The sequence below is a fragment of the Krasilnikovia sp. M28-CT-15 genome, from assembly GCF_047159595.1.
Lineage (GTDB): Bacteria > Actinomycetota > Actinomycetes > Mycobacteriales > Micromonosporaceae > Actinoplanes.
Genome location: NZ_BAAGAK010000001.1, coordinates 4,795,032 through 5,246,790 on the forward strand (window position 1 = coordinate 4,795,032; position 451,759 = coordinate 5,246,790).

General features: G+C 70.0%; 437 protein-coding genes, 1 tRNA gene, 3 rRNA genes, 15 pseudogenes and 1 riboswitch (2 of these 457 only partly in view). Of the genes and pseudogenes, 193 read left to right on the forward strand and 263 right to left on the reverse strand.

The genetic code is table 11. The features are described from left to right. The 5 genes in view from atzF to ACMCNO_RS21845 are tightly spaced (each overlapping or abutting the next) and all read right to left on the reverse strand, a layout consistent with a single transcriptional unit that may run on beyond the window. Positions 1–212, reverse strand: partial view of an allophanate hydrolase gene (atzF, locus tag ACMCNO_RS21825; protein WP_412751319.1) — the start only. Its footprint begins 1,528 nt before the window's first position; only the first 212 of its 1,740 coding nucleotides appear in the window; its start codon is at positions 210–212; its stop codon lies beyond the left edge, outside the window. Continuing rightward, positions 166–2,172, reverse strand: coding sequence for a 5-oxoprolinase/urea amidolyase family protein (locus ACMCNO_RS21830; RefSeq protein ID WP_412751320.1), 2,007 nt, complete (start codon positions 2,170–2,172; stop codon positions 166–168). Before ACMCNO_RS21830 ends, atzF begins: the two co-directional genes overlap by 47 nt. After that, complete coding sequence (locus ACMCNO_RS21835; protein ID WP_412751321.1) at positions 2,169–2,792, reverse strand: urea amidolyase associated protein UAAP2; 624 nt, start codon at positions 2,790–2,792, stop codon at positions 2,169–2,171. Before ACMCNO_RS21835 ends, ACMCNO_RS21830 begins: the two co-directional genes overlap by 4 nt. Further along, complete coding sequence (locus ACMCNO_RS21840) at positions 2,789–3,505, reverse strand: urea amidolyase associated protein UAAP1 (protein WP_412751322.1); 717 nt, start codon at positions 3,503–3,505, stop codon at positions 2,789–2,791. Before ACMCNO_RS21840 ends, ACMCNO_RS21835 begins: the two co-directional genes overlap by 4 nt. Further along, positions 3,502–5,046: an amino acid permease gene (locus ACMCNO_RS21845; protein ID WP_412751323.1), complete on the reverse strand. Its 1,545-nt coding sequence runs from the start codon at positions 5,044–5,046 to the stop codon at positions 3,502–3,504. Before ACMCNO_RS21845 ends, ACMCNO_RS21840 begins: the two co-directional genes overlap by 4 nt. 527 nt (positions 5,047–5,573) lie before the next feature. Here ACMCNO_RS21845 and ACMCNO_RS21850 point away from each other — a divergent pair. The 5 genes from ACMCNO_RS21850 (at position 5,574) to ACMCNO_RS21870 (ending at position 9,710) form a co-directional block, all read left to right on the forward strand. Continuing rightward, positions 5,574–6,209 carry a GntR family transcriptional regulator gene (locus ACMCNO_RS21850; RefSeq protein WP_412751324.1) on the forward strand — a complete coding sequence of 212 codons (636 nt, stop codon included), beginning with the start codon at positions 5,574–5,576 and terminating at the stop codon, positions 6,207–6,209. Positions 6,210–6,279: 70 nt separating this feature from the next. Continuing rightward, positions 6,280–6,975: a cysteine hydrolase family protein gene (locus ACMCNO_RS21855; protein ID WP_412751325.1), complete on the forward strand. Its 696-nt coding sequence runs from the start codon at positions 6,280–6,282 to the stop codon at positions 6,973–6,975. 1 nt (position 6,976) lies between these two features. Next, positions 6,977–7,630 carry a cysteine hydrolase family protein gene (locus tag ACMCNO_RS21860; protein WP_412751326.1) on the forward strand — a complete coding sequence of 218 codons (654 nt, stop codon included), beginning with the start codon at positions 6,977–6,979 and terminating at the stop codon, positions 7,628–7,630. A gap of 24 nt (positions 7,631–7,654) precedes the next feature. Then, the gene (locus tag ACMCNO_RS21865) at positions 7,655–9,274 is read left to right on the forward strand and encodes a regulator (RefSeq protein WP_412751327.1); all 1,620 of its coding nucleotides are present in this window, start codon (positions 7,655–7,657) and stop codon (positions 9,272–9,274) included. A 61-nt stretch (positions 9,275–9,335) separates the two neighbouring features. Then, positions 9,336–9,710, forward strand: coding sequence for an AtzH-like domain-containing protein (locus ACMCNO_RS21870; RefSeq protein ID WP_412751328.1), 375 nt, complete (start codon positions 9,336–9,338; stop codon positions 9,708–9,710). Between the two features lie 158 nt (positions 9,711–9,868). Here the strand turns inward: ACMCNO_RS21870 and ACMCNO_RS21875 are convergent, their stop codons facing one another. From ACMCNO_RS21875 to ACMCNO_RS21885, 3 genes are all read right to left on the reverse strand, one after another. Continuing rightward, on the reverse strand, positions 9,869–11,020 hold the full coding sequence (locus ACMCNO_RS21875) for an ABC transporter ATP-binding protein (protein ID WP_412751329.1): 1,152 nt from the start codon (positions 11,018–11,020) through the stop codon (positions 9,869–9,871). A 10-nt stretch (positions 11,021–11,030) separates the two neighbouring features. Next, entirely contained in the window at positions 11,031–12,020 is a 990-nt protein-coding gene (locus ACMCNO_RS21880; RefSeq protein WP_412751330.1) for a TauD/TfdA dioxygenase family protein, read from the reverse strand. Between the two features lie 186 nt (positions 12,021–12,206). Next, positions 12,207–12,347 (reverse strand): putative leader peptide, encoded by a 141-nt coding sequence (locus tag ACMCNO_RS21885; RefSeq protein ID WP_412751331.1) that lies wholly within the window; start codon positions 12,345–12,347, stop codon positions 12,207–12,209. A gap of 200 nt (positions 12,348–12,547) precedes the next feature. Between ACMCNO_RS21885 and ACMCNO_RS21890 the strand changes: the two genes are divergently transcribed. The 5 genes from ACMCNO_RS21890 (at position 12,548) to ACMCNO_RS21910 (ending at position 15,922) form a co-directional block, all read left to right on the forward strand. Further along, positions 12,548–13,114, forward strand: a complete 567-nt coding sequence (locus ACMCNO_RS21890; RefSeq protein ID WP_412751332.1) for a hypothetical protein — start codon at positions 12,548–12,550, stop codon at positions 13,112–13,114. Continuing rightward, on the forward strand, positions 13,099–13,629 hold the full coding sequence (locus ACMCNO_RS21895; protein ID WP_412751333.1) for a hypothetical protein: 531 nt from the start codon (positions 13,099–13,101) through the stop codon (positions 13,627–13,629). Before ACMCNO_RS21890 ends, ACMCNO_RS21895 begins: the two co-directional genes overlap by 16 nt. Positions 13,630–13,727: 98 nt before the next feature. Next, positions 13,728–14,255, forward strand: a complete 528-nt coding sequence (locus tag ACMCNO_RS21900; RefSeq protein WP_412751334.1) for an EXLDI protein — start codon at positions 13,728–13,730, stop codon at positions 14,253–14,255. A 144-nt stretch (positions 14,256–14,399) separates the two neighbouring features. Beyond that, positions 14,400–15,164 (forward strand): ABC transporter ATP-binding protein, encoded by a 765-nt coding sequence (locus tag ACMCNO_RS21905; protein WP_412751335.1) that lies wholly within the window; start codon positions 14,400–14,402, stop codon positions 15,162–15,164. Further along, complete coding sequence (locus ACMCNO_RS21910; protein ID WP_412751336.1) at positions 15,161–15,922, forward strand: ABC transporter permease; 762 nt, start codon at positions 15,161–15,163, stop codon at positions 15,920–15,922. Before ACMCNO_RS21905 ends, ACMCNO_RS21910 begins: the two co-directional genes overlap by 4 nt. A 155-nt stretch (positions 15,923–16,077) precedes the next feature. Here ACMCNO_RS21910 and ACMCNO_RS21915 read toward each other — a convergent pair whose 3' ends face one another. Further along, positions 16,078–16,599: a hypothetical protein gene (locus ACMCNO_RS21915; RefSeq protein ID WP_412751337.1), complete on the reverse strand. Its 522-nt coding sequence runs from the start codon at positions 16,597–16,599 to the stop codon at positions 16,078–16,080. A gap of 314 nt (positions 16,600–16,913) precedes the next feature. On the opposite strand from ACMCNO_RS21915, the gene ACMCNO_RS21920 reads away from it, so the two are divergent. After that, positions 16,914–17,555 carry an SDR family oxidoreductase gene (locus tag ACMCNO_RS21920; RefSeq protein ID WP_412751338.1) on the forward strand — a complete coding sequence of 214 codons (642 nt, stop codon included), beginning with the start codon at positions 16,914–16,916 and terminating at the stop codon, positions 17,553–17,555. Between the two features lie 28 nt (positions 17,556–17,583). Here the strand turns inward: ACMCNO_RS21920 and ACMCNO_RS21925 are convergent, their stop codons facing one another. Continuing rightward, complete coding sequence (locus ACMCNO_RS21925; RefSeq protein WP_412751339.1) at positions 17,584–18,000, reverse strand: hypothetical protein; 417 nt, start codon at positions 17,998–18,000, stop codon at positions 17,584–17,586. Positions 18,001–18,170: 170 nt separating this feature from the next. Between ACMCNO_RS21925 and ACMCNO_RS21930 the strand changes: the two genes are divergently transcribed. Continuing rightward, positions 18,171–18,338 carry a hypothetical protein gene (locus tag ACMCNO_RS21930; RefSeq protein WP_412751340.1) on the forward strand — a complete coding sequence of 56 codons (168 nt, stop codon included), beginning with the start codon at positions 18,171–18,173 and terminating at the stop codon, positions 18,336–18,338. A gap of 91 nt (positions 18,339–18,429) precedes the next feature. Here the strand turns inward: ACMCNO_RS21930 and ACMCNO_RS21935 are convergent, their stop codons facing one another. After that, positions 18,430–19,554 carry a MerR family transcriptional regulator gene (locus tag ACMCNO_RS21935; RefSeq protein WP_412751341.1) on the reverse strand — a complete coding sequence of 375 codons (1,125 nt, stop codon included), beginning with the start codon at positions 19,552–19,554 and terminating at the stop codon, positions 18,430–18,432. A gap of 697 nt (positions 19,555–20,251) precedes the next feature. Then, entirely contained in the window at positions 20,252–23,341 is a 3,090-nt protein-coding gene (locus tag ACMCNO_RS21940; protein WP_412751342.1) for a DEAD/DEAH box helicase, read from the reverse strand. Here ACMCNO_RS21940 and ACMCNO_RS21945 point away from each other — a divergent pair. After that, a complete protein-coding gene (locus ACMCNO_RS21945) occupies positions 23,312–23,614 on the forward strand; it encodes a hypothetical protein (protein ID WP_412751343.1) in 303 nt (100 codons plus the stop codon). The genes ACMCNO_RS21940 and ACMCNO_RS21945 overlap by 30 nt on opposite strands. 37 nt (positions 23,615–23,651) lie before the next feature. Here ACMCNO_RS21945 and ACMCNO_RS21950 read toward each other — a convergent pair whose 3' ends face one another. The 4 genes from ACMCNO_RS21950 to ACMCNO_RS21965 all read right to left on the reverse strand — a co-directional run bounded on the left by ACMCNO_RS21950 (position 23,652) and on the right by ACMCNO_RS21965 (position 26,155). Then, positions 23,652–23,912, reverse strand: coding sequence for a hypothetical protein (locus tag ACMCNO_RS21950; RefSeq protein ID WP_412751344.1), 261 nt, complete (start codon positions 23,910–23,912; stop codon positions 23,652–23,654). 347 nt (positions 23,913–24,259) lie between these two features. Further along, positions 24,260–24,844, reverse strand: a complete 585-nt coding sequence (locus tag ACMCNO_RS21955) for a hypothetical protein (RefSeq protein ID WP_412751345.1) — start codon at positions 24,842–24,844, stop codon at positions 24,260–24,262. Positions 24,845–25,084: 240 nt separating this feature from the next. Continuing rightward, positions 25,085–25,831: a P-loop NTPase fold protein gene (locus tag ACMCNO_RS21960; RefSeq protein ID WP_412751346.1), complete on the reverse strand. Its 747-nt coding sequence runs from the start codon at positions 25,829–25,831 to the stop codon at positions 25,085–25,087. Positions 25,832–25,987: 156 nt separating this feature from the next. Beyond that, positions 25,988–26,155: a P-loop NTPase fold protein gene (locus tag ACMCNO_RS21965; RefSeq protein ID WP_412751347.1), complete on the reverse strand. Its 168-nt coding sequence runs from the start codon at positions 26,153–26,155 to the stop codon at positions 25,988–25,990. Positions 26,156–26,613: 458 nt separating this feature from the next. Here ACMCNO_RS21965 and ACMCNO_RS21970 point away from each other — a divergent pair, with 458 nt between their 5' ends. Beyond that, positions 26,614–27,483 carry an endonuclease/exonuclease/phosphatase family protein gene (locus ACMCNO_RS21970; RefSeq protein ID WP_412751348.1) on the forward strand — a complete coding sequence of 290 codons (870 nt, stop codon included), beginning with the start codon at positions 26,614–26,616 and terminating at the stop codon, positions 27,481–27,483. Between the two features lie 114 nt (positions 27,484–27,597). Then, a complete protein-coding gene (locus tag ACMCNO_RS21975; RefSeq protein WP_412753768.1) occupies positions 27,598–28,146 on the forward strand; it encodes an IS5 family transposase in 549 nt (182 codons plus the stop codon). Between the two features lie 102 nt (positions 28,147–28,248). Here the strand turns inward: ACMCNO_RS21975 and ACMCNO_RS21980 are convergent, their stop codons facing one another. Then, entirely contained in the window at positions 28,249–28,890 is a 642-nt protein-coding gene (locus tag ACMCNO_RS21980; protein WP_412751349.1) for a TetR/AcrR family transcriptional regulator, read from the reverse strand. A gap of 107 nt (positions 28,891–28,997) precedes the next feature. On the opposite strand from ACMCNO_RS21980, the gene ACMCNO_RS21985 reads away from it, so the two are divergent. The 8 genes from ACMCNO_RS21985 (at position 28,998) to ACMCNO_RS22020 (ending at position 38,581) form a co-directional block, all read left to right on the forward strand. Then, a complete protein-coding gene (locus ACMCNO_RS21985; protein WP_412751350.1) occupies positions 28,998–30,344 on the forward strand; it encodes a cytochrome P450 in 1,347 nt (448 codons plus the stop codon). A gap of 74 nt (positions 30,345–30,418) precedes the next feature. Then, complete coding sequence (locus ACMCNO_RS21990; RefSeq protein ID WP_412753769.1) at positions 30,419–31,231, forward strand: SDR family NAD(P)-dependent oxidoreductase; 813 nt, start codon at positions 30,419–30,421, stop codon at positions 31,229–31,231. Continuing rightward, positions 31,228–32,718 carry a flavin-containing monooxygenase gene (locus ACMCNO_RS21995; RefSeq protein WP_412751351.1) on the forward strand — a complete coding sequence of 497 codons (1,491 nt, stop codon included), beginning with the start codon at positions 31,228–31,230 and terminating at the stop codon, positions 32,716–32,718. Before ACMCNO_RS21990 ends, ACMCNO_RS21995 begins: the two co-directional genes overlap by 4 nt. A 28-nt stretch (positions 32,719–32,746) precedes the next feature. Next, positions 32,747–34,099, forward strand: coding sequence for an MFS transporter (locus ACMCNO_RS22000; RefSeq protein WP_412751352.1), 1,353 nt, complete (start codon positions 32,747–32,749; stop codon positions 34,097–34,099). A 1,045-nt stretch (positions 34,100–35,144) separates the two neighbouring features. Next, positions 35,145–36,224: a glycoside hydrolase family 26 protein gene (locus ACMCNO_RS22005; protein ID WP_412751353.1), complete on the forward strand. Its 1,080-nt coding sequence runs from the start codon at positions 35,145–35,147 to the stop codon at positions 36,222–36,224. 357 nt (positions 36,225–36,581) lie between these two features. Further along, positions 36,582–37,097, forward strand: coding sequence for a CAP domain-containing protein (locus ACMCNO_RS22010; protein WP_412751354.1), 516 nt, complete (start codon positions 36,582–36,584; stop codon positions 37,095–37,097). Positions 37,098–37,343: 246 nt separating this feature from the next. Continuing rightward, positions 37,344–37,466 carry a hypothetical protein gene (locus tag ACMCNO_RS22015; RefSeq protein ID WP_412751355.1) on the forward strand — a complete coding sequence of 41 codons (123 nt, stop codon included), beginning with the start codon at positions 37,344–37,346 and terminating at the stop codon, positions 37,464–37,466. Between the two features lie 230 nt (positions 37,467–37,696). Beyond that, positions 37,697–38,581 carry a phosphatase PAP2 family protein gene (locus ACMCNO_RS22020; protein ID WP_412751356.1) on the forward strand — a complete coding sequence of 295 codons (885 nt, stop codon included), beginning with the start codon at positions 37,697–37,699 and terminating at the stop codon, positions 38,579–38,581. 349 nt (positions 38,582–38,930) lie between these two features. Here ACMCNO_RS22020 and ACMCNO_RS22025 read toward each other — a convergent pair whose 3' ends face one another. The 3 genes from ACMCNO_RS22025 to ACMCNO_RS22035 form a co-directional block, all read right to left on the reverse strand. Then, entirely contained in the window at positions 38,931–39,683 is a 753-nt protein-coding gene (locus ACMCNO_RS22025; RefSeq protein ID WP_412751357.1) for an ABC transporter permease, read from the reverse strand. 18 nt (positions 39,684–39,701) lie between these two features. Continuing rightward, entirely contained in the window at positions 39,702–40,532 is an 831-nt protein-coding gene (gene efeU / locus ACMCNO_RS22030) for an iron uptake transporter permease EfeU (RefSeq protein WP_412751358.1), read from the reverse strand. A 149-nt stretch (positions 40,533–40,681) separates the two neighbouring features. After that, the gene (locus ACMCNO_RS22035) at positions 40,682–41,734 is read right to left on the reverse strand and encodes a glycoside hydrolase family 26 protein (RefSeq protein ID WP_412751359.1); all 1,053 of its coding nucleotides are present in this window, start codon (positions 41,732–41,734) and stop codon (positions 40,682–40,684) included. 317 nt (positions 41,735–42,051) lie between these two features. On the opposite strand from ACMCNO_RS22035, the gene ACMCNO_RS22040 reads away from it, so the two are divergent. Further along, positions 42,052–42,432 carry a BlaI/MecI/CopY family transcriptional regulator gene (locus tag ACMCNO_RS22040; protein ID WP_412751360.1) on the forward strand — a complete coding sequence of 127 codons (381 nt, stop codon included), beginning with the start codon at positions 42,052–42,054 and terminating at the stop codon, positions 42,430–42,432. Further along, positions 42,429–43,304, forward strand: coding sequence for a M48 family metalloprotease (locus ACMCNO_RS22045; protein ID WP_412751361.1), 876 nt, complete (start codon positions 42,429–42,431; stop codon positions 43,302–43,304). The genes ACMCNO_RS22040 and ACMCNO_RS22045 overlap by 4 nt, the downstream gene beginning before the upstream one ends. A 60-nt stretch (positions 43,305–43,364) precedes the next feature. On the opposite strand, the gene ACMCNO_RS22050 is transcribed toward ACMCNO_RS22045, so the two are convergent. After that, on the reverse strand, positions 43,365–44,093 hold the full coding sequence (locus ACMCNO_RS22050; protein ID WP_412751362.1) for an alkaline phosphatase family protein: 729 nt from the start codon (positions 44,091–44,093) through the stop codon (positions 43,365–43,367). Between the two features lie 283 nt (positions 44,094–44,376). Between ACMCNO_RS22050 and ACMCNO_RS22055 the strand changes: the two are divergent. Beyond that, positions 44,377–44,707: pseudogene (locus ACMCNO_RS22055) on the forward strand (recombinase family protein); the annotation flags it as partial. Between the two features lie 64 nt (positions 44,708–44,771). On the opposite strand, the gene ACMCNO_RS22060 reads toward ACMCNO_RS22055, so the two are convergent. From ACMCNO_RS22060 to ACMCNO_RS22075, 4 genes are all read right to left on the reverse strand, one after another. Beyond that, positions 44,772–45,086: a hypothetical protein gene (locus ACMCNO_RS22060; RefSeq protein WP_412751363.1), complete on the reverse strand. Its 315-nt coding sequence runs from the start codon at positions 45,084–45,086 to the stop codon at positions 44,772–44,774. A gap of 453 nt (positions 45,087–45,539) precedes the next feature. After that, positions 45,540–46,499 (reverse strand): cation diffusion facilitator family transporter, encoded by a 960-nt coding sequence (locus ACMCNO_RS22065; protein ID WP_412751364.1) that lies wholly within the window; start codon positions 46,497–46,499, stop codon positions 45,540–45,542. Between the two features lie 195 nt (positions 46,500–46,694). After that, complete coding sequence (locus ACMCNO_RS22070) at positions 46,695–47,000, reverse strand: hypothetical protein (RefSeq protein WP_412751365.1); 306 nt, start codon at positions 46,998–47,000, stop codon at positions 46,695–46,697. Positions 47,001–47,560: 560 nt separating this feature from the next. Further along, positions 47,561–49,951, reverse strand: a complete 2,391-nt coding sequence (locus tag ACMCNO_RS22075; protein WP_412753770.1) for a phosphoketolase — start codon at positions 49,949–49,951, stop codon at positions 47,561–47,563. Between the two features lie 747 nt (positions 49,952–50,698). Between ACMCNO_RS22075 and ACMCNO_RS22080 the strand changes: the two genes are divergently transcribed. Beyond that, positions 50,699–51,223 carry a hypothetical protein gene (locus tag ACMCNO_RS22080; protein ID WP_412751366.1) on the forward strand — a complete coding sequence of 175 codons (525 nt, stop codon included), beginning with the start codon at positions 50,699–50,701 and terminating at the stop codon, positions 51,221–51,223. A 448-nt stretch (positions 51,224–51,671) separates the two neighbouring features. Next, on the forward strand, positions 51,672–54,206 hold the full coding sequence (gene mgtA / locus ACMCNO_RS22085; RefSeq protein ID WP_412751367.1) for a magnesium-translocating P-type ATPase: 2,535 nt from the start codon (positions 51,672–51,674) through the stop codon (positions 54,204–54,206). Positions 54,207–54,240: 34 nt separating this feature from the next. Here mgtA and ACMCNO_RS22090 read toward each other — a convergent pair whose 3' ends face one another. Together ACMCNO_RS22090 and ACMCNO_RS22095 are read right to left on the reverse strand one after the other, a co-directional pair. After that, a complete protein-coding gene (locus ACMCNO_RS22090) occupies positions 54,241–54,786 on the reverse strand; it encodes a CPBP family intramembrane glutamic endopeptidase (protein WP_412751368.1) in 546 nt (181 codons plus the stop codon). 109 nt (positions 54,787–54,895) lie between these two features. After that, positions 54,896–55,897, reverse strand: coding sequence for an Acg family FMN-binding oxidoreductase (locus ACMCNO_RS22095; protein ID WP_412751369.1), 1,002 nt, complete (start codon positions 55,895–55,897; stop codon positions 54,896–54,898). A 266-nt stretch (positions 55,898–56,163) separates the two neighbouring features. Between ACMCNO_RS22095 and ACMCNO_RS22100 the strand changes: the two genes are divergently transcribed. The 5 genes from ACMCNO_RS22100 to ACMCNO_RS22120 all read left to right on the forward strand — a co-directional run bounded on the left by ACMCNO_RS22100 (position 56,164) and on the right by ACMCNO_RS22120 (position 61,296). Beyond that, positions 56,164–56,811, forward strand: a complete 648-nt coding sequence (locus ACMCNO_RS22100) for a potassium channel family protein (protein WP_412751370.1) — start codon at positions 56,164–56,166, stop codon at positions 56,809–56,811. 95 nt (positions 56,812–56,906) lie between these two features. After that, entirely contained in the window at positions 56,907–57,548 is a 642-nt protein-coding gene (locus tag ACMCNO_RS22105) for a DUF305 domain-containing protein (RefSeq protein WP_412751371.1), read from the forward strand. A gap of 147 nt (positions 57,549–57,695) precedes the next feature. Further along, a complete protein-coding gene (locus tag ACMCNO_RS22110; RefSeq protein WP_412751372.1) occupies positions 57,696–59,186 on the forward strand; it encodes an AAA family ATPase in 1,491 nt (496 codons plus the stop codon). Positions 59,187–59,234: 48 nt separating this feature from the next. Next, positions 59,235–59,783, forward strand: coding sequence for a hypothetical protein (locus ACMCNO_RS22115; RefSeq protein ID WP_412751373.1), 549 nt, complete (start codon positions 59,235–59,237; stop codon positions 59,781–59,783). A gap of 328 nt (positions 59,784–60,111) precedes the next feature. Continuing rightward, on the forward strand, positions 60,112–61,296 hold the full coding sequence (locus ACMCNO_RS22120) for a PQQ-binding-like beta-propeller repeat protein (RefSeq protein WP_412751374.1): 1,185 nt from the start codon (positions 60,112–60,114) through the stop codon (positions 61,294–61,296). Between the two features lie 208 nt (positions 61,297–61,504). Here the strand turns inward: ACMCNO_RS22120 and ACMCNO_RS22125 are convergent, their stop codons facing one another. After that, entirely contained in the window at positions 61,505–61,762 is a 258-nt protein-coding gene (locus tag ACMCNO_RS22125) for an Hsp20/alpha crystallin family protein (protein ID WP_412751375.1), read from the reverse strand. A 657-nt stretch (positions 61,763–62,419) separates the two neighbouring features. Here ACMCNO_RS22125 and ACMCNO_RS22130 point away from each other — a divergent pair. Beyond that, complete coding sequence (locus ACMCNO_RS22130; protein ID WP_412751376.1) at positions 62,420–62,857, forward strand: protealysin inhibitor emfourin; 438 nt, start codon at positions 62,420–62,422, stop codon at positions 62,855–62,857. Between the two features lie 155 nt (positions 62,858–63,012). Here the strand turns inward: ACMCNO_RS22130 and ACMCNO_RS22135 are convergent, their stop codons facing one another. Next, entirely contained in the window at positions 63,013–63,282 is a 270-nt protein-coding gene (locus ACMCNO_RS22135; RefSeq protein ID WP_412751377.1) for a metal-sensitive transcriptional regulator, read from the reverse strand. Positions 63,283–63,398: 116 nt separating this feature from the next. Next, entirely contained in the window at positions 63,399–64,451 is a 1,053-nt protein-coding gene (locus ACMCNO_RS22140; RefSeq protein ID WP_412751378.1) for an NAD(P)/FAD-dependent oxidoreductase, read from the reverse strand. A gap of 468 nt (positions 64,452–64,919) precedes the next feature. On the opposite strand from ACMCNO_RS22140, the gene ACMCNO_RS22145 reads away from it, so the two are divergent. Then, complete coding sequence (locus ACMCNO_RS22145; protein WP_412751379.1) at positions 64,920–65,063, forward strand: hypothetical protein; 144 nt, start codon at positions 64,920–64,922, stop codon at positions 65,061–65,063. Positions 65,064–65,141: 78 nt separating this feature from the next. On the opposite strand, the gene ACMCNO_RS22150 is transcribed toward ACMCNO_RS22145, so the two are convergent. Continuing rightward, complete coding sequence (locus ACMCNO_RS22150; RefSeq protein ID WP_412751380.1) at positions 65,142–66,068, reverse strand: universal stress protein; 927 nt, start codon at positions 66,066–66,068, stop codon at positions 65,142–65,144. 313 nt (positions 66,069–66,381) lie between these two features. On the opposite strand from ACMCNO_RS22150, the gene ACMCNO_RS22155 reads away from it, so the two are divergent. The 3 genes from ACMCNO_RS22155 (at position 66,382) to ACMCNO_RS22165 (ending at position 68,903) form a co-directional block, all read left to right on the forward strand. Next, the gene (locus ACMCNO_RS22155; protein WP_412751381.1) at positions 66,382–66,726 is read left to right on the forward strand and encodes a hypothetical protein; all 345 of its coding nucleotides are present in this window, start codon (positions 66,382–66,384) and stop codon (positions 66,724–66,726) included. 383 nt (positions 66,727–67,109) lie between these two features. Next, the gene (locus ACMCNO_RS22160; protein WP_412751382.1) at positions 67,110–67,583 is read left to right on the forward strand and encodes a hypothetical protein; all 474 of its coding nucleotides are present in this window, start codon (positions 67,110–67,112) and stop codon (positions 67,581–67,583) included. Between the two features lie 126 nt (positions 67,584–67,709). Beyond that, positions 67,710–68,903 (forward strand): PQQ-binding-like beta-propeller repeat protein, encoded by a 1,194-nt coding sequence (locus ACMCNO_RS22165; RefSeq protein ID WP_412751383.1) that lies wholly within the window; start codon positions 67,710–67,712, stop codon positions 68,901–68,903. A gap of 325 nt (positions 68,904–69,228) precedes the next feature. Here ACMCNO_RS22165 and ACMCNO_RS22170 read toward each other — a convergent pair whose 3' ends face one another. Next, positions 69,229–70,362, reverse strand: a complete 1,134-nt coding sequence (locus ACMCNO_RS22170; protein WP_412751384.1) for a PQQ-binding-like beta-propeller repeat protein — start codon at positions 70,360–70,362, stop codon at positions 69,229–69,231. Positions 70,363–71,439: 1,077 nt separating this feature from the next. Next, entirely contained in the window at positions 71,440–72,462 is a 1,023-nt protein-coding gene (locus ACMCNO_RS22175; RefSeq protein ID WP_412751385.1) for an Acg family FMN-binding oxidoreductase, read from the reverse strand. A gap of 306 nt (positions 72,463–72,768) precedes the next feature. On the opposite strand from ACMCNO_RS22175, the gene ACMCNO_RS22180 reads away from it, so the two are divergent. Next, a complete protein-coding gene (locus ACMCNO_RS22180) occupies positions 72,769–73,335 on the forward strand; it encodes a hypothetical protein (RefSeq protein WP_412751386.1) in 567 nt (188 codons plus the stop codon). A gap of 199 nt (positions 73,336–73,534) precedes the next feature. Here the strand turns inward: ACMCNO_RS22180 and ACMCNO_RS22185 are convergent, their stop codons facing one another. Further along, positions 73,535–74,002 carry a Crp/Fnr family transcriptional regulator gene (locus tag ACMCNO_RS22185; RefSeq protein WP_412751387.1) on the reverse strand — a complete coding sequence of 156 codons (468 nt, stop codon included), beginning with the start codon at positions 74,000–74,002 and terminating at the stop codon, positions 73,535–73,537. Between the two features lie 13 nt (positions 74,003–74,015). Further along, positions 74,016–74,222: a hypothetical protein gene (locus tag ACMCNO_RS22190; RefSeq protein ID WP_412751388.1), complete on the reverse strand. Its 207-nt coding sequence runs from the start codon at positions 74,220–74,222 to the stop codon at positions 74,016–74,018. 162 nt (positions 74,223–74,384) lie between these two features. On the opposite strand from ACMCNO_RS22190, the gene ACMCNO_RS22195 reads away from it, so the two are divergent. Next, positions 74,385–74,858: a nitroreductase/quinone reductase family protein gene (locus tag ACMCNO_RS22195; protein ID WP_412751389.1), complete on the forward strand. Its 474-nt coding sequence runs from the start codon at positions 74,385–74,387 to the stop codon at positions 74,856–74,858. Positions 74,859–74,948: 90 nt separating this feature from the next. Here the strand turns inward: ACMCNO_RS22195 and ACMCNO_RS22200 are convergent, their stop codons facing one another. From ACMCNO_RS22200 to ACMCNO_RS22265, 14 genes are all read right to left on the reverse strand, one after another. Next, complete coding sequence (locus tag ACMCNO_RS22200; protein WP_412751390.1) at positions 74,949–77,642, reverse strand: GNAT family N-acetyltransferase; 2,694 nt, start codon at positions 77,640–77,642, stop codon at positions 74,949–74,951. Positions 77,643–77,770: 128 nt separating this feature from the next. Then, the gene (gene hypE, locus ACMCNO_RS22205; protein ID WP_412751391.1) at positions 77,771–78,832 is read right to left on the reverse strand and encodes a hydrogenase expression/formation protein HypE; all 1,062 of its coding nucleotides are present in this window, start codon (positions 78,830–78,832) and stop codon (positions 77,771–77,773) included. After that, complete coding sequence (hypD, locus tag ACMCNO_RS22210; RefSeq protein WP_412751392.1) at positions 78,829–79,959, reverse strand: hydrogenase formation protein HypD; 1,131 nt, start codon at positions 79,957–79,959, stop codon at positions 78,829–78,831. The genes hypE and hypD overlap by 4 nt, the downstream gene beginning before the upstream one ends. After that, positions 79,956–80,228: a HypC/HybG/HupF family hydrogenase formation chaperone gene (locus ACMCNO_RS22215; protein WP_412751393.1), complete on the reverse strand. Its 273-nt coding sequence runs from the start codon at positions 80,226–80,228 to the stop codon at positions 79,956–79,958. The genes hypD and ACMCNO_RS22215 overlap by 4 nt, the downstream gene beginning before the upstream one ends. A gap of 5 nt (positions 80,229–80,233) precedes the next feature. After that, on the reverse strand, positions 80,234–82,603 hold the full coding sequence (gene hypF, locus ACMCNO_RS22220; protein WP_412751394.1) for a carbamoyltransferase HypF: 2,370 nt from the start codon (positions 82,601–82,603) through the stop codon (positions 80,234–80,236). Between the two features lie 3 nt (positions 82,604–82,606). Next, positions 82,607–83,086, reverse strand: a complete 480-nt coding sequence (locus ACMCNO_RS22225) for a hydrogenase maturation protease (protein WP_412751395.1) — start codon at positions 83,084–83,086, stop codon at positions 82,607–82,609. After that, a complete protein-coding gene (locus tag ACMCNO_RS22230) occupies positions 83,083–84,381 on the reverse strand; it encodes a Ni/Fe hydrogenase subunit alpha (protein ID WP_412751396.1) in 1,299 nt (432 codons plus the stop codon). The genes ACMCNO_RS22225 and ACMCNO_RS22230 overlap by 4 nt, the downstream gene beginning before the upstream one ends. Then, positions 84,378–85,202, reverse strand: a complete 825-nt coding sequence (locus tag ACMCNO_RS22235) for an oxidoreductase (protein ID WP_412751397.1) — start codon at positions 85,200–85,202, stop codon at positions 84,378–84,380. The genes ACMCNO_RS22230 and ACMCNO_RS22235 overlap by 4 nt, the downstream gene beginning before the upstream one ends. Beyond that, on the reverse strand, positions 85,202–86,044 hold the full coding sequence (locus ACMCNO_RS22240) for an FAD/NAD(P)-binding protein (RefSeq protein ID WP_412751398.1): 843 nt from the start codon (positions 86,042–86,044) through the stop codon (positions 85,202–85,204). Before ACMCNO_RS22240 ends, ACMCNO_RS22235 begins: the two co-directional genes overlap by 1 nt. Further along, positions 86,041–86,562, reverse strand: a complete 522-nt coding sequence (locus ACMCNO_RS22245; RefSeq protein ID WP_412751399.1) for a cyclic nucleotide-binding domain-containing protein — start codon at positions 86,560–86,562, stop codon at positions 86,041–86,043. Before ACMCNO_RS22245 ends, ACMCNO_RS22240 begins: the two co-directional genes overlap by 4 nt. After that, a complete protein-coding gene (locus ACMCNO_RS22250) occupies positions 86,559–87,716 on the reverse strand; it encodes a 4Fe-4S dicluster domain-containing protein (protein WP_412751400.1) in 1,158 nt (385 codons plus the stop codon). Before ACMCNO_RS22250 ends, ACMCNO_RS22245 begins: the two co-directional genes overlap by 4 nt. Positions 87,717–87,757: 41 nt before the next feature. Then, positions 87,758–88,666 carry a universal stress protein gene (locus tag ACMCNO_RS22255; protein ID WP_412751401.1) on the reverse strand — a complete coding sequence of 303 codons (909 nt, stop codon included), beginning with the start codon at positions 88,664–88,666 and terminating at the stop codon, positions 87,758–87,760. Beyond that, positions 88,663–91,269, reverse strand: coding sequence for a cation-translocating P-type ATPase (locus tag ACMCNO_RS22260; protein WP_412751402.1), 2,607 nt, complete (start codon positions 91,267–91,269; stop codon positions 88,663–88,665). Before ACMCNO_RS22260 ends, ACMCNO_RS22255 begins: the two co-directional genes overlap by 4 nt. Then, entirely contained in the window at positions 91,269–91,475 is a 207-nt protein-coding gene (locus ACMCNO_RS22265) for a DUF1918 domain-containing protein (RefSeq protein WP_412751403.1), read from the reverse strand. The genes ACMCNO_RS22260 and ACMCNO_RS22265 overlap by 1 nt, the downstream gene beginning before the upstream one ends. Before the next feature lie 601 nt (positions 91,476–92,076). Between ACMCNO_RS22265 and ACMCNO_RS22270 the strand changes: the two genes are divergently transcribed. Both ACMCNO_RS22270 and ACMCNO_RS22275 read left to right on the forward strand, forming a co-directional pair. Beyond that, positions 92,077–92,760, forward strand: a complete 684-nt coding sequence (locus tag ACMCNO_RS22270; RefSeq protein ID WP_412751404.1) for a CBS domain-containing protein — start codon at positions 92,077–92,079, stop codon at positions 92,758–92,760. A gap of 411 nt (positions 92,761–93,171) precedes the next feature. Then, positions 93,172–93,729 carry a hypothetical protein gene (locus ACMCNO_RS22275; protein WP_412751405.1) on the forward strand — a complete coding sequence of 186 codons (558 nt, stop codon included), beginning with the start codon at positions 93,172–93,174 and terminating at the stop codon, positions 93,727–93,729. On the opposite strand, the gene ACMCNO_RS22280 is transcribed toward ACMCNO_RS22275, so the two are convergent. After that, on the reverse strand, positions 93,642–94,646 hold the full coding sequence (locus tag ACMCNO_RS22280) for an Acg family FMN-binding oxidoreductase (protein WP_412751406.1): 1,005 nt from the start codon (positions 94,644–94,646) through the stop codon (positions 93,642–93,644). The genes ACMCNO_RS22275 and ACMCNO_RS22280 overlap by 88 nt on opposite strands. Before the next feature lie 538 nt (positions 94,647–95,184). Here ACMCNO_RS22280 and ACMCNO_RS22285 point away from each other — a divergent pair. The 6 genes and pseudogenes from ACMCNO_RS22285 (at position 95,185) to ppdK (ending at position 101,952) form a co-directional block, all read left to right on the forward strand. Beyond that, complete coding sequence (locus tag ACMCNO_RS22285) at positions 95,185–95,406, forward strand: PLDc N-terminal domain-containing protein (RefSeq protein WP_412751407.1); 222 nt, start codon at positions 95,185–95,187, stop codon at positions 95,404–95,406. A gap of 159 nt (positions 95,407–95,565) precedes the next feature. Beyond that, the gene (locus ACMCNO_RS22290) at positions 95,566–96,009 is read left to right on the forward strand and encodes a hypothetical protein (RefSeq protein ID WP_412751408.1); all 444 of its coding nucleotides are present in this window, start codon (positions 95,566–95,568) and stop codon (positions 96,007–96,009) included. Continuing rightward, entirely contained in the window at positions 96,006–96,377 is a 372-nt protein-coding gene (locus tag ACMCNO_RS22295; protein ID WP_412751409.1) for a hypothetical protein, read from the forward strand. Before ACMCNO_RS22290 ends, ACMCNO_RS22295 begins: the two co-directional genes overlap by 4 nt. Positions 96,378–96,401: 24 nt before the next feature. Further along, positions 96,402–97,106, forward strand: a complete 705-nt coding sequence (locus ACMCNO_RS22300) for a hypothetical protein (RefSeq protein ID WP_412751410.1) — start codon at positions 96,402–96,404, stop codon at positions 97,104–97,106. Between the two features lie 392 nt (positions 97,107–97,498). Next, positions 97,499–98,995, forward strand: coding sequence for a DUF4389 domain-containing protein (locus tag ACMCNO_RS22305; protein WP_412751411.1), 1,497 nt, complete (start codon positions 97,499–97,501; stop codon positions 98,993–98,995). A 306-nt stretch (positions 98,996–99,301) separates the two neighbouring features. After that, positions 99,302–101,952 (forward strand): annotated as a pseudogene (gene ppdK, locus ACMCNO_RS22310) (pyruvate, phosphate dikinase). A 111-nt stretch (positions 101,953–102,063) separates the two neighbouring features. Here ppdK and ACMCNO_RS22315 read toward each other — a convergent pair. Both ACMCNO_RS22315 and ACMCNO_RS22320 read right to left on the reverse strand, forming a co-directional pair. After that, on the reverse strand, positions 102,064–102,450 hold the full coding sequence (locus ACMCNO_RS22315) for a hypothetical protein (protein WP_412751412.1): 387 nt from the start codon (positions 102,448–102,450) through the stop codon (positions 102,064–102,066). A gap of 768 nt (positions 102,451–103,218) precedes the next feature. Then, positions 103,219–104,625 (reverse strand): wax ester/triacylglycerol synthase domain-containing protein, encoded by a 1,407-nt coding sequence (locus tag ACMCNO_RS22320; RefSeq protein ID WP_412751413.1) that lies wholly within the window; start codon positions 104,623–104,625, stop codon positions 103,219–103,221. Between the two features lie 588 nt (positions 104,626–105,213). Between ACMCNO_RS22320 and ACMCNO_RS22325 the strand changes: the two genes are divergently transcribed. Beyond that, on the forward strand, positions 105,214–105,414 hold the full coding sequence (locus ACMCNO_RS22325; protein ID WP_412751414.1) for a hypothetical protein: 201 nt from the start codon (positions 105,214–105,216) through the stop codon (positions 105,412–105,414). 72 nt (positions 105,415–105,486) lie between these two features. Here ACMCNO_RS22325 and ACMCNO_RS22330 read toward each other — a convergent pair whose 3' ends face one another. From ACMCNO_RS22330 to ACMCNO_RS22340, 3 genes are all read right to left on the reverse strand, one after another. Continuing rightward, positions 105,487–105,903: an Hsp20/alpha crystallin family protein gene (locus ACMCNO_RS22330; protein ID WP_412751415.1), complete on the reverse strand. Its 417-nt coding sequence runs from the start codon at positions 105,901–105,903 to the stop codon at positions 105,487–105,489. 867 nt (positions 105,904–106,770) lie between these two features. Then, positions 106,771–107,112: a cyclic nucleotide-binding domain-containing protein gene (locus tag ACMCNO_RS22335; RefSeq protein WP_412751416.1), complete on the reverse strand. Its 342-nt coding sequence runs from the start codon at positions 107,110–107,112 to the stop codon at positions 106,771–106,773. Between the two features lie 20 nt (positions 107,113–107,132). Continuing rightward, complete coding sequence (locus ACMCNO_RS22340; RefSeq protein ID WP_412751417.1) at positions 107,133–107,648, reverse strand: DUF2231 domain-containing protein; 516 nt, start codon at positions 107,646–107,648, stop codon at positions 107,133–107,135. A 108-nt stretch (positions 107,649–107,756) separates the two neighbouring features. Here ACMCNO_RS22340 and ACMCNO_RS22345 point away from each other — a divergent pair, with 108 nt between their 5' ends. Together ACMCNO_RS22345 and ACMCNO_RS22350 are read left to right on the forward strand one after the other, a co-directional pair. After that, positions 107,757–108,431 (forward strand): response regulator transcription factor, encoded by a 675-nt coding sequence (locus tag ACMCNO_RS22345; protein WP_412751418.1) that lies wholly within the window; start codon positions 107,757–107,759, stop codon positions 108,429–108,431. After that, positions 108,428–109,642 (forward strand): sensor histidine kinase, encoded by a 1,215-nt coding sequence (locus ACMCNO_RS22350; protein ID WP_412751419.1) that lies wholly within the window; start codon positions 108,428–108,430, stop codon positions 109,640–109,642. Before ACMCNO_RS22345 ends, ACMCNO_RS22350 begins: the two co-directional genes overlap by 4 nt. 230 nt (positions 109,643–109,872) lie before the next feature. On the opposite strand, the gene ACMCNO_RS22355 is transcribed toward ACMCNO_RS22350, so the two are convergent. Continuing rightward, complete coding sequence (locus ACMCNO_RS22355; protein WP_412751420.1) at positions 109,873–110,634, reverse strand: hypothetical protein; 762 nt, start codon at positions 110,632–110,634, stop codon at positions 109,873–109,875. A gap of 879 nt (positions 110,635–111,513) precedes the next feature. On the opposite strand from ACMCNO_RS22355, the gene ACMCNO_RS22360 reads away from it, so the two are divergent. After that, a complete protein-coding gene (locus ACMCNO_RS22360; RefSeq protein ID WP_412751421.1) occupies positions 111,514–111,906 on the forward strand; it encodes a hypothetical protein in 393 nt (130 codons plus the stop codon). Positions 111,907–112,081: 175 nt separating this feature from the next. Here the strand turns inward: ACMCNO_RS22360 and ACMCNO_RS22365 are convergent, their stop codons facing one another. Then, positions 112,082–112,366 carry a hypothetical protein gene (locus ACMCNO_RS22365; protein ID WP_412753927.1) on the reverse strand — a complete coding sequence of 95 codons (285 nt, stop codon included), beginning with the start codon at positions 112,364–112,366 and terminating at the stop codon, positions 112,082–112,084. 31 nt (positions 112,367–112,397) lie between these two features. Next, positions 112,398–113,000 (reverse strand): annotated as a pseudogene (locus ACMCNO_RS22370) (transposase family protein); the annotation flags it as partial. A 172-nt stretch (positions 113,001–113,172) separates the two neighbouring features. Here ACMCNO_RS22370 and ACMCNO_RS22375 point away from each other — a divergent pair. Beyond that, positions 113,173–114,086: pseudogene (locus ACMCNO_RS22375) on the forward strand (IS5 family transposase). Positions 114,087–114,315: 229 nt separating this feature from the next. On the opposite strand, the gene ACMCNO_RS22380 reads toward ACMCNO_RS22375, so the two are convergent. Further along, a complete protein-coding gene (locus ACMCNO_RS22380; RefSeq protein ID WP_412751422.1) occupies positions 114,316–115,431 on the reverse strand; it encodes a serine hydrolase domain-containing protein in 1,116 nt (371 codons plus the stop codon). A 337-nt stretch (positions 115,432–115,768) separates the two neighbouring features. Between ACMCNO_RS22380 and ACMCNO_RS22385 the strand changes: the two genes are divergently transcribed. Together ACMCNO_RS22385 and ACMCNO_RS22390 are read left to right on the forward strand one after the other, a co-directional pair. Further along, a complete protein-coding gene (locus ACMCNO_RS22385) occupies positions 115,769–116,650 on the forward strand; it encodes an AraC family transcriptional regulator (RefSeq protein WP_412751423.1) in 882 nt (293 codons plus the stop codon). Between the two features lie 334 nt (positions 116,651–116,984). After that, entirely contained in the window at positions 116,985–117,269 is a 285-nt protein-coding gene (locus ACMCNO_RS22390) for a hypothetical protein (RefSeq protein ID WP_412751424.1), read from the forward strand. A 498-nt stretch (positions 117,270–117,767) separates the two neighbouring features. Here ACMCNO_RS22390 and ACMCNO_RS22395 read toward each other — a convergent pair whose 3' ends face one another. The 5 genes from ACMCNO_RS22395 to ACMCNO_RS22415 form a co-directional block, all read right to left on the reverse strand. Further along, complete coding sequence (locus ACMCNO_RS22395) at positions 117,768–119,147, reverse strand: TolB family protein (protein ID WP_412751425.1); 1,380 nt, start codon at positions 119,145–119,147, stop codon at positions 117,768–117,770. Between the two features lie 645 nt (positions 119,148–119,792). Further along, positions 119,793–120,659: a GNAT family N-acetyltransferase gene (locus ACMCNO_RS22400; RefSeq protein ID WP_412751426.1), complete on the reverse strand. Its 867-nt coding sequence runs from the start codon at positions 120,657–120,659 to the stop codon at positions 119,793–119,795. A gap of 305 nt (positions 120,660–120,964) precedes the next feature. Then, on the reverse strand, positions 120,965–121,306 hold the full coding sequence (locus tag ACMCNO_RS22405; protein ID WP_412751427.1) for a RidA family protein: 342 nt from the start codon (positions 121,304–121,306) through the stop codon (positions 120,965–120,967). Between the two features lie 237 nt (positions 121,307–121,543). After that, complete coding sequence (locus ACMCNO_RS22410; protein ID WP_412751428.1) at positions 121,544–123,184, reverse strand: putative bifunctional diguanylate cyclase/phosphodiesterase; 1,641 nt, start codon at positions 123,182–123,184, stop codon at positions 121,544–121,546. Beyond that, the gene (locus tag ACMCNO_RS22415; protein WP_412751429.1) at positions 123,106–123,921 is read right to left on the reverse strand and encodes a hypothetical protein; all 816 of its coding nucleotides are present in this window, start codon (positions 123,919–123,921) and stop codon (positions 123,106–123,108) included. Before ACMCNO_RS22415 ends, ACMCNO_RS22410 begins: the two co-directional genes overlap by 79 nt. A gap of 818 nt (positions 123,922–124,739) precedes the next feature. Between ACMCNO_RS22415 and ACMCNO_RS22420 the strand changes: the two genes are divergently transcribed. The 3 genes from ACMCNO_RS22420 to ACMCNO_RS22430 all read left to right on the forward strand — a co-directional run bounded on the left by ACMCNO_RS22420 (position 124,740) and on the right by ACMCNO_RS22430 (position 126,853). Next, complete coding sequence (locus tag ACMCNO_RS22420) at positions 124,740–125,237, forward strand: TolB family protein (RefSeq protein ID WP_412751430.1); 498 nt, start codon at positions 124,740–124,742, stop codon at positions 125,235–125,237. 330 nt (positions 125,238–125,567) lie between these two features. Next, complete coding sequence (locus ACMCNO_RS22425; RefSeq protein WP_412751431.1) at positions 125,568–126,464, forward strand: ADP-ribosylglycohydrolase family protein; 897 nt, start codon at positions 125,568–125,570, stop codon at positions 126,462–126,464. Positions 126,465–126,610: 146 nt separating this feature from the next. Then, positions 126,611–126,853, forward strand: coding sequence for a hypothetical protein (locus tag ACMCNO_RS22430; RefSeq protein ID WP_412751432.1), 243 nt, complete (start codon positions 126,611–126,613; stop codon positions 126,851–126,853). Between the two features lie 643 nt (positions 126,854–127,496). On the opposite strand, the gene ACMCNO_RS22435 is transcribed toward ACMCNO_RS22430, so the two are convergent. Next, positions 127,497–128,324: a transposase family protein gene (locus ACMCNO_RS22435; RefSeq protein ID WP_412751433.1), complete on the reverse strand. Its 828-nt coding sequence runs from the start codon at positions 128,322–128,324 to the stop codon at positions 127,497–127,499. 591 nt (positions 128,325–128,915) lie between these two features. Between ACMCNO_RS22435 and ACMCNO_RS22440 the strand changes: the two genes are divergently transcribed. From ACMCNO_RS22440 to ACMCNO_RS22470, 7 genes and pseudogenes are all read left to right on the forward strand, one after another. Further along, positions 128,916–129,545 carry a hypothetical protein gene (locus ACMCNO_RS22440; RefSeq protein ID WP_412751434.1) on the forward strand — a complete coding sequence of 210 codons (630 nt, stop codon included), beginning with the start codon at positions 128,916–128,918 and terminating at the stop codon, positions 129,543–129,545. Between the two features lie 61 nt (positions 129,546–129,606). Further along, positions 129,607–130,143, forward strand: a complete 537-nt coding sequence (locus ACMCNO_RS22445) for a hypothetical protein (protein WP_412751435.1) — start codon at positions 129,607–129,609, stop codon at positions 130,141–130,143. A 36-nt stretch (positions 130,144–130,179) separates the two neighbouring features. Further along, positions 130,180–130,503 carry a hypothetical protein gene (locus tag ACMCNO_RS22450; protein ID WP_412751436.1) on the forward strand — a complete coding sequence of 108 codons (324 nt, stop codon included), beginning with the start codon at positions 130,180–130,182 and terminating at the stop codon, positions 130,501–130,503. A gap of 76 nt (positions 130,504–130,579) precedes the next feature. After that, positions 130,580–131,092, forward strand: coding sequence for a DUF952 domain-containing protein (locus tag ACMCNO_RS22455; RefSeq protein ID WP_412753771.1), 513 nt, complete (start codon positions 130,580–130,582; stop codon positions 131,090–131,092). Positions 131,093–131,210: 118 nt separating this feature from the next. Further along, positions 131,211–131,790: pseudogene (locus ACMCNO_RS22460) on the forward strand (site-specific integrase); the annotation flags it as partial. A 497-nt stretch (positions 131,791–132,287) separates the two neighbouring features. Next, positions 132,288–132,896 (forward strand): hypothetical protein, encoded by a 609-nt coding sequence (locus ACMCNO_RS22465; protein WP_412751437.1) that lies wholly within the window; start codon positions 132,288–132,290, stop codon positions 132,894–132,896. A gap of 406 nt (positions 132,897–133,302) precedes the next feature. Continuing rightward, on the forward strand, positions 133,303–133,485 hold the full coding sequence (locus tag ACMCNO_RS22470) for a hypothetical protein (RefSeq protein ID WP_412751438.1): 183 nt from the start codon (positions 133,303–133,305) through the stop codon (positions 133,483–133,485). A 55-nt stretch (positions 133,486–133,540) separates the two neighbouring features. Here the strand turns inward: ACMCNO_RS22470 and ACMCNO_RS22475 are convergent. Continuing rightward, positions 133,541–133,789: pseudogene (locus tag ACMCNO_RS22475) on the reverse strand (tyrosine-type recombinase/integrase); the annotation flags it as partial. Positions 133,790–134,415: 626 nt separating this feature from the next. On the opposite strand from ACMCNO_RS22475, the gene ACMCNO_RS22480 reads away from it, so the two are divergent. After that, positions 134,416–135,873, forward strand: coding sequence for a pentapeptide repeat-containing protein (locus ACMCNO_RS22480; protein ID WP_412751439.1), 1,458 nt, complete (start codon positions 134,416–134,418; stop codon positions 135,871–135,873). Between the two features lie 359 nt (positions 135,874–136,232). Here ACMCNO_RS22480 and ACMCNO_RS22485 read toward each other — a convergent pair whose 3' ends face one another. Further along, positions 136,233–136,763 (reverse strand): AAA family ATPase, encoded by a 531-nt coding sequence (locus ACMCNO_RS22485; protein ID WP_412751440.1) that lies wholly within the window; start codon positions 136,761–136,763, stop codon positions 136,233–136,235. A 288-nt stretch (positions 136,764–137,051) separates the two neighbouring features. Then, a complete protein-coding gene (locus ACMCNO_RS22490) occupies positions 137,052–137,627 on the reverse strand; it encodes an isochorismatase family protein (RefSeq protein ID WP_412751441.1) in 576 nt (191 codons plus the stop codon). A gap of 113 nt (positions 137,628–137,740) precedes the next feature. Here ACMCNO_RS22490 and ACMCNO_RS22495 point away from each other — a divergent pair, with 113 nt between their 5' ends. Next, positions 137,741–138,184, forward strand: coding sequence for a MarR family winged helix-turn-helix transcriptional regulator (locus tag ACMCNO_RS22495; protein ID WP_412751442.1), 444 nt, complete (start codon positions 137,741–137,743; stop codon positions 138,182–138,184). Between the two features lie 442 nt (positions 138,185–138,626). Here the strand turns inward: ACMCNO_RS22495 and ACMCNO_RS22500 are convergent, their stop codons facing one another. Beyond that, positions 138,627–139,349 carry a hypothetical protein gene (locus tag ACMCNO_RS22500; protein ID WP_412751443.1) on the reverse strand — a complete coding sequence of 241 codons (723 nt, stop codon included), beginning with the start codon at positions 139,347–139,349 and terminating at the stop codon, positions 138,627–138,629. Between the two features lie 90 nt (positions 139,350–139,439). Here ACMCNO_RS22500 and ACMCNO_RS22505 point away from each other — a divergent pair, with 90 nt between their 5' ends. The 4 genes from ACMCNO_RS22505 (at position 139,440) to ACMCNO_RS22520 (ending at position 141,327) form a co-directional block, all read left to right on the forward strand. Next, complete coding sequence (locus tag ACMCNO_RS22505) at positions 139,440–139,838, forward strand: hypothetical protein (RefSeq protein WP_412751444.1); 399 nt, start codon at positions 139,440–139,442, stop codon at positions 139,836–139,838. A 93-nt stretch (positions 139,839–139,931) separates the two neighbouring features. Further along, entirely contained in the window at positions 139,932–140,705 is a 774-nt protein-coding gene (locus ACMCNO_RS22510) for a winged helix-turn-helix domain-containing protein (RefSeq protein ID WP_412753772.1), read from the forward strand. After that, the gene (locus ACMCNO_RS22515) at positions 140,702–140,833 is read left to right on the forward strand and encodes a hypothetical protein (RefSeq protein WP_412751445.1); all 132 of its coding nucleotides are present in this window, start codon (positions 140,702–140,704) and stop codon (positions 140,831–140,833) included. The genes ACMCNO_RS22510 and ACMCNO_RS22515 overlap by 4 nt, the downstream gene beginning before the upstream one ends. Before the next feature lie 302 nt (positions 140,834–141,135). Continuing rightward, positions 141,136–141,327 (forward strand): helix-turn-helix transcriptional regulator, encoded by a 192-nt coding sequence (locus ACMCNO_RS22520; protein WP_412753773.1) that lies wholly within the window; start codon positions 141,136–141,138, stop codon positions 141,325–141,327. Here the strand turns inward: ACMCNO_RS22520 and ACMCNO_RS22525 are convergent. Genes ACMCNO_RS22525 through ACMCNO_RS22535 form a run of 3 tightly spaced genes read right to left on the reverse strand, consistent with a single transcriptional unit; the run spans position 141,322 to position 143,023 of the window. Next, the gene (locus ACMCNO_RS22525) at positions 141,322–141,606 is read right to left on the reverse strand and encodes a hypothetical protein (RefSeq protein ID WP_412751446.1); all 285 of its coding nucleotides are present in this window, start codon (positions 141,604–141,606) and stop codon (positions 141,322–141,324) included. The genes ACMCNO_RS22520 and ACMCNO_RS22525 overlap by 6 nt on opposite strands. Next, positions 141,603–141,905, reverse strand: a complete 303-nt coding sequence (locus ACMCNO_RS22530) for a hypothetical protein (protein ID WP_412751447.1) — start codon at positions 141,903–141,905, stop codon at positions 141,603–141,605. The genes ACMCNO_RS22525 and ACMCNO_RS22530 overlap by 4 nt, the downstream gene beginning before the upstream one ends. Before the next feature lie 23 nt (positions 141,906–141,928). Then, complete coding sequence (locus ACMCNO_RS22535; protein ID WP_412751448.1) at positions 141,929–143,023, reverse strand: hypothetical protein; 1,095 nt, start codon at positions 143,021–143,023, stop codon at positions 141,929–141,931. Positions 143,024–143,184: 161 nt separating this feature from the next. On the opposite strand from ACMCNO_RS22535, the gene ACMCNO_RS22540 reads away from it, so the two are divergent. From ACMCNO_RS22540 to ACMCNO_RS22555, 4 genes are read left to right on the forward strand one after another with little or no spacing between them, the layout of a single operon-like run. After that, positions 143,185–143,637 (forward strand): hypothetical protein, encoded by a 453-nt coding sequence (locus ACMCNO_RS22540; protein ID WP_412751449.1) that lies wholly within the window; start codon positions 143,185–143,187, stop codon positions 143,635–143,637. Next, a complete protein-coding gene (locus ACMCNO_RS22545; RefSeq protein WP_412751450.1) occupies positions 143,634–143,999 on the forward strand; it encodes a hypothetical protein in 366 nt (121 codons plus the stop codon). The genes ACMCNO_RS22540 and ACMCNO_RS22545 overlap by 4 nt, the downstream gene beginning before the upstream one ends. Beyond that, positions 143,996–145,063, forward strand: a complete 1,068-nt coding sequence (locus ACMCNO_RS22550) for a hypothetical protein (RefSeq protein WP_412751451.1) — start codon at positions 143,996–143,998, stop codon at positions 145,061–145,063. Before ACMCNO_RS22545 ends, ACMCNO_RS22550 begins: the two co-directional genes overlap by 4 nt. After that, a complete protein-coding gene (locus ACMCNO_RS22555; RefSeq protein ID WP_412751452.1) occupies positions 145,023–145,490 on the forward strand; it encodes a hypothetical protein in 468 nt (155 codons plus the stop codon). Before ACMCNO_RS22550 ends, ACMCNO_RS22555 begins: the two co-directional genes overlap by 41 nt. Positions 145,491–145,596: 106 nt before the next feature. On the opposite strand, the gene ACMCNO_RS22560 is transcribed toward ACMCNO_RS22555, so the two are convergent. The 5 genes from ACMCNO_RS22560 to ACMCNO_RS22580 form a co-directional block, all read right to left on the reverse strand. Beyond that, on the reverse strand, positions 145,597–146,751 hold the full coding sequence (locus ACMCNO_RS22560; protein WP_412751453.1) for a hypothetical protein: 1,155 nt from the start codon (positions 146,749–146,751) through the stop codon (positions 145,597–145,599). 71 nt (positions 146,752–146,822) lie between these two features. Continuing rightward, complete coding sequence (locus tag ACMCNO_RS22565; protein WP_412751454.1) at positions 146,823–148,220, reverse strand: serine hydrolase domain-containing protein; 1,398 nt, start codon at positions 148,218–148,220, stop codon at positions 146,823–146,825. Positions 148,221–148,332: 112 nt separating this feature from the next. Continuing rightward, positions 148,333–148,608: a hypothetical protein gene (locus ACMCNO_RS22570; protein WP_412751455.1), complete on the reverse strand. Its 276-nt coding sequence runs from the start codon at positions 148,606–148,608 to the stop codon at positions 148,333–148,335. Positions 148,609–148,650: 42 nt separating this feature from the next. Further along, on the reverse strand, positions 148,651–149,193 hold the full coding sequence (locus ACMCNO_RS22575; RefSeq protein WP_412751456.1) for an MFS transporter: 543 nt from the start codon (positions 149,191–149,193) through the stop codon (positions 148,651–148,653). Further along, a complete protein-coding gene (locus ACMCNO_RS22580) occupies positions 149,171–150,001 on the reverse strand; it encodes an MFS transporter (protein ID WP_412751457.1) in 831 nt (276 codons plus the stop codon). The genes ACMCNO_RS22575 and ACMCNO_RS22580 overlap by 23 nt, the downstream gene beginning before the upstream one ends. A gap of 6 nt (positions 150,002–150,007) precedes the next feature. Here ACMCNO_RS22580 and ACMCNO_RS22585 point away from each other — a divergent pair, with 6 nt between their 5' ends. Next, entirely contained in the window at positions 150,008–150,577 is a 570-nt protein-coding gene (locus ACMCNO_RS22585; RefSeq protein ID WP_412751458.1) for an ArsR/SmtB family transcription factor, read from the forward strand. 313 nt (positions 150,578–150,890) lie between these two features. Here ACMCNO_RS22585 and ACMCNO_RS22590 read toward each other — a convergent pair whose 3' ends face one another. Next, positions 150,891–151,490 carry a hypothetical protein gene (locus ACMCNO_RS22590; RefSeq protein WP_412751459.1) on the reverse strand — a complete coding sequence of 200 codons (600 nt, stop codon included), beginning with the start codon at positions 151,488–151,490 and terminating at the stop codon, positions 150,891–150,893. Between the two features lie 9 nt (positions 151,491–151,499). Between ACMCNO_RS22590 and ACMCNO_RS22595 the strand changes: the two genes are divergently transcribed. Both ACMCNO_RS22595 and ACMCNO_RS22600 read left to right on the forward strand, forming a co-directional pair. Continuing rightward, positions 151,500–151,802, forward strand: a complete 303-nt coding sequence (locus ACMCNO_RS22595; RefSeq protein ID WP_412751460.1) for a hypothetical protein — start codon at positions 151,500–151,502, stop codon at positions 151,800–151,802. Between the two features lie 62 nt (positions 151,803–151,864). Beyond that, positions 151,865–152,278, forward strand: a complete 414-nt coding sequence (locus tag ACMCNO_RS22600) for a PPOX class F420-dependent oxidoreductase (protein WP_412751461.1) — start codon at positions 151,865–151,867, stop codon at positions 152,276–152,278. 74 nt (positions 152,279–152,352) lie between these two features. On the opposite strand, the gene ACMCNO_RS22605 is transcribed toward ACMCNO_RS22600, so the two are convergent. Both ACMCNO_RS22605 and ACMCNO_RS22610 read right to left on the reverse strand, forming a co-directional pair. Then, complete coding sequence (locus ACMCNO_RS22605; RefSeq protein WP_412751462.1) at positions 152,353–152,550, reverse strand: hypothetical protein; 198 nt, start codon at positions 152,548–152,550, stop codon at positions 152,353–152,355. Positions 152,551–153,235: 685 nt separating this feature from the next. After that, a complete protein-coding gene (locus ACMCNO_RS22610; protein ID WP_412751463.1) occupies positions 153,236–154,585 on the reverse strand; it encodes an MFS transporter in 1,350 nt (449 codons plus the stop codon). Between the two features lie 325 nt (positions 154,586–154,910). Here ACMCNO_RS22610 and ACMCNO_RS22615 point away from each other — a divergent pair, with 325 nt between their 5' ends. Together ACMCNO_RS22615 and ACMCNO_RS22620 are read left to right on the forward strand one after the other, a co-directional pair. After that, a complete protein-coding gene (locus ACMCNO_RS22615; protein ID WP_412751464.1) occupies positions 154,911–155,525 on the forward strand; it encodes a hypothetical protein in 615 nt (204 codons plus the stop codon). Positions 155,526–156,368: 843 nt separating this feature from the next. After that, positions 156,369–157,613: an IS256 family transposase gene (locus ACMCNO_RS22620; RefSeq protein WP_412751203.1), complete on the forward strand. Its 1,245-nt coding sequence runs from the start codon at positions 156,369–156,371 to the stop codon at positions 157,611–157,613. Positions 157,614–158,300: 687 nt separating this feature from the next. Here ACMCNO_RS22620 and ACMCNO_RS22625 read toward each other — a convergent pair. Together ACMCNO_RS22625 and ACMCNO_RS22630 are read right to left on the reverse strand one after the other, a co-directional pair. Beyond that, the gene (locus ACMCNO_RS22625; RefSeq protein ID WP_412751465.1) at positions 158,301–158,732 is read right to left on the reverse strand and encodes a DUF4259 domain-containing protein; all 432 of its coding nucleotides are present in this window, start codon (positions 158,730–158,732) and stop codon (positions 158,301–158,303) included. Between the two features lie 245 nt (positions 158,733–158,977). After that, the gene (locus ACMCNO_RS22630; RefSeq protein ID WP_412751466.1) at positions 158,978–160,717 is read right to left on the reverse strand and encodes a right-handed parallel beta-helix repeat-containing protein; all 1,740 of its coding nucleotides are present in this window, start codon (positions 160,715–160,717) and stop codon (positions 158,978–158,980) included. A 575-nt stretch (positions 160,718–161,292) separates the two neighbouring features. Between ACMCNO_RS22630 and ACMCNO_RS22635 the strand changes: the two genes are divergently transcribed. Then, a complete protein-coding gene (locus tag ACMCNO_RS22635; RefSeq protein WP_412751467.1) occupies positions 161,293–163,710 on the forward strand; it encodes a sigma-70 family RNA polymerase sigma factor in 2,418 nt (805 codons plus the stop codon). A gap of 231 nt (positions 163,711–163,941) precedes the next feature. Here the strand turns inward: ACMCNO_RS22635 and ACMCNO_RS22640 are convergent, their stop codons facing one another. From ACMCNO_RS22640 to ACMCNO_RS22650, 3 genes are all read right to left on the reverse strand, one after another. Next, positions 163,942–164,370, reverse strand: coding sequence for a hypothetical protein (locus ACMCNO_RS22640; protein ID WP_412751468.1), 429 nt, complete (start codon positions 164,368–164,370; stop codon positions 163,942–163,944). Positions 164,371–164,402: 32 nt separating this feature from the next. After that, positions 164,403–165,035, reverse strand: coding sequence for a hypothetical protein (locus ACMCNO_RS22645; protein ID WP_412751469.1), 633 nt, complete (start codon positions 165,033–165,035; stop codon positions 164,403–164,405). Between the two features lie 67 nt (positions 165,036–165,102). Next, a complete protein-coding gene (locus ACMCNO_RS22650) occupies positions 165,103–165,948 on the reverse strand; it encodes a S1 family peptidase (RefSeq protein ID WP_412751470.1) in 846 nt (281 codons plus the stop codon). A 371-nt stretch (positions 165,949–166,319) separates the two neighbouring features. Between ACMCNO_RS22650 and ACMCNO_RS22655 the strand changes: the two genes are divergently transcribed. After that, positions 166,320–166,472, forward strand: a complete 153-nt coding sequence (locus ACMCNO_RS22655) for a hypothetical protein (protein WP_412751471.1) — start codon at positions 166,320–166,322, stop codon at positions 166,470–166,472. 258 nt (positions 166,473–166,730) lie between these two features. Here ACMCNO_RS22655 and ACMCNO_RS22660 read toward each other — a convergent pair whose 3' ends face one another. The 7 genes from ACMCNO_RS22660 to ACMCNO_RS22690 form a co-directional block, all read right to left on the reverse strand. Next, positions 166,731–167,342, reverse strand: a complete 612-nt coding sequence (locus ACMCNO_RS22660) for a hypothetical protein (RefSeq protein ID WP_412751472.1) — start codon at positions 167,340–167,342, stop codon at positions 166,731–166,733. Beyond that, entirely contained in the window at positions 167,312–167,974 is a 663-nt protein-coding gene (locus ACMCNO_RS22665) for a hypothetical protein (RefSeq protein WP_412751473.1), read from the reverse strand. Before ACMCNO_RS22665 ends, ACMCNO_RS22660 begins: the two co-directional genes overlap by 31 nt. A 111-nt stretch (positions 167,975–168,085) precedes the next feature. Further along, entirely contained in the window at positions 168,086–168,259 is a 174-nt protein-coding gene (locus ACMCNO_RS22670) for a hypothetical protein (RefSeq protein WP_412751474.1), read from the reverse strand. A gap of 702 nt (positions 168,260–168,961) precedes the next feature. Continuing rightward, complete coding sequence (locus tag ACMCNO_RS22675; protein ID WP_412751475.1) at positions 168,962–169,234, reverse strand: hypothetical protein; 273 nt, start codon at positions 169,232–169,234, stop codon at positions 168,962–168,964. A 162-nt stretch (positions 169,235–169,396) separates the two neighbouring features. Further along, entirely contained in the window at positions 169,397–169,807 is a 411-nt protein-coding gene (locus ACMCNO_RS22680) for an NUDIX hydrolase (RefSeq protein WP_412751476.1), read from the reverse strand. A gap of 181 nt (positions 169,808–169,988) precedes the next feature. Next, a complete protein-coding gene (locus ACMCNO_RS22685) occupies positions 169,989–170,174 on the reverse strand; it encodes a DNA-binding protein (RefSeq protein WP_412751477.1) in 186 nt (61 codons plus the stop codon). A gap of 93 nt (positions 170,175–170,267) precedes the next feature. After that, on the reverse strand, positions 170,268–170,873 hold the full coding sequence (locus ACMCNO_RS22690; RefSeq protein ID WP_412753774.1) for a DUF4352 domain-containing protein: 606 nt from the start codon (positions 170,871–170,873) through the stop codon (positions 170,268–170,270). A gap of 767 nt (positions 170,874–171,640) precedes the next feature. On the opposite strand from ACMCNO_RS22690, the pseudogene ACMCNO_RS22695 reads away from it, so the two are divergent. Beyond that, positions 171,641–173,417: pseudogene (locus tag ACMCNO_RS22695) on the forward strand (IS481 family transposase). On the opposite strand, the gene ACMCNO_RS22700 reads toward ACMCNO_RS22695, so the two are convergent. Beyond that, positions 173,399–173,953: a CbrC family protein gene (locus ACMCNO_RS22700; protein WP_412751478.1), complete on the reverse strand. Its 555-nt coding sequence runs from the start codon at positions 173,951–173,953 to the stop codon at positions 173,399–173,401. The pseudogene ACMCNO_RS22695 and the gene ACMCNO_RS22700 sit on opposite strands and share 19 nt — an antisense overlap. A gap of 277 nt (positions 173,954–174,230) precedes the next feature. On the opposite strand from ACMCNO_RS22700, the gene ACMCNO_RS22705 reads away from it, so the two are divergent. Both ACMCNO_RS22705 and ACMCNO_RS22710 read left to right on the forward strand, forming a co-directional pair. Then, positions 174,231–174,821, forward strand: a complete 591-nt coding sequence (locus tag ACMCNO_RS22705; RefSeq protein WP_412751479.1) for a DUF6461 domain-containing protein — start codon at positions 174,231–174,233, stop codon at positions 174,819–174,821. A 135-nt stretch (positions 174,822–174,956) separates the two neighbouring features. Next, positions 174,957–175,607: a DUF402 domain-containing protein gene (locus tag ACMCNO_RS22710; RefSeq protein WP_412751480.1), complete on the forward strand. Its 651-nt coding sequence runs from the start codon at positions 174,957–174,959 to the stop codon at positions 175,605–175,607. Positions 175,608–175,677: 70 nt separating this feature from the next. On the opposite strand, the gene ACMCNO_RS22715 is transcribed toward ACMCNO_RS22710, so the two are convergent. Next, entirely contained in the window at positions 175,678–176,154 is a 477-nt protein-coding gene (locus ACMCNO_RS22715) for an NUDIX domain-containing protein (RefSeq protein WP_412751481.1), read from the reverse strand. A 2-nt stretch (positions 176,155–176,156) separates the two neighbouring features. Beyond that, positions 176,157–177,476 (reverse strand): helix-turn-helix domain-containing protein, encoded by a 1,320-nt coding sequence (locus ACMCNO_RS22720; protein WP_412751482.1) that lies wholly within the window; start codon positions 177,474–177,476, stop codon positions 176,157–176,159. 52 nt (positions 177,477–177,528) lie between these two features. On the opposite strand from ACMCNO_RS22720, the gene ACMCNO_RS22725 reads away from it, so the two are divergent. From ACMCNO_RS22725 to xerC, 15 genes are all read left to right on the forward strand, one after another. Next, positions 177,529–177,849 (forward strand): hypothetical protein, encoded by a 321-nt coding sequence (locus tag ACMCNO_RS22725; RefSeq protein ID WP_412751483.1) that lies wholly within the window; start codon positions 177,529–177,531, stop codon positions 177,847–177,849. Positions 177,850–178,097: 248 nt separating this feature from the next. After that, positions 178,098–178,523 (forward strand): DUF3307 domain-containing protein, encoded by a 426-nt coding sequence (locus ACMCNO_RS22730; RefSeq protein WP_412751484.1) that lies wholly within the window; start codon positions 178,098–178,100, stop codon positions 178,521–178,523. 87 nt (positions 178,524–178,610) lie between these two features. Beyond that, a complete protein-coding gene (locus ACMCNO_RS22735; RefSeq protein ID WP_412751485.1) occupies positions 178,611–179,531 on the forward strand; it encodes a hypothetical protein in 921 nt (306 codons plus the stop codon). A 13-nt stretch (positions 179,532–179,544) separates the two neighbouring features. Then, complete coding sequence (locus tag ACMCNO_RS22740) at positions 179,545–179,886, forward strand: hypothetical protein (RefSeq protein WP_412751486.1); 342 nt, start codon at positions 179,545–179,547, stop codon at positions 179,884–179,886. Between the two features lie 102 nt (positions 179,887–179,988). Beyond that, positions 179,989–180,876 (forward strand): FtsK/SpoIIIE domain-containing protein, encoded by an 888-nt coding sequence (locus ACMCNO_RS22745; RefSeq protein WP_412751487.1) that lies wholly within the window; start codon positions 179,989–179,991, stop codon positions 180,874–180,876. Beyond that, on the forward strand, positions 180,873–181,328 hold the full coding sequence (locus ACMCNO_RS22750) for a hypothetical protein (protein ID WP_412751488.1): 456 nt from the start codon (positions 180,873–180,875) through the stop codon (positions 181,326–181,328). The genes ACMCNO_RS22745 and ACMCNO_RS22750 overlap by 4 nt, the downstream gene beginning before the upstream one ends. Positions 181,329–181,451: 123 nt before the next feature. Then, positions 181,452–181,901 carry a hypothetical protein gene (locus ACMCNO_RS22755; protein ID WP_412751489.1) on the forward strand — a complete coding sequence of 150 codons (450 nt, stop codon included), beginning with the start codon at positions 181,452–181,454 and terminating at the stop codon, positions 181,899–181,901. A gap of 2 nt (positions 181,902–181,903) precedes the next feature. Continuing rightward, positions 181,904–182,224, forward strand: a complete 321-nt coding sequence (locus tag ACMCNO_RS22760; protein WP_412753775.1) for a hypothetical protein — start codon at positions 181,904–181,906, stop codon at positions 182,222–182,224. Continuing rightward, entirely contained in the window at positions 182,221–182,631 is a 411-nt protein-coding gene (locus ACMCNO_RS22765; RefSeq protein ID WP_412751490.1) for an RRQRL motif-containing zinc-binding protein, read from the forward strand. The genes ACMCNO_RS22760 and ACMCNO_RS22765 overlap by 4 nt, the downstream gene beginning before the upstream one ends. 5 nt (positions 182,632–182,636) lie before the next feature. Then, positions 182,637–182,813, forward strand: a complete 177-nt coding sequence (locus ACMCNO_RS22770; protein ID WP_412751491.1) for a hypothetical protein — start codon at positions 182,637–182,639, stop codon at positions 182,811–182,813. After that, positions 182,810–183,100 carry a hypothetical protein gene (locus ACMCNO_RS22775; RefSeq protein ID WP_412751492.1) on the forward strand — a complete coding sequence of 97 codons (291 nt, stop codon included), beginning with the start codon at positions 182,810–182,812 and terminating at the stop codon, positions 183,098–183,100. Before ACMCNO_RS22770 ends, ACMCNO_RS22775 begins: the two co-directional genes overlap by 4 nt. Beyond that, a complete protein-coding gene (locus ACMCNO_RS22780) occupies positions 183,097–184,254 on the forward strand; it encodes a hypothetical protein (protein WP_412751493.1) in 1,158 nt (385 codons plus the stop codon). Before ACMCNO_RS22775 ends, ACMCNO_RS22780 begins: the two co-directional genes overlap by 4 nt. Then, on the forward strand, positions 184,254–186,086 hold the full coding sequence (locus tag ACMCNO_RS22785; RefSeq protein ID WP_412751494.1) for a replication initiator: 1,833 nt from the start codon (positions 184,254–184,256) through the stop codon (positions 186,084–186,086). Before ACMCNO_RS22780 ends, ACMCNO_RS22785 begins: the two co-directional genes overlap by 1 nt. Positions 186,087–186,112: 26 nt before the next feature. Further along, entirely contained in the window at positions 186,113–186,319 is a 207-nt protein-coding gene (locus tag ACMCNO_RS22790) for a helix-turn-helix domain-containing protein (protein ID WP_412751495.1), read from the forward strand. Continuing rightward, positions 186,316–187,461: a tyrosine recombinase XerC gene (gene xerC, locus ACMCNO_RS22795; protein WP_412751496.1), complete on the forward strand. Its 1,146-nt coding sequence runs from the start codon at positions 186,316–186,318 to the stop codon at positions 187,459–187,461. The genes ACMCNO_RS22790 and xerC overlap by 4 nt, the downstream gene beginning before the upstream one ends. Positions 187,462–188,039: 578 nt before the next feature. Here xerC and ACMCNO_RS22800 read toward each other — a convergent pair. The 4 genes and pseudogenes from ACMCNO_RS22800 to ACMCNO_RS22815 all read right to left on the reverse strand — a co-directional run. Continuing rightward, a complete protein-coding gene (locus ACMCNO_RS22800; RefSeq protein ID WP_412751497.1) occupies positions 188,040–188,201 on the reverse strand; it encodes an RNaseH domain-containing protein in 162 nt (53 codons plus the stop codon). Between the two features lie 21 nt (positions 188,202–188,222). Further along, positions 188,223–188,834 carry an IS30 family transposase gene (locus ACMCNO_RS22805; protein WP_412751498.1) on the reverse strand — a complete coding sequence of 204 codons (612 nt, stop codon included), beginning with the start codon at positions 188,832–188,834 and terminating at the stop codon, positions 188,223–188,225. A gap of 435 nt (positions 188,835–189,269) precedes the next feature. Continuing rightward, positions 189,270–191,558 (reverse strand): putative bifunctional diguanylate cyclase/phosphodiesterase, encoded by a 2,289-nt coding sequence (locus ACMCNO_RS22810; RefSeq protein WP_412751499.1) that lies wholly within the window; start codon positions 191,556–191,558, stop codon positions 189,270–189,272. A 271-nt stretch (positions 191,559–191,829) separates the two neighbouring features. Then, a pseudogene (locus ACMCNO_RS22815) lies at positions 191,830–192,216 on the reverse strand (GrpB family protein); the annotation flags it as partial. 710 nt (positions 192,217–192,926) lie between these two features. On the opposite strand from ACMCNO_RS22815, the gene ACMCNO_RS22820 reads away from it, so the two are divergent. The 3 genes from ACMCNO_RS22820 to lgt all read left to right on the forward strand — a co-directional run bounded on the left by ACMCNO_RS22820 (position 192,927) and on the right by lgt (position 195,590). Next, positions 192,927–193,976 (forward strand): permease, encoded by a 1,050-nt coding sequence (locus ACMCNO_RS22820; RefSeq protein ID WP_412751500.1) that lies wholly within the window; start codon positions 192,927–192,929, stop codon positions 193,974–193,976. A gap of 11 nt (positions 193,977–193,987) precedes the next feature. Next, the gene (locus ACMCNO_RS22825) at positions 193,988–194,236 is read left to right on the forward strand and encodes a thioredoxin family protein (RefSeq protein WP_412751501.1); all 249 of its coding nucleotides are present in this window, start codon (positions 193,988–193,990) and stop codon (positions 194,234–194,236) included. A gap of 442 nt (positions 194,237–194,678) precedes the next feature. Further along, positions 194,679–195,590 (forward strand): prolipoprotein diacylglyceryl transferase, encoded by a 912-nt coding sequence (gene lgt / locus ACMCNO_RS22830; protein WP_412751502.1) that lies wholly within the window; start codon positions 194,679–194,681, stop codon positions 195,588–195,590. A 201-nt stretch (positions 195,591–195,791) separates the two neighbouring features. Here lgt and ACMCNO_RS22835 read toward each other — a convergent pair whose 3' ends face one another. The 6 genes from ACMCNO_RS22835 to ACMCNO_RS22860 form a co-directional block, all read right to left on the reverse strand. Then, entirely contained in the window at positions 195,792–197,522 is a 1,731-nt protein-coding gene (locus ACMCNO_RS22835; RefSeq protein ID WP_412751503.1) for an aminotransferase class V-fold PLP-dependent enzyme, read from the reverse strand. A gap of 237 nt (positions 197,523–197,759) precedes the next feature. Beyond that, on the reverse strand, positions 197,760–198,437 hold the full coding sequence (locus ACMCNO_RS22840) for a PIG-L family deacetylase (RefSeq protein WP_412751504.1): 678 nt from the start codon (positions 198,435–198,437) through the stop codon (positions 197,760–197,762). Positions 198,438–198,757: 320 nt separating this feature from the next. Continuing rightward, positions 198,758–199,027, reverse strand: a complete 270-nt coding sequence (locus ACMCNO_RS22845; protein WP_412753776.1) for a metal-sensitive transcriptional regulator — start codon at positions 199,025–199,027, stop codon at positions 198,758–198,760. 35 nt (positions 199,028–199,062) lie between these two features. Then, entirely contained in the window at positions 199,063–199,764 is a 702-nt protein-coding gene (locus ACMCNO_RS22850; protein ID WP_412751505.1) for a rhodanese-like domain-containing protein, read from the reverse strand. 45 nt (positions 199,765–199,809) lie between these two features. Then, positions 199,810–200,681, reverse strand: a protein-coding gene (locus ACMCNO_RS22855; protein ID WP_412751204.1) for an IS5 family transposase whose coding sequence is annotated in 2 segments (ribosomal slippage) — positions 199,810–200,298 and positions 200,301–200,681 — 870 coding nt in all. Because the reading frame shifts where the segments join, the coding sequence is not laid out codon by codon here. 15 nt (positions 200,682–200,696) lie between these two features. Next, positions 200,697–201,629 (reverse strand): FAD/NAD(P)-binding oxidoreductase, encoded by a 933-nt coding sequence (locus ACMCNO_RS22860; protein ID WP_412751506.1) that lies wholly within the window; start codon positions 201,627–201,629, stop codon positions 200,697–200,699. Positions 201,630–202,118: 489 nt separating this feature from the next. Between ACMCNO_RS22860 and ACMCNO_RS22865 the strand changes: the two genes are divergently transcribed. The 3 genes from ACMCNO_RS22865 (at position 202,119) to ACMCNO_RS22875 (ending at position 204,263) form a co-directional block, all read left to right on the forward strand. Beyond that, positions 202,119–202,439 (forward strand): rhodanese-like domain-containing protein, encoded by a 321-nt coding sequence (locus ACMCNO_RS22865; RefSeq protein WP_412751507.1) that lies wholly within the window; start codon positions 202,119–202,121, stop codon positions 202,437–202,439. Between the two features lie 210 nt (positions 202,440–202,649). Next, positions 202,650–203,861 (forward strand): NAD(P)/FAD-dependent oxidoreductase, encoded by a 1,212-nt coding sequence (locus ACMCNO_RS22870; RefSeq protein ID WP_412751508.1) that lies wholly within the window; start codon positions 202,650–202,652, stop codon positions 203,859–203,861. 132 nt (positions 203,862–203,993) lie between these two features. Beyond that, positions 203,994–204,263 carry a metal-sensitive transcriptional regulator gene (locus ACMCNO_RS22875; RefSeq protein WP_412751509.1) on the forward strand — a complete coding sequence of 90 codons (270 nt, stop codon included), beginning with the start codon at positions 203,994–203,996 and terminating at the stop codon, positions 204,261–204,263. A gap of 368 nt (positions 204,264–204,631) precedes the next feature. Here the strand turns inward: ACMCNO_RS22875 and ACMCNO_RS22880 are convergent, their stop codons facing one another. The 3 genes from ACMCNO_RS22880 to trxA all read right to left on the reverse strand — a co-directional run bounded on the left by ACMCNO_RS22880 (position 204,632) and on the right by trxA (position 206,506). Continuing rightward, positions 204,632–205,390 carry a sulfite exporter TauE/SafE family protein gene (locus ACMCNO_RS22880; RefSeq protein WP_412751510.1) on the reverse strand — a complete coding sequence of 253 codons (759 nt, stop codon included), beginning with the start codon at positions 205,388–205,390 and terminating at the stop codon, positions 204,632–204,634. Between the two features lie 89 nt (positions 205,391–205,479). Beyond that, the gene (locus ACMCNO_RS22885) at positions 205,480–206,070 is read right to left on the reverse strand and encodes a rhodanese-like domain-containing protein (protein WP_412751511.1); all 591 of its coding nucleotides are present in this window, start codon (positions 206,068–206,070) and stop codon (positions 205,480–205,482) included. A 61-nt stretch (positions 206,071–206,131) separates the two neighbouring features. Then, on the reverse strand, positions 206,132–206,506 hold the full coding sequence (trxA, locus tag ACMCNO_RS22890) for a thioredoxin (RefSeq protein WP_412753777.1): 375 nt from the start codon (positions 206,504–206,506) through the stop codon (positions 206,132–206,134). A 240-nt stretch (positions 206,507–206,746) separates the two neighbouring features. Here trxA and ACMCNO_RS22895 point away from each other — a divergent pair, with 240 nt between their 5' ends. The 3 genes from ACMCNO_RS22895 to ACMCNO_RS22905 all read left to right on the forward strand — a co-directional run bounded on the left by ACMCNO_RS22895 (position 206,747) and on the right by ACMCNO_RS22905 (position 208,814). Further along, positions 206,747–208,132 carry a rhodanese-like domain-containing protein gene (locus tag ACMCNO_RS22895; RefSeq protein WP_412751512.1) on the forward strand — a complete coding sequence of 462 codons (1,386 nt, stop codon included), beginning with the start codon at positions 206,747–206,749 and terminating at the stop codon, positions 208,130–208,132. 119 nt (positions 208,133–208,251) lie between these two features. Next, entirely contained in the window at positions 208,252–208,620 is a 369-nt protein-coding gene (locus tag ACMCNO_RS22900) for a rhodanese-like domain-containing protein (RefSeq protein WP_412751513.1), read from the forward strand. Between the two features lie 29 nt (positions 208,621–208,649). After that, complete coding sequence (locus ACMCNO_RS22905; RefSeq protein WP_412751514.1) at positions 208,650–208,814, forward strand: hypothetical protein; 165 nt, start codon at positions 208,650–208,652, stop codon at positions 208,812–208,814. Positions 208,815–209,070: 256 nt separating this feature from the next. Here the strand turns inward: ACMCNO_RS22905 and ACMCNO_RS22910 are convergent, their stop codons facing one another. The 3 genes from ACMCNO_RS22910 to ACMCNO_RS22920 form a co-directional block, all read right to left on the reverse strand. After that, positions 209,071–209,802, reverse strand: a complete 732-nt coding sequence (locus ACMCNO_RS22910) for a DUF5995 family protein (RefSeq protein ID WP_412751515.1) — start codon at positions 209,800–209,802, stop codon at positions 209,071–209,073. Next, the gene (locus tag ACMCNO_RS22915; protein ID WP_412751516.1) at positions 209,799–210,611 is read right to left on the reverse strand and encodes a hypothetical protein; all 813 of its coding nucleotides are present in this window, start codon (positions 210,609–210,611) and stop codon (positions 209,799–209,801) included. The genes ACMCNO_RS22910 and ACMCNO_RS22915 overlap by 4 nt, the downstream gene beginning before the upstream one ends. A 335-nt stretch (positions 210,612–210,946) precedes the next feature. Then, positions 210,947–212,044, reverse strand: a complete 1,098-nt coding sequence (locus ACMCNO_RS22920) for a lactonase family protein (RefSeq protein ID WP_412751517.1) — start codon at positions 212,042–212,044, stop codon at positions 210,947–210,949. A 350-nt stretch (positions 212,045–212,394) separates the two neighbouring features. Between ACMCNO_RS22920 and ACMCNO_RS22925 the strand changes: the two genes are divergently transcribed. Continuing rightward, positions 212,395–213,540 carry a lactonase family protein gene (locus ACMCNO_RS22925; protein WP_412751518.1) on the forward strand — a complete coding sequence of 382 codons (1,146 nt, stop codon included), beginning with the start codon at positions 212,395–212,397 and terminating at the stop codon, positions 213,538–213,540. Between the two features lie 98 nt (positions 213,541–213,638). Here the strand turns inward: ACMCNO_RS22925 and ACMCNO_RS22930 are convergent, their stop codons facing one another. The 3 genes from ACMCNO_RS22930 to ACMCNO_RS22940 all read right to left on the reverse strand — a co-directional run bounded on the left by ACMCNO_RS22930 (position 213,639) and on the right by ACMCNO_RS22940 (position 215,237). Then, positions 213,639–213,962 (reverse strand): hypothetical protein, encoded by a 324-nt coding sequence (locus ACMCNO_RS22930; protein WP_412751519.1) that lies wholly within the window; start codon positions 213,960–213,962, stop codon positions 213,639–213,641. A gap of 7 nt (positions 213,963–213,969) precedes the next feature. Further along, the gene (locus ACMCNO_RS22935; protein ID WP_412751520.1) at positions 213,970–214,674 is read right to left on the reverse strand and encodes a flavodoxin family protein; all 705 of its coding nucleotides are present in this window, start codon (positions 214,672–214,674) and stop codon (positions 213,970–213,972) included. Positions 214,675–214,736: 62 nt separating this feature from the next. After that, a complete protein-coding gene (locus ACMCNO_RS22940; protein ID WP_412751521.1) occupies positions 214,737–215,237 on the reverse strand; it encodes a DUF3224 domain-containing protein in 501 nt (166 codons plus the stop codon). A gap of 193 nt (positions 215,238–215,430) precedes the next feature. Here ACMCNO_RS22940 and ACMCNO_RS22945 point away from each other — a divergent pair, with 193 nt between their 5' ends. The 4 genes from ACMCNO_RS22945 to ACMCNO_RS22960 all read left to right on the forward strand — a co-directional run bounded on the left by ACMCNO_RS22945 (position 215,431) and on the right by ACMCNO_RS22960 (position 217,468). Next, the gene (locus tag ACMCNO_RS22945; protein ID WP_412751522.1) at positions 215,431–215,844 is read left to right on the forward strand and encodes a nuclear transport factor 2 family protein; all 414 of its coding nucleotides are present in this window, start codon (positions 215,431–215,433) and stop codon (positions 215,842–215,844) included. Positions 215,845–215,942: 98 nt separating this feature from the next. Continuing rightward, positions 215,943–216,614, forward strand: a complete 672-nt coding sequence (locus ACMCNO_RS22950) for an RNA polymerase sigma factor (protein ID WP_412751523.1) — start codon at positions 215,943–215,945, stop codon at positions 216,612–216,614. Continuing rightward, the gene (locus tag ACMCNO_RS22955; RefSeq protein ID WP_412751524.1) at positions 216,611–216,838 is read left to right on the forward strand and encodes an anti-sigma factor family protein; all 228 of its coding nucleotides are present in this window, start codon (positions 216,611–216,613) and stop codon (positions 216,836–216,838) included. The genes ACMCNO_RS22950 and ACMCNO_RS22955 overlap by 4 nt, the downstream gene beginning before the upstream one ends. Before the next feature lie 63 nt (positions 216,839–216,901). Further along, positions 216,902–217,468 (forward strand): DM13 domain-containing protein, encoded by a 567-nt coding sequence (locus ACMCNO_RS22960; RefSeq protein WP_412751525.1) that lies wholly within the window; start codon positions 216,902–216,904, stop codon positions 217,466–217,468. Between the two features lie 150 nt (positions 217,469–217,618). On the opposite strand, the gene ACMCNO_RS22965 is transcribed toward ACMCNO_RS22960, so the two are convergent. After that, positions 217,619–217,861, reverse strand: a complete 243-nt coding sequence (locus ACMCNO_RS22965; RefSeq protein ID WP_412753928.1) for a hypothetical protein — start codon at positions 217,859–217,861, stop codon at positions 217,619–217,621. On the opposite strand from ACMCNO_RS22965, the gene ACMCNO_RS22970 reads away from it, so the two are divergent. The 4 genes and pseudogenes from ACMCNO_RS22970 to ACMCNO_RS22985 all read left to right on the forward strand — a co-directional run. Beyond that, positions 217,844–218,158, forward strand: coding sequence for an SRPBCC family protein (locus ACMCNO_RS22970; RefSeq protein WP_412751526.1), 315 nt, complete (start codon positions 217,844–217,846; stop codon positions 218,156–218,158). The two genes, ACMCNO_RS22965 and ACMCNO_RS22970, sit on opposite strands and share 18 nt — an antisense overlap. A gap of 262 nt (positions 218,159–218,420) precedes the next feature. Further along, positions 218,421–219,920, forward strand: coding sequence for a recombinase family protein (locus tag ACMCNO_RS22975; protein WP_412751527.1), 1,500 nt, complete (start codon positions 218,421–218,423; stop codon positions 219,918–219,920). Between the two features lie 514 nt (positions 219,921–220,434). Further along, positions 220,435–220,644: pseudogene (locus tag ACMCNO_RS22980) on the forward strand (IS3 family transposase); the annotation flags it as partial. A gap of 352 nt (positions 220,645–220,996) precedes the next feature. Continuing rightward, a pseudogene (locus ACMCNO_RS22985) lies at positions 220,997–221,356 on the forward strand (IS110 family transposase); the annotation flags it as partial. A 30-nt stretch (positions 221,357–221,386) separates the two neighbouring features. Here the strand turns inward: ACMCNO_RS22985 and ACMCNO_RS22990 are convergent. After that, a complete protein-coding gene (locus ACMCNO_RS22990; RefSeq protein WP_412751528.1) occupies positions 221,387–221,593 on the reverse strand; it encodes a hypothetical protein in 207 nt (68 codons plus the stop codon). A 79-nt stretch (positions 221,594–221,672) separates the two neighbouring features. Here ACMCNO_RS22990 and ACMCNO_RS22995 point away from each other — a divergent pair, with 79 nt between their 5' ends. Next, on the forward strand, positions 221,673–222,656 hold the full coding sequence (locus ACMCNO_RS22995) for a transposase (protein WP_412751529.1): 984 nt from the start codon (positions 221,673–221,675) through the stop codon (positions 222,654–222,656). Positions 222,657–222,834: 178 nt separating this feature from the next. On the opposite strand, the gene ACMCNO_RS23000 is transcribed toward ACMCNO_RS22995, so the two are convergent. Further along, positions 222,835–224,130, reverse strand: a complete 1,296-nt coding sequence (locus tag ACMCNO_RS23000) for a methyl-accepting chemotaxis protein (protein ID WP_412751530.1) — start codon at positions 224,128–224,130, stop codon at positions 222,835–222,837. Between the two features lie 742 nt (positions 224,131–224,872). Between ACMCNO_RS23000 and ACMCNO_RS23005 the strand changes: the two genes are divergently transcribed. Continuing rightward, the gene (locus ACMCNO_RS23005; RefSeq protein ID WP_412751531.1) at positions 224,873–226,756 is read left to right on the forward strand and encodes a methyl-accepting chemotaxis protein; all 1,884 of its coding nucleotides are present in this window, start codon (positions 224,873–224,875) and stop codon (positions 226,754–226,756) included. A gap of 201 nt (positions 226,757–226,957) precedes the next feature. After that, entirely contained in the window at positions 226,958–227,308 is a 351-nt protein-coding gene (locus tag ACMCNO_RS23010) for a transposase (RefSeq protein ID WP_412751532.1), read from the forward strand. Here the strand turns inward: ACMCNO_RS23010 and ACMCNO_RS23015 are convergent, their stop codons facing one another. Then, positions 227,309–228,895, reverse strand: coding sequence for a sensor histidine kinase (locus tag ACMCNO_RS23015; RefSeq protein WP_412751533.1), 1,587 nt, complete (start codon positions 228,893–228,895; stop codon positions 227,309–227,311). Between the two features lie 497 nt (positions 228,896–229,392). Beyond that, a protein-coding gene (locus ACMCNO_RS23020; RefSeq protein WP_412751204.1) for an IS5 family transposase occupies positions 229,393–230,264 on the reverse strand; the annotation gives its coding sequence in 2 pieces (ribosomal slippage) (positions 229,393–229,881 and positions 229,884–230,264; 870 coding nt in all). Between the two features lie 147 nt (positions 230,265–230,411). On the opposite strand from ACMCNO_RS23020, the gene ACMCNO_RS23025 reads away from it, so the two are divergent. Continuing rightward, positions 230,412–232,037, forward strand: coding sequence for a sensor histidine kinase (locus tag ACMCNO_RS23025; RefSeq protein ID WP_412751534.1), 1,626 nt, complete (start codon positions 230,412–230,414; stop codon positions 232,035–232,037). Between the two features lie 86 nt (positions 232,038–232,123). Here the strand turns inward: ACMCNO_RS23025 and ACMCNO_RS23030 are convergent, their stop codons facing one another. The 3 genes from ACMCNO_RS23030 to ACMCNO_RS23040 form a co-directional block, all read right to left on the reverse strand. Further along, complete coding sequence (locus tag ACMCNO_RS23030; RefSeq protein ID WP_412751535.1) at positions 232,124–232,363, reverse strand: hypothetical protein; 240 nt, start codon at positions 232,361–232,363, stop codon at positions 232,124–232,126. 93 nt (positions 232,364–232,456) lie between these two features. Next, positions 232,457–232,714 carry a DUF3592 domain-containing protein gene (locus ACMCNO_RS23035; protein ID WP_412751536.1) on the reverse strand — a complete coding sequence of 86 codons (258 nt, stop codon included), beginning with the start codon at positions 232,712–232,714 and terminating at the stop codon, positions 232,457–232,459. A gap of 210 nt (positions 232,715–232,924) precedes the next feature. Continuing rightward, positions 232,925–233,377 (reverse strand): hypothetical protein, encoded by a 453-nt coding sequence (locus ACMCNO_RS23040; RefSeq protein WP_412751537.1) that lies wholly within the window; start codon positions 233,375–233,377, stop codon positions 232,925–232,927. 1,001 nt (positions 233,378–234,378) lie between these two features. On the opposite strand from ACMCNO_RS23040, the pseudogene ACMCNO_RS23045 reads away from it, so the two are divergent. Next, positions 234,379–234,817 (forward strand): annotated as a pseudogene (locus ACMCNO_RS23045) (SRPBCC family protein). 75 nt (positions 234,818–234,892) lie between these two features. After that, the gene (locus tag ACMCNO_RS23050; protein WP_412751538.1) at positions 234,893–235,099 is read left to right on the forward strand and encodes a hypothetical protein; all 207 of its coding nucleotides are present in this window, start codon (positions 234,893–234,895) and stop codon (positions 235,097–235,099) included. Positions 235,100–235,221: 122 nt separating this feature from the next. Here the strand turns inward: ACMCNO_RS23050 and ACMCNO_RS23055 are convergent. The 3 genes and pseudogenes from ACMCNO_RS23055 to ACMCNO_RS23065 form a co-directional block, all read right to left on the reverse strand. Beyond that, a pseudogene (locus ACMCNO_RS23055) lies at positions 235,222–235,335 on the reverse strand (sporulation protein); the annotation flags it as partial. 156 nt (positions 235,336–235,491) lie between these two features. Then, positions 235,492–236,271, reverse strand: coding sequence for a LamG-like jellyroll fold domain-containing protein (locus ACMCNO_RS23060; protein WP_412751539.1), 780 nt, complete (start codon positions 236,269–236,271; stop codon positions 235,492–235,494). A gap of 87 nt (positions 236,272–236,358) precedes the next feature. Continuing rightward, a complete protein-coding gene (locus ACMCNO_RS23065; RefSeq protein ID WP_412751540.1) occupies positions 236,359–237,507 on the reverse strand; it encodes a hypothetical protein in 1,149 nt (382 codons plus the stop codon). 162 nt (positions 237,508–237,669) lie between these two features. Between ACMCNO_RS23065 and ACMCNO_RS23070 the strand changes: the two genes are divergently transcribed. Further along, positions 237,670–238,602: a cation diffusion facilitator family transporter gene (locus ACMCNO_RS23070; protein ID WP_412751541.1), complete on the forward strand. Its 933-nt coding sequence runs from the start codon at positions 237,670–237,672 to the stop codon at positions 238,600–238,602. Positions 238,603–239,316: 714 nt separating this feature from the next. Further along, positions 239,317–241,521: an ATP-binding protein gene (locus ACMCNO_RS23075; protein WP_412751542.1), complete on the forward strand. Its 2,205-nt coding sequence runs from the start codon at positions 239,317–239,319 to the stop codon at positions 241,519–241,521. Positions 241,522–242,306: 785 nt separating this feature from the next. On the opposite strand, the gene ACMCNO_RS23080 is transcribed toward ACMCNO_RS23075, so the two are convergent. Both ACMCNO_RS23080 and ACMCNO_RS23085 read right to left on the reverse strand, forming a co-directional pair. Continuing rightward, entirely contained in the window at positions 242,307–243,863 is a 1,557-nt protein-coding gene (locus tag ACMCNO_RS23080; protein WP_412751543.1) for a DNRLRE domain-containing protein, read from the reverse strand. A gap of 251 nt (positions 243,864–244,114) precedes the next feature. Further along, positions 244,115–244,354 (reverse strand): CAP domain-containing protein, encoded by a 240-nt coding sequence (locus ACMCNO_RS23085; RefSeq protein WP_412753778.1) that lies wholly within the window; start codon positions 244,352–244,354, stop codon positions 244,115–244,117. A 326-nt stretch (positions 244,355–244,680) separates the two neighbouring features. Here ACMCNO_RS23085 and ACMCNO_RS23090 point away from each other — a divergent pair, with 326 nt between their 5' ends. Further along, positions 244,681–245,289: an STAS domain-containing protein gene (locus ACMCNO_RS23090; protein ID WP_412751544.1), complete on the forward strand. Its 609-nt coding sequence runs from the start codon at positions 244,681–244,683 to the stop codon at positions 245,287–245,289. Positions 245,290–245,427: 138 nt separating this feature from the next. On the opposite strand, the gene ACMCNO_RS23095 is transcribed toward ACMCNO_RS23090, so the two are convergent. From ACMCNO_RS23095 to ACMCNO_RS23105, 3 genes are read right to left on the reverse strand one after another with little or no spacing between them, the layout of a single operon-like run. Continuing rightward, positions 245,428–245,979, reverse strand: coding sequence for a GerMN domain-containing protein (locus tag ACMCNO_RS23095; RefSeq protein WP_412751545.1), 552 nt, complete (start codon positions 245,977–245,979; stop codon positions 245,428–245,430). Then, positions 245,976–247,328, reverse strand: a complete 1,353-nt coding sequence (locus ACMCNO_RS23100) for a sensor histidine kinase (RefSeq protein WP_412751546.1) — start codon at positions 247,326–247,328, stop codon at positions 245,976–245,978. The genes ACMCNO_RS23095 and ACMCNO_RS23100 overlap by 4 nt, the downstream gene beginning before the upstream one ends. Further along, positions 247,325–248,002 carry a response regulator transcription factor gene (locus tag ACMCNO_RS23105; RefSeq protein WP_412751547.1) on the reverse strand — a complete coding sequence of 226 codons (678 nt, stop codon included), beginning with the start codon at positions 248,000–248,002 and terminating at the stop codon, positions 247,325–247,327. Before ACMCNO_RS23105 ends, ACMCNO_RS23100 begins: the two co-directional genes overlap by 4 nt. A gap of 148 nt (positions 248,003–248,150) precedes the next feature. Between ACMCNO_RS23105 and ACMCNO_RS23110 the strand changes: the two genes are divergently transcribed. The 6 genes from ACMCNO_RS23110 to ACMCNO_RS23135 all read left to right on the forward strand — a co-directional run bounded on the left by ACMCNO_RS23110 (position 248,151) and on the right by ACMCNO_RS23135 (position 253,400). After that, a complete protein-coding gene (locus ACMCNO_RS23110; RefSeq protein ID WP_412753779.1) occupies positions 248,151–248,471 on the forward strand; it encodes an STAS domain-containing protein in 321 nt (106 codons plus the stop codon). A gap of 601 nt (positions 248,472–249,072) precedes the next feature. Next, complete coding sequence (locus ACMCNO_RS23115; RefSeq protein ID WP_412751548.1) at positions 249,073–249,792, forward strand: DUF4142 domain-containing protein; 720 nt, start codon at positions 249,073–249,075, stop codon at positions 249,790–249,792. Between the two features lie 147 nt (positions 249,793–249,939). Beyond that, positions 249,940–250,497: a MarR family winged helix-turn-helix transcriptional regulator gene (locus ACMCNO_RS23120; RefSeq protein WP_412751549.1), complete on the forward strand. Its 558-nt coding sequence runs from the start codon at positions 249,940–249,942 to the stop codon at positions 250,495–250,497. Positions 250,498–250,778: 281 nt separating this feature from the next. Next, the gene (locus tag ACMCNO_RS23125) at positions 250,779–251,363 is read left to right on the forward strand and encodes a TetR/AcrR family transcriptional regulator (protein WP_412751550.1); all 585 of its coding nucleotides are present in this window, start codon (positions 250,779–250,781) and stop codon (positions 251,361–251,363) included. Beyond that, positions 251,360–252,574, forward strand: coding sequence for an FAD-dependent monooxygenase (locus tag ACMCNO_RS23130; protein ID WP_412751551.1), 1,215 nt, complete (start codon positions 251,360–251,362; stop codon positions 252,572–252,574). The genes ACMCNO_RS23125 and ACMCNO_RS23130 overlap by 4 nt, the downstream gene beginning before the upstream one ends. 286 nt (positions 252,575–252,860) lie before the next feature. Beyond that, positions 252,861–253,400: a DUF421 domain-containing protein gene (locus ACMCNO_RS23135; RefSeq protein WP_412751552.1), complete on the forward strand. Its 540-nt coding sequence runs from the start codon at positions 252,861–252,863 to the stop codon at positions 253,398–253,400. Between the two features lie 41 nt (positions 253,401–253,441). On the opposite strand, the gene ACMCNO_RS23140 is transcribed toward ACMCNO_RS23135, so the two are convergent. Continuing rightward, positions 253,442–253,951 (reverse strand): hypothetical protein, encoded by a 510-nt coding sequence (locus ACMCNO_RS23140; protein ID WP_412751553.1) that lies wholly within the window; start codon positions 253,949–253,951, stop codon positions 253,442–253,444. Between the two features lie 269 nt (positions 253,952–254,220). On the opposite strand from ACMCNO_RS23140, the gene ACMCNO_RS23145 reads away from it, so the two are divergent. The 3 genes from ACMCNO_RS23145 to ACMCNO_RS23155 are packed head-to-tail and all read left to right on the forward strand — an operon-like array spanning position 254,221 to position 257,116. After that, positions 254,221–255,111, forward strand: a complete 891-nt coding sequence (locus tag ACMCNO_RS23145) for an ATP-binding cassette domain-containing protein (RefSeq protein ID WP_412751554.1) — start codon at positions 254,221–254,223, stop codon at positions 255,109–255,111. Then, a complete protein-coding gene (locus ACMCNO_RS23150; RefSeq protein WP_412751555.1) occupies positions 255,108–256,703 on the forward strand; it encodes a hypothetical protein in 1,596 nt (531 codons plus the stop codon). The genes ACMCNO_RS23145 and ACMCNO_RS23150 overlap by 4 nt, the downstream gene beginning before the upstream one ends. Positions 256,704–256,726: 23 nt before the next feature. Beyond that, positions 256,727–257,116: a transposase gene (locus ACMCNO_RS23155; protein ID WP_412751556.1), complete on the forward strand. Its 390-nt coding sequence runs from the start codon at positions 256,727–256,729 to the stop codon at positions 257,114–257,116. Here ACMCNO_RS23155 and ACMCNO_RS23160 read toward each other — a convergent pair. The 4 genes from ACMCNO_RS23160 to ACMCNO_RS23175 form a co-directional block, all read right to left on the reverse strand. Continuing rightward, positions 257,082–257,330, reverse strand: a complete 249-nt coding sequence (locus tag ACMCNO_RS23160; RefSeq protein WP_412753780.1) for a VOC family protein — start codon at positions 257,328–257,330, stop codon at positions 257,082–257,084. The genes ACMCNO_RS23155 and ACMCNO_RS23160 overlap by 35 nt on opposite strands. After that, positions 257,215–257,526 carry a hypothetical protein gene (locus tag ACMCNO_RS23165; RefSeq protein WP_412751557.1) on the reverse strand — a complete coding sequence of 104 codons (312 nt, stop codon included), beginning with the start codon at positions 257,524–257,526 and terminating at the stop codon, positions 257,215–257,217. The genes ACMCNO_RS23160 and ACMCNO_RS23165 overlap by 116 nt, the downstream gene beginning before the upstream one ends. Then, a complete protein-coding gene (locus ACMCNO_RS23170) occupies positions 257,523–257,873 on the reverse strand; it encodes a 4a-hydroxytetrahydrobiopterin dehydratase (RefSeq protein ID WP_412751558.1) in 351 nt (116 codons plus the stop codon). The genes ACMCNO_RS23165 and ACMCNO_RS23170 overlap by 4 nt, the downstream gene beginning before the upstream one ends. 166 nt (positions 257,874–258,039) lie before the next feature. After that, complete coding sequence (locus ACMCNO_RS23175; protein WP_412751559.1) at positions 258,040–258,615, reverse strand: TIGR03086 family metal-binding protein; 576 nt, start codon at positions 258,613–258,615, stop codon at positions 258,040–258,042. A gap of 68 nt (positions 258,616–258,683) precedes the next feature. Between ACMCNO_RS23175 and ACMCNO_RS23180 the strand changes: the two genes are divergently transcribed. Beyond that, a complete protein-coding gene (locus ACMCNO_RS23180) occupies positions 258,684–259,439 on the forward strand; it encodes a DUF6597 domain-containing transcriptional factor (RefSeq protein WP_412751560.1) in 756 nt (251 codons plus the stop codon). A gap of 313 nt (positions 259,440–259,752) precedes the next feature. Here the strand turns inward: ACMCNO_RS23180 and ACMCNO_RS23185 are convergent, their stop codons facing one another. Together ACMCNO_RS23185 and ACMCNO_RS23190 are read right to left on the reverse strand one after the other, a co-directional pair. Then, positions 259,753–261,624: a LamG-like jellyroll fold domain-containing protein gene (locus ACMCNO_RS23185; protein ID WP_412751561.1), complete on the reverse strand. Its 1,872-nt coding sequence runs from the start codon at positions 261,622–261,624 to the stop codon at positions 259,753–259,755. 399 nt (positions 261,625–262,023) lie between these two features. Beyond that, positions 262,024–263,193: a S8 family peptidase gene (locus ACMCNO_RS23190; RefSeq protein ID WP_412751562.1), complete on the reverse strand. Its 1,170-nt coding sequence runs from the start codon at positions 263,191–263,193 to the stop codon at positions 262,024–262,026. Between the two features lie 765 nt (positions 263,194–263,958). Between ACMCNO_RS23190 and ACMCNO_RS23195 the strand changes: the two genes are divergently transcribed. The 8 genes from ACMCNO_RS23195 (at position 263,959) to ACMCNO_RS23230 (ending at position 271,989) form a co-directional block, all read left to right on the forward strand. Continuing rightward, a complete protein-coding gene (locus ACMCNO_RS23195; RefSeq protein WP_412751563.1) occupies positions 263,959–265,170 on the forward strand; it encodes a cation:proton antiporter in 1,212 nt (403 codons plus the stop codon). A gap of 115 nt (positions 265,171–265,285) precedes the next feature. Then, positions 265,286–265,483, forward strand: coding sequence for a hypothetical protein (locus ACMCNO_RS23200; RefSeq protein ID WP_412751564.1), 198 nt, complete (start codon positions 265,286–265,288; stop codon positions 265,481–265,483). A gap of 429 nt (positions 265,484–265,912) precedes the next feature. Next, positions 265,913–266,650 (forward strand): cytochrome c biogenesis protein CcsA, encoded by a 738-nt coding sequence (gene ccsA, locus ACMCNO_RS23205; RefSeq protein ID WP_412751565.1) that lies wholly within the window; start codon positions 265,913–265,915, stop codon positions 266,648–266,650. Then, positions 266,647–267,039, forward strand: a complete 393-nt coding sequence (locus ACMCNO_RS23210) for a cytochrome c maturation protein CcmE (protein ID WP_412751566.1) — start codon at positions 266,647–266,649, stop codon at positions 267,037–267,039. The genes ccsA and ACMCNO_RS23210 overlap by 4 nt, the downstream gene beginning before the upstream one ends. Before the next feature lie 38 nt (positions 267,040–267,077). Then, positions 267,078–268,922, forward strand: a complete 1,845-nt coding sequence (locus ACMCNO_RS23215) for a heme lyase CcmF/NrfE family subunit (protein WP_412751567.1) — start codon at positions 267,078–267,080, stop codon at positions 268,920–268,922. After that, positions 268,919–269,455: a TlpA family protein disulfide reductase gene (locus tag ACMCNO_RS23220; RefSeq protein ID WP_412751568.1), complete on the forward strand. Its 537-nt coding sequence runs from the start codon at positions 268,919–268,921 to the stop codon at positions 269,453–269,455. Before ACMCNO_RS23215 ends, ACMCNO_RS23220 begins: the two co-directional genes overlap by 4 nt. A gap of 4 nt (positions 269,456–269,459) precedes the next feature. Next, a complete protein-coding gene (locus tag ACMCNO_RS23225; RefSeq protein ID WP_412751569.1) occupies positions 269,460–270,338 on the forward strand; it encodes a cytochrome c-type biogenesis protein CcmH in 879 nt (292 codons plus the stop codon). A 13-nt stretch (positions 270,339–270,351) separates the two neighbouring features. After that, entirely contained in the window at positions 270,352–271,989 is a 1,638-nt protein-coding gene (locus tag ACMCNO_RS23230) for a phytoene desaturase family protein (RefSeq protein ID WP_412751570.1), read from the forward strand. A 246-nt stretch (positions 271,990–272,235) separates the two neighbouring features. Here the strand turns inward: ACMCNO_RS23230 and ACMCNO_RS23235 are convergent, their stop codons facing one another. The 14 genes from ACMCNO_RS23235 to ACMCNO_RS23300 all read right to left on the reverse strand — a co-directional run bounded on the left by ACMCNO_RS23235 (position 272,236) and on the right by ACMCNO_RS23300 (position 288,127). Further along, the gene (locus ACMCNO_RS23235; RefSeq protein WP_412751571.1) at positions 272,236–272,634 is read right to left on the reverse strand and encodes a ChaB family protein; all 399 of its coding nucleotides are present in this window, start codon (positions 272,632–272,634) and stop codon (positions 272,236–272,238) included. Positions 272,635–272,790: 156 nt separating this feature from the next. Then, the gene (locus ACMCNO_RS23240; protein WP_412751572.1) at positions 272,791–274,476 is read right to left on the reverse strand and encodes a cytochrome b; all 1,686 of its coding nucleotides are present in this window, start codon (positions 274,474–274,476) and stop codon (positions 272,791–272,793) included. Then, complete coding sequence (locus ACMCNO_RS23245; RefSeq protein WP_412751573.1) at positions 274,473–275,345, reverse strand: ubiquinol-cytochrome c reductase iron-sulfur subunit; 873 nt, start codon at positions 275,343–275,345, stop codon at positions 274,473–274,475. Before ACMCNO_RS23245 ends, ACMCNO_RS23240 begins: the two co-directional genes overlap by 4 nt. Further along, positions 275,342–276,211 carry a c-type cytochrome gene (locus tag ACMCNO_RS23250; protein WP_412751574.1) on the reverse strand — a complete coding sequence of 290 codons (870 nt, stop codon included), beginning with the start codon at positions 276,209–276,211 and terminating at the stop codon, positions 275,342–275,344. The genes ACMCNO_RS23245 and ACMCNO_RS23250 overlap by 4 nt, the downstream gene beginning before the upstream one ends. A 9-nt stretch (positions 276,212–276,220) precedes the next feature. Beyond that, positions 276,221–276,610 carry a c-type cytochrome gene (locus tag ACMCNO_RS23255; RefSeq protein ID WP_412751575.1) on the reverse strand — a complete coding sequence of 130 codons (390 nt, stop codon included), beginning with the start codon at positions 276,608–276,610 and terminating at the stop codon, positions 276,221–276,223. Next, positions 276,607–277,500 (reverse strand): cytochrome c oxidase assembly protein, encoded by an 894-nt coding sequence (locus ACMCNO_RS23260; protein WP_412751576.1) that lies wholly within the window; start codon positions 277,498–277,500, stop codon positions 276,607–276,609. The genes ACMCNO_RS23255 and ACMCNO_RS23260 overlap by 4 nt, the downstream gene beginning before the upstream one ends. Further along, positions 277,488–277,886 (reverse strand): hypothetical protein, encoded by a 399-nt coding sequence (locus ACMCNO_RS23265; protein WP_412751577.1) that lies wholly within the window; start codon positions 277,884–277,886, stop codon positions 277,488–277,490. Before ACMCNO_RS23265 ends, ACMCNO_RS23260 begins: the two co-directional genes overlap by 13 nt. Continuing rightward, entirely contained in the window at positions 277,886–278,518 is a 633-nt protein-coding gene (locus tag ACMCNO_RS23270) for a heme-copper oxidase subunit III (RefSeq protein ID WP_412751578.1), read from the reverse strand. Before ACMCNO_RS23270 ends, ACMCNO_RS23265 begins: the two co-directional genes overlap by 1 nt. Continuing rightward, complete coding sequence (ctaD, locus tag ACMCNO_RS23275; RefSeq protein ID WP_412751579.1) at positions 278,515–280,422, reverse strand: cytochrome c oxidase subunit I; 1,908 nt, start codon at positions 280,420–280,422, stop codon at positions 278,515–278,517. Before ctaD ends, ACMCNO_RS23270 begins: the two co-directional genes overlap by 4 nt. Before the next feature lie 17 nt (positions 280,423–280,439). After that, positions 280,440–281,450, reverse strand: a complete 1,011-nt coding sequence (gene coxB / locus ACMCNO_RS23280) for a cytochrome c oxidase subunit II (RefSeq protein ID WP_412751580.1) — start codon at positions 281,448–281,450, stop codon at positions 280,440–280,442. Between the two features lie 67 nt (positions 281,451–281,517). Then, a complete protein-coding gene (locus ACMCNO_RS23285; RefSeq protein WP_412751581.1) occupies positions 281,518–282,597 on the reverse strand; it encodes an enolase C-terminal domain-like protein in 1,080 nt (359 codons plus the stop codon). Further along, positions 282,585–285,671, reverse strand: a complete 3,087-nt coding sequence (locus ACMCNO_RS23290; RefSeq protein WP_412751582.1) for an FAD-binding and (Fe-S)-binding domain-containing protein — start codon at positions 285,669–285,671, stop codon at positions 282,585–282,587. Before ACMCNO_RS23290 ends, ACMCNO_RS23285 begins: the two co-directional genes overlap by 13 nt. Next, positions 285,671–287,431, reverse strand: a complete 1,761-nt coding sequence (locus tag ACMCNO_RS23295) for a thiamine pyrophosphate-dependent enzyme (protein ID WP_412751583.1) — start codon at positions 287,429–287,431, stop codon at positions 285,671–285,673. The genes ACMCNO_RS23290 and ACMCNO_RS23295 overlap by 1 nt, the downstream gene beginning before the upstream one ends. A 249-nt stretch (positions 287,432–287,680) precedes the next feature. Then, a complete protein-coding gene (locus tag ACMCNO_RS23300; RefSeq protein ID WP_412751584.1) occupies positions 287,681–288,127 on the reverse strand; it encodes an SPW repeat protein in 447 nt (148 codons plus the stop codon). A gap of 680 nt (positions 288,128–288,807) precedes the next feature. Here ACMCNO_RS23300 and ACMCNO_RS23305 point away from each other — a divergent pair. From ACMCNO_RS23305 to ACMCNO_RS23315, 3 genes are all read left to right on the forward strand, one after another. Continuing rightward, on the forward strand, positions 288,808–289,806 hold the full coding sequence (locus ACMCNO_RS23305) for an SDR family oxidoreductase (protein WP_412751585.1): 999 nt from the start codon (positions 288,808–288,810) through the stop codon (positions 289,804–289,806). Continuing rightward, a complete protein-coding gene (locus ACMCNO_RS23310; protein ID WP_412751586.1) occupies positions 289,803–291,599 on the forward strand; it encodes a glycoside hydrolase family 15 protein in 1,797 nt (598 codons plus the stop codon). Before ACMCNO_RS23305 ends, ACMCNO_RS23310 begins: the two co-directional genes overlap by 4 nt. A 178-nt stretch (positions 291,600–291,777) precedes the next feature. Beyond that, complete coding sequence (locus tag ACMCNO_RS23315; protein WP_412751587.1) at positions 291,778–292,374, forward strand: Rho termination factor N-terminal domain-containing protein; 597 nt, start codon at positions 291,778–291,780, stop codon at positions 292,372–292,374. A gap of 47 nt (positions 292,375–292,421) precedes the next feature. Here the strand turns inward: ACMCNO_RS23315 and ACMCNO_RS23320 are convergent, their stop codons facing one another. The 4 genes from ACMCNO_RS23320 to ACMCNO_RS23335 all read right to left on the reverse strand — a co-directional run bounded on the left by ACMCNO_RS23320 (position 292,422) and on the right by ACMCNO_RS23335 (position 296,525). Beyond that, entirely contained in the window at positions 292,422–292,799 is a 378-nt protein-coding gene (locus tag ACMCNO_RS23320) for an STAS domain-containing protein (RefSeq protein ID WP_412751588.1), read from the reverse strand. 176 nt (positions 292,800–292,975) lie between these two features. After that, positions 292,976–293,344, reverse strand: a complete 369-nt coding sequence (locus ACMCNO_RS23325) for a sensory rhodopsin transducer (protein ID WP_412751589.1) — start codon at positions 293,342–293,344, stop codon at positions 292,976–292,978. Positions 293,345–294,328: 984 nt separating this feature from the next. After that, positions 294,329–295,804 carry a SigB/SigF/SigG family RNA polymerase sigma factor gene (locus ACMCNO_RS23330; protein WP_412751590.1) on the reverse strand — a complete coding sequence of 492 codons (1,476 nt, stop codon included), beginning with the start codon at positions 295,802–295,804 and terminating at the stop codon, positions 294,329–294,331. Positions 295,805–296,165: 361 nt separating this feature from the next. Next, positions 296,166–296,525 carry an SPW repeat protein gene (locus tag ACMCNO_RS23335; RefSeq protein ID WP_412751591.1) on the reverse strand — a complete coding sequence of 120 codons (360 nt, stop codon included), beginning with the start codon at positions 296,523–296,525 and terminating at the stop codon, positions 296,166–296,168. A gap of 1,358 nt (positions 296,526–297,883) precedes the next feature. Between ACMCNO_RS23335 and ACMCNO_RS23340 the strand changes: the two genes are divergently transcribed. From ACMCNO_RS23340 to ACMCNO_RS23355, 4 genes are all read left to right on the forward strand, one after another. Further along, the gene (locus ACMCNO_RS23340; RefSeq protein WP_412751592.1) at positions 297,884–298,099 is read left to right on the forward strand and encodes a hypothetical protein; all 216 of its coding nucleotides are present in this window, start codon (positions 297,884–297,886) and stop codon (positions 298,097–298,099) included. Positions 298,100–298,204: 105 nt separating this feature from the next. Next, on the forward strand, positions 298,205–298,813 hold the full coding sequence (locus ACMCNO_RS23345) for a hypothetical protein (RefSeq protein WP_412751593.1): 609 nt from the start codon (positions 298,205–298,207) through the stop codon (positions 298,811–298,813). Positions 298,814–298,931: 118 nt separating this feature from the next. Next, on the forward strand, positions 298,932–299,471 hold the full coding sequence (locus ACMCNO_RS23350) for a DUF421 domain-containing protein (protein ID WP_412751594.1): 540 nt from the start codon (positions 298,932–298,934) through the stop codon (positions 299,469–299,471). Positions 299,472–299,751: 280 nt separating this feature from the next. Continuing rightward, positions 299,752–302,916 (forward strand): ANTAR domain-containing protein, encoded by a 3,165-nt coding sequence (locus ACMCNO_RS23355; protein WP_412751595.1) that lies wholly within the window; start codon positions 299,752–299,754, stop codon positions 302,914–302,916. A gap of 26 nt (positions 302,917–302,942) precedes the next feature. On the opposite strand, the gene ACMCNO_RS23360 is transcribed toward ACMCNO_RS23355, so the two are convergent. From ACMCNO_RS23360 to ACMCNO_RS23375, 4 genes are all read right to left on the reverse strand, one after another. Then, positions 302,943–303,683, reverse strand: a complete 741-nt coding sequence (locus ACMCNO_RS23360) for a ZIP family metal transporter (protein ID WP_412751596.1) — start codon at positions 303,681–303,683, stop codon at positions 302,943–302,945. A 50-nt stretch (positions 303,684–303,733) separates the two neighbouring features. Continuing rightward, the gene (locus tag ACMCNO_RS23365) at positions 303,734–305,545 is read right to left on the reverse strand and encodes a glycoside hydrolase family 15 protein (RefSeq protein WP_412751597.1); all 1,812 of its coding nucleotides are present in this window, start codon (positions 305,543–305,545) and stop codon (positions 303,734–303,736) included. Positions 305,546–305,735: 190 nt separating this feature from the next. Further along, the gene (locus ACMCNO_RS23370; protein WP_412751598.1) at positions 305,736–306,539 is read right to left on the reverse strand and encodes a DUF6629 family protein; all 804 of its coding nucleotides are present in this window, start codon (positions 306,537–306,539) and stop codon (positions 305,736–305,738) included. Positions 306,540–306,599: 60 nt separating this feature from the next. Further along, positions 306,600–307,004, reverse strand: coding sequence for a PPC domain-containing DNA-binding protein (locus ACMCNO_RS23375; RefSeq protein ID WP_412751599.1), 405 nt, complete (start codon positions 307,002–307,004; stop codon positions 306,600–306,602). Positions 307,005–307,549: 545 nt separating this feature from the next. Between ACMCNO_RS23375 and ACMCNO_RS23380 the strand changes: the two are divergent. The 3 genes and pseudogenes from ACMCNO_RS23380 to ACMCNO_RS23390 form a co-directional block, all read left to right on the forward strand. Further along, positions 307,550–307,705, forward strand: a pseudogene (locus tag ACMCNO_RS23380) (hemerythrin domain-containing protein); the annotation flags it as partial. A 245-nt stretch (positions 307,706–307,950) separates the two neighbouring features. Further along, the gene (locus tag ACMCNO_RS23385) at positions 307,951–308,112 is read left to right on the forward strand and encodes a hypothetical protein (protein WP_412753929.1); all 162 of its coding nucleotides are present in this window, start codon (positions 307,951–307,953) and stop codon (positions 308,110–308,112) included. A gap of 107 nt (positions 308,113–308,219) precedes the next feature. After that, the gene (locus ACMCNO_RS23390; protein ID WP_412753781.1) at positions 308,220–308,861 is read left to right on the forward strand and encodes a DUF4396 domain-containing protein; all 642 of its coding nucleotides are present in this window, start codon (positions 308,220–308,222) and stop codon (positions 308,859–308,861) included. Between the two features lie 160 nt (positions 308,862–309,021). Here ACMCNO_RS23390 and ACMCNO_RS23395 read toward each other — a convergent pair whose 3' ends face one another. Beyond that, the gene (locus tag ACMCNO_RS23395) at positions 309,022–311,052 is read right to left on the reverse strand and encodes a glycogen debranching N-terminal domain-containing protein (protein WP_412751600.1); all 2,031 of its coding nucleotides are present in this window, start codon (positions 311,050–311,052) and stop codon (positions 309,022–309,024) included. Positions 311,053–311,144: 92 nt separating this feature from the next. On the opposite strand from ACMCNO_RS23395, the gene ACMCNO_RS23400 reads away from it, so the two are divergent. Further along, complete coding sequence (locus ACMCNO_RS23400) at positions 311,145–311,588, forward strand: SRPBCC family protein (protein WP_412751601.1); 444 nt, start codon at positions 311,145–311,147, stop codon at positions 311,586–311,588. A 196-nt stretch (positions 311,589–311,784) separates the two neighbouring features. On the opposite strand, the gene ACMCNO_RS23405 is transcribed toward ACMCNO_RS23400, so the two are convergent. Both ACMCNO_RS23405 and ACMCNO_RS23410 read right to left on the reverse strand, forming a co-directional pair. Continuing rightward, positions 311,785–312,426 (reverse strand): carbonic anhydrase, encoded by a 642-nt coding sequence (locus ACMCNO_RS23405; RefSeq protein WP_412751602.1) that lies wholly within the window; start codon positions 312,424–312,426, stop codon positions 311,785–311,787. Between the two features lie 86 nt (positions 312,427–312,512). Beyond that, positions 312,513–313,238, reverse strand: coding sequence for a response regulator (locus ACMCNO_RS23410; protein WP_412751603.1), 726 nt, complete (start codon positions 313,236–313,238; stop codon positions 312,513–312,515). A 598-nt stretch (positions 313,239–313,836) separates the two neighbouring features. Here ACMCNO_RS23410 and gnd point away from each other — a divergent pair. The 3 genes from gnd to ACMCNO_RS23425 are packed head-to-tail and all read left to right on the forward strand — an operon-like array spanning position 313,837 to position 317,401. After that, positions 313,837–314,919, forward strand: coding sequence for a phosphogluconate dehydrogenase (NAD(+)-dependent, decarboxylating) (gnd, locus tag ACMCNO_RS23415; protein ID WP_412751604.1), 1,083 nt, complete (start codon positions 313,837–313,839; stop codon positions 314,917–314,919). After that, positions 314,916–316,283 carry a DUF2254 domain-containing protein gene (locus ACMCNO_RS23420; protein WP_412751605.1) on the forward strand — a complete coding sequence of 456 codons (1,368 nt, stop codon included), beginning with the start codon at positions 314,916–314,918 and terminating at the stop codon, positions 316,281–316,283. Before gnd ends, ACMCNO_RS23420 begins: the two co-directional genes overlap by 4 nt. Continuing rightward, positions 316,280–317,401 carry an AI-2E family transporter gene (locus ACMCNO_RS23425; protein WP_412751606.1) on the forward strand — a complete coding sequence of 374 codons (1,122 nt, stop codon included), beginning with the start codon at positions 316,280–316,282 and terminating at the stop codon, positions 317,399–317,401. Before ACMCNO_RS23420 ends, ACMCNO_RS23425 begins: the two co-directional genes overlap by 4 nt. A gap of 305 nt (positions 317,402–317,706) precedes the next feature. On the opposite strand, the pseudogene ACMCNO_RS23430 reads toward ACMCNO_RS23425, so the two are convergent. After that, positions 317,707–317,886: pseudogene (locus ACMCNO_RS23430) on the reverse strand (hypothetical protein); the annotation flags it as partial. A gap of 167 nt (positions 317,887–318,053) precedes the next feature. Between ACMCNO_RS23430 and ACMCNO_RS23435 the strand changes: the two are divergent. Then, complete coding sequence (locus tag ACMCNO_RS23435; protein WP_412751607.1) at positions 318,054–319,727, forward strand: phytoene desaturase family protein; 1,674 nt, start codon at positions 318,054–318,056, stop codon at positions 319,725–319,727. 12 nt (positions 319,728–319,739) lie between these two features. Here ACMCNO_RS23435 and ACMCNO_RS23440 read toward each other — a convergent pair whose 3' ends face one another. Next, positions 319,740–321,122 (reverse strand): SigB/SigF/SigG family RNA polymerase sigma factor, encoded by a 1,383-nt coding sequence (locus ACMCNO_RS23440; protein ID WP_412751608.1) that lies wholly within the window; start codon positions 321,120–321,122, stop codon positions 319,740–319,742. Positions 321,123–321,321: 199 nt separating this feature from the next. Between ACMCNO_RS23440 and ACMCNO_RS23445 the strand changes: the two genes are divergently transcribed. Further along, positions 321,322–321,873, forward strand: coding sequence for a proton-conducting transporter membrane subunit (locus ACMCNO_RS23445; RefSeq protein WP_412751609.1), 552 nt, complete (start codon positions 321,322–321,324; stop codon positions 321,871–321,873). 25 nt (positions 321,874–321,898) lie between these two features. Here the strand turns inward: ACMCNO_RS23445 and ACMCNO_RS23450 are convergent, their stop codons facing one another. Beyond that, positions 321,899–322,270 (reverse strand): DUF1330 domain-containing protein, encoded by a 372-nt coding sequence (locus ACMCNO_RS23450; protein WP_412751610.1) that lies wholly within the window; start codon positions 322,268–322,270, stop codon positions 321,899–321,901. Between the two features lie 186 nt (positions 322,271–322,456). Between ACMCNO_RS23450 and ACMCNO_RS23455 the strand changes: the two genes are divergently transcribed. Further along, positions 322,457–322,924, forward strand: a complete 468-nt coding sequence (locus tag ACMCNO_RS23455; RefSeq protein ID WP_412751611.1) for a hypothetical protein — start codon at positions 322,457–322,459, stop codon at positions 322,922–322,924. Positions 322,925–323,071: 147 nt separating this feature from the next. Here the strand turns inward: ACMCNO_RS23455 and ACMCNO_RS23460 are convergent, their stop codons facing one another. Then, the gene (locus tag ACMCNO_RS23460) at positions 323,072–323,599 is read right to left on the reverse strand and encodes an STAS domain-containing protein (protein WP_412751612.1); all 528 of its coding nucleotides are present in this window, start codon (positions 323,597–323,599) and stop codon (positions 323,072–323,074) included. A gap of 137 nt (positions 323,600–323,736) precedes the next feature. Continuing rightward, the gene (locus tag ACMCNO_RS23465; protein ID WP_412751613.1) at positions 323,737–324,267 is read right to left on the reverse strand and encodes a hypothetical protein; all 531 of its coding nucleotides are present in this window, start codon (positions 324,265–324,267) and stop codon (positions 323,737–323,739) included. A 1,198-nt stretch (positions 324,268–325,465) separates the two neighbouring features. On the opposite strand from ACMCNO_RS23465, the gene ACMCNO_RS23470 reads away from it, so the two are divergent. After that, a complete protein-coding gene (locus ACMCNO_RS23470; protein ID WP_412751614.1) occupies positions 325,466–325,651 on the forward strand; it encodes a hypothetical protein in 186 nt (61 codons plus the stop codon). Positions 325,652–326,058: 407 nt separating this feature from the next. Here ACMCNO_RS23470 and ACMCNO_RS23475 read toward each other — a convergent pair whose 3' ends face one another. Beyond that, entirely contained in the window at positions 326,059–326,487 is a 429-nt protein-coding gene (locus tag ACMCNO_RS23475; protein WP_412751615.1) for a response regulator, read from the reverse strand. Positions 326,488–326,732: 245 nt separating this feature from the next. On the opposite strand from ACMCNO_RS23475, the gene ACMCNO_RS23480 reads away from it, so the two are divergent. Beyond that, positions 326,733–327,275, forward strand: a complete 543-nt coding sequence (locus tag ACMCNO_RS23480) for a DUF421 domain-containing protein (RefSeq protein ID WP_412751616.1) — start codon at positions 326,733–326,735, stop codon at positions 327,273–327,275. 29 nt (positions 327,276–327,304) lie between these two features. On the opposite strand, the gene ACMCNO_RS23485 is transcribed toward ACMCNO_RS23480, so the two are convergent. Next, positions 327,305–327,646, reverse strand: coding sequence for an STAS domain-containing protein (locus ACMCNO_RS23485; protein ID WP_412751617.1), 342 nt, complete (start codon positions 327,644–327,646; stop codon positions 327,305–327,307). Positions 327,647–327,891: 245 nt separating this feature from the next. On the opposite strand from ACMCNO_RS23485, the gene ACMCNO_RS23490 reads away from it, so the two are divergent. Then, positions 327,892–328,113, forward strand: coding sequence for a hypothetical protein (locus ACMCNO_RS23490; RefSeq protein WP_412751618.1), 222 nt, complete (start codon positions 327,892–327,894; stop codon positions 328,111–328,113). A gap of 90 nt (positions 328,114–328,203) precedes the next feature. On the opposite strand, the gene ACMCNO_RS23495 is transcribed toward ACMCNO_RS23490, so the two are convergent. Together ACMCNO_RS23495 and ACMCNO_RS23500 are read right to left on the reverse strand one after the other, a co-directional pair. Continuing rightward, positions 328,204–328,506 carry a transposase gene (locus ACMCNO_RS23495; protein WP_412753782.1) on the reverse strand — a complete coding sequence of 101 codons (303 nt, stop codon included), beginning with the start codon at positions 328,504–328,506 and terminating at the stop codon, positions 328,204–328,206. Beyond that, a complete protein-coding gene (locus ACMCNO_RS23500; RefSeq protein WP_412753783.1) occupies positions 328,503–328,691 on the reverse strand; it encodes a DDE-type integrase/transposase/recombinase in 189 nt (62 codons plus the stop codon). Before ACMCNO_RS23500 ends, ACMCNO_RS23495 begins: the two co-directional genes overlap by 4 nt. On the opposite strand from ACMCNO_RS23500, the pseudogene ACMCNO_RS23505 reads away from it, so the two are divergent. Together ACMCNO_RS23505 and ACMCNO_RS23510 are read left to right on the forward strand one after the other, a co-directional pair. Continuing rightward, positions 328,670–328,864 (forward strand): annotated as a pseudogene (locus ACMCNO_RS23505) (sodium:proton antiporter); the annotation flags it as partial. The gene ACMCNO_RS23500 and the pseudogene ACMCNO_RS23505 overlap by 22 nt on opposite strands. Positions 328,865–328,919: 55 nt before the next feature. Beyond that, positions 328,920–329,339, forward strand: coding sequence for a CBS domain-containing protein (locus ACMCNO_RS23510; protein WP_412753784.1), 420 nt, complete (start codon positions 328,920–328,922; stop codon positions 329,337–329,339). A 22-nt stretch (positions 329,340–329,361) separates the two neighbouring features. On the opposite strand, the gene ACMCNO_RS23515 is transcribed toward ACMCNO_RS23510, so the two are convergent. From ACMCNO_RS23515 to ACMCNO_RS23530, 4 genes are all read right to left on the reverse strand, one after another. Beyond that, the gene (locus tag ACMCNO_RS23515) at positions 329,362–330,657 is read right to left on the reverse strand and encodes an ArsB/NhaD family transporter (RefSeq protein ID WP_412751619.1); all 1,296 of its coding nucleotides are present in this window, start codon (positions 330,655–330,657) and stop codon (positions 329,362–329,364) included. A gap of 535 nt (positions 330,658–331,192) precedes the next feature. Then, entirely contained in the window at positions 331,193–332,293 is a 1,101-nt protein-coding gene (locus ACMCNO_RS23520) for an acyl-CoA dehydrogenase family protein (protein WP_412751620.1), read from the reverse strand. Positions 332,294–332,667: 374 nt separating this feature from the next. Beyond that, the gene (locus ACMCNO_RS23525; RefSeq protein ID WP_412751621.1) at positions 332,668–333,087 is read right to left on the reverse strand and encodes a universal stress protein; all 420 of its coding nucleotides are present in this window, start codon (positions 333,085–333,087) and stop codon (positions 332,668–332,670) included. Between the two features lie 372 nt (positions 333,088–333,459). Then, positions 333,460–334,746 (reverse strand): IS256 family transposase, encoded by a 1,287-nt coding sequence (locus tag ACMCNO_RS23530; RefSeq protein WP_412751622.1) that lies wholly within the window; start codon positions 334,744–334,746, stop codon positions 333,460–333,462. Between the two features lie 245 nt (positions 334,747–334,991). Between ACMCNO_RS23530 and ACMCNO_RS23535 the strand changes: the two genes are divergently transcribed. Then, a complete protein-coding gene (locus tag ACMCNO_RS23535) occupies positions 334,992–336,008 on the forward strand; it encodes an IS110 family transposase (RefSeq protein ID WP_412747779.1) in 1,017 nt (338 codons plus the stop codon). 51 nt (positions 336,009–336,059) lie between these two features. Here ACMCNO_RS23535 and ACMCNO_RS23540 read toward each other — a convergent pair. Further along, positions 336,060–336,931, reverse strand: a protein-coding gene (locus ACMCNO_RS23540; RefSeq protein ID WP_412751204.1) for an IS5 family transposase whose coding sequence is annotated in 2 segments (ribosomal slippage) — positions 336,060–336,548 and positions 336,551–336,931 — 870 coding nt in all. Because the reading frame shifts where the segments join, the coding sequence is not laid out codon by codon here. 287 nt (positions 336,932–337,218) lie between these two features. On the opposite strand from ACMCNO_RS23540, the gene ACMCNO_RS23545 reads away from it, so the two are divergent. The 5 genes from ACMCNO_RS23545 to ACMCNO_RS23565 all read left to right on the forward strand — a co-directional run bounded on the left by ACMCNO_RS23545 (position 337,219) and on the right by ACMCNO_RS23565 (position 339,656). Continuing rightward, a complete protein-coding gene (locus ACMCNO_RS23545; RefSeq protein WP_412751623.1) occupies positions 337,219–337,848 on the forward strand; it encodes a hypothetical protein in 630 nt (209 codons plus the stop codon). 122 nt (positions 337,849–337,970) lie between these two features. Continuing rightward, entirely contained in the window at positions 337,971–338,822 is an 852-nt protein-coding gene (locus ACMCNO_RS23550) for a hypothetical protein (protein WP_412751624.1), read from the forward strand. Between the two features lie 7 nt (positions 338,823–338,829). Further along, positions 338,830–339,069 (forward strand): hypothetical protein, encoded by a 240-nt coding sequence (locus tag ACMCNO_RS23555; RefSeq protein WP_412751625.1) that lies wholly within the window; start codon positions 338,830–338,832, stop codon positions 339,067–339,069. Between the two features lie 75 nt (positions 339,070–339,144). Beyond that, positions 339,145–339,366 carry a hypothetical protein gene (locus tag ACMCNO_RS23560; protein WP_412751626.1) on the forward strand — a complete coding sequence of 74 codons (222 nt, stop codon included), beginning with the start codon at positions 339,145–339,147 and terminating at the stop codon, positions 339,364–339,366. A 107-nt stretch (positions 339,367–339,473) separates the two neighbouring features. Beyond that, positions 339,474–339,656 (forward strand): hypothetical protein, encoded by a 183-nt coding sequence (locus ACMCNO_RS23565; protein WP_412751627.1) that lies wholly within the window; start codon positions 339,474–339,476, stop codon positions 339,654–339,656. Between the two features lie 2 nt (positions 339,657–339,658). On the opposite strand, the gene ACMCNO_RS23570 is transcribed toward ACMCNO_RS23565, so the two are convergent. The 27 genes from ACMCNO_RS23570 to ACMCNO_RS23700 form a co-directional block, all read right to left on the reverse strand. Beyond that, positions 339,659–339,880 (reverse strand): hypothetical protein, encoded by a 222-nt coding sequence (locus ACMCNO_RS23570; RefSeq protein ID WP_412751628.1) that lies wholly within the window; start codon positions 339,878–339,880, stop codon positions 339,659–339,661. Positions 339,881–340,208: 328 nt separating this feature from the next. Further along, positions 340,209–340,526: a hypothetical protein gene (locus tag ACMCNO_RS23575; RefSeq protein ID WP_412751629.1), complete on the reverse strand. Its 318-nt coding sequence runs from the start codon at positions 340,524–340,526 to the stop codon at positions 340,209–340,211. Between the two features lie 185 nt (positions 340,527–340,711). Beyond that, positions 340,712–340,936: a helix-turn-helix domain-containing protein gene (locus ACMCNO_RS23580; RefSeq protein WP_412751630.1), complete on the reverse strand. Its 225-nt coding sequence runs from the start codon at positions 340,934–340,936 to the stop codon at positions 340,712–340,714. A gap of 288 nt (positions 340,937–341,224) precedes the next feature. Then, entirely contained in the window at positions 341,225–342,355 is a 1,131-nt protein-coding gene (locus ACMCNO_RS23585) for a tyrosine-type recombinase/integrase (RefSeq protein ID WP_412751631.1), read from the reverse strand. 170 nt (positions 342,356–342,525) lie between these two features. Next, a tRNA-Pro gene (locus ACMCNO_RS23590) sits at positions 342,526–342,602 on the reverse strand. Between the two features lie 77 nt (positions 342,603–342,679). After that, positions 342,680–344,101 (reverse strand): ribosome biogenesis GTPase Der, encoded by a 1,422-nt coding sequence (gene der / locus ACMCNO_RS23595; RefSeq protein ID WP_412751632.1) that lies wholly within the window; start codon positions 344,099–344,101, stop codon positions 342,680–342,682. After that, positions 344,098–344,778: a (d)CMP kinase gene (cmk, locus tag ACMCNO_RS23600; protein ID WP_412751633.1), complete on the reverse strand. Its 681-nt coding sequence runs from the start codon at positions 344,776–344,778 to the stop codon at positions 344,098–344,100. Before cmk ends, der begins: the two co-directional genes overlap by 4 nt. Before the next feature lie 66 nt (positions 344,779–344,844). Further along, complete coding sequence (locus tag ACMCNO_RS23605) at positions 344,845–345,585, reverse strand: pseudouridine synthase (RefSeq protein WP_412751634.1); 741 nt, start codon at positions 345,583–345,585, stop codon at positions 344,845–344,847. Continuing rightward, positions 345,572–346,567, reverse strand: coding sequence for an SMC-Scp complex subunit ScpB (gene scpB, locus ACMCNO_RS23610; protein ID WP_412751635.1), 996 nt, complete (start codon positions 346,565–346,567; stop codon positions 345,572–345,574). The genes ACMCNO_RS23605 and scpB overlap by 14 nt, the downstream gene beginning before the upstream one ends. Next, a complete protein-coding gene (locus tag ACMCNO_RS23615) occupies positions 346,564–347,544 on the reverse strand; it encodes a segregation and condensation protein A (RefSeq protein ID WP_412753785.1) in 981 nt (326 codons plus the stop codon). The genes scpB and ACMCNO_RS23615 overlap by 4 nt, the downstream gene beginning before the upstream one ends. Before the next feature lie 133 nt (positions 347,545–347,677). After that, positions 347,678–348,355, reverse strand: a complete 678-nt coding sequence (locus ACMCNO_RS23620) for a hypothetical protein (RefSeq protein WP_412751636.1) — start codon at positions 348,353–348,355, stop codon at positions 347,678–347,680. Positions 348,356–348,359: 4 nt separating this feature from the next. After that, positions 348,360–349,292, reverse strand: a complete 933-nt coding sequence (locus tag ACMCNO_RS23625; protein WP_412751637.1) for a ParA family protein — start codon at positions 349,290–349,292, stop codon at positions 348,360–348,362. A 153-nt stretch (positions 349,293–349,445) separates the two neighbouring features. After that, on the reverse strand, positions 349,446–350,396 hold the full coding sequence (locus ACMCNO_RS23630; RefSeq protein ID WP_412753786.1) for a site-specific tyrosine recombinase XerD: 951 nt from the start codon (positions 350,394–350,396) through the stop codon (positions 349,446–349,448). After that, positions 350,393–351,508: an alanine dehydrogenase gene (gene ald, locus ACMCNO_RS23635; protein ID WP_412751638.1), complete on the reverse strand. Its 1,116-nt coding sequence runs from the start codon at positions 351,506–351,508 to the stop codon at positions 350,393–350,395. Before ald ends, ACMCNO_RS23630 begins: the two co-directional genes overlap by 4 nt. A 231-nt stretch (positions 351,509–351,739) precedes the next feature. Then, positions 351,740–352,336: an NUDIX domain-containing protein gene (locus ACMCNO_RS23640; RefSeq protein ID WP_412751639.1), complete on the reverse strand. Its 597-nt coding sequence runs from the start codon at positions 352,334–352,336 to the stop codon at positions 351,740–351,742. Then, the gene (locus tag ACMCNO_RS23645; protein ID WP_412751640.1) at positions 352,333–354,048 is read right to left on the reverse strand and encodes a CTP synthase; all 1,716 of its coding nucleotides are present in this window, start codon (positions 354,046–354,048) and stop codon (positions 352,333–352,335) included. Before ACMCNO_RS23645 ends, ACMCNO_RS23640 begins: the two co-directional genes overlap by 4 nt. Before the next feature lie 143 nt (positions 354,049–354,191). After that, a complete protein-coding gene (locus tag ACMCNO_RS23650; protein WP_412753787.1) occupies positions 354,192–356,375 on the reverse strand; it encodes a hypothetical protein in 2,184 nt (727 codons plus the stop codon). Positions 356,376–356,428: 53 nt separating this feature from the next. Beyond that, positions 356,429–357,556, reverse strand: a complete 1,128-nt coding sequence (locus ACMCNO_RS23655) for a glycosyltransferase family 4 protein (RefSeq protein WP_412751641.1) — start codon at positions 357,554–357,556, stop codon at positions 356,429–356,431. Then, the gene (locus ACMCNO_RS23660) at positions 357,553–359,265 is read right to left on the reverse strand and encodes a lipid II flippase MurJ (protein WP_412751642.1); all 1,713 of its coding nucleotides are present in this window, start codon (positions 359,263–359,265) and stop codon (positions 357,553–357,555) included. The genes ACMCNO_RS23655 and ACMCNO_RS23660 overlap by 4 nt, the downstream gene beginning before the upstream one ends. Then, on the reverse strand, positions 359,262–360,131 hold the full coding sequence (locus ACMCNO_RS23665) for a hypothetical protein (RefSeq protein WP_412751643.1): 870 nt from the start codon (positions 360,129–360,131) through the stop codon (positions 359,262–359,264). The genes ACMCNO_RS23660 and ACMCNO_RS23665 overlap by 4 nt, the downstream gene beginning before the upstream one ends. 72 nt (positions 360,132–360,203) lie before the next feature. Then, positions 360,204–361,133 (reverse strand): copper transporter, encoded by a 930-nt coding sequence (locus ACMCNO_RS23670; protein ID WP_412751644.1) that lies wholly within the window; start codon positions 361,131–361,133, stop codon positions 360,204–360,206. A 27-nt stretch (positions 361,134–361,160) separates the two neighbouring features. Beyond that, positions 361,161–362,339 carry a putative cytokinetic ring protein SteA gene (gene steA / locus ACMCNO_RS23675; protein ID WP_412751645.1) on the reverse strand — a complete coding sequence of 393 codons (1,179 nt, stop codon included), beginning with the start codon at positions 362,337–362,339 and terminating at the stop codon, positions 361,161–361,163. Positions 362,340–362,453: 114 nt separating this feature from the next. After that, complete coding sequence (recN, locus tag ACMCNO_RS23680) at positions 362,454–364,211, reverse strand: DNA repair protein RecN (RefSeq protein ID WP_412751646.1); 1,758 nt, start codon at positions 364,209–364,211, stop codon at positions 362,454–362,456. A 53-nt stretch (positions 364,212–364,264) separates the two neighbouring features. Continuing rightward, on the reverse strand, positions 364,265–365,152 hold the full coding sequence (locus ACMCNO_RS23685) for an NAD kinase (protein WP_412751647.1): 888 nt from the start codon (positions 365,150–365,152) through the stop codon (positions 364,265–364,267). Positions 365,153–365,164: 12 nt separating this feature from the next. Then, positions 365,165–366,013: a TlyA family RNA methyltransferase gene (locus tag ACMCNO_RS23690; RefSeq protein ID WP_412751648.1), complete on the reverse strand. Its 849-nt coding sequence runs from the start codon at positions 366,011–366,013 to the stop codon at positions 365,165–365,167. A 42-nt stretch (positions 366,014–366,055) separates the two neighbouring features. Next, on the reverse strand, positions 366,056–366,337 hold the full coding sequence (locus tag ACMCNO_RS23695; RefSeq protein ID WP_412751649.1) for a hypothetical protein: 282 nt from the start codon (positions 366,335–366,337) through the stop codon (positions 366,056–366,058). After that, positions 366,334–367,422: a phasin family protein gene (locus ACMCNO_RS23700; RefSeq protein ID WP_412751650.1), complete on the reverse strand. Its 1,089-nt coding sequence runs from the start codon at positions 367,420–367,422 to the stop codon at positions 366,334–366,336. Before ACMCNO_RS23700 ends, ACMCNO_RS23695 begins: the two co-directional genes overlap by 4 nt. Positions 367,423–367,534: 112 nt before the next feature. Here ACMCNO_RS23700 and ACMCNO_RS23705 point away from each other — a divergent pair, with 112 nt between their 5' ends. Beyond that, positions 367,535–367,870 carry an alkyl sulfatase C-terminal domain-containing protein gene (locus ACMCNO_RS23705; RefSeq protein WP_412751651.1) on the forward strand — a complete coding sequence of 112 codons (336 nt, stop codon included), beginning with the start codon at positions 367,535–367,537 and terminating at the stop codon, positions 367,868–367,870. 5 nt (positions 367,871–367,875) lie between these two features. Here the strand turns inward: ACMCNO_RS23705 and ACMCNO_RS23710 are convergent, their stop codons facing one another. Next, entirely contained in the window at positions 367,876–368,889 is a 1,014-nt protein-coding gene (locus ACMCNO_RS23710; protein ID WP_412751652.1) for an HAD-IIA family hydrolase, read from the reverse strand. Beyond that, complete coding sequence (locus ACMCNO_RS23715; protein ID WP_412751653.1) at positions 368,886–369,848, reverse strand: Replicase polyprotein 1ab; 963 nt, start codon at positions 369,846–369,848, stop codon at positions 368,886–368,888. Before ACMCNO_RS23715 ends, ACMCNO_RS23710 begins: the two co-directional genes overlap by 4 nt. Between ACMCNO_RS23715 and ACMCNO_RS23720 the strand changes: the two genes are divergently transcribed. Then, positions 369,792–371,795 (forward strand): hypothetical protein, encoded by a 2,004-nt coding sequence (locus ACMCNO_RS23720; protein ID WP_412751654.1) that lies wholly within the window; start codon positions 369,792–369,794, stop codon positions 371,793–371,795. The genes ACMCNO_RS23715 and ACMCNO_RS23720 overlap by 57 nt on opposite strands. Before the next feature lie 55 nt (positions 371,796–371,850). Here ACMCNO_RS23720 and rrf read toward each other — a convergent pair. From rrf to tyrS, 4 genes are all read right to left on the reverse strand, one after another. Continuing rightward, a 5S ribosomal RNA gene (gene rrf / locus ACMCNO_RS23725) occupies positions 371,851–371,967 on the reverse strand. 123 nt (positions 371,968–372,090) lie between these two features. Continuing rightward, a 23S ribosomal RNA gene (locus ACMCNO_RS23730) occupies positions 372,091–375,198 on the reverse strand. 450 nt (positions 375,199–375,648) lie between these two features. After that, positions 375,649–377,167: ribosomal RNA gene (locus ACMCNO_RS23735) — 16S ribosomal RNA — on the reverse strand. Together the 16S, 23S and 5S rRNA genes form the textbook arrangement of a ribosomal RNA operon. A gap of 789 nt (positions 377,168–377,956) precedes the next feature. After that, the gene (gene tyrS / locus ACMCNO_RS23740) at positions 377,957–379,240 is read right to left on the reverse strand and encodes a tyrosine--tRNA ligase (RefSeq protein WP_412751655.1); all 1,284 of its coding nucleotides are present in this window, start codon (positions 379,238–379,240) and stop codon (positions 377,957–377,959) included. 84 nt (positions 379,241–379,324) lie between these two features. Between tyrS and ACMCNO_RS23745 the strand changes: the two genes are divergently transcribed. Then, positions 379,325–380,098: a polyphosphate kinase 2 family protein gene (locus ACMCNO_RS23745; protein ID WP_412751656.1), complete on the forward strand. Its 774-nt coding sequence runs from the start codon at positions 379,325–379,327 to the stop codon at positions 380,096–380,098. A gap of 6 nt (positions 380,099–380,104) precedes the next feature. On the opposite strand, the gene ACMCNO_RS23750 is transcribed toward ACMCNO_RS23745, so the two are convergent. Beyond that, positions 380,105–380,683 (reverse strand): hypothetical protein, encoded by a 579-nt coding sequence (locus ACMCNO_RS23750; protein WP_412751657.1) that lies wholly within the window; start codon positions 380,681–380,683, stop codon positions 380,105–380,107. A gap of 53 nt (positions 380,684–380,736) precedes the next feature. Further along, on the reverse strand, positions 380,737–381,207 hold the full coding sequence (locus ACMCNO_RS23755) for a type II toxin-antitoxin system PemK/MazF family toxin (protein ID WP_412751658.1): 471 nt from the start codon (positions 381,205–381,207) through the stop codon (positions 380,737–380,739). Positions 381,208–381,381: 174 nt separating this feature from the next. Here ACMCNO_RS23755 and ACMCNO_RS23760 point away from each other — a divergent pair, with 174 nt between their 5' ends. Continuing rightward, a complete protein-coding gene (locus ACMCNO_RS23760) occupies positions 381,382–382,524 on the forward strand; it encodes a type III PLP-dependent enzyme (protein ID WP_412751659.1) in 1,143 nt (380 codons plus the stop codon). After that, positions 382,511–383,110, forward strand: a complete 600-nt coding sequence (locus tag ACMCNO_RS23765; RefSeq protein ID WP_412751660.1) for a nucleotidyltransferase domain-containing protein — start codon at positions 382,511–382,513, stop codon at positions 383,108–383,110. The genes ACMCNO_RS23760 and ACMCNO_RS23765 overlap by 14 nt, the downstream gene beginning before the upstream one ends. Before the next feature lie 108 nt (positions 383,111–383,218). On the opposite strand, the gene ACMCNO_RS23770 is transcribed toward ACMCNO_RS23765, so the two are convergent. Together ACMCNO_RS23770 and ACMCNO_RS23775 are read right to left on the reverse strand one after the other, a co-directional pair. Further along, positions 383,219–384,028 (reverse strand): CAP domain-containing protein, encoded by an 810-nt coding sequence (locus ACMCNO_RS23770; RefSeq protein WP_412753788.1) that lies wholly within the window; start codon positions 384,026–384,028, stop codon positions 383,219–383,221. Between the two features lie 163 nt (positions 384,029–384,191). Beyond that, a complete protein-coding gene (locus tag ACMCNO_RS23775) occupies positions 384,192–385,136 on the reverse strand; it encodes an acyl-ACP desaturase (RefSeq protein WP_412751661.1) in 945 nt (314 codons plus the stop codon). A 189-nt stretch (positions 385,137–385,325) separates the two neighbouring features. On the opposite strand from ACMCNO_RS23775, the gene ACMCNO_RS23780 reads away from it, so the two are divergent. Further along, positions 385,326–385,859, forward strand: coding sequence for a hypothetical protein (locus ACMCNO_RS23780; protein ID WP_412751662.1), 534 nt, complete (start codon positions 385,326–385,328; stop codon positions 385,857–385,859). Between the two features lie 48 nt (positions 385,860–385,907). Here ACMCNO_RS23780 and ACMCNO_RS23785 read toward each other — a convergent pair whose 3' ends face one another. Both ACMCNO_RS23785 and ACMCNO_RS23790 read right to left on the reverse strand, forming a co-directional pair. Continuing rightward, complete coding sequence (locus ACMCNO_RS23785) at positions 385,908–387,386, reverse strand: calcium-binding protein (RefSeq protein WP_412751663.1); 1,479 nt, start codon at positions 387,384–387,386, stop codon at positions 385,908–385,910. 38 nt (positions 387,387–387,424) lie between these two features. Beyond that, the gene (locus ACMCNO_RS23790; RefSeq protein WP_412751664.1) at positions 387,425–389,050 is read right to left on the reverse strand and encodes an FG-GAP repeat protein; all 1,626 of its coding nucleotides are present in this window, start codon (positions 389,048–389,050) and stop codon (positions 387,425–387,427) included. Between the two features lie 158 nt (positions 389,051–389,208). Here ACMCNO_RS23790 and ACMCNO_RS23795 point away from each other — a divergent pair, with 158 nt between their 5' ends. Continuing rightward, positions 389,209–389,823: a DNA-3-methyladenine glycosylase gene (locus tag ACMCNO_RS23795; RefSeq protein WP_412751665.1), complete on the forward strand. Its 615-nt coding sequence runs from the start codon at positions 389,209–389,211 to the stop codon at positions 389,821–389,823. Between the two features lie 25 nt (positions 389,824–389,848). On the opposite strand, the gene ACMCNO_RS23800 is transcribed toward ACMCNO_RS23795, so the two are convergent. Continuing rightward, on the reverse strand, positions 389,849–391,516 hold the full coding sequence (locus ACMCNO_RS23800) for an alkaline phosphatase D family protein (RefSeq protein ID WP_412751666.1): 1,668 nt from the start codon (positions 391,514–391,516) through the stop codon (positions 389,849–389,851). A gap of 190 nt (positions 391,517–391,706) precedes the next feature. Between ACMCNO_RS23800 and ACMCNO_RS23805 the strand changes: the two genes are divergently transcribed. Next, complete coding sequence (locus ACMCNO_RS23805; RefSeq protein ID WP_412751667.1) at positions 391,707–392,621, forward strand: sulfite exporter TauE/SafE family protein; 915 nt, start codon at positions 391,707–391,709, stop codon at positions 392,619–392,621. Positions 392,622–392,782: 161 nt separating this feature from the next. Here ACMCNO_RS23805 and argH read toward each other — a convergent pair whose 3' ends face one another. Genes argH through argC form a run of 8 tightly spaced genes read right to left on the reverse strand, consistent with a single transcriptional unit; the run spans position 392,783 to position 401,128 of the window. Further along, positions 392,783–394,216: an argininosuccinate lyase gene (argH, locus tag ACMCNO_RS23810; protein ID WP_412753789.1), complete on the reverse strand. Its 1,434-nt coding sequence runs from the start codon at positions 394,214–394,216 to the stop codon at positions 392,783–392,785. Further along, entirely contained in the window at positions 394,213–395,415 is a 1,203-nt protein-coding gene (locus ACMCNO_RS23815) for an argininosuccinate synthase (protein ID WP_412751668.1), read from the reverse strand. Before ACMCNO_RS23815 ends, argH begins: the two co-directional genes overlap by 4 nt. Continuing rightward, entirely contained in the window at positions 395,412–395,912 is a 501-nt protein-coding gene (locus tag ACMCNO_RS23820; RefSeq protein ID WP_412751669.1) for an arginine repressor, read from the reverse strand. Before ACMCNO_RS23820 ends, ACMCNO_RS23815 begins: the two co-directional genes overlap by 4 nt. Continuing rightward, a complete protein-coding gene (gene argF, locus ACMCNO_RS23825) occupies positions 395,909–396,859 on the reverse strand; it encodes an ornithine carbamoyltransferase (protein WP_412751670.1) in 951 nt (316 codons plus the stop codon). Before argF ends, ACMCNO_RS23820 begins: the two co-directional genes overlap by 4 nt. 37 nt (positions 396,860–396,896) lie before the next feature. Then, on the reverse strand, positions 396,897–398,066 hold the full coding sequence (locus ACMCNO_RS23830; protein ID WP_412751671.1) for an acetylornithine transaminase: 1,170 nt from the start codon (positions 398,064–398,066) through the stop codon (positions 396,897–396,899). Further along, positions 398,063–398,929: an acetylglutamate kinase gene (argB, locus tag ACMCNO_RS23835; protein ID WP_412751672.1), complete on the reverse strand. Its 867-nt coding sequence runs from the start codon at positions 398,927–398,929 to the stop codon at positions 398,063–398,065. The genes ACMCNO_RS23830 and argB overlap by 4 nt, the downstream gene beginning before the upstream one ends. Then, on the reverse strand, positions 398,926–400,098 hold the full coding sequence (gene argJ, locus ACMCNO_RS23840) for a bifunctional glutamate N-acetyltransferase/amino-acid acetyltransferase ArgJ (protein ID WP_412751673.1): 1,173 nt from the start codon (positions 400,096–400,098) through the stop codon (positions 398,926–398,928). The genes argB and argJ overlap by 4 nt, the downstream gene beginning before the upstream one ends. 28 nt (positions 400,099–400,126) lie before the next feature. Further along, positions 400,127–401,128, reverse strand: a complete 1,002-nt coding sequence (argC, locus tag ACMCNO_RS23845) for an N-acetyl-gamma-glutamyl-phosphate reductase (RefSeq protein ID WP_412751674.1) — start codon at positions 401,126–401,128, stop codon at positions 400,127–400,129. A 166-nt stretch (positions 401,129–401,294) separates the two neighbouring features. Here argC and ACMCNO_RS23850 point away from each other — a divergent pair, with 166 nt between their 5' ends. From ACMCNO_RS23850 to ACMCNO_RS23860, 3 genes are all read left to right on the forward strand, one after another. Further along, positions 401,295–403,535, forward strand: a complete 2,241-nt coding sequence (locus tag ACMCNO_RS23850) for a glycoside hydrolase family 3 N-terminal domain-containing protein (protein ID WP_412751675.1) — start codon at positions 401,295–401,297, stop codon at positions 403,533–403,535. Between the two features lie 68 nt (positions 403,536–403,603). Beyond that, positions 403,604–404,278: a vancomycin high temperature exclusion protein gene (locus ACMCNO_RS23855; protein WP_412751676.1), complete on the forward strand. Its 675-nt coding sequence runs from the start codon at positions 403,604–403,606 to the stop codon at positions 404,276–404,278. Positions 404,279–404,322: 44 nt separating this feature from the next. Next, positions 404,323–404,679: a hypothetical protein gene (locus ACMCNO_RS23860; protein WP_412751677.1), complete on the forward strand. Its 357-nt coding sequence runs from the start codon at positions 404,323–404,325 to the stop codon at positions 404,677–404,679. A 66-nt stretch (positions 404,680–404,745) separates the two neighbouring features. On the opposite strand, the gene pheT is transcribed toward ACMCNO_RS23860, so the two are convergent. Then, positions 404,746–407,223: a phenylalanine--tRNA ligase subunit beta gene (gene pheT / locus ACMCNO_RS23865; protein WP_412751678.1), complete on the reverse strand. Its 2,478-nt coding sequence runs from the start codon at positions 407,221–407,223 to the stop codon at positions 404,746–404,748. A gap of 4 nt (positions 407,224–407,227) precedes the next feature. After that, entirely contained in the window at positions 407,228–408,289 is a 1,062-nt protein-coding gene (locus ACMCNO_RS23870; protein WP_412751679.1) for a phenylalanine--tRNA ligase subunit alpha, read from the reverse strand. Positions 408,290–408,788: 499 nt separating this feature from the next. On the opposite strand from ACMCNO_RS23870, the gene ACMCNO_RS23875 reads away from it, so the two are divergent. Together ACMCNO_RS23875 and ACMCNO_RS23880 are read left to right on the forward strand one after the other, a co-directional pair. Then, positions 408,789–409,268, forward strand: coding sequence for a hypothetical protein (locus ACMCNO_RS23875; RefSeq protein ID WP_412751680.1), 480 nt, complete (start codon positions 408,789–408,791; stop codon positions 409,266–409,268). After that, positions 409,265–409,576: a transcriptional regulator gene (locus ACMCNO_RS23880; RefSeq protein WP_412751681.1), complete on the forward strand. Its 312-nt coding sequence runs from the start codon at positions 409,265–409,267 to the stop codon at positions 409,574–409,576. The genes ACMCNO_RS23875 and ACMCNO_RS23880 overlap by 4 nt, the downstream gene beginning before the upstream one ends. A 63-nt stretch (positions 409,577–409,639) precedes the next feature. On the opposite strand, the gene ACMCNO_RS23885 is transcribed toward ACMCNO_RS23880, so the two are convergent. The 7 genes from ACMCNO_RS23885 to ACMCNO_RS23915 all read right to left on the reverse strand — a co-directional run bounded on the left by ACMCNO_RS23885 (position 409,640) and on the right by ACMCNO_RS23915 (position 413,756). Continuing rightward, positions 409,640–410,440: a TrmH family RNA methyltransferase gene (locus ACMCNO_RS23885; protein ID WP_412751682.1), complete on the reverse strand. Its 801-nt coding sequence runs from the start codon at positions 410,438–410,440 to the stop codon at positions 409,640–409,642. 34 nt (positions 410,441–410,474) lie between these two features. After that, positions 410,475–410,867: a 50S ribosomal protein L20 gene (gene rplT / locus ACMCNO_RS23890; protein ID WP_412751683.1), complete on the reverse strand. Its 393-nt coding sequence runs from the start codon at positions 410,865–410,867 to the stop codon at positions 410,475–410,477. Positions 410,868–410,903: 36 nt separating this feature from the next. Next, on the reverse strand, positions 410,904–411,098 hold the full coding sequence (rpmI, locus tag ACMCNO_RS23895) for a 50S ribosomal protein L35 (RefSeq protein WP_412751684.1): 195 nt from the start codon (positions 411,096–411,098) through the stop codon (positions 410,904–410,906). 60 nt (positions 411,099–411,158) lie between these two features. Then, the gene (gene infC / locus ACMCNO_RS23900; protein ID WP_412751685.1) at positions 411,159–411,758 is read right to left on the reverse strand and encodes a translation initiation factor IF-3; all 600 of its coding nucleotides are present in this window, start codon (positions 411,756–411,758) and stop codon (positions 411,159–411,161) included. 334 nt (positions 411,759–412,092) lie between these two features. Then, complete coding sequence (locus tag ACMCNO_RS23905; RefSeq protein WP_412751686.1) at positions 412,093–412,551, reverse strand: PH domain-containing protein; 459 nt, start codon at positions 412,549–412,551, stop codon at positions 412,093–412,095. 32 nt (positions 412,552–412,583) lie between these two features. Beyond that, entirely contained in the window at positions 412,584–413,429 is an 846-nt protein-coding gene (gene hisG / locus ACMCNO_RS23910; protein WP_412751687.1) for an ATP phosphoribosyltransferase, read from the reverse strand. A gap of 45 nt (positions 413,430–413,474) precedes the next feature. Beyond that, complete coding sequence (locus tag ACMCNO_RS23915; RefSeq protein WP_412753790.1) at positions 413,475–413,756, reverse strand: phosphoribosyl-ATP diphosphatase; 282 nt, start codon at positions 413,754–413,756, stop codon at positions 413,475–413,477. A 60-nt stretch (positions 413,757–413,816) separates the two neighbouring features. On the opposite strand from ACMCNO_RS23915, the gene ACMCNO_RS23920 reads away from it, so the two are divergent. From ACMCNO_RS23920 to ACMCNO_RS23930, 3 genes are read left to right on the forward strand one after another with little or no spacing between them, the layout of a single operon-like run. After that, positions 413,817–414,692, forward strand: coding sequence for an ABC transporter substrate-binding protein (locus ACMCNO_RS23920; protein WP_412751688.1), 876 nt, complete (start codon positions 413,817–413,819; stop codon positions 414,690–414,692). 25 nt (positions 414,693–414,717) lie between these two features. After that, positions 414,718–415,566, forward strand: a complete 849-nt coding sequence (locus ACMCNO_RS23925) for an amino acid ABC transporter permease (RefSeq protein WP_412751689.1) — start codon at positions 414,718–414,720, stop codon at positions 415,564–415,566. Then, positions 415,566–416,309 (forward strand): amino acid ABC transporter ATP-binding protein, encoded by a 744-nt coding sequence (locus ACMCNO_RS23930; protein ID WP_412751690.1) that lies wholly within the window; start codon positions 415,566–415,568, stop codon positions 416,307–416,309. Before ACMCNO_RS23925 ends, ACMCNO_RS23930 begins: the two co-directional genes overlap by 1 nt. Before the next feature lie 72 nt (positions 416,310–416,381). On the opposite strand, the gene ribH is transcribed toward ACMCNO_RS23930, so the two are convergent. The 6 genes from ribH to rpe form a co-directional block, all read right to left on the reverse strand. Then, positions 416,382–416,855, reverse strand: a complete 474-nt coding sequence (gene ribH, locus ACMCNO_RS23935; RefSeq protein WP_412751691.1) for a 6,7-dimethyl-8-ribityllumazine synthase — start codon at positions 416,853–416,855, stop codon at positions 416,382–416,384. A gap of 76 nt (positions 416,856–416,931) precedes the next feature. Continuing rightward, positions 416,932–418,158 carry a bifunctional 3,4-dihydroxy-2-butanone-4-phosphate synthase/GTP cyclohydrolase II gene (locus ACMCNO_RS23940; protein ID WP_412751692.1) on the reverse strand — a complete coding sequence of 409 codons (1,227 nt, stop codon included), beginning with the start codon at positions 418,156–418,158 and terminating at the stop codon, positions 416,932–416,934. Beyond that, positions 418,148–418,750 carry a riboflavin synthase gene (locus ACMCNO_RS23945; RefSeq protein ID WP_412751693.1) on the reverse strand — a complete coding sequence of 201 codons (603 nt, stop codon included), beginning with the start codon at positions 418,748–418,750 and terminating at the stop codon, positions 418,148–418,150. Before ACMCNO_RS23945 ends, ACMCNO_RS23940 begins: the two co-directional genes overlap by 11 nt. Beyond that, positions 418,750–419,805, reverse strand: a complete 1,056-nt coding sequence (gene ribD / locus ACMCNO_RS23950) for a bifunctional diaminohydroxyphosphoribosylaminopyrimidine deaminase/5-amino-6-(5-phosphoribosylamino)uracil reductase RibD (protein WP_412751694.1) — start codon at positions 419,803–419,805, stop codon at positions 418,750–418,752. Before ribD ends, ACMCNO_RS23945 begins: the two co-directional genes overlap by 1 nt. 125 nt (positions 419,806–419,930) lie before the next feature. Next, positions 419,931–420,116, reverse strand: a riboswitch (FMN riboswitch). Positions 420,117–420,177: 61 nt separating this feature from the next. Next, complete coding sequence (locus ACMCNO_RS23955) at positions 420,178–421,218, reverse strand: response regulator (RefSeq protein WP_412751695.1); 1,041 nt, start codon at positions 421,216–421,218, stop codon at positions 420,178–420,180. Positions 421,219–421,228: 10 nt separating this feature from the next. Then, a complete protein-coding gene (rpe, locus tag ACMCNO_RS23960) occupies positions 421,229–421,906 on the reverse strand; it encodes a ribulose-phosphate 3-epimerase (RefSeq protein ID WP_412751696.1) in 678 nt (225 codons plus the stop codon). A gap of 103 nt (positions 421,907–422,009) precedes the next feature. On the opposite strand from rpe, the gene ACMCNO_RS23965 reads away from it, so the two are divergent. Together ACMCNO_RS23965 and ACMCNO_RS23970 are read left to right on the forward strand one after the other, a co-directional pair. Continuing rightward, the gene (locus tag ACMCNO_RS23965) at positions 422,010–422,885 is read left to right on the forward strand and encodes a septum formation family protein (RefSeq protein WP_412751697.1); all 876 of its coding nucleotides are present in this window, start codon (positions 422,010–422,012) and stop codon (positions 422,883–422,885) included. 119 nt (positions 422,886–423,004) lie between these two features. Next, the gene (locus tag ACMCNO_RS23970; protein WP_412751698.1) at positions 423,005–424,204 is read left to right on the forward strand and encodes a PQQ-binding-like beta-propeller repeat protein; all 1,200 of its coding nucleotides are present in this window, start codon (positions 423,005–423,007) and stop codon (positions 424,202–424,204) included. An 8-nt stretch (positions 424,205–424,212) separates the two neighbouring features. Here the strand turns inward: ACMCNO_RS23970 and ACMCNO_RS23975 are convergent, their stop codons facing one another. From ACMCNO_RS23975 to pyrR, 18 genes are all read right to left on the reverse strand, one after another. Beyond that, positions 424,213–425,697, reverse strand: a complete 1,485-nt coding sequence (locus tag ACMCNO_RS23975) for an RsmB/NOP family class I SAM-dependent RNA methyltransferase (RefSeq protein ID WP_412751699.1) — start codon at positions 425,695–425,697, stop codon at positions 424,213–424,215. Further along, a complete protein-coding gene (gene fmt, locus ACMCNO_RS23980; protein ID WP_412753791.1) occupies positions 425,694–426,620 on the reverse strand; it encodes a methionyl-tRNA formyltransferase in 927 nt (308 codons plus the stop codon). The genes ACMCNO_RS23975 and fmt overlap by 4 nt, the downstream gene beginning before the upstream one ends. Positions 426,621–426,622: 2 nt before the next feature. After that, positions 426,623–427,186: a peptide deformylase gene (def, locus tag ACMCNO_RS23985; protein ID WP_412751700.1), complete on the reverse strand. Its 564-nt coding sequence runs from the start codon at positions 427,184–427,186 to the stop codon at positions 426,623–426,625. 34 nt (positions 427,187–427,220) lie between these two features. Continuing rightward, positions 427,221–428,438 (reverse strand): cytochrome P450, encoded by a 1,218-nt coding sequence (locus ACMCNO_RS23990; protein WP_412751701.1) that lies wholly within the window; start codon positions 428,436–428,438, stop codon positions 427,221–427,223. 434 nt (positions 428,439–428,872) lie between these two features. Then, positions 428,873–431,341 carry a primosomal protein N' gene (locus ACMCNO_RS23995; RefSeq protein ID WP_412753792.1) on the reverse strand — a complete coding sequence of 823 codons (2,469 nt, stop codon included), beginning with the start codon at positions 431,339–431,341 and terminating at the stop codon, positions 428,873–428,875. 110 nt (positions 431,342–431,451) lie between these two features. Then, positions 431,452–432,642 (reverse strand): methionine adenosyltransferase, encoded by a 1,191-nt coding sequence (gene metK / locus ACMCNO_RS24000; protein ID WP_412753793.1) that lies wholly within the window; start codon positions 432,640–432,642, stop codon positions 431,452–431,454. A 64-nt stretch (positions 432,643–432,706) separates the two neighbouring features. Further along, positions 432,707–433,921 (reverse strand): bifunctional phosphopantothenoylcysteine decarboxylase/phosphopantothenate--cysteine ligase CoaBC, encoded by a 1,215-nt coding sequence (coaBC, locus tag ACMCNO_RS24005; RefSeq protein WP_412751702.1) that lies wholly within the window; start codon positions 433,919–433,921, stop codon positions 432,707–432,709. A 98-nt stretch (positions 433,922–434,019) separates the two neighbouring features. Further along, positions 434,020–434,283, reverse strand: coding sequence for a DNA-directed RNA polymerase subunit omega (gene rpoZ, locus ACMCNO_RS24010; protein ID WP_130508105.1), 264 nt, complete (start codon positions 434,281–434,283; stop codon positions 434,020–434,022). 62 nt (positions 434,284–434,345) lie between these two features. Continuing rightward, entirely contained in the window at positions 434,346–434,945 is a 600-nt protein-coding gene (gene gmk / locus ACMCNO_RS24015; protein ID WP_412751703.1) for a guanylate kinase, read from the reverse strand. Between the two features lie 32 nt (positions 434,946–434,977). Then, positions 434,978–435,295 (reverse strand): integration host factor, actinobacterial type, encoded by a 318-nt coding sequence (mihF, locus tag ACMCNO_RS24020; protein ID WP_130508107.1) that lies wholly within the window; start codon positions 435,293–435,295, stop codon positions 434,978–434,980. A 184-nt stretch (positions 435,296–435,479) separates the two neighbouring features. Then, positions 435,480–436,310 carry an orotidine-5'-phosphate decarboxylase gene (gene pyrF, locus ACMCNO_RS24025; RefSeq protein WP_412751704.1) on the reverse strand — a complete coding sequence of 277 codons (831 nt, stop codon included), beginning with the start codon at positions 436,308–436,310 and terminating at the stop codon, positions 435,480–435,482. Positions 436,311–436,331: 21 nt separating this feature from the next. Then, entirely contained in the window at positions 436,332–437,585 is a 1,254-nt protein-coding gene (locus ACMCNO_RS24030) for an adenosylmethionine--8-amino-7-oxononanoate transaminase (protein ID WP_412753794.1), read from the reverse strand. Positions 437,586–437,665: 80 nt separating this feature from the next. After that, positions 437,666–438,700 carry a quinone-dependent dihydroorotate dehydrogenase gene (locus tag ACMCNO_RS24035; protein ID WP_412751705.1) on the reverse strand — a complete coding sequence of 345 codons (1,035 nt, stop codon included), beginning with the start codon at positions 438,698–438,700 and terminating at the stop codon, positions 437,666–437,668. Next, positions 438,697–442,008, reverse strand: a complete 3,312-nt coding sequence (carB, locus tag ACMCNO_RS24040) for a carbamoyl-phosphate synthase large subunit (protein ID WP_412751706.1) — start codon at positions 442,006–442,008, stop codon at positions 438,697–438,699. The genes ACMCNO_RS24035 and carB overlap by 4 nt, the downstream gene beginning before the upstream one ends. Beyond that, a complete protein-coding gene (gene carA / locus ACMCNO_RS24045) occupies positions 442,008–443,123 on the reverse strand; it encodes a glutamine-hydrolyzing carbamoyl-phosphate synthase small subunit (protein WP_412751707.1) in 1,116 nt (371 codons plus the stop codon). The genes carB and carA overlap by 1 nt, the downstream gene beginning before the upstream one ends. Next, the gene (locus ACMCNO_RS24050) at positions 443,120–444,385 is read right to left on the reverse strand and encodes a dihydroorotase (RefSeq protein ID WP_412751708.1); all 1,266 of its coding nucleotides are present in this window, start codon (positions 444,383–444,385) and stop codon (positions 443,120–443,122) included. The genes carA and ACMCNO_RS24050 overlap by 4 nt, the downstream gene beginning before the upstream one ends. After that, positions 444,382–445,305, reverse strand: a complete 924-nt coding sequence (locus tag ACMCNO_RS24055; protein WP_412751709.1) for an aspartate carbamoyltransferase catalytic subunit — start codon at positions 445,303–445,305, stop codon at positions 444,382–444,384. Before ACMCNO_RS24055 ends, ACMCNO_RS24050 begins: the two co-directional genes overlap by 4 nt. Then, a complete protein-coding gene (gene pyrR / locus ACMCNO_RS24060; RefSeq protein WP_412753795.1) occupies positions 445,302–445,844 on the reverse strand; it encodes a bifunctional pyr operon transcriptional regulator/uracil phosphoribosyltransferase PyrR in 543 nt (180 codons plus the stop codon). Before pyrR ends, ACMCNO_RS24055 begins: the two co-directional genes overlap by 4 nt. 314 nt (positions 445,845–446,158) lie before the next feature. Between pyrR and ACMCNO_RS24065 the strand changes: the two genes are divergently transcribed. Beyond that, positions 446,159–446,647, forward strand: a complete 489-nt coding sequence (locus ACMCNO_RS24065; protein WP_412736173.1) for a transcriptional regulator — start codon at positions 446,159–446,161, stop codon at positions 446,645–446,647. 282 nt (positions 446,648–446,929) lie between these two features. Here the strand turns inward: ACMCNO_RS24065 and nusB are convergent, their stop codons facing one another. From nusB to aroB, 4 genes are read right to left on the reverse strand one after another with little or no spacing between them, the layout of a single operon-like run. Then, entirely contained in the window at positions 446,930–447,340 is a 411-nt protein-coding gene (gene nusB / locus ACMCNO_RS24070; protein WP_412753796.1) for a transcription antitermination factor NusB, read from the reverse strand. A 23-nt stretch (positions 447,341–447,363) separates the two neighbouring features. Further along, complete coding sequence (gene efp / locus ACMCNO_RS24075) at positions 447,364–447,921, reverse strand: elongation factor P (RefSeq protein ID WP_412745911.1); 558 nt, start codon at positions 447,919–447,921, stop codon at positions 447,364–447,366. Positions 447,922–447,963: 42 nt separating this feature from the next. Further along, positions 447,964–448,422: a type II 3-dehydroquinate dehydratase gene (aroQ, locus tag ACMCNO_RS24080; protein WP_412751710.1), complete on the reverse strand. Its 459-nt coding sequence runs from the start codon at positions 448,420–448,422 to the stop codon at positions 447,964–447,966. After that, positions 448,419–449,495, reverse strand: coding sequence for a 3-dehydroquinate synthase (aroB, locus tag ACMCNO_RS24085; RefSeq protein ID WP_412751711.1), 1,077 nt, complete (start codon positions 449,493–449,495; stop codon positions 448,419–448,421). The genes aroQ and aroB overlap by 4 nt, the downstream gene beginning before the upstream one ends. Before the next feature lie 69 nt (positions 449,496–449,564). Here aroB and ACMCNO_RS24090 point away from each other — a divergent pair, with 69 nt between their 5' ends. Next, a complete protein-coding gene (locus tag ACMCNO_RS24090) occupies positions 449,565–450,275 on the forward strand; it encodes a Clp protease N-terminal domain-containing protein (RefSeq protein WP_412751712.1) in 711 nt (236 codons plus the stop codon). On the opposite strand, the gene ACMCNO_RS24095 is transcribed toward ACMCNO_RS24090, so the two are convergent. Together ACMCNO_RS24095 and aroC are read right to left on the reverse strand one after the other, a co-directional pair. Then, positions 450,265–450,768, reverse strand: coding sequence for a shikimate kinase (locus tag ACMCNO_RS24095; RefSeq protein WP_412751713.1), 504 nt, complete (start codon positions 450,766–450,768; stop codon positions 450,265–450,267). The genes ACMCNO_RS24090 and ACMCNO_RS24095 overlap by 11 nt on opposite strands. Further along, positions 450,768–451,759: the 3' portion of a chorismate synthase gene (gene aroC / locus ACMCNO_RS24100; protein WP_412751714.1), read on the reverse strand. It continues 187 nt past the right edge of the window; only the last 992 of its 1,179 coding nucleotides appear in the window; the start codon falls outside the window, past its right edge; its stop codon occupies positions 450,768–450,770. Before aroC ends, ACMCNO_RS24095 begins: the two co-directional genes overlap by 1 nt.

Sequence of the window (451,759 nt, forward strand, 5' to 3'; positions counted from 1 at the left end):
ACGCCGGTCAACGGCCCGTCCGGGGCGGCGGCCGCGAAGGCCGCCACCTCGTCAGCGGGCAGCTCCGTGATCCATACGGGCTGCCCGCTCGCCGCCGCCGGTGCGGCCCGTCGCGGTTCGGTCGCCGTCATGCGGCACCTCCGGGCGTGCGCCCGGTGCGCTCGGTCATGCCGCACCCACCGGCTGCTGCTGGGCGCGCTCGCCGAACGCATCGGCGCCCGCACGACCGTCCGCCGGGAGCGCCTGGGCGGCCCACCGGTCGCGTTCGGCGGCGAACGCCTCGGCGCGCCGGGCGGTGAACTGCGCCGCGTCCGCGGTGTCGAGCAGGCCCGCCAGCCGCAGTGTCACCGGCCGGGTCGCGAGCCCGGACCGGCCCGCGGCGACATCGGCCCGCAACTCCTCCAGCCGCTGCGGCGTCACGGGGGTAAACCGCAGCACGTCGAACTGCCGCAGCAGCCACGGCGGATCGGTGCTGTCCGGGTCGTGGCGCCACACCGGCACGGTGCGGCCGACCAGCTGGTACCCACCCGGTCCTTCCATGCCGTACACGCACAGGTACACGCCGCCGATGCCGACCGCGTTGGCCGGGGTCCAGGTGCGCGGCGGGTTGTACTTGGTGGTCACCAGCCGGTGCCGCGGGTCCAGCGGCACCGCCACGGGCGCGCCGAGATAGACGTCGCCGAGCCCGACCACCAGGTACGCCGCCGAGCTCACGATGTCGAACACGTCCCCGCGCCGGTCCAGCCCGTTGATGCGCCGGATGAACTCGACGTTGTCGGGGCACCACGGCGCGTCGGGCCGAACCCCGGACTGGTAGCGGGCCATCGCCTCGTGCACCGACGGGTCGTCGAAGGCGATCGGCATGGTGACCTCGCGGGCGGTCAGTTCCACCGTGCGTGGATCGGGCAGTGCGGCCCACGCGGCCGCGACCCGTTCGGCCAGCGCGGGCAACGGCAGCCTCCGCTCGTCGACCGCGAGCAGCAATGAACGGACCCCCTCCACGGCTTCGACGATGCGGTCGTCGCCGGCAAGCGCACCGGCCAGCAGGTGGATGCGCAGGCGCACGGCGAGATCCAAAACGGCCGGGCCCGCCTCCACCAGCGCGTGGTGGTCACCGGCCCGCCGTACGGTCAGCGCCGGTCGGTCCCCGTCGGCGGGTATCTCGGCCAGCGGCGCGGGCCGCCGCCCGTCCCGAACGGTGACCGGCCGCGGCCGGGGCTGCTCCCCCGCGAGCCGGGCCCGGTGGTCCTCGTTGGCCGCGTCGGCGTCCTCGGGTGACACCGGGACCAGCCGGATCCGGTCGCCGGGCCGCGCCTGGGCGAGCTTCCACCGGTCCGCCCGGATCACCACGGCCGCCACCACGAAACCACCGAGGCTGGGCCCGTCCGGCCCGACGATCACCGGAGTGTCCCCCGAGATCATGATCCCGCCGACCGGGTACGCGCTGTCGTGGATGTTGCTGGGGTGCAGTCCCGCGTCGCCGCCGTCGCTGCGTGACCAGCGCGGGCTCGGCCCGGCCAGGCGCACCCCGGTACGGTCGGCGCGGTGGTCGACCCGCCACTGCGCGGCGAACAGCTCGGCGATCCCCGCCTCGGACAGGTGCTCGGGTGCACCGTGCGGGCCGGGCAGCACCCGCAGCTCCCAGTCGCCGGTCAGCTCGGGCAGCAGCACCTCGGACTGCTCCGCCGTGGCCGCGGTTCCCGCGTGCAGGATGTCGTCCTTGGCCAGCGCCCGCCCTTCGTGCCCGCCGAAACCTCCGAGCAGGAACGTGGCGGCGCTGCCGAGGGCCGGGGGCACCGCGAGTCCGCCCCGGACGGCCAGGTAGCTGCGCAGCCCCGGCCCCTTGGCGGGGCCGAGGTCCAGGGCCTGCCCGGCCGCGACCGGTGTCGGGTGGCCGGGCGTCACCGCGATGCCGTCCAGTGTGGCCGCGGTGGCGGCACCGCTCACGCAGATCACCGTGTCGGTGAGGGCGCGCAGCTTCGGTCCGCGCAGCACCGCCTCCAGCCCGGCAGCCCCGGGCGGGTTGCCGACCGCCCGGTTGGCGAGGCCGAAGGACAGGTCGTCCCAGGCGCCCGACGGCGGCACCCCGACCCCCCACAGCCCGGTCCGGCCGGGCAGGTCCTGCACGGTGGTCTGGATGCCCGGCACGAGGATTTCGAACGCGGGCGTCATCGCGCCCACCCCAGCAGCCGTACCGGCGTCGGGTCGTAGCCGTTGCAGGGATTGTTCAGCTGCGGGCAGTTGCTGATCAGCACCAGGATGTCCCGTTCCGCACGCAGTTCGACGTGCTTGCCAGACGCGGAGACGCCGTCCGCGAAGGTGAGTCCGCCGTCGGGGGTGACCGGCACGTTCATGAAGAAGTTGATGTTGTGGGTGAGGTCGCGCTTGTCCAGACCGCGTGTGACCGCGTAGCGCAGGAAGGTTGCGCGGCAGGCGTGCTGGTGGCGGGTGTGTTCGCCGTAGCGGACCACGTTGCTCTCCTTGGCGCAGGCCCCGCCGAGGGTGTCGTGGCGCCCGCAGGTGTCGTCCACGATGGTCGCCAGCGGGTCGTGCCGGACGCTGCGCAGCACCGATCCGGTGGTCAGATAGACCGCTCCCTGAGCGCGGATGGTGTCCACCGCGCTGTACCGGTTGGCCGTGTCGCGCGCGTCGTAGATCAGGGTGTCGACGGCCTGGTTGCCGTGCAGATCGACGATGCGCAGCCGGCCACCGGCCGGGATCTCCCCGATCCAGCCGTCCCCGGCGGCCACGGTCACGTCGAGCAGGCCGGGGGTGTGCACCACGGCGGTCACAGCAGGCTCCTCTCGGCGGCGGCCAGCGCGCGGGCGGACTCGGCACGGAACGTCATGCTGGGGTCGTCGGCGCCGATCGGGCCCGGATCACCGGCGGCGACGTCGGCGCGGACCGGCGCCGGGTCCCAGCGCGGTGCCGGATCCAACGGATGCGGCGCGGTGGCCAGCACCACCAGCAGGTCCTGCTCGGCGCGCAGGCGCACCCAGTCGCCGGTGCCGGCGTGGCCGGGCACGTACGCCAGCGCCGCCCGATCGTCGGATGCGGGCGCCGCCTTGGCGAAGAAGTTCACGCAGGCGTGCAGATCCCGCTCGCCCAGGCCGTGCACGTACAGCTCATCGAGCAGCAGGCTGCGGGCGCTGCGCCGCCAGCCGTTGCGGTCGCGGCCGTAGTCGGAGGTCCCGAAACGGTCCAGGTCGGCGTCGATGCTGTGCCCCGTGATCGCGTCGTGCCAGTCCAGCGAGGAACCGGTGACGGAAGCGAGGGCCCGGCCGAGGTCGGACATGAGCACCATGGGCGGGGTGATCCGGGCGGACATCTGCGCCTTCAGCGTGTCCGGGACGTTCAGCCGCTCCATCGGGTCCGCGGCGGCGAACAGCAGCACGCTGGCCACCGCGTCGGTCCCGCGGGCCTCGAGCCGCAGGATCGACCCGCACCGGAGCGTCAGCGACCAGGCGGCCCCGCCGGGCACGTCATGCCGATATCCCTGGGTCATGAGGCACCACCCTGAATCGCCGCCGCCGCCGCCGCGGCGGGCGGGCGCCGCCGGCGGTGGCGGGCGACATAGGCGACCAGGCCCAGCCCGACGATCACCGCCAGCGCAATCCCCGCGAAGTACCGCAGGTACGCGGGGCCACCGGTCGGGTTGTACACCTCTTCCCGCGGCCACGCCATGTTGACGACCATGAAGGCGCCGAACACCACCGCGGCCAGATTCACCGGCAGACCCCAGCGGCCCAGCCCGAAGTGACCGTCCGGCACGGTCGACGCCCAGCCGCCGCGCATCCGGCGCACCAGCACCGGGACGGTGACCAGCAGGTACGCCAGGTACACCACGACAACCGCGACGCTGGTCAGGGCCGTGAACAGGGCGCCCTGCCCGACGTTGACCAGCAGGATCGCGACGGCCAGCACCCCGATCACCACGGCCGGCAGCAGCGGGGTGCCGGTCCGGCCGTTCACCCGGGCAAGCCGCGTGGAGAACGGCAGCACCCCGTCGCGGGACATCGAGAACATCAGCCGGGTGGCGGCGGTCTGGATGGCCAGCGTGCACACGAACACCGCGATCGCCACGTCGACCAGCAGGGCCCGGCCCAGGCTCGTGCCGAGCTGGCTGGTCACCACGTACGGAAGGCCGCCGGCGATCAGGTTGCCGTCGGTGAGACTGGGCGCGGCCATCAGGCCCGCGATGAGCAGCAGGCCACCACCGATGCCGGACACCACCAGCGCCCGGATGATGGCCCGCGGGGCGGTACGGCGCGGCGCACGCGTTTCCTCGGCGAGCTCACCGGCGCTGTCGAAGCCGTACATGACGTACGCGGCCATCAGCGCCGAGGCGAGGAACGCCATGGCGTAGCCGCTGCCGCCCGCGTGCCCGGTGTCCGTGACCACGGACGGGCCGCGCTCGGCATGCCCGAACAGCAGCGCCACCAGCAGCACCACGCCGGCGATCTCGCAGGCCACGCCGACGCTGTTGACCAGCGACATCACCCGTACCCCGACCGCGTTGATGACCGTGGTCAGCGTGATCAGCGCCGCGCCGAGCAGCACCGCGTTGGTGGCGCCGCTGGTCGACGAGAGCGCCGGGTCCCCGGACACGACCTGGAAGCCCGGCCAGATCGACGGCAGGACGACCTGCAGCGCGATGGCGGCCGCGGCCACGCTGACGACCTGGCCGATCAGCATGAACCAGCCCGCGAACCAGCCGGTGACCCCGTTGGAGAGCCGCCGCGACCACTGGTAGATGCAGCCCGAGATCGGGTACCGCACGGCCAGCTCGGCGAAGACCAGGGCGACCATCAGCTGGCCGGCGAAGACCAGCGGCCAGGTCCAGAAGAAGGCGGGCCCGGCGAAGCCGAACCCGAAAGCGAACAGCTGGAAGACCGTGGTGAGGATCGAGACGAAGGAGAACCCCGAGGCGAACGCCGCGAAGGGACCGAGCTTGCGGTGCAGTTGCTGCTGGTACCCGAATTCGGCGAGCACCGAGCTGTCGATGTCCGCACGATCCGGCGCGACCGTGGGGGTGACGGCGACCATCTGCCGGCCTTTCTGTTGCAGGAAGGCGATGCGCCCCGCCGCACGGCGGGGATTCAAGGCCGCCGCACAGCGGCGGCGGCGGCCGCCCGTTGCGGCGGCCCAGGGGTACGCGGCATCGCCGCGCGGGGCCACGCGGTGATGGGGTGTTGCGAGGGGTCAGCGGTAAAGCATCGGCGACACTCCACGGGACCGGGACCCGCGGCCTGCGGGTCGACCTGGCCTCCCGGGTTTTTGTCCCGCCGTGGAACGGGCCCTCGTCGGCCCGCCTGCCCCTCTCGGTCGCGGACCCGTCGTCGACGGCGGAACCCTAGGGGCGCCCCGCCGTGCGGCGGGTCGTGGTCCACTCCACCGGTCGCCGGTCACCTCGGCGGGTCGCGGTTGTTACAGGCAGGTAAGAAGGGTCTCACCGCACGACCGGGCCGATCCGTCGCCGCTCGGGCAGACATCCGCGCTGCTCAATGCCATTGCTGGTCCCGATCCCCGCGCCCGTCGATCCCGCCGACGCCCACGGCTGGCACACTCGACAGGTGGGCGACGGGAAGCTGCAGAGTCAAAGCCTCGTCGATCTCGCCCTTGACCGGCTCAGCCGCGAGATCCTCAGCGGCCGCATCTATCCTGGCGAGCGCCTGGTCGAGGAGCAGCTGACCCAACGGCTGGGCATCAGCCGCGGACCGCTGCGCGAGGCTCTGCGGCTGCTGGCCCAGCGGGGGCTCGTGGAACACATACCGCGGCGGGGCGCGCGCGTGGCCACCCTGTCCGACGACGACGTCCGTGAGCTCTACGAGATCCGCAACGTCCTCGAACGGCACGCGGCGGCGAGCATCCCCCCGGACGCCGACCTGTCCGCGTTGCAGCAGGCGCTGGACACGATGCGCAAGTCAACGGAGGAGGGCGACCGCCCGGCGATCGCCGACGCGCACCGCAGCTTCCACGTCGAGTTGGTCGCGCTCGGCGGCAATCGTCAGCTCTGCCGGCTGTACGAGTCGGTCCTGGTGCGACTGCAGCTCTACATGGCGGCGAATCTGCGCCGGGAGGCCGAGGTCACCGCGGCGGCCGACGGGTTGCACCGGCATGAGCGCCTGCTCGCCGCGGTCGCCGAGAACGATGTGAACGCCATCATCTCGACGTTGAGCGCGCACGGATCCCGCACCTATCTGCTGTAGATCACGTCAGGACATCCCGGCGATACACACTGTGAAGTCCGTCGAAACAGAACGGTCGACAATCGACGGAATGACGGACGTTACCATCGGCCCGGTCAAGGCCACCCCCTACCTCTGGCCGTACGACGGCACCGTGCCGGTCGAGCGTACCGCCCTGATCTGCATCGACTGGCAGACCGACTTCTGCGGTCCCGGCGGCTACGTCGACGCGATGGGCTACGACATCGCGCTCACCCGAGCGGGCCTGCCCGCCACCGCCAGGCTCCTCGCGCACGCCCGCCGTCTCGGCATGCTCGTCGTGCACACCCGCGAGGGCCACGACCCGGACCTGTCCGATCTGCCCGCGAACAAGCGGTGGCGGTCGGCCCGGATCGGCGCCGAGATCGGCGGTCCCGGCCCGTGCGGGCGGATCCTGGTCCGTGGAGAACCCGGCTGGGAGATCGTGCCCGAGGTCGCGCCTGCGCCGGGTGAGGTGATCGTGGACAAGCCCGGCAAGGGCGCCTTCTACGCCACGAACCTGGACCTCGTACTGCGTACCCGGGGCATCACCCACCTACTGCTGACCGGAATCACCACCGACGTGTGCGTGCACACGACGATGCGCGAGGCCAACGACCGCGGCTACGAATGCCTGATCCTCTCCGACTGCACGGGTGCCACGGATCCGGCGAACCACGCCGCCGCCCTGCACATGGTGACCATGCAGGGCGGCGTCTTCGGAGCCGTCGCCACGAGCGACGACGTCATCGCCGGGACGGAGGCCTGAGATGCCCACCGTCGAGGCGCAGCCGTCGGCCTTCACCTTCACGCCGGACAGTGCGGCGCTGCTCGTCATCGACATGCAGCGGGACTTCCTCGAACCGGGCGGCTTCGGCGAGAGTCTCGGCAACGACGTCACGCAACTGCGCCGGACGATCGCTCCGCTGTCCGCCTTCCTGACCCGATGGCGCGCCGCCGGGCTGCCGGTCATCCACACCCGGGAAGGCCATCTGCCCGACCTGTCCGACTGCCCACCCGCCAAACTCGAACGCGGCGCGCCGAGCAAGCGCATCGGCGACCCCGGGGCGTTCGGTCGCATCCTCATCCGCGGCGAACACGGCCACGACATCATCGACGAACTGCGTCCGGCACCGGGCGAGGCCGTCGTCGACAAGCCCGGAAAGGGCGCGTTCTACGCCACCGGACTTCAGCAACTGCTCGATGAGCTCGGCATCCGCAGCCTGCTCGTGGCGGGCGTGACGACCGAGGTGTGCGTACACACCACGGTCCGCGAGGCCAACGACCGCGGCTACGAATGCCTCGTGCTCGCCGACTGCGTCGGCTCCTACTTCCCCGAATTTCAGCGCGTCGGCCTGGAGATGATCGCCGCTCAGGGCGGCATTTTCGGCTGGGTCGCGGATTCCACGTCGGTCCATCTCTAGGAGCACCATCTCTAGGAGCACACGATGAAACTTCCTTATTGGGTACGCGGCGACACGAACGCATTCTTCGGCTTCGGCATCAACGTTTTGGTCAACGTGCTGACTCTGACCGGCCTGTGCATCGGCGTCGTGCAGATGCCGGCGGGTGACGTCTTCGGGGTGATCCTGCCGGCTCTCGGCATCGCGCTGGTGCTCGGCAACATCTACTACACCTACCTGGCGCGACGGCTGGCCCGCCGGGAGAACCGCACCGACGTCACGGCCATGCCGTACGGGCCGAGCGTCCCGCACATGTTCATCGTCATCTTCGTCATCATGCTGCCCATCTACCTGCGCACGAAGGATCCGATCCAGGCGTGGACGGCCGGCATCGCCTGGGCGTTCATCATCGGCGTGATCGTGCTGATCGGTGCGTTCGTCGGCCCGTACATCCGCAAGTACGCACCCCGGGCGGCGCTGCTGGGGACGCTGGCCGGCATCTCGATCACCTTCATCTCGATGAACCCGGCCGGCCGGATGTGGCAGGCCGCCTGGATCGCCCTGCCCGTCTTCGGCCTGCTGCTGGTCGGCCTGCTCACCGACGTACGGCTGCCGTTCAACCTGCCCATCGGCCTCGTCGCGCTGCTGGTCGGTACCGCGATCGGCTGGCTCGGCGGCGCCATGTCGGTGCCGGACGTCCAGGCCGCCGCCGAGGACATCGCGTTCGCCTTCCCGCACCTGAAGATCGGCCTGCTCGTCGACGGCCTGCGCGACATGGCCCCACTGCTGGCCACGGCGATTCCCCTCGGCGTCTACAACTTCACCGAGGCGATGACCAACGTGGAGAGCGCGGCGAGCGCGGGAGACCGGTACAACCTGCGCAGTGTGCTCCTCGCCGACGGCGGGGGCGCGGTCATCGGCTCGATGCTCGGGTCCCCGTTCCCGCCCGCCGTGTACGTCGGGCACCCGGGCTGGAAGGCGGCGGGTGGCCGTACCGGATACTCCATGGCGACCGGCGTCGTCATCGCGCTGCTCTGCTTCTTCGGGATGTTCGGCCTCCTCGGCACGATCTTCCCCACCGCGGCCATCGTGCCGATCCTGCTCTACATCGGCCTGCTCATCGGCGCACAGGCGTTCCAGGCCACGCCCCGGGCACACGCGGCAGCGGTCGTCGCCGCGCTCATCCCCAACATCGCCGCCTGGGCCACCGGCCTGCTGGACAACGCCCTCGCGGCGGCCGGCACGAGTGCGGCCCAGGTGGGCACCAGCACGCTGGCCGGTGCGGGCGTCGTCTACGACGGCCTCAAGACCCTGGGCGAAGGTGCGATCCTGGCCGGCCTGGTGCTGGGTGCCATCGTCGCCTTCATCATCGACAAACGGTTCTGGCAGGCGGCGATCTTCTCCGGCGCGGGCGCGGTGCTGACCTTCGTCGGGCTCATCCACGCAGAGAAGGTGCAGTGGAACGCCGACGGCCCGGTGACCCTCGGCTATGTGTTCCTGACGGTGGTGTGTGTGCTGTTCGCCCTGGGCCGCCCCACTCCCCGGCAACCGGACGCCGAGGAACTGGCGCTCGAACGCCTGCACGCCGGCGGCAACCAGTTCACCGGAGCGCCCGAGGGCGGCGTACCGGAACCCCGCGAGAAGGCCGCCAGCACTCCCGTCTGAACACCAGCTGAGACCGGTGGTCCGGGATCACCGGACCACCGACCCGCACATCGGAGGCGCCATGCAGGTCAATCAGCCGGCCATCGTGGCAGAGGTCGGCGCGGTCTTCGAGGCCTACGAGGCGGCCCTCGTCGCGGGCGAGGTCGACCGTATCGTCGGCTTCTTCGCCCCGGATGCCGTACGCATCGGCATCGCCGACCGGCAGGTCGGCCTGGCCGAACAGGCGGCCTGGCGGCGCGCGCAACCGCCGCTGCCCCCCGGCCGCCGCCTAAAGGACACGATCATCACCACGTACGGCGCGGACGTCGCCGTGGTGACCACACTGTTCGGCTACCCGGACAACGAGGTCCTCGGCCGCCAGTCGCAGACCTGGGTACGCCTGTCCGAAGGCTGGCGCATCATCACCGCCCACGTCAGTAGTCCCGCGTACGCCTGACGGGCCCGCAGAAATGTCCCGCAATTGTCCAGTGGGGAGTGGCGTCACGTCGACGCCATCGACATCGCCGCCTGGTGAGGCTGACCACCAGCTGATCCGGTCCGCCCATCCCCGGCCTCACCGATGTCCGGTGAGGCCGGGGACGGCCAGTCAGCGAGCTACCGGGCCGCGGTGGTCGGCGCGGAATCGCGGGTGACCCACGCCTTGACCTCGGGGGCCGCGTCCGAACCCGGCTCCACCACGAGTGTGTACGTGCCCGGGCTCTTGAACCGCCACTCCGGGTAGGTCTCGTCGAAGCCCGAGAGCAGCTGCTTTCCGTGATCTGGCGACCGTCCGGGCCCAGCAGACGCGCGACGTTGCGGGCGTCCGGCGTGAGCTGGCAGTGCAGCGTGATCGGGCCGGTGTCCGCGGTGTACGCCAGGGCGAACGTGCCGTTCTGCCCCGGAGCCAGCTTCAGGCTGACCGGATTCCCGCCGACGGTCAGGTCGGTCGTGGCGTCGGCCGGGATGCGGTACAGGCGCAGCGACACGTCGGCCAGGTTGGTGTGGTCCGGGTCGATGACGACGGTGAACCTCCCGGGACCGTCGACCGGGACGGCGCGGCCGCCCCCGTTCTCGTTGGGGCGGATGCACTCCGGCCCGGTGATCGTCTTGCCGGCCGGCGTCGAGGTAGACCGCATCCTCGATGCGGTGGGTGATGAACACGACGGTCTTGCGGGTCTCCTGCCAGATCCGTACGAGCTGCACCTGGAGGCTCTCGCGGGTCTGTGCGTCCAGAGCCGCGAACGGCTCGTCCATCAGCAGCACGTCCGGGTCGTACGCGAGCGCGCGGGCGATCGCGACCCGCTGCTTCATCCCACCCGACAGGGTGTGCGGGTAGTTGTCGGCGAACGCGGACAGGCCGACCAGGGCGAGATGGTCGCGGGCGATCCGGGTGCGTTCCGCGCGTCCGACGCCCTTGGACTGCAGCCCGAACTCGACGTTGCCCAGTGCGGTTCGCCACGGGAAGAGGGCGTACTGCTGGAAGACGATCCCGCGGTCCAGGCCCGGGCCGTCGATGGGACGGCCGTCCAGCAGCAGCTCGCCCTCGGTCGGCCGGTCCAGGCCGCCGATCAGGTTGAGCGCGGTGGACTTCCCGCATCCGCTCGGGCCGACGATGACCGGGAACTCCCCACTACGTACCTGAAGGTCGAAGTCGCGCAGCGCGACGTAGCCGACGGCCGCCTCACCGGCGGCGCCGCGGGCGGGTGTGCCCGCGGCGCCGCCGGGAGCCGGGAAGGTCTTCGCCACCCCTCTGGCGCTGACCTTCACACCGGCGCCTTCAGGCACCGGGCACCGCCGCGGCGGGTTCGCGCTGCGCGGTGAACTCGACACCCGCGACGAGCTCCGAGGTGAAGCCGTCTGGGCCGACCGGCCGGTCGCCGATCAGGGTGACCCGGTGCAGCGTGCGCTGGACGTCGAGGTGGTCCAGGTCCTCCGGGGCCAGGTGCGCGGTGGCCCGGTTATCCCAAAACGCGATGTCACCGGGATGCCACCGGAACCGTACGGTGTAGGCGGGCCGGGCGATCTGCGCGAACAACAGGTCCAGGATCTGCCGACTCTCGACGGCGGACAGGCCGAGGATTTTCGTGGTGAAGCCGGGGTTGACGAACAGTGCGCGCTCCCCCGTCTCGGGGTGCACACGGACGACCGGATGCACGGCGATCAGCAGGTTCTTGTTCACCCGTTCCTGGTAGCGGTCGTGGCCCTCGACGTCGACGCCGGCGAGGAACCGGTGCTCGGCGCGCAGGCCGTCGGCCAGCCGCCGCAGCGGCTCGGAGAGCCCTTCGTACGCGGCCACCAGGTTCGTCCAGCTCGTGTCGCCGCCGAACGGCGGGACGACCTCGGCGCGCAGGATCGACGCCGCCGGCGGGTTGACCGCGGCGGTGACGTCGGTGTGCCAGCCCGCGTAGTAGCTGTACTGGCGGCGGGCCTGGGTCTTGCGGTCGAAGCCGTACAGTTCCTCGTACCGGCGCGGGTCGATCGTGAGGATCTCGGGGAACTCGGCGGGCGGGGCGTCCTCGTGCGGGTGCGCGTGGGTGAGCGCGCCGAACTGCCGGGCGAACGCGATCTGCTGGCCGTGGTCCAGGTGCTGATCCCGGAAGAAGATCACCTTGTGGGTCAGCAGCGCCGCGCGGATCTCGGCGACCGTCTCGGCGTCCAGCGGGGCCGACAGGTCGACGCGGGAGATCTCGGCGCCGATGTTCCCGGCGATGCGTTCGACGGTGATCCGGGAGGTGGTCGTGGCGGGGGGTGTGGCGAGGTCGGTCATGGCTGCCTCCGGTTTCGGGGATGCGGTGGTACGCGGTGTGCCGCGCCGCCTTCGGGAGTGCAGGGACGGCAGGATGCGCCGGTGCGGCGCTGTGCAACGCGACTGGACGGTGCGATGCGACGCGGCCCGGTTCGGCTACCTCACCGTGGTGGGCCACGGGTACGGGGTCGGGCACGCAGCGGGGCGTCAGCGAGCGCGGCCGGGCCGACAGGCGGCGCTGGCCACCCGCACCAGATCGACGTAGCGCCGGGACACCGCGTGGAAGACCACCCAGCACTTCGCGGCCCCGGCCGGGGCCGCGCTGAGCGGGAACGCGGTGGGGCTCATGCCTCCCATTAAAGCCCCCCAACTCCTATATGTCAACTATGAATTGGGCATCGGTTGCCTGCCATCGTCGACGCCCGTGTTGTCGAAGCGCCGGAGTTTGATCAAGAGCAAGCGTCCTGGCGCTTGTTTGCCGAGATCGTTCGGGTCGCAACTGGGTACGAGTAGCAGCACTATTTGCCGCCGTCCGTGGGCGCTGGAAGATGCCACACTCGCTGATCGACTTCACGTGGCGCTGGCATGCCGAACTGCCCGGAATCGGATACTTGATCACGTTTGCGCGTCCGGTTGGGGTAAGCGATGATCAGGTCCATGACGTACGGGAAGGGCGCCTCGCGCCTCGCAATGTGAACGGCTCGGCGCTGGTGCCGCTGGACGACTGGGGATCGCTGGAAACAGCCATCGTCTCGGGCGATGTTCTAATCCCTGGCAGCGATGTGCGGTCACAGATCTTCCACCAGGTCGAGGCCGACCGGGACGGGCCGATCACCCGTCACCTGTTGGCCTTTACGACCGACCGCCGCCTGTCGGCGCGGCGGACGATCTTCGAGTTGCTGTACCACCTGTGCCAGACACCGGGCTGGCTCCGGGTGGCCGACGCCGCAGAGACAGCTCTGAAGGACGTGGATCCGCAGGTGCGGCGGAGGGCGGCGGCGTTACTGGTGAACACCGCCGAAGTTGACCGGGCCGTGGACGGATCGGCCCCGCCGCCGCAGCCGCGGCCGCGCCGCTGCGGCACTACCCGGCGGAAGACGTGGCGCTCACCCTGACCAAGATCACAGCGGACCGGGCAGTGGCCGACGAGTATCTCGCCGGACGGCCGGAAGAACCTCGCCGAGGCCGAACATCGGCCGCGCTGTTGACTTGGCTGACCAAGCACGACGGGATCACCGAACGCCAGCGTCACCAGTTGCGGAGCATGTTCCGGACTCCCGGATTCGGGCAGCTGGAAACGGCCGGCGCACTATGGCTCCACGAAGGCCCCACAGCAGCCGACGAACTGCTGGAGGTTCTCCCGCACTACCTGTACGACGACCTGTACGCGCGCAAGGCGCTACCAGTCTTGGCCGCGATGGGCTCGCACGCTCGGCCGATCCTCGACCGGCTGGATCAGTTCATCGCCTCCCGGCACCGACTCGCGGTGAACATCGGCGACGACGACGCCGAGATGCGCGCGGACGAGATGATGCTCGCCGCCACCATCGCCGCCCGCAACCAGATCGTGGATGACTTAAGACCCGCAACTGGCCAATGCAATGGAAGTTGCGGCCAGGGTCATCGATGAGCCATCTGGCAAGAATGATCGCCACCCGGGCGGCAGCTGACTCGTAGGCCACCGACCAAGGGGTAGCGCCTACGTACACGTATGCGTATAGTCGAGGTGTGCCCAACAAGACCATCTACGTGTCCGACGGCGACCTGCCGTTGTTCCAGCGCGCTCAGGAGATCGCCGGCGGCAAGCTGTCCACGGCGATCACCGAGGCGCTGCGTCGCTACGTCGAAGTCGAAGAGGGCCGCCATCAAGGCTTCGAAGAAGTCATCGTCAGGGTCGGCCCCGGCCTCGGCCGCAAACAGCGCTTCTGCGCCATGCTGCTGGCGGAGATGGAACAGACCGGCGAGCGCGACGAGACCTACCGCGTCTACCGCACCCGCACCGAGAAGTTCGTCGTCCATCACGAGCGCTCCGAAGCCCACGTGAACACCGGACCGAACGCGGAGAAATACCGCACCGGCTGGCGCGCGTGGGTCGGCGACTGGAGCGCCAACCAGTCCTGGACGCGCATCCCGGCCGATTCCAGCCTGCGCATCGCCGACGACCTCGACGCACTACGCGAGATCATCCCGACCGGACTGTACGACCTGGTCCTGGACGCGATCAACCAGCCCACCATCGAGGACCTGGACATCTAAACCCACCGATCAATCACCGGCGGAGCACCGAAGCTCCCCCGGCGATGGCGCACACCCACCAAACACCGGACGAGCCGCCAGGCACGCCCGGCGATGCCCCGCGCCTCGACTGCCCGCACGCCCGGCTCACAGGAAGGATGACGCGTGAAACACCAGAACCCGGCGATCCGGATCAGCGGATTGCACAAGTCCTATCAACAGCTGCACGTACTCAAAGGAGTCGAACTCGAAGTAGCCAGAGGCAGCGTCTTCGCACTGCTGGGATCGAACGGAGCCGGCAAGACCACCCTGGTACGGATCCTCGCGACACTGCTGAAACCGGATGACGGCACGGCGAACATCAACGGCTTCGACGTGGTGACCCAGCCCGCCCAGGTCCGCGAGTCGATCAGCCTCACCGGACAGTTCGCCGCCGTCGACGAGATCCTCACCGGCCGCGAGAACCTCATCATGATCGCGAAACTGCGGCGCATCGACGATCCTCGCCGGGTCGCCGACGACCTGCTCACCCGATTCGACCTCGCCGACGCGGCCGGCCGCCGGGTAGCAACTTATTCGGGCGGCATGCGGCGCCGTCTCGACATCGCCATGAGCCTGATCGGCAACCCGCCGGTCGTCTTCCTCGACGAGCCGACCACCGGGCTCGACCCGGAAGGCCGCCGCGAGGTCTGGCAGGTGATCAAGAAACTCGCCGAAGACGGCACGACCGTCCTGCTCACCACCCAATACCTCGAAGAGGCCGAGAAGCTGGCCGATCAGATCGCGATCCTGCACGACGGCACGATCATCGTGTCCGGCACCCTGGCCGAACTCAGGAAACTGCTCCCACCCGCCACGGTCGAATACGTCGAATGCCAACCCACCCTGGAAGAGATCTTCCTGGCCACCGTCGGAAAGGACCAGCGATGATCACGCACGCCATCAGCGACGCCTCGGTCATGCTCGGCCGCTCGCTGCGGCACGTCACTCGCAGCATCGACACCATCATCACCGTCACGATCACGCCGATCGCGTTCCTGCTGCTGTTCCGCTTCGTGTTCGGCGGCGCCATCCAGGCCGGCAGCGGTAACTACACCAACTACCTGATGCCCGGCATCCTGCTCATCGCCATCGCCAGCGGCATCTCCTATACCGCCTTCCGACTGTTCCTGGATATGAAAAGCGGCATCTTCGAACGCTTCCACTCCATGCCGATCACCCGGTCCTCGGTGCTGTGGGGCCACGTGCTGACCTCGCTGGTGTCCAACGCCATCTCGGTGGCCGTCATCGTGCTCGCCGGGCTCGCCATCGGCTTCCGCTCACCGGCCGGGGTGCTCGCCTGGCTTGCCGTAGCCGGCATCCTGCTGCTGTTCACGCTCGCGTTGACCTGGGTGGCGATGATCCCAGGACTTACGGCGTCCTCCCCCGACGGAGCGTCCGCCTTCGCCTACCCGATCATCTTCCTGCCGTTCATCAGCTCCGCATTCGTCCCCACCGCCACGATGCCCGGACCAGTGCGTGCCTTCGCCGAGAACCAGCCGGTCACCTCGATCGTCAACTCGATCCGGGCGCTGTTCGAGGACCAGCCGGTCGGCAACGACATCTGGACCGCGCTGGCCTGGTGCGCCGGCATCCTCGCCACTGCCTACACGCTCGCAATGATCACCTATCGGAAAAAGATCGCCTGATACCCACCATCGACGGCCTCGACCGGCATGGTCCCAGTCGAGGCGCGGACCGGGCCGTCTCGCGAATGCGAGTGTCCCGCCTCGACCGCTCATTCTGGCCGCCGTGGAGCCCAACCAACCACGTCATGGACATGTCAACGAGGTTGCGCCGCAGGTCAGGACGCGGAGAGGTGACTGGCCTGCAGATAAATGCCGAGCTGGTCTGCTGGGACGCCGCCCGCGGCCGCACCGCGTTCGCGGATTCGGACGATCGCGCGCACCGAACGGGGTGCAGCAAGTCTCACGGTTCTTTCCTCATCTGCGCCGCCGGACCACCGCAGGCCGCGGCCTCGCCGCTGAGGCCGCGCAGCGCCCGGCGCACCTCGTGATCTTCGACCTGCTCCGCGACGGCCGCAGCCGCGAAGTAAGAGGCATGGACTCCGGCTGCTCATGTCCGCCTGGAGCCGGATCAGTTCCACGCCGGGCATCAACACGCCGGGCATCAATAGGCGCACGACCATCCCGTCCGCGGCCGGCACGTCCCAGCCGTACCGGCCGTCCCGGTCGGCCGCGGGATTGCGCACCGGCTCACCGAGCGCCGCGCCCCGGTCGCGGGCCGCGGCCAGCAGCACCTCGACGTTCGCCGCGGCGAGGTCCTCGCGGGTGTCGTCGAGCGGCGCCGTCCCCGGATTGATCATGGTGCGACGATACCGCTCGCGGCCCGGATGCACGCCGCACCCGGGCCGGTGTACTTCCGGGCCGCTGGAGGTATGTGGCCGATCGTCGCGGTCTGAGTGGAAGGCGCCTCAACGTGTCGGGCCCTGCCACGGAAAGGCTGCATTTCCGCTGGTCAGCGCTCATGCCGGGTGACTAGCGTCGGGACGATCTCGTGTGGGAGGTCGAGCCCAAGGCCTACGGCACCGACTTCACCGATGTGGCGGCCGACGTCACCGACGTCGCCTTCGAGCCGGTGCCGGCCCCGGCGGGGTAGAACGGCGAGTAGAACTAGAGCATGGACATTCTTGTCGCCGGTGGACACGGCCGGATCGCGCTCCGCCTGCTCAGGCTCCTCGCGGAACAGGGCCACACCGCACGCGGACTGATCCGCTCGCCCAGCCAGGCCGCCGACCTCACCGCGGTCGGTGCGGTCCCGGTGATCGGCGATCTCGAGAACGACGAGACGCTGGACGCGTACGTGAAGGGTGCGGACGCCGTGGTGTTCGCGGCCGGCGCCGGACCGGGCAGCGGGCCCGCCCGCAAGCGCACGGTCGACCTGGGCGGCGCGGTTAAGCTGGCCGACGCGGCCCGCTCAACGGGGGTACGCCGGTACGTGATGGTCTCGTCGATCGGCGCGGACCGCCCGGAGGCGGCGGACGAGTCGATGCGCCCGTACCTGCGGGCCAAGGCGGAGGCCGACGACTACGTACGGGCCAGCGGCCTGGACTTCACGATCGTGCGGCCGGGCTCGCTCACCGACGACCCGGGCACCGGGCTGGTACGGGTCGCAACCGAGCTGGGCAACCGTGGATCGGTACCCCGCGACGACGTGGCCGCGGTCCTCGCCGCGGTGCTGGCGACGCCGGCCACGATCGGCAAGACGTTCGAGCTCTTCACCGGCGATACCCCGATCCCCGAGGCGCTCTCCGGTCTCTAGCCGCGCCGGTTTCAGGCGCTAGCGGCGGTCAGCATCGTCGCGGGTGGTGCCCGCCGCGGGCGCGGTCGCGCGGGTCCCGACCGGCCTCAGCCCTGATCTGCGGCCGTCGCCAATGCACGTAATCGCAGACCGTGGCGTAGGAGATGCCTTCCATCTCCAACTCGGCCAGCAGCCTGTCGTGGATTCGCTTCACCGTGTGCCGCTGCTTGCGCGGAGCATCGAGGTCGGCCACCAGCATGACGTCGATCGCCCGTTTGAACGGATCCAACCGCGACTTACGCGGCGGCAACTTCTTCCGCGGTGCCGGCCAAGCCGAACTCAGCGCCTCACGAACGGTCCGCCGGTGCACGCCGTACTTGGCCGCCAATGCCCGGATCGACAGCCCTTCCAGCCGCGAGTCCCGGCGGAGGGCCGCGAACAGCTCGACCTTCGACTTCGGCCCCACGGCAGGCTCCCTCACATCGGAGCACGCCGATCGTCTCACCGCCCAGCCGCAAGGTGGGGCCAGACCTGACCGAATCACTCTTGCCGGGTCACCCGGTGGGGCCACCATCCGTTCGTACGTGGGGCCAACTCTCGCTCTCGAAGCGAACCCGCGCCACCCGTACCGCCGCGTTGTTCCAACTCGCCGTCGATCTTCCCGCCGCCGTGCTCGCCCGCTGCCTCGGCATCGACATCAGCAGCGCCGTCACCTGGCAACGCGCCGCAGCCGGCGACTGGCACCAGTACGCCGCGCGAATACCAGCAAGCGTGGCGACGTCAGCCAGCAACGACCAAATCTGACCTCAGCGCAACCCGCGGCAGGGGCCATGCGTAGCCGGGCAGCACTGACCCCGAAGGGTCAGCCCTTGGCCGCGATCCGGCGAACCACGATTCAGGCTACGAGCAGGCGGAGTCCGAGCTCTGCCGTGTCGAGCGCGACGAGGTCGCGGTTGCGGTCGGCCCACCGACCCGAGGAGAGATCTTCGCGGAGTGCGTCCACTGCCCGCTGCTCGGCCTCCGGTCCCACTCTGGTCCATACCGACACCGCCCGGCGCACCTGTTCGTCCAGGTACGCCTCGGGGCGGCGCCAGTGCGCCTCGAAGAATCCGTCGGCGCAGTCCCACGGGATCAGCACCGGCTCCGCGCGTCCGCCAATAGCCCGAGTCATATCGGCCAGCGACGGCCAGCTGACAAGAAGGTCGGCGAACTCGGATAGGTAGTCGCGGTTAAGCCAGAACCGCTGACTGTCGTCGGCGTCGTACGTGAACACCACCACGCGGCGGGCCACGCGCCGCATCTCCCGCAACCCCGCGACCGGATCCGGCCAGTGATGAACGGTGCTGACCGCCATCGCGGCGTCAAAAGACTGGTCCTCGAATGGCAGGCTTTCCGCATCGGCGGCCACGCAGGGTGCCGCACCCGCAGGACGCAACGCCCGCATGACCGCCGATGGTTCCACCGCCGTGACGTCTCGATCGGGCGGTTCGTATGAGCCAGTGCCAGCACCAACGTTCAGTACAGTCCTGGCGTCCCCTAGCGCATCCCAAATGCGCGCGGCGATCCGCGGCTCGGTCCGCCGTGTCACCGGGTAGTCGGATCCGATGACGTCGTACAACTGCGCGCCGAACATCTTCAGTTGCTCCTCCGGCGTCGTCCTGATGCCCATCGTTCGTGCCTCCAGTTCCCGGTCTATGGCCGTCACCATGGTCGCGGCACGGTCGCGCTGATCCCCCAGCAAGGCACGCAGCCGACGCAGGTGCGCGACCGCGCCGGTGGCTGGGTCATCGACCAGATCGGCGATCTCGCGCAGCCCGAAGCCCAGCCGCCGGTACGCGAGCACCTCCCGCAGCCGCTCTACATCGGCGGCGGAGTAGGCCCGATACCCGGCAACGGTCCGGGTGGACGGCCGGAGAAGGCCGATCTCGTCATAGTGATGCAGCGTGCGGACGGTCACGCCGGCAGCTCGGCCACCCGTCCCACGGTCAGGTTCTCCTCCATGCCACCGACTATGTGCCATGACGCCACGTGAGGGACAAGCGCTTCGCCTCGGCCATGATCGAGATTCCGCTCTCATCGGCATGTCCATTGGCGCGGGCGGTAAGGCAGGATCAACATCGCCGGTCGATACACCAAGCATTGCCTCGTATTCCCCGTCGCGCACTGATGACCCACAATTGGCACTCGGAGGCTCGCACTCAGGCGGCCGGTCAATATCGACGCGCTGCAGCGCCGGCCCGATCACTACCGTCGGCGCGAGTGGCCCCGGCGGCGCCCACCCACCGCCTCGAATGCTCTACGCCCGAATAGCCAGCGCCGACAGCGCACGGCCCGCTGTGGAGAACACGGCATGAATAAACCTGCATCACGACCCTCGCGGCGCGGAAAGTCCGGACAACTCGGCGCCCGCAGCGGCCCAGTCGTCTACCACCAGAACAGCCTATACGGCCTCGCTCTTGGGCCTCCACGGAAGACTGGCCCGCGGATCGTGATGCCGAAGAACGAGTAGATCCGAGCACACCTGAAGCAGACGTTCCGCGAGGCGGGGGCCGACCAGTGGGTGTAGCCCTGTTAGCGAATGTGGCGCATACCGTTGATTTCGGCGTGCCGGGAGAAGAGCCGGGACGCCCAGCCGCCGGGCGGCTCGGGTCACCGCGGCCTCCCGGCCGTTGAGGGAGCGCCCGTGGTGCCCAGGTCGGCGCTGCTGGACCATCGGTTCAGGAGCTCAGGAGCCGCTTCCGTTCCGATGCGACGACCTCGCGGGCCAGCTGCGCCTCGGACAGGTCGACCGCGTCCGGCGCCGCGTCGGCGATGTCGCTGCCTCGGGCGAAGTCCTCGAACAGTTTTCGCTTCGCCTCCAGCAGTTCGACGATGCGTTGGTCGACACTCTCCTCGGACAGCAGCCGGTGCACCTGCACCGAACGCACCTGACCCATCCGGTGCGCTCGCGCGATTGCCTGCGCCTCGATGGTCGGCTTGAGCTGTGGCTCGCAGAAGATGACCACCGATGCGGCCTGGACGTTGAGCCCGACACCGCCGGCCACGATCTGCGCTACGAGCGTGGCTCCGTGCTGCGCCGCTGAGAACTGGTCCACCATTTGCTGCCGCTCGTCGGAGCTGACCGAGCCGGTGAGCGGCCCGAAGACCGGTCCCGGCAGGGCCGCCGTCACCAGATCGAGAATGCTTCGGAAGTAGGAGAAGACAATGACCTTCCGCTCGTTTTCCTCCGCCTCGCGGACGAGCTCGACAAGCCGCCGCAACTTCTCGGATTTCGCGCCCTGGCGCATCGCCGCCTGACGCATCTCCATGAAGTTTCCGCTGTCGACCGCCGCCCGATAGACGGTAGCGTCCTCTTTCGACAGAGACAGCCACTCGTCGACCTCCACCAGCCCCGGCAGCTCGGACAGCACGTCCTCCTGGTTGCGCCGCAGGTACGCCGGTGCGATCTGGCGGCGGAACGCCTTCGCCGACAGCGCGTCGCCGTCGCTGTCGACCGTCAGGTCGGGCCGCACGTAGGAGGCGAGGCTGCGGAACTCCGACACCTTGTTCTCCAGCGGTGTGCCGGTAAGCAGCACTGCGCGGGCTGCGCGCTCGACGATGGCGGCGGTGCGCACGGAACGCTGTGCGTTCGGGTTCTTGATGTAGTGCGCCTCGTCGACGACGACACAGGCGAGGTTGGGACCGGGCTGCCACGCGGCCAGCGTCTCGAACGTGGTGACCGCGACGCCGCCGTCGCGTTCCCAGACGCTGGCCGCGTGGTCCCGGTCGGCACCGTGCACCCGGTGGGCGCTGAGGGTCGACTTGCTCGTCACCTCGCGCACCCAGTTCGTCACGACGGCCGCGGGGCACACCACGACGAAGCGGTTCTCGCCCCGGCTGCGCAGGTGTGCCAGCACGGCGATCGCCTCGAACGTCTTGCCGAGGCCCATCTCGTCACCGACGATTACTTTGCGTTGCACGAGGGCGAAACGCACCGCGAAGCTCTGATAGCCGCGCAGCGATGCCTTCAGATGTTCGCCGTTGAGCGGCTGGTCGCGCACCGCCTTGACGATGTCGTCGGGAAGATTGCCGTGCGTGGCCTCCTCGTCGCCGGTGAGGAAGCCGAGTTCGGAGAGCATCGCGAAGTAGTCGGCCGGCCGGGCCAGGAAGTCTTCCCACGGGTCGCGGGTCCGGTGGCCCGACGGCTTGGTGCGACGCAACTGTTCGGCCCGGTGCCGCACAACGTTGATGCTCTCCCACAGCTCGCTCACCGGCAGCTCCCGCAGCGGAACCACCAGCAGATGCGATATGGAGAAGGTGAGCCCCGCCACGATCGGCGCCAGTTCGGCCGCGCGTTCGAGGTCGGCGGCGGCGCCCCTGGTGCGGCGGCGAGCGTCCCATTCGGCGAGGCAGCGCAGCAGTTCGGTCTCCTCGGCGCTGCGCCGGTTGACGTCGATGCGGACCGGCGTCTCCTCGAAGGTCGTGTGCCGCAACGTCTGCGCCGCGCCGAGAATGTGTCGCGCCGACACCTCGCCGACGCCCGGCATCGTCGACAGCGTGGCGGCGTTGGCCAGGACCTGCTGGACGGTGTGGATGCCGGCCGGGGCGAGGCCGCCGAGCCGGAGCCGGTCACGGGTCGCTGTCTTCAACGCATCGGTCGACATCTCCCGCAGCACGCGCATCGTGTCGACCCGCCGCACGGTGATCGCGGCATCCCTGGCCGCGGCGCGGTACTCCGCCTCGGCCTGCACGATCCTGTCGATGGCGGCCAGTGCCTTGGACAGGCCATCGAGCGCGGACCGTTGGATCACCTCGGGGCTGTGGGCCGGATCCTCGGGAACGACACCGAGCATGGGATCGACCAGCGCCTCGACGCCGATGTCGTCGTCGAGGGTGTGCTCGCTCAGCTCCTTGAGCCGCTGCGGCCAGCCCGTTTCCGCGAACACGTCATGCTGACGGCGCAGGAACGCGGCCGACGCCTCGGCCCGTCGGCGCCTCCTCGGCCCGGCGAGATAGCGCCGCAGGCCCAGGGCGGCGTTCACGTCGGCCCGCGCGCGGGGCACCTCGACCGCCAGCAGCCGGATCAGAGCCTGATCGCCGCGGGTGAGCGTCGGCAGGACGGCGCGTTCGCGCAGGGGCCGCACGACGGAGCTGTGCTTGCGCTCCAGCGGCACCACCCGCCAAGCGTTGCGTCGTGCGTGCTGAACCAGGACGGCGCGTGACTCCAGGAGGCGTTCGGCAGCCTCCGCAGCCTCCCACACGGCGGCATGCCGGCGCTGAACGGCCGCGGCCTGCCGGCTCCACTGGGTGAAGTCGGCCATCAAGGCACGCAGCTCGGTCCGGTCCATAACGCCAGTCTGCCTGGGCACATCAATAGCCCCAGCGAGCTCGGATGCTGCGAGACGTGCATATCCATCCCGGTTGACCGAAAGGTCGAGGCCAAGTCCTCCAGCCACACCCGCGCAGCGGCGCGCGGATCGGCCAGGCATTGACTTGCTGCCAGCTCGCGACGATCCGCGACCCGACCCATCACCTGCTCTGGCGGGCGTGACACGATCTGTCGGGTGACCGATCGCGAATCCCTGTACGCAATGCTGCCGGCCGTGGCCGATCCCGGCGCGCTCGCCGACTATGACGTCGTGCTCGACGCAACGGGTCACTTCTGTACCGTGTCGCAGGCGTGGCACGGCCCTGACGGCGTCGAGCCGCACTGCCTGCCAGGGGCACTGCCGCTGAGCCTGTTCGGCGACGAGGGGTACGGCACCAATCTGCCGGACGTCGTCCTGGTGCCCCCGATCGTGCTTCTCGGCCGGCTCGGCGACGGCCACCACCTGGTCCTGCGCCGCGACGGCACGACGTCCGACGTCTTCGGTGGGCCTGGGCGGTTCGCCACGGCTGAGCTGATCGAACCGGCCGACGTCCGCGCCGGAGACGTCCTGGTGCTGGAAGACGGCCGCGCTCACCGCGTCGCCAGCGACCGGACGTTGCATGCGCTGCGGACCGGCGACTGGTCGGACGCGCCCGACGTCGCTCCTATTCCCCTCGACCGGTATCTGAGCGAGCGAGACCTGGACACGTTGCCGCTGACCGTCCTGCGCTGAGACGCCAGGGGCACGCCTCGTGAACGTGCCCCTGGCGTCAGCCGACGGTGCGAGCGATCCAGGAGAGGGTCGCCTCCACTGGGTCGGCGCCGTCGGCCGATGTTGCCAGCCAGGTCGCCTGGATGGTGAGGTAACCCATCGTCGCGGGAGCGGTTACGCGCACGACGTAACCGCCCTCCTCTGGATCCACGCGGCAGCTCAGCCCCGACTTCGCCGACGTCCCGCACCGGGCGTCGACCGACGATTCGTCGGCCGGGATGCCGTCAGCTCCGAGACGCTTGAACCCGATGACGTTCACCGACTCTGGTGCGACCGATGTCCGGAGTCGTACCTGACCGGTGGCAGGGACGGTCTCCCACCGCAGGCGATCGGGTGGTGCGGTGTCCCCGCCCAGCCCGAGCGGTTCCCATCCGGTGGCGAGCACCGGGTCGAGTTCTGTCGTCCCGATGAACCCGACCGGACGCTGCCCGCCGAATGCCGACGCGGCCGGCACACGCACGAAGCCCGCCGGTGGTGTCGCACTGGAATTCGGCACAACGCCGGAACTCGGCGTGGTGCCGGGCGCGGCTGATTCGTCGCCTCCGCATCCGGCGAGCGTCATCGTCAGCGTGAGCAGAACCGTCGCGACCGGAACGAGACGCAATGTCACGAAGAGGCGCCCGGGGTACTAACGCACTTGATCTCTTTCGCGTTCTCGTTGTAGAAGCTGCGCGACCACGATGTCTTGCCGACCAGCGCGTAGAACCGGCCGCTACCGCGGTAACGGTGCATCGCACCCTTGGCGCAGCCCTTGTTCAGTGGCAGGCGGAGCTTGCGAGCGGTTGGCTTGGTCACGCTACCGGACCGCAGGTGCTCCCAGCCGTACCAGCGGTGCCGGTACAGGCTTCCCGAGATGTTGTGTTGCGTCGGCACCGCGCGGCACGCCCCGTCGAAGTGGACGCTGATCGTGTACGTGACACCCTTGGTGCCCGAGATGTGCGGGTAGTCGATGCCGCCGGTGCAGATACTGACGGCCGCAGCGGAAGCGCTCCGCTCGCCGGAAGCGCTCCGCTCGCCGGAGGTGAGGGGCAGGGTGTCGCCGGTGGGCCCGGCGTCGGCCGGTACCAACGGGGTGTCGGTCGCCACCGGAGTGTCGGTGTCCGCGGCGAATGCAGCCGGCGACGGCGCGGCGAACAGCGTGAGCAGAGCGGCCGCGACGAGGGTCGGCGCACTCCAGCGGTGCAGTCTCACTTCGGAACTCCATTCGATCGAGACTTCCTGAGAGTTCGCTCAGGAGATAGCCCGAGCAGCGTATGGCGATCATGGCTGTTTCCTCCGGAATGGTGAGCCGCCTAACATCGACATAGGGCACTCGGGAGTCGCTGCTGCCCAACAGCTGTGGGTGATCGCGCAGGTAGTCACGCAGGTCCCGGATCGCTGGCCCAGCCCCGCCGAGGGCGGCGACCGCAGCGCAGCATCACATAGGAACCGCTAGAGCTGCCGTGGATTGCCCTGCAGCCCGCCGGCGAGCGCCGGCACGATGCGGCCCGCCCACATCCGGTCATCGACCAGCTGTTGCGGCAACACTTCGTCGCCGAGGCATGCCTCGGCGACGCCGAGGTTGAACCCAACTCCGAGCGGGTTCTGCACCCGTCGCTGCCGCACCGCCTCATGGACGGTGAACTGCTCGTCTGCCAGCCACAGCTCGGCCAGTAGCAGGTTCATGTAGGTCTCGGCCTCGGCCGCCGACAGCGCCGGGATCGTGACCTTCAACTGCAGCATCTTCTCCAGGTAGTCGGCGCCGATGCCGCTTCCGTCGGCCCGGCGCAGCTCCGGGTACCGCGAGTCGATGGCCGACTCCACCACCAGCTGGTGTGCGGCCACCACGAACGCCGTCTTCGGGCTGTTGAGGAAGAGCCGGACCGCTTCGAACGTGTCGACCACCGACGCGGGCAGGCACCAGTCCAGGTCGTCAATGAGCACGACGACGGCGCGTACGTGGGTGAGGTTGCCGACCAGCGTGGCGAACTGCTCCTTGAACGCGCGGACCTCGCCGGTCGGATCGGTGCCTTCGCTACGCTCGGCGTCGTTTGGCGGATCTTGCAGCGCCTGCTCTCCAGCGCTAGCAGCCGCGCCGAGAATCGACGCCCCGGCCTGCACCAGCTCCGGCGACGCCAGCGAAGGGTCAACGAGTCCGGCCATCCCGGACAGCATCGCGGGTGCCGTGGTCAGCGCCATCCGCCCGAATGCCCGGCCTCGCCCTCGGAACGCCCGAAGACGTCTACGCAGCCACGACACACGCTCCTACTCAGCCGTGTCGGTGACCTCACGTTCGAGGCGGTCGAGGACGGCGGCCATCAACGCCACCTTGACGTCGTCATAGTCCTCGTACTGTCACGGGCTGAACTCGACGCAGACGTAGTGACCGGCTTCATCGCCGTCGCGCAGCGCTTCGAGCTCGGCGCGCACGATCTTCAGCACGCTGCTCTTGCCGGACCCCCAGTCACCAAGCAACCCGATCGTCAGCGGCAGCAGCCGCGGCTCGGTCAACGCGACGAACAACGAGTCGACCGCGACCCATACATGAAGTGCATGGGTCGACCTGCCAGCGTCGCGTGTGTCTCGCTTGCCGAATCCGCGTGGGCATCGCCTACTAGCATGCCTTGAATGCCGTAGCCGGGGACGCTTCAGTTCAAGATCATCATGGTGTCCGTTGAATATCGTGACGCAGCAGGTGCAGCATGCCGGGAATCCGGCGACCCACGCATCGGACCTGTCACCCTGGGTAGCTGCTGTCGACGCCGCAGAGGAGCACCATGGGGCCGTCTAGCGCCAATTCGTTCACGCCCCGGCGTGCCGCGTCCGAGTCGTCGACAGACGAAACCACGGTCGAGCTGTCCACAGTAGGTCGGTTTCCTGTCGCTCCTGTGCCGGACCGCAATTCACCACCTGCCCGGAACATGCGGGCCAATGGCCGCGCGAGGCGCAACCGCAGGTGGTGGGGCAGCCGCATCACTGCTGTGCTCGCGTTGGCGGTCGCGGCGCTGTTGGCCGGACACCGACTGTTTCCCGATGTTGCAGGCACGGCCACTCTGCTGGAGAGCATGCTGCCCTGGGTCGGCCTGGCTATCCCGCCGCTCGGGTTGCTCGCGTTGCTGACCCGCAGCAAGGCCGCGCTCCTCACGCTTGTCGTGCCCGGCACCGTATGGGCAATCCTGTTCCTGCCTCTGATGGTGCCCAAGCACGCACCTGCCGGCACGGACCTGACCGTCGCCAGTCAGAACATCAACTCTGTCGACAATCCGGATCCGTGCGCCGCGGCGCGTGCCCTTGCGCAGGGCGGTACGAGCGTCATTGCCGTGCAGGAGCTTGGCAGTGACCGCTGTGTCCCCCAGGTCCTTGCTGTCGACCATCCCTACTCCGTCCAAGTCGGCACGGTCGGATTGTGGAGCACCTTTCCGCTGCGTCACAGCAAGCCACTGAAACTAGGACTGACCTGGAGCCGTGCACTACGCGCCGAGCTCCAAACTCCCCGCGGAGTCGTCACGATCTACGCCGTCCATCTGCCCTCCATCCGCCCCGGCCAGGTCAGCGAGCGAAACCAGGGGTTACGGGCCCTGGCGGAACTGACCGACACGGATAAAGCCTACCCCGTCCTGATTTTGGGCGACTTCAACACCGCCACCACCGACCGTGCCTTGGGTTCCCTCACCGGCCTCCACGAGGCGCACCTAGGCGCTGGGCGCGGATTCGGCTTCACCTGGCCGGCGACCCTTCCAGTCACTCGACCGGATCACATCCTCTATCGCACAATGACGCCGGTCTCGTCCCGGACGTTGGCTGCCAACGGCAGCGACCATCTCGGAATCACCGCGTCTTTCCGCATTTGACGACAACGCCGTCCCCTGCACGCACGCGCGTGTCTGCACAGCGGCGAACGCACTGGAGACCGTCACTGCGACGATCATCAACCCCGCGTTTCCGCAGGTCAGTCTTAAAAGGGGCTGACGGTCGCCGAAGCCCAGGCACGCGAATGCATCGGCCGGTCCCGCGGCGGGCTGACCACGAAGATCCACACCCTCGCGGACGGTCGCGGCCGGTCCTTGGCCACGCTCATCACCCCCGGCCAGTGCGCGGACACCCGGCAGCTGATCCCGCTGCTGGGCCGGGTCCGGGTGGCCCGGCCCGGCGCTACCGGCCGCCCACGGACTCGCCCGGACTCGGTCACCGGCGACAAGGCGTACTCCTCGCGGGCGAACCGGCAGGCCCTGCGGGACAAGCGGATCCGCGCGACGATCCCGGAGCCCAACGACCAGATCGCCAACCGGAAACGCCGAGGTAGTCGCGGTGGCCGCCCGCCCGCGTTCGACCCGGCTGTCTACCGCCGCCGCAACCAGGTCGAGCGCGGCTTCAACCGGCGCAAACACTGGCGCGGACTGGCCACCCGCTTCGACAAGCTCGGCGCCAACTACCAGGCCGACCTCGACCTCGTCGAAATGCTCGACTGGCTACGCGCTGTCCCCGACGGACATGATCCGCGGGACAGAACCTAGCCCAAGGTGTGGCTGACCGCCACCGTAGCCCTCCGGTACGGCCTTCCTGTCACGCGGCCGAGCCGGCCGGCACCCGTGCGGCTGTGCGACGACCGCCGACGGTCAGCGACGCGGGATCCGGGGTGTGGGGCCGAGCAGGGCGGTGCAAGCATGGACGGCGAGTTCGGTGTTGTCGCTGATGCGTCCGCCGTCCTCGACGGTGGAGGCGGTCAGCTCGCGGAGTCCGCCGAGCAGCATGATCGCGAGTTGTCGCGGCACCGGGCTGACCCGGACCGTGCGCCACTCGGCGGTGTCGCAGAGGGTCTGGATCATGGTGATGAAGGCTTCCATCGTGTCCCGTTGAAGTCGGCGGGCCGCAGTACCGAGGGACGGCACGTCGCGGATCCAGCTGAGGGTGATCGCGGGCCGGGATTCTGCGGAGGCGATCCATGCCTCGACGGCCTGGCGTACCTGGCTGGTCCACGGTGCCTTCTCGTCGACGGCGGCCGAGATCTGGCGGATCATCTCGGCGTTGGCATCGGTGAGGAGCGCGACGAAGCAGGCTTCCTTGTCGGAGAAGTGCTGGTAGAAAGTCCGCCGAGAGGTACGCGCGCGGCGCACGATGTCAGCGACCGTGGTATTCCGGTAGCCGTCCTCCGTGATCGATGTGACCAGGCCGTCGAGCAGCCGCCGACGGAACTGGCCGGTGTCGCCGTTCACTGGTGCGGTCGGCTCGGCAGCGCGCTGGTGTCGCACGGTCGTCACCGTGGCCACGCTATACCTCCTGTCCGGCTCGCTCCCTTGTACCGAACGGTACGTGAGCGTACCGTCCCTATGGTACGTTCGCGTACCGCTCTGGAGGTGGTGCTCCGATGTCGACCGTCACGCTTCCGCCGGGTCCCTCGAAACCTCGTGTCGTGCAGGGCGTGTACGCGCTGGCCGTTCCGCACCGCGGGATGCGCCGGATGCGAGACCGCTACGGGGACGCTTTCACCGTCCACGTGCCGACGTACGGCCGGGCCGTGGTCATCAGCGATCCCGCCGAGGTCAGGCAGGTGTTCATGACCAGCCCGAACTTCGCGGACAAACCCGACCGGAATCTCGGTCGGGTGCTCGGTCCCGGCTCGTTGTTCGCGCTCGTCGGCGAGGAGCACCGCAGGCAGCGCAGGCTGCTCGTCCCGCCGTTCCACGGCCGCCGACTGGCGGTCTACGAGAAGATCGTGGAAGAGGAGACGGTGCGGGAGCTGGCGTCGTGGCCGCAGGGCCCGGCCTTCGCGACACTACCGTCGATGACGCGGATCACCCTCAACATCATCCTGCGCGCGGTGTTCGGCTCCGCGGGTGCCGAGTTCGCCGACCTGCGCGAGCTGCTGCCACGGATGATCAAGCTCGGCTCACGGTTGGCCGTACTGCCCGTTCCCAAGGTCGACCTCGGACGGTGGAGCCCGTGGGGGCGGTTCTGGGCGATGCGCCGCGAGTACGACGCGATCGTGGGACGGTTGGTCGCCAAGGGGCGGCGGGACGTGAACCTCGACGCCCGCGACGACATCCTCGCGCTGATGCTGCAGAGTCGCTACGACGACGGCTCGGAGATGAGCGGCAGCGAGATCGCCGATCAGCTGCTCACGCTGCTCGCGGCCGGGCACGAGACGACCGCGACGACGCTCGCCTGGGCGGTCGAGCGGCTGCGCCGTCACCCGGCGGTCCTGAGCGAGCTCGTCGACGAGGTGGACGCGGGTGGCGACGCGCTGCGCGAGGCGGCGATCATCGAGGTGCAGCGCACCCGTCCGGTGATCGACTTTGTCGGACGGCAGGTGCGGGCCGACCACTTCCAGGTGGGCCGGTGGACCGTGCCGAAGGGGTACGCGGTGCTGGTCAGCATCACGCTGATGCACGACAACGAGTCGATGTTCCCGAATGCCCAGACGTTCGATCCACACCGCTTCCTCGGCACCCGACCTGACCTGTACCAGTGGATTCCGTACGGCGGCGGCAGCCGGCGGTGCCTCGGTGCCGCGTTTGCGAACATGGAGATGAACGTCGTCCTGCGTACGATGCTGCGCGACCTCACCCTGGTGCCCACCGACGAACCCGGCGAGCGTTGGCACTCGCGCGGCGTGGCCAACGCCCCGGCCCAGGGCGGCCGCGCGGTCGTTCGCCGCCGCAGCGTCGCACCGCTGCCGTCCACCACGGCCGGCGACACCGGAGCGCGGTCGTGACCGAGCGCGGCAGGTCCGGGCCAGCGGGAGTGCCGATGCCCCGACGATCTCGTCGGATCGCCGGCCGCCCCGTGATGATCACCGGCGCCGCCTCCGGCATCGGGCGCAGCCTGGCCCGGCGGCTGTCGGGGCTGGGCTCGCCCGTGGCCATCGCCGATGTGGACGAGGCCGGGTTGAACGCGACCGCTGCGATGCTGTCTGGTCCGGTGTTCAGCCGGGTCTTGGACGTCCGGGACGCGGCCGATCAGCTGCGGTTCGCCGACGAGGTGCGCGAGTGGCTCCCGGCGCCGCTGGCGGCGGTGTTCAACAACGCAGGCGTCGCCGTCACATCGACCGTCGCGGGCGCCGTTCCGGAAGACGACGATTGGCTGTTCCAGATCAATTTCTGGGGCGTCGTCCACGGGACCCGGGCGTTCCTTCCGGTCCTCATCGAGCAGGACGACGGCGTCATCGTGAACACCTCGAGCGTGTTCGGGCTCCTCGGCGTGCCCTATCAGAGCGCCTACTGCGCCGCCAAGTTCGCCATCCGCGGGTTCACCGACGCCCTGCGCCAGGAACTGCGCGGCACCGGCGTACGGGCCGTGACGGTGCACCCGGGCGGCATCACCACGAACATCGCCCGCAACGCGCGCTTCCGCACCGACCCCGAGGGCCTCGGGCGGACGAAGGAACAGATGGCAGCGCAGTTCGAGGCCGTCACCATGACGTCGCCGGACAAGGCCGCGGCGATCATCCACCGCGGTGTGGAGCACGGCAAAGCCCGGATTCTGGTCGGGCCGGACGCCTACCTGTTCGACGCACTCGCCCGGATCGCGCCGACCCATTACTACGGCGTGATCTCGCGCCTGCAGGCCAGGCTGCGTGCCCGCCAGAGGGAGTCCGTGTGACAACGACGACCGAGCATCTCGATGTGCTGATCATCGGCGCCGGACTGTCCGGCATCGGTGCGGCACACCACCTCCAGTCGGCCTTCCCCGGCCGGAACTACGCGATCCTCGAGGCCCGCGACGCGATCGGCGGGACGTGGGACCTGTTCCGATACCCCGGCGTGCGGTCCGACTCCGACATGCACACCCTCGGCTACCGGTTCCGGCCGTGGACACAGGCCAAGGCCATCGCCGACGGGCCGGCCATCCTGCGCTACATCCGCGATACCGCCGCCGAGGCGGGCCTCGACCGGCGGGTCCGTTTCGGGCACCGGGTGATGCGCGCGGAATGGTCCACGCCGGACGCGCGCTGGACGGTCGAGGCGGTCCATGACGGCGAGACTGTCCGCCTGACCACGAACTTCCTGTACGTCTGCAGCGGCTACTACCGCTACGACGCCGGTTATACGCCGGATCTGCCCGGCATCGAGCGGTTCGGCGGCACCGTCGTCCACCCGCAGCGCTGGCCGGAGAACCTCGACTACACCGACAAGAAGGTCGTCGTGATCGGCAGCGGGGCGACGGCTGTGACGCTCGTGCCGGCCATGGCCGATCGGGCCGAACACGTAACGATGCTGCAGCGCTCCCCCACCTACGTCCTGTCGCTGCCCGCCGAGGACCCGATCGCGAACCGGCTGCGGCGCGTGCTCGGGGCACGCCGTGCGTATCCGATCGTGCGGTGGAAGAACGTCGCGATGGGCACACTGATCTACCAGCTCAGCCGGCGCCGTCCACACCTCGTGAGGTCGTTGCTGCGCAAGGCGGCGATCCGTCAACTGCCGTCCGGCTACCACGTCGACACCCATTTCAATCCCAGCTACCAACCGTGGGACCAGCGGCTGTGCTTCGTCCCCGACGGTGATCTGTTCGCCGCGATCAGCCAGGGACGGGCGTCCGTGGTGACCGACCGCATCGCAGAGTTCACCGAGGCGGGACTGCGCCTGGAGTCCGGCGCCGAACTCGACGCGGACGTCGTCGTCACCGCCACCGGGCTGAAGCTGCTGGCTCTCGGTGGCCTCCGACTCGCCGTCGACGGCCACGCGGTCAAACTTCCGGAGACCATGGCCTATCGGGGCATGATGCTCAGCGGCGTACCGAACTTCGCCTTCACGGTCGGTTACACGAACGCGTCCTGGACCCTGAAGGCCGACCTCGTCAGCGAGTACGTCATCCGGCTGCTGCGGTACCTCGACGCGCACGGCTACGACCAGTGCGTGCCGACCAACGACGACCCGACCGTCACCGAGCGGCCACTGCTCGACTTCCAAGCCGGCTACGTGCTGCGCTCCATCGACGAGTTTCCCAAGGCCGGCTCGCGGGCCCCCTGGCATCTTGGCATGAGCTACGCGCACGACCTGCTGAGGCTTCGGCACGGCCGGATCGAGGACGGCGCCATGCGGTTCTCCCGCCGACCCGTGAGCCACGAGGCCGCCAGCCAGACGGCGTAACCGACCAACGCTGCAAGAAGGTGTCCTCGTGCGACCGTTCTACGCACGCGAGCTGACGCAGTACCCCACCGGTGCCCGGCGGATGCGCTATCTGTTGATGGCCGTCATGGCCAGCCTCATCGTCAACTTCGAGGGCCAGATCTCGCCCGTCGTGCCGCTGCTGCTCGACGACCTGGGCATGTCGCTGAAGACCTACGGCCTGATCGTCGCGGTGGCCGTGGTCGTCGGCGGTATCACGGCCGCGATTGGTGGCGGGCTCGCCGACCGCCACGGCCGCGTCCTGCTCCTGATGCCCGCGCTGGTGCTCGCGGCCTTGTGCACCTACGCAACCGTACTGGTGCAGACGCCGACGCAGTTTCTGGTGGTCCGTTGCCTGTTGCTGTTCGTCGAAGGCGCGGCGGTCACGACAACCGCCGGCCTGGTCCGGGACTTCTCGCCGCGGCTGGGACGCGCCACCGCGTTCGGATTCTGGACCTGGGGACCGATCGGTGCGAACTTCCTGGCCGCCGGCATCGCCGGAGTGACGCTGCCCATCTTTGGGACCTGGCAGTCGCAGGTCGTCATCATGGGCACTGTCGCACTGGTGTTCTGCATCGTGATCACTTTCTTCATCGCGGACCTGTCGCCGCACCTGCGGGCGCGTGTCATCACCTCGGAGTCGGACATGGTGGCAGCGGACGGCGACGGTGCGGTCGACCTGCGCGCCGCTCGGGGGCTCATGGCGCACCGGGTCTTCTGGGCACACCTCGCGGGCATCACCCTGTGGTTGGTCTGGTACTGGACAATGCAGATCTTCGGGCCGACGCTGCTCGTGCAGACGTTCGGACTCACGGCGAGCCGAGCCGCGTCCGTCATGGCCGTCACCTGGGCAATCACCCTCCTGACACTGATCGTCGCCGGGCGGCTCTCCGATCGCCTGCAAGCGCGTAAGCCCGTCATCCTGGTTGGCGCCATCGGCGGGATCGTCGGCATGGTCCTCTTCGTCACGCTGGCCGACAGCGGCCGGGCAAGCGTTGCTCAGTTGATCGGGGTCAACGCACTGCTCGGCGTCGCGATCGCGGCTACGTATGCGCCCTGGATGGCGCTCTTCTCCGAGGACGTCGAGGATCTGCGGCCGGACCTGCAGGCCACGGCCTGGGGCGCGTTCGGCCTCTCGGTCCGGCTCATGATCGTGGTGGTGCTGATCGGATCGCCGGTCGTCGCGGCCGGTGGCGCGGGATGGAGCCGGTGGCTGCTCATCGCGACGCTCTGCAACGTGCTCTTCCTCCCCGCTCTGTACCTGTTCGGCGGTGGCTGGAGGCGGGTTTCACCGGCCGCCGCGAAGCCGGCGGGGCGGGCCGCTCGCGGCGGTGGCACGGCCGGTAGCCGTGCGGGGCTGTGACACCATGGCTCGTCCGGCGGGCCGGGCACGACGACGCGGCCGCCGCCCGGCCGCGAGGGATGCCAGGCTGGCGGACCGACCTGTTGGACGTACGGCCGGCTGAGGCAGCGAGGAACGCGTTCGAGGCCAACGAAGTCACCTGCCCTCCATGGGATGGGAAACGCCGCGGCGGCGCGCTGAGCTGGCCGCGGTGCGCCTCGCCGACGTGGCGCCGGGCGGCGCCGCCGACCGACCATCTAGGGCTTGTCGCCAGCGCTGGTGTGGACTGGGATGGCTGGTCGATAACGGGTTCTTATGTCAGGTTTGGGCTAATTTCGCCGCCTGGCTTGTGCGGGCTACTTCCCCAGCGCGCTGGGCTGGCCAGCAAGCGGAGCGCGTCGGACCACCTCCAGGACCCACCGTCGAGGTACAGGCACGGCGCATGGGCGGTGATGTCGTCACGGAGCCGGGGCAACTCCACGCCGGGCATGAGCGGCCGCACGACCGTGCCATCTGCGGAGGGCACGTCCCAGCCGTACCGGCCGTCCCGGTCGGCCCCGGGATCCCGCACCGGCTCACCCAGCGCCGCGCCCCGGTCGCGGGCCGCAGCACCTCGACGTTCGCCGCGGCGAGGTCCTCGCGGGTGTCGTCGAGCGGCGCCGTCCCCGGATTGATCATGGTCCGACGATACGGTCCGCGCCCTCGGATCCGCGCCACACCCGGGCCGGTGCACCCCGGGCCGCTGGAGGTATTTGGTCGATGGGCGATCGGCTTGGGTCGCCAGGCGCGCAGCGCTGTACCACTCGGTGACGGCCGCCGGCCCGGTCATCGGCCCGTGGTCGAAGTCGTGCCAGAACGGCGTGCACTCGGCTTCGGTGCCGTGTCCGCAAGCCAACCGAAAATCTCTTCAGGTGGCGCTTGGTCTGTCGATATGACAGGCGATCAGGACGAGACTCTACGCCGCAACCGTTAAGAAACCTTCCAGGACCCGGGGGCGCACCACCCGACCCCGAATCTTCTTCATGTGACCGGCCGACGTGGGCCGGACCAACGGAGGAGATTCGCTTTGGGGCGCAAGGCTCAGAAGGTCGTCACCCTGCTCGGCGCGATGCTGGCCGGCACCACCGCCGTACTCGGCGCCGCGGGCGCCGCACACGCCGCCCCCGCCAAGCCGAGCAAGCCGAGCAAGCCTTCCGCCCAGCGCTGCGTCACCAACGACATGCTCGTCCCGTCCTGCGGGGTGCTGTGGGGCGCCGCCGCCGGCGGGTTCACCTCCGCCCCCCGCGACGCGGAGCTGAAGAAGTGGGAGCAGCTGTCCGGCCGGACCGCGTCGATCTTCCACACCTACCACAAGGGCGACGAGGTCTTCCCCACCAAGAGCGAGATCGCGATGACCTCCGATGCGGCGAACCCGCGGGTACTACTGGTGAACTGGAAGGTCGCCTACGGCTCCACCTGGGCCAAGGTCGCCAAGGGCGAGCAGGACAAGCGGATCGACAAGTTCGCGGCCCGCGTGAAGGCCACCTACGGCGACAAGAAGTTCTTCCTGGTGCTCAACCACGAACCGGAGAACGACGTGAACCCGCGCAAGGGCTCCGGGATGGAGGCCAAGGACTTCAAGGCCATGTACCGGCACACCATCCAGCGCCTCGAAGCCCAGGGCGTGGATAACGCGATCAACGTGATGGCCTACATGGGTAACGAGAAGTGGATGGCGCAGTCCTGGTGGAAGGACCTGTACCCCGGCGACGACGTGGTGGACTGGATCGGCCTGGACTCCTACGTCTCGGCGGAGAAGGGCTACTACCACTACGGCCAGTTCGGTGACCTGCTCGACCGCAAGGCCAAGGGCGGTAAGGGTCTGGGCTGGTACGACTGGGCCACCACCCAGCACCCCAGCAAGCCGATCATGATCGCGGAGTGGGGCGTGTACCACCGGATCGGCCAGCCCACCGACAAGACCGCCGGCTACAACTCGGTGCTGCCGGAACTGGCCAAGCGCCCGGGGATCAAGGCCATCGTGTACTTCGACACCAAGCACGACGACGAAGGCAACCGCGACATCAGCATCGACAGCACCAAGAAGAACCTCGCCGCCTTCCGCACCCTGGCCGCCAACCCCATCTTCAACGTCAAGATCGCCTGACACCACCAGCTGACAGCTATCCACGAGCCGCCCGGCGTAACAGCCGGGCGGCTCGTGCCGTGCCATGCCCGGCAGCGGCAGCGGCAGCGGCAGCGGCAGCGGCAGCGGCAGCGGTCATGATCTTGCCGGGTCGGCGTGGCCGCCGGGCCGACGCCCGCATCACCCGCTCGGACCAGCACGAGGCCGACCGAAACCTCTTCAGGGAGGGCTTGGCCTGCCGATATGACAGGCGATCAGGACGAAACCGTGAGTCGCAACTGGTAGGCAACCCGCGCGGGCCCGGAGCCGCACTGCACGACCTCGAATCTTCTTCATGTGACCGGCTGACGTGGCCGGCCGAACCGGGGGAGATTCGCTGTGGGTCGCAAGACGGTGCGCAAGGTCGTGACGACGGCCGGTGTGCTGCTGGCCGGTGCCGGCGCCTCGCTGGCCGCCATGGCGGCGACCGCCGCCCCCGCCCAGGCCGCCGCCCCAGCCCCCGCGGTCGCCCCGGCCACCCTGCAGTCGCGGCTGGTGACCTACACCAACAACACCCGGGTCAGGGCCGGCTGCAAGCCGATCCGGGTCGACCAGCGGCTGCTGCTCGCCTCCCGCGGACACTCCGCCTACCAGGCCCGCACCAACAAGATGAGCCACATCGGATCGGGCGGATCCAGCTTCGGCACCCGCGCCAAGCGCGCCGGCTACGCCTACCCGCAGAGCGAGAACGTCGCCTACGGCCATCGCACCGCGTCCGCGACGATGAAGGCGTGGATGGCCAGCCCCGGACACCGCGCCAACATCGTCAACTGCAAGGCCAAGTCCATGGCCGTCGGCGTGGCCTACTCCGCCAACGGCACCCCGTACTACACCCAGATGTTCGGCTGGACCTGATCGCCGGACCTCCACCGCCCTGGCCGACACGCGAAAGCGTGTCGGCCAGACCGGTTGTGACCCGACGCTGTCAACGAACGCCTCGTCGTCTGCCACGGGCCGGTACCCCGGGCCGCCAGAGGTATGTGGCCGATCGTCGCGGTCTGAGCGGAACACGCCTCAACGCGTCGGGCCGCATCGCCGAAAAGGCAGCATTTCCCCTGGTCAGCGCCCATGCCGGGTGACTAGCGTCGGGACGATCTCGTGGTGGGGAGGTCGTTACTGGTGCTGCGCTGGCCGGTCGAGCCGATGCGGGCGGCCGCGATGCCGTCGCCGCCGGTCCCGCCGTACGCCGACACCATCCGACTGGAACCCAAATGCGACGGCTGACTTCACTGAACTTGTCAACCCGGGGCGGCGTTGCTCGGTGTTGATCTCACTCTCGGCCTCGGCCGGGGAGTTGCTGTAACGCAGAAGAACTGCCCGGCCGCCAACACTCCCGGTCCCCGGTTGATCATGATCGAGGGCGGTTGACCGACCCGGCACGTGCGAGGCGCCTGGCCGGTGCCCGCACCTGCTCACCACCGGGCGACGAAACAGGTCCCTGGGCGACAGGCGAAGTGAGCCCGTGGACGGCCGCGAGCCTAGCCTCAGAGGGCGGCCCACCCCACAGGATGAAACGGAGCCCGATCACGCGTTCAACCGCCCTGCTCAGCCTGGCGATCGCGGCGCTGGTGATAGCCACCGCCTACGCCGCGGTATGGGCGCTGCGCCCGGCCGCGGTCCGTCTCGGGTCGCACCGGTGGGTGATCGGCGCAGAAGCCAAGGGCCGCGCCGGACTGTCCTGGCTGACCGTACGCATTGCCGCGGAGGTCGTCATCCTGACCGCCGGTGCAGTAGTGGTGGTGGCCCTGGCGGCGGTCTTCGTGGAGATCCTCGACGCGGTCACCGACGCCCAGGACCTGACCGCGCTCGACCGGGCAATCATCGACTGGTTGGCGAGTCGTCGCACGCCGGGGCTCACGCGCATCCAGATCGCCACTACCAATCTGGGCAGCGCCGTCGTCCTGATCACGATGGTGACCCTCTTCGCCATCGTCACCGCACGACGCCTTCGGTCGTGGTACCCGGTCGTCTTGGCCGTGATCGGCCTCGGCGGGAGCCAGACCCTCGTCGCCGTTATCAAGGTCGCCATCGCCCGGCCGCGACCCGACCCGCCGGCACAACTCGTATCCGCCACCGGGTACTCGTTCCCGTCGGGCCACAGCGCCAGCTCGTTGGTCGGGTTCGGGCTACTGGCATGGCTGGTGTGCCTGCTGACTAGCAACCGCACCGTCTGGGCCACCGCCTGGCTTGCCGCAGCGCTGGGCACTGCCGCGGTCGGTGCCTCCCGCGTCTACCTCGGCGTGCACTATCCCACGGACGTCCTCGGCGGCTGGGCGCTCGGCCTGACTTGGCTGGCAGTCGTTGCGCTCGCTGCCCAGGTGTGGCGGATGCGTGCATGACCCGTGACCCACGCCGCCGATGCCGGCTCGGGTGCACCGCGCGGAGGGCCGCACGGCGACACGATCGTGAGCGGACGTCGCCCTAGGATTTCCTGACGACGGGGAATCGGCGGCTGCGGCAGCCGATCCCCGCGGAGGAGCCCCGGCCCAGCTCATGGGGCGCCCACGATTCCCAGCCCGATGGTGAGAAATCGGCGGTTCCGATCAGGCCGTGGTTGATGCACTCACGCATCGTGCCGGCACGTCTGCGAGAAAGCCCGTCGGTTTCGGCGACTTTTGAGCGACGAGTCGAGCCAGACACTGTCGAGGCGTCATGGTCGGGACCGCGGTGCACAGCAGCCGGGCCGAGTCAGTGCGCCGGGTCGGCCGGTGGCCTGTGTACCGCCTGGGCGGCCACGAGTTCGATGGTGACGGCCACGGCGGCGGCTTCCACTGCGAGCAACGCGATCAGCACCATTAGCTGGACGGCGCCGGCCTGCAGCACGGAGCCGCCGCCGAGCATCACGCCGACGAACGCGCCCGGGAGCGTTACCAGCCCGACGGTGCGGGTCTGGTCGAGCGCGGGGACCAGGGCGCGGCCAGCGGTGGGCCGGCAGACCAGCAGCACCGCGTCGCGGGCCAGTAAGCCGAGGGCGAGCGCTGCTTCGTACTCGCCGTGCCGGGCCTGTAGTTCGTCCAGGGCGCGCCGTCCGGCCAGGGAGGTGGCGGTCATGGCCCCGCCGATCAGGATCCCCGCGGTGGGCAGCACCCCGGCCGGTGTCCATGGCACCGGCCGGGCGAGCGCGATCGCCGTCCCCGCGGGCGCCACTGCGGCGGCGATCGCCGCGGCGGCCGCCCAGGCGTTGCGCGGCGAGCCGATCCGGCGCGCCGAGGTGACCGCGGCGACGGCGAACATCATCACGATGAACGCCGCGGTGGACCACCACGAGCGCAGCACCGCGGCGATCACGAGGGACACCGCGCCCAGCTGCACGACGGCCCGCAGCGAGGCGGTGAGCACCGCGCGTGCTTCGCCCAGCTCGCCGAGCCAGGCGACCGCGGCCGCACCGGCCACGAGTAGGGCCAGCAGCACGGCGAACGACCAGCCCATCGTCGCGCTCACGGCGTGGCCGCCCCTGGGTCAGGCCGGCGCCGGCCGTGCGGCAACGGGGCGGGTGAACAGGATCAGCACCGCGATCGCGTACGCCAGCCAGACCGTGATCTCCAGAACGGTCGCGGTCGGTGTCACGTTGACCGTCGCGGCCAGCAGCGTCCCGTACCAGGAGCTCGGCTCGACGGTGCGGGACAGGTCGTAGGCGGTGGCCGTGCCTCCGGGCAGCAACCCGGCGGTCTGGAAGCCATGCACGGCGTACTTGGCGATGCCAGCGGCAACGAACACGAGCAGCACCCCGGTCCAGGTGAACAGCCGACCCAGGTTGACCTTGGCGACCGCCGCGTAGATCAGCCAGCCGAGCAGGACGGCCGAGGCCACCCCGGCGAGCATCCCGGCCAGCGGCGCGACGGTCTCGCTCGCGGCCTGAGCCGCGGAGAAGACCAGCAGCACCATCTCCACACCCTCACGGATCACCGCGACGAACGCCAGCGCCGCGACGGCGGCCCTGCCCAGGCCCAGCGCCTCGGTGAGTTTGCCGCCGAGTTCCGATTTGAGACTGCGGGCGCTGCGCCGCATCCAGAAGATCATCCAGGTCACCATCGCCACCGCGATCAGCGAGGTGACCGCCTCGAACAACTCCAGGCGCACACCGGAAGCCAGGGTGGTGGCCACGTAAGTGAGCAGGACGCCGAGCCCGGCGGCACAGACGATCGCGGTGCCGACCCCGGACCACAACGGCACGAGGCCGTCACGCCGGTCCGCCCGGGCCAGCACCGTCACGAGGATCGACACCACCAGAGCCGCTTCCAGGCCGTCGCGCAGCCCGATCAGATAGCTGGCGAAGAAGACGCTGCCCACACGGACCCCCTGGTGTGTTAAGCCTTACCTAACCACCCGCAAAATCCTACAGTTTGTGGGAGTTGTCAACTCGGCCCGGCGGCCCCAGCAAGACGCCGCGAGCCGCCCGGCATGGTGCCGGGCGGCTCGCGGGCCGGTCGTGAGGCCGGTCAGGCGATGTTCACGGTGAACAGCGGGTTGGCGGCCAGCTTGCGGAACGCGGCCAGGCTGGCCGGGGAGCTGTTGATGCTGATGTCGCGGTCGCCGAAGGCGTCCTTCTTGGTGTCGAAGTAGACGATGGCCTTGACCGCGGGCCGCTTGGCCAGCTCCGGCAGCACGCTGTTGAACTGGGCGGACTTGTCGGTCACCTTGCCGACGCGGTGGTAGGCGCCCCACTCGGCAACCATGATCGGCTTGCCGGGGTGCTTGCTGGTGGCCCAGTCGTACCAGCCCTGCCCGCCGTTCTTCGCCTTGCGGTCGAGCAGGTCGGCGAACTTGCCGTAGTGGTAGTAGCCCTTCTCCGCGGACACGTAGGAGTCCAGGCCGATCCAGTCCACCACGTCGTCGCCGGGGTAGAGGTCCTTCCACCAGGACTGCGCCATCCACTTCTCGTTACCCATGTACGCGACGACGTTGATCGCGTTGTTCACGCCCTTGGCGTGCAGGCGCTGGATGACGTGCCGGTAGGAGGCGGCGAAGTCCTTGGCGGTCATCCCGGAGCCGGCCTTCGGGTTGACGTCGTCCTCGGGCTCGTGGTTGAGCACCAGGAAGAACTTCTGGTTCGGGTAGGTCGACTTAATGTGGGCGGCGAACTTGTCGATCCGGGCGTCGAGTTTGCCCGCGGCGACGTTGGCCCAGGTGGAGCCGTACTCGACGCGCCAGTTGAGCAGCAGGACCCGTGGGTTCTTCGGGTCGCGGGTCATCGCGATTTCGGCCGGGGTGGGGAACGCCTCGTCACCCTTGTGGTAGGTGTGGTAGATCGTCGAGGTGCGACCGGACAGCTTCTCCCAGGTCTTCAGTTCCTGGTCCCGGGGCAGCGGACTGAACCCTCCAGCAGCGGCGCCCCAGAGCACGCCGCAGGACGGGACGAGCTTGTTGTCGGTGACGCACTGCTTGGTGGGCTTCGGCGCGGCGGCTGGGGCTGCGCTGGCGGCGTTGGTGGCGAGCAGTGCGACGGACGTGCCGGCCAGCAGCGCGCCGAGCGTGGTTACGACCTTGTTCACCTTGCGGCCCAAGACGATCTCTCCCCCGAGTCGGTCCGGCCCGTGTCGGCCGGTTACATGAAGGAGATTCGGGGTCGTGAGGTGTGCCTGCCGGTCCCATACGGGTGCCCGCCGGTTGCAAGTCCTACATCCTGTAGGTGCACTGCGGATGTGGTTGCCGTGTAGACGCCGGTATCGCAGGCGCCGCGATTTTCGGGTGTCCGTGCAACTCGGCGTCGAACGCGCCGAATCCCCGATGGTGGCTCTGAGGACGAAGCAGACGTGTACAGCTGCGACCTGCAGCGGGGCACCGGTTAGCCTGGCGGCGGAGGTGCAAGGTGGATAACCGCGGACCCCGCAGGGCACCGGGCAGCCTGGAAGCACAGGTCATGGGTGTGCTGTGGGCGACGGACGGGCCGCTGACCGCGGCCGCGGTGCGGGAGGCGCTCGGCGGCGAGCTGGCCCACAACACGGTGCAGACCATCCTGACTCGCCTGTACGAGAAGAAGGCTGTGCACCGGGAACGCGCCGGCCGCGGGCACGCGTACTGGCCGGTGCAGGACGGCGCCACCACGGCCGCCGCGCGGATGCGGGAGGCCCTGGCCGACCGAGGTGACCGGGTGGCGGTGCTGCGGCAGTTCGCGGCGTCGCTGGACGCCGAGGACGCCGACGTGCTGCGCGAGCTGCTCAAACCGACCCGGCCGCGGCGTGGTTCATGACCATCGCCGTGTACCTGCCGCTGCTGCTCGCGCTACCCCTGGCGCTGGCAGTCCGATTCATCGCGGCTCGGGGTGCCCCGGAATTCACCGCCAGGGCGTTGACCCTCGCGGCGGCGATCGCGGCGACCTGCTCGACGTGGTCGCTGGGGCTGCTCGCGCTGACCCTGCTCGACGATGTGCCGCCGCTGCGGGCGCTCGACGAACACCCGCACCTGGAGCTTCCCGAGCCGGTACCCGGCCTGGTGGCACTCGCGGCCGCGTTGCTGCTGATATGGGCCGCTGGCCGCCTCGGCCGTGACGTGCACCGGCGGATCGACACCCACCGCCGGCTGCGGGGGGTTGGAACACCAACCGGGGAGTTGGTCGTGGCCGACTGGGACACTCCGATGGCGGTGGCCGTGCCCGGCAGGCCCGGTCACCTGCTCGTGACCAGCGGCATGTTGCGCCTGCTCGACGCCGGCGAACGCGCGGTGGTCTTCGCCCACGAACAGGCCCACCTGCGCCGGCATCACCACCGACTCGTCGCGGTGTCCGCCGCCGCGGCCGCGGTGAATCCCTTGCTGGTCCCGGTTCGTGAGGCCGTCGTGTTCCTGGTCGAACGCGCAGCCGACGAGGAGGCCGCGGCGCAGGTCGCCGACCGGAACCTCGCGGCGCGGGCACTGGCCCGCGCCGCGTTGTCCACCGTCCCGCCGACCGTGCTGGGGATCTCCAGCGCCGCGACCGTGCAGCGGGTGCGGGCGCTGACCGCGCCTGCCCCCGCTGCCCGCTACCGTCGCCTGGCCGCGCTCGTGCTGCTCGGCGTGGGCTGCCTCGCCGCAGCCGTGGCCGCCACCGTCGCGTTCGTGGAGCTGGCCCAGGTGTGGCTGGCCTGAGCTGTGCCGCTACCAGCGCGTGAGGGCAGCGGCCGGCGAGATCCTGGGCGTGGTTGGCCGTCAATGGGTGCTGAATACGCTCCGCATCGGGGCCCGCGCTGCGGAATTTCCGGTGGGCGCCAAGCCGTACATCGCCTGCAACGTGCGTAGCAGGTGGTAGTGGTCGAGCCGGGCCGAGTACTGGCCGGGCTTGACGCTGGCGCCCGCGATGATCGTCGGGATGTGGTTGTGGTCGGTCCGGTTGTCCTCATCGAAGGTGAGGATGAACAGGCTGTTGTGCGTGGCCGCCCAGGAGATGTAAGCCGCGAACTGCTTCTTCAGCCACCGGTCCCCGATGTTCTTGGGGCAGTCGTGCATGTCGTGGCATAGGTCCGGGATGACGAAGGAGATCGTGGGCAGCTTGCGGTAGTCGCGCGGGAACGCAGTGAAGGGCTTGTGGACGCTGGACGGGACGTTGCTGAAGTTGACCCACGGCACATGCCGGCGCACGTAGCGGCCGGACGCACACCCGCGGTAGCCCGTGCGGGGAAGGCCCTCCGAATAGCCGGCGAAGCTGTAGCCGGCGTCCAGCAGCTGCCGGGCAAGGTTGGGCCTGCTGCCAAGGTCATGCGGGCAGTTGTTGTCCTTCACGCCCTGCGTCGAGCCGGAGAACAACGCCAGGTAGTTCGGCTGACTCGGGTAAGTCTCGGCGTAGAACCGGGTCATGTTCGCCCACCGGCGTGCGAGCGACGACACCCACGGTGTCAGCGGGTGCCCGATCACGGAGTCGTAGCGCTTGTTCTCCAGCATCACGACCACCACATGATCGAACCGCGGCGGCGATGCCGCCCCCGCCGCGGCGGATACGCCGACAGCAGCCCGCGGCAGACATAGGCCAAGACCGACCAGCGCGAGCGCAGCCCCCGCCGCCACACATTTCCGTACACGATTCACGAATCCTCCATAAGGCGTCCAAAACCTACGCCTTATCTCCTACATTATGTAGGAGCATGTCGAGGGCGAGGCTCGCCTCATCCGCCCAAAAGGTGACCGCCACCTTGGGCCCTTCGTGGCTTGACCATCGCAGCGCTGCGTCAATCAGGCTCTGACCTTCACCGACGAGGACTCGCCGATGGCCACCCTGCCGCTGTCGGTCATTGGCGCCTTCGCCGAGTTCGAGCAAGCCCTGATCCTGGAACGCCAGCGCGAAGGCGGCGCCGCGGCCAAGCAACGTGGCGCTTACACCGGCCGTAAACCCGCACTCACCCCCTAGCCCGTCCGTGATGGCCAGGGGGGTCAGAGCAGGCCGCCCGGATCCGCGAGCGCGTCGCCGCCGGCGAGCGAAAGCCGACCTCGCCCGCGAGTACGGCATCAGCCACGAGAGGTCGGTCAAGTCGCCTTATCGTCGGCCACCCTCCACCTGAGTCGCCATCGATTAGGCTTGGGCTTGACCCGATTCGACGGACAGGGTCGATGTGTTGATCTTATTTAGGCTGCCCGACTTGTTGGTAGGTCGTGGTGGCGGCGGGTGGCTTCGTACGCGGCAGGGCTGAGGTAGTCGAGGCTGGAGGTGAGCTCTCTGTCGTCGGCGGCGCTGTACGAGGGCGCCGTCGGATGCTCATCCGGCTCGAACCCGACGCTGGCTCGTCGTGTGTACAGCCGTTGCGCGAGCCAGGCGGTGACCAGCGCACCGAGGATCATGTCGTAACGCCCCAGCAGCGCGACCAGTAGGTCGAGGAACGCGAAAAACGTGAGCAGGCCGACCACTACGCGGACGCCGTCGCTTCCGTACGGGCCGGTCACGGCACCAGCAAGAGGCCCGCGGCAACGGGAAGCAGCGAGAGCGCTAGTACTGCAACGGCAGTTAGGTGAGTGCGTAGCCTCTGCGTTTGTAGTGGTGGAAGGTGCCGGAGGCCACGAGCGTGCCGGATCGCGTGTTGACGCGGAGGATGTCGCCGCGCGAGCAGCCGGGGACACCACTGGTACGCGTGAAGTGGCCCGAGCCGCCGCTCGAAGATGCGCATGGTGCCGACGCGGGTGCCGTGCATGTAGACGCTCAGGGTGCTCCCGGCGAGACGGCGGGCGTTCGACACCGATACCTCAAGGTGGCGGTGCTCGTCGGAGTCGTAGGCGCCGCGCCCGCGTTCGGAACGGTAGGCGCCGGGGCGGTCGTGTCGACGTCGACTTCGCCCCGGGACAACCGATGCGCGACCTGCGCTGTGCGGCGCGAGTGGGCGCACGAGCGCGTTGCGGGAGTCACCTGCCGTCGCGTGATTCATCGGGTCGGGCGGGCGGATCGGGGTGTCCCTCGAAGGCGTAGTCGTCGTAGGCGCGGGGATCCTCCCGCGGTTCCATATGGGTCAGCACGGTGGTGTCCGCCAGCCCGTCACGGATCGCCTGCTCGATCTGTTCGAGCAGATCGTGCCCGGCTTGCACGGTCCACGCACCGGGCACGAGCACGTGCACCGAGACGAACCGGTGCCGCCCGGACTGACGGGTCTGCAAACCGTGGAAGCCCACCTCGGCCGACCGGAACCGGTCCAGCGCGGCCACGATGGCTGCCAACTCCACCGGACCCAGGGACTGGTCCAGCAGCGCCCGTACGGACTGCGCGACCAGCAGGCCGCCCGTGACAAGAATGTTCACCCCGACAATCACGGCCACCACTGGGTCCAGCCGCTGCCAGCCCGTGACACCGACCAGCACGACACCGGCGATAACACCGGCCGAGGTCCACACATCAGTCATCAGATGCTTGCCGTCGGCGGTGAGGGTGACCGAGCGCTCCCGGCGGCCGACGCGGATCAGCAGCAGCCCCACGACCGCGTTGAGCCCGGTGGCCACCGCCGAGATCGCCACACCAAGCCCGAGGCTTTCCAACGCGACGGGATAGATGAACCGCCGCACCGCGCTGACCAGGATCACCCCCGCGGCTACGAAGATCATCAAGCCTTCGAGGCCGGCGGAGAAGTACTCCGCCTTGCCGTGCCCGTAGTGGTGACTGGCGTCAGCCGGTCGTGCCGCCACCGTCAACGCGACCAACGCGATGATCGCCGCGACCAGGTTCACCACCGACTCCGCGGCATCCGACAGCAACCCGACCGAGCCGGTGACCAGATACGCCACGAACTTCAACGCGATCGTCAGGACCGCGGCCGCGATGGACAGCCAGGCATAGCGCCTCAGATTCGGTACGGTATGAGTCGCTGCGCTCATGGGCGGTCTCGCGCTTCCTATTTCGTGTCACCGTCAGGAAGTCCGCAGGCGACGGCAGCAGCGTTGCGAGCCGTGTCCTGACGCCGGGGATCCTCCAGGGTCTTGATCAGCGGTGAACCGGGTGCATGGTCCCGCGATCAGGTGGGTGCCGAGCATGACCTGAGCCGGCAGGGCGTCCAGTCCGGCCGTGTCGGGTCAGTCGCCTTGATCTCTCCCCTCGCCGGGCAGTGGCGTGGAACTGAACTGGCCGGTCCACGAGGCCTTCGCCCCGGAGTCACCGATCCGGTAGACGTCGTAGATCCCGATGCCGGCGACGACGACCTCAACAGCGACGAGGATACGCGTCAGGACCGCCGATCCCGGGGCCGGAAACGTGCGGCCGCCCACGGGGGCGGCGCCGTTGTCGGGCTCGCGGCTACGCCACCAGACGATCAGCGCGAGGGCCGCCACGGGCAGGGCCACCCAGAGCGCGGTGTCGCCAAGCTCCGTGTGGTCGTGCAACAACGGAGTCTGGGCACCCGCCGCTCCGGCCCAACTGCGTCCGTAGTGACCGGCACGAGTGCCAGCACCGCCAGAGACAGCAGCGCGTTGGGTCCGGCCAGGCGGCGCCGCATCGCCGGCGACACTGCGGTGACCACGAGCAGCACGGCCGCCAGCGGTAGCAGCACCAGGATCGCGTGGACGAGCAGGACATGCGCCGGCAGTCCGTTGATCGTCGACATGCGGATCCCTTCACCCGGCGTGCTCGCGTGCCGTTGCCGAATTTTACGACCGAGTTCTCCCGAACAGTCGTCATACGACAAAACTCGCACGTGCGCGCGGACAGCGCCTGCCGACTACTGGCGATGCATCTACCGCCGCTGATACCGCGAATGCACCCGCCCCGAACCGACCGAACACGCTGGGCAACTTTTCGCGGTCCCATGTTTGATCATCTGGTCGTACCGCTCGGCGATGATGTCCCACCGGATCGGCCGCGTGGGTGGCGTTGTCCGACCGGAACCCGAGCACATCCAGCAGTTCGATCAGACCGCGCCGGTGGTGGTTGGAGTAGGACGCCTTCAGTGTGGTCTGCAGTCTCCCAGGGACCATTCGCGGACCTCGGGCATGTCCTCGAGGTGCTCTGCCACGTACGCCTCGTGGCGGGCGAGTTGGGCCTCGCACCACTGTTTGAGTTCGGTGGCGCCGCGCGGGAGCCGCCGGGCGTTGTTGATGGCATCCAGCACCAGGTGGTAGCGCGATGCCCGGTTGCGTACCGTCATGTCGAACGGTGTGGTGGTGGTGCCCTGCTCGATGAAGCCGCGCACCCGGAACCGGTCCGCGTCCGGACGGCCGTGCACGAGCTGGTGGATGGCGCCCGGGTAGCCGTGGAAGGTGAACACCACGTCGACGGTGTCGGTGAACAGCTCGGTGAACAGGGTGGGGCTCATGCCGTGCGGGTGGTCCTTGGGCCGGATCAGCGTCATGAGGTCCACCACGTTGACCACCCGGACCTTCATCCCGGGCAGCCGTTGCCGCAGGATCTGCGCGGCCGCGACGGTCTCCATGGTGACCACGTCGCCCGCGCAGGCCAGCACGATGTCCGGGTCGCTGGTGCCGTCGTCGGTGCCGGCCCATTCCCAGATGCCGGCGCCACGGGCGCAGTGGATGATCGCCTCGTCCATGGTGAGCCACTGCAGCTGCGGCTGCTTGTCGATGACGATCAGGTTGATGTACGAGCGCGACCGGAAGCAGTGATCGGCTACCGAGAGCAGGCAGTTGGCGTCCGGCGGCAGGTAGACGCGGGCCACGTCACCGCGCTGGGTCAGCACCACCTGGATCAGGCCCGGTCCCTGGTGGGAGAAGCCATTGTGGTCGTTGCGCCAGGCGGTCGAGGTCAGCAGCACGTTCAGGCTCGGCACCTTCGCCCGCCAGTCCAGATGCTTGGCCTCCTGCAGCCACTTGCCGTGCTGCACCGTCTGCGAGGCGCTGACCATCGCGAACGCCTCATAGGTGGCGAACATGCCGTGCCGCCCGGTCAGGGTGTATCCCTCCAGCCAGCCGTGACAGCTGTGCTCCGAGAGCACCTCCATGACCCGCCCGTCACGGCCGATCGCCACATCCTCACCGGTGACGTGCTCCATGAAGGCGCGGTCGGATGCCTCGAAGACCGCACCCAGCCGGTTGCTGTTCGTCTCATCCGGGCAGAACAGCCGGAACCGGTCGGGATTACGGCGGTAGATGTCACGCATCAGTTCGCCGAGCCGGCGGGTGGACTCGGCGCGCAGCTGCGCCGGTGCCTTCACCTCGACCGCGTAGTCGCGGAAGTCGGGCAGGTCCAGGTCGCGGGTCAGCAGGCCGCCGTTGGCGTGCAGCGACGCGCTCATCCGCAGCTCGCCCTCCGGCGCCAGGCCACGGACCACCGCGACGGGCGCGCCGTCCTCGTCGAAGAGCTCCTCCGGCCGGTACGAGCGCAGCCAGCGCTCCAGGATCGCCAGATGCTCCGGGTTGTCCCGCACCCCGGACAGCGGCACCTGATGCGAGCGCCAGCTGCCGGTGACCCTGATCCCGTCGACCTCCTCCGGGCCGGTCCAGCCCTTCGGGGTACGCAGCACAAGCAGCGGCCAGCGCGGACGCGTCCCGTCCCAGTCCCCGCCCCGGGCGGCCTGCTGGATGGCCCGGATCCGGCCCCAGGCCTCGGCGAGCGCCGCGGCGAACCGCTGGTGCATGCCGGGCAGGTCCGCCCCCTCGACCTCGATGACGTCGTATCCGTGGCCTTCGAACAGCCTGCGTACCTCGGCCGGATCCTTGCGGGCCAGCACCGTCGGTCCCGCGATCTTCGCGCCGTTGAGGTGCAGCACCGGCAGCACCGCGCCGTCACGCTGCGGGTTGAGGAAGGAGATGCCCTTCCACGAGCCCTCCAGCGGGCCGGTCTCCGCCTCGCCGTCGCCGACCACGGCCAACGCGAGCAGGTCGGGATTGTCCATCACCGCGCCGAACGCGTGCACCAGCACGTAGCCCAGCTCCCCACCCTCGTGGATGGAACCCGGCGTCGTCACCGAGACGTGGCTGGGAATCCCGCCGGGGCTGGAGAACTGACGGAACAGCCGCCGCATCCCCGCCTCGTCCTGGGTGACCGTCGGATACACCTCGCTGTAGGTGCCCTCCAGGTAGCCCGCCGCCACCAGCGCCGGCCCACCGTGCCCCGGACCCGCCAGGTAGATCGCCCGCTGGCCGGTGTGCCGAATCAGCCGCGACAGGTGCGCGTAGACGAACGACAGGCCCGGGCTGGTGCCCCAGTGACCCAGCAAACGCGGCTTGATGTGCTCCGCCGACAGCGGCTCGCGCAGCAGCGGGTTGCCCTGCAGGTAGATCTGCCCGATGGTCAGGTAGTTGTTCGCCCGCCACCAGGCGTCCACCTGCGCCAGCTCCCCCTCATCGGGCGCAGCCAGGCGCCGCACCGCCAGGTGCAGCTGCTCCTCGGTCACCGCTGTCACGATCTCCCTCTCCGTCGAGCGTCCGGCTGCGTTTCGCGCTGGCAAGACACTCTCGACCGTAGGGATACGAGCAGAGCGCCGCCAAGGGACGAAGTCAACCCTGCGCGGGACTTCCGGCCCGAACCGCTCCTCAGCCGGCCATGGGCGCGCGAGGTGGCGTCAAGGCGCGTGAGACCGGCGCCGGGGGCTCGCCGGGCAATGCGGTGCGGCAAGCTGCATTCCTCAGCCCAGACAATCTTCGGGGTGGTGGCCTTGACCTGGTCCATTGTGAGGCTTCGAGTGATGACCGGGATCGGGCGTGTCGATTCTGCTGCTCCCATGCGGTACGGCGGTGGCGGTTTGGAACATGCCGGATCGCTAACGGTCGCTAGCCGCCATCATGGATCGTGCGCAGCCGACACCCACTGGGATCCCGATGTCGGACGTGGTTGGCAACTCTCCGGGTCATCAGGCCGAAGAGTCCGAAAGATCCACTATCGGTCGGTGGTGTCACCTGCTTGACCAACCAGCCCGCACAGTCCGTGTGCCGGTGCACCGCCTGAGTAGCTGGTGGAGCGCCGGGTCCCGATCGGCCCTACCGGGTCGGGATCTTCGGCCCGTACCAGTGGGGTCGTTGCGCACGTCCAACCGCCGCGACAGCAGCTGATGATCTAGGTGCACACGACGGTAGTCGGCACGGCGCACGGAAGGGGCAGGACAATGAGGTCGCGCAGGATCGCCAGCGTGCTGATGGCTTTGGTCGGGGCCGGGATGGTCGCGGCGGGCCCGGTGCTGGTGTACGAGGGCGTGCACGGACAGAGCATGATCACCGACGAGCTGACCGCTCAGAAGATCACGTTCCCGGCGGAGCGGGCCCAGCTTCCCGACGGACTGAAGGAGTACGCCGGACAGCAGGTCACCACGGGCAGCGACGCGAAGGCATACGCCGACCTGATCGCCGAACACGTCGCGAAGGCGACCGGCGGCAAGACCTACTCGCAGGTCTCCGAGGAATGGATCGCCGGCGGCCGCAAGGACGCGCAGCTCGCGCAGGTGCGGCAGACCGCGTTCATGGGCGAGACGCTGCGCGGTTCCCTGCTGAGCGCGTACCAGGCCGAGCAGGTCACCTGGCTGGTCATCGGGCTCGGCGGACTGTTCATCGCGCTCGGCGCCGTGGCCGGCGTGACCGCGTACAGCATGCGACCCCGCAGGATCGTGGTCCCGGCCTCCCCCGAGGCGCTGGTCAGCCGGCACCTGCCCGTCAGCTGACACCGCGCCCACGCAACGAGGGCCGTCCCCCACCGGGGCGGCCCTCGTTGGCACCTGACCGGCCCGGACTGTTCGGGGCGGAAGGGCCGCGAAGGACCCGCCGGCCACGCTGCGGGGCCGCCATCAGGAGGAGCAGACGGCATGGTAGCCGGGTCATGAGAGCGGCTGCGGGCGAGATCATCGTCGCCCTGCCGGCTGCGATATCGGGCCTCACCGCCCCAGGTGTCCGCCGTGACGACCTGCGGACGGTGACCGGCAGCCCCCACCAGCAGTTGGGCCAGGTTCAGGCAGGGAAGGATCGAACGAGTTGAACCGACGTGCAGCAGGCGACGCTGATGGGCGAGCCCAGCAGAGCCGGTCCGTTAGGGCGTTGTCCGGTGGGCTTCCTGGAAAACAGCGTCATTCGCGGCGACGAGACGGGCGCATCAGCCAGTCGGAGCCTTGTCCGGTGTCGGCATCGACCCGGGTCGGCGCCGGTCACGGTGAGCCGTTCTGGGCGGGTTCGCTGACGAGCGTCGTCGCGGCGACGGGGTCGGGTGTCGATGGGCTGTCCGGCATAGCGGCGGCCCAGCGGTCGGCCCGGTATGGGCCCAACCGGCTTGCGGCTGCCCGCGACCATAGAGGCTGGCGGCTGCTGTTCGCACAGTTCACCAGTCCGATCATGCTGATCCTGATCGTCGCCACGGTGATCTCCATGGTGCTCGGCGATTTCACCGACGGCACGATCATTCTGGTGATCATCGCGGCCAGTGGCGGGCTCGGGTTCTGGCAGGAACACTCCGCCGGCCGGGCTGTCGACGCGTTGCTGGCCCGGGTGCGGGTGCAGGTCGAGGTCCGCCGTGACGGCCGTGAGATCTCGGTCCCGGCGGAGAACGTCACTGTCGGCGACGTGGTGGTGCTGCGCGCCGGAGACATCGTCCCGGCGGACTGCCGGGTGATCACCTCGCATGCGCTGCTGGTCGACGAGGCGGCGCTGACCGGCGAGCCGTTCCCGGTCGACAAGCTGCCCGACCCCGTTCCCGCCGATGCACCGCCGGCCGAACGCCGCTGTGCGCTGTTCGCCGGAACCCACGTCGTCAGCGGAGCCGGTACGGCCATCGTGGTGCAGACCGGATCGGCGACCGAGTTCGCCGCCGTGGCTGCTGAACTCGCCGCCCGCGACGTGACGACCGGGTTCGAACGTGGCATGACCGCGTTCGGGCTGCTGCTGATGCGGGCGATGGTGGTCCTCGTCGCCGTGATCTTCGCGGTGAATCTGGTACTGCACCGGCCGTTGGTGGAGTCGTTGCTGTTCTCCCTCGCGCTTGCGGTCGGGCTGACCCCACAACTGCTGCCGGCCATCGTGGCGGTCAGCCTGTCCGCTGGAGCCCGCCGGATGGCCGACGAGCGGGTGATCGTGAAGAGACTCGACGCGATCGAGGACTTCGGCGCGATGCGGGTGCTGTGCACCGACAAGACCGGGACGCTCACCGACGGGGCGATCCGCCTGGGCGGCGCGTACGACCTCCACGGGCGGCCCGACGACGACGTGCTGCGCCTGGCCCGGCTCAACGCCGCGTTGCAGCACGGCTTTCCCAATCCCATGGACCAGGCGATCCTGGCCGACGCGGCACCGGACGGACCCGAAAGGTGTCTGGACGAGGTGCCCTACGACTTCACCCGCAAACGGCTGTCCGTGCTGACCGTCGATGCGGGCACCCCGGTGCTGATCACCAAGGGGGCCGTCGACACGGTCCTCGACGTGTGCGGCACCGCGCGTGTGGGAACCGAGACCCACCCCCTCGCGTCCGTGCGCGCCGAGATCCAACGCCGGTTCGAGCAGCTGTCCACCGCCGGCTACCGGGTCATCGCGGTGGCCACCCGGGCAATGCCCGGGCGCGCCACCGTCACCGTCGCCGACGAAACCGACATGACCGTGGTGGGGCTGCTGGCCTTCCACGACCGCCCGAAACCCCGTGCCGCCGAGGCGGTCGCCGACCTTGCCGCCCTCGGGATCTCGGTACGGATGGTCACCGGCGACAACCGGCTCGCCGCCACCCAGGTCGCCCAGCAGGTGGGCCTGACCGGTCCGGTGCTGACCGGCGCCGAGATCGACCGGCTCAGCGACACCGACCTCGCCGCGCAGGTCGCGCGCATCGAGGTCTTCGCCGAAGTCGAGCCACTGCACAAGCAACGGCTCGTGGCCGCCCTGCGCGCCGACGGGAGCACGGTCGGGTTCCTCGGCGACGGCATCAACGACGCCGCCGCGTTGCACACCGCGGATGTGGGCATCTCGGTGGACACCGCGGTCGACGTGGCCAAACAGTCCGCCGCGATCGTCCTGCTGGACAAGGACCTGGCCGTCGTCGCCGACGGCGTCCGGCTGGGCCGGCAGACCTTCGCCAACACCTTGAAGTACGTCCGGGTCACCACCAGCGCGAACTTCGGCAACATGCTGTCGATGGCGGCGGCCGCCGCGTTCCTGCCGTTCCTGCCGCTGCTGCCACGCCAGATCCTGCTGCTGAACTTCCTCACCGACATCCCGGGCACCACCATCGCCACCGACACCGTCGACCCCGAGCAGGTCCGCCGGCCGAGGACCTGGAACATCGCGTCGATCCGTACGTTCATGCTGGTCTTCGGTGCACTCAGCTCGGTGTTCGACATCGCCACGTTCCTGGTGCTGCGGTGGGGCTTCCACGCGCCGGCCGCGTTCTTCCGCACCGGATGGTTCGTGGAGTCCGCCGCCACCGAACTGGTGGTGATGCTGGTGTTGCGGACCAGCCGACCGTTCTTCCGCAGCCGCCCGGGCAGGGCGCTGCTGGCCAGTAGCGCGGGCGTGGCCGCGATCATCCTCGCGCTGCCCTACACGCCCCTGGCTGGTCCCCTCGGGCTGACCCCGCTGCCTGCGACGATCCTGGCGGTCCTGGGGCTGCTCACCGGGGGATACGTCGCGGCCAACGAGATGGTCAAACGCCGGTTCGCCGCTGACACGACGGGCTGACCCGCCCGCTGCGGAACCCATTCCTGCAGGGGGCTCACCACAGCCCGTAGACCGGGCCGATGAGGAAGACACCGACGAGGCCGATGGTGTCGATGAATCCGTGTGCCAGGATAGGCGCCCACAAGGTCCCGTACCGGTAGCGCAGGACGCAGTAGAAGATCCCGTTGACCGCGCTCACGGTCACCCCGACGATCCCGTACTCGGTGTGCAGCAGGCCGAACAGGAGCGACGACAGCACTGCGGCGACGGCCAGGCGGACGCCGGTCCGGCCGACCACCTCCGTCACGCGGGTCTGGACGTACCCCACGAACGCCACCGTCTCGCCCAGGCCCGCGACAACCCAGGCCAGCGCGATCCAGGCGAGCAGCATGGTCACGTTGCCGCGCAGCGACAGGAACATGCTCATGTCCTGCCTGGTTCCGGTGAGGTGGTTCTCGATCGGCTTCAGCAGACCGATGTCCACCAGCGTCCACGCGGCAGCCAAGCCCAACGTCTTCGCGGCCAGCGCCCACGGGTGACGCACCCGGTGGAACCCGACGGTGGACAGGCCCGCACGGCGGACCATGAGGGACAGCACCATCACGGCGAGAATGACGGCGGCGGGGATCGCCAGATCCCGCCGCGCAGGAGCAACGACAGGCTCAGCGCCGCCGGCGAATGGTTCTCGGCCGGAGACGTGTCCCCATCGGTCAGCCCCGGTCCAGCAGGTGGCGTACCTCCTCCACGTCGACGATCTGGGTGGTCGGCAGCCGCGGCGGGTGCGCCGCGCCGATGTGGTCCGGGTCCGCGATACCGATCCGGAGCACCAGATACGGCCAGCCCAGATCGGCGATCGCCCGGCGCAACGCCGCCCGGGTCACCGGCACCTCGACCACTGCGCTGAGCGGGAGCACAGAGGCACCGAGCCGGGTCGCGGTCAACCACGCCGCGGACAACGCCTCCCCCGCCCGCAGCCAGGACAACGGCTCGTCAGAGGCACCGAACAGCACCGCGTACCGGGCCGCCTGGTCATGCCCGGGCCCGGAGGGCAGCATCCCCGGCTGCCCGAAGTCTCGCTCCGGCACTGTCGTAACCGGTTGCGCACCGGTCAGGGTGGTCGGCGGAATGCCGAGTCCGTCGTGGCGTCCGATCCAGTACGCCAGCTCGCCCTGAATCTCGGCGTCGTTCCTTTCCACCGCGTCGGCCCGCGATGCCGCGGCGGCGAGGGCGTAGACCTGCTCGCGGGTGAGCAGGCCACACGCGGTGTCCTCGGCCTCGGCCGCGGCCGCCACCTGCGTCAGCGTGGCGTCCGGGACCGGGATGTTGCTGACCGGGCGCCGATCGGTGTGTCGGAGTTCGACGGTCTGCAACAGCCGCGCCGCGGCAACGTCGGGATGCCGGCGTGCGGTGGGAGTGAGCACCGCGAGCAGGTCGGGCCGGGCAGGTGCCGGCAGCCGATCGACGCGGTACTCCCAGCCGGTCGCGGTCAGCGCCGTGCGGGCGTGGTGCAGGGCGGTTCCACAGCTGAGCATCAGCAGGCGGCCGTCCGGATCGACCACCGCCAGCTGCCGACTCCGCACGGCGGTCAGCTCCATCCGGTCGGGCCGGATCGTCCACCGCCAAGGCTGCGTGTTGTGCACCGATGGGGCGTACCCAGCCATCGCTGCGGCCCGCGCCAGGATCGCGGCGGTCGAGTCAGCGCACATCGTCATTCCACAGCACCCTCTTCCAGCGCCAGACTCTCACCTCACTGTGAATCATCGGCCACGCGGTGGCACGAGGCGAAAGACCTGGTCAGCCCGGGACCCTTGATCCAATATGACGGTACCCGTCACCTCACACGACGCCGGACTCCGACGTCGGCGCACGGCCGGAACGCCGTTCCGTGCGGGCATCTCGGCGGCCGGGTGAGGACATTGGCCTCTGGTCGCGGTCCACGCGGAATGTGACGCTCACGGTCTTCCCAAGGAGGCTGGGTGTGGGCGATGGTGCCGGGACGGACCTACGACAGCGCCGGACGGCGCCGGTGATCCGAGCCCTCGTCAGACGAAGGCGCAGGCTTACCTGGCTCGAGGCCCTCGCCGCGGTTGCCACGATCACCGTCGGCGTCGTGCTGACCGGCGCGAGCGTGGTGATCCGCACAGACCCGGACCGCTACCCCGACTTCGCCACGGCCTTGTGGTGGGCGATCACGACCGTCACGACTGTGGGATACGGCGACGTCGTCCCGGTCAGCCACGCCGGACGGCTGGCGGCGGTTGGCCTGATGTTCGGGGGCATCGGCATGTTCGCCTGCCTCACGGCGGTCGCCGCCTCGATGATCGTGGTCAGCGAGGTCGGAGAACAGGAACGGCAGATCGAAAACGAGGAGCACCGGATCGAACGCATCCAGGACATGATTCTCACCCGCCTCACCGAGATCGACGCCCACCTGAAGAGCATCGAGCACTTGCGACAACCTTCCGGACAGCGCCGCAACTCGACGACACCGAAGCCGACTCTCGGATCTCGGCCGCTCCAGCTGCTCGGCCCGCGGAAGTGGCGGGACGCGCGTCCGCGATCGCGGCGCCGCAGCCGTCAGTCGTATGCCGGCCGCACCCGGCCCCCCAAGGACCAGGCTGGGTGAGGGTGCGCTCACACCGCCGCTGGTCGCACTCACTCGCAGGAGTGGCGTCGCCCCGGTGTCTGGTTCCGCACAATGACCATCAGGAGGTTCCCGTCATGTTGACAACGTCTGCCGCACTGCGCCGTGCGCTGCTCGCCGGTGCGGCTCTGGCCACCACTGTCGTGCTGTCCAGCTGTGCCGACGGCGCCGGGACGCGGGGGCCGGGCATGGGCCACGGCATGGGCGCCCCGGCGGCGTCCGCCTCGGCCGGCGCGGTGTTCGACACCGCGGACGTGATGTTCGCCCACATGATGATTCCGCACCACCAGCAGGCCATCGCGATGGCCGACCTCGCGCCGACCCGCGCGGACAGCAGTGAGGTCAAGGCCCTCGCCGCCAAGATCAAGCAGGCGCAGCAGCCCGAGATCGACACCATGACCGGGTGGCTGGTCGCCTGGGGTCAGCCCGCCCCGATGCCCGGGATGAGCGCCGGCACGGCCGTCCCCGGTCTCAGCCGCGGTCCGATGGCCGGGATGATGTCAGCCTCAGACCTGTCCGCGCTGGCCGGATCCACCGGGAGCGCGTTCGACAAACAGTTCCTCACCATGATGATCCCGCACCACCAGGGCGCGATCACGATGGCCGAGTGGGAACAGGCGCACGGCGCCAACCCCGATGCCAAGGCCCTGGCCGCGAAAATCATCACCACTCAGCAGGCCGAGATCGTCACCATGCAGAACCTGCTCAAGAACGGGTAGCGGTGTGTACCCCAGCCACATGACGATTCACGATGCCCCCGCTTGGGGCCGCATGCGGTGACGTTCGGCCCTGCCCGCGGTCTCCGCCTGGATGCAGGCTCAAGGTGTCTGCAAAGGTTGCCTGAGGGATGACGGGGAGGATCGACCATGCGATCCACCGCGCCCGGGACAGCGTTCGCGACGGCCGTCGAGACCCACGCCGCCGTGGTGTATGTGGCCGGGGACCTGGCGTTCAAGCTGAAGAAGCCCGTCGACCTCGGGTTCCTGGACTTCCGCGACCGCACCACTCGGGAGGCGGTGTGCCACCGCGAGGTCGAGCTCAACCGGCGCCTCGCTCCGGACGTCTACCTCGGCGTCGCGGACGTGCATGGTCCGGATGGGAACGTGTGTGACCATCTGGTGGTGATGCGGCGGATGCCAGCGGACCGGCGGCTCACCACGCTGCTGGCCGCGGGCACGCCGGTCGACGGGGAGGTGCGCCGCCTGGCGCGGATGCTCGCCTCGTTCCATGCCCGCGCGCGCCACGGCCCGGAGATCGACGCGGAGGGGCGCCGCGACGCGCTCCGGGGTCGCTGGGATGCCACCTTCGCGCAGCTACGCCCGTTCCACGGCGCCGTGCTGCCCGAGCTCACTGCCCGTACGATCGAGCGACTGACCCACGACTTCCTGGCCGGCCGCGGTCGGCTGTTCGCGGATCGGGTCGCGGCCGGCCGCATCGTGGACGGCCACGCGGACCTGCTCGCCGACGACATCTTCTGCCTCGACGACGGTCCCCGGATCCTCGACTGCATCGAGTTCGACGACCGCCTGCGGTACGTGGACGGCCTCGACGACGCGGCGTTCCTCGCCATGGACCTGGAGCGCCTCGGTGCGCCCCGGCTCGGCGCGGCCTTCCTGGACTGGTACGCGGAGTTCGCCGCCGACCCGGCTCCGGCGTCGCTGCGACACCACTACATCGCGTACCGGGCGTATGTGCGGGCGAAAGTCGCCTGCCTGCGGCACGCCCAAGGTGACCCGGCCGCTGCCGCTGGCGTCACCGTGCATGCCGACCTGGCGCTGCGGCACCTGCGCGCCGGCGTGGTGCGCCTCGTCCTCGTCGGCGGCGCGCCCGGCACCGGCAAGTCGACCCTCGCCGGCCGACTCGCGGACCGGCTCGGCGCGGTGGTGCTGAACAGTGACCGCATCCGTAAGGCGCTCGCCGGCGTCGCCGGGGAGCAGTCCGCCGCGGCGCCGTACCGCGAGGGCATCTACGCCGCACGGTGGACCCGGCGGACCTACGACGAACTGTTCCGTCGCGCCGCCCGCCTCCTCGATCGCGGGGAGACCGTGCTGCTCGACGCGTCGTTCACCGACGCGGGTCAGCGGGCGGCGGCACGCGACCTGGCAACCGCCACGCACAGCACACTCACCGAACTGCGCTGCACGGCCACGCCCGCCGCCGTGAGGCAACGCATGGCCGACAGGGTGGGCGACCCGCACGAGGCGTCCGATGCGGACGCGAGGATCGCGGCAGCCTTGGCGGCCGAGGCGGACCCGTGGCCCCAGGCCCGCACGGTGCCCGCGGACACCACGCCGGACGCGGCGTTGACCACCGCGCTCGCGGCCCTCGACGAATCCGGTCAGCTCGTCCTGGTGTGAAGGCAGCGAGGCGGCAGCCTCGAATTTCCCGTTCCGAAGGGAGGCGTCATGCCGGTCCCCTGGTTGGTCTTCTGGTCGGTCACCGAACTGGTGATCGTGGTGGCGGCGGTGTGGTCGTGGTGGAGCCGCCGGGCGATGTATGTCGGCCGGATCGCCGTCGCCATCCTGTTCATCGCGGGTGGCGCGCTGTTCAACACGCTCCACCTCATGGGTGGTGGAGACTACGCCGGATTCGCCGATGCGTCGTACCTACCGTTCGTCACCGACACCTGGCGCGCGGTCGTGGCGCCGCATCAGCATGTCTTCATTCCGCTGCTCGTCGCGTTCGAGGTGGCCGTGGGCGTGCTGACGCTCACCGGCGGGCGCTGGACACGGCTGGCCCTGGTGGCCGCGATCGGCTTCCACATCGGGTTGATGTTCTTCGGCTGGTCGTACTACCCGTTCTCGATCGCGATGATCGCCGCGTTCGCCCTTCTGTTGCATGCCGAACTCCGGGGCGAGGGCGCAGCGGCTACCGACACGCCGCGGGCAGAACCCATCCGGCACACCACGCAACGTCGGTTGCACCGCACAGGCTCCGTGCCCCGGCACGGGTGAGCGTCACCCAATCTGCTACGACCCCGCCGCGAGCCCGACCATGGGCAAGGACTCGGCCCGCGATGGCCGGGGACAAACGGCACTGCCGCGCGCATGCGCACGTGAACCGCAGGCCGGCCGGGCTTTCGTCCGCTGCAGCTCGCCGTGCGTGCCCGGCGCTCGCCGCAGGGGCGCCATGACGGCTGCCCGGCGGGCCCGCCGTCATGTCGCAGTCTCCGGCGACCATACTGACGGAACCGACCGAATTGCCGCTTCGGTGACGGTATGTTCGTGCCTCGAGCGGCGAACAGCATGCTGCACCTTCCGCATTGGGCGAGGTGACCAGGAGATGAGGCCCCTACGGCGACGGATCGTCGCGGTGCTCGCGACGGCGGTCGTGGCACTCGGTGCGGGTGGCGTGTCCGCCCCTCCTGCGTACGGCGCGGCCCGGGACTGGACTCAGGACGGCTATGGAGCCGCCCGGACCTTCTACAACCCTGCCGAGTCGGTCATCAACGCACGCAGCGTCAACGGCCTCAGACGCCAATGGTCGGTCGCCCCGCCGCAGGCGCAAGATTGGACCTGTTCCGGAACGACGACGCCGCTGGCGGCCGCTGGAAGAGTCTTCGTCGCCGACGAGACCGGGGTGGGCGCCTACCAGGCCAAGACGGGTCGTCGGATCTGGCACCATCACTGGGACAGCCCCGACCAGGCGTCGACACCCAGCATGGCCGTGTCCGGTGGCCTGCTGCTGGTCGGCGTCGCCGACTGTGAGTCCATCTCCTCGGTGGGCGGCGACATCTTCGCCTTCAACGTCGCCACCGGTAGGCTGAAATGGCACCAGGGCCTCCCACGGCCCGCCCATTTCCTGCTCGTGGACAGGGGCGTCGTGGTGACCTCCGGTGCATCCGACACCCTCGGGGTGACCGCCTTCCGCGTCAGCGACGGCAGAGAGCTGTGGACCCTTCAAGGCTACTTCGCGGGCGCCGCGGCGAACGGACGACTATTCGTGTCCAGCGCCTATGACGTGTTCCGCATCGCAGCGGTGTCCATCACCACCGGCAGGAGAATCTGGACCACCCCGGAGCTCAGCACGTCGGTCACCGGCGGGGTCACGGCCGCCACACCGGCGGGCGACCTCGTCTACGCCGTGTACGAATCCGGTCTGCTGTGTCTGCGGTCCTCCAACGGTTCCGTGGTGTGGCGTGACCCCAGCACGGCCTGGCCGCTCGCCACCGACGGCCGCCGCATCTACCGCGCGTCCGGCAGCAGCATCGAGGCCCTCGGCGCCCGGACCGGGCAACGGCTGTGGACGACGCGCCTGACCGGGAACACCGGCCCGCCGGTGCGCGCAGGAGGACTGCTCTACACCGCCGTGGCCGACGGCAAACCGCTGGGGATCCTCAACGCTGCCAACGGTACGGTCGCCTCCACGGGCCGGCACCTCGGCAGGTTGGACGGAGGGCACGTGGTGGTGTCCGGTGGGCGCCTTTACATGACCATCGGCAACACCCTGGTGGCATACGCCCCCTGAGCCGCCTCGTGTGCGGATCCGTCGGCGGCCAGCGCCGCAGCGGCAGGGCCACGTTCGACGGCGCGGCACACCCAAACCAGCGATGGGTACGGCGCGAGGTCGCGCGACCAGGAGGTCGCCGTGGTGGTTCACAGCACTCATGAACGGCAATGGCGGTAATCCAGGACGAGATGATCGGCGGCCAAACGGTACGTGCCGGGGGGCTGATCTACACCAGAATGGTCGACCTGACTGAGCAACTCCCGCCCCGCTGCTCCTCATGGCGTTCCGCCCGGACGGTGAGCACCCCGTAGTCGACGGCGACCTGCACATCCTTCTCCGGGTCTACGCCCGGCAGCTCGGCGCGCAGCGTGTACCCCGTGTCGGTCAGCCGGCCCTCGACCCGGATCATCCGGCCGGTGCGCGGCCACTCGACGTCGAACCAGTCACTTACGTCGCCGAATAGACGTAGCAGAAGCGAGGTCATCTCACTGTCTCTCCCCTCGTTACTACCTCTATCCCACTGTCGTGTAACGACGGTCAGGGCCGCCTGTGGCGGGACTTTGTCCCACCCCCTGACCGGTCCCCGCAGAACCGGTTGTCACGCAGCGCCGTGACTGCGGCGTGATGGCCGCGCAGACGCCCCGGCGCGGGCCAGGTCGTCTCGACGTACCGCCAGCACGGGCACGCGGGATTCCTCCGAACGCCGTCACGGCCAAGATGTTCGGCAACGAGGGTGCGACGGTTCATCACCTCGCCGGGCCGCCGTTCACATTCGCCGACATCACCGCGAAGCTCGGGACGTTTCAGGGTCCTTCGACCCCTCAACACGTCCCCGCGACGGTGATAACGGCGGCGCGGAATCCCCGGCGCGCACCCGGCCGACGACCGTCGCGGCACCATCCGTCGGCCCAAGCGCGGCGTTCACACTTGCAATGAATGCCCCGAAATCCGGAACCGTCCGACGGCGAGGTGACTTTCGGACCTAGAGCGGCACAAGAATCGATTGCTATAAATGAATTAGGAAGGGCGGTGACCACCAACCGACACGGCACCGAAACTCGTGTCGCCGGTGCGCACCGGAATCGGTCAAGAGCCGAATTCCCTTGCTACTCCACCATTCCCACGAAGAAGGTGTTGTGTCATGTCGAGGATTCTGCGTATCGTCAACCGACAACTGCTCGCCATCGTCACGGTTGTCGCGATGTCTTTCGGGCTGGCGATGATCGCCGGACCTGCCTCTGCGGCCGCGCTCCCCGCCTCGCGGGTGACTCTGACCCGGACGGGCGGATTCGCCGGCGTCCACGATCGCTATGTCGTCGACTCGACCACGGTGCACGTGGACACTCCGCACCTGTTCCAGCTCGTCTCGAGCTGGCGGTTCCTGCGGCTCGATTCCTCGTACCCCGCCAGCACTCCGGGTGCCGACCGCTTCGCCTACGTCGTGACCGTACGGTACGGCAACGGCAGGACCAAGACCGTCGAGACAGTCGAGGGCGCCGACGCTCCCGCCGTCTTGTGGCAGACGATCACCCTCACCCGGGAAATCAGCTCGGACGTGACGCCCACTCCGGCACACTGAGAATCCGACACATGAGGAAGAAGACCTCCGTCCGCCGGCCCGCGATGTCGCGGGCCGGCGGCCTCGGCGAAGCGGCCGTCGGCCGGGATGTTTCGTCGTCGTCCGGACGATCCGAACACTCCGTCCTCGCGCGGCGTACGTGCTGGGCTGAACCGTCAGGCCAGGGACAGGAAAAGCTTCTCCAACTGGGCCACGTCGACCGTCTGGTCCTCGCCCGCCTCCTGGGCGGTGACGCACTGCCGCAGCCCGGTCGCGATGATTTTGAAGCCGGCGCGGTCCAGTGCCCGGGACACGGCGGCGAGCTGGGTCACCACATCGGCGCAGTCGCGACCGGACTCGAGCATGGCGATCACGCCGCGGATCTGGCCCTCGGCACGGCGCAGCCGCTTGATGACGTCGCCCACCGCGCCAGGGTCGATCTCCATGCCGTGCTCCCTCATGTCGTCGATCTGCCAAGTCATCCCGCGCAGGGGTACCGGGGGGCGAGGTGGGGCCTGCCGGTACCGAGGGTCCGCCGAGAACACGGCCACGCTCCTGGAGATCAGGGCAGGGTCACATAGCCGTGGCGCGCCTTCCAAAGGAAGTACTTCTCGAATCCGAGCTTCATCAGGTGTGCCTGCGGGCCGGGAATGAGGACCCCGTGTTTGCGCGGAGGCAGCATCTTGTCCGCGAGAATGATAACGCCGTTGTTGCCGGCGTCCATGACACACACGGCCTTGATATCGCCGAATGCCTTACTCCGGTTTGGCTTCTCGCCGCGGATCTGCGCGGCGATGTTGGCGGCGGCGGTGTGCGCCATCACCTCGGTGGGGAAGCCGGTCTTCGGGACCCCGACAGGGGTGGGCGTCTGCCACGGCACGTCGACCGCGGCGGCGACCCCGACGGCGTACACGTCGTCGTACTTCTCGCTCTGGTAGGTGTCGCGCACCTTGACGTACCCTTTGTCGTCGGACAGAGTCCTGACCCGGCGCACAACATCCTGCCCGACGAACGGCGGCACCACCATCGCGTACGCGAACGGGATCTCCGTGCCGCCTTCCAGCACCACGGCGTCCGACGCCACGTGGTCGATCGGTCCATCGAGGTGAGCGTCGATGTTCTCCTTGCGCAGAAACATCTTCAGCAGGGACTCGCCGTGTGGCAGTCCGCCGATGCCGAAGTGGCCCAGGAACGGCTCGGCGGAAACGTACGTGAGCTTCACCCGCTTCTTGATCCCGGCCTTGCGCAGCTGGTGGCTCATGTTGAACAGGAACTCGTATGCGGCGCCGAAGCAGCCGGCCCCCTGGGTCGCCGCCACGACCACCGGCCCGGGGGCTTCCAGGAACCGCTGCCACGCCTCACCGGCCTTGATCGCGTCCGGCAGGGTGGTGATGGTCACGGCGTTGTCGGCCAGCCCCGGAACGACGTCGAGGCGGTTGCGGTAGCCGGTGGCGATGACCAGGTAGTCGTAGCCGTAGGCCGTCCCGTCCGGCGTGTCGTCGGCGACCGTCACGGATCGACGGTCCGGATCGATCGCGGTCGCCTCGGCGTGCACGAACTCGATCCCGTGCCCCTCGAACGTCGGCGCCACCTCGAAGGTGATGTCCTCGGACACCGCTTGCCGAACGGCAGCCAGATCAGGCTCGGATTGAACAGGAACCGGTCGCCGGGCGACACCACCATGACATCGACGTCCCCGTGCAGCTCATGCTTCACGGCGAGCGCAGCCGTGAGCCCCCCGAAATTCGACCCCAGAACGAGAACCCTCTTGCGCATCGGACACCCCAAAGGCCCATCGCCATGACGGCCGACCGGACGGACCCGCCTTCCCGGCTGGACCCTCATACCCCCGAGGGTATGTGTGAGGTGACACGGACACAGGGGCCGAAAGACCCGTTCGGGGCCAGGCCCTTTACCGCGTACCGAAAGGCATGGGTATTGCCTGACCGACACGTGAGGCAGCTGGTCGATGCACAGAGCGCGACGTTCGTACTCCGTGACGGCAACGTGTGCTTCTACGCCGACGAGGACGCCATCGCACCGCTATGGAAGGGTCAACGGTTCCCCATCGACCAGCTGGGCAATGACCAACCAGACGCCGGCGACAATTGTCGACATTCGCCGCGACGAGCGGATTCCGCAAGCCGCCTACGCCCCGACGTTCGTCCGCAGCCTGGTGATGGTGCCGGTCGACACGCACGAACCCATCGCTGCGATCGGCGCGTAGTGGGCACGGACCCGGGCGGTCATACCGGAGGAGGTCGAGTCACACGGCCCGGGTCGAAGCGTCTGAGGGCACCGGCACTCATCGGCGGTCCGCAAGGGTCGGGGCCACCGGCCGGGACACCAGGACCGGGCAGTCGGCGTGATGCAGCACCTGCAGGCTCACCGAGCCCAGCAACACGCCGGTCACCACCCCAAGTCCCCGGTTGCCGACGACCACCAGTTGAGCGGAGTGGGAAGCACCGACCAGCTGGCGCGCGGCACCGCCACCGGTAACCCGGGTCTGAACCGCCACGTCGGGGAACTTCGCCCGCCACGGCGCGAGCAATAGCTCCAGCTCCTGCTCCTCGGCCGCCTGAAGCTCGTCCAGATCCACCTGAACGGGTGGCGGCGCCCCGTAGCCGACTACGGGCAACGGCATCGCGTACGCGTGTACCGCCAGCAGCGGGGCACGGCGCGCGGCGGCCGCGGCGAACGCCGCCTCCAGCACATGGTCGCCGTCCGCCGAGCCGTCCGCACCCACCACGACGGGACCGCTGAGGGCCATGTCCCGACCCCGCACGACCACGGTGGGGCAGGGGGCGTGCGTGGCGAGGCGCTGGCTCACCGAGCCCAGCATGAGGCTCGTAAAGCCGCCGCGACCGCGATGCCCGACGACGATCACTCCGACGTCGGTGGCACGGCGCAGCAGAGCCAGCGCCGGATCGCCCGTGACCGTCTCAGTGTGAACAACGAGCCGTGGGGCGATCGTCTGAACTGCGGTGCGTGCGTCCGCTACGACCGCTTCGGCGTGATTGCGGGCTGTGTCGACGACGACGGTGTCAACCGCGGGCGCGGCATGAGGCTGGTGTCCCTGCTCCCCTGGCAGTCGGGCCCAGGACTCGTCGTGGGCGTGCAGGATGATCAGTTCGGCGTTACGGCGCACTGCCTCGGTCGCGGCCCACCGGACGGCGGCCTGCGCGGCGGCGGATCCGTCGGTACCGACGAGAACGGCCGGGTCCGTATTCATGCTCTCTCCACAATCGTCGGCCCGCTGACGCGGGACGGCGCACCCCAGATCCGGGCGCGCCCTTCTCCCCCATCGGATCCCGGGCCAGGGACTGCCGTTCAGGGGCGAAGGTCCCGATCTGCGGTGACCGATGCCGGGCGCAAGTCGCGGCGCTTGCGCCGTTTGCTGGACGAGGCCGTCCGGGAGCGTCCGGGACTGCCGACAAAGTAGATTTGTCGCGGGTGAATCGGCAGGCGCTGCGCGACTAACGGATTCGTACAACGATCCCGGAACCCACGACCAGATCGCGAACCGGAGCGCCGTCGACGCGGGCTTGACCAGCCCGGCCGCACAGCGACCCGCCCTGGCTGTGGTGTGCACCGCCGGCCTGCCCACCGCCCACGACTTCGACGACGAGCACGGCATCGACCTGGACGACCTCGGCGCCGAGCACAGCCTGGCCGGCGAGCCGACCGTGGCACGGCTGCGGGCCGCGGCCGCCGCACTCGGACAGGACCTGTGGATCGCGGTGCGGCTACCCGCCGACTTCGAGGGCGCCGACGACACACCGGAGCCCGACGCGGCGACCACCCGGTGGACCACGGTGGTGCTGCACCCCGACGAGCTGGGCTGGCTCCGCCAGGCCCTGACCCTCAACGCGACCGCCGACGAAACCTGAAGCCGATCATTACCCAGCCGATTCGATGGCGCGATGACGAAGCGGTTTCGGGATGTCGCGAGGGGCGGTCACGGCTGGCGACGTAAAGGGCGGCGGTGTCGGACTGTCTTGTTCGGGCCCTATGACCTCTGCCGCGCCGACCCCAGCCTCTTGGGCCCGGTCAACGCAGGGAGTTACCTCTAGTTCAGAGGGCATTCACGGCGCGTCCCAATGTCCGGCGTCATGGCGACTCGGTCGTTGATGCACGTCGGCTGGGAGACCGTGCCCTCGTGTGCTCCACGGCGGATTGAGAACGTGAGAGCCCGAGTGAAGGTTCAGACGTTTGGGTGCCGTGGCCGCCCACTCGGTGGTGGGTCCGACAACTTGATAAAGGAGGGGCCATCATGCCGACAACGATGGAAATCGGTCACCTCTATGAGTTGAACGCGGCCGATTGCAGAAAGGAAGCCAAGAGGTTCCACTCGCGAGCTGAGAAGTGGGGCGCTTTTGACCTTGCATTTGTGTACCTGGCATCAGCGCTCGCGGGGCTCGCCGCGATCACCGCTCTGGTCACCGCTCCAACCTGGATCACCGCCGCCTCGGCGGGAGCGTCAGCCATCATTGCCGGCCTGGTGGGCAACCTGAACCCTGCTGAGAAGAAGAGCGTACGCCTCCGGTTGTACGGGCAATGGGATCGCCTCGCGTCGTGCTACCAGGAAGCCAAGATCCGGTCGGAAGAAGCAGGACACGACGTTTTCGAGGCCGAAGACGCACGCGAAGCTCAGCAGGCGCTCGCAGCCATCAAGGAAACCCTTGCCGAGGAGAAGCCGGTCGTCGGTGAGGAGGAATGGAGCAAGGCGCGGGTGCCCGTGCGTTAGCCACCGCGTCGGGCACGTACGTGCGCTGGCCCGTTCCGGTGAATCGGGCCCGATCTGCGTGGATCTTCGGCGATTTCCGGTAGGTATGGCAGGAGCGCACCTACCGTCGCGCCGTTGGAGGCGACCATGGCTGTCACTTTCCCGGCGCGCGTCGTCGCCGGTCGGATCCTCGCCTGCGCCGTCACCGTCGGCGCGGTGCTCACCGGTGCGTCGCCCGCACACGCCGCGACCGTGGGCTGGCCCCAGCAGGCGTTCGGTCCCGGGCGTACCTTCTTCAACCCGAACGAGTCGGTCATCACCGCGGCCACCATCGGCACGGTGCACCAGCGCTGGTCGCGGAGCCTGCCCCGGGCGGCCGGAAGCTGCTCGGCACCGACGTCGCCCGTGGTCGGCAACGGGCTGGTCTACGTCGGCGACGAGACAGGGGTCGGCGCCTACCGGGCGTCGACCGGCCGACCGGTGTGGCGGCACCGCTGGCCCGCGCCCGGCGACGACGACCAGAGTCCGTTCCTGGCGCTGGCGGGCGGGCTGCTGCTGGTGGCCAACACCGGCTGCCAGTCCCAGAGCGACCCCAACGGCTCCCTGCTGGCCCTCGACCCGGTCACCGGCGTACAACGCTGGCGGGTGGTCAGCGACCCCCCGATCGCGTCGCTGGTCGTGGACCGAGGGGTCGCGGTCGTCTCCGGCGAGTCCCCGTCCGACCTCGCGGCGGTGACCGCCTACCGGGTCAGCGACGGCCGGCAGGTGTGGCGCCGGACCAATCTCGCCTCCAGCGGTGTGTCGGCCGCCGGCCGAATCTTCCTGACCCGCACGAACCGGACCGGTACGGTCGCGGCCTCCCTCACCACCGGCGCGACCCTGTGGCAGCGGGCACCGCGGTATCTCGCCCACACCACCACCCCCGCCGGAGACCTCGTGTACGCGGCCGACACCGCGGACAACCTGATCTGTCTCGACGCGCGCAACGGTGCGGTGCGCTGGCGGGCGGCCGGTGTCGCGTTCCGGGAGGCCACCGACGGCCGCCGCGTGTACCTGCTGGCCGGCGGCGGGATACGGGCGCTGGACGCCCGTACCGGACGGCGGCTGTGGTCGAGGACGTTCAGAGGCGACCCCGACCAGCCGGTACGCGCGGCCGGGCTGGTCTACGCCAAGGTCGACGCCGGCGTGGGACTCGCCATCCTCAACGCCACCGCCGGGCGGGTCGTGACCTCCGGTACGCGGTTCGGGGACTTCGTCGAGGACGAGGGCAACCCGCCGGTGGTGGCCGACGGCACGCTGTACATCGTCAGCGGCGGCGTCCTGCGCGCGTTCGGCCCCTGACCCGGCACAGCGACTGACAGCCGGGCGGTTACCCCGGTGGCCCGGCAGGCAGCTCAACGTTGAACCTGGCGCCGCCATCGTCGGAGTGCCCGGCGTCGATATCGCGCCGCCCATCCGGGCCACAGTCGGGCGGCCAGGCCAGGCCAAACCCGCTGCACGCCTTGCGCGTAGCGGCGGTTCAGCGCGCCCCGCCGGGACGCCATGACGAGGTCGTCGTCGGCTGAGTACCGCCACCCCCTGCGACCTACGCTGGCTGTTCCCCAGCCACCGCGCCCGGGGCACCGCATAGCTCCGCACCCTGTCGGCGCCGCCGCTGGAACGACGATCAGGACGTCAGGCCGAACACTCTGAGGTCTTGTTCCTCACCGCCGGAGATATAGACCCGCCCGCCGGAGACCACAATGTCTGCGCCTTCGCGCGAGCCGAACCGCTCGGCGGTGGACGCGACCCGGCCGGTGGCCGCATGCAGGATGCCTACCGCCTCACCACCATCAACCGGCGCGTAGACCAGTCCACCGGCACGGACCGGTTGCCCCGTGGGGCCGTGCAGCTGCACCTGCCACAGGCTGCGGCCGGTGCGCGCGTCCAACGCCTCCACGCCCTGAATGATCGTGCGATACACCCGCCGCCCATCAGTGGCCAGGTGGTAGTCATCGTCATCTGACCGCGCGCGCCACACCACCGCCCCGTTCGCGGCCCTGACACAGATCAGCGTGCCCGAACCGTCGATCGCATAGAACCGGTCGCCGGCCGGGTTGGCCGCCTGCGGACGCCACGAGACGGCCCTGCTCCACAACGTGCGCCCCGTCGTGACATCAACAGCCTTCAACAGCCGGCCCGAACTACCCAGAAGCCTGCCACCCCCGGCCACCGCCCAGGACCGGAACCCGGCCTTCGTCCACCTCAGCCGCCCGTCGGAAACCCGCAAAGCCCGGGCGCCCGTCGCACCGGGGATCACCACAAGACCCCGATCGACGAGCATCGTGTCCACGCGCGCATCGTTGACCCACCGCCAGCGCAAACGTCCGGTCGCGGCGTCCACAGCGACCAGCTCGCCGGCTCCATCACCCGGCTCGCAGTAGTTGGCGCCGCTGGCGAGCAGCACCGACCCGACCACGGCCAGGTGCTGGATGTCCGTGAGACCTCTGGGGCGATGCCACAACCGCCGCCCGGTCCCGGCGACGTACGCACTGACGCCACCCTCACCATTGACGAAGACCCGGCCACCGGTCACCACCGGCGGCGACACCCAGAAACACGACTCCGCGTTCGACTTCAACTGCACTGACCAGCGCAGCCGCACACGATTGATCGTACGGGCGTTGATCGCCGGCTCGTCCGGGTTGTAGTGGGAGCGTTGCGGGCTGTACCCCTGCTGGGTCCAGTCACCGGCTGCCGCGTGCGCGGGCGCAGCGCACACGCCGGCCAACCCGATCGCCAGCACCGCCGTGGTCAGCACAGCACCGATCCGACGTCGTAGCGATCCCTGTGTCTTGATCACGTCGTCCCCCGTACGACAAGTGCGGTGCCGTGATCGTCACCTACACCGAACAACACGGATATTAGCTCCTGAATCATCTCCTTTCTGACAGTCCGGATCGTCAGAAGGCCACCTATCACGATTTCAAAATGGTCAGTTCATTCATGGCCCGCACTTCCCGGCGTCGACCTCGGCCAGATGCAGGGCAGCGGCGAAAGAAGCTCACGTGGTTACCCAGGCCATACGGGCCGCCGGGACTTTGGCAGCGGTGGAAAGGATCCCGGCACCAGTCGAGGAGGGCGGGATCAGCAGCGCCGCACGTTCCGCCAGAGTCGGGGACCACGTCTCCACTCCCGATGCCGGCCAGTGAAGCTGCCAAGCCCAACGGTCTTGTTCGGCCGGGCCCTGCTGGGCGATGAGGGCGGCGAAGCTGGGGCCCCCGCCCGGGACGAGGGCGAGGAAGCGGATCTTCTCCCCGGCGAAACGCTTGGCGCCGTCGGCGACGTTACGGCCGGCGACGGCGCCGGTAGCGGTCGTCCGGGGTGGTCCGGGGTGGTCCAACCCCCGATCGCGGTGTAGCCGGCGATCGCGGCGATGCCTAAAGTCGTTGGCCTGCCACCGCTGTTCCTGTCCGCCGCCTCGATCGGCTCACGCCGCCCGACGGCCGCCTCTCCCCGCGCTCGATCAACCTAATCTGCGAGCAGATCGGCCGCTGGCACGACGCCGAACACGGCGACCCGGCCCGGCACATCGAGGACGTCGCCGCCGGCTACGTCGAGAACCTGTAGCGGACGCCAACCAATCCCAAGCTCGTCCACGCCTTTCGTGTGGGCAGAAACCCGGGATAGTAGATCAACGTTTTGGCGGCCGGTCGCACATCCGTTAGCAACGCCCCGGCCTGCCCTGCAGGAAGCTCTCGGACCAGGTCGAGGTGCCGTAGGGGAGCAGGCGCAGCTCGCCACCATTCGCCCGGCACGCCACGTTTGATGCTCCAGGCGCCGCCGCCGGCCGTCGTCCGCGCCGAGAGTCGAAGCCGCGCAAATGGCGGGGTCTGGGCTACTCGCCGGGTTCGGAAGCTGGCGAGAGCAGCACCTCGGCGAGCGGACGGCGGGGTGTCGCCGTCGCTGGCGGGCCGTAGCCCACCCGCAGGATCATTTGAGCCCAGCTGCCCTCCCGCGTATTTGTCAGCGCCTCCCGGACATCGGGAATCTCGACGGGTTGGCTGATCGGCGTGGTGGCCAGGTGCAGCCGGGTCGCGGTCAACAGGACACGCTGCAACGCCTGGCCAGCCTGCAACCAATGGCGCGGGCTATCGCCCGCGGTGGCGAGGATCATGATCGTCGGGTACGGCTCGAAGCGCTCCACGCTGCGCTGCAGGTGGGGTTGCAGCAAGCCGAAGTCACGGATGGGCAGTGTCTCCATCGCACTCCATGGCCCTATCGCCGAGGGGGGCACGCCGTCTCGCCTGCCGGTACCGGGCAATGTCCACCGGGTGAGCTCCGCCCGGTAGCCCCCCTGGGCCCGCAGTCTGCGGTCGGCCGCCTCGGCAAGACCCAGGATCGCGGTGCGGCTCGCGGCGCCGGCCACGGTGAGAGTCGCAGCCTCGAAGCGCGCCGCCTCCGCGAGTTGCTCGATGGCATCGGCCGGCACGACGGAACGGGTGAAGGGCCACCGGTTGGTGTGCCGGTGCGCGATGGCAGCGGCGAGCGCCTCCACACCCGGCGTGGGTTCGGCGCGTCGTCCCGCCGTCACGCGGGCCACGAGATCGGGCTCGGCCTCGTCCGGAAAGGTGCGCAGCTCCGGGAGGTGACCTTCCCGCCGGATCGCCAAGCGCAGCGTGAACACGGCGGCGCCGACACTGATCAACAGCTCTCGGCCCAGCGGGTCGAGCACCTCCAGCTGTCGGCTGTGGTCGGCGTACACGTCGACCACGCCATCACGGATGCGAAAGCGCCAGGGTTGACTGTTGTGTAGCGACGGGGCATGGATGGCCGCCGCTACACAGTCGGTGAGAACCGACCCGGACGGGTGCGGGTTCGCATTGACGGGTCTGTCCGGGCCGGTGGAGATCTCGGTCATCGGTCGCCTCCTTGCCGGTCGGTCCGCCCACGGGCAAGACCGGGCGGGTGCGCCTGCCGCGGCGCGGAACCGCACCATCGCCGACAGCCACCCCTCCACGTCGGAGCTTCTGCGTCCATCACATCGCATCCGCCGAGGTGCGCCCAGAGCCGGAAGACCCCGCTACAACCCGAAGGGGCGAAGGTCCCGCCCGGGACGCACCGGGCCTGGAGGCCCTGCGGGAACCGGACTCGTGGCCCTGCCCGCGGCGTCGGCGTGACGATCGGATGAAGGGGCCAACGAGACATCGAAAAGGACGTGAACGTCATGACCGCGACGATCGACCGCCGCGCAGGCCGGCGCACCTTCAATGCGGCTGTCCTGCCGCCCGTCACCGAGAGCAGGCGGCAGAAGGCCGTCGGCTACGTGCTCGCCGGGCTACGCCTCGCGCTCGGCTGGATCTTCCTCTGGGCGTTCCTCGACAAGCTGTTCGGCCTCGGCCACGAGACCGCGCCCGCGAAGGCCTGGATCAACGGCGGCAGCCCCACCGCCGGCTTCCTCAGCAAGGGCGCCACGGGACCGTTCCAGGACTTCTACGGCAGCTTCGCCGGCGCCGCCTGGGCGGACTGGCTGTTCATGATCGGCCTGGCGGCGATCGGTACCGCGCTCATCCTCGGCGTCGGCATGCGCATCGCAGCCGCGGCAGGCGGACTGCTGCTGGTCCTGATGTGGACCGCCGTCCTGCCTCCGGCGAACAACCCGTTCATGGACGACCACCTCATCTACGCGGGCGTCCTCGCCCTCCTGGCCCTGACCGCGGCCGGCGACGCGCTCGGCCTCGGCAAACTGTGGGCACGGATCCCGCTGGTGCAACGGCTGCCGATCCTCAAGTGACTTACCGCACGCAGAACCGGGTCACCGGGAAGGGGGCCCGGTTCTGCGCGTGCGACCGGTCGCGCCGTGCGCTCAGGTCCAGCCGGTCCGGGAGCACCGCCCATTGCCCATGGCTGGGTGTCGTGCACAGACGGGCCGTACCGCGCCGCGGCGGGACCCGCAGCAGCGGGGTCGCGCGTGGTGACCGCCGAGACCGGGATCAGCTCGGCGGGTAGCCGTACAGTTCGGCCAGCCGGCCCCGGGCCGCCTGAAGCCGATCCAGCATGATCATCATGAACCGTTGGTCAAGGTCGCGAGCCAGTTCTGCGTCCTCGTCCCGCAGCCGCCGGACACCGGCGGCCCCGAACTCGACGGCGTGCATCGGCTCGGTCGCGACCGCGCCGAAATGCCATCGGTAAGGCGGGAACAACCATGACCAACCGACGACGCTGCCGGCGCTGATGGTCTCGATCACCACGTCGCCGCGGCCGGCCACGTGGATGTCGAGGGCGACCCGGCCGGAACGCAGAAGCCAGAAACGGTCAGCGGGCCGGTCCTCGTGGAACAGCCGAAAGCCGGGCGGCCGGTATGCCGGATGGCCGTACGACGACAGCCGTTCAAGCCAGGTCGTCGCCATGCCGGCGAGGAACGGATGCTCCATCAGGAGGGCCAGCGTCGTCTGGGTCATGGGTTGCCTCCCTTCAATGATCATGGATCAGGCGGCGGTCGCCCGGGGGTGCGCTGCGCCGTTCCGCCCGCAGCACCATCGTCGGGATCATGGCGATGGACCACGCCGTTTCGATCCAGCCGAACAACCACAGGCCGAGGTAGAACGCGATGACGGCCGCACAGCTGAGCTGAGTGCAGCGGCCGCCGCCGACAATCAGCACTCCATTCCATCGCGCCACGGCGTGCCCCTCGCGGGGCAGAGGCGAACGACATACAGAACGTGGCGTCCGGCCCGCCGACGTCAGGACCGCGGACTCCACCGCCCGATCGCCCGGCGGGAGAGGCTCGAAAGTAAGAGGCGGGAACGGGCCCGCCCCGTGACCGGCAGGACGGTGATCACGATGGCCACCACCATCGGTCGCAGACTTCCTCCGCAACGCCTCATCAACCTGCTGAACCCCGTGGTCCGCGCCGCGCTGAGGTCCCCGCTGCACGGCGCCATGGACGACGCACTGCTCATCCTCCACATCACCGGGCGCAAAACAGGCCATCGCTACGACATCCCCGTCGGGTACGTCGAGCTCGATGGCCGCCTCATCGTCGTCACCCAACACAGCTGGCGGGCCAATCTCCGCGGCGGCACCGACATCGAGGTAACCCATGCCGGTCACCGGCGCACGATGCACGCCGACCTCGACGACGCACCCGCATCCGTGGCCGCCACCCTGCAGCGAATGACCGAGAAGATCGGATGGAAGGGCACGCGCCGCCAGACCGGTCTGACGACCGAGCCCGGCCGGATTCCGACCGTGTCGCAGCTCGAGGAGGCCGTCCACGAATACCACCTGGCCACCGTCGTCCTCACCCCTCGGTAGGGGTGGTCCGGCAGACCACGCGGTCGACGTCTGACCGCAGGCCACCCGGCACGTCGGCACGCACCGGCGTGCCGCGTGTTCGGCCAGGGTTCAGGGGCGGCGTAGGTCGCGCAGGATCGGGTCGGGCTCGCCGGTGACGGCCTGCAGACGTAGCTTGGCGTCGACCACGACGACACCGTCCGGGCGGGCCACGACCGGGTTGAGGTCGAGTTCCGCCACCTCGGGCAGTTCTTCGGCGAGCCGTCCCACCCGCAGCAGCAGATCCTCCACCGCGGCGGTGTCCACCGGAGGCGCGCCGCGATACCCGGTCAGCATCGGCGCCGCGCGCAGCGCGCGCCACATCCGGCCGGCGTCCAGGTCGGTCATGGGGACCAGCCGGAACACCCGGTCGCCAAACAGGTCGGTGTGCACGCCGCCGAGCCCGGCCATGACCAGCGAACCGAATCGCGGGTCGTGGACGATGCCGCTGCTCAGCTCGACGCCACCGGCCAGCATCGGCTGCACCAGCGCGCCCTGACCGGCCCGGCCGGCGGCGCTCACCTGCGGGAACGCCGCCCGCACCTGCTCGGCGTCGGCGAGATCCAGCCGGACCCCGCCGGTGTCGCTCTTGTGCACCAGCTCGGGATCGGCGCATTTGAGCACCACCGGATAGCCGAACCGTTGCGCGGCGGCCACGGCGGCTTCAGCGTCGGACACGGTCGCCGCAGGGGCCAGCGCGATGCCGTAGGCGGTGAGGATCTCCGCCACGCGCGCGTACGGCTGCCAGCCACCACCCGCGGCCAGCCCGTCGGCGACGGCGGCCCGGGCGGCCCGCGGGTCCAGGCCGGACAGGTCCGGCCAGGCGCCGAGCGGCTCCCGGCGCCACGACGCGTACCGGGTGGCGTGGCCGAGTGCCCGCGCGGCCCGTTCCGGCAGGTCGAACACGGCCGCCCGCCGTTCGCCGAGTGTCGGGGCGCTGCCGGGGGCACCCATGACGACCGCGGCGACGGCCAGTGCCGGATAGTCGTCGACGACCGCGCCCAGGGCGGCCAGCGTGGCGGGCACGTCGTTGGCCCGGGTCGCGATGAGGACCAGCAGCAGTGCGTCCACCTCGCCGCTGCCGGCGAGAGCGCGCACGGCCGCGGCGAAGTCCTCGGCGGTGGTGCCGGCGCCGAGGTCGAGGGGGTTGTCGTGTCCTGCGGCGCCCGGCGCTGCCGCGATCAGCCGCTCCCGCAGCGCCGCGCTGGGCGGTGGCACCCGCATCCCGCAGGCTTCGGCGGCGTCTGCGGCCAGGACGTTGAGCCCGCCCGCGTTGCCGATGACGGCGAGCCGGTCGCCGGCCGGCAGCGGCTGGCCGGTGAGGAGCCGGGCCGCGTCGAGCAGGTCCCCCAGGGTGTCCGCGCGGATCACCCCGGCCTGGGCGAAGAGTGCGTCGACGGTGACGTCGGGGGCGGCGGCCGCGGCGGTGTGCGAGGCACCCGCGCGCCGTCCGGCCGCCGATCGGCCGCTCTTGACCGCGAGGACGGGCTTGCGGCGGGCCAGCGCCCGGACGAGCCGTCCGAACTTGCGCGGGTTGCCGAACGACTCCAGGTACAGCGCGACGGCGGTGGTGGCGGGGTCGTCGAACCAGTACGCGATCAGGTCGTTGCCGCTGACGTCGGCCTTGTTGCCGAGGGACACGACGGTCGAGAGCCCGCAGCCGGTGCGAGCGGCGTGCTCGATCAGCGCGATGGCGACCGCCCCGGACTGCGCCGCCACGGCCAGCCCGCCCGCCGGTGGGGCGAACGGTGCGAAGCTGGCGTTCAGGTGCACGGCCGGGTCGGTGTTGATGACGCCGAGGCAGTTCGGTCCGACCAGCCGGATGCCGTGCTCGCGGGCGAGACCGACCAATTGGGCCTGCCGGGCACGGCCCGCCGCGTCGCTCTCACCGAAGCCCGCGCTGAGAATCACCGCGGCCCGGGCCCCGGCGGCCGCCGCGTCGGCCACGACCCCGGCGACCGCCTCGGCGGGCACCGCGACCACCACAAGGTCCACTGGGGTGGGCAGCGCCGCCAGCGACGGGTACGACGGGAGACCGGCGACCGTCTCAGCGTGGGGATTGACGACGTACCGGGCTCCGGTGAAGCCGTACTCCTGCAGCGCCCGCAGTGTCTCGTGGCCCACGCCGCCGGCCCGCCCGGCGCCGACGACCGCCACCGAGGCCGGTTGCAGCAGTGGGCGCAGCGAGGCGCGTTCCGCATGGCGTTCGCGGTCGGCGATCGCCTGTTGCGCGGCCACGTCGTCGGTGGGGACGGCGATGTCGACCACGCCGTCGTGCCATGTCGAGCGGACGCCGGTGCCCAGGTCGCGGGCGACGCGCAGCATGACGCTGTTGCCGGGCAGGACCTCACCGAGAAGTTCCGTGAGGCCGCACCGGCGGGCGGTGGCGGCCAGGTGCTCGAGCAGCAGTGTGCCGATACCTCGCCCGTGCTGCGCGTCGTCGACGAAGATGGCGAACTCACCGCGCCGGTCATCGAGGCGTTCGTAGGAGGCCACCCCGACGATCCGGCCCGCCAGGACGGCGGCGATCGCCCGGTGCCCGTCGGCGGGCGGACGGCAGAGCCGCTGCACCTCGGCGTCGATGGCGTGCGCGGCCGGTGCGGCGAAGAACCGCAGCTGCAGGCTGGCCGGCGACGCCCCGGCGTGCAGCCGCGCCAGTGCCGACGCGTCATCCGGCGTCACCGGACGGATCCGTACGATGCCCCCGTCGGCGGTGAGTGCGTCGACGGCGTCCACATCCCGCGCGGGCGCGGCGATATCGGTCATGGGTGACCCTCCTCGAAGCTTGCTCCCCCAGGCAACCCGAGGCCGGCAGGCCCGGGACAGGGCCGTCCGGCCCTGGAGATCCACCCTTAGGTCAACCGTCGAAGTCCCAGGTCCGGTGCGGGCGGCATTCAGCAGATGCGGGGCAGTTGCTCGCCGACGAGCATGTCGAGGACCCGTCGGGAGCCCACGGCGGTGCGGACGACGACCCGGCCGGGATCGGCCTCGCGAACGGTGCCGATGCGGACCGCATCGCGGCCCTCCGGCCGGGCCCGCATGGCGGCCAGTACCGTGTCGGCCCGTTCGGGTGCGACGAACGCGACCAGGCAGCCCTCGTTGGCGACGTGCGCCGGGTCGAGGCCGAGCATCTCGCAGGCGGCCTGCACCGGGCCGGGCACCGGCAGGGAGCCCTCGTCGATCTCGACGCCGACGCCGGAGGCGGCGGCGATCTCCCCCAGCGCGGAGGCGATGCCGCCACGGGTGGGGTCACGCAGCGCGTGCACGGCTGTGCCGCCGGCGGCCACCATGGCCTCGACCAGGCGGTGCAAGGGCTGGGTGTCCGAGCAGATGTCGGTGTCGAATCCGAGTCCCTCGCGCACGCTGAGGATCGTGACGCCGTGCCGGCCGATCGGGCCGGACAGCAACACCGCGTCGCCGGGCGCGGCGCCGGTCGCCGACGGCGCCACCCCGGGTAGGCGGCGTCCGACACCGGTGGAGGTGACGAACAGCCCGTCGGCGGCGCCCTTGCCGACCACCTTGGTGTCACCGGTGACCACCGGCACGCCCGCCGCTCGGGCAGCCGCGCCGACGGACGCGGCCACCCGGCGCAGCCGGTCCAGGGGGAAGCCCTCCTCCACCACGTACGCCACGGCCAGCGCCACCGGCAGGGCCGCCCGCATGGCGAGGTCGTTGACCGTGCCGTGCACGGCGAGGGAGCCGATGTCGCCGCCGGGGAAGAACAGCGGGCTGACCACGTACGCATCAGTGCTGACCACGATGTCGACGCCGTCCACCGTGACCACGGCGGCGTCCTCCAACGCCCCCGCCGGGGCGGCCGAACCCAGGGCGGGCACCAGCACCTCGCTGATCAGGGCGGCCGAGAGCTGCCCGCCGGAGCCGTGGCCCAGCAACACGCGTTCCGTCTCGACCAGCGGCACCGGGCACGCGCCGGCCAGCGGGTCCGGGCCGGTCACCGGGTCGCTCCGTCGGCGACCGGCACCCCACCGGCGGGCGCCGCGCGGCGGCCCGCCGTGTAGAAGGCGGCGCAGGTGCCCTCGCTGGACACCATCGGCGCGCCCAGCGGCGACCGTGGGGTGCACCGGCTGCCGTACGCGGGGCAGTCGGTCGGGTTGCGCTGGCCGGTGAGGATCTCGCCGGCGATGCAGCTCGGGTCCTCGACCGTGGTGAGCCGCCCGACGTCGAAGCGGCGGGCGGCGTCGAAGGAGGCGTACTTCTCGGCGAGTTCGAGTCCGCTGGACGGGATCGTGCCGATGCCGCGCCAGGCGCGGTCGGTGATCCGGAAGACCCGGCGGATCGCGTCCTGGGCGGGCGCGTTGCCGGTGCGGTGCACCGCCCGGGCGTACTGGTTCTCCACTTCGACGCGGCCCTGTTCGAGTTGGCGTACCGCCATCAGGATGCCCTCCAGCAGGTCCAGGGGTTCGAAGCCGGTGACCACGATCGGCACCCGGTAGCGGGTGGCGAGTGGCTCGTACTCGGTCCAGCCCATGACGGTGCAGACGTGCCCGGCGGCGAGGAACCCCTGGACCTCGCAGGCCGCGGATTCCAGGATGGCCGTCATGGCCGGGGGCACGAGCACGTGGCTGACCAGCAAGCTGAAGTTGGGCAGGCCGAGGGCGGCGGCGCGCAGCACGGCCATCGCGTTGGCGGGCGCGGTGGTCTCGAAGCCGACGGCCAGGAACACCACCTGCCGGTCCGGCCGCTGTTGAGCCAGGGTGACCGCGTCCATCGGGGAGTACACCACCCGGACGTCCGCGCCGCGCGCCTTGAGTGCCAGCAGGTCGGTGTGCGAGCCGGGCACCCGCAGCATGTCGCCGAAGCTGGTGAACGTGACCTCCGGCCGCGCGGCGATGGCCATCGCCCGGTCGAGGGTCTCCAGCGGGGTGACGCACACCGGGCAACCCGGCCCGTGGATCATGCGGATGCCGGCGGGCAGCACCTCGTCGATGCCCTGCCGCACGATCGTGTGGGTCTGGCCGCCGCACACCTCCATCAGGGTCCACGGCCGGGTCGCGGTGCGGTGCAACTCGTCGATGAGCAGCCTCGCGAGCTGCGGATCGCGGTACTCGTCGAGGTACTTCACGCCGCACCCCGCTTCGGTAGCGGCTCACCGAGCTCGTCGCGGACCGCGTCGCCCATCGCGCGCAGCACCTCCAGGGTGCGTTCGGCCTCCTGCCGGTCCACCTTCGTGATCGCGAAACCGACGTGGACGATCACGTACTCGCCGAGCTGCACGTCCGGCACGTAGGCCAGGCAGACGTCCTTGCGGATGCCACCGAAGTCGACCGTGCCCATGAGCAGCCCGTCGGTGTCGGCCAGGTCGATGACCTGGCCGGGAATTCCGAGGCACACCCGGATCAGCCCTCCTTGTCGTTGCGTGCGGCGGCCACCACGGCCTGGCCGTAGCTGATCCCGCCGTCGTTGGCGGGGACGTCGACGTTCAGGTGGCCGAGCAGCCCGGCCGCCGCCAGCCCGGCCAGCAGGCCCGCCGCCAGAAGACGGTTCTGCAGGCAGCCGCCGGACAGGCACACCTGCCGGATCCCGGTACGCTCCGCTGCCCGCGCACACGCCTCCACGGTCACCGCCACGATCGTGGCGTGAAACGCGGCGGCCAGCTCGGTCACGGGCTCACCCGACGCGGCCCGCCGCAACAGCTCCGTCAGCGTGCCGCCCCAGTCGAACACCCACAGTCCGTCCACCTCGGCCAGCCGCCACGGCAGCGCGAGCGCGGTCGGCGCGGTGCCCGCGGCGGCCTCCAGCACGACCGCGGCCTCCCCCTCGTAGCTCGCGTCGTCGCAGAGGCCGAGCAGGCTGGACACCGCGTCGAAGAGCCGCCCGGCGCTGGAGGCCCGGGGGCAGTTGACCCCGCGGACCACCATCCGGCCGATCGTGTCCCGCTCGGTGGGCGCCAGCCTGTCGAGGAAGCCCGCCGCCGCGTCCGGCGCGACCGGGAACTCCCCGCCGAGCAGGTACCCGAGGGCCATCCGGGCCGGGCGGCGCACCGCCGCCTCACCGCCGGGCAGCGGCGCGGTGCCGAATCGGCCCAGCCGCCGGAAACCGGTGTACGAGGCCAGCATCAGCTCACCGCCCCACAGGGTGCCGTCCGGGCCGAGGCCGAGCCCGTCGTACGCGACGCCGAGGAATGGTGCGGGCACCCGGTTCTCGGCCGCGCACGACACCACGTGCGCGTGGTGGTGCTGCACCGCGACGCGGCGGCGCTGCGGGGCGGTGTCCAGCGCGTACCGGGTGGACAGGTAGCCCGGGTGCAGGTCGTGGGCGAGCAGGTCAGGGGTGAACCGGTGCAGCCGGGACAGGTGGGCGAGGCCGGTGTGGAACGCGGCCAGGGCGTCGGCGTCGGCGAGGTCGCCGCCGTGCGGGCCGACCAGCGCCCGGTCGCCGCGGGCGAGGGTGAACGTGTGCTTGAGCTGCGCGCCGACCGCGAGTATCGGCCGGGCGGCGGGGACTGGAAGCGGAAAAGGTTCGGGGGCGTAGCCGCGTGCCCGGCGGATCGTGGTGCGTCGCGGGCCGACCGTGCGGACCACGGAGTCGTCGTAGCGGGTCCGGATCGGCCGGTCGTGTTCCAGGAATCCGTCGGCGATCGGCGCCAGCCGGGTGTGCGCGTCGGTGTCGTCGATCGCGATCGGCTCGTCGGAGGAGTTGCCGCTGGTCACCACGAGCGGACGGGCCAGCGCGCGCAGCAGCAGGTGGTGCAGCGGCGTGTACGGCAGGAACAGCCCCACCTGGTCCGTGCCGGGGTGCACCCCTGCAGCGAGCGAACGGCCCGGCGCGGGGGCCAGAGCACGGCCCGGCTGGGCTGTCACGAGCACGATCGGGCGGGCCGGCGAAGTGAGCAGCGCAAGGTCCGCCGGGCCGAGCCGGCCGAGCGCGGCTGCCGCATCGACGTCGGTGACCATGACCGCGAACGGTTTGCGCGGTCGGTGTTTGCGGCCGCGGAGGGTGTCGACCGCACCGGCGTTGGTGGCGTCGCAGACGAGCTGATACCCGCCCAGGCCTTTGACCGCGACAACCGCGCCACCGGCGATGGCGGCCGTGGCAGCGCCGAGTGCCTCGTCACCCACGACCTCCGGGCCGCCGCCCCGGCCGTCCGGGGTTCGCCAGCGCAGGCGCGGCCCGCAGTCCGGGCAGGCGACCGGTTCGGCGTGGAACCGGCGGTCGCCGGGGTCCGCGTATTCGGCGGCGCACCGGGCACACATCCGGAAGACGGCCATCGCGGTGCGCGCCCGGTCGTACGGCAGCCCGTCGATGATGGTGGCCCGGGGGCCGCAGGCGGTGCAGTTGAGGAACGGGTACCGGTATCGGCGGTCGGCCGGATCGAACAGCTCCCGCAGACAGTCGTCGCACGTCGCCAGGTCGGCGGGCAGCCCGGCGAAGCTCGTGGTGTCCGCCGGACCGGCCGCGCTGCGGGTGACCGTGAATCCGGTGCCGGGCGGCACCCACGCCCCGTCCACCGGCTCGACGATGACCTCGGACACGACCGCGTGTGGCGGGGCCTGCTCGCGCAGCCCCCGGGCCAGCGCCGTGACCGCCTCCGCCGGGCCGGCGACGTCGATCACCACGTCCCCGGCGACGTTGCGGACGGTGCCGTCGAGTCCGAGCCCGGTCGCCAGCCGGTGGACGAACGGGCGGAAGCCGACCGCCTGGACGGTGCCCCGGACCCGGATCGACCAGACGCCCGAGGCGGGCGCGGCTGGTTGCGTCGCCGTCATCGTTCAGCCCACCAGGTCGCGGACCCGGGCGGCGACCGGTTCCACTGCCGCGGCCACCTCGGGGCTGAGCCCGGGACCGAAGCCGAACTCGCGGGCGCCCACCGCCAGGACCACGAGGCGTCGGGGCAGCCGCCCGAGTGCCCGGGCGAGTTCCACCGTGCCGCCCAGGCTGACGTCGTGGGAGCCGCCCGGGGTGTCCGGCAGTCCGGTGAGGTCGTCGAGGGCGAGTTCGTACCGGTGGCCGCCGTGGTCGTAGCCGTCGCGGATCGCGTCGACGATCACGGCGAGGTCCGCGCCGGTCCACAGGTCGAGCAGCCGGGTCGGCTCGCCGTCGCTGGCGACCAGGTCGACCCCGGCGAGGCCGGGATCATCCGGGCGCAGCTCGGCGAGCCGGACCAGTACGGCGGGGCCGAAGCCGTCGTCGCGCCGGTACTCGTTGCCGATCCCGATCACCACCCGCCGCGCGGGCCCCGGCCCGGTCATCCGCGGTCGACCGTCAGGTCGAGGAAGTGGGTGGAGCAGGAGATGCACGGGTCGTAGTTGCGGATCGCCTGCTCGCATTCCCAGGTCAGCCGCTCGTCGTCGAGGTCGAGGCGGTCCGCGACGAAGCGGCGCAGGTCGTCCTCGATGCTCGCCTGGTTCTGCGAGGTGGGCGGCACGATGCGGGCCGTGGTGATCAGGCCGTCGGCGTCGATGCCGTACCGGTGGAACAGGATCCCGCGGGGGGCCTCGGTCGCGCCGTAGCCGACCGCGGCCCGGGGCGGCACCTCGACGGCGGGGCGGGCGGGCGGCTCGTACTGCTCGATCAACCGCAGCGCCTCTTCCACCGCGTAGACCACCTCGACGGCGCGGACGCCGATGCTGCGGTACGGGTTGCGGCACTGCTCACCCAGCCCGGCCGCGTCGGCGGCCTGGCGGGCCAGCGGCGACAGCCACTGCCGGTTGAGGGTGTACCGGGCCGGCGGTCCCACCAGGTACCGGCCCCGACCGGCCAGCCGCGCGTGCAGCGCGGTGGAGTGCGGCACCTGCTCCTCGATGACGTGCTGCTCGAACTCCTGCGGTGTGAACGTCAGCCCGGCCGTGGTGGCGATCGTGCCCGCCTCGATGGCGTACCGGCCGGGGGTCGTCAGGGCGAGCATCTCGTGCTCGTGACCGAAGTCCGGGAACTCGAACCCGCCCACCCACTGCGCCGTGTCCAGGGCCTGGTCGAGCGCCACCCGCAGGGTGCGGCCCAGCGCGGCCAGTTCCGAGCGGGTGGGCACCCGGTAGAAGCCGCCGACCCGGACGTTGATCGGGTGGATGGAGCGGCCACCGAGCAGCTCGACGATGTCATTGCCGGCCTTCTTCAGCGCCAGGCCCCGCTCGACCAGGTCCTTGCGGTCCTTGGCCAGCTCCAGCGCGCTCGCATAGCCCAGGAAGTCCGGCGCGTGCAGCAGGTAGATGTGCAGCGTGTGACTCTCGATCCACTCCCCGCAGTAGAGCATCCGCCGCAGGTCCGCGATGCCACCGTCGACCTGCACGCCGCAGGCGTCCTCGATGGCCGCGCACGCGCTCATCTGGTACGCCACCGGGCAGATCCCGCAGATCCGTGCGGTGATGTCGGGCGGTTCGGTGTACCGGCGCCCGCGCAGGAACGCCTCGAAGAAGCGCGGCGGTTCGTAGATCTCCAGCCGCACGTCCTCGACGGCGCCGCCGCGAACCCGTACGTGCATCGCGCCCTCGCCCTCGACGCGGGCCAACGCCTTCACCGCGAGGGTTCGATCCGGCCGATGGGTCATCGGTGCCTCCTCTGTCCGCCGCCCGGTCCCGCCCCCGGCGGCGGCCCGACCGTGACCTGGGACAGCTCGACGAACGCGGTCGCGTTGAACGTACGGTAGGCCCGCACGATGTCGTCCGGGGACATGCCGGTGGCGCGCAGCAGGCCCGCCTCGGCGGCGGCGTTCGGCGACTCCATCGGGCCGAAGCAGCCGTAGCAGCCGCGCTGGTGCGCGGGGCACAGCGCGCCGCACCCGGCCCGGGTCACGGGGCCGAGGCAGGGTGTGCCGTGCGCCACCACCACGCACACCGCGTGGCGCTGCTTGCATTCGAAGCAGACGCTGTGCGCCGGGATGTTGGGTTTGCGCCCGGCCAGCAGCGCGGTGATGACCTCCAGCAGTTGCCGCTTGTCGATCGGGCAGCCGTGCAGCTCGTAGTCGACGTCGACGTGCGCGGCGATCGGGGTCGAGGTGGCCAGCGTGGAGATGTACTGCGGGTGGGCGTACACCACGGAGCGGAACTCGTCGACGTCGGCGAAGTTGCGCAGCGCCTGCACCCCGCCCGCGGTGGCGCAGGCGCCGATGGTCACCAGGGTCCGGGACATCTCACGGACCCGCTGGATGCGCTCGACATCGTCCGGGGTGGTGATCGATCCCTCCACGAGGGACACGTCGTACGGGCCGGGCAGCACCTGGCGGCTCGCCTCCAGGAAATGCGCGATGCGCACCCGGCCCGCGACCGCGAGCAGTTCGTCCTCGCAGTCGAGCAGGGTCAGCTGGCAGCCGTCGCAGGAGGCGAACTTCCACACCGCCAGCGTCGGTGTTTCGGCGGCTTCGTCGCTCATCACAGCTCCCGTACGCTCGTCAGCGGCATCGCCCGGCTCCAGTCGACCACCGGCCCGTCCCGGCACAGCAGCAGTGGGCCGAGCTGGCAGTGCCCGCACCAGCCCACCCCGCAGCGCATCGTGCGTTCCAGCGACACGCGGACCTGCTCGGCGGCCAGGCCGCGGGCGAGCAGCCCCTGGGCGGTGAACCGCATCATCACCTCGGGCCCGCACAAAAACGCCGTGGTGTTCGCCGGGTCGTAGCGCGCCCCGGCCAGCACTGTGGTGACCACGCCGACGTGCCCGGTCCAGCCGTCGTCGGGCCGGTCGACCGTGACCTCGACGTCGATGCCGTCGTCGCGCCACCGGTGCAGCTCGTCCGGATACAGCAGGTCGGCGGGGGTGCGGGCGCCGACCAACAGGCTGATGCGCCCGTACCGGGCGCGGTCGGCGAGGGCGGCCAGCACGAGCGGGCGCAGCGGGGCCAGGCCGATGCCACCGGCCACGATCACGACGTCGCCGCCGGCCGCGTCGGGCAGGTCCCATCCGGTGCCGAACGGTCCGCGGACCCCGATGGTGCCGCCCGGCGCGGTGGCGGTCAGCGCCCGGGTCACGGCACCGACCGCGCGGATCGTGTGAATCAGCCGCCCGTCGGGCTCCACACCGCTCAGCGAGATCGGCACTTCGCCGATTCCGTACGCGGTCAGCATCGCGAACTGTCCCGGCGCGAAACCCGCCACCGGCTGCCCGCCGTGCGCCAGCTCCAGCGTCACCGTGTCGTACGTGTCCACCCGGCGTGCCACGACACGGTATGGCAGTGGCAGCGCGGCGGCAGCGTGACGGGTCTCGGCCAGGGTGGTCACGTCGCCGCCCCGGCACCCGGGCGGCCGGCCTGCGCCGGGGTCGCGTACAGGTCCAGCAGCCGCAACCGGGTCGCCTGCAACCGTTCCGTGATGATCGGGGTGAAGCACGACAGGATCGCGTACCCGAACGAAGGGTCGGCGGCGCAGCGGCGCCGGACCCGGTCGGCGTCGAACGCGATCGCCGTGGTCGCCTCGCGGGCCACCGCCCCGAAGTGCCACCGGTACGGCGGGTGCAGCCACGACCAGCCCAGCACGGTCCCGGCGACGAGCGTCTCGATGACCTGATCGCCCCGGCCCGGCACCCGCATGTCCAGCGCCACCGTGCCCGACTCGAGCAGCCAGAACCGTTCGGCCGCACCGCCCTCGGAGAAGATCCGCTCACCGGCACCGAACGCCGCCGGGGCACCGTCGCCGGCCAGCAGCGCGCGTTGCGCGTCAGTCAGTCCCGCGAAGAACGCGCATGCCGTGACCGCGTCGACCACCCGCTCCTCCCCCACCGGTGCTCCGTCCTGCGTCACCGCTCCTCCTCGGCGTCGATGGCGTCCCGCCAGGCGAACAAGGCCTCCGCCTCCCTCGTGATGTCGATGCCGGTGGGGCACCACACGATGCACCGGCCGCACCCCACGCACCCGGATGAGCCGAACTGCTCGTGCCAGGTGCCCAGCTTGTGACTGATCCACTGTCGGTACCGGCTCTGCCCGCTGACCCGCACGCTGCCGCCGTGCAGGTACGAGAAGTCCAGGTCGTAGCAGGAGTCCCAGCGCCGCCACCGCTCCGCGTGATCACCCGTGAGATCCGTGACGTCCTCGGTGGTCGTGCAGAAGCACGTGGGGCACACCATCGTGCAGTTGCCGCAGGTCAGACAGCGCGAGGCGACGTCGTCCCAGTGCGGTGACTCCCGGCTGGCGGCCAGCATCTCGGGCAGGCCCTCGGTGCGTAGCGTGCGTCCCATCCGGGTCGCGGCTTCGGCGACCGCCGTGGCGGCGTGCCGCACGGTCGCCTCGTCGGCCGGTTGCCGGGGCAGGTCCGCCAGCACCTCGGCGCCGGCCGGGGTTCCGGCCCGCACCAGGAACCGGTGCCCGGTGTCGTCGACCAGTTCGGTCATCGCCAGGTCGAAGCCGGACTCCGCGTGCGGGCCCGTGCCCATGGAGGCGCAGAAGCACGCGGCGCCCGGCTCGGTGCACTCCACCGCGATGACCAGGTTGCCGTCGCGGCGGCCGGCGTAGATCGGGTCGGCGTGCCGCCCGCCGGTCAGGACGCGGTCCAGCACGCCGATGGCGGCCAGATCGCAGGGGCGCACCCCGAGCAGCGCGTACCGGCGGGGCTCGTCCGGCTCCGCGGCGACCGGGGCCCCCGTGTGCCGGTCGGCCGCCCACATCCGGGCCCGGGCCGGGTGCAGGACACTCTTCCACGACTGCGGTCCAGCCGAATGGCCGAAGGCGGCAGTGTCGTCGCGCACGCGCAGCCGGTACCGCCCGGCCTCCGTGTCGACCCCCCAGCCGTACGGCAGTTCCGCGGCCGACGCCAGCTCGGCGACCACGATCGCGCCGTCCCGGACGGTCGGGCCCACCACCGTGTACCCACGCCCGTGCAGTGCTTCGAAGAGGGCCGGTAACGCGGCCGCCTCGATCGCGACTGGCGACTCGTCCCTGGTGCCGGTATCAGGTTGCATCGCTCACCCCTTTCAAGGCTGGTCGGCCGCGGAATGTGGACTCAGGATGCCTCGCTGTGCTGTTCTTGTGCGGCGGCCATGCGGACCACCAGCGTCGGGCAGGCGCTGTGATACATGAGGTGCTGACTTACGGAGCCCAGCAGCAGGCCGGTGAATCCGCCTCGTCCGCGTGCTCCGACGACCAGCAGTTGCGCGCGCCGCGACCATTCGATGAGATGCTGCCGGGCCGGACCGTTGACGACCTCCTGGGTGATCCGCACGTCCGGGTGATCTCCGGCGACGGCCGCGACCGCTTCGGCGAGCAGCAGCCGTTCCTCGGTTTCCAGCACGTCGGGGTCGTACACGAGGGGAACCATGTCGCCCGGCCCGCTCGACACCGGATCGGTGAAGGCGTGCAGGGTGACGAGATCGCAGCCGCGCAGCTCGGCGGCCGCGGCTGCGGCCCTCAGTGCACTCGTCGACACATCCGAGCCATCCACCCCGACGACGACCGGGCCGTCGGCCCTGACCTGACCCCGGACGACGAGGACCGGGCAGGCCGCGTGGGTCACCGTCTGCACCGCCACGGAGCCGAGCAGCAGACCGGAGAGGCCGCCGAGTCCCCGGTCGCCGAGGACCAGCAGCTCGGCCGTCCTGCTCTCGTGCAGCAGGACCGGAACGGCCGCACCGGTCACGACCTTGGACGACACGTGCACCTCGGGGGCAGCCTTGCGCGCCTGCTCCGTCGCCTCCGCGAGGAGTCCCTCCGCGTGGTGCCGCATCGCCTCGACATCGGGTGGGATCGTGCCCAGCGGGGCGGCCGCGGGCATCATCGGCCAGATGAACGCGTGCACGACACGCAGCGGTCGCCGACGCAACGCGGCCTCGCTTGCGGCGAACCGGACCGCCTCCAGACTGGACTCCGATCCATCCACTCCGACCACGACGGGTGCGGCTGATGTCGTACTCATTGGCGTGTTCCTCCGGTCTCAGCGGGCGCCGCCGTGTCCGGCGCCGGCAGGGTCGTCGATGGGGGGTGGGCGGATGGCCGCCGGCGGCGGCGTTGCAGCAGCAGGCCGATACCGGGCAGCAGCGACACGACGGCGCACGCCAGCAGTTCCACCACGGTCAGCATTTCGGTGCCGAGCAGCTCGCGCAGCACCGGGACGAGCACGCCGGCGATCTGCAGCAGCGCCGAGACCGCCACGGCCACGATCAGCGCCGGGTTACCGGGCCCGCCGCGAACCCGTCGCGGGCGGACGGCCATGGCCACACCGAGCTGCGACAGGCCCAGAACGACGAAGACCACCGACTGCCAGGGGCGTCCCTGCAGGTGCGCGACGACCCCGGCGCCGAGCACGGTCACGGTGATGGCCAGGCCGCCGAGGAGGATGTCGCGCAGCAGGCCGTCGCCGAGGACGGATTCCTGGGGCGAGCGGGGTGGCCGGCGCAGCACGTCCGGGTCCGCGGGTTCGGCCCCCAGGGCCACGCCGGGCAGGCCGTGGGTGAGCAGGTTGACCCAGAGGATCTGGGCGGGCAGCAGGGGCACGGCCAGACCCAGGAACGGCCCGATGAGCATGATCAGGATCTCGGCGGCACCGCCGGAGAGCGCGTAGCGCAGGAAGCGGCGGATGTTGTCGTAGATCCGCCGGCCCTCCCCGATGGCGTGCGCCACCGTGGCCAGGTTGTCGTCCACCAGAACCAGATCGGCGGCCTGCCGGGCGACCTCGGTGCCGCCGCCCATGGCCACGCCGATGTCGGCCCGGCGCAGCGCCGGGGCGTCGTTGACGCCGTCGCCGGTCATCGCGACCACGTGGCCGCGCTGCTGCAGGGCGGCGATGATGTCGAGCTTCTGCTCCGGCTGGGTGCGGGCGTAGACCCGGGCGTGCTCGGGAGCGTCGCCGGGTGGCTCGGAGTCGCCGTTGACCACCCGGTCGTCCGGGCCGAGCAGGCCCAGCCGGCCCCCGATGGCGGCGGCCGTGGCGGGATGGTCACCGGTGATCAGGATCAGCCGTACCCCGGCGGCGGTGAACGTCGCGGCGGTGTCCGGGGCCCCGGCCCGCAGCGGGTCCCCGATTCCGACCACCCCCAGCGGGCGCAGCCCGACCGGGTCGGCGACGTCGATCGTGGGGTCGTCCGCCGCGGCGACGGCCAGCACGCGCAGCCCGTCGGCCGCCAGCTCGGCCGCCGCCGCCCGCAGTGCCGCGATGGTCTCCGGCGGGGCCGCCACCACCGGCTCACGCAGCACGGCCTCCGGCGCGCCCTTGCAGACCACCAGGTGCGCGCCGCCCGGGCCGTGGTGCGCGGTCACCATGCGGCGCTGCGCCTGATCGAAGGGATGCTCCGCGATCCGCGGGTGGGCGACGCGTTCCGCGTCGACGTCGAGGCCACACCGGCCGGCGAAGGCGACCAGGGCCGCCTCCAGCGGATCACCGACAGCCGTCCACTCAGCATGCTCGGCGTCCGGCCCCGCCAGCGCCGCGTCGTTGCACAGCAACGACGCCCGTGCCAGCTCGCGCAGCGACGCGGGTGGCTCGACCGGTTGGTCATCGCGATGTACGCGGCCGGTGGGCGTGTACCCGGCCCCCGACACGGAGAAGCTGGTGGCATCGGCGACGGCGGCGGCCTGCACGGCCATCCGCCCCTCGGTCAGCGTGCCGGTCTTGTCCGACGCGATGACCGTCACCGAGCCGAGGGTCTCGACGGCGTGCAACCGGCGGGGAATGGCCCGCGCCTGCGCCATCCGGCGGGCCCCCAGCGCCAGCGCCAGGGTCACCACCGCGGGCAACGACTCCGGTACGGCGGCCACGACCAGGCTCACGGCGGTGACCGCCATCATCACCAGCTCGCGCCCAGCCAGCAGTCCGAGCACGAACACGACAGCGGACAGCACCACGGCGGTGAGGCCGAGCACCCGGCTGAGCCGGGCCAGGCGTTGCTGCAGCGGCGTGGGTCCCGGGCGCGTACCGACGACGAGCGCGGCGATGCGACCCAGCGCGCTGGACGGCCCGGTCCGGACCACCACCCCCGCCGCCCGGCCCACCACCACGACCGTCCCGGCGTACGATTCGTCCCCGGCCTTGCGCTCGACCGTCACCGACTCCCCGGTCAGGGCGGACTCGTCCACCCGCAGCCGGAACGCGGTGTGCAGCCGCAGGTCGGCGGGTACGACATCGCCCGCCTCCAGGTGCACCACGTCGCCCGGCACGAGATCAGCCGCGGGAATCACCGCGTCGGTGCCGTCGCGTACCACGCGGGCGCTCGGCGCGGCGAGGCGGTCCAGGGCAGCGATCGCATGGTCCGCCCGGACCTCCTGCACCACCCCGATGATGGTGTTGACCGACACCACGAGCAGGATCACCACGGTGTCGGCGACATCCTGCAAGGCAGTGGTCACCACGGCCGCCGCGAGAAGCAGCGCCACCAGTGGGTCGGTGAGCTGGTGCAGGATGCGGCCGGCCAGCCGTTTGGGCCGTGGACGCTCGACCGTGTTGGGACCGTGGACCCGCAGCAGTTCCGCCGCCTCGGCGGACGACAGCCCCGCCAGCCGTGGCGTCGCACCCACCAGGGTCATCAGCCGTCGACGCTCGCGCGCCGGGGCGGCTCGACATGGGCCTCCGGGCCCGGAAAGACCAGACCGGCGCGGCCGTCATCCAGCCAGCGGACCTCGTACGGCGGGGTGCCGTCGGAATGCCGGATCGCCGTGATCACCCCCACGCGGGAGGCGTCGCCGACATGCACGCCCTTGAGGACGAGCCGATCCCCGATCCGCGCGAACATGATCGCCTCCATTCGGTACGCCCAACCTGACGGGCGAATTCACGGACCTGGAAATCCTGCCGACCAGCCGTCCCGTCAACCGCCACGGTCGGCGGCTTCATGATCAGACTCGCCCGTTCCGTCCCCCCGGCAACAGGGCCGATGGTCCCGGCGCCCGTGGACCGCGGGCCCTGCCCCACGACTGGCGCCGATGTCGTGGGGCAGGGCCCGATCGCATGATTCGCCCGCCTTGCTCGCCCAGATCATCCGTCGCATGTGGGCGATACTGCCGACACGGATCAATGGACCGTCAGGGTGGCCCGCGGCTTGTGGGCGGTGTGTAGTGCGCGGTGCAGTGGCTGGCCGCAGCGGTCAGCCACTGGTGGTCGGCCGGGACTCCGGCTGTTCGGTGCAGGAGACCCGTGCGGCCCCGACGATCGTCGGCCATGTCGAACTCGGCACGGATGGCAGGGTCGTTCCGGCTGGAGCAGGGCCGCCCGTCCCCGGGCCCGCACGGACGCCGTGCGCCGAAGGACCCGCGTGGCCGATACCATCGGCACTGCCCGCCTTCACGCATCGGGCCTAGCGTCGTCGTCACAGGGGACAACCAAGGAGGCCTGTGATGAAGGACCGCAAGGTCAGCGACGTCATGACCGACGCCACTGTGTTCGTGGAAGAGAACGCCTCCTACCGCGACGTGGTGGAGTTGCTGATGAAACATCGCATCAGCGGCCTGCCCGTCGTCGACGCGTTCCAGCGAGTAACCGGCGTCGTCTCCGAGGCCGATCTGCTACGGAAGATCGAGTACGCGGGCGATGACGAGCCGCGGCTCTTCGACCGCCGGCGCCGGCAGCGGGCCAAGGCGTCGGCCCGCACAGCCCGCGACCTGATGAGCACGCCTCCGGTTGTCGTGCCGCGCGGCACCTCGATCACCACAGCGGCACGCCTCATGGACCAGGAAGACGTCAGGCGACTGCCGGTCGTAGACGATCTCGGCCGGTTGGTCGGCGTGGTCTCTCGAAGCGACCTCCTGAGGGTGCATCTGCGAACCGATGATGAGATCCGCACGGATGTCGAGGCCAGCGTGCTGCGCCCGTTTCTGGCCGACGACGCCACAGAGGTCTCCGTGACTGTGGTCGACGGGGTGGTGACGATGTCGGGCCGGGTCGATCGATGGTCGGCTGCCGAGCTCGTCGCCCGGCGGACAAGGCAGATTCCGGGTGTCGTCGACGTGATCTCCACGCTCGGCTTCACCTTCGATGACCGAGAAGTCGTTACTCCCGGGGCACTGTTCGGCGTTGGCTGAACTCAATCGACTCGTCGACCGGCGGCTCCCGCAGGCGACGACCGCAGCTGCATGGTTCGACAAGTCGATCGACGGAAGCGCGGCAGTGGCTGGACCGCTCCGCGGGGCTCGGCGGTGACCGGGACGTCCGGCTCGCCGCGCTGCCACCGTCGGCCACCCGCGCGTACACCTGGACGGACATGATGGGGCTGCGGTATCCGGTGGCGGCCCGCTGCAACCGGCCGGAGCGGATCGGGTGATGCGCCACCCGGCTCGAGCGCTCTGCTGTAGATGTCCCGGCTCTGGCCGCCGTGGTCACGGTCATCCTGCTCAACGCGGCGTTCGCTTCGTCCAGGAGGTACAGGCGGAACGGGCGGTCGAGGCACTGGTCGCGTTCCTGCCCGCCACCGCGCGGGTGGTACCCGACGACGCATGCCCGGCCTGGACCCTGTACACACGATCATCTGGCACCAGCAGCGCACCGACCGGGAGCCGACGCGATCCCTGCCGGACACCGCGCCCGAGGGGGCACTGGTGCTGCAGGCAATCCGTGAATACGACGCGCTCATCAGCCGAGGCACCCCGACCGACGTAGCCTTAGCCACCCTCACGGTGCGCAAGACCCACTCCCCGGCGGTAGTCCGAGCCCTGGCCGCCTACGCCGGACAGGAACTGCCGCATCAGACCGTCCGGGAGGTCACCGCCGACGAACTGGCCATCGGCGACGAACTGGCCATCGGCGACGAACTCGCCGGCGACGTGCACTCCGCCCGAGGGCTGCTGCTGGTCGCCCACGGCCAGGTCATCACCGCCCGGCTCCTCGACCGCGTCCGCAAGAAGGTGAGCGCTGACGGCCACCGGAAACGGGGCTGTTCGGCGAATACCCGCCGCGAACGCGCCGGTCACGCGTCGTCGAGCAGATGCCGCACCGCGGATGTGTCGACTACCTGGGCCGCCGTCAGTCGCGGCGGGTGCATCGGTCCGGGCTGATCCGGATCGGCATACCCGAGACGAAGCACGACGTACGGCCAGCCGAGATCCGCGACGAGGTGGCGTAGGGCCGCGCGGGTCGTCGCCACCTCGATGACGCTGCTCAGCGGCAGGACCGAGGCGCCGAGTCCGATCGCGGTGAGCCACACTGCGGACAGCGCCTCGCCGGCCCGGAGCCACCACAACGGCTCGTCGGCGTCGCCGTACAACAGGCCGTAGGAGGCCGCCCGGTCGTGACCCGGCGCGGTCGGCAGCGTGCCGGCACGGCCGAAGTCGCGCTCCGGCACGGTGGTGGCGGGCTGCTCCGCGGGAAGCGTGTACTGCGGCACGCCGAGGCCGTCGCGGCGGCTCGTCCAGTACGCCAGCTCCTGCTGCATCCCTTCGTCGGCAGCCTCCACGGCAGCGGCCCGGTCAGCGGCCGCGGCGAGGTCGTACACCTGCTCCGCGGTGAGCACATGCAGGTACGCGCCTTCGGCCCGGGCCGCCTCGGCGAGTGCCTGCAACACCTCGCGGGGCAGGGGCCTTTCGCTGAGCGGTCGCCGGTCGGTGTGCCGGACCTCCATGCTCTGCACGAAACGCATCGCGTCCGCAGTGGCGGCCCTATGGCCGGTCGGGGTCAGCACCGCGAGCAGGTCGGGTCGCGCCGGGTCGGGGAGCCGATCCACCGTGCATCGCCAGCCCTCCGCGGCCAGGGCCAGCCGGGCATGATTCAGGGCGGCACCGCAGCTGATCAGCAACAGCCGGCCCTCCGGGTCGATGGCGGCAAGCTGCCGGTCGCGCTGGGCGGTGAGTTCCAGGCGGTCCGGCAGCACCGTCCAGTGCCAGGGCTGCGTGTTATGCACAGACGGGGCGTATCCGGCCGTGGTCGCTGCCTGAGCCAGCACGATCGCCGTCGCCACGGTCGGAGTCATGGTCATCACGCCTCTCGCGGGTCGGACCCTATGCCACCACGATGCTGCACCGGTGCCGCCGGGGCGTGGCGAGTGGTTTCCGGCCCTGCCACGGCGCCAAGCTGCACGATGTCATGCCACCAGGGAAGACGGGGCAGCGGGCCTGCCGTCAAGAGGCCGTAATCCCCGGTCGCGTGACCCACGCCAGCGCCTCGCCTGAACCCGCCCCGGACCCCCGGGGGCTGGTTTCAGACTGGACGACGGGACGCGTCTCGCGTCCCGGCCCCGATCTCGCTCATGAATGCCAGGGTTGGTCATTATGGTGAATATGGCATATTCAAGGCAAATCTGCAGCGTGGCGGTCACCATCCGCCGCACTGCCGTGGGATGCACCACCATCGCGTGTGTCGTCGCGCTGAGCGGTCCCACGTCATGACGTGCCGACGGGCGCCTTGTCGGGCCTCTCGCTGGTGACTGCTGCGAGATCGTCGACGCACAGTCGTCCCAGCGGCTGAGGTCATGACGGAATGGTTTGGCCGAATCATCAAGTCCAGGAGGTGCAGAGATGGCCCGACGGCAGTGGCGTGAGCTACCCCGCTGGCAGCGCACCGCGGCTCTCGTCCTCGCGCCGGTGGAGGTGATCCTGACCGCCGTCGCGGTCGTCGATCTCGCCCGGCGCCCACGGCATCTGGTGCGCGGGCCCAAGGCGGTCTGGTGGCCTACGATCCTCGTCCAGCCGATCGGACCCGTCGTGTACCTGGGTTGGGGCCGGCGCACCGACGGCTGACCGACGAACCCCCTCACGGCAGTGGCTCTCCACGGTCGATGCGGCATCCTCTCGCCGCCATCGCGCGTCCAGGTGGGCGATTGGACCCGGCCGCTACGGCCCTCAGGCCCTGACCACTCGCGTGCGAGCGGCGAAGACTGGGACCTGGAAGGAGCAGCCATGTCCATCCCGACCCGCCCGCTGGTGTGGACGTTGACCGCGCTGGAGGCCGCCGTCGCCGTCTCCGCGGTGTACGGGGCCGTCATGCTCGTCATCGACGCCTGGCATCTGCCGGTCACAGACCTGTCACCACTGCCGTTGGACAGCTGGGTTCTGCCGGGGGTCGCCCTGCTCGCCACGGTGGCGCTCCCGATGGGCCTCGCCGCCTACGGTCTCGGCCGTCGCTGTTCCTGGGCCGCCCCGGCGTCGATCATCGCCGGTACGCTGCTGTCCGGGTGGGTGCTCGTGCAGGTCGCCGTCATCGGTCCGCAGATGTTCCTGCAGGGCGTCCTGTTCGCCGTCGGTCTGGTGGTCGCGGTCCTGGGCCTGATGCTGGATCGAACGCGGACCGCGGGAATACCTCACCTCCGGCGCCGATCAGCAACCGCGAGGTACACATCATGACCGCCCTGAACACATTCGACGCGCTCTCCAGCGGCGACGTGGGAGGTGACCGGAACACCGTCGTCGCGGTCCGCAACGGCGAGCGGACGATCGGCGCGTACGTCGTGCGGCACGGCTCGATCGTGTTCGTCCCGGCTGTCGACGTCACCCGGCTCGTCCTCGGCAGCGTTGCGTGCGCCGCCGGTGCCGCGGTGGCGACGGCTTTCGCGGCGAGCCGCCGGCGACCGGCCATCGGGTCCGTCAGCATGGGTCCGGGCGGCTGGGTCAGCCTGAAGAACGCCGCAGCACCAGCACTACGACCGGGGTCAGGCCGGCCGTGGTGGGCTCGCATGCTGGGCGCGCACCGCCTGGTCGTCGAGGATCACTGACACTCGCTGCCAGGGAGGTGTCTCATGCGTCAACCGGCGCACCGGTTGGCCGGAGTCAGTGTGCTGGTCGCCGTGGTACTGGGTGTGGCGGGCGCCCTGTGTGAACGGCCGTGGCCGGAGCCGGGTTCGTTGCCGGAGTTCGTGGCGGATCATCGCGGTCTGATCATCGCGCAGAGCGTGCTGTTCGTGCTCAGCGCCGTCGTGTTGCTGATTTTCCTGACAGCGTTGCGGGAAGTCCTGGCCGGCTCAGGCCTTCCCGCGACGATCGCGTTCGGTGCCGGCCTGGTGGGGTACGGCGCGAACATCCTCGGACAGGCACCGCAGCTGGCCCTGACTGCATTGCCGGGCGAAGCTCTGCAGCCGCAGGCGGCGGCGCTGCTCGACGCCCTCGGCTACGCCACGCTGACACTGGCGAACGCGCCGATCGGGCTCATGTTCGCCGCGATCGGCATCGCCGTTCTGCGTACGAGCGTGCTGCCGGCGTGGCTCGGATGGCTTGCCGTGGTCACCGCCGCCGCAGCGACGGTCCTGGCGTTATCCGTGGTATACCCGCGAGGTGTCCTCGATCCGCAAGGCTGGCTGAGCTACACCCTGTACCCGGCCTCCGTCCTATGGCTCGTCGCCGCCGGCGTCGCGCTGCTACGGTCACCCCCGCACCCGACCGGCGACCCGGTCCGGAACGCGGCCGACACATCCCGCCGGCGGCGCACCGGACCGGCTCTGCGGTAACGCAGCAGCAGCCCGACCACGTCAGCCTGCTGCCCGGCCCGCCGAGCACCCGTGGGCTCCGCCGTGATGTCCAACGAAAGGTCGCCGAGGGTCCTACGCAGCCGTCGGCAGGCCAGACCAGTGTTCGTAGGAAGCAACTCAGCCGCGCGCAACGCATCACCAAGACCCGGAAGGGACGTCAGCCCGGACGGTAAGGGGCGTGGGGCCCCTGAGCCCACCTCAGGTCTGTCGTTGGAGCCCGCAGCCCGAGGATCTCTGGTCGGCGACGCTCCAGCGACGGGCGGACGTGGCCGGTTCATGCCCCAGGTCCCGCCGGCAGTGGACTCCCGGCCCTGCCGTCGGGTGTGGCACCGGCGTGCCCTGGGGTTGTGCAGAACCCCGAAGGAGGCGTCATGAGTCCCTACCCGGTGCACGTGCGGGCCCGGCCCGACACCGCACCGAGCCGATGGTTGTGGCTGGTGAAGTGGTTGCTGCTGATCCCGCACTTCATCGTGCTGGCATTCCTGTGGGTGGCGTTCGTCGCCCTCACCCTGATCGCCTACGTCGCGGTGCTGGTCACCGGCCGCTACCCGGGATCGATCTTCCACTTCAACGTCGGCGTCCTGCGCTGGAGTTGGCGCGTCGGCTACTACGGCTACCAGGCGCTCGGCACCGACCGGTACCCACCCTTCACGCTTGGCGAGGTGTCCGACTACCCCGCGGGACTCAGCATCGCCGGACCACCGCGGCCACCGCGTTGGCTACCGCTGCTCGCCTGGCTGTTCGCCGTCCCACACCTGATCATCATCGGGGCACTCAACGGGGCCGCCACCCAGGAGATCCACAACGGCAACAACGCGACGACCACCGTGCCGGTCAGCGTCGTGGCCGCCGCCGTGCTGGTGTGCGGTGTCGCGTTGCTGTTCACCGGCCGACGGCTGCCCGGTCTGCACGACCTGCTGGTCGGCATCGCCCGGTGGACGTTTCGGACCGTCGCCTACGTCGCGCTGCTCACCGATCGGTATCCACCGTTCCGCCTCGATCAGGATCGGGACGGCCCCGACGACGGGCCGATGCCCACGATGAGCGCCCCGCCGTCGGCCGCCCCGTCGCCACCGGCGAGCGCGGCCGCGCCCTCGGCCGCGTCGGGCAGCGTCGCTGGCCGCGTGGTCGCTCTCGTCGCGGGCGTGCTCGTGCTTTTCACCTCCGTCGGCCTGATCATCGGCGGGAGCGCGGTCCTGGTCCTCGACGGAGCCCGCGACGACACCGGCGCGGTCACCGGTCCGACGCTGTCGGTGGCGTCGCCCACCGGGGCGGTCACCGTGGAAGGCATACAGGCAGGCGACTTCTGGGCACGCTCGCTGTCGGGCAACGGCGACATCCGCATCACCGCGACCAGCCCGACCGGTACCGAGCTGTTCCTCGGCATCGCGCCGGAGGCAGACGTCGACCGGTGGCTCGCCGGCACCGCCCACGACGAACTGGTCGACGCGTACACGCCGGACTCGACCCGGTACGACCGGGCGGATGGCGAGCTGCGCGCTGTCCCTCCACCGGGAGACCAGGACTTCTGGACGACGACGGCGAGCGGTTCCGCCGGCGTGGTCCTGGACTGGGCGGCCACCGACGGTAGCTACGCCATCGTGCTGGCCAATGTCGACGGCAGCCCGGGCGTCGCGGCAACGGCGACCGTCGCCACCAGGATTCCCGGCCTGGCACCGCTGGGCTGGGGCCTGATCGGCGCCGGCGCCGTGCTCGCCGTGGTCGCCTTCGGCCTGATCTGGCTCGGCGCGGCGGGTCTCGGAAGGCGGCACGCCGTGACGACGGGATCCCACACCGACCCGCTGGGGCCTGGCGGTGCCACGCCCGAGCCGCCGGAGCTCACACAACGGCCAACGGCTGCCGGCTGAGCCGCCGAGCGGAACGGGCGGTCGGGTCCGCTCGGCAGCTGTTGGTGAACGGCCTCGATCCGGCGCAGGGCCCCGGCTCAGTCGACTGCCCAGGGTTCGGAGTGCCTGAGCGCATTGTCAGCCCGGCTCCGCCGGGCGATGAGGGTCCAGTCGCGAAACCCGGCAGGTACTCGCGGCTTCCACTATGCACGCCCCGCGGTTCAGGACCAGCGACCCGGCGGCGGACGTCCTCCGGCCCTGGGGCCCCACCGCGCCAGCCCGGTATCACCAAGGAGTAGGGCGACCGCGACGAGGGAGACAACCGCCATGCGCAGGTACGTGTACGACTTCATCGACGGCCACAAGGACCTCAAGGACCTGCTCGGCGGCAAGGGTGCCAACCTCGCGGAGATGACCCGGATCGGGCTGCCGGTGCCGCCCGGTTTCACGATCTCCACAGACGCGTGCCGCGCCTTCCTGGCGACGGGTGCGGTCCCGGACGGCTTGTTCGCCGAGGTGCGGCAGCACCTGCGCGAAGTCGAGGCACGCATGGACAAGCGTCTCGGTGACCCCCGCGATCCGCTGCTGCTGTCGGTGCGCTCGGGCGGCAAGTTCTCCATGCCGGGGATGATGGAGACGATCCTGGACATCGGGGTAAACGACGCCAGTGTGCAGGGCCTGGCCGTGCAGACCGGCGACGAACGGTTCGCGTGGGACTCGTACCGGAGGCTGATCCAGATGTTCGGCCGCACGGTGTACGACATTCCTGCCGAGGACTTCGAGACGGAGCTCGCGGCGGCGCGCGGAGCGGGCGCCGACACCGATCTGACGGTGGAGCAGCTGCGGCACCTGGTCGGGGCGTACCAGAAGGTGTTTCACCGGCGGACGGGCCGCGACTTCCCCCAGTCGCCGCACGAGCAGCTCTTCGAAGCGGTCACCGCGGTCTTCCGGTCCTGGAACTCCGCACGCGCGGCCATCTACCGCCGGCAGGAGCACATCCCGGACGAGCTCGGCACGGCCGTCAACGTGATGGCGATGGTCTTCGGCAACCGCGGCCCGGACTCCGGTACGGGGGTGGCGTTCACCCGTGACCCGGCGACCGGGCGGCGCGGCGTGTACGGCGACTACCTGAGCAACGCCCAGGGCGAAGACGTCGTCGCCGGCATCCGCAACACCGTCAGCCTGACCGCCCTCGCCGACCTGAACCCGGCCGCGTACGCGCAGCTGCTGTCGCACATGGACCGGCTGGAGCACCACTACCGGGACCTGTGCGACATCGAGTTCACGATCGAACGCGGCACGTTGTGGATGCTGCAGACCCGGTCGGCAAACGCACCCCCGCGGCCGCCTTCGTCATCGCCGCCCAGCTCGTCGACGAGGGCGTCATCACCCTCGACGAGGCCCTGCAGCGCGTCACCGGCGCCCAACTGGCCCAGCTCATGTTCCCGAGCTTCGACACCGACACCGCGCCCGCGCCACTGACCACCGGGGTGGCAGCATCACCCGGCGCAGCGGTCGGCCGGATCGTGTTCGACTCCACCGCGGCCTCGGCCGCCGCCGGACCGGTCATCCTGGTGCGCCGGGAGACCAACCCGGACGACCTGCCCGGCATGATCGCAGCCCGCGGGGTCCTGACCAGCCGCGGCGGAAAGACGTCCCACGCGGCAGTCGTAGCGCGTGGCATGGGTAAGCCGTGCGTCTGCGGCGCCGCGGAGTTGACGATCGACGGGGAGCAGGTGACGGTCGGCGGCACGGTACTGCGCGCCGGTGACCTGATCTCGATCGACGGCACCACCGGCCGGGTCTACGCCGGTGACGTACCGGTCCGGCCGTCCGAGGTGGTCCGCTACCTCGAAGGCGAACTCGCCCCGGACCGCAGCCCCCTCGTGGCGGCCGTGCACCGGCTACTCGCTCACGCCGACGCCGCCCGCCGGCTCGGGGTCCACGCCAACGCCGACACCGGAACCGACGCCGCACGCGCCCGCCGGTTCGGCGCGACCGGGATCGGCCTGTGCCGCACCGAGCACATGTTCCTCGGCGACCGCCGTCCCCTGATCGAACGCCTCATCCTCGCCGACTCCGCGCCGGAACGGGAGGCGGCGCTGGCCGCCCTGCAACCGCTGCAGCGGGCCGACTTCGAAGAGATCCTCGCCGCGATGGACGGGCTGCCGGTGACCATCCGGCTGATCGACCCGCTGCACGAGTTCCTGCCCGCGCTGGAGGACCTCACCGCACGGGTCGCCACGGCCGAGGCGCGCGGGGAGGACCCCGGGCACGACCGGGTGCTGCTCGCGGCGGTCCGCCGGCTGCACGAGGCCAACCCGATGCTCGGCCTGCGCGGCGTCCGGCTCGGCCTGGTCGTCCCTGGCCTGTTCGCGATGCAGGTACGGGCGATCGCCGAGGCCGCCGCAGCGCGGGTCCGCGCGGGCGGCGACCCGATGCCAGAGATCATGGTCCCGCTCGTCGGGGACGTGCGGGAGCTGCGGCTGATACGCACGGAGGCCGAAGCCGTCCTGGCCGATGTCGACGGTGTGCCGCCCATCCGGATCGGCACCATGATCGAGGTGCCACGGGCGGCGCTCACCGCCGCCGAGATCGCCCGCGAGGCGGTGTTCTTCTCCTTCGGCACCAACGACCTGACGCAGATGACGTGGGGTTTCTCGCGCGACGACGTCGAGGGCGCGTTCATCCCCCGGTACCGGGAGCTGGGGATCTTCGACGTCTCCCCGTTCGAGTCGCTCGACACGGGCGGTGTCGGTCAGCTGGTCAGACTGGCTGTTCGCGAAGGCCGGTCGGTGCGCCCCGACCTGACCGTCGGCGTGTGCGGTGAGCACGGTGGTGACCCGGCATCGGTGCACTTCTTCCATGCCGCCGGCCTCGACTACGTTTCCTGTTCCCCGTACCGGGTGCCGGTTGCGCGACTGGAGGCTGGCCGTGCCGCCCTCGCTCCGTCCGACGGCGCAGGCGACAGCCGCTGACTGTTGGTCAGGCAGAAGAGATTGCGGCGGCGATGCGTCATCAACGGGTCGCGCGCACATCGAGGACGACGTGCAGCGCGCGGCGGGCGACCCGGTGGACGACGGAACCGGTCAGGATGGGGGATACTTCGCGTCGATTTGCTGCCTGGCGTGCGCGGCGGCAGCCTTCAGCTGGTCGAAGTCGGCGGTCAGCGCGGTCAACGACTGGTCGCGTTCCACCCTCCGGCGATCCAGCACGCGAAGGCGGTGCCGCCACAGCTCCACCTGGGCCTCAACCAGCGCCAGCCACGCCCGCGCCTCAGCGACCTCGTCCTGTGCTGAAAGCGGCGAACAATCCTCCGGCTGCACCTCTCCAGGATGCGCCCCTGGCAGGCCGATCACACGCGGAACGGGTTTGCGGGCTGGGCTCATCCACATCAGGTTGTCCAGCCCACCGCCTCCTGTCTGGCGCCTCGCCTCGCCCCCGACGGCCACGGCCACGGCCACGGCCACGGCCACGGCCAGACAGGCTAGGACATGCGTCCGAGCTGCACGCTATGGTCCGTGACGGATCAGGACGGGTTGCCGATCATCGACTGGGCCCCGTCAAGCCGTCACCTAGTCCCACCGACCAACGCATCCGGCGCCATGTCAAACCGTCCGGGTGGGGCCACGTCAAACCGTCAGGATCATGGTGCAGGAAGGTCAGACACGACTCTCCCGAGCTGGCGGTGCCTCCGAGCCTTCCGAGGATTCCAGGCCCTTGCGGGCGATACGTGCGCCGATGCTGCGCCGCGCGGACCTCGGCGCGGGGCCCGTACCTCATGGGCCTTGTCCGTCCGCACCTCGCCCGTGTGCCGGGGAAATCGATACCAAGAGGCCACACGGACAGGACACCAACGCATACATCACCCTGCGCTAACACCCGCCTCGGGGCCCTTTGGGGGACCTGCGGTCGCATACTGCGCCGAGCAGCGCCGATGCGGGACCAGCCAGACCAAGACCCGCCAAAGCCCGACAACGTTGAACGCTCATGCTCTGGTGAAGCGGCGCAGGAATGTCTGCCAGAGCAGGTCGACAGGCCCGCGCCGTATACGAGGGCGGGGACGGCGAGGATCGATCCGCCGCCGAGAAGCCCGAGCAGAATGCCGATGAGAGCGCCGAGTCCGATCGCCGCGTCACGGGGGTGGTTCCGGTTGCGGGCCGGCCGGGCCCTGCGGACTGGCCCGGGGACGGGTGGGCCGCCGATGGCTCCGCGCCTGATGACACACGGCCACGGGTCGCTGCTCAGCGCTCGGCCGTGCTGCCCAAGGTTGCCCCGATCCGATCCAGCTCGCTGCGCACCTCCGTCATCAGGTTGTCCAGGTCGGGAACCCGGTGCGGGTCCGCCACCGCAGTGACGGTCAGCGTGTCGGCGTACGTGAGAGCCTGGAAGGCGACGGTGATGTTGCCGGCTTCCCCGACGCCGAGCGGGATGATCCTGTGCACGCGGATGCCCGCGATCCGGATCGGCGTGTCCGGGCCGTGCACGAAACTGACCAGGGTGTGCAGCCGGTGTTGCCGACGCAGGTACCAACGGTAGCCGCCCATCGCCGCGAACAACCGGAAGACCGGACCGAGCAGGGCGATCGGCGCCGGCCCGGTGGCCTGCTCTCGACGGCGGTGGACAGCCGCGGCAATCTCCCGGATCCGTGCCGGGAGCGGACCGCTGCCTGGGACGGTGAGCAGCAGCGGGCTGACCTGGTTACCCAGCTCCGCCCCGGTGGCGTGACGCCGCGCGGTCACCGGCAACGCCATCGAGATTTCGTCCACCGGCTCGCCCCGTTCGTGCAGCAGGGTGCACAGGCCGCCGGCGATGGCAGCCAGCAGGGCAGCGTTGACGGTACCGCCGTGAGCGTGGGCGGCGTCGCGCACCGGTGGCAGGTCGACCTCGGCGATCGCCGCCCGCCGATCGCCGCCGGTCGTGGCAAGCAGCGAGCACCGGGTTACGGCCGGGGCATGGAAACCGCCGCCGGCGGTCATCGACTCCCGGAGCTGGCGCCACGCACCCGGCAGCCGGCGGATCGCCTGGAGCCGCCCGGCCATGGCATCGGCGGCGAGTAGCCACGCCGAGGGCGCCGGGGCGGGCGGTGGCGGTACGGACCTCGGCGCGCCATCGACCAGGCCCGCCAGGATGGCCAGCCCACCGATCCCGTCCGCGAGGACATGATGGAGCACGAGCACCACGGCAGCGCCTCCGCCGGACAGCCCGCTCACGTACGCCGCCCGCCACAGCGGCCGGTCCGGGGGCAGGCGGGTGATGACCGGCACGAGCGCCGTGTCGATCAGCGCGGCGTTGTCTCCAGGTGGTCGGCAGCGCAACTCCTGCAGGTGACGCCGTACGTCAAAGTCGGCGTCGTCGACCCACACCGGTCGCCCGCAGCCGGGTGGCGAACCGGCCAGGCGCTGGCGCAGGCGCCGGACGGTGGGCACCCGCGCGGTCAGCGCCCGCTCGACGGCCGCCAGACCGGGGTCGGCGTCGAGGACCAGGACGGCGGCGAACTGTTCCGGCACCGTCCCATGGCCCATCGCCAGGAATGCCAGATCGGCGTCTCCGGCCCGGTCCGGACGAGGTCGGGCCGCGTGCTGAGTACCTCGCACGAAGGCCAGCCTGGTCTGCCGGACCACCACCGTCCAGGGCTGAACGGCCCTCACCGGCGGGCAACCCGAACCTCCGCCAACCCGATCTTGTCAGGCCGGGGGGTCAGCGGCGCGGTTCAGCCATGCCTGACGTTACTGGTCAGCCGCCCCTGCAACACCATGGGCGTGGTTCATCCCGGCATCTCCATGGCCGAACCTCCACCGTGAAGCTCTTGCGGTTTACCCGCGAGGGGTTACCGTGGGCGACTTCACTGCTCCCACCGGCGGGTGGAACCTGGCGCGTGGAAGATCAAGTCCCGTTGCGCATCTCGAAATCGGCGAAGAACCCTACCTGGGAGCGCTGGAACTACCTCCACGTAGTGACGTCCGTTCCTGGGCAGGCTCGATCCCGGGGTTGCGCAGGATCTGCCAAGCGTCGCGATGGCGTTCTGCTCCCGCCCGGCCGTCCGGCGTTCATCGGGTTCGTCGCCGCCGGGCGTTGCCTTGTCGAGCCTGACCGCCGGCCCGCTGATCAACGAATGGCGGTGGTGCTGCTCAACGGAAAGGACGGCATCACCGTCCTCATTGGAGGTGTTGTTGGCCAGGACGATCAGTCGGGGTCCGGTCGAAACGGCGGCGGTTGCCCAGCCCGGTGAGCGGGTCTTGAAGCAGCGCCACTTCGGCCGCCCGGCGGGCCTGTTCCGCGCGCTGCCGTTCGAGCTCCGGGGCGGTGCGCTGCGCAGCCAGCTCAGCCGCCGCCGCTTCGCGCTGAGCCGCCGCGGCGACCCGGCGTTCCTTGGCCATCTTCCGCAGCTGGCGGCCGCCGAACCCGACCCATGCTTCGGGGACCTGCGGCGGCCCTGAAGCGACGCAGCCTCCCGGGCACCACAGACTCGGACGGCGGCCCGAAGGCCGCCGTCCATCGGATAGATACCCTCATTCTTCAGCGGTGGTGACCGCGATCTGCCGGCCTGCCGGCTGCGGTGCGGTCAACGGCACCGTGATCTCCAGAATGCCTTTGCGGTAGGTGGCCTTGATCGCCGTCTCATCGGCGTTGGCCGGCAGCCGCACCGCACGCTGCAGCGCGCCGTACCGGAACTCGCTGCGGTTCAGGTCCTTTGTTTCCTCGCGACGCTCAGCCTTGACGGTCAGCACGCCGTGCAGGGCGATGATCTGCACGTCCTTGTCCGGGTCCAGCCCGGGCAGCTCGGCACGCAGAACGTACTCCTGGTCGGTGATGTTGTCCTCGAACCGGATCGCGGGAACCGGACGGGGAAAGTCGATCTCGAACCAGTCGGTCATGTCACCGAACAGCCGGGGCAACAGTCCAGCCATGCTGGTCTCTCCGACCATGTCGCCACCTCCTTCATCGCATCTCGAACCCGAGGGTCCGAGAAGGCCGCGACCGCATCGGTGCCCGCCGGTGGGTTGCCGTCACATCCCCAAGCGGAACGCGATGTCCGAGCACGGGCCGACCGCGGCCCGGTCGAGGCTGCCCGCGTCCGCGAGCCAAGGCTCTCGCCGAGATACCGACGGGCTCCAATGCCATACTCTCTCGCCGTGCCGTCTGGGCACAGAGTCATAGGTCCCCCGCCCGCGGCGATCCGATCCCAACCTCCACGAGGGATATGCCGTGGACCCGTCCTGCAAGAAGCGGATTCTCGCCGGCAGTATCGCGCCGACACGATGCCAGTCAGGACTTAGGAAGCGCGGAGTTCCCTGACCTACAGGAGACGCGCCCGGACGGACCGCGCGATCACCCCGTCCCGCACTGCCGTGTCGGTGTCCCGAGGCGGCGACCAGCGCGCCATCCACCCGAAGTCGCGATCTGGGACCGTCGTACGGGTCGGCGTCGGCGGCAGCACGTCGGCCGGCATGCCGAGGCCGTCGTCCCGGCTGAGCCAGTATTCCAATTCCTGCCGGGCTTCCGGTCGGCGTGCTCCGCGACGCCCGCCCTGCTGGCGGCCGCGGCAAGGTCGTACACCTGGTCGGGAGCGAGGATGTGCGGGTGCATCCCCTCCAGTCGGGCCGCTTCGGTGATCGTGTGCAGATCCGCCTCGGCCGCGGGAGGTCACTGACGGGGCGGCGGTCGGTGTGCCGATCTCCATCTGCTGGACCTGCCGCATGGCCGGTTGCTCGGGCGTGGCGTGGGTGGTCGGGGCGCGCCGTACAGCACGGCCAGCCGGCTCCGGGCCGCCTGGAGCCGATCCGGCATGATCGTCAGGAACCGTTGATCGAGGTCGCGGGCCAGTTCGGCGTCCTCGTCCCGCGCCGGACACCGGCAGCACCTAACTCTCCGGCGTGCATCGGTTCGGTCGCGACCGCGCCGAAATGCCACCGGTACGGCGGGAACAGCCATGACCAACCGACGACACTGCTGGCGCCGATCGTCTCGATCACCACGTCACGGCGACCAGTCACGGGGAAGTCGAGGGCCACCCGGCCCGAACGCAGAAGCCAGAAACGCTCAGCGGGCCGGTCCTCGTGGAACAACCGACAGCCAGGCGGCCGGTACGCCGGATGGCCGTACGACGACAGCCGCTCAAGCCAGGTCGCGGACATGCCGGCGAGGAACGGAGTGTTCAGTCGTGGGGACCGTCGTTTCGGGCGGTGGTGCTGAAGTTGCCGGTCCACGAGGCCCGGGCGCCTGAGTCGCCGATCCGGTAAATCCCGTACATGCCGGCACCGGCCACGATGACGGCCAGCGCGACCAGCACGCGGGTGACCGCCGTCGATCCGGGAGCCAGATACGTACGGTTGCCTGTCCCGCTGCCGGTGGCCTCCCGTTGGCGCCACCAGACGAGCACGGCGAGCACGGCGAGCGGGATGGCGTAGAAGATGGCAGTGTCGCCGAGCTCGGTGTGGTCGTGCAGCAGGGCGGTGCTGGGGACCCGGCGCTCCAGCCATTCGCCGGCGCTGGTCGTGACGGGGACCAGCGCGACCACGGCCAGGGCGAGCAGGGCGTTGGTCCCGGCCAGCCGGGCACGGGCGGCCGGCCAGACCGCTGTCAGCACAAGCAGCAGGGCGCTCAGCGGTAGCAGGACGACGACCGCGTGCACGAGCAGGACGTGTGCCGGGAGTCCGTTGACGGTGCCCATGACGTTCCTTCCGAAGCCGGTCCGGGGCGGGTATCGCCCCGCCGAGGCTACGGACGATTTCTTCGAGTTCTCCGATTTTGTGGTGTCACGCTCGGTGATGTGCACCCGGTGAGCGAGGGTATGGCGGTGGCCCGCATTCTGCTGGTGGAGGACGACCGTGAGCTGGGCGAGCTGTTGGTGCGCCTGTTCCGCGGCGTGGGGCATACCACCGACCTGGCCCGCGATGGACAGGCCGGACTGCATTTCGGGCTCACCCGCGAGTACGACGTACTGATCATCGACCGTGGTCTGCCCGGCATCGAGGGCCTCGACCTGCTGGCCCGGCTGCGCCGCCGAAACGTGGCGGCCCCGGCGCTGGTGCTGACCGCACTCGGCACCGTCGAGGACCGGGTCGCCGGGCTCGACGGCGGTGCCGAGGACTATCTGGTCAAGCCGTTCGAGGTCGACGAACTGCTGGCTCGGGTACGGGCGTTGCTGCGGCGCGCCGGCGCAGGCGCGCACACCGTGGCCGTCGGCACCGCGGAATTCGACCTCATCACCCGCCGGGTCACCACCGCCGACGGGAGCACCGCGACCCTGTCAGGCCGGGAGAGCGATCTACTGCGCCTGCTCGCCGAGTCCCCGAACCGGGTGTTCAGCCGCACGGAGATCGTCGCCAGGGTCTTCCCCGACGCCACAGCCGAATCGCTCGTCGACACCTACGTGCACTACCTGCGCCGCAAACTCGGCGCCGAGGTCGTACGCACGGTCCGCGGCACCGGCTACCGGCTGGGCGCACCGTGACCGGCCCCAACCCCGACCAGCAACTGCTGCGCCGCGCCCGCCTGACCCTCGCGTTGCAGAACATCGTGGCGGTCACGCTGATCCTGCTGCTGACCGGCGCGATCGTCATCGGCACGGCCGCTCGCAGCCGCCGGAACGCTCTCGAAGGCTCCGTGGAACAGACGGCCGCCACGGAGGAGGACGTCGTCGACCCGCCGGCCGGCATGTGGATCTTCAAACTGGACGGGCAGGGGCGCCTGTCCGCGACCGACGACCCACCCGACGGGTTCCCAGACCGGGCCGGCATCGAACGGGTCCGGGCCGGAGGCCCGGCCGAGTCGTCCGCCGTGGACATCGACGGCACCGACTACCTCGTGGTCACCCGCGCCCGCGGCGACGGTGTCGTGCAGGTCGTGGGCAGCATGGCGGAGCAGGAACAGGAGCGGCACCGGCTGCTGGTCGCCCTCGGCTTGGCCGGGCTGCTCGGGCTGGCCGCCGCCGGCGCGGCGGGCGTATTGATGGCGCGCCGGGCCACCGCGCCGCTGGGCGAGGCGCTGGCCCGGCAACGCCGGTTCGTGGCCGACGCCAGTCACGAGCTGCGTACGCCGCTCGCACAGCTGCATACCCGTGCCCAGCTGCTGCACCGCGATCTGCGCTCCGGGGCGTCACCGGCGCAGATGGCCCCGGACGTCGAGCAGCTTGTGGCCGGCACCCGGCAGCTCGGCGAGGTCGTCGACGATCTGCTGCTTTCCACCCAGTCCCAGGCCGATGGTGGCGTTGAGGTGGACCTCGGGGTGGTGGCCGCGGGCGTGGTCGCCACGCTGGGCACCCGCGCCGAGCAGGAGGGCGTCGAACTCGTGTTGAGTCCAGACCCGGATGGCCCGTCGCTGGTCCGCGGCCGCGAGGTCGCCCTGCGCCGGGTCGTCACCGCACTGGTCGACAACGCGCTCAGCCACACCCCCGCGGGCGGGCACGTCGTCGTGGAACTGCGGTCGCTGGGCGGACCCCGGCCGGTGATCCTGGCCGTGCGCGACGACGGTACGGGCTTCGACCCGGCCGACGCGCAGCGCATCTTCGACCGCTTCGCCCGCGGCCACGGCGATCAGCGCCGCTTCGGGCTCGGCCTGGCACTGGCCCGCGAGGTTGTCACCGGCCACGGCGGCACCATCGACGCCGCCAGCCGCCCCGGCGAGGGAGCCACCTTCACCGTTCGCCTGCCCACAGCCCCGTAGCGGCTATGGGACGTGGAAGGCCCGGTCAAACCACGGCGGTTGCCCACCGTCCGGGCAGACGCCGCGAGCAACAGCGGGCGTGAACCTCTCCGAGTTCCGCTACGGCGGACTGCAGCGGGTCACGCGATTGCCGGCGACACCGGGCGATGCCACTCATCGGATCAGTCCATCGCTGGTTCAGACCTGCCCACCACCATGATGGTGGGCAGGTCCGCGGACCGGTGCTGTGGTCAATGGCATTTGAGGGTGATGCGCAGCGCAGTGCGGACGGCGGGGGTGCCGACGTACTGGCTCTTCACGTCGTGCACCTCACGGCCGGCGGTGAGGTCGGTGTACGTGGGCGCGGTCGCGCACCCGTCGCCCCCGTCCTCGTCCTCTTGATCCTCCCAGCGCAGCACTGTCGTGTTGGTTACGGTGACGGTCACGGCCGGGTGGTCGCCCCGGGCGACCGTCAGCAGGCCGGTCTGCGAGTCGAAGGACCTGATGGTTCCCTCGACGTCTTCGCCGTCCGGGGTGCCGTCGTGGTCGGAGTCGCGGTTGCGCGGGTTGTGGCCGGAGCGGAACTCGTCACGGTTACTCTCGCCGTCGCCGTCGGCGTCCTCGTTGGCGTCGGAGATTCCATCGCCGTCGGAGTCGGACCGTTTCGGGTTGGTGCCGGCCACGAACTCCTGGGCATTCGTGAGCCGGTCGCGGTCGCGGTCTTCGGCGCCGTCCCGGATGCCGTCGCGGTCGGCGTCGGCGCGCCGGGGAGAGCTGCCGACCTTGTACTCCTGCAGGTTCGTCAGGCCGTCACGGTCGGGATCAGCCTTTGCGTCGTTGCGCCGCGGGTTGAGGTGGTTGGCCCGTTCCCAGCGGTCCGGCATGCCATCGTGGTCGCGGTCGCGCATGCTCGACCGCGGCGCGGCCGCGAGGGCGGCGTCCGCCCAGGCGACCGGCCCAATCAGGCCCGCCGCGACCGCTACCGCGATCGCCAACACGTTCATCCTGCGCACGTCGTCTCCCTTCGGAAGGACTGTGAGGTCGGCCGCCTCATCGGCCCCGCAGCGCCCAATTGAAGGGATGTGAACAAGGCAATGGCATTGATGGCTCCGCCCGCTTCGTGCGCGACATCGCGGGGACCGCACGACTCTTGCGGCGATACCCCCGGCGGTATACCCTTGCGCCCTGTTTCACGAGGAAGTAGGGGGTCGGACTGCCGCCTCTTGGCTATCGGGACGCCACCGTCGGCACGAGGCTGAACACGTTCTCCCGGCAGCTTCCCGGCGTCGTCGACATGCAGCTCCACGGTCGAATTCACGTCAACGACCGGGAACTGATCACCCCCGGCACCATCCCCAGCTGATGCGGAGCAAGCGACGGCCACCGCAGCGATTCTCGCAGCGCGGTGGCCGTCCACCCGCTCCGCCGACTCCGGTGCGTCCCATTTTGAACAGCCGCGCCGGTCACGCACCGACGCCCGGGCCGAGGTGAAGCCGGATGACCAGCAGCACGCTGGGCGCCGTGGACTCCGTGGCAGCGATCCTCGCCGCGGTGGCATGGTTCGACATCCGCTGCCGAGCCGACCTGGCGGGTACAGCGACCGGGAGCTGCGTTACTTCAACCGCAACACCCGGGCGTTGATCATCGTAATCTCGTTCCCATCGGACCGATGCTGTATCTGCGGTCCACCAAGAACGCCATGATCCTTATTCGGCCACGGCACCCACAGCCGCGTCCAGGGGCGGCCCAGGTTCCTGACAGGCAACCCCCCTTCTTCCCCGTGCGGCGCTGCGGCCTCGGGGCTGAGGCAGGGCCCATGGCCCTAGCCCCACCATCGGTGTGGCAGCAGGATGGAATGGAGAAGAAGGTGGTCGGTGGTGTCTGGACAGATCTTGGTCGGCGTCATCTGCGCGGCACCAGCGGAGGCCGCGTTGCGGTTTGCCTTTGCCGAGGCCGAGAAGCGCGGCGCGGCGATGACCGTCGTGGCTGTCGGCCCGGCCTCCGCACTCGAGGACGTGCTGGTCCGGGATCTGGTGCGGCGCTGGACCGAGAAACATCCGGCCGTCGAGGTGACATTTTCCGTACGCCGGACCGTGGACGGCGTCGTGACGCTCACCGCTGCCACCCGCTCGTGTGACTTGGCGATCGTTCAGGACGGCGCGGACGCGATCGCGATCAACGCGCTGGCCCGGCGGTCGCACAGCCCGCTCATCGTGGTACGCGACCGAGAGCCGACTTGTTGTCGGGAGCAAGCCGGCTCCCGGGCGGTACGAACTGTGTCGTAACCGTCCATTTCTGACGAACGATCACCACGGGGACGGCCGTCCACCGTACTGCGACGGCATCGCCGCCATACGCAGCACCCACCCGCTTCGTACGCGTCCAGGGCGCCACGCCCGTCTTACGACGTTGTGCGCAATGGGGGATGGGGTTTGTGAGCTGCGCTGATCCGGTCGGTGGTTACCAGGTAAGGCCGGATGAGCGGTCGGAGACGAGTCCGGCGACGGCATTGATGGTGTCGGGTAGGAGTTCGCGGCGGCCGGTGAAGCGTTGCAGTACGCGCCACCACTTGTGCTCGGCGATGGCATGTTCCACCGGGATGCGTTGCGACGACTGCACCTTGCGGGCGCTCTGCCACGGGGCGTGGAGCTCGGCAGACGCGCCGGGACGCGGCTTGAGCGGTGGCGCGCTCACCTGATCGGGATGATCGCGGGCCAGGCCTTGGTAGCCGGCATCGACGAGCAATTTGCACCGTGGGACGCAGTTCCAGCAGCGCCTCGATGCCTTCAGTCCGTACTGCGGTGGTGTCGTGCATACGCCCGGGCCGGGTGCCGCCGCACCACAACGTCGCACCGTGCTCGTCAGCGGCCACCGTCGTCTTGATGGTGTTCTGCTTGAGCTTGCCGGACACGAACGCCTTCCGCCCGGCGCGGCCGGCCCGTGGCCGGCGGACCCGGATCTCGGTGGCGTCCAACCGCACCGTCACCCCCTCGGCCGCGGCGTAGGCGAACACATCGGCCAAGGTGTGCAACCGCACCCCGGACGGCGCCGCACAGCCCCGACCGGCCAGCAGCGGCCGGACCTGCCCGATCGCCCGGGTGATCGTGGACCGGTCCACCCCGAACACCACCGCGATCGCCTCGTGCGGCATCGCCAGCCGCAGGTGAGCCAGGGTTACCAGAAGCCGGTCGGTGAACCACAAGGTGAGCCGACGTCCAGCCCCAGCCGCCCGGCGGCGACGCCCGCCCCTACGAGCGTGCAACCGGCCTTCCCGACTGGCCTGCCATAACGGGCGAACCTCGGCGACCAGCAGGTGCAGATGCCGGCGCGAGATCCCGGTGAACGCATGATGACTGAACACCCGACGAGCCCACCGCATCGACACCCGAAGATCTTCGCAGTCACCTCAGGGCCAGCCCCACCCGACTACTGTGCACCTCGTCGTTATTTGTCAGTGAGGTGTTCTCGGTAACTATTCGTCGCGCTGTTTGACTGACCGGCTACAGCTGGCCGCCAGGTTCTGTCCCGCGGATCATGCGTGGCGATCATGGATGACGGTCGTTGGGCCCGGCGTGGCGCGTGGTGATCTGAGCAGCGAGGAATGGGCTGTGCTGGAGCCGTTGCTTCCGGCACAGCCCATCCGAGGCGGGCAATGGCGAAACCATCGGCAGGTCATCAACGCGATCTGCTGGGTCAAACGCACCGGATCACCGTGGCGGGACCTGCCCGAACGGTACGGGCCCTGGAAGACCGCCCATCAACGGTTCGCCCGCTGGGCGGCCGACGGCACCTGGGCACGGTTGAAGGCACAGGTCATCGCCCTGGCCGAACTCGACGACGACGTCGACTGGGACTCTCAGGTCGACGCGACGATCGTGCGGACCCACCAGCATGCTGCCGGAGCGGCTAAAAGGGGCTGACGGTCGCCGAAGCCCAGGCACGCGAATGCATCGGCCGGTCCCGCGGCGGGCTGACCACGAAGATCCACACCCTCGCGGACGGTCGCGGCCGGTCCTTGGCCACGCTCATCACCCCCGGCCAGTGCGCGGACACCCGGCAGCTGATCCCGCTGCTGGGCCGGGTCCGGGTGGCCCGGCCCGGCGCTACCGGCCGCCCACGGACTCGCCCGGACTCGGTCACCGGCGACAAGGCGTACTCCTCGCGGGCGAACCGGCAGGCCCTGCGGGACAAGCGGATCCGCGCGACGATCCCGGAGCCCAACGACCAGATCGCCAACCGGAAACGCCGAGGTAGTCGCGGTGGCCGCCCGCCCGCGTTCGACCCGGCTGTCTACCGCCGCCGCAACCAGGTCGAGCGCGGCTTCAACCGGCGCAAACACTGGCGCGGACTGGCCACCCGCTTCGACAAGCTCGGCGCCAACTACCAGGCCACCCTCGACCTCGTCGAAATGCTCGACTGGCTACGCGCTGTCCCCGACGGACATGATCCGCGGGACAGAACCTAGCCGGATGTGGCTGGCGACGCGCCGACGGCGAGTGGTCCGATGTACGTCAGACGGCAATCGCCCAGGGAATCGCTGGGAAGTGGTAGACAACGGCCGTTTGGTATCGACGGGCATCGGAGCCGCAGGCCACCGGCCGTCGAGCGCGACTGGCATCAGCCCCGCCCACTGCGAATTTCGTGCGGGAAAGTGAGCGAGCGGCCTGTGCGGGCCCAGGTCGCCCTGTTGTCTTTCAGCGCAGGCCGCTGTAGGCGGCCATCACGATCTCCATGCCGCGGTTGTCCTCCTGCCGGTCCCGGTCGATCATCTGGTTCATGACATAGGCCACCGTCATGTGTGATCCGGGATCGTTCACGACCATCGAGCCGCCCCAGCCGCCCCAGCCGAAGGTGTTGCCGAACTTACCGAAGCCCACCGTCCAGGCCATCGGTGTCCCCAGCACGCGGTCGTCACCGCGGAGCACCTCCTGCCACGCGGGCTCGCAACCCTGGGCGGACAGCAGTCGCACGCCTGCGGCCGAACCTTGGTTCGCCAATACCGACTGGGCAAGGGCGACAGAACGAGCGTTGCCGAACCCGTTCACCGCGGGGATCTGCGCACGGCGCCAGGCCAGCGAGTTGGTGTCCTTGACCCGGATCGCGGCACCGGTGGTTTCCCGGCGCGCACCATCCGGTCCTGGGGGCGCGCTGGCGGCGTACTCGTCGGTCAGTGATGGCGGCGGGATGAGCGGTGCGACGCGGTGGTCATGTTCGGCGGAAAGCCCGATGTGGAAGTCCGCGCCCAGCGGTTTGGCCACCTCTTCGGAGAAGAACTCGCCGAGACTGCGGCCGGTGATGCGGCGGACGATCTCGCCCACGAGGAAGCCGAAGGTGAGCGCGTGATAGCCGGCGGCCGTTCCGGGTTCCCATTCGGGCGTCTGCGCGGCCAGCCCTGCCGTCACGCTCTCCCAGTCGTAAAGCTGCTCAACCGCCGTCAGCCCGGACAGGTCCGGAAGCCCCGCAGTGTGCGACAGCACGTGCCGCACCAGCACGTTCTCCTTGCCGGCCGCGGCGAACTCGGGCCAGTAGGCGGCGACCGGGGCAGACAGATCGAGCTGGCCCCGGTCGGCCAGGATCAGCGCGCACAGGGCGGTCATGTTCTTGGTGGTCGAGTTCACGCCGGTGAGGGTGTCGTGCTCCCAGCCGACGGAGCGGTCCGCATCGGCATACCCGCCCCAGATGTCGACCACCGGCTCGCCATCGATGTAAACGGCCGCTGAGGCACCCACGTCGTCCTTGCCAAGTGAAGCTGCAAGGGCCGCCTGGACTGCATCAAACCGCGGCTCGCAGAACCCCTTAACATCAGTCATGGGCGTAAGCCTCGATGACGCCAGGGCTTCCCACCCGACAATTCCCGCACTGGTTTTGTCGGGCGGGACGCGATCCAAGTCTTCACTACTCCAGCAAGGCGGCCTGACGACCGCGCGGTCGGCCAGCCGGGCCCTCGGTCGACCGCTCCTGTGTCTGCCCAGCGATCGGCCTGGTCGGCGGCCTCAGACGTTGCGCCGATGACCGCCACGGTGCCGTGTGCCGGGGGGGGGGCGACTCCGGTGGGGGCTCGGGTGCGGCCGCTGTGGCTCCTGCGGCTGGTTGGAAGTGGGGGGCGTTCCCTACCGTGGAGACACAGGAAAGGAAGGATGGGTACGCGTGCTGGAGCGGCTGAATCAGGCGCTGGACCACCTGGAGGCCTGCCTCGACCGGGAGGTCGACATGGGCGAGGTAGCCCGGATCGCCGCAGTGTCGGAGTACCACTTCCGGCGGCTGTTCTCCGCGCTTGCCGGGATGCCGCTCCCGGTGTACGTGCGGCGGCGACGAATGACGCTCGCCGGAGCCGAGGTGCTGGCCGGGGAGCTGACGCTGCTCGATGTCGCCGTGCGGTACGGGTACAGCTCGGGCGAGGCCTTCGCCCGGGCATTCCGGTCGGTGCACGGCATCGGGCCGGGCGAGGCCCGGCGCACGGGTGCCGTGCTCACGGCACAGCCGCGCATGTCCTTCCGTGTCGTCGTCGAAGGAACTACCACCATGCGGTACCGGATCGTGGAGAAGGAGCCGTTTCGGGTCGTCGGCAAGAAGGCCCGGCTCCCGCTCGTGCAGGAAGGTGTCAACGCGGCCGCCACGGCGCACCTGGAAAGCCTGGACAGGCAGGCAATCGTACGGATGAAGGAGCTGGCCGGCCGGGAACCAGACGGCATCCTGTCGGCGGTGGTGTACCTGACCGACAGCCGGGAAGAGGGCGCTGAGGCGGACTACTGGATCGGCGTCGTGACTGGGCCCGAGACGGCCGCCGAGGAGCTCGACGCCCTCGACGTGCCGGCCGGGACCTGGGCGGTCTTCGACAACCACGGACCCTATCCGAGCGCCCTCCAGGAGCTGTGGCGAGACGTGTTCACGCACTGGTTCCCCTCGAACCCGTACACGAGCCGGACCGGTCCAGAGCTCCTGCGGACGCGACCGGTGGAAACAGGTGCCGAGACCGCCTCCCAGCTGTGGATCCCGGTCGAGCGGGGCAGCGGGAGCGCCGGGACGTGAATACCGGCGCCTGGACGTTGCCTGCGCGCGGATGCGCACCGACGGCGTAGGGGTCATGCCGGTGCGGCGCGAAAGCAGTCCCCGACAGTGATACCTCCGCCCGGGTCGAGGCCGGGCGGGCCTGCCCCAAACCGGCCACGGGCCGGCCGCGCCGGGCGGAAGGCGTTCGTGTCCGGCAAGCTCAAGCAGAACACCATCAAGACGACGGTGGCCGCTGACGAGCACGGTGCGACGTTGTGGTGCGGCGGCACCCGGCCCGGGCGTATGCACGACACCACCGCAGTACGGACTGAAGGCATCGAGGCGCTGCTGGAACTGCGTCCCACGGTGCAAATTGCTCGTCGATGCCGGCTACCAAGGCCTGGCCCGCGATCATCCCGATCAGGTGAGCGCGCCACCGCTCAAGCCGCGTCCCGGCGCGTCTGCCGAGCTCCACGCCCCGTGGCAGAGCGCCCGCAAGGTGCAGTCGTCGCAACGCATCCCGGTGGAACATGCCATCGCCGAGCACAAGTGGTGGCGCGTACTGCAACGCTTCACCGGCCGCCGCGAACTCCTACCCGACACCATCAATGCCGTCGCCGGACCCGTCTCCGACCGCTCATCCGGCCCTACCTGGTAACCACCGACCGGATCAGCGCAGCTCACAAACCCCATCCCCCATTGCGCACAAGGTCGTTACGAGTACGCCCCCGCCCCACCCGGCCACAAACCACCCCCGCCAACCTGGTGCGCCGCAACGCCGACGGCGAGTTCGACAGGCTGTCGGGCCAGCCCCCATTGTAGGGACCGGGCCGTTCCGCTATGAACCCGATGTCCATACATTTGTTAGCTCCGTGCATTCGAGGCCGCAACCGGAACGACGACCACCTTTCGGTGAGATTTGCACGTCCCACCAGGTCGCGCGGCTCGTGCAGTCACGGCCCAGCCTTCAGTTACGCCGCCTCACTCGCCGTTGGGCTTCCGGACCGCGCCGACCCGTGAGACGTTGAAGTGTGGATCGAGAAGACCCCGACATCAGCAGTGGGATGGGCGAGACGACCGATCCGGTATCCGCTATGAGGTTCCCGCATGCCGCCCGGCTGGGGTCGCCCGACCACCCGGCGGCTGTCCGCAGGCTCTACGCCGCGGCGCTGACCAGCTTCGTCGTGCCGAGCCGGCGGTCGCGCACGTACACGTCGTAATCACGGTTGGTGTCACCCGGGATCAGGGTCGACGCGAGACTCGCGAAGACGACGTACCGGCCGTTCGCGCTGATGGCCTCGTTGACGCTGTAGTCGTCGGTCTGCGCTCCGGCCGTGCTGACACTGACCCGCTGCGTGACACGTCGCTGACGGTCCCGGACGAAGATGTCGAACTGATCGTTGCTGTCGCCGGGCACGAGATTGGAGGCGGCGGACAGGAACGTGACGTAGCGGCCGTTCGCGCTCATCGCCTGTCCGTCTCCGACGGACGTGTTGTTGGACTGGGCGCCGCCCGAGCTCACGCTGACCCGTTCAGTGCGGCCATACACGAGATCGCGCACGAACATGTCGAAGGCACCGTTGGTGTCGCCACTGACCAGGTTGGCGGCGCTGGAGGAGAAGGAGACGAACCGGCCGTTCGCGCTCATCGCCGGGGTTCCGCTGGTACCACCGTCGGCCTGGCTTCCGTCGGAGCTCACGTTGACGCGCTGGGTGGTCCGCCGTTTGCGGTCGCGTACGAACACGTCGCGGGCCCCGTTGGTGTCACCGGCCACCAGGTTCGACGCCTCGGAGCCGAAGACGACGTAGCGTCCTGTGGTGTCGGCTGCCACCTGGAAGTCCAGCCCGGCGCTGTTGCCGTCGGCCTGGAGGCCAGTCGTGCTCACGCTGACCCGCTCGGTGGTGCCGCGCCGCAGGTCCCGGAGGAACACATCCCCTGTGCCGTTGGTGTCACCGGGCACCAGGTTCGACGCGCGCGACGAGAAGACGACGTACCGGACGTCAGCGCTGATGGCCGGCCGGTAGCTCGGGCCGTTCGCCTGGGTTCCGGAAGAACTGATGCTCACCCGCGTGGTGGTGCCGCGTTTCCGGTCTCGTACGAAGATGTCGCTGGCAGCGTTGGTGTCGCGGTTCACCAGATTGGCGGCCACTGAGGCGAAGGCAACGTACCGGCCGTCGGCGCTGATGGATGGGGCATCGCTGAAGTTGTTGCCCTGGACCGCGCCGGAACCGATGCTGGTCAGCGCTGTGCGGCACACTCTGCCGTCCCGGACGAAGACGTCACCGACTCCGTTGCGATCGTTGTTCACCAGGTTGGAGGCGTTCGAGTGATACGCGATGTAGCGGCCGTTGGCGCTGATCGCAGGGCTGAAGCTGGCAGCGTTCCCGGGTGCCTCCCCACCGGTGCAAGTTGCCAACTCTGCAGTCATGCTCGCGTGTGCCGCGCCTGGTGAGGCGAACGCTCCCGCCGTGAGAAGCACTGCGGACAGCAGCACCGAGCACGCCTTCCGCTCCTTAAACGAGCACACTGCCGTCACCCTTCTCACCCTCCACGTAGCAGACGGGGACCTCACCTGCGGCAGAACCACGAACGCATCGCCCCGGAATTCAACAACTAGTCCAGATAGGCCGCTCACGGCGTCAAACACGCCTACGTCCTGCGAAAGTGTTCGCCCAGCCACTGCAGCGCAGAGCGCCCGTCGTGCACACCCTGCGTCGGCCGGGACCGGGGCTGCAGGCCTCCTCACGTTGGCTGGTCCAGCCGACAGTCGACGAACTGCGGAGCTGCGCCGGGATCGATCAGCCATTCCGTACGGCGGCGGGGTCGCCCGAGGAGACGCCGGTGCGCTTCGGCCGGATGATGACGGAACCGGTTCCGCGGCGAGGCTCCGGTTACGGCGGCTCTCTCCGATCTGGCGAGGGACAGGAAACCCGCATCGGTGAGCCGGGTCGACAATCTGACGGATCTGCACGCACGTCATCGCGGTGACGTTCGCGCCGGGTGGCGACCGCACCGCGTCCAGCAACGCGGTCCAGGATGTGCGGCCGGTCACCAATGCGGCGATGAGCGAGTACGGCCAACCCGCGATCATCCGGTGTTCGTACCTTCCCCGACCGCAGGTGGGCAGAACAAGCACTGCGGACTGCAGGCCGATGACCGTGCGTTTGCTGAACGTGTTAGGTCAACGGGCAAAAGCGAAATCGGTGACTGCGGGCATGCGATGAAAGCCAGCGGATGCGTAGGTCGCGACAGCGCCCCCGTTCGATGTTGGGGTGGCGACGGTGGCGCTGGAAGCGCCCATGTCTTGCAGGGTCGAGGCTGCGGCAAGGGTGATCGCGGTGCCGTAGCCGTGACCGCGATGGTCGCGGTGAACGCCCATGGGCTCCAGGAGACCGGGACGGCCCTCGCCGGCTGACCACACGGTGGCTGCCGCTACCGCGTTGTCCTGGCCGTCATAGCCCACCAGGCAGTGGGCCTGCCGGTATGCCGGCGACTGCGACATCACGGCCCACAGGTCGGCGGTGAAGGTCGAGCGGTCGAAGGCCGCGCGTTGCACCGCGACCCGATCAGCGACCCGGTCATGACCGACAATCTCCACGCGCAAATCGGGGACCTCGACGGGCTCCTGTAGATCGTGGACCAGCGGCGTCCACGGCTCGTCATTGACCCAGCCGCGCTGGTGAAGCAGTGAACGTAAGGCCACACCGAAACGGGCTTCCACGATCACCTTGTCGCCCATCAGGACCCCCCGGGTGGGATCCTCAAGGTCATCCACGAGTGCCTGCGCGAGGTCCTCATCCTGGGCTGCTGATGGCGTGACACCCATCCGGATCAGCGACGCCTGGTCCAGAAACCCGACCGCTACGACGGTCCCCCTCACGGTCCAGACTCGTAGGGCCTTGGCCAGGGCGGCTGGTCCGAAACGCCAATGCCACCCGAGGTCGCCCGGATGCAACTGGACCGGGAGGCCGTCCTGCTGCCATGACGCCAAGTCGGACAGGATCGCGTCGAGCGCGTGGGGATCCGGCGTCGCAAGGTCGACATGCATGTGACGATCCAATCCTATTGCCCGCCCGCGACGCACTCCCAATTCGCGGCGCCGCGCGTCGGGGACAACGCGCGAGCGCGTCGGCGTACAGGTACGCCGAAATGTGCATGGGTCGGGGACGCGGAGCACTCCGATTCTGGGGCGGCTGCGGGCTGGTGATCCGTTTCGCCGCTGCTCACGCTGAGTAGTCGGTGGAGCTGACTGACGTCCGGATCGGGGATACTTACATCCCCATCAAACTCGTCAGTCTGCCAACGCGGCGGTGAGGTCGACCTCGACGAGTTGGCCCTGGTAGCCGAGCGATGCTACGCCCAACAGCGTGCTGGCGGAGGCGAAGGCCGGGCCAGCACGGAGGCGTTGAGTTGTCGCCACACCGCGGCCAGGATCGCGCTGTCCGCGCTGACCACGTAGATGACCGACCGAACCACCTCGGCCGGGTTGGATCCGGCCGCCTCCAATACCGCCAGGCAGTTCGCTATCACCTGCTCAGTTTGGGCGGCATAGTCACCGGGCTCGCCGACCACCGCGCCGGACAGATCTAGCGGACACTGACCGGCCAAATGCGCGAGCCGACCGGACGTCGAGATTGTCACGTGGCTGTAGCCCGCCGGCTCATGCACCGTTCGAGGACTGAACTTCTCGATCATCGACCTATTGTGCCCAACTGCCGACAAGGCGGTCCGGCCTCCACTCGGGTGAGGGACGATCCTCAGCTTCGCGGCGTCGTGAGGGAGGGCGCCTACTTGCGGCGTGGGTGGCCGGGGGGCCGAGCACCCGGCCGGACCCGAACCAGGAGCCGGCGCGCTGGTGGGCTGGTTCGCCGCCGGCGCAGTACCCCTCGCGGTCGCCGGCGCGGCGCTGCTGGCCCACGGCCGGGTCCTGCTCTACGGCGCCGCACTGACCCGGCCGCCCACGCCGGGGCGCGGGCCGGGAAGAAGATCGTGGGACGCATCAGCGACGCGACGTTCGTCCTGCTGGTCGAGGTCGGCCTCGTGGTCGCCGGACTGCTGTTGCTCGCCGGACTCTGACAACAGCAACGCGCGGAGGTTCATGAATGGAGCGGGCTTGGCGAAGTGGTACCCCTGGGCGAGGGTGCAGTCGAGGTCGCGTAGGCGTTGGGCCTGGGTGGCGGTCTCGACTGCCTCGGCGATCGTGATCAGGCCCAGGCTTCGGCTGAGCTCCAGGATGGCGCGGATGAACGCGATCTCGCGGGTACCGCCGTTGTCGATCTGCTGGGCGGTGAAGGAGCCGTCCATCTTGAGGATGTCGACGGGCAGTTCGCGCAGGTAGGCCAGGGACGAGTAACCGGTGCCGAAATCGTCGATGGCGATGCGCACCCCGTGCTTGCGCAGTGCCTGCAGCTGCGCGATGACCGTCGCGGCGTCGGTGACGGACGTGACCAGTACAGTCTCGGTGATTTCGACGATCAGGGCACGTCCGGGTACCGCGCAGGTGTCCAGCAGGTTCAGCAGGTGCCCGGCGAACAGCGGGTCGCGCAGCTGCTGGGCGGAGACGTTCACCGTGACGGCGACCTGGTGCTCTGGCCAGAGCCGGCGGAGATCCGTGCAGACCTGGCGTAGCACCCAGTTGCCGATGGTGGTGATGGCGCCACCCTGCTCGGCCAGCGGGATGAACTGATCGGGAGGGATGCGGGTGCCGTCGGGGCGCGTCCAACGCAGCAGCGCCTCCGCGGCCGCGATGTCGCCGGTGGCCAGATCGATGATCGGTTGGTAGTGCACCTCGAACTCGCCGGCCTCGACGGCGTGGTGCATCTGTGCCACCAGCTCTGCGTTGGCGAGCCGTTCGGCGTGTACCGCGGGATCGAAGACGGCGACCTGATCGCCGCCGCGGGTGCGGGCGAGGCGCAACGCCAGGTCGGCGTCACGCAGCGCCGGCGAGCACGGCTGCCCGGCCGGCAGGGCCACGGCGCCGATGCTGGCGCTGAAATGGCGAGCGGTCAGCCCCCGCACCCGATACGGGTGGCGCACCGCGGTGAGGATCCGCTCGGCCAGCCCGCTGCCGTCGAGGTCGTCGCCGGCGAGCGCGCACACGGCGAACTCGTCCGCCCCCAAGCGGACCACGGTGGCACTGCTGGGCACTTCCGCGCGAATCCGGCCGCCGGTCTCCGTGAGGAGGACGTCGCCGGCCTGGTGGCCGAACGCGTCGTTGAAGTCCCGGAAACCGTCGAGGTCGACCAGCAGGAGCACCCGGTGATGGCGGCTGGCTTCGTCCAGGCAGTCCTGGAGCACGACGCGACTACCCAGGCCCGTCAGCGCGTCGAGATGGACCCGGCGGTTGAGCAGGGTGGCCAGCTGCGACAACCGGACGATCAGCAGCACCGACATCGCGGCACCGAGGATCCCCAGCACGATCAACCGCGCCGACAGACCGGCGGGCAGGGCGGCGGCGGCGATGCTGACGGTGCTGAGTGCGCTGACACCGACGGTCAGCGACACATAGGTCGCCAACCGGCGGCGTGACGCCGGTGACGGGTTGCCCGGCATGCTGCCGGTACTGCGCGCCATCGAGGGTGCAACGCCGCGCCGCCGATGAGTAGGTACGTTCCCAGCCAGCCGAGTGCGGTGAGCGTGTCCCGGCCTTCACCTGCTAGCAGTAGCGCGTAGTTGACGGTGTCGGTGGCCACGAGTAACCCGGCCGCGCCGACCATGAGCCGGTAGGCGGGCGTGCGTACCCGGGAGATCACCACGACCCGTACGGTCAGCACCAGGATCAGCAGATCCACGCACACGTAGAACAGGTAGCTTCCCAGGCGCAGCCCGGCGAAGCGGCCGTCGAACAGCATGGGCGCGAGCACCAGTGTCCACAGCGTGGCGCCGCCGCCGAGCGCGACGATCCCGGCGTCCACCGCGCCGCTGCGTTGTTCGGCGGGTCGAACCCACCGGTACACGCTCGACGCGATCAGCACCAGCGTGGCCAGGTAGCAGGCGTCGCCGACGGAGGGGAACCGCGGCACGCCGGCGGGGCCCATCGCCACGGCCCAGCCCACGTTCGCGAACAGCGACATGGCCACCGCCGCGGCCAGCAACCACCAGGGCGCGGCCCAGACCGGCCGGTGCCGACGCACGCCCACGGCTACGGCGGCGATGACCGAGGCCGCCACCGCCACGTAAACCCAGACCCGCACGGCCGGGGGCAGCAGCGCCCCGCCCACCAACGCGACAGCGCCGATGCCGAGGTACCAGCGATGCAGGCCCTCGTCCGCAACGCCACGCGCCGGACTGAGCAACGTGTCGCGGCTCATATCCCATGGATACCGACCGCCGGTTGTCATCCAGGTGCGAGCCCGTATCACGCACGGTGTCTCGGATCCACCAGACGCGCCTGATGAGCCCTAATGAAGGCCACGGGGATCGGCGGGCACGGGTGGTCAACAACTCATCCCGCCCGCCGCCCCCAAAGATCAACGAACTGATCCGAAATCCAGATCACGGCAGCGGCCCGCACCCTGTCCGCGGACAGGCGGACATCCGAATGCGACCTCGCCGGGCAGAACGGCGTGCGTGCGCACGTACGCCCGTCTACAGGCCACGGCGACCCGCGCCGGCCCAAGGTAGAAACACCTGCGGCCGGAGGTAGCAAGTGCGGCGCCCTCTGATCGTCAACAACACAGGACAAACGGATGGCAACCCATATATCACCGTTCCTCCTGACAGTTCCGCGTCAGTGGACCTGCCCCGATTTCCGAGTGCTCCAGTTGATCAGTCGGCGCCAGCAGATGAAGGCGCAGTGAGGTTCCCCGACGCGGTGGAGCGGTGGTAGCCCGCCGCCGGCCGAGCAGGCAAACGGTGTCGGCTCGCTGTGGTCGGCCTGAAACGTGTGCCAGGCGGTCACGTACCCGCTGAGGCGGAGGTAGTCCAGCTCGTGCTGGATGCGGCGGGCGTTGTACGAGCGCCGCGACCGGCAGAATTGTGCCCTGGCTGCGGCCACGCGGATTGTGGTTCACCCGGACGGCGGGACCGGTTAGGCGCTCCCGGCAACGCTGACCAGGCGCGTGGTGCCTGCGGCCAGATCGCGTACGAACACGTCCGCGACCTGGTTCGTGTCGCGGGCTACCCGGCGATGAGCGACAACGGCCACTACATCACGTTCGACTCGGGTGGGGAACTGGTGCCGGACGACACCAACAGCCGAACCGATGTGTACGTCCGCCACCTCACCCGCGGCACGATCAACCGTGCCAGCCTCAGCTCCACAGGTGCGCAAGGCGACGCCGCCAGCCACTCGCCGGTTATCAACGACAACGGCCGCTATGTCGCGTTCTCCTCGGAGGCCTCGAACCTGGTCTCGGGCGACACGAACGGGAAGACCGACGTGTTCGTTCGTGACCTGCTCCGCAAGACCACACGACGAGTAAGCGTCAGCCGTGCCGGTCTGCAAGGCAATGCCGCCAGCACCTCGCCGATCATCACCGGCAACGGCCGCTACGTCGTGTTCTACTCCGAAGCGTCCAACTTGGTGCCGGGCGACACCAACGGGGAAGCCGACCTGTTCGTGCGCGACCTGATTCGTCGCACCACCCGCCTGATCTCGGTCGGACGCACGGGCGGAAGCTCCTAACACGATCTCAACGTAGTCCAGTCGATCGGTCGTGCAGGCAAATCAGGCCGAAGGCAGGCTCACGATCTTGTGCTCAATGCGGTGGGGGCTGAGCTGAGCGGACGCGGGAGTCGGGCTACCAGGAGCCTGAGTACGGTCGGGCTGACGGGTTTGAACCTGCGAGCCCTTGATCCCCAGGCCGTTGGGGTAAGTGTTTCCGCACGTCACACCCGATGCCACACGTTCGGTGGTGTGACCTTACGCAGGCCGCGCGCAGTCGTGCACGACGTGTGGTCCCCAAATGGTCCCCATCTGCCGTCTGGGCGAACCGCTTGGCATGATGGTGTCTTCATGGCTGCTATTGATCTTTGCCGCGATAGCTTGGACGGGCTGTCAGTCGGCGACGCGCTTGGTGCGCAGTTCTTCGTCCCAGGCACTTCCTACGCCGAGCTGGAAGCTGGTCGCCCGCCCCACGGCCCCTGGCCCTGGACCGATGACACCGAGATGGCCTGCACCATCGTCAGCGAGCTTCAGGAACGCGGCGACATCGACGCTGACCGCCTGGCTGCTGCCTTCGCGCAGCGGTACGAGCCATACCGCGGCTACGGCGCAGGTGCGATCGTCATCCTCCGCCAGATCCGTGACGGAGCCGACTGGCGGCAGGTAGCACGCTCCGCCTTCGACGGTCAGGGTTCCATGGGCAACGGCGCAGCCATGCGTGTAGCGCCCCTGGGTGCCTTCTACGCCGGTGACTCCCGGGCTGCGGCGCTGCGCGCGATGCGCTCGGCCGAGGTGACCCACGCTCACCCGGAGGCAGTGCTGGGCGCGATGGCAGTGGCCGTGGCCGCTGCCGAAGCAGGTGCCGCCCGGCGAGTGGATCACCGGCCCGAGCCGCACGCACTGCTGCAGGCGGTATTGGAGCACCTCGTCGAGAGCCGTATCAGCGCGGGCATCCGGCGCGCCGTGGTCCTGCTCGGGGCCAGCGTGGCCGAGGCCGCCTACCAACTGGGCAACGGAGCGCGGGTGCTGGCGCAGGACACGGTGCCCTTCACTCTGTGGGCGGCGGCAACCTTCCTGCACGATTACCCCGCGGCGGTCCTGGCGTGCATAGAGGCGGGCGGTGACGTGGACACCACCGCCTCCATCGTTGGGGGCATCGTCGCCACCTTCACCGGCACCGGCCCGGGTGGCATTCCCCCGCCCTGGCTCACCGCACGCGAGCCGCTGCCAACGTGGGCCAACAGCTAGCCCCGTCCACATCAAGATCACCCCCGTGTTGGTCGATCCGGACGCCGTCGACACACCGCTGGGGCTGGCCACTGTGTACGAATTGGCGTACCGGCTCTCCAGTCGAGACAGCATGGGGCTTGGTCCTAGAAACGTCTGGAGTGCTCATGACGAACTCTTTTGATGTGACGGTTGCGCGCATAGCGGAGGACAACGGCTGGTCAAGGCTTCGAAGGGCCAGGGACTTCGTCGATGCGTGGCCGTCGTATGTCGATCAATGCTCCCGCGGGTACGACATGAACATCTACGAATACGAGAATGATCTCTCGGTCCGCGGGATGATCGACCAGCTGTTGAACAACGAGGATCTTGCTCGTTTCCAGAGTTCGCCGATTTCGGTGACCGAGTGACCGATACTGACGCCGAATTCCGGGGCTCTCCTGCAGGAGGGCGTGGAAATTCGAGCTTCTGGTTCGCCTTGGTGGGAGCGAGGAGTTCCGCGAATGGCGGGAGCCGAGCTGGCCAAAGATTTGACCAAATGCCCCGGGAGGCTGTTCGAGAGGTGCCTGGCCGGTAGGCGGGCTCTGGTAACGCCCATGGTCACCACGACCGGCACAGCCGGGTCGACCCACCGGACCGGCAACTGAGGCCGCCTGCTTGACCACCGGTCAAGGTGCGCCACCACCCGCAAAACTTGACTCTCGTGGTCCCCAAGCAACACGAAAAAGGGCTGGCCCAAGATCGGGACCAGCGTTCTGAACTGCGGAAACACTCTGTCGGGCTGACAGGATTTGAACCTGCGCCCTCTTGACCCCCAGGCAACAAGCGGGGTCGACGACATGCCGCGACACATGCCGCCACTTGGTGGAAGCTTCCTCAGCCGTCCACAAGCGTCCGGGGCTGTCCCAGGCGATTGTCACCCAGTTAGTCACCCAGCCCCATGGCTACGGGTCAGAGCAAGACTTCTTCGTGGACCTCCGCCCGATCGCGCCGGCCACGAGCAACCGGACTACGTTCGTAGGTCGTTAGTGAGGTGATCTCAGCGACTTTCGGTCAGATAGCGGTATTCGAAGTGGTCAGGTGTAGTGCGGCTGCGACGATGTCGCCGATCCGGCGAGGGCTGCTGGTGGTGGTGTGGCGTAGCGTTTTCCAGCGTCCGGTCAGGATGGCGAAGCCGCGTTCGCCTTGCCAGCGCAGGCCGCGTAGCCGATTGACGGCGCGGTTGGCCACGGCGAGGTGTTTGCCGTCGGCGGGTTGCCGGGTCGGGGTCTTGATGCCGTGACCTGCACCGTCGTAGCCGGCGTCGGCCAGAGCGGGCAGGTCGATCTCGGCGGCAGCCCAGTTCAACGCGGCAGTGACGCCCAGCCTTTGCGCGCAGGTCAGGTCGTGCAGATGGCCCGGTGATGCCTCGGAGGTCCAGATCGGAAGGCCGTCCGGACGCATGATCGCCTGGATGTTCGCCCCGAAGTCGCGGTGCTTTCCGGAATACCAGGCGTCGATCGCGGCGCCTTTGACACTCGTAGTGGTCTCGGACAGGCGGTCGCAGTCGAACAACTTGCCGTCCAGGATCACGAACGCCCAGCCTTGGTCGGCGGCCCGCTGCAATGCCTCGTGCAGATCCGGCCAGCGGGCGGCAAGTACCGCGATGCCCTCGGCCACGTAGCGGTACGCGGTGGCTCTCGAGACGCCGAACCCGGCGCCGAGCAGCCTCGTGTCCCCGGCCTTGCGAAACCAGATCAGGACCAGCAGCGCCTGGTAGAAGCTCGTCAACGCGCGGGTACCGCGCCGGGTCCGACGAGCACGGCGTTCCGCGGCCAACAGCCGGGCGAGGTGATGCACCAGATCCCTGGGCACGTCGAGCATGGCAACATAGGCGATCACGTGGAGCCTCTCGCAGACCGTTTCCTTCGCAAGAACTGGTCTATCGATGGCTCCGCGCCTGTATCCAGCACTGTCCAGACGGTCCCCATATACCCGTGTCGCTCACACCTGGCCAGCAAACCTCGCTGAGATCACGTCAGTAGCTCCAGGCGAACCGCCGCCACGGACTCCGGCCGGGTAGCCGGCCATTACTCGCCCGCGAGATGAACGTCAATCCCGACCTGCCTCCTGCCGCGCCCGGCGCTCCAGATCTTCACCGAGATCGATAGCCCGGAACGCGACACGGTCGCCGCAGCGGCCTGAGCCGCAACCTCGCCGGTTACCTGAGGCAGCGGTGGCCGTCGGTAACAACATCACTACGCAAGGTCAGGGTAACCCCCCAACGCACGAACCATTACAGGTTCTTTGCATCAACATCCTCCGGAAAGGGGCCAAAGCGTCATGCTGCCGATGGATCCGGAACGACCGTTCATCCGATGTCTTCCCTGCTCCGAACACTTATGTTGCTGGTTCCTGCCGCCGTGAGGGCCGGCTGTGATCTGACGGAGAACCCCAATAATGCGAACCGCAACAAGGCCACGCGCGATTGTCATGGCCACCGGCGCGTTGGTGCTCACCGCGCTGGCTGCATGTTCGTCGCCGTCGGCGACGCAGGAACTGGACGCCCAGCCCGAAAGAATCGCTCACGGGAAAGAGGTCTACCACTTCAACTCCCTCGAGGACATGACGGCGACCGCCGACCTGGTCGTGCAAGCGCACGTCGCCTCCGTCAAGCCGGGTCGATGGATCGGCCCGCCGGGAGGGGCGGACGGCGAGCGGGTCCGCGAGGTCACGCTCCAGGTGGACCGGGTCGTGCTGAGCAGGATCGGCGACGTGCCGGCCAACATCACCCTCGACGAGTGGGGCTGGGACAACAAAGGCAACGGCTACCAGTTCGAGAACGTCACCTGGACCAAGGCCGGCGACCAGGGTTACTACTTCCTGACCCGGACTCCCGAGGTGGCGAACAACTTCGGGCTGATCAGCTCGCAGGGCAGGCTGCTGGTGCAGGGCAACGGATCGGCCGCCAAGCTGAACCCCAGTGCGGGCAAGGATGACGAGATCCATGCCGCCTTGTCGGCGTTGCCGCCGAGCACATTCGAGGAGCATCTGCGCAAGACCGCCGCGGACGCCAAGTCCGGCAAGATCAAGCCGGTGGAAAAGAGCTTCCGGGAGCAGTAATGGCATTCCCGCGTATCCTGCGGCAGATCTCCCCAACCCCTTTCGTACTTTGGAGAAACACATGCACTCGACGCGACAGCGTCTAGGGATTGTTGTCACTCTTTCCTTGGCGGGAGTCCTCGCGCCTGGAGTGCCGGCATTCGCCAGCCACGACAACCACGGGACGGATCCCGACAACCGCAATCAGTACATCAAGAAGGTCGCCCTCGCGCCCAACTCGGACCTCGCCGCGAACTACGGCAAGGACCAGCTTGAGCGCAGCGTCATCACCACCGGATGGGGCAGCGGCGACATTGAGGTGTACGACGAGTTCTACGGAAACACCGGATGGTACGGATACACCGACTGCACCGACTGGAACGTCCTGTGGACCTCGTGCGACATCATCCGCGTCCGCTTCAACCTGACCAACATGGCGGTCGGAGGGACGACCACCAACACCTGGCGGAGTCTGGGGTGTCACGAGTTCGGCCACACCGGCGACCTCGGGCACCGCAACAGCGCGACCGACACCGACAACAACTCCTGCATGCGTGAGGAGATCTGGCCGCTCAATTTCGACCAGCACGATCTCAACGCGATCGATTCCGGCGTATAGGTCCGGTGGAGTAGGATGCGATACCTCTCACGCGCCGTGGCACTGCTTCTCCTGCTGCCATTCAGCGCCGCTGGCTGCACCAGCGAAACGGCGAAACCGACAGCCGCACCGGCTGGGTTCTGCGGCGAGGCCGAACCCCTCAAGCTCGGCGAGGGTGAGAACCTCACCGTCCAGCAGCGGCTGGAGATCCTGCGCAAGCTTGACAAACCGGCGCCCGACAGTGTCAAGAAGGATCTCGCCACCCTGATCCACTGGTTCGATCACCGAGACGGGGACGAGAAGGAAGCCAGCGAGGCCAGCCAGCGCGTCGGCCGCTTCATCGAGAGTGCGTGCGGCCTGAACCTCGGCGGCATCCACTGAACCCGCCCGCCTGAGCGAGCTCCTGGGCCACATTGGTCCGGGGCTCGCCGGGGTCGGCGTCGAGACGGCCGTTCGTCTGCGATGGTGGTCGGGTGCTGGTCTACAAGATCCTGGGCCCGGCGCATGGGCCCAGTTCAAGGCCGCCGGAAGCTTCGCCGGCTCAACGGACGACCGCAGCAGTGGTTTCATCCGCTGCTCCACCCGGGCACAGGTCGCCGCGACCGCCACGCGGGTGTTCCGGCAGGAGCCGGCGCTCGTGGTGGTGGCCGTCGAGACCGAAGCGCTCGGGCAGGCCTCGGACGGTCGTCCGCCGCTGCCTCGCCGTCGCCGAGATGTTCAGGGCCGGTTGCTGTCACCGGCGGCCGGGGCGCAGTTCCCCATCCTGCTCCGACAACGGCGGCCGGTGAGCACTCATCCAGGTCTCAACGTCCTCGGAAAGCCAGACCTTTGCTTGCCCCAAGTCAGCGATGGGCCGCGGGAAGTCGCGGCGGCTGGTGATCTGATAGGTCCGCTGGCGGCTGACACCGCCGAGCTGAACCCGTATTTCGTGAGCATCCATGGGGTGGAGTCGCGCCTCAGCCATTGGTAGTCAGCGGCGCGGTGCTCTCGCGAGCCCGGTTCCCCATCCCCCTTTCAATCCGTACGTGCCCGCGTTGGCGTGACGGGGCACCACGTCGTCGACCAGGCCGACCACGTCCAGTCCGTCCAGCACCCTGCACGCATATATCGTGCTCTCGCTGCTGACCGGTGCCCGCACCGAGGAGCTTCGCGCACTCACCTGGGCACACGTCGACCTCGAAGTGCAACCGGACACCGATCCGCCGATCCCGCCCTCGGTCCACGTCTGGCGCTCCGTACGCGTCGACGGCGACACCAAGACCCGCAAATCGCGCCGCTCCCTCGCGCTGCCCGCCCGCTGCGTCCAGGTCCTCACCGACCAATACGAACGCCAGGGCCTACCCACCGGCGACGCGCTCGTCTTCGCCAGCAAAGCCAGGACCCAACTCGACCGACACAATGTCCTGCGCGGTCCTGCGCGCCTTCCGACCCGTCATCAAAGCCGCCGGGCTCAACCCCGCCCAATGGACACCCCGCGAGCTGAGGCACAGCTTCGTGTCGCCGCTGTCCGACAACGGCATGAGCCTCGAAGAGATCGCCGACCTGTGCGGGCACTCCGGCACATCCATCACCGAGAGCGTCTACCGTCACCAGCTGCGGCCGGTACTACTCAACGGAGCCGTCACCATGGACCGAATCTTCGGCCCGTACGACACCAACGGCGCGTAGTCACCGCGTTAGTCACTCGGGAGAAAGCGTAGTCACCCAGTTAGTCACCCAGGAACAAGAAGAGGGCATATCCATCGATGGGATATGCCCTCTTACCTGTGTCGGGCTGACAGGATTTGAACCTGCGACCCCTTGACCCCCAGGCCATTGGGGTAGCCGTTTCCGCACGTCACGCCTGATGCCGCCCGTTCGGATGGGCGTGACACCACGCAGGTCGCGCATGGTCGTGCACGACGTGTGGTCCCCAAATGGTCCCCACCGCTCCCCCGCTTGCGCTTGCCGTTGAGGGACACGCCTGGCCCTGCGTTCCCCCTGTTTCCGCAGATCATTTGCCCCTCGGGGGGACACCAGGGGCACGAGGGACACCCTCACACTCGGCCGCTGTCGGCCGACTAGGGGTGCAAGCATGATTGCCGATCTTGATCAGGTCGTTGCCGCGTTGCTGTCCTGCTCGACGTGTGCCTGCCGGAGTTGAGGCGCCGCCATCGTGGATTGCGGTGGCTGCAGATATGTTCGGCGAGGCTGTACAACTGACCGTGGACGTGGATCGATATCCGGCCTCGGTAAGCAGGGGAACCCGCACTGTGGCGGTTGTGAACCATCACGCCACCAGGGTCTACATGAAGGTTGACTCATTCGATACTATTGCGAATGCATGGCATCATGGCGTCATGGGACAGAGCAACGCTGGAGGGGGCCCACCGAGTCCTGAGGATCAACGAGACTCGGCCAATCGCCTATGGCAACACCTCATGCACGAGGACAACCAGCTGATTCAACGCGGAAACTTCTATCTCGTAAGCGAGTCAATGCTACTGGTTGCATTCTCGCTTCTAAAAAAGGGGCCGCCTGCCCACACATCCTCAATCGATGCAACGAAAGCAATAGCAATGTTTGGACTTGTTTTGACCGCCGCATGGACCTATGGAGGATACCGGCAGTTGCGCTATTTTCGCAACATCCGTCAGTGGGCGCTCCTGAAACTGCCCGAGTACGAAATTACATGGTCACAAACTAAAATGAGGGGACCGTCGTCTACTGCTATCCTCGTGTACGGCATTCCAATGTTCGCCGTGACAGTTTGGGTTATCCTCCTAGCCGTCTAGTACTCCAGCCGTGGATGTTGACCTTGACTTGGTTGGGGTGTCGGGTGGCGAGAAGGCGAAGGCAGCCACCGTTGATCATGGACGGTTATGTGGACTGACCATGAGGCGGCGGTGGCTGCCGGATACAGGGTAGACGCCCAGCGATGGCGGGTGGTGTTCGACGATCTGGTGCTGACTATCGGGGAGCGTTTCCGCAGGCCCGAACCCCGCCGGCCGTCGTACTCTTCCTGCATGAGGGGCCTCCCTCGTCGCGTGACGTGAGCACCCCGAGCATCTCGGCGGGAGACACCAGGACCGAGGCCCCGCTCTTCATGCCATCAGGGATGGTCGAGGGACACCAGGGACACCGCTATGCGATCGCTGCGCGGGCAGACCATCGTCAGCAGCCCGGTAGTAGGCTCTGGGTGTGACGACCGACGACCGCATCTCGCCGCGCCTCACCGCCGCGCAGCGCCTGGCGATGGTCCTCGGCCGCCCGGCACCTGAGCCCCTGAATGCTGACGAGCTGGCAGCACTTGAGGCCGCACAGGACCAGGCGGACACCGAGGCCGAGCGAGTTTGGGGCGTGCGCGGTCGGGCTGCTGCGTGAGGGCCCGACCTCCGCGAATCCTGGATGCCTCATCGCTGGTCGACCTCTTCAACGGTCACCGCGAACTCGGTGAGCTGCTGTACCAAGCCGAGGCCGGATGGCTGCAACTCCTGATGCCCACCACCGCGATCGCCGAGGCTGAAGCCGCGGCGTCCTCGATCGAGCGGTGGTCAGGGTGGAGGTACCGCTGTGTAGTTGTCAGCGATCCGTGCCCTGCGATCTTGCGTAGGACGTGCACGGGGACTCCGGCGTCGGCCATCCACGTGAGGCCGGTGTGTCGCAGGTCGTGGCGCCGCAGACCGCTATAGCCCCCCATGGTCCCCAAACGGTCCCCAACTCAGGCTCATTCAGTAGGAATTTGAGAATCAAGCGTGAAGTCGAATAGGGCCACTGACCTGGGTTGATACCCGAGTCAGCGGCCCTTGATCGTTGTCGGGCTGACAGGATTTGAACCTGCGACCCCTTGACCCCCAGCATGGTCAACATGATCGGTCGACCAGCACAAGCGTGCGAATGTCCTGGACAAGCATGGTGGTGCTGGTCGGTCTGCTGTGGGCTGTGACGGTCAGATTGGCAAGATCGTCTCCCAGATTTCTCCCCATGATCCACCACCCCTCACCCGTGCCGGCATCCCGTCGCGCAAGCTCCGCTCGGCCGGGCCGCGCCTGCCCGGTCCAGGTGGAGCGCCCCACTGGACGTACGACCTGGACCGGGCAGGCGCGGTCTGGCTGCCTCCGGGGCGCGACGGGTTGCCGACCCTCCCCCGCATCCCGGAGTCGCCCGGGTCCAGGGCTGGAAGCCCTGGCCGCCGGAGGCGGAGTTGTGGGTGGTGCGCGACCGTCCACGGCGGGGCAGCCGACCGGTTTGCCGATGCGCGACTCGCATAGCGGAACATGGTCGACACTTAGACGAACTGCAACAATGACGCACGTGGACTTTGCGAAGCTCTGGCGGGTGGATCGACGGACTCGCCGGCCAGCGGTCTCGCACGACAAGCCGTTGCAGGTGATGCGGTGGCTGCCGGTCACGGTTGCAGCAGTGTTGGTGGTCCTGCTCGGCAGCGCCCTGTCGATGTGGCTGCTCGGTGTGTGGGCACCAATTCCCGGTAGGGTATCGAACCCGGACCAGCTACGCCTGGACCGGATCAAAACCGGCCTGACGGTCGCGGCTGGTCTCGCTGCAGGAGTAACGCTGCTGATGACGCTGCGCCGACAGACGTGGAGTGAGCGGGCGCAGCGGTTCGCCGAAAGCGACGCGTTGGAACAGCGGACGACGGCACTGTATGTAGCGGCGGCCACGCAGCTGGGCAGTGACAAGGCGGCGGTCCGGCTGGCCGGGTTGTACGCCCTTGAGCGGCTCGGCCAGGACAACCCGAAGCTGCGGCAGACGGTGGTCGACGTATGGTGCGCCTATCTGCGCATGCCGTACACGCCACCGGCCGAATTTGTTCTGCGCAACGCCGAACACTATGCGAATCCCCCGCCCGCAGAAGCGGAACCACCGGAATTGCCGGCGGAGTCGGAGCGTCGACAGGAGCTGCAGGTTCGTCTTGCTGCACAGCGGCTGCTGGCCACACATCTCAGGGCCCCCGCTGCGCCAGCCAGCTCAAACACCTACTGGCTCGATGCCATGTCCAACCGCATGGTGATCGATCTCGTCGGGGCGGTCCTGGTCGACTTCACGCTGGAAGCATGCGACGTGGGGCGGGCCGACTTCAGCCGAGCCGAGTTTCCCAGCGACGTCAGCTTGCGAGGGACGCACTTTCACGGGTACGTCCAGCTAAGCGGGGCGCGGTTCCACGGCAACGCCAACCTAACCAGGGCGGAGTTTCACAACGAGGCTGATCTGAGTTGGACGGTGTTCCACAGCGATATCAACCTAGGCGGCGCGGTGTTCCACACCGACGCCAACCTCACCGGCAGCCAGTCACACGGCTACGCGATGCTGAGCGAGGCGCGTTTTCGTGGCAACGCCAACTTGAACGGGATGCAGTTCCATGGCTACGCCAATCTGAGAGCGACGCGATTCAACGCCCGCGCCGACTTGAGCAGCGCACACTTCTACGGCTATGCCGACCTTCAGCACGCGGAGTTCCACGGCGGCGGCGACCTGAGCCGGGCGCAGTTCCACGGCGACGCCGACCTGAGCGGAACTCAATTCCACGCCGTTGTCGACATGTGGGCCGCACTGTTCCACGGAAGCGCGAACCTTGCCGAGGCGCACTTCGGCCCCTACGCGCGGCTCGCGGACGCGAAGGCGACAAGGCGCGCCTCGCTGCCCCAGGGTTGGATCCTGCTTCCCATGGGGCCAGACGGCGACGAACTCCGGCTTGTCGCTCGGGATTCGCGACAATCGCCGCAAATAGACGACGCCGAGCCAAGCGGGTAAGTAGGAAATCGATTCCCAGCATTCTCTGGCTCAGCAAACCTTAGGCTCGGCGTGTCCGCCGCTGCCGCCGTGACCGCTGCCGGGTCGCGCCGGGAGCGAAGCGGCAAGGCGCGACCGGCCGGCAGAACTGCTGCGCGCGGCCCGGAGGGCCGCCTTGAAGACGTATAGAAAGTTCTCACACCCAGTTTGTGGTCCGATTGTCTGACTCCGCTTGATGCGTTACGTCGTGGCTTCACTTGATGCGTAACACTCCGCCGAGTACTGGTGGAGTAACCATGAGGGAGCAAGCGGCATCGCGCTGTGTTGGACGTCGAAGCCCACGTACAGGTAACGGAAGTGCCTGCGTCCGGACGTGGGGGTCAGGTGTCCGCAAAGGATGGCCAGCGAACGGCGGCCCACGCGGGCCAGTCAGATGAGCCCGCGGGCGGGTCGGGTAGCTCGGCGTCGTCGAGTTCCATCGGGTCCGGTACCTCGAACATCTCCCGCCACCGATCAGCTTCGGCCTCGGACATCTCGAAGGTCTGATCGGGGGTGGTCGCGTGCCGATGGACGATTCGCGCGAGCTGGGTCGGGCGATCCACCGGCACGTACACCACCCGGCACGACGCTTCGGCCGATCTCGCCAGCCAGCGCAACGCCGAGCGTTCATCGCGGGTCCACAACCCGAAGTCCAGCACCACACTGGTGCCCAGACGCAGCGCCTCCAAGGCAACCCAGATGAGCCGTCCCTCCAGCACGTCGCGCCGGCCGCCGGCTTCCGGCTCGCCGAACAGCGGGATCATCCACGCGTCCGGGGTCAGGCGCAGTGCCCGATGCTGCGCGGCCAGCTCTTTCGCGCGCGTGGTTTTGCCAGCACCGGGAAGTCCGACCATCAGGAACAACGTAGCCACGTCCTGATTCTGCCGACAGAGGGACCGAGCCACCACGGAGATCGTCTAGCCGGAGCTGTCACGGATCATCTGACCCGGATCCGTAACGCATCAACTGGAGCCCGACAAGTTTGTGGTCCGATGTGTCGTCCTCCGCTTGATGCGTTACGTCGTGGCTTCACTTGATGGGTGACGTTCTGCCGAGTGCTACTGAGTCGTCCTGTTGGGCAGTGTGTGAGGTGGCGGTCGTAGCGGGCCGCAGTGCCCGGGTCTGGCCTGTGCGGTTGGCGCATCACCCCTGGGCTTCGGTCAGCCCAGGGTGATGGCATCGACGATGGCCGTCGTGGAGTCGATTTGGGCGATGCGTGGAAGGATGATCTGCAGGCTGGTGTCGTGTGCAGAGGCGACGAGGTCGGTCACGGCGTCGCTGGCCACGGCGATCTCGTAGCCGTGCTCACGGCCGGTGCGAGCGGTGGATTCCACGCCGATGCTGGTGGAGATGCCGGCCAGCACTATCCCAGTGATCTTTCGACGGCGTAGCTGCAGGTCCAACTCGGTGCCGTAGAAGGCGTCCCAGCCCCGCTTCGTGATGAGAATGTCGCCGTCGCGGACCGGGATGCGCTCGTCGTACTCGGCGAAGTCGGGCGCCGGCGTGATGGCCGGCGGCGGGGCATCCGTCCGAGCGCGTACGACGTCGCCGCCGTCTGCGGAAAACGCCACTCTCATCCGGATCACCGGTAACCCACGGGTGCGCGCGGCGTGTGCAAGATCGGCGGCGCGGGCGACGACCTCGGCGGCCGGATGCACGGTGGGCAATACGGTGATGCCCTTCTGAAGGTCGATCAGGACAACAGCGGTGCGCTGGTCGAGGCGGTCTACGGGCATGCGGCGCTCCCTTTGCAGGCACGGTAATGGACAGCAAGACTGTACAGCCATGCTGTATAAACCAGCAAGCTGCGCTGTTCAGTGTTGCTGTACATCTGGGCTACGCTAGAACCATGTCTGACGCGACGCAGCTGGCCGCTGAACTGCGGCTTGTCCTTGGCCACCTGGTCAGGCGGGTGCGCGCGGATGACCCGACGCCGCCGGGCGTCACTGCTGTCATCGGACTGCTGGGCCGACAGGGGCCGATGACCACCAGCGAACTCGCGGCGGCCCGGCGGGTGCGTCCGCAGTCGATGGCCCGCACCGTGACCCAGGTCGTCGAGCAGGGCCTCGCTGAGCGGGGTACCCACCCGGTTGACGGGCGTAAAGCACCCATCGTCTTGACCCAGGCCGGCCGCGAGGTTCTCGAACAGGAGCGCACCCGCCGCGCCGATTGGCTGGCCCGTGCGATCGAGGACACCCTGTCCAACGACGACCGGGAGTCCCTCGCCCACGCCGTTGATCTGGTCCGGCAGCTGCTCGAATGGGACCCGGCGACCAGGAATGGCAGCCGGTAGGGCGCCGATGGCAGCGATGCTAAACATCGGGGTAGACCCACCAAAACCGATGATCGTCTAGCCGCGGCTGTCACGGATCATCCGACCCGGATCCGTAACGCATCAACTGGAGCCGGACAATCTCACACCCAGTTTGCCTGTGCGAAGTTTCTATGTGGGTTCAAGGCGGCCCGCTGACGCGGGCCGCTCGCGCCGCCGGACCAGGGCCGGACCTTCGGTCCGCCGCTCGGGATCCACGCCTTAGGCCTGGCGGCCACGGCGCGGACCCGGCGGTTCCAGCCCGCCGGACGGCGCGAGACATGCAGAAGGGCCCGGAGCCGCCGGGATACGCCGGGCAGATTCCGGGCCGGGGTTTCTACTTCGGCAGATCACGAACCGCGTGCCTCCGGCGGGGCGCTCGGGCGCTCCGGGATGGGCGAGACTCCGTCGCGAAGGGGTGCAGTTATCGATCATGGTCGTTTGGTTCATTTGCCGAGTCCGGCTGTAATGGGTCGAACAACCTTGATGCATCTCCAGACTCGCTTGATGGCTGGTCCTTTGGGTGGCGAGGCCAGTCGAGATCCATCAGACCCGGGAAGCGAGCCTCTTCGACTGGCTGCAAAGCAACCTTGGGCTTGCCTATTGAACGCCAGGATAGCTTTGCCTGTTTCGCAGTCGGGTTGGACGTTCCAACCCAGACGCCCGGAGTGTCCAGCAGGGGAGACTCTGTGGATGCGTAGGTTCGTTCCCCGATTTTGGCAAAGGCAAGGTTGAGTTCATGCTGCTTGTACTCGAAGCTTCCCGTGATCAGGAGCCTGACGACAAGATGCAGCGCCCCTGTTTCAAGATGCTTCAAACGATACCCGAGTTGATGAATGTCTACGCCAACCTCAAAGGCCTTCAGGGCGTCACGTTCGGGGTGATGATGGGCTTCGAAATTGAAGTATCGTGTAACTTTCTCAAGATGCGCTAATTCGATTACCAGTTGACCCAAACTGCCGATAAGGTGTCCGCTCTCATTGTAGATCTCGGTGTCAGCGGTCCCCTCGACATTGATTAGCTGATCGTTTTCGACTTGGACAACTAACACGCAGGCTTTCGGTGTGTATCGGATTTCGTCGACGTACAGCCTCCTAGCTACTTGCCGACCATCCACCTCAATAAGCTCGGGTTGAACAGCATCCACTCGTCCACCCTCAGTGCCAACTCGGGTGAGAGCGTTACGGCTAAAGCCCGCTTTGGATATTAGGACGAGTCGGTTCGTAGGGAGTCCGCGATGCTTGCTGATTTGTTGTTCAACCCACTCTATGGTGGCCGGGCGAGCCTTCTCATTCACCTCGATCGAAATGATGATTGGCTCTCCGTCGACATCCGCCTCGACAACGATGTCGACTTCTCTCTCTATCCCGAGCACGGAGTTGCGCAAGAATTTCGATTCAGTAACCGTGACCCCAGGCTGGGCAAAGTGCTGGCGGACGAGGTGAACGATCGCCTGGTACGGGGTGGTCCGCTGTGGCATTCTCGCCATCGTAGTACTGCAGAGCCGACCACGGGTGCGGACGGGGTCGCCGTCAAGGGCGTCGGTCCAGCAACGACCGGACCCGACCAGCCGCGGCGAACCTCGAACCATGGCGTCACCTTAAGCAGGCATGAGATCCTGCCGGTCTGCTTCTGACTCGAAAGGGGTGCGGGAAGTGGTGTGCTTGCGGCGCCCGTGTCGGGCGCGCATGAGAGGGTGGTCGGCGTGATCCCAGATTTTCAATCCCTCATGCGTCCTGTGCTCGAAGCCCACCAGGATCGGGAGCCGTTGCGGACGGCAGTGGTGCGTGACCGTGTTGCGACAAAGATGGGAGTCACGGACGACGACCGGAAGGTCATGCTTCCCAGTGGTGGCTCTCCGCTCTATGCCAACCGGGTCAACTGGGCCGTTACCCACCTTGCTCAGGCCGCCCTGCTGGATCGTCCCAGCAGGGGAATCACGCAGCTCACAGAACGAGGGCAAACAGTACTGCGTGATTGCCCGACCCGAGTCGACATGAGCGTTCTTATGCAGTTTCCCGAGTATCTGGAATTCCGAAACCGCGGGCGCCGCACACAGGACAACTCCGGCCATCCGCCCGACGCGACGACACGAATGACTGCGCCGGAGGAACTGTCGCCCCGTGAGGCGATCGCGGAAGTCATCGATGCTGCCCATTCCGCAGTTGCCGCCGATCTACTGGCTCGCGTCGTCAAACAGCCACCGGAGTTCCTGGAGCAACTCGTCCTCCAGCTCTTGGTGCGGATGGGCTATGGGGGCTTGGAAAAGCCGACGGAGCACCTTGGCGGCCCTGGGGACGCCGGACTAGACGGCCTCATTCGCCTTGACAGTCTGGGCCTCGATATCGTTACCTGCAGGCCAAGCGATACACCGACAAGCACGTCGGACGGCCTGAGATTCAGGCATTCGTCGGTGCCCTCCATGGTGCCCAGGCAAACCGGGGCATCTTCATTACGACGACCCGGTTCAGCGCCGACGCTCGTGACTACGCAGAACGAGTGAATGCCCGTGTGATTTTGATTGACGGCCCAGAGCTTGCCCGGTTGATGATCGAGCATGGATGCGGCGCCGTGACCGAAGAAACTTACGCACTCAAGCAGGTCGACGAGAACTTCTTCCCGGAACTGTGATGGTGTCGCACCGGTGATCCTGCTGGCGGTCCGATGGTGAGCAGAGGTGTGGCGTACAGCAGCGAAGTACAGCAACCGACCGAACCGCTCCGGGCCGCAGCCGACCTCATGGGACCGGCCTACCTCGTGGAAGGCCGAACGAGGCCGCTTTGCGTTGTGCTGGGGTTATGAGCCGTCGTCCTACCGGACCGCCCAGCCTACAAATCTCGACCGCCGAAGGCGGAGAGCACACGGGGCTGCCTTGAGAGCGTGGCTAGTCGCTGCCTATAGTCAGACGCATGGCAGGAAGAGGGCCACACCTCATGGGTGCACATGAAATCCGCGTGCGCCTGGGTGGCGTCAGTCGACAGCGGACTTACCAGATCACCAGTCGTCGGGACTTCCCTGAACCCATTGCCGAGTTGGGTCAGGGCAAGGTTTGGCTTGCAGAGGCCGTCGAGGCGTGGATCAAGGCTCGCCGCAAGCCAGTCTTGGATCCCGACGAAGGCTTATAGCCCGTCACGCACCCAGCTGACGCCGCATGCGAGGGCCACGAATAGCGCGATGGTACCGATCCGCAGCCACGGGATGTCTTGGATCTTCCGGTCGACGCCGATGGAAATGCTGATGCCGAGGCAGGCAGCGAACATGCCGGCCAGGAAGATGGTCAGGGCCCGTGCGGGGATGCTGTCCTTGTCCCAGTACGCCCAGGCACCGAGCAATGTCGCCCCGAGCAACAACGCCGAGATGATCGCCAGCGGTATGGCGATCCGCCAGCGCTTGAATGGGCTCACGGGTTCTCGCCTGGACGGTCGTCGGTGTCGCCTTCTTGCCGGCTGCGAAGCTGGTCGGCGGCCCGCTCGATACCGGCTCGCTCCTCCGCCGACATCTGGTTCTGCTCGGCTTCCGCCTTACGGGCCGCGGCGGCAAGTCCTTCACTGTGCCAGGGAAGGTTTGCGGCCGTGCGCAGGGATGCCTCACCGGTGAGCACCGTACGGGCGAACGAGCCCAGCGGGTCGTCCTTGCCACGCGTGGCGGCCAGGTGGCGCAGCACCGCGCGGGCCAGAGGTTCCTCGGCGATATCGCCGTTCATGCGGGAGTCCGTTCCTGTCGTGGTCAGTAGCCGGCGGGGTGGTGGTAGGGCTCCACCGTGGGAAGGTCCTTGACGGCCAGGGTGGCCTTGATGCCGGTGATCGAGGCGCCGATGAGTTTGATCAGGTCCTCGGCGTTGCCGAAGAACGCCGAGATCTCCTTGTACAAGTCGTATGCCTGCCAGGTGTAGTAGGCGGCCACGCCGTATCCGGCGACTCCCCCGACGACGGTCTCAATGGTGGCCGTGCCGGCGGCGGCAGCCGCGTTGATGATGATCAGAACGTCGAGCAAATCGCTGATCAGGCCGCTCACAACATCAGCCAGCTTCTTGACGGCTTCGGCCGCCTGCATGTACAGCTCGTCGTACTGTCGGCACGCGGTCTGCAGTCCCATGGCGGCGGATCCGAGCGCGAGCTGGAACTCCTGCTCGGCCTCTGCGGCATGGCCACGCCACACCGTGGACACATCAGCCGCCGCCGCGACGAGGTTGTGACCGATGTCCCCAGCGGCGGCGCCGGCAGCACCCATGGCGACGCCGGCATGCACGTACGACTTCCAGTCCCCGCTGAACTGTGACGCCCAGCCCTCGAACGGGTCGTAGTCGAATAGTTTGATACAGATCTGCCGCAGCCATGCCGATGGGCTGATCAGGTCAGCCAGTGGGTTGATTGACCACATCTCGATCCCGACTGCGTATTCGGGATTGTGCAGGTGGTTGTTCGGTTCGGCGACGTCGGTGAATGCCGTCCGCCGTCCCTGAAGATCCGGCCGTCCCGGCGCAAGTACCCCGCGCAGTGACACGGAATCTTTGGCCCCCGGATAGCTGCCGTCAAGTCGGGCTGCTGCCGCTTGGTCTGTCCGTGCGTAGTCCAGCTGGGCCCGGTTGATTTGGGTGCCTGCGCCTTGCGAGAGATCACGCAGCCGTGAGAGGGCTTCGGTCACCTCGCCGTACGCGTGCTTGTGCGGCGAGATCAGCCGCATGATCAGGCCGACCTCGGTGAAGCTCAGGTCGCAATGCTTGTGGACGTAGCCCAACGTGTCCGAGGCATCACCGCTCGCACGCACAAACACGTTGTAGAGGCTCGTGAGTCCACCCGCATCGACATAAAACTCCCCCATGGTCCCCCGTCCGATCAGACCCTCGCGAGGTCGCACCATAGGCAACGCTCGCAGCCCGCCGCAAGCGCCGGCCGTAGTCCGGCTCGGCCTGCACCTCACCCCGGCGCATCATCTGATACATCCCATTGCATGTTCTGCACTGTAGTGCATATGGTGTATCCATGAGCTTGTTCGATGTGGTGGCTGCGATCCGGTTTCCGATGCCCGATCGCACGGGGTTCGCCGCGGCGAACTCCCACTTGGACGACGCTGACCTGGACCTGGTCTACAGCGATGTCTGCCAGCAGGCCCTGGATGACCGGCAGTCCTATCTCGCCCATCTGGAGCGGCTGGCCGACGCCGCGCACGAGCACGATGAGGAGTTCGACCCGCTGCTGGCCGAGCTCGAGGACTGCCGCGCGCAGATCGACGAGGCCGAACAACGGATGCGGCTGCTGCTGGCGTACGGCCGCGAGTTCGTGCGGCCCCAGCCGTACCAGCTCAAGGACCTGGCGCGCGCGGCGGGCGTGTCGATCTCCGGGGTGCGTATCGCGTACGACGAAGACGTGATCACCGAGGCAGCGCAGGTGACCGGCGACAAACCGCGCCGCCCGGCACCGGGAGCCAGGCGATGACCGGCATCCCGAAGCCGGATGGCCGGATACAGCTGCGGACCGAGCTGGCCCAGCTGCGCCGGCAGCGGATCGTCGACGAGCGGGAAGGTGCCCGCCTCGACGGGCTACTGCGCGCCATCGCCGCCGTCCGCAGTGACCGGGATGCGGGTGTCAGCCCGCGGATGCGCGATCAGCGTGACTACCTGGAGCGGGTGTGGGCCGACGCCGAGGACGTGCTGATGCTCGCGCTGCGGGTCCAGCTGCGCATCGCCCAGCGCGGCGGAGACGACAGGGACCCGGCTGTCCATCGGGCACGGCGCGCCTGCGCGCAGGCCAACCAGGCACTGGAACACCTGAGCGATGCGATGGGAGGGACGCTGTGAGGGGCAGAAATCAACGCGCGCAAGAGCGGCGCCGCGACCGGGCCGCCGCCGCCGAACTGGAGCAGCTGCGTACGGAGGTCGCCGCCGAGGCCGCCCGGGCGGCCGCCGCGCGCGATGCGGCCGCGCAGACCGAGGCGGCCGCCCGGCGACTGGCCCGCGAACAGGCCGCCACCCGGCCGCGGCTGCGCCCCCTGGAGCAGGCGACGGCCCGGCTCACCGCCCGCGTCGGCCCCGCCCACACCGCCCTGCTCGCCGCCCGACACGAGCTGGAGGCCGCCGAGAAGGCCCTGGCGGGGGTCCCGGCCGCGACCGCGATCGAGCAGGCCGCCCAGGCAGGGGTCATCTTCCGGCTGCCCGAGGTGCACCGCGGCTCCTCCACCCGGTACGCGAAGGCGTGGTACCGCAAACACACCGGCGGCGACCTGGCCACCGACCGTCCCCTGACCGTGGATGGCTGGGTTCCCGACGACACTGGCGACGAACGGGCCGCGCTGGCCCGCTACGTGCTGAGCACCGCCACCGACCGAGGCCCGGCAGCGGCCCGGACGTGGGCGATCCCACCCTGGCTGCGCCACCCCACAGACCGGGAAGACGCCGCCGAGCTGCGCACCGCACTGGGCGCCACCACCATCGGCGCCCCGCACCCGCCAGCCCCCGGCCCGGCCCGGCCCGCGCTGCGCCGCGACGCCACCGTCACCCTGCCCTGGCGGCACTTCCCGCAGATCCCACTCGCCGCCGACGCCGCCGACCTCGGCCACTGGTACCAGCGCAGCATCGCCAGCCAGCATTGGCACCCGGACGCAATGTCGGTGCCGTTCTGGCTGCCCCACGAGCACAGCAGCGCCTACCCCCAGGCGCGGACGCTACCCGAAGGCACAGACCTGCGCCTGCCCTTCCCGCTGGTCTTCGCCGCGCTCGCCGCCCCCTGGCAGCTGCCACCCACCACCGACCCCCTGCCGGACACGCTGCGCGCTCTGCTGGGACCGATGCTCTACGCCCGCGGCAACGCCGTCGTTCGACCTGGTGCACGCGCGTGCGGTGCTCTGCCACCTCGCGGAGCGTAACGAGATCCTCGCGAGGGCCTTTGCGTGGCTCGCACCCGGCGGCTGGCTGGTCGTGGAGGACATCTACACCCTTCCGACCGGCTCCAGCCCGTACGCCGCGATGAACCGCTACGCCGCAGCCGCGCAGCGGTCTGCGCACAAACGTGGCGCGGACATGCAGTGGGGCAACAGAGTACCCGGCGTTCTGGCCCAGCTCGGCTTCACCGACGTCGGCGCGGAGGCCCAACCCCGACTCCTCGGTGCGGGTGGCCGCCCGGACGATCTGTGGCGGATCAACCTGACCCAAGCCGGGCCGCACCTCGTCCGCGATCGACTGCTCACCCAAACCGACTTGGATGAATGCCTGGCCCTCCTCGACGATCCGGGTTTCGTCGACATCAGGTACTTCAGCATCGCCGCCTGGGGGCGCAAGCCGCTGGGACAGTGACTCCGACAGCCCCGGCGGGTGACTCCCAGGCGACGTGTCCCTCGGCCGCCTGCCTTGCCGAGCGAGCCGATCAACGCCGCGGGGTCCCCGGAATGCAAGGCGCCGCCTACCGGAGCCAAGGACGTCGGGATGCCGTCCTAGCCTGGCCGATCTCCCATTCCACCAGCCCCGACAGGAACTCCAGCGCAAGGTACTCAACCGGTGCGTGCGGGCTCTCCGAGGCGTCCACAAGATCAGGCCGAGCTCGCTTCAGATCGGCCAGAGCGGACCCGATTGTGTTCTGGTCACCCGTAGACAGGCTATGGATCAGCGCAACCGCTGGTTCCCGCGCCGGGTAGTCCCTGGCGATCTGGTCCAATCCTGGCGGCGGTGTCGAATCCACCGCCGCTGCAAGGGCCGCCAGGACGAAGTCAGTCAGTTCCGAACGCCCCGCCGGCAGAGCGGGCACCACCGCCACCACCGCGGCCCGCGCTGCTGACTCGTCCGCCCCCTCTGCCTCCGGCTGCCCGAGGGCCACCGACTTGTCGGCTCGCCAGGCCATCTGCCGGCGACCGACACTGGCCATCTCGTAGAGCAGCGCCAACGCTTTCGCCACGTACGGGTCGGAAACTCTTTCGTCGGCGACGATGGCGGCGAACAATGGCGCAGCACCAGCGGTCCATGCGCGGCAGGTTCCCTGATGCATTGCCTGATCATGGAGAGTCGCCAAGAGGTCGCCGGCATCGTCGTACCCGGTCGGTGCCAACCGGACTTGGGCCGGGGTCGCGTCGGTGGTTGCCTGTGCAACAGCCTCAAGCGCTGCCCGCAACACCTTGCCGCGGGCGCCAAAGGGACCGCACCGCAACCCTTCCGGCAATACCACCGCGGCCACGGCTGGCTCGGCAGCATGGATCGGGGTCCGAACCGCCTCGGACTCCTCCTGGCTCATCTCGTGCACCAGGCCATCTCTGTTGAAGATCCTCACCAGGAGGTCTGCCCGGTTGCCGTACGAATTCGTCATGACACCACGGAAACGCCGCGCGATTGCTCCCACGGCTTTGATCTCCACCGTCGGCTCTACCGGCAGGTCACCGCCCTTTGGGGGATCTACCACCAGCGAGAAGATCCTCCACCAGCCGTTCATCTCCGGCTCGAACGTCGAATTCACCGCCGGGCGCACCGCGACGAGCCGATGCCCCCGCGCGGCGAGAAGGTCGGCCGCCGCCCGGGCGTCGGTCCCTTCCTGCACCGTGACGGTGTAACTCTGTGCGTAGACACGCACGACAGCATCCTTCCAGTCCGCTCGCGGTGAACAGCTACCTTGCGCGAACGACATGTCGCGTTGCGGGGTCGTCACGCTGCTCGCGGGTAAGCCCGAAGTCCCGCGTACAGGTAGGGCCGGCCGTCGGGCAGCTGCACGAACGTCGCCGGAACCCAGCGGTGAAACCCCGGTTCGCGGTAGAGCAACACATCTCGTTCGGCCGCCACCGTTTCGTACTCGCCTCCCGTGGAAGGCATGACATCTGTCAGTCCACCGACGACGGCCCAGCGCAGACACGGCAGGGATCCGCGGAGCAGGACTTCATGCTGGGCATCGATTCCCCCGTACGTGCCGGCGTGGCGTTCAACGTCAAACTCTGCCGGGCCGGCGGGCGGTTTCAACGCCGGAGGCATGCTGATCCCGGCAAGCTCGGTGAAGATCTCGTTATAGAGCGAGTAGTAGAGATCGCGGGCGGGGCCACCGTTGGTCAGCAGCACCACAGCGAGGTTGTGCGACGGCAGAAGCCGGAGAAGGGCGGTCTGCCCGATGGTGCCACCGTCATGGCCGATGAGCGCGTGCCCGTCCCAAGTATGCCGGAACCAGGTCAGGCCCATGGACTCGTTTTCGGCGTCCCGGAAGGGCAGTTGAATCTGGGAATTCTGCATGTCTTGAATGAGCCCGGAGGAAAGCACACTCGTACCGTCGGTGCCCTGTCCCCCACTGAGGTGAAAGCGGGCGAAGGTGAGCACGTCTCTTGCGGTGCAGATGATCCCACCGGCGGGTCCGTTCGATCGTGGCAGCCCCCAGCGGGTCACCGGCGCGAGCGTGCCGTCAGGCCCTCGTTCATGTCCCGTGGCGGCGCTGTGCAACAGGGCCTCCTCAGGGAGCGTCATGGTGGTGTCCAGACCCAGCGGTGTGAACAGCAGCTCGCGCATCGCCTGGTCCCACACCCTGCCGGTGACTTGCTCGATCACCCGGCCCACCAGGGAAAATCCGGTGTTGCAGTAGGAGAAGCCGAGCCCGGGTGGCAGGAGTTGCGGGACCGAGGCCAGGCTGTCGGCGAACCGCTCGAGGCAGTCGTCACCTCGGCCGGTGTCAGTGAACAGGTCACCGGGGATGCCGCTGGTATGGGTCAGCAGATGCCCCAACGTGATCCGGCTGGCCGCATCGTCGGCCAGGCGCAATGTCGGCAACCACGCCGAGATCGGCTTGTCCAGATCGAGCAGTCCCTCGGCGACCAGCCGCATCACGGCCGTGGCCGTGTAGACCTTCGTGATCGACCCGATCTGGAACACCGTGTCAGTGTGGACGGCGTCGCCGGACCGCATGTTCGTCACGCCCCAGGCTGCCTCGGCAATGTCGTCGCCGTGCGCGATGCCCAAGACCGCACCACTCACGCCATGCTCGGCGGCAAGCGTTTCAAGCCGCTGTTGCCAGTGCGCAGCATCGAGCGACAAAGACAACTGTGTGTGAGAGCAGATATCGGACATGATCGAATCCTAGCGAAGATCCGGTCGGAGAAGATGTGTAGGCAGTCGGACGGCGTGACGGCGACGTTGCCGGCCACCAGCCCGCCGGCGGTGTCGACGAAATCGCCGGCCATCAGGAGCTCGACCAGTTCCTCCGACAGCACCCGGTCGAACTCCTGGCGGGAAACCCGGAACCGAACAGGAACAGGCGGGTAAGGCATCCGACGGGATCGTCGCGGAGAGTCGCTTTCTCGCCCAGGAAGAACACCAGCTGTACGGTCTGCCGCTCCAGGGCCTCCGGCTCGACGGAGAGACGGGAGGCGATCTCGGCCGTCTGGTAACCGAGCTCGTTCAGCAGAGGGACGATGCGCTCCGCACACCGCGTCGCGTGCGCATTCGTGTCGGTCATGGCCGGCGTTGCTCCCGTCCTGGTGTGGCGGCATCGATGTGGTCAGGCTGGTTGTCCCACCGCGGCTGGTTGTCCCACCGCGGCCGGGTGTTCCGGCCGCTGCGGCCGGCTCAGGCGGCGTACGTCGCGGCTGCTGAGCATGGCAACCACCGAGAGCAGCAGCAACGCGGAGGCCGCGGTCATCGTCGGTTTGATGCCGAAGGTCTCGGCGGCCGGCCCGGCCAGGACTTGTCCGAGGGGGACCGCGATGTACGACCCGGCGGTGTCGTACGAGTAGACCCGGGCCAGCCGGTCCACTGGCACCTGTGTCTGCAATGTCGTCTCCCATGCGATGCCGAACTGTTCGATGGCCAGTCCGGCGACGAACGCCGCTGCGAGCACGACTCCTAGATGCGGGTAGACGCCCAGCGTGAAGAGCGGCAGCGCCTCGGCGGCGACGCAGGTGACCCCGAACAGCAGCAGCCGCCGAAGTCTCAGCCTGATCGCGATCAGGGCTCCGATGATCATTCCGGCGGTCTGCGCCGCCAGCACGAAACCCCAGGACTGCCGGCCGAAGGTCTGCTCAGCGATGACCGGTCCGAGCACCAGGATCCCGCCGCTGAGCAGCAGATTGCCGACGCAGGCGCCGGCGGCGCAGACCCACAGCCAGGAGCGGGAGATGAACTCCGCCCAGCCCACGCGTAGGTCCGCGATCATGGTGGACCGGGCGGCCGTGGCCGCCGGCGCAGGCGCGTCGGCCGGAACTCGGACCCGCGCGAAGAAGAAGGCCGCGAGCAGGAAGGTGGGCCGAGTCGACCAGGATGCCCCAGCCGGGGCCGACAGCCGCGACGACGACACCGCCGACCGGAGCGCCCATGACGGCTGCGCTGTTGAACGCCAGGCGGTTCAGGCCATTGGCCTGCTGCCGGAGATCCTCCGGAACCAGCTGGGCGATGATCGCGGACGTCGCCGGCATGGACACCGCCGCGACCATGCCGTTGACGGCGGACAAACCGATCAGCGTTGGCACCGTCGCGGTGCCGGTGAGGACCCGGGCGGCGATGGCAGCCTGGGTGGTAGCAGCGGCCACGGCCGCGCCGACCATCAGGACGGTCTTCGGCAGCCGGTCGGCGAGCATTCCGCCGAAGAGTACGAACAGGACGTTGACCAGCGTTCTGGTGCCGACCACGAGGCCCAGGTCGGAGGCCGACCCGGTCAGGTCGAGCACGGCGAACGCGAGTGCGATCGGAGCGAACGCGTTGCCGACGGCGTTGATCGTCCGCCCGAGAAGCAGACGCCGATATCCGGTGAGCCTGAGCGGAGCGACGGTGTCGCGAATCCCGGTCATACATCGAGCATGAGGTACGCAAGCATCATTGCGCAAGTACTCTTGCGCAATGTTTGTTGCTAGCATCGGGACATGGCGGAATACCTTGACGCCGACCCTCGGGCGTTGCGCGCGCTCGCCCACCCGCTGCGGGTCTCGCTTCTGCACGAGCTACACGCACGAGGCACTGCCAACGCGACCGTGCTTGCTGCGGCGACCGGCAAGCCGGTGAACGCGGTGAGCTTCCACCTGCGTCAACTGGTTAGTTACGGCTTAGTCGAAGATGCGCCGGACGTTGGCGGCGACGGCCGTGAGCGTTGGTACCGGCCAGCCTCGGCTGACGGCCTGCGCATCTCCTCCCGTGCACTCGGTCATACCCCCGAAGGGCGCGAGGCGTTGCAGGCAATCAAGCAGCAGACCGCCGCTCAATGGCTGGCGTTGGTCGAGCAGTTCTTCGAGCCCCACAGCGAGCAGGCGGTCCGCGTCAGTAACGAAGAGTCGATGCTGCTCACCGATGAGGAAGCTCACCATTGCGCGACTGAGCTCGCCGAGCTCCTCGACCGATGGTCGAAACACGGCCGGCAGGCCGGTGATGGAGTTCGCCGCACGTACCGCGTGATGACCATGCTGATGCCGCTGCTCGACCAGAAAAGTCAGGCATAGTGGGCCGTCTGCGAGCCGTGGCCGCAGGTCAGCAACCGCGCAATCTGTGGCGGCGGTTTCCGGCGACGATCACCGCGCCGCCGACGGTCAGCGCTCGCCGCCGCAGAGCGGGACCAGGACCATGAACCGGGAAGTCCGCTCGACCAAAGACGCTCGGCGGCCCACTCGGTGTGCAGGTTGCGGCCCGCCCACACCGCGGAGCAGGGCAGTTGGGGCGGGCCGCGCCACGGGTCTTTCCATGGGTGGTCCGGCGGTACGCTTCTCCCACGGCTCCGGGATGGCCTCAATCGTCGGTGGCATGGGTCGCCGGGGCTCAGGCGGGACCGACGACGTCCAGGTCGACCAGGAACCCGCGGGCTTGCCACTGCTCTGCGGGCAACCGGTCACGGGCCATCTGGAAATACTGCTCCGGACTCAGGATCTGCATGCTGCCCGGCTCGGGTTCCCAGTCGGGGTGCATCGGCTCGAAGGACGATGGTTCGTCGATCAGGCGGTGCGGGCTGGCATCCGGGACGTCGATCAGGCGCACGGCCTCGGGGCGCCGGATCCACCGGTCGGTGCCGCGGTCGTGCAGGTCCTGCAGGACCCGTACCCGCCGGACGGTGCCGACCGTGTCGGGCAACTCACCGATGATCCCCAGGAACGCATCGAGGCCCAGACAGCCGTCGAGGATGACCTCACCAGCGCATCGATCACCCTCTCGGATCGCGAGCAGGTCGCCGGCCTCGACGAGTTGCGCCCAGGGCCGCCCGTCGACATCGCGCAACGTACGGGCCCGCACGGGCACTCGGTACAGCAGGACATCGTCGGGCAGGTCCGGGTGGTCCAGCCATCTCAGCCGGGTCGATACCCGCTCACCCAGCGACCACATGGAGTCGCGGGCGGTGGTGTCGAGCAAGACCGGCCAGAGCATCACTGCATCGTGTCAGTCAACCTGATCACCGCGGCGGCCGGATCACGCCGACAACGACGTGGCGCGCTGCCCGTACTGTTCCTGATGACCGACCCTCAGGAGGTGGACATGGGCTTGTCAGGCCGGGACTGCCCGGACTGTGGCCGGCGTATCAGGGAACCGTTCAAGACGACGGTCACTGGTCGGGAGGTCTGCCCGGACTGCACGAACGCCCTGTTCATGGGCTCCGCTTCGGGCGCGGTCACTGGCGACGTCGGCTCCGGATTCGGATTCTGGGCCACGCTTATGCGCAAGATCCGACGCTCGAACTGACAACATCCACCTGCGGCAAGCGAACGGACATGGTGTCGCGCTCGGCGATCTACGCTCGGCCCATGTCGACTCACAAGCTTCTGCCGCAGCCCGTGGTTGATCTTCTCCGGCAGCCGAATCCCGCGGTCATGGCCACGGTCGCCGCTGACGGCAGTCCGGTCACCGTGGCCACCTGGTATCTGCTCGAAGATGACGGCCGTGTGCTGCTGGGCCTTGACGCGAAGCGGGTGCGGCTCAAGCACCTGCGCGCGGACCCGCGGGTCTCGCTGACCGTGCTGGCGCAGGATGACTGGGGAACCCACGTCAGCTTGCAAGGCCGGGTCGGCTCCATCGCCGATGACGTGGGCTTGCGGGATATCGACCGGCTGTCGCGGCATTACGACGGTGAGCCGTACGTCAATCGTGAGCGTCCTCGGGTGAGCGTCCATGTCGAGGTCGAACGCTGGCATGTATGGGGTGAGCGCTTCTGGCACTGAGCCTGTTCTCTTACCCCGCGGTAGTGCGGGACTCGGATCAAGTCTCCGCCCTGCCGCGGGGTTATGAACAGGCCTTACCGGTGGACCACGACGTACACGATCACGAGGCCGAGCACCACGAGATCACCGAACACCTGGGGCGCCGGGTCGTGCACCCGCACTCGAGTGGCCGCTGCGCGCGCCATCAGCAGGGCCAACCCGACGCCGGCCGCGATGCCCAGCGCGGGGACGACGATGCCGACCAGGCGGTGTTTCGATACGTGCATAGCCATCGGTCGATGGTGGTGATGGTGAGCGTGCTTCACAGCGTGGTGTCCGGTCCTGGCACGACAGGCCGGCCTGCGTCGATCCATAGGTTTGCCGTCCAGGCCCTCGGCGCACCTATGCTCGCCGCATGGGTAGAGCCGAGTCGGACGCGCCCGCAGCCGTTGCGCCAGCCCTGAAGCAGTTGGTCGAGACGCTGGAGTCCCTTGGAGCGGTACCGCTGCCGTTGGCCCGATACCGCCGCCCGTCCGGCCGGCTTGCGCGCATTCTGGACCGGGCAATCGGCAAGCCGCCTGCAGGTGACGGCCCGAGCTACCGGGCCACCGGCGACCGGGCCTGGCCGCTGACCGACGACGGCGACCATCGCCTCGACCTCGCCATCGACATCAGCGGGGAGCTACTGCTGGCCACCCTGCGCCGATCGCGTGGGGTGGGCGAGGGCGGCCCTGGGGACCACTTGCACGGCCACGAGGCCGGTACGCAGTTCCTGGCCTGTCCCTCCTCGACGATGAGCCGGGCATACTGCAGCGTGCTCCCGGACGGGTCGGCGCGGGTCATGGTTGGTGTACAGACTCGCGGCGAGCCGCGCGGAGGGCAGGATCTCGGATCTCAGTCGCAGGGCGGTCCAGAAAGCGAGGCCGGATGCCTCATCGTATGGGCAGTGAATCCGGCTGGAGCGATCCGGGACGGCGCCTACCGTCCACCCGACTCATACGACGATAGGACAGCCGGATCTTCCTCCGGCTCGTGCGCCCAGGTGCGATCGATGGTGTGCAGGGCACGCGTCGCGTAGAGGCCGGCAGCGAGAACCAGCAGGCCGCCGGCCAGGAAGACAGCGTCCACCCGGCCGAGGTGAATTCCGGCGACGGTCACATCGAGGTGCCGCAGCACAGTGCTGACCAGCAGCGTCGACAGCAGCATGGCGCCAAGCTCGGGGAGCCGGTTGGCCATGGTGAACACCGACAGCACACGCCCCTGGTAGTGGCGAGGGATGATCTTCAACATCAGCGGCGACGCCGCGGTGTTAAGCACGCCCAGGGCGAGACTGAAACCGGCCACCGCCGCCAGCCCCGGCCAGATGCTGGTGGCCCTGGCGTATCCAATGAAGCAGACGGCGAATGCCAGCAGCGCGGTGCAATAGGTACGGGCCGGACCCATCCGGTCGGCGATCCAGCCCCCAACCAGGGCGCCGATCAAACCGCCGACGCCGAACGCGGTGCCAAGGTAGCCGAACCAGCGTTTCGGGTCAGCATGGAGGTTCTCCTGGACGAAATACACGTCCAGCGCCTGCAACGCACCGACGCCGAGGACCGCCATCACAATGGACACGAATATGGCGGTCAACACCCGGTTCCCGGCGATGAACCGCAAACCGTCGATGAGTTCCGTTCGTACGCTCCCGGCCGGTTCGGACTGCGCTGGTCCCGCGGGCGAGGCAGTCGCCTGCTCGACGCGCACAGCGCTGATCATCACGTACGACACCAGGAACGACACGGCGTTGATCACCAGTGCCCATTGCACGCCAGCCGCGAACAGCAGCGGCGCGGCCAGCGGTGGCCCGATGATCGCTGCCAGCGCACCGGTGGCCTGGCCGTACCCCGTGGCGCGGCCGCGGTGCTCGGCCGGAACGACGTCGCCGATGAGCACGAACCGGGCCGGGTTGAACAGCTGCGACACCGCGGTCGTGGCCGCGACCACCACGCCGATGACCACGAGTTCGACGACGAGTGGGATCGTGCCCGCCGGAAGGCATGCGACAACGGCGAGCACGCCGATCAGCGCAGCGCGTGCCAGGTCGGCACGCCGCATGGTGCGCAGCTTGTTCGGCCACCGGTCCACCAACACCCCGGCGATCGGGCCTACTACCAGGATCACGGCCGATGCCAGCACTAGCACCCCACCACTGACCAGGGGCGCATAGGGCCGGCCCTCCAGCAGCATCGTGGCCAGCCACAGCAGCAGGGTCGTGTCGAACACGTAGTCGCCCACCAGCGACACGGCCTGCCCGATCCACAACCAGGTGTAGTTCCGATTGATCAACACCGATCAAGGCTCACGGACCCTGGCACACGAGGCAATAGGTGAGTCCTAATTGCGATCAATCTCGGAGCTGCCGGGACCGTTCTGCGTGATGAGTCAAGTGTTGGCGCTGATGTCTTCCTTCGTGGTCGATCCGATCAGGATTGGCGATCTACGCCCTGCGCGACGCCCCGCTCAGCGCTCGGGGTGCGCGATCAGTGTCGTGCGTACTCGGGGTTCAACAGGGCTTCGACGGACAGGTTCGTGGTCAGCCAGGCGCTGGCAAGTGCCCGAGGGGGCCAGCAACCGCTCGGCGGGTGAGTTACCCTCCTTGATCACGATGAGCCTCATGAGAACCCTGCTGCTGGTCGCCACTGGAATCGTGCTCGCCCTGGCGGGCTGCACCTCCGAGTCGCCACGTCCCGATCACGTCGCTCCGCCGCCGTCCAGCGGGAGCACAACGGCTCGCCCGCGGACAACCGTATCGATGCCGCCAGTGACCCACCATTGGAAGAGCGACGGTCTCAGCTGTCCAAGGTTGACTAGCAAGCAGGCGCGCGCGATCGGGCTCAGCGGCACCGGCAAGTCCGTCCCGGCAAGCCAGGACTATCCGGATGACCTCAGATGCGTGTGGGAACCGATCGAGGGCCCGGTGACAAAAGTCGTTCTGAACATCACTGTGCCGGTCGAGCAGTCCGCGGCCGACAAGTTCTGGCAGAGCGAGCCCTACAACGGGGACTGGAATCACGGGGCTCAGCCGGTAAGCGGTGTCGGTGAGGCGGCGTTCATCGTGACGGCCTGGCACCAAGAGCCCTGGATCACTGCGCGCTCCGGCAACGCCACCCTAACGATCTCGCTTCACCGGAAGAAGTGGGAAGAAGGGCACGACCCGGAGATCGAAAAGCTGGCAGCCGTGCTGCCGTTCATGGCGCGAGACGCACTCGCGCATCTCGTGCCGGCGTGACGGTCACGAGCCAGAACGGGGGGCCGCCCATCGGGTTCTGGATCACCCGGTCCAGTCGCTCTCGCTGGGGCCGGTGCCCGACACCGCGGTGCTCGAGCTGGGCCCAGCCATCGGGCCTGCCATCTACCGGCCGTGTCGGTCGGTCCCGCCCCGAGCACGGACAGGGCACCCCCCACGCACGCACTCTGCACGGTGCGGTTCAGTGGCGGGCTCGCGCCGATGACCTGGACAGGGCTCCATGTTCTGCATCTGTTCCGCCCCGATCATGCCCACTCCGTGTGGTGGATGTTCGCCCCGGCTTCAGCCTGAACCGGTGGTACGTCAACCTCGAATCGCCTCCCACCGCCTGGTGCGACGGTGACCTCGCCGGCGTCGACACGTTCGACCACAGCCTTGGAAGTCCCGCCACCGGCACCTGGCCACCCTCGGCATCTACGTCCGGCTGGGTAAGGAGACCTCCGCCCGCATCACCGCCGAGAACGACGAACACCACCACCGACACCGACACCGACGCTGACCTCGCGTCCCGCGTACCGGGGATGACGGAAAACGGCGAAGTTGCTGCCCAGCAACTGGTCACTTGAGGCAGTCACCCAGGTGAGGGCCTAGATCACCGCTTTACCGATGCTCCTATGCGTCAAGTCCTGGGTTGGAAGCAGTCCCAGCAAGGGCCAGGGCCGCGCTAGACGGGCTGCTCAGCAGGGCTGTGAAGACCTCACGGGCGGGTTGCGTCCATGGAGGTGGTGTACGACGGGCCTGGTAGCGGGCGTGTCGTGAGATAGGAGACGGTCACCGCGGAGATCCTTTGAGACGGCTAAGTCATGATCAAAGGAGACCAACGCGATGACCGCACCTGAGAGTGTGAACCCTGCCGGGCTGTTGCGCGAGCAACTGGAGTCGGCGAGCCCGGATCTGCTCCGGGCGATGATAAAGACGTTCGCGGACGCGCTGATGAGCGCGGAGGCGGACGCGGCCTGCGGCGCCGAGTACGGCCAGCGCAGCCAGGCGCGGGTGAACTCCCGCAACGGCTACCGGCCGCGGGAGTGGGACACCCGGGCCGGCACGATCGAGCTGGCGATCCCGAAGCTGCGGTCGGGCTCCTACTTTCCCGACTGGTTGCTGACGCATCGGCGCCGCGCCGAGCAGGCCCTGGTCTCGGTGGTGGCCACCAGCTATCTGCTGGGGGTCTCGACGCGGCGGGTGGAGAAGCTGGTCGAACAGCTGGGCGTGCGGCAGCTGTCCAAGAGTCAGGTCAGTGAGATGGCCACGCATCTGGACGCGCAGGTCGAGGCGTTCCGTAACCGGCCACTGGACAGCGGCCACTACACCTTCGTCTGGCTGGACGCGCTGGTCATCAAGGTCCGCGAAGCCGGGCGGACGGTGAACGTGCACGCCCTGGTCGCCGTGGGCGTGAACGCCGACGGCGGCCGGGAAGTCCTCGGCCTGGACGTGTGCTCCGACGAAGACGGCGCCGGCTGGTTGGCGTTCCTCAGATCCCTGACGGCGCGGGGTCTGTCCGGGGTGCGGCTGGTCATCTCCGATGCCCATCGCGGCCTCGTAGGTGCGGTCGGTGCGGCGCTGCCCGGTGCGGCGTGGCAGCGGTGCCGCACCCACTACCTGCGCAACCTGCTGTCGAAGGTGCCCAAGAGCGCCCAGCCGTGGGTCGCCACCCTCGTTCGCACAGTCTTCGACCAGCCCGACGCCGACGCCGTCCGAGCCCAGTTCACCCGGGTGGTCGAGGCGATCGAGGCGAAGTTCCCCGCCGCGGCCGAGCACCTCGACGACGCCCGCGCGGACCTGCTCGCGTTCACCAGCTTCCCGCGCGAGATCTGGCGCCAGATCTGGTCCAACAACCCGCAAGAGCGGCTAAACAAGGAGATCCGCCGCCGCACCGACGTCGTGGGCATCTTCCCCAACCGGGCCGCGATCATCCGCCTCGTCGGTGCCGTGCTGGCCGAACAGACCGATGAATGGACCGAATCCCGCCGCTACATGGGACTGGAACTCCTGGGCAAAGCCCGCCTCACGCCCCTGGAAACCGAACCACCGGCAACGCCCGAAACCGACCCCACAGCCATCGCCGCATAAGATCGACCCGGATCTCCACGGTGATCGTCTTCTACACCACGCCCGTGGACGTGACCCACGGGCGAGGTAGCGCTTGAGGCAGCGGATGATCTCGCGTGCCCCAGCGCAGCCCGTGCGGAGGGCTCGTCGGGGTACCGCGTCTAGTAGGGCCGCCGCCGTTCGGGATCATGGCTGGATTTCGAGGGCGAGGCGTCGGGCGTAATGCGCTCTACGGGCGCGGGGGTTGGTGCTTGTCGCGTCCGCGCGAACCTTGTGGAGTCCGGACCCAGGTTGTGAATGATCTTGGGGCGTCCGGAATCACCTTGTGGGGGTGAACGACAGAAGCATCGACATGGCTCAGAATTCCTCGGCGTGATGGTTGACCCCTCCGAGATGAACCGGTGGCGGCGGTCCCGGCTCACGTCCGCTGCCAGAGTGCGGCCCAGGACATCGAGGAATGTCCCAGGTCGTACCCAGCCCGTCGGACGCCAGCCGCGATGGTTGGCGGGCATGGGTGAGGCGCTGCTGCGGCCGGTGCCGGGCGGGGTGAGTAGCGAACCGCTCGCGGGTTCGAGGTCAGCTACGTGGGCATCGACGGTGTCGACCATCGTGTCGCGTTGCGCGACGCCTAGCCCGTGCGGTTCGAGCGATGCCGCCCCGTGCGGCGGTTTCCCCAGTACGAGGGCCAGAAGCATCTTCCCGGCCGGGCTACGCCAGGCCACCTTCAGTGAGGACTTGCGACAACGTATCGATCGTGTCGGCCGCTTCAGCGGCATCGCCGGGATCCGTCCACCCCTCATGCCAAGGACGCCCTGGGCCAGCAACGAAGAGAAGCGCTTCGAGCGCTGCCGGCGCCAACTCCGGTGCAGGCCGAGGCGGACGGACGTCCGAGGCAAGATCCTCGTCAGCCAACTCTTCGCTGAATCCTTCGCCGCCGGGCAGACTTGCCGCGACCACCGCCGCGGCGGCAACGACCTGATCCGGGAAGAAGTCTCGCCAGAGCAGCTCAGGCTTGTCCTTGACGAACTTGAACATGTACTCCAGCGCTGCGGCGCGCCGCTCCGGGGCCCGTTCGGCCAGTTCTTCGAGGAAGTCCACGGCTCCATCGCTTGAGAACGCACCCGTCCCGAACGTTCCCATGCCCGCTTCCTTCCTCGATCCGACCCTGATCATCGCTGAAGCCGCAAGATCATTTCACTCTGCCCCGCGCTCGGGGGGAAAATCCGCAAGGTGAATCCGGACAACCAGTTTCACAGGCGTCCGGATCTACCTTGCGAGTCGCTGGTCAAGGCCCCAATCGCGCTATGGACGACGGCGTTCTTGGAGGTGAAGTGTTAGATCACCGCAGCTTTCGGGACACCCGCCGCGTCGGCCGGGGAGCGGGGTCAGGACTGGTGAGCACCGAGGTCCGACTTGCCACTGGGACGGGCACGACCCGCGATGTCGACCGTGGCGGTCAGCTTGGCGCAGCCGGCGTCGATAGCAGGGCTCCCGGGACGTAGCCGGAAGTCACCGGCGGCCGGGTTGACGAACTTCGGGTCGCCGCCGAGCAGGTTGCAGTCGGCGACGACCTTCTCGCTGCCCTTCGCCCGGCCGGGGGTACCGGAGATGCTGAGCGGCTTGTGGCCGGGAGCGGACACGGAGATGTTGTCGAAGAACCTCACGTTGTTCGCCCGAGTAGCGTTCAGGTCCCGGTCGCCGATTTCCGGACTGACCGAGTTGTGGTAGACGGTGTTGTGCACGACGTCGACGTTGTCGCTGGAGAAGACGTGCACGCCACCACCGCCGTTGCGGAAGGCCACGTTGTTCTCCACCAGGGTCCGGCCCCGGTACGGCGCGACGATGCGATCCTTGATCTGGCTGTTGCGGTTGTCGTCGACGATGATGCCGTTTCCGTCGGTGATCTGCGGCTTCGGACCGGAGTCGAGCCACGGGATGAAGTTGCGGTTCCCGCTGACGGTGTTCCCGCGGATGATCGTCTTGTAACCGGTGTTGGCGTCGACGTCCCGGCTGTGCAGCGTCGAGATGCCGCTGGTGCCGTACACGGTCCAGTGCGAGGTGCCCGTGACGGTGTTGCCCTCGATCGTCACGTAGTCGGCTTCCTTGGTGGCGATGCCGGCGCCCGGCACATCGCGAACGACGTTGTTGCGGATCGTGACGTGGTGCGGGATCTGGTCCGGCTTTCCGGTCGGCGCGACGACGTAGATGCCGTTGCCATTGGTGATCGGGTTGGTCCGATTGTTCTTCTGTGTCTGTGCAAACGCCAGGGTGATCTCCTTCGCGTTGCCCTGCAGGGTCAGGCCCTGCACCACGACATAGGAGGTCGAGACCTGGACGCCGCTCCAGTTCTTCACGTTGAGCACGGGCTTGTGTCCCGGGTAGGCGGCGATGGTCACCGGCTTGGCTGCGGTGCCGCCCTTCTTCACGGTCAGCAGGTTGGAGTTGGTGTTGCCGTTGCTGTAGCTGCCCTTCATGACCAGCACCGTGTCTCCGGGCCGGGCCAGGTCGGCGGCCTTCTGCAGGGTCCGCACGGCTTGGGCGGCAGAGGTGCCGGAATGTTGGTCGTTGCCGGTTCCGGACACGTACAGATAGCGGCCGGTGGTCGGCGGCATTGGGTCGCGTACCGGCTTCGGCGCGGTGGGCTCGCCGGCCGGTCGCGATGGTGCGGGTTTCGGTGAGGTCGGCTTGGCCGGGGCCGACCCGCCACCGTCGGTGATGGTCAGGGTGACCCGCAGCGGCGTCCCGGCGCGGCCCTTGCCGTTCTTCTTGCTGTACGGAGTAATGGTGATGTGGTACTTACCGGGCTTCGGCTTCCACGGATAGATGTCGCCCTTGGTGGAGTCGCCGGCCAGCACGTACGGGGCCAGGTTCTCCACCTGGGTCTTTCTGCCTTCGACGGAGAACCGGACGCTGCCGCCCTTGGCCGAGGGAAAGGCCTGCACACTCAACTCACGAGTGCCGATGGTGGCCAGATCGACGGTCTGCGCACCGGACAAGTTTCCGCGGCCAGCGACCCGCTTGTTGCCGGCTGCATCGATCAGCACAGCTGAGCTGATCGTGGGCCGGCCGTCAGCGGATGCCACCGCCACTCCGGCCACACCGGCGGCGATCACCGTCGCCCCCATGACCGACGCCAGCACCAGTCGTCGGGGTCCACTCCGCTGAGGGGGTGAAGCCGACGTGGCCGCGCGATGTATCGGCACGATTTCCTCCGTGATGAAAAGGCGGCAGTCAGATTCGGAATAGCAGCAGTCCGGTGCGATCCGCTTCGGAAGGCTATACAGGGCGCGGCTTCGGCGTAAACCCGGCGCCCGATCCGTAAGACGCTCTTAAGCTTTTTCCGGCCGCGGCGGAAATCGTAGATAAATCGCTATCGGATTTCTGTAACAAGTCGCATCGACGGCGTACCGAGCTCGGAACCATGACCACCAGGAGTGACGACAGTACTGCGGGGCGGCGTCCATCCGTACTGTTACACATTTTCCGGAACCGTTCGCCGGCGCCCGCGCGGTGGCGCCCACGGATCTCCTTGCCCCGTCTGTTCCACGCGGTCTATCGTGCGCATCAGCACACGGCGCGACGGAATGGCGTCAGGATTCGATTGTCCCTCCGGACGGCACCGAATATCGGTCAGGATCGGCGCCGCGCGAGCGATGACCCGGGAGGTGGGCCTGCCGGCATGAGGAGGGCGGACGTCTCGATGAGCATCTCCGACACGGTGCCGACGGACGACATGGGCCGGAGCGCGGCCACCTACTTCGGCGGCGATGTGGCGGCGCTGGTGCACGCGGCCCAGGTCGGTGATCGTGCCGCTCTCGACCGGCTCCTCAGGATCGGCCTGCCGCTGGTCTACCAGGTGACAGCGACCGGACTGTCGCCGGCCGACGCGGACGATGTGACGCAGGAGACGATGCTGCGCGCGGTTTCCGGGCTTCGCCGACTGGACAAGCCGGAACGCTTCCGATCGTGGCTGCTGTCGATAGCGGTGCGCCAGACCCGCCGCCGCCTGGCCCGGGTGAGTGAGGACCGCCGGCGGTTCCTGGCCGGCGATCCGGACGTGTTGGGTGCTGACGTGGACGTGGCCGACCTCGGTCTTGATCACGTGGAGCTGAGCCGCCAGCGCCGGGAACTCAACGCCGCCGCGCAGTGGCTCGACGACGCCGACCAGGAACTTCTGAACCTGTGGTGGCTTACCCGGGCCGGTGACCTCAAGTCCGCCGAGCTCGGTCCGGCTCTGAAGATCTCGGACACCCACGCCCGGGTGCGGCTGCACCGCCTACGCAGTCGATTGGACAGCGCCCGGCGGATCGAACGTGCCGTCAGCGCGGCCCGCCGGGGCGCCGGCTGCAACGATGTCGTGGCGCTGCTGCGGGCCTGGCCGGGCAAACGGTCGCCGCTGTGGCGCAAACGGCTGGTCCGGCACGTCGACGGCTGTCCCGGGTGCGCGCCGTCGGCCGCCGGGCTGCTGCCACCGGAGAGGTTGCTGGCCACCGTGCCACTCATTGCCGTACCGCCGATGCTGTTGCCCCAAATTGGCGTCCAGCCGGTGGCGGCCGGGCTGGCGGGTGCCACCGTGGACGGCATACGGCACGCCGTTCAGGCCCTGCTCGCAAAGCCCGCGGCCGCCGCGGCGGCAGCCGTCGCCTTGGGCGGTGGGGCTGCGATTCTTGCCGTACACCAGGCCGACGACCGCCCGAGCCCGCGTACGGCGCTCGTCGCCCCGCCTTCCGCGGTCACCTCGCCCCCGCCGGTGACGCCGACACCCGCATCCCCGGCGCCGCCACGACCCGCGGCTCCCGCCGCGCGCGGCGGGGTGGGCGCCGGAATCGGCGGCCCGACCTGGTCCGCCGGACAGACCGCTCCGCTGCAGGGCGGACGGTACCTTTACGTGGCACCGTCCGGTAGCGATGACAACAGTGGGCTAACGCGAAACCGACCGTTGCGGACCCTGCAGCACGCTGCCGACAAGACCCGTCCCGGTGATACGGTCCTGATCGCCGACGGGCGGTACAGCGCCCCCGGCCGGCCGAACGTTCTCGGTATCAACCGGTCCGGCGAACCCGCCAAGTGGATCACGTTCGCAGCTGCGCCACACGCTCGTCCGGTGATCGAGGGCGGGGACGGGAACTGGCAGATTGTGCACGTCCATGCCGCGTACATCAGAGTCGTCGGGCTCACCGCGGTCGGTAACCGTGAGCGGCTGACCACCGAACAGCGCGACCGTGCCCAGCGCGGCGACCTCAAGGATCCCACCATCAACGGCAACTGCTACGCCGCCGACGAGCAGAAGTCCGCCGATCCACCCCATCGGCCCCACCACGTGCACTTCTGGGGGAACACCGCGACCGACTGCGCACTGAACGGCTTCTCCGCCGAGACGGCGGACCATGTGACCATGGAGTTCAACGAGGCCGCCCGCAACTCCTGGTATTCCGGTTACGCGGGAAGCTGCTTCTCGATGCACCACAGCTGGAACTCCGACGACGGCACCGGCTACAAAATGATTATGCGGGGCAACGTGGCCCACGACTGCCGGCAGGTCGTGCCGAGCGCGATCACCGGTACCGACAGATCGACCAACGGCAACGGATTCAGCATCCAGGTGAACCGCAACGAGAACCTGCGCGGCGCCCCGCTCTTCCAGGACAGGTATCGCGGCCGGATCCTGGTCTCCGACAACGTCGCCTACGGCAACGGCGGTCACGGCATCATCGTGTACGACAGCGACAACGTCGACGTCACCCACAACACCTTCTACCGCAATGCCGCGACACCGCACATGTCCGGCGAGATCGTCCTCAGGAAGGCCGAGCGAGTTATCTCCGCCAACAACATCGCCGTGGCCCTGCCCGGCAAGGTCGCCGCCGAGGTGAGCTCCACCGCCGGCACCGGCCTGGCAAACAATCTTTTCCTCGGCGCCCAGAACCTGCCGGACGGGATCGCCCATGACACCGTCACCGGTCAACCGTCATTCGTCGATCCCGCTGCCGGCGACTTCCACCTGAACGCCGACAGCCCCGCGGTTGACGCCGGCGCACCGACCTCCGGCAACACCACGGACATCGAGCGGCTTCCGCGCGACAGCCGCCCTGATCTCGGCGCCTACGAACGTCGATGAGGAACAAATCCGGGTCACGCGGCGACCGCCGATCGCAGCGGTAGCACTGTCGCACGGCCAACCTGCACTGACCGGATCCGCCTGCCGGATCCGACCGCCGCCGGCGGATGATGCCGGCCAGGCCGCGTTCGCGCCTTGTCCAAGATCAGCGCCGGAACGATCTTTCTGGGGCCTCGGTGACCCGCAGCCACGTCTTTCGGAGCCCGGCGATATCGACTTCGAGAACATGGGCTACCACGACCGCGGATAGCACTGGAACACCCTGTACAGGCTGACCGGGGCACCGGCCAATTTCATGTTCCCGACTCTGGACCCCGACCCACCCGGCAGCTGGCCGAAGCCGTACCGCTCGGTCACGCGTCCGAGCAGCGCCACCGCCGTGATGGTCAGCGGCACCGCCACCGCCAGCAGCCGCCAGGTCGACGCCCACCGATGCCACCCGAACGGCCGGTCGATCTTCAGTCCCGCGCCCATCAACGCGACGATCACGCAGATTTCGGTTAAGTGTTCGGTGAGCTGCGGATGCCGTAGCGGATTCTGATCGGGCAGGCCAGCGGCAGGGCGAAGACACCCCAGTCTCAGCGCCAGGAACGCGATCGGCAACGACAGCGGCCGGCGTTCCAAGACACGGGACAGCACGCCGGCGATGCCCAGAACCATGCCGGCGCGGCCGACGAAGTTCCCGTGCCACCTCAGCGGTGGCCGGGCCGCCCGGCGCCGTCGTTGCCGCAGTAGTACACGCGCAGCCGGTAGCCGCCCGGCTCCACCGACCAGGCGACGTCGCCGACCGCGACAACGTCCGGCCGTCCAGCGAGCCACGTCGTGGCCTGGCCGAAGACCTCGGCCGGGGTGCCGCCGGTGAACGAGAGGAAACGCACCCAGTCCTCGCGCCCGCCGTCCGGCGGGGCGGGAGACCGGTCAGGTCCCGGCGGCTGCGGCGCGACCGGCTCTGGGCCCGTCACCACCGCCGTGGACCCGACGGGGGCCCCGCCGAGCAGCCCCTGTACGAACCAGTCATTGATGGTTTCGTCGTATTCGACGCTCCAGTCGCTGACCGGCCCGACGTCCGCGGCGATCGCGTTCTTGGCATTGTCGAGCGCCGCGTCGAGCGTCGCGACCTCGAGGTCAGCCCCTTGTACTCCACTAGGTACGTCATCCGTGTCCTCCCACCGGCCCTGGGAGGGCCGCCGGTGGCTACTACCCGTCAGTGGAGATCTGTATGCCGGGCGCACATGGTGCTCGCCGGCCGCGAGCTGGCAGACCTCATGGCCGCCGAACCCGGCCTTGCCGTCAACCCCTGGGGCCGAATTCGGGCTGCCGGTCAACCCCAGTGGTGTGCGCTGCCTGCGCAGTGGGGGCCGTTCCGGAATCGGGCCGGCCCGGGTGGGTGGGTCACGGTTTGGTGAGCAGGCAGCCGGAGACGGTTAGGTCGATGGCCTGGCTGGAGTTTAGGCAGGTGGTGAACCAGTAGGTCTGCTGGCCGTAATTGCGTCCCTTGAGGACGGTGACCTCGCCGTTCGGGCTGACCTCACACGGGTTGTTCAGCGTGCAGCGCTCGCCGTCCTCGTTGCCGGTGTTGTTGATACCGATCAACTCGCCGGTGCTCGTGCTGACGATCGGCGATCCGGACGTGCCGCCGATCGTGTCGCAACCCGCGTCGTAGCGGACCGAGTCCTTCCACGTCCAAATGTCCTCACGCAGTGTGGTCACGAAACCGTCGATGCTGCAGGTCCAGACCCTCTTCCAGTAGCCGGACGGGATCGCGATCGAGCTGCCGGCGGCCGGGTGTGCGGCCGAGATGGTCAGCGGGGTGGCCCCGTACGACGAGGCCAGCGCCGCGAAGGTGGTGTTCAGCCGGTAGAGGGTGACGTCGTTGCCGGTCATCGTCGCGTACAGCACCCGGTTCGCCTGGACCCGTGCCACTGAGCCGCCGGAGCTGTTGAGCAGCGTGCCGGTGCGAGTGCTGGCGACGTTCTGGATGACCCTGCCTGCGGGGATGAAGCCGCCCTCGTAGCAGTGTCCGTTGGTGAGCATCATGGCGCTGTCGGTGCTGACCGAGGTGGGGAATCGGACGAGCGAGGCCGAACAGTTGCTCAGCGCGATGGTGTTGGCCAGGGTCACCGCGACGGCGGTGGGGGCAGGTGCGGCTGCCTGGGCCGGAGCAGCCGGTCCGGTCAGGATGCTGGCGGTGGCCGCCAGCGTGGCGACGCCGAGTGCTGATGCCCGTCGGAAGCGCATGATGGTTCCCCTCACAGCGAGGCGGCAGCCCGGATAGGACCTGCCGCACAGGTGGCGGCGGGGCATGACGGGTCTACGGCACGCCTACGCCGGTAGTTCTGGCGTAGGCACCGTCCCATTAGCATTCACAGTCGTCAATATCTTGAACTGCTACTGATGCCATTATTATGGAACCCGGAACGTCCAGATCTGCCCGCGCTGGTTGAGTGCCGATGCCTGGGCCATGTTGGAGTCCGGCAGGGGGCCGACCGCAGCAAACCGACCAACGCCGGCCGCTACTTCCTCAAGGGAGGACGCCGGCAGAGCGCCAACAACCAGCTCGAACAGGCCGTCGTGGGTCTGCTCCCGGCGGCCTGCCCTTCGCGCTGCTGATGAACTCCCAAGTCGGTCCGGGCACACCGTTGCTGATCGACATCGTCGTCAACCTCATCGAGGCGCACATCGTCGTGGCGCAAGAACAGGCCCGCCCACCCGCCGGCCTGTGCCGGGTGTACCGCCGGCTCAGCGGTCACTCGCTGAGCTAGGCAGCGTCTCTCGGATCATGGTTTGGTCCACAGCAGGATCCCGGCCAGGGTGAGTGCGGCCTGGTAGTGCACGGCGAGTTGTCGGTGCGCATGGCCAGGCCGGATCGAGAACTGCCAGATCGAGGTGTTCCCGGACGACCTCTACCCGCCACAGCCCGTCCGGGGTCTGCATCGCGGCCTCGATCAGCACCTCCACCGGTCGCACGGTACGCCGCCCGGCAAGGCCCTGACCAGGGGAAACGCCATGCGGCCCAGGGTTCAGCGGCCCTTCGGGTCACGGGGCGTGCGCTGTTGCCCGGGCCATCCGGTCGCCGGCCGGCCGCCTGCCGGCCGGGCGGCTGCCGGGCGACCCGCGCCGCGGCTGGTCGTCGCCGCAATGGCACTGTCGGCCTTCTCCCCGGCGGCGGCCACGGCGTCCTTGGTCGAGACAGGGAAGCCCTGCGCGGCCAGCTCGGCAGCCCGCGCCTCGTGCGTGACAGCCCGGTCCGCGTGCAGGTCCGCCTGCTCCCGCGCCCGCTCCGCCTCGACCTGCTCCACGCCTGACTGCTCGACGGCGCCCCGCTCCGGTCCGGCCTGCTCGGCCTGCCGCTGCGCGGCCCGCTCATCCCGCTCCCCCGCTCGTTGCCCCTCCGCGGCGGCCCGTGCGCCGCCCGCCCCGTCGGCGGCCCGGGCGGCCGTCTCCTCCAGACGCTCCTCAATGGACCGGAACGCGAACGCGGCCGGGGTATGCGCCCGGTCCACAAACCCCGGCACCCCGTGCAGCAGCATCTGCACATCCTGGCCCGCATCCTCCAGTTGCGCCAACTGGTACGCCAACGCGCCCCACGCCTGGCACCCGATCACCCGGTCCGCGCGGTCCCCACGCCACACCGCCCGCACATGCGCCTCGGCCCGCGCCTCCCGCGCCCGCCGATCCAGCCCGGCCCCGGACCCCGGACCCGCTGCCTGCTCGCCCGGGGTGCTCTCGCGGGCTCGCCCTCGATGACCGGCCCCTCACCGGGCGTCGCCTCTCCGGCCTCCCGGGCCTGCGGGCCGGACCTGCCCGCGGCGGCCCGCCCAGCCGCGGCCTGATCGAGCGCGTCCGACAGCCACGCCACATCCTCCGGGCTCGGCGTCGCCTGCCCCGCCGGGTCGACGTGCACCCCACGCTCGGCCAGCCGGTCCACCACGACCTGCCGCGCGGCCGCAGCCCGCGGGTCGACGTGCTGCCACGTCGACGCGGCCCGCCACACCCGGCCGATGTCCTCCGCACCGGCCTCACGCCACCACTGCGGACGCATCGCCGCCCGCCAAATCGCCGCGTCGGCCTGCTGGAACAGCCGGACCTGTTCGCGGACCTGCCGCTCCCGGTCCCGTTCCTGCTGCACCGCACGGCGCAGCGCCGCGATCCGCAGCTCAATCAGCGACTCCGCAAGCTGCGTCCCCGAGGTGAGGATCGCGGTGATCGCGCCGCGGGCCCGCGCCCACACCTCGTCCAGCCCGCCTCCGTGTGCGCTGGTCATCGCCTGCCCCTCCCCGTCATCGGGCGTCGCGGTCGGTCTCACGCCGCGGCGCGGGCACCGGCGACCCGGCAGGCCGCACCGTACCGCGACCCGGCGACACTCTTCCTCCCGTTACCGGGCCTTCGGCCAGCGGCGCGGCACCTGCTGCGCCTGCTGCAACAGCGGCATCATCCGCTCCGCGGCCACCCGCGCCGCCCCCGCCGCGTGCAGCTCCTGCTGCGCGGCCCGCAACTCGCCAAGCACCACGATCAGCCGCGCCGCAGCCACCACCAACGCCACCACCACCGACGCCTCACCGCCGTACCGTCCACCAGCATCGCGTCCGCGATTCGCCCCAGCTCCCGCGCCACCGCACTGTCCACCGGGGCCGGATCCGCCCGCCGCGGCGCCGCCCGTCGCACGCGTCCTGCGCCCGGCGCCATCACCCCAGTACGGCGGGACCCGCACCGACCGCACCGGTCCGTCTGGGATCGCAGCCCATGAACCCACCGGTGACTCTGCGGACCGCCACAGCCAAGTCCGGATCTTCGTGCGCGCGACCTGCCCGGAACACCGATCGCGGCCAAGCATCCGGTAGCACGCATGGGACGCCGGCCTAGGCAACGGTGGTAGTCGCGGCTGCTGGCGCCGCCGACCAGGCAATACCCATACCACCGACACAGACAGAAGGCCCACGCGCTAGCCCGGCGGCATACGACCGTCACGGCAACGCGACCAGGTTACTGATCAACCTGGTTGCCGACCGCGTAAGTGGGGGGTTTTCGGGGGGCGGTTCAATACACCATAGATAAACATCAGGCTCTGACCGGCTTTTCTGCTGGTCAGAGCCTGAGCGTTGTCGGGCTGACAGGATTTGAACCTGCGACCCCTTGACCCCCAGGCAAACAAGAGGGTCGGCTGACGTGCCCCAACGTTTGACCCGACCTGCAAGGACAGTCCACCGCCGTCCACCGAAGTCCGCCGTCGCCAGCGGCGATTGTCACCCAGTTAGTCACCCAAGTCGGTGCTCCACGACCAACCACCTTCGATCTTGGCGACATCCGCCAGAGGGATCTTGGCGACGAGGAAATTGACTGTCGCCCCGTTCAGGGAGGAGCCGAGAACGTGAACCTCTTGCCGCTCCGCGAGACTCACGTGGGCCAACAGGGAGAAGATCGCGAAGCCGTCCGCTTCGGTGAAGCCATCGGCGGCCAGCAGCATCACGCCACCTGACTTGAGAGTCACGTGCCACTGGCTAGGCGGCCCGGAAGCAAACTCCACGATCAACAGGGTACCGAGAAGTCCCGGCGCGACCCCTCGCTTGTAGGTCCTGGGCGACACGTCCGGCGCCGTCCGTACGCGGCTGTGACCTCGGAGAGTCGTCCGGTACTGCGTCGGCCTGGTCGTGATCATCTTGGCCGGTTGCTGTCAAGCTTGCTCTGGTCAGCACAGCTCGTTGTCCAGGAACTCCTGGACTGGCGCGAAGATCGGATACGGGACGTAGGTCGAAAGGTCGGCCCGGTTGCACCAGGCGACCGCCGCAACCTCTTCCTCGTTCGCAGCGATCGTTGTCCCGCCCTCGATGGCGCAGCGGATGTAATGCATCGTCCTGCCCGTGTCAGGGTGGACTCGTTCACCCAAGCTGCCAACAGCGGTCACGGCGAGACCCGTTTCCTCGCGAGCCTCGCGGACTGCTGCTTCGCATGCTGACTCGTCGGGCTCGATCTTCCCAGCGGGAAACTGCCAAGACAGCCGGCCCTCCTGAACGCGACGCCGGATCAGTAAGACTCGTCGGCGATCCACGATGACGGCCGCGGCGACCGGTAATTGGCCATCCTTCGTCGGCACCCTCATCCGGCCAGCCTTCCATTGGCTCCGCCGACCCCCACACTGCCAGGGGGCACTCGGCCAAGATTGCTGAACTGCGACGCGCTGACCAGCGCGAACGTAGGTCAACTTTCCGTGATTCCCCGCGACTCCCCTTCAGCGACCGGCCCATCTGGCACGGATCTGGCACGCCGTCTGCGTGCCCGAGTCACTCGTCCGGCTCCAACAGCGGGCGCCTGTGAGCACTCATCCACGCCTCCACGTCCTGGGCGAGCCAGACCTTGCCCTGGGCCAAGTCAGCGATGGGCTTCGGGAAGTCGCCTCGGATGGTGATCTGGTAGGTCCGTTGTCGGCTGACTCCGCCGAGCCGGACCCGGATTTCTTCGGCCCCCATGAGATGAAGTCGCATGCCTACCATGCACACGACAATAGGCACTCGACCACCTCATGCCAAGAGGGCGGCTGGCGGACGCATCGGTGCGAAGGGCTAGATTCGCGGCAGATTCCAGTACGCTACCGGCTTGCCGCCACCCTCAAACTGGATCTTCCCGCTGTTCTGGGCACCGACGGGACAATCGAAGAAGATCTTCCCCTTCGCTTTCTGCCCAGAGTAGATCTCAGTGGGTTCGAGCGCGTCATCGGCGGTCGTAAAGAACTCCGCGTTGAAGACCGTACCGTCCCCGGCAACCAGTTTGAAGTCTTCGGGCCCGGGGGTGTAACTGGACCCGGTTTGCTTGACCTGGATGATCACGTCGATAGAATAGTACTGGCCCTTCTTGGGCTGGTCGAACATGTTAGCCGAGACCCATTTGCCGACTCCGGTCACGGTGACATTGACTTCGGCCTGACCCAAGTATCCCGCAGGAACTCCAGACACAGTTTGGCCGCTAGCGACTGTCAGTACGCCATTCTCACGTTGCCGAATTCCGGGTGCCGATGCTCCCGGCGCAGCATTCCCATACACCGAAGGGTGGCCGCCATTCTTACTACGTGATGCGCCAACCAAGAGGGCGCTACAACCGACGCAACTAACGAGTATCAGGACGAGAAATCCGCCGAGTACACCGAGAACGACCTTGGTGGAGGTTGCCATTCCCTGGCGCGGGGGTGGTGGAATCGGCTGGAGGAATTGGGCGCCGTTGTATGGCGGGGGGTACGTCACGCCGCGTTACCTCCATCGCTCCGCTGCCCACTTCTTCGCGAGCATGAGCATCGATCGAGTGCAGAATCTCTTCGGGGGTCCCCAGGTAGATCGGTCGGCAATGAGCAGACATGAGTGTGCGGGCTGCGGTATGGCAGACGCGACAGGTGGTTTCTCACTCGAGCCCCGGGGCAGTCCAGCTGGCCGCTCCGCCTCGATCTCCGGCAGGCAGTCGGGCGCATCTAACGCTAAGAGGCGGTGACGGGTGTGGCGGCGCGCGACCTGATGAGGGCAGGCCACCGGCCTGCCCTCTGACCACCTGCCCGAGGGACGCAGAGGCTCCGAGGTCAAGGGCGGCCGCCAGGCCGTCGCTTGCGACGCGAAGCGCCCTTGAGCTCGGAGGGGCGGCCCGGACACAATGCGCGCCGCCGCGCACGGCACCGACGACCGCAACTCGCCCGACGGCCGGGTACAGCAGCTCGGCCGCGGCCCGAATCTGCATCCCACGCCAGCCGACGGGCGTTGGCATGGGCTGCCGGCCATCCCCGGCCGGCGGCCCATGACGCCCTGAGCGGCGGCGTTGGCGGCCCGTTTCGGGCCGCATTTAAGACGTACAGAAAGTTTGAACCGATCGGCGTGGCACGGCGTGTCTTGTCTCATGACCCGGGCGACAGATTGGTATCAGGACCTGGGCGACACTCCGCCGAGTGTTGGTGGAGATCAGCGTGGTGGAACAGCGGTACCAGGCCGTCCTGGAGGTGCGGGCCGGATCGACGGTCACGGACGTGGCGGATCGCTTCGGCGTGTGCCGGCAGACGGTGCACGAGTGGTTGGCCAGGTATCGCGACGGTGGTCTGGCCGGGTTGGCGGACCGCTCCAGCCGACCTGTCACGTCACCGGGTCAGACCGCGCCCGAGGTCGAGGCGTTGATCTGTGAGCTGCGCCGGAACCATCCGCGGTGGGGTGCCCGCCGGATCCTGTTCGAACTCGACCGGATGGGTTGTCCCGGTCCGATCCCGTCGCGGATCACGGTGCACCGGATTCTGGTCCGCCACGGCCTGGTCGATGAACGGCCCCGCCGTCGCCGCCGCGAGGACTATGTGCGGTGGGAACGCGAGCGGCCGATGGAACTGTGGCAGATGGACATCGTCGGCGGCGTGATCCTCGCTGACGGGCGAGAGGCCAAGGTCGTGACCGGGGTGGACGACCATTCCCGGTTCTGCGTGATCGCCGCGGTGGTGCCCAAGGCAACCGGCCGGGCCGTCTGCCTGGCGCTGGTCGCCGCCCTGCGCAACTACGGCGTCCCGGACGAGCTGCTCACGGACATTCAACGGCAAGCAGTTCACCGCCCGGTTCAACGCCGGTGGTGGGGAGGTGATGTTCGACCGGATCTGCCGGGAGAACGGCATCACCCACCGGCTCACCAAACCGCGTAGCCCGACGACCACGGGCAAGGTGGAGCGGTTCCACCAGAGCCTGCGGCGAGAGCTGCTCGACGACCATCCGCCGTTCACGTCGATCACCGATGCGCAGGCTGCGATCGACGCGTTCCGCCACGAGTACAACACCGACCGGCCGCACCAATCCCTGGACATGGCGTTCCCTGCCGACCGGTTCCGGCCCGAGCACGGCAACGGCATCCCGCTGAAGCTGCCACCGTCGCTGGCCGCAACCCTCGACGAGACCACCGCACCGCCCCGTGCCGCCCCGCCCCGGCCCCGGGTAGCTGCGCCCACCGGCCTGGCCGTGGAGGTCGTCCGGACGGTGCCCGCCTCCGGCAACCTCAGCCTGCGCGGGCAGCAGTTCTGGCTCGGCCCGGTCCACGCCGGCCGGGAGGCCACGGTGTGGGCGGACACCACCGTCGTTCACCTGCTCCGCGATGGGGTACGCCTCAAGAGCGTCCCGTCCCGATTCAGCCCGGCCAACCTGCAGCAGCTGCTGGCCGACGGTGCCCGCACGGCCGGGCCACCACCCATCCCGGCGCCCGCCTCTGCGGGAGTTGCCGTCGAGGTCGAGCGCACCGTCAACGCCTGCGGCCAGATCAGTGTCGCGGGACGCCAGCACCCGGTCGGCTACCACCTCGCCGGGCGCCGGGTCACCGTCCGCCTCGACCACCGGGTGCTGCACCTGCTCGACACCGACCGCACCCTGCTACGCAGCCTGCCGAACCCCCTCACCCCCGCCCAGGTCGCCCGGATCCCCAACGCCCGCCCCGGCGGCCCCGCCCCGACGCCCGCGGCCGGGCCGCTGCGCGTGGACCGCAAGGTCAGCTCCCGCGGCAGCGTCTGCATCGCCCGGCAGAAGATCCAAGTCGGCATCGGCCACGCCGGACACACGGTCACCGTCGAGGAAGCCGACACCACCTTCCGCGTCTACCTCGGCGAGCAACTGCTCACCGAGGTCGTCCGCACCACCACCCACACGATCGCCCGGTTCAAAGCACGCAAACCCGAACTCCCGCGGCGGGCAACACCCGCTCAGGCGAAATCGGAGTAGGCCAGATGAGCTCCGCATCGGCGACAGCGGAACAGGTATGCGGTGGGCTGGCCGTCCTTGCTCAACGACTGCACATACCCTTCGACCTGCTCGGCGGACCAGCCGCCGTAACCGCGAACCTCCAGCCGCACGCACTCCAGGGCATCCGGAAAAGAGGCCAACTCATCCGCGCCGACCGGTCCGTGGAACTCTGCCGCGTCGCCGCAATGATGCAACCACCGCTCTTGCTGCCAGCCGGTGAACCCCGGCGTGCGCTGCAGAACTTCCTCGGTCACCTCCGCGGCAACATCGTCAGGAACCCGCCATTCGACATCGGTGAACTGGGCGTCGAACAACGACGCCGCCTGCCCGTCGCCGACACACCAGGGGCACAGCCGACGGTCCAGCTCCTCGACCGCGTAGACCGGCCCCACGTAGGTGAAAGGCCGCTGTCGACCACAGCAAACGCACACGACCTCCGCGGCTACGACCGAACCCGTCGAGACCGGATCCGGGTGATAGCGAAACAGCGGAAGAGGTTCACGATCGGCTTGCATCCGTCGATCGTAGGGCCGCCTCAGATCCTGGCGCGTCGAAAGCAGGCTACGCTCACGGCAAAGATCCTCTAGCCGGATGTGTCGCCCACGTCCCGAGACGGATCCGTCGCCAACGTCATGAGACTCGGCACGGCGTGGCACGGCGTTGTCGTGTCCCGGCTGGCGCTCTACACCTACGTCCCACCTGATGCCTGACCTGATCACAGCGACTTGGCCTGAACGGCTGGGGTTACAAGGAACCGCGGTACGGCCTACTAGCCGCCGCGAAGATGGGTTCATGACTCCGACTGCGGATGACTACAGATGGCTGTTCGAGGACGACAACGGCGGCTTCCTCGCCGAAAGCTACTGCGCGACGCTGGTTCGCCAGATGACGCGAGCGGACGTGCTCCTGCGGCTCGGCGCGACATTCGTGCAGCAGGCCACCTTCGGTCAGGTCGTCGACCCCGTAGACCTCGACGACGAAGAAGGACGCTCCTATATCGCCGTCGCCCAGATTGCAGGCAGTGCGCTCATCCTGGAACAGTTCAGCATGGTCGGATATGACCACCGCGTTTCCCTCTCGCAAGGCACCACGTTGGCCACCCACTTCAACACCGTCAACGCCGACACCGGGTTCGCCTATCTTCACGACGGTAAGGTCCTGCTCGACTTCGAGCCGTTTTACGGCGACTTCCGCGATGCCGAGGACGCCGAACTTGCCGAAGCGTTGCGGGAGTCAGGCTTCGTCGGTGACCCGGGAGGCGAGTGGACCGATCACTACGTCGAAGCCGCATTCGCCTTGGCGAGTCGCCTGGTCGGCCCGGACCTCTCACGGGAGGCCCTGGAAGGCGCCACATACGTCTACGCCAGCGTGCCAGAACGGTGACCGGCAGGACCGCTCGCCGTTGCTGGTAACGGACCCAGAACGCTAGAGCGCCGCAGATCGTATAGGCGGCCCGCCGTCGCCTGATCGTCCGACGGTTTACGAACTCAGCTTGTCTCCGCGCTGTACGGTCCACGCATGGCATGGAACTACGGTGATACCGTCTTGTACCGGTACGGGCGACAGGGACGCGCGGGATTCGTACGCGTTGGAAGGGTCATTGCTGACAACGCGGACGGGCTCGCGTTGTGGATTGCTTCTGGAAGTCCGCAAGTCGAGTCCGTTCTGGCCGACGGACGAGGTCTACGGGATCTGCCAATCGCCGAGCGTCTGCACCTGCCACGGGTTCGCAAGATTGCCACCTGGCGGGGTCCGGGAATCGTGAAGTACGCCCCAGCCGACGGTGATTGGTCATTGTGGTGGTTCTTCGATGACAACGGTCAGTTCGAGGGCTGGTATGTGAACCTAGAGTCCCCACGTGTCCGCTGGGAGCGTGGCGGCATACGTGGGATCGATACAGCGGATCGCGCCCTCGACGTGTGGATCACACCAGACCGCGTCGGGCGGTGGAAGGACGAAGACGAGTTCGCAGCTCTGACGGGCCTGCCCGGCCGGTGGACCGCTGAGCAAGCTCCTGAAATCCGAGCGACGGGTGAGCGCCTTATGTCGCTTGCGGCGCAGGGGGCGTTCCCGTTTGACGGTCGCTGGACCGACTATCAGCCGGATTCGGCCTGGTCGACGGCAGCCTTGCCGCCTGATTGGGATCAGCCTCACCAGGCTGCGCCGTGATCGAGTCCGCTGTCGATGGGGCAGCGTGCGTCGCGGTGCCGACCGGAGAGCGTCTGCTCCGGTAGCAGATTCACGCGGGGGCCAAGCCTTCTTGTAGGTACACCGCCCGTGCGCTCTTGTGGGCGCGCAACGCCTCGCGGATCCGCCTGCTCAGTCGGGGGATCGTGAGGTCCTGAAGTCTTTCCATGTCGACGAATGACCATTCCCTAGCCTCACCGTCAACGAAGCGGATGGCGTCGAGTTGTTCCGGCGACAGACGGCCACCCTCGAAGATGAAGAGCACCTTGTCGCCCTCGTCGGGATGCGGTGCCCAGTCCACGGCTAGCAACTCGGTGACCCGGATGTCCAACCCGATCTCCTCGCGCACCTCCCTCATGCAGGCGTCCAGAGGGCTTTCACCTCCCTCGACGTAACCGCCGGGAATGTCCCAGTAAGCCTTGTAGGTCGGGCGCAGCATCAACACCCGGTCCTGGTCGTCGACGAAAAGCGCGCCCGCCGCGACCCTCGGAGTCGCGAACGGACGCGCATTCACTGGTGGCTGGATCACACTCAGACTGTACGGAGCTCTCCGGCGACGCGCACTCGTTGTGCCAGCCCGGCAAGTTGGAAGCCGGGACGCCCTCGTCCACGACGCATCCAGGTTTGGACAAGTTGCCGGCTGATGGCGTGGTGCCGTACCTGCTCGGGTGCCAGATGCTCAGCGGCAAGGAGGGTGGCGAGAGCGTCCTCGGTGCGGTTTCTGGCGCTCAGCGCCCGCGCAACCTCAAGGGCATGCCTGGTCTGACGTTCGATCGGCATGGCGCTGGTGTCGACCCGTTGGCCGAGGTCGATGGCGAACTCGATGTCTCCGAGGTCCATGGCGGTGGTCACTCGATGGATGCTGACGTTGGTGGGGCCGAATGCGGTCCAGAGGTGGTTTCCGTCGCGTCCGATGCGGCGGGCCGTCTCGTCGGCCTCGTTGAGGAATGTCTGGACCGAGGTCCTGTCTTCAGCGCGTGCCGCTGCGACGGAGCCCGCGAGGAGCAGGGTGCCGTAGACCGACAGGTATTCCGGCCCGGCGTCTGCCAGGCCCGGTTGTAGATGCGCGGCTGCATCGTTGGTGAGCTGGGTTGCTTCGGTGAATCTTCCGGTGGAGAGCAGGGTGTGTACGAGCGAGCGGAAGAGTGATCCTGTGACGACGGTGTCGTCGCTGCGTTGGGCTGCGGCGAATCCTCGTTCGGCGGCGATCCATGCCAGATCGGACTCGCCGAGTTTGGTAAGGAGCACGGCTGCTGCTTGGTAGGAGAGGGCAAGGAGGGCGAAGGCGCGCTGTTGGTTCTCGCCGGTGGTTGCCTGAGTGGTGGCCTGAGCGCCGGAGAGCAATTCCGGGAGCCTGGCGACCACGTAGCCGTAACGGGACTCCTGATAGGCGCTCCAGAGGGAGTCGACCGCCGCGGTGATCTCGCTGACGCCGGGCGGGTCGTCCGTTGTGGGCTGGGCAAAGGGTGATAGCTGCCGGTAGTTCAGCAACGCCTCGCGGAGGGAGGCAACTGTCTTCTTCCCGCTCTCGGCGTTCCATTCGAGCAGCGTGGGTTCCCCGACGAGGTCGCCGATAGTTACGTCGAGTGCCTCGGCCACGCGTCGGACCACAGACAGGCGATCAAGATCGATTCTGTTGTTTTCGATCTTGCTGAGCCAGTCGACGGTACGTCCAACGATTCCTGCCAGCACCTCTTGCGACATTCCGCGGCGACGTCGGTACCACGCGATCCGCTCACCGATGGTGAGTTCTTGTCCGATACCTCGCATGACTCGATCATCTCCGGCGTCGTCGATATGCCCCCGGAAAAGTATTCCAGGTTCAGTCGTGATCTTGGACGTACGTTTCATGCCAGAGCGATCGTCCGCAGGGGACAGGCTCACTATCAGGGAGGTAACCCTCGTGAAGATCTACGTGGACACGACCGGTATCACGTTCACGGTGGCGAAGAAGGCTGCGCCGAAGGTGGACGAGAAGGGCAATCAGCGGTCCGAGAGGGGAACGGGCCGTCCCATGTGGTCAACCCAGGTCGTCGCGCTCGACGAAACGGGCGGCGAGGTCATCAACGTCACGACGGTCGGTGAGATTCCGTCGGTGGAGGTTGGTCAGTTCGTCGCGCTCGAAGCGCTGGAGGCCAAGGCATGGGCGACCAACGGGCGTAACGGCACTGCGTTCCGCGCGGCGTCGCTGAAGCCCCTGACGAGTACCCCGGTGAGCAAGTAGCACTTCCCGCAAGCACCGGAACACAACGCCACAGTGTCCGTGGCAGTCCTCGACCGTTCGCGGTCAACATCCCACCTGATCCACGTACCGGTCCAGGAACATCGCTGGCTGTCCAGTGCTCCTGGCCCATCGGCCGACAGGCCGTAGCAACTCCGAAGTGTGGCGCGGGGCCGGTACTGGCTACCGAACCTGCCGGCCTCGCCGCCTTCCCAACCACTCCAACCCCTATCGAGAGGGGCGGGTTGACCATGTCCACTTCAGCTCTCGTCTTCGCCGTCGCGTTGGCGACCCTCGTGGGCGCGCACCAGCTCGCGGACCACATCGTGCAGACCGACACCGACGCCAACGCCAAGGCAGCCCCCGGCTGGCGCGGCTGGCGTCACCTGCTCATCCACGTCGGCACCTACCACGCCACCGCACTGTTCATGCTCATCGTCACGGCCGTCACCCTGGACGTGCCGCTCACCGTCACCGGCGTACTCGCGGGACTCGGCTTCTCCGCCGTCACCCATGCCATCCTCGACCGGCGCTGGCCGGTCCGCTGGATTCTGCAGCACACCGGCTCCGCCGCGTTCGCTGATCGCATGACACCGATCTGCGGCATGTACCTCGCCGACCAAGCCCTGCACCACGGCTGCCTCTGGGTGGCCGCGCTACTCATCGGCTGCCTCTAGGAAGACGCGCGGGGTCGGTACTGGCTACCAACCTGCCGACCCCACGCCATACCCAACCCATCCGACCCCTGCCAGGGAGGACAAGTCGTGTCCAAATCTACCCGAGGTTTCGGTTTCCGGCGTGGCTCCGGCACCGTGACCGTCATCGAGCAGAAGGTGCACCGCTCCTCGGAGCGCAACGCCCGGTTCGCCTTCATCATCACCGCCATCGTGGTCGGCCTGGCCACGATGAGCATCGCCTCCGATCGGATGCACCCGATCCTCGCCGGGCTGCTCGCCGCCCCGATCGCCACCGTCACGGGTGGCGTCGTGTGGGTGCTGGTCCGGATCTGGCCGGTCCTGCGAATCCTCTGGTGGTGGTTCTTCGAGATCACCGCCGCCATCGGGCTCACCTACGGGTGGATCGCCCTCGCGGACGCCACCCCCGCCGCCGTCACCTTCGGCATCCTCGCACTCCTGATCGGGGTTCCGGCCGCCGTGCCGTACCTGCGCCGCCGGGTGGAGGCACTGGCCTGGTGCCTCATCGTGCGGCACCGCCTACGGGTGTGCTTCTCCCAGTTCATCATCGCCAACAAGTCCGGCAGCCTGCCCCTGATCCTCTGGGCGCGCCCCACCCGCGTCGGGGAACGCGTCTGGGTCTACCTGCGCCCCGGCCTCTCCCTCGCCCGTCTCCAGGCGCGTCTGGGCGAGATCGCCGTGGCCTGCCATGCCACCACGTGTGTGGTCGAGCTGGCCAGCGCCAACAAGAACGCCGCGTACCTGCGGTTCGACATCAAACGCCGCGAGGTCCTCGACGCCGACGTCAAGTCCTCGCTGCCGAACCTCGTTCCGACCGGCATCCCCACCCAGACGGCACCCGGTGCGGTGCCCACGGCCCTGGACCTGCCCGACGTCCCGGCCGACCCCAACCCGATCGCCTCGGCCGCCAAGTCGGCCACCCATCCCAACGGCAAGAAGCCGACCAAGGCGGCCCCGGCCGAGCCCGTCGACGACGACCCCTGGGACTGAAAGGACACCCGTGATGAGCGCCGAGCTGTCCGACTACGACCTGTACGAGTGCAAGAACCGCCTTACACCCCGCGACGTCACCCGACACGCCGACCTGTGGGCCGCCGACACCAACAGCGACAACCACGCTCTGGTCGCACACCTGGAGGGCTTCGCCGGTCTGCTCATGCAGGCGTCGTACGCCCTCGTGCTCCAGTTCCTCGACAACAGCGGGGACCACACCCCAGCCGACGCCACCCAGGGAGAGGGTCTCGACCTTCTCACCCGGGCCTCGACGTGCGCCTACAACGCGGACCTGTTCGTCCAGGAAGCACACCACCGCACCGCCGTGGACCGGAACCCGATCACTGACTGACCCGAATTCGGCACCGACGCGGAGGAACGCCACGGCCTCCAAGCACATGCGTCCTTCGCGTCGGTACCGGCCGAATCTACCGCCAACCGGAGGCCCCGCACCATGACCACAACGCTCGCCCGTGACCCGCTGGACGCCGACCGGGTGCCGGTCGGCCCGCGACTGTCGATGTTCGACCCGATGTTCATCGGCATCGACGAGTTCGGCCACCACGTCACCCTCGACACCGTCTACCACAACCTGCTCATCGCCGGGGAACCCGGCGCAGGCAAGTCCGGCCTGATCAACCTCGCCGCCGCCACCGCCGCCCTGGCCGACAACACCCGCCTCGTGCTGCTCGACGCGAAGTTCGTCGAACTCGGCCCCTACGCCGACATCGCCGACGCGTTCATCGGCAACAACATCGAAGAAGCCATCAAAGTCCTACGACGACTGCTGACCGTCGCCACCAACCGCTACATATGGCTGCTCTCCCACCGCCGCCGCAAAGTCACGCCCGGCGACGGGCTCACCACCATCGTCACGATCATCGACGAACTCGCCATGTTCTCCACCGTGCTCGGCACCAAAGCCCAGCAAGAAGAATTCGAGGGCCTGCTCCGCGGCCTCGTGTCACTCGGCCGCGCCTGCGCGATGCCGGTCATCGCCGCCACCCAACGCACCTCCTGGGACATCATCCCCGCTTCACTGCGGGACCTGTTCGGCTACCGGTGCGCATTCCGCTGCACCACCAACGGCAGCTCCGACGTCATCCTCGGCCAGGGCTGGGCCGACCTCGGCTACACGGCCACCGACATCGACCCCGGTAACCGCGGTGCTGCCTGGCTGCTGGCCGAGGGCGGTATCCCGGGCCGGATCAAGTGCGCGTTCCTGACAGACGCGCAGATCTACGCCATCGCCGACTACGCCGCCTGGCTGCGGCGCCCGTCCGGCATCACCGTTCCCGCTCCTGCAATGCCCGTCACCAGTGATTGGGAGATCGCCGCATGACCATCCACGCTCGACCCGGCCGCCCGGTTACCGCGCGTGCCGCCGGCCATCGCCCCACCGTCACCCGCGACCACACCGTGGTCGGCACCGCCGCCCAGCTCGTCAACCTGATCACCAGGCACCGCACCGCCGGAACCCTCATCGCCATCACCACACCCCGGCCCCTGCCAGGCGACCGATTCCAGCTCGTCATCCGGCTCCGCGAACCCATCCGGGTCGCCTCCGTGGGCGACTACGCCCGTACCCGTGCCACCCGGCGTACCCGCATCGCCGTCACAGTCACCGCGATCACCGGCGTACTCGTCGGATTGCTCGCCCTTGGTGCGTTCTTGCTCGGCCAGCTCGCCGAACTCGCCACCGCCCACGCGGCGCCGACCCTCGGCCTTCTCGGCCTGGCCGCGCTTCTCGCCGGGCTCACCCGCCGATCCCGGCGGCACTGCCCCCGCTGCTGACCCGCCACGCGCACGACAACTGCATAGCCCTGAACAGACGACAGGACCGGCTCCACGCCTGCCAGCACGGCCGGTCCTGCCCTTCACCAAACGCCATCCCTGCAACGGAAGGACGTGGCTGCCATGAAGGCTACCCACCACCCGCCCACCCTCGACCACCAACCCGGCACGACACCCGCCGTCCTGCTGCGCGGTGCCGCCGCCTACCTCACCCGGCACGGCTGGACCCAGCACCAGTTCTTCGACCTTCTCGCCGACACCTGCGGGCCGTTCCCGCCCGCCTGCGCCTCCGGCGCCATCATGACCGCCGCTGCCGGTCGCTGCCTCGCCGAAGGCATCGGCACCCTCGACCCCGACGACCCCGAAGCGCGCACCGCGCTCACCGCGATGCGGGTCTTTGCCGACTGGCTCGACGGCGGCTATGTCCCCGCCGAAGGATTCCCGGCCAGCGCCATCGACGTCATCGGTGACTGGAACGACCATGACGGCCGCACCCTCGACGAGGTCGTCGAGTGCCTCATCATGGCCGCCGACGACTGGGACCGCATCCACACCACCGGGGGTGCCCGGTGAGCCTGTCCACCGTCAACGGTGTCCTGACATTCCCCCACACCACCCAGCCCACCAACGGTCGCGCTCCGCGTCGTCGGGACTTGGTGGAGAACGACGAGTACGCCGCGTTCGTGCGGCGCATCGTCCGCGCCTACGCCCGCCGGATCGCTTCGGGCGACATCGAGGCCCTGGCCGACATGACCGGCCTGTCCGCCCTGCTGGACGAGGCCATCACCGACGCCGTGACCGGCCTGCGGTCGCATGGCTACTCCTGGGCTGACATCGGCGCCCGCCTGGGCATCAGCCGCCAGGCCGCTCAACAGCGGTGGGGGGCAGACCGATGACCACTGCCGAAATCCGCAGCCCTGGCCTGGACAACCTGGCCGACTGCAACGCCATCCGCGCCGAGTTCTACGACCCCGCCGGGATCCGGCACGGCCTGCCTACCTTCCCGTTCCACTACGCCCCCGACGGGCTGTTTACCCGGCGGCAGCTCCGCGCCGAGGGCCTGCGCCCCGGCGGTCAGCCGATCGCCGCGCAAATCCTGTGGCGGCACCGCAAACAACTCCGCACCGCCTACCTGTACCGGCGGGACCTGGCCGCACCCAAACGCACCGCCAGCCCGGCCCAGCTCGCCGCGATCGGCAAAGCGCTGCTCGCCCGCCGGACCTGCCGCACCTGCGGCGTCACCCGCGGCTACTACATCCCGCGCCGGACCGGCGCCTGCCTCATCTGCGAACCCGGGAGGTGACCCCCATGCACAACCCACTCCGCACCCTGTTCCAGCGCCGCAACACCACCCACACCCAGACCGTCGACGAGCTGGGCTTCGGCTACTCCCGCACTGACACCACCCCGGCCGCCACGGCGGTACCCGACGGGGTCGACCTCTACTTCTTCACCGGCCGCACCCGTAGGGAGGCCCTGCGATGAGTCTGTTTGACCGGCACGACTCCACCACCGCACCCGGCTGCGTGTGGTGCATCGACGGGATGAGCCCTGCCGGAATCCATCCCGACCTCGGCCCTGTCCTGCGGCTGTGCCCGACGCAGCGGTGGTGCACCGAATGCGGCGACACGTCGGTGTTCCCGGCCGAACACGAAACCCTCGACGACCGCGTCAACGAACTGCTCGACGACGGCCTGGCCGCCGTCTGGTGTAGCCAGTGCAACGGCGTCATCGCCGTCGTACCCGCCACCAACGACGGAGGCATCCGATGACCCCGACCCCGCCCGTACCCGCGAAAACCCGTAGCGAACGGGTCGAGGGCCTGGTCCTGATCACCATCCTGCTGCTGGTCGCTGCGTTCGCTGGGGCGGCCTCCTTCACCCACGTCCACGACTGGACCATGTACAACACCCCGGCCGGGACGCCCGGCTGGTTCGGCTGGGCCAATGCCGTCATCTCCGAACTGGTCCCGATCGCGGCGCTACTCACGATCCGCCGACGCCGCCGTACCGGCAGCCCCATCGGCTACCCCCTGGCCCTTCTCATCGGCGCCGCCAGCCTTTCCCTGGCCGCGCAGCTCGCCGTCGCCAAACCCGGCCCGTCCGGCTGGCTGCTCTCCGCCGTACCCGCCCTGGCGTTCATGGCCCTGGTGAAACTAGTCCTCGCTCCAGCCACCCGGCCACCAAACACCGCGCCCACCATCGGGGCGAACACCGAACCGGCCACAGCCACCGCGTCCGTCGACAACGTCACCCCGGCGCCGATACTCACCGCACCGCCGGCCAGCACGGACCGTCATCCCACGGTGGAGATTTCCGGCCCGGCTGATGTCGGCCGCCCGCATGATCACCGTGCAGCACCGGCAAACCTCCACCCAGCCACTCACCGCCGACGAGCTGGCGGCCCGGCTGAACACCACCCCGGCCATCGCGGGACGGCTCCTGGCCACCATCGACAACCCCGCCCCGGTCGCCCGGGCCAACGGGCACGTCCCGGCCCTGGACGGTGCCCGATGACCGCCATCCAGGTCGACGTCCACCACTACACGCACACCTGTCCGGCCGACCCGGAACCCCACCCGTACGACACCCGCCGCTCCGTCATCGCGGTCAACCCCGGGGGGCAGTGCCGCCGCCCCGTCACACTTCGGACCGGCACCACCACCGTCACGATCGCATGCGGCCGTCGCGTTCCCCGCGAGCAGCAGTGCCCGGCCTGCCGCATCACCGTCATCGAACACACGGTGACCTTCACCCACACCGGCCCCGACCAGCGGGCCACGCAACCGATGCCAGGCGGCCTGGCCGAACAGCCCTGCACCTCGTGTGGGCAGCCCCTCGCGGCCGTCCTCACCGAGCTGGGCAGGCACCTGCTGTGCCAGCCCCGGCGTAGCCCGCAGCACCCGCGCTCTGGGGTTGCTGCCTGATGGAGTCGACGCTGGACCTCGCACCCCGGGAGCAGTCTGCCCGGGGTGTGGGCTCGAATGTCGAACCCGCTTGGACCCCACCGCCCGCCGCGTCATCCGCCGCCGGGCAGGCCCTGGCCCGCGCGTCCCGCCCGGACTACTTCGGCTGGCTCGCCCACGTCCAGGCCGCTGGCGGCTGCACCCGCCCGATCCGGCTGTCCGGCACCCTCGACACGTACGACCGGACCGGCAACCTGCTCGACTCCCGGCACACCGATCATTTGCCCGACGCCGCGATCTACAAGGCGTGTGGCACCCGCCTCGCCTCGACCTGCCCCTCCTGTGCCCGCACCTACCAGCGCGACGCGTTCCAGATCCTGCGCTCATTCCTGGTCGGCGGCAAAGGCATCCCCACCACCGTCGCCCGGCACCCGGCCGCGTTCCCCACCTTCACCGCCCCCTCCTTCGGCGCGGTGCACACCCGCGTCGTACGTGAGCACACCTGCACCAACCGCAAACGCTGCGACTGCCGCCCCGAGCCGTGCCATGCGCGCCGCGACGCCGGTGACTGCGAGCACGGCAATCCCGCTGTCTGTTGGGCGCGCCACACCCTCGACGACCCGATCTTGGGGCGCCCGCTGTGCCTGGACTGCTACGACCACGACCACCACGTCGTCTGGAACCTGTACGCCACCGAGCTGTGGCACCGCACCAAGCAGGCCGCCGACCGCTACCTCGCCCAGCTCTGCGCCAGCCGCGGCCTGCCCCCGGTCGCCAAGACCACCACGGCGGGCACGGTGCGCATGGTCGCCCCGGCGCAGCTCACCCACGGCAAGGCCGCCGAGATGCAACGCCGCGCCGTCGTGCACTTCCACGCCCTGATCCGCCTCGACGGCGTCCACCCCGACGACCCCGACACGGTCCTCATTCCCCCGCCGGGCGTCGACGTCGACGACATCATCGCCGCCCTCCAGCACGCCGTGCGCACCATCCGGTTCACCACGCCGCCGCACCCGGACCGGCCCGACGGGTGGGAGATCCGATGGGGCGACCCGGACAAGGGCTTCGACGTTCAGGCCCTCACCTTGGGCGGGGACGGCAGCATCACCGACGACCTGATCGCCGAACAGGTCGCCGCCCAGAAGGCCGGCTACCTCGCGAAGTACACCACCAAGAGCACCGAGGCCACCGGCTTCTCCTCCACCCGCCTCGACACCGACACCATCGGCATTTACGCCGACCCCGACGGCGACCACATCGCCCGACTCCTCGACGCCTGCTGGCGCCTCGGCCGCCCCACACCCCAGCCCGGCGACAGCCGCCAACTCCCGGCCGCCCATCGGCCCGCGCCAATCCACACTGGTCCGTTCGGTGAGCCCTGGGACTGCCCGGACTGCGGCACCCACACCCGCTACCGCGCCTGCCCCGTCTGCGTCGCCGAACGTCAAGCCAACCTTGACACCAAACCGACGAACACGACCCAGGGCACCAACCCGTATGCACGGCTGCGCCGCTGGGCACACCGGTTCGGCTTCGGCGGCCACTTCCTCACCAAGACCCGCCGCCGCGTCGTCCGCTTCGCCACCCTGCGCGACACCCGCGTGGCCTTCCGGCGTGCCGAGGACCGGGCCGACGCCGACCCCGGCACCGTGCGTGCCGTCGACCACCAGGGCGAGGAGACCACCCTCATCGTCGGCACCCTGTCGTTCGCCGGAGTCGGATGGCACAACAACGGCGACGCACTCCTTGCCAACACCGCTGCCGCGATGGCCCGCGCTCGACACGAAACCGGCCGCGACGAGCTGGCCCACGAAGCTGGTTCCGCCCAGGCACGCCCCCTGCAAGCCGCCTGACCCATCCCCACCAGGAAGGAACACCGTTGACCGAACCGCAGCGGAAGGCCCTCTACCGCATTCCCGAAGCCATGCGGCAACTGAGCCTCAGCCGCTCCGTGATCTACGAACTCATCCGCTCCGGCCGACTGCGCACCGTCAAGGAAGGCCGGACCCGACTCGTCCCAGAGTCGGCCATCACCGAATACGTCTCCCTGCTGGAACGGGAGAGCACGAGAGGAGTCGCCGCATGACCAAACGCCGTAGTCGCGGAGACGGCGGACTGCACTGGGATGAAGCGCGACAGCGCTGGATCGCCTCAGTGACCGTCGGCTACACCCCGGCAGGCAAGCGCATCGTCCGCAAAGCCAGCGGCAAAACCAAAACCGAGGCGAACAACGCACTCCGGAAGAAGATCCGCGAGTACGAGGACGGGCTATCGATCGCCCACAACGCATTCACCGTCGCCGACGCCTTGGCCGATTGGCTGGCCTACGGGCTGAGCGGAAAGTCCGCGAACACCGTCGGCAACTACACTGTGCTGTCGCGGACCCACATCGCGCCGGACCTCGGCGCCCGGAAACTACGCGACCTCACCGCGAACGACATCGACCGGTGGCTAGCCGCCAAATCGAAGATCCTCAGCACACGCACCCTGCGCCTGCTGCACTCGATCCTCAACCGCTCCGTCAACCGGGCCATGGCCCGCGACAAGGTCATGCGCAACGTTGTCAGCCTGTGCAACGTGCCCTACGGGCTCGACGGCCGACCGTCGAAATCCCTGACGTTCGATCAGGCCAAGGCGCTGCTCGCCGCTGCCGAGCGCAGCACCCTGCACGCGTATGTCGTGCTCTCGTTGATGACCGGTGCCCGTACCGAGGAGCTTCGCGCACTCACCTGGGCACACGTCGACCTTGAAGGGCAACCGGACGCCGATCCGCCGATCCCGCCCTCGGTCCACGTCTGGCGCTCCATACGCGTCGACGGCGACACCAAGACCCGCAAATCGCGCCGCTCCCTCGCGCTGCCCGCCCGCTGCGTCCAGGTCCTCACCGACCAATACGAACGCCAGGGCCAACCCACCGGCGACGCGCTCGTCTTCGCCAGCAAAGCCGGAACCCAACTCGACCGACACAATGTCCTGCGCGCCTTCCGACCCGTCATCAAAGCCGCCGGGCTCAACCCCGCCCAATGGACACCCCGCGAGCTGAGGCACAGCTTCGTGTCGCTGCTGTCCGACAACGGCATGAGCCTCGAAGAGATCGCCGACCTGTGCGGGCACTCCGGCACATCCATCACCGAGAGCGTCTACCGTCACCAGCTGCGGCCAGTGCTGCTCAACGGAGCCGTCGCCATGGACCGCATCTTCGGCCCGCACGACACCAACCGCGCGTAGTCACCGCGTTAGTCACCCGGGAGAAAGCGTAGTCACCCAGTTAGTCACCCAGGAACGAGAAGAGGGCATATCCATCGATGGGATATGCCCTCTGACCTGTGTCGGGCTGACAGGATTTGAACCTGCGACCCCTTGACCCCCAGCATTGTTACATTTCTATCAAGGAATGTCAGCATGCATCTTTATGTACGCAGAATCGGACAGAACGACACCACCGTGCCGCCCGATATCACCCAATCCTGGAGAAGTTGATCAATGCTGTGACCAGGAGTGTGACCACACCCGATCAAGTGCGGCGCCTGCCACTTCATCCAACGCAATGCCCCGATGGAGCGAAGGGGCGCTTGTGTCACGGAGTACGCGGGGAATACCTGACACCGGCATGAGAATGCCGACGGAAAAGGGGTTCAGACGGGCGGACTGGGCGGCAGCGTCCACCACTTGACATCCCATGAGACGAGCACCTCTCCCCCGCAACCCATCTCGGGAAATTGCACCGCGTGAGCTGTCGTGACGTAAATGTATCGCATAGCGGAGGAACTCAGCCTGCCGTCTTCAGGCTTCGGTCAGGTCGTCGGTCACCGGGCTTCGCCGAGCGTGTCAGCTTCAGGGTCTTCGCCGCGTGCGGATCTGCGGAACTGGGGGTGATCGAGATCCATCTGGTTGGCGGCGTGCAGTCGGACTGGGTAGCGGGTTCGCCGGGTCCAGCCGAAGGACTGGGTACATAGGCGCGCGGTCATATGCGCCAGTGCGGGGCGGATTCAGGCGGTCGAAGCATTTGCCTCTACGAGTTCGGTGAATATCTCGGCGGGCTTCTTCCAGTTGTGGATCTTACGGGGTCGGTCGTTGATCTCGGAAGCGACCATCGCCAAGTATTTCGGGTCTGAGGTGATCGGGACGCCCTTCGGGAAGTATTCGCGCAGGATGCGGTTCAGGTTCTCGTTGCTGCCGCGCTGCCAGGGTGAGTGCGGGTGGGCGAAGTAGACGGGCAGCCCGGCCGCGGTGATCCGGGCGTGTTGGGCCATCTCAGCGCCGCAGTCCCAGGTCAGCGACCGGGCGATCTGCCGCGGCAGCGTGCCGGCGGCAGCGATCACCGCGTCGCCGACGGTCAGCGCATCGCGGCCGGCCAGGGGGACCAGGACCACGAACCGAGAGGTTCGCTCGACCAGTGTCGCTACCGCGGACTTGCCGGCCTTGCCGATGACCAGGTCGCCTTCCCAGTGGCCCGGTACCTGCCGACCTTCGACCTCGGCGGGGCGTTCGTCGAGGTAGCGAGGCTCGCGGATACGCGGCGCCGGCTGCGGGCGTGGACCCGAGCGGCGGGCCGTGCGGCCAGTGCGCAGCGCGAGCAGCTCCCGGGCCAGGGTGGACACCGGCCTGGGCGTACATCCACTGGTAGATCGCTTCGTGTGACACCCGTACAGCCCGATCGTCGCGATAGTCGTGCGGCAACCGACCCGCGATCGACGCGGGCGACCAGCCCGTAGGCAGCAACTGCGTCACGACCGCCCGCAGTCGCGGTGCCCGGTCGACCGCGTATGTCTTCGGCCGCCGCCGGCCCGCGGTCGCGGCCCGCTCCGCGGCGACCGCCCGGTATCGCGCACGGCCGCCATGGCGGGCTACGTCCCGCGAGACCACCGACGGGTTTCTGCTTATCAACACGGCGATCTGCTTGTACTCCAGGCCCTCGGCCAGGCCCCGGGATATCTTCACGATCTGCCAGGGTCAACATCTTGCGCACGGGCGGGCATCCTGTCCCACCGACCCGCCAAGATCAAATGCTACGACCGGCTGAACTCGCCATTTCGTTACTGACTCGCCGTCGCAGCGCGGGTGACGAGTGCGGGCCGGCTGTGTTTGTTCAGTAACATGTGGAGGTCGCTGACGGGGGCGGGTTTGGCGAAGTGGTATCCCTGGGCGAGGTTGCAGTCGAGGGCCCGCAGGCGCTCCGCCTGGGTGGCGGTTTCCACCGCTTCGGCGATCGTGACCAGGCCGAGGCTTCGGCTGAGGTCCAGGATGGCGCGGATGAACGCGATCTCGCGGGTGCCGCCGTTGTCGATCTGGTGAGCGGTGAAGGAGCCGTCCATTTTGAGGATGTCGACGGGCAGTTCTCGCAGATAGGCCAGGGAGGAGTAACCGGTGCCGAAGTCGTCGATGGCGATGCGTACCCCGCGCTCGCGCAGTTCCTGCAGTTGGGCGGTGACCGTGGCGGCGTCGGTGACGGAGGTGACCAGCACGGTCTCGGTGATCTCGACGATCAGCGCCCGGCCGGGTAAGGCGCAGGCGTCCAGCAGGTTCAGCAAGTGTGCGGCGAACAGCGGGTCGCGCAGTTGGTGGGCGGAGACGTTGACGGTGACGGCAATCTGGTGCTCGGCCCAGAGCCGGCGCAGATCCGTGCAGACCTGGCGCAGCACCCAGTCACCGATGGCGGTGATGGCACCGCTCTGCTCGGCCAGCGGGATGAAACGGTCGGGCGGGATGCGGGTGCCGTCGGGGCGGGTCCAGCGCAGCAACGCCTCCGCGGCCGCGACGTCCCCGGTGGCCAGGTCGACGATCGGCTGATAGTGCACCTCGAATTCGCCGGTCTCGACGGCGTGGTGCATCTGTGCCACCAGTTCGGCGTTGGCGAGCCGTTCCGCGTGTACCGCGGGATCGAAGACGGCGACCTGATCACCGCCGCCCGTGCGGGCGACGCGCAACGCCAGGTCGGCGTCGCGCAATGCTGGCGAGCACGGCTGCCCGGCGGGCAAGGCCACGGCACCGATGCTGGCACCGAAGCGGCGGGCGGTCAGCCCCCGTACCCGATAGGGCTGGTGAACCGCGGCGAGGATGCGCGCGGCCATCTTGCCGCCGTCGCGGTCGTCGTCGGCGGCCGGCGCGCACACGGCGAACTCGTCTGCGCTCAACCGGACGACGGCGGCGTTGCTGGGCACCTGCGCGCGGATCCGGGCGCCGGTCTCGATCAGGATCGCGTCACCGGCCTGATGGCCGAACGCGTCGTTGAAGTCCCGGAACCCGTCGAGGTCGACCAACAGCAGGACCCGGTGCTGGGAGCTGGCTTCGTCGAGGCGGTCCTGCAGCACGACGCGACTGCCCAGGCCGGTCAGCGCATCGAGATGGGTACGCCGGTTGAGCAGCGTGGCCAGCTGCGACAGCCGGACGATCAGCAGCACGGACATCGCGGCGCCAAGAATCCCCAGCACGATCAGCCGCCCCGACTGGCCGGCGGGCAGGGCGGAGGCGGCGATGCTGACGGTGCTGAGCGCGCTGACACCGAGGGCCAGCGACACGTAGGTCGCCAGCCGGCGCCGAGATGCCGGTGACGGGTTGGCCGGCATGCTGCCGGTGCTGCGTGCCATCGAGGGGTGCAGGGCCGCGCCGCCAAGAAGCAGATACGTCCCGAGCCAGCCGAAGGCGGTGAGCGTGTCACGGCTGGTACCGGCCAGCAGCGAGACGTAGTTGGTGGTGTCGGTGGCCACGAGCAACCCCGCCGCGGCGACCATGAGCCGATAGGCGGGCGTGCGTACCCGGGAGATCACCACGACCCGTACGGTAAATACCAGGATCAGCAGGTCCAGGCTCACGTACAGCAGGTAGCTGCCCAGACGCAGGCCGGTGAACCGGCCGTCGAACAGCAGCGGTGCCACCACCAGCGTCCACAGCACGGCGCCGCCGCCGAGCGCGACGATCCCGGCGTCCACCGCGCCGCTGCGCCGCTCGGCGGGCCGGACCCACCAGTAGATGCTCGACGCGGTCAACACCAGCATGACCAGATAGCAGGCGTCACCCCAGGACGGGAACCGTGGCTCACCGGCGGGCCCCGTCGCCAGCGCCCAGCCCACCTGTGCCAGCAGCGACATGGCCACCGCCGCCGCCAGCAGCCACCAGGTCGCGGGCCAGACTGGGCGGTGCCGGCGCGCGCCCACGGCCACCGCCACGATGAGCGAGGCCGCCAACGCCACGTACACCCAGGTCCGCACGGCCGGGGGCAGCAACGTCCCGCCCACCAGCGCGACAGCGCCCACGCCGAGGTACCAGCGATGCAGGCCGCCGCCCCCATCGGTGCGTGCCGGGCTGTGCGTCAGGTCGCGGCTCACATCCCATGGATAACCGCCCACGGTTGTCACCCAGGTGCGGGTCCGGATCACCCACGGTGTGACGGATCAAGGCGGGCGCGGATCGCGACGCTCCAGGGTTCGCCGGGCGGCGGCCGCGGCCAACTGCTCGCGAGCGCGGGCCCTTGTCACGAACACCCGCGTCACCAACACTCCTGCCGTCGGCTACGGCGATGCCGCTTACCCACGCCCTGCCAGCCATCGACGCGACCGGGCCGCTCTTACCGTCGGTATAGGCATCGCGATCATGGACCTAGTGGGCAGCCAGTGGCAGTTTCAGCTGTTCGTACCGCCGGACAGCGTCGGGATGGGCCCGTAGGTAGTCACGAAATGCCAGTACATCGGTGAGCCGTTGAGAGCCGGTCGGAACGAGATGTAGGTGGTGCGTGCGATGTTCCGGGGTCGGCTTGCAGAACCAGTGCATGACATCGTGCCGATGAGGGGCATGGCAGTAGCTGGGCTCCGCCAGCAGATCGACGCACGGGCGCGGCGAGTCGAGGTCAGCGACGCCGATCATGATGTCGATGATCGGCTTGGTCGTCAGACCCGGGACGGCCGTGCTGCCAACATGGCGCATTCCGCCCGAGACATGAGACCCCAGCACCTCGGTCAGGATCTCGGCTTCCCGCTGAAAGCCAGCCGGCCAGGCGGGTCATAGGACGAAAGACGGATCGGTTCGTCGGTGGCCTGGGAGTCAACGTCGCTGTCATGCGTCATGGCCCCAGCTCTCGGGCCTGGGTCTCGGCCACCATCGCGGCTGCGGCGGCCTGCTCTGGCGGCAGCCGACGCCCGTCACGGTCACTCTTCATTGATTCACGATGTTCAATGTCATCGCTCACCGTGCCCATTCCGTCGGATCTCAGCCCAGCACCGCACGCTCAAGCGTTCCCCAGAGCTGAGACACACTCTGCCTCGGTGAGAACGCCCTTCTGTGCGGGCTCGTGTGGGACGCCGGTCCTGTAGGTCGGGCCGTTGGGCTCTGCCGCTCAACGCGCTTGGGGCGCAGCTTTGAGGTGCGGATAGTTCAGTACGGTTGAAGCAGGCAGGGGTGAAGCGTTACCACTGCTGACGGTGTGGTCGCGGATCTGGTGCGGTCGCGGCTGCTGACAGGGTGGGCCGACGGGGCGCGAGGTGTCTCTCAGCAGCAGCCGATTGCGGGGGTGCCCGGCAGTCCGCTGTCGTATCACTTGACGGTGCTGCGTACGGCGGGTCTGATTCGGTCCGTCCGGCGCGGCCGGTGAGTCGGTGACACCTTGGCCACGGACGTCGGCCACCGGTTGCACCTGGCGTTGCCGGTGCTGAGTGCCGTCGACCCGCTGATCCCGGCCGATAGTCCGGTGGGTGGGTGTGATGGGCACAATGCAGACGATGCCCGCGCGCCGTACGGCGTGGCGGCCCCTGCTGCTGGCCGCCGCGGCCGGTGCCTGGCTGCTGGCGTACTTCGGAAACATGCCGCTGTGGGATCTGCTGGTCTACCGGGTCGCGGGTCTGGCGGAGGACTCGCGTCTGGGTAGCGGGGTGCACTTCTTTCTGGCCGACACGGTGAAAATCGTTCTGCTGCTGACCGGGATCATTTTCGTGGTCACGGTGGCCCGTTCGTTTCTGAGCCTGGAACGTACCCGGGCCCTGCTCGGCGGCCGCCGCGAAGGCGTGGCGAATCTGGGCGCGGCAGGGCTCGGCGTCGCTACCCCGTTCTGTTCCTGCTCGGCGGTCCCGGCGTTCATCGGGTTCGTCGCCGCCGGGGTGCCGCTGGGTGTCACCTTGTCGTTCCTGATCGCCAGCCCGCTGATCAATGAGGTGGCGGTGGTGCTGCTCTACGGCATGTTCGGCATCAAGATCGCCCTTCTGTACGTCGGATCCGGGCTGCTGATCGCCACGGTCGCCGGGTACGTGCTGGGCCGCGTCGCCCCGCCGCGGTGGGTGGAGCCGTTCGTGTTCGCCACCACCCTGCGCGGTGTGCCCGTGGTCCCCGGCCAGCGGCTGTCGTTCGACGACCGGCTCGCGCTCGGCCGTGAGGAGGTCGCCAAGATCCTGCGCAAGATGTGGCCGTACCTGCTGGTCGGCATCGGGCTCGGCGCGGTCATCCACGGCTGGGTACCGGCGGATTTCTTCGCCCGGTGGGCCGGCGCCGGTAACCCGTTCGCGCCGCTGGTGGCGGTGGCGCTCGGGGTGCCGCTGTACTCCAACGCCGCCGGGGTGCTGCCACTGGTCGAGGTCCTGCACGCCAAAGGCGTGGCGATGGGGACCGTGCTGGCGTTCATGATGAGCGTCGTCGCGCTGAGCCTGCCCGAACTGATCCTGCTGCGCCGGGTTCTCAAACCTCAGCTGCTGGCCGCGTTCGTCGGTGTTGTCGCCACCGGGATCCTGGCGACCGGTTACCTGTTCAACGCGATTCTGTAGGAGCGTCTGCCATGAACATCAAGATCCTTGGTTCAGGTTGCGCCAATTGCCACACGTTGGAGGCCCGGACCCGCGAAGCCCTGGCCGAGCTGGGCATGAGCGCCGAGGTCACTTCGGTCACCGACTACCCCAGCATCGTGGGCTACGGGGTTTTGAACACCCCGGCCCTGGTGGTAGACGAGCGGGTGGTGCTGTCCGGGCGGGTGCCGACCACAGCACAGGTTGCTCAGCTGCTGAGCGCGACGGTCTCGCAGCGTTGACCAGGAGGTCATCGAGGGGGCTGTGGCTATGGATGCCTGGAGCCCGCTGAGCACTACCACGGTCAGGGGCTCGCGGTGTGCGTGGACTGAGGCGGTGAGGGAAAGCTGGCCGTGACGAGCGTGGGCGCGCCGGTTCAGATGTCGCCGTGGCGGTCTGCGACCACGTTCTGGTCACCCAGCCGGCCGGCTGAGGTGATCTCCCGGGCGCCCGCTTGGCCACGCGACCGACGTGGGCAGCCTCATTGCCGGTGCAGTAGGGCGGTGACGGGGCATCCTGGCCGTAGCTGGACCGGGGGTTTCCTCCAGGCGCGCGATCACGGCCACCCCGACGCAGGCGAGGGCAGCTACGCCCGCCCTGGGATGGGCCGAGACCAGGGGCGGGATCACGGGCGCAGTGGCGGGCTGAGATGGTGGCACTGCATCCGACGAGTCCGGAGGAATCATGATCTTGGCGAGTATTCCCAGTCCCGCCCGTGGCGTGTGGCATCTGGGGCCCCTCCCGATTCGTGCCTACGCCCTGTGCATCCTCGCCGGGATCATCGTCGCCGTCCTGATCACGCGGAAGCGGTGGGCCGCCCGGGGCGGGCGGGCCGACGACGTGCTGGACATCAGCGCGTGGGCGGTACCGTTCGGGATTGTCGGCGGCCGGCTTTACCACGTGATCACCGACCCGGAGTTGTACTTCGCCGCGGGCAGGCAGCCGATCAAAGCCCTCTACATCTGGGACGGTGGCTTGGGCATCTGGGGCGCTGTCGCGCTCGGCGGGCTCGGCGCGTGGATCGGATGCAAGCGCTGCGGGGTGAAGCTGTCAGCGTTCGCCGACGCCCTTGCCCCGGGACTGGTGCTGGCGCTGGCGATCGGCCGGTTCGGTAACTACTTCAACCAGGAGCTCTACGGCGCGCCGTCGACACTGCCGTGGGCGCTGCGCATCGACGCGTCGCATCGCCCAGCCGATACGCCTGACCTGGCCACCTACCATCCGACGTTCCTGTACGAGTCGCTGTGGTGCGTGGGTGTGTTTTTCCTGCTCCTTTGGGCCGAGAAGCGGTTCCGCCTCGGTTACGGACGGCTGTTCGCCCTCTACGTCGCCGCGTACACCCTTGGCCGTGTCTGGGTGGAAGCGTTGCGGGTCGATCACGCCAACCGCATCCTGGGCCTGCGCCTGAACATCTGGACCTCCATCCTGATCTTCACCGCCGCTGTCGTCTTCCTCGTCCTTGCCCGGCGGGGTCAGCCAGCCTCCGTCGCCAGCGGGCGGGCCGCCGAGGACGACTCGGTGATCGGGGACGACGAAGCTCACTCAGGCGGCGGTGATGCCCCGGGCGACGACCTTCAGCGCAAGGCCGCGAAGTAGGGAGGTACGACGGGGGGTACGGCCCGTTCCGCGCCAGACCTGCCACCACGGGGTGAAAGACGGCGGCCTGTGCTGCTGGAGCTGGGTTCTTTGTCAGCCGGGCCGTCCGGCGGCCGGCGGCGACGGGTCAGGTGTGATGGATGCGCTGGTGTGATGGATGCGCTTGGTTGGCTTGCCTGTGCGCTGCGGGGGCGGGGCCGGTCAGTTCGTGGTGGTGTGGTCAGGGCGGGTGACGCAGGTCGGTGGTAGGTGGAACCAGCGCAACGCCTCGAAGTCCGGTGGGAGGCCGGTGGGGTCGCCGTCGATGCTGTCGGGCCGGCTGCTGATCAGTTCCGTGGCGTGGCGGAGGTATCCGGCGAGGGCTTCCTCCCCGGCGGTGCGCTGCTCTGCCGGGCCGGTCAGGATGCCCTGCGCGGTGTAGCGCAGGTCGTCCAGGCGCAGCGACGCCACCGTCGTGGCGTGGTGGTGTCGCCATAGTCCGGTGTGCGGGTCGAAGCGGTAGTCGCCGAGCAGCCGGTGTCCTGCGGTGGCGATGAGCTCGACCGCGTCGATGAGGTAGTCGGCGACGGTGTCGGAGATGAAGTAGTTGAAGTTGATCCGGGTCCAGCCGGGCTTGATGCCTTCGCAGCCGTGCCCGATCTCGTCGCGGAACGCCTGGGAACGTGCCGGGTCGATGGCGAGGAGCCGGTGACCGTACGGGCCGGCGCAGGAGCAGCCGCCCCGGGCCTGGATGCCGAACAGGTCGTTGAGCAGTGCCACCACGTAGTTGTGGTGCAGGTACTTTTCGCCGTGTCGCAGGCGCAGCGACACGATGGGCAGCCGGTGCGCGCGTTGGTCGCCGAGTACCTCGATGTGGGGGTTGGTGGCCCAGCGGAGCAGCGCCCGCCGCCACAGCCGTTGCTCGCGGGCCTGGATGGTCTCGGTGCCGACGGCCTGTTTGAGAGCAACGACGAGTCCGGCGCGGATCGATTCAACGATGGCCGGGGTGCCGCCTTCTTCCCGGGCGACGGGATCGTCGAGGTACCGGTGGCCGACGGGGTCGACGAACGCGACCGTGCCGCCGCCGGGGTTGGTCGGTACCTGGTTGGTGACTAGGTCGCGGCGCACGACCAGGACGCCTGGTGTCTGCGGTCCGCCGATGAACTTGTGCGGGGACAGGAACACCGCGTCCTTGCCGTCCCCGGCGCCCGGCGCGGATTCGGTCATGCGGATCGGCACGTACGGTGCGGCGGCGGCGTAGTCCCAGAACGACAGCGCTCCGTGGGCGTGCAGCAGCGCGGCGACCGTGTCGGTGTCGGTCAGGATGCCGGTGACGTTGGAGGCGGCGGAGAAGCTGCCGATCCGTAGCGGCCGGTCGGCGTGACGGGCGAGTTGGGTGGCGAGGTCGGCGAGGTCGATGTGCCCGTCCGGATCGGCGCCGATCTCGACCACGTCGGCGTACGTCTCGCGCCAGGGAAGTTCGTTGGAGTGGTGCTCGTAGGGGCCGACGAAGACCACCGGCCGGTCCCGGGCCGGGATCTGGTCCAGGAGGCGGTAGCGGCGGGCAGGGCCGTCGGGCAGCCGCAGTTCCAGGATGCCGACGAGCTTGTTGATCGCGGCGGTGGCGCCGGAGCCGCAGAAGACGACGACGTGCTCGGCGCTCGCGCCGACGGCGTCGTGAATGATCCGCCGTGCGTCTTCGCGGAGCCGGCTGGTGGCCAGGCCGGTGCCGGAGGATTCGGTATGGGTGTTGGCGTAGCGGGGAAGGACGTGGTCGCGGATGGCATCTTCGATGAAGTCCAGGGACCGGCCGGAGGCGGTGTAGTCGGCGTAGGTGATCCGACGTGGACCGTACGGGCCGTCGAGGATCTGGCCCTCGCCGATGATCCCGGCCCGGATCCGTTGGATCAATTCGGCGCCGCCGGTGGTCTGCACGGTGGTGTTCGCCCGCATGTCAACGCTCCTTGGCCACACGAGGCCGGACGTACCCAGCAGATCTTGCCGGGAGCGGCAGTGGCAGAGACGCCGGTCCTGACCGGCCAGGCCCTTCGCCCTCGACGTTGCCCGGACCACCGCGACCCGATGCCGCTATGGATGTCCCTCGAGCGTGAGACACGCGGTCCCACTCGCCCGCAGCCGCGGCCGGGCCGTTCCTGCTCGTCGGCGCGTACCCGGTCGCCTCTGGGACGCTCATCGGGAACCGCCCTCATGCTGCCGGCGCTCCGGCAGCCAGCGGAGGTACTCGATGTTGGCGAGCAGTTCCAGGCGCCGCCACAGCACGCTGCCGGGTACTGCCTGGCTGGGGTGGCGGTGCACCGCGTCGAACTGGCGGGTCCGGTCCACGGGCACGGTGAGGTCGATCTGGTCGCTCTGGTGGCCGGTGAAGGCGGCGCCGTACTCGGCGTTGAGTATCTGCGCTACCCGGGCGGGCAGCGTCCAGCCCAACACGGGCAGGACGGCACGGGCCGCGGCGCTCAGGGCGGCGGCTGTCGCCGCGCGGTGGTCGGGGTGGCCGGTGACGCCGCCGGGATCGAACACGACCAGCCCGTCCGCGGCGACCTGAGCCGCGGTGGCGGCGACCTGGGCGGCCAGCACCGGCGGGGGAACGGTGGCCAGCCGGCCGTCGGGGTGATCGAGCAGTTCCACCGTGTCCACGCCCAGCGCCTGCGCCGCGGCGTGCAGCTCGGCGGCGCGGACGGCGGTCAGGTCGCCGGGCACGCCGTGCAGGGTGGACGCCTCGCCGTGGGTGAGGCACAGCACCGAGACGGTGGCGCCGTGGGCGGCGAACGCGGACAGGACCGCGCCGAGGCCGAAGGACTCGTCGTCGGGGTGGGCGACCACCGCGAGCACCGAGTGCCAGGCGGGCACGCCGTCAGGTGCCGCTGGGCGGGTGCCTGCGAAGGGTCGAGTGTGGGGGGTGGTGTTCATGGCGGGCTTCCTGTGCGGTGGCCGGGTGTGGGTGGGAGCCGACGTCGACGTGCCGGCCCCTACCCGGATGTTGTCTCACTTGCGGCAGGTGCAGCGGTCCTTTTTCGGCACGCCGGCGAGGGCCTGCTCGATGTGCTGGCCGCAGCCGGAGTACGTCGCCTTTCCGCAGGTCCGGCAGGTGGCACGCACACACATGATCATCACCTCCCTTCGGTGGGAAGGCCGGGAACCGGGGCGATGGCCGGACCGGCCGGTCGGCGTCAGGACAGGGCGATGAACAGCTTCTCCAGCTGCTGTTCGGTCAGGGCGGGCTGCGCTCCGTGCTGGCGGGCTGCCTCGCACTGGCGCATGCCGGTGGCGATGATGGCGAAGCCGGCCTTGTCCAAGGCCCGGGACACGGCCGCGAGTTGGGTGAGTGTCTGCGCGCAGTCAGCCCCGTTTTCGGTCATGGCGATGACGGCGCCGAGTTGGCCGTGTGCGCGCTTGAGGCGGGCCAGTACCTGGTCCGAGATGATCCCGTCACCGGACATCCGCCCCGGCACGTCCGTCGCCTCCTTGTCCGTGGTCATCGCGCAGGTCCTCCGCTGTGGCCGGTGCCGGCGGTCCAGGTGCGGTAGCCGCCGTCGAGGTTGATCGCCGAACGGCCCAGACCGTTGAGCAGGGCGGTGGCGGTGTGGCCACGCAGGCCGACCTGGCAGTAGACGATCAGGTCCGTGGCGGGCAGTTCGTCGAGGCGGGCCCGGAGTTCGTCGACGGGCACGTTGAGCGAGCCGGGGATGTGCCCGCCGGCGTGCTCGGCGCGGGTGCGGACGTCGAGCAGGACCGCGCCGGCGGCGACGGCGTCGGCGACCTCGTGCCACTGGATGCTGCGTTCACCGTGCTGCTGGTTGTCGGCGATGTAGCCGAGCATGTTCACGGGGTCCTTGGCGGCGCCGAACGCCGGGGCGTAGGCGAGTTCCAGGTCGGCCAGTTCGTCGGCGGCCAGCCCGGCGCGCATGGCGGTGGCGATGATGTCGATGCGTTTGTCGACACCGGCTCCGCCGACGCCCTGGGCGCCGAGGATGGCGCCGTCGGCCGGGTCGAACAGCAGTTTCAGTGACATCGGCTCGGCGCCCGGGTAGTAGCCGGCGTGCGAGGCCGGGTGCGTGTGGATCGCCCGGTACGGCCGTCCGGCGGCGCGAAGCCGTTTCTCGTTGGTGCCGGTGACCGCGACGGTCAGGCCGAACACCTGCACGATGGCGGTGCCGAGCCGTCCGCCCAGGCGCACCGGGCGTCCGGCGATGGCGTCGGCGACTAGGCCGTGTCCTGTCGATCATCGAAGCCAGATCAGGGCGGCGACGAGCAGTAGTGATGAGCGGTAGAGGGCGGCGCGTTTGGCGTAGCGGGTGGCCAGCGCTCGCCATTGTTTGAGCCGGTTGAAGCAGCGTTCCACGACGTTGCGTTGCCGGTAGACCTGCTTGTCGAAGGCCGGTGGTCGCCCGCCGCGGCTGCCCTTGGCAGCACGGCGGGCGACTTGGTCGCAACGTTCAGGAATGGTGTGGGCAATCCCTCGGCGGCGTAGCCCGTGGCGGGTGCGGTCGTGGGCGTAGGCCTTGTCCGCGATCAGCATGTCCGGCTTCTTGCTGGGCCGTCCCGGTCCGCCGTTGTGCACCGCTATGGCGTCGAGCAGCGGGAACAAGTGCGGGTTGTCGTTGGCCTGCCCTGCGGTGAGCAGCACGGACAACGGTCGGCCACGGCCATCGACGGCCAGGTGGATTTTGGTGGTCAGGCCACCCCGCGAGCGGCCCAGCGCCTCACCGTCCTGCGCTGGTATCGCGATGCCGCCGGCAGATCCCCCTTTTTGCGGGCTCCCGCAGCGTGCTGATGGGCACGCACGATGCTGGAGTCCACGCTGATGATCCATTCAACCGGCTGGCCGTCGTCGTAGACCTGCGCACGGGCCAGGATGGAATCCCAAGTCCCGTCATCGGTCCACCTGCGCAACCGTTCATGACAGGTCTTCCACGGCCCGTACCGTTCCGGCAGGTCCCGCCACGGCGCCCCAGTGCGCAGCTTCCACAGGATCCCGTTGATCACCTGACGATGATTGCGCCATCGCCCCGACCTGCGGCCAGGCTCCGGTAACAACGGTTCGATCACCGCCCAGGCCTTGTCCGTCAGCTCACCACGCCCAACACCCGACACATCAACCAGAACTGATCAACTGATCGACAGGACACGGCCTAGGCGGCCCTGGCGGTTGGCGGTGTTCGCCAACGGGATCAGCGCCGGCCCGCCACCGACGGCGTCGGGCTTCTCGACGGCGTCACCGACGGCGTAGATGTACGGATCGCTGGTCCGCATCGCCTCGTCGACGACGATCCCACCGCGCGCACCGATGCTCAGCCCGGCGGCACGGGCCAGGCCGGTCTCCGGGCGTACCCCGATGGCCAGCAGCACCACGTCGGCGTCGAGCAGTTGCCCGTCGGCGAGTTCCACGGCGTCGGGCAGGACCTTGCTCAGCCCGACGCCCAGACGCAGGCCCACCCCGTGTGCGGTCAGTTCGGCGTGCACCGCGGCGACCATCTCCGCATCCAGGGGGGCCAGCACCTGGCTGCCCAGTTCGACGACGGTGACCGCCAGGCCGCGGCGGGTCAGGTTCTCCGCCGCCTCCAGTCCGATGAAGCCACCACCGACCACGACCGCCGTGCGGGCACCCTCGCCCAGCTCGGCGATCATCCGGTCCGCGTCGGTCACCGAGCGCAGCACCAGGGCCCGCTCGACGCCCGGCAGGTCGGGCACCACCGGCGCCGCGCCGGGGCTGAGCACCAGCCGGTCGTAGGACTCCTCGTACTCGGCGCCGGTGTCCACCTCACGGACCCGCACCCGGCGCCGGTCCCGGTCGATCGCGAGGACCTCGGTGTGGACCCGCACGTCGAGATCGAACCGGGCGCGCAGGCTGGCCGGGGTCTGCAGCAGCAGCGCGTCCCGCTGTTCGATCACGGCGCCCACGTGGTAGGGCAGCCCGCAGTTGGCGTACGAGACATGCTCACCGCGCTCGAACACCACGATCTGGGCCTGGGGCAGCAGCCGGCGCAGCCGCGTCGCCGCCGACATCCCCCCGGCCACTCCACCCACAATGATCGTTTTCACCGGTATCCCCCGTGATTGATCCGTCAAGCTCGTACCAGTTCAAGGTACCCCCGGGGGTATTTCCTCGGTAGGGACCTAAGTCCCGGCCACCGGACCACACTCCATATCCGGCCAGGCAAAGCCGGCGAAGGCGTCGGGGACGTCACCGGACCCAACAGCCGGGCGGGCACCACGCGGCGCGGACCGCGGGCCGGCCCTCCTCGTTCACAGACCTCGACCGCCCACCCCACTGTTGGGCATCGCAGGCATGTCGCCGAGCCGAAGGGCGCGTAGCCCGGTTTGGCGGCAGCCAGTGGGGCAGGACCCGCTCCGGTCCTCCTAGAGGTCCGAAGTGCCGACCGCCGCGATCGACTCCTCCAGGGCGACGGGCGCTCCAGCTCGGGCCTGTGGCGCATTCCATCCATGCCGGGTTGACGGGACCAACCCCCGGCGCGCTACCGTCGACCACAGATACCCCCAGGGGTATAAAGCGATGAGGAGGGGGACCTGATGCGTGAGATCGACCTGGCCGCGTTCACCGCTCGACACCGCGACAGCGCGGTGGTGATCGACGTGCGGGAGGCGTCCGAGTACGTGACCGGCCACGTACCCGGGGCCGAGCTGGTCCCGATGGGTCAGCTCCCCGCCCGGATCGCCGGCCTGCCGCGTGGCGTGCCGGTCTACGTGATCTGCGCCAGCGGCAACCGCAGCGCGGCCGCCGCCGACCTTCTCACCCGCGCCGCGGTGGACGCCTGGTCCGTCGCCGGCGGCACCAGCGCCTGGCAGCGCGCCGGACACCCGGTGGTACAGGGCACCCGCGCCACCGCCTGAGCAGCGGCCTCGGCCTCGCCGGTGCGCGGCAGCCGACCAAGACTGCGGCGCCGGTGGGCGTCGTGCCGGGCCTGGAGCCGCGGACGCATAGGTCTTCCGGCCCTGTTCCCGCCGTTCGCCCTCTATACCCTTGGGGGTATAGAGGTGCCGGCCGGTGACGCGGTGGCGATCCGGTCGGCCGTCATGGCGATGGGCAGTGGAGGGTGTGCGATGCGCAAGCGTGTTCTGGTCCTGGGGTCGAACTTCGGCGGGCTCACGGCCGCGCTTGCCGTGAAGCACGAGCTGCACGGCGACGTCGATGTCACCGTGGTTTCGCCCGGTGACCGGTTCCTGTTCAACCCGAGCCTGATCTGGCTGCCGTTCGGCAAGCGCAGCCCGGAGGACATCACCTTCCCCGTGGCACCCACCTTCGAGGGGCACGGGATCGAGTTCGTGCACGCCGAGGCCACCGCGATCGACCCCGAGGCAAAGACCGTGACGGTCGCCGACGGCACGGCGACCGGGAAGGCCTACGGATACGACTACCTGGTCATCGCGACCGGCTACCGCAATCGGCGTGACATCGTCCCCGGGTTCGACAACGCCGTCACCATCACGACGCTGCCGGACGCGATCAAGGCCGGCGAGGCGTGGCGCCGCTTCCTGGACAATCCCGGGCCAGTGGTCGTGGCCGCGACTCAGGGCGCCGGCTGCTTCGGCGCCGCCTACGAGTTCCTGTTCAACATGAGCCACCAGCTGCGCAAGGCCGGCATCAAGAAGCAGGTCAAGCTCACCTACGTCTCCGCCGAGCCGTTCCTGGGCCACTTCGGCATCGGCGGCCTGCCGCACGGCGAGTCCCTGCTGAAGATGTTCCTGCGCAAGGAGAACATCGACGCCCACCTCGGCGGCCCGATCGACCACGTGGCCACCGACGCCGTCGTGCTGGGCGACGGCACGGAGATCCCCTTTGCGTACGCGATGGTCGTGCCGCCGTTCCTCGGCCAGGAGGTCGTGCAGCGGGCCGGGACCCTCGCCGACGACAAGGGTTACGTGAAGGTCCGTGACACCTACCAGAGCGAGAAGTACGACGACGTGTACGCCGTCGGGGTCGCCGCCGCGGTCGACGTCCCCTGGCAGACCCCCACCCCCGTCGGAATTCCCAAGACCGGCTTCCCGACCGAGGTCATGGCGCACACCGCCGCCGCCAACATCGCCGCCCAGATCCGCGGCGAAGAGCCGACCCGGACCAAGGCGTTCGGCGACATCAAAGCCGTCTGTGTCATGGACGCCGGCAACAACGGCGTCATCATCCTCGCCGACAAGATGCTCCCGCCCCGCAAGCACGGCGTGCTCATCCCCGGCCCCCAGGCCCATCTGATGAAGCTCGGTTTCGAGAAGTACTTCCTCTGGAAGGCCCGCCACGGCTACGTGACCTTGCCCTGAGCAGCACCGCCGTGGCACGCTCCCGGCGGCGGCTACGGCCCTTGCCGCCGCCGGGACCGAGCGGCGTCACACCATCCTCGGGTACCCGGCGGGGTATCATGGGAGGTCAACGACCGGAGTGGGAGACAAGGCATGGAGATCGACGTGGACGCCGTGGGCGACGTCATCAAGCGACTGCGCCGCGCCGAGGGCCAGATCCGCGGCGTGATCGCCATGCTGGAATCCGGCCGCGACTGCGCCGACGTGGTCACCCAGCTCGCCGCCGTGTCCAAGGCACTCGACCGCGCCGGCTTCAAAATCATCGCCACCGGGCTACGGCAGTGCGTCACCGCCCAGGAAACGGGCGAAGACCAGAAGCTCGACGTGGCCCAGTTGGAGAAGCTGTTCCTCTCACTGGCCTGACGCTCCCAGACCGAGCGTGGCCCAACGGTGCTGACGGCAGGCGTCAGAGTCATACCCGGCCGATCCTGGCGCCGCCCCAGCAAGATTTTGACAACGGCCAGATGCCCGGCGCCGTCGCGGTCGACACATGGCCATGAGGTCGACGGCTCCCATCCAATTGATTCTGACGGTCTTCAGTGGGTTCTGGGGCAGGTAGCGTGATCGATCTTTCTTGATGGCTTGTTGCGTTCTTGTGTGACGCGACGAGTCAGCAGTTCCTGCCGCCGCTCGCCGCGATCAGCATCGAGAAGGTTGAGCGGTCCGACGCAGGGCTGCGGCTGCGGGCCAGCGTCCGTGCTGGACCCGGAGGTCATCCAAGGTGGCGGTCGTCAGATCGACCGGATGATGACGAACGCGGCCACGGCGAACACCAGGTAGGCGAAGAGGCGTTGCAGGCGCCGCGTGGGGATCCGGGAGGCGATCCGGGCTGCTGCGAGAGACCCGGCGATGGCAGTCACGGTGAAGGCGGCGGCGATGCGGTAGTCGATCGGCGCGTCGCCGGCGTGCGCGGCGAACCCCGCGGCGGAGTTGATGACGATAATGACCAGTGAGGTGGCAACGGCGGCGGGCATGTCCAGGCCGAGGAGCAGGACGAGGGCGGGGATGATGAGGAAGCCGCCCCCGACGCCGAACAGGCCGGTGAGGAAGCCGACGGCGAGGCCGGTGCCGATGGACTTGGGCAGGCAGCCACGCCAGTTGATGCCGCCACCGGGCAGGGCGCAGTCCCCGCCGGAGTCACCGGTCTCGCGCAGCATGCGCAGACCGGCGGCGACCATCAGGGCGGCGAATCCGACGAGCACGACGCGCGGGTCGAGCAGGTGGTTGACCGCGGCGCCGGCGAACGCGGCGACGGCGCCGGTGGCGCCGACGATGCCGGCGATGCGCCACTGCACCAGGCCGGCGCGCAGCCGCGGGAGCAGGGCCGCGGCCGAGGTGATCCCGACGACCAGCAGGGAGGTTGACACGGCCGCGGCGACGGGTTGGCCCGCGCCGTAGACCAGCGCCGGGACGGCGAGGATGGATCCGCCGCCGCCGAGCAGCCCGAGCAGGATCCCGATGAGCGCGCCGAGTCCGATCGCCGCGCTCATGACTGATTACCGGGATGCAGGCCATGGCGCGGCGGCGGGCCCGAACGGGCCGGCCGCGCCGCGGTGGCGCTGGTGTTGTGCATGGCTGCCTACCTGGAGTCGTCGCTGAGGGCGGCGATCACGCGGTCGAGGTCGGTGCGGGGACCGCGGTTGTAGGGCAGTTTGGCCAGCAGCATGCCCATGGCGCAGGTGTTGGTGAGCGCGGCGACGGCGAGGCCGCCGCCGACGAGCGCGGCGATCCATTTGGCCGGTTCGAACGCAGCGCTGGCCAGTACGGCGAGCAGGACGATGCTGCCGGCGACGAGGCGGACCTGCCGTTCCAGGTCCCATCGGGGGGTGCCGGTGGTGACCGGTGCGCCAGCGGCCTGCCAAGCGGAGATGCCGCCACGCAAGATCCGCAGGTTCGGCAGGCCGGCGATGCTTAGCCCTTGTTCGGCCTGGGTGGCGCGTTGTCCGGAGCGGCAGACCAGGACGACCTGCTCGTCCAGGTGGTGCCGGAGTTCGTCGCGGTGTTCGCGCAGCAGGTCCAGCGGCACGTTGTAGGAGCCTGGGATGTGCGCGGTCTCGAACTCCGCGGGGGTGCGCACGTCGATCAGCCGGGGTGCGTCGTCGGCCGCGACGAGTTCTTTCAGGGTGGCGACGTCGAGCGTGGTGGGGCTGCCGGTGCTTTGATCGCTCATGGGGGCGGAATTCTCCTAATTCTGGGAGGCGTGTGGTTGCCCTGGGGATGTCCGGGGCGGGTCAGGCGGTCGTGGCGGCGGGGCGCTCGGCGAGGGCGGCGCGAACCTCGTCCATGTCGAGCTCGCGGACGCTGCCGATCACCTGTTCGAGAGCGGCCGCCGGGAGCGCCCCGGGCTGGGAGAAGACCAGCACACCGTCGCGGAAGACCATCAACGTCGGGATCGAGGAGATCCGGGCGGCCGCGGCCAGCGCCTGCTCGGCCTCGGTGTCGACCTTGCCGAACACGATGTCCGGGTGCTGTTCGCTGGCACGCTCGAAGACCGGCGCGAAGCTACGGCACGGCCCGCACCACGCGGCCCAGAAGTCCACCAGCACGATCGGGTTGTCGGTGACCGTCTGCTCGAAAGAGCCCCTGGTCAAGGTCAGGCTTGCCATCATCGCCTCCACAGGATGGTCAGGTTGTCGATGACGTCATCATACCCCCGGGGGTATAGGTTTTCGGAACACCATGTGAGCCAAGCGATACCCCGGGGGGTTTCCCTGGCAATGGCAGCGGCGACAGCTATCGTTGCTCATATACCCCTGGGGGTATCCGATATTCAGAGTGGCGGCGCCGACCCCGCCGGCCGAGCGGCCGAACCACGTCGCTCAACCGAACTTCGAAAGGGACAGGGCATGTTGTTCACGCAGTACTACCTCGACTGCCTCTCGCAGGCGTCGTACCTGATCGCCGACGAGCGCACCGGACGGGCCGTGCTGGTCGACCCGCGCCGCGACATCGCCGAGTACCTCGCCGACGCCCAGGCGCACGGACTGCACATCGAAGGGGTGATCAACACCCACTTCCACGCCGACTTCGTCGCCGGACACCTCGAGGTCGCCGCCGCCACCGGCGCCTGGATCGGCTACGGACAACGCGCCGACACCGAGTACGACATCCGCAAACTCACCGACGGCGAACGCATCATCCTGGGCGAGATCATCCTGGAGATCATGGAGACGCCGGGGCACACGCCGGAGTCGATCAGCGTGCTGGTCTACGAGCACGCCGACGACAGCGTGCCGTACGGGGTACTGACCGGCGACGCGTTGTTCATCGGTGATGTGGGCCGTCCCGACCTGCTCGCCTCGGCCGGTGTCACCGCCGACGAGCTGGGCCGCATGCTCTACGACAGCGTGCAACACAAGCTGATGGGTCTGCCGGACGAGGTGCGGGTGTTCCCCGCGCACGGCGCCGGGTCCGCATGTGGCAAGAACTTGTCCACCGAACGGCAGTCCACCATCGGGGAGCAGCGCCGTACGAACTATGCCTGCGCCCCGATGGACGTCGAGCAGTTCCTCACCCTGGTCACCGGCGGGCAACCGGCCGCTCCGGGCTACTTCGCGTTCGACGCCGCCCTCAACCGCCAGGCCCACGCGCTGCTCAACCCCGCCAACCCGCCGCATGCGTTGACCACCGCCGAGTTCACCGAGGCCCGTGCCGCGGGCGCACTGGTCGTCGATGCCCGCGACCCGCAGGAGTTCGCGGCGGGACACGTGCGCGGCTCGGTCAACGTCCCGGCCGACGGGCGCTTCGCGGAAACCGCCGGCACCGTGGCCGAACCTGGTCGGCAGATCGTGGTGGTCGCCGCGCCCGAGCAGGCGGCCGAAACGGTTCTACGGTTGGCCCGCGTCGGTTTCGACACCGTCACCGGTTACCTCGCCGACCCGGAAACCAGCCTTGTCGAGCTGGCCGACCAGGTGGTACCGGCCAGCCGGCTCACTGTGCCCGACCTGCACACCGCACTGCAGCAGTCCGGACCGCCGGTGGTGCTCGACGTGCGCAACGCTGCCGAGCGCGACGGCGGCGCGATCGCCGGATCCCTGCACATCCCGCTCGCCGAACTACCCCGCCGCCTCGACGACGTCCCCGCCGACCGGCCCGTGGTCGTGCACTGCGCCGGCGGTTACCGCTCGTCGGTCGCCGCAAGCCTCCTGCGCGCTCACGGCCACCCCGACGTCTCCGACCTCATCGGCGGCTACAACGCCTGGCACACCATGCTCCGCCCCACCACAGCCTGACCGCGCGCGTCCCCGAGGGCGGGCAGGGCCCACCGCCCTACCCGCGCCCGGGACCGGAGTCACGCCCAGCCCGTTCCACCCACCCTGCCCAGGCCACGACCCTTCACTCAGGAGCCACGATGACCCCACGACCCCGCGTCGCCGCCGCGCTTGCCATGGGCGCGAGCCTGCTCGCTGCCACAGCCGGCTGCGCTGACGCCACCCCGGCGATCGTTGACCAAGCCGCGGCACGAACCCTGATCGACGTACGCACTCCGGCCGAGTTCGCCGGCGGCCACCTGCGGAACGCCCTCAACCTCGACGTGCAGTCGCCGGCCTTCACCGCCGAGGTCGGCCGGCTCGACCGGTCCGGGAAGTACCTCGTCTACTGCCGGTCCGGCCACCGCGCCGACGCCGCCATCACCACCATGCGCGATATGAGATTCACCGACCTGGTCAACGGTGGCGGATTCGACCAGCTCAAGTCCGCCAGCGTCCCCACCGCCTAAGCCCACCCCCACCCACAGAGGAGATTGCCATGTGCCGATCAGTAACCTGCCGCACCTGCGGGAAGACCACCTGGGCCGGCTGCGGCCAGCACGTCGACCAGGTCATGCGCACCGTGCCCAACGCCCAGCGCTGCCCCGGACACGACGAACAGGCCCCACCCCGCGGGTTCTTCGGCCGACTCTTCGGCCGCTGAAACACCAGACACCTTAAAGGACACCATGCCCTTCTCACACGTCGGCAACGGCGGCCGGTCGCCCCCGAAGGCGCCGGCCGCCACGACACGCCCGCCCTCGCAACCGGGCCAGAAGGCCGGAGCATCACCACCGGCAAGCCGGCCGGTGAACCATGACCGTCCCTGCATGACGCCGGTGCGGCAGGGAGCGGAGGCGTGGTGCACCGCGATTCGGTGATCAACACCGGCCTTGCTGTGCTCGGCGTGCCGGTCGAGTTCAGCGGGGCAGCCGTACCCCGAATCCGCGCCGGGCGAGCTTCAGCAACACCGGTCCGGGGGCGACCAGATCACGTACCCGGTCGGCGCAGAGCCGTTCGAGTTCCGCGAGCACCGTGTCGTAGGTCCGGGCGCGCCGCGCCTGATCCAGCACCCGGGTGTTGTGCCAGACCTTCGCGCGCGCCTCGGCGAGAAATCGACGGCTGGCGGCGCGGTTGGCGGGCCGGAGCAGGCGATCGAGCAGGCCGACCCTGGACACGGCGCCGAGCTCGCGGGCCTCGGCGCTGACCCGGGCCTGCAACACGACGTCGACGTGCCGGTGGTCGGCGTCCCGGCGTGCCAGGATCGCGGCATCGTCGAAGTCGTCGGGGCTGATCACCGCGATCAGCGCCTGCGGCAGATCGAAGTTGATGTGCGCGTTCAGGCCGAGCAGGACGTGCTGCAGCGGCGGCAGATCCGGCCGGTCCCGAGCCGCAGTGAACGCAACCTGCCAGGGTTGCGTCACCGGGCGGCCAGCCCGGTCGGCGTCGAGCGCGTCCAGGTAGAGCGTGGCGAATGCCAGATCCCAGCGCCGCACCCAGTCACCGTCGGCGAAGCCGCCCCGCTCGATTTCCGCCGCGACCGCCTCGGTCGTACGCAGATAGACCGAGTGGAAGTACCGCTGCGCCCCGCCGAGGGTGGCGAGTTCGGCGCGCATCCGATCCAGCAGCGCGCGGATCGACCCTTCGGTCATCGCGTGCGCTCCATCCACCCGTACACAAGAATGACCGAGGCCGTCAGCCCGCCGAACCCGGCAGCGAAAACCCAGGTCAAGGGGTTGGACGCGTCGAATTCGGCGTGGGCGCGCACGCCCGCGACGACCATCAGGGTCAGCATGATGGCGGCGACCTGGAACGGCAACCGCGCGCTGCTCCACCGGCGGTCGAGCAACGACCCGACCCCGGCGAGACCGAGGCAGAGGATCGCGCCCAGGACACGCGCGGTCAGCGGCGTGAGAGGCCACGGCCAGATCCGCATCGCGACGGCCGGTGTGAGGAAGAGAAGCAGCCCAGTGCCGAGCGCGAGCACGCCCACGGCGGCTGTCACAGTCGCGACACCGGCGGGCAGCAACGCATCGCCGGTGGAGATCGGGCGGCCGGTCCGGCCATTGCGTAGGTAGACCCAGACGATCAGGAACGGCGTGGTGAAGTACAGAAGTGCCCACAGCCAGAACGCGACGTGCATGTGCCGGAACCGGTCCCAGTGGATGATCGTGGCAAGGCCCAGCAACGCCGCGAACGCGGCGACCGGCGGGAAGCCGCCCTTGACCGTGTGCCAGGCCGACGCCCGCGCGGCCCGGACGAAGAAGTAGGCCCCGCCGAGGTAGGCCGCGCCGAGCACCATCGACGTCATGGCCGGTGCGATGTTCCACGCGAAGAGCCGGCCGGCATGCGCGGGCACCGGGTAGAGCACAGCGAACGCGACGATCAGGACCGGCGCGATCGTGTACGAGACGCCGCGCGTGAGCCGCTGGATGTGGTCGTCACGATCCACGACACGCATGGCGCCTCCTGATCCCGGATCCGCGTGCGAGGGCACCTCGCAGCGCAGAGTACGCGAAGTGGAAACGGTGGACGCTCATGTCGGCGCGACGACTGACCACCCGCGACCTTCGCCAAAGCGTGGCGTGCGGCCCGGCCCGGCAGGATAACCGCAGGTCCGGGCCCACCGAGGACGCGGACCAGGCATCCGTGGGCCGGGCTCAGGCGGAAGCCCCTATCCCCCGCCCGGGGGACGGCATGTCACCTGCCTCGACGGCCACCGGTCGGTGTCGCATTCTCTGCGATCACGCAAGGCGTTGCCGGCGTTTGGGTGGTGGTTGCCGGCGTTCGCGGTTGTCAGCTGGCCGCGATGCCTTCCATGCCGTGGCCGTCGGCGAACAGGGGCAGTCCGGTGACAGCGGCGACATGTTGCAGGGTGCCGTCCTGGGCAGCCCGGTATCCGTCGAGGCGACCGGCGACCGGGTTCTGGACGTAGAGAAAGCCACCGCTGGCCGCCATGTCGATGGGGGCACCGCCCGGCTGGGCCACGACGCCACCATCATGACCGGACAACGCGACACGACCGTCGGGCGCCAGATCGAAGGCCGAGATCGTGCCGCTACCGGCATTGGCGCCGTAGAGCCGGCCACCCAGCGGCTGAATCCAGCACAATGCCGCCTGACCGTCAGCCACCGAGCTGAGCGGTGTCAGGGTGCCGTCGGCATGGAGTTCGTAGTGGGTCACCGACGAGGTGCCCACCTCTGTCACGGCGATGCCCTGCCCGGTGAAGGCGAACGAGAACGGCACCGGATTGGCGGTGGTCGTGACGACCGGTTCCCCCAGCGGGCGGCCGTCCGGGTCGAGGAGGAACACGTCGATCGTGTTGTGATTCTTGGTAGTGACCACCAGGTGCCGGGCATCCGGGCTGATGCCCACCTGGGCCGGAGCGCTGATGAACACCGGCGGATTGGCGTTGCCCAGCTGCAACGATCGGCGGGACTGCGGCATCGCCACGAGACCGTCGGGGGTGATCCGGAAGCCCTGCACCGCACCGTCACCGCCCGCGTTGAGGGCGTACAGCAGGTCGCCTTGCACGGCGAGGCTCACCGGGAACGAGCCACCGGAGTCGATGACCTGCCGGCGGGTCAGGCGGGCGCCGTCCACGTCGAACACGGTCAGCGAGTCGCTGCCCGCGTTGACGGCGTACAGTCTGCCGTGTCCCGGGTCGTAGACGAGGGACCCCTGGGAGGCCAGGGCATCCACGGGAGCCTGTACGGCGGCGCCACCGTTCCCACCCGTGGGGAACCGGCCCGCCTCGATCAGGCGGCCGTCACCCGACCGTTCGTACGCCAGCACACTGTTCCCGGCGGGGTCGTTCAGCTGGACGAACACCGCGTGACGAACCGAACCGGCAGACTCCGCACGGCCACCGGCCGGCTCTGCGGTGACCGTCATACCTGGTCCCCCAGCAGGCGCTCCGCTGGACATCGAACGACCACTCATCGCTGCTCCCTCGCACTCGACCTGCCCTCAGCGCCATCCTTGCGCCGTTGCGGTCCCTTGGCAGACGTCCAGCTCACTGATCACCCACGGGTGAAACCACCCGGTGAACTACTCCCCAGGGTTCGGACGATCGGGAGCACGTGCGGGCCGGATGTACACGTTCGTGTCATCGGTGGGCGTGGACCGCTACCAGTCGGCGAGCCTCCGGTCACACGATGCGGTTATCCGCCGCTGACGGGCTGCGGCCCGCTTCAGGCGTCGGCAGGCTGAACACCGAACGCAGGCCGACGTGAAGGACAGCGATGCGACGCCGTACGACTCTTGCTTGTGCACTCGCCCTCGCCGCAGGTGCGGCCGTTGCCGCCGGGCCCGCCCAGGCCGGCCCGAATGCCGGAGCCTCGTCGGGCCACGCCGTGTTCATCCAGCTCAATAGTCCCGCCGGGAACAGCGTGCGGGTGTTCCGCCGGTCGTCCACCGGCACCCTGACCCCTGCCGGCGACTTTCCGACCGGCGGGAAGGGCGGCGCGGCTGCCAACGCCGTGGTGGACCCGCTGGCTTCCCAGGGGTCGCTGGTGTACGACGCGCGCCACCGCAGGTTGTACGCCGTCAACGCGGGCAGCGACTCGCTGGCCGTGTTCGATGTGCACGGCGCCCGCCTCACGCGCCGGCAGGTCATCGCCAGCGGCGGCGCGTTCCCGGTCAGCGTGGCGGTCCGTGGCGACCTGCTGTACGCGCTCAACGCCGGCGGCGAGGGCGCGGTGCAGGGATTCCGGATCACCAACGCCGGTCTGACCCCGCTCGCGTACGCGGCCCGCTCACTGCATCTGGGCAACACGAACCCGCCGGCCTTCCTCAGCGCCCCGGCTCAAGTCGGCATCAGCCCGGATGCGCGGCACCTGGTGGTCACCACCAAGAACCACAACACGATCGACGTGTTCGCCCTGGACCGCGACGGACGGCCGCAAGGCGCTGCCGTGGTCACCACCACCTTCAGTCCGGTGCCGTTCGCGTTCGTCTTCACCCGCCAGGGCATCGCGGTCACCGAAGTCGCCACCTCCGCGCTGACCCACTACCGGCTCCACCCCGATGGAACCCTGACCCCGCTCGGATCCGCGGCCGACGGCCAGGCGGCCCTGTGCTGGATCCAACCGCTGCGTGGCCATTTCTACGGCGCCAACGCCGGCAGCGGCAGCGTCAGCGCGTTCGCGTTGAGCCACGACGGCGCTGTTTCGTTGTCCGGCGGCAACGGTGGCGTGGCCGCCCACCCCGGAGGCGCCCCGATCGACATGGCGGCCAGCGGCAGCTACCTCTACGTGCAGAATCCCGGCACGGGCCAGATCAACGGCTACCGGGCAAACGCGAACGGCACCCTGACGCCGGTCACCACGGTCACTGGTTTGCCGGTGGCCACCCCGGGCAACGGCATGGAAGGCATCGCTGCCAGCTGACTCCGGCAAGGCCCCACGTTAATGATCAACTTCGGCAAGCTTCGACCGTACGCCGGCGATGCCGCGGCCTCGGCCGCCACGAGGACCGCGGCGGCCGGTCAGTGGACCTCGACGGGGTAGCTGGTTACGTAGATCTCGAGTTGTTCGAAGCGCTGCAGCAGGTGGGTCTTGAAGTGGGCGATCCACGCCCGGTGCTCGGCGGTGTCGTCGACGTCGACGATCAGCGCGAACAGCCGGTCGGAGTAGCGACGCCCGTCGGCGGTCCAGTTGCCCAGTGCGGCGTCGGGCCGGAAGGTGAACGCGCCGAACGTGTCGCTGACCTCCTTCAACGATTCGGGTACGCACATCGGACAGGCGTCCATCACGAGCCGGCCGTCGTTGAACTCGGCGGGCAGCAGGATCTCGTAGCGGCGCTTCGGCACGCCGTGCTCAGCGGTGCTCGGGGTTGGGCAGGTCGAAGCGGCAGCCCGCGTCCCACTCGCTGCGCTGGTTGCCGTGGGCGGGCACGCCGCCGGCGTCCTTGAGCATCCGGGCCAGGTGCAGCAGGTTCCAGGTCATGAACGTGGTGTTGCGGTTGGTGAACTCGTTCTCCGGGCCGCCGGATCCCGGGTCGAGATAGGACGGGCCGGGCCCGGCCGCACCGATCCAGCCCGCGTCGGCCTGCGGCGGAATCGTGTATCCCAGGTGCTGCAGGCTGTAGAGGACGTTCATGGCGCAGTGTTTGACGCCGTCCTCGTTGCCGGTGATGAGGCAGCCGCCGACCCGGCCGTAGTACGCGTACTGGCCGCGGTCGTTGAGCAGGGACGAGCAGGCGTAGAGCCGTTCGATGACCTTCTTGGTGACCGAGCTGTTGTCGCCGAGCCAGATCGGGCCCGCGATGATCAGGATGTCGGCGGGCAGCACCTTGTCGCGGTAGATGGCAGGCCACTCGTCGGTGGCCCAGCCGTGCTCGGTCATGTCCGGCCACACGCCGGTGGCGATGTCGTGGTCGACGGCCCGCAGCACCTCGACCGCGACACCCTGCGTCTCCATGATCGATCTGCTCAGGTCGATCAGACCCTGGGTGTGGCTCAGCTCCGGGGAGCGCTTGAGCGTGCAGTTGATGACCAGCCCACGCAGGTCGCCGTAGGCCATGGTTGTACCTCCAGGGTCGGTCGGGGAGCCGTGGTCAGGTTGTCGGGTTTTGCCCGGTTCTTCTAGTTAACGCACACGGTGCCGCTGTACCGGGAGTGTCCGCCGTCGGGGAAGGAGAACGTGCCCTGCGCGCGGAGCGCGCCCGTGGCGCCGGTGAGTTCGCCCGTTCCTCCGGTGATCGTCTGCAGGTCCACGATCGAGCCGTCACCACCGGAGGCGAAGGCGCCCGCGTTCTTGATGGTCAGTGTCCCGCTCCGGCCAGCGATCTTGCCGGTGAGTGTGGAGTCGGAGGTGAACAGCTGCACTGTGGTGGCGGGCGTGTCCGCGGTCGCGACGATGGACGTCGCGCTGCCCTCGGCCTTGCCGGTGACGCCGCCGCGGTAGGTCGCTTCGATGCACAGCCCGACCGGGGACAAGCAACCGGGCCCGGTGACCGGCCGTTCATCGTAGTTGCCGGTGACCGTCGAGCAGTGGGCCGCCGCCTGGATCGCTGTGGCGGGGCCGAGCACGATGGCCAGCACACCGAAGGTGACGCCGATCCGGGCACTGCGAGCTACCAACATCTGAGTCTCCTTCCCTCATCGGCTCACGGGACCGTGAGCCCCTGCACGTGCAGTCTCCGTGCGGGGCGGATGCGTTACGCCATCCGACAATGCGCGGCCGTAACGTCTGCCGGGGTTGGTGTGACTACTCGTGAGGAGGTTCGTCCGGTCCCGCGCTGCGACCGCCCGGCCGGCACACGGAAAGGGGCAAGTCATGCAAGGCTCTTCCGAACTCAGCGACCTGATGCATCGGTACTGGCAGGCCTTCTCGACCGGCGACGTCGAGTTCGTCGAGGCGCACCTGTCCACCACGGAGGCGATCTTCGGCTTCGGCACCGATCCCGACGAGGCGTACGAGGGATCGCAGGTGCACCGGGTCTTCCGGGAACAGCTCGCCGCCGCGGGTGGTTCCGTCACGATCGTCCCGGGCGAGGTGCGAGCTTACGTGGAGGGCTCCGTCGGCTGGGTGTCCGACAACCCGACCTTCCACCTGCCGGATGGCGTACGCATCCCCGCCCGATTCACCGCGGTGGCGCACAGAGAGGACGGCGACTGGAAGCTCGTCCAGGCACACACCTCTGTCGGGGTGCCCAACGAGCAACTACTGCACATGGCACTGCCGACCTGACCCGGGCAACGCGCCGGGCGCGGCCTGTTCGCCTGCCTCTCACCCGCGGCGACGCTACAGTCGGGGCCGCGGAGCGTACGTGGTCACCGGGAGGCAGCGTGGACGCGCTGGGCGTCGAGGACGGGCCACTGCCTCCCGACGACCTGCTCGTCACGGCGATCAAGGCGGGCGATGAGCGGGTCTTCCGTCGGCTGCTGGACGACTGGTCGCCGGGCCTGCTGCGCACCGCCCGGGGCTACCTGGCCAGCGCGGAGTCGGCCGAGGACGTCGTGCAGGACACCTGGCTGGCCGTGTTGCGGGGCATCGACCGCTTCCAGGCCCGCTCGTCGCTGCGGACGTGGGTGTACCGCATCCTGATCAACCTCGCGAAGACCCGCGTTGCCCGGGAACACCGCACCGTCCCGCTGGCGGAGATCGACCCCGACGGAGCCGGTCCGACCGTCGACCCGGCCCGGTTCCGCGGCGCCGACGACCCGTATCCCGGCCACTGGCGGGAATTCCCCGCCGCCTGGCCGGCACCGGAGAGCCACCTGCTGTCCGGCGAGGTGCGGCGAGCCATCGGCGCGGCGCTGGCCGAGCTGCCGGACCGTCAACGGCTGGTGATCAGCCTGCGGGACGTGCAGGGGTACGACGCCCAGGAGGTGTGCGAAATCCTCGACATCTCCGCCGCCAACCAACGGGTACTGCTGCACCGAGCCCGCGCCGCCGTCCGCGGCCGGCTGGAGAACTACTTCACCGACCCGGACCAGACGCAAGGAGCACGACCGTGAACTGCGACGAGTTCGTGGAACTGGTCACCGCCTACCTCGACGGACAACTCGACGCCGACACCGAGCAGCGTTTCCGCGCCCACCTGGCCGAATGCGACGGCTGCGATCGCTACCTCGACCAGATCAAGCAAACGATCAGTGCGCTCGGTGCGCTGCCGAGACAGGCCCTGTCGGAACGGGCACGGGACACGCTGCTCGCCGCGTTCCGGGACTGGCGAACCTGATCGAAGCGACACGACAGGTCACGTCCGCGGCCAGACCCGACTCCGACCCTCTGAGGAGAACTCGTGCAACGGATTCGTTCGTGGCTTCAGCGGCCGATCACCTGGCTCGTGCTCACCGCCGTAGCCGCCGCGGCAGTGGTCGGCCTCGCGCTGTTCCAGCCCTGGAAGCTGTGGGTCGACCGAACCGTCTACGAAGCGCCACCGGCCGCGGCACCGCCGGACGCCACCGCCTCCGCGGCCGCAGCGACCTCACCCGTCCTCGCGGCCGGCACGTTCATCAGCCACGAACACGCCACCACCGGCACCGCGAAGATCTACCAAAGCCCGGACGGAGCCCGCCACCTGCGCCTGGAAGACCTCGACACGAGCAACGGGCCGCTGCTGAAGGTCTGGCTCAGCGACGCCCCCGTGATCCCGGGCAGCGACGGATGGCGGGTGTTCGACGACGGACGGCACGTCGATCTCGGGACCCTCAAAGGAAACAAGGGCAGCCACAACTATCCAGTACCCGCCGATGTGGACCTGAGCCAATACCGCAGCGTGAGCATCTGGTGCGCCCGGTTCCACGTCTCGTTCGGCGCCGCCGAGCTGATCGCCCGGCCCGCACCGGACAGCAGCGGACCCGGCTGATGCACCCGGTGTCCCGCACCCGAGGCGCGGTGCCGGGCGACGGTGGCGAAGCGCCGAACCCGTCGTTGCCGCCGATCTCGTCCGCCCCGAGCCGCTGACGTTCGCGTCCTGCGCTACACGTACGAGATCGTCGGATACGAGCGGTTCACGCTAGTCCTCGATGTCCCCGTCGAAGACTTCGTCGATCGCCTCGCTGGCGACGTATCCGGCGGCGAGTCCTCCGGCGGCGCCGAGCAGGACACCGCCCATGCCGGATCCGTGGCCGTGGTGAGCGACCTGCCCGTGTGTGGCGTAGTGGCCGTGGTGGAGGTATCCGTGGCCGGGTGCCGGCTGGCCGGGGTACTGGTAGCCGGCCGGGGCGTAGGTCGGTACCCCATGGCCTACGTGCTTCATGCCGCGCCAGACCGAGTGGCGGCGTACGCGGCCGATCCAGACAACGCCCCGCGGTGGTATGCGAACATCGAGTCCGTACGGTTGCAGACACCTCCGCCGGCCTCGGTTGGTTCACGGCTGGATTTCGTCGCGCACTTCATGGGGCGACGATTGGCATACACGTACGAGATCGTCGAACTCCTGCCCGGGCAACGGCTGGTGATGCGCACCGCGCAAGGCCCGTTCCCCATGGAGACCACCTACACGTGGCGGCCGCACGACATCGGCACGCTTATAGCCCGTCACGCACCCAGCTGACACCGCATGCGAGGGCCACGAATAGCGCGACGGTTCCGATGCGTAGCCACGAGGTGTCCTGGATCTGCCGGTCGACGCCGATGGCCGAAGCCCACCGGCACATTTCAGCCGTCGCGATACGGCGTTGTCGTGCGATCGGGTGAAATCTTCCTGCTGCAGGCAGGACGCGGGTGACCTGTCCAGATACAGCTCGGGCTGCGCAGCCACAGGCCTGTTATCGATGTAGCAGTGGCTCGTTTCCTCGGCTCTGAGGTGATCCGCGATGCCTGCACCCACCACCGCCTCCTCGTCCAATCGGTCGTCCAGTGTGTTCGACACGTGGCTGTCCACCGCAGTACCTGCGGTGCGGGCTCTTGGCCGGCCTGTCCGGCCAGGCGCGGGTGGCGTCAGATTCGCGTTCTATGGGCGGATCTCGACGAGCGAGTATCAGGATCCGGTGTCCTCGCGGGCGTGGCAGATAGAGTCGGCCCAGCGGGTGATCATGGGTCGGGGTCGGATCGTGGCGGAGTTCTTCGACGCCGGTACGTCGCGCAGTGTGCCGTGGCGGCGGCGCCGGCGAGCGGCGGCTCTACTGACCGCGGCCGCGGAACCGGGCCGTGAGTTTGACGCGGTCGTGGTGGGAGAGTTCGAGCGGGCGTTCGCCGGTGGAGAGGACCGCCGCATCATCGAAACCTTGCGAAGCTTCGGTGTGCAGGTGTGGCTGCCCGAGGCCGAAGGCCCTGTCGATCTCGGCAACCCCACCCACCTGGCACTGTTGATGATGCTTGGTCATCAGTCGCAGCGGGAGGTCTTGCGTGCCCGCTTCCGGGTCCGTGCGGCGATGGCGGCCCAGGTCCAACAACAAGGGCGGCATCAGGGCGGTCGCCCCCCGTACGGCTACCAGTTGGTGGACGCGGGGCCCCATCAGAATGCAGCACACGCGAGTTGGGGCCGCCGTCGGCATCGCCTGGACGTGGATCCCGTGACGGCGCCGCACGTACGGTGGCTCTTCGCTCGTCGTCTGGAAGGCATGAGTACCGCGGGGATCGCCCGCGCCCTCAATGAGCGGCGGATCCCCTCGCCGGGTGTCTATGACCGAGTCCGGAATCCGCATCGGGCGCGAGCGGTGTGGACGTTGCGGACGGTCGCGGCGATCCTGGAGAACCCGAGATACACGGGCAGGCAGGTGTGGAATCGGCAGTTCACCGACCACCGCGAGGCTGTACCTGGAGACAAGCGCAGCAGTCGCGGCCCGGTGCGGGTGTGGAATCGTCGCGAGGACTGGGTGATCTGCCCCGACCGGACCCATCCGGCGCTGGTCAGCGACGAAGATTTCACGGCGGTGCAGGAGATCACCGTCCGGGCGACGCCGGCGGACGGGCAGGCACGCTGGTATGCGTTGACCGGCCTGCTGGTGTGCGGGATCTGCGGGCGGCGACTCGCGGCGCACTGGGTGAACGGCCGGGCCGGTTACCGCTGCCGCCACGGGCACACCACCGCCCACCCGGCATCAGAGGACGCGCCACGATGGCTGTACTGGCCTCAAGCCCGACTGGTGGAAGACCTCATCGCCACCCATCAGAATCTCGCGGGGCTCGACGACGCCGACGATCTCGCGGCCTACCTAAGACAACATGACCTCGTTGTCACCTGCGGCCGCGGCACTCCCACGATCGCAGACGCAGGCAGGCCGTGGGTTCAGCAGCCGCGGACGCGGAACCTGGAGGTGAATAACCGCCAGGGATCAACGAACCCCATACCGATCTCACTGAAACGCGCATGATCGATATGGGGTTTAACGTGTCCGACATTACCCCATACCCGCCGATCATCGACATGGATGTCGCATTGACGTAGCCAGCAGCACGTCCACGCCTGACGGGTGTCAATGGCCAGGCCTGGCCACGTCGGCCAACGCACCTGCCGCCAGGTACCCCGCTCATCCCGCTGGTTTCGCCGGGGAGTGCTATGCAACGAGGGCCACCCATGTTCGACAGACGGCCTTTGTTTGCCTCCACCGCCGCGCCATCTGGGGTCGGTGGGATCGAAGTCCCACTGCGCAATCGGACGGCATACCAGCACGTCGGTGGTCCAGGCATTCGAGAAGCCGTCGCGTCGGTAGGTACAGGGGCCGGCCATCCCGGCCGCAGTGCTCGGCAGATCGCAAACCCGTACGAGTTGTTGGCCCAGCCGCGCCCCCAGAAAATCGCCGACGCCTCCTGCGGCTGCTGCGGCTGCTGCTGTTGAGCGACAACCTGTTGTCCTCGACGCCGACTACTTTTCAGACGGCACCTACGGCGCCGCGGATCACCGCCGAACTGCACGACAACGGTCTGCGGGTCAACCACAAGCGCGTCGCGCGGGTCATGCGCCGGTTCGGCGTGCAAGGGCTGCGGCTGCGCCGCCGCGTCCGCGCGGCCCTGCCGGACCCCGCCGTGGCGAAAGCACCGGACCTGATCGGTCGGGACTGCACCGCCCCAGCGGTGAATCAGCGCTACGTCGGTGACACACGTAATGGCAGGGCCGGGAGGTTGTCCGGTGCCTGAAGGCGACTGGCAGGGGCCCCTGAGATATCACCGGCCCATGATCGGGTGCAGGGTGTCGGGTGAGCCGCTGGCCGGTGTCCACTCGCATGACGCACCCGGCTGACGAGGCCTGAATGTAGACGGTGGCCCTGCCAGTCGCCGGGTTCGTGATCGGCTTGTGAGATGCCGCGCCTCGAGCGCTTCCATTAGGTCGCCGCGCGTGCCCTCGGGCTCAACTGTTGTTGACCACGAAGGGACGAGAGTGCAGATCACCTGCGGTATCGACTGGGCCGAGCAGCATCATGACGTGGCGATACTCGACGCCGACGGCGGTGTGCTGGCTCGGGCCAGGATCGACACCGGCGCGACCGGATTCACCCGCCTGATGGCCTTGCTGGCCGAGCACGTCGACGACGCCGACCAGCTCGCTTCGGTGCCGATCGCGATCGAGACCGACAAGAACCTGTTGGTCGTGGCGTTGCAGGCTGCCGGGATGACCGTGTTCGCGATCAACCCGCGGGCGGTTGCCCGTTACCGGGAACGACACGGGCAATCCGGTAAGAAGTCCGACCCGGGCGACGCGTTTGTGCTGGCCGATCTGTTGCGCGCCGACCGGCACCAGCACCGGCCGTTGCCCGCCGTCAGCGGCCACGCCACGGCGATCAAGGCGCTGGCCCGCCAGCACCAGGACGCGATCTGGGCGCTCAACCAAACCGTCAGCCGGCTACGATCGCTGCTGCTGGAGTTCTACCCGCAAGCGCTCCGTGCCTTCCCGAACCTCAAACACAAAGCGGCATTGGCCGTTCTGGCCGCCGCCCCCACTCCAGAAGCCGGCCTGCGGTTGATCGCACGCCGCCTCATCACGGTGCTGCACCGCTGCCGACGACGCAACGATCCGTCCTTGGTCGATCGCGTGCTCGACGACCTGCACACCGGCGCTGCGACAGCCCACTGCCGTCGAGGCCGCCTACGGCGTCACCGCCCAGACCCTGATCGCCATCGTCGTGGCGATGCAGACCGCCGTCGAAGAACTCGAACAAGCCTTGGCCGTCGAGTTCGACCGGCACCCCCTCGCCGGCATCCTGCGTTCGGCACCAGGGCTGGGTCCCGTCCTCGCGGCCCGCGTCCTGGCCGAAATCGGCGACGACCCCACCCGATTCACCACCGCCGCGGGACTACGCGCGTTCGCCGGCACCGCACCGGTCACCCGAGCCTCGGGCCGATCGCGTTACGTCAAAGCCCGCAAAGTCCGCAACAAACGCCTCGGCGACGCCTGCCACTGGTGGGCCTTCGTAACCATCACCAAATCCGTCGGCGCCCGAGAACACTACGACCGCCGCCGAGCCGCCGGCGATCACCACAACGCCGCCCTGCGCAACCTGGCCAACAAGCTCATCGGGCGCCTCTGGTGGTGCCTGCAACACCACGAAGCCTGGGGAACGAGAACGCCGCCTGGACCACGTCCATCTCGACACCCGATCCGTCCATCGCTTGACACCTGGCCCGCGTGGGATGTCTACCTGCCGGTCGGTGAGCGCGGGTTCCTCTACCTGGCCACCGTCATCGATCTGTACTCGCGCCGGTTGGGCGATCGCCGATCACATGCGCACCGACCTGGTCATCGACGCCCTCCACGCGGGCCTGCGAACCCGAGGCAATCTGGGCGGAGCGATCATGCACACCGCCACGGAGCGCAATGCACGTCCAAGGTGTTCGCCGCCGCCTGCCAGGCGGCCGGGGTTCGCCAATCGATGAGCAAGATGGGCAGCTCCGCTGACAACGCCTTGGCGGAGTCGTTCAACGCCACCTTCGAACGCGAAACGCTGCAAGGCCGCCGCGCCTTCACCGACGAACGCGAAGCCCGCCTCACCAGCCTCCCGCTGGCTGCACCGTTACAACACCGTCCGCCGCCACTTCCGACTCGGACAGCAATCCCCGATTGCCTACGAGAACACTCGCACCACAGCGGCTCAACGCTCACCCCGGCCGCATAAACCCCGTGTCCAAGATCAACGGTCAAGCCCCGATCCAGGTTCGATCTTATGTGGCAACCACCGAGACGATTTCCTGGCCCGAATCCGACAGGTAATCGCGAGGTTTACCAGCTGCGATGCTGCTGGCCGATATAACTGCGCCTGCACGCAACGACGCATGGGCCGAATGGCCGGCCGCTTACGCGGAGTTGCGGGAGAGCCGTTCGAGCACGTGCACCTCGTCGGTGATCAGACCCACCTGACCGGCCGCCTCCTGGACACTCATCGCGATCTGCCGGACCGAGGCGGACTGCTGTTCGAGCGCCGCCGCCAGAGCCGTGTTGTGCGAGGACAGGTCGCCCACGCTCGCGGTGATCTCCGAGACCCGCTCCACGGCAGCCGCCACCTGCGTCTGGACCTCGCCGAGCGTGCGGGCGATGGTTTCCGCGTTGCCGCCGGACTGGTGGGCGAGGTCCTTGACCTCGCCGGCGACGACCGCGAACCCGCGTCCCGCCTCCCCAGCCCGGGCCGCCTCGATGGTGGCGTTGAGGGCGAGCAGGTTGGTCTGTTCCGCTACGCCGTGGATGACGTCGGAGGCCGCCATGATCTGCTCGCTGGACTTCTCCAGTGCCCGCATGAGGGTCGAGGCGTTGTCGGCCTTGGCCGCCACCCCGCTGGTGATCTCCTCGGTGAGGTGGGCGGTACGGGTCAGTTCCTCGATGGCGCGCGACATCTCGTCACTGGCGGCGGCAACCGCCTCCGTCTGGCGCCGGACCTGTTCGGCGGCCTCCGCGAGCACGGCGCCCTTGTCGGCGATCTGCTGCTGGATCCGCTGGCGCTGGGCGAGTTCCGCGTCGGCGGCGGCGATCCGCTCCCGGTCGGCGAGCTCCCGGTCGGCCATCGCCTGCGCCTGCGTCTCAGCTGCGCGCTGTTCACTCGCCGCGGCTGCAGAGCCGGCCGCGTCCAGCCAGCCACGCTGCACATGCATGGTGACGCCGATGGCGGTCACAGACGCGCAAGACGCCAAGGTCAGTACGGCGGCGTGCAGCGGGGTCTCGAAGATGAACAGCGGAATGCCGATCGCCACAGCGGCCAGCCCTGAGGTCGTGACCAGGTCGGACCGGTCGAGGGAGAACCCCACCCACATCAGCAGCATCGCGAATCCGATGCTCACCATAAGCCGGGTTTCGCCGCCACCCATGCCGGCCATCAGCAGGTTAGCGGCGGCCAGGACCAAGGTGCCACGGACCCCCCACAGAGGAAGCCTGCTGAGCTTGACTCTGAACATCACGCCGGCCACCACCAGCGCGGTGACGCCGGGAACGGCCAGCCACAACCGTGCCGCACCGTGGTCCACCCCGGGAATCGACATCAACGCGGCAGAGCCCCAGACCAGCCACAGGGGCGGGAGGAGCTTGCCCGACAGCGTCATGTCCTGCGACGGTCGCGGATCCGCGACATCAGCGGTCGCGGGTTGGACTGGTGTGGTGGTCACATCGATCACCTGCCGATCGTCGGCATGCTTGGGCGCCAGCTTGAGGAGCTGCGGTCTAGATCACCTGGCGAACCCCGGCCTAGCGCCTGTTCCCTCGGTATGCCTGGAACCGGCAACCCGCTTTCGCCGGTACCGGCCGGTCAGACCGGCCCGGATCTGGCGCTGGAAAGGCTGTATATGCGACGACACAGCCGAGCTGGCCCCGGATGTGTTGATCGGCGCTGACTTGTGGCGGCTGAGCCGCTCCACGCTAGTTATCAGTGACATTGGAGGATCCATTACGGAGCATGTCCAGGGGTGGAGGTTCGCGCCGGGCGTCAGTCGCATTGGCGCATGGCAGTACGCGGCGTCCGCGCGTAAGATTCAGGCCATGCCACCGGGCGGGTGCACGCTTGTGCGAGGCGGGTCGGATACGGGGTGCGCGCTGCCGACGAGGCGATTGCACGGCGATTCATCCCCGGGTCGGAGTGGTCGAGTCTGACCCTGGTGCAGGTATCGCTGTGGCGAATGATCTGGCCACCCGTAGCGTGTGCCCGTTGAGGGCTACCGCATCTGTTCGGTCCAGCTTGTCTGATCACATCCGTGTTGACCACCTGACACGGCTCCTAAGGTACGTGCGCGTCCAGTTCCCACAGCCACCGCTCGCTCGCCGACCTCCGGTTCGCGGTCGGCCGTAGTTGCTTGCTGATCATCGTGCGCGGCGGCTGCACTAGACCGCGCCCCGACGGGTTGCTGCTGATGGGTGCGCGTCGACCACTCGCTGAACCACGTGGCCGTGACCAGGGACACCTGGGCCTACCGCGCAGTTCACCGAGAACAGTTCGGTTTTGTCGAAGGCTTGTTCCAGATCGCTTCGGTGTCTGTGGCGGGCCTCACGTTGAAGACACCAAAGAAATGGTGCCGATGCATTATCCAGCGACCGATGGGGTGGGGGATCCAAGATCCTATGGCTCGTGCGCGCCGGTCCCTCCTGACCGTGGACCTCCCGCGTGTGCCAGGCAGAAGGAGGCCACCGCCGATGTATTCCCTGACGATGCGGTTGCGGCAGCTCACCCAGCCCGGTGTCACCGCCCGTCTTGCCATCATGGTCATGCTGGCATTGGCGAGCATCGTGGCCGTGGTGATTTCATCCATGGCCGCGACCCGCGCGAATCTGATCACTGAGCGCGAAATGCAGACCCGCCACGTGGTGGAAACCGCGGCCGGAGTCGTCAACGGCTATGTCGCCCGTTCGGTCGCCGGGGAGCTGACCCGCGAACAGGCCCAGCAGCAGGCGATCGCCGCGATCCAAGGCCTGCGCTACGACGGCGACAACTACTTCTGGATCAACGACATGACCCCGCGCATGGTCCTGCACCCCGTAAAGCCCGAGCTCAACGGCCAGGATCTGACCGGCAACACCGACCCGAACGGCAAGCACCTGTTCGTGGAGATGGTCGACGTGGTCAACGCCCACGGGTCGGGCATGGTCGACTACTACTGGCCAAAGCCCGGCACGCAGGGCCCCCGTCCGAAGGTCTCCTTCGTGCAGGGGATCGCCGCCTGGGGTTGGATCATCGGTTCCGGCGTGTACGTCGACGACGTGGATGCCGCAGCCGCCGCCCAGGCCCGCACTACCGGCATCGTCGGCGGAGTCGGTCTACTGCTGCTGATCGTGGTCGCGTGGCGCATCGTGCGGCGCATCTCGTCGGCGATCGGGCGCATCGGCCGGACGCTGGAGCGGGTCGCCGCCGGTGACCTCACAGCCCGCGTAGACCTCGACGGCACCGACGATCTAGCGCGGATGGCCACGGCGGTGGACGGTGCCGTGGCCAACAACCGCGCCGCCATCGAGCAGTTGCACCATACCGCGCAGGCGGTCGCCTCCAACAGCACCCAGTTGGAGGTCGCCAGCGCTGAGATCAGCCAGGTCACAGCGGACGCCGCCCGGCAGTTCGAACGCGTAAATGCCACCGCGGAAGGCATCTCCGGCCAGATCAATACCATGGCCAGCGGCGCCGAGGAGATGCACGCCTCGATCGCCGAGATCGCCACCAACGCCGCCGACGCGGCGCGAGTCACCTCGGACGCGGTGGCGGCCACCAACTCGGCGAGCAGCACAGTCGCCCAGCTCGGCGCGTCCAGCGCCGAGATCAGCGACGTCATCGCTCTGATCGACTCCATCGCCAAGCAGACCAACCTGCTCGCCCTCAACGCCACCATCGAGGCCGCCCGCGCAGGCGAACGCGGCAAGGGCTTCGCGGTCGTGGCGACCGAGGTCAAGACGCTGGCAAACGCCACGGCCGAGGCGACAGCCGAGGTCGCCGCGAAGATCTCGGCGATTCAGGCCGACACCGGCTCCGCGGTCGAGGCCATCGGCGGCATCACGTCCATCATCGACCGGATCAGCGAGTACCAGATCACCATTGCCGCAGCGGTCGAACAGCAGGAGCTCACCACCAACCTGCTGTCCAACAGCACTACCAGCACCAGCGGCCAGGTGTCGGACATGAACGCCGTCATCGGTGAGGTGGCCGGCGCGGCGGGCGCCGCGGCCAGCACCGCCGAGCAGGTCAGCGCCGCGGCGGCGGAACTGGCCGAACTGGCCGGTTCCATCCAGACGCTAACTACCCGGTTCACCGTCTGACCCTGCGCGGACCTGACCGTTCGATTCACGGTGCCCGCTTGCTGCGGTGTCACCCGCAGCGAGCGGGGCGATGTCGAGGGCGAGCGCCAGATCCGGCTGCGGTGGCGAGACCGTGGCCGTTGTGCCGTTGCGGGTCGCCAGCACCGGGCGGATCGACCAGTCGACGGTGGCGGCAGCGCCGCTGGCGAGTACCTCCTGGACGTGGTGGCGGCTGAGCATCCCACGGCCAGCAAGGTGTGGGTCGACAGCGAGTATCAGGCCGCTGTCTGGTGGCGCGGCGCCCAGCACGGCATCGACGTCGAGGTGGTGACCCGTCGCCCGTCAGAGAAAGGGTTCCGCGTGTTGGCGCGCAGCTGGGTCGTGGAGCGGACTTTCGGCTGGCTGATGCAGCACCGTCGGTTGGCTCGGGACTATGAGGCGTCACCGCAGCGATCAAGGGTCATGACCCTGCGGGCGATGGCTAACACAATGAGCCGACGAATCGCTGGAGAATCCACCCAAAACCTGGCACGAGTAAACGTATCTAAACGTATCGAACAGGACTTTCCCTGATCAGCTGGCCGGTGTGTCGTCCACCAGGCTTTGTGCCGTTTCGGCGACGGGGGTTGGCGGCGCGTGTGGCAGGCGCAGTATGAACCGGCTGCCGTGTGGATCCGCGTCTTCGTACCAGACTCTGCCGTTGTTCGCCTCGGCGAGTAGCCGGCACAGGTACAGCCCGAACCCGGCGCCGGTCTGCGCTGGGCTGGGCCGGTCGGCCTGGGTGAAGCGGTCGAACAGGTGCGCGACGAAGTCCGGTGGCACGCCGTTGCCTTCGTCTGTGACGGCGAGCAGGATGTTGTCGCCGGTGTTGTCGAGGGTCGCCGAGAGATTGATGTTGCCGGGGCTGTACTTGATCGCGTTGGTGACGAAGTTGGTCAGTACCTCGTGGGTGTGCACCGGGTCGGCCCACACGGCCGCGGCGGGTGGGCCCGGGCCGGCGCTGACCCGTTTGCGGGCCTGCTTGGTCAGGTTGTCGACGACCCGGGTCAGCGCTTGGTCGACCGGCAGGGCGACGGGCCGGGTGCGGATGTCGCCGGGCTCGGCGCTGGACAGCGTGAGCAGATGCGCGGCCATCTCGAGCAATTGGTTGACCCGGCCGCTCAGCGCCTGGACGGTCGCGTGGCGTTCGTCGTCGGTGGTGCTGTCCCACTCCTGGGTCAATTCCTCAGAACACGCCGAGATCACGGCAAGCGGCTGATTGATCTCGTGGGAGAGGGTGGCAAGGAGATCGCTTTTCCAGGTGCCCGCGGCCTCCAGCTCGAGATTAGCGGCGGCCAGATGCTCGGCCCGGCGGTTCAGTTCCCGGTTTGCCTGGTCGAGGTCCTCGTGGGCGGCGGTGAGCCGGTGGTAGAGACCCACGGTCTCGCCGATCAGGGCCAGCAGCACCACCACGGAGGAGGCCAGCAGAGCGACCCGTCCCGCATACCAGCCCAGCGTGAACCGAGCCGGAGCAACCACATACATGATCGCGCCGGCGATGGCCGCGCTCATCGCCACCACCACCCACCGCTCCGTCGGCGGCTGGTAGCGCAGATCCTTGGCCACCGACACCAGGCTGGCGGCCACTATCAGGATCCCGACCGCATTTCCCCATCGACCGGCCGTGGTCGGTGTGCCGTCCAGATACATCGGCGGTAGCCGGTCCGCGAGCCCGACGACGAGGCCCGTCGCCGCGCCGGCTATCGCGAGTACCACAGCGGCCGCGACCGCCTCGGCGGCGCGACGATGATTCCGGGCCTTCTCATTCAGACGTTCCGGCAGGGCCTCGGCGATCCGGTACTGCACAGCAACAATCACCGAAAACCCGCCGAAAAGTAACACCGCCAGCCACGGCGCGCAGACCGTGGCCCAGATCGAGGTGGATCCCAGGCGCTGAATCATGGTGAAGGCGATGGCGTAGGGCACCATCAGCACAGCGGAGTAGAGGTAGGCCGAGGCCAGGCCCAGCGTCGCCAACCGGCCACAGGCCAGGAACTGCCGTGACAGCAGATGCGCGGTCAGCAGATCGGCCGCCGGCATGACGGTCAGGAACACGACCAAAACGTCGGGATGAGCGCCCAGACCGTAACCCGCGACTGGCACGACAAGCAGGGTCGCCATGAATATCGCACCCGCGCACCACCACAGCCTGCGGCGTACCGGAACCATTTCCGGCCTTCCCGCAACGCTCCGCGGGCACACGGTCATCGCCCTCCAGGAAACATTGATTCCGCAGTAGTCAGGTTAACCGGCCTAATGGCGCTACTTTGAGGTGTTCTCGCTGGTCGGGGTGGGACAGGGTGCACGGTGCTGGTGTGTTCGATCCGGCGAGTCGGGGCCGGTCGCCGCAAGGCCGGGATAGCGCCGCACTGACGATACGAGTCGCCCAGCCATGACGGAGATCCTGGACCACAGCGGATGCGAGCGGGCTGTCGGGCGAGGATGTCCTGCAGGTGTGGGCCCTCGCAAGAACGCGGCGTCGGCCTCGAGGCTGCCAGGCGAGCGCTTGAGTGCGGCTGATTCCGGCGCGTCGGTGCGGCTCGGATGGCGCGGCCGCCCCGACGGAACAGCGTCGTGCCGGTGGTCGCCTGGATTCCGGCTAGGCCGTGTCCTGTCGATCATCGAAGCCAGATCAGGGCGGCGACGAGCAGTAGTGATGAGCGGTAGAGGGCGGCGCGTTTGGCGTAGCGGGTGGCCAGCGCTCGCCATTGTTTGAGCCGGTTGAAGCAGCGTTCCACGACGTTGCGTTGCCGGTAGACCTGCTTGTCGAAGGCCGGTGGTCGCCCGCCGCGGCTGCCCTTGGCAGCACGGCGGGCGACTTGGTCGCAACGTTCAGGAATGGTGTGGGCAATCCCTCGGCGGCGTAGCCCGTGGCGGGTGCGGTCGTGGGCGTAGGCCTTGTCCGCGATCAGCATGTCCGGCTTCTTGCTGGGCCGTCCCGGTCCGCCGTTGTGCACCGCTATGGCGTCGAGCAGCGGGAACAAGTGCGGGTTGTCGTTGGCCTGCCCTGCGGTGAGCAGCACGGACAACGGTCGGCCACGGCCATCGACGGCCAGGTGGATTTTGGTGGTCAGGCCACCCCGCGAGCGGCCCAGCGCCTCACCGTCCTGCGCTGGTATCGCGATGCCGCCGGCAGATCCCCCTTTTTGCGGGCTCCCGCAGCGTGCTGATGGGCACGCACGATGCTGGAGTCCACGCTGATGATCCATTCAACCGGCTGGCCGTCGTCGTAGACCTGCGCACGGGCCAGGATGGAATCCCAAGTCCCGTCATCGGTCCACCTGCGCAACCGTTCATGACAGGTCTTCCACGGCCCGTACCGTTCCGGCAGGTCCCGCCACGGCGCCCCAGTGCGCAGCTTCCACAGGATCCCGTTGATCACCTGACGATGATTGCGCCATCGCCCCGACCTGCGGCCAGGCTCCGGTAACAACGGTTCGATCACCGCCCAGGCCTTGTCCGTCAGCTCACCACGCCCAACACCCGACACATCAACCAGAACTGATCAACTGATCGACAGGACACGGCCTAGTCCGATGAAGCCTCCGGGTAGCCTTTCACCAGGGCATCTGTGACCGTTTGGGGGTTGATGGCCGTGCACCCGCGGACCGCTGCGCGACGGCCGGAAGAGGCCTCGGTGCGCCCGGAACTGTGGGTGTGCACAGGCGCGCTGATCACAGCCGCCGCAATCGTCGTCCCGTTCGCCGGGCACCCCTTCACCGTTTACCCGAGCCTGTTGATCGCGTTCTTCGTCCTTCTGCCAGCGGCCGATCTGCTGACCGCGCATCTGCTGGTGCAGCAGTTCCTGGCCGGTGGCCGGTTGGCGACGCTGGGCCTGGCCTCGGCCTACCTCTACTCCGCTGTGCTGACGGTGCCCTACGCCATCGCCTTCGGCCAGATAGTACGCTCGGGCAACGATTCGATCTGGGCCACGGTCTGCGCGCCGTGGCTGGCGGTGTTACTTTTCGGCGGGTTTCCGGTGTTGGCCGCGCTGCTACCGCGGATCGCCGAGGCCCTGCCGGAACGTCTGAATGAGAAGGCCCGGAATCATCGTCGCGCCGCCGAGGCGGTCGCGGCCGCTGTGGTACTCGCGATAGCCGGCGCGGCGACGGGCCTCGTCGTCGGGCTCGCGGACCGGCTACCGCCGATGTATCTGGACGGTGTATCGACCACGGCCGGCCAAAGGGTGATCACTGGAGCGCTCGCGGCCATGGCCCTGAGCCTGCTGCTGGTCATCACGGACCTGCGCCGCCGGCCACCGGTCGAACAATGGGTAATGGTGGCGATCATCGCCTGCGTCATCGGCATGGCGATGGCTCTGGTTGCTCCGGCTCGGTTCACGCTGGGCTGGTATGCGGGACGGGTCGCTCTGCTGGCCTCCTCCGTGGTGGTGCTGCTGGCCCTGATCGGCGAGACCGTGGGTCTCTACCACCGGCTCACCGCCGCCCACGAGGACCTCGACCAGGCAAACCGGGAACTGAACCGCCGGGCCGAGCATCTGGCCGCCGCTAATCTCGAGCTGGAGGCCGCGGGCACCTGGAAAAGCGATCTCCTTGCCACCCTCTCCCACGAGATCAATCAGCCGCTTGCCGTGATCTCGGCGTGTTCTGAGGAATTGACCCAGGAGTGGGACAGCACCACCGACGACGAACGCCACGCGACCGTCCAGGCGCTGAGCGGCCGGGTCAACCAATTGCTCGAGATGGCCGCGCATCTGCTCACGCTGTCCAGCGCCGAGCCCGGCGACATCCGCACCCGGCCCGTCGCCCTGCCGGTCGACCAAGCGCTGACCCGGGTCGTCGACAACCTGACCAAGCAGGCCCGCAAACGGGTCAGCGCCGGCCCGGGCCCACCCGCCGCGGCCGTGTGGGCCGACCCGGTGCACACCCACGAGGTACTGACCAACTTCGTCACCAACGCGATCAAGTACAGCCCCGGCAACATCAATCTCTCGGCGACCCTCGACAACACCGGCGACAACATCCTGCTCGCCGTCACAGACGAAGGCAACGGCGTGCCACCGGACTTCGTCGCGCACCTGTTCGACCGCTTCACCCAGGCCGACCGGCCCAGCCCAGCGCAGACCGGCGCCGGGTTCGGGCTGTACCTGTGCCGGCTACTCGCCGAGGCGAACAACGGCAGAGTCTGGTACGAAGACGCGGATCCACACGGCAGCCGGTTCATACTGCGCCTGCCACACGCGCCGCCAACCCCCGTCGCCGAAACGGCACAAAGCCTGGTGGACGACACACCGGCCAGCTGAGCACGGGCAGGCCCCTGACCCACCGCACCCGCGGTTCGCGACACCGCAGATCTGCTCCCCTGGGCGGAGGCGTTCACCCAAACCGGTCAGCAGTCGACGCCGGCTGGGGGTCGGACACGCCTTTCGATGGTGACGTGCTGGAGTTGAGCGGCGACGACGGTGGTGTCTGCTTTGCCCGCAGATTGCACTGCCGGCGCGACGGCGTCCTGCGCTTCGATGTAGACCGGCTTGTACACCGAGCCACACTGGTATCCCTTCAGGATGTTCTCCATGCCCCGAAGCGTGGCGTCCTGGCCAGTCGTCGGGATCTTCTTCGCCTCGGCCATCCTAGGGGATGTCGTGTTCACATAGTTTAGGCGCTATGTGGGTTTAGCTGTATCGCCAGGTTGGGATGGGAGTCATGCCAGCGCCGGGTGCCGTTATTGGTGGGTGAACCAGGTGACCGCTGCCCCGGCCGCGGTGAACACGGCACCGATGAGAAGGAACAGCATGACGTGGGACACGCTGCTGTGCGTGCCGCTGGCGATGACCGCGTCGGTGGTGTCGCACGGGTTGTACCGGACCGTCACCTGCTGACCGATGCGCCCGCCCACGCTCGAGCCGTAGCGGTTCCAGAAGCTCACCGCCCCGCCTGGAGTCTCGAACCGGACCCGCCAGCCGCCAAGCCGCTGTGTCACTGTCGCCGTCGTACCGGGCGTCGATCACGGTGCCGACGGTGCGTATCCATGACCGGGAACGTCGGACGGTTGTCAGGTGATCACCGCATACGCCAATACCGCGATTCCGGCCAGCAGGAACACCGGACCAAGAATCCTTCCCACCGATCGCTCCTTGCATCGCGGGGCCGTGGGGTGCCCTGCGGCAGGGCCGGGCGTGTGCCGGTGGTGTCAGTGGGTCAGAGTCATGATGGTGATGAATGCGACCGCGCCGATCGGGATGGCCAGCCCAATGATCGTCATCGGCCGGTGCAGCAGCCGGGGCCCCGGATCCATGGGTGGGCGGCTGGGCCCGTAGGGGTTGGGCTGGGGGGCCGGCAGTGACGCGACCCGGTTACGGCGGGACAGGTTGATCAGGACCGTGAGCGGTGCGGCGAACAGGGACACGAAGCTGTACCAGCCCTGGATCAGGGTGCGCGAGGTCATCGCCCGGAACGTGGCCAGGCCGCAGTCGCGGCAGAACGGGCCGGGCATGGACAGGAACCGCATCACGACCAGGAAGCCCTGGTGCCCGCGGAACGTCACCGGCACCGCCGGGACACATCCGCAGAAGCGGCACGCGGTAACCGGCGGAGGCGTCGTCGGCGGTGTGGTCGGTGCCTGGCCGAGCTGGGGGTGAGTCATCGGAGTCTCCTTGCTGCCCCGGGGGGTGTGGTGACGCTGAGCAGGTTACGGCGCGGTGCGGCGCCGCGCCGTCCCGCATGATCGTGATTCTGGTCGCCACGTCAGCGTCTTGGCCGAGGACGTCTTCGGCCCTGACGCTGATCATGTAGGTGGAGCACTTGTTCGGCGTGGTCACGGCGGCGTGGTACACGCGGTTGGCGCGGGTCTGCGTCGCAAGCACCACGACGCTGGCGACAATTGTGGCGCCGTCGCCGACCTTGACGCGGTCGCGGGTGGCGTAGAGGGCAGGCTCCCAGTACACGTCGGTCACCGACGCGTTGCTGGCCGAGCGGACCTGCTGCACACCCATCGGAACTCCCGGCACCTGCGCGGTGGCCGTGGCGGCGGAGGCGGCCTGCGGGGCGGCCAGCAGCGCGGTACCTGCGGAGGCGATCAGGTGCGACAGCTTCATGGCCCAGCTCCGTTCCCGTCCCCCTCACTGACCAGGGCAACAGTGCCGGGCCGGCGTCAAACCGACCTCAAGCATCACTCTGCGTTCAGCTGATCCCGACGGTCAGACGCGAGCTGTGATCACACCGACGCCCATTCTCACCGTACGTAGCCAACCGACTCTCCGCTGGTGGGCGGGAATCGGCGTGCGAGGGTGACCGCCCGCTACGCAGGAGGCGCCGCGGTGGGCCGCGCACCCCCAGAGACACCCCCGATCGACATTGGCGGCCAGCGGCAACTACATCTACATACAGAATCCCGGCACGGGCCAGACTGACGGCTACCAGGCAACCGAGAACGGCACCCTGACGCCGTCACCACCGGTCACCGCGTTGCCCGTGACTGCCCCTGGCAACAGCATCGAGGGCATCGCCGCCCGCCGAGGGAATGGGGCTCGGTGCGGCGCAGCGCCGCCGCGTTGCCGATCCGTATCGGAGCATGACGCTTGGCAGCGCGATCGTCGTTCCCGAGGTTAGGCGGCACAGATAGGATCGGGCGGGTAAGGGGGCGTGATGGCCGTCGACGTGCTGACCGAGACTGTGATCGACCGGCCGGTGACTGAGGTCGCCGCCTACGCGGCGGAGCCGGACAATGCATCGCGCTGGTACGCCAACATCGCCTCGGTGGAGTGGATGAGCCCGCCGCCACTGCGTCTTGGCAGCCGGGTGACGTTCCAGGCGCATTTCCTCGGCCGCACCCTGCGCTATACGTACGAGGTCGTCGAGTACGAGCCCGGGGCGCTTGGTGATGCGCACCGCGCAGGGGCCGTTCCCGATGGAGACCACTTACACCTGGGCGCCGACAGACGGCGGCGGTACGCGGATGACGTTGCGCAATCGCGGCGAACCGTCGGGCTTCTCCCGGGTCGCCACGCCGATGATGGCGCTTGCGATGCGGCGGGCCAACCGCGCTGATCTGGCCCGGATCAAGGCTCTGCTCGAGACCACCTGACCGCCGCCGCAACGGGCCCCATGACACCTCCGCGCTTCTCTGCCAGCTGATCGCCGGCTTGCGGTCGAGACGATCGTGCGCAAGGACATCGACGCCATCACTGCGGACCGCGCCGACGCCGATATCGTCGGGCCGCTGTGCGCCCGCGTCGCCCATTGGGGCCATGGCGCCGGCACGCAGGCCACCGGCTCCGTGATCGCGCTGGTGACGGGGACGACCGGACACCGGCTTGGCAGGCGCCCGCCCAAGGCCCCTCACCCCGTTCCATCTCGCCGCAAGTGAAGTGTTCAATCTCCTGGTAGAAGGGCAGCGCCTGGTGCACGCCGGCCCTCGTTTAGCCGCGGGCCAGCGACCAGGCCGAGGGTCGGTGATGTGTTCGATGTTGACGTCGTGGGTGCCGCCGTCAGGTTCACCTGCCCGGTCCGTGTGCCGCCGGGTTGGGTGTTCGGGTCGGCCAGCACGGTGTCCACGGTGGGGCCTCCGACCCCCGACGCGCCCAGCATCTTCTTGAAGACCATCGTGTTCTCCCACGTCGGAAAGGCTCCGACCGCGCGGCGCAGCGGTAGTGCGCCGAACGTGCCGACAGCAGGACCGCCAGGCCTGGGGCCAACGGAGCAAGTCGGGCTGAGCGTTGGCTGAGAGCAGGCGCGTTTCCGCGCCCGGCGGCTGGCCGGTCAGCCGATGCTGATCCACACGTCGCTGAGAATGCCGTGGTACTGGTCGTTGTCGAGGTAGGCGCCTTTGCTGCCGATGCACAGCGGGTTGGGGTTGGTGACGCTCAGGGTGGCTGGGATGGTTCGGGTGCCCCGCGCGACGGCGTCGACGAGGATGGTCAAGGTGCTGCCGGCGCGCCGGCATTCGAGGTGGTGCCAGCGGCCGTCGGCGACGGTGATGCTGCTCTTGGCCAGCCAGATGTGGGGGTGGGCGTCGTCGACCATGGCGCAGCTGGGCTTTCCGGCCAGCCCGTCGATCTGCAGTTTGTATTGGCTGCTGTGGGCGGAGTAGCCCTTCTGCACGAGGTTCTGGCCGCTGCTGGTCTGGTCGTGGCGTAGCTTGATCGAGGCGCCGAACCGCAGTGGCTGTGTGCCGGGGTTGAGGTCGGGGGTGCTGGCGGCGCGCAGCGCGATCCGGGGGCAGGGCTCCACGGTGCAGGCTGTCGGGAAGGCGAGCGCGTGTCCGGTGGCGCGGGCGATCGGTGTGATGGCGCCGCCGCGACTGGTGACTGCCAGCAGGTTGTGGCCATGACCGGAGGTGTCCTGCAGGACCGTGTCGCCGTCACCGTCGAAGGTGTAGTGGGCGACCAGCGTCTGCGCCGGATCCGGCACCGGGTCGGTGGTGGCGGTGGCTGGTAGGGCGAGCCCACCGACGCCTGCGGCAGCCAGGCCGACAGCGGCGAGTGCCGCTGCCGTGCGGGTAAGGCGCCGGGCGCGGCGATCGTGACCAGCGCGAGACATGCGGGGTCCTCTCTGCAGTCGGGCAGGTTATGGGTGCTCTGCACCCGCGTCACGATCAACGACGGGGTTCCGCTGCGGGAATCCGGGTCAGCCGAAGGAGGCGTACCGCTTGCAGGGCAGTCCGCCGATCGTGGTGAAGTCGCCTCCCGCGGACACGGTGCCGTGGGCCGGGTCGGACAGCAGCGTGCGGACTCCGACGATGCCGTTGGCCTGCGGCGCCCAGCCGCTGAGCGTCCCGGTGGCGGTGATGGCGGCGAATTTGATCCTCGACACCGACCCGTCGGTGCAGACGCCTTGCGGGCCGTTGTTGTTGGTGGTGCAGGCCCGGTCGAAGTGGCCGCCGACGTAGACCGTGCCTGCCAGCACGGCGATGGACTGTGCGTCGCCGTCGAAGACCCGCAGCCAGCGCAGGGCGCCGGTGCTGGTGTAGGCGGCGGCGCGGCCGCCTTGCCCGCCCATGGCGGCGTACACCCCTGCGGCGTCCACCGCGATGCCGTACACCACGGCCGGCGGACTTGGTTTGAACGTGGTGACCACGGCGCCGGTGGTCGCGGTGACCGCGGTCAGCCGCAGCGTCGAACTGACGTTGTTGGCCTTGTGGAAGCTTCCGCCGAGGTACACCCGCTCCCCCACGACGGCCAGCGCGTACACGGTGTCGTCGGTGCCCGCGGTCCAGCCCGGGTCCAGGGCTCCGGTGGACAGCGCGAACGCGGCCACATGCGCGCGGGCGGCCCCGTCGATGTCGGTGAAGGTTCCGGCGGTGTAGAGGCGGCCGTTGCCCACGGCCAGGCTCAACGGAACCCCACCCACCTGGTGAGCGAACGATCCGACCGCGCCGCTGACCGGGTCGAGCCGGGCCAACGAGTCGCGCCGGACACCGGAGACGACGCCGAAGTCCCCACCCGCGTAGACGCCCACGTCGTCGGCCGCCAACGCCCGCACCGTTGCGTCGGCGGTCGGGGCCCAGGCCAGCAGGGCGCCGGTCCGCGCGTCGAAGGCGGCCAGCCGCTGCCGTGCCACTTGCTTGCCCGCGACGATCGCCGCGGTGAACGATCCCCCGACATAGACGGTGTCACCGCGCGCCGCGATCGCGTACACCGAGCCGTTGAACGACGGCGCGGTCTGCGGCACCGCGCCCACCGCCACGGCCGGCCGCGCGGCGGCCGGCACGGCAACGGCGACCGCGACGACGGCGGCCAACACCACCCGGGCCAGACGGGTCAGCCGGGAACGCATATGGGTATGCACACCCTGCTCAACGCCCGTCCCGGTGCTTGGACACGACGGATCGGTGGTTGAGCGGGCGGCGACGACCCGATGAGCGACTGTGTTGCCGAACGAACTCCGATTCACCCGGCTGGGACAATACGATCGATACGGAGAGGAACTGAAGGCTGAATGGCGACCGATGGCAGTACCCGAGCGGTGGTCACCGCGCTGTGCGCGAACCTCGCGATAGGGGTGTCGAAGTTCGTGGCGGCGGCGATCACCGGGTCGGCGTCGATGCTGGCCGAGGGGGTGCACTCGGTCGCGGATTCGGCGAATCAAGTGCTCCTGCTGGTCGGCGGGCGACGGGCGCGGCGCCCCGCGTCAGCGTTGCACCCGTTCGGGTACGCCCGCGAACGGTATGTGTACGCCTTCCTGGTCGCGATCATCCTGTTCACCCTCGGCGGCCTGTACGCGCTCTACGAGGGTTACCACAAGGTCGTCGACCCGCATCCGCTGGAGTCACCACTGGTCGCGGTGATCGTGCTGCTCATCGCCGCGGTGCTGGAGGGGTACGCGCTGCGAACCGCGGTCGGGGAGGCTAATCGGACCCGCGGTGACCGGGGCTGGCTGCGGTTCGTACGCCGCTCCCGTAACCCGGAACTGCCGGTGATCCTGCTGGAGGACAGCGGCGCCCTGCTTGGTCTGCTGTTCGCCCTGCTCGGGGTCGGGCTGAGCGTGCTGACCGGGAACGCGATCTTCGATGGGATCTCCACGCTGTGCATCGGCGCGCTGCTCGGCACGATCGCGGTGCTGCTGGCGGTCGAGACCAAGAGCCTGATCATCGGCGAGTCCGCGGTACCCGAGCAGGTCGCCGCAATCGAACAAGCCCTGCTGTCCGCACCCGGTGTGGACCGTGTCATCCACCTGCGCACCATGCACCTGGGCCCCGATGACCTGCTCCTCGCCGCGAAGATCGCCGTCGGGCCGAATGACGAAGGCACGGAGATCGCCGCGACGATCGACGACGCGGAAGCCCGCGTCCGGGCCGTGGTACCCACCGCCAAAGTGATCTACCTGGAGCCGGACATCTACCGCCCCGATGCCGCCTCGCCCGTGCCGTGAAGGCGCAGGCCACACCGAGCCGCCGACCGGCGAAGCCGCCCCCGTTACGGGCTGAACGGCTGCTCGCCACTGCGGCGTAGCTGGTCCAGTCGCCGTGGCGGGCGTTGCCAGCCCGGTGGCGCTGCCGACGTGCAGGCCAAGCACTTGGGCCAGGACGGCAGCCGACAGCTCCGACGAGCTGGAACAGGGCGCTGCCGCGGTCCACGGTCGCGCCCCAGTTTCAGGAGAACCCGGTGGGAACTTCGGTCGCCAGACCGCGCGGAGTCCGAGGACGCCGGCTGTCTTTTCCAGCTCGCGCCTGCCGTCCAACGCCCCTGTTCGTGGCCCAGTCACTGGAGACGATGGGAGGACCTGACAGTGCCGGGACGGTGCCACGGATGCGAGGAGCACCTTCTGGGTTCCGATCCAATCGAGCCCGCGCCGCCCAGGGCCCTGCACCCAACGCCATGGGCCGTTCCGCTGGCCCGGCGCATCGATTTGTGGTTAATCCGGTGCCATGCGTGGGGTGTGGTCGCGCTGTCGGGGAACACGGTTGGACCGAAGGTATGGCTGGCAACCTGTCGGCAACCGGCGTGCACCGCGTTCGCACCGGACGGCGTCGAACCTTGGAGGTTGCCGCCCTCAACAGCCGGAGGTGGCAGGACGGGGGACGGATGCATGGGTCGCACGCGGGTACAGCAGGTCGCTGGGCCGGCCAGCGCCGGTAGCGCCCCGGTGCCTCGTAGTGCTGCGTACACCTGGGCGGCCCAGACCCCGCTGGCAAGGTCGGCCGGGTTCGCCGTGATGTACGCGGCGGCGATCATCGTGGGCCGGCTGACCGTGGTAGGTAGCGCCCGGATGGCGTTGGTGTGGCCCGCCTCGGGGGTGGCGGTGGTGTGGTTGTGCGCGCAGCGACGCGCCCGGACCCGGTGGGTCGATCTGGCCGCCTTGATCGCGATCGGGTGGGCCGGCAACGCCGTCACCGGCGCAGGTCTGGCCTGGGGCGGGGTACTGGCCGCGGCGAACCTGGTGATGGTTGTGGGGTTCGTGGGGCTGCTGGGCCGCTGCCGTCCCACTCTATGGGGTGGTGGTGGCCGCCGCCGGCTGTCGAACGTGTGGGAGATGGGCAGCGTGCTGGGCGTCGCGATCCTCGCAGCGGCGGCGGGCGCGGTGATCGGCCTGACCGGTCTATGGCTGATCACCGGCTGCGTGTCGACGATAGCGGTCGCGGACTGGATGGTCCGCCATACCACCAGCATGTTCGTGATCGGTGCGGCCGGGCTGTGGTTCGGTCCGACCCTCGCTGGTCTGACCGGATCGGTACGTTGCTGGTGGCACAGCCTCGACCGGGCGGTGCGCCAGATGCCGGCGCGGCGGGTCGGCGAGTACCTCGGCGTGGTCGTATGTTCGGTCGCCGCGTATCTGGTCGGATTCGTCTTCGACGGGGGGCTGCCGTTGGCGTTCCCGCTGGTCGCCGTGACGGTGTGGGCTGCGCTGCGGTTGCGGACCGGCTTCGTGGTGCTCCACAGCCTGGTGCTGGGCGGGGCGGCCGTGCTGTTCACCCTGTGCGGTTTGGGTCCGCTGGCTGATGTCTCCGATCCGCAGGTACGGGCGCTGGTCGCGCAGTCGTTCGTGGTACTCACCACCGTGATGGGACTGGTTGTCTCATTAGGGCGCGACCAGCGGGCCGCGCTGCTGGCCGAGCTGGCGGCCCGCACCCGCGAGCTGGCCGCGCGTAACGACGAGTTGGCCGTCCAGAAGGAACAGGCAGCCCAGCACGGCGCACTGATGGACGCGATCATCGACTCGATGGCCGACGGCCTCACGCTGGTCGACGCACGAGGACGGGTCGTGCTTCGCAACCCCGCCGGGACGCACCTTCTCGGCTCCGTGGCCACGCTCAGCGAGGCACGTGATCGGGTGCGCCACCTTGACGGCAGCCTGGTAGCCCCTGACTCGTTACCTCCGGCCCGGGCCCTGGCCGGAGAGAAGACCGGACCGATGGACTTCCTCGTGACCGATGCGGAGGGACACGACACCCGGGTTCTGCGAGTCTCCGCGACCCCCCTGACCGACGGGCACGGCGAGCCACGCGCGGTCGTGCTGTATCAGGACGTCACCGCCGAACGGCGGCACCGCGACCAGCTCACCGGGTTCGCCGGTTCCGTCGCACATGATCTGCAAAGCCCGCTGACAATCGTCGAGGGCTGGACCGAGGTCGCCGCCGACACCCTCGACGGCATCACCTCCGGGCCCGCGGTCGGCCGGGCCAGGGAAAGCCTCGACCGGGTCACCCGTGCCGCCGCCCGGATGCGGGGACTGATCACCGACCTGCTCACCTACGCGACCACCCGCGACGAGGACCTGACGCCCGGCCCCGTCGACCTGACCGGCCTGGTCGCCGACATCGCCGCGGACCGCACCGACGCCGCCGTCGCGGCCGGCCGCACGGTCCCACAGATCACCGTGGACCGGGTTGACGAGGTGCACGCCGACGCGGGTGCGGTCCGGCAGTTGCTGGACAACCTGATCAGCAATTCCATCAAGTACACCGCACCTGGCGTCACGCCCCATGTAAGCGTCACCGGGTCCCGTCTCGGCGACATGGTGGAGGTCAGCGTGGCCGACAACGGCGTCGGCATCCCCGCTGGGCAGCACGAGGCGATCTTCGGCAGCTTCCACCGCGCCCATCCCGGTGACGGCTACGCCGGCACCGGGCTCGGCCTGGCCATCTGCCACCGTATCGTCACCCGCCACGGCGGAACCATCACCGCCACCGACAACCCCGGCGGCGGCTCTCGATTCACCTTCACCTTGCCTGCCACCAGCGAGCGGGGCGCCCTGGGCGAGATCACCTCACTGCCGCTGCCCACCACACCCGCTCCGGCCAACGCGACCCGCCCTGACCGCTGCATCGCCACGTTGGTGGCCGCCGCCTGAGCTTGCACCCAATCAGGAACTTCCATGAACCGACGGCGGGCGATGGGGTCGGGACGCCCGTTTCGCCGGCAAGCTCGGCCGCAGGTACCTCCCTGGTGTACGCCGCACACAGGGTGGCGGCGCCCCGGCCTCGCCGTGACAGCGCCACCACCCAGAGACAGCACCCGGCTGCCCCACACGCCATGAGGCCTCCGGGCTCTGCCTTGCTCGGGACGCCCCGGTACCCCCCAGCACGAGACGACCCGGCACCAACCCGCGCCCAGCGGCCGGTCACCCCGCCCGTGAGACAGCAGATCAGCCGCCGCCGCGCCAACCTAACGCAACCTCCGGGAATCTGATTACTGCCGCCGCGCGACTCAACACTCCCGAGGGACCGACGCCCCCGATAGGACAAGCGCTGGCTGCGCGCTGTGGGCACCGGTTCGGGAGTGTTTGCCATCCAGGCCAAGCTCACCGTGGGTTGGCGACAGGATGCCCGTCGGCGAAGGTGCCAGGAGGCGGAATCAAGAGACAGGTCGCGGACCGGTCGGTGCGCCCGAAGTTGGCCGGCCTCGCGGAGAACCGGCTGATTGGTACGCCGTCATGGCAGCAGATCTGACCACGTTGGGGCCGGGGTGCGGCCGAGAGCCGGAACACGACCAGCTTGTCGGCAGTCGCGGGTGTATTTCGCGGTCGCCGTGACCGATTACCACCGAACTCGACGAACGACCATGCTCCGAGAGTCGGGTCCGCGAGCTGGCCGCCTGGCGTGGTGCTGCCGGGCGGCCACCCTTGGTGCGGGTCGTTCAGGCGATCTTCACGTCGAAGATCTTGTCGGCGGCCAGCGACTTGAACGCACTCAGGCTGGACGCGGTGCTGTTGATGCTGATGTCGCGGTCACCCTCGTTGTCCTTGGCGGTATCGAAGTAGACGATGGCCTTGATCGCGGGCCGCTTCGCCAGCTCCGGCAGGACGCTGTTGTAGCCGGGCGCCTTGTCGGTGAGCTTGCCGACGCGGTGGTACACGCCCCACTCCGCGACCATGATCGGCTTGCTCGCGTGCTGCGTGGTGGCCCAGTCGTACCAGCCCTGGCCACCACCGGTCGGCTTGCGGTCGAGCAGATCCGCGAAGTCGCCGTAGTGGTAGTAACCCTTCTCCGCCGAGACGTAGGAGTCCAGGCCGATCCAGTCGACGACGTCGTCGCCGGGGTAGAGGTCCTTCCACCAGGACTGGGCCATCCACTTCTCGTTGCCCATGTACGCCACCACGTTGACCGCGTTGGCCACACCGTTGGCGCGCAGCCGCTCGATGACGTGGCGGTACATGTTGGCGTAGTCCTTGGCGGTCATCCCGGAGCCGGCGGTCGGGTTGACGTCGTTCTCCGGTTCGTGGTGCAGGGCGAGGTAGAACTTCTGCTGGTAGTTGGCCTTGACGTACTTCGACCAGTTGTCGATGCGGGTGTCCTGCTGACCGGCGGCGACCTTGGCCCAGGTGGTGCCGTAGGCGACCTTCCAGTTCAGCAGCAGCACGCGGGGGTGTGCCGGGTCCTGGGTCATCGCGATCTCGGCCTTGGTGGGGAACTGTTCGTCGCCCTTGTGGTAGGTGTGGAAGATCGCCGCGGTGCGGCCGGACAGCGCCTCCCAGTCCTTCAACGCCTGATCCCGCGGCGCGCTGGTGAAGCCACCCGCGGCGGCACCCCACAACACACCACAGGTCGGCACCAGCAACGCGTCGGTGACGCACTCGGGGCTCACGACCGGCGGCGGCACGGGCGTGAGCGGCGTCACGGCGGTGGTCACCGTCAGCTGGGGCGCGTCGGCGTGGTGTTCCGTCGAGCGGATCCGGGTCACCGCCGCCTTGGAGCTCAACGCGAAGGCGTACGTGCCGGGCTTGGTGACCACCTTGCTGAGATCGATGCTCAGCTGCTTGCCGGTGGCCCTCGCTGTGCCCACGATGGCGCCGAGCGCCGGGGCCGTGGCCGCGCTCAGCTTCCTCTCGGTCCACCCGGTATTCGTCACGCGGCGCACCGTCACCGTTCCAGCGGGTACGTTGTCCGCGGCCAGGCGCAGCTTGGCCCCGGTGACCCTAGTCCCCGCGGGCACCACGAATTTCAGGAAGCCGACCTTAGTGTCCTTGCCCAGCCTGCCCACGGCCACCTTGTCGTCCTGGCCGAAGACGGTGGTGCGGCGCGCGCTGGAGGTGTACGTGTCGTCGGTGGCGGCCAGCTTCAGTTCCTTGCCCGCCGCTGTCAGGGTCCCAGCCGCTGCGGCGTTCGTGGTCATCGGCGCGGCCAGCGCAGCGCCTGTGACCGCCAGCACAGCACCCAGGGCAGCAACGGACTTCTGCAAATTCCTGCGGCTCACAACAATCTCCCCCGTCGGACCGGCTGCTTGTCAGCCGGGCAAGGGACAGACATTTCAGGCTCAGGGGTGCGGGCCTCGGTCCTGATTGGTTGCCCATCGGTTACACCCCCACGGTCGCCTGGCCTACGCCGTCCGATCAGGTGGATGACGGCCGTTGTGCCGAACCCGTTCCGACATGTGTCCAATGTGGACATGGCAGGCTGGCCGGCCATGCGGGCGCATGCCCGGTTGGGGCGGAGGTGGCATGGCGGTCAGCGCCAGCCGAATTCGCGGGTGTAGAAGTTGGTGCCGTTGGCGTAGTCGTAGACGCCGACAGCCCTGGCCTCGGCGCGACAGTCAAGGGTTTTCCTGCGGTGCCCGGGACTGGCCACCCAGGCCTTCATGGTCTCGGAGGTGGTGCGGTCGCGGTAGGCGACGTTCTCGCTCATCGAGTACGGCCGCCAGCGCTGGGCGCGGGTGACGCCGTGCGGGCACTCGCGCCCGAGGTCGATGGCCGCCTTGCACCCTGCCTATGGCTGGCGGGTCATTGCGAGCTCACACCGAGGTGAGGACCCGTGATCCTTCGGTCGCTCATGGCAAGCAGAGCATTGCAGAACATGCTCGCGCAACCTGCAACAGCGAGGGTGGTCGGGCGGACGCGCGGGAAGCGCCCCGGGATCATGATGACGGGGTCACCGACGGCACAGGGTCCGACGATCGGGAAGCGGACCGTCATGAAACCGTCATGCTGCTGCGAAGGCGCTGCCACATCGTTTGGACACGCTTCACACACGGTACGACGGCCTGGTCGTGCGCCGCCGGATCCAGGAGGATTGACATGACAGCTGTTCCCGCGGTCGACGGCACGGGTGTGCAGGTGATCTGTGACCACTGCGGGGCCGTCGCCCCGGCCGACGGCTGCGGTATCCAGGACGCCGAGATCGTCTACGTGGCGGTGGCAACGATGGGCTGGGGTGGGTCGGTATTCGCCCGTGGTCCGCACCGGTGCCCCCCATGCACGGCACGTGAGGCCCGCGAACAACGCTGGAATCCCCTGGCTTCCGCCGACGATGCCGCCACCCGGGTCATAGTCACCGTCACGCCCACCGCGGCGATCGTGCAGGTCACCCGAGACATCGACCTGGACATCGCCGACGAGTTACGGGTCGCGTTGGAGATGGCGGTGCGAGAACGACCCCGCGTCGTGGTGGATCTGACTCAGGCGGGCACGATTGACTCTGCGGGACTCAGCACTCTGGTCCGGGCCCGCAATGCGGCACGCCACCGCAACGGCACGTTGCTTCTCGCGGCACCGTCGCGATTCGTGCAGACCGCGCTGCGGACCATGCGGCTGCACACCGCATTTCCCACGTACGGGAGCGTGGACCAGGCTGTCAGCGCGGCCGACGGAGGACGAGGTGCCGTGGCAGACCGGCGATCGGCCTGAGACGCCGAGCAGCCGGCTCCTGTACGCCGTGCGTTCCAGTCGGCTCGCTGACGGCATCGCGACCGGCCCTGTCCGATGAAGCAGACAAGGCACAGCTTGCGCGGCTGTTCGTCGAGGCGAGGTTCCGGGCGACCGTCGTCAGGAGCCGATCAGGTCGGCGTAGTCCGCGATCGTGAGCGGGTCACTGGACAACGACCCGTCGCCTCGTGGCACACCAAGGGGCTTGCCGCCGCTGGTGAAGGAAACCGTGCCGACCTCGGCGCTTTGGCTGGTCAGGGTGCAGACGATCTGCCCGTAGGCGAGGATCTCGTCGCTGCGGGTCCCCTGCTCGGCGGCCCGTCCGATCTCGATGCTCGCGCGGCGCTGCGACAGGTTCATCCCGTCGATCTTCATGGTGCTCAGTGCACTGCCCAGGCCGTCCTGGTGTTCCGCGGAGGTGGGCCCGGCCAGCAGGTCCTGCAGCATTTGCTGCGGGGTACGGGCTGCCGGTACCCGACGCACCACCCGGACCAGGCCTCCGTCGCGCACCAAATAGAGCCGTTCGACGGCGGGTCCGAAACGGTCCGGGGCCGGTGCGCTGGAGCCGTAGGCGAGTCCGGGGCCACGCAGGTCGCGGGGCTGCTCGTCGACCGGTACACCGCACCCTGCCGCCACCAGGACGACGGCAGGGACAAGCCGGAGAATCCTCACGGTGCACACTCCGGCAGGTCGATGCGAAATCGCGCGCCTCCGCCCGGCCGGTCCAGCACCTGGGCCGTGCCGCCGTGCGCGGCGGCGTGCTGGGCGACCAGGGCCAGGCCGAGTCCGGTGCCGTCGCTGGCGGCCCGGGTGCCGGAAGGCCGCCCACGCACGAACCGGTCGAAAATCACGGGCTTGTCTTCGGGGCTCACCCCGGGCCCCTCGTCGTCGACCTCGATGCTGGCGTGACCCTCGTCGAACCTGAGCCGGACGGCGACCGCGCCGCCGCCGTAGGCCGCGGCATTGTCCAGCAGGTTGCCGAGCATCTGCGCGACGCGCCGCCGGTCGACCCGCCACAGGGTGTCGCCGTGGGTGACCACGAGGTCCCGCGGTAGCCCGCGCTCGTGGCAGACCGATCGGGCGAGTTCGGCCACGTCGAGTGGAGTCCGCTGCGCCGGTTGGTCGCTGCGGGCCAGCATCAGCAGGTCGTTGACGAGCCGCTGGAACCGGGCGACCTCGTCGGTGATCAGGCCCGCCACGGTCGCCGTGCGGTCGTCGAGGTGCTCGCGGCGGCGGGCCAGGACACTGACCGCGGCCGACAACGTCTGCAGCGGTGAGCGCAGTTCGTGGCTGACGTCTGCGGCGAACCTGCGGTCGCGCTCCAGCCGGGCCGACAGCTCGTCCACCATGTGGTTGAACGACGTTGTCAGGCGGGCCAGATCCGGTTCCTGGGCGGGGTCGAGGCGGGCGTCGGACGTGCCGGCGGCGATGTCCTGCGCGGCTTGTGCCACCCGTGTGAGGGGCCGAAGCACGTATCGGCTCGCGTACCAGCCGAGTCCGGCTCCGGCCAGGGCTGTGCTGACCGCGACGGCGGTCAGCACGATCGTCAGCACCCGCAGGGTGCGATCCAGCTCGGCAAGCGAGTCGACTTCGTACAATGCGGTGTCGGCGGAGATCGGCACCGCCACGACCAGCGCCGGTGCGCCGCCCGCGCGTACCCGCTGCACTGCGGCCCGGCCGGATTGTGCCTGCTGCTGAAGCTCCGCCGGCACGGCATCGGTCGTGCCGGCGTCGGCGTTGCGGGCGAACCACTCCCCCGACCGGTGCAGCACCGCCCGCCGGTTCTCCCCGGTGTCCAGTGATCGCAGCAGAGCCACCAGGTCGGGATCGGTCGTCGTGACGAGGCCGGCCCGCACCACGGCCGCGTCATACATGGCCGCCCGCACCGCGGTGCTTTCGCGTTCGCCCAGCAGGGAGTGCCGGATGATCTCGTACGAGGCGAGCGCCATGGTGGCGGAGAGGGCAAGCGCACCCGCCGCGAACCCAGCCACGACACGCAGGCGCAGTCCGGCCCGTATCATCGTTGCAGCTTGTAGCCAAGACCGCGGACGGTGACGAGGTGCCGGGGAGCGCCGGAGTCGTCCTCGATCTTCTGGCGCAGCCGGCCGACGTGCACGTCGACGAGGCGCTCGTCTCCGCCGTCGTATTCCCACACCCGTTGCAGCAGTTGCTGACGGGACAGGACCCGCCCGGCGTGGTCGGCCAGCTCGCAGAGCAGTTGGAATTCGGTGCGGGTGACCGCGACCGGTTCCCCGCGCCGGCGGACCTCACCGGCCTCCGGAATGATCTCGAGGTCGCCGAAGCGCAGGACGTGCACGGCATCCGGTGCCACCGCCCTCGCACGGCGGCGCAGGGCCCGCAACCGGGCGGTGAGTTCCTTGACCGCGACCGGCTTGACCAGGTAGTCGTCGGCCCCGGCCTCCAGCGCCGCGACGATGTCGTGCGTGTCGTCGCGGGCGCTGATCACGACGATCGGGACGTCGTCGGTCCGCCTCAGCTGCCGGATGCACTCGAAGCCGTCGATCCCGGGGAGCATGAGATCCACCAGGACGGTGTCGGCAGGAGCGCGGCGCTGCGCCTGCAGCCCTTCCTCGGCGGTGGGCGCACCGGCCGCCGCGTAGCCCTCTTCTTCGAGTGCGAGGACGAGCGAGAGCCTGATGCGGTCGTCGTCTTCGATCACCAGAACGCCGGACATCATCCCATCATCGCTGGTCCGAGGGCAGATCGGCGAGCCGAGAACACCGAACTGCCGCGACTGTCACGCAACTGTCACGGGCCCGCGGCGACGCCGCCACACCGGGCGGCGAATCTTGCCGAAAGGCTGACACGGAGGAGTGGTAGTGATGCCGGACGAAAGGATTCCCGAGGCGGTGGTCGTGGTCACCGACGCGTTCGACGGCGTCTTCGTCGAACGGTGGAGCGGGCTCATCGCCGAGGCGGCGGCGTTACGACCGCGGCGGCTGATCCTTGACCTACGGGATTGCCCGCTCTTGGGCGCGGCCGCGATCGACATCCTGCTGCGGGTGCATCGAGGCATGATCAGCGGCGGTGGTCGACTGGTGCTGTGCGCGCCGTCAGCACGGGTACGGCACATTCTCCGGCTTGCCCGGCTGGAGCAGGTGTTCGAGGTCGTCGACGATCGGCCGGTCGATTTGGCGTGCTGACTCGGTGATGGCTATGCCCGGCTCGCCGGTCAGCGGGTGCCGCAGTATGCGGTTCAGCAGCGGCAGGTGGGGCAGGTGCAACGCGGTGTGCGAAATCGCTTGTTGCCGTCGCGTGGCGGGAAGCAGCCAACGTGCGGCGTCCCGGCCGTCCTGCTGCCGCTGCGCGAGGAGCGGGCGCATCGCAGTCTCGTACCGGCGCAGACCCTCGGGGACGCCGATGTTGCCGGTGAGGCTCGGGGCGAAGACGTGCGCCGGTGAATGCCATCGAGGCGCCCCTTGCAGGCGGGCAGCGACACTGCGTATGCGGCGTCGCCGACCAGGGCGAGCCCGGCAAGCCCGGCACCGCAGATGACGACGTTCATCGGCTCCCTGTCGGGACGGCGCCACGGTCACCATGCGCGTGCAGCAGCGCGCCGCCCGTGACGAGCACGATAGCGCGATGCTTGGCTCATGGCATGAATTTCCGGCTCGACCGATCATTTCTGCGCCTATTTTGCCGAAGTTCGACTGGATCTTGTCTCAGAATTGGGTGCACTAGTGAACCTTTTTGGGAGCTGGACCGTACCTCCTGCCGACGGTGCCACGCCCCCGGAGGTCCACCATGATTCGAACGTCCACGGCACGACGCGTCGGCGCCGCCCTCGCGTTCACGGTCGCCGCGCTCGCCGCGTTGCCCGCCTCAGCCCAGGCGGCTCCCGCCGTCCCGACGCAGCTGAACGCCGCCGACATGATCCTGCTGAACGGCGTTCGCACGGCCGGGCTGTGGGAGATCCCGGCCGGGCAGATGGCGGCGCAGAAGGGCAGCAGCGCGAAGGTGCGCCAGGTCGGTCAGATGATCGCCGAGCAGCACGTCCGCCTCGACGAACTGGTCGTCGACGCGGCGAACAAGCTGGGTGCCACGATCCCGTCCACCCCGACCACCCAGCAGCAGGGGTGGCTCACTGAAATGCAGAACAACAAGAGCGTCCAGTTCGACCAGATCTTCGTCACCCGGCTGCGAGCCGCGCACGGGAAGATCTTCCCGATCATCGGGGCGGTACGGGCCGGTACCCGTAACCCCGTGGTCCGTGAGCTGGCCGACCAGGCGAACACCTTCGTGACGAACCACATGAAGATGCTGGAGAGCACCGGCCTGGTGCAGTACGAGCGGCTCCCGCCGCCGGCCCTGCCACCCGCGGAAGACATCTCGGCCATGGGCATCGCCGCAGCGAACGCCGGCGTGGCGCCGCCGGTCAGCCCAGCGGTCCTGTGGACCGTGCTGATCGGGACCGCGGGTATCGCTGCTGTCGCGATCGCGCGGATCAGGCGCAACCGCAGTTGACGCTCCCTACGATGCCACCCCGGGGTGCCCGCATCGGTGCACCCCCGGGGTGGACGTGAACGACTCTCGCCGCTGGCCATGACGCCCGGACCCGCACTTGTGACGGTTGCGCGACAACGAGTCCGCCGGACATGACACGGTAGGGCCGTGAATTCGACGACGACGCTGTCCGCGAGCGAGGACGACGTGGTGGGTGCTCTGCTGGCGCTCAGCCGGGTCTTCGTCGGCCTGGCCGCCCGCTCCCTGGCAGACCTCGGTGAGGATGTCACCCTTGCTCAGTACCGCACGCTCGTCGTGCTGGTCACCCGAGGACCGCAACGCGTCGTCGACCTCGCAGACGAGCTGACGGTGACCTCCTCGACCGCCACCCGCATGTGCAATCGGCTGGTCCGAAAGGGACTGGTGGCCCGGCAGGAACGACCGGACGACCGGCGCGCCGTCTGGGTCACCCTCACCGCGGCGGGGCGAGACCTGGTCGGCGAGGTCATGAACCACCGCCGGGAAAGGATCGCCGCCCTGGTCAGCGACCTCTCACTCACCCGCCCACTCGCCTTCGCGGCGGTGCTCAACGCCCTGGTCGAGGCTGCCGGGGAGGCATCCGACGCCGAATGGCGGCAGCGGTGGGCGCACGCGGCAGAGGACGAATCCGGGACATCGATGCCCCAGCCACGTAAAGCCGCGCGCCGGGCCCGCCGGCAACAGTGACCCGTACCCACCGCGCCTTCGCTGGCAGCAGCGATGGACCCACCTCTCTTCGGAGCGCACCGGCCTCGGGCCATTCCAGCTCAGCGTTGCCGGTCTGCACCTTGGCCAACCCGCACGAGTAGGGCAACGGACCGTCTTGGTGAGGCGCACCCTTTCGCCGGTAGCGGACCGGGCCCGGGCCCTTCCTGGTCGTCAACCCGACACACGATGTCAGCGTTCGACGATTCCGATGTTGGGCGATTGCCCAATACAATCGACCTGAACAGTCGACCAAGAGGGGCATGTTCATGGTCACGACGGCGGAACGCGGACGCGAGGTGCGTCAGCGGCTGCTGACGGCGGCGGCGGAGCTGATCGCCGAGCGCGGCTGGACCGCGGTGAGCACCCGGATGCTCGCGGAGCGGGCCGCGGTCACGCCCGGCGTGGTGCACTACCACTTCTCGTCGATGCAGGCACTGCTGGTCGAGTCGGCCATGACCGCCGTGCGGGCGGTGGCCGCGCAGATGGGTGAGGTGCTGGCCGGGGCGGGTAGCGCCGAACAGGCGCTGAGCACCCTGCTCGGCATGCTCGACGAGTACACCGGCACGGATCCGATGTCGATGTTGTTCGTCGAGGCGTACCTGGCGGGGACCCGGGACGAGCAGCTACGGCAGGCACTCGGTGCGGTGATCGCGCAGGCCCGTGAGCAGCTGGCCGCGTGCTTCGCGGCCGGCGGCGTCGCCGACCCGCAGGCCACGGCGGCGGTGGTGGCCGCGGCGATCGACGGTGTGCTGCTGCATCGCGCGCTGATGCCGGTGCCGGGCGCGGCCCGGGTGAGTGCCGTGTTGGGCAGGCTCCTGACGACAGGATCGGAGGACCAGCGATGAGAGTGATCATCTGTGGGGCAGGGATCGCGGGCCTGGCTCTGGCTCAGCGACTGGACGCACAGGGCGCCGCGGTGACGGTGCTGGAGAAGGCGCCGGGCCCGCGCGCCGGCGGATACATGATCGATTTCTTCGGGCCGGGCTACGACGCCGCCGAGGCGATGGGGGTGCTGCCGCGCATCCTCGAGCTGGGCTACCACATCGACGATCTGGCGTACCGCGACGACGCCGGGCGCCGCCGCGCCACGTTGCGGTTCGCCCGCTTCGCCAAGGCCGCCGGCGGGCGGGTGATCAGCGTGATGCGCCCCGACCTGGAACGGGCCCTGCGCGAAAGCCTGCCCGACCGGGTCGACCTGCGCTACGGCAACACCCTGACCGCGGTGGACAACCACGCCGACGGCGTGACGGTGACCCTGCACGACGGCAGCCGCCTCGACGCCGACCTGCTCGTCGGCTGCGACGGCATCCATTCGACGGTGCGCGCCCTCGCCTTCGGCCCGGAAAGCGACTACCTGCGCTACCTCGGATTCCACACCGCCGCGTTCACCTTCACCGACCCGGTGGCCCGCGACGCGGTCGGCGATCGGGTCGGCATGACCGACAGCCTGCACCGCGCGATGGGCTTCTACGGGCTGCGCGACGGCCGGGTCGCCGTGTTCGCGGTGCACCCGGCCCCCGACCCGGCGCTGCCGGGCGACCCGCGCGCCGCGTTGCGCCGCGAGTACCGCGACCTGGGGTGGATCGCGCCTCGCGCGCTGGCCGCCTGCCCCCCACCCGAGCAGGTGTACTACGACCAGGTCGCACAGGTCGTCATGCCGGCCTGGACCCGCGGCCGGACCACGCTGCTCGGCGACGCCGCGTACGCGGTGTCGCTGCTGGCCGGGCAGGGCGCCGCGCTCGCCGTCGCCGGAGCGTACGTCCTCGGCGAACACCTGGACCGGGCCGCCTCGGTCGAGGCCGCGTTGGCCGGCTACGAGCAGGCGCTGCGCCCGGTCGTGCTGGACAAGCAGGAAACCGCGCGTAAAGGGGTCCGCTGGTTCGTGCCCACGACCCGCACGCAGCTGCGGCTGCGGCACGCGGCCCTGGCCGCGGCCCGGCTACCGATCGCCGACCGGCTGGTCGCCACCGCACTGATCGGCAAACCCACGGCCATCATCGCCGACCTCGCCGACCGCGCCCACAGGCCCGCCCTCGTCCCCAGCCACCGCACCTGAGCCGCCTGGGTCCGGGCATGGCGACATCCGGGCGTATCACTCGGCTCGCCGGACGGACCGCCCGTCGGGCCAGGTTTCATCGAGATCCCGTGAGTCGGCCGCGATCCGACGCCGCGTTGTCCGGCCACCGGACCTGCGGCGCGCTGCTGGCGCCTCCTCCCCGCGGTCCGGCGGCACGGTTGGCGGGCGCGAGGTGACACCGCCGTGGCGTGCGCTGTGGTCAACGGTCGGTGCTATTCGGCTGTGCGGCTGCGGGTGACGGCGGTGACAGTGGTAAGGAAAGACCATGCGGCTCGGTATGTCCTGGGCGGACGCCCTGACGGTGGTGGCGGCCGCCGCCGGCGTCTACCTCGCCTTCCTCGTCATGATTCGGGTCGTCGGACAGCAGGCGCTGGCGGCCACCTCCAGTTTCGACCTCGCCGCGACGACCGCCCTCGGCGCCGTCGTCGGCCGCGCCGTCCTCGGCTACACCCCAACGCTCACCGCCGGAGTGGTCGGCATGGCAACACTGCTCGCGCTGCAGGCAGCCTTCGGAATGCTGCGCCGCAGCCACCGCCTCGACCAGACACTAGGCAGCCAGCCGCTGCTGCTCATGGCCGACGGCGTCGTCCTGCCTGAGAAGCTCCGCCGGGCCCGGATCGCTGAGGACGAACTGCGGCAGAGACTCCGGGAGGCGGGTATCCGCCGATACGACGACGTCGCCGCCGTCATCCTCGAACGCACCGGAACCCTCAGCATCCTGCGCCAAGGCGAAACCATCGCTCCCGAACTGATCAGCGATGTGCCCGGCCACGAACTACTCGCCGACAAGTACATCCGCGGGTGACCCGTCCGGCGTGCCCAGCCTTCACGGTGAGATGCCCGACGTCAGCCGGGGCGTTTGCGGATCGGTTGCGGCGACAGCGGTTCCCGGCCGACGATCCCGCCGGCCCAGCTCAGCGCTGCTCCGAGAAGCCCAAGTCCTGCGGTGAGGACTACGGCCACCCCGATCAGCCCGTGGTTGATGAATGCGCGCATCGAAGTGGCGGAGCTGTGGGCGAATCCTTCGATCTTCGGCTGCTGCTGCGCGACGATGTCGAGCCAGACGTTGTCCACGACGGCGAACGTGGCGGTGGTGAGCGCACCGATCATCGCGCCGGCAACGAGGCCGGCCAGCACCTGACCTGTCCTGCTAGCGCCGTCGCGGGCGGCGAGCATCCCGGCCAGGAACAGCATCGCGAAGATGCCCAGGTAGGAAATGACCACCGAGACCGCATCGTCGTCGGTCGACGAGGGCAGCAGCACGTTGGCGACCAGGATCTCGGCGGACAGCCCGAGCCAGACGGTTCCCGCGATCAGTGCGCCCCGGGCGATCGCCTTACGGTCCTCTGTCTGCATGTCGTCCCCCGGTGAACGTAGGCACTGAGAACTCATCTGATCAGGTCGACGCGGTTGCCTGCACCGGATCCCTGCCATCCCGCCGTTCCCGGGGCCGCCGGCCGGGACACGGAACCACCGACGCAGGCGACGATGGCGCCCCGACCCGTACAGGATTGCCGACATGGGCGCCTTCCGCCAGGTGACAGTGCGGGGTACGGTGCGATCAGGTGCGCCGGGAAGTCTGGTCGGCATTTGTTGCCCTTGCTTGTCGACCTGGAGGCGCCACGATGGCTGTCGCTGCGGTGCGTACCACCAACCTGTCCAAGCGCTATGGGCAGCTACTCGCTCTCGACGACCTCGACCTGGAGGTGGCCGCGGGCGAGGTGTTCGGATTCCTCGGCCCGAACGGGGCCGGGAAGTCCACCACCATCCGGCTGCTGCTCGGCCTGGCCCGCCCGACGAACGGGCGGGCATGGATCTTCGACACCGACGCGGCGGACGTGGCGGCCGCGCACCGGCTCCTCGCGTACGTGCCCGCCGACGTGGCGCTGTGGCCGCGGATGACCGGCGCGGAAGTCCTCGACCTGCTGGCCCGCGTCGGCCCCGGCGTCGACCTCGCCTACCGCGACGAGCTCGTTGAGAGATTCGCGCTGGACCTCGCCAGGACCGCCGGAACGTACTCGACCGGGAACCGGCAGAAGGTCGCCCTGATCGCCGCGTTCGCCACCCGGGCGCCGTTACTGGTGCTCGACGAACCGACCAGCGGTCTCGACCCGCTGATGGAACGCGAGTTCCGCCGCGCGGTCGAGCAGGCCCGCGCGAACGGTCAGACGGTCTTCCTCAGCTCCCACCAACTCGCCGAAGTGGAGGCAGTCTGCGACCGGGTGGCGGTCCTGCGCGCGGGCCGGCTCATCGACGTCGCCACGGTGGCGCAGTTGCGCCGCCTGCACCGCACAGAGGTGTCGGTGACCTTCACCGGTGTGCCGCCGGACCTCGCCACGACGCCCGGCGTGGACGACGTACACGCCGACGCCCCGAACCGGCTGCGTTTCACCCTCAACGGTCCACCCGCTGCACTGCTGCGCGCCCTGTCCGCCGCGGACGTCGCCGCGATCGCCGTGCGGGAACCCAGCCTGGAAGAGATCTTCCTCGCCTACTACGGGGAACAGACTCGATGACCGCCGCCGAGGTCCGCGTCGGCGGTCGTGCCCTGACCCGGCTCGCCCTACAGCAGATACACCGCGGCGCCCTCGTGGTCACAGCCGTATCAGCAGGCATGGCGGCGCTGGTCGTGGCGACGTACCGCGCGAACGCGATCGATCCGGCGGCGCTGGCCGCGCTCGCGCAGAACCCGGCCATCCGCACCCTGTTCGGCGCACCGGTCGCCCTGGATCAGCCGGGAGGGTTCACCGTGTGGCGCACCGGCACCGTCCTCGCCGTCCTCATCGCTGCCTGGGCGATGCTGGCCACCACGCGAATCACCCGCGGCGAGGAGGACACCGGACGGTGGAGCCTGCTGCTGGCCGGCTCGATAACCTTGCCTCGGGCTGTCCGATACCACCTCGGCGTCCTCATGACCGCGCCCGTCCTCGCAGGCGCCGCCACCGCCGCCGCGATGATCGCCGCTGGCGGAGGGTCTTCCGGCGCGCTGCTGTACGGCACGGGCCTGGCACTGCTCGGTGTCTTCTTCGTCGGTGTGGCAGGGCTGGCCGCGCAGGTGTTGCCGAGCCGGTCGGCCGCCAGCGGCGCCGCAGCGACCGTGCTGGTCGTCGGCCTGCTGGCGCGGATGGTCGGCGACGGCGTCGCCGCGCTGTCCTGGCTGCGCTGGTTCTCGCCCTACGGCCTCCTCGCGCTGAGCTCCCCGTACGAGGCGAACCGGGGACTGCCGCTGGTGGTGCTGCTCGGCGGCGCCGTAGCACTGCTCGCCGCCGCCGTCCGGGCGGCCGCCCTGCGGGATGTCGGCGGCGCTGTCGTCGCCCCGTCGGCGGGCCGGAACCCCCGCCGGGCACTGCTGGGCTCGGTGCAGGCGTTCGCGGTCCGCCGCATGCTGCGCCCGCTCGCCGGCTGGTCGGTGGGAGTCGGCGCGTACTTCCTGCTGATCGGCCTCATCGCCCGGTCGATGACCGCGTTCCTGACCGACAACCCGCAGTTCGCGCAACTCGCCGCCCAGGCCGGCTTCGAACTGGGCAGCGTCGAGGGCTACGCCGCCACCCTGTTCGGGTTGCTTGCGGTGCCGGCCGGGGTGTTCGTCGCGGTACGCCTCGCCGCCGCGGCGGGCGACGAAACCAACCGGCGCCTCGTCCTGCTCCTCGCCACGCCGGTGACCCGGACCCGGCTGCTTGCCGCCGAGGCGGCTGCCGCTGTCGGCGGCGCCGCCGTGATGACCGCCGGGGCAGGCTTCGCCGCGTGGGCCGGCACGGTCGCCTCCGGAGCCGGCCTGAGCATCGGCGCCGCGTTGGCAGGGGCATGCAACGTCCTGCCGATCGTGTTCCTGTGCCTCGGCACTGCGGTCCTGGCCCTCGGTTGGGAGCCCCGCGCCGTCGCGGCGATCGGTGCCTTACCCGCGGTGGGCGGATTCGTGTGGCTGGTCGTCGCCGACAGCATCAGAGCGCCCATCTGGGTCGGCGAACTGTCCCCGTTCGCGCATCTCGCGGCCGTCCCAGCCCACCCACCCGACTGGGTCGCAGCGACGGTCATGACTGCCGTGTCCGCTGTGCTCGCGACAATCGGCGCGGTCGGGTACCGGCGCCGCGACATCCGCGCCGGGTGAGCCCCCGCCCGACCACCGAGACCATGGGCGCAACCTACCGGCCAGCAAAGCAGCGTGAGATCAACACATCGACCGGATGGATCTGCCGGCACCCGGACAACCGTGTCGACCGCGACATCGAGCAGCTTCAGAAGATCCTGGACCGCTGCCCAGAGCTACGATCCGCTGTTGAACTGGTACGCGCGTTCGCCGACATGATGACTCATCTGCACGGCGAACGGCTCACCGCCTGGATCGCCGCGGCCGAACAGGCCGCGCTACCCGGCATCAGCCGCTTCGCCATCGGCCTGACCGCCGATCTCGCCACTGTCACCGCCGGGCTGAGCCTGCCCTTCAGCTCCGGACCGGTCGAGGGCAACGTCAACCCCATCAAGATGATCAAACGGCAGATGTACGGCCGAGCCGGCTTTTGATCTGCTCCGCAAACGGATCCTGCTCGCCTCGTGACCGAATGCCTTGATCAGTCACCGCAGAACCACGGGTACAGATGCTGACCTTCCGCCACAGTTGCTCATCGTCGTCGCGGTTCTGCCAGGTGCATAGGCAGATCTTGTTGCCTTCCGGGTCGGCCAGGACCCAGTACGCCGGGGCCCGCTCGTCGCTGACCAGGCGGCCACCCGCTGCGATCGCGGCGTCGATGCGGGGGTTGTACCTCGGCCGGATCGATCCACAGGTCGTGGTGCCAGCGTTGGCGTGGCTCCTCGTCGCCGGACTGCTGGAACCACTGGGTGGGCAGCTTGTCGGCCGGGTCGGTCAGGTCGATGCCCGGGTCGAGGTTGTCGGCCCGGACCAGGCCGAACACCGCTTCCCAGAACGGCATCATCTGTTTACGGTCCGGCGTGTCCAGGGCGATGTCGAGCCGGGAGACCGGGCCGCTGGCCGGGCACAGGCCGCGTCCGCGGCCAGGGCGTTGATGGCGCGGGCCAACTGCACGTCGCGGGTGGTCACGCCGCGCTCGTCTTGGCTGGTCAGCCGGATGTCGATGTGGGTGTAGCGCAGGTTGATGTCCGGGTGGTGGCCGGCCTGCTCGGCGGCGGCACCGATGGCGGCGACGAGCGCCAGCCCGGCCGCGAAGTCCGGCGTGGCGATCCGGGTCTCCAGGCTGTCGTAGAACTGGGCCCAGCCGGTGAGGCCCTCCCTGGCGATCCGTTGTCCGGTCAGACTGGTCATGCGCCCATTCAAGGTCAATCACGGTGTTCGTGCCAGAGCCGAGTTTGGGCACCACCCCGGTTGGAGCCTCCCACGTCCGCGGTCAGGCCAAGCCTCACTCACGCTTTGTGATGCCGTCGGAAGTGGGACGCGCCTTGTCCGCGGCAGATCCGTGCACGACCCACAGTTAGACTGCAGTCCACTCTGGGTCACGGCCGCTGAGTGCCAGTGCCCGGTCGAGTTCGGGTGCGGACGCGCCAATCGATACGGGCGACGCATATATTCCCATCGCTCGGCCTTGTTCGCCCATGTCCGTCATGAACTGGTACGCCGCCTCGGCCGTCTCGTTGTCGCATCGGAACGGCTGCCCGGTCGCACGCGCCAGATCCCAGCCGTGGATGACCAGGTCACAGGCGAACATGGTGGCGACTAACGAGGCCGGCATTGGCATCTTCCCCACGGTCACCATGCGGTCCCACGCGGACTCGGCGTCCCACGCGGCGGATGCGGCGCGGCCCTCGTCGTCGAATCGGTCGCCCCAGGCGCCGTCGGACATCAGATCCTGGGCCCAGGCGCTGTCCGGGATCGGCTTGCCGAGACCGGCGAGGTGCAGCCCGCTCACCACCTGAAGCAGGTGGTTAGTCAGGGCACGCACGTCCCAGTCCGCGCAGGGTGTCGGCAAGCCGAGCATGCCGGGCGTTACGCCCCGTACCAGGGTGACGGCCTCGATGATCGACTTGTCGACTACCGCGTTGAGCTGCATAGACTCACGCTAGGTCAGGTTTTCTCTGCCGTTCTTGAAGAAACGCGACCGACGGTTACCCTGCTGGCATGCCGGCCATCCTGCACCCCCGCGCGGGCGATGAGAAGTTCCGGTTCCGGGCGCCTGCGGCGGCGCCGCGCCTGCGACCGTATGTTGAGCACTACTGGATCGTCACGTGGGACCTACCGGAGCCCTACGAACAGTCAGTGCTGCCGTATCCCGCTGTGAACATGACGTTCAAGGCCGGCCGATGCCGGGTCGCGGGCGTGCCGAGTGGCCGGTTTTGTGAGGTGCTGAGCGGTGCCGGGCGAGTATTCGGCGTCCGGTTTCGGCCCGGTGGCTTCCATCCTTTTCTTGGTGGTCCGGTCTCCTCGATCACCGATCGGTTCGTCCCGGTTGAGGATATGTTCGGCCCTGCGTTGCCTGAGGCGATCCTCGCGGCCGGTGACGACACGGCAGTCGAGATCATGGACGAGTTCCTGGCAGCCCGTGCCCCGGAGCGGCCGGACGCCGACGCGGAACTGGCCGAGGCCATCGTGGCGCACAGCGCCGCTGATCCGGGCCTCACCCGCGTCGACGACCTCGCCGGAGCATTCGGGATGACGACGCGACGGCTGCAGCGACTCTTCGCGGATTACGTCGGAGTCGGTCCGAAGTGGGTTATCCGCCGCCACCGGCTCCACGAGGCTGCGGACCGCGTCGCCGCGGGGGAGAGCCTTGCCGGGCTCGCCTCCGCGTTGGGGTACAGCGACCAGGCTCACCTGACTCGTGACTTCAGGGCAATGATCGGAGAGACGCCGGCTCGATACGCGAAGGCGCAGTGACGGCCATTGGATATTGATTGCGGGTCGACGGCAGTGTCGTGGCAATGATCGGTGCAGCCGGTCGGTCGACGTCCTTCGGATATCCGCTCGTCGGCTAGTTATCTACTGATGGCACGACCGCTGCCCGGCCAGGCATGGTCGAGGTGACCGGCAGAGCCGCTCTCTTTTTCGGCTGTCCACCCGTACGTCGGGTGTGGCTCGGATTGGCATGCGCCCTGCCGGTCACCGCGGCGCGGGGTAGCTATGAGAGGGGTATCGGGGCCGGGCTTGGCCCGTCGGTCCGGGACCACGGTGGGTGAGGACCGCCTGGGTGTCACCCAGTGGCGATCCAGGTGTCGTCGAGGGCGCCGTGGTACTGGCTGTTGTTGTCGGCCAGGCCCTTGCCGCCGAGTACCAGGGGGGCGGTGTTGTCGATGGTGAGGTCGGCGGGCACAGTGGTGCTGCCGGTGACCTGGCCATCGACGAGGATGCGCAGTTCGGTGCTGGTGCGGCGGCATTCGAGGGTGTGCCAGGCGCCGTCGGCGATGGTGATGCTGCTTTTCGCCGGGTAGGTGGTGGGTGAGGCGGCGCCGGTGAGGGCGCAGCGGGGCCTGCCGGTCAGCTTGTCGGCCTGCAGTTTGTACTGCCCGCCGCCGGTGGAGTAGCCCTTCTGCAGGATGTTCTGCCCGTCGGTGGCCTGGTCGGCGGTCAGGCGCACGCGGGCGCCGTAGGCGATCGGCCCGCTGCCGGGGTTCAGGTCGGCGGTGCTGGGTGTCTGCAGCACCATCCTCGGGCAGCCGGTGGTGGCCGTGCACACCGGCGGGAAGACCACGGCGTGGCCACCGTTGTGGTCGGCGGTGTCCAGGGTGGCGCCATTGGCGGCGAACGCGGTGAGCAGGTGCCCGCGGCCGGTGTTGTCGCTGAAACTGCCGGCGCCGGTGGTGGTGTCGAAGTCGTACGAGGCCACGGTCACCGGTGCGGGCGGTGCCGAGCTGGACGGGCTGGTTGTCGGCGGTGACGGGGGGACGGTGGTGGGGGTGAACGAGGCGTAGCGTTTCTGGGTGAGCCCGGAAACGGTGGTGAAGTCCCCGCCGGCGCTGACCATCTGCAGTGCGGGGTTGGCGGCCAGGGTGCGGACGCCGACGACGCCGTCGGCTTGCGGCGCCCAGCCGGTCAGGGCGCCTGCGGGGTCGATGGCCGCGAATTTGACCCGCGGGACCGAGCCGTTGACACAGGCGCCTTGGGCGCCGGTGACGCCGGTCGTGCAGGCGTTGTCGAAGTGCCCGCCGACGTAGGCGGTGCCCTCCAGCACGGTGATCGCTTGGGCGTCTCCGTCGAACAGTTGGGTCCAGCGCGCGGTGCCGGCGCTGGTGTAGGCCACGGCCCGGCCGCCGTGGCCGGCCTGGGCGGTGTAGATGCCGGCGGGGTCGACGGCCAGGGCCAGCACGCCCACGGCGGGGCGGGGCGCGAAGCTGGTGATCAGCGCTCCGGTGACCGCGTCGACGGCGGTCAGCCGCGGTGTCGAGCTGACGTTGTTGGTCTTGTGGAAGCTGCCGCCGAGGTAGACCCGGTTGCCGGCGGCGGCCACCGCGTTGACGGTGTTGTCGGTCGTCGGCCGCCAGCCGCTGTCGAGCCCGCCGGTGCTCAGGGAGAACGCCGCCAGATTGGTGCGGGCCAGCGCGTCGACGGCGCTGAACTTGCCGGCGGCGTAGAGCCGGCCGCTGCCCACCGCCAGGGCGTTGACGCGTCCGGCCAGCACGTGCCGGAATCCGGTCACCGTGCCGGTGGCCGCGTCCAGCCCGGCTAGTGACTTGCGGGGCTGCCCGGACAGGGTGGTGAAGTCGCCGCCGGCGTACACGGTGGCGCCGTCGACCGCGAGGGCGCGGACCACCGCGTCGGCGCCGGGCTGCCAGCCGAGTAGGGCCCCGGTGCGGGCGTCGAAGGCGGCCAGCCGCTGCCGGGCCACCGCGCGGCCCGCCACGATCGCGGCGGTGAAGTTGCCCCCGACGTAGACGGTGTCGCCGCGGTAGGCGATGGCGTAGACCGGGCCGTTGAACGACGGCGCCGGCGACGGGGTCGAGGCCACCGTGCCGGCCACCGCGACCCCAGCGGCGGCGGCCAGCAGCCCCGCGACCGCGGCGACGAACCACGCCCGCACCGGCGAACCCAGCCACCGCGATCCCTGCCACCACCGAGTCTTGGGCATGAGCAACGGTAAAACAGCCCGGACCGGGCAAGAGGGTACAGAACTCCGATATTCGGGTGATTCTGAACCTCCGGTGGGAGACGTATCGCATCCCCCGATACGGCATTCTTGCCACTCCTGCGCGCTATCGTCGGCTCTCCGCGGCCCCCCGCCGCCGGGGCGCCCGGGTCACCCTTTCGTGGGAAGATGCCTACGGTGCCCGATCCCAGACCGCTGCCGCCGTCCGCTTCCAGCCGCTGTCGCGCGCACCGGGCAGTGGGCCTGGCCGGCATCCGGCGGCTCTGCCTCGGCCGCGTATCCCCAGTGGACGTCGATGACCGCCGCGCTCCCGGCGCGGTGGATCTGGATGCACAGCCCGCAAACAGGTGGGCGGCCTCGTCCGGCCGAGTGGCGGGGCCTTCAGCGGCAGGTACAGAGCAGCATGTTGGGCGACCGCTTGCCGGCCGAGCTGACCTTGTGGCGGGAGGCGGCGCGCAGCAGCGCGACCCGCACCGAACTCGGCTTCCAGGTCCGGTGGGCGGCCAGCAGCAGCGCGGCCGCACCGGCCACGTGCGGGGCGGCCATCGAGGTACCGGACATCACCTGGTGGGCGTTGTTGCCCGACTTCCAGTCCGAGACGATCGCCTGGCCCGGCGCGAACAGGTCGAGGCACCGGCCGTAATTGGAGAACCGGGCCCGGCGGTCGCGGCGGTCGGTGGCGCCGACGGTCAGCGCGGACGGTTCCCGGGCCGGGGAGTAGTTGCAGGCGTCGCGCGAGTCGTTCCCGGCGGCCACCACGAAGGTGATCCCGGCCGCGACGGAGCGGCGTACCGCGTCGTCGAGCGCCCGCGACGGCGGGCCCTCGATGCTCATGTTCACCACGGCCGGACGGGCCGCGTGCGCGGTGATCCAGTTGATCCCGGCGATGATGCGCGCGTAACTGCCCCTGCCCTTGCAGTCCAGGACCCGTACCGCGACGAGCCGCACCCGCTTGGCCACGCCGTACCGGCTGCCGCCGACCGTGCCGGCCACGTGGGTGCCGTGCCCGTTGCAGTCGTCGGCCTTCGCGTCGTTGCCGATGAAGTCCCAGCCGTAGCGGGCCCGGCCGCCGAAGTCGCGGTGGCTGATGCGGATGCCGCTGTCCAGGACGTACACGGTCACCCCGGCGCCGCCGGTGGTGGGGTAGGTGTAGCGACCGGACAGGCGGCGCCCGCGCTGATCGACCCGGTCCAGCCCCCAGGACGGCGGCGACTTCTCGCTGCTCGACGCGGCCACTTCCTCGTCGGCGGTGACGTACGCCACCGCCGGGTCAGCCGTCAGCCGGGCGGCGGCCGAGGCGGTCAGCGTGGCGGCGAACCCGAGCAGACCGCTGGTGTAGGTCTGGTGGACGGCACCCCCGACCCGTCGGGCGAGCGCGGCCGCCGTGCCGGGCACCTCGGCGGGGTCCGCGCCGGGCGCGAGCACCACGACGTAGTCGGCCAGTGCCTGCTGCGGGGAGCGGTCAGCGGGCGGCCAGGCCACCACTGCCAGCACGCCGAGGACCGCCGCGACCCACAGCGCGCCCCGGACGACGCGACGTACGTGCGGCATACGACCCCTCTCCGAAACTCGGAGGGAGTCATCGACGCGAGACGTCGGACCTTTAGCTATCTCGACCAGATCGATGTCCGGCTAGGTGTGCTGGTCCGCTGTTGGCGCAGGTAGCGGAACACCAGGTCTTCGAGCTGGGTGGACATGCGTTCCCTGCGGACAAGTGCTGGGGTTGGTGACCCGCATCTTCCGCTAACTCACCTGGCGCAGCGTCGAGCCGGCCCACGTGCGCGGCGTCCGAGTCGTGCACGCGACGACGCCACCCCGTCTGGCTCGCTGATACTCACCTTGCCGAGGCCCGCCTCCTCGTCGATGTCACTGATGTCGGCGGCGTGGACCACCCCGGCGGCGGGATGGGACGGGTGACTTGGCGAGACATCGTGCCGTGATGCCGACGAAGGCGCGGCTGGCGGTCATCAGCGGCAACCGCCTTGCGGGGTCGTCCGGCCGGCGCTGGCTGCTCGCGGCGGTCACCGTCCCGACAGCCTCCGCTCGGGAAACCCGCCTCGGCCTGCACAGGCATCCGCGCAGGGCGCCCGCATCGGTACGCCCTGCGCGGCGCCTGGGAAGGGGGATCCGCCTCCCCGCCTCGATCGTCGAACGGGCAGATGGCGTTCGATCCACGGTCGTGTGACGGTTGCATGACAGCCTGGCCCGGAGGCAGCCACCCTGCTGTCGGGCGACAGGGATCGCTAGGATCGTCGTGGGTGTGCCGGGAAGCCTGGTCGGCAACCGTACCGACCTGCCCGCACACCCGGAGCACCCATGCTGCTGCTGACGTTCGCCCTCACCCTGCTGCTGGCGGTCCTCGTCTCCGCGCTCGCCAAGCGCACCATCCTGTCGACCGCCGTGCTGTTCCTGGCCGCCGGAATCGCTCTCGGGGCCGACACCACCGGCGTACTCGACCTGCATGCCGACACACCGATCGTGGGTGTCCTCGCGCAGCTGGCCCTGTTCGCGGTGCTGTTCACCGACGGGATGCGGGTCGGCTGGGCCGACCTGCGCTCCGCGTGGCGGCTGCCCGGCCGGGCGCTCGGCTGGGGCCTGCCACTGACGTTGGTGATCACCGCGCTCGTCGCGCATGTCGTCGCCGGGCTGGGCTGGCCCGAATCGCTGCTGATCGGTGCCATCCTCGCCCCCACCGACCCGGTGTTCGCCTCAGCCCTGGTCGGCAACGACAAGGTGCCAGCCCGGCTACGGCACCTGCTCAACGTGGAGTCCGGCGTCAACGACGGCCTCGCGCTGCCGTTCGTCATCGTCTTTTTGGCCGTCGCCGCCGGTTCGCACGAGCTGCCCCTGGGCGAGCTTGCGGTGGAGATCACGCTCGGTCTGCTGATCGGCGTGCTCATCCCGGTCGCCGCGATACTGCTCGAGCGCAGCCGGTTCTTCGCTGCCTCGCCCGCGTACGAACCGCTCAACGGTGTGGCCATCGGGCTGCTCGTGCTGGCCGTCGCCGAGGTCACCCACGCCAACCTGTTCCTCGCGGCGTTCGCCGCCGGGATCACCGTCGCGACGTTCGGCCCCCGCCAGCGCGCCGCATTCGAACACTTCGGGGAGAACATCGCCGAACTGCTCAAGCTAGCCGCGCTGCTGGTCTTCGGGGCGCTGATATCACCCGCATTCCTCGCCGAGATCTCCTGGCAGGGCTGGGTATTCGCGCTGCTGGCGATCTTCCTGGCGCGCCCGGTCGCGCTCTGGGTGTCGTTCCTGCGCTCCGGACTCGACCTGCGCGAGCAGGCCGCCGCCATGTGGTTCGGCCCGAAGGGCTTCGCCTCGGTCGTCTACGGCCTGCTCGTGCTCGAATCCGGCATCGCCGCCGCCGACGTGGTCTTCCACCTCGTCGCCGTCACCATCGTGTTGTCGATCGTGCTGCACTCCTCGACCGACGTGGTCATCGCGCGCTGGTTCGACGACGCGGCCGAGACACCCGCCTGGCACGGGGTGCTGAGGCGGACTGTCCGGGCAGTCCGCCGCTGACCACCACGCCCACCGACGATCACACACGACGTCATCGTGGTGCCCATGCGCGCGGGTGAGGTGGCACCGCCGATGAGCACGGTGACCGAGGATCCCGGCCCGCGAGGCAGTGAAGGTGCTCGCGGCCCAGGATCTTCCCGACCTGATCGTGGTGGAGCGGCGCAAGCGTTCACTGACCGTCCTGGCCGGAACACAGTTGCTCCGGCTGGCGTTGCCTGCGCATTGCCAGGACGACCCGGCGCTGGCCCAAGTGGTCGACGAAGCGGCCGCCGACCTGAACCTCGACGGGCTGGGCGACCGGACGTCACACTGATCCGCCGGGGCTCCGCCGACCAACCACGTGGCGTGTTCACATCCGCCGGCGAAGGGCCAACGCCCGCTGACGCAAGAACCGCCGTCGACAGGCATTGCGGCACCCAACGGTGCGGCCACTCTCGCGATCATTAACCGGGGATCGGCGAGCAAGCCGCGGGCCACCTCCGGCGCCAAGAAGGGAGAGTCATGCTGGTCGCAGCGGCGATCATCGCAGCCCAGCCCACCGAACCGTCGGCGTAGCCGAGTTCCTCACACACTTGGGTGAACACCGCCGGACCGATGTCCAACCCACCGACCCCGCGTGGCGCTCGATCCGGAACACGCCGATGACGTCGGGCGACGAATTCCGGGCGCGTGTGCGTTTAACCCGCAATATGCAGGGGAAGCGGGGCTGACGGCGACATCACCGGCCCGCGGAGGAGTACCGATGTCCGATCAGCCCGCGACACCGCTTCTTGAAGGCCGCCGAGGCGATCGCGATCGGCGGACGCTGGGCTGGGCGGCGGGGGGTCTGACCGCGGCCGGCCTGCTCGTCGGTCTCACCGTGGCACCGCCCGACGCCGTACAGGGGCAGGCACAACGTTTCATGTACCTGCACGTACCCGCGGCCTGGACCGCGTACGTTGCATTCTTCGCCGTGCTGGTGGCCAGCGGTGCATACCTCGTCTGGAGTGACAGCCGCTGGGACCGGGCGGCCCAGGCCGCCGCCGAGATCGGCCTTGCCGCCACGGTGCTGTCTTTCGCCGCCGGGGCCGTGTGGGGGCGACTCACCTGGGGTGTGTGGTGGGCGTGGGATCCGCGGATCGTCAGTACGGCCGCCATGTTCCTGATCTATGCGGCCCAGCTGACCTTGCGCCGCGCGGACGCCGATCGGCGGGGTGCGGCGCGTCGGGCCGCCTGGCTCGGCGTCGGCGGCTTCACCATCGTCCCGGTGGTGCACTTCTCCGTAGTCTGGTGGCGGTCGCTGCACCAGCAGGCCACGATCCTGGCACCGCAAGGCAGCCCGCCAATCAGCGGGCTGATGTTGACGGCCCTGCTGCTGTGCGTCGCCGCTGCCACGACCATCGCCGGATGGCTGTTCCTGCGGCGGCTGGCCGTCCTTGAACGCCGCGCCGGTGTGCGGCCAGCCGTGTCACACCCGAGGCCAGTGGTGCGGTCATCATGAGCGCCCGGCGCGCCCGCCTGCTGTTGCTGCTCATCGTGCTCGCTGGAGCGGCGCTGCTCGTGGTCGCCGGTCTTCAACGCACCTTGACCTTCTATCGGAGCCCCAGCGAACTGCTCGACGGTGACACGGGTCAGCGGGTACGCCTCGGTGGCCAGGTGGTGCCGGGATCGCTGCGCAGCGACGGCGGCGCGACCTGGTTCCGAATCAGCGATGGCCGCGTACAGATCGCCGTCGAACAGCAGGCAGATCTGCCCGGCACGATCCGGGAAGGGCAGGACTCCGTCGTCGAGGGGACGCTCGACGGCAATGGGGTGTTCCACGCGGACACGATCATGGCCAGGCACGGCAACGAGTACCGGCCGGCCGTCGCCCCTGGGGGCGGCGGGTGATCGGCCGGTGGGGAAGCCTCTGCCTCACCCTCGGGCTGGTGGCGGCGGTCGCGTCGGCGTTGATGTGGCTGCGCGTCGCGGTGGTGGGAGCTGGTGCCCGCCCGGCCCGGGCGGCGGGTTGGGTCACGCTCGGCGCGGCGGTGCTGAGCTGCGGTGCGCTGGAGGTGGCGCTGGTCCGGCATGACTTCGGGGTCCGGTACGTGGCCGAGAACGGTGGCCGTGACGTCCCCATCTACTACACGGTCACCAGCCTCTGGGCAGCGCTCGACGGGTCGCTGCTGCTGTGGCTGCTGATCCTTGCCGCCTGCGCTGTCCTGCTCGGCGGCCGCTGGGCACCTGCGGACGCCACGCGCGCGTGGTCCTGCGCCGTGGTCGGTGTGGTGATGGTGTTCTTCCTCGCACTCACCTATTTCGCCGCCAATCCGTTCGCCGCCGTGTCGCCGGTGCCGACGGACGGCCCCGGACCCAATCCGCTGCTGCGGGAGCATCCGGCGATGGGGGTGCACCCGCCGCTGTTGTATGCCGGTTACATCGCGCTGGTCGTGCCGTTCGCGTACGGTGTCGCGGCGCTGCTGACCGGCGACACCGGAACGGTCTGGACGACCGTGGTGCGCCGCTGGACGCTGGGCGCGTGGGCACTGCTCACCGCCGGCATCACGCTGGGCGCTTGGTGGTCGTACGCGGTGCTGGGCTGGGGCGGCTACTGGGCCTGGGATCCGGTGGAGAACGCCTCCCTGATGCCCTGGCTGGCGGCGACGGCGCTGCTGCACACCCTGACCGCGGGACGGGGCACCGCTGCTCTGCGTATCTGGAACATCTCGCTGGCCTGCGCCGGCTTCCTCCTCGTGCTGGTCGGCACCTTCCTGACCCGTTCCGGCGCGGTGGCCAGCGTGCACGCCTTCACCGCGTCCCCGCTGGGCCCGATGCTGCTCGGGTTCCTGCTGCTGTCGGTCGCCGCGGTTCTCGGCCTAGCCGTCTGGCGGGCCGGATCGTCACCGGGGGTTCGCTCGTCGCCGCTGCTGTCGCGCGAGTCGGCGTTGCTCGGCAACGCGGTCCTGCTCGTGGTCATCATCGCGATCGTGTTGACCGGCACCCTGTTCCCGCTGCTGGTCGAGGCGCTGCAGGGGGCTCGGACCACGGTGGGGCCGGGTTACTTCGACCGCTCCGTCGTGCCCGTCGCACTCGTCCTGCTGCTGCTCATGGGCCTGGCCCCGGCCCTGCGGCAGGGCCGCTCCGTGCGGCTCGACCGGCTGCGGACGCCCGCGCTGATCGGGCTGGGCACGACCGCTGTCGTGGGACTGGTGAGCCGTCCTGGCCTCTCCGCTTTGTTGGCGTTCGGCCTGGGCGCGTACGTACTCGCCGGGCTGCTGCGGGCGGCCACACACCCGCGTGGACGGCGCCGCGCCGGCTGGCTACTCGCGCATGCCGGCATCGCCGTCGTCGCGATCGGCGTCGCGGCGTCGTCGGCGTACACGACCAGCTCGGAGCGGCAACTGCGCCTCGGTGAAACGGTGCGCACAGCTGGGGTGTCCGCCCGCCTGGTCGCGGTCGACAGCCGGCAGGGGCGCGTCCGGCTGGACCTCTCCGGCCAGGCCACCGGCGTCAGCCAGCCACGGTTGCGCTACTACGCCGCCCGTGACATGACGGTCAGCGTGCCGGCCATCCAGTCGCGGCCGCTGCATGACGTCTATGCGACCGTGCTGGCGGTGGCCGCCGACGGCAGCACCGCAACGGTTCGCCTCGCGGTGAACCCCATGATCGCCCTTGTCTGGACCGGCGGCGTGCTGACGGCGCTCGGTGGCCTGCTCGCCGCGCTCAGCCGGCCGAGTAGCCGGCGTGACCCGGCCGTCACCAGGCAGCGCGTTTCCGTGGGCGCAGCATGAGGCGCCGGCTGTTCCTGCTCGCCCTGGCCTTGGTGGCGGTGGGCGGACTGGGGGTGACCCTTGCCATGGGAATCCGGTCGGCCGGCGGTACCGCGGACGCCGGGGGCGTCCAGGCGCAGGCGCGCGATGCGCCGGCTCCGCGGCTGCGGGGGACCACCCTGGACGGTTCGTCCTTCGATCTGGCCGGACGGCGCGGCTCGGTGGTGCTTGTCAACGTCTGGGCCTCGTGGTGCGACCCCTGTCGGCAGGAGCTGCCCGTGCTGGCGGCGGCGCAGCAGCGTTGGTCCGCGCAGGGCTTCCTGGTGGCCGGCATCGACATGCACGACAACGCCGAATCGGCCCGGCGCATGCTGGCTGAGACCGGTGCCAAGGACCTGACCAGCGTCATCGATCCTCAGGGCACGACCGCGGTGGCGTGGGGCGCCCGCGGGGTTCCCGAGTCCTTCCTGGTGGACCGTACGGGCACGTCCGGTGGTGGGTCCGGGGCGCAGTGGACGACAGCTGGTTGCAGCAGCGCATTCCGGAACTATTGAGCTCATGAGGCTGCGGCGGCTGGTGACATGCGTGCTGGTGGCCTTGGCGCTGGCCGGGGCGGGCACCGCCGTGTGGCGCTCGGCCACCCCGCGACCCGAGACCGCAACGAGCATCGCCGCCCAGCTGCTGTGCCCCGCGTGCCAGGGCGAATCGGTCGCCCAGTCACCCTCGCCGATGGCGGCCGCCATGCGCAACGCCATCGCCGCTCAGCTTGCCCAGGGCCGCTCGCCGGAGCAGATCCGGCAGTACTTCGTCGACCGGTACGGCCCACAGATCCTCGCCGATCCGTCGCAGGGCGGCCTCGGCGCGCTGCTGTGGCTGCTGCCTGTGCTGGTTCTGGCCGCGCTGTCGGCACTGCTGTGGCGCGCACGCCACGGCAGTGCCGGGTTCGAGGTCCGCCCTGTGGCCGCCCCGGCACCGGCCTGGTCACCACGCCTGTGGGACATGGCCGCGATCGGCGTGGTCGCCATGGTCGCCGCGGTGGCGCTGGCCGGTCCCCGTCACGCCGACCCGGCGCCGGTGAGCCCACCGCCCACCGCGGGCACGACGCTGGACGGGCTCGGCCGGTCTCTGGAGGCGCAGGGCCGCTACGGCGAGGCCGCCGAGGTCTATCGCGACGCCGTGCGCCAGCAACCCGACGACGTGACCCAGCTGCGCCTGGCGTTCGCGCTGTTGCGCGCGAACCGGGCAGGCGAGGCCGCCACCGCGGCCCAGCAAGTCCTCGATCACCGTCCGGACGACACGCAGGCACTGCTGCTGCTCGGCCTCGCCCAGCGCGCCGCCGGATCACCGGGCGCGTCGGCCACCCTGCGCCGTTTCCTCGCGGCGGCGCCCCACGACCCCGCCGCGAGCCAAGTCCGGCGGCTGCTCGCCGCGTCCTGAAACGGAGCACGAGATGAGCCAGTACGACGCCATTGTGATCGGCGCGGGCCACAACGGCCTGGTCGCCGCGAACATGCTGGCCGACTCCGGGTGGAGCGTGCTGGTGTTGGAGGCTCAGGACACCCCGGGTGGCGCCGTCCGCACCGCCAACGTCCTCGGGGACCTCTACCACACCGATCTGTTCAGCGCCTTCTACCCGCTCGGGGCGGCATCGCCGGTACTGCGCGCCCTGGACCTGCACGAGCACGGCCTGGCCTGGTCGCACGCCCCGGCAGTGCTCGCACACGTTCTGCCGGACGGCCGCTGCGTGGTCATGTCGCGTGACATCGACGCCACCGCGGCCTCGGTTGACGTGTTCGCTGCCGGCGACGGGGATGCGTGGCGCGACCTGGTGTCTCGCTGGGACCGTCTCGGCGATGCCGTCCTGCACGCGCTGTTCCGCCCGTTTCCGCCGGTCCGCGCGGGCCTGGATCTGCTCCGCCGCCTCGGCCCGGCCGACGCGGCCCGGTTCGCCCGCTTCGGAGTGCTCTCGGCGCGCCGGCTCGGCGAGGAGCAGTTCCGTGGCGCGGGCGCACGGCTGCTGCTGGCCGGAAACGCCCTGCACTCCGACCTGTCCATCGACGAGCCGGGCAGCGCCATCTTCGGCTGGCTCATGACGATGGTCGGTCAGCGCCACGGATTCCCGGTGCCTCGCGGCGGCGCCGGCATATTGACCGACGCCCTGGTACGCCGCCTGCGCTCCCGCGGCGGGCAGCTTCGCTGCGGCACCCCCGTCGAGCGGATCGTCGTGTACGGCAACCGGGCCCGCGGGGTGTGCACCGCCACCGGCGAGCGGATCCGGGCCCGGCACGCCGTCCTCGCCGACGTCGACGCGCCCACGCTCTACCTCCGGCTGGTCGGGGCCGAGTATCTGCCCGCGCGGTTGCTGGCGGACCTGCGCCGCTTCGCGTGGGATCCGGCCACTCTGAAGCTGAACTGGGCGCTGTCCGGGCCGGTGCCATGGAAAGCCACGGAGGCCAGCGGCGCGGGAACGGTTCATCTCGGCACCGATCTCGACGGCATGACCGACTATTCCACGGCCCTGGCCACCGGTCGCCGTCCCGAGAAACCGTTCATCCTGCTCGGGCAGATGTCCACTGCGGACGCCACACGCTCCCCCGCCGGCACGGAGGTGGTGTGGGCGTACACCCACCTCCCCCGTTCCCTGCGCGCCGACGCCCACGTCATCGACGCCCAGATCGACGCCGTCGAGGCCGCCATCGAGCAGCAGGCGCCCGGCTTCCGCGACCTGGTCGTCAACCGGGTGGTGGAGACTCCTCACGGCCTGCAGGACGCTGACGGCAATCTGGTCGGAGGCGCGATCAGCGGTGGCACCTCGAAGATCTACCAGGAGCTCGTCTTCCGTCCGGTCACCGGGCTGGGCCGGGCGGAGACGCCGGTCCGAGGGCTCTACCTGTCCAGTGCCGCGGCCCATCCGGGCGGAGGGGTGCACGGCGGACCGGGCGGCAACGCCGCGCGAGCGGCGCTGCTGCACGCGGGCCTGCGCGGGGCGGCACGCTCGGCGGCGGTCCGGATCGCCATGCGCGCGATCTACTCCGGCCCTGACCGCGGCGTGCTACCCCCGCCGGTCGCCGGCCTTCCCGACTCGTGAATCGACGGACAGCGGGGGACGGTGGACACCCCGAGCCATGCCACCCAGCCCGCGTCGTTCGGCAGGCGGCGGCACGGCCGCTCGGCCGTCCCAGCATCCCGACGACGCCCCAGAGCCGTAAACGAGCTGACCACAGCCCACCGCGCACGGCAGCCGGGGGACCTGGCTAACCGTGCTCCGGTGGCTGCGCGATCATGACCTGCGCGGCTTGTCCACGGGGCAGGCAACGCGGCGACGACGGCACGGTCAGCTGCCGCGGGCCTTGCGGGTGGCCTTGTCGTTGGCCCGTTGGATCGCGTCGACCAGCTGGTCCTTGGTCATCCGGCTACGGCCGCTGATCTCGAGCTTCTTCGCCTGATCCATCAGGTGCGCCTTGCTCGCGTTGGCGTCCACTCCACCGGCGGTCTTCGCCTTCGTACCGCGGCCGCCCGCCGCCTTGGCGTCGCTCGGACCTTTTCTGCCCTTGGGCTCCCAGTGGTCACCGGATTTCTCGAACGAATGCTTCAGCGACGCGAACGCCGTGCGGTGTGCCCGTTCGCCCTCGCCGTACTCGTCAACTGCATGGTCGTGAGTCTTGGCGTAGGTCTCCTGCGCCTTCTTCGACGACCGCTTGAGCGTGCTGGGCATGTCCTTCCTCGTCGGCATGCCGACCTCCTCAGAACCTCGGTCATCCCGACGTTCCCCGTCAGGTCCGGCTCAAACGAGCGCGCCGCGTGTGCCCGGGACGGACTCCACACCGGTGTGCGGGTACCCCACCACCGTTCACGCGGTGCACGAGATCGCCGCGGAGCAGGTCGTTTGTTACGACGACCGGTTGTCGCGTGCCGCGGACCGGCGGCGCCCGGACAGGAGCATCGCGACCCAGAAGCCTGCTGCGGCGAGGCGGGCGGCCCAGCCCGGCCGGCGCGCGGGCCCCGGCAGGACGAGACCCGCCGGCGGGTCGACCTGGATGATCGGTACGCGTGCGTAGGCGACATGCGCCGCCTCGACGGCCTCGGGCCGGGTCAGGTAGGCCTCGTTGCTGGTCAGCGTCTCGCCGGGCCCGCGCCAGCACCAGCGCCAGGTCCCGTCCGGGTTCCGCCACAGGTGGATCCGCTGGTTGGCCGACGGTCGCCCGGTGTCCGCCGTGGTGCCGCGGTCGCGGGCGAGTCCTGCCCGCACGTCGTCGAGGGTCAGGTCGGCTAGGCTGCTCGCGCTGCCGGCGCGTAGTGCCCGGGCGAGGAGGAACGCGATCCCGGCCGCCACGAACGGCAGGGTGAGCACGAGAATCTGCAATGTCCGAAGGATTCCTGTGACCGGGATGGCGAGCAGCCGGGCGATGATGTCGTCGGCCGCGGCCACCAAGAGGATCGCGAAGAAGGTCAGCGCGCCCGCACCGACGGCGACCCGGCCGGGTCGCTCCCGCGGCCGTTGCAGCAGGTGGTGGAAGTCCCGGTCGCCGGTGCGCCAGCGTTCCAGCCACGGCCAGGTGTAGAGCAAAAGGAACGTCACCGCACCGACCCCCGCGCCGGGCAGAAACGGCGCGGGGACCAGGTGGCCGAAGACGTGGAAGTTGACGGCGGGGAACAGTCGCAGGGCGCCGTCGCCCCACGCCACGTACCAGTCGGGCTGGGCCGGGGAGGTGGCCTGGGCCGGGTTGAACGGCCCGTAGATCCATACCGGGTTGATCTGTACGAGGCCACCGAGGAGGAAGACGACCGAGAACACTGCGGTCGCCAGGCTCAGTGAGCGTGTCAGGTAGGCCGGCCACAGGCGGGAGCCGACGACGTTGCGGTCGGAGCGGCCAGGGCCGGGGAACTGGGTGTGCTTCTGCCGGATGATGATCGCCAGGTGCAGTGCGATCAGGGCCGCGAAGAGGGCGGGAACGAGGAAGACGTGGCTGATGTACAGCCGGGGAGTCGTCTCGCCGGTGGGGAACTCGCCGCCGAAGCACAGCAGGGCGATCCAGGAGCCGACCACTGGGATGGACAGCACCACCGAGTAGATGATCCGCAGGCCGGTCCCGGAGAGCAGGTCGTCCGGCATCGAGTAGCCGGTGAAGCCGTTGAGCATGGCGAGCGCCAGCATGGTGACGCCGATGACCCAGTTGATCTCCCGTGGTTTGCGGAACGCCCCGGTGAAGAAGATGCGCAGCAGGTGCAGCAGGATGGCCCCGACGAACAGCAGCGCCGCCCAGTGGTGCGCCTGGCGCATCAGCAGCCCGGCGCGCACGTCGAAGCTGAGCCCCACTGTCGAGGCGAACGCGCTGGAGACCTGGGAGCCCGCCAACGGCTGGTACGCCCCGTCGTATACCCGCTCGGCGGTGCTCGGCTCGAAGAACAGCGTCAGGTACGTCCCGGTGAGCACCAGCGCCAGGAAGCAGTACAGCGCGATCTCGCCCAGCATGAACGTCCAGTGGTCGGGGAAGACCTTGGCCAGCGCGGTCCGGCCGGTCGCCGTGGTGCCCAGCCGCGCGTCGAGGTGCCGGTAGAGGCGTCGGGTGATCATGAGCGGCTCCAGAATCCGGCGCCGGGCGGCGAGGTGAAGTCGCCGCGGGCGCGCAGGAAGCCCTCGTCGTCGACCTCGATCGGCAGGCCGGGCAGCGGCCGGGCGGCCGGCCCGGCGACCGGCTGGGCACCGGCCAGCAGGTCGAAGACCGACTGGTGGCACGGGCACAGCATCCGGCCGGTGGTCTGCTCGTAGAGGGCGACCGGGCAGCCGGCGTGGGTGCACAGCAACGAATACGCCACGACGCCGTCGCCGACCATGGTGGCGGGTGGCTGCCGGGTGAGGCGCGCCGGGTCGAGACGGACCACGAAGGCGGGGGCGTCTCCGTCTTTCGGGTGTCCCTCCGGGACGACGATCTGGATGGTCTCGGGCCCGACGTCCGCGGCGCGTACCGGGACGCCCTCGGGGGTGACCAGCCGGACACCGCCGGCGCGCCAGGCCGTGCTGCGCAACTGGGTCACGGGGTCGGGTTGGCGGAACGACAGCAGGGAGCGGACCGGGAACAGCATCGCCACGCCGATCGATCCCAGCGCGAGCACGAGCATGCCGACCAGGCCCCGCCGGTGGATCGGGCTTTCCGGTCCGCCGGCGGCCTGGGCCAGCAGGCGGCGTTGCTGGGTGCTCGCGCGCAGACGCGGCCGTTGCTCCACGAAGCCGCCGCTGGACATCAGGTGGCGGCCCCACAGGAACAGGCCCGCGGCCACGCCCGCGAAGGCGGTTCCGAGGCCGATCCCGAGCAGCTGGGTGTTGCCGCCGGTGCTGCACGCGACGGCGAAGCCGGCCGCGCCCAGCACCGCTACGGTGAACGCGATGCGGATGCCGCGGACGGTTCCCCGCTCGCCGCCCATCGGCCCGGGATCCTGGCTCATCGGGCCCGCCTACCCAGTCGGCGGGCCAGCAGTACCACGGCGCCCAGTCCCAGTGCCCAGGCGACCGCCCCTTCGGTGAACGGACCCAGCCGGCCCAGCGACCAGCCGCCTTTGTCGAGGTTTCCGTGTCGGTTCTGGAGCACGCGGACGTACCCGGCCACATTGTTGACGTCGGCGTCCGACAGAGTGTCGGCGGGGAATGCGGGCATGAGGCCGGGACCGACTCGGATCGCTTCGCCGATCTGCGTCGGGGTCGCCCGCATCAGCGAGGGGGCGAACCGGCCGTTGTTGAGCGTCGCGCCCACCCCGGCGGCGGAGTGGCACGCCGAGCAGTACGTCAGGTACAGCTGCCGGCCGCTGTGGGTGTCGCCGGGCTGCACGACGGGGATGGTGGGACCGCCGCCCGGCGGGAACGATGCCACGTACCCGACGAGGGCGTCGATCTCGGCTGGGGAGAACACCGGATCGCGGTGGACGTCGGAGTAGCGCTCCTGCTGCAGCGGCATCCGGCCGGTGCTGAGCTGGAAGTCCACGTCTGCAGGCCCGACCGCGGTCAGCGCCGGCCCGCGCTGTGTCCCGCCGCCGCTGGTCCCGTGGCAGCTGGCGCAGCGCTGCTGATACAGCTGCGCCCCGGTGCCGGTCCCCGTGACGGCTGGAGCCGGGGCGGTCGGCGACGCGGCCGGCGGGGCGGGTGACGGCGGTGCCAGCAGCGGCGCCCCGAACAGGCCCAGGCCGGCTGCGGCGGCGAGCAGCCGCCGGCCAGGCGGCGTCCGGCGGTCCTGCGCACCCGACGGTGCGCCGGCCGCGGCGGCGCCGGTCTTGCCGATCGGCGCTGCGGTGGGGTGCCGTGGGGTGCGGGCGGTCATGGCAGTGTCCTAGTCGAGGGTGAACAGGTATGCCGCGATGTCCTGGGCGTCCTGCGGGGTGACATGGAGGTCCGGCATCGCGGTGCCCGGCTCCACGGCCTGCGGGTCCTGGATCCACCGCTGCAGGTTCGGCCCGCTGTTGACCAGTTCACCGGCGATGTACGAGCGGCTTCCGAACCTGGTCAGCGGCGGTCCGACCAGGCCGTCGGCGCCATTCACGCCCGGGACGGTGTGGCAGGCGCCGCAGCCGTACCGGGTGATCAAGGTGGCTCCGCGGCCGGGGTCGCCGTCGGGGACCTCGGTGGGCGGCGAGGGCGAGATAGTGGCGCAGCCCTGGGGCAGTGCCAGCGCGGCGGGCGCGGCCAGCGGCCATATCCAGCGTGCCCGGTTGACGCTCATGCGCGTACCTCCTCGGCGGCGGTGTCGTCTGCGGGCCGGAGGTCGCGGTCGGCGGGTACCCGCTGGTCCAGGGCCGTCAGCCAGCGCAGGAACAGCACGACGGCGGCGGCGAGCATCACGACGTCCATGGGCACCCACATGACCAGGCCCGCCAGTTGCTGATCGGCGAGCGGGTCGGGCCCGGCGAGTAGCTGCACCGGGTAGATCGGGGCGGGCGCCAGCGTGAGCATCGCACCGAGGGCGGCGGCCGCCATGCCGGTGACGAACAGCAGCAGGAGCCCGACCGGGGGGCTGAGCCGCGCCGGGTGCGGCCCGACGAGTGTGGACCACAGCAGCCAGGAGACCGCGACGAGGCTGAGGTGTTCGGCGCCGTGGGTGGCCGCGCTGTCCTCGACCCAGCGGTACGGCGCGGGAAGGTGCCAGGCCCACAGGACGACGGTGTACAGCCCGGCGGTCAGCAGGGCGGTGTTCAGCGGCCGGCGCACCCACCGGGCCGCGGAGGTGACCCGGGCGCGGGCGACGAGTCCCCGGACCGGGCGCGGCACGGCGACCACGAGCGGGAGCGCGGCCCCGCCGGCGGCCAGCAGCGGACCGGCGAGCAGCATCAGCAGCATGTGCTGCGTCATGTGACCGGCCAGGGAGTCCTCGGCCATGTCGTGGATCGGCCCTTGCTGCGCCCCGAGCACGCTCAACAGTCCGAGCGCGAAGGCCGCCGCCCGCCACCGCGGCAGGACGGCGCCGGCGCCGCGTCGTGCCCACAGTTCGTGCACGCCTCGCCCGTAGGTGGCCGCCAGGCCGGCGACGACGAGGATGCCCAGCACGTCGTACCACTGTTCCGCGGCGCCCTGCGCGGCGTGGGCGAGCGGCATGGCTGCGCTCAGCCCTGACATGGCGCCAACACCAGTACCGCGGCGCCGCCGGCCACGATGATCGACAGGAATAGGGCGTTGGCGCACAGGCCGATCAGCGCCATCATCCCGGCGCGTTCCAGCCGGGGATCGTCGCGGGAGCGCTGGGCTGCTCTGGTTTGGCGCCAGGCCCGCCCGGCGAGAACGAGCGCGGCCAGGGTGACCAGTGCGGGCAGCACCACCCCGGCGCCGATGACCACCCGCAGCGGGAGGCCTTCGATGCTGGTGCGCCCGGAGCGGCAGGTCAGCTCGTCGGCGCCCCAGGCCACGAACAGGTGCACCGCCCAGGACAGGGCGCCGCCCAGTACCGCGAACCACATGAGCAGGCCGCCGAGCATACGGCTTCGCTGCGCCGTGGGGGAACTCATCACAGCCTCGGCGAGAGGTAGAGGCAGATGAGGATCACTGCCCAGACGACGTCGACGAAGTGCCAGTAGATGGCGGTGAGGCGGACCCGTTCGTGGCGGCGGTAGCCGAAGCTGCCGCGCAGTGAGGCCCCCAGCAGCCAGCCGACCATCAGCAGGCCCACGGTCACGTGGAAGCCGTGGAACGTGGTGATGCCGTAGAACAGCGAGCTGTAGGCGTCGGTGGTGAAGGTGTGCTTCTTCAGGTCCTCGGAGTACTCCCAGGCTTGCATGCCCAGGAAGGACAGGCCGAGGACCAGCGTGATGGCCAGCCCGGCGCGCAGGCGCCAGCGCTGTCCCTTGCGGATGCCGCGCTCGGCCCACATCACCGGCAGGCTGCTGGGCAGCAGCAACGCCGTCATGATCAGCACCTTGGTGAGCTTGGGGTCCTCCAGTGGCGGCGGCGGCCACTGCGGGCCGGACTGGAACCGCACGTAGAAGTAGCTGCCGAACGCCACGGCGAACAGGGTCGCCTCGGTGGTGACGAACATGATCATGCCCCACCAGCCGGTGGTCCGACCGGACGGCATCTCGGTGGCCAGCGCCGGAACGCTGGTGGCCTCCCGGACGGTCTCGGACAGCTCGGCCGCGGTCACGGCGCCACCCCCGCCTCCTGCGGCGTCCGCTCCGGCGGCCACAACCAGCGCGCCACTGTCGCGAACATCAGCACCGCGCCGCCGACGGCCACGACGTACCAGCCCCACAGCAGGCCGAGCACGACCACCAGAATCCCGAAGGCGGTCACCAGCGGCGCCAGCGACTCCTCCGGCATGTCCAGGATGCGTTCCCGCTCACCGTCCAGTTCGCTGGTCTGTACTGTGCGATGGCCCGCCAGCACCTCGCCGCCGGCCAGCATGCTGCGGGTCCGGTCGTCCCACATCGGATGCACGCTGTGCACGTCGGGGATCACCGCGAAGTTGTACGGCGGCGGCGGCGAACTGGTCCCCCACTCGAGGGTGTCGCCGCCCCAGGGATCGTCCGGGGCGGAGGTACCGCGCCACAGCGCCTGCACCACCGAGGCGAGCACGACCAGCAGACCCACCGCGAGCAGGTACGAGCCCGCCGTGGAGATCAGGTTCCAGAGGTCCCAGCCGAGCCCGCCGGGGTAGCTGTAGATGCGGCGCGGCATGCCCAGCAGCCCGGAGACGTGCATCGGCAGGAACGTCGTGTTGAACCCGACGAAGACCAGCCAGAACGCCCACTTGCCGAGCTGTTCCCGGTACATCCTGCCGGTGAACTTGGGCAGCCAGTAGTACACCCCGGCGATCATCGGGAAGACGGCGCCGCCGAACAGTACGTAGTGGAAGTGCGCCACCACGAAGTACGAGTCGGTGACCTGCTGGTCGAAGGCGGTGATGGCGAACATGACCCCCGTGAAGCCGCCGAGCACGAATGTCACGATGAATCCGACGACGAACAGGAACGGCGTGCCGGCACGGATGCGCCCGCGCAGCATGGTGAAGAGCCAGGCGAAGATCTGGATCCCGGACGGGATGGTGATCAGGGTGCTGGCGGCGCTGAAGAAGCTGTAGGACAGCTGCGGCAGCCCGGTGGCGAACATGTGGTGCACCCAGACACCGAACGACACGATGCAGATGGTCACGATGGCCAGGACCATCAGCGGGTACGCGACAACGCCGCGCCGGCAGAAGGCGGGCAGCACGGCGGAGACCATGCCCAGGGCCGGCATGACGATGATGTAGACGTCCGGATGGCCGAAGATCCAAAACAGGTGTTGCCACAGCAGTGCACTACCGCCCTGGCTGGTGTCGAAGAAGTTGCCACCGAAGCGCCGGTCGAGGAAGAGCATCGCGTTGGCGAGGTTGAGCGCGGGCAGCGCGAAGATCACCATGAACGACGTACCGACGATGGCCCACACGAACAGCGGCACCCGGTTGAGCGACATCCCGGGGGCGCGCAGCTTGAGGGCGGTGACGATGAAGTTGATCGCGCCGGCGGTCGTCGACACACCGAGAAAGAGCAGGCCGAGCGAGTACACGTCGAGGTTCACGCCCGCCGCGTAGGGACGGTCGGTGAGCGGCACGTACCCGAACCAACCGCCGTCCGGCGCGCGCCCGAGGAACTCGCTGCCGAACATCACCACGCCGGAGAAGAGGAACACCCAGTATCCGAAGGCGTTCAGCCGGGGAAATGCCATGTCCCGCGCCCCGATCATCAGCGGCACCAGGAAGTTTCCGAAGCCGAAGAACATCGGCGTCGCGAAGAAGAAGATCATGACGATGCCGTGCATGGTGAACAGCTGGTCGTACTCCTCGGGGGAGAGCAGCGTGCTGTTGGGCCGGGCCAGCTGGGTCCGCATGATGACGGCGTTGACGCCGGAGATGATGAAGAAGACGCCGGCGGTGACCATGTAGCGGCGGCCGATGCGCTTGTGGTCCACGGTGGCGAACCAGCTGTGCACCGAGGGCCGTTCGCCCCACTCCTGCTGGAGCCGGGCCAGTTCACCGGATCGCGCATCCTGTGCGGTGGTGGCAGACATGCGGCGGGCGCGCCCTTCTACTTCAGCGACTGGAGGTAGGCGATCAGGTCGGGAAGGTCCTGGGCATCGACCGGTTGGGGTGGCATCGCGTTGCCGGGCTTGATGGTCTGCGAGTTCGCGATCCACCCGCCGAGGTGGCCGGCGTCGTTGGGTGCGGCGCCTGCGCCGATGCTCCATCGCGAGCCGATCGTGCTCAGGTCGGGTCCGACCCTGCCCTGAGCGCTGGTGCCCCGCACGGTGTGGCAGGCCGCGCAGGCGCCCTGTTCGAAGACGGTCTTGCCGCGTTGCACGGCGGCGGTCAGCGGGGTGGTCGCCGGCCGGCTGAGCGCGGCCAGCCAGCTGTCGAACTGCGCGCGCGGCTCGGCCACGACCATGAAGGCCATGAAGGCGTGCTGCTGGCCGCAGTACTCGGCGCACTGCCCGCGGAAGGTGCCGGCCTGGTCGGTGTGCAGCCACGTCTGGTTGGTCTTGCCGGCGATGAGGTCCACCTTCGGCATCAGCTGCGGCACCCAGAAGCTGTGGTTGACATCGGCGGTGCGCAGCCGGACGCGGACCGATTCCCCCACCGGGATGTGCAGTTCGTTGGCGGTCACGGCGCCCGGCTGGTCCGGGTAGTGGATCTCCCACCACCAGCGGTGCCCGATGACGTCGACGGTGATGTCCGCGCGGCCCGGTGGGGTCGCCAGCGCGTCGAGGTCGCGCAGGCCGACGCCGTACACGGCCACCAGGATGACCATGGGGATCACCACGCCGAGCACGGTGACCGGGCCCAGGGCATCGCCGCCCTTGGTCCGCACGCCCGGCCGGCGCCGCCGCCACAGCGCCCAGCCCAGCAGCGCCATCACCTCGGCGAAGATGCCGACCGAGATCCAGAACATGAGCCACCACAGGCCCTCGGTGCGGCGCGCGCCGGTGCCCGCGGCATGCAGCGTGGACTGCGCGCCGCCCGAGCACCCGGCGAGGACCAGGACGGCACCCAGCGCTGCGGCGTGCCGCACCGTCGGCCACTGGGGACCAGATCGGCTCATGCGCCCTCCCTCTCCCCCGGCTAGGTGGCGTTCCCCGCGCCGGGCATGCCAAACCGGCCGAACCCGCTCAACACACCCGCCACCTGGCCGCGTCGGCCTCCCGCAACGTCAGACCGTTGCCCCGCCCACCCGGGTCGGCGGCGGCCGTGCCGCCCTCCGCAGCGCCGGCGCCGTCGAACAGCAGCCGCTCGATGCGGACGTGGTCGTGGAACCACTCCAGGTGGCGCAGGTTGGGCGTGGCAGCCGCGACGGCGAGGTGCTGGTGCGGTGCGCAGTGCCCGGAGACCTCCAGGCCGTGCGCGGCGGCCACCGCGGCGGCGCGCTGGAAGCCGGTGATGCCTCCGCAGCGGGTGACGTCGATCTGCAGGCAGTCGACGTACGGCGCCATCCGCGCGAAGTACACGAGGTCGTAGCCGTACTCCCCCGCGGCCACGTCCGGGTCGACGGCGTCGCGGACCTGCCGGAGGCCGGGCAGGTCGTCGGAGCTCACCGGTTCCTCGAACCAGCGCACGTCGAGGTCGGCGGCGGCCTGCATCACCCGGATCGCCTGCTTGGGCTGGTAGGCGCCGTTGGCGTCGACGTACAGCTCGGCGTCGCCGATGCTCTTGCGGGCGGCCGCCATCCGCGCGAGGTCCCGCGGCACGTCGGTGCCCCACGACTCCCCGATCTTGATCTTCACGCGGGGGATGCCCTCGCCGTCCACCCACCCGGTGAGCTGGGCGTGCTGCCGGTCGGCGTCGTAGGTGGTGAAGCCGCCGCTGCCGTAGACCGGCACCGATGCCCGCACGGCGCCGAGCAGCCGGGTCAGCGGCAGCCCGTGTCGGCGCGCCTTGAGGTCCCACAGCGCGTTGTCGGCGGCCGACAGGGCGAGCCCGGCGATACCGGGGCGGCCGGCGTTGCGCAGCCGCCGCTGCATGGCCGTCCAGGCCGCTGGGACGTCGTCGGGATGGATGTCCTCGACGACCTCAGCGAGCATCCCGGTGACCACCGCGGCGACGGGCGCCGGACCGTACGTCCAGCCCAGTCCGGTGAACCCGTCGGCGGCCGCCTGGACGAGCACCAGCGTGGTGCTCGTCCAGGCCAGGGTGCCGTCAGCCTCCGGCCCGTCGGTCGGCACGGTGTAGGCCGACGCTGTCAGCGCAGCCATCGGCGGATTCCCGCGCCGAGCCCCAGCGCGACGGCGACGCCGGTCGCCGCGGCGGTCAGCACCCGCACCGCCCGGGACGGTGCCTGTGGCCGGTCGGCCCACCGGCGCTCCGGTACTCCCTGACCGTCGTCGCCGTGCAGCCCGGCGCGCAGCAGCTCGGCCAGGTGCACGCCGCGGCGTCCGCCGGAGTCGCTCTGCGCCAGCTGGGTGCGGCAGCTGAACCCGTCGGCGAGCACGACGTCGGTGGGTCCGGCGTCACGCACCGCGGGCAGCAGCACCCGTTCGGCGCAGTCCTCGGAAACCTCGTAGTGGCCCTGCTCGAAGCCGAAGTTGCCGGCCAGCCCGCAGCATCCGCTGTCCAGCACGTCGAGGTTGGCTCCCGCGTCGGACAGCACCTTCCGGTCAGGGCCGTAGCCCATGATCGCGTGGTGGTGGCAGTGGGTCTGCACGTGCACGGTTCGGTCCAAGCGGGACGGTTGCCAGTCGGGGGTGTGCGCGGTGAGCAGTTCGGCGAGCGTGACCGTCTGGCGTTGCAGCCGGTCGACGTCCTCGTCGTGCGGGAACAGCTCCTTCGCGTCGCTGCGGAACACGGCGGTGCAGCTCGGTTCCAGACCGAGGACCAGGGTGCCGTCCCGCAGGTGCGGCCGGAGAATCTCCACCGTACGCATGAGCGCCCGCTTGGCGACGTCCAGTTGTCCCGTGGATATCCAGGTCAGGCCGCAGCACACGGGCCGGTCCGGGACGATCACCCGCCAGCCCGCCGCCTCCACCACCTCGACGGCGGCCCGGGCGATGCCCGGATCGAAGTGGTTGGTGAACGTGTCGGGCCACAGCAGCACCGTGCCGCGCTCGCCGTTGCCCTGCGGTCGGTGGCCGGCGAACCACCGCTGGAAGGTCCGCGCGGCGAAGACCGGGACTTCTCTTCGGGTGTCCACCCCGGCTGCCTGCTTGGCGAGCCAGGCCAGGCCGGGGGCGTGGGTCAGGGCGTTCACCAGCCGCGGTGCGGTGGTCGCCACGGCGGCCGCCGCCAGCGGTAGCCAGCCCATGGCGTAGTGGGCGCGGGGACGTAGCCGGCCCGCGTAGTGATGGGCGAGGAACTCCGCTTTGTAGGTGGCCATGTCCACGTTGACGGGACAGTCGGCCCTGCAGCCCTTGCAGGCCAGGCACAGGTCGAGGGCGTCCTTGACGGCCTCGGAGCGCCAGCCGTCGGCGATGGCGCCGCCGCGGGCCTTACCGTCGAGCATCTCGAACAGCAGCCGCGCCCGCCCGCGGGTGGAGTGTTCCTCCTCCTTGGTGGCCATGTACGACGGGCACATGACGCCACCGGAGTGGCGGCGGCATTTGCCCACGCCGACGCAGCGCAGCACCGCCCGGCCGAAGCTGCCCTCGTCGTGCGGGTAGCCGAAGTGGGTGTCGACCTCGCCGTGGTGGTAATCGGCGCCGAGGCGCAGTTGGCCGTCGAGCGGGTTGGGTGCAGTGACCTTGCCGGGATTCATCCGGTTGTCCGGGTCGAAGATCGCTTTGAACTGGCCGAAGGCATACGTGAGGTCGTCGCCGAACATCTTCGGCAACAGTTCACCGCGGGCCTGGCCGTCGCCGTGTTCGCCGGAGAATGATCCGCCGTAGCGGACCACGAGGTCGGCGGCGCGTTCGACGAAGGACCGGAACTGCGTGATGCCGGCGGGGTGGATCAGGTCGAAGGGGATGCGGGTGTGCACGCAGCCTTGACCGAAGTGGCCGTAGAGGGAGGCTTGCTCGTAGCCGTATTCCTGGTAGAGCTTGCGCAGGTCGCGCAGGTAGTCGCCGAGGTCGTGCGGCGAGACGGCGGAGTCCTCCCAGCCGGGCCAGGTGTCCGCCATGCCGGGCACGCGTGCGGTGGCGCCCAGCCCGGACTCGCGGATCCGCCACATCTCCTGCTCGTGCTGCGGGTCGTCGAAGATCCCGACGTCGGGGTCGTCGCGCTTCTTGCCGAGGGCGGCCAGCATGGCCTCCGCGGCGGCGTCCGCGTCCTGCCGGCTGTCGCCGCCCATCTGGACGAGCAGGTAGGCGCCGTGTTCGGGGAGCAGCCGCAGCGCGTCGGGGTTGAGGTGCTTGCGCTGCTGGAATTCGATCAGCTTGCGGTCGATGCCCTCCAGTGCGATGGGCGTGTGTTCGAGGATCCGGGGCACGTGGTCGGCCGCCGCGGCGATGTCGGGATAGGCCAGGAACGCCAGGGTGCGGGCCTTGACGATGGGCACGAGTGCGAGCCGGGCGCGCAGCACGGTGACGCAGGTGCCCTCGGTCCCGACCAGGGCCTGGGCGATGTGGAAGGTCTTCTCCGGCAGCAGGCTGTCGAGGTTGTATCCGGAGACGCGCCGGGGGATGTCCGGGTAGCGGGTGCGGATCTGGGCGAGGTAGCGGTCGCGCAGCGCCCGCAGCTGCCGGTAGATGTCGGCCTTGCGGTCACCGGCCGCGATGATCTTTTCGTACTCCGTGTCGGGGGTCTCGCCGACCCACATCCGGGTGCCGTCGTAGAGCAGCACCTCCAGCTCGACGATGTTGTCGACGACCTTGCCGGTGCGCTGGGCGGTCGCGCCGCACGAGTTGTTGCCGATCATGCCGCCGAGCGTGCAGTGGTTGTGGGTCGCGGGTTCCGGCCCGTACTCCAGGCCCGTCGGGCGCAGTTGGTCGTTGAGCAGGTCCAGGACGATGCCGGGCTCGACGAGGCAGGTCCGCGCGTCGGCGTCGACCTCCAGCAGCCGGTGGCAGTACTTCGACCAGTCGATGATCACCGCGACGTTGGTGCATTCGCCGGCCAGGCTGGTGCCGCCGCCGCGGGAGGTGATCGGGGCGCCGTGGCGGCGGCACACGGCGACGGCGGCGACGGCGGCCTCGACCGTGCGCGGCACGACCACACCGATCGGTACCTGCCGGTAGTTGGAGGCGTCGGTGGAGTAGGCACTGCGGGACCCGGCGTCGAAGCGGACTTCGCCGTCCACTTCGGCCGCCAGGTCCCGTTCCAGCCCGGCGACGTCGATGGCGCCGGTGTCGGGTACGCGCACGACCGGATCGGGCAGGCCGACCGTGGTGGTCATTAGCGCAGCTCGTTGATCTTGTCGCGGACGACGGTGGCCACGGTCGCCACCTTGTGCGGCTGGCCGCGCAGGAACGCCTCGGTGAAGTGTTTGGCCTGTTCGTACTTGACCTTGCCGGGCATGGGTGGCTCGTTGGGGTTGACGTCCACGTCCACCAGTGCGGGGCCGGGGTGGGCCAGCGCCTCGGCGACGGCGTCGTGCACCTCGCCGGGCTTGGCCACCTTGAGGCCGTACGCCCCGCAGCCGCGCGCCCAGCTGGAAAAGTCGGACTCGGGCTGCTTGTGGCGCACGGCGTACTCCGGATAGCCGAGGATGATCTGTTCCCAGAGGATCTGACCGTACGCGTTGTTGTTGTTGATGATCACTTTGATCGGCAGCTCGTTGCGCACTGCAGTGAGGAACTCGGCCATCAGCATCGCGAAACCGCCGTCGCCGACGTAGGCGATGACCTGCCGCCCGGAAAACGCGTGCTGCATGGCGATCGCATACGGCAGCCCCGGCGCCATCGTCGCGAGGTTGCCAGACAGGTAGAACCGGCGGTCCTCCCGGATCGTCCAGTGCCGGGCCGCCCACGTCGCGATCGTCCCCGAATCGCAGGTCAGGATCGCGTCGCCGGTCGCCAAGTCGTCCAGGACCCCCATCACGTACTGCGGGGCGATCGGGTCACGGGACTCGTCCTCCAGCGCCACCATGTTCGCGCGCCACGAGTCCATCTCCTTGGCGTACTTGGCCAGGAACGCGCCGTCGCCGCCGGTGAGCAGCGGCAGCAGCGCCTGCAGGCCCTTCTTCGCGTCCGCGGTGACCGGCGCCTCCACCGGCATCCGCAGCCCGATCAGCGTCGCGTCCGCGTCGATCTGCACCACCCGCGCCTTGCCGGGCTCAGGCAGATACTTCCCGTACGGGAAGGACGTGCCGACCATGAGCAGGGTGTCGCACTCCTCCATGGCCTCCTCGCTGGGCTTCGTACCGAGCAGCCCCAGCCCGCCCGTGGTGACCGGGTGATCGTCGGGCACGACCGCCTTGCCCGGCAGCGTCTTGACCACCGGCGCACCCAGCCGTTGCGCCACCGCGATCACCTCGTCGCGGGCGTGCAAGGCCCCGGCACCGGCGAGGATCACCGGCTTGCGCGCGGCGTTGAGCACCTGGGCCGCTGTGCGAAGCTCGGCGTCGCCCGGCACCAGCTGCGGCCGGTCGAGGCCCGGCATGCTCGCCGGCGGACGGCCCGGACCCACGTGGCGGTAGGGGTCCGCACCGATCGCCGCCACCTGGATGTCGGTGGGCAACGTCAGGTGCGACACGGTCCGCTTCACCAAAGCGTTGCGGATGGCCAGGTCGACCACGGCCGGCACCTGCTGCGGATTGGTGATCATGAGGTTGTACTCGGCCACGTCCTGGTACAGCCGGTCCAGGTGAACCTCCTGCTGATAGCGGCTGCCCAGCACCGACGTCTCCTGCATGCCCGTGATCGCCAGCACGGGCATGTGATCCAGCTTCGCGTCGTACAGCCCGTTGAGCAGGTGGATCGCGCCGGGTCCCGAGGTGGCCGCACAGACGCCGAGCCGTCCGGTCGCCTTCGCGTAGCCGGCGGCCATGAACGCCGCCGCCTCCTCGTGGTGCACCAGCACGAATGTCAGCTCGCCGGCATGGCGCCGGAACCCCTCCATCAGACCGTTGATGCCATCCCCGGGCAGCCCGAACACGGTGTCCACGCCCCACTCGATCAGCCGTTTGACGAGGCTCTCCCCCACGATCTCCGGCATCGCACGTCCTTCCGTTGCGGTGGTGCGGCGATGGCGCCGCCCGAATCGGCGCCTACCCCTGACCGACGGCGGCAAACGACCGGGGCGGCCCGCTTCTCTGGCTCTCGGGCGGGAGCATCCGCGACGGCATGCCGGCGTGGGCATCCGGCACGCGATGCCCACGCCGGCACGATGGCGCGTTGTCCTCTGCTGAGCCGCCGGGCTCGGGACTGCGGGCGCCAGGGAACACGGTGCCCCCCGTTTCCGAGGTCACCGAGCCCGGGACGGCGGTGATCCGTTCGTCAGGATGGCGCCGGCCGCGATGCCCAGCAGGCCGATGACGGCGCCCGTGACCATGTTGTTCCAGACGATGCCGGCGGTGCTGGAGGACTGCTGGATCACCCATTGCGAGACGAAGACCCACGCCCCGATCGCCGCGACGGCCCAGCTGAGCCGCGCCATCCGCGCCGGTGTCAAGGTCAGTCCCATGGCGAGGACCGCCACCGCGATGCCCAGAATCAGATTGTTCACGGTGACCTCGGGGGCCGTGGCGTTGAAGTGGATGACCCACGGGGAGATCGCCAGCCAGAGCCCGGCGAGCAGCACGAGCCCATCGGTGATCACGGCGGGTCCAGTGGCCGAGGCACGCTCGTACCGTTCCCGCATCTCAATGAGGTCGGGGTGATCCGCCATCGCGAATCGGGTTGTCTCGGTCATGACCGATACCTTCCTGTGTAGTGCGACGATGTACGCCCTCCCGCGCGGCTGCTGCCGACGCGGCGACGCTGCCGCAGAATTCAGCTGCCTCGGCGCCGCCGTCCATGCCGGGCGAGCAGTGCCGCCCAGTACGGGGCCGACGGCCTGGGGTCCGCGCTGCGGGCTGGTGCCCGGTCGTGCTGTCCGGCGACGCGCGGCCGGGCGGCACCCAGCCTGCGGGAGCCGGCTCGCGGCTGGCCGGTGTCGCCATTGCCCGCCGAGGTAGCCCGTGGCCTGTTGCCCATCGGAAACCTCCTGGATGTCGTCCGGCCTGCGCGACCGGACGGACGTCCGGCCCGCGGGGGCGGTCCGATCGCGCGGTACCCCGTCCCGGCCCTAGCAAGCGCATCCGTTCTCAGGATCTGCGCCGGATGTGGCGGCGCCCCCGCAGCCTCGTGACAGTCGGATGACATGCCGACGTGCGGCACGCCGGATCGGATCGGCGAGGCTGGTCGGGCACCTCCGAAAGGCCTCGGTCAGTCAGGGGATCTCGCGACAACGCCGGCGAGGTACGGACCGGGGAGCCGGGCCAGGACGGACGACGGCCCGGCTGTTCCGGTCTGTGGCCGTGTGCCGGACCGCCGACGGGGTACGGCTACCGCATCACTGTCATTCATGGTCGAGCCGCACGGGAGGAATTCATGAGTGGGCGTCGTGTCGCGGTCGTGACCGGTGGGACCGCGGGGGTGGGCCGGGCGGTGGTCCGGGAACTGGCCGCTCATGGGTGGGACGTGGCCGTCGTGGCCCGGGGTCCGGCCGGACTGGAGGGCGCGGTCCGTGACGTCGAGGCCGCCGGTGGGCGCGGTGTCGGCCTGCCCACCGACGTCGCCGACCTCGACCAGGTCCGGACCGCGGCGGAACGCGCGGCCATGGAACTCGGCCCGATCGAGCTGTGGGTCAACGACGCGTTCAGTGGCAACCTGAGGTACTTCTGGGACACCCCGCCGGACGAGTACCGTCGGATCACCGAGGTCACCTACCTCGGCCAGGTGCACGGCACCCGGGTCGCCCTCGAGCACATGCGCCCCCGCAACCGCGGCGTCATCGTCCAGGTCGGTTCGGCGCTCGCGTTCCGCGGCATCCCGCTGCAGTCGGCGTACTGCGGCGCGAAACACGCCGTCAAGGGGTTCACCGAGTCCGTGATCACCGAACTCAAGCACGAACGCAGCGCGGTCAGGGTCAGCATGGTGCACCTACCCGGCGTCAACACGGTCCAGTTCGACTGGAACGCCGACGAGTTCGATGAGCATCCGCGGCCGGTCGCGCCGGTGTTCCAGCCGGAACTCGCGGCCCGCGCGGTGCGGTTCCTGGCCGATCATCCACGCCGCACCCTGTGGGTCGGGTACTCGACCGCGTACACGATCCTCGGCAACCGGCTCGCCCCCTGGTTCCTGGACTGGTACCTGGCCCGGAAGGGGGTCCAGGGCCAGCTCACCGACGCCGCCGGACCGCGGTACGGCTCCAACGTCTTCACCCCGCGCGACGCCGACACCGACCGCGGCGCTCACGGGATGTTCGACGACCGGGCACATCGGCGCGACCCGTGGTCCTGGGTCGCCATGCACCGGGCCGCCCTGACCGCGGGCGCTGCTGTGGCGGCGGCTGCCGCGTTGGTCGCGGCGCGGCGCCGCCCGCGATGAACGACACCCGCCCGGCGGGCTGGGCGCCCATCGGCGACTACGGCGTGGTCGGCGACGGGCGCACGGTCGCGCTGATCGCCGCCGACGGCCGGATCGACTGGTTGCCGCTGCCCGACCTGGACGCGCCGCCGGTCTTCGCCGCCCTGCTCGACCGGACCGCCGGTGGCTGCCTCGAGCTACGTCCCAGCGAGGCGTTCACGGTGCACCGCCGCTACGTCGACGACACGAACGTGCTGGAGACGACCTTCACCACCGCCACCGGCAGCGTACGGCTCACCGACGCCCTGGCGGTGGGCCCGACCGGCCCGCTGCCGTGGACGGAGCTCATCCGCCGCGTCGAGGGAATCACCGGGGAGGTGGACCTGCGCTGGGCCGTGCGGCCGGGCAGCCGGTTCGACACCGCCGAGCCGTGGGTGGAGCTGCGCCGCGACGTCCCCCTCGTACACTGCGGCGACCAGCACATGGCCCTGCTCTGCTTCGGCATCGGCGACCCGGTCATGGACCCGCACGCGGTGACCGGACACGTCCGCGTCGGACCCGGGCGCCAGGCCGTCCTCGCGCTCGTATCCAGCGACAGCGCTCCCGTCTATCTGCCCGACCGCGACCAGGTGCTGGACCACCTCGACGCGACCCTCCGGTTCTGGCGGGACTGGTCGAGGCGAGTGTCCTACGACGGGCGATGGTCGGCGGCCGTCCGGCGGTCGGCGCTGGCCCTGAAGCTGCTGCAATACCGGCCCACCGGCGCGCTCGCGGCAGCGGCCACCACCTCCCTGCCCGAGCGGATCGGTGGCGCACGCAACTGGGACTACCGCTACATGTGGGTGCGCGACGCGGCATACACCGTCGACGCGATGCTCCGGCTGCACCTGCACGAGGACGTGCACGCCGCGGTGACGTTCCTCCTGCGCTGCACGGCCCGGACCGCCCCTGACCTGCGGGTCTTCTACACAGTACGGGGCGCCGCGCCCGAGGCGCAGCAGAGCCTGAACGCCGACGGGTACCGCCGCAGCAGGCCGGTCAGGTCGGGCAACGCCGCGGCGACCCAGACGCAGCTGGGCACGTTCGGGGACCTGTTCGACTCCGTGTGGCGTTACGTCAGCGCCGGACACGTGCTCGACCCCGCCACCGGTCGCATGCTCGCCGATCTCGCCGACCGCTGCTGCGACCTGTGGCGCACGGAGGACTCCGGGCTGTGGGAACTGAACACCCACCGCCACTACACCGTCTCCAAGATGGGCTGCTGGGTGGCGCTGGATCGCGCCGTGCGGCTGTACGACGCAGGCGACATCCCCGTGCGGCACCCCCAGCGCTGGCGCGCCGAGCGAGATGCCATCCGGGCTTGGGTGAACGAGCACTGCTGGTCGCCGCGGAAACGGTCGTACAGCTTCTTCGCCGGAACCGACGACCTGGACGCTGCGACACTGCTGGCCGGACAGACCGGCTTCGACACCGGGGAGCGGCTGTCCGGGACGGTCGCCGCTGTCCGACGCGAGCTGGCCGAAGGACCATTGATCTACCGTTACACCGGCATGCGCACTGCCGAAGGCGCCTTCCTTGCGTGCTCCTTCTGGCTGGCATCGGCACTGGTAGTGCTGGGCCGGCGCGCCGAGGCCATCGCTCAGATGGATGCCACCGTCGCGCTCGTCGGCGATCTGGGCCTGCTCGCGGAGGAGATGGACCCCCGTGATCAGAGCATGCTGGGTAACATCCCGCAGGCATTGAGCCACCTCGCGTTGATCAACGCAGCGCACGCCGTGCAGCGATGCGGCGAGTCGCCCCGTACCTCGGGTTGAGAGGCCGACGACCGCCTTCCGGGCTCGCGGCCAGGCAGCCTCGTGCCACCACGGCCGCTCCCCGCACTTGTCCCACCTCCCCCGGCAGCGATGCTGGTGTGGACAGTGCCGTCCCGGGTATCGCGGCAGGTATTGACCGCGCGGCCAGGTGACGGCCGGCTGGCAGAAGGAGTGGGTCATGAGCGGCAACGAAGACCCGGACACGTCCGGGACGAACGAGACGGAACTTCGCGGCATGAAGGTGGCCGAGCTGCGTGAACGGGCCAATGCCGAAGGTGCGGACCACACCTCCTCGATGCGCAAGGACGAGCTGGTTTCCGCGGTGTCGCGGGCCCACCGGCACGACGGCGGCGACCCCGGTACGGGCAGTGCCACCGAGGAGCCGGTGGGCGCGGGCCCCGACGACGGCCGGGTGCGCACCGGCGACCAGACGTCGAAATCGCTGAAGTACTCGCAGGAGATCACTGCACCGGACCAAGAACCCGAACGAGCCGGACGAAGCCTCGTCACGACCAGCCACGAGGTGATCCGTCAGTGGGCCGAGCAGCGCGGCGCCGTCCCGGCCACCGTCGAGGGCACCGGGCACGACGACCGCCTGGGCGTGTTGCGCTTCGACTTCGGCCGGCATTCCGACCGGTTGCGGCAGGTCACGTGGGAGGAGTGGTTCGGCACCTTCGACGCCCGGCGCCTCAACTTCATTTACCAGCAGGAACGCTCCGACGGCCGGGTCAGCAACTTCTTCCGGCTGGAGAGTCCCGACCGGGAGGACGCCTGAGCTTCCGCGCGTGAACCGGGCACCGGCTGATTCGGACGGGTCTGGAATCAGCCGGCGCGCGCCGACGGTATCGGACGGGATTCGGCGGCCCGCCGGTGATCGGCTCCGTCCACTGCGGTCCAGGCCGGCGCGGCGTCCTCCAGGTGAAAGACATGATCGAGGCCGGCCAGGCGAAGGATCCGCCGGACCCGCCCCCGCGGCCGTCGCAGGATCAGCTGACCGCCCACGGCGATCATGCTCCGGTGCGCCTGCCGAAGCACCTCGATCGCCGCGGCGTCCATCACTGGGCAGCCATGCAGATCGACGATCAGCCGGCGGGGCGACAGCGCCATTGCGTCGTCGATCAAATCACCCCATCGGGGTACCGCAGTGCCCTCGAACGCTTCGGTCACCACGACAACCGCTTCCGGAATCGTCGCTAGCATCGCTGCCTCCAAGAGGGTATGGGCCCGGTCCGATGACGCCAGCGTGGCAGGACGGGATGGCGGACGCCGTCCGGGTGCATGACAGTCCCGTGACACCTCATGACCGATCCCCGAGCGGCCCCTCGAAGACGTGCAGCGAAGGTGGCCGCAGGGTCATGCGCGCACGGCGGTGCGGTTCACGCGGCATAGGCGATCGTAGTGAGCAGAGCGTTCTCGGCCTGACGGGAGTCCAGGCGCGTGTGCTGGGCGACGACGGGCCGATCGCTGCGGATGACACTGGCGTAGTCGGTGTCCCGCGGCACGAGTGGACCGGTGAGGTCGTTGAAGCGCTGGTGCAACGTCCGCCGGGCCGGCACTGTCACGGACCACGGTCCGAGCGGCTCGGCGTCGGCGAGAAATACCGTGATCTCGACGTGCGCGTCCTCGTCGCCGGTGTTCAGCAGGCAGACGGTCTCGTGGCTGAGCATCTGAGGCTGCGGACCGCTCGACGATCCCGGGAGGTAACCCTCCGGAATCACCCAGGTCGTGGCGCCCAAGGGCTCCATGGTGTGCTCCTAATCAACGACGGTGTCCAGCGATTCCCACGGTGGCCGGCCATATGTCCGGCGGGTAACCGCCCGACGGCGGTTGCGGGGTAGCACGGCCAGCGCGGCACGGCGAGCGTCGGTGAACGCCTCCCGGCAGGCAACCGGACTACGGTAGACGGCTGGAGACTGGGCGGCGACCGATCCGTCGGGTGCCGGTAGGAGCCACTGCCAATGGCCGTCGCCACTGCTGACGATGCGCGGGGACGGGCCATCGCCGAGGAGCGCCAGCTCGCCCATGGCCGCAGCCTGATCGGTCTGGGGCTCCCCGCTACGGGCGATGAGGTCGGCGGCACGATCGGTCCGGCTGACCAGCACCCACCTCCAGCCGTCCGCCGTCCGATCAAGGCTGAACCTGAGCATGTCCACCTCCTTCGGCGAGCACCACAAGCGGCAGGGTGCGGGCCGTTGTTCTCCACAGCGCGTACCGTGGTCCGGGCACCGATGCAGGCGTCACGGGGAGCCGGCCGGGCGGCCGACGCGGTGGCCGCAGACAATGCGGTTACGCGGGCTCGGGTACACCGCCGGGCTGTACCGGGCCGGGACTCGGCTCGGTCGGTGGTGGTGGTAGCGGGCTGGGTGATTCCGGAGACAGCTCACCGGGATCCTCCGGAATAGGTGCACCGGGATCAAGTGGCGGATAGCGGTCCGGGTCGGGGCCTGCTGGAATCATGTGTCCTCCTCACAGCGGATCGACTGCTATCAGCAGATGAGACTCCTCCCTACCGGCTGGCGCCTGCGGGAGGTCGCCGGGAATACGGCGCGACCTGCGCCAAGATCGCCGTGCCTGGCCACCAAGGTCTTCCGGGCCGTAACGGTGCAGGAGTGACCTGCGGGCCTGGCTCTCGTCCGCGTGCGCGTGTTCGCGTCGGGGCTTGTCCCCGTTCGCCTGTGCGGGGCTGGCAGGAACCGGGCCGCTGCCGCCCGTGGAAGTCGGCGGTGTGCTCACGGCGCGCGGGCCCGCCGGCCGAGCGGACAGGACCGTCCGGCCCGGAGAGCGTACGGTCGTGCTGGCCCGCCGGCGCCTGCCGGCCGCCGAATGGCGGCATGACGGGCGCGGGCGAGACCCACCGCTGCGCGTCGGCCGGTGACCGGCCGCACCGCCGGCCTGCCGACAGCGCCCGGCCAGAAGCCACACGCGCGGGTGCTGGCCGGGATGCGGGGACGGCCGGTGACTCCGGCAGACCCGGTGGCCGGTTCCGGAGCGGGACAGTGATCGCCGGGACCGGTGCACTGCGTCGCATCGGCGGTGCTGGGGCGGTCGGCCACCGCCAGGCAGGGGAACAGCCGGTCCACGCCGAGACGGTGAAGCAAATCATGTAACGGTGGGGCGGCGTTGGTGACGACCAGGGAGCTTCCACTGTGGCCGCACGCGCGGTAGCCGTCCACGAGCGCCCGCACCGTCTCGGTTGCAGCGGCGTCGACATGCCGCATGTCGACAAAGATCCGGCCGGGGCGGCGGCGCACGGCCGCGTCGACGACGGCGTCCCGCAGCCGCTGTGCGCCCGGACCGTCGACAACACCGTGGACGGCGAGGACCACTGCGCCAGAACGCGCGACGTACGTCCTGATCTCCGGCTGGGCGCAGACCGGCTCACCGTCCTGCTCCGGTTCGCCGTCGAGCCTTGCCCGCAGCCATGTCAGCGTGCGGCGAAGCAGGCGTGACACGTTCATCTGCGACATGCCCAGCGCCTCGGCGATCTCCGCCTGGCTGGCATTGCCGAAGAAGTACCGGATGATGACGAACCGCTCGCGCGGTGGTAGCCGGTGCAGCAGTTCCCGGAGGGCGAGGTGATCACAAAGGGTAGACATCGACCGGTCCTCGACTCCGATCAAGTCGAGCCGCTCGCAGGAGTCCTCGTCCGACGAGACTGTTGTGTTGAGCGAGTCGATGTCGTAGGCCGATCCGGCGGCCTGTGCCCGCCGGACCTCCTCGTCGCTCACGTCCAGCGCCACGGCGAGCTCCGGCACGGTCGGCGCCCGCCCGAACTGCTGCAGCAGGACGTCCCTGGTCCGGCCCAGTTCCAGGTGCAGTTCCTGCATCCGTCGGGAGACCCGCACGTCCCAGCCCTTGTCCCGGAAATGCCGCTTGAGCTCCCCCAGCACAGTGGGAACGAGGTAGCCGAGGAACGGTTTTCCACGGGTCGGGTCGAACCCGTTCACCGCCTTGACCAGTGCGAGCGCAGCGACCTGCTCGAGGTCCTCCAACGGCTGTCCCCGGTCGCGGTACCTACGGGCCAGCCGGGTGGCGATCGGCAGGTTGAGCCGGATGATCTGCTCACGCAGCCGGGAACGGTTCACGGCCCCGCAAGCCTCGTCGTCCAGGCGGGAGAACAGGGTGGCTGTGACGGTCTCGACGTCGTCGATCTCACGTCGATGTTCCTCTCGCGGCGAAGGCCGGACAAGCGTGGACTGACTCATCGGGAACTCCCAGTGACACCATGGAACGCGCCTGGGCACAGCCCTCACGGGGGACCCAGCGCCTGGGCGTACGCCAACGGAATCTGCCGATCTTGGCGGATCTGCATCGAACGGCGAAGGCGCCCTGCCATCGAGCGGCCCTGCCATCGAGCGTCATCACGGCACGTCGGCTACGCTCGGCCGTCCGGCGGGCCCTCAGGGCCCCTGACGCCGTGGTCTGGACGTCGCGGCGCGAGCTTAGATCCACCGGATGCCCATTCTGGGCGCAGGCAAACATCGATTCTCCGGACCGCGGAAGTTCACCGGATCTCGCGGTGATGGCCGGCGCCCCGCGCCGTCCATCGGAAGAGTCAGACGGTGGTCAGCGGCGGGCGCCGGAAGGTGTCCGCGATCCGGTCATGGCGATGGCCGGGGCCGCTACGCCCAGCAGGATGATCACCCCACCACTGATCATGTTGTTCCAGACGATTCCGGCGGAGCTTGCGGACTGCTGGATCACCCACTGGGACACCACGATCCAGACGCCGATCGTCGCAGCGGTCCAGCTGAGCCTCGCCACGCTTTGCGGAACCTGGATCGCAGCGAGGGTGAGCGCCGCCACGGCAATCCCCAGAATCAGGTTGTTGATGGTCACGTCCGGTGCGGTCGTGTTGAAGTGGGTGACCCACGGGGAGATTGCCAGCCACAGACCCGCTAGCAGGGCAAGGCCGTGGGTGATCACAGCGGGACCGGTGGCTGACGTCCGTTCGTACCGCTGCCGCAGCTCAGCGAGGCCGGGTTGGTGTGCCGTCGTGATCCGGCTGGTTTCCGTCATCGTTTCACCTCCAAGGGCATAGGTGACCGGGCTCTACCCTTCGACGTGCGTCAATAACTCCACGCCGGGTCACGACTCTTCGCGGCTCTGTTCAGCGCGCCGATCGAGCGTGGGGAGCGAATCAGGGGCCGGCACCTGGCCTCGATGGCAACGGTGCACGGATGACGATCTTCTTCCCGCCGCCCGGCGCGCAGGGATACCTCCTCCGCAGCGCTGGCCGCGCAGGACCTGGCCCGTCTGGCTTGCGGGTGACCCGGGCGCCGGTTCACCGGGGTTCCCGTGCCGATATGCGACACCCACGGCGAGATCGCTGACGGACGGTAACCGGGGTTGGCTGTATCGCACCATGGGTAGGCCCCGCTCCACACGGGAGCCCAGTGGTCGGAGACCATCATGGATGAGGAGCGCGACCGCCAGCGCAAGGCACGCGACCAGCACGAGCGGGCGGGAATGACGGGCCACCTCCGCGACGGGCAGGAACCCGTCCGCGTTGCCGCCCGCCGACGCGGCAGATCCCGCCCTGCCCGAAGCGGAACGGCGCAAGCGAATCGGATCAGCGGCCTTCGGCCACGGTGATGCCGGCGATGTGCACAGCCACGACTAAGCTTCCCTTGCCCGCCGTGGACGGCGGCAGGGGCGACGGTTACGGATCCGCTGACCTGAACCACCCTGACCTGGCCGGTTCGCCCCCGTGAAGGTGAGGCCGCGAACGATCCGCCGTTAGGTAGGCGAGCGCGATCGGCCCAGGGGCGGGTGCGGCCGAGCTTCGAGCAGCAAATGGCGCCCCAGGGCCGTGAACGCAATAGCGACAGCGGCGTCGGCCAGTGCCGTGCGCCTCCAGTTCTCGGATACCAGAGCGACGGCGACGGCGCTGACCGCATGTAGGCTGTCGGCCACAGCGCCAGCCCTTACGACTGCGGGGTTTGGGACCACCGCGGTCAGGGCCGATTGGGCGATATGCCGGACGCCGAGCACTCGGACGACCAGGACCGCGCGCCGACCGGCATGGTGGCCGACGGCCTGCAGAACCATGCTCGGCGCATCGAGCAGGAACGCTCCCCACGCGGCGCGCGCCGCGCACGACGCACGGATCCCCCACTCTCGCTTCTTCATGTCCCTCCCTGCGGGGTCGCATCGAACCGTCCGTGCGTCGGACCGGGAGGATGCCCACGGCCGGATGCTGCAAACCTGACCCGGCCCGCCCGTCCCGCAACCGTTTGAGGATCGCAGGGCCGGGTAGCCGGCGCTCCTGACGGGCGCCGGAGGTGGCGGACGTACTCAAGAAGCGAGCCGAGGCGATGACGAGTCAGCAGGTGAAGGAACGCGCGACGGAGGCCGCCGGAAGCGTGGCGGGGGCCGTGGTGGACCCGAAGACCGGGCTGTCGCACCTGAAATCGAAGATCCGGCCGGGACGCGTACTGCTCATCGGTGGAGCACTGCTGGTGGCATATCTCGTCGGCCGCCGGTCAATCCACATGTGACGGTCGACCGCGACGATGTCCGTTACTCACGGCAGCCGTGCTCGGTGATCTCGTCGCCCCTTCGCCGGACGAACTTACCGGCCACGCATCGACAGGCAGCCATGCATGGACGCTACGACGCAGAACGCCCTACGCGCCGTCGGCGTGGCCGCCGACCTCGCCCGGGCGGCGGCGCTCTGCGCCCTGCTCTGGGCTTTGATCGTGTGGTCCCCGCCCAACGTCGCCCGGTTCGCAGTCGTTTTGGCGCTGCTGCTGGTCCCCCGGATCGCCGGTCTTGCCCGTCCGTTCGATGCGGCGTTCGGCTGGACCATGATGCTGGCCACCGGCGCCGAGGCCGCAGGCTGGTACGCCACCATCGCCTGGATCGACTGGGTCATCCACTGCGTCACGACCGGGGCGGTCGCCGCGATGGCCGTATTGGTGTCGGCCCGTGTCGGACTGATGCCGGCGCTGCAGGACCCGACGCCGCGCCGCCACCGTGCCTGGCTGGTACTGGTCACCACGACCACAGGGATGAGCATCGGCGTGCTGTGGGAGTTCTACGAGTGGGTGACCAGCCAGGTGTTCGGCATACCGATGGTCGTCGGTTACACCGACACCATCGCCGACCTCGCCATGGATAGTCTCGGCTCCATGATCGCCGGGGTGATGGTGACCGTCTGGGCAGGGCAGGGCTTCACCCGGCAGCGCGTGTACCTCAGCGGCCGCGTCTGAATCACCTGCACCCCTGTCATCATGATCGCTTTGAGCGATCATCGCTGATCAGGTCGTGGATCACCCGGACGTTTCGTCCGGGCGATGGCGGCGCCGCATGCGGGGGTACAGCGGCACAATGCGACTCGGAATTAGCTGGACCGACGCCGCCACGGTGGTGGCGTCCACGATCGGGGTCTACGTGGCGTTCCTGATCATGCTGCGGATCGTCGGTCAGCGGGCATTCGCCGCCATGTCGAGCTTCGACCTGGCGGCCACCATCGCCTTCGGTGCGGTGATGGGCCGCGCCGTGCTCGGGTACACCCCCACGCTGGCGGCCGGAGTGCTCGGGATGGCCACCCTGCTGGCGCTGCAGGGCGCGTTCGGCGTGTTGCGCCGCAGCCCGCGCCTCGATCGGACCCTCACCAACCTGCCGGTGCTGCTCATGGCCGACGGTGTGGTCCTGCACGAGCATCTGCGCAAGACCAACATCGTGGAGGACGAGCTTCGCCAGAAGCTGCGCCTGGCCGGCGTCCACCGGTACGACGACGTCGCCGCGGTGATCCTGGAACGCACCGGCGCCCTCAGCGTCCTGCGCCGCGGGGAGACGATCGCCCCTGAGTTGCTGGCCGACGTGCGGGGTCGCGAACTGCTCGCCGAGCAGTACGTACGCCCCTGACGCCCCGCAGCGAACGCCGCCCGCAATCTCGGTGACGCCCGTACGCCTTGGCGAGGCGCCGCGTGAGCGCTGTGATCGGCAGCCGCCGATGCGGGGGCCGGCGGACGACCCGCCTTTGCTGCCCGATGGCTTCTCCTGCCGGATTCGGTGACCGGGGATAGGGTCGAAGCTTGGTACGAATGGCGCAGGGACAGGGGGGCCAGTGGTGGACCGGCGGCGCCGTTCCCGTGCCCAACGGCGTCCTGCGCCCGCAGGGTCGTCGGATGCGCTTCTGCTCACGGTGCACCAGCTCAGTGAGGAGGTCGCCGGTCTGCGCCGCGCCCAGCGCACGCGCGGCGTCATCGAGCAGGCCAAGGGTGTGCTCATGGGCCGCCTACGGTGCACCGCCGATCAGGCGTTCGCACAGCTGCTGCAGATCTCGCAGCAGACGAACACGAGGGTCACCGAGGTAGCGGCGGGTCTGTTGGGCATGACCTCGCCCGCGGGGTGCGAGTTCACGCCGCCACCCGCGGCGGCCGGCGGCGACCAGCGGCCGTCACGGCACTCCCGTCTACCCGACCAGGACGTGGCCCGGTACTACCTGACCTGCGCGGCCATGTCCGCCGCCCGCAACGGCAACGAACTCGCCGGGGCCTTGCAGGCGGAGGGCTTGGCGCAGCTCGGCACGACGGGGGTGGTACTGGCGGTCCGGGAGGCGGACGGCGCGATCCGGCTGGCCGGTTTCCATGGCCTGCCGGGCACCCTCGCCAGTGCGTGGGAACGCGTGCCGGGCAGCCTCAACGTCGCCTTCTTGCGGGCCGTCGCCGAGGGAAATCCTCTCTGGCTCAGTCGTGCGGAGGCGGCAGCGTCCGGCCTGGAATTGCTGGATGACAGCGACTTCCGAGCCTGTCTCCCGCTCCGCCGCGGCCGTCACGTCTTCGGCGTGGCGATGTTCCTCTGGCACCGGCGCCCGGAGCTCGACCCGACCACCCGCGCCTATCTGACCGCGCTGGCCGCGGCGGCCGGGCGACGGCTCGATCAGCTGACATCCCACCACTCGGACGCGGTGTCCTCGCCCGCGGCGCATTGGCTGGAGGCGATCATCGATGCGCTGCCCGGGTCCTTCGCGCTGCTGTGCCCGGTCACCGACGACTGGGGACGTGTCGTGGATTGGTGCTACGACAAGACGAGCCCCGAGGCCCACGACGCGGCCGGCAGGAGCGGCGACCAGCTTGTCGGACGTCGGCTGCTCGAGCTGTACCCGTCGCTGGCCGGTACGGAGCTTCTCCGTGGCTACGACCATGTCCTGGCCACCGGAATCCCGTTCTCCCACGAATGGGTGCCGGAGCACCGGCCACCCGGCGCGGCTGCGGTGAGCGTTCGCGCCGCGAGGTTGGGCGACGGCGTTCTCGTCAGCTGGCAGCACGACGATCCGGAGTTGCGCGTCCTGGGCCGGGCCGAGCGGCTGCAACGTGCCACCGGGGCGGGCTGGGCCGAGTGGGATTTGCAGACCAGGCAGACGGTGTGGGCCGCAGAGACACACGAACTGCTGAACGCACCCGATCGTTGCCTGGATCTGGCTGATCTCCCGGATTGCATGACCGCCGACGACGTCCCGGTCCTGCAGGAGGCCGTTCGTGAGGTGCTGGATCACCGAGGTTCCACCGACGTCACGGTCACCCCGCAGGGTTCGGTTCCAGGCCGGCGCGTTCGCATGGTGATCGACCCGGTGCTCGACGGTGGTGGCCGGGTCATCGCTGCTTGTGCCGCGGTGTGCGCGTCCGGCGCTTCCCCGGACGTCGATGTCGGTTCCAGCGCCCATGGCAGGGGACGCGCGCCGGCGTCACCTCGACGGAAGCAACCATCGGAGACCATCGGTGGACCGGCGGCCGTAGAGCACCGCGAACTTCTCGCCACGGTGCGAAGGCTGCGGGTGAAGCTGGCTGGCCTGCGCAGGCGGCAGCAAGCGCAGGCGATCCTTGATCAGTCCCGGGGCATCTTGGCCGTCCAACTCGGCTGCTCCATCGACGCCGCGGCGGAGGAACTGATCCGCACATCCCACCGGCGACGGCGGCCGATCGTCGCAACGGCAGCGGATGTCGTGGGCGTCCCGGTGCCCGTGCTGCCCGAGGTGGAGGTCACCGACGACGTGGAGTTCTCTGCGGAGCGGTACCTTCGTCAGCCCGCCCCGGTCTTGGTCCGCTCGGACGGGGCAGGCTCCTCGCTGCCGGCCCTCCTCGACGACCGTCTCGCCGACCTCCGCCCTGCCCTCGATGCCGCGGACAACGGTGACGCCCTGGCGACGACGTTGTGGGCCGCGGGACTCCGCGATCTCGGCGTCACAGCGGTCGTGCTTGGCGTTCTGGAGCCGGATGGCGCCGTCCGGCTGGTCGGAACGTACGGCCTACCGGAGTCCCTGTCGAGCGCATGGCGGCGGACTCCGAGCTGGGCGAATGTGGTCTACCTCCGCGCCGTCGCCACGGACCGGCCGCTCTGGATCACTCGCCTGGAGGCGGAGAAGCGGGCGTACCAGATGCTCGGCGAGGGCGAGCTCCGGGCGTGTTTCCCGCTGCACGAGTCCGACCGCATCTTCGGCGTCGCCTCGGTGATCTGGGAAGAGAATCCTGAGCTGGACGGCGACACCCGTTCCTTCGTCGCCGCTCTGGCAGAGGCGGGTGGTCGTCGACTTTCGCAACTGGTGAACACCGGCGACGGCACGATCGCGTCCCCGGCCGCGCACTGGGCGGAACGCATCACGGCCGCTCTGCCAGCGGGGTACGCCATTCTGCGGCCGATCCGCGATGCCCTGGGCCAGGTCATCGACTGGCGGTTCGAGACCTGCAGTCCGGATACCCGGGACGTCGCCGGGCGCAGACCGGACCAGATCGCCGGCTGCCGGCTGCGGAATCTCTACCCCCATGCGAGCGACAACGGCATTGTCGACACCTACGCGGCGGCGCTCAGGAGCGGCGCCGCGACCATCTGGGGTCCGGGAGAACTCGACATCACAACCCCGAACGGCACGGTCACCGTCAACGTCACCGTGCGCGCCTGCCGCTTCGGCGACGGGGTGCTCGTGCACTGGCAGCAACACGACCGGCTACACCGCCTGACGAAGCGGCTGGAACTCATCGAGCGTGTCGCCGACTGCGGCTGGGCGGAGTGGGACATCGCCGGCGGAGGGGCCGTGTGGTCCCCGGCTGTCTACGACATCCTCAAACGCGACCGGCAGAAGGGACCGATCAAGCTCGGCGCTCTGCACCGCTACGTCGCGGCCGAGGACGAAGACACCATGACCGAGGTCATGCAGTCACTGACACGACGCGGCGAGAGCGTCGATCGGCAGCTGACGCTCCGCCGACACGGCCAGGTCAGCAAGATTCGCTTCGCCGCGGAACCGGTAACGGACCGTGCAGGGCGGCTCACCGCCGTACATGCGGTCTTCCAGGTCCTCTCGCCGGGCTGATCCGCCGCGCGCGAGGAGCATCCGTGTCAGCCGAGCTGCGACAGACTGAATGCGGCCAAGAAGCCGGCAACCGTGATCAGCCCGATCAGCAGGTGCGCATTCTCGAACGCCTCCGGGATCATCGTGTCGGCGATCATGGTGAGGATCGCACCCCCGGCCAACGCGGTGATACCCGCCAGGAGCGCGGCCGACGCGCCTGCGAGCAGCGTGTATCCCGCCAATGCCGCGAGACCGCTGATCAGCGTGATCCCACCCCAGAGGCCGAAGACGTATGTGGTGGAGCGGCCGGCGTTGCGCATGCCGGCCGCGCTGGACAGCCCTTCGGGAACGTTGCTGATGAATACCGCGATCACGGTAACCGCGCTGACGGCCCCGCCGCCCAGCAGACTTGCGCCGATCACGACGGACTCCGGCACGCCATCCAGCAGGGCACCCAGCGCCAGCGCCAGCCCAGATCCCCCCTGCTCTGCCTCAGACGGCTGCTGCGTGCCGGATCGCTTGCGGTGCCGGGCACCGCGCCGGGCCAGGAACAGGTTGCAGCCGGTGTAGGTCACGGCGCCGATGGCGGCGCCCACCGCCGTGGGCAGCAGGCCCGCACGCTCGCGCGCTTCGGCGATCAAGTCGAAGGCCACCGCGGACAGCAGCACTCCGGCCCCGAACGCCATCACCGATGCGACGATCTTCCGTGGGACCGGCGCGAGATACCCCACGGCGGCGCCCACGAGCAGCGCCGACCCGGCCACCAGGCCCCAGCCTCCGGCCTGCACCCATCCCACCATGGTCGCCGTATGCCCTGTTCAACGCGGCGCCAAAAGTGTCACGTACGCCGGGTGTGCCGCTCCTCGGCATCGTCGCTGGTGCGGGTCGTGGTGCCGCTCAGCAGCAGGGCCGAGTTGACCAACCCTACGTGGCTGGACGCCTGGGGCGTGTTGCCGAGCTGCCGGCCGGCGGCCGGGTCGTACTCCTCGGCCAGCAGGCCCACGTCGTTGCGCAGGCTCAGCAGCCGCTCGAACGACTCCACCGCCTGGTCGCGCCGCCCAATGCCGTGCAGCGCGTCGACCAGCCAGAACGTGCTTGCCAGCAACGCCCCTTCGGTGCCGGGCAGACCGTCGACGTTGTCGCGCTCCGGGCGGTAGCGCAGCACGAAGCCATCCGGACACAGCTCCCGCTGCACGGCCGCCACGGTGCCCGCGACCCGGGCATCGTCCCAGGGCAGGAACCCGACCCGGGGAAGGAGCAGCAGGGCTGCGTCCAGGGCGGTGGAGCCGTACGACTGGGTGAAGGTGTACCGGTCAGCGTCGAAGCCCTTGGCACACACCTCGGCGTGGATCTCGTCACGGATGGCTCGCCACCGGTCCACCGGACCGTCGAGGCGGTGCCGCTCCACAGCGGCGACAGCCCGGTCGAAGCCGGCCCAGGACATGACTTTGGAATGCACGAACTGTCGGCGGCGGCCGCGCAGCGCCCAGAGGCTGTTGTCGGGCTGGCTCCAGTTGCCCTCCAGGAAGTCCAGCAGGGCGCGCTGGAGCTCCCAAGCCGCATCGGTGGCCGCGATTCCGGCGTCGCGGCTCACGTGCAGGCCGTCAAGAACCTCACCCCACGCGCCGAGCTGCAGCTGCCCCGCGGTGGTGTTGCCCACCCGGACCGGCCTGGACCCCTGGTAGCCCTTGAGCCAATCCAGGGTGATCTCCGGAAGCCGCCGGGTGCCGTCCAGGGCGTACATGACCTGCAGGTCGGAGGGCATTCCGGCGACCGCGCGGAGCAGCCACTCGCGCCATGCCTTCGCCTCGGCGTCGTAGCCGGTGCCCAGCAGCGCCTGCAGGGTGAAGGTGGCGTCGCGCAGCCAGCAGTATCGGTGGTCCCAGTTGCGGGAGCCGCCGATCTGCTCAGGCAGCGACGTGGTTGCCGCGGCGAGGATGCCGCCGGTGGGCCGGTACGTGAGCACCTTGAGCGTCAGCAGAGAGCGGCGGACGGCGTCCGACCAGCGGCCGTCGTAGTCGCACCCTCCGATCCACCTCCGCCAGAACCGCTCCGTGTCGTCGAGCGCATGGTGCGGGTCGACGGGTTCCGGACGCGGCAGGTGTGAACGCTGGTGGGTCAGGACGAAGGCAACTCGCTGGCCGGCGCGTACCGTGAATTCGCTGACTGCCTTGCGGTCGTCGCCGTGCACCGGCACGTCAGCACGCAGCCAGGCGGTGTCGGGCCCGGCGACGGCTTCGAAGTGGGAGTCGCATCCGCGTGCCCTCGGCACGATGTGACCGTAGTCGAAACGGAGCACGAGTTCGGTGCGCATGGGTACGGCGCCGGAGACCCCGTCGACGACCCGCACGACGTGGGCGGCGTCCCCGCGTGACGGCATGCAGTCGACGACGCGGACGATACCCTCCGGGGTGTCCCATTCGCTCTCCAACAACAGGGTGTCCCCGCGATAGTGGCGGCGGGTAGCCGCGCCGCCCGCAGCTGGGGCGATGCGCCAGTGCCCGGCCGACTCGTCGTGCAGCAGGGCGGCGAAGCACGCCGGAGAGTCGAAGTTCGGCAGGCACAGCCAGTCGATGGAGCCGTCCCGCCCGACCAGCGCGGCTGTCTGCAGGTCGCCGATGACGGCGTAGTCCTCGATGCGTCCGGGCATCGTGCACCTCAGCTCAAGCAGGGAAGTGTTCCCTCGCCCCATCAGTGCCCCGACCGTCGCGCGGCGGAGCCAGGGCAGGTCACGATTTGCCACGGTCACCAGAGATCCGACGACAATGCGGACGGCTGTCTATACCCCGGGTGGCCTGCCCTGTCGCGCCGCCATACCCAAGGGCCCTGCAGTGAAACGATCAAGGGCGCCTCCGCACCGCTCCCACGAGCACCCTCACCCGCACCGGGTCTACATGCGAACATCGGATGACCGGAAGGATCACCCGCATGCATCGTTGATCCTGACGGCTGTGGCTGATCTGTGTGGCTGGTCGGATGCGCACCAGGGCCCTGCCGTCCCCGGGAGGCTGGCCTCGCCGCCGGCGAAGCAGAACTAGGAGCACGAAAACGCTCGTGACGGCGGAGTACAGGCACCACAGGGACGTGAACGCGGACGCTCGCAAGATCAGCGTCACGGCCATCCCGGCCAGATTCGCCACTCCGAAGATCACCATCCAGGGATAACCCGAGAACAAGGCGGCGCCGCATGTGGCCACGACGTAGGCGAAAACGGCCACACCGAGGAACCTGCCGTCGGTCTCGTATGCGATGCAGTGCTGCTGCTCGTGACAACTGATGGCGTGCGCCGCATCGACCCAGAACAAAAACACCGCAGTGAGCACTCCAAAGATGACGAACGGGACGAGTCGTCGGCGGCGGCCCGGCGGTTCCATCAGCAGCACACTCAGCGGCACCAACGCGGGCAGGATGCCCTGGGCGTACAGGACGTAGGCGTAGGCCGCGGCGTCACCAGCGGACGCGCTCAGCCCGCCGTCCACGCGAAGCCAGACGAAACCCTCGGTCAACTGGTGCAGCGCGAACAGTGCGGGTAGCACACCGAACAGCACCTCTGAGCGCCGGCGTACCTGGCACAGCGTCGCCACCGCGACCGTAGCGAATGCCCCGGCCGCGACGAAGTCAGCGGACGCTGAGAAGCACACCACGGGACCCGAGCATCGTCGGGCAGCCCAGAATCGGCACAGTCACCGACGGCTGCACTGTCATCAAAGCAGGTCCAGGTCGATGAGCGCCAGCCCGGTTTTCGCATCGACACGCTTGGCGAGTTCCGGGGCGACCTCGGTCAGGATGACCTCCAGAGTCGGCCAGACCCGCCCGGCGAGCAGATGCCCACCGACGACCGAGCCGTCGCGGCGGCCCAGCACCGTGTGGGCGTGTACCGCCGGGGCGCCGTCCTTGGTGGCGACGTCGCCGAGCAGCGACAGCACCTCAACCTGCTCGTCGACCGGAATGTGGTCGTAGTCGGCCTTGTCGCGGTCGAAGTACCCCACCTCGGCGCGCGCGAACGCGCCCACCGCGGTGATCTGCGCCGCGTCAATATGATGCTCGCGGACCACCTGCGTAAGGCAGGTGAGCGCGTCATCGCCCTTGGCGAACACGGCGACCACCACGCGGCGACCCTGACAAGGGAACTCCTTGGTCTGCATGACGCGGCGGCTACCCCACTACACGCCTGCGAAACGATGACGGCCGGGGAACTACCCGCGGCCCGCCGTGCTGTGGCTTGCCGACCGGACTCGCTCCAGAAAGGCGGGTAGGCGGATGCCGTTCGATCCTCAGCCGCGCGGCGCCGGGGCACTGTCGGTCACCCGAGCAGCGCGCTCAGCCTGCGACTTGCGCAGGCCGCTGACGGTCTCGTCGTCTAGGTTCCCTTGGCCGTCCTGCTGCTGGCCACCGACAGTTTCGGAGGGCTGCGCCTCCTGCCGACGGTTGTTGCCGTTATCAGCCTGGCCGGCGCGCAAGGTGCGACGTCGAACCCGTCACCGCGTTGACGACGACGGGGCAGTCGCTGACCGAAACAATTGCCGCCCCGAGCGCCGGTCGTCGCGGGATCCCGTCCCTCGACGTCATATGACATGAGGCTCTCGGCGACCGGTTACCGACCACCATCGCGGGTAGACGCAGGGCCGGCCCATCCCATCGGAGGTTCCCCATGATGGCACCGACTCAGCACCGGGACATCATCGAGCTGTTGGTCAGCCAGCACAAGGCGATCAAGGCCCTGTTCAGCCAGGTCAAGTCCAGCAGCGGTGAACACAAGCGTGACGCGTTCCAGCAGCTCGTGCGGCTGCTCGCCCTCCACGAGAGCGCCGAGGAGCAGATCGTGCATCCGGCCGCCCGCCACGACGTCAGAGATCAGGTCGTCGATGTCCGACTCAGGAGGAGGACGAGGCCAAGCACGTCCTGTCGCACCTGTACGACCTCGGCACAGACAACCCCACCTTCGACAGTCACTTCAGCGACTTCGAGAACGCCGTCCTGGCGCACGCCACGCACGAGGAACAGGACGAATTCCCTGGGCTGCGCCGCAACGCCGACCCGGACAAGCTGCGCCGCATGGCCGGCGCCGTGCGCGCCGCGGAAGCCGTCTCCCCGACCAGGCCACGCCCCGCAGCCGGGGAGGGCCCGGTGTCGAACATGCTGGCCGGCCCGCCGGTCGCCGTCCTCGACAAGATGCGAGACGCCGTCCGCGACTGGCGTCAATCACACAACGACTGATCACCGAGGCCGGCCCCGCGACGCCGAGGCCTGAGCCAGACCCGCGAAGGTGAGAATTCCCAGTGCCCCCGACGTGGCTGACCGTACTCGCGTGGATCGCCTTGATCGTGGGCGCTCTGTGCGCCCTCGGCATCCTCGCCGACATCTACCTGGCCGGTTACCGGCAGAAGATGCCGATCATGGAGGCGGTGTGGCCCGTCAATGCCCTCTACCTCGGGCCACTCGCCGTCTGGCTCTACGTCCGCTACGGACGACCAATGAGTAAACAGTGGCAGGATGCGCACGGCGATCCCCCCGGCAAACCGCGCTGGGCCACCACCACCATCGGGGTCCTGCACTGCGGCGCCGGCTGCACCCTGGGCGACATCATCGCCGAGACTGCCATCTTGCTGCTCGCCATCACCATCGCCGGCCAGGCCATCTGGGCCGAGTTCGCCGGCGACTACGTCCTGGCCCTCGGGCTGGGCATCATGTTCCAGTTCTTCGCCATCGCCCCGATGCGAGGCCTGTCCGTCCGCAAGGGCCTGATCGAGGCGGCGAAGGCCGACTTCCTGTCTCTGACCGCCTTCGAAGTGGGCTTGTTCGGGTGGATGGCGCTGATGGCATTCGTGTTCTTCCCCGGCCCGCACCTGCATCCGGACACCGCCGCCTACTGGTTTCTCATGCAGATCGGCATGGCTTTGGGCTTCCTGACCGCCTACCCGGTCAACGCGTGGCTGATCCGCCGCGGCATCAAGGAAGCCATGTGAGCCGATCCCTTCTACGAAAGCCCGATCTGCCGCGGTAGACCGACAGCCCGGGGTACGAAGCATTCATGACGGCCCGCCCAGGAAAGCATCACCAAGGTGCGCACGGCGTCGGCTGAGCCATGTCGTCCTTCTCGTGCGACGCGGCGGGCTGCTCCGGTGCTCAGCCGACATCTGCTCGCCCGTTCCGGGTCGGCACACCACGCAGTGCCAGGCGTCGAAGGCCTGGCGGCAGGGTCGGATTCACCCACAAGCCGTCGGCGGTCGTCTCCATTCCGAGCAGCGTGCGGATCAGCAGCAACGGCGTACCACTGGCCCAACCCTGCGGTGAGCAGGCCGAGGGATAGGGCACCGGGACCCTGGTATCCGCACGATCGGCGCCCACGAGCGCCTCCGGCAGCCGGAACCCCAACGGCGCAGCAGCCTCCAGCACCGCCCAGGCGATGCGCGCCGCCTGCTCGGTACAGCCGTAGCGAGCCAGACCGGCAGCGATGAACGCATTGTCATGTGGCCAGACCGTGCCGTTGTGGTATTCGACGGGGTTGTAGGCCGGTTGGCCGGTCGCCAGTGTGCGCACACCCCAACCCGAGAACATCCGCTCCCCCATCAGGTGCGACGCCACCGCGGGTGCGTGTTCAGCGGCGACCATGCCGCTCCACAGCAGGTGCCCCATGTTGGAGGTCAGGGTACGGACCGGCTGTTTTGAGCCGTCGAGAGCCAGGACGTAGAAGCACTGGTCGGCTAGCCAATATGCCTGCTGGAATGCGGCAAAGAGGCGGTCGGCGTCACGCTCGAGGCGCTCGGCGAACTCGTCGTCGCGCCACACCTCCCGGGCCAGGCGCGCCGTGCGCCGGCGGGCGTCGTAGGCGTACCCCTGGATCTCGCAGGTCGCCCTCGGCAGGCTCGCCAACCGTCCGTCGGGGTGAAGGATGGAGTTCCAGGAGTCCTTCCAGCAGTGGTTCACCAGGCCGGTGTCGGGATTTCGGGGCGCGTACTCGATGAATCCGTCCCCGTCGCGGTCGCCGAACTCCTCCATCCACCGCACCGCCGCCCGCGCGGCGGGTTCGAGTTCCCGGACCGTGTCCGTGTCACCGGTCCAGCGTTCGTACTCGTCGAGCACGATGAGGAACAGTGGTGTGGCATCGGCGGAGCCGTAGTAGGGCGACTGTGGCCGCTCGCCGACGTGGGTCAGCTCGCCGTGACGCAGTTCGTGCAGGATCTTGCCCGGCTCGGCGTCGCGGAAGTCGTCGACCTCCTGCGCCTGCCGGGCAGCCAGCGTCCGTAGTGTGGTCCGGGCGAGCTCCGGGAGGAACGGCAGCGCCTGGAAGCTGATGATGAGGCTGTCCCGGCCGAACAACGCCATGTACCAGGGCAGGCCGGCGGCGGGCAGCGAGGCGTTGGGCGCGATGTCTGGGAAAAAGCGCAGCGCGGCGAGGTCGACGAGGCTTCGCCGATACGTACGGCGCAGATCGTCGGAGTCGGTCTCCAGCTCGGGTGCGCCGGCAATCCACGCGTCCAGACTCACCGGCAGGTTCGGTCGCCGTTCCCGCTTGAGCTCCACTCTGCCGGCCTGCGTGGCGACGGTGATGTCGATCTGACGGCACCACCGGCCGCCGGGCTGAAGATCGACCTGGAAGTGGAGGGACCCGGCGGTGTGGAACGCGTCTGCACCGTGCACACGCGTCTCCCGCCGGAAGTCAGCCCGCTCGTAGCCCAGCGTGACGTGATCGGTGGACACGCGCCGGAAGGTATGGCCCGTCTTGGCCACCTTGTCCTTGACTTCGAAGATGTCGGCGAAGTCGGCGTCGAATTGGAGGCTCACCTCTATAGCCACTGCCGCCGTACCGTGGTTGGTGATCTCCAGTCGCTCCTGTACCCCCTCCCCCACGCATCGGTGCCGAAGTACTGACACCGTGGGATTGCGATAGACCGTGCCCGTCGACTCTTCGAGATAGAACACGGCCTCGTCGTACTCGACCGCCTCCCCGTGCAGCGCTTCGAGTGGTCGGCCGTTCAGCAGCAGCGTCCAGTGGGACAGATGACGCATGTCGCGATAGAACAGGCCAGCCGGTTCGTCTCGGCCAGCATGCACGTCACCGCGAACATCACTGACCATGAACGTGCTCCCTTCAAGCACGCTGACCTGACGAGGCTCCACAGCTGCCCCCTCCCGGTTGCGGCGCGAACCCGGCACGGATGAACGTTGGCGTGCATGCCCGCCTCGGCGGGAACCAAACGCTCAGCGAATTGTGCTTTCCGGGCGTGGGACCGCGTGACACTGGCCAGGTGGCTGTCGACGTGACTTCCGAGATCGTGATTCATGCCGCGCCGGGCCGGGTGGCGGCGTACGCGGCCGATCCAGACAACGCCCCGCGGTGGTATGCGAACATCGAGTCCGTACGGTGGCAGACACCTCCGCCGGCCTCGGTTGGTTCACGGCTGGATTTCGTCGCGCACTTCATGGGGCGACGATTGGCATACACGTACGAGATCGTCGAACTCCTGCCCGGGCAACGGCTGGTGATGCGCACCGCGCAAGGCCCGTTCCCCATGGAGACCACCTACACGTGGCGGCCGCACGACATCGGCACGCTTATGACGCTGCGCAACCGCGGAAATCCCAGTGGGTTCGCGCGGATCGCGACGCCCGTGCTGGCCGCGGCCATGCGGCGCGCCAACGCGAAAGACCTCGCCGAACTGCGGCGCATCATCGAGACGCCGGCGCCATGACAGCCGGACACTGTCTGCTCGGCCACGGGTCGTGCTCAGGCCCGTTGGTCCGCAGCTACGTGGCGGCACGCCGCGCCGTGACACCACGATCACCGCCTAGGAATGGGAGACCAGACAGCCGACCCCCATCCGCGATGGCAGTAACCGACGGGTCGTCCGCGATGGAGGTGGGGTGGTTGGTCTCCACCCCCTTCGGTCATGCCGAAAATCCGGCCGTGGTTTCGAGACCACGGGCGGCGACGATCTCGGCGCTGCCGTCGGCCAGGCGGTAGCCCAGACCCACGACGGCGGCCCGGCCGGCGGCGACCCGTTCAGCGAGCACGCGAGAGCGATCCAACAGCAGGTCAACGGTGTGCCTGATGTGTTCAGCCAGGATCTCCTCGGCCGTTACGCGACCGGCGGCCCGCGCCGCGAGGACGCTGGGCGTCACCCGCTCGATAACGTCCCGGACGTACCCGGCCGGCGCCATGCCGTCCTCCAGCGCGGCGCAGGCGGCGCCCACCGCGCCGCACGAGTCGTGGCCGAGGACCACCACGAGCGGGCAGTCCAGCACGTCCACCCCGTATTCGATGCTGCCGATCACCTCCGCGCCCATCACGTGGCCCGCGGTGCGTACCACGAAGAGGTCGCCCAGGCCACGGTCGAAGATGATCTCAGCGGCCAGCCGGGAGTCGGAACACCCGAACAGCACCGCGAACGGCCGCTGCCCCGGTGCGATCTCGGCGCGGCGTGCCGCGTCCTGGTTCGGGTGCCCTGGGGTGCCCGCGACGAAGCGCTGGTTACCGGCGAGCAGCAGCTCGAAGGCTTCCTGAGGCGTCCGGGATTTGATCTCCGCCATGGCGGCAGCCTAGCCGTCGACACGCCGCACTGCGGCGGTGCGGGGGACGTTTACCGGCAGCCGCTTCGCCTGGAGATCCGTTCGTCTCACAGATCGCGGCGTGCAGTCGACCCGTTTGTGGTGATCGAGGGTTGGTCGGTGGTGAAGCGGTAGCCGATGCCGGGTTCGGTGATGAGGTAGCGGGGTTGGGCCGGGTCGGGTTCGAGTTTGCGGCGCAGGTTGGCCAGGTGGACGCGTAGGTAGTTGGTTTCGGTGTCGTAGCCCGGGCCCCATACCTGGTGCAGGAGTTGTTTCTGGGTGATCAGCCGTCCTTGTTCGCGGACCAGGATTTCCAGCAGATGCCATTCGGTCGGGGTTAGCCGGACGTCGCCGGATGCGGTGGTGACCCGTTTGGCGGACAGGTCGACGGTGAACGCGGTGGTCTGCACGACCGGTGTGCTGTCGGCGCCGGGGGTGGCGCGGCGTAGCGCTGCTCGCATGCGGGCGAGAAGTTCGGGCATGCCGAAGGGTTTGGTGACGTAGTCGTCGGCGCCGGCGTCGAGGGCGTCGACTTTGGCGGGTTCATGGTGCCGGGCGGTGAGCACGATGATCGGGGCGGATGACCAGCCGCGGAGGGCTTCGATGACGGCGACGCCGTCGAGGTCGGGCAGACCGAGGTCGAGGATGACCAGGTCGGGTGGGGTGCGGCCGGCGAGGGTGAGAGCGGTGGTGGCGTCCGATGCGGTGGCGACCTGGTAGCCGCCCGCGGTCAGGGAGATCCGCAGTGCCCGGACGAGTTGCGGGTCGTCGTCGACGACGAGGACGCGGGTCACGGTGTGCTCCGCGGCAGTGTGATGGTCATGGTGAGGCCCCCACCGGGAGTGTCCTGCGGGGTGAGGGAGTTTCGGCCCGTTCACGCAGAGCCAGGCACAACAGCCAGGAAGGCGACGCCCCGCGTGGCAGGGCTGGCTGTTCGTCGCGCCGGCCGGGTCCGGGGGCACCGGGGGCGACCGATCAGGGTGTGATGGACGCGGTTGATTCGCTCGTCAGCGCCGTGCGGGCCAGCGTCACGTCCTCGCCGACAACGCCCAGATAGCGCGCCGCTAACCCGACGAACACGGCTGGTGGCCAACAGCGCCCCGACGACATCTTCTTCGGCGGCGGACCGGTGCTGGGGCTTCTCGACGCCGTCCATCGGCCCACTCTGCCATGACGACCGCGGCGACTGTCACACGACTGTCATGCTTCCGGCGGCTGATGGTCACAGTGCCTGTCTCTCGCGCCCAGAGAGGTGCAGTGATGCACGAAAGTGGCCACCGAAGCGCGCTCATGACAGTGCTGTGACGTTTACGCGGTCGACGGTTTCGTGACGGGTGCCGCGGGCACGGTGAGTCGTATCCATCACGCCACATCGAGCGACAGGACGACACTATGCAGCTGGGCATGGTCGGGCTCGGTCGAATGGGCGCCAATCTGGTCCGTCGGCTGATGGCCGCGGGTCACCAATGCGTCGTGTACGACACCGACGCCCAAGCCGTCGCCGCGCTCGTCGCGGAGGGCGCGACGGGCTGCGATTCCCTCGACGACCTGAGCGGAGCGCTGCGGCAGCCCCGGGCCGTGTGGGTGATGGTGCCCGCCGGCGTGCCCACCGACCAGGTCGTCCACACGCTGGGTGCGAGCCTCGACGCGGGCGACGTGCTCATCGACGGGGGCAACTCGTACTACCGCGACGACATCGCACGCGCCTCGGTCCTCGCCGAGCACGGCATCCATTACGTGGATGTGGGCACCAGCGGCGGGGTGTGGGGCCTCGACCGTGGGTACTGCCTGATGATCGGTGGCCACGCCGAAACGGTCCAGCGGCTGATGCCCCTGTTCGCCGCGATCGCGCCGGGGGTGCCGGCCGCACCGCGAACGCCCGGACGTGGTCCGGAGCCCGTCGAGGCAGAGCACGGCTATCTGCACTGTGGCCCACCCGGAGCCGGCCACTTCGTCAAGATGGTGCACAACGGCATCGAGTACGGCCTCATGGCCGCCTACGCCGAAGGGCTCAACGTCCTGCGTAACGCCGGCATCGGCGCCACCAGCCGACAGGCCGACGCGGAGACCGCCCCGCTCGCGCATCCCGAGTTCTACCGGCACGACGTCGACATCCCCGCGATCGCCGAGGTCTGGCGCCGTGGCAGCGTCATCTCCTCCTGGCTGCTCGACCTCACCGCCACGGCCCGGGTCGAAGAGCCTGATCTCCGCGACTACTCCGGACGGGTGTCCGACTCGGGTGAGGGCCGCTGGACCGCCATCGCCGCGATCGAGGAGGGCGTGCCCGCCCCGGTTCTGCTGAGCGCGCTCACGTCTCGTTTCAGCTCACGCGGCCTCGACCACTTCGCCAGCCGGACGCTGTCGCCATGCGCTAGCACTTCGGCGGCCACGCCGAGAAGCCAGCCAGTTAACGCCCCACGCGTCGCGGCCGCACGACGCCCGGTCATCGAAGCCCCCGCGGAAGGACAGTGGTGAATCGTCAGCGCTGGACCTTGCTCAGTGACCCATGGCGCACGCAGCTGTGGCCCGTACCGTCGTTGTGCGTCGCGCTCGCGGTCATGCTCGGGGTCGTGCTGCCTCGCCTCGACGCTCGCCTCGACGACAAGCTGCCCGACTCGGTCACGGCCTACCTGTTCAGCGGCGGCCCGGAGGCGGCACGGACTGTGCTGTCGGCGGTGGCAGGCTCACTGATCACGGTCACCTCGTTGACGTTCTCCCTCACCGTGGTCACCCTGCAGCTTGCCAGCAGCCAGTTCTCGCCCCGGCTGCTGCGGACCTTCAACCGCGACCGCGTGGTTCACGTCAGCCTGGGTCTCCTGCTCGCCACCTTCACCTATGCCCTGACGGTCCTGCGTACCGTGCGCGCCTCGCTGTCGGGGCAGGCAGCGTTCGTACCGCAGATCTCGGTCACCGTGGCGTTCCTCCTAGCCTTGGTGTGCGTACTCACGCTCGTCGTCTTCCTTGCCCACCTGTCCCGGCAGATCCGAGTGGAGTGGATCATGCGCCGGGTCCATGCCGAGACCGACGCGACGATACGTCGGGTCCTTCACCACGACACCACGGCCGCGATCACCGCCACCGCGGCGCCTCCCACCGCGCCGGAGCACGCCGTACTGCTCTGCGCCGACGGATCCGGCTTCCTGAACGCCATCGACGAGCGAACGCTGCTCGCGGCAGCCGTGGACAACCAGGCGGTCGTGCTGGTGGACCGGTTGCCCGGAGACTCTCTGGTCGCGGGCACGCCCATCGCCCGGGCCTGGCCCGTGGACGGTAGCAGCGTGCTGCCGGAGTCGAAGCGTGCGGCTCTGGCCACATGCGTCCACCGTGCCGTGTGGACCGGCTTCGAACGCACGGCCGCACAGGACGTCGCGTTCGGACTACGGCAACTCGTCGACGTCGTGGTCAAAGCTCTGTCCCCCGGCGTCAACGACCCCACCACCGCCGTACACGGCCTCGGCCACATCGCCGTGCTGATGTGTGAGCTGGCCGGTCGTAACCTCGGCTCACGCCTGCTGTGCGACGCCGACGGCCACATCCGGCTGGTCCTCCGCAGGCCCGGTTTCGCTGAGCTGCTGGAGCTGGCGGTGTCTCAACCACGCCGTTACGGCGCCGCGGACCCGGTCGTCCTGTCCCGACTCGCCACCATGCTCCGCGAGGTCGCCTGGTCCGCCGTCGGCACGGCGCAGCACGCGGCCGTGGCCGGCCACCTCGAGCGTCTCGTCGACACCGTCACGCACCAGAACTTCGACACCGACGACAACGAGCTACTCCGCAACGACATCCAGCGAGTGCGCCACGCCCTCGTCGGACGGTGGCAGCAGGACGGATCAGCCCCATGACCTCTCGGGACAGCCGGACTCCCTTTCAGCACCTTGTGCGTACGGCAACGGTCGCGGCTTGCGCGTTGGTGCTGGCCCTGACGGGCTACGTGATCATGAGGGTGCTGATCCTCGTCGCGTCCCTGACGATGGCGATCATCGCGGCCCTGTTGGTGGCGGCGCTGATCGGTCCCCTGACCGCCCGGCTGAAGCGCATCGGGCTGCCCGCTTCGATCGCCGCGCTCAGCGGGGTCGTGGGGCTGCTGGCGGTGCTCGCCACGGCTTCGTACTGGATCGGTCGCCGCGCCGCCGACCAGCTCGACGATCTGCAGGTGCAGATCGTCGAGGGCGCGGACCGGCTGCGCCGGACCCTGGTGGACACGGTGCCGGGACTGGACCGCGCGAAAGTCGACGATATCGCCGCCCGCGTCGTCCGGGGCTTGCGCAACGCCCTGCCCAGTCCCTACGCCGGCGTGACCACCGCCACCGAGACGCTGGCCGCTGTCCTTCTGGCGATCATCCTGCTGTTCTTCTTCCTGCGCGACGGCGACCGCATGTGGACCTGGCTGACCGGCCTGGTTCCGGCATCACGGCGGGCGGACGCCGACCGGGCCGGGCGAACCGCGTGGCACACGCTCAGCTCCTACACCCACGGTATCGTGATGGTGGCCGCCGTCGACGCCGTCGGCATCGGCGCCGCCTTGTTCGTGCTGCACGTCCCGCTGGCCATGTCCCTCGCCGTTCTGACGTTCCTGGCGGCCTTCGTCCCCGTCCTCGGCGCCACGCTTGCCGGGGCGGCCGCGACCCTGGTCACCCTGGTGACCAACGGCACCCGCGATGCGGTGATCGTCCTGATCGTGGTCATCGTCGTCCAGCAAACCGAGGGCAACCTGCTGCACCCGATCATCATGCGCCGGGCAGTGCGCCTGCACCCCGTGGTCACCCTGCTCGCGGTCACCGCCGGCACCCTCGTGGCGGGCATCGCCGGCGCGCTGATCGCGGTGCCGGCCTGCGCCGTCGTCTACCACGCCGTCCTCAGCTATCGCGGCGGACATCCCGGCGACGATCCCCCCGAGACCGCCGACGACTCGGCGGACAGTCCCACTCCACCGCGCGCAGGCGCTGAAAGCGCCCGATGAGGCCGGAACCCGGTCAACGTAGCGCCCCTGCACGACACGGGCGGACCGGGGCAGCGGAGGTTTCGAGGTGACCTGGATGGATGCGGCGCTTGTGACCGCCGGCGTGATCATGGTCGCCTCGACGGTGTTCGACGCTACTCTGACGACATCGTCGCTTGCCGGAGCGGGTCCGTTGACCAGGAGGACGGCCCGGCTGACGCGGACCGCGTTGCGCCGGCTGGCAAGCCGGTACCAGCGGCCCGCCGTCGTGTTGTCCTGCGCGCCGGCGTGGACCCCCGGCACGGCGCCGACCCCGGCGCGGTCGAACACCCGACCGCGCAGTACGGGCACACGCTGCCGACCACCCGGTCCGCGGTGTCGGTACGCGGCTGCAGCCGGTCCGTCGCCCGCGAACGAACGGCTCTGCCGCGGCCGGACCGGTCCCCCTGGCCGATCGCGGCGAGCGCCTGCCGTATCGCCGGCCACGGCAGAAACGTCTCACGCACCGCCACCGGAAACCCTGTGTCGAGGGCGCGCACCTACCCGCGGACCCCGGCGCCAAACGGTGTCCGCGTGGCGTTCCGGTCCGACCGGCGCCGCCTTCCTGATCCGGGCCCCCGCCGACCCTGCCCGTCACCGTGTAGCCGGCGGCGGACGGGGCAGGCACAGTCGCGTGACATCACATGCCGTCCCGCGCCGCAGAAGCCGCCCACCGCGCTACGACGCCGTCATCGTCGGCGCCGGACACAACGGCCTGGTAGCCGCCAACCTCCTCGCCGATCAGGGATGGGACGTCCTGGTCCTGGAGGCGGAGGAGACCCCCGGCGGCGCGGTCCGCTCAGCCGAGGTCCTCGGCCCCGGGTACACCGCCGATCTGTTCAGCGCCTTCTATCCGCTCGGTGCGGCTTCTCCCGTGCTACGCGGGCTCCAGCTCCAGGAGCACGGGCTGCAGTGGTCGCACGCACCGGCCGTGCTGGCGCACCTGCTGCCCGATGGCCGGTCGGTGATCCTGTCCCGGGACCTCGAGGAGACCGCAGCGGCGGTCGACGCGTTCGCCCGCGGCGACGGCGAGGCCTGGCGCGACCTGGTGCACCGCTGGGACCGGGTCGGCGACGCGGTGCTGGACGCGCTCTTCCAGCCGTTCCCGCCCGTACGGTCCGGTCTCGACCTGCTCCGGCGGCTCGGCGCCGCCGACGCCGCGCGCTTCGCCCGCTTCGCCACCCTGCCGGTGCGCCGGATGGGCCGGGAACAGTTCCGCGGTGAGGGAGCGCAGCTGCTCCTTGCTGGCACGGCTCTGCACTCCGACATGTCCGCCGACGAGCCGGGCAGCGCGATCTTCGGCTGGCTCATGACGATGGTCGGCCAGCGGTACGGCTTCCCGGTGCCGCGCGGAGGCTCCGGCATGCTCACCGAGGCGCTGATCCGCCGACTCCGGGCTGCCGGCGGAGAACTGCGGTGCGGGCAGCCGGTCGAGCGTATCCTGGTACGCCACGGCCGGGCCCACGGCGTACGCACCCGGAGCGGGGAGATCGTGCTGGCCCGCCGGGCCGTCCTGGCCGACGTGGACGTGCCCACGCTGTATCGGGAACTCGTCGGTGAGCTTCACCTTCCGAGCCGGTTCCAGCAGGATCTGCGCCGGTTCATGTGGGATCCGGCCACGCTGAAGCTCAACTGGGCGTTGTCGGCGCCGGTGCCGTGGAAGGCCCCGGATGCGGGCCGCGCCGGCACCGTCCACCTGGGAACCGACCTGGACGGCCTCACCGACTACACCGCAGCACTGACCACCGGCCGCCGGCCCGAGAGGCCGTTCGTCCTGCTGGGCCAGATGACCACGGCCGACCCGACCCGGTCGCCACGCGGCACGGAGGTGGTGTGGGCGTACACCCATATCCCCCGCAATCTGGCCCAGGATCGGGCGGCCGTAGGGCAGCAGGTGCAAACCGTGGAGGACCTTCTGGAACGCTACGCACCGGGCTTCCGGGATCTCGTGACCCGGCGCTTGGTGCAGACGCCGGGCGACCTGTCCGGCGCCGACGGCAACCTGGTGGGCGGCGCCATCAACGGCGGCACCACCAAACTGTTCCAGGAGCTCATCTTCCGGCCGGTGACCGGCCTGGGCAGAGCCGAGACCCCCATCCGCAACCTCTACCTGGCCTCCGCCGGGGCGCACCCCGGCGGAGGGGTGCACGGAGGCCCGGGCCGCAATGCCGCCAAGGCCGCCCTGCTCCACGCGGGGTGGCGCGGTTCGGTGCGGTCGACGAGCGTACGGCTGGCGCTGCGCACGATGTACTCGGGCGCCGACCGCGGCGTGCTGCCCCCGCCGGTAGCGTCCCTGCCGGGCGACTGACCCGCAGGGCCGTCACGGCGCCCTGGTCCGGCGCCCGGCCCGTCTGCCGGTCATCGTCCGGCAGACGGCCACCGACGCCGGGCGCGCCCCCGCGGGCCGCCGCAGAGTCGATGGCGGGACATCGGCGATCGTGGGGATCCGCCTCGGCCGGGGCAGGACCCTCCGGCCCACGGCGGCGCCGCCGAGCTTGCACGGGTGAGTCAGAGGGTGAGCGACCTGGTCGCGGACGTCCTGCTCGGTATGCGGCGCGCTCGCCGCCGGGGCACGGAGCGGCCGGCACGGCACCAGCCGGGTCACCCCGAGTCGGCACAGGACGTGGTACAGCTCCGGGGGCACGTCGACCACGACGAGCCGGGCACCGCTGGAACCGCTGGCCTGGTATGCGTCGACGAGCGCCCGAGCGGTCTGCGTTCCCGCCGTCGCCGCCTGCCGCAGATCCACGACGACGCGTCCGCGACGGGTACAGACGACCGCGTCCACGAGCGCGCGGCGCAGCGCCGACGTCTCCACATCGCCGTGAACTGTCACGACGGACGCCTGCCGGGTGTCGTCCACGCTGATGCCGGTGCTCGTGTGCGACGGCTCGGCGGGTGTCTCCACCCGGTCGTCGAGCCCATGGCGGAGCCGGTCGAGGATCCGGCGCAGCAGCCGCGAGACGTTCATCTGCGACATGCCGAGCGCCGCGGCGATCCGTTCCTGGGTCATGTCCCCGAAGAAGTACAGGCGAAGGATGCGACGGTCCCGCTCCGGCAGGTCCCGTACCAGTTCGCGCAGGACGAGCCTGTCGCACATCGACACGAGGGCACCGTCCTCCGCGCCGACGAACTCCTGTCGCTCCGCGGCGTCGTCATCGCCGGACACCTTCGCGTTCAGGGAGCTCACGTCGTAGACGGCGGCGGCGCCGAGCGCCTCCATCACATCTTGATCGGCGATCTCGAGTGCCGCACCGATCTCGGCGACGCTGGGCGCCCGCCGCAGGCGCTGGGTGAGCGCGGACTGCGCCCGGGCGACCGCGAGATACCGCTCCTGCACGCGACGGGGCACGTGCACATCCCACCCGTGGTCTCGGAAGTGACGCTTGAGCTCTCCGGTCACCGTCGGGATGAGATAGCCGAAGAACGGCTTGCCGCGCGCCGGATCGAACCCGTCCACCGCCTTGACGAGCCCCAGCGCGGCCACCTGACGCAGGTCATCGGCGTTCTGGCCCCGGTTGCGGTACCGGTACGTCAGGCGGGTCGCGAGCGGGAGATTCAGCTCGATGATCCGCGTACGGATTCGGCTCCGTTGGTCGCCGTCGGGCGCTGCCTCGTCCATCCGCCGGAACAGGGCTGCCGTCGCGCGTTCCGTGTCGTCGACGGAGCCGTACTGCGCCTGGTCACCAGCGGGCGCAGGCACGGCAACAGCATCCCGGAGAGTCACGAATCTCCTCCAAGCGACAGGGAGAAGCCCGCCGCAGCGCGTCCGGCGAGCGATGAGGGCGTGGGCAGACCACGTCAGGAAACGGTCGACCGGCCGGCGGAGACCGGGTCCCGGCACGGGACCGCCTACGACACCGGCTGTCGTGGCCCGTCCGTCAGGCGCGTCCGTGGGACGCATGGCGCCGCTGTCTCGACGCCGCGGTACGAGCTCGGTAGAGTTGTTCCCCCGGTTTCCCCGGCCAAACGGCCGGCGACACCGCCCGGGCGCTGCCCGCTCTGCTCGTCTACCTCGTCGGCTACGCGGTCACCAACGTGGGCGCGTTCGCCGTCGTAGCCGCCGTGCCCGACCGGCGGACGCTCGACGACTATCAGCGCTCGCCCGGCGGCGACCCTGGCTGACCGCCGCCCTGGTCGTCTGCCTGCTCGGCCTGGTCGGCACGCCACCGACCGCCGTGTTCGCCGGCAGACTCACCGTCTTCAGCGCCGCCTGGGACGGCGGCATGGGCTGGCTCGTCGTGCTGGCCGCTGCCAACACGGTGGTCAGCCTGTTCTACTACCTGCGCTGGCTACGTCCCGCCTTCACGGGCACGCCTGGGCACCTGGCCTCCGAGAAGGATCGGACTCGCCCGGCGACCGTGGTCGCAGTGATCGCCGCAGGCGCGACGGTCGTCGTCGGTGTCGACGCCGGCCCGGTGATCGACGCGGTCGGCCACGCCGTCATCCGCTGACCGCCGAGACGGTCCTCACGCTGCTTCAGGAAGCGGACCAGGGGCGGGTCGGTTGCAGCACCGCCTCGCGCAGGGCAGCGGTGCGCAGCCTGGTCACGCGCTGATACTCGGGGTCGGCCACCATACGGCTGAACGCCTCCCGGCTCGGGTAGCGCACGAGCAGCACCGCGTCCCATTGCTGACCCTCCTCGGCCACCAGGGCGTCGTTGCCGTCGCCGGCGTACAGGACCTTCGCGCCGTAGCGAGGCATGAAAGTCTCCCGCAGGACCCGCGCGTACTCGGCATAGGACTCGCGGCCGCCGTCGGCGAAGCGCAGCAGGTTGAGCATGACGACGGGACCACCGGGGTCGGACCGGAGGAAGTTCTTGAGGTCCTCGCCTCGCGGGTCGACGGCCATGCGGCTACCTCCTCGACGTCCGTACCTCGATCCCCGATCTTATCCGGATCTCCGCGGGTGCGAGGTGGCCGCCGACCCGCGGCGCCCGTGACGACGACGCAACGAAATGGCGCGCCGCGGTTGAACAGGATCGGACGCGGTAAGTCTGGAAGGGTGCTTTTCTGCGTGTCTCAGGGTGGTGGTGACATGGATCGCCTCGCACAACGCACCATGCTCGTCTCGCTTCTGCTCGCATCCTGCCTGCTGTCAGGCTCGTGCAGCCTGTCCGGCGGGGATGATCCAGAGCCCCGCCCCACGAGGACCACCATCATGAACACCATCGAGGCGAGTGACGTGGGAGATCGTCTGACCCTCACCGCTGTCGTGGTCCGGGTCCTGACGGCCTCGTCTTTCGTCGTGCACGACGTCGATCTGCCCGACGACGGTTTGCTGGTGCTCGGTGGAAGCTTGACGTCGATGCACCCTCGGGACCTGGTGACCGTCGCCGGAACGATCGACATTTTCACCTTCGAGCGCTTCCGCGGGCGGTTCGTCCTGGCCCCCGCGCCGTCGTATGACCGGTTCGAAGGCCGGAAGGTGCTGGTCGCGCACGATGTGCGCTCGTGGGCGGCCGCGGAACACGACAAGAGACCGGTGCCGGTGCCGCCGCGGTGACGAGGCCCGTGCGGTGTCACCGCCGCGGGGAACGGCTGCGCGGGCGCGCCGGCACGATCGGGTGCCCCGCCGGGTGGCTCGAGAACAGCCGCCACGCCAGCCACAACGGGCGCCGTGGAGTGCATACCCGCGGCGGTGGCCGGCACATCAGTGGACCGGCTCGTCCGGTGCCCGGCCACGGAGCGGCAGCGCCGGCAAGGCGCACGCCGCGGATATGGCCTGCGGGACGGTGCCGAAGGTGGGTGTCGTCGCGGCCAGGCGCATGGCGTGCGAGACCGCGCGCATCAGCTCGGACGGCGCCGCCAGCAGCACCTCGCCGCCGCACTGAAGGGCCGACCGCCGCGCTCGCAGGACAGCACCCATCACGATGGGGTCGATCGTCGCGGTACGGGTGAGGTCCACGATCACGACCGCATGCTCCGTCACGGCCGTGTCCAGTGCCGCCTGCAGGTCCCCGGCGACCTCGATGTCCAGATCACCGACGGCCCGGACCAGGCACGCCGCCCGGGTCAGCTGCCGCGAGACCCGCCCCGTCGTGCGGGTTCGGCTCTCCCGGCGACGACACCGGGACCGGGCCGCGCGACGAACGGGTCTCGCATGTTGCACACCGGTGGGGACCCCGGGCGAAGGCAGAACCGGTCCAGCCGATCTCAGCGACGGCGACGTAGACCACATGCGCGTCGTGCAGCCCGCACCCGCTGGCGGCAGCGACGCTTCCACACCCGCGACAGATGAGATGCACGCCCGCGCCTGCCGCCACCGCAGTCATGGCCACGTCGCCCGATGACCTCGCACAACGGTCGAGGCCACGGTTACGGCTTCTCGTCGGCATGCGGCAGGTCGACGTAGAACTGTCCCACGGACAGGCCGACGCGGAAGGAAACCCGGTCGGACCCCGTCCCGGCGTCGAGAGTGACCACCGTATCCACCACGCCGGCGGCTGCCGGCAGCTGGTGAACCCCACGCACCGTCGGCAGGTGCGGCTCGAGGCGGCGCTCACTCCGGCTCTCCGTGTTACTGAGAGTAACCACCAGTCGAGGATCGCCCGCCTGACCCGCCGGTGACCCGTAACCGACCCGGTAGCCGGGACGTTCGCCGTCGAAGGTGAACACCACGCGGTCGTAGCGTTCGTGGTCTTCGACCGCTACGCCGGTCAGTTGGGCAGGCGCTGCCGCGGTGGCGGCGCCCGCGCCGCGGCGCGCCGTCGTCTTCCATTCGGGGCCGGTGATCGAGCTGTCATCCCCCGCCGACCGGACCGACGTGACAACACAGCCCGCCGTCAAGGCCGTCAGCAGAATGACGCCCGCAGCGATCGCCGTCGTTCGTCCTGTCCGCGGGTCCATAGCAGCGAACGTACGTCCGGCACTCGGCGAAAGCCGCACGGCACCATGTCAATCCTGTGACTGCACAGCGTGCGGGCCACGGACGACCGTCGGTTCACCCTTGTCATTTAACTGTCACGAAGCCGGGGGCCTACCGCCGCATGCGCCCGGCAGTCTGGTCGACACAAGCGCAACCTCTCGCGTGGAGGTGTGGTGAACGGCAGCGGGATCCACATCGTCCGAGGCTTGTCGCTCAGCGACGGACACCGGACGGATCTGGCTACGGCGGGCGGGGAGGTGCCGCAGTGACCGCGACGAGTCTGCTCTCCGCCGTCATGATCGGCCTCGTCCTCGGCACCTTGGCCGGTCGGCTCGTGCCGGCCCGTCGCAGCGTGCCGTTCTGGCTGCCCGTGGCAGCCGGCGTGGGCGCCGCCGTGCTCGGCACCGTCGTCGCCCGCCTCGCCGGCGTGGACGACTCCCCGGTGAGCCCCGTGGAATTGGCGCTCCAGCTGATCCTCGCCGGCCTCAGCATGATCGTCGTTGCCCTCACCGCGGACCGGCGGAGGCCACAACGAGACAGGCAAGCTCCGATAACAGTCGTACCGCGCACCGCGGGAACCGCGCTCCTGATCTGCGACCGATGCGGAGAGCACGACAACGCACCGGCTTCACCAACGACAGCGACGTGGTCTGGCCGCTGGTCGCCCACGCCGGCTGGGCAGGCTCACCCGTCGCGGGCGGACCCCACAACTGCCCCCGGTGCGCCGACGGCGCCACGGAGCCGGTTCCCCCGGTCCGCGACTCGCCCACACCGGCCCAGGGTCCGGCCTACGCCGTCGTGGTTCACCACGGCCTGGACGCCGTCGTCGTCACCCCACTGGTCGACATCGACGCGGGCTCGACGCCCTGCGATCCGGGTCGGCCCAGGCCGCCACCGACGACACGAGTGTCGTGCTCGTCCACCCCGCGGCACAGGTACAGGAGCAGCCCCGCCGCCACGATCTCACCGACCTCATGGACACCTCCGCCGCCCCGGTAGGAGCAGAGTCGGGAAGGTCTGGGGTGGCGGGAAGAACGCGCCGTCACAGTCATCCCGCATACCCGCCCGACCAGTACCGGTCACCGCACAAACCGCGCCGTCGCGCGCCATGTCGCATCTCTCCAGGAGAGTCGCATCTCTCCAGGAGATAGGTCGTTCGCCATGATGAAGATAAGGGCGGTGACCGCGACCGTTTCCGCGATCGTCGCGATGGCCGCGGTGAGCGGGTGCCAGACCGAGGACCCGCAGGCAATTCCCGGCGACCCCCAGGCGCCGTTCCAGGAAAGCATCATGGGAGCCAACGCGCGCGTGGGTCCCGTCCGGCTGATCGGGGCGCACGTGGACGCACCACCGGACGTGCGGTAGCAGCCCGGGGACCAGGCCCGGCTCTGGTTCACCGTCTTCAACCAGGCAGCGACCGCCGACGTGCTGCGTACGGTGCGCAGCCCGGTCGCCGGGCACGACGCAGATCTACTGGGATGCCGACTGCGACGGCACCGGCACCGCCGTGCCGGCCCTGACGCTTCGGCCGGTCCAGCCCAACCCGGCGACGGCACTATCCGGCGTCCCCCCGTTCGACGCCTACCACGTCCAGCGTCTCGCGCTGAACCGGGAGATCCTCGCGGGCACCACCATCCCAGTCACCTTCACCTTCGACCACGCCGGCTCCGTCACGGTGGAAGCATTGGTGCAGCCGAGCAATGCCGTCCGGCCGGAGCCCAGCACCAGGTGCTACGCCGGCACTTCGGTCGCCCCCTCCGTGGGAACGGACATCAGTCCAGCTTGAGCACCACGAACGCCAGCGAATCCAGCGACCGCACGACGCTGCTGAGGCACGCCAGATCGACGGGTTTGGTGGCATACCCCTGCACCGGCAGGTTCTCACGGCGCAGGATGCGCTCGGCGACGGGCGAGTCGACCAGCAGAACCACCGGCATCACGGCCGCCGGATGATTCCCGAGATGGCGCAGCAGATGACGGCCGTCCCGGCCCGGCAGATTGATGTCCAGCAGGATGACGTCGGGCGCCGGGACATGCGCGTACGGCGGATCCCGGCGGAGGAAGGCCAGGGCCTGCGGCACGGTGCGAACGATGTGAACCCGGTTCAGGACCTTGTGAGTCTCGAGCATCTCCCGGATGTAGAGCTCCTCAGGGGGATCGTCCTGGACCAGAAGAAACTCGACCGTGTCGGCCCCCGTCAACGACTCTCCCCCGATCAGTCAGCGAGCATTCGGCCGACTTTAGGCTCGCTTCTGCACGGTTTCCGCACGACTTCATGACGATCGGATGACGGAAGACCCTCAGTCCTCCGCCTCGCCCTCCCAGCGCGCCAGGCGGTTGCTGACGTCCGGCACGCCGGGAGTCGCTCAGGTCAGATCGTGCCGCCGGGCGGCCGTTGTTTCACCGCGCCGAGCGGTGAACCCGCCGACGGGGTAAGCAGTGGTGCATGTTCTTCGACAAGCTGGCAGACCTGGGGCGGATCAGCCTCATCGGTGTGCTCACCTACCTGCTGCTCATCGCCGTCCTGCGGATGTCCGGCAAACGCACGCTGGCCAAGATGAACGCCTTCGACCTGGTCGTCACGGTGGCTCTCGGGTCGACGCTGGCCACCATCCTGTTGTCCACCGACGTGTCGTTCACCGAGGGCGCCGCCGCGCTGGTCCTGCTGGTCGTCCTGCAATTCGCCGCCACCTGGCTGTCGGTGCGCTGGTCGCCGCTGCGCGAGGCCCTGAAATCGGCGCCGACGTTGCTGGTGCGCGACGGTGAACTGCTCGTCGACGCGATGCGCCGGCAGCGGGTCACCGACAACGAGATCTATCAGGCCGTCCGATCTCAGGGCATCGGCGATCTCGGCGCGGTCGCCGCGGTGGTGCTGGAGACCGACGGCACGTTCAGTGTCATCTCCGAGCAGCAGGCCGGTGCCCGTTCAGCGCTGTGGGACGTCGACGCTGCCCGTCCACGGAACGAGCCGGCCGCGGAGAGTGCGTGACCATACGCTCGCGCGTCCGCGCACGGCGATCAGAGCTGAACGGCCGGAGTGGCGGACATGTCGCCGATCGCCTTGTGACGATCCGGATAGAGGGGGAAGACAGCGTCGAGCATGGTGGCGGTCAGCGTACGCCGAATCGCGGTCCTCGGTGCTGCCAGGCACAGTTGGTGGCCCCGGCGGCCAGCCAAGCGGCGCGCCTCGACGAGAGCGCCGAGCGAGGCACAGTCGATCAACGTGACGTTCGCGAGATCGACCACGATGTCGGTGTCGCGTTCGATGCCGTGGTGGAGGCGCTCGCGCAGTGTCTCGACCGCGCCGAGGTCGATCTCACCGTGCAGTTCGACCACCGTGACCGAGGCGTCGAAGACCATTCGCACTTGGATACGGCACTGCTCCACGGTGTTCTCCTCACGTGCGGCGTCCCGGTACCTCCGACCTTGCCGTGTGGGCATGGAGCTCCCTCCGCGAACACGTGACGGATCGATGAAAGGCGCCGAGTGGCGGCCTGGAGCTGTCGCTGAGGCATCGTCGTGGACGTGTCACACGATCGTGTCGAGACCACCACCGGGCGCGTCAGGCTGGAACGACCGGGGAAACAGTGATCACTGGAGGCAGCGTGCGTACCTTCATCGCCGTCATCGCCGTGCTCACCGCCGGCTTCGGCGTCTTCTTCTCGGTGAGTTGGGTCATTCTCGTCGGCGCTGCGGCTCTCGTGGTCGCGGTCGTCACGGGTGCGCTGGCAGCTCCGGCCACACGCCAGCGACGCTGCCAGCCGTCGTCGCCGCGGGTCCGCCGTGCCGACCCTCATCGTAGGTTCCTCAGCGTGACAAGCTGCTAGTTTCGGCTGCCAGGACCAGCCCTGCCTGGTGTGAATCTGCCTCACTGGACGACGCCAGAGTGAGCTTCCCCCACGGGATGTGGACACCGGTTATGCCGCGACGTGGGTCAGCGTAGCCGGGGTGAGGCTTTGTTCGTAGTCGGCGGGGCTGCGGTATCCGAGGGCGGAGTGTCGGCGGCGGTGGTTGTAGAACGCGATCCAGCGGAAGGCGTCGCGGCGGGCATCGGCCTCGCAGACCCAGCGGCGTCGGTCGACGTCGAGTTCGCGTTTGAGGGTGGCGAAGAACGCCTCGGCCAGGGCGTTGTCGAACGACGATCCGATCCGGCCTCTCGACCTGCGGACGCCGTATCGGCGGCAGGCGTCGGTGAAGGCGGTGCTGCCGTATTGCTTCAGTTCAACCGGTCGGAGTGGAAGATCATGCCGTGGACCTGGTGTCCGCGGGCGGCGACCGCCGCGTGTAGGGCGTCGATAACCAGCTCGGCGCGCATGTGGGTGTTGATAGACCAACCGAGCAGCCGCCGTGAGTAGATGTCAATGACGGTGGCCAGGTAGAGGACACGACCTGCTCGTGCTCGAATCGGGCATCGCCGCCGCCGACGTGGTCTTCCACCTCGTCGCCGTCACCATCGTGTTGTCGATCGTGCTGCACTCCTCGACCGACGTGGTCGTGGCGCGCTGGTTCGACGACGCGGCCGAGACACCCGCCTGGCACGGCGTGCTGCGGCGCACCGTCCGGGCAGTACGCCGCTGATCACCGCAGCCGACGTTATCGTGGTGCCATGCGCGCCGGTGATGTGGCAAGGCCGATGAGCACGGTGACCGAAGATCTCCCGGCTCGTGAGGCGGTCAAGGTGCTCGCCGCCCAGGACCTTCCCGGCCTGATCGTGGTCGACCCGCGTAACCGGCCGTTGACCGTCCTGGCCGGAACTCAGCTGCTCCGGCTGGCGTTGCCGGCCTACTGCCAGGACGACCCGGCGCTGGCACGAGTGGTCGACGAGGCCGCCGCCGACCTGATCCTCGACGGGCTCGGCGAGCGCACCGTCGCGGACCTGCTGCCCCGTACGCGCCCGGAGCTGCCAGCCGTGGACGCGGCTGCGACCGTGCTGGAGGTAGCGTCGGTGATGGCCCGCTCGAACGTCCCCCTGGTCGCGGTCGTGGCCAAGGACAAGACCATGATCGGTGCGATCACCCTTGACGGGTTGCTCGACCGGATGCTCGGCACCTGATCCCTGGGCCGGCCCGCGATCATCAGAAGGCGAAGAAACGCAGCCACAGGTACGGCACGGCCAGCGCGATCGAGATGACGGTCACGATCAACCCGTACCGGGTGAACTGCCAGAAGCTGATTCGGTGACCGGCCCGCGCGGCCAGGCCGAGCACGACCACGTTCGCCGAGGCCCCCACCGCGGTGGCGTTGCCGCCCAGGTCGGCGCCGAGCGCCAGCGCCCACCAGAGCACCTGCGCCTGCTCCGTGCCGCCGTTCGCGTGCACGAGGTCGGCGACGATCGGGCTCATCGTGGCGACGTACGGGATGTTGTCGACGATGGCCGACAGCACCGCGGAGGCCCCGAGCAGCAGCAGGGTCGCGGGCCACAGCCTGCCCTCGACCGCGCCGACGGCGGCGTGCGCGACCTGCTCGACGACCCCCGTGGCGACGAGCGCGCCGACCATGACGAACAGACCCGCGAAGAAGATCAACGTGGGCCACTCGACGTCAGCGGCCACTTCGTGGGCATCCAGACGAGACAAAGCGAGCAGCAGCAGCCCGCCCAGCAGAGCGACGACGGACGGTTCAAGGCCGAGAACGGTGTGCAGGCCGAAGCCGGCCAGCACCGCGGCGAGCACGGCCAGGCTCAGCGTGGCCAGCCGCGGGTCGCGGATGGCATCACGCTCGCGTAACGCCATGATGTGCTCGGCCCGCTGCGGGTCGTAGCGGAACGCCGCCCGGAACATGACCCGGACCAGGACAACCAGCACGAGCAGCATGATCAGCGCGAACGGGGCGAGCACGCTCAGGAAGTCGTTGAAGCTCAAGCCCGAGCGGCTGGCGATGATGATGTTCGGCGGGTCTCCGACCAGCGTGGCGGTGCCGCCGATGTTCGAGGCGAGGACCTCGGCGATGAGGAACGGCACCGGCGGCACACCCAGCCGGTCACAGACCAGCAAGGTCACCGGGGCGACCAGCAACACCGTGGTCACGTTGTCCAACCCTGCGGAGAGGATCCCGGTGACCAGCAGCAGGATCACCATGATGGGAAACGGGCGACCGCGGGCCTTCTTCGCGGACCAGATCGCCACGTACTCGAAAAGGCCGGTCCGCTTGAGCACCGCGACGATGAGCATCATGCCCATCAGCAGGAACAGGACGTTCCAGTCGACGCCGGCCTCGGGCGAGAAGAACGCATGCTCGGCGTCGGTCGCACCGACCGCCAGCATGAGTGCGGCGCCGGTCAGGGCAACAGCGACCCGGTTGAACCTCTCGGTGGCGATCAGCACATACGCCACGGCGAACACCACGACCGCGAACCAGGCGTGCGCGCTCACTCAGCCGTCATCTTCGTCATCGGTGCTCCCAGGAAGTGCGCACCCCCTGGGAGGGCGCAGCCGCTATGACCCGCCGACCAGACTTCCCGGCACACCACTGACCAACCTACCAGCTGACGCGGCGCGCTCACGCCACGCGATCCGGATGGACAGGTCCTCCACCGCGCGCCCGGCGGGCCTCCCCGACCGCCCAGTCGATGGCCTGCCGACCGCTCAGCCGTTTCTGCGCACCTCGAATCCGACGCCGTCCAACGACCGGACAACGGAACCAGGGCGGGCGAAGTCCACGGGCCTCCGCGCATACGCCTGCACCAGCCGTGCCCTCACGCGCACGTTGTCCTCCGCAGCCGGGTGAAACGAGTAGCAGGACGACCGGAACGGCCGGGTTTCATCGCGCGAGCGCAGACACTCCAGCACCACGTTCCCCGGCCAGGGGAAGGTGGAGGTTCAGTAACACGACATCGGGGTCCACGCGTGCGCCAACGGTGGTGCGCCGACCAGACCGGCAACGGCAGACCGCGCCCTGTTCCAGGGTTCACAGCCGCGCGGTGTTGACGTCCTCGCCGAGCAAGACCGCGCCGACGGTCTCCCGCACATCTGGTCCGACCATCGCGTGCTGTGCAGCAGCGTGCACGTCACGGAAGTGACGCTGCAGCGGACTCGACGCGTACACCGACGTCCCGCCTGCCGCTTCGTACATCAGGTCCACCGCCTGGGTCGCGTTCCGGGCGGCCGTCGCAATCGCCAGCCGTAGCCGGGCCACAGCGGTCACGTCACGCGGACCGGCCGCCGACACCTCGCCCAGCAAATATGCCAGGCCCGCCGCGCGTAGCGACTCCGCCTCTGCCACCGCCGACCGCACCCATGACTTCCCGGCCAACCATTGACCGCCTACCGGATCCCGTTTACTTCTCGCCAGCGAGGTGAACTCCTCGATGGCCCTGCGCGCGACGCCCAACGGTACCGCTGCAATACCCAACGCCAGAATCGACAGCGCAGGAAGCCCGGACACGGCACTCTCCTGCCGTGGTTCATCGGCCAGCGAGAAGCTGTGGTGCTCGGCCACGAACACGTCACCCGCCTCGATGTCGTGGCTGCCCGTGCCCCGCAGCCCGGACACATCCCAAGTGTCATGCACGGTTAACGCCTCCGCCGGCATGATCATCATGCGGACGGCTGGCCGGTCCCCAGCCACCCGGCAACCCCCGACCAGCCACGTCGCGTGCTCACATCCGCTGGCGAATGGCCAGCGTCCGCGCACCCGGTAACCTCCGCCGACCGGCGTTGCGGTGCCGAACGGCGCGGCCACCCCCGCAATCATGAACCGCCGATCGGCGAGCATCGCATGGGCCACCTCCGGCTCCAGGAAGGCCAGAGTCATGCTGGTCGCGGCCGCGATCATCGCAACCCAGCCGACGGAGCCGTCGGCATAGCCAAGTTCCTCGCACACCCGGGCGAACGAAACCGGCCCGACGTCCAACCCACCCACACCGCGCGGAGCAGCCAGCCGGAACACACCGATGTCAGCCAAGCCGTCCACGACGTCTCCAGGAAGCGTGCGCCCTCGCTCAATCTCGGCCGACCGAACCCGAACCCGTACACCGAATTCCCGGACCTCCTCGACCAATCCATCCATCAGAGCTTTGTACCCGGTATGCCTGGCCGCTGCACACCGAAAACCAGGACATCGACTCGTCCAATGCAGAAAGGCCCGATCGCTCGGCTCGATGGCAGCCAGGTTCCAGGGCGGCTCGGGGCCTGCGAGTACAGCGTTGCGGCCCTCCGTCGGACCGCATCATCAGGTCCAGTTGCCGCCCAGGATGCCGATCGACCTCTGATGTGGACTGGAACCCTCACACCAGTCCTCCCCGAATGCACCCGCTCCGGGGGCGCCTGAGCCACGGACGTTGAGGCAGTTGCCCACCCGTCACGAGCAATCCCTGCCCCGCCCCGTGCTGTCGGCGCGGCCCCGTCTCCCGGGCATTCTCAGCAAGGGCCTTCTGCGCCATGTCAGTCAGGGCGGACCACCACGACTGGGCAGGTCGCGTGGTGCACGCAGGACTGACTGACCGAGCCCAGCAGCGCGCCGGCAAAACCGCCGTGCCCATGGCTGCCCACCACGAGAAGGTCCGCGTCCTTGGCCCGATCAAGTATGACCTCGGCTGGGTGGCCGCGCAGCACCTGACGCTGCACAGGGATCCCAGCAAACGCCGCAGACACCTCACTGATCGCATCGGCCAGCCGTTGGTGCGCTGTACCGGCCAAGTCTTCACCATCGCGTACTGTCGGGCCAACTCCGAAGCTGTCCGGGACCTCCCACGCAATGACGGCCTCCACCAACCCGCCGATCGCGATCGCCTGGCCCAGTGCCCACCGCAGCGCCTTCCGTGACGTCGCCGAACCGTCGACGCCGACGACGATCCGCGGCACGGCTCGCCCACCACTCGTCATTTCAACCTCCTCGCGATACCGTCACCTCACCGTCACCCCGGCCATGGGGGACAGCCAGGGGCAACGGTCCTCCGCACCGGTGACTTCCGTACCGCGAGCTGTGTAAGCCCACGGACTCCGCGGGACTGACGGGTGCGCAGACGATCTGCGCACTTCACCAGAATCGCAGCACGTCAATGTCGAACGGACGATCTCCCGGACTCACCGACAAGGCCCTGCGCCGGACAAGGTCGGCGCTAGCCGTGCAGTCCCAGAGGTCGTGGCGGCCCGCCCACGTCCATGCCGGTCGTGCCGAGACGCCGCCGACTTGCCTCAGCGGGACTATCTCGCTAACGGTGTTTCCGGCGGTCTTCAGTAGGTCTCAGCGGCCGGGAAGCGGTCGCTGAAGGTGATGGCGAAGGCGTTCAGGGCGGGTTTCCAGCGCATCGTCCATCGGGTTCGGCCGGTCCCGGTCGGGTCCAGGGACCGGGTCACGAGATACAGGCACTTTAGCGCCGCCTGTTCGTTCGGGAAGTGGCCGCGGGCTTTGATCGCCCGCCGGTAGCGGGCGTTCAACGACTCGATCGCGTTCGTGCTGCACAGCACCTGCCGGATCTCCACGTCGTAGTCGAGGAACGGGATGAACTCCGACCAGGCGTTGTCCCACAACCGGATCACTGCCGGATACCGGCCGCCCCACTTCTCGGCGAGGTCGTCGAACGCGGCCCGGGCGGCAGTGGCGTTGACCGCGGTGTAGATCGGCTTGACGTCGCGTTTCAGCTCGTCCCAGTACTTGCGGGAGGTCAGCCGGAACGTGTTGCGGATCAGATGAATGATGCAGGTCTGCACCACCGTGCGCGGCCACACGTTCGTGACCACCTCCGGCAGCCCTTTCAGGCCGTCGCAGACCAGGAAGAACACGTCCTTGACACCCCGGTTACGCAGGTCGGTCAGCACGCTCATCCAGAACTTCGCGCCCTCGCCACCGGTGCCGGCCCACAGGCCGAGGATGTCCTTGTCCCCGTCGAGGGTGACCCCGATCGCGGCGTAGAACGGCCGGTTCGCGACTTGACCGTCGCGGACCTTGACCACGATCGCGTCGATGAACACCGCCGCGTAGATCGCGTCCAGGGGCCGGTGCGACCAGTCGGTCATCTCCTCGATGACCTTGTCGGTGATCCGGGAGATCGTCTCCTTCGACACCGACGCCCCGTAGATCTCGGCGAAATGGGCACTGATCTCGCCGGTGGTCAAACCTTTCGCGTACAGCGACAACACGACCTCGTCGACGCCGGACAACCGGCGCTGCCGCTTCTTGACGATCTGCGGCTCGAACGTGCCCGCCCGGTCCCGGGGCACGTCGATCTCGACGTGCCCCGTCGCCTCGGTCAGCACGGTCTTGGACCGGCTGCCGTTGCGGATGTTGCCCGACCCGGCACCGGCCGGATCGTGCTTCTCGTAGCCCAGGTGCTCGGTCATTTCCTCGTTCAACGCGGTCTCGAGCACCGTCTTGGTCAGCTGCTTGAGCAGCCCGTCTGGCCCGGTCAGCGCCAGGCCTTGTTCCTTGGCCAGCCGTACCAGCTCGGCCGCGGCCTGTTCCTCCGCCGACGGCTCGGGCTTCTTCTTCCGTGGGGTCACATCGTTCAGTGTCGCGGTCATCACGGCACCCTCCTCGCCGGGCTACGCCCGGCGGGTCAGGCCCGAAACACCGTTAGATCCAGTGTCAACCTTGGACTGTCTGGCGGGCTCGCTCCACCTGTTTGTTGCCTTCGTGGCTGTTGTAGGTTCTGCGGCCCGCCAGACCTCAAGGACCGGCCGGTATGGCTTGAGAGGAGCGTGTCAGCGCCCGACTGGGACATGCCTACCGACCGGCCCGCGCCCCTCGGTCAAGGAGACGCACTTCCATGGTGGTCATCGGCATCGACGCGCACAAGCGCACCCACACCGCCGTCATCATCGACGGCAACGGCCGGCAAGTCGCGGTCAAGACCTGCGGATCAACCAGCAAAGATCACCTCACGCTGCTGCGGTGGGCGGCCAGGCACGACCCCGACCGCGTCTGGGCTCTCGAGGACTGCCGCAACATGACCCGCCGCCTCGAACGCGACCTACTCGCCGCTGGCGAACGCATCGTCCGTGTCCCGCCCAAGCTCATGGCACACGCCCGCGATGCCGCCCGCACCTACGGCAAGTCCGACCCAATCGACGCCCTGGCCGTCGCCCGCGCCGCGCTCCGCGAGGACGGACTACCCGTCGCCCACCTCGACGGACCCGACCGCGAGATCCGCCTGCTCGTCGACCACCGCGAAGACCTGATCGCCGAACGCACCCGCGCCGTCAACCGCCTCCGCTGGCACCTGCACGAACTCGACCCCGAGTGGGATCCGCCTGCCCGGTCACTGGACCGGGCCAGCAACCTCAACCGAGTCCTTCACCGGCTGACGACCCTGCCCGGCACCGTTGCCCGGCTCGCCGCCGCGCTCGTCGAGCGATGCCGGCAGCTGACCGACGAGATCAACGCCCTCGGGGCGGAGATCAGCAAACTCGCCCAGCAACTGGCACCCACACTGATCGCACTACCTGGCTGCGCTGCGTTGACCGCCGCGAAGATCCTCGGCGAAACCGCTGGTATCGCGCGCTTCCGGTCCGCGTCGGCCTACGCCCGCCACAACGGCACCGCCCCGCTTCCTGTCTGGTCGTCCAACCGTTCCCGGCACAGGCTCAGCCGCACCGGGAACCGCCAGCTCAACGCCGCCCTGCACCGCATCGCGATGACCCAGGCCCGCTGCCACCTGCCAGCACAAGAGCTGATCGCCCGCCGCAAAGCCGGCGGCGACGGCGGCATGGAAGCCCTTCGCGTGCTGAAACGACGCCTCTCCGACGTCATCTACCAAGCGCTACGCGCCGATACGGCTGCTTGACAGAGGAGCAATCCACAGTCCCCCTTGATCGACTAGGCCGTGTCCTGTCGATCATCGAAGCCAGATCAGGGCGGCGACGAGCAGTAGTGATGAGCGGTAGAGGGCGGCGCGTTTGGCGTAGCGGGTGGCCAGCGCTCGCCATTGTTTGAGCCGGTTGAAGCAGCGTTCCACGACGTTGCGTTGCCGGTAGACCTGCTTGTCGAAGGCCGGTGGTCGCCCGCCGCGGCTGCCCTTGGCAGCACGGCGGGCGACTTGGTCGCAACGTTCAGGAATGGTGTGGGCAATCCCTCGGCGGCGTAGCCCGTGGCGGGTGCGGTCGTGGGCGTAGGCCTTGTCCGCGATCAGCATGTCCGGCTTCTTGCTGGGCCGTCCCGGTCCGCCGTTGTGCACCGCTATGGCGTCGAGCAGCGGGAACAAGTGCGGGTTGTCGTTGGCCTGCCCTGCGGTGAGCAGCACGGACAACGGTCGGCCACGGCCATCGACGGCCAGGTGGATTTTGGTGGTCAGGCCACCCCGCGAGCGGCCCAGCGCCTCACCGTCCTGCGCTGGTATCGCGATGCCGCCGGCAGATCCCCCTTTTTGCGGGCTCCCGCAGCGTGCTGATGGGCACGCACGATGCTGGAGTCCACGCTGATGATCCATTCAACCGGCTGGCCGTCGTCGTAGACCTGCGCACGGGCCAGGATGGAATCCCAAGTCCCGTCATCGGTCCACCTGCGCAACCGTTCATGACAGGTCTTCCACGGCCCGTACCGTTCCGGCAGGTCCCGCCACGGCGCCCCAGTGCGCAGCTTCCACAGGATCCCGTTGATCACCTGACGATGATTGCGCCATCGCCCCGACCTGCGGCCAGGCTCCGGTAACAACGGTTCGATCACCGCCCAGGCCTTGTCCGTCAGCTCACCACGCCCAACACCCGACACATCAACCAGAACTGATCAACTGATCGACAGGACACGGCCTAGGCGGCGGGTGGAAGATGCCGGGGGATGCCGAGGGATGCCGTCATGGCCCGTGACCCTCGTGGCCGGGCGCCGCGGTGAGGCCGGTCCTAGCTTGATCTTTAACCCGTGCGCCGTGGCCGTGGGCTATTCGAGGTCCACCAACACCCCTCTTGAGCGGCAGCGGCCGTATCCCCTCCCGTTCGGCGTCCGGGTTGGGCACCTGCCGGCAGAGAATGTTGTCGTACGGTGCGCCTACCGTAGCGGTCATGGTTTCTGACTTCACCGCCGCGTGGGTGCCGTACCAGCCGGGCCGGGAGTTCACCGCCGCCGCGGCGGTGGCGATGCGCTGGGCTGAGGATCACGCCGTGCGGCGCGGCCTGCCCGCGGTGCTGGTCACAGATCGCAAGGGCGAGTATCACGGCGAGGCCCTATTCGAGCCGTACCGGAAGGGCCGGCACGCCTCGCCGCGCTCCCCGCGCGTTGACGTACGCCCGGGGGCGGTGATCGCCCACCTGCCCACCCCGGAGGCGCTCGAGGTGGCCACCCAGCTGGCTAGTGGCAACGCCCTGGTCGTGGTCGAACATCCGAGCCCGTGGCGGCTGGCTGGCTGGGCCGGCGTCGTCGGTGCGCTCGACCTCGACACCGGTGAGCCCACCGCACTGGACCCGCGACTGCGCGAACACCTGGACGAGCTGGTGCGCTACGGCAACAACGGCTACGCCTGCGGGTACGGCCGCGACGGAGCCCACCGGGTGCTGGCCGATATGGCTGCCGCCAGCCTGCTCGATCGCGACGTCGTGCTCAGCGCGCTGAGCGCCTCCGACGTCTCCCCAGCCGCTCAGCAGGTCATCGCCGACCTGATCGACGAGGTCGCTCCGCTAGCGGCCCGCCGCTGACCTGCCCAAAAGACCTGCCTAAAAATCTTGAAAAAGGAGTGGCGGGTAATCGGGGCGGCCGCACATAGGAGAAGACGTCCGGTGAGTCCCTTCAGCGGGCGCACCGAACCGAGAAGGGCCCCATGCACCCGGAAGCCGAGAAGCCGACGGACGCGGTGGCGGGATCGGGACTACAACGAGAACCGACCCGCCGCGACGCCGCTGTCCCCGCTTCCTGGCTCGCCGACTTCACCGGCACCCGCGAAGACCAAGACTTGGACGAGACCGTCCGCGCGCTACGCCGGCGCGAACGCCTCGCCGAGGACGCCGACCTGGTCGACTGGCTGCGCCGGTCCGGCTTCACCGGCAACGACTACGACCTGTTCGCCACCGAGCTGGCCCGCTACGGCTACGCCGTCACGGTGGCCTGGATCCGCAAGGGCGCCATCTTCGGCAAGTGCCGCGAACGTGGCGCCGGGCTGCCCGAGCCGCCGCCCGGCGCACTCAACCGGCCGGACGTCGCCGAGGAACTCGCCAACGAGACCGTGGCCACCGCGCTGCGCACGTTCCGCAACACGGTGCTGATCCCTGGCCGCTGGAACCCCGCCCGCGGCGCCTCGCTCAAGACGTTTTTCATCGGCCAGTGCCTGTTCCGGTTCCCGAACATCTACCGCGCCTGGCTACGCACCGAAGTGCACCACCAGGAGCTGCTCGTCGACGAGCTCACCGTCTTCGACCGGCCCGACCCCGGCGGCGGGCCGGTCGACCCGGCCCAGGTCGTCGCGCTGCGCCAGGAGGTCGACGTCCTGCTGGCCGGCGCCCCGCCACGCACCCGCACCATGATGGCGCTCATCTGGGCCGGCTACACCCAGGCCGACGTCGCTTGCCTACTGAACCTGACCGAGAACGCCGTCCAGAAGGCGCTGTCCTACTACCGCACCCGCCTGACCCGCCTACCCGACCGCCAGCCCGCTCAGTCCCGAAGGGGGGCATGACCCGCCCATGCCGCAGCCCGCCCCCGACCACCACCTGCGATCAGCCGCGTCAACCGGCAAGTCCGCGAAGTCGACCATTCAAGCCAAGATCGAGCGCTCGTCGCTCGGCACCGCCGACGCCCGCGCGATGCGCGCGCGTACCTCCACCGCGACCGCTCGCGCCATCGTCGCCCGGGCGGCCGGCACCACGGCCCGGACCACCCACACCAGCCTCGCCCGAAAAAGCCGTAAAACCAGTGGCGGGTAAACGCCCGGCCAGCACATACGCCTACGGCAAGAGCGGCCCAACAACGAGGCCGCCGCAGCGAAGGAGATGATCCTCATGACTCGAGGCGGTTCCCGCAGCGTGTCCCGCAGTGCCGGCACCGGCCGGTTCGTCAGCAGCCGCACCGCGGCCCGCTCGCCGCGGACCACCACGACCGAGCGTGTCGGTCGCGGCACCAGCAACAGCCAGACCGTCAACCGCAGCGCCAGCACCGGCCGATTCGTAACCGCGGCCACCGCGGCCCGGCACCCCGGAACGACGATCACCCAGCGCGTCTGACGCGAACCCCGACCGGCTGAGCCCTTTCCCCACCAGGGGAGAGGGCTCACCGTCGTTCGGGCCTCGGCAGCCGCAGCAGTTCACCGCTGGTCACGGCGGCGCACCGCGTGCGCGCCAGCACGGTACCGGAGCCTGCGTCCGGGAAGCCCGACTCACACGGTGACTGCGGCCGAACGCTGACGAGCGCGAACGGAGACCAGGCGACCCGGACCAGCCGGATCCCCCTCGGCCCGGCCTTCATCGCGGCGACCGTCGTGATGCTGGCGCTGCTGGCCCTCGCCCGGCCCTGACCTCAGTACCGGGGCCGCAGGTACTCCGGGGTGACGTCGGCGGGCCGCTGACTGGGGATCCCAAGCAGCCGCTGTTCCTCGTCCCGCAGCGTCTGCGCGGCGACGTCCCGCGAGCGCCGGGGCCCGCTGACACGACCGGTACGGGTAGGGCGTGAGGCCCGGTGCCCGCGCCGGGCGATCCGTAGCCGCAGCGGCTCGATGATGTCGTGGATCCTCTTGCGCATGTGCCCTCCCCCGATGGCGTCCGCTGCCCGGCGTTCACTCGATGGCTGGTGGCGGTGTTTCCCTTTCGACGTCGTGGACCTGCGAGATGCCGAGCGGCGGTCATGATCGACAATCTGGCTTCATGATCCGTAAGGGTTCGTCGAGGCTCAGCTCCTTTCTCACTCCCTGACACAGATATCGCTGTCCACGGCCGGTTTGTGTGTCAGCACACGTGCTGCATCAGGACCACGTGCCCGCGTCACGGCACCACGGCCGGTCGGGCATCGATTCAGGCGTGCGCTTCGGCGACCGCGACGGGTGGGCGCCCGGCACGCCGTCACGGGGGGATCACGTCGTGCCGGGCGCGACTGGGCGGGCCAGGCACCCCCCGTTCGCGCGGTCACCGGACTGCAGGTGGTCGTCGGCGCTGTCAGGGTCCTCCCACAGCCGGTCGGCGAACCGGTCGTTCAGCTCGGTGGCCTTGGCCTGCGCGGCCAGCGTCGCGTCGGGCTTGAGGGTGCGCTTGTCGGTGACCGGGTCGGCGTCGTACACCCGGATCGGGCGCTGTTCGGGCAGCTTCTGCGCCAGGTCGATGGCCGACATGCGTTTGGTGCCCGAGGTGCTGGTGCCGGGGCGGTGTCCCTGCGCTGCGAGCGCACGTCCCATAGTGATCCCTGGTCGTGTTCGACGGCGAGGGTGGGGTCGTCGAGCCGAACCCCCAATGGCTACCCCTGCCACCGGCCGGTAGCAGGCAAAACCGCTCCAGCAAGCGGGGAAAACTCAGCGTCATGCACATGCTGTTGCCAGACCTGGCAGTTGGCCCGGTTGGATTCGGCGCGGCCGCGGCCCCATCACAACCGCTCCTGAGCAGGTTCGACAGCGAGCAGCGTCAACAGGCCTTCGACCGGGACGACGTAGCTCTTGCCGATCCGCAGAACCTTGACGGGAAAGGTCCCTGCCTTCACGAGCCCATAGGCGGTGGTCCGTCCGATCTGCAAAACCGAGGCAGCTGTGGTTATGTCGGTCGCCAGCCCAAGCCGGCGAACCTCCTCGACCGTCCATACACGCTTGGACATAGCAACTCCCCACGCTTCGTCATCGACGCCGTCAAGTCCCCTGCCGCTGCGGCCGACGTCGGATCAAGCGCATCACGAGGCAGCCACCGTGAACCAGATGCCGGGGAATGCCGAGGGGTGCCGGGGAATGTCGCGTTCATGCGGCGCGCACTACCGGACCGCGCGCCGCCACGTTGCAGGGGATGCAGGGATCCGGCGCCGCTCAATACGAGGCCTCCGATGGTCGGCCCACGACCAAGCCCACAGCGACCGACCCACCGGTGCCTGGGAAGTCCCGGGCACCGGCCGCTACGCTGCGTCATCGCGCAACGCGGAGTCCATCAGCTCCGCAGCCCTACGCTCGCTCTCCGGCAACACGTGCGTGTAGACCTCGCGCGTCGTACGCGCGTCGGCGTGCCCGAGCCGCTTCTGCATGACGTGCTCCGGAACCCCGGCATCCGCACCGGCCGTGGCCGACGTGTGCCGGGCGTCGTGCAGCACGATCACCGGCACGCCCGCCGCGAGGCAGGCGTCCTCCCACATGTCGGTGAAATACCTCGGGTAGTACGGCTCCCCGTCCTCGCGGCAGAACACATAGTCGCGGTCGTGATAGATCAGGCCTGCCTCGGCCTTCTCCTCGTCCTGGCGCGCCTTGTGCTCCCGGAGCACCTGCACCATCGCTGGCCCGATCGCGATCGCCCGGCGGCTCTTGCCCTTCGGCGACTTCTCGACCACCTTGTTCCCGGAAATGGTTCGCTGCCAATGGATGTAGACGATCCCCTGATCAAGGTCGACCTTGGACCAGCGCAGCCCCGCGACTTCACCCCTTCGTGTACCGGCCACCACGGCCAACGCCCACGCCGCATACATACGTGCATCACGATGGAACTTCAGGAACTTCTTCGACTCCTGCGGCGACCAGACGCCCTTACGGCCGTTGTTGTCGCGCTGCGCCGGACGAGGCTGGCGAACACCCTCGATGTTGATGCCCAGGTCCTGGAACGCTTTCATCAGCACCCGATGCACCGTGCGCACCGTCGTCGGGGACAACGGGCCACCGCGCCGGGCGCCGGTACTCAGCAGCGTCTTGTACATCTCGTGGATGACCCGTTTGTCGACCGCATACAACTGCCGCCCGCCGATCTGCGGGTTCACGTACATCCGGAACAGGTTGCGGTAGTTGTCCAGCGTGGTCTCCTCGACGTCGAGTTCACGCTCGGAAAGCCAGCCGGCGAGTTCCGCAGCGACACTGCCGTCCGCACCGATCGCTGCCTCCCCGTATGCCTTACGCGCCTCGGATTCCGCCTTCTCGGCCTCGGTATCGGTGCGGAACCCTCGCCGCTTGTACTGACGGCGCTTACCGTCATCGCCGACCGGTAGGTCGATCACGAAGTACCAGAGCGTCTTTCCGCCTGCGAGTTGGTACGAGCCGATGGTCATCGAGGACACCTCCGTGGTCACACGAGTGGAGCGATGACATCGACGCTAGCCCGCCCTGTGACCACGCCTGTGACCACAAGATCCACTGGAGCGATCTTGGACAAGCGATGAGCGTGAATGAAAAAAGCCGTTGACCAGGACTTTCGTCCTCGTCAACGGCTTGAAAAAGCTGGTCGGGCTGACAGGATTTGAACCTGCGACCCCTTGACCCCCAGTCAAGTGCGCTACCAAGCTGCGCTACAGCCCGTAACCCCACCCCAATACCGGGGTGCGGCGACTCCGAAAGCTTACCAAGGGGGCACGGAAACCCGCGCACCGGCATCCCTACCCGTGCGCCTTACCCCGTCCCCCAGGCCCGGTCTTTTTACGCGGACGAACGGACACCTCGATCGGCGTGCCCTCGTACCCGAACTCCTCGCGCAGCTTGCGCTCGACGAACCGCAGGTATCCGGCGTCCAACGGCCCGGTCGTGAACAGTACGAACCTCGGCGGCGCCACCCCGGCCTGGGTCGCGAACAGCACCCGAGGAGCCCGGCCGCCACGAACGGGGTGGGGGGTGGCCTGGGTGAGGGCGGTCAACCACTGGTTCAGCGCTCCGGTCGCGACGCGCTGCTCCCAGGACGACAGCGCACGCCGCAGCGCGGGAGCGAGCTTGTCGACCGCGCGGCCGGTCTTTGCCGAGATGTTGACCCGGATCGCCCAGGGGATCCGCTTGAGGTCCCGGTCGATCTCCTTGTCGAGGTAGTACCGCCGGTCCTCGTCGACAAGGTCCCACTTGTTGAACGCGATGACCAGGGCCCGCCCCGCCTCGATGACGGAGGTGAGGACCCGCTGGTCCTGTTCGCTGATGGTCTCGGACGAGTCGAGCAGCACGACTGCCACCTCTGCGGCTTCAACCGCGCCCGCGGTCCGCAGGGAGGCGTAGTACTCCGTGCCGCTCGCCTGGTTGACCCGCTTGCGCAGCCCGGCGGTGTCGACGAACTGCCACACCTCGCCGTCCATCTCGACGAGGCTGTCGACCGGGTCGACCGTGGTGCCGGCGACCGAGTCGACGACGGCGCGCTCCTCCTTGGCGAGGCGGTTGAGCAGGCTGGACTTGCCGACGTTGGGGCGCCCGACCAGGGCGACCCGGCGGGGGCCGCGGGGGCCGCCTTCGATGATGGGCGGGGCGGGCGGCATGGCTTCGAGGATCGCGTCGAGCAGGTCGCCGGATCCGCGGCCGTGCAGCGCGCTGATCGGGTGCGGCTCGCCGAGGCCGAGGGACCAGAGTGAGGTCGCCTCGATCTCCAGGTTCTGGTTGTCGGCTTTGTTGGCGATCAGGATGACCGGCTTGGAGCTGCGCCGCAGCATTCTGACCGCGGCCTCGTCGACGTCGGTGGCGCCGACGGTCACGTCCACCACGAAGATGACGACGTCGGCGGTCTGCACCGCGATCTCGGCCTGGGCGGCGATGGCGGCGGCCCGGTCCTTGGCGTCCGGCTCCCAGCCGCCGGTGTCGACGACGGTGAAGCGGCGTCCGTTCCACTGGGCGTCATACGGTACGCGGTCCCGGGTCACACCGGGCACGTCCTCGACGACGGCCTGGCGGCGCCCGATGATCCGGTTGACCAGCGTCGACTTGCCCACGTTCGGGCGGCCGACGACGGCGACGACGGGGGCTGGGCCGGTGTCGGCCTGGTCGGCGTCCGGTGCGGCAGAGTAGTCGTCGATCTCGAACTCGGAGAGATCAACCGGGAAGTCGGTCACGAATGTGCCTTGCTGTTCAGCATGTCGAGCAGGTGGGATACGACCTCGTCGATGCCCATGCCGGTGGTGTCCACCTCGACGGCGTCGTCGGCCTGGCGCAACGGGTCGGTGGTGCGGCTGGAGTCGAGCCGGTCGCGGCGGGCCAGGTCGGCCTGGGTGGCGGCGACGTCGGTGGCGTCCTCGGCGCTGCGCCGCTGGGCGCGGGCCGCGGCGGACGCGGTGAGGTAGACCTTGAGGTCGGCGTCGGGGGCGACCACCGAGGCGATGTCGCGGCCCTCGACGACGATGCGCGGGGCACCGGCGATGAGGGCGCGCTGCTGCTCGACGAGCATGCGGCGTACGGCGGGGACGGCGGCGACCGCGGAGACCGAGCCGGTCACCTCGGGGCCGCGGATGGGGCTGTCGACGTTCGTCCCGTTCGCGAAGAAATGCGGCGCGACAGGGTCCGTGCCGATGGACAACTCCGTCTCCTGTGCGATCTTGGCGATGGCCTCGGGGTCCTGCAGGTCGACTCCGGCTTGCAGCACGGCCCAGGTCACCGCCCGGTACATGGCGCCGGTGTCGAGGTAGACACCCTCGAGAGCGGTGGCGAGACGCCGGGAGACGGTGGATTTACCCGATCCGGAGGGGCCGTCGACGGCCACCACGCACCTCGCCGGCCGTACTTGTTCCGACACCGTTCCTCCTCAGTCCCCGGGTCACCAACCCTCCTATTGTGCCCGGCGTTGCCCAGCGCCGCGGAGTCAGTCCCCGACGGCCTTGAACAGGGCTCCGATCTCGGCGTTCGACAGGTGCCGGAAGCCGCCGGGCCGCATGTCGCCGAGGCGGATCGGGCCCACCGCCGTACGGATGAGCCGGCTCACCGGATGGCCCACCGCGTCCAGCATCCGCCGCACGATGTGTTTGCGCCCCTCGTGCAGGGTCACTTCGATCTGGGCGGTCTTGCCGAGCGTGTCCACCAGCCGGAACGTGTCGACGCGGGCGAACCCGTCCTCGAGTTCGACCCCGGACAGCAGCTGGCGGCCGACGCTGCGCGGCAGCGGCCCGGCCACCTCGGCGAGGTACGTCTTGGCGACCCCGAACGACGGGTGCATCAGCTTGTGCGCCAGCGTGCCGTCGTTGGTGAGCAGCAGCAGTCCCTCGCTGTCGGCGTCGAGCCGGCCGACGTGGAAGATGCGCTGCTCGAATGTGCCGAGGAACTCAGCCAGTTCGTTGCGGCCCTTCTCGTCGTCCATGGTGGAGACCACGCCGCGCGGCTTGTTCATGGCCAGGTACACCATCTTGGTGTCGGTGATCAGCCGCTGGCCGTCGACGTGGATCTCGTCGGTGTCGGGGTTCACCTTGTCGCCGAGCTGCGCGACCCGGCCGTTCACGGTGACGCGGCGGCGGAAGATCAGGTCCTCGCAGGCGCGCCGGGAGCCGACTCCGGCGGTCGCGAGGACCTTCTGCAGCCGTACGGAGGTGGCCGGGTCAGCCTGAGGCATCGAGCACTTCTTCCACGTCGTCGGGTAGGAACGGGGCCAGCGGGGGCAGTTCGTCGACCGAGTTGAGGCCGAGCTTCTCCAGGAACAGGGCGGTCGTCCGGTACAGGAACGCCCCGGTTTCGCGCTCGGTGCCGCACTCCTCGATGAGGCCGCGGGTCACCAGGGTACGCATCACGCCGTCACAGTTCACACCGCGGATGGCGGAGATGCGCGAGCGGGTCACCGGTTGCTTGTACGCGACCACTGAGAGTGTTTCCAGGGCGGCCTGGGTGAGCCGCACGGACTGCCCGTCCAGCACGAACCGCTCGACGTACCGGGCGTACTCCGGCCTGGTGTAGAGCCGCCAGCCACCCGCGGCCCGGCGCAGGTCGAAGCCGTGTCCCGCCGCGGTGTAGCCCGCGGCGATCTCCTCCAGCGCGGCGGCGACGCGCTCGGCGGGCTCCTCGAGGATCTGTGCGAGCTGCAGCTCGGCGACCGGTTCGTCGACGACCAGCAGAATCGCCTCCAGGGTGGCGCGCAGCTCGGCATCGGCCATCGGCTCAGCCTGGACCTCGGCCACCGGCTCAACCTCGGCCTGAGCGTCGGCCGCCGGCTCAAGCACCGCCTCGGCGGCGGGGGGTGGCCCCTCGGCTCCGGCGTCCAGCAACCATTCGGCCTGGGTGAGATCGACAGGATCGGCGAGATCGGTACGCGGCTCCCCCGCCTCGCCGGCGACCAGGGCCTCGACCGGGGAGCCCGGCTCGTCCGTCACGACGGGTTCGGCGCCGTCGACCAGGTCCGGCAGGGGCGGGTCATCGACCGCGGTGGGCCCGGTCCCCTCATCCCCGGCAGGCGCCTGAGTCTCGTCGTCGGAGTCCACCTCCCACTCCTCGACCGCGTGTGCTTGCTGGTAGGCACGGTCCGGCGGGCGGTGCGGGCGTTCCCAGGGGGGCACCCACGAAGCGGCCTGCTCGGCCAGGGAGTCGGGTCGCTCGTCGGTCATGACGTCTCCTGCGCTGCGGCCGGGGCGGGGTCGGGCTTGGGCGGGGTGCCCTCGTAATCGTCGATGTCGAGCTCCACGGCATCGGCGTCGTCACCGCCGGTCCAGCGCACGGTGAGTTCGTCCAGCGAGACGGGTTGCTCGAACTCGACCAGGCCCTCGCGGTACAGCTCCAGCAGGGCCAGGAAGCGGGCCACCACTTCCAGGGTGTTGTCGCAGTCGGCCACGAGCAGCCGGAAGGTGGCGCTGCCGGCCCGGCGCAGCCGTTCGCGCAGCAGACCGGCGTGCTCGCGGACGCTGACCCGGACCTGGTGGATGTGCGCGATGGACACCTGCGGCGGGCCGGGCTTGGGGGTGAACTGCTTGATCGCCAGCTTGAGCAGCCGCTGCGCGCCGATGCCGAGCACCAGGTCGGGCAGGGCCTCGGCATACCGCGGCTCGAGGGAGACCGCGCGGGGCCAGCGCCGGGCGCCGGTGCCTTCCAGTTCGGCGAGGTGGGCGGCAGCCTCTTTGAACGCCTTGTACTGCAGCAGGCGGGCGAACAGCAGGTCGCGGGCCTCCAGCAGGGCCAGGTCCTCCTCGTCCTCCACCTCGGCGGCGGGCAGCAACCGGGCCGCCTTGAGGTCGAGCAGGGTGGCCGCCACCAGCAGGAACTCGCTGGCCTCGTCGAGGTCCCAGTCGTCGCCCATGGCCCGGATGTACGCGATGAAGTCGTCCGTGACCTGGTGCAGCGCCACCTCGGTGACGTCCAGCTTGTGCTTGCCGATGAGCTGCAGCAGCAGGTCGAACGGGCCCGTGAAGTTGTCCAGCCGCACCGTGAAGCCGCCGGGCTCGGCCGAGGACGCGCCAAGAGCCGACGCGTCAGGCTCACCCGGCGACGCGTCAGGCTCACCCGGCGACGGGACCCCTGGGGGCCCGTCGGGTTCGGCCGCGGCGGGCTCGGTGGAGGGTGACTCTGGCACGCGTTGACCGTAGACCACCGGCCCGACAGCCTGGTCAAGGCTCACCTGCCGACCCCCACACCCTCGGAAACCACGTCTTGATCATGCCAACGCGTGAGCTGGATGGCGGTGACTGGTGACCGGCCACACGGCCGGAGGCAGGGGGCGGCGGCTATGCCCAGAGCCGCAGCACGAGCGTGCCGACCAGATCGATCGGGAGCAGCAGCAGCGGGGCACCGGGCGGAAGGAAGCTGCAGGCGACCAGGATCACCACGCCCACGTTCTTGTGCTCGAACCACATCCGGTACCACTGCATGCCGTGCCCGGGCTGCTGGTAGGCGGACCAGAGCAGGCCGAACCCGTCCAGCGGCGGCATCGGGAGCAGTGCCAGCAGCCCGAAGGCCAGCAGCCCGACCGCCGCGGCGAGCACGAACTGCTCCGCGTACGGTGCGTCGATCTGGCCGTGCAGCACGTCGGACGGGTACAGGTTGTCGAGGTAGCCGAACGCGTCGGGAAAGAGGAGCCGGAACGCGAGCAGGACGAGTTGGGCGGCCACCAGGACCGTGACGGGCCCGACGGCGAAGATGGCCGCCGCACGGCCGCGCCCGCGGAAGCGCGGCACCTCGTCCACGTCGAGGATCTTGCCCCAGCCGACTCCGCCGACCGCCGCGGCGACCGCGCCGAACGGGTCGATGTCCTCGCGCGGGCGCGGAGCGACCGGCTCACGGGGTGCGGAGAGGCCGAGAGCCCGGGCGGTGATCCGGATGGCCAGGGCGCGCAGCAGGAGGCCGAGCACGAACGCGAGCAGCAGCCCCGCGAAGGCCACCGGCTGGCCGAGCGCGAACAGCACCGGGTCAGTCCCGGTCCGCTTGCGCGGCGATCACCTCGCGGGCGAGCTGACGGTAGTTGCGCGCCCCCGAGGAGGCGGGGTCGAGGGTGGTGATCGGGGCGCCCGCCACGGTCGACTCCGGGAACTTGACCGTCTTGGTGATGACGGTCTGGTAGACCTTGTCGCCGAACGCCTCCACCACCCGTTGCAGCACCTGGCGGCAGTGGGTGGTGCGGCTGTCGTACATGGTGGCCAGGATGCCTTCGAGTTCGAGGTCGAAGTTGAGCCGCTCGCGCACCTTGTCGATCGTGTCCAGCAGCAGGGCGACCCCGCGCAGGCTGAAGAACTCGCATTCCAGCGGGATGAGCACGCCGTGCGCGACCGTCAGCGCGTTGATCGCCAGCAGGCCCAGCGAGGGCTGGCAGTCGATGAGGATGAAGTCGTACTCCTTGCGCACGCTGCGCAGGGTCCGGGCCAGGGCCATCTCCCGGGCGACCTCGTTGACGAGCTGGATCTCGGCGGCGGACAGGTCGATGTTGGCGGGCAGCAGGTGCAGGCCGGCGACGTCGGTCTTGATGATGACGTCCTCGGTGGTGACGTCGTCCTGCATGAGCAGGTTGTAGACGCTGAGGTCGAGGTTGTGCGGGTTGACGCCGAGGCCGACCGAGCAGGCGCCCTGCGGGTCGAAGTCGACGAGCAGCACCTTGCGGCCGTACTCGGCCAGGGCGGCACCCAGATTGATCGTGGTGGTGGTCTTGCCGACCCCGCCCTTCTGGTTGGCCAGGGCGATGATCCGGGCCGGGCCGTGCCGGTCGGTCGGCATGGGCTCGGGGATCGGCCGGCGCATCGTGTACGCCGTGGGATCGGCCGGGCCCAGATCCGCGCCGAGGTCGAGGGAGCTCTGCTGCTCGCGCAGGGCCGTGGTCCAGGCCTCCGCCTGGTCGCCGTTGCCCGCCATGTCGTCCCGTCGCCCCCTTTCGACTCGCCGCCTGGTCCCGGGGTTGATCTTTGTTTTCCGCCGCGGGTTGGCTCAGCCGATGCTCGACTGTACGCCACACGCAGCGCCGGGCCAGGGTGAACATTCGGCGTGTCGCACCGTCGGATGCCGGGGTCAACGAGCGCGGGGATGCGCGGTCGCGTACACCTCACGCAGCCGGTCGACCGTGACCAGCGTGTATACCTGCGTGGTGGTCACGGAGGCGTGGCCGAGCAGTTCCTGCACCACACGGACGTCGGCGCCGCCGTCGAGCAGGTGCGTGGCGTACGAGTGGCGCAGGGTGTGCGGGCTGACCGCGTGCGGACCCTCGGTGTCCAGCCCGGCGCGCAGGGCGGCGCGGCGCAGGATCGCCCAGGCGCTCTGCCGCGACAGCGGCCCGCCGCGGGCGTTGAGGAAGACCTTGGGGCTGCCCTGACCGGCGGCGACCAGGGTCGGCCGCCCGCGCACGAGGTATGCGTCGAGGGCGGCGCGCGCGTACCGGCCGACCGGCACCACGCGGGTCCGGCCGCCCTTGCCGTGCAGCACGGCGGCGCTGGGCTCGCCCCGGTCGAGGTCGTCGACGTCTGCGCCGACCGCCTCGGAGATCCGGGCGCCCGTGCCGTACAGGAATTCCAGCAGCGCCCGATCGCGCAGGCCGAGCGGGCCGTCGTCGCCGCCGGTCGCGGCCAGCAGGCGTTCCACCTGGTCGACGTCGAGGGCCTTGGGCAGCCGCTTGGGCGGGGCGGGTGGGCGCACCTCGCGGCTCACGTCGTGCGCGGTGACGCCCTCGCGGGCGGCGAAGCGGTGCAGCCCGCGGACCGCGCTGACCGCGCGGGCCGCGGAGGCGGCCGACAGGCCGGGGTGGCCGTCCTCGCCCGCGCGCAGCAGCGCGAGGTGCCGAGCCACGTCGGCCTCGGCGACCGCGGCCAGGTCGGCGATCCCGGCCGCGGCCAGGGTCCGCAGGTACCGGTCGAGATCGCGCCGGTACGACAGCAGGGTGTTACCGGCCAGGCCGCGCTCCACCGTGAGGTGGTCGAGGTAGGTCCCCACCACCCGGCGCAGCGCGGCCGACGGTTGTTCGCTCAGCGCAGCACCTCGGACAGCGGCAGCACCTTCATGCCGTGCGCGTCGGCGACCGGTCCGTACACGACGTGGCCGCCGTAGGTGTTGACCCCCAGGGCCAGCGCCGGGTCGGCCTTGACCGCGTCGCGCCAGCCCCGGTTGGCCAGCTCCAGCGCGTACGGCAGGGTGACGTTGGTCAGCGCGTACGTGCTGGTGTGCGGGACCGCGCCGGGCATGTTGGCGACGCAGTAGAACATCGAGTTGTGCACCCGGTAGACCGGGTCGGCGTGCGTGGTGGGCCGCGAGTCCTCGAAGCAGCCGCCCTGGTCGATGGAGATGTCGACGAGCACGCTGCCGGGCTTCATCCGCGACACCAGCTCGTTGGAGATCAGCGTCGGGGCCTTGGCGCCGGGCACGAGCACCGCGCCGACGACCAGGTCGGCGTCGACGACCGCCTTCTCGATCTCGTACGCGTTGCTGGCCACGGTCTGCAGGTGGCCCCGGTAGTCGGCGTCGAGCGCGCGCAGCCGGGCGATGTTCTTGTCCAGCACGCGCACCTCGGACTGCATGCCGAGCGCGATCGCGGCGGCGTTCTGGCCCGCGACCCCGGCGCCGATGACCACGGTCTTGGCCGAGTACACGCCGGGCACGCCGCCCATGAGCACGCCGCGGCCGCCGCCGGAGCGCATCAGGTGGTACGCCCCCGCCATGGGCGCGAGCCGGCCCGCGACCTCGCTCATCGGCGCCAGCAGGGGCAGCGAGCGGTCCGGCAGCTCGACCGTCTCGTACGCGATGCCGGTGACCTTGCGGTCGATGAGCGCGTCGGTGCACTCCTTGCTGGCCGCCAGGTGCAGGTACGTGAAGAGCACCTGGCCCTCGCGCATCCGCCCGTACTCCTCGGCGATGGGTTCCTTGACCTTGAGCACCAGATCGGCGGTGCCCCAGACGTCGTCGGCGGTGCCGAGGATCGTGGCGCCCGCCGCGACATAGTCGGCGTCCGTGATCGAGGAGCCGTTGCCGGCGCCTGCCTGCACGAACACCTCGTGTCCGGCACGGGTGAACTCGAACACGCCGGCCGGGGTTATCGCCACCCGGAACTCGTTGTTCTTGACTTCGGTGGGAATGCCGACCTTCACGAGCCGACACCGTCCTTTCCTCAACGCTGAGTGACGTCCCGGGTCCGCTCGGTCCTATACCCGAACGGGGCTCACTCGGAGACTACCGTCCCATCCAGTGGGCGGCCGACCGCGGCCCAGGACGTCACCGCACGTCACGAGGAGACGCTGGTCAGGTGACCCTTGAGGCCCTGCCCGAGCGTGGTCGGCGACCCGGCGTAATCGCTGATCAAGGCCGGGCCGGTAACGCAGTCAGATGGCCGGGGTGTCTGCGGGCCGCAAGGTCGTCCATCCGGCGGCGCGGGCGGCCGATGCCGCCAGTACGCCGCCGACCGCGGACGCGTTCGTGATCTCCCCGCGCAACACCATCGCCACGGCCTCGTCCAGGTCTACCCGGACGATCTCCAGGTCGGCCTCCTCATCGGTACGCACATGGCGCTCCGACTCCGGCACCGCAGACAGCTCACGTGCCAGGAACAGCCGGATCGTCTCGTTGCTGAAACCCGGCGAGGTGTGCAGGTCGACCAGCAGGTCAAGGCGCGCCGCGACCAGGTCCACCTCCTCGGCCAGCTCCCGCAGCGCGGTGCGGGCCAGGTCCTCACCGGCCACGTCGCGCAGCCCGGCCGGAAGTTCCCACAACTTGCGGCCCACCGGATGCCGGTACTGCTTGATCAGCACGACCCGGTCGGCCTCGTCGAGGGCGACGACGCCGACCGCGCCCGGGTTCTCCGTGATGTCGCGGGCGGCGACACCGCCGCCGGGCATCGTCACCTCGTCGGTGAAGACCGAGAAGATCGGACCGGCGTACCGCTGGATACGGGAGCGGGTCTCGTGGCCGAACGTCGTCACGAGGCGGAAACCGTCTCGGTGGACGAGGCGTCGGCCAGCGGCTCGACCGGCAGCTCGTCGGCCGCCGCATAGTTGACCGCGGCCGCCACGAACGCGGTGAACAGCGGGTGCGGGCGGGTCGGTCGGCTCTTCAGCTCCGGGTGCGCCTGCGTCGCCACGAAGAACGGGTGGGTGTCCCGGTCCAGCTCGATGAACTCGACCAGGCGGCCGTCCGGCGAAGTGCCGGAGAAGACCAGGCCGGACGCGGCCAGCTTGTCCCGGTAGGAGTTGTTCACCTCGTACCGGTGGCGGTGGCGCTCGGAGATCTCGGTGCTGCCGTAGGCCTCGGCGACGATCGAGCCCGGCGTCAGCGCCGCCGGGTACGCGCCCAGCCGCATCGTGCCGCCCAGGTCACCCTTGCCCGCGACGATGTCCTCCTGGTCGGCCATCGTGGAGATCACCGGGTGCTGTGCCTGCTCGGCGAACTCCAGCGAGTTCGCGCCGGTGAGCCCGGCCATGTTGCGTGCGGCGTCGATCGTCATGCACTGCAGGCCGAGGCACAGGCCGAGCACCGGGATGCGGTTCTCCCGGGCGTACCGGGAAGTGTTGATCTTTCCTTCGATGCCGCGGACGCCGAAGCCGCCGGGGATGACGATGCCGTCGACCCCCTTGAGGGCCAGCGCCGCCCCGGCCGGGGTCTCACAGTCGTCGCTGGGCACCCAGCGGATGTTGACCCGGGCTTGGTTGGCGAACCCGGCCGCGCGGATGGCCTCGCTCACCGACAGGTACGCGTCCGGCAGGTCGATGTACTTGCCGACCAGCGCCACCGTGATCGTGCGACGCGGGTGGTGCACCCGCTGCAGCAGGTCGTCCCACGTGGACCAGTCGACGTCCCGGAAGGACAGGCCGAGCCGGCGCACCACGTACGCGTCCAGGCCCGCGCGGTGCAGCACCTTCGGGATGTCGTAGATGCTCGGCGCGTCCGGGGCCGCCACCACGGCCTCACGGTCGACGTCGCAGTACAGCGACAGCTTGTGCCGCAGCTTCTCCGGGATCTCCCGGTCGCTGCGGCACACCAGCGCGTCCGGCTGGATACCGATGTTGCGCAGCGCGGCGACGGAGTGCTGGGTCGGCTTGGTCTTCAGCTCCCCGGACGGCGCCAGATACGGCACCAGCGACACGTGCAGGTAGAACACCCGGTCCCGGCCGATCTCGTGGCGCACCTGGCGGATCGCCTCCAGGAACGGCAGCGACTCCATGTCGCCCACGGTGCCGCCCACCTCGGTGATGACCACGTCCGGGCGGCGACCACGGTCGTCCGGGTCGGCCATCGCGAAGATGCGTTCCTTGATCTCGTTGGTCACGTGCGGGATGACCTGCACCGTGTCACCCAGGTACTCGCCGCGGCGCTCCTTGGCGATCACCGCGGAGTAGATCTGCCCGGTGGTGACGTTCGCCTTCGCCGACAGCTCCCGGTCCAGGAACCGCTCGTAGTGGCCGACGTCGAGGTCGGTCTCCGCACCGTCCTCGGTCACGAAAACCTCGCCGTGCTGGAACGGGTTCATCGTGCCCGGGTCGACGTTGAGGTAAGGGTCCAGCTTCTGCATGACGACGCGCAGTCCGCGTGCGGTCAACAGGTTACCGAGGCTGGAGGCGGTGAGGCCCTTGCCCAGCGAGGAGGCGACGCCTCCGGTGACGAAGATGTGCCGCGTCTCGCGCACTGCTGCTGCCAAGGCCTGCTCCCGTGGTCATCTGAGGCGGTCACGCGGACCTGAAGTCCGCGGGCCGGCGATGATCAGGAACCGATCATCCACGGGATTCCAGGGTAACACCATCGCGGTCGCACGGACGTCCGGGCTGGTCGGGCACGAACGTGTCACCGGGCGCCCACTCGGCGCAATACCGGATCGGGTGGCGCGAGTCCCGGACCGCCCGGACCGTCCGTCTCGCCGTCGGCCCGGGTCCGGTCCGCCGCATGGTCGAGTACGCGCAAGGCGACCAGCACCGCGGTGGGCACCGCCGTGGCCGCCGCGGCTCCGGCCACGGCCAGCGCGGAACCGCCCAGCACCCCGGCGATCAGCGTCGCCACGACCGCACCGGCGGTGGCCGCGCGCACCGCCGGGTGCAGGCCGAAGAGCCGGTTCAGCCCGCCCCACGGCGAGTACCGGCAGAACGCCAGCATCAGCCCGCCGACCACCGCCAGCACCGTCAGCGGGCTGTCCAGCAGCGCCTCGCCGTTGGCGGCGGCCGCCCGCTGCACCGCGGGGCCACCCGCACCGTCGGCCAGGGCGCTGAGGAAGCGGCCCAGGCTGCCCTGCTCGAGGGCGGGGCGGCGCAGGTCCACCGCCGCGAAACCGATGGTCACCACCAGCCCGGCGAACGCCGCCCAGGCGAAACGCGGGAAGGTCAGCCACCCGCCGGTGCTGATCGCGGCGGCGACGCACACCCCGGCGGTCACCGCGATCGCCCCCACCGGGTCGGCCCCCAGGTACGGGCTGCCCACCATGACCACCGCCACGCCGCCGACCAGCACGACGATCACCGGGCGCCACGGCCGCCGTACCCATTGCGCCGCGCAACCCGCGGCGACCAGCGCACCGGTCACGAACACGCCGAGCCCGACGCTGCCCACCCCCGCGTACCGGTTGCCCAGCACGGTCGAATACCCCGCGACGCCGTTGAGCTGGAGCCGCGCGCCCGTGAGCAGATCCACGCCGACCACCGCGGCGCCGATCGCCGCGACCGCGCCCAACGGCCACAGCGTGCGGCCATAGCGTGGCGAGATCCGCACAGCGACCGTGCCGATCGCCGTGAACACCGCCGTGACCAGGCCGAACACCAGCCCGGGATGATCGGCACGCCACCACGGCACGGTGTCGGCCAGCAGCGCGGCCGGGATGGCCAGGGCGCCCACGATCAGCGCGGGCTCCGCGATCGCCAGCCACCGGCGCGGCACCCCGGCAGGGCCGGTCGGCCCGGCATGCCGGCGGGCCCGCACCAGCATCGGTACGGCCAGCGCGAACAGCAGCAGCTGAACGGCGGCGAGCACGGTGAAGAACCTCCCCGCCACCCGCTGCTGAGCACCCGCCTGCCGGTCCGCGTCGCGGCGCCCGCCCATCGCGGCGGCCAGATCGGCGGGCCGCCCCGGCACCGACGTGACACTGCGCCCGGTGAACAACTTCTCCGGCTGCGGGCGGCCAAGCGCCGCCAGCACGGTCGGCGCCAGGTCCACCAGCTTCAGATACCCGTCGCGGCCCGTGCCCGCCGAGGTCAGCCAGCCCCCGGCCCAGCCCGGCCCTTCGACGATCGCGACGTGCAGCCGGGACGTGGTGTCGGTGTCGGAGACGCCCGCGACCACGACCAGGGAACGCTCCGGGCGCGCCGCCACGACCTTCGCGAGCGCGGCGTCGGCGCGGGCCACGGCGGCCTGTCGCGCCGCCCCGGTACCGGTGATCGTGCCCAGGTCGACGACGCTGAGCACACACGACGACAGCAGCGCATGCGGGTCGGCGGGCAGCACCGGCTCGTACCGGTCCACCCGGCCGAACGGTCGGGCCGCGGCCACGGCGGCACCCGGTCCGACCGCCACCGAGCAGCGCACCGACTCGGCCAGCGCCCCGGGCACCGCCCCGTACGGGGAGTGCTCGGCGTTGTCGTCCACGACGGAACGCTGCTCGGTCAGGTTCGCGCCCAGGTCGTCCGGGCGGGTCAGCGCGGGACTCAGCGGCGGGCAGGAGCCGGTGACCCGCCGACCTCCCCACGCCGCGTAGTTGCCCGCGCCCAGGGTGAGCCAGCCGTCGACCGGGCAGGTGGTGCGGTTCCCGCTGCGCACGGACAGCCAGCCCACGGAGCCCCGGACCGCCTGCTGCCACAGCGCGGGCGTCCGTTGCGGATCGAGGTCGTCCCAGCGCAGGCCGGGAGCGCCCGCCACGATCACGTAGTCGGCGCGGGCCTGCGCGGCGCCGGTGGCCGGGCGCACGGTCAGCCCGGCCACGCTGGCCGCGGCGGCCAGCACGACCAACAGGTACGGCAGCCACGACCGGAGCCGCCGCCGGGTCACCCCGATACGGCGCAGCCAGGCACGGGGGCGGCGGAACCGGATGTTCTTCGCCGTCACCCGCGCCCCGCCCGGCTGTTCGCGGTCACCGACGCGTACGCGGCGCGCACGTCCGCGACGGTGTCCTCCTCGCTGGGCCAGGTGGCGGCCCGGCGGGGACCACGCTGTGCCAGGTCGGCGCGTCGCTGCGGGTCGGCCAGCAGGTCCCGGACGGCGATGTCGAGTGCGTCGACGTCACCGGGCGGTACGAGCACCCCCGCGTCGCCCACCAGCCCGGGCAGGCCGCCGACGGCCGTGGCGACCAGGGGCACCCCGGCGCGCAGGGCCTCCTGGGCGAACAGCTGGCGGGCCTCCCAGTCGCTGGTGACCACCGCGAGGTCGGCACCGGCCAGCAGATCGGCCACGTCGGTGCGGTGCCCGAGCAGGAAGAACGGGGCCCGTTTGGCGCTGGCACGCTGGGCCAGGGGCATGTAGCTGGGGCCGGACCCGGCGACCACGACCACCGGGGCGGGGTCCAGATCACGCCACCGGGCGGCGGCGTCCACCAGCAGGTCGTACCGCTTCTGCGGGTGCAGGCGGCCGACCGACAGGATCAGGGGGCCGCCCGGCTTGAGCCGGAACTCCGCGCGTACCTGTGTCCGGGAGCGGCGGGCCGACGCGGCCTGCGGCGCCGCGACCGGGCCGAGCCGGGCCTGCCGGGCGCCCACGGCGGTGGCCCGGGCCACCAGGTCCTCGGAGGCGCCCAGGGTCAGCTCGGCGGCGCGGGCCACGATCCGCTCGACCAGCGACGACGCCTGCCCCCGCAGACCCCGGGCCAGGACGGCGTTGTGCCAGGTCACGACGAGTGGGACCCGGGGCCGGGCCAGCGCGGCGACGAAACCGGCGCGCAGGCCGTGCGCGTGCACCACGTCGACGTCGTGCTCGGCCAGCGCCCGCCGCAACGCCCGGATCGCCCCGGAGTCCTGCGGGCCCGGGTTGGCCGGGATCTCGACGGGCACGAAGTCGGCACCCGCGGCGGTGAAGCCGAACAGTTCGTCGGTGGCCGCGGGTCCGCACACCAGCACCGGGCAGCCGGCGGCGACCAGGCCACGGCTGAGGGAGGCGACGTGGCGACCGATTCCGCCGGTGCTGGAGGCCAGCACGAGGGCGACCGGCCCGCACCAGTCGCGGGTCGCGTCCGTCATGGCGTGTTCCTCCCGTTCGGCGTCGCCCCACGTCGGCGCAGGCGACGGGCCAGCGTCGCGACCAGGGGCCGGACGTCGTGGCGGTCCAGCGGGTACGCCACCGCGACGAACCCGGCCACCAGCACGACACCACCAAGAATGCCCTGCGTCAGGCTACGGACGCCGTCCGGCGCCGCACCGAGAGCGTGGCCGACGCCCTGTGACGCCGCCCACGCGACGAGTCCAGCGGCGACCGCGGCCACAATACCGACACCCGTGGCGCGCGGCAGCCCCGCGAGCGCCGCCGCGCCCGCGCGTCGCCGTACCGCGGCCACGAGCAGCAGGCCGAGCACGGTCATCCCGACCGTGTTCGCCAGGCCGAGGCCGAAAACCCGGTCCCGGCCGGGCAGCACGGCCCACAGCGCGAGCGCGCTCACCGCGGCGACTCCCCAGCCCGCCGCGGTGGCCAGCGCCGCCGCGGCCGTGGCGCCCCGGGCGTACAGGGCACGCGACAGCAGCGCGAACAGCGCGTACCCGAGCAGTCCGGGCGCGAAGCCGACCATCCCTGGGGCGGCCCCGTCCGCGTTGAGCAGCGAAGCGGCCGGTACCGCCAGCGCCGCCAGCGCCGCCGCACCCAGGCAGGCCAGCAGCACCACCTTCCGGGCGGTACGCGACAGTGTGTCGGCGTACCCGGTCTCGTCGCCGCGCGCGGCGGCGGTCGCCAGGCCGGGATAGACCGCGGTGGCCAGCGGCACGGCCAGCACGGCCCACGGCAGCAGGAACATCGTCTGGGCGGACATGTACAAGGTCAGCGGGCCGTGCACCGCCAACACGACGACCGTGGCCACCATGATCTGCTGCGCGCCCACGGTCACCGCCCCGGCCCAGCCCAGGCGCACCGCCTGGCGCCCCTCCCCGCCGGGGAACCGGTACCGGGGCCGCAGCCGCAACCGCAACCGGTGTAGCGGCACGACAAGGCACAGCGCCAGGACCACCACGCCGAGGGTGGTGCCGATCGACAGGGTCAGCTCACCGGGGCGGCTCAGCCCGGTCAGGTCACTGCCGGCGCCGTCCACGGCGGCGTAGGTCAGGTACGCGGTCATCACGGTCACGCTGGACAGCAGCGGGGCGATCACCGGCCAGGCGAAGCGGTGGTGCGCCTGCAGCACCCCGGTGAGCACGATGCCGATCCCGTACAGCGGCAGCTGGGGGGCGAAGACGCGCAGCATGCGGGCCGCGACGACCTGGTCGGTGGCGGGGATGTCGAGCAGCCCGGCGATCGGTCCCGCCGCGAGCGCCACCGCGAGAGCGAGCGGCACGAGCAGGGTCAGCGCCCAGGTCAGCAACGCGGACGCGACCGCGGTCACCCGGGTGCGGTCCCCGTCGGCCACGGCACCGGCCAGCAGGGGAACCACGAGGCTGGCGAGGGCGCCGCCCGCCACGATCTCGAAGACGATGTTCGGGATCATGTTCGCGGCGTTGTAGACGTTGGCCAGGCCGTCGTGGCCGACGGTGTGCAGGAAGACGAACGTACGGCCGAAGCCCGCCAGCCGGGCGACCACCGTGAGCAGCGTGATCACCGCGGCGGCCCCGGCGACCCGGCCCATCGCGGCGGGCCGGGCCCAGCTCGCCCGGCCGTCGCCGGTGTCCGCCTCGTCCTGCGCCGGAGCCTCCGCCGACCCCGGCCCGGTGGCCCGTTCGGGAACCCCGGCCTCAGGCGGAAGGCTCACGCGGACGGGGCGCGGCGGCCGAGCTCGTCGAGCCGGCGCAGCCACGGGGTGTCCTGGATGACCTTGGTGAAGCTGACCTTCTCGCTGGCGGCGGTCAGCCCCGCGATGGCGGCCAGGGCGACCGCCCGGCCCGCGGGCCCGGTGCGCGCCGCGAGGGCCACCCCGAGCAGCGCGCCGAGCGCGTTGGCGCCCGCGTCGCCGAGCATGATCTCCTCCCCGAGGTCCGCGGGCAGCAGGGCCGCACCAGCCCCGAGGGTGCCCGCCGCGACCGCCCCGCCCGGTCCCACCGCCAGCGGGGCACCGATCAGGGCACCGGCCTTCAGCGCCCGGCCGGGGCGCAGATCCAGCAGGTTGATCAGGTTCGCCGTACCGGCGATGACACCGGCGCCCAGCAGAACGTCGGCACCGCGGCGCAGCGCACCCGCCCTGGCGCGGCCGGGGTGCGCCCGGACCCGCGGGTCCGCGGACAACAGCGTGGCGGCGGCCAGCCCGGCCGCACCCACCCCGATGATCTTCACGACGCCGCTGGTGACCCGACCCTCCCGGAGCGCGGCGAGGTGACCGGCGAAGCCCTTGGCGGCCTTCTGCTCCGGCCGGGCGCCGACCACGTCGTCATAGGCACCGACGGCGCCACAGGTGGCCCCGGCCACCAGCGCGGCACCCGCGACGGCCGGGCCGGGCGCACCGAGCGCGGCGCCGAGGGTCGCCCCGGCGGCGAGCGCGGGCCCCCCGGCGAGGCTCACCGTGCGGCCGTGGAAGTTGGTACGGTCCAGCTCGCCCGCGCGCGGATCACGGCGGATCCAGGCCAGCGCGGCCCGAGCGACGATCGCCCCGGTGCCCAACGAGCGGACGAACCGTGTGGCCATGATGTCGATCTCCTGACTCCGCCGGTCCGGGGGAAGGACCGGCGACCGGGTAACGAGTCTAGGGAGCCCGGGCTACGCCGCCGTCTTCGGCACGAGGGAGGTCGCGCCCGCGGCGAGGCCGTACTGGCCGATCTTGCCGCCGGTGATCCGCTCGATGAGCGTCAGCACGGTGGCCAACTGGCCCTGCACGCTGCTGGCGTTGTCCACGGTCGAGATGCGGCGCACCAGGATCGGGTCACCGCGCACCTCGGAGACGAGGTTGCCGTCCCCGCTGCCGTTGCCCGCCACGACCAGCGGCTTGTCCTTGACGAACTGGTTGGCCAGCATCACCGCGGAGGCGCTCTTCTTGGCCGCGTCCTTGTCGACCGGGGGCAGGCCGGAGATCACGACCGTGGCCTCAGCCCCGCCGACGGCCCCGTCCTCGACCGCGATGTAGCCCGGCCCGGAGTACGCGGCGAGCACCGCGGTCAGGTCGCCGGCGGCCACCTCGGGCGTGCGCTGTTGCAGGGCGAGCGCCAGCAGGGCGCTGGAGGTCTCCACGCCGTCGCTGTTGAGCGGCAACCGCGCGACTCCGATGGTCGGCTGCGAGGCGCGGTTGGCGAGGTCGAGCAGTTCGAGGCTGTTGGCGGGGTCGAAGAACTTGTCCTGAACGGTGATCTTGGCGGTGACCTTGGCGCCCGCGACGGTCAGCATGGTGACCACCCCGTCGACGTAGTCCTGGCTGCCCGGCAGCGCGACCACGAGCAGCCGGCGGCCGGTCAGCTTGCCGCTGATCAGGGCGGGCGCGACCTCGTTGGCGAAGTCCTGGCTGCGGTTGAGTTCCTCGCGGTACTGGTTCGCCTGGGACCGGTAGTTGCCGTTGTCCTTGCTGAGCGTGGTGACCTGGTCCTTGAGCTTGTCCGCGACCGGCCCGTTGAGCGCGGCGGTGCCCACGACCAGACCGATGGCCAGCGCGAGGAAGACCGCGGTGAGCGACACCACGTGGTACCGGAAGTTGATCACGCCTTGAGCCTCTTGGTCATTCGGGGGTCAGAAGAGGTGTCCCAGCTGGAACACCAGATTGTCCCACCACTCGGACACCACGGCGAGGTACGCCTTGCCGACCGTGGACACCGCCACGGCCGACGCCATGGCCGCGACCGCGGACAGTACGAGCAGCAGCAGTGCCGAGCCGGAGATGTTCTGCCGGTACAACCGGCTGACCCCCTTGGCATCGACCAGTTTGCCGCCCACCTTGAGCCGAGTGAGGAAAGTCGACGCCATGCCCCCGCGGCCCTTGTCCAGGAACTCGACCAGATTGGCGTGGGTGCCGACCGCGACGATGAGCGAGGCGCCCTTCTCGTCGGCCAGCAGCATGGCCAGGTCTTCGCTGGTGGCGGCCGCGGGGAAGGTCAGCGCGGCCACGTCGAGCTGGCGGACCCGGTCCAGCCCGGGCGCCCGCCCGTCCGGGTACGCGTGCACGACCACCTCGGCGCCGCAGCGCAGCACGTCGTCGGTGACCGAGTCCATGTCCCCGATGATCAGGTCGGGGGTGTACCCGGTCTCCACCAGCGCGTCCGCGCCACCGTCGACGCCGATCAGCACCGGCTTGAACTCGCGGATGTAGGGCCGCAGCACGTCCAGGTCGGCCTTGTAGTCGTAGCCGCGCACGACGATCAGCACGTGCCGCCCGGCGATCTGGGTCTGTACGTCGGGCACGCCCACGCCGTCGAGCAGCAGGTCGCGTTCCTGCTTGAGGTAGTCCATGGTGTTCGCGGCGAACGCCTCGAGCTGAACAGACAGCCCCTCGCGCGCGTTCGCCATGGCGGCCGCGACCGTGGCGGCGTCCTGCCGGATGCCGGTGGCCACGACCTCGTCGTCGACCAGTACGGCGTCACCCTCGATGCTGACCGTGACGCCCTCGCGCAGGCGGTCGAACACGGTCTCCCCGAGGCCGTCGATCAGCACGATGCCCGCCTGCACGAGCACCTCGGGACCCAGGTTCGGGTAGCGCCCGGAGATCGAGGGCTTCGCGTTCAGCACGGCGGAGACACCGACAGCCACCAGGGAGTCGGCGGCCACCCGGTCGATGTCGACGTGGTCGATGACCGCGATGTCGCCAGGGCGCAACCGACCGACCAGACGCTTGGTCCGGCGGTCGAGGCGGGCGGTGCCGGTGAGCGTACCCGGTTCGACGCTCCGGGTCCGGCGCAAGGTGGGAAGTCGCATCGTGGCCATCCTGACATGCCCGATCACGCGCGCCGAATACGACATGCGCGAGATCACCACCAAAAGAGACAAACTGGCAACAATCACGCTGTGCCGCCGCGGCGCGGCGACCCATCAGCCCCGTTTCTCCTGGTCCGCGACGGCCAGCAGCTCCTCGGCATGGGCGATGCCGAGGTCGGAATCCGGCAGACCGGCCAGCATCCGGGCCAGCTCCCGGGCCCGTTCACCCTCCTCGACGACCCGCACCCCACTGGTGGTGATCGCGCCACCGGTGTCCTTGGCGACCACCAGATGCCGGTCCGCGAACGCCGCCACCTGCGGCAGGTGCGTCACCACGAGAACCTGATGGGTCCGCGCCAGCCGGGTCAGCCGCCGCCCGATCTCCACCGCGGCCTGACCACCCACCCCCGCGTCGACCTCGTCGAAGACCAGCGTCGGCGGGCCACCCGCACCGGCGAAGACCACCTCGATGGCCAGCATGACCCGCGACAGCTCGCCCCCCGAGGCACCCTTCTGCAACGGCAGGCTCGGCGCCCCCGGGTGGGCCAGCAGGCGCAGCTCCACCTCGTCCGCCCCGTCCGGGCCGGGCGCCAGCTCGCCGTTCTCGGCCCGCACCACCGGCTCGTCCCGACCGGCGACCCGGGCCAGCACCACGACCTCCACCCGGGCGTGGGGCATCGCGAGCCCGGCCAGCTCGACACTGACCTGCTCAGCGAAACGGCCCGCGGCCTGCTGCCGGGCCGCGGTGAGCCGCCCCGCCAGCTCCCCCACGGTCGCCTCCAGCCGCAACCGCTCGCGGTCCAGCTCCTCCAGCAGATCGTCGGAGGTGTCCAGCGCGGCCAGCCGGGTGCGGGCGTGCTCCGCCCAGGCGATGACCCCGTCGACGTCGTCCGCATATTTGCGGGTCAATGCCCGCAGCGCGGCCCGCCGCTCGTGGACCGCCGCCAGCCGGGCCGGGTCGGCGTCCAGTGCCTCCAGATAGCCCGACAGCTCTGACGACACGTCACCCACGAGGGTGGCCGCCTCCTCCAGGCGGGCGGCGAAATCGCCCAGCACCGGATCCACCCCCGACTGGGCGGCCAGGGTCCGGCGCGCGGCGCCGAGCAGTTGAGTCGCATCCGGGGTGTCGTCGACCGTCTCGACCCCGCCCGCGAGCGCCTGCGCGGCCAGCGCCGCCGCCGTACGCAGCCCCTCGGCGTGCTCCAACCGCTGCGCCTCGGCACGCAGGTCGTCATCCTCGCCGGGCTGCGGATCCACCCGGCTGATCTCATCCAGCCCGAGCGTCAGCAGGTCGGCCTCCTGGCTGCGCTGGCGGGCGTTGCGGCGCCGGTCGGCCAGGTCGTCGACCGCCGCGCGCCAGCGGACGAACGCCTCCCGGTACGTCTCGAGCAGCTTCTCGTGCTCGGGGCCCGCGAACCGGTCCAGCGCGGCCCGCTGCTCGGCCGGGCGCAGCAGGCGCAGCTGATCGGACTGCCCGTGCACCGCCACCACCTGCTCGCCGACCTCGGCCAGCATCGACACCGGCATGCTGCGCCCGCCGACGTGCGCGCGGGACCGGCCCTCGATGGTCACCGTCCGGGTCAGCAGCACCGTGCCGTCGTCATCGGGCTCGGCGCCAGCGTCGGTGACCCGGGCCTGCACCGCGTCGGCCAGCGGGCCGGTCAGCCGCAACCGGCCCTCGACGACCGCACGGCCCGGGTCGGCCCGGACCCGCCCGGCGTCGGCCCGGCCGCCGAACAGCAGGCCGAGCCCGGTCACCACCATCGTCTTGCCAGCGCCGGTCTCACCCGTGATGACGTTCATGCCCGCCGTCAGGCGCAGCGTCGTGTCCTCGATGACGCCGAGCCCGGTGATGCGCAACTCCTCCAGCACAGGGCAGACAGTATCGGTGGCGACCGACAATTGCCCACCGGCGTCCACGTGGATCAGCGTCGATTCCCCCGCCAGCCGTCCACCGGCAGGGCGAACTTGGCCACCAGCGTGTCCGTGAACGGCCGCGGCGCCAGCCGCACCAGGCGCACCGGAAGATCCCCGCGCTGCACGGTGACGGTCGCGCCCGGCGGCAGATCCCAGGTACGCCGCCCGTCGCAGCACATCACCGCGAACGACGTGTACGGATCCACGGTGAGCATGAGCGTCGAGGTGGGCGCCGTCACCAGTGGCTTGCTGAACAGGGCGTGCGCACTGATCGGCACCAGCAGCAGCGCCTCGACCTCCGGCCACACCACCGGCCCACCGGCCGAGAACGCGTACGCGGTCGACCCGGTAGGAGTGGCACACACCACCCCGTCGCAGCCGTAGCGCGACAGCGGCCGCCCGTCGACGTCCACGAGCAGTTCGAGCATCTGCGCCCGCTGGCCCTTCTCCACACTGACCTCGTTGAGCGCCCAGGAGTCGGCGATGAGCCGCCCGTCGTACTCGGCCCGCACGTCGAGGGTGAGCCGTTCGTCCACGGTGTACGACCCGGAGATGATGTCCCGCACGGTCTGGTCGAGATCGCTGATCTCGGCCTCGGCGAGGAAACCGACCTTGCCGAGGTTGATCCCGAGCAGCGGCGCCTTGGCCGGGCGGGCCAGCTCGGCGGCGCGCAGGAACGTGCCGTCCCCGCCCAGCGCGAAGACGATCTCCACGCCCTCGGCCGCGGCCGGGTCGTCGACCGAGATGACCCCGGCGGGCAGGTCCAGGTCGGCGACCTCCGCCGCGATGACCCGCACCTCGAAACCCGCCTCGATCAGGTCGCGGGCGACCGCCCGGGCGTGCTGGGTGCTCTGCCGGCGACCCGTGTGGGTGACCAGCAAGGCGGAGCGAGTCATGCCATCTCCTCTTCAGCCGGACGGTTCGGGCGCCGACCCGCCGGAGGCTACCCCGCCGGAGGGTCCCGCCGCGACCACCGCCCGTACGCGCTCGGCGTCGGCCGGTGGCGCATCCCGGCGGAACCACAGGAAGAACTCGACGTTTCCGCTGGGCCCGGGCAGCGGACTGGCGGTCACCCCGGCCACCCCGAGACCGAGACCGGCGGCCGCCGCCGCCACGTCCAGCACAGCCTCCGCGCGCAATGCGGGATCCCGGACCACTCCCCCCGCACCCACCCGATCCTTGCCCACCTCGAACTGAGGTTTGACCATCAGCGCCAGGTCGCCTTCAGCGCCGGTGCAGCCCGCCAGTGCGGGCAGGACCAGCCGCAGCGAGATGAACGACAGGTCCGCCACGGTCAGCTCCACCGGACCGCCGATCGCCTCGGGAGTCAGCGTGCGCACGTTGGTGCGTTCCAGGACCGTGACCCGCTCGTCGGTGCGCAACGGCCAGGCGAGTTGGCCGTAGCCGACATCCACCGCCACGACGTGCGCGGCTCCGGAACGCAGCAGAACGTCGGTGAAACCGCCGGTGGACGCGCCCGCGTCCAGGCACCGCCGTCCGGCCACGGCCAGCCCGTCCGGCGCGAACGCGGCCAGCGCGCCCGCGAGCTTGTGCCCACCCCGGGACACGTATTCGCTGCCGGGGTCCTCGCCGGTGACCACGACGGGGTCCGCGGGGTCGATCATGGCGGCGACCTTGTGGGCCACGGTGCCGCGCACCTGGACCCGGCCGGCCGCGACGAGCGCGGCGGCCTGCTCCCGGGAGCGGGCCAGCTTGCGGCGGACTAGCTCAGCGTCGAGACGAGCGCGGCGGGCCATTCAAATTCCTCGGGTACGGGTGCTCAGGGACGACGTCACGGCTCAGCGGTCGATGCTCGCCAGCGTCTCCTGCAGCACCTGATGCGCGGCCTCGTACGCGGCGATCTGCTCCGCCGGTGGAAGCTGAGTGGCGTTGTCCAGCGAGCGCAGCACGGCGTCCACGGCAGGATGTCCCGTGGTGTCCGGGCCGCCCTCGGCACCGGGCCCGGCGGCGTCCGGGCCCGGAGTGGGGCCGGGCACGGGCGGCAGCGGGTAGCCCGGCGGCGGGCCTGGCCGGGCACCACCGGGCGGCGGGCCGGGGATCGGGGCGGGTGGGACCGTCACCGGGGCATCTCCGAATCGGTCGTCCGCTCGGTTGCGGGTGCTGTGGGCTGTCCGCCGGTCGGCTGGTCAGTCGCGCGGTCCGTGGCGGGATTCGCGTTCGTGCCCTCCAGCGGCCGGAACGGGTCCGACGCCACGGCCGGGGTGTCGACCACCGCGGGCGGCTCGGGCGCGGTCGCCGGGGCCTGATTCGTCGGCACGGTGGGCGCCTCGCTTGCGGGTGGCGGGGCGTTCCTGGCGCCCGGAACCTTGGCGGGCGTGCTCTTGGCGGCGGAGCCGGCAGGCGCGGCCTTCCTGGCGGCCTTGCGGGCGGGCGGCGCAGGCGACGACGTGGTGGCGGCCGACGGCAGGGCATTCGGCATCGCCTTCTTCGCCACCGCCTTCTTGGCCACGGTCTTCTTCGCGACGGCCTTCGTCGCCACGACCGCAGGCGCTCCGGCGTCCCCGCCGACCGCCTTCGCCATAGCCTTCTTCGCGGGAGCCTTCTTGGCCACGGTCTTCTTCGCGACGGCCTTCTTCGCCACGGTCTTCTTCGCCACGACCGCAGGCGCCCCGGCGTCCCCGCCGAGGGCCTTCGCCGCAGCCTTGGTCGCGGGAGCCTTCTTGGCCACGGTCTTCTTCGCCACGACCGCAGGCGCTCCGGCGTCCCCGCCGACCGCCTTCTTGGCCACGGTCTTCTTCGCGACGGCCTTCTTGGCCACAGCCTTCTTCGCGGGCGATGCGGCGTTCGGTGCGTGGGAGCCGTCCGCTCCGGGCGCGCCACCCGCCTCGGCGGCTTCGGCCCGGGCACGCGCGTCGCGCAGCTGCCGTTCCAGATCCCGCAGGCGCGTGGTCAGGTCGGCAACCTCTTCGGCGGTGGCCAGGCCGACAAGCCCCAGGGCGCGGTCCACCTCGTAGCGCACGATCGTGGTGAGCGCCTCCCGGTTGGCGAGACCGGCGCCGACCACATCCGCCACGAGGCCCTGCAGCTGCGCTGCCGTCGCACCGCCACGGTCGATCAGCTCACCGGCCGCCTTCTGGACCTTGCGGCGCGGCTCCTCCGTCAAGCCGAGCGCCATTTCCAGATACGCCCGCCATGCGTCCTGCATGCCCGCTCTCCTCGCTCGCGGCCCCTCCATCGGGTGTCACGCTACCGGGCGGCCCCAGGCGCCTTGTGCGGTACCGTGCGGTACGCGGTGGTGTCGCGCGAAGGGAGCCCGAATGGCCAGCGTGGACGAGTGCCGGCAGGCGCTCGAGGACCTCGCCGCCCGCCTCGACGCCAATGCCGCGACCCGCGGGAAACTCGATCTCGACCGCACCCTGGCCTGCCGGATCCCCGATCTCGACGCGGCCTTCCACGGCCGGCTCGCGGGCGGACGTTTGGTCGACATCGCCGATGGAGACGACCCACGGGCGAAGATCGCACTCGTCGCGAACAGCGACGATCTGATCGCCGTCGTGACCGGCCGCCTCGACGTGACCCGGGCCGTGACGTCGCGGCAGGTCAGCATCAAGGCGAACCCGTTCGACCTGCTGAAACTGCGCAAGTTGCTATAGCGCCGTCAGCCCGGCAGACCCCAGCTGGTCAACAGCTCACGGGCCGCCTCCGAACCCGCCCGCACGTCACCGGACGCCACGCCGTTCCAGACCCGGCCGCACAGCAGACGCAGCGCGTCGACGGGTGCGCCGTCGCCGTCCAACCGGACCGTCCCACCGTCATCCGCCAGTCGCCACCCGCCGGCCGCCTCGGCGTCTGCCGGGAGCAGGCGGGCGGCTTCGGCCGGCGCGAACAGTCCCGACAGGTCCGCCGCGACGTACACCGGCCGCCGGGCCGGCGGCGCGGCCAGCAGATCCGCCGGACCGGTCACGCCGGTCAGCACGAGCAGGCTGTCCATGCCCGCGCCGACGGCACCCTCGATGTCCGTGTCCAGCCGGTCGCCGACCACGAGGGGACGCGCCGCCCCGGACCGCGATGCCGCGGCCTGGAACAACGCGGGTGACGGCTTGCCCACGATCACGTCCGGGTCGCGGTCCAGCGCGGTACGCAGCACGGAGACGAGCGAGCCGTTTCCGGGCAGTGGACCGCGCGGGCTGGGCAGCGTGCGGTCGGTGTTCGTGGCGATCCAGCGCGCGCCGCCCCGCACCGCCAGGGATGCCTCGGCGAGGATCCGCCAGCCGACGTCGGGCCCGTAACCCTGCACCACCGCGACCGGCGCGTCCTCGAGGCGTTCCACGGGCGTCAGGCCCTGCTCGCGCACCTCGGCGCGCAGTGCCTCAGCACCGACCACAAGTACGGGTGCGCCCGCGGGCAGGTCGCCCGCCAGCAGCACCGCGGCGGCTCCGGCCGAGGTCAGCACCTCATCGGGGGCCGCCGGCACACCCATGCCGGTCAGCAGGGCGGCGACGTCGGCGGCCCGGCGTGACGCGTTGTTCGTCGCGTACGCGATCGCCGTGCCCTCGGCATGCAGCGCACCGACCGCCTCAGCGGCGCCCGGAATCGGCTTGTCGATGAGATAGACAACGCCGTCGAGATCGAAGACTACGAGGTCATACCCGTCGACCAGCCGATCACTCACGCCTTCGCCCGCCCATCGTCGCCGTCCTCGTCGTTGGTCACCACGAACTCGTCATCGAGCGTCTTCTGCTCGTCGCGCCGGCCGCCGTCCGTCCCGCCGCGGCCGCCCGCCGACTCGTCCACCGCCTCAGGATCGTCGTCGAACTCCTCCGGGTCGAGGCCGGGCTCGTCGTCGTCCAGGAAGCCTTCCGGCTCGACGTCCTCGACGTCCTCGACGTCCTCGTCCTCGTCCTCGTCTTCGTCTTCGTCGAGATCGTCCGTATCGTCCTCGGCCCGCGGTTGTTCGCCGTCGGCGCCGTCGCGGTCGTCCTCGCTGTCCTGGTCATCCTCGCCGTCGTCGGCGAAGTCGACGCCATCGAGTTCCAGCAGCCGTTCCGCCGCATCGGTCAAGCCGTCCTCGTCGGCCGAGGCCGCCCGCGCGAACCACTCCCGCGCCTCGTCCCGGCGCCCGGCCGCCAGCAGCGCATCCGCGTACGCGTACCGCAGCCGCGGCACCCATTCCGCCTCGCCGTCACCGGTGAGTTCGCGCACCTGAAGCATCGCCACCGCAGCGTCGTGCTGGCCAAGGTCGCTGCGTGCCCCGGCCGCCACGATGAGCAGCTCGATCGCCCCGGGCTTGTCGAGGGCCTCTCGGTCAGCCCCGCGATACAGGTCGATCGCCCGTTCCGGGCGGCCCAGCGCACGCTCGCAGTCCGCCAGCTCGGCCAGGTGGGTCTGCCGGCCGGACATGCGATGGTACGTACGCAGCTCCGAGATCGCGGTCGCCCAGTCCCCCGCCGCGTAGGCGGCGAGACCGACGGCTTCGCGCACAGCGGCGATCCGCGACGCGAGCCGCCGGGCCGCGATCGCATGTTGCAGGGCCAGATCCGAGTCCTCGTCGATGATCTGCCCGGCTGCGACGAGATGCCGGGCGACCCGGTCGGCGACGTCACGGGACAAGCTCAGCAGTTCCGCGCGCACCTCCTTGTCGAGGTCGGACGCGGCGATGCCCTCGGGCAGATCCGGAGCCTGGAACGCCGGCTGCTGGTCGTCGTGGGCACGGAATTCCTGACCCCGGTCGTCACGGAAACCGCCATCGCGCGGGCCACGGTCCCGGTCACCCCGGAAACCACCGTCACGAGGACCACGGTCCCGATCGCCGCCGAAGCCGCCATCGCGCGGGCCACGGTCCCGGTCACCCCGGAAACCACCGTCACGCGGGCCACGGTCGCCCCGGAAGCCACCGTCACGAGGACCACGGTCCCGGTCACCCCGGAAACCACCGTCACGAGGACCACGGTCCCGATCGCCGCCGAAGCCGCCATCGCGCGGGCCACGGTCGCGATCACCCTGGAAGCCACCGTCACGCGGGCCACGGTCGCCCCGGAAGCCACCGTCACGAGGACCACGGTCCCGGTCACCCCGGAAGCCACCGTCACGAGGACCACGGTCGCCCCGGAAGCCGCCGTCACGGGGACCACGGTCCCGGTCTGGCTGGAAGCCGGAGTCACGGGGTGCGCGATCGCCGCGGAAACCGCCGTCGCGGGACCCGCGGTCCGGGCCGCGATCCCGGAAGCCACCGTCACGACCACCGGAATACCCGCCGCGCTCGCGATCGGTCCGGAAGCCACTCGCTCCACGGTTGCCCGGGCGGTCCCCGCCACGGAATCCGCCGCGGTCGTCACGCGAGAATCCACCACGGTCGCCGGTGCGGTCACGACCATCCTGGTATTCGCGATCCCCGCGGAACCCGCCGCGTCCCTCGCCCGCGGGTCGCCGGTCGCGATCGTCCCGGAATCCCGGACGGTCACCGCGATCCTGGTAGCCGCCGCGACCACCCTGGTACCCGGAGCCGCCCCGGTCCGCCCCGCCCCGGGTGTGGCCGCCCTCCCGGTCTCCGCCCCGGTCGCCCTGGAATCCACGCGGCCCTGCCTGGTAGCCGCGGTCCCGGTCACCGCGGAAACCGCCGCGCCCGCCGTCCTGGAAGCCGCCCCGGTCCCGCGGGGCTCCACCGCGGTCGCCTCGGAATCCGCCGCGGTCACCCTGGAATCCGCCGCGGTCGCCACCCCGATCACGGTCACCGCGGGAGTCTTGGCGGCCGCCGGAAAAGTCGCGACCCCGATCACCCTGGCGGTCGCCCCCACGAGGCCGATCGTCGCGGTATCCGCCACGGGCGCCGCCGTCCCGGGAGCCACCGCCCTGAGGGCCGCCCGGCCGGAAGCTGCCGCGGTCCTGTCCGCCCCGGCCACCCTGGTAGCCACCGCCCCGGCCACCCTGGTAGCCACCGCCGCCCTGGCCACCCTGGTAGCCGCCGCCACCCTGGTAGCCGCCGCCGCCCTGGTAGCCGCCGCTGTCGCGCCCGCCCCTGGTCTGGCCCCGATCGCGGTCGCCGTGGCCACGGTCGCCACCGAAGCCCCGATCCCGCTCACCGCCGAAACCGCGATCTGGCCCGCGGTCACGCGAGAAGCCGCTGCGGTCGCCGCGGCCCTGGTAGCCACCGCCCGCCGAGCCCCGACCGCCACGGTCGCGGTCGTCACGGTATCCGCCCCGTCCACGGTCGTCGCGGAAGCCGCCCCGGTCGCCGCCGCTGCTGGGACCACGATCCCGGGAACCACGGAACCCGCTCTCACCACCCCGGCCGCTCTCACCACCCCGGCCGCTCTCGCCACCCCGGCCGCTCTCGCCACCCCGGCTGCCGTGGTCGCCCCGGTTTTCGCCGTCGCGTCCGCGACTGGGCCGGCCCTCGTCGCCGCGGTGGTGGCCGCCGCCGTCCTGCGGTCCTGTCGTCACGGGTCGTTCCTTCCGATACGGCGATTCCCGCGGGGTGGCGGGTCGGCTTCAATGCTCACAAAGGCTACTCGTCGAGCGGCCGGGAACTATTTCGAGGGCGGTTGCCCTGTGGACAGGGCCTGGAACTCACAGTCCTAGCCCTGCATGCAGTGAGGGCCGCCCCTTGTTGGGGGCGGCCCTCACCATGGTTTGAGTCCGGCGGCGTCCTACTCTCCCACACCCTCCCGAGTGCAGTACCATCGGCGCTGGAGGGCTTAGCTTCCGGGTTCGGAATGAGACCGGGCGTTTCCCCTCCGCTATGACCACCGGCACACTGGCCAGCGCACCAACCCCCCACTCCTGTCTGCCCCGGGTGTTGCACCCAGGCCTATAGGGGGGGTGGTTGTTTGCTGAGATATCACACAGTGGACGCGTGTCGAGCACCTTGTTTAATGTGGTTAAGCCCTCGGCCTATTAGTACCGGTCAACTGAACCAGTTACCTGGCTTACATCTCCGGCCTATCAACCCAGTCGTCTAGCTGGGGGCCTTACCCACTCAAAGGTGGTGGGATACCTCATCTCGAAGCAGGCTTCCCGCTTAGATGCTTTCAGCGGTTATCCCTTCCGAACGTAGCCAACCAGCCGTGCCCCTGGCGGGACAACTGGCACACCAGAGGTTCGTCCGTCCCGGTCCTCTCGTACTAGGGACAGCCCTTCTCAAGTATCCAACGCGCACGGCGGATAGGGACCGAACTGTCTCACGACGTTCTAAACCCAGCTCGCGTACCGCTTTAATGGGCGAACAGCCCAACCCTTGGGACCTGCTACAGCCCCAGGATGCGACGAGCCGACATCGAGGTGCCAAACCATCCCGTCGATATGGACTCTTGGGGAAGATCAGCCTGTTATCCCCGGGGTACCTTTTATCCGTTGAGCGACACCGCTTCCACTCGCAAGTGCCGGATCACTAGTCCCGACTTTCGTCCCTGCTCGACCTGTCAGTCTCACAGTCAAGCTCCCTTGTGCACTTACACTCAACACCTGATTGCCAACCAGGCTGAGGGAACCTTTGGGCGCCTCCGTTACCCTTTAGGAGGCAACCGCCCCAGTTAAACTACCCACCAGACACTGTCCCTCGACCCGATCAGGGCCGCAAGTTAGATACCCAAATCCAACAGAGTGGTATTTCAAGATTGCCTCCACCCGAACTGGCGTCCGAGCTTCACCGGCTCCCACCTATCCTACACAATTGCATTCAGATACCAATGTCAAGCTATAGTAAAGGTCCCGGGGTCTTTCCGTCCTGCCGCGCGTAACGAGCATCTTTACTCGTACTGCAATTTCGCCGGGCCTGTGGTTGAGACAGTGGGGAAGTCGTTACGCCATTCGTGCAGGTCGGAACTTACCCGACAAGGAATTTCGCTACCTTAGGATGGTTATAGTTACCACCGCCGTTTACTGGCGCTTAAGTTCTCCGCTTCGCCCCGAAGAGCTAACAGGTCCCCTTAACGTTCCAGCACCGGGCAGGCGTCAGTCCATATACATCGTCTTACGACTTGGCATGGACCTGTGTTTTTAGTAAACAGTCGCTTCCCCCTGCTCTCTGCGGCCATACCACGCTCCACCCGCAAGGGGCTTCACGCGTCCGGCCCCCCTTCTCCCTAAGTTACGGGGGCAATTTGCCGAGTTCCTTAACCACAGTTCGCCCGTCGCCTCGGTATTCTCTACCTGACCACCTGTGTCGGTTTGGGGTACGGGCCGCTCGGAACATCGCTAGAGGCTTTTCTCGGCAGCATAGGATCACTGACTTCACCTGAATCGGCTCGGCATCACGTCTCAGCCACATGCGCCACGGATTTGCCTATGGCACGGCCTACACGCTTACCCCGGCACAACCACCGGCCGGGATCAGCTACCTTCCTGCGTCACCCCATCGCTCAACTACTACCCACCAGGATCCCAACCTCACCCACCTCACCCCGAAGGGATCAGCAGACTCAGATGGTTAGCACAGTGAGGTTCATCGCTGGCGCTCCTACGCGGGTACGGGAATATCAACCCGTTATCCATCGACTACGCCTCTCGGCCTCGCCTTAGGCCCCGACTCACCCAGGGCGGATTAGCCTGGCCCTGGAACCCTTGGTCATCCGGCGGAAGGGTTTCTCACCCTTCATTCGCTACTCATGCCTGCATTCTCACTCGTATGGCGTCCACACCTGGGTCACCCCGGCGCTTCACCCGCCATACGACGCTCCCCTACCCACCCACACACCTGCACCACAACCTCAAGGATCATGGCGAAGTACTTGTGTGAGTGCCACAGCTTCGGCGGTGTGCTTGAGCCCCGCTACATTGTCGGCGCGGAACCACTTGACCAGTGAGCTATTACGCACTCTTTAAAGGATGGCTGCTTCTAAGCCAACCTCCTGGTTGTCTATGCGATCCCACATCCTTTTCCACTTAGCACACGCTTAGGGGCCTTAGCTGGTGATCTGGGCTGTTTCCCTCTCGACTACGAAGCTTATCCCCCGCAGTCTCACTGCCGCGCTCTCACTTACCGGCATTCGGAGTTTGGCTGATTTCGGTAAGCTTGTAGGCCCCCTAGACCATCCAGTGCTCTACCTCCGGCAAGAAACACGCGACGCTGCACCTAAATGCATTTCGGGGAGAACCAGCTATCACGGAGTTTGATTGGCCTTTCACCCCTAACCACAGGTCATCCCCCAACTTTTCAACGTTGGTGGGTTCGGTCCTCCACGCAGTCTTACCCACGCTTCAACCTGCCCATGGCTAGATCACCCCGCTTCGGGTCTAGAACACGCGACTCAACGCCCTCTTCAGACTCGCTTTCGCTACGGCTACCCCACCCGGGTTAACCTCGCCACGTGCCACTAACTCGCAGGCTCATTCTTCAAAAGGCACGCCATCACCCCGAAAGGCTCTGACGGATTGTAGGCGAACGGTTTCAGGTACTATTTCACTCCCCTCCCGGGGTACTTTTCACCATTCCCTCACGGTACTCGTCCGCTATCGGTCACCAGGAAGTATTCAGCCTTACCAGGTGGTCCTGGCAGATTCACGGCAGATTACAGGGGTCCGCCGCTACTCGGGATATCTGCAAAGAGGTCGAAAGCTTTCACCTACAGGACTCTCACCCTCTACGGTTGGCTTTCCCACACCATTCAGCTAACCAACGACTTTGTAACTCTCCGGAAGACTGTCAGATCTTCCCCGCAGATCCCACAACCCCGATGACGCAACCCCTGACAGGTATCACACGCCACCGGTTTAGGCTCCATCCGCTTTCGCTCGCCACTACTCACGGAATCACTATTGTTTTCTCTTCCTACGGGTACTGAGATGTTTCACTTCCCCGCGTTCCCCCCACCACCCTATGAATTCAGATGATGGTGACACGACATGACTCGTGCCAGGTTTCCCCATTCGGACACCCTGGGATCACAGCTAGGTTGACAGCTCCCCCAGGCCTATCGCGGCCTCCCACGTCCTTCATCGGCTCCTGGTGCCAAGGCATCCACCGTTCGCCCTTGACAACTTAACCACAGAAAACAAGATGCTCGCGTCCACTGTGCAATTCTCAACCAACAACCAACCCACAACCCCCCGCCCCCCACCAAACCCCGAAACACACCACCACAAACCAAGGTGGCCAACCCACAAACAGGATCTCCGCGTTTCGAGCGGTATGAGGAGCCAGGTCATGCCTGGCGCTGAACAACAACCCCCAACCCTCCCGGGCCGGGTGCCCGTGCCGCTGTCCGCAGCATCCGGGCCTGGTTGTTCCTTCAGGACCCAACAGGGTGTCTTGATCTGAACGCCTCGTCCCCGCCGCACCCACCCACCGTTCCCCCACCCCTCACAGGATGCGTACTAGATGAATCGGCCGTTGCCGGAACCAAACTGGGCCAGTGTCTCCGCCATCGAGCACCCCGCCACCACACTCGGGCGACGCGGGCTCCTGGCCCGCTTTCACGGGCTAGGTGCTCCTTAGAAAGGAGGTGATCCAGCCGCACCTTCCGGTACGGCTACCTTGTTACGACTTCGTCCCAATCGCCAGCCCCACCTTCGACGGCTCCCTCCCACAAGGGGTTAGGCCACCGGCTTCGGGTGTTGCCGACTTTCGTGACGTGACGGGCGGTGTGTACAAGGCCCGGGAACGTATTCACCGCAGCGTTGCTGATCTGCGATTACTAGCGACTCCGACTTCACGGGGTCGAGTTGCAGACCCCGATCCGAACTGAGACCGGCTTTTTGGGATTCGCTCCACCTCACGGCATCGCAACCCTTTGTACCGGCCATTGTAGCATGCGTGAAGCCCTGGACATAAGGGGCATGATGACTTGACGTCATCCCCACCTTCCTCCGAGTTGACCCCGGCAGTCTTCGATGAGTCCCCGCCATAACGCGCTGGCAACATCGAACGAGGGTTGCGCTCGTTGCGGGACTTAACCCAACATCTCACGACACGAGCTGACGACAGCCATGCACCACCTGTCACCCGCCCCGAAGGACCCCGTATCTCTACGAGTTTTCGAGTGATGTCAAACCCAGGTAAGGTTCTTCGCGTTGCATCGAATTAATCCGCATGCTCCGCCGCTTGTGCGGGCCCCCGTCAATTCCTTTGAGTTTTAGCCTTGCGGCCGTACTCCCCAGGCGGGGCGCTTAATGCGTTAGCTGCGGCACAGAGGACCGGAGAGGTCCCCCACACCTAGCGCCCAACGTTTACAGCGTGGACTACCAGGGTATCTAATCCTGTTCGCTCCCCACGCTTTCGCTCCTCAGCGTCAGTATCGGCCCAGAGACCCGCCTTCGCCACCGGTGTTCCTCCTGATATCTGCGCATTTCACCGCTACACCAGGAATTCCAGTCTCCCCTACCGAACTCTAGCCTGCCCGTATCGGCTGCAGGCCCGCGGTTGAGCCGCGGGTTTTCACAGTCGACGCGACAAGCCGCCTACGAGCTCTTTACGCCCAATAAATCCGGACAACGCTCGCGCCCTACGTCTTACCGCGGCTGCTGGCACGTAGTTGGCCGGCGCTTCTTCTGCACCTACCGTCACTCTCGCTTCGTCGGTGCTGAAAGAGGTTTACAACCCGAAGGCCGTCATCCCTCACGCGGCGTCGCTGCATCAGGCTTCCGCCCATTGTGCAATATTCCCCACTGCTGCCTCCCGTAGGAGTCTGGGCCGTGTCTCAGTCCCAGTGTGGCCGGTCGCCCTCTCAGGCCGGCTACCCGTCGTCGCCTTGGTAGGCCATCACCCCACCAACAAGCTGATAGGCCGCGAGCCCATCCCACGCCGAAAAACTTTCCACCCCCGACCATGCGGCCAGAAGTCATATCCGGTATTAGCCCCGGTTTCCCGGGGTTATCCCAAAGCATGGGGCAGGTTACTCACGTGTTACTCACCCGTTCGCCGCTCGAGTACCCCCGAAAGGGCCTTTCCGCTCGACTTGCATGTGTTAAGCACGCCGCCAGCGTTCGTCCTGAGCCAGGATCAAACTCTCCAACAAAAACCTGTTGAAAAACAATCCCAGCAACAAACAAATTGTTGCCAAAGGAATCCCACCAACAAAACACGTTGGCCAGGGACATAACAATCACAATTGGCACTGGCTTATCAAAACACCCTGTTGAGTTCTCAAAGAACAACCACACACCAAAACCAGACCCCCAACCGGAGGCCCAACCCCGGGGCACTCGTTCAACTTACCCTCGCTATTTCGCACCGTCAAATCCGGTGCAATTTCGCTCAGGTCCCGCGAAGAAGCGCATGATCGATGATCACTTGCTTTTTCGTGGGTTCCCGCAGGACGGCCGCTGCGAATCTCTCCGCTGCTCGCCCGTTTCCCTGCCGGCTCCAACTACTTTACCCGGTCGGCTTCGCGGGTTCAAATCGGGGTCCCCGTGAGGTTTTCCCGTGCCGCACCGCCCGGTTTCGGTTACGAGATCATCGATCTCGGGCCCGAATCCGCAACTCCGAGATCAATTCTCGGTGTCACGGTTCCACGCGACCGCGCGCGATCAGGCGACCGCTCGATCTCGTGGGTCCGGCAGGATGACCCTGACGACTTGCCCTGGTCGCTGCCATTTGCAGAACACCCCGGCCGGTTTCCGGTCATCGAGGAAATCCGACGACCGAACCACCCGGGACCGGCTGGCGGAGATGACCTCCGCGCCGCCTCAGTCTTCCGACCCCGGGGACTCGCGCGCCGGATCGTCCGGCGCCCGGTCTCACGGGCGAGGAGCAACGCTACGTGGCTCCGCAGGGCAGCGTCAAACCCCCCGGACGTAGACCTGCGTCACACCAGTTCCACACCCGCGAAGGTCCGCTTGCCGCGGCGCAACACCAGGAACCGGCCGTGCAGCAACGCCGAAGCCTCCGGCACGGCGTCACCGTCGGTGATCCGCTCGTTGTTGACGTACGCCCCGCCCTCGGCGATCGTCCGCCGGGCCTCGTTGGCGCTGCTCACCAGGCCCGAGTCCTTCAGCAGGGTGCCGACCGGGGGCAGCTCACCGCGTACCTGAAGCAGTCCGGCCTCGGCCAGGGCGGCCCGCAGCGTGTCCGCGGACAGTTCGTCCAGTGAGGCCCGGCCGAACAGGGCCTGGCTGGCCATGATCGCCTGCCGGGCCTCCTCGGCGCCGTGCACCAGGGCGGTCATCTCCTCGGCCAGCGCCCGCTGGGCCAGGCGCGCCTGCGGACGTTCGGCCGTGGCCTTCTCCAGCTCCTCCAGCTCCGCACGGGGGCGGAAGCTGAAGTAGCGCAGGTAGTTGTTCACGTCGCGGTCGTCGGCGTTGACCCAGAACTGGTAGAACGCGTACGGCGAGGTCATCGTGGGATCAAGCCAGGTGCCGCCGCCCTCGCTCTTGCCGAACTTGGTGCCGTCGGCCTTGAGCACCAGCGGGGTGGTGAACGCGTGCACCGGCCCGGCACCACGCCGGCGCACGAAGTCCACCCCGGCGGTGATGTTGCCCCACTGGTCGGATCCGCCGAACTGCAGCGTGCAGTCGTGCTGAACGTGCAGCTGGTAGAAGTCGTTGGCCTGCAGCAGCTGGTAGCTGAACTCGGTGAAGCTGATGCCGGTCTCGAGGCGGTTGCGCACCACGTCGCGGGCCAGCATCTTGTTGACCGGGAAGTGTTTGCCGACGTCGCGCAGAAACTCGATGACGGAGGTCGGCCCGGTCCAGTCCAGGTTGTTCACCAGGGTGGCGGCGTTCACGCCGGTGTAGGTGACGAACGGGCTCACCTGGGCGCGGATGCGCTCCTGCCAGGCCGCCACCACCTCGGGCGGGTTGAGGGTGCGCTCGCTGGACTCGCGCGGGTCGCCGATCTGACCCGTGGCGCCGCCGACCAGCAGCAGCGGGCGATGACCGGCGAGCTGGAGGCGGCGCGCGGTGAGCACCTGCATGAGGTGCCCGACGTGCAGCGAGGCGGCGGTCGGGTCGAAGCCCACGTAGAACGTCGTCGGCGCGCCGTCGAGATGGCGGCGCAGCTCCTCCGGGTCGGTGGAGTCCTGGATCAGCCCCCGCCAGCGCAGGTCGTCGACGATGGGCTGCACGTTCGTGGATTCGGCACGGTCGGTCACGTGGCCGATTCTCCCGCATGCGTTCCGGGCCCGGACACCGGGTTTCGTGGTGTCGATGCCGGGCTTCGATGCCAGGGTGGAGCCATGAGCCGACTCGGATCTGCGGCACCGCCCGTCGCGCTGTCGAAGAAGAAGGCGATCGACCGGCTGGTGGCGGCGCAGGAACGCCTGCTGCGCCTGCGCCTGCTGCTCGGCGGTCAGATCGGCGAGAAGCGGATCGGCCCGCCGCTGTGCGTGGTCTTCGAGGGCTGGGACGCCTCCGGCAAGGGCGGCGCGATCAAGCGGCTGGCGGCCCCGCTGGACCCGCGGCATGTCCGGGTCTCCCAGTTCGCGGCGCCTACGTACGACGAGAAGCGGCACCACTTCCTGTGGCGGTTCTGGCCACGCCTGCCGGGCTGGGGCGGGATGGCGGTCTTCGACCGCTCCTGGTACGGGCGGGTGCTGGTGGAGCGGGTCGAGGGACTCGCCTCCCGCGAGCAGTGGACCCGGGCGTACGGGGAGATCGTCGAGTTCGAGCGGACGCTGACCGCCGAGGGCATGATCATCGTCAAGTTCTGGATGCACGTGTCGGCCGAGGAGCAGTTGCGCCGGTTCCGGGACCGGGCCGCCGATCCGCTGCGCACCTGGAAGCTCACCGACGAGGACTGGCGCAACCGCGACAAGCGCCCACAGTACGAGGACGCGGTCGCGGAGATGCTGGAGCGCTGCGACCCGACCTGGGCGCCGTGGCACGTCATTGCGGGCGACAACAAGCACTGGGCACGGCTGGCCGTGGTCGAGGCGGTCTGCGCGGCGGTCGAGGCGGAGCTGGAGCAGCGCGGGTACGACCTGGAGTCCCCGGGCGAGGCGGCGAGCTGAGCGCCGTCAGCCCGCGGCACCGATCCGCAGGGGGCCGGGTGCGGGGCGGCCCTCGAGCCGGGTGGGATCCACACTCCATGCGGCGGCGACCGTGAGCACATCGCGCTCGGCGACCAGCACGGTCGTCTCCTCGTCGAGCGCCGGGGGCAGGCCCGCGGCCCGTTCGGTGGCGTCGGGGTCGCCGTACCAGGAGGTCACCTCGCCGGTCTGCCCCACGTAGCCGAACGCGCGCACCAGCTCGCCCGCGACCGCCCGGTGCCAGCGGTGCAGCTCGGTGACCCGATGCGTGGCGAAGAACTGGACCTCCGTGCCGAGCTGCGCCGACAGGCCGGGAACGTCGACCACCGTGCCGGGGCGCAGCAGCCACCGGCCGACCGCCAGCACCCAGGATCCGCCGTCTCCCGGCAGCCGCGGGGTGAACGCGACCCGGTCGTCGGTGAGGTAAGCCAGGTCGATGCCCTCGCGCCAGGGCACCTCGCCGAGATCGCGCAGCCCGAGGGCGGTCTGCACCTCGCGCGGGTCGGCGTCGCGCACCGCGAGCCATGCCTGCTTGGTGCCGAAACCGACCATCGCCCCCGTTGTCATGCCCTGCACGCTATCGGCCCGGGCAGACGGAGCGGGACGTGGCCCGGGCCGGGTCAGGACCAGCCGTAGTCGCTGCGCAGCCGGTCGGCCACCCGGTCGTAGCGGCCGCGGTCGAGGATGGCGCCCTCGCGGCGGATGCCGTCTTCGTCGACCGCGAGCACCCGGTCGAGGCGGACCCAGCTGGGCCGGGCCGAGCGGTCCCAGTCGCCGGGGCCGAGCGCGAGCCAGCCGCGCTGGCCGTCCCGCTCGCTCTGGCTGGACAGCATCAGACCCAGCACGGTACGGCCGGCGCGCCCGACCACCAGCACCGGCCGGTCCTTGCCCCGACGGGGGTCGTCCTCGTACGCCACCCAGGTCCAGACGATCTCGCCGGGATCGGCGGCACCGTCCAGGTCGGGTGAATACCCCAGACGCCGCCCGCGACTGGCGGTGGGGACGGACCGGGGGGAGTTCGCCGGGGCGGATGGGTATCGGCGAGCGCTCCGGCGCAGGACGTCGGCGATGCCCTTGAGTAGATTGACCATCGCCGCACCTTAACGAGTCGGGAACGTGCCGGGCGGAACTGCACGGCCCACAGCCATCGATGATTAATAATCTTCGACGTGCAATCGACGGGCAACCACGCGGGACCTATCTCCGCACCACGCGACCCCCGGCGTTCTCGGGTGCTCTGCGACCGTTCTACGGATTCCCTGTCCATGACCATGTCCGGCCCTGCGGGCGAACCCGCAACGCCGTACCTGAGGGTCGACCTCGACGGTGTCGGCCGGGCGTACCGCGCGATGCGCGACGCCCTGCCGGAGGCCCGCGTCCACTATGCCATGAAGTGCAACCCGGCCCGGCCGATCCTGAGCCTGCTGCGGGGAATGGGCGGATCGTTCGAGATCGCCTCCGTGGCGGAGCTGCGGGAACTCACGGCGATCGGGGTCCCGGCGGCGGACGTACTGTTCAGCAACCCGGTCAAGATGCCGGCTCAGATCCGGCAGGCGTGGGTCGCCGGCGTGCGCAGGTTCGCGGCGGACTCCGACGCGGAACTGGACAAGATCGCCGCGATGGCACCCGGGGCGTCGGTGTACGTGCGGTTGGCCACCACCGCTGCGCGCAGCGCGGTGCCCAGCGAAGGAAAGTTCGGGGTGGACCCGGACGAGGTGGCCCGCCTGCTGCGCGGGGCCCGGGCGCGCGGGCTGCGGACGTACGGGATCACGTTCCACGTCGGATCGCAGATGACCGACCCGAGCGCCTGGGCCGCCGCGATCGAGCGCTGCGGCGCGGTGATGAACGACCTGCGCGGCGAGGACATCCGGCTCACGATGCTGAACGTGGGCGGCGGCTTCCCGGCCCGCTACGACCGGGACGTGCCGGACCTGACGATGTACGCCAAGCACATCCGCACCGCGATCGAGCGGTACGTGCCGTACCCGGTCGAACTCGTCGTGGAACCGGGCCGCGCGCTGGTCGCGGAGGCCGGGGTGATGGTGGCGACCGTGATCGGGGTGGCCCGGCGCGGCGGGTCACGCTGGGCGCACCTGGACGTGGGCGCGTTCAACGGGTTCATGGAGTCGCTGGAGACTCAGAACGCGCTGGGCTACCCGGTGCGCGACTCGCGCAACTCGCCGCGCCTGGACCTGTTCCATCTGACCGGGCCGAGCTGCGACAGCCAGGACACGCTGCGGTACGACGTGCCGCTCTCGGCGGACCTGGAGGTGGGCGACCGGGTCTACATCCAGGTGGCCGGGGCGTACACCACGGCGTACGCGTCCCGGTTCAACGGTTTCGACGTGCCGGGGCTGCGGTTCGTCGGCTCGGGGGCCTTCGTAGGCTCGGAGGATGCAGCAGCCTGACATCGAGGCGTGGGCGGCGTGGCATCCCCGGGAGATCGCGCAGCGGCTTTCCGGGCTGCCCGCGCCGTGGTATGTGGCGGCGGGTTGGGCGATCGACCTGTTCGTGGGCGGCCCGCCCCGCGAGCACGAAGACCTGGAGATCGCGGTGCCGGCGCAGCACTTCGCGCTGGTGCCGCCGCGCCTGCCCGGCTGCGACTTCTGGGTGCCCCAGGGCGAGGGCCGGCTCGCGCCGCTGAGTGCGCGGACGCTGGCCGGCGAGTCGCACCAGACCTGGGCGTACGAGCGGGCCGCGGCGGTGTGGCGGCTGGACGTGTTCCGGGAGCCGCACGACGGCGACGTCTGGATCTGCCGGCGTGCCGAGGACCACATCCGGCGCCCGTATGCGGAGATCATCCGGCATACCGCGGACGGGATTCCGTACCTGACGCCCGAGGTGGTCCTGCTGTTCAAGGCGAAGGCGGCCCGCGCCAAGGACGAGGCGGATCTGGCGCGGGCGCTGCCGCTGATGAGCGCGGCGCAGCGGGGGTGGCTCCGCGACGGGCTGGACCTCGTGCATCCCGGCCACCCGTGGCAGCAGGTCTGCTAGCTCACCCGCGCGGGCGCTTCGGCCCGCTCGGGCGGGTACGGCGGGTGGGTCGGCTCGGCGGCGGCGGGCGTTTCGGACCCACCGGGCGGGCCGGGCCGAACGGGCGGGTCATCCGACGAAGTCCTGGGTCATCCACGTGACCCCCTTGGCGTCGCGGACGACGCTGAGCCCGATGCGGCGGAAGTCGTTGCTGAGCAGGTTCCGGCGGTGCCCGTCGTTGGGCGGGACCTCGGCCAGCATGCTGTCGGTCAGGCCGTTCGCGGCGTCGACGATGGCGGAGTCGCTGGCCCCGGACGACCCGAAGCCGATGTTCTCCCCGGCCGAGGACCAGGAGACCCCCTGGGCGCTGAACCGCTTCCCGAGGCCGCTCTCACCCTTGCACTGGTGCTCCAGCCCGCAGCCGTTGATCATCAGCTGGTTGTGCAGCGCGGACGCCTTCGACAGGTCGGTGTCCAACGTGTACGCGGGCAGGCCCTTGCCGGCGCGGGCCGCGTTGATGTGCGCCAGCACCTGGTCCAGGATCCCGCCGCTGGTCTGCGCCACCTTACCCACCGAGGCCGCCCGGCGGGGCGCCGTCCGCGCCTGCTTGGGCTTCGCCGGGGCCGACGTGGTCGACTCGGACGGCTTGGGCCGGGCCGCGGCGGACGTACTGGCGCTGGCGCGGGCACTGGCGCTGGCGCTCGGGGCCGGAATGGTCGCGGCGCCGTCGACCGGCGCCGAGAGCGGCGCGGCGTCGGCGGTGGGTGGCGCCGCCGCCTCGCCGGTGGGGTCGGCGGCGACGACGTAGCTGCCGGCGACACGGGACTGCGTAGCGTCGTCGGCATGCTGGTGCAGGCCGACCGCGGCGAACCCGGCGCCGATCACCACGGCCGTCGTTCCGGCAACGATGGTGTAGCGCAGTCGCAGAGTTTCGGACATCGACACGGGCTCGGTCGCTCCTCGATCCATTTTGGCGGCCGCGTGGGGGGCGGCCGTGCACCGTGGGGCACGGGCGCACCGACTATGCCGGGCGGTTCCGGCGCGGCGAGCGCTCCTTAGGAGCGCTTAAGGATCGACTCAGCGAGAGATAAGTTCGCCCGGGTCAACGGGAGCGCTGCTCCTGTCTGCGGGCGTTGGCCCGGTCGCGCATCTCCGTGAACCGGCTGGCGGCCTGGTCGAGGTCGGCGAGGAACGCGGCCAGTTCCTCCCGGGCCGCCTCGCCGTCGCCGGACAGCCCGGTGCGCTCGAGGACGCGCAGCTGACGCAGGATCGGCATGATCACCTCGTCGTGATGGATCCGCAGGTCGTAGATGCCGGCCTTAGCGATCTGTACGGATTTGCGCCGGAAGTTCTCGATCCCGTGCCCCGGCATCTGGAATGCCTTGACCACCCCGCACACGGCCCGCATCGCCTCGTTGGGCGCCAGCTCGAACGCCGCGCCGAGCAGGTTCCGGTAGAACAGCATGTGCAGGTTCTCGTCCTGGGCGACACGGGCGAGCAGCTGGTCGCACACCGGGTCGTCGCTGATCCGGCCGGTGTTGCGGTGCGCCACCCGGGTCGCCAGCTCCTGGAACGACACGTAGCTGATCGACGGGAGCACGCCCTGGTGTTCGGTGCTGAATCCGTTCTCCATGTGGGTCATCCGCGCCCGTTCCAGCGCCACCGGGTCGACGGCCCGGGTGGCCAGCAGGTAGTCGCGGATCGCGATCCCGTGGCGCCCCTCCTCCGCCGTCCACCGGTGCACCCAGGTGCCCCAGGCGCCGTCGCGACCGAACAGCGTGGCGATCTCATGGTGGTAGCTGGGCAGGTTGTCCTCGGTCAGCAGATTCACCACCAGCGACGTACGGGCGACGTCCGACAGCTTGGACTGGCCGGGCTCCCACGCCTGCCCGCCGAGCACCCCGTCGAAGTCGGTGCCCTCGCTCCAGGGCACGTACTCGTGCGGGAACCACTCCTTGGCCGTGCCGAGGTGGCGGTTGAGGTTGTCCTCCACCACCGGCTCCAGCTCGGTCAGCAGGGCGAGTTCGGAGAAGGGCTCGGTCGTCACACGTCCTCCAGGCTGCTCGTTCTTCAGGTGCCGCGGCTACGCCACCGTAGGTTACGGTACCGTAGGTTGGGCATTCCGTCCCCCTCGAGGGTCTGCCGCCGTGTGCCACATGGCGTCATGCCCGGCCTCGCTGACCGGTATAGCGTGGACCGGACAGGCGCGCGACGGAGCGTGCCGGAGGGGCTTCACATGGCCGATGACCAGGCTGGATCGTCGTCACGGCAGACCACCCCGGGCGGGCCGGTCAGCGGGAACCCCGCACCGGGCGGCAGGGCGCAGACGATGGCCCTCCAGGGCCTGGCGAACCGGTGCGTCCGTGGCCTGCTCCGGCTCCCGCTGCTGTCGCGCGCGGTCGGCAAGCGGCTGGTCACGCTGTACCTGGTGGGACGCAAGTCAGGCAAACGGTACGCGGTTCCGGTCGCGTACACCGAGCACGAGGGCACGCTGCTGATCGGGTCACCGTTCGCTTGGGGCCGGAACCTGCGTACCGGTGTGCCGGTGGAGGTCCGCTTCAAGGGCCGGCGGCGGCTGGCCGACGTTCGCGTGCTGACCGACGAGGCGGACGTGGTCGAGCTCTACGCCGTGATCGCGCGGGACAACCACAACTTCGCCCGATTCAACAAGATCCGAATCGATCAGGACGGCACGCCCGACCCCCACGACCTGCATGCCGCGTGGGCCGCCGGCGCCAGGGCATTCCGGCTGACACTGCGCCCCGGCTGACACTGCGCTGAGCGCCGCGGCGCGCACCCGATCAGGACGGCCGACGTCTCACACGTACCCGATGTCCTCGCAGTCCACCAGGACGCCCAGGCCCGGACTATGTTCCACGCACCGGTCGCCGACCGTGGTGTTCGGGCCGCCGTCGAGCACGTACCTGTCGTCCCCGGTGCCGCCGCCGCCGTGCAGGACGTCGTCGCCCGCCTCGCCGTACACGTGGTCGACGCCGCCCTGTCCCTCGCCGCCGGCCAGGACGTCGTCGCCCGCGCCGCCGTGGATGACGTCCGCGCCGTGACCACCGTCGATGAGGTTGTTCCGGGAGTCGCCGGTCAGGGTGTCGTCGCCCCAGCCGCCGTAGAGGTTCTCGACGTCCGCGCCGATCGTGTCGTGCTCGCCCGCCGACCCGTCGTCACCGCTCGCGCCGTCGAGGTCGGCGACCACGGTGACCAGCCGGTCGTAGTACGAGACCAGGTCCGTCCCGGAGCCGCCGAGCATGACGTCGGTGCCGAAGTCGGCGTAGATCTCGTCGTTGCCGGCGCCGCCGGCGACACGGTCGTTGCCAGGCCCGCCGAACAGCGTGTCGTCGCCGTCCAGGCCGTACAGGGTGTCGTCGCCCTCGCCGCCCGTCAGGGCGTTACGGCCCGAGCCACCGGCCAACCAGTCGTTGCCCGAGCCACCCTCGATCGCCTCGACGTCCGCGCCGATCGAGTCGCCCTCGCCGGCCTGCCCGTCGTCGCCGGACCTGCCGTCGGCGTCCGCGACGATCCGCCCGGTACGCCCCCCGTAGGTCACCGCGTCGTAGCCGGAGCCGCCGTACATGACCTGCGCGCCACGGTCGTAGGTCCCGTACTGGCGGAAGTCGTCGTTGCCGCTGTCGCCGTAGAGCACGTCCCGGCCGTCGCTCTCCGGGAACTCGTCGGCTCCGGCGCCGCCGCGGGCCACATCGTTGCCGTCACCGGGCTCGATCGTGTCCTCACCGTCGTCGCCGTAGATCGTGTCTGCGCCGTACCCGCCGAACAGTGTGTCGTTCCCGGCGCCACCGTGGATCACGTCCCGGCCGGCATCGGTGAACACGAGGTCGTTCCCGCCGCCCGCGTACACGGTGTCGTTGCCCTCGTCCGCGAACAGGCGGTCGCGGCGCGGACCGCCGACGATCCGGTTGTCGCCGCCGCCGGCCCGAACCGTCATGCCCAGGTCGCTCCTGTTGACGATCGTGTCGTTCAGGTCCTTCGTGGAGACGCTGACCGAGGTGGGCGTGGTCCGCGTCGTGCACCGGACCCGCGTCCGGTCGCCGCGCACCGCCCGGCAGCCCGGGCCGGCCTTGACCGGTACCCGGTCGTCGATGACGACCGTGTTGCCGGAACGGGTCACGACGACGTTGTTCCGCTGGCGGCCCGCGGCGACATAGCTGATCTTCGTGCCGCTGACCACCCGCGCGACACCCGTGGTCGCGGCGTACGCCGGGCCGCTGGTCGCCGTGAGGGCCAGGACGGTGGCGGCGACCGTCGCGACGCCGATGCACACCCGCACAGGGGCACCACGCCATCCCGGGACGCTGTTGCTGATGTTCATCGCGCGAGATACCACCCGTAGGCGGACACCTGCGGGTCGACCGACCGGCCGCTCACGAGACCGACGGCATTGAGCCCCTTCGCGCCGCCGACGAACCTGGTGACCGTGCCCGAGGCGTACCCGCGGGGGTCGCCCGGGACCTCCTCGTCCGGGCTGCCGACCAGCCCGTCCAGGCCGCCGGAGCCGTTGAGGTTGAGCAACGCGACCGTGACGCCGAAGGCGTCCCCGCGCTCGGGGTTGTCGGGCACCCCCGGCGAGGCCTGGCTGATCGTCTGGGAACCGACCCCGGTGAGGCCCTTGGCGGAGCCGCGCAGCAGCACGACCCCGCCGCAGTCCCGGGCGCTGCCGAGGTCCTCGCCGGGCACGCCGGCCAGGACGTCCGCGCGGCCGTCGCCGGTCACGTCGCCGACCGCGATGGCGGCACCGAAGCGATCCTCGCTCTCGGCAGCCCCGGCGACGCCCTTGCTGTTCTGCGTCAGCACGATGACACCCTTGGCGGACAGGCCGGTGGAGCGGCCCGCCAGACTGACCACCGCTCCCGGTTCGACCGCGTGGCCCGCCTGGGCGCCATAGGTGCCGTCGATGACCTCGCCGTACCCGTCGCCGTTGGTGTCGCCGACGGCCAGATTGCTGCCGAGACTCCAGAAGTATTGGTTGTCCTGCGGCGCGGCCCGGGTGACCTGCCGGCCGGTGACGGCGGTGACCTTCCGCAGGGAGACCCCGGCGCTGCCGCCCCAGAACTGGGTGATCATGCCGGTGCCCTCGGTGGCCTGAAGGTAATCCTCCTGCGGCACCCCGACGATCAGTTCCTGGTACCGGTTCCTGTCGATCCTGCCGATGGCCAGGGTGAAGCCGAAAAGGTCCCAGTTCTCGGGGTTGCTGGGCACTCCGCTGGTCGATTGCGCCAGATACTGGGCACCGGTGGTCACGATGCCGTTCGGGCTTCCCTTGAGGACGACGACCGCCCCCGCCTGCCGGCGTCCGGCGACGGTCTTGAACGGGATGCCGATGGCGAGTTCGTCGCGGCCGTCGCCCGTGATGTCGCCGGCGGCGAGGCTTTCGCCGAACTGGTCCAACTCGGCCGAGGCGCCCGGCACTCCGGACGTGCTCTGGGTGAGGTGCCGGGCCGCGTCCACCTGCAGGCCGCCCGGGCCGCCGGGGAAGATCCACACGGCGCCCGCCCGGTAGCCCATGTTCTTCAGGTCGGCCTCGGAGGAGTCCGAGACGGCGAGGTCGTCGTACCGGTCGCCGTTGAAGTTGCCGCCGACCATCCTCCGGCCGAGGTTGCCACCGGCGGGAAAGTCGGTGGTCAGCACATCGCGGTACGGCGCGGACGAGTAGGTGACGAACACACCCTTGTACCCCTGGACGGCGAGGTCGTCCCGGCCGTCGCCGTCGAAGTCCGTGGTCGTCCGGCCCTTGCCGGTGACCGGCGTCGCGGGGACGGTCGTGCGCCGGTGCGACAGGGTCATCCCGTCCCGGACGATCGCCGTCTCGGAGACGTCCGACGCCCGGATCATCGAACCGGACGAAACGGTCGGGGAAGCGGCTGCCGCCGGATCCGGCGCCAGCCCCACGGCGGCGGCGACGATCACGGCGAGCACGCTGCGCGTGTGCCTCACAAGATGCTCCTCAAGATTTGGAGCGGCACCATACGCGAGTGATCACCCAAATGTCGACCCTGCCCGTTTGGCCGAGGTGGCTCACACCCGGCGGCTCGGACGGGTCGCCGGTCCGCACGCACGGATCGGCCCGAAATCCGGTGTGCTTGGCTTGACCGGTGACCTACGCCTGGCTCGACGCCCCCGCCGAGGCGGTCGCGGACACCGCCCGCGACCTGCTGGGGTGGCTCGTCAGCGCCAACGGCGTCACGGCGCGGCTCACCGAGGTCGAGGCGTACAGCGGGCTCGGGCAGGATCCGGCCAGCCACGCCCACCGCGGCCCCACCGCCCGCAACGCCGCGATGTTCGGCCCGGCCGGACGGCTCTACCTCTACCGGATCTACGGCATGCACTCCTGCGTGAACGTCGTCTGTGGGCCCGAGGGGCAGGCGTCGGCCGTCCTGTTGCGCGCCGCCGAGGTCGTCGACGGCCTGGCGACCGCCCGGGACCGGCGGCCCGCGGCGCGCTCCGACCAGGACCTCGCCGCCGGGCCGGCCAAGCTCGTGCAGGTGCTGGGGCTCGACGCGTCCGCGTACGGGACGTCGGTGGTTGACGGCAGCGGCCCGATGACGATGACGCCGCCGCCGGTGCCGGTGGCGCCCGAGCTGATCGAGGCGGGACCGCGGGTCGGGGTCACCTCCGCGCACGAGGTGCCGTGGCGGTTCTGGATCAAGGGCGATCCGACGGTGAGCGCGTATCGCCGGCACACCCGCCGGGTCCGCCGGAAGGGGTGAACCCCAGGGGCCCACCCCTTTGCTGTTATGCGTACGGCGACGTGCGGCGCCTGGCGGTCGGCGCGGACTCCTTGCGGATCTTCGACGAGCCCGCACCCACGGACCAACCGGCGACCCAGCGGGTGGCGCTGTCGCGGCGGGTGCGGTCGGCCAGGTGGTACCAGTCCATCCGGCACCGGTCCGTGGTCACCTCGAACACGCCGTACCCGTGGCCGTCCAGTTCGGTCCACTTCACGTGCGGGTTGGTGCCGCGGATCAGGTCGGCGGCCAGCAGGCTGAGCGGCCCGCCCGCCGACGTGTGCAGGAAGTCGTTGAGATTGTCGCTGGTCACCGACGGGACCACGAACTCCGCAGCGGCCGGGTTGTTGGCCCCGGTGTCCTTGGTGGTCAGTTCGCTGGCCCAGGAGGTGTGAATGTCGCCGGTGAGGAAGACGACGTTGCCGGTGTGGTGCGCGCGCAGCGAGTCGACCAGGCGCTCGCGGTCGGCGTTGTAGCCGTCCCACTGGTCGGCGTTGAGGACGATGCCGTTCTCCGGGATGCCGAGCAGCTTCGCGATCGGGCCGAGCAGCCAGGCGGGCAGGGTGGCCAGGTCGACCCGGGCGATCATCACCGGGTTGCCGACGATCTTCCACCGGGCGGTGGAGTTGTTCAGGCCGCCGATCAGCCACTGCAACTGGTCCGTGCCCGCGATGGTGCGCTTCGGGTCGTCCACGTCGGTGCCGTTGGACTGCTTCGAGCGGTACGTCCGCAGGTCCAGCATCGACAGTTCGAGCAGGTTGCCGTACCGCAGGCGGCGGTAGATGTGCCCGTCGGCGGCGAGGCGGACCGGCATCCACTCGGCGTACGCCTGGTGGGACGCGGCGACCCGGGCCTTGAAGTCGCCCTCCGTGCCCGGGGTGTGGTTCTCGGCGCCGCCGCTCCACATGTCGTTGGCGACCTCGTGGTCGTCCCACGTGATGATCCACGGGATGGAGGCGTGCAGGGCCTGCAGGTCCGGGTCGGTCTTGTAGAGCGCGTGCCGGATCCGGTAGTCCGCCAGCGTCAGGGTCTCGTGGGTGGGCTCCGTCCGGCGCACCACCGTGCCGCCCGCGTCGAACTCCCCCGTGCCGTACTCGTAGATGTAGTCGCCGAGGTGCACCACCAGGTTGAGGTCGCCGCGCTCGGCCAGGTGCCGGTACGCCGCGAAATAGCCACCCTCCCAGTTGGCGCAGGACACCACGCCCATCCGCAGCCGGCTGATCGCCGCGTCGGAGGCCGGCGCGGTCATCGTGCGGCCGGTACCCGACCAGGCCCCGTGGAGCCCGAAGCGGTACCAGTACGTGGTCGCCGGCGTCAGGCCCCCGACGTCCACCTTGGCGGTGTGGTCGCGTTCGGGACCGGTGCTCACCCGCCCGGAGGCCACCAGCGTGGCGAACGACGGGTCGGCCGCGACCTGCCAGTCGAGGGTGACGGAGGGCCCGGCACCGGAGCCGGGGAGGGAGTCGGGGGTGGGGGTGACGCGGGTCCAGAGCAGGATGCCGCCGGGCAGGGGGTCGCCGGAGGCGACGCCGTGCTGGAAGACGGAGGCGGGGGCGGCGGACGCAACGGCGGGCCGGGTTGCGGCGGCGACGACGCCCGCGCCGGCGGACAGGCCGGCGACGCGCAGGACGGTACGGCGGTCGACCGTGCGGTCCGCGCCAGGGATGACAGTCATGACACGTTTCGTAACACGGACCCCCCGCGGAAGGTGTCAATGATCACAAATATTTCACGGATCTTGGTCCGCCGGGCAAGGGAGCGTTCTTTTCCCGCAACTTGATGACCGCCACACGAACAGCGGGTATTTCCAACAAAGTCAACCGAGTTAGTAGACAAGGCAGGGTTTCCCCGCCAGACTCTGGGCCATGGATCTCACCATGGCGCTGGCCGGGCTCGGTGTCGGCATCGTCGTCGGCCTCACCGGCATGGGCGGCGGCGCCCTGATGACGCCGATCCTGGTCCTGCTGTTCGGCGTCCCGCCGATCGCGGCCGTCTCCAGCGACCTCGCCGCCAGCGCCGTCATGAAGCCGTTCGGCGGCGCCGTGCACGCCCGCCGCGGCACGGTGAACTGGCGGCTCGTGGCCTGGCTGTGCGCGGGCAGCGTGCCCAGCGCGTTCCTCGGTGTGCTGCTGCTGCGCCTGATCGGTGACGACGCCGCCACGCAGCACACCATCAAGATCGCCCTCGGGACGGCCCTGCTGCTGGCCGCCGCCGGACTGGTGCTCAAGGCGTGGACCGGCCGCCGCCGCCCGACCGAGGCGACACCAGAGCCCGTCCGGGTACGCCCGCTGCCCACCCTGGCGCTCGGCGTCGTCGGCGGCCTCGTCGTGGGCCTGACCTCGGTCGGCTCCGGCTCGCTGATCATCGTGATCCTGCTGGCGATCTACCCGAAGCTGCGCGCCAACGACCTCGTCGGCACCGACCTCGTGCAGGCCATCCCGCTGGTGCTGTCGGCCGCCCTCGGCCACGCCCTCTTCGGCGACCTGCACCTCGACATCACCGGCGCGGTCCTGCTCGGCTCCATCCCCGGCGTCCTGCTGGGCGCCCGGATCTCGTCGCGGGCCCCGGTCGCGCTGATCCGGACCGCGCTCGTCGTGGTCCTGCTGGCCAGCGCGCTCAAACTGCTCGACGTGCCGACCGCCACGGTCGGGGTGATCACCGGGGCCGCGGTGCTGGCGGCCGTCGCCACCGCCCTGATGACCCGGTTCCGCGGCACCCCGGTCCCACATGGGCGGTCAATGCTGGCCAGCCCCGCACCGAGGGAACTGGCCCGGGACTGAACCCGGTGCGAGCCCGGGACCGCGCCGACCCGCCCGGCGCCGGTTGCCCGACAGCGTGAACGCCCGCCCGGCGATACCCCCGCATGCCGAAACGCCCGTGGGCACCGAGTCCAAGCTCGGCGGCCCACGGGCGTCACTAGTTTCAGGATGCGGCCGGTCACCTACCGGGGGACCACCGTCTCGATCGCCCACTCCCGCCACGAGTCCAGCCGGTGCTGCACCGTGGCGAGCTGCTCGGCCACCGGGCCCGGCCCCGTCGACCCGAACGTGGTGCGGGCGGCCAGCGCGGAACGCACCGACAGCACCTCCCGCACGGACGGGTCCAGGTGCTCGCTGACCACCTTCAGGTCGTCGTCCGTGACCTCCTCCAGCTCGCACTCGCGCGCCGCGCACAGCGCCACGAGGCGGCCGGTGATCTCGTGCGCGTCCCGGAACGGCACACCCCGGCGTACCAGCCAGTCGGCGACCTCGGTGGCCAGGGAGAAGCCGACCGGGGCGGCGGCGACGAGCCGGTCCACCCGTACCGTCATCGTGGAGATCATTCCGGCGAGCGCGGGCAGCAGCAGTTGCAGGGTGTCGACCGCGTCGAACGCCGGCTCCTTGTCCTCCTGCATGTCCCGGTCGTAGGTCAGCGGCAGGCCCTTGAGCATGGTCAGCACCGCGACCAGCCCGCCGACCAGACGGCCGGACTTGCCGCGGGCCAGCTCGGCGATGTCCGCGTTCTTCTTCTGCGGCATGATCGACGATCCGGTGGCGAACGCGTCGTCCAGCTCCACCCAGCCGAACTCCGTGGAGGTCCAGAGCACGACCTCCTCACCGAGGCGCGACAGGTGCACCCCGATCAGCGCGGTCGCGAACAGGAACTCGGCCACGAAGTCGCGGTCCGCGACCGCGTCCATCGAGTTCGGCGCGGGCGCGGTGAAGCCCAGCTCGTGCGCGACCGCCGCCGGGTCCAGCGGCAGCGACGACCCGGCCAGCGCCCCCGAGCCGAGCGGGCTGATCGCGGCCCGCGCGTCCCAGTCGCGCAGCCGGTCCAGGTCGCGCAGCAGCGGCTGGACGTGGGCCAGCAGCCAGTGCCCGAAGCTGACCGGCTGGGCGTGCTGCACGTGGGTCAGGCCCGGGGCGGGCGTGTGCACGTGCCGTTCGGCCTGCTCGACCAGCGCGTCGGCCAGCTCGACCAGCCGGGCGGCCACCCCGCGGGCGTGGTCGCGCAGGTACATCCGCAGGTCCGTGGCGACCTGGTCGTTGCGTGAGCGGCCCGCGCGCAGCTTGCCGCCGAGCGCGCCGAGGCGTTCCAGCAGGCCGCGTTCCAGCGCGGTGTGCACGTCCTCGTCGTCCACGGTCGGGCGGAACTCACCCGACGCGCAGGCCGCCTCCAGGTCGTCCAGGGCGGCCAGCATCCGGCCCAGTTCGTCCGGGTCGAGCAGGCCCGCCGCGGCCAGCACCCGGGCATGCGCGCGGGACGCCGCAATGTCGTACGGCGCGAGCCGCCAGTCGAATTGGACGCTCACCGACAGCCGGGCGAGCGCCTCGGCGGGGCCACCGGCGAACCGGCCGCCCCACAGCGAAGTACGTTCTTCCGTCACGGCGCTCAGTCTGCCAGCCGCTTGTCCCGGGCCGACGCCATCCGCGACGGCAGGCCCCACAGTTGCACGAATCCCTTCGCGAGGGACTGGTCGAAGGTGTCGCCGGTGTCGTACGTGGCCATCTCGAAGTCGTACAGGCTGGCCTCGGAGCGGCGGCCGGTCACGACCGCGCGACCGCCGTGCAGCACGAGCCGGACCTCACCGGTGACGTGCTGCTGGGCCTCGTCGATGAACTTGTCCAGCGCGTTCTTCAGCGGGGAGAACCACAAGCCGTCGTAGACCAGTTCGGCCCAGCGCTGGTCCACCCCGCGCTTGAACCGGGCCAGGTCCCGCTCGATCGTGACGTTCTCCAGCTCCTGGTGGGCGGCGATCAGCGCGATCGCGCCGGGGGCCTCGTACACCTCACGGCTCTTGATGCCGACCAGCCGGTCCTCGACCATGTCGAGGCGGCCGACGCCCTGCGCGCCCGCCCGCCGGTTCAGCTCCGTGATCGCCTGCAGCGGGGTGACCGTCTCCCCGTCGATCGCCACCGGGTTGCCCTGGTCGAACGTGATGACGACCTCGTCGGCGTCGCGCGGCTCCGCCGGGTTCTTCGTGTACGAGTACAGGTCCTCGATCGGGGCGTGCCAGATGTCCTCGAGGAAGCCGGTCTCCACGGCGCGGCCCCACAGGTTCTGGTCGATCGAGTACGGCGACTTGTGCGTCACGTCGATCGGCAGGCCCTTCTCCTCGGCCAGGACGATCGCCTTGTCCCGGGTCCACGCGAAGTCCCGGGCCGGGGCGATCACCTTCAGGTCGGGGGCCAGCGCGCCGATGCCGACCTCGAAGCGGACCTGGTCGTTGCCCTTGCCGGTGCAGCCGTGCGACACGATCGTGCCGCCGTGCCGGCGGGCCGCCTCGACCAGGTGGCGCACGATGAGCGGGCGGCTCAGCGCCGACACCAGCGGGTAACGGTCCATGTAGAGGGCGTTGGCGCGCAGCGCGGGCAGGCAGAAATCAGCGGCGAACTCGTCGCGGGCATCCACCACGACGCTCTCGGCGGCGCCGCAGTCCAGGGCGCGCTGCCGGATCACGTCCATGTCCTCGCCGCCCTGCCCGACGTCGAGGGCGACCGCGATCACCTCGCCGCCGGTCTGCTCGGCCAGGTACGGGATGGCCACGGAGGTGTCCAGCCCTCCGGAGTAGGCAAGTACGACCCGCTCGGTCACGGGGTGCTCCTCTCGATGTTGTCTGCGGTATGGCCGGCCCATTCGGCGAGCTTCTCGGCCAGGGCCTTGCCGCCGGTCACCTCGCGGGCCACGACGAGGATGGTGTCGTCGCCGGCGATGCTGCCGACGACGTCGGAGAGCCCGGAGCGGTCCAGCGCGCTGGCGAGGAACTGCGCCGCCCCGGGCGGGGTTCGCAGCACCGCGATGTTGCCGCTGGCGTCCACCCCGGTCAGCAGTTCCCGCAGCAGCCGCTGCAGCCGCGCCGGGCCCTGCTGGTTCTCCCGCAGCGGCCGCTGGCCGTCCTCCGGGATCAGGTACGCCCCGCCGACCTTGACCGCGTTCAGCTCCTCCAGGTCGCGCGACAGGGTGGCCTGGGTGACCTGGATGCCTTCGGCGGCCAGCAGCTCACCCAGCTCGGTCTGCGAGCGCACGGACTGCTCCCGGATCAGCGCGACGATCCGGGCGTGCCGCCCGGCCCGGGTCACCGGCGCGGTCACACGGACTCCCGGCCGGGCGCCGCGGGCGCGTCGAGCAGCCAGGTGAGCAGCGCCTTCTGGGCGTGCAGGCGGTTCTCCGCCTGGTCGAACACCGCGCTGTGCGCGCCGTCGAGGACCTCGTCGGTGATCTCCTCCCCGCGGTGCGCGGGCAGGCAGTGCAGCACGATCGCGTCGCTTCCGGCCGCGGCCAGCAGGTCCTTGTTGATCTGGTACGGCCAGAACGGGGTGCGCCGGTCGCGCCCGTCATCCTCCTGCCCCATCGACGTCCAGGTGTCCGTGGCCAGCACGTCCACCCCGTCGGCCGCCTCGAACGGGTCGCGCAGCACCTCGATGGAGCCACCGGTCCACGCCGCGATCTCGGCGGCCCGCGACACCACGGCCGGTGCGGGGTCGAACCCGGAGGGTCCGGCGACCCGGACGTGCATCCCTGCGGTCGCCCCGGCCAGCAGGTACGAGTGGGCCATGTTGTTCGCGGCGTCGCCGACGTACGCGAGGCGGCGCCCGGCCGTGCCGCCGCACCGCTCCCGGATGGTCAGCAGGTCGGCCAGCAACTGGCAGGGATGGTAGCCGTCGGTCAGCGCGTTGATGACCGGCACCCGCACGTCCGAGGCCAGTTCCGCGAGCCGGTCGTCGCCGCTGGTGCGGTACACGATGGCGGCGGCGTACCGGGAGACGACCCGGCCCGCGTCGGCCAGGGTCTCGCCGCGGCCGAAGTGGGTGGCCTGGGTGTCCACGATGATCGGGTTGCCGCCCAGCTCGGCGACGCCGATCTCGAACGACAGCCGGGTGCGCAGGCTCGCCTTGTCGAAGAAGACCGCCACGGACCTCGGGCCGGCCAGCGGGCGGCGCCCGAACCGGTCCGCCTTCATCTGGGCAGCGAGGTCGAGCACCTCGGCCTGCTCGGCCGGGGTGAGGTCGTCGTCGCGCAGGAAATGCCGGGCCGTCATGACAGTGCCTCCTGTGTCGTGCCCTCGCGGCCCTCGGTCACGACGGCACCTCTTCCAGGGCTGCGGGCAGGGCGACCAGGAACGCGTCGGCCTGCTCGGCGGTGAGGATCAGCGGTGGGGCGAGCCGGATGACGCCGGGCTGGACCGGGTTGACCAGGAAGCCCGCGTCGCGCAGCTTCTCGGCGAGCGGCGCGGAGACGTCCGCGGTGAGCACGATCCCGAGCAGCAGGCCCGACCCGCGTACCCCGGCGATCAGCGGGTGGCCGAGGCCCTCGATGCCGCGGCGCAGTTGCTCCCCCACCCGCTTGACGTTGTCCAGCAGGCCCTCGGCCGCGATGGTCCGGATCACCGCGAGGGCCGCGGCGCAGCTCACCGGGTTGCCGCCGAACGTGGTGCCGTGCGAGCCGGGGCCGAACAGCTCGGCCGCCGCTCCGAACGCGAGGCAGGCGCCGATGGGCAGGCCGCCACCCAGTCCCTTGGCGAGGGTGATCACGTCCGGTTCGACGCCGTCGGCCTGGTGGGCGAACCAGTGCCCGGTGCGCCCCACGCCGGTCTGCACCTCGTCGAGGACCAGCAGGGCGCCGCGGGCGGTGCAGATCTCCCGGGCCGCGGCGAGGTAGCCGGGCGGCGGGACGACGACGCCGTTCTCGCCCTGGATCGGCTCCAGGATCACCATGGCGGTGGCATCGGTGACCGCTGCGCCGAGCGCGTCGGCGTCGCCGTACGTCACGTGGGTGACATCGCCCGGGAGCGGCCGGAACGGGTCCGCCTTGGCGGGCTGGCCGGTCAGCGCCAGCGCCCCCATCGTGCGGCCGTGGAAACCGCCGTGGGTGGCCACCACGTGGGTGCGGCCGGTGAGCCGGGACAACTTGAACGCGGCCTCGTTGGCCTCGGCGCCGGAGTTACAGAACAGCGCCCGCCCGGGCCGCCCGGCCAGCGCCAGCAGCAGCTCGGCGAGGGCCACCGGGGGCTCGGCGACGTACAGGTTGGAGACGTGGCCGAGGGTGGCGATCTGCTGGGAGACCGCGGCGACCACGGCGGGGTGGGCGTGGCCGAGCGCGTTGACCGCGATGCCGCCGAGCAGGTCGACGTACCGTCTGCCGTCCTCGTCCGTGACCACCGCGCCCTCGCCCGCGACCAGGGCCAGCGGCGGGGTGCCGTAGTTGTCCATCAGGGACACCGACCAGCGTTCGACGAGTGTGCTCACGAGGGGATCACCATCGTTCCGAATCCTTCCGAGGTGAAGACTTCGAGCAGGGTGGAGTGGGCGACCCGGCCGTCCACGACGTGCGCCGCGGGGACGCCGCCCTGGACCGCGCGCAGGCACGCCTCCATCTTCGGGACCATGCCGGACTCCAGGCGGGGCAGCAGTTTCGCCAGCTCGTCGGCCGTGATCTGGGAGGTGAGCGAGGAGGTGTCCGGCCAGTCGGTGTAGAGGCCGGGGACGTCGGTGAGCACGACCAGCTTGCGGGCGCCCAGCGCGACCGCCAGGGCGGACGCTGCCGTGTCCGCGTTGACGTTGTGCACGACGCCGTCGGCGTCCGGGGCGACCGTGGCGACGACCGGGATGCGGCCCGCCGCGATCAGGTCGTCGACCGCCGAGGTGTCGACGGAGGCGACGTCGCCGACCTGGCCGACGTCGACCGGCTGGCCGTCCACGGTCGCGGGGCGGCGCACCGCGGTGAACAGGCGGGCGTCCTCACCGGACAGTCCGACCGCGAACGGGCCGTGCTCGTTGATCAGGCCGACGAGTTCCCGCCCGACCTGGCCGACCAGGACCATGCGGACCACGTCCATGGCCTCGGGGGTGGTGACCCGCAGGCCGCCACGGAACTCGCTGGCGATGCCGAGCCGGTCGAGCATCGCGGAGATCTGCGGCCCGCCGCCGTGCACCACGACCGGCTTGATGCCCGCGTAGCGCAGGAACACCATGTCCGCGGCGAACGCCCGCTGCAGCTCGGGGTCGATCATCGCGTTGCCGCCGTACTTGATGACGACGGTCGTGCCGTGGAAGCGTTCCAGCCAGGGCAGCGTCTCGATGAGGACGGCGGCCTTCTCCTGCGGGGTCACGAGCTGTACGCCGAGTTCTCGTGCACGTACGCGTGGGACAGGTCCGTCGTCCGGATCGTCGCGGACAGCTCGCCCTCGTGCAGGTGCACCTGGATCGTCACGTCCCGGCCGCTCAGGTCCACCTTGCTGCGGTCCTCGGCGGCGGCGCCGCCCCGGCACACCCACACCCCGTTGACCGCCACGTCGACCCGGTCCGGCTCGAACGCCGCCGAGGTGGTGCCGACCGCCGCGAGGATGCGGCCCCAGTTGGGGTCGTTGCCGAACAGCGCGGTCTTCACCAGGTTGTTGCGGGCCACGCTGCGGCCGACCTCGACCGCGTCGGCCTCGCTGGCCGCGCCGAGCACCTCGATGGCGATGTGCTTGGTGGCGCCCTCGGCGTCCGCGATGAGCTGCTCGGCCAGGTCCTGGCAGACCGCGGTGACCGCGGCGGTCAGCTCCTGCTGGGTCGGTTCGACGTTGGCCGCGCCGTTGGCCAGCAGCAGCACGGTGTCGTTGGTGGACATGCAGCCGTCCGCGTCGATCCGGTCGAAGGTCAGCCGGGTCGCCTCGCGCAGCGCCGCATCGAGCGCCTCGGTGCCCGCCACCGCGTCGGTGGTCAGTACGACGAGCATGGTGGCCAGCGCGGGCGCCAGCATGCCCGCGCCCTTGGCCATGCCGCCGACCGACCAGCCGTCGCCGGAAACGACCGCGTTCTTGGGAACCGTGTCCGTGGTCATGATGGCCTCGGCGGCGGCCGGGCCGCCGTCGGTGGTCAGCGCCCTGGTCGCGGCGGTGACGCCGGGCAGCAGCTTGTCCATCGGCAGCAGCTCGCCGATCAGGCCGGTCGAGCAGACCGCGACGTCGCCCGCCCCGATCAGCAGGGGCTTGGATCCGCCGCGCAGTGCCGCGGCGGTGTGCTCGGCCGTGGCGTGGGTGTCGCGGAACCCCTGGGACCCGGTGCAGGCGTTGGCGCCGCCGGAGTTCAGCACGACCGCGCGGACGATGCCGCCGCGCAGCACCTGCTGGCTCCAGAGCACGGGGGCGGCCTTCACCCGGTTGGCGGTGAACACGCCGGCCGCGATGGCGTCCGGGCCGTCGTTGACCACGAGCGCGACGTCGCGCGCGTCGCCGGTCTTGAGCCCGGCCGCGACGCCGGCCGCTCGAAAGCCCTTGGGGTGGGTGACGCTCACTGGACCTCCCTGTCTGCGATGGGTGCGGTCACGGTGCCACCCCGTACACCGACAGGCCGGTGGTCTCGGGCAGGCCGGACATGAGGTTGGCGCACTGAACCGCCTGCCCCGCGGCGCCCTTGCCCAGGTTGTCGAGCGCGCTGACCACGATGATCCGGCCGGAGTCGGCGTCCACTGTGGCTTGCAGGTGGCAGGAGTTGGATCCGGCGGTGGCGGCGGTGTGCGGCCACGCGCCCGGGGCCAGGACGTGCACGAACGGCTCGTCGGCGTACGCCGCGGCCAGCGCCTCGCGCGGGTCTGCGGTGCCGGTGGGCACGGCGGTCACCGTGGCCAGGATGCCGCGCGGCATCGGGGCCAGCACCGGGGTCATGGACAGCGACGCCGCGCCGGTGGCCTGCTTGATCTCGGGTACGTGCTGGTGGGCACCCACCTTGTACGGGCTCAGGTCACCCATGACCTCGCTGCCCAGCAGGTGCGCCTTGGCGGCGCGGCCCGCGCCGGAGGTGCCGGAGGCGGCGACCACCACGACGTCGTCCGGGCTGGCGAGGCCGGCGGCGATGAGCGGGGCGAGCGCGAGGGTGATCGTGGCGGCGTAGCAGCCGGTGTTGGCGACCCGGGTGGCGGCGGCGATGCGCGCGCGCTGGCCGGGCAGCTCGGGCAGCCCGTACGTCCAGGTGCCGGCGTGCGGGCCGCCGTAGTAGCGCGCCCAGGCGTCGGCGTCGTGCAGCCGGAAGTCGGCGCCCAGGTCGACGACCTTGACGCTGTCCGGAAGCCGGGCGGCCAGCGCGGCGGACTGGCCGTGCGGCAGGGCCAGGAAGACCAGGTCGGCGTCGGCGAGCGTGGCCGGGTCGGTCTCGGTGAGCGTGAGGTCGAGCCCGGCGAGCTGCGGGTGCACCGCGGTCACGGGCGCACCCGCCTGGGTGTGCGCCGAGGCGGCGACGAGGTCGAACTCGGGGTGTCCGGCGATGAGGCGCAGCAGCTCCCCTCCCGCATATCCGCTGGCGCCGGCGACCGCGACCCGGACTCCCATGCCGATACCCCCTCTGCATTTCTATGCACGGAACCGTATCAACTCTCAGTCCGGCTGGGCAAGTTCCGGAACCGCCATGGGGTGCCGTAACCGGTTCCGGACTGGAAGACTTCCAATTTGTCGTGTTCCACCGACCGCTCCGCGGTCGAGCAACCGGAGGCCGTGCGTGACCGGAGATCCCCCGTACCGGGATGTGTCGCTGACCGTCGACGAGCGGGTCGAGGACCTGCTGTCCCGCATGACCCTCGCCGAGAAGGTCGGGCAGATGCTCCAGCTCGACGCGCGCGGCGACATCAAGGAGATCGTCGCCGACAAGCTCGCGGGCTCCATCCTGCATGCCTCACCCCGCACGCTGCTCGAAGCGATCGACCTGGCCGCCCGGACCCGGCTGGGCATCCCGCTGCTCACCGCGGAGGACTGCATCCACGGGCACGCGTTCTGGCCCGGCGCCACCGTCTTCCCGACCCAGCTCGGCCTGGCCTGCACGTTCGACGCCAGCCTGGCCGAGCGGGTCGCCCGGGTGACCGCGGTCGAGGTCGCCGCCACCGGCATCCACTGGACGTTCTCCCCCGTCCTGTGCGTGGCCCGGGACCTGCGCTGGGGACGCGTCGACGAGACCTTCGGCGAGGACCCGTACCTCATCGGGGAGCTCGGGTCCGCGATGGTCCGCGGATACCAGGGCGCCGGGCTCAGCGACCCGACCGCCATCCTCGCCACCGCCAAACACTTCGCCGGGTACTCCGAGACCCAGGGCGGACGGGACGCCAGCGAGGCCGACCTGAGCCCGCGCAAGCTGCGCTCGTGGTTCCTGCCGCCGTTCGAGCGGGTGGCTCGCGAGGGCGTGCGTACCTTCATGCTGGGCTACCAGTCGATCGACGGGGTGCCGATCACCGCGAACAGGTGGCTGCTCAACGACGTGCTCAAACAGGAGTGGGGTTTCACCGGCACCCTGGTCACCGACTGGGACAACGTCGGCCGGATGGTCTGGGAGCAGCAGGTCTGCGCCGACCAGACCGAGGCGGCGGCGCTCGCGGTCCGCGCCGGCAACGACCTGATCATGACAACCCCGGACTTCGGTACGGGCGCCCAGGCCGCGGTCGCCGCCGGGCTGGTGGCCGAGACGGACATCGACGCCGCGGTCCGCCGGATCCTGCGGCTGAAGTTCGAACTCGGACTGTTCGAGAACCCGCGCGCCCCGGACGCCCGGCGCCAGGCCGCGGTCGTCGGCGCCCCGGAACACGCCGCCCTCAACCTGGAGACCGCCCGGCGCGGCCTGGTGCTGCTGCGCAACGACGGCCTGCTGCCGCTGGCGCCGACGCCCCGTACGGTCGCGGTGATCGGCCCGAACGCCGACGACCCGCACGCCCAGCTCGGCGACTGGGCCGGGGCGTCCGGGCAGGTCGACTGGATGCCGGACGGCCATCCCCGCGAGCTGACCGAGACCGTGCTGGACGGGTTCCGCGCCGTGGCGCCCGGCGACTGGACGATCACCCACGCCCGCGGCGCCGACATCGAGATGCTGGTGCCGGATCCGGCCGGGCCGTTCTACCCCGACGGCCAGCCACGCCCGCCGATCTCCCGTCCGGCCCCCGCCGACCCCGGCCTGATCGCGGAGGCGGTCGCCGCCGCGCGCGCCGCGGACGTCGCGGTCGTGGTGCTCGGCGACACGGTCGCCCTCACCGGCGAAGCCTGCTCCACGGCCACCCTGGAGTTGCAGGGCGGGCAGATCGCGCTGCTGGACGCGCTCGCCGCCACCGGCACGCCGACCGTGCTCGTACTGATCAACTCGAAGCCGGCGGCCCTGCCCGAATCGGCGCTGCGCTGCGCCGCCGTGATCCAGGCGTTCAACCCCGGGATGCGCGGCGGCCGGGCCGTGGCCGAGCTGGTGCTGGGCCACATCGAACCCACCGGGCGGCTGCCCATCTCGGTCGCCCGGCATGTCGGCCAGCAGCCGGTCTACTACAACCAGATCCGCGGCCAGCACGGCAACCGGTACGCCGACCTGACCCAGGACCCGCTGTTCGTGTTCGGCGAGGGCCTCAGCTACTCCACGGTCGACTACGCCGACCTGGCGATCGCGCAGCCCCGGGTGCGGGTGGGCGAGCCGGTGCGGGCCACCGTCCGGCTGACCAACACCGGCGCTCGCCCGGCCACCGAGACCGTCCAGGCGTACGTGAGCGACCTGGTCACCAGCGTCACCTGGGCGGACCGGGAGCTGAAGGCGTACCGGCAGGTGACCGTGCCGCCCGGCGCGAGCGTCACGGTCGAGCTGGAGGTGGCGGCCGCCGACTGCACCCTGGTCACCGCGGACGGGCGCCGGGTCGTCGAGCCGGGCGACTTCGAGCTGCTGGTCGGCCGCAGCTCCCGCCGTAGGGACCTGCTGGCCGCACGGTTCGCCATCGCCTGACCGGTCGGCGGCTGATCCTGGCTGTTCGCGCTTGGCCCGTCTTGACCCGGGCTGGCAGAGTCGGGCGCATGGGGAAGATCAACCTGCGGCGCGCCGTGCGGCGCCTCGTCACGGCCGGGGCGCTCGGCGTCGCCGCCGCTGTGCTGACGATGGCGGCGGGCGCCCTGTGGGTGCGCGCCGAGGCCGACGGGCACGTCTACGCCGAGGCCGCCGTTCCCGCGGCCCCCGTGGCGCTGGTGCTCGGCGCGGAGGTGTACCCGGGCGGGGTGCCGTCACCGTTCCTGGCGGCGCGGCTGGAGATCGCCCGGCAGCTGTACGCCGACGGCAAGGTCGGCGCGATCCTCGTCTCCGGTGACCACGGCCGGTGGGAGTACAACGAGCCCGGCGCGATGTTCCACTGGCTCGTCGGCCACGGGGTGCCCTCGCAGCAGATCGTGCTCGACCACGCCGGGTTCGACACGTACGACTCGTGCGCCCGCGCCCACGAGATCTTCGGGGTGCGCCAGGCGATCGTGGTGACCCAGAGCTACCACATCGACCGGGCGGTGGCCCTGTGCCGCCGCCTCGGGGTGGACGCCAGCGGCGTCGGCGACGACACCGTACGCATCTACCGGCAGCCGTGGCTGCACAGCTCCATCCGGGAGCGGGGCGCGGTCGTCAAGGCGGTGTTCGACGTGGTGTCCGGGCGCGACCCGGTGTTCCTCGGCCGCCACGAGACCAGCGTCGAGGCCGCCCTGAGCTGATCAGCCGCACAGTCGTTCCCGGAGTGCCCGCCATACTCGACAGCATGAGACAGGCGTACGCCCACCGGGCCGTACTCGTGCTGGAATCCGGTGCCGACGAGCGGGCGCCGGGCGGCGCGATCACCGCCGCGTTGTGCGGCGACGCGGCGCACGAACCGCCGTGCCCACTGGCGGCGCACCACACGGCGGTCGAGCGGCACGACGACGAACTGCGGCTGCGCATCCTGTTCGCGGCCGCCCCGGACCGGGTGGACGAGATCCGGCGCCGCATCGACACCGCCCTGGCCGCCGGGCGGTTCATCGGGCCGGACGGCGTGCTCAGCCGGTGGCAGGCCGTGGAGAGCGGCTGCGACCGCCTCGCCCCGCAGGAGCGCCCCCACGCCCGCCGCCTGCTGCGCTAGCCCGGGGTCCCCCGCCGACGACCCGCCACGCCGCGGGTGAACGCGCGGCGCGGCGGGCCACTGTCGCTACGCTCCGCGCAGGACCGCGCCGAACCGGTCCGCCGCGGCGGCCACGGCCGCGTCGCGGGCCGCCACGGCCTCCTCGACCGTCAGTGTGCGGTCCGGCGCCCGGAACGTCAGCTTGTACGCGAGGCTGCGCTTGCCCTCCCCGAGCTGCTCGTCGGTGTATACGTCGAACAGGTGCACCGTTTCGAGCAGCTCCCCCGCCCCGGCGACCAGGGCGTCGCGGACGTGCGCGGCGGGCACGGTCGCGTCCACGATCAGCGCCACGTCGATCAGGGCGGGCGGGAACGTGGCCAGCCGGACCGCCTGCACAACCGGCGCGGCGGGCAGCGCGTCCAGGTCGAGTTCCACCGCGCAGGTGCGTCGCGGCAGCTCCAGCGCCGACACCACGGCCGGGTGCAGCTCCCCCGCGTACCCGACGAGGACGTCGTCGACCAGGACGGCAGCGCACCGGCCCGGATGCCACGGCGCGTACTCGGCGGCCTCGACGCGGACCCGGTCGGCGGGCAGCCCCGCCGCGCACACCGCGATCCGGGCGGTCTCCACCGCGTCCGCCCACCCCGCCGGGCGGCCCGAACCCCACCAGCCGGCGGGCTCCACCGCTCCCGCGAACACCGCGGCGAGGTGCCACGGCTGCTCGGGGACGATGTCGTTGGCCGCGGTCCAGTCGGCCTCGGACGGGCGGTGCTCGACCCCCATCTCCGGGGGCGCGATGGCGGACAGATGCGGCCGGAACACCGTACCGATCTCATACAGGGCCAGGTCGCGGTGACCGCGGCCGAGGTTGCGCTTGAGCGCGCCGAGCAGGGTGGGCAGCAGCGACGTCCGCAGCTGCGGCTCCTCCTCGGACAGCGGGTTGGTCAGCCGGGCCGCGCTGCGCCGCGGGTCGTCGGCGGCCAGCCCGAACGCGTCATGCACCGACGGCGACACGAACGGGTACGACAGCACCTCCACGCACCCGGACTCGGCCAGCGCCCGGCCCACGGAGCGGCGGCGGCGCTGTGCCGGGGTGAGCCCGCGCCCGCCCGGGGCCAGCGGCAGGATGCTCGGGATCGCGTCGTATCCGCCGAGGCGGGCCACCTCCTCGACCAGGTCGGCCGGGGCCAGCAGGTCGGGACGCCAGGACGGCGGGGTGACCACCAGCGGGTCGGACCCCTCGACGGTGCAGCCGATCCGCGTCAGCAGCTCGACCACCCGCTCCGCCGGGTACGGCACCCCGATCCGCCGCGACGACAGGGCGGGATCCAGCCGGACCGCAGCGGGCGGCTGGACGTGGTCGAGGTCGAGCACCCGCTCGTCGACCGTGCCACCCGCGTACTCGGTGAGGATGGCGACCGCCCGTTCCAGGGCGACCAGCGGCAGCTGCGGGTCGACGCCCCGCTCCCACCGCTTCGCGGCCTCGCTGAACAGCTTGTGCCGCCGGGCGGTGCGCCCGACCATCACCGGATCCCAGTGCGCGGCCTCCAGCAGCACGTTCACCGTGCCCGGCTGCCACTCGCTGGTCTCGCCGCCCATCACCGCGGCCAGCGAGACCGGGCCCGTGTCGTCGAGGATCACCATGTCCTCGGCGTCCAGCACCCGGGCCACACCGTCCAGGGTGGTCAGTTTCTCCCCGTGCAGGGCGCGGCGCACGACCAGGCCGCCGCGCAGGCGGTCCAGGTCGAACACGTGCATCGGCTGGCCGGTCTCCAGCATCAGGTAGTTGGTGATGTCGACCGGCAGCGAGATCGTCCGGATGCCCGCCGCGACGAGACGGCGCTGCATCCACTCCGGCGACGCGGCGTCCGGGTCGATGCCGCGCACCACGCGGGCGGCGAACCGGTCACACCCGACGGTGTCCTCGACGCTCACGGGATACGGCGGCTCCGCCGTCCCCGCCGCGAACGGCAGCCCACCCGGGTCCCGGTACGCGCAGTCGAACGCGTACGACAGCTCGCGGGCCAGGCCGCGGATGCTCATCTCGTACCCGCGGTCCGGGGTGATCTCCACGTCCACCAGGACGTCGTCGAGCCCGACGAGGGGGCGGGCATCCGTGCCCGGCTCGGCGACGCCGGGCGCCAGCACGATGATCCCGGAGTGGTCCCCGCTGAGGCCGAGCTCGGCGGCGGAGCAGATCATGCCCGCGGAGGTCCGCCCGTAGGTCTTGCGGGCGCCGATGGTGAAACCGCCCGGCAGTTCGCCGCCGGGCAGGATGACCGCGACGAGGTCACCGACAGCGTAGTTACGCGCCCCGCAGATGATCTCCTGCGGCTCCGGGTTGCCGACGTCGACGAGGTTGAACCGGATCGGCTTCTTGAAGCCGGTCAGCTCCTCGATCTCCAGCACCCGCCCGACGACCAGAGCGCCCTTGACCGTGGCGGCCTGGTCTACGACGGACTCGACCTCGACGCCGAGGCCGATCAGCGCCTTTTCCAGCTCGGCCGCGCTCAGCGAGGCCGGCAGGTCGACGTACTCCCGCAGCCAGGACAGCGACACCTTCATCGCGTCAGACCTCCATCCCGAACTGGCGGGCGAACCGGACGTCGCCCTCGACCATCTCCCGCATGTCGCTGACCCCGTTGCGGAACATCAGGGTCCGCTCGACCCCCATGCCGAATGCGAAACCGGAGTACCGGTCGGGGTCGATGCCGCAGGCGGTGAGCACCCGCGGGTTGACCATGCCGCAGCCGCCCCACTCCACCCAGCGCGGCCCGTCGCGATGCTGGGCGAACCACACGTCGAACTCGGCGGACGGCTCGGTGAACGGGAAGTAGTGCGGGCGCCAGCGGGTCTGCGCGTCCGGCCCGAACATCGCCCGGGCGAAGTGGTCCAGCGTGCCCCGCAGGTGCGCCATGGTGATGCCCTCGTCGATCACCAGGCCCTCGATCTGGTGGAACACCGGGCTGTGCGTGGCGTCCAGCTCGTCGGTCCGGTACGCCCGCCCCGGGCAGACGATGTAGATCGGCGGCTTGCGGGTCAGCATGCTGCGCACCTGCGCCGGTGAGGTGTGCGTCCGCATCACCAGGCCGGGCAGGTCCAGGTAGAACGTGTCCATCGCGCCACGCACCGGGTTGTCCGGGCCGATGTTGAGGGCGTCGAAGTTCGCCCACTCCAGCTCCAGCTCGGGCCCTTCGGCGACCTCGTAGCCCATGCCGACGAAGAGGTCTGCCATGTGTTCCATGAGCGTGGTCAGCGGGTGCCGGGCGCCGCGCGGGCGGCGGTCCCACGGGAGGGTGACGTCGACGCGCTCCTCGACCAGCATGCGGGCGGCGCGTTCGCGCTCCAGCTCGGCATGCCGGGCGTCGAATGCGGCCTGAATGGACTGCCGGGCCACGTTGACGCGCTTGCCCGCGTCGGACTTCGCGGCCGGTGGCAGCGAGCCGATCTCGCGCCGGGCGAGGGACACCGGTGACCGGTCGCCCAGGTGGGCCGGCTTGAGCGCGCCTAGGGCGTCCAGGTCGGACGCGCCCGCGAAGGCCTTTTCGGCCTCGGCGACGGCGCCGTCGAGCGCCTCCGGGTCGAGCAGGGCGGCCTGCTTCGGATCGTACGGATCGTTGCGGTAGGACATGGTCGGGCGAACTCCCTCACACCGGATGAGCCCATCGGCTTGTCGGGACCGAGTGCACCGAGCGTAGCGAGGGCCGCGAGGGCCCGACTCAGGCGGATCGGTCGGGACCGAGTGCACCGAGCGTAGCGAGGGCCGCGAGGGCCCGACTCAGGCGGATCGGTCGGGACCGAGTGCACCGAGCGTAGCGAGGGCCGCGAGGGCCCGACTCAGGCGGATCGGCCGGAACCGAGTGCACCGAGCGTAGCGAGGCCGGGACTCAGGTTGATCAGTGTACGGAGGCGCGGCTGGGCCGCAGCCCGCCGGTCAGGGAGTTTCGCGCAGGAGGTCACACGCGCGGCCCGCGACCAGCGGGCCGGCTAAACATCCTGGTCGTCGTCACGGGCGCCAGCATACCGTCCGGGCAATCCCGGCCGCCACGTTGTTCCGCCGTCCCGCCCGACGCTTGACTTTCCCGTCCGGAAAGTCGACACTGAGTTTCCCATCAGGAAAGTGAGGCGTCATGAATCAATTGACACCCGAGCAGGCGCGGGCCGCGCTCGACACGGTCGAGCGGAACCGCCGCCGGGTCATCGATGAGATCGACGTACCGCTCTGGTACTGGGCGGCACTGGCAGTCGCCTGGATCGCGCTCGGCGTCATCGCCGACCTGAACAATCCGCTGGCCACCACGCTGGCCACGCTCACGTTCGGGGCTGCGCACGCATCGATCGCACCGCGAGTGATCAACGGACGCCGCCGCAGCCGCCGGATGAGTGTGCGCGCCGACGTAGCCGGCCCGCATCTCGCGGCCTGGGTGCTGGGCAGCCTGGTCGCCCTGGTCGGGATCACCATCGGCGCGGCACTGGTCCTGAACGCCGACGGCGCACGTCATCCGGCCACGGAGGCCGCCGTGCTGGCCGCGGTCACGCTCGTACTCGGTGGGCCGCTGCTGCTGGCGACAGTGCGCCGCCGGGCCGTCCGCGCCGGAGCCCCAGCATGACGGTGCCGCGTTTCGACGAGCTGATCCACGCCAGCACCCGCCTGTCCATCGTCTCCCTGCTCGCGGGCGCCGACTGGGCCGATTTCAGCTACCTCCGCGACCAGCTCGGACTGTCGGACTCCGCGCTGTCCAAGCAACTGTCGACGCTGGAGCAGGCTGGTTACGTTGCCGTCGACCGGTCGGACCGGCGCCGCGTACGGGCCCACCTGACCGGGGACGGCCGTACCGCCTTCCAGGGTCACGTCGCCGCGTTGCAGGCCATCGTGGCCACTGCGAACGTCACGGCCACCAGCCCGGTCAGCGAATGATCACCGCGGCGGGGCCCGGCGCTGCCTCCCGGCCGGCCGGGGCACCGGCGACGCGCGGATGGTTCAGCGCAGGGCGCGGGCGGAGGCGTACAGGCAGACCGCGGCGGCCGCGGCCAGGTTGAGGCTCTCCGCGGCGCCGTGGATGGGGACGCGGACCCGGCGGTCCGCGGCGGCCAGCAGGTCGGCGGGCAGGCCGTGTGCCTCGGAGCCGAACAGCCAGGCGGTCGGCCGGGCCAGATCCCCCGCGTCGAGCACGTCGTCGAGGTCGTCGGCGCCGTGCCCGGTGGCGGCCAGCACCTGCACCCCGCCGGCGCGCAGGGCATCGAGGACGTCGTCGGGCGCGCGGTCGCGGACCACGTCGACGTGGAACAGGCTGCCCGCTGAGGCGCGTACACATTTGCCGTTGTAGGGGTCCACCGCGTCGCCCGCGAAGACCACCGCGCCCGCGCCCGCCGCGTCGGCGGTCCGCAGGACCGTGCCGGCGTTGCCGGGGTCGCGGATGTCCGCGGCCACGGCGATCAGCCGCGGCCGTTTCGCGAGCGCCTCGCGCAGCCCGATGTCGACGTGGCGGCAGACCGCGACCAGGCCCTGCGGCTGCACCGTCTCGGCCAGCGCCGCCAGGGCCTCGTCGGTGACCGCGGAGACCTGCTCGGCGTCGGCGGCCAGCGCGGCGTGGCGGTCCAGCGCCGCCTCGGTGCCGAACAGCTCGATGACCGCGCCCGCGGCCACCGCCTCCCGCACCGCCTGGGGGCCTTCGGCGAGGAAGCACCCGGTCTGCTCGCGCTCGCGGCGCCGCTGCAGGCGCCGGGCCGCGACGATGCGGGGGGTACGGGGCGTGAAAAGGCGCCCCCCGTCCCGGCTCATGCCAGGTCCGGGGGGCGCCTCTCGCACGGGTGGATCAGGCAGCCTGAGCGGCGGCGCCGCCGGTGCCCTCGGCCGCGACGGCCTTGCGCGCGATCTCGACCAGGGTCGCGAACGCGGCGGCGTCGTTGACCGCGAGGTCGGCCATGATCTTGCGGTCTACCTCGACACCGGCCAGGCGCAGGCCCTGGATCAGCCGGTTGTAGGTCATGCCGTTGGCACGGGCGCCCGCGTTGATCCGGGTGATCCACAGCTGGCGGAAGTCGCCCTTGCGGTCCCGGCGGTCGCGGTACGCGTACTGCATCGAGTGCAGCACCTGCTCCTTGGCCTTGCGGTACAGCCGCGAGCGCTGGCCGCGGTAGCCGCTGGCGGTTTCCAGCAGCGTGCGGCGCTTCTTCTGGGCGTTCACAGCGCGCTTGACGCGTGCCATATCGGTACTCCTATCGGGGAACGGGTGTGGCGCGCGTCAGCGGCCCAGCAGCTTCTTGACTCGCTTCGTGTCGGCTTTCGCCACCACGACGGTGCCGGTCATCCGGCGGGTCACCTTGGAGGCCTTGCCCTCCAGCAGGTGCCGCTTGCCGGCCTGCTCGGTGACAAGCTTGCCGCGGCCGGTGACCTTCACCCGCTTGCCCATGCCGGTGTGGCTCTTCATCTTCGGCACTTCTCGAACGCCTCTTTCTCAATCTTGCTCTGCTCCGCCCGGTTCGCACCGGGCGGAGCGTCACTCTGCGGTGGTGTCGGCGGCTGCAGCCGGCGGTGCCTCGGCACCCTCGCCCTCGCGCTGCTCACGGGGGGTCTTCCCACTCGCGGCGGCAGCAGCAGCCTTGGTGGCCCGGTGCGGGGCCAGGACCATGATCATGTTACGGCCGTCCTGCTTCGGACTGGCCTCCACGAAACCCAGGTCCGCGGTCTCCTCGCTGAGCCGGCGCAGGAGCCGGAAGCCCAGCTCCGGGCGGCTCTGCTCGCGACCGCGGAACATGATCGTCACCTTGACCTTGTCGCCCGCCTTGAGGAACCGCACCACGTGACCCTTCTTGGTCTCGTAGTCGTGCGGGTCGATCTTCGGCCGGAGCTTCATCTCCTTGATGACGGTCTGCTGCTGGTTGCGCCGCGCTTCGCGCGCCTTCAGTGCGCTCTCGTACTTGAACTTGCCGAAGTCCATGAGCTTGCACACCGGCGGGCGCGCCATGGGCGCAACCTCGACCAGGTCCAGGTCGACATCCGCGGCCAGTTGGAGGGCGCGCTCAAGCGGGACGATGCCCACCTGCTCACCCTCCGGACCGACCAGACGGACCTCGCGGGCCCGGATCTGTTCGTTCACGCGTGGTTCGACGCTGATGAGGCCTCCTTAGAACGATGTATCTCGTCTGCCCAGTCCCCGGATCTCGCGGGACGGGCACCGCCAATGTCGGTCGGCCTCGAACACCCCCCGGCTACGGGGGCGTCGGGAAAGCAGAAGGCCCCGGACATGCCGGGGCCCGCTCGACCGGTCATCGGCGCCCAGGGGGACGCACCCCGGCCCCGGGATCGCTCCCCGGGGCGGGTGACCGGACCCGGACACCGGTGATGGTGCCTCGGGTGGGAACCAGCGGGCTCCTCTTTCGCGTGGCACCTGAAACAGGCTCCACGTGGTCGACTGACGAAGTCTACCAGCCTCAGGTCTGCGCGTCCGACGCGGCCTGGAGCAGGGTCCGCAGCGTGCGGACCCCCTCCACCGCGTACTCCCGGTCGGCCGCCTGCAGCGCGTGCACCGAGATCGTCTCGTCGTCGTGCAGCTCGAGCGTCGCCCACGGGGAATTGCGGTCGAATCGGACCGCACGCACCACCGACCAGGGCAGCTCGTACCCGCCGACCACGTTGCGGACGCGCACACCGGCCGCGTCGGCGCTCACCCGGGGCCGGGTGAACGCCAGAATGCCCAGGCCGATGAGCACCCCCAGGCCGATCATGGCGGTCTGGTCGCCGCGCTCGAAGTGGCCGAAGCCGTCCCCGGTCGCGCCGTGCAGGCTGAAGCTGAGCACGGTGAAGAGGATCACCACGGCCGCCGCGGCGGCACCCGCCACCCAGCGGACGCGCCGGGGCCGGTAGACGACCGGGGTGGAAGACTGCGTCACGCCCACCACTGTGCCACCCCTCGCCGAGGAGCTCACAGCCGGCAGTTGTGGATGTCGGTGACCAGGATGGCCCGGGCGCCCAGCTCGTACAGCTCGTCCATGACCCGGTGCACCTCCTTGCGCAGCACCATGGCCTGCACCGCCACCCAACCCTCGCGGTGCAACGGGGAGACGGTCGGCGACTCGATGCCCGGGGTCAGTCCGGTCGCCTGCTCCAGCAGGTCGGCGCGCACGTCGTAGGCCAGCATCACGTACGAGCGGGCCACCAGCACCCCCTGCAGGCGGCGCATCAGCTGGGCGACGCCGCCGGGCGCGCCGGTGCTGTGCCGCCCGATCAGGATCGCCGAGGAGCGCAGGATCGGCTCCCCGATCGTGACCAGCCCGGCCTGGCGCAGGGTGGCCCCGGTCTCCACGACGTCCGCGATGACGTCCGCCACGCCGAGCCGGACCGCGTTCTCCACGGCCCCGTCGAGGCGCACCACGTCCGCCTTCAGGTTGTGCTCGGTCAGGTGCTGCTCCACCACCCCGGGGTACGCGGTGGCGATGCGGCGCCCGGCGATCTGTTCGGCCGACGTCAGGGTGCCCGCCGGGGCGGCCCACCGGAAGGTGGCCCCGCCGAAGCCCAGATCGAGCAGCTCGGCGGCCGGCCCCCCGGAATCGACCAGCAGGTCCCGGCCGGTGATGCCGAGGTCCAGGTCACCGGAGCCGACGTAGGTGGCGATGTCGCGGGGTCGCAGGTAGAAGAACTCGACGTTGTTGGTCTCGTCCCGGCAGATGAGATCCTTCGGGTCGGTCCGCTGGCGGTAGCCGGCGTCGCGCAGCATCTGCGACGCGGGAGCGCTCAACGTGCCCTTGTTCGGGATGGCGATGCGCAGCATGACGTGCTCCTTCGATCGGGATGGGGTACTCCTCGAGGCGGCACGTCACAGATGTCGGTAGACGTCCTCAAGCTCCAGACCGGTCGCGATCATCAGCACCTGGGCCTGGTAGAGCAGCTGGGAGATCTCCTCCGCGGCCCGCTGCGGGCCCTCATGCTCGGCGGCCATCCAGGACTCGGCCGCCTCCTCGACGACCTTCTTGCCGATGAAGTGCACGCCGCGCTCCAGCGCCACGACCGTGGACGAACCCGGGTCCCGCTGCTCCGCCTTCGCCTTCAGCTCGGCGAACAGCTCTTCGAACGTCTTCACGGAAGCCGATTGTGGCAGCTCATCACGGGATGGCGTCGGACGGCCCCAGTAGTTGGGACGTGGCCTAGGCTGCGCTGCATGGCTAGCCGACACTCGCGCACCGCGCTAGGGGGTGCGGTTCTGCTCCTGGCCGCCCTCGCGGGATGCGCACCCGCCGACGACAACCCCTCCCAGAGCGGCTCCGCGTCGGCCTCCGGCAACCCGTGCCCGCCCGGTGGGCTGGCCACCCGTACCGCGGGCAAGCTCACCATCGCCACCGACGACCCCGCGTACGCGCCGTGGTTCAGCGACAACAAGCCGGACAACGGCAAGGGCTTCGAGTCGGCGGTGGCGTACCAGGTCGCCGAGCGGCTCGGCTATCCGAAGGAGAACGTCACCTGGACCCGGGTGACGTTCAACAACGCGATCGCGCCCGGGCCGAAGACCTTCGACCTCGACATCAACCAGTTCTCCATCACCGACCAGCGCCGCCAGGCCGTGGACTTCTCCACGCCGTACTACCTGGTCCGCCAGACCGTCATCGCGCTGAAGTCCTCGAAGACCGCCGGGGCGGAGTCCATCGCGGAGCTGCGCGGCGCCAAGCTCGGCGCGCAGGTCGGAACGACCAGCTACCAGGCCATCACCGAAGTGATCAAGCCCACGGTCCAGCCGCAGGTCTACAACAGCAACGACGACGCCAAGAAGGCGCTGCAGAACGGCCAGATCGACGCACTCGTGGTGGACCTGCCGACCGCGTTCTACATGACTTCCGCGGAACTGGAGGACGGCGTCATCGTCGGGCAGCTGCCCCAGGTCGGGGTGCCGGAGCAGTTCGGCATCGTGCTCGACAAGGGCTCCCCGCTCACCGGATGCGTCAGCACGGCGGTCGACCAGCTCCGCCAGGACGGCACCCTCGCGGTACTGGAGAAGACCTGGCTGGCAGGCACGGGCGGGGCCCCCGAACTGACCCCATGACCGAACGCAGCGAGGGCCGCGCGGGGTGAGCGCGGTCGGATACGAGCCGAGCGAGATCCAGCGCGGACGGATCGCCTACCGGCGGCGCCAGACGGTCCGCTCCGTGCTGCTGGCCGCCGCCTCCACCGCGGTCGTGGGCACCCTGCTCACGGTCGCGGTGACCGGAGCGCCGGGCTGGGAACGGGTCAAGCAGTCCTTCTTCGACCCGCAGGTGGCCCGCGAGGCGCTGCCCGCCATCCTCGCGGGGCTGTGGCTCAACGTCCGGCTGCTGGCGTTCTGCGCGGTCGCCTCGCTGGCGCTGGGGCTGCTCGTCGCGGTGCTGCGCACGCTGCGCGGACCGGTGTTCTTTCCGGTCCGCGCGGTGGCCACCGGCTACACGTACGCGTTCCGCGGCCTGCCGCTGATCATCGTGCTGTACCTGCTCACCTTCGGGGTGCCCGGGCTGCGGCTGCAGGGCACTCCGAGCGTGCTGGTGCTCGGCGGGGCGGCCCTGGTCGTCACGTACGGGGCGTATCTGGCGGAGGTGTTCCGGGCGGGCATCGAGTCGGTGCATCCGAGCCAGCTGGCCGCGGCCCGGTCACTGGGGCTGACGTACCGGCAGACGATGCGCTTCGTCGTGCTGCCCCAGGCGGTGCGGCGGGTGGCGCCGCCGCTGCTCAACGACACCGTGGCACTGCAGAAGGACGTCGGGCTGGTGTCCCTCGCCGGGCCGATCGACGCGGTACGGGCGGCCCAGATCGCCACGGCGGAGCACTTCAACTACACGCCGTACGTCGTCGCCGGGGTGCTGTTCGTGCTGCTGGCGCTGCCGCTGATCGTGGTGACCGACTGGGTGACGCTGCGGGCGGCCCGCCGCCAGTCCGGGGGTGCCTGATGCCGGTGCTGTCCTGCGCGGGGGTCCGCAAGGTCTTCGGGACCCGCGTGGTCCTCGACGATCTCAGCCTCGACGTGGCCGAGCACCGCGTGGTGGCGCTGATCGGCGCCTCCGGCTCCGGCAAGTCGACGTTGTTGCGCTGCGCCGCCCTGCTCACCGAGATCGACGACGGCACGATCCACCTGGACGGCGAGGAGATCACTGATCCGCGGGTGGACCCGGACGCGGTCCGGCGCCGCATCGGCATGGTGTTCCAGTCGTACAACCTGTTCCCGCACATGAGCGTGCTGGACAACATCACCCTGGCCCCGGTCCGGGTGCACCGGCGGGAGCGGGCCGAGGCGCGGAACCAGGCACGGGAGTGGCTGGACCGGGTCGGGCTGGCGGACCACGCCGACAGCTACCCGGACCGGCTCTCCGGCGGCCAGCAGCAGCGGGTGGCGATCGTGCGCGCCCTGGTCAACAGCCCCCGGCTGCTGCTGCTCGACGAGGTCACCTCGGCGCTGGACCCGGAACTGGTCGGCGAGGTGCTCAGGATGATCCGCGACCTGAAGGCCGAAGGGATGACCATGGTGCTGGCCACCCACGAGATGGGCTTCGCCCGGGAGGTCGCCGACGAGGTGGTCTTCCTGGACACCGGCCGCGTCCTGGAGGCCGGGCCGCCGCAGCGGGTGCTGGGCGACCCGACCGAGCCCCGGACCCGGCAGTTCCTGTCCCGGATCATCGAGGCCGGACGGCTCTAGAACAGACCGGTTCGAGGCCCATCAGCCGGGCCGCGCGGCTGCCGGCGGACGCTCCCCTGTCTGCGGGACATGTCAGTCGGGCAGGCCGCGGATGGTGAGGGCGGCGTCGAGCACCGAGACCGTGCTCTGCCAGCCCTTGTCCTCGATCGAGTCCTCCAGCCCCGCGCGGTCGCGGGCCTGCCCGATCGACTCCACGGTCAGCACGCCGTGCGCCACCGGGGTCTGCTCGTCGAGGCTGACCCGGCTCAGACCGGCGGTGACGGCGTCGCACACGTACTCGAAGTGGGCCGTCTCCCCGCGGATCACCACCCCCAGCGCGACCACCGCGTCGCAGCGCTTGGCCAGTGCCTGCGCCACGACCGGCAGCTCGACCGAGCCCGCCACCCGGGCCACCACCACGTCGTCCACGCCGCACGCCTTCGCCGCGGCCCGGGCCCGCTCGACCATGTGGTCGACCAGGCTCGCGTGCCACCGGGCACCGACGATGCCCAGCCGCAGCCCGGCGGCGTCGACGGTATCCAGATGCGGGTCCCCGAAGCCGGCCATGTGTTCTGCCCTCCCCCTCCGTCAGGTGATCCGATTGTCGTCCGCGGCCGCGCCCGCGACCTCGGATTCGCCGATCTCAGCCCGCGGCCGGGCCTGCCTCGCCCAGCTCGTCGAACAGGTGTCCCATCCGGTCACGCTTGGTACGCAGGTAGCGCACGTTCTCCGGGTGCAGGCGCACCGGCAGGGCCTCGCGTCCGATGATCGTCAGGCCGTACCCCTCGAGCCCGGCCCGCTTGGCCGGGTTGTTGGTGAGCAGCCGCATCGAACGCACCCCCAGGTCGTGCAGGATCTGCGCGCCCGTGCCGTAGTCGCGGGCGTCGGCGGGCAGGCCCAGCCGCAGGTTCGCGTCGACCGTGTCGAAACCGGCGTCCTGCAACTGGTACGCCTGCAGCTTGTGCAGAAGCCCGATCCCGCGCCCCTCGTGCCCGCGCATGTAGAGCACCACGCCGCGGCCCACCTCGGCGACCCGCCGCAGCGCCGCGTCGAGCTGCGGACCGCAGTCGCAGCGCACCGAACCGAAGACGTCGCCGGTCAGGCACTCGGAGTGCACCCGGACCAGCACGTCCGCGCCGTCGCCGAGTTCGCCGTAGACCAGCGCGACGTGCTCGGCGCCGTCGGTCTCGGCGCGGTACCCGAACGCGGTGAACATGCCGTGCTCGGTGGGCAGCCGGGTCTCGGCCACCCGCTCCACCTGCCGCTCGTTGCGCCGCCGGTACTCGATGAGCTGCTCGATGCTGATCAGCGCGAGGTCGTGCTCGGCTGCGAACCTCTCCAGGTCGGGCAGGCGCATCATGGTGCCGTCGTCGTTGACCAGCTCGCACAGCACCCCGGCGGGGCGCAGACCGGCCAGCACGGTGAGGTCGATGGTGGCCTCGGTGTGGCCGGGGCGGCGCAGCACCCCGCCCGGCTTGGCGCGCAGCGGCACGACGTGACCCGGGCGGGCCAGGTCGCTGGCCTGGGTGCTGCCCGAACTCAGCAGCCGGATGGTGTGCGCCCGGTCGGCCGCCGAGATCCCGGTGCTGACTCCCTCGCGGGCGTCGACCGTCACCGCGTACGCGGTGCCGCGCCGGTCCTGGTTGGTGTGGAACATCGGCGGCAGGTCCAGCCGGTCCGCCTCCTCCTCCGTGAGCACCGCGCAGATGTAGCCGGAGGTGTAGCGGACCATGAACGCCAGCAGCTCGGGCGTCGCGTGCTCCGCCGCGAAGATCAGGTCGCCCTCGTTCTCGCGGTTCTCGTCGTCGACCACGACCACGGGCCGGCCGGCGGCGATGTCCTTGACGGCGCGTTCGATGTCAGCCAGCACGGCGACCCTCCAGCATCTTCTCGACGTACTTCGCGATGACGTCGACCTCGAGGTTCACCGGGTCGCCGACGCCCTTCTGGCCCAGGACGGTGAGTTTCAGCGTGGTCGGGATGAGACTGACGCTGAACGTGTCGTCGGTGACCTCGGTGACCGTCAGCGACACCCCGTCGACCGTGATCGAGCCCTTTTCGACCACATAGCGGGCCAGCTCGGCGGGCAGCGAGAAGCGCAGCACCTCCCACGCCTCGCCCGGCTCGCGCGACAGCAGTCGCGCCACCCCGTCGACGTGGCCCTGCACCAGGTGGCCGCCGAGCCGTGAGCCCAGGGTGGCGGCCCGTTCCAGGTTCACCGGGCTGCCCACGCGCAGCGCGGCCAGCGAGGAACGGCGCAGCGACTCGGCCATCACGTCGGCCGTGAACGCGCCGCCGGCCGATTCCGTGACCGTGAGACAGACGCCGTTGACCGCGATGGAGTCGCCGTGGCGCACGTCGGCGGTCACGAGCGGTCCGCGCACGGTGATCACTGCCGAGTCGCCGTCGGCGCCGGCCAGCGCCACGACTTCCCCCAGTTCCTCGACGATGCCGGTGAACATCAGGCCTCCTTCTGGCGCAACGTTGCGGTGAACCGCAGGTCGGTGCCGACCTGCGTGATGTCGGTGAGTTCCAGGTCGATCGCCTCGCCGATCGTGGCGACGCCCGCGTCGACCAGCGCGGACAGTCCGGCGCCGAGCAGCTTCGGCGCGACGTAGCCGATCACCCGGTCGACCAGCCCGGCGGCGAGGAACGCGCCCGCCAGCGTCGGGCCGCCCTCCAGCAGTACGGCCCGCACGCCCCGCGCGTACAGCGTGGTGAGCAGGGCGGACAGGTCGGCGCGGCCGTCCGGGCCGGTGCCGAGCTCGGCCGCCGTGGCGATCCAGGTGGGCGCGGACGCGTCGCGGACCCGGGCGGTGGGCGGGGTGCGGCCCGCCGAGTCGACGACCACCCGCAGCGGCTGGGTGATCGCCAGGCTGCCGTCACGCAGGTCGCGCACGGTCAGCTGCGGGTCGTCGGCCAGCACCGTGCCCACCCCGACCACGATCGCGTCGACCGTGCTGCGCAGGGTGTGCACGTCCGTGCGGGCGGGCGCCGAGGTGATCCACTGGCTGGTGCCGTCCGCGGCCGCCGAGCGTCCGTCCAGGGTGGCGGCGAACTTCCAGGTCACGTACGGGCGGCCGCGGCGCACCGCGGTCAGCCACGCCACGTTGCCCTCCTCGGCCTCCGGCCGATGGAATCCGGTCACCACCTCGACCCCGGCGGCGCGCAGGGCGGCGGCTCCCCCGGCGGCGGCCGGGTTCGGGTCGTCCACGGCGATGACCACGCGGCGGATGCCCGCCGCGACCAGCGCTTTGACGCACGGCCCCGTACGCCCGGTGTGGTTGCAGGGTTCCAGGGTGACCACCGCGGTGCCGCCGCGGGCCCGCTCGCCCGCCTGGGCCAGCGCCACGATCTCGGCATGCGGGCCACCCGCGTACGCGTGGAAGCCCTCGCCCACGACCTCGCCGTCCGCGCTGAGCAGCAGGCAGCCGACGACCGGGTTGGGGCTGGTCGTGCCGAGGCCGCGGGCGGCGAGCGCGATCGCGCGGCCCATGGCCTCGTCCTCGGTCACCATCTGCGTCCCTTCCGCACGGCGTGATCACGCGCTGGAAAGGGGAAAGAACGCCGGGAACCGGACATGACGGGACGACTCGACGCCGCCCGGCCAGGGTACGCCTCAGCGCACCCTCGTCCTGCTCCGCGCGCTGTCTCCCATCCGGACTGTCTGACCGGCCGGCATCGTCTGCCGGTCGATCAACCGTCGGCCCTGGATTCTCACCAGGTCCACCGGGCGTCGTGTCCGACGACCGGGTCGCGGGCTTACCTCAGGCGAAAGGCCTGAAGATCACCGCCGGTTCGGAATTTCACCGAGTCCCGCCAGCGCGTGGTGGGTCACCCATGAGTCTTGCACGCCGGGCGCACATTGCAACCAAGCTAGCGACCCAGGTCACAGTCCCCGTTCGTCCTCGTCGTCCGAATCGGCGCGGCGCCGATCGATCGCGACATACGAGCCGGGCTGGCTCTTCGCCACCTTCTTCATCTCCGAGGCGACCGCCACCACCATCCGCGGATCGGGGTAGCGGCGGCCCTCCGCGGTGGTCTGCGCGACCCCGATCGACAGCGTGATCAGCGCGGCGCGCTGCTTGTTTCCGCGCCGGTCCGGCACCTCGATGTAGCCGCGACGGGCGTCCTCCGGGTCGTACAGCCGGTCCGCGGCAGCCTCGAAGTCGGTGACCGCGCGCTTGGTCAGCGGAAGCACCTGGTCGGGGGTGCAGATGAAGATGAAGTCGTCGCCGCCGATGTGACCCAGGAAGATCGACGGCGGATCGGAGGCGGCGACCGCCCGGTGCAGGCTGCGGGCCAGCGCGGTGATGAACTCGTCGCCGCGGTCGAAGCCGTACACGTCGTTGACGCTCTTGAACCGGTCGATGTCGATGTAGCCGACCGCGTAGTCGACGCCGGAGCGGATCCGGTCGGTGATCTCCCGGCGCACCCGGGCGTTACCGGGCAGCCCGGTCAGCGGCGAAACCTCCCGGAACTCCTTGGTGCGCCGCAGGGTGGAGGAGACCCGGGCGATCAGCTCGGCCGTGTCGAACGGCTTGATCAGATAGTCGTCCACCCCCGCGGTGAGCCCGACGACCTTGTCCACGGTCATCCCGCGCGCCGTCAGCATGATCACCGGCAGGGCGGAGGTGAGCGGTTCGGCGCGCAGCCGCCGGGTCAGCTCCACGCCGTCCATGTTCGGCATCATCCAGTCGACCACGGCCAGATCGGGGCGGCGGCTCTCGACCACCTCCAGGGCCTCCCGGCCGTCCCGGGCGCGCACCACCTCGAAGCCGTGCAGCTGCAGGTTGAACCCCACAAATCCGGCGATGTCATCGTCGTCGTCGACCACGAGGATGAGGTCCGGTCGCTCGTCGGGCTCCAGGCCGGGCTCGTCCGCCGCGTGGCGTACCGGTGGGGTGGTCACCGGGCACCCGCTCGGCATCCGGGCCCGGTCACGGGGTCACCATCGCGCGCTGCGCCAGCGCCCGCAGCTTGCGGACGGCCTCGGCCGGGTCGTCGGCGGCGTACACCGCGGTGCCCGCCACGAACGCGTCCGCCCCCGCCTCGGCGGCCTGCTCGATCGTGTCGGCCGCGATCCCGCCGTCCACCTCGAGCCGGATCTCCAGCCCCATCGTGCTGATCCGGCGGCGCACCGCACGGACCTTGTCCAGCAGCTCGGGCATGAACTTCTGGCCGCCGAACCCGGCCTTGATCGTCATCACCAGCAGGGTGTCCACATAGGGCAGAAGTTCCAGGTACGGCTCGATCGGGGTGTCCCGGTCGATCGCCAGACCGGCCTTGGTGCCCGCCGCCCGCAGCGTCTTGGCCAGCGCCACCGGGTCCTCGCACGCCTCCGCGTGGAACGTCACGTTGTACGCGCCCGCCTCCGCGTAGCCCGGGGCCCACCGCTCCGGATCGGTGATCATGAGGTGCACGTCGAACGGGATGCTGGTCGCCTTGCGCAGGCTCTGCACCACCGGCAGGCCGATCGACAGATTCGGCACGAAATGGTTGTCCATGACGTCGACGTGCACCCAGTCGGCGGCGTCCTCGATCGTGTGCACCTCCTCGGCGAGGCGGGCGAAATCGGCGGCGAGGATGCTGGGCGCGATGATCGGCGAAGACTCCACGGCTGAAGTGTATGACCCGGCGACGGACCCGGAACTGCCGTCAGTGGCGCCTGCCCGCGATACTCGAAAACGCATCCGTGATCGTCGAGGTGGGGAGGGACCGGTGCGACGGTGGTTCACGGTCGCCGCGGCAGCGACGGTGGCCCTGGTAGCCGTGGCCGGATGCACCGCCGGCACCGGTACGGACGGCGACCTGACCGGCGGCTGGGCGATGATCGGCCCGGCCGTCCCGTTCCGCCCGGCGTCGGGGGTCTGCCACGAGAACCTGCCCGCGGACGGGTCGCTGGAGACGTACCGGCCGGTGCCGTGCACCGAGCTGCATCTGACGGAGACCTTCGCGGTCCGCACCGCGCCCGACGCGCCCGTGCCGCCCACCCCGGGGTCGGCGCCGAGCCGGGAGGCGTACGAGCAGTGCGCACGGCAGGCCGACGCATTCCTGGGCGGACCGTGGCGCGAGGCGCAGATCGGCGTCCGGGTGTTCTGGCCGTCGCGGGCCGGGTGGCGCGGCGGGGCCCGCTGGTACCGCTGCGACGTCACCGAGGCGGACGCCGACGGGCTGGCCGACCGCAGCCGGACCGGCAGCCTGGCCGGGGCGCTGCGCGGCGCGTCGCCGCTGCGGCTGGGCTGCTTCGAGCCGCGGGTCAACGGCGACACCGTCCGGGCCATGGCGCCGGTGGCTTGCACGAAACCGCACCGGGCCGAGTTCGTCGGCCTGTGGAGCGCCCCGGAGGTCTCGTACGCCGCGCTGAGCGACGACCGCACCGGCACCGCGCGCGGCTGCCGCAGCGAGATCGCCCGGTACGCGGGCGTGCCCGACGACGACGAGGTGCAGTACCGCAGTGGCTGGATCTCGTACCAGCCGAGCCGCACGGAGTGGCAGCTCGGCGAGCGGCGGGTGCGCTGCTTCCTGTGGTTCCGCGACCGCAAGCTGACCCGGTCGATACGGGACGCGGGCCCCACCGTGCTGCCGGTGCACTGAGCACCTGACATGCGTCGGGAGCCCCGACCCGAATGGGCCCCCCTTGCCCGGAAACCGGCCCCGCTGCCTCCGGCGTGACGTAGGTTACTGGCGCGACATCCTGAGTGCTGGAGAACCCTGTGCGCGCCTTTCGAGCCCTGTTCTCGTGGTCGTCGACCCTGCTGGCCACGTGTGCGCTCACCGCCGCCGCCAGTACCGCCGCCGTCAGCACCGCCACCGAGCCCGCGGCCGCCGCGGTCGTCACCGTCGGCTGGACCCACCCGGGATACGGCCCGGGTGACACCTACTTCAACCCGCGTGAGTCGATCATCAACCCCCGCAGCATCGACGATGTCGCATTCCGGTGGTCGACCGGGCTGCCGGCGGCCCCCGGGCCCACCTGCTCCGAGGCCACACCACCGCTGGTGGCGGCCGGTCGGCTGTTCGTCGCCGACGAAACCGGCATCGGCGCCTACCGTGCCGCTACCGGCCAGCCGCTGTGGCACCACACGTGGGCCAGTCCCGATGACGTCCGCACCCCCCACCTGGCGGTGTCGGGCGGGCTCCTGCTGGCCGGCGTCAGCGGCTGCCGGTCATTCGAGGATCCCGGCGGCCGGATCATGGCACTCGACGTCGCCACCGGCCGGGAGAGGTGGCACGTCGACGACGGCGGCCCGGTCGCGTCACTGCTCGTGGACAAGGGCGTCGTGGTGGCCGACGGCGTGTCGGACGCCTTCCCGGCGCGGGTCAGGGCCTTGCGCGTCAGCGACGGCCGGCAGCGGTGGGTCCTGCGCGGCTACCTGTCAGGTGTCTCCGCCAACGGTCGGCTACTCGTGCACCGCGCGTCCTCAGACGGCATCGCAGCCGTCTCCGTCACCACCGGCAGGCGGCTGTGGAGCAGACGGATCGGAACCCGGGTCGAGGCGGCCACGCCCACCGGGAACCGCTTCTATGTGACCGATCGCTCAAGCCTGATCTGCGTACGGTCGTCGAACGGGTCCGTGGTGTGGCACGTCCCCGCCCTGGACGCCAGGGTCGGCGCGGACAACCGGCGCGTCTACCGTTCGTTCTCCAACGGCGTCGACGCGCTGGACGCCCGCAACGGGCGCCGGCTGTGGGAGGCCGGCTTCGAAGGGGACGCGGGCCAGCCGGTTGCCGCCGGCGGGCTGGTGTTCACGAGCGTGGACGCCGGGGAGCCGCTCGGCGTGCTCAACGCCGTGACCGGTGCGGTCGCGTCGTCCGGCACCCAGTTCCACCAGCTCGACGAGCGCTACGTGGTCGTGGCCGGGGGCCGGCTGTACATGACCCGCGGCAACTCGCTCGAGGCGTACGCCCCCTAGCAGAGCGGTCAGGCCGTGCGGCGCAGGACCGCCAGGAACATCGCGTCCGTGCCGTGCCGGTGCGGCCACAGCTGTACCGTCGGGCCGTCGCCCAGGCCGGGCATGCCCGGCGGCAGCAGCGGGCGGGCGTCCACGAAGTCGACCTCGACGCCGGAGCGGCGCGCCCCCTCGGTGACGGTCACCTGGGTCTCCACCATGTGCGGCGAGCACGTCACGTACGCCACCACCCCGCCGGGCCGGACCGCGCGCAGCGCCGCCACGAGCAGCTCACGCTGCAGGCGGGTCAGCGGCGGCAGGTCGGAGGGCTGGCGCCGCCAGCGCGCCTCGGGGCGGCGGCGCAGCGAACCCAGCCCGGTGCACGGGGCGTCCACCAGCACCCGGTCGAAGCCCTCCTCGGGCAGGTCCGGGTCGCGCCCGACCATACGGCCGTCGGTGGGCAGCACGGTCACCGGCAGGCCGACGGTGGCCTGGTCCACCAGGCGCGCCCGGTGCTCGGCCACCTCGACCGCGGTGACCTCGGCGCCGCGCAACGCCGCGATCGACCCGATCAGCCCGGTCTTGCCGCCCGGGCCCGCGCACAGGTCCAGCCAGCGGGTGTCCGAACCCTCCACCGGGGCGGCCAGCAGCGCGGCGGCGACCAACTGGGAACCCTCGTCCTGCACGTGCGCGCGGCCCTGCCGGATCGCGGCCAGGTCCCCCGGCGCGCCGCCGTTGAGATACACCGCGTACGGGGAGAACGCGGCGGGCACGCCATCGGCCTGGTCCGCGAGATCGACGGGGTCGATGCGGCCCGGGCGGGCGCACAGGTGCACCGCGGCGGGCTGGTTGTCCTCGATGAGCAGCCGGGCGGTGTCGGCCAGGTCGTTGCCCAGGGCCTCCGCGAACGCCCGCACGATCCACTGCGGGTGATGGTGCACCACCGAAAGATGCGCGATCGGGTCGTCGTCGTACGCCGGGGCCACCTGTTCCAGCCACGCGTCGACGTCCTTGGCGGCGATCTCGCGCAGCACCGCGTTGGCGAACCCGGCCGCGCCCGGCGCCACCGAGCGGACCAGGTCGACCGTCTGGTTGACCGCGGCGTGCGCGGGCACCCGCGTGTGCAGCAGCTGGTACGCCCCCAGCCGCAGCGCGTCCCGGGCGGGCGGGTCGATGCGGGCCACGTCCCGCCCCGCGGCCGCCGCGATGATCAGATCCAGGGTGCCGACCGCGCGCAGGGTGCCGTACGTCAGCTCGGTGGCGAACGCCGCGTCCCGCCCGTGCAGTCCCATGTCGCGCAGGATGTCCGCGAGCACCAGGTTCGCGTACGCGTCGTCGCGGTGCACCGCTGCGACCGCCTCGTACGCGGCCTGCCTGGCCGGGTCGGACGGGGGCCGCCCGCCGCGCGGGGCCCGCCCGCTGCGGGCGTCGCGGTCCTGTCCCCGGCCCTGGCCGGGGCCGCCGGAACGGCGGGGGCGGCCGGAGCCGTGCGGGCGGTCGGCGCGGTGATCCGTCACGCGAAGCTCTCCCCAGCTGTGAGGCGCAGCCCGCGCGCCCAGTCCACCGCCGCCATGGCCCGCTTGCCCGCCGCCCGGACCTCGCCCAGGGCGACCGGCGTGGTGGCGGTGCCCGCCAGCACCTGGGTCCGCTCGACCCGCAACTCGCCGGGCGCCAGCGCCGGCGCGTTGGCGACCGGGTGGACCGGACCGAGCTTGAGGCGGTCCCCCCGCAGGGTCGTCCAGGCCCCCGGCGCGGGGGTGCAGGCGCGGATGCGCCGGTCCACCGCGAACGCCGGATCGTCCCAGCGCACCTGGGCGTCCTCCACGGTCAGCTTGGGAGCCAGCGAGACGCCGTCGACCGGCTGCGGGTGGGCCCGGGCGGTGCCCGCGTCCATCGCGCCCAGGACAGCCACGAGCAGTTCGGCGCCCGACACCGCGAGACGTTCCAGCAGGTCCCCGGAGGTGTCGGCGGGACGGATCTCGTCGGTGAGGGTGCCGTACACCGGGCCGGTGTCCAGCCCCTCCTCCAGCTCGAACACGCTGGCGCCGGTCACCTCGTCGCCGTGCAGGACGGCGTGCTGCACCGGCGCCGCTCCGCGCCACGCGGGTAGCAGTGAGAAGTGCAGGTTCACCCAGCCGCGCTTGGGGATCTCCAGGGCGGCCGGGGGCACCAGGGCGCCGTACGCCACGACGGGCACGCAGTCCGGGGCGAGCGCGCGCAACCGGTCCAGGAACTCGGGCTCGCGGGGGCGCTGCGGGGTGAGCACCTCGATGCCGCGCTCGTCGGCCCACGCCCCGGCGGGCGAGCGGACCAGCTTGCGTCCTCGCCCCGCGGGGGCGTCCGGGCGGGTGACGACCGCCAGCAGCTCGTGGCCGGACGCGGCGATCGCGTCCAGCGAGGGCACGGCTACGGCCGGGGTACCGGCGAAGACCAGTCGCATACTCACCGCCCCAGACCCAGGCCGAACAGGCCCCGCCCGTGCGGGCTCTGCTTGACCGTCGGCGGGGCGCCGTCGTCGTACCACTCGGCGGCCCGGATCTGCTTCATGGCCTCCTTGCGGCCGGCCGGGTCGAGCCGGTCGATGAACAGCACACCGTCGAGATGGTCCGTCTCGTGCTGCACGCAGCGGGCCATCAGACCCGTGCCGACCAGCTGGATCGGGTCGCCGTGCTCGGTGAAGCCGCGGGCCACCACGTTCTGGCGGCGCTTGGTGTCCAGGTAGACGCCGGGGATGGACAGGCAGCCCTCCGGGCCGTCCTGCTCCTCGTCGTCCGGGAAGTCGAGCACCGGGTTGATGATGTGGCCCACCACGTCGTCCACGTCGAACGCGAACACCCGCAGGCCGACCCCGAGTTGCGGGGCGGCCAGTCCGGCCCCGCCCTCGTCCCGCATGGTCTCGATCAGGTCGGCGACGAGCCTGCGCAGCTCGGCGTCGAAATCCACGACAGGCTCGGCCGGGGTGCGCAGCACCGGGTCGCCGAACAGACGGATGGGCTGGACGGTCACGCGGTGCAACTCCCTCAGGGTACGGACGAGAGGCCTAGTCTACGGAGTCCAGCCGTACCGGCAGCGTCGCCCAGCCACGCAGGTTCGAACGGTCCCGGCGTTCCGGCCTGCGGGCCAGCGCCAGGCGGGGGAAGCGGCGCAGCAGCGCGGGCAGTGCCACCTGCGCCTCCAGCCGGGCCAGCGGCGCGCCGAGGCAGTAGTGGGCGCCCGCGCCGAACGACAGCGGGGCGTTTCCCGGCCGGTCCGGGTCGAACCGGTCCGGATCGGTGAACCGCTCCGGATCCCGGTTCGCGGCGCCCAGCAGCAGGATCAGCTCGGTCCCGCCGGGCACCGGGACACCCTCGATCTCCTTGTCCCGGCCGACGAAGCGGTTGGTGGCCTGCACCGGCGAGTCGATCCGCAGGATCTCCTCCACGTACGCGGGTGCCAGCGCCGGATCGGCGGCCAGCCGCCGCGCGTACTCGGGATGCTCCAGCAGCAACATCACGCCGTTGCCGAGCAGGTTCGTGGTGGTCTCGAAGCCCGCCACGAGCAGCAGTGCCAGGTTGCCCATGAGTTCCGCGCCGGTGAGCCGGTCCCCATCCGCGTCATGGGCGGCGGCCAGCACCGTGACGAGATCATCGGCGGGTTCCCGGCGGCGCAGCGCCAGCAGCTGTTCGAAGTACGCCTCCAGCTCGTACGCGGCCTTGTGCGCCGCTCGGCCCTGCTCACGGCTGTAGCGCACCTCCAGGACCGCGGTCAGCGCCTCGGCGAGGCGGCGGAACATGCCGCGGTCGGTGGCGGGCACCCCGAGCAGGGCGGTGATCACCCCGATCGGCAACGGGTACGCCAGGTGGGTGATCACGTCGACCTCGCCGTCGACCGCGTTCGCGGCCAGCTCGTCCAGGGCCTCGTCGACCTGCGCCACGATGACCTCGCGCAGGGCGTTGACCCGGCGGGCGGTGAAGACTCCGGCGGCGAGTCGCCGCATGCGGGTGTGGTTGGGCGGGTTCTGCTTCAGCATCGAGTCGACGAACAGGAGGAGGGCACGGTTGGCGCGCCAGTCCGGCCACTGTGTGTCGAGCATCGCCGCGTCGTACGCCAAGATGTCCGGGTCGCGCAGGATCCGGTCGACGGCTGCGTACCCCGTGACGAAGCACGCGCCCTGGCCGGGCACGACCGGTCCCTGGGCGCGCAGGGCGGCATAGGCGGCGTACGGCTCCTTGTTGGTGCCCGGCGACAGCAACGTCCCGATGGCGGTGGCGGCGTCCATCGTTCCATTGTGACGGATCTTGACAACGAGATGATCTTGAGAGGCGGACCTCCCAGGACGGCCGGGGTCGGCCTCTGATGAATCTGGTGAGAGCAGGGCCCCACCGGCAGGTGCGGGCGTGCGAGGTGACGCCGTCACCGGCGTCGTTCACCGCGACGAGGTCTGCTGCCCGCTCGCCCGTCACGAGCTCGTCGAACCGGGGCCCGGCCGAGCCGGTCGATGCGCTCGCCGAGGCGTTGGGGGCACTACCGTGGCCGACCGGCAGCGCGCGGGCACGCTCGCCTACGGACACCACCGTGGCCGACCGGCAGCCCGCGGGCAGGCTCGCCTGCGGACAACGCCGTGGCCGACCGGCAGCCCGCGGGCAGGCTCGCCTGCGGACAACGCCGTGGCCGACCGGCGCAGCGCGCGGGCGCACGCTCGCCTGCGGATAGTCAGAACAGGTCCGCCGGGTCGATCTGGATGCGCACCGGCAGGGTCGCCTTGCGGGCACCGCGGACCGCGGCCGCCTCGTGCAGCGCCCGGGCCAACTCGGGCAGTGCGCTGCGGGCTACCCGCACCAGCATCCGCTCCTGGTCGTCTCCGGCGTCCGGCGCCTCCGCGTCGCCTGCGGCGCGTCCCCGGGCAGGCGCGTCCGGTCCGGCTCGACCGGGGCGCGGCGCGGCGCGGGGACCGCGGCCGGGGCCCGCCGGGACTGGACCGAGCAGTTCCGCGCCGTCGGGCAGCCGGGCCGCGTCGAGCAGCTCAGCCACCGCCTCGGGGCGGCCGGTCACGCTGGCCATCCGGGCCGCCGGGGGAAAGCCGAGCTCTCGGCGCTCGGCCAGCTCGCGCGCGGCGAACCAGCCCGGATCCCAGCGCAGCAGCGCCTGCACGGGCGCCAGCGACCCGTCGGCCACCACGATCACCCGGCCCCCGGCGCGGCCAGGGCGGGCCAGCGCGGCGGCGCTCAGCCACCGGCGCATCGTCTCCTCGGCGGCGCGCAACTCCGAGCGGGTCAACAGCGCCCACGTGTCGAGCAGCAGCACCGCGCCGTACCCGCCCTCGGCACGCGGCTCGGCGCCCGGAGTGGACACCACCACGGCCGGCTCCCCGGGCACGACGTCCAGGACCTCGTCGCGGCCGGAGGTGCGCACCGGCACCCCCGGGAACGCGCGGCCCAGCTCCTCCGCGGTCCGCCGGGCCCCGGTCACCGAGGCGCGCAGGCGCCGGGCACCGCAGGTGGGACAGGTGTACGCGGCGGCCACCCGGCCGCACCAGTGGCAGGTGGGCATCGCCCGGGCCCCCGCCAGCCCCAGCGGCCCGGCGCAGTGCGGGCAGCGGGCCGGGGTGCGGCAGTCCGCACACGCGATCGCGGGCAGATAACCCCGGCGGGGCACCTGCACCAGCACGGGCGCCCCGGCCTGCAGCGCCTGCCGGGCCGCCTGCCACGCCAGGCTGGGCAGCCGGGCCGTGGCCGCGCCGGGGTCACGGGCGAGCTCGGGATCGTCCCCGGTCGGCGAGATCGCGGGGCTGCGCGCGCGCAGCGTCTCCCGGTCCGCGCTGATCTCCTTCGCCCACCCGGTCTCCAGCAGCAACTGCCCCTCCCCGGTACGGGCGTACCCGCCGACCACCGCCGCGCACCCGGCCAGCTGGGCGCGGGTGAGCAGCACCTCGCGGGCGTGCGGGTACGGCGCGCGGGGCTCGGCGTGCAGGTCGTCGCCGTCGTCCCAGATCACCACGAGGCCGAGCGCGGCGACCGGGGCGAACATGGCCGCCCGGGTGCCCGCCACGACCGGCACCCGATGCCGGCTCGCGGTCAGAAACCGGCGGTAGCGTTCCGCCGGGCCGAGAGCGGCGTTGAGCGCGACATGCTGCCCGGGACCGAGGGCAGCGGTGAGTGCGAGATCGAGCCGATCCAGGTCACGGGCGTCGGGCACCACCACGACCGCCCCCCGCCCGGCGCGCACCGTGGCGGCGACAGCCTCGGCGATCCGGGCCGCCCAGTCCTCGCCCGGCAGCGCCGCCCAGACCGCGCGGGCGGCCCGACCGTCGGCGAGAGCCCGCAAGAATGCGGGTCCGGCTGAATACGCCCCCCAGCCACGATCACCGCCCGCCTCCTCATCAGGCCCCGGCGCCCCGCCGCCTTCCCCCACCCCGCCCCGAATCGACGCCCCGTCGTGCGCGATGGGGCGCACCCCGTCGTGCGCCCCGTCGTGCGCCCCGCGGATCTTGGTCAGGTTCCGCCCCCAAGGGGGCGGAACCTGACCAAGATCCGCGCCTGCCGGGTCAAGTTCACCATCGCTCCCCAACGGCGACGGGTAGCTCTTGGAGCCTGGTGGCCCCTCCAGGGGCCTGCCGCTTCCAAGAGACGAAGCACCCAGGACGGACCCCACCCCCGCGGAACCACCAACCCCCGATCGACCCATCTCGAAACCAGGCGCCCCGAAGCCACGCGACCCGGAAACGGGTGACCCGGAAACAGGTGACCCCGAACCAGGCGACTCCAAATCAGGCAGCCCCGAACCAGGCGACCCGGAAACGGGCGACTCGGAAACGGGCGCCTCGGAGTTGGAGCCGGCCTGCTGGGAAGCGGACCCGGGTGAGGGTGCCGTGGGCTGGGACTCGACGCGGGCGTGGCGGGGTGGGACGGCCAGGCGCAGCACGTCGCCCAGATTGCCCGCGTAGCGGTCGGCGACCGCGCGGGCCAGCCGGGCCACCTCCGGGTCGAGGACCCGCTCCGGGGAGACGACCCGGTCGAGGTACGCGAGCTTGGTGTGCTCCGAGGACTCGACGCGTTCGAGCAGGAAGCCGCCGACGAGCCGGCCGGCGAACCGGACCCGGACCCGGACCCCGGGCTGGGCGGCCTCGTCGTCGTCCGCCGCGACGAGGTAATCGAAGGGACGGTCGAGGTGGGCCAGGGGCATATCGACGCAGACACGCGCGACCGGGAGCCGTGGTGCCGGCTCCCGGTCGCGTTTCGTGCTGCTCGGTGGTGTCACCCGACCATCCTGCCGGGTGACACCGACAAGTTCCGTCAGGCCGCGGCGGCCTTGAGGTCCTGGGCGCGGTCGGTGCTCTCCCACAGCAGCTCCGGCAGCTCCCGGCCGAAGTGACCGTACGCGGCGGTCTGCTGGTAGATCGGGCGCAGCAGGTCCAGGTCGCGGATGATCGCGGCGGGGCGCAGGTCGAAGACCTCCTTGATCGCCTTCTCGATGCGCTCCACAGGCACGTTCTCCGTGCCGAAGGTCTCCACGAACAGGCTCACCGGGTGCGCCTTGCCGATCGCGTACGCGACCTGCGTCTCGCACCGCTCGGCCAGGCCCGCGGCCACCACGTTCTTCGCCACCCAGCGCATCGCGTACGCGGCGGAGCGGTCCACCTTGGACGGGTCCTTGCCGGAGAACGCGCCGCCGCCGTGGCGGGCGTACCCGCCGTACGTGTCGACGATGATCTTGCGGCCGGTCAGGCCCGCGTCGCCCATCGGGCCACCGATCTCGAACCGGCCGGTCGGGTTGACCAGCAGCCGGTAGCCCTCGGTGTCCAGGCCCAGGATCTCCAGCTCGGGCGCGATCACGTGCTCGCGGACATCCGGGGTGAGCAGCGACTCCAGCGAGATGTCCGCGGCGTGCTGCGACGACACGACGACCGTGTCGAGGCGCACCGGGCGCAGCCCGTCGTACTCGATCGTGACCTGGGTCTTGCCGTCGGGACGCAGGTACGGGATCGTGCCGTCCTTGCGGGCGGCCGACAGCCGGCGGGCCAGCCGGTGCGCGAGGGCGATCGGCAGCGGCATCAGCTCGGGCGTCTCGGAGCACGCGAAGCCGAACATCATGCCCTGGTCACCCGCACCCTGGGCGTCCAGCACGTGCTCGGAGTCGCCCTTGCGCAGCTCGATCGCCGAGTCCACGCCCTGGGCGATGTCCGGCGACTGGGCACCGATGGAGACGCTGACGCCGCAGGACGCCCCGTCGAAGCCCTTCTTCGACGAGTCGTACCCGATCCCGAGGATGGTGTCGCGCACGATCGCCGGGATGTCGGCGTACGCCTGAGTCGTGACCTCACCGGCGACGTGCACCTGGCCGGTGGTGATCAGCGTCTCCACGGCTACGCGGCTGCGGGGGTCCTGCCGCAGCAGGGCGTCGAGAATACCGTCGCTGATCTGGTCAGCGATCTTGTCCGGGTGGCCTTCCGTGACCGACTCGGAGGTGAACAGGCGGCGTGCCACGGTGCTCCTCAGGGTGTCGAGTAGTTCGTTGCGCGGAAGTGTAGTCACCTCCGCGAGGCGTACGTCATGCTGTCCCATCGTCGGCGACCTGCGGCGGGAGGCGCGTGAGCACCGCGTCCCATATCGCATCCGACACATCGTCTTTCGGTAGTTCGCCGAGTTCGACGAGAGTTCCGTCGGCGCCCACGAGGGTGACCGTGTTCGACTCGGCGCCGAAGACGCGGTCGACGCCCACCTCGTTAACGACGATCAGGTCAGCGCGTTTCTTGGCGAGCTTGGCCCGGGCGTTGTCCAGCGCGTCGTGCGTCTCCGCGGCGAACGCGACCAGCACCTGACCAGGGCGTTTGGCGGCGCCCAGTTCGGCGGCGATGTCCGGGTTGGTGACCAGTTCGATCGTGGGCGGCGTACCCGAATCGGACTTTTTGATCTTTCGGTCGGCGACCGTGGCGGGGCGGAAGTCCGCCGGCGCGGCGGCCATCACCACCGCGTCCGCCCCGGCGGCCGCCTCCAGCACCGCCTTGCGCAGCTCCTCGGTCGTGCCGACCTCGACGAGGTCGGCACCGGCCGGGGTGGGCAGGGCGACGTTCGCGGCGACCAGCGTGACGCGCGCTCCCCGGGCCACCGCGGTACGCGCCAGCGCGTAGCCCTGCTTGCCGGAGGAGCGGTTACCGAGGAATCGGACCGGGTCCAGCGGCTCGCGGGTTCCCCCGGCGGTGACCACCACGTGCCGCCCGGCCAGATCCGGCCGGACCCCGCGCAGCGCGCGGCGGGCGATCGCGAAGATCTCCTCGGGCTCGGGCAAGCGGCCCTTGCCGGTGTCTGCGCCGGTGAGCCGCCCCACCGCGGGCTCGATCACCACGGCGCCGCGCGAGCGCAGCAGCGCCACGTTGGCGACCGTCGCCGGGTTCTCCCACATCTCGGTGTGCATGGCGGGGGCGTAGACCACCGGGCAGGTGGCGGTGAGCAGGGTGTTGGTGAGCAGGTCGTCGGCGATGCCGTGGGCGGCCTTGGCCAGCAGGTCGGCGGTGGCGGGGGCCACGACGACCAGCTCGGCGTGGCGGCCGATGCGCACGTGCGGCACCTCGTGGGCGTCGTCCCACACCTCGGTCGTGGCGGGACGGCCGGACAGCGCAGCCCAGGTGGGGGCGCCGACGAACTTCAGCGCGGACGCGGTGGGCACCACCCGCACCCCGTGCCCGGACTCGGTGAACAGCCGCAGCAGCTCACACGCCTTGTACGCGGCGATGCCGCCGCAGACGCCGAGCACGACCTCGGTCATGAACTCTCCCCCGGGAGACGACGAAACCCGCGCCCCGGTGCGGGACGCGGGTCCATGGATCCTGGTCGTGCGGTAACGGCCGGGACCCGGCGTGCGGGTCAGGGCTGGTCGGTGGCCTCAGCCGTCAGCAGGCCGGCGTTGATCTCCCGGAGGGCGATCGACAGCGGCTTCTCCTGCGGGGTGGTCTCCACCAGCGGGCCGACGTACTCCAGCAGGCCCTCACCGAGCTGGCTGTAGTAGGCGTTGACCTGGCGGGCGCGCTTGGCCGCGAAGATCACCAGCGAGTACTTCGACGAGGTCTTGTCGAGCAGCTCGTCGATCGGCGGGTTGGTGATGCCTTCGGGGTTGGCGATGGTTGCCACGGTGGTGAAATCCTCAGTGGTCGGGAGCTGATGGGCCTCGAAGTTGCCCAGACCCCAGGAGGTCAAACCTCAGGGGCTTGAGCGGGCGTCAGGAATGACGAACCGAGCAATCCTACCAGTTCGTCCGCGGCGCGCTCGACGAAGTCGTTGACCACCGTTCGGTCGAATTCGGTCTCCGCCGCCAGCTCCTCGTCGGCGTGGGCCAGCCGACGCTTGATCGTCTCTTCGTCGTCCGTGCCCCGGCCGATCAGCCGGCGCTGCAGCTCCTCGACGCTGGGCGGGGCGAGGAAGACCAGCTGCGCGTCCGCCATCGCGGCGCGGACCTGGCGGGCGCCCTGCAGGTCGATCTTCAGCAGTACCGGGCGGCCCTGGGCGAGCCAGCCCTCCACCTGCGCCCGGGGGGTGCCGTAGAGGTTGCCCGCGAACTCTGCCCACTCGAGCAGCTGGTCGCCGTCGATCAGCCGCTGGAACTCCGAACGGGTCACGAAGTGATAGTGCTCACCGTCGGTCTCGTAGTCGCGCTTCTTGCGGGTCGTCACCGACACCGACAGCTTGATCCATGGCGAGCGCGCCCGGATCAGCTCGATCACGCTGTCCTTGCCGACCCCGGAGGGGCCGGACAGGACGGTGAGACGGGCTGCCGGGCGCGCTTCGTCATCCATGCTCACGGCTCATTCCTACACGAGCCGATGAGTCAGTTCGCAGCGAACTCCCCCAGGAGGGCCTTGCGCTGCTGCTCGCCGAGGCCACGGAGGCGACGGCTGTCGGCGATCTTGAGCTTCTCCATGATCTGGGTGGCCCGGATCTTGCCAATTCCCGGCAGCGCCTGCAGCACGGCCGAGACCTTCAGCTTGCCGACGACGTCGTCGCCCTCGGCCCGCTCCAGTACGGCGGCGAGGGTGGTCTTGCCAGACTTGAGCTGTTCCTTGAGCTCGGCCCGGGCCTTGCGAATCTCCGCGGCCTTCTCCAGCGCGGCTGCACGCTGCTCGGGGCTCAGTGACGGGAGCGGCACCAGTTCTCCTCAGGTCCCTATGCGGCGGTACTCCAATACCGGCGCTTCTGTGAAACGTGGTGTGCCATGGAACCAAAGGGGCATGTGGTTCCCGGCGCCGGGAAAACTAGCGGTCAACGACGGTTTCGGCAACGTGGGGGTACCCCCCGACCGGTTCGGGCGGGACCTGCTAGGCGGCTCAATTTCACCCGAGCGCGGCCCGGCAATCCGCCGTCGCGCGGGCCGCCGCGGCCCGCAGATCGGCCACGGACGGTCCCGCGCCGAGCACTTCCCGCGAGTACGACGGCAGCACGTTCCGCACGCTTTCGCCGAAGACCGCGCGGAGGTCCGCGGGGGTCGCGCCCTGCGCTCCGAGGCCCGGGGCGAGCAGCGGCCCGTTCACCTTGGACAGGTCGTGACCGGTTTCGCCGATCGTCGCGCCGACCACCAGACCGAGGCTGCCGAGCGGATCCGCACCCGCGTTGACCTGCGAAATCTCGTCGATGACGGTTTGCGCGACGGTCCGGCCGTCGGCCGCGACTGCGTGCTGGACGGCCGGTCCCTCCGGATTGGACGTCAGCGCCAGGACGAAGACTCCGGCGCCGTGCGTGGCCGCGAGGTCGAATGCCGGCTGCAACGAGCCCACTCCGAGATAGGGACTCACAGTAATCGCGTCCGCACTCAGCGGACTCGCCGGATTGAGGTACGCGTCGGCGTACGCGGCCATCGTCGAGCCGATGTCGCCACGCTTCACGTCGAGCAGCACAAGCGCGCCGGCCTCGCGGGACTGTCGGATAGTTGACTCAAGAACGGCCACGCCACGTGACCCAAATCTCTCGAAGAACGCCGACTGTGGCTTCAGAACGGCGACCCGATCGGCCAGTGCGTCGACCACCGTACGGGCGAAGCGTTCCAGGCCGGCGACGTCGTCCGGCAGACCCCACCGGTCGAGCAACGCGGCGTGCGGATCGATGCCCACACAGAGGGGACCGCGCTGCGTGACCGCCCGGCTCAGCCGGGTTCCGAAGCTCTCCATCGAGTCGAATCACTCCTTCTGTCAGGTGGCTGCCACCGCGGCGGTGATCGCCGCGGTAATGCGGGCGACGTCAGCGTCGTCCGTCACGTAGGGGGGCATGGTGTAGATCAGGTCCCGGAACGGGCGCAGCCACACGCCCTCGGCGACCGCCGCCGCCGTGGCCTTCGCGACGTCGACGTCGTGGTCGAGCTGGACCACGCCGATCGCGCCGAACACCCGGACGTCGGCGACCCCTGCAGCGCCGCGCAGCGGCTCCAGCCCGGCCGCCAGGCCCGCCTCGATGCGCCGTACCGCGCCGGCCCAGTCCGTGGCCCGCAGCAGGCCGAGGGAGGCATTGGCGACCGCACAGGCCAGGGGGTTGCCCATGAACGTGGGCCCGTGCGCCAGGCCGCCGCCCTCGCCCGCCGAGACGGCCGTGGCGACCTCCGTGGTGCACAGCGTCGCGGCCAGGGTCAGATAGCCGCCGGTCAGCGCCTTGCCCAGGCACATGATGTCCGGGCTCACCCCGGCGTGTTCGGCCGCGAACAGCGCCCCGGTGCGCCCGAAGCCGGTGGCGATCTCGTCGAAGATCAGCAGGATGTCGTGTGCCCGGGTCACCTCGCGCAGCACCCGCAGATACCCGGGGTGGTGGAACCGCATCCCGCCCGCCCCCTGCACCAGCGGCTCCACGATGACCGCGGCCAGCTCGTCCGCGTGCCGCGCGATCGTCGCGGCCAGCTCGTCGGCGTACCCCTGGTCGAACTCGGCCGGCGGTGGCGCCGCGAAGACCTGCCGGGGCAGCACCCCGGTCCACAGCTGGTGCATGCCGCCGACCGGGTCGCAGACGCTCATCGGATGGAACGTGTCACCGTGGTAGCCGCCGCGCCAGGTGGCCAGCCGGTGCCGTTGCGGCCCGTGCCGGAAGCGCTGCGCCTGCAACGCCATCTTGATGGCCACCTCGACCCCCACGGATCCGGAGTCGCAGAGGAAGACGTGCTCCAGGCCGTCGGGGGTCAGCTCGACCAGCGTGGCGGCCAGCTCGACCGCCGGGGCGTGGGTGAGCCCGCCGAACATGACATGGCTCATCCGGCCGCTCTGCTCGATCAGAGCGGCGTCCAGCGCCGGGTGCCGGTAGCCGTGGATGGCGGCCCACCACGACGACATCCCGTCGACCAGTTCCCGGCCGTCGGCCAGGCGCAGGCGCACGCCGGCGGCACTGTCCACCACGTACGGATCGGAGCGCCCCGGCATCGGCCCGTAGGGATGCCAGACGTGCGCCCGGTCGAGCTGGAGCAGCCGCCCGGCTTCGCGGCCCGGCCCGGCCTCGGCGGCGTCGGAGAAACCGGACGGTCCGGGGAGGCCGGGCGGGCCACCAGTCACGGCCGGGCTCGTTCCCCGGCCGCGGCGGCGGCGCGGGCCACCGCGCGGACCAGGCCCGGGCCGCGGTAGACGAAACCGGTGTAGAGCTGCACCAGCGAGGCACCGGCGTCGAACAGCCGCGCCGCGTCGTCCGGGTCGAGTATCCCGCCCACCCCGATGACCGGCAGGGTGCCGCCGGTCTCGGTGTGCACGAACTCCACGATCTTGCGGGACCGTTCGGTGAGCGGCCGCCCGGACAGCCCGCCGGCCTCCCCGGCCCGCGGCTGGTCGGCCGGGGCCAGCCCGTCACGGGCCAGGGTCGTGTTCGTGGCGATCACCCCGGAGGTGCCCGTGGACAGGCACACCTCCAGCACCTCCGCGATGGCGGACTCACTGAGATCGGGGGCGATCTTCACCAGCACCGGGGTCTTGCCGACCAGCGCGCCCAGCAGCGACGCCAGCGCCGCCCGGTCCTGCAGCGCGCGCAGGCCCGGGGTGTTGGGCGAGGAAACGTTGACCGCGATGTAGTCCGCGTACGGGCGGAGCAGGTTGTACGAGGTCAGGTAGTCCTCGACCGCCTCCTCGAGAGGGGTCACCTTGGACTTGCCCAGCGAGATCCCCAGCGGCACCGGCAGCGGGCCAAGGTCGGCCAGCCGCTGGGCCAGCGCGGCGGCACCGGCGTTGTTGAAGCCCATCCGGTTGATGATCGCCTCGCTGTCGCGCAGCCGGAACAGCCGTGGCCGGTCGTTGCCCGGCTGGGCGTGCGCGGTCACCGTGCCCACCTCGACGAAGCCGAAGCCGAGCGCGGGCCAGGCGGGCAGCGCGACGCCGTTCTTGTCCATGCCCGCGGCCAGCCCGACCGGGTTGGGGAAGCGCACCCCGAACGCCTCGACCGGGGCGGTCACCGCGTACCGGCGGCGCAGCAGCGCCAGGCTGCGCTGCTGTCCACTCAGGGCGGCCAGCCGCCGCAGGGTGAACTCGTGCGCCGCCTCGGCGTCCCCGCCGCCCACCCGGAACAGCACCGGGCGTACGAGCCGCTCGAAAGCGCTCACCCGGCGCTCCGCAGGGAGGCGTGCAGTTCCTGCAGGGGGCGCACGGTCATGTCGCCGCGCATCAGTGCCTCGATGCCCATCACCGCGGCGGCCACGCCGGGCACCGTGGTGATGCTCGGGATGTCCGCGACCACCGCCGCGCTGCGGATCTCGTACCCGTCGGCGCGGGCGCTCGCCCCGGAGCCCTGCGGGGTGTTGATGACCAGGGCGATCTCCCCGGCGAGGATCAGCTCGACCGCGTTCTTGCCCAGGCTCTCGAAGTGCTTCGGCACGATCTCGCACTCGATGCCGTGGCGCCGCAGCACCTCGCCCGTCCCGGCGGTGCTGACGATCGTGAAGCCCAGGTCGGCGAGGCGCTTCACCGGGAAGATCATCGAGCGCTTGTCCCGGTTGGCCACCGAGACGAACACCTTGCCGCTGGTGGGCAGCGAACCGTACGCGGCGGCCTGGCTCTTGGCGAACGCCGGGCCGAAGCCCGGGTCGATGCCCATCACCTCGCCGGTCGACTTCATCTCCGGCCCGAGCAGGCTGTCCACGCCGTGCCCGGCCGGGGTGCGGAACCGCTTGAACGGCAGCACCGCCTCCTTGACCGCGATCGGCGCCCCGGGCGGGGTCTCCCCGCCGTCGCTGTCGGCCAGCAGCACGCCCTCGGCGCGCAGTTGCGCGATCGTGGCGCCCAGCATGATCCGGGCGGCCGCCTTGGCCAGCGGCACCGCGGTCGCCTTCGAGACGAACGGCACCGTACGGGAGGCCCGCGGGTTGGCCTCCAGCACGTACAGGGTGTCGTCCTTGAGGGCGTACTGGACGTTGAGCAGGCCGCGCACACCCACGCCGCGGGCGATCGCCTCGGTGTAGCGACGTACCTCGGCCAGGTGTGCCCCGGCCAGGGTCACCGGCGGCAGCGAGCACGACGAGTCGCCGGAGTGGATACCGGCCTCCTCGATGTGCTCCATCACGCCGCCGAGGTACACCTCGCCGGTGGCATCGCAGAGCGCGTCCACGTCGATCTCGATGGCGTCGTCGAGGAACCGGTCCACCAGCACGGGGTGGTCCGGGGAGATCTCGGTGGCCCGCTCGATGTACGCCGCCAGCGTGGGCTCGTCGCACACTATCTCCATGCCGCGGCCGCCGAGCACGTACGACGGCCGCACCAGCACGGGGTAGCCGATGTTGTCCGCGATCGCCTTGGCCTGCGCGAAGCTGGTGGCGGTGCCGTGGTCCGGCGAGTTCAGCCCGGCCGTGGCCAGCACCGCGCCGAACGCGCCCCGGTCCTCGGCCAGGTCGATCGACTCCGGGGAGGTGCCGACGATGGGCACCCCGGCGGCCTTGAGGCGGCGCGCCAGCCCCAGCGGGGTCTGCCCGCCGAGCTGCACGACCACCCCGACCACGCCCGGGCCGCCGGCGGCCTTACCGGAGGAGTCCTCGGCGTGCACCACCTCGAGGACGTCCTCGAAGGTCAGCGGCTCGAAGTACAGCCGGTCCGCGGTGTCGTAGTCGGTGGAGACCGTCTCCGGGTTGCAGTTGACCATGACGGTCTCGTACTCGCCCTTGAGGGCCTGGACCGCGTGCACGCACGAGTAGTCGAACTCGATGCCCTGCCCGATCCGGTTCGGCCCCGACCCCAGGATGAGGACCTTGGGCCGGTCCGACGGCGCCACCTCGGTCTCGGAGTCGTATGACGAGTAGTGGTAGGGCGTGTTCGCGGCGAACTCGGCCGCGCACGTGTCGACGGTCTTGTACACCGGGCGTACGCCGAGGCGGTGCCGCAGCGTGCGGACCCCGTCCTCGCCCGCGAGCTCGGGGCGCAGCGCGGCCAGCTGGCGGTCCGACAGCCCGGACCGCTTGGCCCGGCGCAGCAGGTCCTCGTCGAGCACCGCGGCGGCGAGGATCTCGGCGCGCAGTTCCACCAGCGCCGCGATCTCCTCCAGGAACCACGGGTCGATGCGGCCGCTGGCCTCGTGCACCTGCGCGACCGTGGCACCCAGGCGCAGTGCCCGCTCCACGGTGTACAGCCGCCCGTCGTGCGGCACCCTCAGGGCGGCGAGCGTCTCGTCGAGCGAGTCCGTCGGATCCGGCACCGTCCAGAATCCGGCGGCCTTGGTCTCCAGGGAGCGCATGGCCTTGTTGAGCGCCTCGGCGAAGTTGCGGCCCAGGCTCATCGCCTCGCCGACGGACTTCATCGTGGTGGTCAGCTCCGGGTCGGCGCCCGGGAACTTCTCGAACGCGAACCGCGGGATCTTCACCACCACGTAGTCCAGCGCGGGCTCGAACGCCGCCGGGGTCTTCAGGGTGATGTCGTTGGGGATCTCGTCCAGGGTGTAGCCGATGGCCAGCTTCGCGGCGATCTTCGCGATCGGGAAGCCGGTGGCCTTCGACGCGAGCGCCGAGGAGCGGGAGACGCGCGGGTTCATCTCGATGACGACCAGGCGGCCGTTGTCCGGGTTGATCGCGAACTGGATGTTGCAGCCACCGGTGTCCACACCGACCTCGCGCAGCACCGCGATGCCGAGGTCGCGCAGGCGCTGGTACTCCCGGTCGGTCAGCGTCATCGCGGGGGCCACGGTGACGCTGTCGCCGGTGTGCACGCCCATCGGGTCGATGTTCTCGATCGAGCAGACGACCACGACGTTGTCGTGCTTGTCGCGCATCAGCTCGAGCTCGTACTCCTTCCAGCCGAGCACGCTCTCCTCGATGAGCACCTCGTGCACCGGGGAGGCGGCCAGCCCGGCGCCCGCGATGCGTTCCAGGTCCTCGTCGGTGTGCGCCATGCCGGAGCCGAGCCCGCCCATGGTGAACGAGGGCCGGATCACGACCGGCAGGCCCAGCTCGGCCACCGTCGAGCGGACCTCGTCCATCGAGTGGCAGACCCGCGAGCGCGGGGTCTCGCCGCCCGCCTTCGCCACGATGTCCTTGAAGATCTGCCGGTCCTCGCCGCGGCGGATCGCGTCGATGTCGGCACCGATCAGCTCGACGCCGTACTTGTCGAGCACGCCGCTCTCGTGCAGGGCGACCGCGGTGTTCAGCGCGGTCTGCCCGCCCAGGGTGGGCAGGATCGCGTCGGGGCGCTCCCGGGCGATGACCAGCTCGACGAACTCCGGCGTGATCGGCTCGACGTACGTGGCGTCGGCGAACTCCGGGTCCGTCATGATCGTGGCCGGGTTGGAGTTCACCAGCGAGACCCGCAGCCCCTCGGCGCGCAGCACCCGGCACGCCTGGGTGCCGGAGTAGTCGAACTCGCAGGCCTGGCCGATGACGATCGGCCCGGAGCCGATCACCATGACATGGCGCAGATCAGTACGCTTCGGCATCAGGCAGCCCTCTTCTCGACGAGCTCGACGAAGCGGTCGAACAGATAGTCCGCGTCATGGGGACCGGCCGCCGCCTCGGGGTGGTACTGGACGGTGAACGCGGGCACGTCCAGCGCCCGCAGCCCTTCGACCACGTTGTCGTTGAGGCACACGTGACTGACTTCGACGCCGCCGAACTCGGTGTCGGTCACCGTGTCGAGCGGCGCGTCGACGGCGAAGCCGTGGTTGTGGCTGGTCACCTCGACCTTGCCGGTGGTGCGGTCCAGCACGGGCTGGTTGATGCCGCGGTGGCCGTACCCGAGCTTGTAGGTGCCGAAGCCGAGCGCGCGGCCGAGGATCTGGCTGCCGAAGCAGATGCCGAACAGCGGGATGCGGCGGCGCATCACCTCCCGGGCCAGTTCGACCGGGTGGTCCGCGGTGGCGGGGTCGCCGGGGCCGGGCGAGAAGAACACCGCGTCCGGGTTCACCGCCAGCAGGTCGTCCAGGGTGGAGGAGGACGGCAGCACATGGGTGGTGACCCCGCGCTCAGCCAGGCGCCGGGACACGTTGCGCTTGATGCCCAGATCCAGCGCGGCGATCGTGTACCGGTGCTCCCGCACCGCCTGAACCGTGTACGGCTCGGGCGTGCTCACCTGGGCGGACAGGTCCGCGCCGACCATGCCGGGCGACTGCTGGACCCTGGCCAGCAGCGCCTGCGGATCGGTGTCCACGCTGGACACCCCGACCCGCATCGCGCCGCGCTCGCGCAGGTGCCGGGTCAGCGCCCGGGTGTCGACGCCGCTGATCCCGACGACGCCCTCGGCGGCCAGCCGCTCGCCGAGGTCGCCGGTGGCGCGCCAGTTCGAGGCGCGGCGCGCCGGGTCACGGACCACGTAGCCGGACACCCAGATCCGGTCCGACTCGTCGTCTTCGTCGTTGACGCCGGTGTTGCCGATCTGCGGCGCCGTCTGCACCACGACCTGGCGGTGGTACGACGGGTCGGTCAGGGTCTCCTGATACCCGGTCATGCCGGTGGTGAAGACCGCCTCGCCGAAGGTCTCACCGACCGCGCCGTACGCCTCACCGGCGAACGTGCGGCCGTCCTCGAGCACGAGGATCGCAGGGGTGGGTGTCACTTGGTCGCCTTCCCGTCCAGGACTGTCGGCTCTCCCCGAAGGAAGGTCGCGACGATGCGACCCGGCAGGGTGGTGCCCGCGTACGGTGTGTTGCGGCTGCGGCTCGCCAGCCCGGCCGGGTCGACGACCCGACGGGCGGACGGGTCCACCAGCGTGAGATTGGCCGGAGTACCGACCGTGAGGTCGCCGCCGTGCCCGGCCAGCCCGGCGATCCGGGCCGGGGCCCGCGACATGCGTTCGGCGATGAGGTCCCACTGCTCACCGAGGACGGAGAGCACGACCGGCAGCGCGGTTTCGAGGCCGACCATGCCGGGGCGGGCGTATCCCCACTCGCACTCCTTGTCCTCCACGGCGTGCGGGGCGTGGTCGGTGGCCACGATGTCGATCACGCCGTCGATCAGCGCCTCCCGCAGGGCGGCGACGTCGGCGGCGGTACGCAGCGGCGGGTTGACCTTGTACACCGGGTCGTAGCTGGCGGCCAGCTCGTCGGTGAGCAGCAGGTGGTGCGGGGTCACCTCGGCGGTGACCTGCACGCCGCGGGCCTTGGCCTGGCGCAGCACCTCGACGCTGCCCGCGGTGGAGACGTGGCAGACGTGCAGGCGGCTGCCGACGTGCTCGGCCAGCAGCACGTCCCGGGCGATGATCGCCTCCTCGGCGACCGCGGGCCAGCCGGTCAGGCCGAGCCGGGTGGAGACCTCACCCTCGTGCATCTGCGCGCCCTCGGTGAGCCGGGGCTCCTCGGCGTGCTGGGCGATGATGCCGTCGAACGCCTTCACGTACTCCAGGGCGCGGCGCATCAGCCGGGGGTCGGCGACGCAGAAGCCGTCGTCGGAGAAGATCCGCACCCGGGCCGCGGAGTCGGCCATCGCGCCCAGCTCGGCGAGCTGCTTGCCGGCCAGCCCGACGGTGACCGCGCCGATCGGCTGCACGTCGACCAGCCCGGCTTCGTGGCCGAGCCGCCACACCTGCTCGACGACGCCCGCGGTGTCCGCGACCGGGGAGGTGTTGGCCATCGCGCAGACCGCGGTGTAGCCGCCCAGCGCCGCGGCCCGCGAGCCGGTCTCGACGGTCTCGGCGTCCTCGCGGCCGGGCTCGCGCAGGTGGGTGTGCAGGTCGACCAGGCCCGGCAGGGCGACCAGCCCGGCGGCCTCGATCACCTCGGCGCCCGCGGCATCCCCGTCGGCGATCACCCCGTCGCGGATCAGCAGGTCGCGCGGCTCACCGCCGAGAACCCGGACACCCTTGATCAGGTACGCGGTCATTTTCTTCCCCCCAGGAGCAGGTAGAGAACGGCCATCCGGACGCTGACGCCGTTGGTGACCTGTTCGACGATGGTGGAGCGGGGCGAGTCGGCCACCGCCGGGGTGATCTCCATGCCGCGGTTCATCGGACCGGGGTGCATGACGATCGCGTGCTCTCCGAGCCGGTGCATGCGGGTGGCGTCCAGGCCGTACCGGCGGGAGTACTCGCGGGCCGAGGGGAAGAAGGAGTCCTGCATCCGCTCGGTCTGCACGCGCAGCATCATCACCACGTCCGCGGTGGGCAGTACCGCGTCGAGGTCGTACGACACCTCCGTGCCCGGGGCCAGCGCCGCCGCGATGTCCAGCGGGATCAGCGTGGGCGGGCCGACCAGGGTGACCTTGGCGCCGAGCGTGGACAGCAGCAGCACGTTGGAGCGCGCCACCCGGCTGTGCAGCACGTCGCCGACGATCACCACGTGCAGCCCGGCGATCCGGCCGAGGCGCGAGCGCATCGTGTACGCGTCCAGCAGCGCCTGGGTCGGGTGCTCGTGGGTGCCGTCGCCCGCGTTGACCACCGAGCCGTCGACCCAGTTGGCCAGCCGGTGCGGTGCGCCCGAGGCGGAGTGCCGGACGACGACCGCGTCCGCCCCCATCGCCTGCAGGGTCAGCGCGGTGTCCTTGAGGCTCTCCCCCTTGCTGACGCTGGAGCCCTTGGCGGAGAAGTTGATGACGTCCGCGGACAGCCGCTTGGCCGCGGCCTCGAACGAGATCCGGGTCCGGGTGGAGTCCTCGTAGAAGAGGTTGACCACGGTGCGCCCGCGCAGGGTGGGCAGCTTCTTCACCTCGCGGCCCGCCAGCGCGGCCATCTCCGCCGCGGTGTCCAGGATCAGCGTGGCGGTGCCGGCGTCCAGGTCGGCCGCCGAACGCAGATGCTTGATCATTTGTCGCCTCCGGTCAGCCGGACCTCGTCCGTACCGTCGTCGGTCTCGGCCAGCGCCACGCGCACGCTCTCGGACCGGGCGGTGGGGATGTTCTTGCCGACGTAGTCGGCCCGGATCGGCAGCTCGCGGTGGCCGCGGTCGACCAGGACGGCGAGCTGCACCGAGCTGGGCCGCCCGATGTCGCTGAGTGCGTCCAGCGCGGCCCGGACCGTACGGCCGGAGAAGAGCACGTCGTCGACGAGGATGACCCGGCGCCCGTCGATGCCGCCGGGCGGCAGCTCGGTCTTGCCGAGTGCCCGGGTGGCGTGCAGGCGCAGGTCGTCGCGGTAGAGCGTGATGTCGAGCGCGCCGACCGGGACGTCGACGCCTTCGAAGGCGTGGATCCGGGCGGCCAGGCGGTGGGCCAGCGGAACGCCCCGGGTCGGGATGCCGAGAAGTACCGTGCCGGTGGCACCGGAGGTCTTCTCGAGGATCTGATGGGCGATCCGATCCACCACTCGGTGGAGATCAGCCCCGGAAAGAATGATCTTGTCGGTCATGTCGGCACGTGGATATGCCACGGCTGACCTCCTTCCCCGCCTCACGGGACGGGTCGTTAAAGGACGTCTGGCGGGAACCCCGGGACAGGGGTTGACCCACTGGCTGCCGTCACGTTACCAGTGTGCGCAGCGTGCAGGACCGTGACGTGCCCTACCCGCCGGGGAAAGGGGCTAAAGTGGTCAAGTTACGCGACTCCCGCGTCTCATCGGTAACCGACACTTGACCCGGGATCGCAAACTCCGTACCGTCACGCTGCGTAGCGATCCGCGGGAGGAAGAACCCTCCGGGCCAGCACAGCACTGGGAGTGACCGTATGCCGTCTGAGTACGCCAAGTCGTTGGGCGCCCGCCTGCGCTCCATCCGCCAGCAGCAGGGCCTGTCCCTGCAGGGCGTGGAAGAGAAGTCGAACGGCCGCTGGAAGGCCGTCGTCGTGGGCTCGTACGAGCGTGGCGACCGTGCGGTCACCGTGTCTCGTCTGGCCGAGCTCGCCGACTTCTACCGCGTCCCCGTGTCGGAGCTGCTGCCCGACGGCAGCGGGGTTCGGCTCGAAGCCACCAACAAGATCGTTCTCGACCTCGAGAAGCTGTACGACACCACCAACGAGGACCTCGCCTACGTGGCGCGGTACGCCCGGGCGATACAGCAGCAGCGCGGTGACTACAACGGGCGGGTGCTGTCCATCCGCGCCGACGACCTGCGCGCGCTGGCCATCGTCTACGACATCTCGCCGTCCGGCCTCATCGAGCGCCTGACCGAGCAGGGTGTCCTGGTCGCCGACCCGCGGGCGTTCTTCGCCTCCTGAGCACCGAACCCCCACCAGCGGAGCCCGCGTCGCCCACTCCGGCGACGCGGGCTCCGCTGTCTACGCCCGCCGCGCCGCGGCCACCGTCGCGGCGGGCATCGGGATTGCCGCAGATCTTGATGAATTCGGGTCCGCTCCTCACCCGAACTCATCAACTTCCGGGAAACCAGACCTCGCCGTGGGCGGCGGAGCCGGATGGCGACCGCGCCCCGGCACTCCGCGGGGGCGTGCGCAGACAGAGCGACGGCCCGGACCAACTGGTCCGGGCCGTCAATGTGCAGGTCAGCGGGTCGCGAACTCGGCGATGCGGCCGAGGATGCCGTTGAGGAAGCGCGGGCTGTCATCCGTGGACATCTGCTTCGCGAGCTCGACCGCCTCGGTGATCGCGACCGGGTCGTCGATCTCGGGCACGTACAGCAGCTCGTACACCGCGATGCGGGCCAGATTGCGGTCCACCACCGGCATCCGGGCCAGCGTCCAGCCCTCGGCGTAGCTGGCGATCAGCTCGTCGATCCGGTCCAGGTGCTCGGCCACCCCCTCGACCAGGCCGATGGTGTACGCCAGGTGATCCGGGTGGGGCTGGGCGATCCGCTCCAGATAGCCCGCGAGCACCTGGCGCGGCGGCAGATCCCGCAGGTCGGCCTCGTAGAGGACGTCCAGCGCCCGTTTGCGCGCCTTGCGACGCGCGGGCATCTGCAGCTTGGGGGCCTCGGGCATCAGCTGCGGCCGAGGTAACGGCCGTCGCGGGTGTCGACCTTGATCTTTTCGCCGGTGGAGATGAACAGCGGCACCTGGACGGTGGCGCCGGTCTCCACGGTCGCCGGCTTGGTGCCGCCGGTCGAACGGTCGCCCTGCAGACCCGGCTCGGTGTAGGTCACCTCGAGGAAGACGCTGGTGGGCAGCTCGATGTAGAGCGGCACACCCTCATGGGTCGCCACGGTCGCCTCGGCCTCGGGGAGCAGGTAGTTCGCCGCCTCGCCCACGGTGCCGCCGGGCACGTGGATCTGGTCGAACGTGCCCAGGTCCATGAAGACGTAGTCGTCGCCGTCCTGGTACAGATACTGCATCGTGCGCTTGTCGACCGTGGCCGTCTCGACCTTCGTACCCGCGTTGAAGGTCTTGTCCACCACCTTGCCGGAGAGCACGTTCTTGAGCGTCGTGCGCACGAACGCACCGCCCTTGCCCGGCTTGACGTGCTGGAACTCGACGACGGCCCAGAGCTCGCCGTCGAGGTTGAGCACGAGGCCGTTCTTGAGGTCGTTCGTAGTGGCCATGGCCTGCCTTGATCTTGACGCGATAGAAGTGACCCGAAAAGTTTACCGGCGCGGCGTGTCACCCGACGAATCGGGCCGCCGCGCGATGTGCTGCAACGCCAGCCGGTAGCCGTCGACGCCGAGCCCCGCGATGACGCCCGTGGCGACCGCGGAGACCACCGAGTGGTGCCGGAACTCCTCCCGCGCGTGGATGTTGGAGATGTGCACCTCGACCAGCGGGGCCCGCAGCAGGGCGCAGGCGTCGCGGACCGCGTACGAATAGTGCGACCACGCCCCCGGATTGAGCACCACCGGAGCCTGCTCGTCGGCGGCGGCGTGCAGCCAGGCCAGCATCTCGTGCTCGGCGTCGGTCTGCCGGACCTGCACGGCCAGGCCCAGTTCGGCGCCGGTCGCCTCGCACATGGCGACGAGGTCCGCGTACGAGGTGACGCCGTAGACGTCGACCTGCCGGGTGCCCAGCCGCCCCAGGTTCGGCCCGTTGAGCACGTGCACCCGCCTCACGGGGCCACCGCCTCGTACGCCTTGGCCAGCAGCGCCTCGTCGGGCCCGGTGAGGATGCCCGGCTCGGCGAGTCCGTCGAGCACGACGAAACGCAGCGTGTCGGCCCGGGTCTTCTTGTCCACCCGCATCGCGCTGAGCAACTGCGGCCAGGCGTCCCCCGGGTACGCGGTGGGCAGGCCCAGCAGGTCGAGCACCGCGCGGTGGCGGGCGGCGGTGGCGTCGTCGAGGCGCCCGGCGAGGCGGGACAGCTCCGCCGCGAAGATCAAGCCGACCGCCACGGCGTGCCCGTGCCGCCACCGGTACGCCTCCCGCTTCTCGATGGCGTGACCCAGGGTGTGCCCGTAATTCAGGATCTCGCGGAGCCCGGACTCGCGCAGGTCCGCACCGACCACCTCGGCCTTGACCCGGATGGCGCGCTCGACCAGCTCCTGGACGACCGGGGCGCGCGGATCGGTGGCCGCGGCGGGATCGGCCTCGATCGCCTCGAGGATCGCGGGGTCGGCGATGAAGCCGCACTTGACCACCTCGGCCAGTCCGGCCACGAGGTCGCCGTCCGGGAGGGTGTCGAGCATGTCGAGGTCGCAGAGCACCCCGGCCGGAGGGTGGAACGCCCCCACGAGATTCTTGCCCGCAGCGACGTTGATGCCGGTCTTGCCGCCCACGGCCGCGTCGACCATGCCGAGCAGCGAGGTCGACCAGGGCACCCAGCGCACCCCGCGCAGCCAGCTCGCGGCGACGAAACCGGCGAGGTCGGTGACCGCACCCCCACCCACGCCGATCACCACATCGGTACGGGTGAAGCCGGCCTCGCCCAGCGCGTCCCAGCAGCGGGCGGCCACCTCGACGGTCTTGCCGGCCTCGGCGTCCGGCACTGGCAGCAGGCTGGGCCGCAGCCCGGCCGCGGACAGCTCCTCCGCCAGCTGCGCGGCCTGGCGCTGCAACGGTGGCGCGTGCAGGACGGCCGCGCGCACCGCGCCGCCGAGCAGTGGTGCCAGGGCGGGCCCGAGCCCGCGACCGACAAGTACGTCATACGGCCGCTCACCGGCCACCGAGATTCGGGTCACATCGTCCATTGACGACGAGCCTAGTGGTGAGCAATGGGGTTATATCTTTATAACCCGCACAGGGGTTATAACTGCGGCATGCCGAAAATCAACGTGTACCTGCCCGACGATCTGGCCGACGCGGTCCGCGACGCCGGAGTGCCGATCTCAGCGGTGTGCCAGCGCGCCCTGGAACTCGCGGTCACGCGGATCACCGCGATCCGGCGGACCGCCCTCGACGACGTCACCGACGACCTGCGGGAGCGGCTGCCGCACTTCACCGACCGCGCCGCGACCGCGGTCACCCTCGCGGTGACCCGGGCCCGCGACGCCGCCGCACCCCGCGTCGGCACCGATGCCCTGCTCCACGGCATCCTGGCCGAAGGCGGCAACCTGGCCGTGCGGATCCTCGCATCGATGGAGATCGACCAGGCGCGGCTCGCGACCCCGGACCGCACGACGGAACCCGGCAGCGGCGACGGGCTCCGGTTCAGCGACCCCGCCGCGGCCGCCCTGGAATTGACCGTCGCCGAGGCCACCGCGCTCGGCCACAACTACGTCGGCTGCGAACACCTGCTCATCGGCCTCGCCGTGGAACCCGACGGCGCGGCCGGGCGGGTGCTGCGCGCGGCCGGGGCGGACGCCAGGTCGGTACGCCGCACGGTCACCGCGGCCCTCGCCGGATACACCCATCTGCGCGCCCAGCCCAGGCTCGCGCCGGACACGGATGCGCTGATGGCCGCGGTACGCCGGGAACTGCACCCGCTGGTGACGCGCATCGAGCGGCTGGAGGCCCGGCTCAGCTCCTGAGTGGGGCGGCGAGCAGTTCGGCGATCTCCTGCGGGGTACGGCCGTCCGTGGCCACGGTGTGGGTGGCCACGGACTCGTACAGCGGGCGGCGCTGATCCATCAGGTACTTCAGGGTGGCCCGCGGGTTGACGCTGAGCATGGGACGCCCGGCCCCCAGACCGACCCGCTTCACGGCGTCGCCGAGCTCCACCGACAGATACACCACCCGGTGCGCCGCCAGGGCGGTCCGGGTGCCGTCGTCCATGATCGCGCCGCCGCCGAGGGCGAGGACCCCTTCGAAACCCGCGAGGGCGTCCGCCACCGCGACCCGCTCCAGCGCGCGGAACGCGGGCTCGCCGTCCTCGACGAAGATGTCCGGGATCGGCTTGCCCGCCGTCGCCTCGATCAGCGCGTCCGTGTCCGCGAACGGCACCCCTAGCAGGGTCGCCAGGGCCTGACCGACCGTGGACTTGCCCGCGCCGGGCGGGCCGACCAGCACGCAGACCGGCGCCATCAGCGGATCAGCAGAGCGTCGAGGTACCCGGCGAGGTTGCGGCGGATCTCCGGCACGGAGTCACCGCCGAACTTCTCCGTGGCCGCCTCGGCGAGCACCAGCGCCACCATCGCCTCGGCGACCACCGCCCCGGCGGGGACCGCACACACGTCGGAGCGCTGGTTGATGGCCGTGGCGGGCTCACCGGTGGCGACGTCGACGGTCTGCAGGGCGCGGTTCAGCGAGGAGATCGGCTTCATGGCCGCCCGGACCCGCAGGTACTCGCCGTTGGTGATGCCGCCTTCCAGGCCACCGGCCCGGTCGGTGGCGCGGCGCACCCCTTCGGGGGTCGGGATGATCTCGTCGTGGGCGACCGAGCCGCGGGAGCGGGCCTGGGTGAAGCCGTCGCCGATCTCGACGCCCTTGACGGACTGGATGGACATCAGCGCCGTGGCCAGCCGGGCGTCCAGCTTGCGGTCCCACTGCACGTGCGAGCCGAGACCCGGCGGCACGCCGTATGCCAGCACCTCGACGATGCCGCCGAGCGTGTCGGCGTCCTTCTTGGCCGCGTCCACCTCGGCGACCATCCGCACGCTGGCCTCCGGGTCGACGCAGCGCAGCGGGTCCGCGTCGATGCGCTCGGCGTCCTCCGGCACCGGGACCAGGCCCGCCTTGGCCGCCACCGAGCCCAGTTCGACGACGTGCGAGACGATCTGCACGCCGACGGCCTGCCGGACCAGCGCCTTGGCGACCGCGCCCACCGCCACCCGGGCAGCGGTCTCCCGGGCGCTGGCGCGTTCCAGGATCGGGCGGGCGTCGGTGTGCCCGTACTTCTGCATGCCGGCCAGGTCGGCGTGGCCGGGTCGGGGCCGGGTCAGCGCGGCATTGCGGGCCTGCGCCGCCAGCTCCGCCGGGTCGACCGGGTCGGCGGACATGACCGTGCGCCACTTGGGCCACTCGGAGTTGCCGATGCGGATCGCGACCGGGCTGCCCAGGGTGAGCCCGTGCCGGA

Excerpts from the sequence above, each read along its gene's own strand:
- ACMCNO_RS24055 (WP_412751709.1), bottom strand. The coding sequence starts at position 445,305 with ATGATCAAGCATCTGCGTTCGGCGGCCGACCTGGACGCCGGCACCGCC.
- ACMCNO_RS22865 (WP_412751507.1), top strand. The coding sequence starts at position 202,119 with ATGCGTGAGATCGACCTGGCCGCGTTCACCGCTCGACACCGCGACAGC.
- ACMCNO_RS23875 (WP_412751680.1), top strand. The coding sequence starts at position 408,789 with ATGAATCAATTGACACCCGAGCAGGCGCGGGCCGCGCTCGACACGGTC.
- coaBC (WP_412751702.1), bottom strand. The coding sequence starts at position 433,921 with ATGACCGAGGTCGTGCTCGGCGTCTGCGGCGGCATCGCCGCGTACAAG.
- ACMCNO_RS24050 (WP_412751708.1), bottom strand. The coding sequence starts at position 444,385 with ATGACCGCGTACCTGATCAAGGGTGTCCGGGTTCTCGGCGGTGAGCCG.
- pyrR (WP_412753795.1), bottom strand. The coding sequence starts at position 445,844 with ATGACCGACAAGATCATTCTTTCCGGGGCTGATCTCCACCGAGTGGTG.
- ACMCNO_RS23290 (WP_412751582.1), bottom strand. The coding sequence starts at position 285,671 with ATGACCACCACGGTCGGCCTGCCCGATCCGGTCGTGCGCGTACCCGAC.
- ACMCNO_RS22780 (WP_412751493.1), top strand. The coding sequence starts at position 183,097 with ATGACCCCGACCCCGCCCGTACCCGCGAAAACCCGTAGCGAACGGGTC.
- ACMCNO_RS21910 (WP_412751336.1), top strand. The coding sequence starts at position 15,161 with ATGATCACGCACGCCATCAGCGACGCCTCGGTCATGCTCGGCCGCTCG.
- ACMCNO_RS22400 (WP_412751426.1), bottom strand. The coding sequence starts at position 120,659 with ATGCATGTCGACCTTGCGACGCCGGATCCCCACGCGCTCGACGCGATC.
- ACMCNO_RS24095 (WP_412751713.1), bottom strand. The coding sequence starts at position 450,768 with ATGGCGCCGGTCTGCGTGCTGGTCGGCCCGCCCGGCGCGGGCAAGTCC.
- ACMCNO_RS23070 (WP_412751541.1), top strand. The coding sequence starts at position 237,670 with ATGGCGACCGATGGCAGTACCCGAGCGGTGGTCACCGCGCTGTGCGCG.
- ACMCNO_RS23690 (WP_412751648.1), bottom strand. The coding sequence starts at position 366,013 with ATGGCCCGCCGCGCTCGTCTCGACGCTGAGCTAGTCCGCCGCAAGCTG.
- ACMCNO_RS21960 (WP_412751346.1), bottom strand. The coding sequence starts at position 25,831 with ATGGCGCTGACCACGGCACCCGCGATGCTGTCCGGGATGGCCGGACTC.
- coxB (WP_412751580.1), bottom strand. The coding sequence starts at position 281,450 with ATGAGCCGATCTGGTCCCCAGTGGCCGACGGTGCGGCACGCCGCAGCG.
- ACMCNO_RS22940 (WP_412751521.1), bottom strand. The coding sequence starts at position 215,237 with ATGTTGGTAGCTCGCAGTGCCCGGATCGGCGTCACCTTCGGTGTGCTG.
- ACMCNO_RS22495 (WP_412751442.1), top strand. The coding sequence starts at position 137,741 with ATGTCTGACGCGACGCAGCTGGCCGCTGAACTGCGGCTTGTCCTTGGC.
- ACMCNO_RS22965 (WP_412753928.1), bottom strand. The coding sequence starts at position 217,861 with ATGAAGCACGTAGGCCATGGGGTACCGACCTACGCCCCGGCCGGCTAC.
- ACMCNO_RS22535 (WP_412751448.1), bottom strand. The coding sequence starts at position 143,023 with ATGGGGGAGTTTTATGTCGATGCGGGTGGACTCACGAGCCTCTACAAC.
- ACMCNO_RS23105 (WP_412751547.1), bottom strand. The coding sequence starts at position 248,002 with ATGTCCGGCGTTCTGGTGATCGAAGACGACGACCGCATCAGGCTCTCG.
- ACMCNO_RS23155 (WP_412751556.1), top strand. The coding sequence starts at position 256,727 with ATGGGCGCAACCTACCGGCCAGCAAAGCAGCGTGAGATCAACACATCG.
- ACMCNO_RS23190 (WP_412751562.1), bottom strand. The coding sequence starts at position 263,193 with ATGCCGCACGTACGTCGCGTCGTCCGGGGCGCGCTGTGGGTCGCGGCG.
- ACMCNO_RS22260 (WP_412751402.1), bottom strand. The coding sequence starts at position 91,269 with ATGACCCTGGTGGGTGCGACGCCACGGCTGGCGGGGCTGTCGTCCGCC.
- ACMCNO_RS22110 (WP_412751372.1), top strand. The coding sequence starts at position 57,696 with ATGCGATCCACCGCGCCCGGGACAGCGTTCGCGACGGCCGTCGAGACC.
- ACMCNO_RS22615 (WP_412751464.1), top strand. The coding sequence starts at position 154,911 with ATGAGAACCCTGCTGCTGGTCGCCACTGGAATCGTGCTCGCCCTGGCG.
- ACMCNO_RS22640 (WP_412751468.1), bottom strand. The coding sequence starts at position 164,370 with ATGGTTCTGGGCATCGCCGGCGTGCTGTCCCGTGTCTTGGAACGCCGG.
- ACMCNO_RS23060 (WP_412751539.1), bottom strand. The coding sequence starts at position 236,271 with ATGTCTCGCGCTGGTCACGATCGCCGCGCCCGGCGCCTTACCCGCACG.
- ACMCNO_RS23265 (WP_412751577.1), bottom strand. The coding sequence starts at position 277,886 with ATGAGTTCCCCCACGGCGCAGCGAAGCCGTATGCTCGGCGGCCTGCTC.
- ACMCNO_RS22620 (WP_412751203.1), top strand. The coding sequence starts at position 156,369 with ATGACCGCACCTGAGAGTGTGAACCCTGCCGGGCTGTTGCGCGAGCAA.
- ACMCNO_RS23655 (WP_412751641.1), bottom strand. The coding sequence starts at position 357,556 with ATGACGGACGCGACCCGCGACTGGTGCGGGCCGGTCGCCCTCGTGCTG.
- ACMCNO_RS22680 (WP_412751476.1), bottom strand. The coding sequence starts at position 169,807 with ATGAGGGTGCCGACGAAGGATGGCCAATTACCGGTCGCCGCGGCCGTC.
- ACMCNO_RS23350 (WP_412751594.1), top strand. The coding sequence starts at position 298,932 with ATGCGACTCGGAATTAGCTGGACCGACGCCGCCACGGTGGTGGCGTCC.
- ACMCNO_RS23295 (WP_412751583.1), bottom strand. The coding sequence starts at position 287,431 with ATGCCGGAGATCGTGGGGGAGAGCCTCGTCAAACGGCTGATCGAGTGG.
- ACMCNO_RS23800 (WP_412751666.1), bottom strand. The coding sequence starts at position 391,516 with ATGACTGTCATCCCTGGCGCGGACCGCACGGTCGACCGCCGTACCGTC.
- ACMCNO_RS23765 (WP_412751660.1), top strand. The coding sequence starts at position 382,511 with ATGCAGCAGCCTGACATCGAGGCGTGGGCGGCGTGGCATCCCCGGGAG.
- ACMCNO_RS22200 (WP_412751390.1), bottom strand. The coding sequence starts at position 77,642 with ATGACCGATATCGCCGCGCCCGCGCGGGATGTGGACGCCGTCGACGCA.
- ACMCNO_RS22445 (WP_412751435.1), top strand. The coding sequence starts at position 129,607 with ATGCACTCGACGCGACAGCGTCTAGGGATTGTTGTCACTCTTTCCTTG.
- ACMCNO_RS22630 (WP_412751466.1), bottom strand. The coding sequence starts at position 160,717 with ATGGGGGCGACGGTGATCGCCGCCGGTGTGGCCGGAGTGGCGGTGGCA.
- ACMCNO_RS22285 (WP_412751407.1), top strand. The coding sequence starts at position 95,185 with ATGGCCCGACGGCAGTGGCGTGAGCTACCCCGCTGGCAGCGCACCGCG.
- gmk (WP_412751703.1), bottom strand. The coding sequence starts at position 434,945 with ATGGATGACGAAGCGCGCCCGGCAGCCCGTCTCACCGTCCTGTCCGGC.
- ACMCNO_RS22135 (WP_412751377.1), bottom strand. The coding sequence starts at position 63,282 with ATGGAGATCGACCCTGGCGCGGTGGGCGACGTCATCAAGCGGCTGCGC.
- ACMCNO_RS23345 (WP_412751593.1), top strand. The coding sequence starts at position 298,205 with ATGGACGCTACGACGCAGAACGCCCTACGCGCCGTCGGCGTGGCCGCC.
- ACMCNO_RS22945 (WP_412751522.1), top strand. The coding sequence starts at position 215,431 with ATGCAAGGCTCTTCCGAACTCAGCGACCTGATGCATCGGTACTGGCAG.
- ACMCNO_RS22520 (WP_412753773.1), top strand. The coding sequence starts at position 141,136 with ATGGGTGCACATGAAATCCGCGTGCGCCTGGGTGGCGTCAGTCGACAG.
- pyrF (WP_412751704.1), bottom strand. The coding sequence starts at position 436,310 with ATGGAGAGCTTCGGAACCCGGCTGAGCCGGGCGGTCACGCAGCGCGGT.
- ACMCNO_RS23310 (WP_412751586.1), top strand. The coding sequence starts at position 289,803 with ATGAACGACACCCGCCCGGCGGGCTGGGCGCCCATCGGCGACTACGGC.
- ACMCNO_RS21855 (WP_412751325.1), top strand. The coding sequence starts at position 6,280 with ATGACGGACGTTACCATCGGCCCGGTCAAGGCCACCCCCTACCTCTGG.
- ACMCNO_RS22570 (WP_412751455.1), bottom strand. The coding sequence starts at position 148,608 with ATGACCGACACGAATGCGCACGCGACGCGGTGTGCGGAGCGCATCGTC.
- ACMCNO_RS23665 (WP_412751643.1), bottom strand. The coding sequence starts at position 360,131 with ATGGCCACACGGTTCGTCCGCTCGTTGGGCACCGGGGCGATCGTCGCT.
- ACMCNO_RS22740 (WP_412751486.1), top strand. The coding sequence starts at position 179,545 with ATGAGCGCCGAGCTGTCCGACTACGACCTGTACGAGTGCAAGAACCGC.
- ACMCNO_RS23210 (WP_412751566.1), top strand. The coding sequence starts at position 266,647 with ATGAGCGCCCGGCGCGCCCGCCTGCTGTTGCTGCTCATCGTGCTCGCT.
- ACMCNO_RS22540 (WP_412751449.1), top strand. The coding sequence starts at position 143,185 with ATGAGCTTGTTCGATGTGGTGGCTGCGATCCGGTTTCCGATGCCCGAT.
- ACMCNO_RS22340 (WP_412751417.1), bottom strand. The coding sequence starts at position 107,648 with ATGGGCACCGTCAACGGACTCCCGGCACACGTCCTGCTCGTGCACGCG.
- ACMCNO_RS21915 (WP_412751337.1), bottom strand. The coding sequence starts at position 16,599 with ATGATCAATCCGGGGACGGCGCCGCTCGACGACACCCGCGAGGACCTC.
- ACMCNO_RS23445 (WP_412751609.1), top strand. The coding sequence starts at position 321,322 with ATGGCGCCGCTGTCTCGACGCCGCGGTACGAGCTCGGTAGAGTTGTTC.
- ACMCNO_RS23135 (WP_412751552.1), top strand. The coding sequence starts at position 252,861 with ATGCGGCTCGGTATGTCCTGGGCGGACGCCCTGACGGTGGTGGCGGCC.
- ribD (WP_412751694.1), bottom strand. The coding sequence starts at position 419,805 with ATGGTGACCGAGGACGAGGCCATGGGCCGCGCGATCGCGCTCGCCGCC.
- ACMCNO_RS21870 (WP_412751328.1), top strand. The coding sequence starts at position 9,336 with ATGCAGGTCAATCAGCCGGCCATCGTGGCAGAGGTCGGCGCGGTCTTC.
- ACMCNO_RS23750 (WP_412751657.1), bottom strand. The coding sequence starts at position 380,683 with ATGACAACGGGGGCGATGGTCGGTTTCGGCACCAAGCAGGCATGGCTC.
- ACMCNO_RS21840 (WP_412751322.1), bottom strand. The coding sequence starts at position 3,505 with ATGACCCAGGGATATCGGCATGACGTGCCCGGCGGGGCCGCCTGGTCG.
- ACMCNO_RS23040 (WP_412751537.1), bottom strand. The coding sequence starts at position 233,377 with ATGACTCACCCCCAGCTCGGCCAGGCACCGACCACACCGCCGACGACG.
- ACMCNO_RS22925 (WP_412751518.1), top strand. The coding sequence starts at position 212,395 with ATGCGACGCCGTACGACTCTTGCTTGTGCACTCGCCCTCGCCGCAGGT.
- gnd (WP_412751604.1), top strand. The coding sequence starts at position 313,837 with ATGCAGCTGGGCATGGTCGGGCTCGGTCGAATGGGCGCCAATCTGGTC.
- ACMCNO_RS22430 (WP_412751432.1), top strand. The coding sequence starts at position 126,611 with ATGACGAACTCTTTTGATGTGACGGTTGCGCGCATAGCGGAGGACAAC.
- ACMCNO_RS22270 (WP_412751404.1), top strand. The coding sequence starts at position 92,077 with ATGAAGGACCGCAAGGTCAGCGACGTCATGACCGACGCCACTGTGTTC.
- rplT (WP_412751683.1), bottom strand. The coding sequence starts at position 410,867 with ATGGCACGCGTCAAGCGCGCTGTGAACGCCCAGAAGAAGCGCCGCACG.
- pheT (WP_412751678.1), bottom strand. The coding sequence starts at position 407,223 with ATGAAGGTGTCGCTGTCCTGGCTGCGGGAGTACGTCGACCTGCCGGCC.
- ACMCNO_RS23285 (WP_412751581.1), bottom strand. The coding sequence starts at position 282,597 with ATGGCTGCGCTGACAGCGTCGGCCTACACCGTGCCGACCGACGGGCCG.
- ACMCNO_RS22585 (WP_412751458.1), top strand. The coding sequence starts at position 150,008 with ATGGCGGAATACCTTGACGCCGACCCTCGGGCGTTGCGCGCGCTCGCC.
- ACMCNO_RS22700 (WP_412751478.1), bottom strand. The coding sequence starts at position 173,953 with ATGCAAGCCGATCGTGAACCTCTTCCGCTGTTTCGCTATCACCCGGAT.
- ACMCNO_RS23305 (WP_412751585.1), top strand. The coding sequence starts at position 288,808 with ATGAGTGGGCGTCGTGTCGCGGTCGTGACCGGTGGGACCGCGGGGGTG.
- ACMCNO_RS22530 (WP_412751447.1), bottom strand. The coding sequence starts at position 141,905 with ATGAACGGCGATATCGCCGAGGAACCTCTGGCCCGCGCGGTGCTGCGC.
- ACMCNO_RS23250 (WP_412751574.1), bottom strand. The coding sequence starts at position 276,211 with ATGACCGCCCGCACCCCACGGCACCCCACCGCAGCGCCGATCGGCAAG.
- ACMCNO_RS23685 (WP_412751647.1), bottom strand. The coding sequence starts at position 365,152 with ATGACTCGCTCCGCCTTGCTGGTCACCCACACGGGTCGCCGGCAGAGC.
- ACMCNO_RS22995 (WP_412751529.1), top strand. The coding sequence starts at position 221,673 with ATGCAGACCGCCGTCGAAGAACTCGAACAAGCCTTGGCCGTCGAGTTC.
- ACMCNO_RS22115 (WP_412751373.1), top strand. The coding sequence starts at position 59,235 with ATGCCGGTCCCCTGGTTGGTCTTCTGGTCGGTCACCGAACTGGTGATC.
- ACMCNO_RS23150 (WP_412751555.1), top strand. The coding sequence starts at position 255,108 with ATGACCGCCGCCGAGGTCCGCGTCGGCGGTCGTGCCCTGACCCGGCTC.
- ACMCNO_RS23330 (WP_412751590.1), bottom strand. The coding sequence starts at position 295,804 with ATGAGTCAGTCCACGCTTGTCCGGCCTTCGCCGCGAGAGGAACATCGA.
- ACMCNO_RS23170 (WP_412751558.1), bottom strand. The coding sequence starts at position 257,873 with ATGACCAGTCTGACCGGACAACGGATCGCCAGGGAGGGCCTCACCGGC.
- ACMCNO_RS22440 (WP_412751434.1), top strand. The coding sequence starts at position 128,916 with ATGGCCACCGGCGCGTTGGTGCTCACCGCGCTGGCTGCATGTTCGTCG.
- ACMCNO_RS23235 (WP_412751571.1), bottom strand. The coding sequence starts at position 272,634 with ATGCCGACGAGGAAGGACATGCCCAGCACGCTCAAGCGGTCGTCGAAG.
- efp (WP_412745911.1), bottom strand. The coding sequence starts at position 447,921 with ATGGCCACTACGAACGACCTCAAGAACGGCCTCGTGCTCAACCTCGAC.
- steA (WP_412751645.1), bottom strand. The coding sequence starts at position 362,339 with ATGCGACTTCCCACCTTGCGCCGGACCCGGAGCGTCGAACCGGGTACG.
- ACMCNO_RS22655 (WP_412751471.1), top strand. The coding sequence starts at position 166,320 with ATGAACTCCCAAGTCGGTCCGGGCACACCGTTGCTGATCGACATCGTC.
- ACMCNO_RS23510 (WP_412753784.1), top strand. The coding sequence starts at position 328,920 with ATGAGCACGGTGACCGAAGATCTCCCGGCTCGTGAGGCGGTCAAGGTG.
- ACMCNO_RS23365 (WP_412751597.1), bottom strand. The coding sequence starts at position 305,545 with ATGCCCGGACGCATCGAGGACTACGCCGTCATCGGCGACCTGCAGACA.
- ACMCNO_RS22800 (WP_412751497.1), bottom strand. The coding sequence starts at position 188,201 with ATGACCGCGCGCCTATGTACCCAGTCCTTCGGCTGGACCCGGCGAACC.
- ACMCNO_RS21985 (WP_412751350.1), top strand. The coding sequence starts at position 28,998 with ATGTCGACCGTCACGCTTCCGCCGGGTCCCTCGAAACCTCGTGTCGTG.
- ribH (WP_412751691.1), bottom strand. The coding sequence starts at position 416,855 with ATGGCCGGCTTCGGGGACCCGCATCTGGATACCGTCGACGCCGCCGGG.
- ACMCNO_RS22845 (WP_412753776.1), bottom strand. The coding sequence starts at position 199,027 with ATGTCCGGTGACGGGATCATCTCGGACCAGGTACTGGCCCGCCTCAAG.
- ACMCNO_RS22600 (WP_412751461.1), top strand. The coding sequence starts at position 151,865 with ATGTCGACTCACAAGCTTCTGCCGCAGCCCGTGGTTGATCTTCTCCGG.
- ACMCNO_RS22625 (WP_412751465.1), bottom strand. The coding sequence starts at position 158,732 with ATGGGAACGTTCGGGACGGGTGCGTTCTCAAGCGATGGAGCCGTGGAC.
- ACMCNO_RS22590 (WP_412751459.1), bottom strand. The coding sequence starts at position 151,490 with ATGCTCTGGCCGGTCTTGCTCGACACCACCGCCCGCGACTCCATGTGG.
- ACMCNO_RS21935 (WP_412751341.1), bottom strand. The coding sequence starts at position 19,554 with ATGGCACATAGTCGGTGGCATGGAGGAGAACCTGACCGTGGGACGGGT.
- ACMCNO_RS22295 (WP_412751409.1), top strand. The coding sequence starts at position 96,006 with ATGACCGCCCTGAACACATTCGACGCGCTCTCCAGCGGCGACGTGGGA.
- ACMCNO_RS23745 (WP_412751656.1), top strand. The coding sequence starts at position 379,325 with ATGAGCCGACTCGGATCTGCGGCACCGCCCGTCGCGCTGTCGAAGAAG.
- ACMCNO_RS22045 (WP_412751361.1), top strand. The coding sequence starts at position 42,429 with ATGACCATCGCCGTGTACCTGCCGCTGCTGCTCGCGCTACCCCTGGCG.
- ACMCNO_RS22160 (WP_412751382.1), top strand. The coding sequence starts at position 67,110 with ATGCCGACAACGATGGAAATCGGTCACCTCTATGAGTTGAACGCGGCC.
- ACMCNO_RS23920 (WP_412751688.1), top strand. The coding sequence starts at position 413,817 with ATGGCTAGCCGACACTCGCGCACCGCGCTAGGGGGTGCGGTTCTGCTC.
- ACMCNO_RS23195 (WP_412751563.1), top strand. The coding sequence starts at position 263,959 with ATGCTGCTGCTGACGTTCGCCCTCACCCTGCTGCTGGCGGTCCTCGTC.
- ACMCNO_RS23755 (WP_412751658.1), bottom strand. The coding sequence starts at position 381,207 with ATGGTCAATCTACTCAAGGGCATCGCCGACGTCCTGCGCCGGAGCGCT.
- ACMCNO_RS22605 (WP_412751462.1), bottom strand. The coding sequence starts at position 152,550 with ATGGCTATGCACGTATCGAAACACCGCCTGGTCGGCATCGTCGTCCCC.
- ACMCNO_RS23860 (WP_412751677.1), top strand. The coding sequence starts at position 404,323 with ATGAGACAGGCGTACGCCCACCGGGCCGTACTCGTGCTGGAATCCGGT.
- ACMCNO_RS23145 (WP_412751554.1), top strand. The coding sequence starts at position 254,221 with ATGGCTGTCGCTGCGGTGCGTACCACCAACCTGTCCAAGCGCTATGGG.
- ACMCNO_RS23480 (WP_412751616.1), top strand. The coding sequence starts at position 326,733 with ATGTTCTTCGACAAGCTGGCAGACCTGGGGCGGATCAGCCTCATCGGT.
- ACMCNO_RS21920 (WP_412751338.1), top strand. The coding sequence starts at position 16,914 with ATGGACATTCTTGTCGCCGGTGGACACGGCCGGATCGCGCTCCGCCTG.
- ACMCNO_RS22665 (WP_412751473.1), bottom strand. The coding sequence starts at position 167,974 with ATGACCAGCGCACACGGAGGCGGGCTGGACGAGGTGTGGGCGCGGGCC.
- ACMCNO_RS22165 (WP_412751383.1), top strand. The coding sequence starts at position 67,710 with ATGGCTGTCACTTTCCCGGCGCGCGTCGTCGCCGGTCGGATCCTCGCC.
- ACMCNO_RS23065 (WP_412751540.1), bottom strand. The coding sequence starts at position 237,507 with ATGCGTTCCCGGCTGACCCGTCTGGCCCGGGTGGTGTTGGCCGCCGTC.
- ACMCNO_RS23770 (WP_412753788.1), bottom strand. The coding sequence starts at position 384,028 with ATGTCCGAAACTCTGCGACTGCGCTACACCATCGTTGCCGGAACGACG.
- ACMCNO_RS22510 (WP_412753772.1), top strand. The coding sequence starts at position 139,932 with ATGCGTCCTGTGCTCGAAGCCCACCAGGATCGGGAGCCGTTGCGGACG.
- ACMCNO_RS22910 (WP_412751515.1), bottom strand. The coding sequence starts at position 209,802 with ATGACCGAAGGGTCGATCCGCGCGCTGCTGGATCGGATGCGCGCCGAA.
- ACMCNO_RS22050 (WP_412751362.1), bottom strand. The coding sequence starts at position 44,093 with ATGCTGGAGAACAAGCGCTACGACTCCGTGATCGGGCACCCGCTGACA.
- ACMCNO_RS23110 (WP_412753779.1), top strand. The coding sequence starts at position 248,151 with ATGCCGGACGAAAGGATTCCCGAGGCGGTGGTCGTGGTCACCGACGCG.
- ACMCNO_RS22225 (WP_412751395.1), bottom strand. The coding sequence starts at position 83,086 with ATGACCGGGCCGGGGCCCGCGCGGCGGGTGGTGATCGGGATCGGCAAC.
- ACMCNO_RS22150 (WP_412751380.1), bottom strand. The coding sequence starts at position 66,068 with ATGAATACGGACCCGGCCGTTCTCGTCGGTACCGACGGATCCGCCGCC.
- ACMCNO_RS22175 (WP_412751385.1), bottom strand. The coding sequence starts at position 72,462 with ATGACCGAGATCTCCACCGGCCCGGACAGACCCGTCAATGCGAACCCG.
- ACMCNO_RS23425 (WP_412751606.1), top strand. The coding sequence starts at position 316,280 with ATGACCTCTCGGGACAGCCGGACTCCCTTTCAGCACCTTGTGCGTACG.
- ACMCNO_RS22420 (WP_412751430.1), top strand. The coding sequence starts at position 124,740 with ATGAGCGACAACGGCCACTACATCACGTTCGACTCGGGTGGGGAACTG.
- ACMCNO_RS23180 (WP_412751560.1), top strand. The coding sequence starts at position 258,684 with ATGCCGGCCATCCTGCACCCCCGCGCGGGCGATGAGAAGTTCCGGTTC.
- trxA (WP_412753777.1), bottom strand. The coding sequence starts at position 206,506 with ATGGCAAGCCTGACCTTGACCAGGGGCTCTTTCGAGCAGACGGTCACC.
- ACMCNO_RS23530 (WP_412751622.1), bottom strand. The coding sequence starts at position 334,746 with ATGACCGCGACACTGAACGATGTGACCCCACGGAAGAAGAAGCCCGAG.
- ACMCNO_RS23225 (WP_412751569.1), top strand. The coding sequence starts at position 269,460 with ATGAGGCTGCGGCGGCTGGTGACATGCGTGCTGGTGGCCTTGGCGCTG.
- ACMCNO_RS22880 (WP_412751510.1), bottom strand. The coding sequence starts at position 205,390 with ATGAGCGCGGCGATCGGACTCGGCGCGCTCATCGGGATCCTGCTCGGG.
- ACMCNO_RS22090 (WP_412751368.1), bottom strand. The coding sequence starts at position 54,786 with ATGGTGCTGTCCCTCATGGTCCGCCGTGCGGGCCTGTCCACCGTCGGG.
- ACMCNO_RS23550 (WP_412751624.1), top strand. The coding sequence starts at position 337,971 with ATGCACCCGGAAGCCGAGAAGCCGACGGACGCGGTGGCGGGATCGGGA.
- ACMCNO_RS22410 (WP_412751428.1), bottom strand. The coding sequence starts at position 123,184 with ATGGCGCGCAGTACCGGCAGCATGCCGGGCAACCCGTCACCGGCGTCA.
- ACMCNO_RS22125 (WP_412751375.1), bottom strand. The coding sequence starts at position 61,762 with ATGACCTCGCTTCTGCTACGTCTATTCGGCGACGTAAGTGACTGGTTC.
- ACMCNO_RS22935 (WP_412751520.1), bottom strand. The coding sequence starts at position 214,674 with ATGGCCTACGGCGACCTGCGTGGGCTGGTCATCAACTGCACGCTCAAG.
- ACMCNO_RS22975 (WP_412751527.1), top strand. The coding sequence starts at position 218,421 with ATGCCTGCACCCACCACCGCCTCCTCGTCCAATCGGTCGTCCAGTGTG.
- ACMCNO_RS22235 (WP_412751397.1), bottom strand. The coding sequence starts at position 85,202 with ATGAGCGACGAAGCCGCCGAAACACCGACGCTGGCGGTGTGGAAGTTC.
- ACMCNO_RS22875 (WP_412751509.1), top strand. The coding sequence starts at position 203,994 with ATGGAGATCGACGTGGACGCCGTGGGCGACGTCATCAAGCGACTGCGC.
- ACMCNO_RS22145 (WP_412751379.1), top strand. The coding sequence starts at position 64,920 with ATGACCAACCAGACGCCGGCGACAATTGTCGACATTCGCCGCGACGAG.
- ACMCNO_RS22505 (WP_412751444.1), top strand. The coding sequence starts at position 139,440 with ATGCTTGCTGATTTGTTGTTCAACCCACTCTATGGTGGCCGGGCGAGC.
- ACMCNO_RS23030 (WP_412751535.1), bottom strand. The coding sequence starts at position 232,363 with ATGGCCGAGGCGAAGAAGATCCCGACGACTGGCCAGGACGCCACGCTT.
- ACMCNO_RS21990 (WP_412753769.1), top strand. The coding sequence starts at position 30,419 with ATGATCACCGGCGCCGCCTCCGGCATCGGGCGCAGCCTGGCCCGGCGG.
- ACMCNO_RS23315 (WP_412751587.1), top strand. The coding sequence starts at position 291,778 with ATGAGCGGCAACGAAGACCCGGACACGTCCGGGACGAACGAGACGGAA.
- ACMCNO_RS22490 (WP_412751441.1), bottom strand. The coding sequence starts at position 137,627 with ATGCCCGTAGACCGCCTCGACCAGCGCACCGCTGTTGTCCTGATCGAC.
- ACMCNO_RS23885 (WP_412751682.1), bottom strand. The coding sequence starts at position 410,440 with ATGAGCCGGGACGGGGGGCGCCTTTTCACGCCCCGTACCCCCCGCATC.
- ACMCNO_RS21880 (WP_412751330.1), bottom strand. The coding sequence starts at position 12,020 with ATGACCGACCTCGCCACACCCCCCGCCACGACCACCTCCCGGATCACC.
- lgt (WP_412751502.1), top strand. The coding sequence starts at position 194,679 with ATGATCTTGGCGAGTATTCCCAGTCCCGCCCGTGGCGTGTGGCATCTG.
- ACMCNO_RS23255 (WP_412751575.1), bottom strand. The coding sequence starts at position 276,610 with ATGAGCGTCAACCGGGCACGCTGGATATGGCCGCTGGCCGCGCCCGCC.
- ACMCNO_RS22130 (WP_412751376.1), top strand. The coding sequence starts at position 62,420 with ATGTCGAGGATTCTGCGTATCGTCAACCGACAACTGCTCGCCATCGTC.
- ACMCNO_RS22785 (WP_412751494.1), top strand. The coding sequence starts at position 184,254 with ATGGAGTCGACGCTGGACCTCGCACCCCGGGAGCAGTCTGCCCGGGGT.
- ACMCNO_RS22280 (WP_412751406.1), bottom strand. The coding sequence starts at position 94,646 with ATGACCATGACTCCGACCGTGGCGACGGCGATCGTGCTGGCTCAGGCA.
- ACMCNO_RS23125 (WP_412751550.1), top strand. The coding sequence starts at position 250,779 with ATGTTCATGGTCACGACGGCGGAACGCGGACGCGAGGTGCGTCAGCGG.
- ACMCNO_RS23555 (WP_412751625.1), top strand. The coding sequence starts at position 338,830 with ATGCCGCAGCCCGCCCCCGACCACCACCTGCGATCAGCCGCGTCAACC.
- ACMCNO_RS22765 (WP_412751490.1), top strand. The coding sequence starts at position 182,221 with ATGACCACTGCCGAAATCCGCAGCCCTGGCCTGGACAACCTGGCCGAC.
- ACMCNO_RS22425 (WP_412751431.1), top strand. The coding sequence starts at position 125,568 with ATGGCTGCTATTGATCTTTGCCGCGATAGCTTGGACGGGCTGTCAGTC.
- ACMCNO_RS23485 (WP_412751617.1), bottom strand. The coding sequence starts at position 327,646 with ATGGTCTTCGACGCCTCGGTCACGGTGGTCGAACTGCACGGTGAGATC.
- ACMCNO_RS22300 (WP_412751410.1), top strand. The coding sequence starts at position 96,402 with ATGCGTCAACCGGCGCACCGGTTGGCCGGAGTCAGTGTGCTGGTCGCC.
- ACMCNO_RS22745 (WP_412751487.1), top strand. The coding sequence starts at position 179,989 with ATGACCACAACGCTCGCCCGTGACCCGCTGGACGCCGACCGGGTGCCG.
- ACMCNO_RS23165 (WP_412751557.1), bottom strand. The coding sequence starts at position 257,526 with ATGATGCCGTTCTGGGAAGCGGTGTTCGGCCTGGTCCGGGCCGACAAC.
- ACMCNO_RS23760 (WP_412751659.1), top strand. The coding sequence starts at position 381,382 with ATGACCATGTCCGGCCCTGCGGGCGAACCCGCAACGCCGTACCTGAGG.
- ACMCNO_RS23455 (WP_412751611.1), top strand. The coding sequence starts at position 322,457 with ATGGATCGCCTCGCACAACGCACCATGCTCGTCTCGCTTCTGCTCGCA.
- ACMCNO_RS23450 (WP_412751610.1), bottom strand. The coding sequence starts at position 322,270 with ATGGCCGTCGACCCGCGAGGCGAGGACCTCAAGAACTTCCTCCGGTCC.
- ACMCNO_RS22905 (WP_412751514.1), top strand. The coding sequence starts at position 208,650 with ATGTGCCGATCAGTAACCTGCCGCACCTGCGGGAAGACCACCTGGGCC.
- ACMCNO_RS23015 (WP_412751533.1), bottom strand. The coding sequence starts at position 228,895 with ATGGCGACCCTGCTTGTCGTGCCAGTCGCGGGTTACGGTCTGGGCGCT.
- ACMCNO_RS22835 (WP_412751503.1), bottom strand. The coding sequence starts at position 197,522 with ATGCGGGCGAACACCACCGTGCAGACCACCGGCGGCGCCGAATTGATC.
- ACMCNO_RS22275 (WP_412751405.1), top strand. The coding sequence starts at position 93,172 with ATGCCCGGCCTGGACCCTGTACACACGATCATCTGGCACCAGCAGCGC.
- ACMCNO_RS22105 (WP_412751371.1), top strand. The coding sequence starts at position 56,907 with ATGTTGACAACGTCTGCCGCACTGCGCCGTGCGCTGCTCGCCGGTGCG.
- ACMCNO_RS23625 (WP_412751637.1), bottom strand. The coding sequence starts at position 349,292 with ATGGCGGGCAACGGCGACCAGGCGGAGGCCTGGACCACGGCCCTGCGC.
- ACMCNO_RS23995 (WP_412753792.1), bottom strand. The coding sequence starts at position 431,341 with ATGCCCCTGGCCCACCTCGACCGTCCCTTCGATTACCTCGTCGCGGCG.
- ACMCNO_RS23220 (WP_412751568.1), top strand. The coding sequence starts at position 268,919 with ATGAGGCGCCGGCTGTTCCTGCTCGCCCTGGCCTTGGTGGCGGTGGGC.
- ACMCNO_RS22330 (WP_412751415.1), bottom strand. The coding sequence starts at position 105,903 with ATGGTCGGAGAGACCAGCATGGCTGGACTGTTGCCCCGGCTGTTCGGT.
- ACMCNO_RS21845 (WP_412751323.1), bottom strand. The coding sequence starts at position 5,046 with ATGGTCGCCGTCACCCCCACGGTCGCGCCGGATCGTGCGGACATCGAC.
- ACMCNO_RS23705 (WP_412751651.1), top strand. The coding sequence starts at position 367,535 with ATGGCCAGCGTGGACGAGTGCCGGCAGGCGCTCGAGGACCTCGCCGCC.
- ACMCNO_RS23460 (WP_412751612.1), bottom strand. The coding sequence starts at position 323,599 with ATGTGGTCTACGTCGCCGTCGCTGAGATCGGCTGGACCGGTTCTGCCT.
- ACMCNO_RS23990 (WP_412751701.1), bottom strand. The coding sequence starts at position 428,438 with ATGGACGCCGCCACCGCCATCGGGACGTTGCTGTCGCCGGGCACCAAC.
- ACMCNO_RS23930 (WP_412751690.1), top strand. The coding sequence starts at position 415,566 with ATGCCGGTGCTGTCCTGCGCGGGGGTCCGCAAGGTCTTCGGGACCCGC.
- ACMCNO_RS23260 (WP_412751576.1), bottom strand. The coding sequence starts at position 277,500 with ATGTCAGGGCTGAGCGCAGCCATGCCGCTCGCCCACGCCGCGCAGGGC.
- ACMCNO_RS22870 (WP_412751508.1), top strand. The coding sequence starts at position 202,650 with ATGCGCAAGCGTGTTCTGGTCCTGGGGTCGAACTTCGGCGGGCTCACG.
- ccsA (WP_412751565.1), top strand. The coding sequence starts at position 265,913 with ATGTCCGATCAGCCCGCGACACCGCTTCTTGAAGGCCGCCGAGGCGAT.
- ACMCNO_RS23575 (WP_412751629.1), bottom strand. The coding sequence starts at position 340,526 with ATGGGACGTGCGCTCGCAGCGCAGGGACACCGCCCCGGCACCAGCACC.
- argF (WP_412751670.1), bottom strand. The coding sequence starts at position 396,859 with ATGACGGCCCGGCATTTCCTGCGCGACGACGACCTCACCCCGGCCGAG.
- ACMCNO_RS23230 (WP_412751570.1), top strand. The coding sequence starts at position 270,352 with ATGAGCCAGTACGACGCCATTGTGATCGGCGCGGGCCACAACGGCCTG.
- ACMCNO_RS22380 (WP_412751422.1), bottom strand. The coding sequence starts at position 115,431 with ATGACTGATGTTAAGGGGTTCTGCGAGCCGCGGTTTGATGCAGTCCAG.
- ACMCNO_RS22720 (WP_412751482.1), bottom strand. The coding sequence starts at position 177,476 with ATGAAACGTACGTCCAAGATCACGACTGAACCTGGAATACTTTTCCGG.
- ACMCNO_RS22710 (WP_412751480.1), top strand. The coding sequence starts at position 174,957 with ATGGCATGGAACTACGGTGATACCGTCTTGTACCGGTACGGGCGACAG.
- fmt (WP_412753791.1), bottom strand. The coding sequence starts at position 426,620 with ATGCGACTGGTCTTCGCCGGTACCCCGGCCGTAGCCGTGCCCTCGCTG.
- ACMCNO_RS23545 (WP_412751623.1), top strand. The coding sequence starts at position 337,219 with ATGGTTTCTGACTTCACCGCCGCGTGGGTGCCGTACCAGCCGGGCCGG.
- ACMCNO_RS23245 (WP_412751573.1), bottom strand. The coding sequence starts at position 275,345 with ATGAGCCAGGATCCCGGGCCGATGGGCGGCGAGCGGGGAACCGTCCGC.
- ACMCNO_RS23535 (WP_412747779.1), top strand. The coding sequence starts at position 334,992 with ATGGTGGTCATCGGCATCGACGCGCACAAGCGCACCCACACCGCCGTC.
- ACMCNO_RS22705 (WP_412751479.1), top strand. The coding sequence starts at position 174,231 with ATGACTCCGACTGCGGATGACTACAGATGGCTGTTCGAGGACGACAAC.
- ACMCNO_RS23130 (WP_412751551.1), top strand. The coding sequence starts at position 251,360 with ATGAGAGTGATCATCTGTGGGGCAGGGATCGCGGGCCTGGCTCTGGCT.
- ACMCNO_RS22250 (WP_412751400.1), bottom strand. The coding sequence starts at position 87,716 with ATGCAACCTGATACCGGCACCAGGGACGAGTCGCCAGTCGCGATCGAG.
- ACMCNO_RS23570 (WP_412751628.1), bottom strand. The coding sequence starts at position 339,880 with ATGCGCAAGAGGATCCACGACATCATCGAGCCGCTGCGGCTACGGATC.
- ACMCNO_RS22415 (WP_412751429.1), bottom strand. The coding sequence starts at position 123,921 with ATGAGCCGCGACACGTTGCTCAGTCCGGCGCGTGGCGTTGCGGACGAG.
- ACMCNO_RS22920 (WP_412751517.1), bottom strand. The coding sequence starts at position 212,044 with ATGACGGTCACCGCAGAGCCGGCCGGTGGCCGTGCGGAGTCTGCCGGT.
- ACMCNO_RS22895 (WP_412751512.1), top strand. The coding sequence starts at position 206,747 with ATGTTGTTCACGCAGTACTACCTCGACTGCCTCTCGCAGGCGTCGTAC.
- ACMCNO_RS22885 (WP_412751511.1), bottom strand. The coding sequence starts at position 206,070 with ATGAGCGATCAAAGCACCGGCAGCCCCACCACGCTCGACGTCGCCACC.
- ACMCNO_RS23325 (WP_412751589.1), bottom strand. The coding sequence starts at position 293,344 with ATGGAGCCCTTGGGCGCCACGACCTGGGTGATTCCGGAGGGTTACCTC.
- ACMCNO_RS23700 (WP_412751650.1), bottom strand. The coding sequence starts at position 367,422 with ATGCAGGACGCATGGCGGGCGTATCTGGAAATGGCGCTCGGCTTGACG.
- ACMCNO_RS24065 (WP_412736173.1), top strand. The coding sequence starts at position 446,159 with ATGCCGTCTGAGTACGCCAAGTCGTTGGGCGCCCGCCTGCGCTCCATC.
- ACMCNO_RS23385 (WP_412753929.1), top strand. The coding sequence starts at position 307,951 with ATGGCCGGCGCCGTGCGCGCCGCGGAAGCCGTCTCCCCGACCAGGCCA.
- ACMCNO_RS23465 (WP_412751613.1), bottom strand. The coding sequence starts at position 324,267 with ATGGACCCGCGGACAGGACGAACGACGGCGATCGCTGCGGGCGTCATT.
- ACMCNO_RS22685 (WP_412751477.1), bottom strand. The coding sequence starts at position 170,174 with ATGGGGGCCGAAGAAATCCGGGTCCGGCTCGGCGGAGTCAGCCGACAA.
- ACMCNO_RS22305 (WP_412751411.1), top strand. The coding sequence starts at position 97,499 with ATGAGTCCCTACCCGGTGCACGTGCGGGCCCGGCCCGACACCGCACCG.
- ACMCNO_RS23585 (WP_412751631.1), bottom strand. The coding sequence starts at position 342,355 with ATGACCATCGGCTCGTACCAACTCGCAGGCGGAAAGACGCTCTGGTAC.
- xerC (WP_412751496.1), top strand. The coding sequence starts at position 186,316 with ATGACCAAACGCCGTAGTCGCGGAGACGGCGGACTGCACTGGGATGAA.
- ACMCNO_RS21860 (WP_412751326.1), top strand. The coding sequence starts at position 6,977 with ATGCCCACCGTCGAGGCGCAGCCGTCGGCCTTCACCTTCACGCCGGAC.
- ACMCNO_RS22755 (WP_412751489.1), top strand. The coding sequence starts at position 181,452 with ATGAAGGCTACCCACCACCCGCCCACCCTCGACCACCAACCCGGCACG.
- ACMCNO_RS22650 (WP_412751470.1), bottom strand. The coding sequence starts at position 165,948 with ATGCGCTTCCGACGGGCATCAGCACTCGGCGTCGCCACGCTGGCGGCC.
- ACMCNO_RS23955 (WP_412751695.1), bottom strand. The coding sequence starts at position 421,218 with ATGCCGAGCGGGTGCCCGGTGACCACCCCACCGGTACGCCACGCGGCG.
- ACMCNO_RS23580 (WP_412751630.1), bottom strand. The coding sequence starts at position 340,936 with ATGTCCAAGCGTGTATGGACGGTCGAGGAGGTTCGCCGGCTTGGGCTG.
- aroB (WP_412751711.1), bottom strand. The coding sequence starts at position 449,495 with ATGGACGATGTGACCCGAATCTCGGTGGCCGGTGAGCGGCCGTATGAC.
- ACMCNO_RS23780 (WP_412751662.1), top strand. The coding sequence starts at position 385,326 with ATGGCCGATGACCAGGCTGGATCGTCGTCACGGCAGACCACCCCGGGC.
- ACMCNO_RS23945 (WP_412751693.1), bottom strand. The coding sequence starts at position 418,750 with ATGTTCACCGGCATCGTCGAGGAACTGGGGGAAGTCGTGGCGCTGGCC.
- ctaD (WP_412751579.1), bottom strand. The coding sequence starts at position 280,422 with ATGTCTGCCACCACCGCACAGGATGCGCGATCCGGTGAACTGGCCCGG.
- ACMCNO_RS22730 (WP_412751484.1), top strand. The coding sequence starts at position 178,098 with ATGTCCACTTCAGCTCTCGTCTTCGCCGTCGCGTTGGCGACCCTCGTG.
- ACMCNO_RS23560 (WP_412751626.1), top strand. The coding sequence starts at position 339,145 with ATGACTCGAGGCGGTTCCCGCAGCGTGTCCCGCAGTGCCGGCACCGGC.
- ACMCNO_RS22120 (WP_412751374.1), top strand. The coding sequence starts at position 60,112 with ATGAGGCCCCTACGGCGACGGATCGTCGCGGTGCTCGCGACGGCGGTC.
- ACMCNO_RS23870 (WP_412751679.1), bottom strand. The coding sequence starts at position 408,289 with ATGTCCTACCGCAACGATCCGTACGATCCGAAGCAGGCCGCCCTGCTC.
- ACMCNO_RS22825 (WP_412751501.1), top strand. The coding sequence starts at position 193,988 with ATGAACATCAAGATCCTTGGTTCAGGTTGCGCCAATTGCCACACGTTG.
- ACMCNO_RS22180 (WP_412751386.1), top strand. The coding sequence starts at position 72,769 with ATGACCGCGACGATCGACCGCCGCGCAGGCCGGCGCACCTTCAATGCG.
- ACMCNO_RS22750 (WP_412751488.1), top strand. The coding sequence starts at position 180,873 with ATGACCATCCACGCTCGACCCGGCCGCCCGGTTACCGCGCGTGCCGCC.
- ACMCNO_RS23090 (WP_412751544.1), top strand. The coding sequence starts at position 244,681 with ATGACAGCTGTTCCCGCGGTCGACGGCACGGGTGTGCAGGTGATCTGT.
- ACMCNO_RS22900 (WP_412751513.1), top strand. The coding sequence starts at position 208,252 with ATGACCCCACGACCCCGCGTCGCCGCCGCGCTTGCCATGGGCGCGAGC.
- ACMCNO_RS22185 (WP_412751387.1), bottom strand. The coding sequence starts at position 74,002 with ATGACCCAGACGACGCTGGCCCTCCTGATGGAGCATCCGTTCCTCGCC.
- ACMCNO_RS21865 (WP_412751327.1), top strand. The coding sequence starts at position 7,655 with ATGAAACTTCCTTATTGGGTACGCGGCGACACGAACGCATTCTTCGGC.
- ACMCNO_RS23240 (WP_412751572.1), bottom strand. The coding sequence starts at position 274,476 with ATGATCACCCGACGCCTCTACCGGCACCTCGACGCGCGGCTGGGCACC.
- ACMCNO_RS23175 (WP_412751559.1), bottom strand. The coding sequence starts at position 258,615 with ATGCAGCTCAACGCGGTAGTCGACAAGTCGATCATCGAGGCCGTCACC.
- ACMCNO_RS24090 (WP_412751712.1), top strand. The coding sequence starts at position 449,565 with ATGCCGAAAATCAACGTGTACCTGCCCGACGATCTGGCCGACGCGGTC.
- ACMCNO_RS22970 (WP_412751526.1), top strand. The coding sequence starts at position 217,844 with ATGGCCTACGTGCTTCATGCCGCGCCAGACCGAGTGGCGGCGTACGCG.
- ACMCNO_RS22255 (WP_412751401.1), bottom strand. The coding sequence starts at position 88,666 with ATGAGTACGACATCAGCCGCACCCGTCGTGGTCGGAGTGGATGGATCG.
- ACMCNO_RS23100 (WP_412751546.1), bottom strand. The coding sequence starts at position 247,328 with ATGATACGGGCCGGACTGCGCCTGCGTGTCGTGGCTGGGTTCGCGGCG.
- ACMCNO_RS22195 (WP_412751389.1), top strand. The coding sequence starts at position 74,385 with ATGGCCACCACCATCGGTCGCAGACTTCCTCCGCAACGCCTCATCAAC.
- ACMCNO_RS23880 (WP_412751681.1), top strand. The coding sequence starts at position 409,265 with ATGACGGTGCCGCGTTTCGACGAGCTGATCCACGCCAGCACCCGCCTG.
- argC (WP_412751674.1), bottom strand. The coding sequence starts at position 401,128 with ATGGGAGTCCGGGTCGCGGTCGCCGGCGCCAGCGGATATGCGGGAGGG.
- ACMCNO_RS22230 (WP_412751396.1), bottom strand. The coding sequence starts at position 84,381 with ATGACCCATCGGCCGGATCGAACCCTCGCGGTGAAGGCGTTGGCCCGC.
- ACMCNO_RS22545 (WP_412751450.1), top strand. The coding sequence starts at position 143,634 with ATGACCGGCATCCCGAAGCCGGATGGCCGGATACAGCTGCGGACCGAG.
- ACMCNO_RS22565 (WP_412751454.1), bottom strand. The coding sequence starts at position 148,220 with ATGTCCGATATCTGCTCTCACACACAGTTGTCTTTGTCGCTCGATGCT.
- ACMCNO_RS22405 (WP_412751427.1), bottom strand. The coding sequence starts at position 121,306 with ATGATCGAGAAGTTCAGTCCTCGAACGGTGCATGAGCCGGCGGGCTAC.
- ACMCNO_RS23405 (WP_412751602.1), bottom strand. The coding sequence starts at position 312,426 with ATGGCGGAGATCAAATCCCGGACGCCTCAGGAAGCCTTCGAGCTGCTG.
- ACMCNO_RS23300 (WP_412751584.1), bottom strand. The coding sequence starts at position 288,127 with ATGACCGAGACAACCCGATTCGCGATGGCGGATCACCCCGACCTCATT.
- ACMCNO_RS22065 (WP_412751364.1), bottom strand. The coding sequence starts at position 46,499 with ATGAGCGCAGCGACTCATACCGTACCGAATCTGAGGCGCTATGCCTGG.
- ACMCNO_RS23320 (WP_412751588.1), bottom strand. The coding sequence starts at position 292,799 with ATGCTAGCGACGATTCCGGAAGCGGTTGTCGTGGTGACCGAAGCGTTC.
- ACMCNO_RS22775 (WP_412751492.1), top strand. The coding sequence starts at position 182,810 with ATGAGTCTGTTTGACCGGCACGACTCCACCACCGCACCCGGCTGCGTG.
- hisG (WP_412751687.1), bottom strand. The coding sequence starts at position 413,429 with ATGCTGCGCATCGCCATCCCGAACAAGGGCACGTTGAGCGCTCCCGCG.
- ACMCNO_RS23855 (WP_412751676.1), top strand. The coding sequence starts at position 403,604 with ATGGGGAAGATCAACCTGCGGCGCGCCGTGCGGCGCCTCGTCACGGCC.
- ACMCNO_RS21830 (WP_412751320.1), bottom strand. The coding sequence starts at position 2,172 with ATGACGCCCGCGTTCGAAATCCTCGTGCCGGGCATCCAGACCACCGTG.
- ACMCNO_RS23185 (WP_412751561.1), bottom strand. The coding sequence starts at position 261,624 with ATGCCCAAGACTCGGTGGTGGCAGGGATCGCGGTGGCTGGGTTCGCCG.
- carB (WP_412751706.1), bottom strand. The coding sequence starts at position 442,008 with ATGCCGAAGCGTACTGATCTGCGCCATGTCATGGTGATCGGCTCCGGG.
- ACMCNO_RS22915 (WP_412751516.1), bottom strand. The coding sequence starts at position 210,611 with ATGCGTGTCGTGGATCGTGACGACCACATCCAGCGGCTCACGCGCGGC.
- ACMCNO_RS22580 (WP_412751457.1), bottom strand. The coding sequence starts at position 150,001 with ATGCTAGCAACAAACATTGCGCAAGAGTACTTGCGCAATGATGCTTGC.
- ACMCNO_RS23140 (WP_412751553.1), bottom strand. The coding sequence starts at position 253,951 with ATGCAGACAGAGGACCGTAAGGCGATCGCCCGGGGCGCACTGATCGCG.
- ACMCNO_RS23115 (WP_412751548.1), top strand. The coding sequence starts at position 249,073 with ATGATTCGAACGTCCACGGCACGACGCGTCGGCGCCGCCCTCGCGTTC.
- nusB (WP_412753796.1), bottom strand. The coding sequence starts at position 447,340 with ATGCCCGCGCGTCGCAAGGCGCGCAAACGGGCGCTGGACGTCCTCTAC.
- ACMCNO_RS22290 (WP_412751408.1), top strand. The coding sequence starts at position 95,566 with ATGTCCATCCCGACCCGCCCGCTGGTGTGGACGTTGACCGCGCTGGAG.
- ACMCNO_RS23720 (WP_412751654.1), top strand. The coding sequence starts at position 369,792 with ATGCCGGGCGACCCGGTCGGCGACGTCACGGGACAAGCTCAGCAGTTC.
- ACMCNO_RS22635 (WP_412751467.1), top strand. The coding sequence starts at position 161,293 with ATGAGCATCTCCGACACGGTGCCGACGGACGACATGGGCCGGAGCGCG.
- ACMCNO_RS23805 (WP_412751667.1), top strand. The coding sequence starts at position 391,707 with ATGGATCTCACCATGGCGCTGGCCGGGCTCGGTGTCGGCATCGTCGTC.
- ACMCNO_RS23605 (WP_412751634.1), bottom strand. The coding sequence starts at position 345,585 with ATGCCTCAGGCTGACCCGGCCACCTCCGTACGGCTGCAGAAGGTCCTC.
- ACMCNO_RS22095 (WP_412751369.1), bottom strand. The coding sequence starts at position 55,897 with ATGACGATGTGCGCTGACTCGACCGCCGCGATCCTGGCGCGGGCCGCA.
- ACMCNO_RS22265 (WP_412751403.1), bottom strand. The coding sequence starts at position 91,475 with ATGTTCGCGCGGATCGGGGATCGGCTCGTCCTCAAGGGCGTGCATGTC.
- ACMCNO_RS22690 (WP_412753774.1), bottom strand. The coding sequence starts at position 170,873 with ATGGCAACCTCCACCAAGGTCGTTCTCGGTGTACTCGGCGGATTTCTC.
- ACMCNO_RS21890 (WP_412751332.1), top strand. The coding sequence starts at position 12,548 with ATGCCACACTCGCTGATCGACTTCACGTGGCGCTGGCATGCCGAACTG.
- scpB (WP_412751635.1), bottom strand. The coding sequence starts at position 346,567 with ATGACCGACGAGCGACCCGACTCCCTGGCCGAGCAGGCCGCTTCGTGG.
- ACMCNO_RS22820 (WP_412751500.1), top strand. The coding sequence starts at position 192,927 with ATGGGCACAATGCAGACGATGCCCGCGCGCCGTACGGCGTGGCGGCCC.
- ACMCNO_RS22770 (WP_412751491.1), top strand. The coding sequence starts at position 182,637 with ATGCACAACCCACTCCGCACCCTGTTCCAGCGCCGCAACACCACCCAC.
- ACMCNO_RS21885 (WP_412751331.1), bottom strand. The coding sequence starts at position 12,347 with ATGAGCCCCACCGCGTTCCCGCTCAGCGCGGCCCCGGCCGGGGCCGCG.
- ACMCNO_RS22335 (WP_412751416.1), bottom strand. The coding sequence starts at position 107,112 with ATGTCCGCGACCTGGCTTGAGCGGCTGTCGTCGTACGGCCATCCGGCG.
- hypF (WP_412751394.1), bottom strand. The coding sequence starts at position 82,603 with ATGACGGCGACGCAACCAGCCGCGCCCGCCTCGGGCGTCTGGTCGATC.
- ACMCNO_RS23520 (WP_412751620.1), bottom strand. The coding sequence starts at position 332,293 with ATGGATGGATTGGTCGAGGAGGTCCGGGAATTCGGTGTACGGGTTCGG.